This is a genomic window from Rhodococcus sp. AC861 (genome assembly GCF_979256035.1).
In genome coordinates, this window is the sequence record NZ_CEEDMW010000005.1 from 1 (window position 1) to 457356 (window position 457356).

The window sequence follows — 457356 nt, forward strand, 5'->3', positions numbered from 1 at the left end:
ATATTGGCACTGACATTCATCGACACACTGTTGAGTTCTCAAAGAACACGCACACACCACCACCACCCACACACAGCGGGAAGATCCGGGGCAACCGTTCCAGCCTAACCGCGTCCGATCGCCTTGGTCAAGGACCGCGATCGGAGTACGAAGTAGGCAGTCATTCGCGTCTCGGGCTTACCATAACTCCTGGCCTTGCGGGCCTGGCTGGTGTCCGTGTCGCTCTGACTTGAAGAAAGTTACGCGACGGATAACAGTGCGTCAAATCCGCAGGTCATCCTTGCGTCGGGGTCACGAACGAGCAGGTCGGACGCATCACGGGCGCCGGCGCCCGGTCAGTCGGATCCCGGACGGCCATGTGACGCCGAACACCGGGACCCATCCGTTCAGGACAGACGCCGCACTCCTGCCATGTTCTTCTTGCCGCGTCGCACCACCAGCCACTCGCCGTGGAGAAAGTCGTCTGCGCCGGCAACCCAGTCCTCAGTGCCGATCTTCTGGTTGTTGACCGACACCCCGCCTTCCTTGACCACGCGTCGCGCAGCCCCCTTGCTGTCGCACAACTTGGTCTCGACGAGGAGGTCGACAATCGTCGGGGTCTCCCCAGCGCCGATCTCCGCGACATCGGTTTCCGACAACGCGGCAGCGAGAGTGGCAGCGTCGAGATCACGGAGCTCGCCTCGGCCGAACAACGCAGAACTGGCGAGCTCGACCGCGGTCGTGTTGGCCTCACCGTGGACGAGGGTCGTCATCTCCGCAGCGAGGCGCCGCTGGGCGAGTCGTGCCTGCGGCTTCTCGGCAGTGGCGGTCTCCAGTTCCGCGAGTTCGTCACGGTCGAGGAACGTGAACCACCGCAGGTACTTGACGACGTCGGCGTCCGCGGTGTTCACGAAGTACTGGTACCAGGCGTACGGCGATGTCATCTCCGGATCCAGCCACAGGCTTCCGCCACCCGTGGACTTCCCGAACTTGGTCCCGTCGGCGGCGGTCACCAGCGGAACGGTCAATCCATGCACCGCATCACCGTCCATCCGACGGGTCAGATCGATGCCGGCGACGATATTTCCCCACTGGTCCGACCCACCCACCTGCAGTGAGCATCCGTGCTCCCGGTGCAGATGCAGGTAGTCCTGCGCCTGGAGCAGCATGTAGCTGAACTCCGTGTAAGACATGCCGTCCGACTCGAGTCGCTTCTTCACGGTGTCCCGCGCCAGCATCACGTTGACCGAGAAGTGCTTCCCGATGTCGCGAAGGAAGTCGATGGCCGACAGCGGAGCCGTCCAGTCCAGGTTGTTGACGATGACGGCGCCCGCAGGCCCTTCGAAGTCGACGAACCGGGACAACTGACCCTTGATGCGGTCAGCCCACTCGGCGACCGTGTCGGTCGAGTTCATGACACGTTCCCCGACATCCCGAGGATCACCGATCAATCCGGTCGCTCCACCTGCGAGAACGACGGGTCGGTGGCCTGCACGTTGGAAGCGGGACAAGACCAGCAACGGCACCAGGTGGCCTGCATGCAGACTCGGGCCGGTCGGATCGAATCCCGCGTACAGCGTGATCGGGCCGTCATCGGTCGTCGCGGTCGACAACGCGTCGATGTCGGTCGACTGGGCGATCAGCCCACGCCAGGTCAGGTCCTCGATGATGCTCACCGGACGATCTTCCCGTATCCGCGCTGTCAGGTGGACGGCGGCCTCGGTGTCTCGGCCCCCGGAGACTGTGCGCGTGGACTCCGCCGATACGCCGACACGGAGGGTGAATCCGGGAGCCAGAAGCGCCACGGTCTGTCGGCCGCTGTCGACACCCCGACTCGTGGGCCGGACCGGACGTCGGTCGTCACGACGTCGGGTGCGGTGAAGGTGACGTCGGACCCTGCACGGGCGACACGGCACGCATTGTCACCGAGGGAGAGCGCGAGAGTACTGCCGACGTTGCCGGGACCGCGAGCCATACCGGGGATCGGCGCAGCGGGACGGCGACCACGCGCAACAGGAAGACCGTCGATGACCTCACCTGCACGGATGAGGACAGCTCCTGCTGTTCCCTCGGGTCCGCAGACGATGTTGGCGCAGAGATGCATCCCGTAGCTGAGATAGACGTACAACCGTCCGGCCGGCCCGAACATCACAGCGTTCCGGGGCGTCGGCCCGCGGAACGAGTGTGCGGCCGGGTCCGGCCAGGGGCCGTCGGGGTCACCGCCGTACGCCTCGACTTCGACGACTCGGATCGTGACGCCGCGTGACATCATCACCCCACCCAGAAGCAGACGCGCAGCCGACACCGGGTCGGCCGATGCGAGTGCACTTTCGAGTGAGCTCTCCATCGCCCGTCTCCGACCGACGGTCAGTCGGCGACGGCTGCCGGTTCGACGGCCCTGGCGACGATATCGGCGTGTTCTGCCTCGTCGGCGTCCCGCGCGTCGTCGATCAGCAACACGGGAATTCCGTTCTCGATCGGGTAGACGCGCCGCAGACGCGGGTTGTAGAGCAGTTCGTCCTGGATGAGCAACAGCGGGCCCTTGTCCTGCGGGCAGGCAAGGATGCTGTGAAGGCGAGCATCGACGCTCAACGGGACTCCTCGAATCGGGGTCGGTCGAATCGACCTGACGGATGCCTGCGACCTTACTGCGGAACCGAGAACCGCTCCGCCGCCACTGCCTTGGTGAGCCGCTTGTACTCCCCCGACGACGACGCGAGATACCACGTCTTCACACCCGGCGCCGGAAGACCTGCACTGCGCAGCGCGACGTCGAGAGGACGGAACGCCCGACTGAGCGCGATGTCCTTGACCACGTGCACCAGGTCGGGCCGTTCTGCCGGATCGAGGGCCAACAGCGCCTCCGAAACGGTTGCCGCCGTGAGGTTCTCGCCGGAGCGCACGGTCACAGCGCAGATCGACCACTGCGACCCGTGGTCGCCGATTCCGTAGGCGACAGCGAGATCGACCGCGGACGCCTCACCCATGGCGTCCACGATCGGTTGCGGGTAGATCGGACCGCGTGCGGTCGCGACGATGGACCGCTTGTGGCCTAACAGCCAGTAGTCGCCGCCCTCGTCGCGTCGGAACAGCAGTTCAGTGGGGGTCCACACGTCGCCGGCGCTGAAGACACCTCGCATGAAGGCGCCACTGGCGTCGTCCAAGCCGGGGCGCCCGAGAAGCAGCCCCGGCTCCCCCGGTTCGCTCTGTCGCACGAACCCACGATCGTCCACCAGGTACCGGCCGGAGACCGGATCGTAGGCAGCGAGCGCGACGCGTGCACTTCCCGGAAGGGGGCGACCCTTGGCGCCGATCTTGGTCCCCGCGACGTTCGCCAGCACGACGTCACCCTCGGTCGAGGCATAGAACTCGAGCACGCGGGCGGGCGCGAGCCGCTCCAGGCTCCGTCGCCACAGGTTGGTGGGCATGCCCGAGCCGATCAGCAGGCGGATCGCGTGCTGTCCCCGGTGGGGCAATCCCGGGTAGTCGAGCAGTTCTCGCATCATCGTCCAGGTGTAGGAGACGACGGTGACGCCGTACCGCTGGATCTCGTCGGCGAAGCGCTCGGGTTCGAGTCCGCGGGACAGCGCGATGCGCGAGCCTCCCACGAGCGCGCCACCGACGGCGACCAGGAGCCCGGCCGAATGGTGCAGAGGCGCGAGGCAGTACACGGTGTCGCTTCGCGACAGACCCGCGGAACCCGCGGTTCCGAAAGCCGACAATGCCCACCGGTAGTTGGTGATGAACTTGGCGTCGAGTGCATCCTCGGTGCCGCTGAACAGGACGAACGCCAGCTCGCGTGCGCGACCGGGGTTGGGTACGTACCACCCCGGCAGTTCCACGGTCGACGGGTCGATCTGCTCGAGGTCGACCACAGCGTCCTCGTCCTCGATGTCGAGAGAACGGGACTCTCCGCCGCCGAGCACGAGGACATCGAGTCCGTAGGCAGCCGAGCCGGCCAGGTTGTCCGGGTCGACGATCAGCAGGCTGACGCGGCCCAGCTTGATCGCCGCGGACAGATCCGCGGACGGTTGCAACATGACGGCTACCGCGCCGATGCGTGACAACGCCGCCACCGCCGCGAGAGCGCTGGGGCGGGTCTCCATCAACACACCGACGTGCATCGCGGGGCGCACCCCGTTGACGATCAGGCCGCGGACGACATTGTCGATGCGCTGGTCCACGGCGGAGTAGGAGTACACGCGATCGTCGAAGACGAAGCATTCGCCCTGACTCGCCCGACGTGCCTGCTCCGCGAGCAGACGACCGAGCGACACCTGTGAATGTGGTTGCAGCTGACCGAGTCTCGCGAGTCGCGGCAACGTGCGCGCCGCCTCGGACGAGATCTCCCGAGATCCACGGACAGCACCGGCGGCCGCCGAGGCGAACCCTCGTCCGAGCCCCAGACCGACCTCCGCGATGGTGGCGGCCGTGTGGACCAGTCGGTTGGCCACCGACACACCGCTTTCCGACGCCGGATGCTCGTCGTACGCCATCTCCTGCGCTTCGATCGGACGCGGCCCCAGTCCCTCGCGCCAGCGGATCCAGGCCGATGTCGTCGGCCACGTCTGCGTTGCCGCAGTGCTTCCGACCACCAGACCGAAGTGGCCCGCACGAAGACCGGCCTCGTACACCTCTGCACGCGGTGCGGCCTTGCGGATACCGCGGACGGCGAGCGGCTGACCGATGTCGTCGACCTCGCCCACGAAGGCGAGAATCGGCATCGTCAGCTCGGCCAGGGACACGACCTTGCCGCGGATGGAGAATCCACCGGTCATCATGCGGTTGTGCACGACGAACTGGGTCAGAAGCTCGGCGACCGCAGGACCCGACCACGCCACCCAGCCGTCCATCGCCAGGAACCGACGCTGGGATTCACGCGGCAGTAGAGCATCCCGGTCGTGTAATTGCAGAAGGAAGTCGATACGCGACTTGACCGTCTTCGCCGGGTCCAGGAGTTGGAAGCCCGTGCGCGCCATCCAGTCCGTCACGTCCAGACGGGTGAAGACGTGCTCCGCCAGGAACTCCGCTCCCTTCGTCGCGACGTTGGCCGGGATGCCGAGTGGCAGAGCCGCCAGTGTGTCGACGGGACTTCCGAACGTGATGATGCTGGCGATGTTGCGGCTCGATCGGTAGGCAGCCGCCTGGTAGCAGAACATCCCGCCCTGCGAGTAGCCACCGAGGTGCACGTCGCGCCCAGTGCGGTCGGCGACGATGTCGATGATCTCGCTGATTGCGACGATGTGGTCCGCGAGCGTGCGGTTCCACCCACCCTCTTCGGTGGCCGGAGAACCGAAGTCGACGACCCACGGATCGAGGCCGGCCTCGTGCATGATGCCGACGCCGCCCTGATCGCGAGTCACGTCGTACACGTCGGCGGACATCATCATCGGCGGTACCAGAACGACGGGTGGTCCCGTCTGGTCCGACTCCGGGAAGTAGCGCCGCAGCCGGTACATGCGGTCCCGCGCCACCACGGTGAATTCCGACGGCACGGCGTCGGTCTCGAGCCCCCCGAGTCGGATGACCTCGAGACCGTTCTGCGCCGTCGCGACGACACGTCGCAACGATGTCGCGACCGACCCGGTATCGATACCCAGCAACTGAACTCCTCGACGCGTTCCTGCTCGACCCTCGTGTCCCCCGACGAACTAGGTCGATACGGGCTTAGCGTCTCATACCCGTCCGACGCCGAGAACGGCTCGTCCGGGTACCGCGCGTCACGCGGTCGTCCAGGTCCTCAGTTCCGCCGTGAGCCCGACGACGACGGAGATCTGTTCGGCCACTCGAACCGGCGCGGTGCCGCCTCGGCTGTCGCGCGATCCGATGGATCCGTCGACGGTCAGGACGGTGCGCACATCCGGGGTCAGCGCGGAATCGATCTCCGCGAACTCCTCGTCCGTCAGCTCGTCGAGTCCGACGCCACGAGCCTCGGCGCGGCGAACGCAGTCTCCCGCAACCTCGTGCGCGTGGCGGAACGGAACCCCCTGGCGCACCAGCCACTCGGCGATGTCCGTCGCCAACGTGAAACCGGCCGGGGCGAGCTGACGGAGCCGATCGGTATCGAACGTCAGTGTCGAGACCAGGCCGGTGAGGGCCGGAAGGAGCATCTCGAGCTGGAGGACCGAGTCGAACACCGGCTCCTTGTCCTCCTGCAGATCCCGGTTGTACGCCAACGGCTGCGCCTTCAGCGTCGCCAACAACCCGGTGAGATTGCCGATCAGACGACCCGTCTTGCCGCGCGTGAGTTCGGCGACGTCCGGGTTCTTCTTCTGCGGCATGATGGAACTACCGGTCGACCACGCGTCGGCAAGCGTCACGTATCCGTATTCGGGCGTACTCCACGACACGATCTCTTCCGCCAGTCGGGAGAGGTCGACCGCCGTCATCGCCAGGACGAACGCGGCCTCGGCGGCGAAATCGCGGGAACTGGTCGCATCGATCGAGTTCTCCGCCGACCCGCTGAATCCGAGCTCGGCCGCGATCTTCTCCGGATCCAGGCCCAGAGACGACCCGGCCAGAGCGCCGGAACCGTACGGCGACACGGCCGCACGACCGTCGAAGTCGCGGAACCGCTCGACGTCGCGCAGCAGCGGGTGAGTGTGTGCCAGCAAGTGATGCGCGAGCAGGACCGGCTGCGCCGCCTGGGAGTGAGTCTTCCCCGGCATCGCGGCATCCGGATGAGCTATGGCCTGCTCGGTGAGTGCGCCCACGACATCGAGAACACCGGCCGACACACGACGGACGGCATCGCGGAGCCACATGCGAAAGAGGGTCGCCACCTGGTCGTTGCGGGATCGCCCCGCACGCAACCGGCCACCCAGCTCAGGTCCGACCTGCTCGATCAGTCCACGCTCGAGGGCGCCGTGCACGTCCTCGTCGGACTCGGCAGGCCCGAACGCGCCGGACTCGACGTCGGCGGCGAGCCGATCGAGGCCGGCGAGCATGGCCTCGAGGTCCGGGGCAGTGAGCAGTCCGGCCGAGTTCAGCACGCGAGCATGAGCTTTCGACGCCCTGATGTCGTACGGCGCCAGTACCCAGTCGAAGTGTGTCGACTTGCTCAGTGCCGCCATCGCCTCGGCCGGACCCGACGCGAAACGGCCACCCCAGAGAGCGCCGGCGTTGGTGCCGTGAGCGGGTGAGATCACAGGTCCGACTGACCCTGCGCAGCGACGGCCCCGCGATCACGACTCGCTGCGATCTTCGCGGACAGACCGTGCAACTGCACGAAGCCCTTCGCCGACGACTGGTCGAACGTGTCACCGGCGTCGTAGGTGGCCAGGTTGAAGTCGTACAGCGACTCGCCACTGCGGCGACCGTTGACGACGATCGTTCCTGCGTGCAGCACCAAGCGGATCTCACCGGTGACGTGCTCCTGCGTGTGCTGGACGAACGTGTCGAGCGCACCCTTCAGCGGTGAGAACCACAGGCCGTCGTACACCTGCTCGGCCCACTTCTGGTCGGTGTGGCGCTTGTACCGACCCAGCTCACGTTCGATGGTGACGTGCTCGAGTTCCTCGTGCGCACGGATGAGGACCATGGCGCCCGGAGCCTCGTACACCTCACGGCTCTTGATTCCCACCAGGCGGTCCTCGACCACGTCGAGCCGGCCGACGCCCTGCTTGCCGGCGCGCGTGTTCAGCTCCTGGATGGCCTCGAGCACCGACACCGGACGTCCGTCGATCGCGACGGGTCGTCCCTTGTCGAAGGTGAGCACCAGTTCGTCGGGTGCGTTGAAATTGGCCGTCGGGTCCTCGGTGTAGTCGTAGACGTCCTTGGTCGGCGCATTCCACAGGTCCTCGAGGAAGCCGGTCTCGACGGCGCGTCCCCACACGTTCTGGTCGATGGAGAACGGCGACTTCTTGGTGACGTTGATCGGGATCGCGTTCTCCTCGGCGAAGGCGATGGCCTTCTCGCGCGTCCAGGCGTAGTCGCGCACGGGCGCCAGCACCTCGAGCTCGGGCGCGAGGGTGTTGAAGCCGACCTCGAACCGGACCTGGTCGTTGCCCTTACCGGTGCAGCCGTGAGCGACGACCGTGCCGCCGTGCGAGCGTGCGTTCTCCACCAGGTGCTTGACGATCAACGGACGGGAGATAGCGGAGACCAACGGGTACCGGTCCATGTAGAGCGCGTTGGACTGGATGGTCGGGAGGCAGTACTCGTCGGCGAACTCGTCGCGCGCGTCGACGACGACGGCCTCGACGGCGCCGCAGTCGAGGGCGCGCTGACGGATGACCTCCATGTCCTCACCACCCTGACCGAGATCGATCGCGACGGCGACAACCTCCTTGCCGGTCTCGCGGCCGATCCAGCTGATGGCGACAGAGGTGTCGAGACCACCGGAGTAGGCGAGGATGACGCGTTCGGCCATGAGGTATGTGCTCCTTCGTTGTGTTCGATATATGAGCGTGCTGGATGTGGTCAGCGTGCAAGGTGTTCGATGCGGTCCGCGATATCGCGTCCCGACATCGGTTCGCGTGCGATCACGAAGATGGTGTCATCTCCCGCGACCGTTCCCACAATCTCGGGCAGGGACGCACGGTCGAGTGCGCTCGCCAGATAGTGCGCCGCGCCGGGCGGCGTGCGGAGAACGGCCATGTTGGTGCTCGCATCCGTGGAGACGAGCAACTCCCCGAGAAGTCGGGACAGTCGGTCGGTGCCCCCGGACACGCCTCGGACCGGGCTCCCGTCCTCGGGGACCACGTAGACGCCCGCTCCCCCGTCCGCGGCACGGAGCTTCACGGCTCCGAGCTCGTCGAGGTCGCGGGACAACGTCGCCTGGGTGGCGTCGATGCCCTCCGCGGCGAGGAGAGTCTGAAGCTCGGGCTGGGACCGGACCTGGTGCGTCGACAACAGCACGACGATGCGGGCCTGACGCCCCGCGCGTGTGGAGGAGGTCACCGGACCCGCAGGCTCGGATCGCACCGATCCGGCGTCGTCGACGATCACGGCGTCCGACGACCCGCACGCTCGAGAAGCCAGACCAGGACTGCTTTCTGGGCATGGAGTCGGTTCTCGGCTTCGTCCCAGACGACACTGCGTGGTCCGTCGATGACCGTGTCGCTGATCTCCTCGCCGCGGTGCGCGGGAAGGCAGTGCAACACCAGCGCCTCCGAGTCGGCGTGGTCCACCAGCGCCTCGTTCACCTGGAACGGCCGTAGCGGGCCGACGCGATCGAGGCCGTCGTTCTCCTGGCCCATCGACGTCCAGGTGTCGGTCACCAGAACGTCGGCTCCGGTTGCGGCGGCGACGGGATCGGTGGTGACGGTGACGTTCGCACCGGTCTGTTCACCGCGAGCGCGGGTCGCCGCGAGAACCGCGGCATCGGGAACGAACCCTTCCGGCGCCGCGATCGTGACGTCGATGCCGGCCGTCACGCCGCCGAGCATCAACGAATGCGCCATGTTGTTGGCGCCGTCGCCGAAGTAGGACAGGCGAAGACCCTTCAGCGACCCCTTCCGCTCGGCGAGCGTCTGCAGATCCGCGAGGATCTGACACGGATGGAAGTCGTCCGAGAGCGCATTGACGATCGGCACACTGGCACCGGACGCCATCTGCTCGAGCCGCTTCTGTCCGAACGTGCGCCACACGACGGCGTCGACGTACCGCGAGAGCACCCGGCCGGTGTCCTGCAGAGTCTCCTCACGGCCGAGTTGTGTACTGCGGCCGTCGACGACGACGGCGTGTCCACCGAGCTGGGCGATACCCATCTCGAACGAGAAACGCGTTCGCGTCGAGTTCTTCTCGAAGATGACTCCGACGCCTCGGGGACCTTCGAGTGGTCGCATCGAGAACGGGGCTTTCTTGAGTTCTGCTGCGAGAGCGAGGATCTCCGACTGCTCGTCCGGTGTCAGATCGTCGTCTCGCAGGAAGTGGCGCAGTGTCATGACGTTGCCTCCGTGCTGGTGGCCTGTTCCGCGGCGGCGCGCGATACGCGGTCGAGGACGGCAGGTAGTGCCTGGACGAGGGCCGATGCCTGCTCGTCGGTGATGATCAGGGGCGGGGCCAACCGGATGACGTTCGCTTGCGCGGCATTGACCAGGAAGCCCGCGTGCCGGGCCTCGGTCTCCACGTCCGCCGCCACCGGTTCGGTCAGCACGATGCCGAGCAACAGTCCGGCTCCCCGGACATGGTCGACGAGGGGATGCCCGAGGGCCTCGATGTCGTTGCGCAGGTTCTTGCCCAGTCGGTCGGCGCGACTGAGCAGATCGTCCGAGGCGATGGTGCGCAGCACGGCCAACGCCGCGGCGGAGCAGACCGGGTTGCCGCCGAACGTGGTGCCGTGCTTGCCGGGGGTCAGCATGCTTGCGGCGCGGCCGATTCCGATGCAGGCACCGATCGGCAGGCCACCACCGAGACCCTTCGCCAACGTGATCACGTCGGGCACGATGCCGAAACGCTGATGGGCGTAGAACCATCCGGTGCGACCGATGCCGGTCTGGACCTCGTCCAGGATCAGCAAGGCGCCGTGTCGCGCCGTGATCTCCCGCGCCGCCGTCAGATATCCCTCCGGAGGAACGACGACACCGCCCTCGCCCATGATCGGCTCGAGGAACACCGCGGCGGTGTTCTCGTCGACGGCAGCCTCCAGCGCAGCGACATCGCCATAGGGGACATGGGACACGCCGCCGGGCATCGGTTCGAACGGTGCACGCTTGTCGGGTTGACCCGTCAGCGCCAGGGCGCCCATCGTCCTACCGTGGAACGCGTTCTCCGCGGCGATGATGTTCGGGCGTCCGGTGAGCCTCGCGATCTTGAACGCAGCCTCGTTGGCCTCGGTTCCGGAGTTGCACAGGAACACTCGCGCGTCACCACCGGCCGCATGACCGAGGTGCTCGAGCAGGTGCTCGGCCAGTTCGATCGACGGCGGAGCCGCGTACAGATTCGACGTGTGCCCCAGGGTCGACAACTGGGCGCTCACCGCGTCGATGATCGCCGGGTGCGCGTGACCCAGGATGTTGACGGCGATACCGGCCAGGAAGTCTATGTACTCCTTGCCGTCCGCGTCGGTCACCACCGCGCCCGCGCCGCCGACAAGGGCGACACGGGGCACGCCGTAGTTGTTCATCAACGCATTCGAGAAGCGTTGCTGCAGCATCTCCGTGCTCGTCATGCTCGTCCTCTCGTCACCAGTTCGTGTTCGCCCTCGTGGACCATGGTTCCGATGCCCTCGCCGGTGAAGAGTTCGAGGAGCACGGAATGTTCGAGTCGGCCGTCGATGACGTGGGCGCTCGGAACGCCACCACGTACGGCGCGCAGGCACGCTTCCATCTTCGGCACCATTCCGGCGTCGAGCGAGGGCAGCAGCTCGGCGAGCAGGTCGGCCTCGATCTCGGACACGAGGGAGCCACGGTCCGGCCAATTCGTGTACAGGCCTTCGACATCGGTGAGCATGACCAACTTCTGCGCACCGAGTGCCTCGGCCAACGCCGCGGCCGCGGTGTCGGCATTGATGTTGTGCACGACACCGTCGGCGTCGGGCGCGATGGTCGAGACCACCGGAATGCGTCCGGCGGCGATCAGGTCGAGCACCGCACCGGGGTTCACACTCGTCACGTCACCCACCAGTCCGATGTCGGTGGCGACACCGTCGACCATCACCGAACGTCGGGTGGCGGTGAACAGGTGCGCGTCCTCGCCCGAGATACCGACCGCCAACGGGCCGTGCGCGTTGATCAACCCGACGAGCTCGCGGCCCACCTGTCCGAACAGCACCATGCGGACGATGTCCATGACCTCGGGCGTCGTCACGCGGAAGCCGCCGCGGAACTCCCCCACGAGTCCCAGCCGGGACAGCATGGCGGTGATCTGCGGCCCGCCTCCGTGTACGACGACGGGGTGGATGCCTACCGTGCGCAGAAACGCCATGTCGGCGGCGAACGCGGCCTTGAGCCGGTCGTCGACCATCGCGTTGCCGCCGTACTTGACCACGACCACCTTCCCGGTCCACTGCTGCAACCAGGGCAACGCACACGCGAGAATGCGGGCGGTCTCGTGCGGATCGCCGACCGTGTCGTCGGAGCGTGTCATGACGAGTACGCCGAGTTCTCTTCGACGTAGGCGTGCGAGAGATCGGTCGTCCGGATGGATGCGGATGCGGACCCCACACCGAGATCGACGTCGACCGTGATGTCGACGGCCGACAGATCGACGTCGCGAGCACCCGGCGCGCCCATACCGTCGACGCACACGGGACTACCGTTGAACGAGACGACGATCCGGTCCGGATCGAGAGCGACCGGTGCGATACCCACCGCGGCGAGTACGCGTCCCCAGTTGGGGTCGGAGCCGAAGAGAGCCGTCTTGACCAGGGAATCTCGCGCGATGGTCCGGGCAGCGATCAGAGCGTCGTGCTCGGTCTCCGCTCCCCCCACCGTGATGCGGATACGTTTGGTGACGCCCTCGGCATCGGCCATCAACTGGTCGGCCAGGTCGTCGCACACGGCCAGCACGGCAGCGTCCAACTCCTCCTGCGTCGCCTCGACACCGCTGGCACCGGACGCCAGCAACAGCACCGTGTCGTTCGTCGACGTCGCACCGTCCACGTCCAGCCGGTCGAAGGACATCGCCGTGGCCGCGCGAAGTGCACGATCCAGTCGGTCCGATGTGGCGACGGCGTCGGTGGTGACGACGCAGAGCATCGTCGCCAGCGAGGGCGCCAACATGCCTGCGCCCTTGGCCATTCCGCCGACGTTCCAGCCGTTCTCGTGATGGATCGCGGCTTGTTTGGGCTTGGTGTCGGTCGTCATGATCGCGTACGCAGCGTCGGTACCGCCCGAGATCCCGCCCGCAAGCTCGTGCACGACGGACGTCACGCCGAGCAGCAATTTGTCCATCGGGAGCCGGTCACCGATCAGTCCGGTGGAGCACACGGCGATCTCGCCGGCACCGGTCTCTGTTCCCCAGTCGCTCAGTGTGGCGGCGAGGTGCTCCGCGGTCCGGTGGGTGTCCTGGAAGCCCGGAGCGCCGGTACAGGCGTTGGCTCCGCCGGAATTCAGGACGACCGCGCGCAGGGCGCCGGACGTCAGGACCCGCTGGGACCACAGCACGGGGGCTGCTTTCACCTTGTTGGTGGTGAAGACTCCGGCCGCTGCGAGGTCGGGCCCTTCGTTGAACACCAGTGCGACATCCGGCCCGCCCTTGGCCTTGAGTCCCGCCGGAACACCTGCAGCCCGGAACCCGGCAGCCGAGGTGACACCCTGCGTCCGGACGAGGACGCCGTGACTCCGGGTGGGTTCTTCCTGCGTCATGGCGCCGTCCCTACGGTCGAGAGGCCGTCGGTCTCGGCGAGACCGAGGGCCAGGTTCATCGATTGCACAGCGGCACCGGCGGTGCCCTTGGTCAGGTTGTCGATCGCGGCGAGCACCACCAGCACGCCGGCGTCCTCGTCGACCGACACCTGGAGGTGGACGGCATTGGATCCCACCACCGAACCGGTCTGCGGCAGAAGGCCTTCCGGCAGGAGATGAAGGAACGGCTCGTCCGCGCAGAACTTCTCGTAGACCTCGCGCGCGTCGCCGGCCGTGACCGTGGTGGGCGCCGTGCACGTCGCCAGGATTCCCCGCGGCATCGGAGCCAGCACCGGGGTGAAGGAGACGACGACGTCCGTTCCGGCGATCGCCGACAGGTTCTGGCGGATCTCCGGCGTGTGCCGATGTGCGCCGGCTATGCCGTAGGCCCGCACCGACCCCATGACCTCGGAACCCAGCAGGTCGGGCTTCGGGGCCTTTCCCGCACCGGACGTACCACTGACCGCGACGACGGTGACCCTCGGCTCGACGATTCCTGCCGCGACCGCGGGAGCCATCGCGAGCGAGGCTGCGGTGGGGTAACAACCGGGCACCGCGATACGCGTGGCACCGATGAGCGCGTCCCGTGCGCCGGGGAGTTCGGGCATGCCGTACGGCCAGTGGCCCGCGTACTCGCCGCCGTACCAGCGGTCCCACGCCGACGCGTCGGTCAAGCGGAAGTCGGCACCGCAGTCGATGATCAGCGTCGACTCGGGGAGCTGCTCCGCGATCTCCGCGCTCTTACCGTGCGGGAGCCCGAGGAACACGACGTCGTGGCCGGCCAATTCCTCGCCCGTGGTGTCGACCAGAACCCGACCGGCCAACGGCACCAGATGTGGATGATGACGGCCGAGCGTCGACCCGGCATTGCCCCCCGCGGTCAGAGCGCCGATGGTCATCCGACCGTCGACGACAGCCGGATGCGCGAGCAGCAGGCGCAGGATCTCTCCCCCTGCGTACCCACTGGCGCCTGCGACGGCGACCTTCCAGCCTGCCGATGTCGATGCACTATCCATACGATGATTATGCACGACGGTGCAAGCTCATTCGTCAGGCGGGTTCAGTGACGCAGTTCGGCTCCCACCGCGGCGGTCGCAGCGGTGACTGCAGCGTCGCGCGCAGCACTCGCTTCGGCCTCCGTGAGAGTACGGTCGGGCGCCCGGAAACGCAGAGCGAACGCGAGCGACTTCCTGCCCTCACCGACCTGCTCACCCGCGAACACGTCGAAGATGCGGATGTCCTCGAGCAGCGGACCGGCACCGGCGATCAACGCCTTCTCCACCGAGGCGGCCGGTACCGGGGCGTCGACCACCACGGCCACGTCCTGCAGGACAGCGGGGAACGGCGAGATCGACGGCGACGGCAACGGCTCGATCGTGGGGACCAGATCCAGATCGATCTCGACCGCGCAGGTGCGCGGCGGAAGACCCGCGCGCTCGAGGACACTCGGATGCAGTTCACCGGCCCACCCCACGACGACGTCGTCGAGAACGATCTCGGCGCACCGACCCGGGTGCCACGGAAGATGCTGTGCCGCACGGAGTTCGACCTCCACGCCCGATGCACCCGCGATGGTGCGCGCGGCAGCGAAGGCGTCCCCCGCCTCGGCCGGACGACCTGCGCCCCACGGCCCGGGTGCGGTGACCGCACCTGACAGAACGACCGCGACATGCAGGGGCTGCACGGGCAGAGACTGTTTCAACGCGGTGATCTCGTCGTCGGTCGGTCGCCGGTCGACGGCCAGGGCGTCGATGGGCCGTGTGCCCTCGCCGGGCTGCACGACCTGCGCGAGGGCGAACAGTGCGAGATCGCGCCGACCACGGGAGACGTTGCGTTGCACCGTTTCCAGAAGTCCGGGCAGCAGTGTCGTGGCGAGTTCGGGGCGATCCGCCTCGAGCGGATTGAGAACACGGGTGGTGACACGACGTGGATCGTCGGCATCGAGTCCCCACACGTCGAATACTCCGGCGGGGAGGAAGACGGGAGCGAGAACCTCGACGTGTCCCGTGTAGGCCAGTGCTCGGCCCACGGCGCGACGCCGACGCTGCGACGGGGTCAGTCCGCGGCCTGCGGGCGCCTGCGGAAGAACGGACGGGATCGACTCCAGCCCCTCGAGGCGCAGCACCTCCTCGACCAGATCAGCCGGTTGGCGCAGATCCGGACGCCATGTCGGCGGTGTGACCACCAGGACCCCGCGGCCAGATTCCGAGACGTCGACCTCCACGGTGCAACCCACCTGGGACAGGCGACGGACTGCCGTGCCGTTCGCGTACGTGACGCCGGCGACGCGATCCGGAAGATCCAGTTCCATACGGACGGGGTCCGGCGTCGAGGCGCCGCCGACGTCCGTGAGCAGCGGTTCGACGCGTCCCCCGGCGATCGACGCCAGCAGCGACGCCGCGCGGTCGAGTGCGCGGACAGGCAACGCCGAGTCGACGACGCGTTCGTATCGTCGGCTGGCCTCGCTGGGGAGTTTGTGGCGACGGGCAGTACGGAAGACCGAGAGCGGACTCCAGATCGCCGCTTCCAGCAGAATGTCCGTGGTCTCGGCACCGACCTCGGTCGACGCGCCTCCCATGACGCCGGCGAGCGAGACGACTCCGGAGTCGTCGGCGATCACGACGTCCTCGGGATCGAGCGTGCGCTCCACGTCGTCCAAGGTGCGCAGGGTCTCCCCCGCCGCGGCGCGGCGAACGACCAGTCCACCCGAGAGAGCAGCCGCGTCGAACGCGTGCAGCGGTTGGCCGAGTTCGAGCATCACGTAGTTGGTCACGTCGACAGCCGGAGAGATGGGCCGCACTCCCGACAGCAGCAGCCGCCTCTGGATGGACCACGGCGTCACTGCCGCCGGATCGATGCCGACGACGCGTCGAGCCGCGAATCGCGTCGCGCCCGAGTCGGAGTTCACCTCGACGCTCCACGCGTCACCCTCGGACGCATCTGCGGAGACGACGGGCCAGGACGCGTCGGCGGGGTCGGTGAAGTCGAGATCGAAACCGGATGCGAGTTCCCGACCGAGTCCGCGCACACTCAGCGCGTAGCCGCGGTCGGGTGTCACGTTGACGTCGAAGACGGTGTCGTCGGTACCGAGAACCGTGCGGGCATCGTCGCCCGGCCGAGCAGTTCCCTCCGGCAGCACGAGGATGCCGGAGTGGTCGGAGCCGATGCCCAACTCGGAGACCGAGCAGATCATCCCGTCGGACGTCCGTCCGTAGGTCTCCCGTGCAGCGATGGCGAACGGGCCCGGCAGAACACTGCCGGGAAGTGCGGCGACGATGAGGTCACCCTCCGCGAAGTTCCGCGCGCCGCAGACGATTCCGCGCGGCTCTGCTTCCCCCACCTCGACGAGGCAGAAGCGGATCGGCTTCTTGAACTCGGTCAGTTCCTCGATGGAACGCACACGACCGACGACGAGAGGGCCCGTGATCGGGGGCAGAGGGATGACGTCCTCGATCTCGAAGCCCACCGACACGAACCCCGCGTCGAGTTCCTCCGAGGTGACATTCCACCCGGGCGCTGCCTTCTGCACGACCTCGGTCAGCCAGGACTGGGGCACTCGCACGACTTCTCCACTCTTCTTCGCTGCTAGAACGTCTTGTGACCGACCGGAAAGGCTGGATCAGCCCTGCACACCGAACGGCAGGCTGAACCGCACATCGCCCTCGACGATGTCGCGCATATCCGGTATGTCGTTGCGGAACTGCAGCGTTCGTTCGAGACCCATCCCGAATGCGAAACCGCTGTACACCTCGGGGTCGACACCGCACGCCCGCAGGACGTTCGGATTGACCATGCCGCATCCGCCCCACTCGACCCACCCGGCGCCACCCTTCTTGCGGGGGAACCAGACGTCGACCTCCGCGGACGGTTCGGTGAACGGGAAGTAGTTGGGGCGCATGCGGGTACGCGTATCCGGACCGAACAGTGCGCGCGCGAAGGCATCCAGCGTGCCGCGAAGATTGGCCAACGTCAGCCCCTTGTCCACGGCAAGTCCCTCGACCTGGTGGAAGACAGGAGTGTGCGTGGAATCCAGTTCGTCCGTGCGGAACGTGCGGCCGGGGCACACCACGTAGATGGGGAGCTCGCGTTCGAGCATCGACCGCACCTGAACCGGCGAGGTGTGGGTGCGCAGAACCTGCCGTGAGCCTTCGGGCGCGACGTGGAACGTGTCCTGCATGGTGCGGGCAGGATGATCGGGGAGGAAGTTCAGCGCGTCGAAGTTGAAGTGCTCGGTCTCCACTTCCGGCCCCTCGGCGACCTCCCACCCCATGGCGACGAACACGTCCGCGACCTGGTCCGCGATCACGGTGATGGGATGACGCGCGCCCACCGGCCGCCGGACGGACGGCAGGGTGACATCGATCGCCTCCGCCACCAGGACCGCCGCGTCGCGCTCGGCCAGGAGAATCTCGCGCCGGGCGTCGAACGCAACCTTGACCTGGTCACGGGCGGTCTTGACCCGCTTACCGGCGTCCGACCTCTCGGTCTTCGGCAGTGATCCCAGGGCGCGCTGCGCCAAGGCCAGGGGCGCCTTGTTCCCGATGTGGTGGATCTTCGCCTCGTTCAGAGCGTCCACATCGGTCGCCTCGTCGAACGCGGTGCGAGCACGGCCGACGGCCGAATCCAGAGCGTCGTCCGTCAGCAGGACCGCATCCGCTGCCGCCTGATCCGTCGGCGCTGATCCGCCGGTCACGGACTCGCCGTCGTTGCGCTCCACGTCCACACACTCCGTTTCGTCTCGATGTCGCCCGTCCCGTTCCGGGGGACGACGCGTCGGTCGACAAGGTCGACTCGACAGGGCCGATCCTAGGTGATCGGCCCGACGGTTCATCACGCCTCGTGCGCGCCCGGACGCCGTCGATGGACGCGGGCACTGGTGTACAGACACACGGCTGCGGCCGTTGCCAGGTTCAGGCTCTCCGCTCGGCCGTGGATAGGAATCCGGATGCGGTGGTCCGCGGCAGCGGACACCTCGCGGTCCAGCCCGTGGGCCTCGTTGCCGAAGAGCCATGCTGTCGGCCCGGCCAGCACCTCGTCCGCATCGTCCAGGTCCAGTTCGCCGTCCACCGTCGTCGCGACGACCGACGCGCCCGTCGCGCGAACCGCGTCCAGAACTGCCGACACTGACCGCTCCCTCGCGACGGGGAGATGGAACACGCTTCCTGCCGAGGCGCGCACACATTTGCCGTTCAGCGGATCGACGCTGTCGCCGGCGAAGACGACAGCCCCCGCTCCCGCGGCGTCCGAGACACGGAGCACGGTGCCGGCGTTGCCGGGTTCGGCGACGTCGACGGCGACGGTGATCAACGACGGTCGGGACGCCAGAGCCTCCTCGAGGGAAACGACGATCGACGTGCACACGGCGATCAGGCCCGGTGGAGTCACCGTGTCCGACAGCGACTTCGCAGCGCGTTCGGTGATCAGCTGCGGCATGATTCCCGACGCTGCCGCCTGCTCGAGCAGTCCTCGACGCTCGTCGAACCACCTCTCGGTGGCGTACAGCTCACGGACGACACCCGTGGAGACGGCCTCGGACACGGCGTTCTCACCCTCGGCGAGGAAGAGGCCGGTCTTCTTCCGCTCGGCACCCCGCTGGAGCTTGACAGCCGAAACGACCCGCGGAGTCCGCTCGGTGAGCGGTACCGCGGGTCGTGACGGAGAGTCGTCGAAGTGCCTGATCAGGCTGCTTCTCCGGCCGGTGCGTTGACATCGGCGGGCAGTGCTGCCTTGGCGATGGCGACCAGCGCGGTGAACGCAGCAGCATCGGACACGGCGAGCTCGGCGAGGATCTTGCGGTCCACCTCGACCTCGGCGATCTTCAAGCCCTGGACGAAACGGTTGTACGTGATGTCGTTCGCACGAGCTGCAGCGTTGATACGCGTGATCCACAGCTTGCGGAAGTCACCCTTGCGCGCACGACGGTCGCGGTAGGCGTAGGTCAGCGAGTGGAGCTGCTGCTCCTTCGCCTTGGTGTACAGACGTGAGCGCTGTCCGCGATATCCGCTGGACGCCTCGAGAATCGAACGGCGCTTCTTCTGGGCGTTGACCGCCCTCTTTACGCGTGCCACTGGTAAATCCTGTCGATCTGGGGCTCACCGAGCCCGGGTGGGAAAGAAGTCAGATGCCGAGAAGTCGCTTGATGCGCGGCACATCGTTGGGGCTCACGACGGCGACACCGTCGAGGCGACGCGTGACGCGTGAGGACTTGTGCTCGAGCAGGTGGCGGCGGCCGGCCTTCTGGCGCAGGATCTTTCCGCTACCGGACACCTTGAAACGCTTGCTGGTGCCGCTGTGAGTCTTCGACTTGGGCATGAATCCTCAGTTCTGTGTTACTTCGGTCGGTGGAGCTTGCGGAACCGGAACGCTCAGGCGCCCGGCGTGGCTGGTGCAGACGGTGCCTGCGGTGCTGCCTCGGCAGCTTGTGCAGCGTCGACCGTCGACGGCGCGGAGGCCGGCGGCGGCACGGTGGCGCGAGGGGCGTTGGACGCCTCTGCTGCCTTCGCCCTGGTCTTGGCACCCTTGTGCGGCGCCAGGACCATCGTCATGTTGCGACCGTCCTGCTTGGCGGAGGTCTCGACGAAGCCGTGCTCGGCGACGTCCGCACCCAAACGCTGCAGCAGTCGGTAACCCAGTTCGGGACGCGACTGCTCGCGGCCACGGAACATGATGGTGACCTTGACCTTCGACCCGGCCTCGAGGAAGCGGACGACGTGGCCCTTCTTCGTCTCGTAGTCGTGGTCGTCGATCTTCGGGCGAAGCTTCTGCTCCTTGATGACCGTGAGCGTCTGGTTCTTGCGCGACTCACGAGCCTTCTGGGCAGCTTCGTACTTGAACTTGCCGTAGTCCATGATCTTGCAGACCGGCGGACGGGCGTCGGGTGCGACCTCGACGAGGTCGAGATCGGCTTCGACAGCCAGGCGGAGTGCATCTTCAACACGCACGATGCCAACCTGTTCACCGCCAGGTCCGACGAGCCGGACCTCGGGAACTCGGATGCGATCGTTGATGCGGGTCTCAGTGCTGATGGGGCCTCCTCGGTAGTGCGGTGACGGATGGTGGTGCTTGACCCGGCGCCGCGTGCCGTCCTCTACGCACGCGATGCTGGCGCTTGTGTCTCCGACGTCCCTCGGCACCGATTCGAAGGACGGCGGCCGCAAAGCCTCCGAACGACGAAAACCCCGCGCCACGAACGAGTCGTGAACAGCGGGGTCCGGTACCGACCGGTGCACGAATGTCGCCATTCGCGGGCCACCACGCCGTTGGGCGAGGCAACACCACTTCCCGCGCTGGGCGGGAAGGACCGGACCGCTACACGTCGAACCGTGTGGCGGTGGGAGTCGGACTCCACTTGCTGCCTCCGGGCACCGTGTCCGCCGTACGCCGTGGAGCACACGCACATGGACACACCTGAAGGCGGTCGTGGGACAACAATAACATCACGACCTCCCACACACCGAATCGGTGCGACGCGGGTCGATCGCTGTCGGAGCGCCGTGGCATCGTTTCGGACATGACCACGCACGACGATGCAGCAGAGTCCGGCCGCGAGCCCGACGTTCGAGAATTGGCCGAGGTTCCCGCGGTGGAGGTGATCAGCAGGGCGGCAGTGATGTTGATGAGCTCGGCGGCCGAGAAGCTGGGCCTGTCCGACGCCGATCCGTCCAGTAGCCCTCACCTCGACCTCGACGAAGCACGCCGCGTGATCACGGCACTGGCCGGACTCGTGACTGCATCCGTCGAATACCTGGGCCCGCACGCAGGACCGATCCGCGAGGGTCTGCAGGCTCTGCAGAAGGCGTTCCGCGAGCAGTCCGCACACCCCGATGCGCCCGGCGCCGGGCCCGGCGAGAAGTACACCGGGCCCGTCTACTGACGGAACGTCAGGACACCGCCACCGGCTTCCGCCGTCGGGCCCGCTTCGCGGGAACCGGCGGTGCGGTGGCCGCCTGCAAGGACTCCTGCAGGAACTTGCCGGTGTAGCTCTCCGCGACGGCGGCGATCTGTTCCGGTGTTCCCTCGGCGACCATCGTGCCGCCGCCCGATCCACCCTCGGGGCCCATGTCGATGACCCAGTCCGACGTCTTGATCACGTCGAGGTTGTGCTCGATGACGATGACGGTGTTGCCCTTGTCCACCAGACCGTTGATCACCAGCAGCAGTTTGCGGATGTCCTCGAAATGCAGTCCGGTGGTCGGTTCGTCGAGGATGTAGACAGTGCGGCCCATCGACCGCTTCTGTAGCTCCGCAGCCAACTTCACCCGCTGCGCTTCACCACCGGACAGCGTGGTCGCCGGTTGCCCCAATCGCACGTACCCCAGCCCTACCTCGTTCAGTGTCTTCAGGTAGCGGTGGATGGACGTGATCGGTTCGAAGAAGTCGGCGGCTTCCTCGATGGGCATGTCGAGCACCTCGGCGATGGTCTTGCCCTTGTAGTGCACCTCGAGAGTCTCCCGGTTGTAGCGCGCGCCGTTGCAGACCTCGCACGGCACGTACACGTCCGGCAGGAAGTTCATCTCGATCTTCAGGGTGCCGTCGCCGGAGCACGCTTCGCAGCGGCCACCCTTGACGTTGAAGGAGAACCGTCCCGGCTGGTAACCGCGGATCTTCGCCTCGGTCGTCGCGGCGAACAAGGTCCGGATCTTGTCGAAGACACCGGTGTACGTCGCCGCGTTGGATCGCGGTGTGCGACCGATGGGCGACTGATCGACGCGCACCAACTTGTCCAGCTGGTCCAGCCCGTTCACGCGGGTGTGACGGCCGGGGACCTGACGGGCACCGTTGAGCTTGTTGGCCATGACGGTTGCCAGGATGTCGTTGACCAGCGTCGACTTGCCCGAGCCCGAGACGCCGGTCACCGAGGTGAGCACTCCCAACGGGAAGCTGACGTCGATGTCCTGCAGGTTGTGCTCCCGGGCACCGATCACGGAGACCTTGCGCTTGGGATCGATCCGACGACGGACCTCCGGGACTTCGATGGCCGAACGACCGGACAGATACGCGCCCGTGAGGCTCTCCGGGTTGGTGAGAAGCGCCTCGTACGTCCCGCTGTGCACGACGCGACCACCGCGCTCACCGGCGAGCGGGCCGATGTCGACAACCCAGTCGGACGTCCTGATGGTGTCCTCGTCGTGCTCGACGACGATGAGCGTGTTGCCCAGATTGCGAAGCCTGGTCAGGGTGTCGATGAGACGGCGGTTGTCGCGTTGATGCAGACCGATGGACGGCTCGTCGAGCACGTACAGAACGCCGACCAGACCGCTGCCGATCTGCGTGGCCAGGCGGATGCGCTGAGCTTCTCCACCGGACAGCGTTCCTGCGGCTCTCGACAGCGTGAGGTACTCGAGTCCGACGTCGAGCAGGAACCCGAGCCGGGCCTGGATCTCCTTGAGCACCTGGCCGGCAATGGCCTCCTCACGCGGACCGAGCGTGAGCGTGTTGAGGAAGTTCGAGCACTCCGAGATCGAGAGCGCGCAGACGTCGGCGATCGACTTGTCGCCGAAGTCCCCGGCGGCGATGGTGACCGACAGGATCTCCGGACGGAGGCGAGCACCCTGGCAGACCGGGCAGTCGACCTCGCGCATGTACCCGTCGTAGCGTTCTTTCATCTGCTCGGACTCGGTCTGGTCCATCCGGCGATGCAGGAACGGCATCACGCCCTCGAACTCGGCGTAGTACGAGCGAGTGCGGCCGTACCGGTTCTTGTAGCGGACGTGTACCTGATGCTCACTGCCTTCGAGGACAGCTCGCTTGACCTTGGCGGGCAGCTTGCGCCACGGCATGTCGATGTCGAAGCCCATCGCGTCGGCGAGCCCGGACAGCAGCCGGCCGAAGTACTCGGACGTCTGACCCATCGACCACGGTGCGATCGCACCGTCGGCGAGGCTCAGATCCGGGTCCGGGACGACCAGCTCCGGGTCGACCTCCTTGCGGATTCCGAGACCGACGCACTCGGGGCAGGCGCCGTACGGAGAGTTGAACGAGAACGCACGGGGTTCGAGCTCGTCCACCGAGAGCGGATGTCCGTTGGGACAGGCGAGACGCTCCGAGAAGCGGCGCTCACGGTCGGGCGCATTCTCCTCGCGGTCGACGAAGTCCAGGACCAGGATGCCGTCGGCGAGCCGTAGAGCCGTCTCCACCGAGTCGGTGAGACGCTGCTTGGACGAGGCCTTGACCGTGAGACGGTCCACGACGACCTCGATGTCGTGCTTGTCCTGCTTCTTGAGCTTGGGCGGATCGGTGAGCTGGTGGACGGTGCCGTCCACGCGGATCCTCGAGTAGCCCTGCGTGTTCAGCTGCTCGAAGAGGTCGACGAACTCACCCTTGCGGGTACGCACGACGGGCGCGAGGACCTGGAAACGGATGCCCTCCTCCATCGCCAGCACCTGGTCGACGATCTGCTGCGGCGACTGCTTGGCGATGCGCTCGCCGCACTGCGGGCAATGGGCAGTGCCGGCACGCGCATACAACAGACGCAGATAGTCGTACACCTCGGTGATGGTTCCCACGGTCGAGCGCGGGTTGCGGTTGGTCGACTTCTGGTCGATGGACACCGCCGGGGACAGACCCTCGATGAAGTCCACATCCGGCTTGTCCATCTGGCCGAGGAACTGCCGCGCGTACGCCGACAGCGACTCGACGTAGCGCCGCTGCCCCTCCGCGAAGATGGTGTCGAACGCGAGACTCGACTTGCCCGATCCGGACAGACCGGTGAACACGATGAGACTGTCCCGAGGGAGGTCGATGTCGACGCCCTTGAGATTGTGTTCACGCGCGCCCTGCACTACCAGGCGATCCGCCACGGTTGTCCTTTCCTGGTGTCACGACCCGATCGGGTCGTGAACTCGTCTGTTCACTCTTGTCGGACGTGTTCCGGCGCCGCCGAGAACTCGTGCCCACACACGGTGCGTGTGTTCACGGAGTTCGTACAAGACGGGCTACACGACCATATGCCGCACCACCGACAGGTTCGGACCGTCGCGGCGTCCGCGCTCGACCGGTGAGGCGTGGGTAATCTCACCTCATGGACTCTGCCGCACCGACCATCTCCGACGACTACACCGGTGAGGTGACCGCCGGAACGGGGTCGCAACGTCGCACGCTGTCACACGCGAGCATCGTCAAGACCTCGGTGGGCCCGATGGACAACAACGCCTATCTCGTCGTTTGTTCCTCGACCGGCATGTCGTTGCTCATCGACGCCGCCAACGAGGCCGACACACTGCGGTCTGTCGTGACGGCCGTCGCTCCCGACGTGTCGATGATCGTCACCACCCATCAGCACTTCGACCATTGGCAGGCCCTGGCGGAGGTCGCCTCGGCTACGGCCGCGCCGTCCGCGGCTCACCCTCTCGACGCCGAACCTCTCCCCGTTCCGCCCACCCGCCTGCTCGAAGACGGCGATTCCGTCGAGGTCGGCGACGTCTCACTCGACATCATCCACCTCCGCGGGCACACACCGGGATCCATCGCCCTGGCGTTGACCGACCCAGCCGACGGCCGCGTCCATCTGTTCACCGGGGACTCACTGTTCCCCGGCGGTGTCGGAAAGACGGACGGGGACGCGAACTTCGCCTCGCTTCTCGACGACGTCGAGTCCCGGATCTTCGGCCGGTACGACGACAACACGGTCGTCTATCCCGGTCACGGCAAGGACACCACGCTCGGAGTCGAACGCCCGCACCTGCACGAATGGCGAGAGCGCGGCTGGTGACCCGTCACAACGGATGCCGGTCGGCACGTCGACCGGATTCAAGCCATGGCCGCAGGGGTATGGATACAGTTCGACCTCGGGTGCAGTGCGCCCGAGTACTTGTTCAGACCACAGCCGCAACGCAGGAGGCTCAGTGATTGTCCGCCGGATCGCCCGACCGATGCTCGCATCGATATTCATCGCAGGAGGCGTGGATGCACTGCGCAACCCCGCCGGAAGGGCCCAGGCCGCGAAGCCACTCATCGAGAAGAGCCAGGACGCTCTTCCCGACGAGGTGACGCAGAACGTTCCCACCGACCCCGAGACCCTGGTGAAGATCAACGCCGGGGTGCAGATCGGCGGAGGGCTGCTGCTCGCGACCGGTCGCGCACCGCGCCTCGCGTCGACCGTGCTCGCCGGCAGCCTCGTTCCCACGACCCTCGCGGGCCACTCGTTCTGGAACGAGACGGACCCGGCGGCCAAGGCGCTGCAGCGCACGCAGTTCATCAAGAACGTCAGCCTCCTCGGCGGCCTGCTCATCGCAGCCGTCGACACCGAGGGCAAGCCCTCCGTCGCATGGCGCGGCCGCAAGGCGGCCAAGCAGGCCAAGATCGCCGTTGCCGGCGCCCTGCCCCTGGTCTCCTCCTCGGACAGCACCGAGACACTCGCCCACGCCGGCGAGCGCGCGAAGGAACTGGCCGGCGTTGCCGCCGAGCGGGCACAGCCCCTCGTGGAGATCGCGTCGCAGCGTGGATCCGAGCTGGCGGAGGTCGCGCAGGATCGCGGCGGCAAGCTGGCCGAACTGGCCAAGGAGCGCAGCTCCAAGTGGGCCGATCTGGCGGCCGCACGCGCGTCGGAGTTCGCCGACGTCGCCCAGGATCGCGGAAGCAAGTATGCCGAGATCGCTGCGGCACGCGGTGCGGAACTGGCCGAGAAGGCCAAGAGCGACGGAAGCGACCTCGTCGACAAGTACGGCAAGAAGGCTCGTAAGCAGGCCAAGAAGTCGGGCAAGGACGCGCGGAAGCAGTTCGATGCCGCTCGTAAGGATTACAAGAAGCAGTACAAGGCCACCAGCAAGGACGCTCAGAAGCAGTTGCAGCAGTCCCTGAAGGATGCCGAGAAGCGCGCGAAGGCTGCGCGCTCACAGATCGAGGGCACGGTGCATCAGTACATCTGATCCACAGTTCGGCGCAACGGCCGGTGTACCCGAGGATTCGGGTGCACCGGCCGTTGTCGTCGGATGCCCGTAGACTTTTCTGGCGCTTCGATGCACCTTCTCGACGCGTGACAGTCCGCTTCACCCGCCCCACTCTCGCTCAGGAGAACATGTGCCGGATCAGGGCACCTCGACACACGCGCAGGACACCGACCTCGACGTGGAACAGCAGCGCGTCACACTGCTCTACGACCGCCTCGACGCTCTCCGCGACTACGCGAAGAACCGGTTGAGTGCGGTACTGCTGCAGACCGGCGGGACACCGCAGGCCCGCAGCGAACGTGAATCGTTCTCCGCCCTCTACAACGACGACATCGCGAAGTACGACGCCTCCGAGAACGGCCTCTGCTTCGGCCGTATCGACGTCGAGGACGACGCACCGCGGTACATCGGCCGCGTCGGCATCCTCGACGAGGACAACGACTACGAGTCCCTGCTCTACGACTGGCGTGCGCCGATGGCCCGCCCGTTCTATCTCGCGACACCCGCCGCTCCCGAGGGGGTCGTCCGCCGACGCCACATCAGGACTCGGAGCCGCCGCGTGACGGGCGTTGCGGACGAGTACCTCGACCTCACCACCGCGCAGCGGGCCGGCGTCGACACCGGGTCCGACGGAGTCGCCGGTGAGAGCGCGTTGCTGGCAGCGCTGAACGCTGCACGGACCGGTCAGATGAACGACATCGTCGAGACGATCCAGCGCGAGCAGGACGACATCATCCGGTCCACGCATCGGAGCGTGCTGGTGGTGCAGGGCGGACCCGGTACGGGAAAGACCGCGGTGGCGCTGCATCGAGCGGCCTACCTGCTGTACACGTATCGCCAGCAGCTGGACAAGAGCGGCGTGCTGATCATCGGCCCCAACAGCACGTTCCTCGACTACATCGGGCAGGTACTTCCCTCGCTGGGTGAGACCGGCGTCCTGCTCTCCACCATCGGTGATCTGTACCCCGGCATCGACTCGAGCCGGGAGGACACGGCTCGTGCAGCAGAGCTCAAGGGCTCGCTGACGATCGTCGATGTCCTGACCGCCGCTGTGCGCGATCGTCAGGAGCTCCCCGCGGAGCCGCTCCACGTCGACTTCGACACGTACACGCTGCGCATCGACAAGAAGATGGCGACACGGGCCCGAGGTCGCGCACGGTCGTCCCGGCGACCTCACAACCTGGCTCGCCCCATCTTCGTCTCGACCATGGTCGACCTGCTGGCCGACCAGTTCGCCGCGATTGTCGGCGGCGACGTACTCGACGGGTCCAATCTGCTCAGCCGCGACGACATCGCCGACATCCGTGACGAGATGCGTGAGAACACGGAGCTGATGGCCGCGGTGGGAGGGCTGTGGCCGGAGCTGACCGCCCAGGACGTCCTGGCCGGTCTTCTCGCATCACCCGAACGATTGAGGACGGCAGCGCCTCGACTCTCGCCCGACGATCGAGCCGCGCTCGAGCGATCGGACGACGGTCGGTTCAGCGCTGCGGACGCACCACTGCTGGACGAGCTGGCGGAATTGCTCGGTATCGACGACGCGGCGGAGCGTGAACGGGAGCAGAAGAAGTGGCGCGCCCAGATCGAGGATGCGCAGGGCGCACTGGACATCTTGACGGGCTCTGCCCCGCAGGATCTCGAGGACGAGCTCGACCCGGAGATCCTGATGGCGTACGACCTCATCGATGCGGATCGACTGGCGCAGCGACAAGGTCACGGTCGGCGCCTCACCGCGGCGGAACGTGCCGCGGGCGACCGGACGTGGACCTACGGACACGTGATCGTCGACGAGGCGCAGGAGCTCTCCGAGATGGCGTGGCGAATGGTGATGCGCCGCATACCCAATCGATGGATGACCTTGGTGGGCGACGTCGCGCAGACGGGCGATCCCGCGGGAGCGTCGTCCTGGCAGGACGTCCTGGGTCCGTACGTCGCGCAGCGATGGAAACTCTCCGAGCTGACCGTGAACTACCGCACCCCCGCCGCGATCATGGAGATCGCTCACCGTGTGCTCGCAGAGCTGGATCCGACTGCGTCCATCCCCAGATCGGTACGCGACAACGGTGAGATCCCCCGCGCTGATCACGTCCCGCAAGCAGACGTTTCCGCGGCTGTGCGACGACGGGTCGACGCGCATCCGCGACCGGGCATGTCCGCGGTGCTCGCGCCGGCGGAGCTGGTGCCGTCTCTCTCACACCTGGAATCGGAGTCGGTGCGCGTGTCGACGGTCCGAGATGCGAAAGGCCTCGAGTTCGACTCGGTGCTGCTGGTCGAACCGGCGCGCATCGTCTCGGAGTCGTCTCGCGGACTCAACGACCTGTACGTCGCGCTCACCCGCGCGACTCAGCGCCTGGACATCGTCCACAGTTCGCCGCTACCCACCGTGCTCGGGCCCATCACCCCGTTCGACCAGTGAGCCGTTCACTGTGCGACCTACTCGCACAGTGAACGGCTCCAAGGGGCTTCGACCGTGATCAGTGCGTGGTGTGGACGATAAGGACGTCGCAGCGCGCCTTACGCGCGGCGTCCGAGGGCACCGAGCCGAGCAGTCGACCTGTCAGCGAATTGAGTCCCCGGTTGCCCACCACGAGCAGGTCGGCCTTCACCTCTCCGACCAGTTCGAGCAGCGAGTCGACAGGATTGCCGACCACCGGGCGCTCTTCGATGGAGGACGCTCCGGCAGCGACAGCACGTTCCTTCGCGGTACGCAGAATCTCCTGCGTCGGAGCGGATCCCGTGATCTGGTAGGCATCCTCCTTCAACGCATCCGCATCCTGCGAGGACGACTTCGAGTCCGCAGGGTAGTAGGCACAAGCGATGTAGAGCGTCGCGTCGGAATCCCCCGCCAGCGCTGCTGCTTTCTCGACGGCCCGCAGTGACGAATCGGATCCATCGGTTCCGACGACGACGTTGCGGTAAGCGCTCATACATTCCTCCAGTAGTCATGTCCCGACTGTGATCGGGGGTCGATTCGAGACATTAGTCGCAGCGGGTACCGACCGACGCAGCTTCCGGCCGAAAGCACGTGTCGTCACCCTCGCCTACATTGAACGAATGCCACGCCTGCGAATCCGGTTGCCCGGACGTGCCTCGACGCTCGGCCGACCGGCGGTGATCGCTGTCGCCGTTCTGCTGGTCGTCGTCGTCGCGGTGGCCTCGTTCGTTCTCCTCCGTGACACGGACAGCGCTCGCAGTGCAGTGCGGACCGAGGAGTCCGTTCGTTCCCTGCCCGAAAGTCCGGGAAGCAGCGCCACCGTGGACATCGACACCACGCTCTACCTTCCCCAGACGTCGGCACCGGCCCCGGCGGTTCTGCTCGCACACGGATTCGGTGGTGACAAGAACTCCGTCGCCGACCAGGCTCGCGATCTGGCGTCACGTGGTCTCGTCGTACTCGCGTACAGCGCTCGCGGATTCGGAGCCAGCACGGGAACCATCGGACTGAACGACCCCGATCGCGAAGTGGCGGACGCACGGGGCCTCATCGACTATCTGGCCACGCGGCCGGAGGTCCAGCTCGACGCTCCCGGCGATCCCCGAGTCGGCGTCGCCGGCGGATCCTACGGTGGCGCACTGGCTTTGATGGCCGCCGGAACCGACCCCAGAATCGACGCCGATGCCGCGTCGATCACGTGGAACGACCTGAATCAGAGTCTCTTCCCGAACTACGCCGTGCCGGGCGACACGGCCGTGGACGGGTCGACTCCCGCTGTCTCCGCGGGCAGTGACGCGGGCGTCCTGAAGCGGGGATGGGCAGGCATCTTCTTCGGAGCGGGCGCCGCTCCGGCCCCCGCAGCCGAGGGAGCCCCCGAACCGACGTCGTCCCCAGCCGGAGCATGCGGACGCTTCGCGCTCCAGGTATGCCTGGCGTACGCGGACTCCGCGGTGAGCGGCCAACCGTCGGCTGCCACCAGCGAACTCCTCCGCGCTCGGTCCCCCATCTCGTTCGCATCGTCGATCACCGCACCGACGCTGTTGGTCCAGGGCCAGCGCGACACGCTGTTCGGGCTCGACCAGGCCGATGCGACGGCTCGTCAGATCGCCGCTGCCGGGGGGTCGGTACAGGTCCGTTGGTTCGACGGTGGCCACGACGCGGGCGGCACCGACGCCGTCGCGGACGGTGCAGTCGCCGACTTCCTGATGCAACACCTCACCGGTGATCGCGATGAGGCTCCGTCCTCACCGGCTCCGTTCACCTACGCCTTGGCCGGTGACCCCACCGACCAGGGAGATCGCGCCCGCGATCTGACGGCTACCGACTACCCGGGTCTGTCCTCCGACACCGCCGAGTCGCCCACCACTCGCGAAGATTTCGCGCTCACCTCCACGACGGGCACCGACACGCAGACGATCATCCGGCCTCCCGGCGCATCGCCGTCGGCGTTGACATCCCTGCCGGGTGTCGGATCCGCGTCCGCACTGGGCGGGGCGGCCGCCCTGGCGGGTGGCGCAGCGAGCGCCCTGCTCACCGGGGACATCCCCGGACAGACCGCGTCGTTCGCGACCGAACCGTTGACGTCCTCGTACACGATCACAGGTACATCGTCGGTCGGCGTCACCGTGGGTCCGACCGCAGCTGCGTCCGGCACCGTACTGTTCGCCAAGTTGTACGACGTGGCCGACGACGGTCGACGCACCCTTCCCGAGGGCCTGGTCTCCGCGTTCCGGGTACCGCCGTCGGACACACCGACGACGGTACGAGTCACGTTGCCGGGCATGGCATATCAGGTAGCGGCGGGCCATCGCGTCGAGGTGGCGTTCTCCACCACCGATCAGGCCTACGCGGTTCCGCTCGATCCGGCAGCGGTGTCGGTCACCCTTGCGGACGCGACGCTGTCCCTGCCGTCGGTGCCGGCCGAGAACACCGAGTCGACGTTCCCGATCGTTCCCGTCGTGGGTATCGCTGCACTCGCACTGCTCGTCGCAGCGCTCGTGGCCGCCACGTCGATCACAGCGCGCAAGCGCACCGTCGCCGAGGTGGACGACTCGTTGCGTGACGTTCCGCTCGTCATCACCGATCTGGCCAAGAGCTACGCCAACGGGTTCCGCGCCGTGGACGACGTGTCGTTCCGAGTCGGCGCGGGTCAGGTTCTGGGTCTTCTCGGTCCGAACGGTGCGGGTAAGACGACCACACTGCGCATGTTGATGGGTCTCATCACCCCGTCCGCCGGCGAGATCCGCGTGTTCGGCCATCTGGTCACGCCCGGTGCACCGGTGCTGTCCCGACTCGGGTCGTTCGTCGAGGGATCGGGGTTCCTCCCCCACCTGTCCGGCATGGAGAACCTCGATCTGTACTGGAGAGCAACCGGCCGACCCGCGGAGGACGCTCATCTCGAGGAAGCGCTCGAGATCGCCGACCTCGGCTCGGCCATCCACCGCAAGGTCCGGTCGTATAGCCAGGGCATGCGGCAACGCCTCGCCATCGCGCAGGCGATGCTCGGACTTCCCGACCTGATGGTCCTGGACGAGCCGACCAACGGGCTCGATCCGCCCCAGATCCGCACCATGCGTGACGTCCTGATCCGGTACGCACAGACGGGCAGGACGGTTCTGGTCAGCAGTCACCTGCTGGCCGAGGTCGAGCAGACGTGTACGCACGTCGTCGTCATGAACAAGGGAGTCGTGATCAGTTCCGGAACAGTGGACGACCTCATCGGCGCCAGTGGTCCCGTGGAGTTCCGCGTCGACCGGGTCACGGACACGGTGGCCCTGCTGCGGGACATCGACGGCATGGGCGAGGTCACCGAGGTCGAACCCGCGGGCACCGTCAAGGCGCAACTGGGGACACTCGATCCCGCAGTCGTGATCAGGGCCCTTGTCGACGCCGGCATCGGTGTGTCGTCCGCGGCCCGATCGACGCGCCTCGAGGACGTGTTCCTCGACCTCGTGCACGACGACACGGATCGGCTGAACGCCGCTGCACACGAAGGGGTAGGGGTATGAGCCGCGACGAGTCTCTCGCGACGTCCGGGTCGGCCGTGACGCCGGCGCACCTCGACGGCCGCGTCGTAGGCTACGACGCGTCGTCGACGCTGTCGGTCCGCACCGAGATCACCCGCCAGTTCACTCGCCGCCGGACGCAACTGGCGCTCGGGTTCCTGGCGCTGCTCCCGGTCATCATGGCGATCGCATTCACCGTCGGCGGATCGGACTCCGCCACGGCGAGCGGCAGTCTGATCGATCTGGGGACGCAGAGCGGTGTGAACTTCCTCGTGTTCGCCCTGTTCGTATCGGTGGGATTCCTGCTCATCGTCGTGGTCGCGCTGTTCTTCGGAGACTCGATAGCCAGCGAAGCATCGTGGTCGAGTCTGCGGTACCTGCTCGCGGTCCCGGTGCCGCGTGGACGGCTGCTCCGTCAGAAGGCCGTCGTGTCGACGATCCTGTCGGTGGCCGCCTTGATGACGCTCGTCCTGGTCTCGCTGGTTCTGGGCAGTGTCCTGTACGGCGTGGGGTCCCTGGTGTCGCCGTTCGGCGATGCACTTTCCTTCGGATTGTCGATCGGACGGCTGGCCATCGGCGTCGTCTTCATCGCCATAAATCTGAGCTGGGTGGCCGGGCTGGCGTTGGCCCTGTCCGTCACGACGGATGCACCGCTCGGGGCGGTCGGCGGCACGGTGATGGTGTCGATTCTCGCGCAGATCCTCGATCAGATCACCGCGCTCGGTTCGCTGCGCAACTTCCTGCCCGGTCACTACTCGACATCGTGGACGGGGGTTCTGTCTCCGACGTTGGCGTGGAACGACTTGCTGGACGGCGCATTCTCGTCCCTGGCCTACGCCACTGTGTTCGGGATCATCGCGTGGCGACGCTTCGCCACGAAGGACATCACGAGCTGACACGACGAAGCCCGGTACCGATGTGTCGGTACCGGGCTTCGACGGTTCAGGACAGGCCCGCGGCGTCCATTCCGCGAAGTTCCTTCTTCAAGTCCTGGATCTCGTCGCGCAGGCGTCCGGCGAGCTCGAATTGCAGTTCGCGCGCCGCGTTCATCATCTGGTCGGTGAGCTGCTTGACCAGGTCCGCCAACTCGGCGCGGGGCATGGTCGAGACGTCGCGTCCCTCCACGACACCGCTGCTTCCGGTTCGGCCCGCCTCGCCGGGCGCACGACGTCCACGGCTGGCATTGCGGCCCGACCCGCCGATGTCGACATTCGCCTCGGTGTCCTCGGCCTCCTCGTAGACCTGGTCGAGGATGTCGGCGATCTTCTTCCTCAGCGGCTGAGGGTCGACTCCCATCTCCAGGTTGTAGGCCACCTGCTTCGCACGGCGCCGATCCGTCTCCTCGATCGCGTACTTCATCGAGTCGGTGATCTTGTCCGCGTACATGTGCACCTGGCCGGACACGTTTCGAGCCGCACGGCCGATGGTCTGAATCAAGCTGGTCCCGCTCCGCAGGAACCCTTCCTTGTCCGCGTCGAGGATCGCCACCAACGAAACCTCCGGAAGGTCGAGACCCTCACGCAGCAGGTTGATGCCGATCAACACGTCGTACTCGCCGAGTCGCAGCTGACGGAGCAACTCGACACGACGCAGGGTGTCGATGTCCGAGTGCAGGTACCGCACACGGATGCCGAGCTCGAGGAGGTAGTCGGTCAGGTCCTCGGCCATCTTCTTGGTCAACGTCGTGACCAGGATGCGCTCGTCCTTCTCGGTGCGCTGCCTGATCTCGTGGACCAGATCGTCGATCTGGCCCTTGGTCGGCTTGACCACGATCTCCGGATCGACCAGCCCGGTCGGGCGGATGACCTGCTCGACCACCTCGCCGCCGCTCTGCCCCAGCTCGTACTTGCCGGGGGTGGCCGAGAGGTACACGGTCTGTCCGATGCGCTGCGTGAACTCCTCCCACGTCAGCGGCCGGTTGTCCGTCGCCGACGGCAGCCGGAATCCGAACTCGACGAGGTTGCGCTTGCGCGACATGTCGCCCTCGTACATGGCGCCGATCTGCGGCACCGTCACGTGGGACTCGTCGATGACCAGCAGGAAGTCGTCCGGGAAATAGTCGATCAGCGTTGCCGGCGCCGTCCCCGCGGGACGACCGTCGATGTGCCGGGAGTAGTTCTCGATGCCGGAGCAGAACCCGACCTGCTTGATCATCTCCAGGTCGTACTGGGTCCGCATACGCAGCCGCTGCGCTTCGAGCAGCTTGCCCTTGCCCTCGAGATCGGCGAGACGCTCCTCGAGTTCGGCTTCGATGTCGCGTACCGCCCGCTCCATGCGCTCGGGCCCGGCCACGTAGTGCGTCGCCGGGAAGATGCGCACGGTGTCGACCTGGCGCACCACGTCACCGGTGAGCGGATGGAGGAAGTACAGCGCCTCGATCTCGTCGCCGAAGAATTCGATCCGGACGGCAAGTTCCTCGTAGGACGGAATGATCTCGACGGTGTCGCCGCGCACTCGGAACGATCCGCGGGTGAACGCCATGTCGTTGCGGGTGTACTGCACGTCGACCAGCAGCCGGAGGAACTTGTCGCGAGGAACTTCCTGGCCGACCTCGAGGTGGACGGAGCGATCCACGTACGACTGAGGCGTGCCCAGACCGTAGATGCACGACACGGAGGCGACGACCACCACGTCACGACGTGAGAGCAGATTTGCCGTCGCGGAGTGCCGGAGCCGCTCGACGTCGTCGTTGACCGACGAGTCCTTCTCGATGTACGTGTCGGTCTGGGCGATGTACGCCTCGGGTTGGTAGTAGTCGTAGTACGAGACGAAGTACTCGACGGAGTTGTTCGGCAACATTTCCCGCAGCTCGTTGGCCAGCTGCGCCGCCAACGTCTTGTTGGGGGCCATCAGCAGCGTCGGGCGCTGCACCTGCTCGATCAGCCATGCCGTGGTGGCCGATTTACCGGTACCCGTCGCGCCGAGAAGGACGATGTCCTTCTCCCCCGCCTTGACGCGCTTGGTGAGCTCTGCGATGGCGGTCGGCTGGTCTCCGGCCGGCGAGTATTCACTGACTACCTCGAAGGGCCGGTCACTGCGCTCGATGTCGCCCACGGGGCGGAACTCGGAATGCGCGAGGACGGGTTGTTCAGCTGCAAAAGCCATGTGTCCAGAGTAGGCCCGACCACCGACAAACTCTGCGGGCGTCGTCACTCCCCCGTCTGCGCTGTCGGACCCGAGCGCAACAATGGCCTCATGCTGCTCGCACGCGTCGTCGACACCTCGGCCGCCGTCTCCGCCACCCGCTCCCGCAAGGCCAAGGTGCTCGCCCTGTCGGCCTTGCTGTCCGAGTGCGACGTCGACGAGGTACCGCTGGTCACCCGCTATGCATCGGGGTCGTTGCGCCAGCGTCGGACCGGCCTCGGGTGGCGGAGCGTCGCCACGCTCCCGCCCGCGTCGACCGTGCCCGCGCTGACGGTGGATGCGGTGGACACAGCCTTCGAGGCCATCTCGTCGATGTCCGGTCCTGGATCGCAGGCCACCCGCGCGGCGGCCGTCACCGCACTGTTCGCGGCCGCGACCGACACGGAGCAGACGTGGCTGCGCGGCGTGGTCACCGGCGAGGTCCGCCAGGGCGCACTCGACGCCCTCGTCCAGGAGGCCGTGGCGTCCGCTGCGGGTGTTCCACTTCCGGCGGTCCGTCGTGCGGCCATGTTGTCCGGGTCGACCGTCGACGCGGCCACTGCGGCCTTCTCCGGCGGGGAGGAGGCCCTCGGCGCGGTAGGACTCACCGTCGGGCGGGCCGTGCTGCCCATGTTGGCCTCGAGTGCACCCACGGTGGCGGACGGTGTGGTCAAGGCTGCGGGCGCAGCTGGTGGCCCGGTCGCTCTGGACACCAAGCTCGACGGAATCCGCATCCAGGTCCACCGCCGGGAGGACGAGGTCCTGATCACCACTCGCAGCCTCGACGACATCACGGCTCGGCTGCCCGAGGTCGTCGACATTGTTCGTGCGCTGCCCGTGTCGTCGGTCGTCCTCGACGGAGAGGCCTTGGCCCTCGACGGGAACGGGCGGCCTCGGGCCTTCCAGGACACCGCGTCGCGCACGGCGCAGTCCACCGGAGTCGTGGTCACGCCGTACTTCTTCGACATTCTTCATCTGGACGGCGACGATCTGCTGGATCGGCCGCTCGAGGAGCGCGTCGCCGTCCTCGACGCGCTGGTGCCGCCGGCGCACCGAGTGCCGCGTCTGGTGACCGACGACGCCGGCGCCGCGGACGACTTCGCGCGGTCGGCCGTCGCGGCGGGCCATGAAGGCGTCGTGGTCAAGAACCTGACCGCGGCGTACGACGCGGGTCGACGTGGATCGGCGTGGGTGAAGGTCAAACCCGTCCACACGCTCGATCTGGTCGTCCTGGCAGTCGAGTGGGGATCGGGCCGTAGATCCGGTCTGCTGTCCAACATCCACCTCGGTGCCGTGGATCCGGCGGGCGGTTTCGTCATGCTCGGCAAGACCTTCAAGGGCATGACCGACGAGATGCTGGCGTGGCAGACCGAGCATTTCCTCGCACTCGAGACCTCCCGGACGGCCCACGTGGTGCATGTCAGACCGGAGCAGGTGGTGGAGATCGCCATCGACGGTCTTCAGCGATCGACGCGGTACCCGGGCGGCGTCGCCCTACGCTTCGCGAGAGTCGTGCGGTACCGCGACGACAAGTCACCCGCGGAGGCCGACACCCTCGACGCCGTGCGGTCCATGTTCGCCACCGAGACCACCCCGGGGGACGATTCCGACGAGCGGTGACCGACGCGGCACCAGCGCCGACGGTAGCGTCTCCGGCATGGCTTCAGCCGGTTCGGTCCACGTCCATCCGCCCAAGGTCGAGGTGTTCGACACGCTCGGACGGACCAACACCGATCCGAAGGGTTTCGTGCGGCCCGTCGACGTCTACGAGGCGACGGACTGGGGCCTGTACATGGCGCGGCCCTCCGACCACCCGTCGTTCGACTACCTCGAATCGTGGATCATCCCGTCCCTGGGTATCCGCGCATCGGTCTTCCACTACGTACCGCGTCACCGACGCGATCAGAACTACTACGTGGACATCGGTGACTTCACGCGGGACGCGGAGACGTGGCGGTCGGTCGACCATTATCTGGACATCGTCGTCCGCACCGGGCGTGATTCGGAACTGCTGGACGTCGACGAACTGCTGGCCGCACACACCACCGGGCTGCTCGACGCCGGGACCGTGGAGACCGCGATTCGTACCGCCACGGCGGCGATCGACGGGATCGCCTCCGCCGGGCACGACCTGGACCGGTGGCTGGCGTCACTCGGGATGCCGACCCGCTGGCGCTGACCGGAGTCAGTCCGCCGACCACCCTGTCCGTGTCGCCCACGACAGAACTGTCGGATATACACCCTCGAAGTAGGGGGCCTTCGCTCGGACGTACGCATCGATAGCCGCGCTGTAGTCGTCGTGCTGCGCTGCGAGTGTCGACGCGCGCTCCTTCACCGTCAGGTACTCCTCGCGTGCCGACGCGTCGGCGCGGAGCCAATCACGGAACATGAGCGCGAACACCTGTCCGGGCCACCCGTCGACACGCACGTGGATGTTCACCGGCCGTCCGGGGTCGGCGCCACCGTGCAAGCGCTTCTCCCACAGCGCAGGGTCGGCTTCACCGGGTACCGCGGACGGCATCGGGTCGTCCGTCACGATGTGCTCGAGCCGCGGGAACGTGGCGTCGGTCAGTGCATCGCGAAGTGCGTCCGCCGTGTCCAGGTCGGCGACCGTGACCTGGATGTCCAGTACGTCCTTCGCCGGGAAGTCCGGAACCGCGGTGGAGCCGATGTGGTCGACACGCAGTGCCTTGTCGCCGCACGCCAGACGGACCCGGTCGGCCACCCGCCGCGCCTGCGCGGGCCACGTCGGATCGGCGGGAACGACAGCGGGCGCAGACCGAGCAACCGCGGCGGACCGCACGTTCCGGGCGAACGGTTCGAGCCGGTTCGACCACAGCTCGCGTACCGCGAATTCGAGGGCTTCCTGAGTTCCCGAATTGTCGAGCCACACATCGGCCGCGTCCCGGCGCTGCTCGTCGGTCGCCTGGGCAGCGATCCTCGAGCGGGCGTCCTTCTCGTCGAGCCCACGGGAGGCCACCAGCCGGCGCACACGCTCCTCGGCCTCCAGGTACACGACCACGACGAGGTGAAAGGCTGCGGCCGAACGGGATTCGACGAGCAACGGAATATCGTGCACCAGCACACAGTCGTCCGGTGCACTCTCGATGAGTTCGGTCGTCCGCCGACCGATCAACGGATGCATGATGCCGTTGAGAGCGAGACGTGATTCCTCGTCACGGAATGCCTTGGCGGCCAACGCGGGCCGAAGGAGTGTTCCGTCCTCGGCGAGAATGTCGTCGCCGAAACGCTCGACGAGCGCTGCGAGACCGGGTGTTCCGGGCTCGACGACCTCCCGTGCGATCTTGTCCGCATCCACCACGACGGCACCGAGACTCGCCAAGGTGCGGGACACCGTCGACTTGCCTGCACCCATTCCACCGGTCAATCCGATTCTCAACACACCCACAGTGTGACCGAGTCAGCGACCCTCCGCATCGAACACGCCGCGAATCACCAGTCTCAAATGCACCATGTTTCCCAACCCGTCGGTTATCTTCGAGGCGCACAACAGGCTTTCGTACTTTCTTCGCCGACTCCCTCGCCGGAATCGGCCGAGCAAGTACTCGACAGGTAAAGGACGGGCATGAACACCATTGCGGGAGTGGGAGTCGGGCGGATGCAGCCCGGGCGGCACCGCCTGGGAATGTCCGACGGCGTGCACTGCATTCTGATTCCTCAGGTCGCCGACGCGTTGGCGGAGCACCGCCGCAACTGGTTCACCTCACTCATCAGCCCGGCACGTCACAGCTTTGCCTCCATGCGTAAGCGCAGTGCTCAGATGAGCACAGGTTGGGGTACCGCTGTAGCGAGCTGATTCGCGGCGTACCAGACACGGCCGAAGGCCCGATCCGTCATGGATCGGGCCTTTGTCGTCGTTATATGCAGTGCCCAGCAGCGAGATCCTCGCCTCACGGGAAAGGCCCCGAACCGCGTGCGGTTCGGGGCCTTCTCGTGGAGCGGTAGATCAGCGGATCATGCTCCGCCGGACAGCTTCTCGCGCAGTGCGGCGAGCTGAGCGTCACTGGCGAGCGATCCGCCGGTGGACTCGGGAGCTGCTGCAGCCGGTGCACCCTGTGCAGACGGGGTACCGGTCTCGGAGGAGTAGCCGGCCGCTGCGTTGGCAGCTTCCTGCGCCTCGTCCGCGGCGGTCTTCTCCATCTGAGCGGTGTGCATCTTGTGGCGACGCTCCGCCTCGGCGTAGCGGCCTTCCCACTCTTCACGCTGCTTGTCGAAGCCCTCGAGCCATTCGTTGGTCTCGGGATCGAAGCCCTCGGGGAAGACGTAGTTGCCCTGGTCGTCGTACGAGTCGGCCATGCCGTACTTGGACGGATCGAACTCGGCGGCGTAGTCCTCGTTGGCCTGCTTCAGCGACAGCGAGATACGGCGACGCTCGAGGTCGATGTCGATGACCTTGACCAACGCGTCGTCTCCGACGGTGACGACCTGGTCCGGGACCTCGACGTGGCGCTCGGCCAGCTCCGAGATGTGGACCAAGCCCTCGATGCCCTCTTCGACCCGCACGAATGCTCCGAAGGGAACCAGCTTGGTGACCTTGCCCGGGACGATCTGACCGATCGCGTGGGTGCGGGCGAACTGACGCCACGGGTCTTCCTGCGTTGCCTTGAGCGACAGGGAGACACGCTCGCGGTCCAGGTCGACGTCCAGAACCTCGACGGTGACCTCGGTACCGACCTCGACGACCTCGGACGGGTGGTCGATGTGCTTCCAGGACAGCTCGGACACGTGCACCAGGCCGTCGACGCCGCCGAGATCGACGAATGCGCCGAAGTTGACGATGGAGGAGACGACGCCCTTGCGGACCTGTCCTTTCTGGAGCTGGTGCAGGAACTCGCTGCGAACCTCGGACTGCGTCTGCTCGAGCCATGCGCGGCGCGAGAGGACGACGTTGTTGCGGTTCTTGTCGAGCTCGATGATCTTGGCCTCGATCTCCTTGCCGACGTACGGCTGGAGGTCGCGGACACGACGCATCTCGACGAGCGAGGCGGGCAGGAAGCCGCGGAGGCCGATGTCGAGGATGAGACCACCCTTGACGACCTCGATGACGGTGCCCTTGACGGCCTCGTCCTTCTCCTTGAGCTCCTCGATGGTGCCCCAGGCGCGTTCGTACTGTGCGCGCTTCTTCGACAGGATCAGACGACCCTCTTTGTCCTCCTTGGTGAGGACGAGAGCTTCGACCGCATCTCCCACGGAGACGACCTCGTTGGGGTCGACGTCGTGCTTGATGGAGAGCTCGCGAGAGGGAATGACGCCCTCGGTCTTGTAACCGATGTCGAGAAGAACCTCGTCACGGTCGACCTTGACGATCGTGCCCTCGACGATGTCGCCATCGTTGAAGTACTTGATCGTTGCGTCGATCGCGGCGAGAAAATCCTCGGCGGAGCCGATGTCGTTGACGGCTACCTGCGGCGAGGTGACGGTGGATGAGGCCATGTGGTGAGTTGCTCCGGACGGGTTGGGGTCGGTGGATGGATGTTCGGTCGGACAGACTCACGTTCTCGCGGACAGGACACGCGTACTGCCGTATCTTGGGCGCTGGTTCGAGAGCCAACGACGAACGCCTCCGGACACGCACCTGCGGATCGCTGACAGCGGGACCGGTGAGTACGCACGCGCGAAGGCGGACATTCGCGTATCGAAGACTACTCGGTGCCGTGTGCGGCGAGCAAACCCGGTTACGGTGTTGCGCGTGTCCGCAGAAACCCCCGCCGATCTCGGTGACCAGACCACCGCGAACACCGGTGACCACGTCGATCCGCCGACCTCTTCGCCTCGCCGTCGAGGAGTCGACTCGGTGACGTCGGAGCGCGCGTCGCGCTCCTGGTGGGACCATGATTCCGCCGAATACCACCGTACCCACGGGGAGTTCCTCGGCACCGCCAGCGCGGGGGGCGAATTCGTCTGGTGCCCGGAGGGTCTGCACGAGGGCGACGTCCATCTGCTGGGTGACGTCGAGAACCGCGACGTCCTGGAGATCGGGTGCGGATCCGCCCCCTGCGCCCGATGGCTGGCGGGACACGGCGCCCGCGCGACGGCGCTCGACATCTCCGCGGGAATGTTGGCGTACGGAGCCGAGGCGATCGCGGCCCGCGAGGCCGTGTCGCCGGGCAGTCCGGCACCCGCGCTCCTGCAGGCCTCGGCCGAAAACCTGCCGTTCGCCGATGCGTCGTTCGACATCGCGTGTTCCGCCTTCGGCGCCGTCCCCTTCGTCGCCGACTCCGCACGCGTGATGCGAGAGGTGCATCGGGTGCTGCGGCCCGGCGGACGGTGGGTGTTCTCCGTGAACCACCCGATGCGGTGGATCTTTCCGGACGACCCGGGACCGGTCGGCCTCACCGCGACGATCCCGTACTTCGATCGCACCCCGTACGCCGAGTTCGACCCGGACGGCACGGCGACCTACGTCGAGCATCACCGCACCGTCGGCGACCGCGTTCGGGAGATCGTCGCCGCGGGACTTACGCTGGTCGACATCGTCGAACCCGACTGGCCCGAGTGGCTGGACCGTGAGTGGGGTCAGTGGTCACCGCTCCGCGGAGAACTGTTTCCCGGCACCGCGATCTTCTGCTGCGTGAAGTAACGAGCTCAGGCTCCGCGGACGACGTGCGCCGTCACCGTCTCGAGGAACTCGCTGGTGGACGCGAGCCCACCGATGTCAGCAGTACCTACTCCCGACGCGATCGTCGTGTCGACGGCGCTGCGGATGCGTCCACCGACATGCGCGAGCTCGGACGGTCCGTCGCCGGCCGCCAGGTGCTCGAGCATCGCCGCGACCGAGAGCAGCACCGCCGTCGGGTTCGCACGGTTGTGTCCGGCGATGTCCGGCGCCGCGCCGTGTGCCGCCTGAGCCATGACCTTCGAGTCGGACGCATTGATCGACGGCGCCATACCCAGAGACCCGGACAGCTCACCCGTGAGGTCCGAGAGGATGTCGCCGAACATGTTCTCCGCCACCAGAACGTCGAAGTCTCCACCCGACCGGACGAGCTTGGCAGTCACCGCGTCGATGTGTTCGTAGGCGACGCTCACGCTCGGGTGGCGTTCACCGACCTCGGTGCAGACGTCCTTGAAGAGACCCGTGGTGAGCCGTAGGACGTTGGTCTTGTGGACGACGGTCACGTGGCGACGTCGACTCTCGGCGATCCGGAAGGCCTGCTCGGCGATACGTTCGCATGCCCTGCGCGTGAAGACGCCGACCGCGAGAGCGACGTCGGGCGTCGGCATGAACTCGCCCGATCCGACGAACATGTTGCGGTCCGCGTAGAAGCCTTCGGTGTTCTCCCGCACGACGACCAGATCCATGGTGGGCGACACTGCCTTGACTCCCGGCAACGCCTTCGCCGGCCGAATGTTGGCGTAGAGGTCGAACTCCTTCCGGATGCGCCCGCCGGGAGTGAGTCGGCCTCGCAGCTCCTCCGGGTACGAGGCGCTGTCGTGCGGTCCCAGCACCCACGCGTCGAGTTCGGCCAACGCCGCCATGGTGTGCGCGGGCACGGCATCGCCGTACTCGTCCAGGGCATCGCGGCCGAACGGCAGTCGCTGCCAGTCGATCCGAGGCGCCGACATCGACTCGACGGCCGCGTCGACGATCCTGACGGCACCGGGAACGATCTCCTTGCCGATGCCGTCTCCGTCGAGAACTCCGATGGGATGGCCACCGCGCGAGATACCCGACACGGACCCGGAACGTCGTTCGTTCGTCATGGCCGCCATCATTGCTCATCATGGTGCAGTCGGTGGAGCTCCTCCTGGACTCCGGTAGTGACGAATCGATCCGTCGTGAATGGAATTACCTCGCGGAACTGGGACTTCCCAGCCAGGCTCGACACACGGGGTCGTCGAACCGTCCACACATCACGATCGCGGTCGCCGCGAGTATCGACGACGATGCCGAGCGGCGGCTGACCGCGCTGATCGTGGACGGGCGAGAGAACGGTGCGTGGCGATTCCCCGAGGCCGTGCGGCTGGGCGGCCTGGTGATGTTCGGCGGGTCACGCGCGGTACTCGCCCGTACGGTCGTCCCGTCGCCCGAACTACTCGACCTGCACGCCCGGGTCCACAGGATCCTGGCCGACTCCCCCGGCATCCCCCCGCATCTCGAACCGGGCCGTTACACGCCGCACGTGACCCTCGCGATGCGTATGCGACCGGACGACATCGGTTCCGCGAGTTCGCATCTGATCACCGACCTCCGCGACATCGAGGCGGAGGTCTCTGCTGTCCGGCGCTGGGACGGAGACGCGCGGGAGGACTGGCTCATCGGCTGACGGTCACCACCGCGGGGGCTGCGCGACGACGCGTCGTCACCAGAACGCCCACGATGATCAGGGCCGTTCCGATCACCGCGTTCCATGTCACCGCCTCTCCCAGCACGGCGGCACCGAGGGCGATGCCGACCACCGGGCTCAGGTAGGTCACTGTCGACGCTGCAGCCGGACCCCACCCCGTCACGACGTTGGTCATCCACAGGAAGGCCAGGCCGGTCCCGGCGCAGCCCAGTGCCAGCATCGACGCGACAACCGGGACGTCGAGGTGCACGGCCTGTCGGGCCACGACGGGCGTCGCCACCACCATCGCGACCGCTGCGATACCGATCTGCATCGTCGCCACGGCTAATGCCGGTACCCGCAACGGGACGACGAATTTGCGCAGGTAGACGAGAGCGATGCCGTACGACGCAGTGGCTCCCAGACACGCCATCTGCGCGCCGACGCTGCCCGCGAGCCCGGCCTGCCACGGCGAGAACACGGCCAGGATGCCGACGAATCCGAGCAGGAGTCCGACCGACCGCATCGCCGTCGGACGCTCGGCAGGCAGCACCACGAATGCCAACACGGTGGTCATGAGCGGCGTCGTCGCGTTGAAGATCGCCGCCGTCGCCGAGTCGATGTCCTGCTCCGCCCACGCGAAGAGCAACCACGGGACGATGCACTGGAAGACCGCGAGGAAGCACGAATGCGCCCACACCACACCGCGGCGCGGCAACCGAACGTGCATGACGCGCAACAACAGTCCGAGCGTGAGTGCTCCGAGAACGAGTCTCGCGAGAACCACCTGGGGGAAGCTCAGGCCCTCGAGCCCGATCTTCATGAACAGGAAGCTGGCTCCCCAGACGAGTGCAGCAGCGACGAATTGGAGACCCAGCACGTCAGAAACGATAGTCGCCGTGCTGGGTCACCTCGTCGTGAGTGTCCGGTAGCCGACCGGCCGTCGCGAGCGATGCCAGCAGCACCAGAACCACCAGGAACCCCGAGAGAAGAACGAAGAATGTCATGCGAGAAATAGTCCGCCGCAGCGCTTTCCGGGAACAGTGGCAGGAATGACATATTTCATCGATTTTCTGCCATACTGACCGCATGTTGTCGAAGGTCGTCGTTCCCCTCCTCCCTCTGACGGAGGCGTTCGAACTGGGCGTGGCGTGCGAGGTGTTCGGATTCGACCGGTCCGATGAGGGACTGCCGGTCTACGACTTCTCTCTCGTGGCGGCGGTCCCGGATCCGATACGGACGCGCTTCGGCTACACCATCGACGTTCCGCACGACCTCGACCGACTCGACGACGCCGACCTGATCATCGTTCCCGCCGGCGGCACCTCCGTCACGTTCGACGGATCCTTCGCATGCGGCACCGAGCACACGTACGACCTGGAGCCACTCCTGGGCAAGCTCCGCGCGGCGGTCGCGCGAGGAGCACGAGTCGCCAGCTTGTGCACCGGAGCTTTCGTCCTGGGTGAGGCCGGACTCCTTAACGGACGCCGCTGCACCACACACTGGCGCCACGCCGACGCGCTCGCCGCTCGCTATCCGGATGCTGCCGTCGACCCGAACGTCCTCTACGTCGACGACGATCGGGTGCTGACCAGTGCCGGAACCGCGGCGGGCATCGATCTCTGCCTGCACATCGTCCGGTCGGCGCAGGGCAGCGCCGTCGCCAACGGCATCGCGCGGCGCATGGTCGTCCCTCCGCACCGCGACGGCGGACAGGCTCAGTACGTCGCCGTTCCGGTCCCGGTGTGCGACTCGGAGACGTTGGCACCGCTCATCGACTGGATCACCGAGAACATCCGCTTGGACCTCACCGTGGAGGTCTTGGCCGCGGAGGTCTCGATGTCGCCCCGTACGTTCGCCCGACGCTTCCAGGCCGAGACCGGAACCACGCCGGCCCGGTGGATCAGCGACCAACGAGTCCTGGCAGCGCAACGCCTCCTGGAATCGACCGATCTCTCCATCGACGCGGTCGCCGAGTCGGTGGGGTTCGGGTCGGCCGCGGTCCTGCGCCAACATTTCGTGAGGCTCCGGCGCACGACGCCACAGGCATATCGTCGGACCTTCCGCGCGGCGCCCGTCCCTGTGTGACCGGGTCCGAACAAACACGCGGGGAATGCCGACCGGTGTGCGTGCGTTGTGCGGGGCAGAAGGAACGTGCCGACTATCGGCACCCGCGACGAAAGGATCCTTGTGGCAACGCAGACGCTGACGCAGCAGAACTTCGACGAGACCGTGACCGGCAACGATGTCGTTCTGGTCGACTTCTGGGCCGACTGGTGCGGACCGTGCAAGCAGTTCGCCCCGACCTTCGAGAAGTCGTCGGAGCAGCACCCCGACGTGGTCTTCGGCAAGGTCGACACCGAGGCCGAGCAGGGGCTCGCCGCAGCCGCGAACATCCGGTCCATCCCCACGTTGATGGCATTCCGTGAGGGCGTTCTCGTGTTCGCCCAGCCCGGCGCACTGCCCCAGGCTGCCCTCGAAGACCTGGTCGGGCAGATCAAGGGACTCGACATGGACGACGTGCGCAAGCAGATCGCCGAGCAGCAGGCGGCCGACGCGAAGTAGCGCACACACCGACGAAAGGCGGGCACCGGATGATCCCGGTGCCCGCCTTTCGTCGTCCTGCGCCGTCGCGTCAGTGCGCGGCGTCGTCCCAGGTGCGACCTGTGCCCACGGAGACGTCGAGCGGCACGGACAACTCGATGGCATGGGCCATCTTGTCCCGCACCAACGCCTCCACCTCGACGCGTTCGGACTCGACGACCTCGAGCACCAGTTCGTCGTGAACTTGCAGAAGCATCCGAGACGTGAGCGACGACTGTGCCAACGCCCGCTGCACGTCGATCATCGCGACCTTGATAATGTCGGCTGCCGTCCCCTGGATGGGCGCGTTGAGTGCGGCGCGCTCGGCCACTTCACGACGCTGACGGTTGTCGCTGGTGAGATCCGGGAGATAGCGCCGACGACCGTAGAGGGTCGAGGTGTACCCCACCTTGCGCGCAGCCTCGACCACTTCGTGAAGATAGTCGCGGACTCCACCGAACCGGGAGAAGTACGCCTCCATCTGCTCTTTGGCCTCGTCCGTCGAAATCTTGAGCTGCTGCGACAGCCCGTAGGCGCTGAGGCCGTACGCAAGCCCGTAGGACATCGCCTTCACGCGTCGGCGCAACTCCGGGGTGACCTCGTCGATCGGAACGCCGAAGGCCCGCGATCCGACGAAGCTGTGCAAGTCCTCGCCGGTGTTGAACGCTTCGATCAATCCCTCGTCACCGGATACGTGCGCCATGATGCGCATCTCGATCTGGCTGTAGTCGGCCGTCATCAGCGTGTCGTAGCCCTCGCCGACGACGAACCCCTCGCGGATCCGTCGACCCGCGGACGTCTTGACCGGGATGTTCTGCAGATTGGGTTCGGTCGAAGACAACCTGCCGGTGGCGGCGATGGTCTGATTGAACGTCGTGTGGATGCGACCGTCGTCGCTGACCGACTTCAGCAGACCGTCGACGGTGACCTTGAGTCGCGTCGCGTCGCGGTGATCGAGCAGGTGACGCAGGAACGGATGCTCGGTCTTCTCGAACATGCTCTGCAGCGCTTCGGCATCGGTCGTGTAGCCGGTCTTGGTGCGCTTGGTCTTGGGCATGTCCAACTCGTCGAAGAGCACGACCTGCAACTGCTTGGGCGAACCGAGGTTGATCTGCTTGCCGATCACCACGTACGCGGCCTCGGCGGCAACGCTGACCTCGCCGGCGAACTGACTCTGCAGATCGTGGAGATGGTCGAGATCGATGGCGATACCGGTATTCTCCACCGTCGCCAGAACGTCCAGGAGCGGAAGTTCCATGTCGGACAGCAACGGCGCCGACTCGATCTCGGCCAGTTCACGATCGAGGGCGTCCGCGAGATCCAGAACTGCCTGCGCGCGCAGGATCTCGCCCTCCGCCACAGCTGCCTGCGTCTCGTCCTCACTGTCGAGCAACGACAGCTGGGCATCCCCTGCATCCTCCACGCGCAGTTCGCGTTTGAGGTAGCGCAGCGACAGGTCGTCCAGGGCGAAGCTGCGTTGCCCCGGCCGGACCAGATACGCGGACAGGGCAGTGTCACTGGTGAGCCCGGCGACCGGCCATCCGCGGCCACGAAGCGCATGCAGGGCCCATTTGGCCTCGTGCAACGCTTTCGGCCGCGATTCGTCCGCGAACCACCGTGCGAGCGCCTGCTCGTCCTCCTCGGTGAGTCCGATCGTCTCGATGTAGGCACCCTCACCGTCGGCGGCGGCGAATGCGACGGATGTGGCGTCCCCGTCGAACGGTGAGCGAGTCCCCACCACGGACAGTCCGGTCCGTACTCCGTCGCTGGTGTGCGTGTCCAACCACTCGCCCAGCTCGCCCGGCTCGAGCGCGCGACCGCTGACCTCGAAGCCCTCTTCCGCTTCGGGCTCTGTGGACGACAACGTCGCGAACAGTCGATCGCGGAGAACACGGAACTCGAGATCGTCGAACAGCGCGTGGACCCGATCCCGGTCCCACGGCGCCAGTTGCAGTTGATCCGGTGTGTACGGCAGCGGGACATCGCGCACCATCTCGGTGAGCTGGCGGTTGAGGACCACGCTGGAAAGGTTGGCCCGCAGGGCGTCCCCGACCTTTCCGCGCACGGTATCGACCTTGTCGACAAGTTCGTCGAGGCTGCCGAACTCCTTGATCCACTTCGTCGCCGTCTTCTCCCCCACCCCCGGGATACCCGGCAGGTTGTCGCTCGGATCCCCGCGCAGCGCAGCGAAATCCGGGTACTGCGCAGGGGTGAGCCCGTACTTGCTCTCGACTTCGGACGGGGTGAACCGCGTCAGGTCGGAGACGCCCTTGCGTGGGTACAGCACGGTCACCTGATCGTTGACCAGCTGCAGCGAATCGCGATCACCCGTGACCACGAGGACGCGATATCCGGCCGCCACCGCCTGGGTCGTCAAGGTCGCGATGATGTCGTCGGCCTCGAAGCCGGGCTCCGCCATGACCGGAATACCCAGGGCCCCGAGGACATCCTTGGTGATGTCGATCTGACCCGCGAACTCGTCGGGAGTCTTGATGCGATTGGCCTTGTACTCGGGAAACTTCTCCGCCCGGAAGGTCTGTCGTGAGACGTCGAAGGCAGCGCCCACGTGTGTGGGCGCCTCGTCGCGCAGCAGGTTGATCAGCATGGAGGTGAATCCGTAGACAGCATTGGTGGTCTGCCCACTCGTGGTCTTGAAGTTCTCGGCGGGGAGCGCGTAGAAGGCTCGATACGCCACCGAGTGACCGTCGATCAGCATCAGCAGGGGCGAGGACTCGGTTACTGGACTCACCCCGTCAGTCTAGGGACGACGACCGACATCTCCGCCGTCGGCGCTCGCCCGCTTCGAAACAAGACCGCAACATCGAAGAAATCGAAGCGGCCGTTTTCGATACCTCCAGCCCGATAGAGTCCGACAATTGCAAGCACTGCCGAGACAACTCGGCGTTATTCGACCGTCCGAGAGGACCCCGCGTGCCCCCCTCGAGTCCTCGACGGCCCGTGCGATCCGTGGCTACCGCCACGATCGTCCGCGCGCTCGTCGTCGTTCTCCTCGGCCTCATCGCTGCTGCCACCGTCGGTGGAACAGCCCTGGCCCAGGAACCCACTCCCGCTCCCACCCCGAGCTCCAGCTCACCACCCGCGAGCAGCTCCTCGACTCCCCCAGCAGATGCGGTCGACGTCAGCGGCAGCCTGAACAATGCGGGCGAACGCCTCGTCGGTGTCGACGTTCTCGCACTCGACGGCTCCGACGCCGAAGTCGCACGCACCACGTCCGCGGAGGGAGGCCGGTGGACGCTCCCCGTCTCCCCCGGTGACTACACCTTCCGCGTCGACCCCGAAACCCTGCCCGACGGCGTGTCGGTCCAAGGCGACGTCGAACGCACCGTGGTCCAGGGCCGCGCCAACACCGTGATCTTCAGCTTCGGTGAAGAGCGCAGCGCGACCGTGGTGCCGTTCTACGAGAAATTCCTCCGCACGACCATCGACGGACTGCGCTTCGGACTGGTCATCGCGCTCGCCGCGATCGGTCTGAGCCTGATCTTCGGCACGACCGGCCTCACCAACTTCGCCCACGGAGAACTGGTCACGCTCGGTGCGGTCGCAGCATGGGTCTTCAATCAGAAGCTCGGGATCCAGTTGATCCCGGCGACGATCCTGGCGGTGATCGTCGGTGTGGCGGTCGGCTGGGCGAACAACGCCGGACTGTGGAGACCACTGCGCAGACGTAAGACGGGTCTGATCGGCCAGCTCGTCGTGTCGATCGGCCTCGCTATCGCCCTGCGATACCTGATCCTCATCTTCTTCTCCGACCGCGCCGAGCCGTACAAGGACTACCAGGCGCAGGTGCAGCGTGAATGGGGGCCGTTCGCCATCACGGACGTCAACCTCGCCTGCATCGTCATCAGCATCGTGGTGCTCGTTCTCGTCGCTCTCATGCTGCAGAAGACCCGCATCGGCAAGGCCATGCGTGCCGTCGCGGACAACCGCGACCTCGCGGCGTCGTCGGGCATCAACGTCGAGCGTGTCGTCACGTTCGTCTGGTGCATGGGCGGCGGACTCGCTGCCCTGGGCGGCGTCCTGTTCGGGCTCTCCGAGCTCGGCGGTCGCGTCCAGTGGGAGATGGGCTTCAAGCTCCTCCTGCTCATGTTCGCCGGTATCACCCTCGGTGGACTGGGAACTGCCTACGGCGCGCTCCTGGGCTGTGTCATCGTCGGACTGCTGGTGCAGTGGTCGACGCTCGTGATCAACCCCGACCTCAAATACATCGGAGGATTGCTCGTCTTGATCGTCATCCTCATCGTCCGGCCGCAAGGCATCCTGGGCTCGCGGCAAAGGATCGGCTGACCATGGATATCGTCGGAGCAATTCAGGTATCGCTCGCCCAGCTCGTCGGGCCGTCAGCGATCTTCTACGCACTTCTCGCCATCGGCCTCAACCTGCACTTCGGCTACGCCGGACTGCTCAACTTCGGACAGATCGGCTTCGCACTCCTCGGTGGGTACGGCGTCGGCATCATGACCATCACCTACGAGCAGCCGTTGTGGCTCGGCATCATCGTCGGACTGGCCGCCGCAGGGTTGTTGGCTCTGGTTCTCGGCATCCCGACGCTGCGACTACGAGCCGACTATCTGGCCATCGTCACGATCGCGGCGTCCGAGATCCTGAGGCTCGTCTTCCGATCCACCGCGTCCAACGGTGTCACCGGATCGACCAACGGCCTCTTCGGCTTCGCCGATCCGTTCACCAATCTCAGCCCGTTCGACTCGGGCAAGCAGTACTCGTTCGCCGGCGTGAAGTTCTACGGCGACGACCTGTGGGCGATGGTCGTCGGGTGGTCGCTCGTGATCATCCTGTGCGGCCTCGTCTATCTGCTCACCCACAGCCCGTGGGGACGCGTGCTCAAGGCGGTGCGTGAGGACGAGGATGCTGCGCGTTCGCTCGGCAAGAACGTCTTCGTCTACAAGATGCAGGCACTGGTTCTCGGCGGTGTCATCGGCGGCATGGGCGGCGTGTTCAACGCCCTCCAGACCAAGTCGATCAACCCCGACTTCTACTCGACCGCGCAGACCTTCTTCGCCTTCGGAGCACTGATCCTGGGCGGCGCCGCCACGGTGTTCGGACCGGTCGTCGGAGCCATGCTGTTCTGGTTCCTGCTCTCGATCCCCGACGTCCTGCTGCGTCAGGCTGCCGCAGGCCCCGACCCGTTCATCCCCATGACCGAACAGCAGGTCGGCGCAACACGATTCGTTCTCCTCGGCATCCTCATCGCGGTGCTGATGATCTTCCGCCCGCAAGGACTGCTGGGCAACAAGCGGGAGGTACAGCTCGATGCCAAGTAACACCATCGCGGCACGCAAGCCGCTCTCCGCGGAGGTGCGCGCCGCGCTCTTCGCGGACGTCGCCAACACACCCGGCGTCGCCAAGCCCGACCCGACCATGGTCGTCGACGGTGTCTCCCGCACGTTCGGTGGCCTCAAGGCTGTCGACGTGGCGCACCTCGAGATCCAGCGTGGGTGCATCACCGGTCTGATCGGCCCGAACGGCGCCGGCAAGACGACCCTGTTCAACCTGCTCACCGGCTTCGATCAGCCGGACACCGGCACCTGGTCCATGGACGGCAAGTCGCTCGGCAAGATGACACCCCACCAGGTGGCACGCCACGGAGTGGTGCGCACCTTCCAGCTGACGAAGGCACTGTCCAAACTGACTGTGCTGGACAACGTCCGCCTCGGCGCCACGGGCCAGAAGGGTGAGCGGATCTTCAACACGCTCATGCCGTGGACGTGGAAGGCGCAGGAACGGGAAGTCACCGAACGAGCCAATGATCTGCTGGCACGATTCAAGCTCGATGCCAAGGCCGACGACCTCGCGGGGTCGCTGTCCGGCGGTCAGCGCAAGCTGCTCGAGATGGCACGCGCACTGATGACCGATCCGGCGGTGGTCATGCTCGACGAGCCCATGGCGGGTGTGAATCCGGCTCTGACGCAGAGCCTTCTGGGCCACATCAAGTCGCTGCGCGACGACGGCATGACCGTCGTCTTCGTCGAGCACGACATGGACGTCATCCGCGACATCAGCGACTGGGTCGTCGTCATGGCTCAGGGCAGTGTCATCGCGGAGTCCGCACCGGCACAGCTGGCGGACAACGAGGCCGTCGTCGACGCCTACCTCGGAAGTCACCACGACCAGGCCCTCGAGTTCGACGCCGACGGCAACCCCGTGGGAGCCACCGCAGAGCTGGCGGAGGCGCTCGAGCAGGCCGAGGTGCAGACCCTGGAAGCGGGCGGCGACCTCTCCGAGGCCGAGCCCGAGATCGCGCTGGACAAGAGGACCACGACATGACCGAATCCGGAGCAACCACATCCGGGGAAACCGGGCTCACCGCAGCGGAATTCGCGGCGACACCGGACGAACACCGCCGCCTGGCCACCGACGCGCTCGTGCGCGCCGACGACCTGGTGGCCGGGTACATCCCTGGCGTCAACATCCTGAAGGACTGCAACTTCTACCTGAACGACGGCGAGATCGTCGGCATCATCGGACCGAACGGTGCCGGCAAGTCGACACTGCTCAAAGCGCTGTTCGGGCTCATCCCCATCCGCAGCGGCGCGGTCACCCTGCGCGGAGACAACATCACGTCCGCCGAAGCGCATGTGCTGGTGACCAAGGGCGTCGGCTACGTTCCGCAGACGCAGAACGTGTTCCCCTCGCTCACTATCGAGGAGAACCTCGAGATGGGGATCTATCTGCGGCCGAAAAAGTTCCAGGAGCGGTTCGATTTCGTCAGCGAACTGTTCCCGCTGCTCTCCGAGCGTCGCAAGATCAAGGCGGGCGCACTGTCCGGCGGTGAACGCCAGATGGTGGCCATGGGCCGCGCCCTGATGATGGAACCGTCCGTGCTGCTGCTCGACGAGCCGTCGGCGGGCCTGTCCCCTATGTTCCAGGACGAGGTATTCATCCGCTGCAAGAAGATCAACGCGGCGGGTGTCTCGATCATCATGGTCGAGCAGAACGCCCGTCGATGCCTGCAGATCTGCGACCGCGGTTACGTTCTCGATCAGGGCAAGAACGCGTACACCGACACGGGTACGAATCTGATGAACGACCCCAAGGTCATCGAGCTCTACCTCGGCACGCTCGCGGGGAGCAAAGAGAAGAAGTAGTACCCGCACACCGACAGGGGCGCTCCGAGTTCACTCGGGGCGCCCCTCTCGTTGTCTGCGCCCCCTCGGCGAGTACGTCCATAGTGTCGTCGACACAGCTCGATTCACGGCGTTATGGACGTACTCGCGGCCGATGCACTCTGCGCACGGCGCCGAACAGGTGCTAGCGGGTTCCCGCAACGGTTCCGGCAACCTGCAGCGGCTGCAACCGTTGCACGTTGCCGGAACCGTTGCAGGTGGCGATCGTCGGGAGGCGAGCCCCGCGACAACAGAACGGGCCCGACTCCAGTGGAGTCGGGCCCGTTCGGGGTTACTGCAGATCAGCCGCCGACGACGATGTAGTCCTCGGTGGTGAGCTTGTTGTCAGGTCCGAAGACCAGCTTGCCGTACGAACCGACAGCAGGCTCGCCGCCGTCGGTGAAGCTGAGCTGACCGGTGACACCGTCGTAGTCGATGTCGGTTCCGGCCTTGACCAGCGGCAGGCACTCCTGGAAGGTGGTGCACTTCGTTCCGTCCTTGGTGACGGAGTTGATGTTCGCCGCGATGTCGACGCCGGCCGTGGACTTGGCCTGCTCGGCAGCGAGAGCGGAGATCACGACTGCGTCGTAGGACTCACCGGCGTAGTTGAAGTCGACCAGTGCCGGGTTGACGGCCTTGAGTCGATCCTGGAAGCCCGCACCCACGTCGGTGAGCGGGGTGGTTCCACGCATGGTGTCGAGCAGTCCTGCGCCGACGGCCTCGCCGAGCGCGTTGCCCATGTTGCCGTCGACACCGTAGACAGCAGTGCCGTCCGACGGTCCGATGCCGATCTCGTGCATACGGGTGATGATCTTCGCCGACTCCTCGAAGCCGATGATGGCGACCGCGTCAGGGTTGAAGTTCTTCACCTGGTCGACCTCGGCGTTGAACGACTGCGCGTTGGGGTCGTAGATGATCTTCTGGATCTGATCGGAGGCGACGCCGGCGTCCTCGAGGTTGGTGACCGTGTTGCTGGCCAGACCGGTGCCGTACGGGTCGTTCAGCGCGAGGATGGACACACGCTGTCCGCCGTCCTCGGAGATGAGCTGCGAGAGGGCCTGCGCCTGAAGCACATCGGTCGGGGCGGTACGGAAGTACTGACCCTTGTCCGGGTAGCAGACGAATTGGTCCGAGGTGTTGGCCGGCGAGATCTGGACGACGCCTGCGCTGGCGATCTTGTCGATGACCTTGAGGGACACCGAGGACGATGCCGCACCGAGGATGACGCTGGCACCGGCCGCGAGCTCGCGGTCGACGGTGCTGTTCGCGGTGTCGGTGGTGGTGTCGCCCGAGTCGCCGGGGATGAGTTCCATCGGCTGGCTCAGGACGCCGCCGGCGCCGTTGATGTCGTTGACGGCCAGCTGGACGCCGGCGACCTCGGGCGGTCCGAGGAAGGCCAGGCTGCCGGTCTCCGGAAGAAGTGTGCCGAGCTTGAGGGGGGTGGTCACCGGTGTCGCGCCGGCAGTTGCCTGTTCGGGCGTGCAGTCGGTGCTCACGGTTGCTTCCGCCGAAGCGGATGCGGAAGATCCGCCGGCAGCACTGCTCTCGCTGCCGGAACTCGAATCGTCGCTCGAGGAACAGCCGAACAGGGCGAGCGAGGCGACGCTCACCACTGCAGCCGTCCGAACGATGGTTCGTCTTGCCATCTGTCGTCTCCTAGAAATATGTGCGTCACGCACCCGATACCGCGACGCTCGTGAAGGAGAACCTATCGTTCCGGGACCGTTCGCGACCTCTGGAACAAGCCCTGTGACCTTACTGTGACGTGTTGGCAGCGAGTTTTAACGTGGCCGTAGCCTGGCACAGTCGTCACGGCCGGTTCGTGCCCCGGAATCTCACGAAGCGGGCGTATTTCCCAGCGTTTCGATGACCACGGCAGCAACCGCTTTCATGGTCGTGCGGCGGTCCATCGCGGCACGTTGGATCCACGTGAACGCGTCCGGCTCCGACAACGACTGCGACGTCATCAACAGGCCCTTCGCGCGCTCGATCAGCTTGCGGGTGTCCAGACGATCGGTGAGATCCGCGATCTCCGTCTCGAGGGCGGAGATCTCCGTGAACCGACTGGCGGCAAGTTCCACGGCCGGCACCAGGTCGGCCTTGGTGAAGGGTTTGACCAGATACGCCATCGCGCCGGCATCTCGTGCTCTCTCGACCAGCTCACGCTGACTGAACGCCGTCAGGATCACCACGGGCGCCAACCGGGCGGCCGCGATTTCCGACGCGGCGTCGATGCCGTCACGACGCGGCATCTTCACGTCCATGATCACCAGATCGGGCAGCAGAGCGCGCACCAGATCGACGGCTTCCTGTCCGTCGGCCGCTTCACCGACGACGTCGTAGCCCTCTTCGCGCAGCATCTCGACCAGGTCCAGGCGGATCAACGACTCGTCCTCCGCCACGACCACGCGCTTCGCCGCCGGAGCAACCGGTGTGTTCATCGTGGACTCGTCCTCTTCTACTCACTGGCGGTTCTTCCCACCCCTCGAACACGGCCGCCCCGCAGGGCACCGTCAGGGTACCGGTGCACCGGCGTCGGCACCGATCTTCTACACTCGGTGACCGCACCATTCGCCGAGCGAGTGGTCCGCCCTCGTATCCCAATTGGCAGAGGAAACGGATTCAAAACCCGTGCAGTGTGAGTTCGAGTCTCACCGAGGGCACCACGTTTCACACGTCAGGTCATCGACCGAACATCCAGCGACAGAGCGAATCCCACGTCGTCGCGTCCTGTCGTCAGCCGCACGACATGCCTCCCGATGCGTCGACAGGTGAACGAGATCGGGAATGCGACCGCCTGCTGCTCGCCGTCGATGCGGCCGCTGACGGGCAACTCGAACACGTGGAGCGGCTCGTCGTCTCCGTCCGTGATCTGCACCTGCAGGCGACCGCCGTCGGCGTCGTCCGGGCCGCGCTGCAGGAGCACCACCAGATACGCCTCGACGGGCTGTTCCAACGACGGAAGGACGCACCAGTCCCAGATTCCTCCGAGGACGTCGAGCTTCTGGTCCGACTGCCTCGCGTAGTCCGCGAAGAATGCACTCGTGACGATCAACGGCCGGTCCTTTCCCTGCGAGCGACATGCGTCTGATTCGATGGCAGGACTGCCGCACAGAAAGGGTCCGCCGTGACCGCTCTCCTGATCGTCGCGGGACTCGGATCCGCCCTGGTGTCGGGGATTTTCCTGGCGTTCTCCCTCGCCGTGATGCCGGCACTGGCATCACAGCCCGCGTCGTCGGCCGCCGCGGTGATGAACCGCATCAACGTGGTCATCGTCGCTCCCCTCTTCATGGTTCTCCTGTTCGGCACCGCGATAGCCACCGTCGCTGCCGCCGTGACGGCTCTCCTCGAGCCTGGCATACCCGCATCGCTCGTCGTGCTCGCAGCGGTCCTCTACGTCGGTGGATGCGTCGGTGTGACCGTCGTCGTCAACGTGCCTCTGAACAACCGCCTCGCTGCGCGCGACGACGTCTGGCCCGAATTCCTGATCCGGTGGACGCGGTGGAACCACGTCCGCGTTCTCGCCGGGGTCGCGTCGTCGATCCTGCTGCTCGCCGCCGGGGTGGCGCAGTGACCGTCGTCCACAGTTTCGCGCCCCTCGTGGGCGCGAGTCCGCACACCCTCCTTCTCGGATCCATGCCGGGCGTGGCCTCGCTGCGCGCGGGGCAGTATTACGCACATCCGCGAAATGCGTTCTGGCCGATTATGGCTCAGCTCGTGGATTTCCGCGCCGACGATCCTTACGACGACCGCGTCGCGGCACTCACCGCGTCCGGTATCGCCGTGTGGGATGTTCTCGAACTCTGTACGCGGGAGGGAAGTCTGGACTCCGCCATCGACGCCGACACCGCCGTGGCGAACGATCTCTCAGGCTTCGTCACCGATCATCCGACCGTCCGACGAATCTTCCTCAACGGTGCCGCCGCCGAGAAGCTCTTCCTCCGACATGTCCGGTTGCCCCGCGCCGTGACGTGCCGGCGGCTCCCCTCGACGAGCCCGGCGCACGCGTCGTCGACACTGGCCGAGAAGACCGAGGCGTGGCGCGTGGTCGTGGAGGTGTCCCCGTGACCACCACGTCCACCAGCCTGCGATTCGCTCTCATCGTGACGGCTGCGAGCGGCTTCCTCGACGCGTACACCTTCGTCTCCCGTGGTGGCGTGTTCGCCAACGCGCAGACCGGCAACGTCATCTTCCTGGCCATCGAGCTCTCGCGTACACAGTGGAGCGCGGCCGCCGATCACCTCTGGCCTCTTCTGGCGTTCGTCGTCGGAGTGGTGATCGCGAACGTCATCAAGTCCGGGCGAGCCGAACGCCACGTGCATCGGCCGATCCGATGGTCTGTCGCAGCTCAGGCCGCGATCCTCGCGGTCGTCGGTTTCGTCCCCGACACCGTTCCGAACGCGCTGGTCACCGTCCCCATTGCGTTCATCGCATCCCTGCAGTTCGCGCTGTTCCGCACGATCGGCGACCTCAACTTCATCGCCGTGGCGATGACCGGCAACCTCATGCGGTTCACCGACGCAGGCTTCGCCGCCCTCGTCGACCGTGATCCCGCCGGCAGGCGTGCCGTTCGCGTCTACAGCGCCGTCATCGCCGTCTTCGCGCTCGGTGCGCTCGCGGGCGCGGCGGCCACGGAAACGATCGGCGTGCGGGCAGCATGGATTCCCGCAGCAGTTCTGGCCGCCACGCTGATCATCTTCCTGATCGACGAGCGCGCGGAGTAGGACCGACGACGGTCCGTCAGTGCACGGTGTGATGCGACATGTCGACCGCGACGACGTCCTCGTGCGACGGCCGATCGACCAGGCGTCGACGGATGGCTGTCACCAGTTCCTCGTCCGTCAACGCCGCGGCGCTGGCAGCGAGTTCGATTCTGGCGTCGACCTCGTGCGGCGCCAGATACCGTGCGACCACCAGCGCCTCGACCGGATTACGGCCGAAGTGCCGCGCGACAGCGATGACGCGATCGGCACTCGGCGTGTTCTTCCCCAACTTCCATCTCGAGACCGACGCGGGATCCACCCCTGCTGCCCGCGCGATCTCTACTTGTGATGCTCTGTCTGTGACGCGGTTCAAGTACTCCCACCACGTCTCCCCCACCCCGGACGTCTCACCCATGGCGCGAACACTACTGACATCGACGCAACTCGAGCCAGAGTGTGTCGATTGCCGCGGCGCTATTGCGTGTGTACCTTTCGTGTCGTGCGCGCAACGAGCGCGACACGATCGATCACTGGGGGGTAATCGATGGCGAATCTCGCGCTGGATCGTGACGGCTTGGAACGACTACGTCGCTACGCGGAGATCACGACGGACGGACAGTTGGCGGAACGGATCGGGGTCGATCCCGCCACCGTCTCCCGCATTCTCAGCGGAAAATGCTTGCCCGGAACAAAATTCATCGCCGGTGTACTCGCGGAATTCGGACGTGACTGCTTCGCCGACATATTCGTCATCGTCGCCGACGACTCACCGCGTCGGAAAATGGCGGATCAGACCTTCCTGAACAACCGTCGCCACCAATTCACCACTGCGAGAGAAGAATCGACCCGTCGCCAATCCCCGTGAGCCGGCGGCTACCGGGGATTCGGTGGCGTAGAGCATCCACTCGTCGAACCGGAAGGGTCGATGGAACCAGATCGAGTGGTTGACCGTGGCCGCGACGATGCGATCCAGTCCCCAGGACAATCCGTGCGTCGTGATGATGGAGTCGAGCACAGTCGTGTCCGACGCGTACCCCATCGTCGCGACGTGCAGGTTCGGATCGTCCGGCAACGGTCCGTCGGCCTTCATCCACACGCGATTGTGGTTCAGGCGTTCCCCCGTGCCTTTCATGATCCAGGCCGGATCATTGGCGTAGCGCATGTCGATGGGTTTCAACGCGTCGACGAACATCTTCAGTCGGTCTTCGTATCCGTCGAAGTGATTGCCCAGCGGTGGAAGCAGTTCCGGGTAATCGACCTCCGGCAACTCCACGCTGTGCTCGAGTCCCCCGCGAGCGTCCTGGAACGCGGCCAGCATCACGAACAGCTCTTCGCCGTCCTGGTACGCCGTGACCTGACGGTTCGCGAAGGCTCGGCCGTCCCGGTGCCGATCGACCCGATACTCGATGTCGCGCTTGACATCTCCTCCGCGCACGAAATGAGCATTGATCGCGTGAACAGGTCTGCCGCCGGACACCGTCCGACCCGCGGCGATCAAACCCTGTGCCACCAACTGTCCGCCGAACGTCCTACTACCGACCTCCGCCGGATGACGCCCGACGAACGTGTCCTCGCCCGTATCGGTCAGATCCAGAATGTCCAACAACACGCTCAGGTCGCGTGAGCGCCCTGTCGTGACAGTCGGCGCGTCCCCCCGACGCTCCGACAGGTCGTCTCCGACCGTCCCCCCCGCTTCGGTCACTTACCGGTCCTCTTCTCCGATTCGATGCACGTGGATCAAGTTGGTGGAGCCTACAGTGCCGGGAGGAGCACCGGCGACGATGACGACCTGGTCACCGCGGTTGTACCGATCGAGCTCGAGCAACGACTTGTCCACCTCGCGCACCATCCCGTCCGTGGTGTCGACGAAGGGAACGAGGAACGTCTCCGTTCCCCACGTCAGCGCCAGCTGGCTGCGGACCTCGGGGATGGACGTGAAAGCGAGCAGAGGCAGGCGCGAATGTAGACGAGCCATACGCCGAACGGTGTCACCGGACTGCGTGAACGCGACCAGGGCGCGCGCGTCCAGACGCTCGCCGATGTCGCGCGCCGCATAGGAGATGACGCCGCGCTTGGTACGGGGGGTGTGTGTGAGGGCGGGAACTGCATCACCCTCCATCTCGACGGTCTCGACGATGCGGGCCATGGTGCGCACCGTCTCCATCACGAACTTGCCGACGGAGGTCTCACCGGACAGCATCACCGCGTCGGTACCGTCGAGCACCGCGTTCGCGACGTCGGATGCCTCCGCGCGGGTGGGGCGGGAGTTCTCGATCATCGACTCGAGCATCTGCGTGGCGACGATGACCGGCTTGGCGTTGGCGCGCGCGATCTGGATGGCGCGCTTCTGCACCAGCGGCACCTGCTCGAGCGGGAGCTCCACGCCGAGGTCACCGCGAGCGACCATCACCGCGTCGAATGCGAGAACGATGGCTTCGAGGTTGTCGACTGCTTCGGGCTTCTCGATCTTCGCGATGACTGGCACTCGACGGCCGACTCGATCCATGATCGCGTGCACGAGCTCGATGTCCGCCGGAGACCGCACGAAGGACAGTGCGATGAAGTCGACGCCCAGCGCGAGGGCGAACTCCAGATCCTCGGTGTCCTTCTCGGACATGGCGGGAACGGAGACGTCCATACCGGGGAGCGAGACACCCTTGTTGTTGCTGACGGGGCCACCCTCGGTCACGCGACAGAGAACATCGTTGCCCTCGACATCGGTGACGACGAGACCGACCTTGCCGTCGTCCACGAGCAGGCGATCGCCCGGCTTCGCGTCCTGCGCAAGCTCTTTGTAGGTGGTGGACACCCTGTCGTGGGTGCCTTCGCACTCCTCGACGGTGATGCGGATCAGCTCGCCGTTGGCCCAGGTGGTCTTGCCCTCCTTGAAGCGGCCGAGGCGGATCTTCGGACCCTGGAGGTCGGCGAGGATGCCGACGGCTTTGCCGGTGGCGTTGGACGCCGCCCGCACTCGCGTGTAGTTCGCTTCGTGATCGGGGTAGTCACCGTGGCTGAAATTGAGTCGAGCGACATCCATTCCGCTCTCGACGAGCTCCCTGATCTTCTCGTCGGTGGCTGTCGCTGGTCCCAGAGTGCATACGATCTTCGTCCGTCGGGTCACACGGGCAAGCCTAGTCCCCGCGACACCCGATTCCTATCGAAGTGGCGGCGCTATGTCCTGACAATCGGGCTACTGGCGAGTAGTTAACCAGCCGGTCGTTCAGGGTTTGAGCAACCGGCCCTCACCGTCGCGGACCTTGCTCGCGAGCATGATGATTCCGTCGATCAGGCACCACAACCACACCGCCGCGTACAGCGGGAGACCGATGATCGCGCCGATCAGCGTGATGGTCAGAAGCACGCTCACCGCGAAGAGGACCACCTGGGCCACAGCGATCGCCGTGGTCCCGATGTAGAACCGGCCGACAGCGATGGGCAGACCGAACAGTAGGGGCGCGAGCTGCAGGATGCCCGCCGTCACCTTGGACTTGTCGCCGTACGGCTCGCCCGTCGCCATGTCCCGCCCGAACGGCGCGGAGGGATCCACGCCGTAGCCCGGACCGCCGAAGTTGTTGTGCGCGTACGGATTCTGACCGTAGGGTGGTTGCTGACCGTACTGAGGCGGCTGCCCGTATTGGGGCTGGCCGAACTGGGGCTGACCGTACTGGGGCTGGCCGAACTGGGGCTGACCGTACTGGGGCTGACCGTACTGGGGCACCTGGCCGTAGGGAGTCTCGGCGGACGGCGCCGCCCATGTGCTCGCCTCGGGCTCCCGGTTCCACGAGCCGTATTCGCCCACCGGGTAACCGAACGCGGCCGTGTCGCCGGCGGACGGTTCCGGGAACGTGCCGGGCGACGGATACGACGGGTACGCGCCGGCGCCCGGACCCTCGCCGAAACTGGCGTTGGTGTTCCAGCCGGGTCCGGAGCTCGACTCGGTGCCGGACGTGTCGGGATTCGCCGCAGGCTTCTTCGTCAGGTCGGGCTTCTCAGGATCGGTCACGTCCCTCGTCCTCGCTCGTCGACAGCACCTTGTCGTCAGCGGCCTTCTCGTCGACGGTCTTCTCGTCGGCAACCGCGTCGTCCCCGGCCTTGTCGTCGGCAACCGTGTCGTCGGCAACCGTGTCGTCGGCGGTCTCGTTCTCGGTCCGCGTCGACAACGACGCGGGATCCTCGCGGCCCTTCGGTGCCAGCACCACGTAGGCCAGCGCCAACAGGAACACGATTCCGGACGTGAACGAGTTGACCCGGATGCCACCGATCAACGTGGCGAAGTCGCTGCGCATCAGTTCCACGACGAATCGTCCCGCACAGTAGCCCGCCACGTACAGGGCGAAGATGCGACCGTGACCTAGTCGGAACCGGCGGTCGATCAGCACGATCAGAACCACGATGACGATGTTCCACAGCAGTTCGTACAGGAACGTCGGATGGACGACGCGTTCGACGACGCCGGTCGAGACACCACCGAGTGTGTCGACGCGACCGTTGGCATCGACACGTTCGTAGATCTCGAGACCCCACGGGAGGGTGGTCTCGCGGCCGTACAGCTCCTGGTTGAAGTAGTTGCCGATACGACCGATCGCCTGGGCGAGCAGGATGCCGGGCGCCACGGCATCGCCGAACGCCGGCAGCGGGATTCCCCGGCGCCGGCACGCGATCCACGCACCGACACCACCGAGGAACACCGCTCCCCAGATGCCGAGCCCGCCCTGCCAGATCTTCAGCGCATCGACGGGGTTGCCGCCCTCGCCGAAGTACGTGGGTGCGTCGGTGATGACGTGATAGAGCCGGCCACCGATGAGCCCGAACGGTACGGCCCACACGGCGACGTCGAGGACTGTTCCCTTGTCGCCACCGCGAGCGACCCATCGCCTGTCTCCCCAGACGATCGCGATGACGATGCCGACGATGATGAAGAACGCGTAGGCGCGCAGAGCGAGTGGACCGACGTACCAGACTCCCTGAGGCGGACTGGGCAGGTATGCCAGAACCGCGGTGCTCGACGCGAGGGTCACGAGGCCGCCTCGGCGGACCGCACGCCCTCGGCGAGTTCCGCCGTCAACGCGGACACCGCGGAGATACCGGAGTCGACGGCCGTGACCAGAGCGGATCCGACGATGACAGCGTCGGCGTAGGCAGCGATCTCCGCCGCCTGCGCACCGGAACGCACGCCGAGGCCGATGCCGATGGGGATGTCGGAATGCACGCGGATGCGCGAGACCAGCTCGGGCGCGGCCGACGACACGGCGTCGCGGGCTCCGGTGACACCCATCGTCGACGCGGCGTAGACGAATCCGCTGCTCGACTGGACGGTGCGCGAGAGCCGTTCCTCGGTCGAGGACGGCGCGACCAGGAAGATGCGGTCGAGGTGATTGTCGTCGGAGGCCTGCAACCAGTCGCCTGCCTCGTCGGGGATGAGATCGGGCGTGATCATGCCGAGGCCACCGGCCGACGCCAGGTCGGCCGCGAACGCGGACACGCCGTACTTCATGACGGGGTTCCAGTAGGTCATGACGACGGCCTTGCCACCGGCGTCGGCGATGGCCTCGACGACCGTGAACACGTCGCGCACACGGGCACCGTTCTCGAGCGCTCGACCTGCCGCTGCCGCGATGGTGGGCCCGTCCATGACGGGATCGGAGTACGGGACACCGACTTCGATGATGTCGCAACCACTCTCGACCAGCGCGCGGACTGCCTCGATCGATTCCGGGACGGTGGGAAAGCCTGCGGGCAGGTAGCCGACCAGCGCGGCGCGCTTCTCACCACGCGTGGTCTCGAAGACCGATGCGAGCCGTGACGGACCCGAATTCACGGGGATCGGGGTGGGTGTGACGCTCACTTGATCTTGCCCTTCTCGTCCAGGATCCCGAACCACTTCGCTGCGGTGTCGACGTCCTTGTCTCCACGTCCGGACAGATTGACCAGGATCACGGCGCCCTCGCCCAGTTCCCGGCCCAGCTTCACCGCGCCGGCGATCGCGTGCGCCGACTCGATCGCGGGGATGATGCCCTCGGTCTTGCTCAGCAGCGTGAACGCTTCCATCGCCTCGGTGTCGGTGATGGGCCGGTACTCGGCGCGCCCGATGTCGTTGAGGTACGAGTGCTCCGGTCCCACGCCGGGGTAGTCCAGACCCGCGGAGATCGAGTGCGAGTCGATCGTCTGTCCGTCGGCGTCCTGCAGCAGGTACGAGAACGCACCGTGCAGGGCACCGGGCGATCCTGCCCCGATGGTGGCGGCGTGACGGCCCGTCTCGATGCCGTCGCCGGCAGCTTCGTATCCGATGAGGCGCACGGCCGGGTCGTCGATGAACGCGTGGAAGATGCCGATGGCGTTCGATCCGCCGCCGACACACGCCGCGACGGCGTCGGGAAGCCGACCGATGCTGTTCATCAGCTGAGCGCGAGCCTCCATGCCGATGATGCGCTGGAAGTCGCGCACCATCATCGGGAAGGGGTGCGGTCCGGCGACGGTACCGAAGCAGTAGTACGTGGCGTCCGCGTTGGTGACCCAGTCACGGAGCGCTTCGTTGATGGCGTCCTTGAGAGTCCGCGATCCCGAGGTGACCGGGACGACGTCGGAGCCGAGGAGCTTCATCCGCGCGACGTTGAGCGCCTGGCGCTCGGTGTCGACCTCACCCATGTAGACGAGGCACTCGAGTCCGAGAAGTGCGCAGGCAGTGGCGGTGGCGACACCGTGCTGGCCGGCTCCGGTCTCGGCGATGACGCGGGTCTTACCCATCCGCTTCGCGAGGAGCACCTGTCCGAGCACATTGTTGATCTTGTGCGAACCGGTGTGGTTGAGGTCCTCGCGCTTGAGCAGGATGCGAGCGCCGCCGGCGTGCGTCGACAGATTCGCGGCCTCGAACACCGGGGACGGACGTCCGGTGTAGTCGCGCTGCAGACGGTCGAGCTCGTCCAGGAAAGTGCGGTCCCCGCGTGCCTTCGCGTACTCGGTGGTGACTTCTTCGATGACGCCCATGAGCGCCTCGGGAACGTATCGGCCACCGTACTTACCGAAATGCCCGCCGAGGTCCGGGTCGTGAGACGTGCGATCGGTGATGCCGTCGCTCGAGTTCGGAATATGGCTGGTAGTCACACCAAGAGTCTGCCCGATGACGCGTTGCGCCGACGAGCCGGGTGGAACTGCTCAGCGAGCCGGTTTCGGGCACGACGGGTGCGTTCCGGCGGCCACCAGATCACGCACGGCGGAGCGAGGGTCGCCACTGGTGACCAATCCCTCGCCGACGAGCACGGCGTCCGCACCCGCGCCGGCGTAGGCCAGGAGGTCGGCGGTGCCGCGGACACCGGACTCGGCGACGCGGATGATGTTCGACGGCAGGCCGGGAGCGATCCGCGAGAACGTGTCGGGGTCGACTTCCAACGTCTTCAGGTTGCGGGCGTTGACACCGATGATCTTCGCGCCGGCTTCGAGGGCCCGGTCCGCCTCTTCCTCGGTGTGCACCTCGACGAGGGGCGTCATACCGAGCGATTCGGTGCGGTCCAGCAACGACGCCAACGCGTCCTGTTCGAGGGCCGCGACGATGAGCAGGATCATGTCCGCACCGTGCGCTCGCGCCTCGTGGATCTGGTACGGCCCGACGATGAAGTCCTTGCGCAGCACCGGGATGCTGACCGCGCGGCGCACCGCATCGAGGTCGTCGAGCGAACCGCGGAACCGACGCTCCTCGGTCAGCACACTGATCACACGAGCGCCGCCTGCTTCGTAGGCGCCGGCGAGGACAGCGGGGTCCGGGATGTCTGCGAGCGCGCCCTTCGACGGGCTGGCGCGCTTGACCTCGGCGATGACGGCGATACCGGGCTCGATGAGCGCTGCGGCGGCATCGAGTGCAGGCCGAGCAGCGGCAGCGGCCTTCTTGACGGAGGCGAAATCGACGACGGATTCGCGTGCGAGTGCATCCGCACGTACTCCGTCGAGGATCGAATCGAGAACGGTCATCGGAGCCCCCGCGTCCTTTCGAAGTGCAGTCGATGTCGTCGGAGACACCGCGGTGGATGTGTGGCGCTTGTCATCCGTTCGCTCAGAGTAGAGGCCGGACGGACAAGACCGACTAGCGGGTCTCACCGTTCTCCGATCGCCCCTCGCCGGAGCGTCGTTCACGATCGAGCGTGGGGTCCAGGCCCGAGTCGAGCGCATCCCAGATGGCACGTTCACTCGGTTCCTCCGCGGGGTCGTCGGGATCGGCCAGCACTGTCTGCTCGGCGCGATCGCGTCGGACGGCGGGACTGTCGTAACGGTCGGACAACCCGCGGGTCGAGCGGGCGGACCGGGCGACGGTCACCGCGGCGGCAAGAGCGAGAAGCGCTCCGAGAAACGCCAACGCCGCGGGTGCCCTGTTCGCCTCCGCGGAGATCACCTCGGCCCGGCCCGGCAGTTCCGCGAGAGACCCGGCACGGTCCGCGGTGGCACCCGAGAGAAGCAGCTGCACCGACGGGATCGCCGCAGCCACCGCCACCAGCGTGATCAGCCCCGCCAGCACGACGGTCCATCGGCCACGGATGGCGAACAGAGCCGCTACGGCGGCGATGGCTGCGATGGCCAACGGCGTCGTGGCCGCCGCCCATGTCCCACCCACCAGACGGGTGGTCTGCTGCTCCCCCAGTCCGTCGGAGCTGATCACCGTCACCCACGTCATGCGGGACGACGCCCACAGCGCCAGAGCCGCGAGGGCGAGCAGAACCGCGGAGATACCGACGGTGGAACGGCCGCCTCTCACCGACCTGCCCCGAACGTCGTCACCGTCTCGGCCGCGGCCACCGCACCGAGTACGGCCATGGCCTTGTTTCGGGCCTCCGTGTCCTCGTACTCGGCGACCGAATCGGCCACGACCCCGGCGCCCGCCTGGACGTAGGCGGTTCCGTCCTTGATCAGTGCGGAGCGGATGCAGATGGCGGTGTCGGCGTCGCCGTCGAAGTCGAGGTATCCGACGATCCCTCCGTACACACCCCGGCGAGTGGGCTCGAGTTCCTCGATCAGTTCCATCGCTCGGACCTTGGGCGCGCCGGACAGCGTGCCCGCGGGGAAGCACGCGCGCACGGCGTCGAGCGCGTGCTTGCCCTCGTCGAGCCGGCCCGTCACCGTCGACACCAGGTGCATGACGTGGCTGTAGCGCTCGACGTGGCGGTACTCGGTCACCTTCACCGTGCCCGGCTCGCACACGCGGCCCAGATCGTTGCGCCCGAGGTCGACGAGCATGAGGTGTTCCGAGTTCTCCTTCTCGTCCACCAGCAGGTCCTTCTCGAGCAGGATGTCGTCCTCCTCGGTGGCGCCGCGCCAGCGAGTACCCGCGATGGGATGTGTCGTGGCGACGCCGTCGGCGACGGTGACCAACGACTCCGGGCTGGAGCCGACGATGGAGAAGGCGGTCTCGCCGTCGGGGCCCGGTACGTGCATCAGGTACATGTACGGGCTGGGATTCGACGCCCGCAGCATGCGGTAGACGTCCAACGGAGTGGCGTCGGTGTCCATCTCGAAACGTTGCGACAGCACCACCTGGAACGCCTCGCCGGCCTCGATCTCCTCCACGAGACGGCGCACGTCGGCCCCGAATCCTTCGGAGGTGCGCTGACGGCGGAACTGCGGTGCCGGCCGCGAGTACGACGCGACGGTGGAGTCGGCCGGCGAGGACAGGGCCGCGGTCATCCGATCGAGCCGGGCGACGGCGTCGTCGTACGCCTCGTCCACCCGGTTGTCGGTGCCGTCCCAGTTGACCGCGTTGGCGATCAGGGTGATCGCGCCCTCGTGATGATCGACGGCTGCCAGGTCGGTGGCCAGCAGCATGACCATCTCGGGGATCTGCAGATCGTCCTCGGTCAGCTCGGGGAGACGCTCGATGTGGCGGACGGCGTCGTACCCGAGATAGCCGACCATCCCACCGGTCAACGGCGGCAGGTTCGGCAGACGCTCCGAGCGCAGCAGTTCGATCGTCGCGCCCAGGGCGTCGAGTGGATGACCACCCGACGGTGCACCCGCGGGAGTCTCGCCCATCCAGGCCGCTTCACCGTCCACGACCGTCAACGCGCTGGGACTGCCCGCGCCGATGAACGACCAGCGCGACCACGAGCGGCCGTTCTCCGCCGACTCGAGCAGGAACGTTCCCGGCTTGTCACCGCCCAGCTTGCGATAGGCCGACAGCGGAGTCTCGGAGTCTGCCAACACCTTCCGGATCACCGGGACTACTCGGTGCACCGCGGCGAGCTCGCGGAACTGCTCCCGGGTGGTAGTGCCGTCGCCGCCGGACCGCGTCGACGCACCGGACGCGGCCGTGTCCTTCTCAGCTTGCATGCGCCCCATCTTCCCGGGTACTTCAGGTGTGGCTCGCACGGGTGCGCCGACTCACCGGGCCTCCGCGCGGCGGAACGCAGCGTCGCGGTGGGAGACTCGAACGATCACCGACAGCGACGACGGCAGAACAGGACGATTTCGACAGCGATGGCTGATGCACAGGAACCACAGGCCACGCGATGGCTCACTCCCGAACAACAGGACGCCTGGCGGGCGCTGGTGGCATTCGTGACACGCCTGCCGGCGGCGCTGGACACCCAGCTCCAGCGCGACTCGGGTATGACGCACTTCGACTACTTCGTCCTCGCCACCCTGTCGGAGGCCCCCGACCGGCGCCTGCGTCTGCGAGACCTCGCCGACTTCTCCAATGCCTCGTTGTCGCGGCTCTCCCACGTGATGACGAAACTCGAGAAAGCCGGATGGGCGCGTCGGGAAAGCATCAGCGGTGGGCGCGGATCACACGCCGTGCTGACGGACGACGGGTACGCCAAGGTGATCGAGACCGCCCCGGGGCACGTATCGACCGTTCGGTCGCTGGTCTTCGACGGCCTCGACGACGATCAGGTCTCGGAACTGCTGGCACTTGGAACCGTGATGGTGACGAATCTCGACGCAGGAATCGCGCGCCAGACGAGTTCCGACTAGCTGTCGTCCCCGAGCAGCAGATCCGCGTCGAAGCACGTGTGGTCGCCGGTATGGCAGGCGCCGCCGGTCTGATCGACCGTCAGCAGCACGGTGTCGCCGTCGCAGTCGAGTCGCACCTCGTGCACGCGCTGCGCATGCCCGGACGACTCGCCCTTGACCCAGTACTCACGACGCGATCGGGACCAGTAGGTCCCCTTCCGCGTCTCGAGAGTCATCGCGAGAGCGGTGTCGTCCATCCAGGCGACCATCAGGACGTCTCCGGTCCCGCGTTCCTGTGCGACCGCACAGACCAGACCGTCGTCGTTGCGCTTGAGCCGCGACGCGATGGCGGGATCGAGAACGGGAGTACTCACCGGACCTCCACTCCGTCCGCGCGCAGGGCCGTCTTGACGTCACCGATCGTCATCTCACCGAAGTGGAAGACACTGGCTGCGAGGACGGCGTCGGCACCCGCTGCCACGGCTGGGGCGAAGTGCTCGACCGCGCCCGCTCCCCCGCTGGCGATCACCGGGACGTGCACCGCGCCGCGCACCGCCGTGATCATCGCGATGTCGAACCCGGCCTTCGTACCGTCAGCGTCCATCGAGTTCAGCAAGATTTCTCCGACGCCCAGTTCGGCGCCGCGGCGTGCCCACTCGACGGCGTCGACACCGGTACCGCGCCGACCACCGTGGGTCGTCACCTCCCAGCCGGACTCGGTGGGCTGCTCACCCTCGGGCACCGTCCGCGCATCGACCGACAGCACGATGCACTGCGACCCGAAACGAGAACTGAGCTCCCGCAACAACTCAGGCCGCGCCAGTGCAGCGGTGTTGATGGACACCTTGTCGGCGCCCGCGCGGAGCAACGTGTCCACGTCCTGCACCGTGCGGACTCCGCCGCCCACCGTGAGGGGAATGAAAACCTGCTCGGCGGTGCGGGTGACCACGTCGAGCATCGTCGCCCGGCCGCCCGACGACGCGGTGACGTCGAGGAACGTCAGTTCGTCGGCGCCTTCGGCGTCGTACTTCGCGGCGAGTTCCACCGGATCCCCCGCGTCGCGGAGGTCGGCGAAATTGACGCCCTTGACCACACGGCCGGCATCTACGTCCAGGCACGGGATGACACGGACCGCGACGCTCATCTACGGGCTCCTGACCGGGTATCGGGTGTGTACGACGCGGGATCACCGACATGCGCGAGGATGTTCAGAACTTCCTCGTGCACACCGGGCGCCGCGGCCAGGACCGAGGTCGACGCCGAGGTCCACTGCTCCCCGGCCAGATCCGTGACGACGCCGCCCGCTGCGCGCACCAGCATGGCTCCCGCCGCGTTGTCCCAGGCGTGGTGTCCGAACACGATCGACGCTCCGAGTGTTCCCGCCGCGGTGTACGCGAGGTCTAGACCCGTCGAGCCGTGCATGCGGATGCGCGAGGACACCCGACTGATGTCGGACAGCAGCTGGACTCGGTACGCCCCCGGCAGCCTGCCCCGACTGTCGATGTTGAAGGCACCGAAGCCCACGACCGACGACGAAAGGGACGTGGTCGACAGACGGGGCAACGCATCGCCGTCGCGGTACACCGGACCACCGTCGACAGCCCAGAAACGCTGTCCGATCAACGGCAGCCACGTCAGGCCGATGACCGGAGTGCCGTCGACCATCAGCGCGAGCAACGTTCCCGCCGTGGGCAATCCGTACGAGTAGTTGAAGGTGCCGTCGATGGGGTCGAGGACCCACACGGTTCCGGAGTCGACGGGCGGACCGCCGAATTCCTCGCCGTGGACGGGGATCTGCGTCTGCTCCTGCAACTCCTCGACCAGTCGGCGTTCCAGTTCGAGGTCGACGGCCGTCGCGAAGTCGTCCGGGCCCTTGGCGACAGCGCTGGGAGCGCCGGCGCCGGCGACGAACCGGTCGTGGATCCCGTCGAGCAGCCCGCGGGCGGTGCCGGCGAGGCTGTCGAGATCCAGATCGCTCACGGCGTCGACGGCGCGCTGTCCGCGACCGCTGCGAGGGCCTGCGGGAGCGTGAACTTGCCGGCGTAGAGCGCCTTGCCCACGATCGAGCCCTCGACACCCTTCGGCGTCAGGGACGCGATGGCCACCAGATCGTCCACGGTGGACACGCCACCGGAGGCGATGACGGGTGCGTCGGTGACGGCGCAGACCTGTTCGAGGAGTTCGAGATTGGGGCCGGTCAAGGTGCCGTCGCGCGTGACGTCGGTGACCACGTAGCGGGTGCAACCGTCGCGATCGAGGCGCTCGAGCACCTCCCAGAGGTCTCCCCCGTCGCTGACCCACCCACGGCCGCGGAGGCGGTGCTGTCCGTCGACGATGCGCACGTCGAGTCCCACGGCGACACGGTCTCCGTACTCGCCGATGGCCCGCTTGCACCATTCCGGATCCTCGAGCGCCGCGGTACCGAGGTTGACGCGCGCGCATCCGGTGGCCAGCGCCGCGCGCAGACTCTCGTCGTCGCGGATTCCTCCCGACAGCTCGACCTTCACGTCGAGTTCGCCGACGACGCCGGCGAGCAACTCACGGTTCGATCCGCGGCCGAAAGCGGCGTCGAGATCGACGAGGTGCACCCACTCGGCTCCGTCGTTCTGCCACGCGAGGGCGGCGTCACGGGGCGAGCCGTAGGAGGTCTCACTGCCGGCCTCTCCTTGGACGAGACGAACAGCTTGACCGTCGGCGACATCGACTGCGGGAAGAAGTACCAGGCTCACGTTCGACGAGGTTACCGGCACGATCGACGGCGCTGTGCGGCAGGGCAGGGCGGTCAGTCGCTGCGGTCGGCTTCGGCGTCGTCGGTACCCACCTCGTCGAAAGACCTGCGTAGGGATTGCTTGGACACGACGGATGCGACCGCGAACGTCAGGACGAGACCGACCGCGACGACGACGAGACCGAGCGGCCCGTCGGGGCTCATCGCCCACAGCGCCACCGTCGTGAGACCGAGCATCACCGTGGCCGCACCCAGCACGAGCGCGGCGTGCCGCCCGAAGGAGAAGTCGGGTAGCTCGCTCACGAGAGCGTACGAAGCCAGTTCTCGAGCAGCACCGCGCCCGCGTCGCCCGACTTCTCCGGGTGGAACTGCGTCGCCGACAGCGGACCGTTCTCGACGGCCGCGATGAAATCACCGCCGTGGTTCGCCCACGTGAGAACGGGCGCTGCCAGGGAGTCGCTCGGTTCCATCTCCCAGGTCTGGGCGCCGTAGGAGTGCACGAAGTAGAAGCGCGTGTCGGGGCTCATCCCGGCGAACAGGACCGAGTCCTCGCCGGGACGGACCGTGTTCCACCCCATGTGCGGCAGGACCTCGGCATGCAGTTTGTCGACCGTTCCGGGCCACTGGCCACAGCCCGTCGCGGGGATGTCGAACTCGACACCACGATCGAACATGATCTGCATACCGACACAGATGCCCAGCACGGGACGGCCACCGGCCAACCGCTTGTCGACGAGCTCGTCCCCGCGGACCGACAGCAGACCGTCCATGCAGGCGCCGAACGCGCCGACGCCCGGAACCACGAGCCCGTCGGCGGCGAGGGCGACGCGGTGGTCGGAGGTCACGGTCACATCGGCACCCACACGCTCGAGAGCCCGCTGTGCAGAGTGCAAATTCCCCGAACCGTAATCGAGCAGCGCTACCGAGCTCACAGACTTCCCTTCGTCGACGGCACACCCGTGACGCGAGGGTCCGGCTCGACGGCAGCGCGGAGAGCGCGCGCGACGGCCTTGTACTCGGCCTCGGTGACGTGGTGCTGGTCGCGCCCGTACAGCACCCGGACGTGCAGGGCGATGCGAGCGTTGGACGCGATGGATTCGAAGACGTGGCGGTTGATCACCGTCGAGTACGGCGCGCCCGGATATCCCGCGATGACGGCGTGCAGCATGTGCTCCGGTTCCCCGGTGTGCACGCAGTACGGGCGGCCGGACACGTCGACCGATGCGTGAGCCAACGTCTCGTCCATCGGAATGAACGCGTCACCGAAACGGCGAATTCCCTTCTTGTCGCCGAGTGCCTGGCCCAGCGCCTGGCCGAGGACGATAGCCGTGTCCTCGACCGTGTGATGTGCCTCGATCTCGATGTCGCCCTTCGCATGCACGGTCAGGTCGAAACTGGCGTGCGTTCCCAGCGCGGTCAGCATGTGGTCGAAGAACGGGACACCGGTGGAGACGTCCACGATCCCGGTGCCGTCGAGGTTGAGCTCCACCGTGATGGACGACTCCTTCGTCGTCCGCTCGATACGCGCGATGCGGTTCGGGGTCATGATGCTGCTCACTGGGACGTCCTCTGTAGGGGGGCGATGGGGCCGGTCACCGTGTCGACGAGCGCAGCACTGACCTCGAGGAAGCGGTCGTTCTCCGCCTCCACGCCGATGGTCACCCGCAGGTGCCCGTCGATGCCGACGTCCCGTATCAGGACGCCGTGATCGAGGTACTGCTGCCACACCGCGGCCGCGTCGGCGAAGCGACCGAACAGGACGAAGTTGGCGCTGCTCGGAATGACATGGAATCCGAGTGCGGCCAGTCGACCCATCACACGGTCACGCTCCGATGCCAGTTCCGCGACGGAGGCCAGGGTGTCGTCGGCGTGCCGCAGCGCGGCGCGCGCAGCGGCCTGCGTCAGAACCGACAGGTGGTACGGGAGCCGGACCAGCAGGAGTGCGTCGACGATCGCCGGCGCGGCGACCAGATAGCCCAGCCGTCCGCCCGCGAAGGCGAACGCCTTGCTCATGGTCCGGCTGACCACCACGCGGGTCGGGAACTCGTCGATCAACTCCACCGCACTCGGCGCATCGGAGAACTCCGCGTAGGCCTCGTCGACGATGACGATTCCGCGTGTCGCCGAGATGATCCTGCGGATGTCGTCGAGCGTCAGTGTGTGTCCGGTCGGGTTGTTCGGCGTGGTCACGAAGACGACGTCGGGGTCGGTCGACTCGATGGCCGACACGGCCGCATCGATGTCGAGCGAGAAGTCCTCGCGGCGGTGCAGGTCGAGGAATTCCGTCTGCGTTCCCGCCGAGATGATCGGATGCATCGAGTACGACGGGACGAATCCCAGCGCGCGTCGCCCCGGCCCGCCGAACGCCTGGAGCACCTGCTGCAGGATCTCGTTCGAGCCGTTGGCCGCCCACAGGTTGTCGACGGTCACCGCGACCCCGGTGCGTCCCGCCACGTACGACGCCAGGTCGGTCCGCAGAGCGACCGCGTCCCGATCCGGGTACCGGTGCAGCGACGCCGCGGCTTCGCGAACCGACCGCGCCACGTCCTCGACGAGCGCCTCGGACGGCGGGTGCGGATTCTCGTTGGTGTTCAGTTGGACCGGAACCTCGAGCTGCGGGGCACCGTACGGCGACTTCCCCACCAGCGCTTCGCGTAACGGCAGGTCGGCGAGGGTGGCGCCCGAACCGGGAACGGCCGTCACGAGCGCGCCTCGAAACGCACGCTCACAGCGTCGCCGTGAGCGGGCAGATCCTCCGCATTCGCCAAGGCGACGACATGCGCCGCAACTCCTTCGAGTGCGTCCCGCGAGTAGTCGACGATGTGGATCCCACGCAGGAACGTCTGCACGGACAGACCCGACGAGAACCGGGCGCACCCTGCTGTCGGCAGGACGTGATTGGAACCCGCGCAGTAGTCACCGAGGCTCACCGGTGACCACGGGCCGACGAAGACCGCTCCGGCGCTGCGGATGCGACCGGCGACCTCCGACGCGTTCTCCGTCTGGATCTCGAGGTGCTCCGCGGCGTACGCGTCGACGGTCCTGATGCCGGCGTCGAGCGAATCGACCAGCACGATGCCGGACTGCTCGCCCGACAGCGCCGTCGCCACACGCTCGGAGTGCTTGGTGGTGAGAGTGCGCTCGGCGACCTCACGTGTGACGGCGTCTGCCAGCTCCAGGGAGGTGGTCACCAGCACGCTGGCAGCCAGGACATCGTGCTCGGCCTGGGAGATGAGGTCGGCCGCCACGTGGACCGGGTCCGCGGTGTGATCGGCGAGGATCGCGATCTCCGTCGGTCCTGCTTCGGAGTCGATGCCGACGACGCCTCGGCACAGCCGCTTGGCGGCGGTGACGTAGATGTTGCCGGGTCCGGTGATCATGTCGACCGGCTCGAGGGCCTCACCGTCGGTGTCGATGCCGCCGTAGGTGAGCAGCGCGACGCCCTGCGCCCCGCCCACAGCCCAGACCTCCTCGACGCCCAGCAGAGCCGCGGCGGCGAGAATCGTGGGGTGCGGCAGTCCGCCGAAGTCGACCTGCGGCGGCGACGCGACGACGAGACTGCCCACACCTGCCACCTGCGCCGGCACGACGTTCATGACGACCGACGACGGGTAGACGGCATTGCCTCCGGGCACGTACAGACCGACGCGATCGACGGGCACCCACTTCTCGGTGACCGTGCCCCCGGGGACGACCGTGGTCACCGTCTCCGAGCGCCGCTGATCCTCGTGCACCGTGCGGGAGCGCTCGATGGAGACGTTCAACGCCTCACGGACAGCGGGATCGAGGTCGGCCAGGGCCTCCTCCAGCGCGGCGGCGGGTACGCGCACCGCGTCGGGACGGACCCTGTCGAACGTCTCGCAGTAGTCGAGCGCCGCGTCGGCACCGCGCTCACGGACCGCCTCGACCACAGGAGTGACCAGATGCAGCACCGAGTTCACGTCCACTCCGCCTCGCGGGAGAACGGCCCTGAGTTCGGCCGTGGACGGGGAGCTGCCGCGTAGATCGACGCGTCTCAGCTCGGTGCGGGCGGTCATGAGTGGTCCTCTCGGGGGTCACGGCGTGGTGCGGCCGTGCGGCGCATGGCAATTATCGCGCAACGCCCACTGGCCGCACCCGTCGGGGACGACTGGCCGACAGCGAGGTCAGGCGTACCGGTTGGCCAGTTGCTCGAGCGTGGCGGTGATTCCGACGACGTTCTTGTCCGTCTGCTTGGTCAGTTCGAGCATCGCCGGAGCCTTGGCGGTGCCGTAGATGAACGATTCCGTGACGTCGGTCGTCGTCGGCGAGGTCTGCGCGAACTCCCAGCGCCACTTGTGTCCCAGCGGGTGCTGCCACTCGATGACCTTGGTGTCACCGGTGTCCACGAACTCCGTCACCGTGCTGGTGATCCGGTACGGCAGGCCGAACTGCTTCATCTTCACCGAGAACTTCGCTCCGTTCGACAGAGGCGACGGGCCCTTCACGGTGTCCTTGACGGTGCCGGAGCCGTCGAGCTCGCCGTGACGATGCGGGTCGGCCACCTGTGCGAAGAGTTCGTCTGCCGATGCGTTCACGGTCACCCGTCGGGCGATCACACGGTCGCCACGGTCCACTGTCGTCACTGATGTCATGTGACCGATTGTGCCCGAGGAGCCCGACACCGAAACGTCAGCCGAAGTCGAGGCCCAGGTCGAGCACCGTCACCGAGTGCGTGAGAGCGCCCACGGCGAGGAAGTCGACGCCCGTGCCGGCGTACTCGGCGGCCGAGTCCAACGTCAGCCCTCCGGACGATTCGAGTCGTGTACCCGGAGCCGATCTGTCTCGTCTCTGCACGGCCATCTGTGTCTGCCACAGGGGGAAGTTGTCGAGCAGGACGAGGTCGACGTTCTCGGCCAACACCTCGTCGAGTTGTTCGAGCGTGTCCACCTCGACCTCGCACGCGATGTCGGGTGCCGCACGCCGCACGGCATGCAGTGCGGCGACCACGGACCCCGCCGCGACCACGTGGTTGTCCTTGATCAGCGCGGCATCTCCGAGGCCCATCCGGTGGTTGGTTCCGCCACCGGCCCGCACGGCGTATTTCTGCAGTGCGCGCAGTCCGGGGAGGGTCTTGCGACTGTCCCGGACGACACATTTCGTTCCCGCTACGGCGTCGACCCAGGCGGCGGTCGCCGTGGCGATGCCGGACAGATGGCACAGCAGGTTCAGCATCGTCCGCTCGGCCGTCAGCAGTTCACGCGTCGACGTCTCGACGGTGAGGACGACGTCACCGGGCTCGACGCGCGTGCCGTCGGCGACCCGGTGCACCGTCTCGTAGGTCCCGGCGACCTCGTCGAGGACCACGAGCGCCACGTCGACACCGGCCACGGTGCCGTAGCCGCGCGAGACCACGGATGCTCGCGTGCGCGCGTCGGCGGACACCGTCGCGAGCGTCGTCACGTCGGGTCCGTAACGCAGGTCTTCCTCGAGGGCTCTGCGCACCACGTCGAGAATCTCGTCGCGGTCGACGGGGACCAGATCATCGGTCGAGGCGGTCACGACACTCCTACGGTGGTGGTGGTCCCGGACGACGTCGTCGTCCGGGCGAGGAACGGGTCGTCGTCGTGACGGACGAGAACGATGTCGCCGTCCTCCGACAGACGGAAGGCGCGACTGCGGCGCTGGGCCGGATCCGAATCGACATGATCGAGTCGGGTGTGCGCCCCGCGCGTCTCGGTACGCAGTGCCGCCGCACGAACGGTGGCGGACGCGAGCATCGTCATCGCCGCGTCTTCCACATCGCCCACCGACGTGACCGGCCGCGTCTGCGCGGAATCCAGGACGGCCGATGCCCGGTGGAGACCGTCCGCATCGCGGACGACGCCGACGTCGCGCGTCATCGTCGCCTGCAGCACGTCACGATCCAGACGGCGGAGGTCGCCCAGCTCGGCGGGTTCCCCGACGACGGGAGTTCCGAGCCGTGCCCGTGCCGCTCGCGCCACACGGGTGCCGAGGACGACGCCCTCGAGCAGCGAGTTCGACGCCAGACGGTTCGCACCGTGCAGACCCGTCCGCGCCACCTCACCGGCGGCGAAGAGACCGGGTACGGATGTGCGACCGTCGGTGTCGGTCACGACTCCCCCGCAGGCGTAATGCGCGGCCGGCGCCACCGGGATCGGCGACTCGGACGGGTCGACACCCATGTCGAGGCACGCGGCGGTGACCGTCGGAAAGCGGCGATGCATGTCGCGTACCGGTCGTGCGTCGAGCAGAACGTGGTCCGCGCCGGATACGGCCAGTTGCCGAGCGATGGTGCGGGACACGACATCTCGTGGTGCCAGATCGCCCATCGGGTGGACACCCTGCATGATCGAGCGTCCGTCGAGGTCGGTCAGTCTCGCACCTTCGCCGCGCACTGCCTCGCTGACGAGGGGCAGACGTCCTCGCCCGCCGGGGCTGAACAACACGGTCGGGTGGAACTGCACGAATTCCACGTCGGCGATGGACGCACCGGCGCGCAGAGCGAGTGCGACACCGTCCGCCGTCGCTCCGGAGGGATTGGTACTGGCCGCGTAGAGCATGCCGTTGCCACCGGTCGCGATCAGCACGGCGGGCGCGCGGACTATGCCCACGTCGACACCCGGTGTCGTCCCGCCGAGGGAGACGACCACACCGGCCGCACCCTCGGGGCCGACGACGACCTGCAGCGCCGTGGCACCGCCGACGGTGGCGGGCGCCGTCGACGACAGTGCTCGCTGGATCTCACGCCCGGTCGCGTCCCCGCCCGCATGCACGATGCGGCTGACGCTGTGTCCGCCCTCGCGGGTGCGCGACACCTGTCCGTCCGGACCGTGGTCGAACGTGGCGCCCAGCGCAACCAAGGTGTCGAAGGCATCCGACCCCGCGCCGACGATGGACCGCACCGCGGCCTCGTCGCACAACCCGGCACCGGCGGTCAGCGTGTCGCGGACATGCGCCTCGACGTCGTCACCTGTCGCGATGGCGACGCCGCCCTGCGCGTACTGCGTCGACGTGCCCTCGATGTCCTTGCCGACGACGAGTACCCGCATGCCGAGGCGTGTGGCCTCGATGGCCGCGGCCAGTCCGGCCACGCCACCGCCCACGACCACGAGATCGGCGTCGGCCTCCCACGCAGGCGTGAGAGGGGTGCTCACTCGCCGCCGCCGGGGGACCCGATGGCGATCATGCGCTCCACCGACGCACGCGCTCGCTCGGCGGTGGCGAGGTCGACGTGCACCTCGTCCTTGCCTTCGGTGAGACACCGCAGCAGGGCCGCGGGAGTGATCATCTTCATGTAGGGGCAGGACGCGCGGTCGTTGACTGCCTGGAAGTCCACACCCGGCGCGGCTTTACGCAACTGATGCAGCATGCCGATCTCCGTGGCCACCAGGACCTGCGTGGCGCGGGTGGTCCGTGCGGCGTCCAACATTCCTCCGGTGGAGAGGATCTTGACCTTCTCCTCGGGGACGAAGCCCTCTCCCGCCAGGTACAGAGCGGACGTCGCACAACCGCATTCCGGGTGGACGTAGAGCTCCGCGTCCGGGTAGGCGCGAGACCGAGCGGTCAACTCGTCCCCGTTGATGCCGGCGTGCACGTGGCACTCCCCCGCCCAGATGTGCATGTTGGTGCGCCCGGTCTGTCGGCGGACGTGGGCGCCCAGGAACTGGTCGGGAAGGAACAGCACCTCGCGGTCGCGGTCGATGGAGTTCACTACCTCGACGGCGTTGGACGACGTGCAGCAGATGTCGGTGAGGCCTTTGACCTCGGCCGTCGTGTTGACGTAGGAGACGACGACCGCGTCGGGGTGCTCGGCCTTCCACTCGCGCAGCTGCGCCGCATCGATGGAATCGGCGAGGGAGCATCCGGCGCGCTCGTCGGGAATGAGCACCGTCTTGGACGGGGCGAGGATCTTGGCGGTCTCGGCCATGAAGTGGACGCCGCAGAAGACGATGGTGTCCTCTTCGGCCTGCGCCGCGATGCGGGACAGGGCGAGGGAATCGCCGACGTGGTGTGCGATGTCCTGGATCGCGGGCAGCTGATAGTTGTGCGCGAGGATCGTGGCGTTCTTCGCTTCCGCGAGGCGCAGGATCTCCTCTGCCCACTCCGGTCCGGCCTCGACGCCGGAATACCCGCCCGGTCCGTCGACGACGGCCGAGTGTCCACCGAATCGCGTGGTCGTGATCGACATGAAGTACTCCTCGCGTGCGTTCGGCGACGGAATTCGCCGGGTGCCGATCCGCCGGAATGGACCCGGCGGGGTTTTCGACTTATGATCGAAAACGTGATTCATCGTAGCACCGCCACCGACGAGCACCCCCGGGTCGGCCTCGATCCGGCCGCAGGACCCGTTCACGAAGTCCTGTCCGTCGTCTTCCAGGTGCGCGAACAGGTTGCCCACCGGCCGGCCGAACTGTGCGTCCTGCTGTGGCAGCGAGCCCTGGCGCCGGCACGCGGAACATGGTCCCTGCCCGGTGGTCGGCTGGGCGACGACGAGAACCTCATGGATTCCGCACGACGCCAGCTCGCCGAGAAGGTCGACGTGCGGGAGGTGCGGCACCTCGAGCAACTGTCAGTGTTCTCCGAACCCGGCCGGGTTCCCGGAGAACGCCGGATCGCCTCCACGTTCCTCGGCCTGGTGCCGATCGACGGTGATCCCCGACTTCCCGTCGACACCGCGTGGCATGCGGTCGCGGATCTCCCCGACACGGCCTTCGACCACGGGACGATGGTCGCGCATGCACGGACCAGGCTGGCGGCGAAACTGTCCTACACCAACATCGCCTTCGCGTTGGCGCCCACGGAGTTCAGCATGTCGACGCTTCGCGACATCTATTGTGCCGCATTGGGTTACCAGGTCGACACGACGAATCTCCAACGCGTCTTGAATCGGCGACGAGTGATCGAGTCGACCGGTCGGACCGCCCCTCCCGGCCCCACCGGCGGACGACCGGCGGCGCTCTACCGGTTCCGCGACACCGCCCTCCGTGTCACCGACGAGTTCGCTGCTCTGCGCCCACCGGGGTGATTGGTCAGCTCGGGACTCTGCCGGGCCCGACGGTCGTCGACTGTTCGGGATCACGTCGGTCGAGTACGACGGTATCGCCGCCGCGGGCCTTCGCGGAGTACATGGCCCGGTCGGCATGGATCAGGAGCACCTCCGCGTCGCGCGGCGTGGCCCGCACGGGTGACGACGCGACGCCGATGCTCAGACTGGAGTCCGGGTCGGACTGTTCGAGGTAGGTGGCGCAGAGAGATGCGGCGCGCGACATCACCTCGTCGAGCGGCAGCGCGGTGATGACGGCGAACTCCTCGCCTCCCGTGCGCGCGGTGATCGACGGTGACGGGAACGCCTCGTCGATGATCGCCGCCGTCCGTCGGATCACCGCGTCACCGTGATGGTGACCGAACCGGTCGTTGATCGATTTGAAGCGGTCGATGTCGACCACGACGGCCGCGAGGTCGACGCGAAGTCCGACCAGGTCGTCCGCCGAGGCGGTGAGTCCGCGTCGATTGCGGAGACCGGTCAACGGATCGAGATAGGCCGCCGCGACGTCGCTCTTCTGGATGAACTGCAAGCGGTAGATCGAAATCGGTGCGAGAAAGAGCACCATGACGATGAGCATTGCGTAGGTCACGGCCAATCGCGTGACCTCCGTGCCGGATTCGGCGTCCGACCTCACTGCCGACGCGAACACCGCAATACAGACGGCCACCGACACGGTGTGATGCGCAGCGAACACGCGTGGCGTGTGGAACGTGGCGACGTAACTGCTGGCCACGCCGAACAGGATGGTGCAGGGCAGAAGTGCCAGCGGGTCGGACAGCGACAGGATCACCGCGGACAGCCCGATGTCCGCATATGCCACGAAGGCCAGGGACATTCTGCGCGAGGGCCAGGGACCCCGGATCCACGCGGCCCCGACCGCAGCCGTTCCCACCGCGTTGGCGAACACGATCACCGATCCCACCCCTGAAGCAGCTGTCGGCGGCGATACTCCGGCCACGACGTACAGCGCCGCGAACAACAGACACGACAACCCGATCAGAACTCGCGTCGAGGCGAGGGCGGTGTGGGTCTCGAAGTACTTCACCGTCCACCTGTAGTCGACGGGGCTGCTCAGCCAGCGTAGGACGGGATTCGCCACCCGGGACGGCCTTCCTACGCGAACGATGAGGCCCCCCACGCGGCCTTCGGAAGGCCGCCCCATGACTGCTCAGTGAAGCAGACGAACCGGTGCTCCGAGCCCGAATGTCACGAGCTCGACATCGACTCGTCGGACGCTTCCACGGTGTCACCGCGTCGCAGATCGTCCGACGCGGACAGTGCCGCGATCAGGACGATCGTCACCGCCGCGGCCAGCGGCTGCGCGAGCAGCGCCAGCGGTGTCGACATACCGGGAGCGAGCCCGACGACATCGCCTCGTGCTGCACCCTCGGCGGAGGCGTAGCGAAGGGCACCCACGGCGAGACCGACCCCGGCGGCGACTGCGGATCCGGCGAACGCGCCGACCACGGTGTCGACCGCGAGACGCGGACCACGATCGGAGACGACGGACCAGACGCCCACTGTCGCAACCACTCCGGCCGCGGCCGTGATGCAGAGGAACAGAGCCAGTGCGTCGAATCGGTGATCGCTCTCCCCGGTCAGCACGATCGCGCGACCGTCGCCGACGGCGGCGACGTGCTCCACCGGAGCCGTCAGCGCCCACAGCGCGCCGAGGACGAGACCGACCGACGCGAACGATGCGACGACGCGCAGCGAGCGTCCGATCGAGCCACCACGACGTGACGCCACCTCGGACATGTCGACTTCGTTCACACCGGCCAGCCTAGGCTGTGCGGGAACGACCGTCCGGGTCGACGGACGAGTAGCCGAGAGGACGCGCGCATGCAGTTGCGGAAGAACGACGTCGTCGACGGCGCGCTCGTGATCCTCGACGACTACGGACTCGCGGACTTGTCGATGCGCCGCCTCGCCGGGTCACTCGGCGTGGCACCGGGCGCTCTGTACTGGCACGTGGCCAACAAACAGGCACTTCTCGGTGCGGTATCGGATCGCATTCTCGGCCGGCTCGATCGATCCGTCGGCGCGGAGCAGCACCCTCTGGACGACGTACGGGCGCGGGCGCACCGCCTGCGCGACGCACTCCTCGCCCACCGCGACGGGGCCGAGGTCGTCGCGTCGAGCTTGTCGGCCCGCACGGTCACCCATCCTGTGCGGTCGACCTTCGCCGCCGATCTCATCGCCGCGGGCCTGTCCACGGGCGACGCGGACCATGCCGCGGACGCCGTCCTGTACTACGTCCTGGGAGCGACGACCGACGAGCAGTCGCGCCTGCAGATGGAGTCGGCCGGAGCTGCGCCGGTCCCGGAATCCGCGGGCACGGACCAGCACCTCGACACGGACGCCACCGCTCGGTTCGCGTTCGGCCTCGAACTCTTCGTCGACGGCATCAGGCGCCGCGTCCGTACGCTGAACGCGTGACCTCCTCGACGTCTCCCGTCACCCTGCTCGGCGCCGGAATCTCCGGCGCCGCCTGCGCTCGCGTCCTCCGCGACGCGGGCATTCCGTTCGTCGTGCGCAACCGAGGCCGCGCAGTCGGCGGGCGGATGTCCTCGCCCGAGGTCCACGGTCGCAGAGTCGATCTCGGCGCCGGCTACTTCACCGTGCGCGACGACGGCTTCCGTGATGTCGTGGCCGACTGGGCCTCTCGCGGACTCGTGCACGAGTGGACCGACACCTTCACCGTGTTGGCAAAGGGCAAGGCCCCGGAGCAGAAGCCGGGCCCGATGCGCTGGGGCTCCCCCGGCGGGCTGCGCTCCCTGGTCGAGGACTTGCTCGCGGATATCGATGTCGACGCCACCGAGGCGGACGCTCTGCCCGCCGGTCACGTCGTCGTGGCGATGCCCGACCCTCAGGCCTCCCGACTCGTGGACGTTCCGGACTCCGTCGACTACGACCCCGTGATCGCGGTGGCCCTCGGGTTGTCCGCCGACGACGCCCGTCGACTCCCGTTCGACGACGCCGCCTTCGTCTCCGACGACGCGGACATCGAGTTCCTGGCGCGCGACGGTGCACGACGCGGTGACGGGGCGCCGGTGATCGTGGCCCACACGACGTCCGCGCGAGCCCGGCGGCACCTCGAGGATCCGGCCGGCGCGGTGTTGACGGTCGTCGACGCCGTCGCGGCACTCACCGGCATCGGGACTCCCGAGTGGACGCACACCCACCGGTGGACGTTCGCGAAACCGTCCGGTGCGCACGACCGCAGTCACGGCATCGTCGAGTCGGAGGACCGACTGATCGGTTTCGCGGGCGACCAGTGGTGTCCGGAAGGGTCACCGCGGGTCGAGAGCGCCTGGAGATCGGGCACGGATCTCGGATGCGCCCTCGTCGACCGGCTGTCCTGAGCAAGTCCTCTCACCGCTCTGATCTGCGGCCTCACTCGCCGACGCGTGACTCGGGGTTCGGCCGGGATAGGGTTTCGCACATGTCCGTCGACCATGCACACGAACCGACGATCCAGGTGTGGCCCGGCAGCGCGTACCCCCTGGGCGCAACCTACGACGGCGCCGGAACCAACTTCGCCTTGTTCTCCGAGGTGGCCGAAGCGGTCGATCTGTGTCTGATCGACACCGACGGCAGTGAGACACGAGTGCGGCTCGAGGAGGTCGACGGGTACGTCTGGCACGCCTACGTTCCGCAGGTGCAGCCCGGTCAGCGATACGGCTACCGCGTCCACGGTCCGTGGAACCCCGGCGCCGGACAACGGTGCGACGCCAGCAAGCTCCTGCTCGACCCGTACGGGAAAGCATTCGTCGGCGCCTTCGACGGCGACAGGTCGCTCTTCAGCTACGACATCGACATCCCCGAGCAGCCGACACCGGCGGTCCCAGCCGCCGACGACACGGATGCCGTGGTCCATCCGGGCGACGCCCACGACGGCGGCCCGGCCGGTTCCGCGGCCGCCTCGCGCACCGTCGACGCCACTCGGGCGAACGTTCCCACCGGCGGATCCGTCGCGCCGGCCGCGACGACTCCGGAACCCGAGGACGACGCCGACACCGACGACGGCGATTCCCATTTCCCGCAACACGACTCGTTGGGACACACGATGACCACGGTCGTCGTCAACCCGTTCTTCGACTGGCAGAACGACCGCTCTCCGCGTCGGCCCTACAACGAGACCGTCATCTACGAGGCCCACGTCAAGGGCATGACGATGACGCATCCCGACATTCCGGAAGATCTGCGCGGCACGTACGCCGGTCTGGGCCATCCGGCCGTGATCAGCCACCTGGAGAAGCTCGGCGTTACCGCTATCGAACTGATGCCGGTGCATCAGTTCATGCAGGACCAGACCCTGGTGGACAAGGGACTTCGCAACTACTGGGGCTACAACTCGTTCGGGTTCATGGCTCCGCACAACGAGTACGCGTCCTCCCCCATGGCCGGTTCGGCCGTGTCGGAGTTCAAGACGATGGTGCGCTCGTTCCACGAAGCCGGCATCGAGGTGATCCTCGACGTGGTCTACAACCACACCGCCGAGGGCAACCACATGGGCCCGACGATCGCGTTCCGCGGCATCGACAACGCTGCGTACTACCGGTTGGTCGACGACGATCCGTATTTCTACATGGACTACACGGGGACGGGCAACAGCCTGAACGTGCGCCACCCGCACACCCTTCAGCTGATCATGGACTCCCTGCGGTACTGGGTCACCGAGATGCACGTCGACGGCTTCCGCTTCGACCTCGCGTCGACACTCGCCCGCGAACTGCACGACGTGGACAAGCTGAGCGCATTCTTCGACCTGGTGCAGCAGGACCCGGTGGTGAGTCAGGTCAAGCTGATCGCCGAGCCGTGGGACGTCGGCGAGGGCGGCTACCAGGTCGGCAACTTCCCCGGTCTGTGGACCGAATGGAACGGCATGTACCGCGACACCGTGCGGGACTACTGGCGCGGCGAGCCGGCGACGTTGGGCGAGTTCGCATCTCGACTGACCGGGTCGTCCGACCTGTACGAGGCCACCGGCCGGCGACCCGGCGCGAGCATCAACTTCGTCATCGCCCACGACGGCTTCACTATGAACGACCTGGTGTCGTACAACGACAAGCACAACGAGGCCAACGGCGAGGACAATAACGACGGCGAGAGCCACAACCGCTCGTGGAACTGCGGCGTCGAGGGTCCCACGGACGATCCCGAGGTGCTGTCGCTGCGTGCCCGTCAGATCCGGAACATGCTGGCCACGTTGATGCTGAGCCAGGGCACACCGATGCTCGCGCACGGCGACGAGATGGGCCGAACTCAGCAGGGCAACAACAACGTCTACTGCCAGGACTCGGAACTGGCGTGGATGGACTGGTCACTCGCGGAGACGAACTCCGATCTCGTCGAGTTCACCTCGCGGGTCATCGCCCTGCGCAACGACCATCCCGTCTTCCGCCGTCGCCGGTTCTTCGAAGGCCGTCCCATCCGCAAGGCGGAGCAGACTCGCGACATCGCGTGGCTCACCCCGACCGGCGAGGAGATGACCGAGGAGGACTGGGACAGCGGTTTCGGTAAATCCCTCGCCGTCTTCCTCAACGGCGAGAACATTCCCGAGCCCGACAACCGCGGCAACCGTGTCGTGGACGACACGTTCTACCTGTGCTTCAACGCGCACCACGAGCCGATCGACTTCACCACTCTCGACGGCAAGTACGCGGACGAGTGGACCGTCGCGTTGGACACCGCCAGCGCTACCGGCGCCGACGATCGCGTCATCGTTGCCGGGACGGCCGTCGAGGTGCAAGCACGATCACTGTTGGTGCTGCGGAAAACGGGGTAAGGAAGCGCTATGACCCGCGACGCGATCACCTCGACCTACCGTTTCCAGCTGCGGGGTGATCGCTTCACCCTCCGCGACGCCACGTCGCTGGTTCCCTACCTCGCCGAACTGGGTGTCTCGCACGTCTACCTCTCCCCGATCCTCACGGCCTCGGAGGGCTCGACGCACGGCTACGACGTCACGGATCCCCGCACGGTCTCGGAAGCCCTGGGTGGTCGCGCTGCCCTCGAAGAACTGGTCTCCGAAGCCCGCTCGCACGGTCTCGGCGTCGTCGTCGACATCGTTCCCAACCATCTCGGCGTCGCCACGGCCCACGAGAATCCGTTCTGGTGGGACGTTCTGAAGTTCGGTCGCGCATCGCAGTACGCGTCGTACTTCGACATCGACTGGGCCGGCGCCGAACGCGTCGCGCTGCCCGTCCTCGGTGACGACGCCGATGTGAACGAGCTCAGCGTCGACAGGTCCGGCGACGAGGTCGTGCTGGCGTACTACGACAACCGGTATCCCGTGGACCCGTCTACCGACGACGGTTCCGACGACGCGAAGGCGTTGCACGACAAGCAGTCCTACGAACTGGTGGGATGGCGCTCGGGCCGCATCGGATACCGCCGATTCTTCTCCGTCAGCGACCTGGCCGGGTTGCGACAGGAGGACCCGGCAGTCTTCGATGCGACGCACGCCGAAGTCCGCAGCTGGTTCGACGACGGTCTGGTGGACGGGGTCCGCGTCGATCATCCCGACGGTTTGACGGCGCCCGCCGAGTATCTGTCGCGGCTGCGCGGCGTCGTCGGACCCGACTCGTGGCTCGTCATCGAGAAGATCCTCACGGCGGACGAACCGCTGGACGTCACCCTTCCCGTCGACGGCACCACCGGCTACGACGCGCTGGCGGATCTGGGCGGTGTCTTCGTCGATCCGACAGGCGAGTCCGCGCTGACGCAGCTTTCTCTCGACACGACAGGCGATGCCGGAGACGCATCGTGGGTCCACGGGGCGGAGCGCGCGATCAAGGAGGACACCGCCCGCACGCAGTTGGCTCCCGAGGTACGTCGCCTGGTGGCGGCCATCGCTCGCGACACCGGTCTGGACTTCGACCACGATCTCGCGATGGACGCCGTCACCGCGGTGGTCGCACGGATGCCGGTCTACCGGTCGGACTACGCACCGCTCGCCGGGATGTTGCCGCGTCTGCTCGGCGACGTCGCCGTCGATCGACCGGCCCTCGTTCCGGGGCTGGAGATCCTCGCAGCGGCGGTGTCCACCAGCGGAGAAGCGTCGGGTCGGCTCCAGCAGGTGGCCGGCGCCGTGATGGCGAAGAGCGTCGAGGACTGCATGTTCTACCGCACCTCGCGCCTGGTCTCGCTGCAGGAGGTCGGCGGAGACCCGTCGCGCTTCGGTCGATCGGTCGCCGAGTTCCATCTCCGGTTGTCGGAGCGAGCACGGTTGTGGCCCCGCGCCATGACGACGTTGTCGACACACGACACCAAGCGCGGAGAGGACGTCCGCGCGCGCATCGGAATCCTCTCGCAGACACCCGATCTGTGGCGGAGCTGCCTCGTGGACTGGGAGGCGGAGGCGCCGTCACCCAACGGTCCCACCGGACTCTTCCTGTGGCAGAACATCATCGGGACGTGGCCTGCAGACGGCGTCGTGACGGACGAGTACCGCGAGCGACTGCATGCCTACGCGGAGAAGGCGATCCGCGAAGCAGGGTCGTTCACCGGATGGAACGACGTCGACGAGGACTTCGAGTCGGCCGTGCACTCGTGGATCGACACCGTCCTCGACGGTCCGGTCGCATCGTCGGTGACGAGCTTCGTTTCGCAGATCGCACCGCACGCATGGACCGATGCGTTGGGCCAGAAGCTCCTCCACATCGCGGGCCCCGGAATTCCCGACATCTATCAGGGCACGGAACTCTGGGAGGACTCGCTGGTCGATCCGGACAACCGCCACGACGTGGACTACTCCACACGTCGGGCGTTGCTCGACACCTCGGGCACACCTGCACTCGACGCCACCGGGGCGGCGAAGTTCCACGTGACCCGGGCCGCCGCCCGCCTACGCCGAGAACGCCCGTCGAGCTTCGTCGGCGGCGGCTACTCCCCCGTGTTCGCCACCGGGACCGCTGCCGATCACGTCGTCGCCTTCGGTCGCGGTCCGGCCGCCGAGGACTCCGATGTCCTGGCGATCGCTACCCGCCTGTCGCTCGGCCTGGTGGAACCCGGGTGGGGTGACACCGCTCTGGAGTTACCGGACGGCACGTGGACGGACGTGCTCACCGGTCGCAGCGTCTCCGGATCCGTCGCGGTCGGCGAGCTTCTCGCCGACCTTCCGGTCGCGCTTCTCACGCGGTGACACGGTCCGCCGGAGAAGGCTCACGCCTTCTTCGGCGGGAGCGGGACGAAGTAGCTGGTGCGCTGTTGGTACTCGCGGTAGCCGGGACGCTCGGCCATGTGCTGCTCGAGCAGGCGCGCGCCCGTCGCGAAGACGAGGAAGTACGTCATCGCCACCGGGGAGAGCACCGTCAGCACGCCCGGCCAGTGCGCGGCGGCGACGAGGAAGATGCCCCACCACACGCACGCGTCCCCGAAGTAGTTCGGGTGACGGGTGAATCGCCACAGGCCGCGGTCCATGATGGTGCCCTTGGACGACGGGTCGGCCTTGAAGTCGTCCATCTGCTTGTCGCCGACGGTCTCGAACGAGATGCCGACGATCCACGCCACCACACCGAGCGCGGTGATGATGCCCGCGGACCCCTGCGTCACCGCCGAGACCTGCACCGGCAGCGAGACGAACCACAACGCGAGCCCCTGCGTCAGGTAGATCTTGCGGATCGCGTACAGCGCAGGACTTCCGGGAGCCGACGAGAGCATCTTCTCGTAGCGCGGATCCTCGCCCTTGCCCCGTGATCGTCGGAACATCGACACGGCGAGCCTGGTGCCCCACGCGCCCACCAGGACGAGCAGCAGCACTCGACGCCAGCCGTCGCCGGCTCCCGTCAGCGCAGCGACCAGCGCCACCGCCACGAAGCCGGCACCCCAGCTGACGTCGACCACATTGTGCCGACCGATCCGGAAACCGATCAGCGCGGTCACCGTCAGCACGACGACGACCGCCACGAGCGACGACACCGTGACCACGGCGAAGGCGCCCCAGGTCCCGGCGTCGGTGCCGACCATGCTCACCCGTGCGACCGCACGGGCGGCATGGAAGACACGCCGCGCTCGTCGGGTCGCACCGACAGGATCTGATCGACGCCCATCCGACCGTCGCGGAAAGCCATCCCGCCGCCGACGAGGTACAGGCGCCACACCCGCGCCACCTCGTCGCCGACCAACGCCACGAGGTCGTCCCAACGGCTCTCGAAGGTCTCGTACCAGGCGTCGACGGTTCGGACGTAGTGCTCGCGCAGCGCATGTACGTCGCCCACCTCGAGGCCGGATTCCTCGATCATCGCCACCGTCGCACCGACCGGTCGCATGTACATGTCGGGCGCGATGAACGACTCGATGAACGCGCCGCCGCCGGGGTTGTCTCCCGCCTTGCGAGACATCTGCTGCACCAGCACTCGACCGCCGGCCACGACGTTGTCGTACAGCGCCTTCGCGTACACCGGGTAGTTCTTCTCGCCGACGTGCTCGCCCATCTCGATGGACGCGACGGCGTCGAACGGGCCGTCGGGCACCTCGCGGTAGTCCTGGATCCGGATCTCGACCCGGTCCTGGAGTCCGCGGTCGGCGATCCGCTTGTCGATGAACGCTTTCTGTTCGCGGGAAATGGTGACGCCCACGACCTGCGCGCCGTAGTGCTCGGCGGCGTGCAGGCTGAGCGATCCCCACCCGCAGCCGACATCGAGGAACCGCATACCGGAGCGCGTGTCGAGTCCGATCTTGCGGCAGACCAGGTCCAGCTTGTCGCGCTGCGCATCCTCGAGTCCGTACGCGGGGTCGTCCGACGTCCAGTAGCCACTGGAGTAGGCCATCTGCGGATCGAGCACCATCTCGTAGAACTCGTTCGACAGGTCGTAGTGGTGACTGATGGCAGCGCGGTCCCGGACCAGGGAGTGCAGGCGACCCTTGATGACGGCCTGCGACGCGGGGGCGGGCAGCGGTCGGCCACCGCGTCCGAGCCCGACGACGCCCAGGGACGCGGCCGTGCGGATCAGGTCGACGACGGCCTTGGGGCTCGGCCGGACCGCGGTGAGGCGACGGGAGCGCACGACCTCCCACACGTGGGTCAGTGCCTCGTTCAGATCGCCCTCGACATCCAGTTCACCCGTGACGTAGGCCTGCGCCGCACCCAGCTCGCCGGGACTCCACAGCAACCGCCGCAGGACGTTCGGGCTGTAGAGGGTCACGGCGGGTGCGTCGATCGGCCCGGCGGTCGATCCGTCCCAGGCGGTCAGCCGTACCGGCAACGCACCTCCCACGAAAGGCGCCAGCAACGTCTCCAGTCGGGCTGCCACGGTGGCGTCGGTGGTCATGAGTCACTCCTTCGTTCGAGCAGGATCTGTTGGACGTCGATGTAGCCCGACCCGAATCCGGCCTCGGAGTAGCAGAGGTAGAAGTGCCACATCCGGGCGAAGACGTCGTCGAAGCCGAGCATGCGAGCTTCCTCGACGTGATCACGGAAGCGCTCGTCCCACAGTCGGAGTGTCCGTGCGTAGTGGTCACCGATGGACAGACGCTCGCGCACCCGCAGCGTCGTCTCCTTCTCGGTGATGTTCTCGATCGCACGGATCGACGGCAGGAACCCGCCCGGGAAGATGTACTTGTGCACCCAGGTGTAGGTGTTCCGCGTGGCGAGCATGCGCTCGTGCGGCATCGTGATGGCCTGGATGGCCACCTTGCCACCGGGCGCGAGGACGGAGTCGATGGTGCGGAAGTATTCGCCCCAATACTGGTGTCCCACAGCCTCGATCATCTCGACCGAGACGATCGCGTCGTACTCGCCGTCGACCAGGCGGTAGTCCAGTAGGTCCACCTGGACACGGTCGGCGAAGCCCGCTGCGTCGATGCGCTTGTATGCCAGTTCCTGTTGTTCGATCGAGAGCGTGACGGATCGGACCGTGGCCCCGCGCTCGGCCGCCCGGATGGCCAGTTCACCCCAGCCGGTGCCGATCTCGAGAACCCGTGTCCCGGCAGTGACCCCGGCTCGGTCGAGGAGACGGTCGATCTTGGCGCGCTGGGCATCCGCGAAGTCGTCCCATGTCGGCGCCGGAGTCAGCGACGGGAACAGCGCACTCGAGTACGTCATCGTCTCGTCGAGGAACAGCTCGAACATCTCGTTCGACAGGTCGTAGTGCCGCGAGATGTTCGACCGCGTGTTGGTCGTCGTGTTGGTCTCGGTCTTCGGTTGTTTCGGAATGTAGAGCCCGCGAAGGCGCTGCAACCACTTCGGGATCAGGGTCGCCATGCGCTCGGCGAATACGCCCAGGGCGGCGGTGAGATCCGGCGCGTCCCAGTCGCCGGCCATGTAGGCCTCGCCGAATCCGATCAGGCCGCTCTCACCCACCCGCGCCGCGAAGTCGCGCGGGCGGTGGATCGTCATGACGGGTGCCGACGGATCGTTCGCGCCGCCGCCGAGAACCACACCGCCCGGCATCTCGACGCGGATGTTCAGATGCTCCGACGCTCGCCGGAACAACGCGTCCGCGACGGGCGCGGCGAGACGCGCCTTGACCGTCATCGGAGCCGTGCCGATCGACGGCCATCGGTCCGCATCGATCGTCCGTGCCGGCGCGTAAGGAGTCATCTCGGTGCTTTCTGTCAGGGTGTCGGGGGCAGGAGTTGCGGGGCGTGTGTCATCGGGTGCGGGCGGCCGCGGAACTGTGCGTAGTCCGCGCGCCCACAGCGCGATGCCCTGGCGCCGGATACGCGCACTCACCACGTGGGGAGCGAACGGGGCGCGCGCCAGAACGCGCGCGACGACCCCCGGTGTCGCCGTCCGTCCGGTACCGGACATCGTCGCGACGAAAGGTGGGTGGCCGTCCCGGATCAACGTGATCGACAGCGCCAGAGTGCCGTCGGGTTCGGGAAGTCGCATCGCGTACTCGCCACTGACGTCGTTGAACGGCGAGACGTAGAACTCCTTGAGCGTACGGGCGGCGCCACGCTCGTCGGTGTCGAGCAGGTACCGGTGCCGCTCTCCGTAGGTGTTGTGCACCTCGGCCACGACGTGCTCGACGCGTCCGGCTCGGTCGTGCAGCCAGTACACGGTCAGCGGGTTGAACACGTACCCCAGGACGCGTGCGTTGGTCAGCATCGTGATGTGGCCGACGACGGGAGGGATGCCCCGCGACTGCAGGAAATCGTCGAGATTGGACCGCAGTGACGCCGCCGGATCACCGACGTGGTCCGCGGAGTCGATCGCCGCGAACGCTGCCAACGGGCCGGGAAGTGCAGGAAGGTGGTCGATGTCGACGAACCACGAGTAGCTGCGGTAGGTGAACTCGTTCTCGACGGGAGCCGTCCGGATGTGCCGGATGGACGTGTCGTAGATCGCCGGCCGAGTGTCGTGAGGCGTCCGCATCCCGCTCATGTCCAGGCTCCGCCGAGGCGTTCGGCTGCACGCAGACCCGATGCGGCGCCGTCCTCGTGGAATCCCCACCCGTGATAGGCACCGGCATACGCGACCTGGTCGGTGTCCAACTCGGGAAGACGCGCCTGCGCCGCCACCGATTCCGACGTGTACAGCGGGTGCTCGTATCGCATGGTCTCGATCACCGCGGACGAGTCGAGCGCGGCGCCCTCGGCGGTCGGATCGTTCTCGTCGCCCAGGGTGACGAGATAGCGAGACCCCGTGTCCGGAAGCCGCTGCAACCGTGACATGTCATAGGTGACGACGACCCCGCCGGGCGCAGCGCTGCACTGGGGCATCCGGTAGTTCCACGACGCGCGAGCTCTCGGCGTCCGCGGGAGAACTGTCTCGTCCGTGTGCAGCCGCGCGACGTTCGGCGAGTACGGCATGGCACCGAGGACCAGGTGCTCGGTGGAGGTCGGATCTGCCAGCATCTTCAGGGCCTGCTGGGGATGGGTCGCGACGACCACGGCGTCGTAGGTGTCCGTCGACCCCCGAGCGTCCTCGATCTCCACGCCCCGGTCGGTCCGCCGGATCGACGCCACCGGCGTACCGGTGCGAATGTCGGCGATTCTCTCCGCGACCCGATCGACGTACGTGACGGATCCGCCCGTCACCGTCCGCCAGGTCGGTGATCCGCCGACGCCCAGCATTCCGTGGTGCTCGAGGAACGAGAAGAGGTAGCGCGCAGGGTAATCCAAGGCCCGTGACGGCTCGCAGGACCACACGGCGGACACCAGCGGCGTCATGAAGTGCGACTCGAAGTACTCCGAGAACTCGTGGTGTGCGAGGAAGTCGGCGACTGTCGAATCGTCGTCGGGGGCAGCCAGCAGCGCACGAGCGCTACGGTGAAAGCGCGTGACGTCGAGCAACATTCGCAGGTAACGACCGCGCAGGAGCACCGAGGGGCTCGGGAACAGACCCGAGAATCCCTGGCCGCCGGAGTATTCGAGACCGCAACCGTCGCAGCGGATGGACATGCTCATGTCCGATTCCTGCGTGGGAACGTCGAGTTCGCGGAAGAGCCGTTGCAACGTCGGGTAGGTGCGATCGTTGTGGACGATGAAACCGGTGTCGACGGGAATCACGCCGTGCGACGTCGTCGACACGGAATGCGTGTCGGCGTGTCCGCCCAGCCGCTCGTCCGCCTCGTACACGGTCACACGAGCGTTCTTGGAGAGGACGTACGCGGCGGTGAGGCCCGCGACCCCTGCTCCGACCACGGCGACGCGCCGCTCGGTGAGGTCACCGTCCGTCATGTGTGTTCTCCCTAACGTGAAGCGACGTCTCCGGGAAGCGGAGAACCGTTCGCTGTATCACTCGGGTTTCGTAGACGAGACCTTCCGCGATTGGTCGAGAACGAACTCGCGTACCCGGCTCGACCATGCCCGCGGTGATCGAAGCATGAAATGTCCGGCTCCGCGCATCGCGACGAATGTGGCGTCCACTCCCCTGGCCGATGCCCGCTCCGTCGCCGCGCGGGACGCGACAGGATCGGTCCAGCGGTCCACCGTGCCGTGCAGGACCAGAAGCTTCTGCCCGGCACGCATCGTGTCGGTCTCGGTGCCGTCCGGCCACCACGGAGCAAGTGCGGCGACCGCGACGACGCGGGGATGGCCGGCAATGGCCGCGGCGGCGCGCCCACCCATCGAATGACCGACGACCGTGATGCTCACGTTCGGCCCGTACGCCTCGACCAGTCGGTCGCACGCCCACTGCGCATCGCGCACCGGACTGCGATCGCTTCCGTTCCACCCGCGGTACCGGTACTGCAGTTGGGTGACGACGGTGTCGTCACCCGCCGCGCGTCGCAGGTCGCGGGTGAACGGCACCATCCGGACGGCGGACAACTGCCACGGCTGCGCCCTGTCGGTGCTCGCCACCTTCCCGCCGTGCAGGACGAGAACCGCCGCGGACGCCGGGCCGCGACGCAGTCCGTGCAGATGCGGGGTGATGTTGGAGTCAGTGCTGCTCATACTCCTCATTCGCTACGCCGACCGTGGTGGATGTCGATCTGTGGCTGACACGACACCGGCCGAACACCTTCACGGTGTCCGGCCGGTGGTCGGTATTTCTGTGGAGCTGCCGGGAATCGAACCCGGGTCCTGTGTCGGTTTGCTAGGGCTTCTCCGTGCGCAGTCCGCTATGCCTCTACTTGGATCTCCAGATCTCGCAGACAAGCCTGGATGACGATCCCAGCCACTGTTTGATGTTCCACATCACTCCGCAGCCGAGTGAATAGGTGAGCCCTCTAGCTGATGCCAGTACCCGGCCCGAGGGCGAAACCGGACTGACAGACACGCAGTCGCTACTTAGGCAGCGAGTGCGTAGTCGCGCTGATTGGAATCGGCGCTTATATTTTTGCGATGACGCTTACGGTGGTCTCTCGCCTGCACCGGCACGCTTCCCCTAACTAGACGCACACAGTCGAAACCGTTCAGCCCCTTTCCCGCCCGAAGGCGATGTGTCCGCCGAACTTCTCCGGCGGCTCACCAGTCTAACGTCATCCGACGCGGGTTTCATCCCGTTTGTTGCCGGTGTCGGCCGCACGCTCCGCCTTGTGCGTGATGTTCTCGAGCATCCCCCGGAAGATGACGCCGTGGAACGGCATGATGGCGAACCAGTAGACACGTCCGCCCAGGCCACGCGGGAAGAAGATGGCGCGCTGCTCGTACCGCGACCGCCTGCCGCCGTCGAGCGGCAGCACCTTGAGCTCGAGCCAGGCTCCGCCCGGCGCCTTCATCTCCGCGCGCAACCGCAACAGCGATCCACGCTCGATCTCCTCGACACGCCACCAATCGAGAGCCTCGCCGTTGACCAGGCGGCGCGGGTCGCGTCGACCACGCTTCAAGCCCACTCCGCCGACGACCTTGTCCAGCCACCCGCGGATGACCCACGCGGCGGGGAACGAGTACCAGCCGTTCTCGCCGCCGATTCCCTCGACGACGTCCCACAGCAACTCCGGCGGGGCGTTGCAGTCCTGGGCCCGTTCGTCGACGTAGACCACCTCACCGGCCCAATCGGGGTCCGACGGCAGCGGATCCGACGGTGCGCCGTTGTCGGTAGCGTTCGACCACGTCGTCTCGACCTCGCCGTCCTCGATGCGTCGCAACGCGAGGTGGACGGAATCCGCGAAGGTGGTCAATCCGCCCTCGGGCGGAGGCACGACCGTGTCGATGTCCTGCTCGTGGGCGATGGCGTCGTACTGCAGTGATTCGATGAGCGGCATGGCCAGGCCCCTGGGGATCGGCGTGACCAGCCCGATCCAGTGACCGGCCAGCCTGGGCGTCAGCACCGGCAGCACCAACATCCGACGCTTGCGCAGGCCCGCCACGCTGGCGTATTCGTTCATCATCTCGCCGTACTGCAGAACATCCGGACCACCGATGTCCCAGGTACGGGACGTCTCGAACGGGGCTGTCGCAGACTCGATCAGGTAGTGCAACACGTCGCGGACGGCGATCGGCTGGATCTGGTTGTGCACCCACTTCGGGGTGGTCATGACGGGGAGTCGGTTGGTGAGATGGCGGATCATCTCGAACGACGCGGATCCCGACCCGATCACGACGCCGGCCTGGAGCACGACGGTGAAGACGCCGGAGTCGATGAGGATCCGACCGACCTCGGCGCGGGACTCGAGGTGCGGGGAGAGCTCGCCGTCGACCGGGTGCAGACCTCCGAGGTAGACGATGCGGCGAACTCCTGCAGCCTTCGCCGCGTCGGCGACGTTCTGCGCGCTGATCCGCTCGGCCTCGGCGAAGTGATCCGAACCGCCCATCGAGTGGACCAGGTAGTAGACGACGTCGACGTCGCGGAACGCCTCGTCGAGCGACTCGCGGTCGTTCAGGTCGCCGCGCACGACCTCGACGTTCGCGGCCCACGGAACGTCGCGAAGTTTCTGCGGCGATCGCGCGAGAACGCGAACGCGGTAACCGGCTTCCTGCAATCGCGGCGCCAACCGACCGCCGATGTATCCGGTTGCCCCGGTGACGACGACACGTGCGCCCGCTTCGGTGTTCATGTCCTCCATTCGTAGCAGAGGAGCACGTCGAGTGTGGTGCCCACCGAGCCTGCAGTCACCGACAGGTGGTCAGGCACCCGCGGTGATCAGCCCGACCGCACCCAGAGCGATGACCATGCCCACGATCTGAACCTTGGCAACCTTCTCTCCCAGCATCACCATGGCCAGCAACACGGTCGCGGCGGGATAGAGCGAGGCGATCACGCTGACGAGGGACAGGAGCCCACCCTGGAACGCGTAGAGCAGTGCTGCATTGGCCGCGACGTCCAGAACCGCGATCCACGCGGCCAGCTTCAGCACTCCTCCGCGGGGGAAGAAGAACATGCCCGTGCCGACGGCGACTGCCCACACGAGGGCGGTGGCCGTGACCCGATTGGCCAGCAACGGCCACAGACCTGCGTCGTCCTCCCCGGCCAGGTCGAGGAAGATGAACGTCAACGCGAACGCCAGACCGGATCCGACGGTCAGCCATGCCACGCGGGGCGTGAACCGCAGCGTCCGACCCCCGGCCACATCACCCGCTGCGTCGTCGGGAGACTCCTTGCTGACCATGATCACGGCGACCAGCGCCAGAGCGATGCCGATGTACGCCGGCACGCCGGGACGCTCGCCCAGGAGCAGTCCGACGCCGACGGGCACACCTGCCACCACGACTGCGGTGATCGGGGAGACGACAGCCATCGGTCCAACGGCGAGTGCCAGATAGAACCACCACACGGCAACTCCGCCGGCCAGTCCGGACAGCGCGCCCCACATCACGGACGACGCGGTCAGCGTGCCTCCGACGAACGGCATCACGGCTGCCACGATCAGAACCGAGACCGGGTACGAGACGATGACCACGCGCAGCGCGGCGACACGTCGGGACGCGACTCCTCCGACGAAGTCACTGACGCCGTAGCCGAGCGCCGCGATCAGCGCGAGGACGATCGCGGTCAGCGCATTCCCTTTATCCGACGACCCAGCTCACGAGTGACCTCGCGTTCCGCCGTGCGACGGGCCAAATCCTGACGCTTGTCGTAGTCCTGCTTGCCCTTCGCCAGGGCCAGCTCGACCTTGACCTTGCCCTCATTGAAGTACATCGACAGTGGCACCAGGGTCATGTTGCCCTCGCGGGTCTTGCCGATCAGCAGTTCGATCTCCCGCTTGTGCAGCAGCAGCTTGCGGTTACGACGCGGCGCGTGGTTGGTCCAGCTCCCCGCCATGTACTCGGGAATGTGCAGTCCGCGTAGCCACACCTCGCCGTCGTCGACAGTCGCGAACGCGTCGGCCAAGGACGCCTTGCCGTCCCGCAGACTTTTGACCTCGGTACCGACCAACGCGACACCGGCTTCATACACATCGAGGATCGTGTAGTTGTGGCGCGCCTTGCGGTTGGTCGCAATGGCCTTGCGACCTTTCTCCTTCACAGCTGGAACTCCTTCGGGCGCGGCTGGACATGACTTCTGACAACCATAAGGACGGTGTCCACTCGTTTGTTCCGGTGGGCGTTACTGGCGTACGTAGAGCCGGAGCGTGATGTACGAGGTGACCGTCGCCATCCCGACGCCGACGAGCAGCAGGATGGGCGAGACCAGGAGCACGTCACTGGTGGTGATCCGGGCCAGGATGTTGGCCTGGTACAGGTCGTCCAGGACCGAGTCGATGAACGCGGACTTCGCGGTGAACAGACCGGCGATGGCGAGGACGGCACCGACCAGCGACGCGACGATCGCCTCGAGCAGGAAGGGCAGCTGCGTGTACCACCGTGTCGCGCCGACGAGTCGCATGATGCCGACCTCGGTTCGACGGGTGAAGGCGGCGATCTGCACCATGTTCGCGATCAGGAGGACCGCGGCGATCGCCTGGACCACGGCGACGGCGAAGGCCGCGTTGCGGACGCCGGCCAGCACACTGAACAGCCGATCCACCAGTTCGCGCTGGTTCAGCACGCTCTGCACGCCGGGTCGAGCACCGAACTGGTCGTTGACCACACCGAAGCGTTCCGGATCGCTCAGCTTCACCTTGAACGACGCCGGGAAGCTCTCGGGCGAGACGAGCGACGCGAGCTCCGGCTGATCCTTGAACACACGATCGGTCGCATCCGCGACGGCGTCCTCACGGTTGAGGTACTGGACGGACACCACGGAGGGCGTGGACTCGAGGTCGGATCGCAGGCCGGAGCAGATGCCCGAGGTGCAGTCCGGGTCGCTGGTGGAGATGTCGTCGGTCAGGAAGATCTGGACCTCGACGCGGTCCAGGAAGATCTGCTGCGTCTTGCCGGCCATCTGCACCACGAGCAAGCCGCCGCCGAACAGGCCGAGCGAGATGGCCGTCGTGAGAACCATCGCGATGGTCATGGTGATGTTGCGGCGCAGACCCGTCAGGACCTCACCGAGAAGAAAACTGGCGCGCACGTTCACATACTTTCGTCGAGACGGAATCGGACAGTGGCCCGGAAAAGTCGAAGGGGCCGGGAGCGGGAATCGATCAGCGACCGACTCCGTACACGCCCCGCGCCTCGTCGCGCACCACACGGCCGTTGTCCAGTTCCACGACCCGACGGCGCATCGAATCGACGATGTGGTTGTCGTGGGTCGCCATCAGGATCGTGGTGCCGGTGCGGTTGATGCGCTCGAGCAGCAGCATGATGTCCTGGCTGGTGTCGGGGTCGAGATTGCCGGTCGGCTCGTCCGCCAGCAGCACCAGGGGACGGTTCACGAAGGCCCGCGCCACGGCGACGCGCTGCTGCTCACCACCGGACAGCTCCGTCGGGAGTCGATCCGCCTTGCCGGACAGTCCGACCAGTTCGAGGACCTCGGGAACGGTGCGCTCGATGACGTTGCGGGGCTTGCCGATCACCTCGAGGGCGAAGGCGACGTTCTCCGACACGGTCTTGTTCTGGAGCAGTCGGAAGTCCTGGAACACGCAGCCCATGCTCTGCCGGAGCTTCGGCACACGACGACCGGCGAGCTTGTTCACGTGGAAGTCCGCGACCGTGATGTTGCCCGAGGTCGGCATCTCCTCGCGCAGGAGAAGCCTCATGAACGTCGACTTCCCCGACCCGGACGCACCGATCAGGAAGACGAACTCGCCCTTGTCGATGGAAACGGTCACTTTGTCCAACGCTGGACGAGTCGACGACTTGTAGGACTTCGAGACGTTCTCCACGCTGATCACGGGTCGCCAGTGTAGCCGCGCGCCCCGACAGTGCCCCTACCGCGACGCGCGGGTCAGTTCGTTCCGGTCGGCAACGGCAGGCCCGGAATCGTCGGGAGCTGGAAGCCGGGTGCGCGCGTCGTCGTCGGCGCCACGCCGGTCGTCTGCTGCTGTCCGGACGGGACCGCGGTGTCGTCACCCGGAACAGTCGTGGTGACGGTGGGTGACGGTGTGGTCGTGGTCGGGAACACCGTCGTCGTCGGCGCGTACGTCTGCTCCGGCTCCTCCGTCGGAGTGATCGACGTCGGGGTGGGCGGAACGTACACGGGCGAATTCTCGTTCTTCGTGGGATCGAAGCGCACGTTGTTCCACAGCACGAGCACCAGGAAGAAGACGACCACCATCACGACCGTCGTCGTCCGGAATCCGCCGAGGATGCGCGCGGGAATCCGCGACATCCATCCCGGGCGCAGACTTCGCCGCCATCCGACGTCCTGACCGGTGCCGGGTTCGTTCGAGGTCACTGCTCCCCTCCCACTGGTCGATCGGCGGACAGTTCGGGCGAGACGGTGATGCCGTCGTTGCGCAGGGTGATCGCGATGCGGGCCCGCAACTCCCGCCCCACCTCGAACTGCTTTCCGGGGAGGGTGCGCGCCACGATGCGGAGGTTGACCTGGTCGACCTCGATGCTCTCGACACCCATGACGGTCGGCTCGTCGAGCAGCAGTTCGGACAGTCGCCTGTCCTCGAAGGCGTCGACTCCGACGGATTTGAGCAGCTCCGTCACACGGGACAGGTCGGCCGTCGGGGGCACCGGTACGTCGATGACGGCTCTCGCCCAGTCCTTGGACAGGTTGACCGCCTTGACGATCTGCCCGTTCGGGACGGTGATCACCTCACCCTCCGCCGACCGGACGCGCGTCACGCGGAGTGTGACGTCCTCGACGGTGCCGATGGCGTCCCCGGCCGTTCCGGTGATCGCGAGTTGCACCACGTCTCCGTAGCCGTACTGCCGCTCGGTGATGATGAAGAAGCCGGACAGAATGTCCTGCACGATGCGTTGCGCACCGAAGCCCAGCGCCGCGCCGAGCACGGTGGCCGGAGCGACGAGGCTCGTGATGGGAAAGCCGAGTCGCTGCAGCACTCTGATCGCCACCAACACGTAGATCATCGCGATGACGACCCAGGTCACGACCTGCGCGACCGAATGCCGATGCTTGGCCGCCTCGGTCCGGACCAGGGCGTCGGTCTGCTGGTAGGTGCGATCGATCCGGCCGGTGATCTTTCCGCCGGCCCATCCCACGGCCCGAGCGGCGAGCATGCCGCCGAGGATCCACAGGATGATCTCGAGAAAACTGTTCTGCAGCCAGAAGACGAAGTCGGGTGGTGCCAGTGAACCCACAGTGGTGTGCCTCGCCTGTTCCTACGACTCGTCGGTACGCATGCGCCAGCGGATGCCCGATTCGATGAATCCGTCGATGTCGCCGTCGAGCACCGCGGACGGGTTGTTGACCTCGTACTCGGTACGCAGGTCCTTCACCATCTGGTACGGGTGCAGCACGTACGAGCGCATCTGGTTTCCCCACGAGCTGCCGCCGTCGCCCTTGAGCGCATCCATCTCCGCGCGCTCTTCCTTGCGCTTGACCTCGAGGAGCTTGGCCTGCAGAACGCGCATCGCCGACACCTTGTTCTGCAGCTGCGACTTCTCGTTCTGGCAGGTGACGACGATGCCGGTCGGAATGTGGGTCAACCGGACGGCGGAGTCCGTGGTGTTGACCGACTGGCCGCCGGGTCCGGACGACCGGTAGACGTCGACGCGGATGTCGCCCTCGGGGATCTCGATGTGATCGGTGGTCTCCACGACGGGGAGCACCTCGACCTCGGCGAAGGAGGTCTGACGTCGACCCTGGTTGTCGAACGGGCTGATGCGCACCAGGCGGTGCGTTCCCTGCTCGATGGAGAGGGTGCCGTAGCTGTACGGGGCCTTGACCGCGAACGTCGCGCTCTTGATCCCCGCCTCCTCCGCATACGACGTGTCGTAGACCTCGACTCCGTAGCCGTGCTTCTCGGCCCACCGGATGTACATGCGCATGAGCATCTCGGCCCAGTCGGCGGCGTCGATGCCGCCGGCACCGGAGCGGATGTTCACCAGAGCGTCGCGCTTGTCGTACTCACCGGACAGCAAGGTGCGCACCTCCAGCAACTCGATGTCGGTGTGCAGCGAGATCCGTTCGGCGTCGGCCTCGGCGTGTGCCTCGGTCGCAGCGTCGCCCTCCTCCGCCTCGGCCAGCTCGTAGAGGACCGGAAGGTCGTCGAGCCTCTGACGCAGCGCTTCGACGCGGCGGAGCTCGGTCTGCGCGTGCGACAACGCGCTGGTCACCTGCTGGGCGTGGTCCTGGTCGTTCCACAGTTCGGGGTCGGCAGCCTGGTGCTCGAGCTCGTCGATCCGGCGGCGGAGTTCCTCGATGTCGAGCACCGACTCCACGGTCTTGAGGGTCGTGTCGAGTTCGGCGATGTCAGCGGATACGTCAGGATGCACGCGCCCGAGGTTACCGGCAACGGCCCGATGGCCTGTACCGCAGTAACGTCCCACCCCGTGACCGACCTCGCCGACGATCTCGCCCTCGCCCTCCGCCTTGCCGACGCCGCCGATGCCATCACCACCGCCAGGTTCCTGGCAGTGGATCTGCGCATCGAGGACAAGCCGGATCTGACCCCGGTCTCCGATGCCGACCTCGCTGTCGAGACCGAGGTCCGCCGCCTCCTGTCCGATGCTCGCCCGGCGGACGCGGTTCTCGGTGAGGAGTTCGGCGGCGACGCCGTTCTGTCGGGACGGCAGTGGGTGGTCGATCCCATCGACGGCACCAAGAGCTTCGTTCGCGGCGTTCCCATCTGGGCGACCTTGATCGCGTTGCTCGTCGACGGTGTCCCCGTGGTGGGTGTCGTCAGCGCCCCGGCGCTGAAGAGGCGATGGTGGGCCGCCGACGGGCTGGGGGCACACGCGCGTTTCGACGACGAGGACGCACGAGCTCTGTCGGTGTCCTCCGTGGGCACGACCGGTTCGGCCAGTCTCGGCTTCTCCAGTCTCTCTGGGTGGAAGGACGCCGGGTTACGGGAGCAGTTCATCGATCTGACCGACGAGGTGTGGCGCGTCCGCGGGTACGGCGACTTCCTCTCCTACTGCCTGGTGGCGGAAGGGTCGATCGATATCGCCGCCGAGCCCGAAGTATCACTGTGGGACCTGGCCCCTCTGGACATCCTCGTCCGCGAAGCAGGGGGACGTTTCACCGCGCTCGACGGAACTCCCGGGCCCCACGCCGGCAGCGCGGTCGCGACGAATTCACGCCTGCACGACGCGGTACTGGATCGACTGACGCGCCGAACCTACTCGACGGTAGACACGCAACTTACCGCCGAGTAAGATAGCAACCGTCCACGACCGAACACCGAGAAACAGCTGGTGATCATGACGAAGAACGACAGCGCTCCCACCACCAAGACAGAGACGTCTCGGCGCCCGGTGCGCGATACGTCCGCGGTCGGGCTCAACCCGATCAAGCGCGACGCCATCGGCACCGCCATGCGGGTTCTCACCAAGCTCTCGGGCTCCGATCTGGCCGAGAAGTACAACCTGCGCCAGACGATCGACCGGGTGACGTACGAGAGCACGAAGACCGGGTTCAAGACACTCGGCGCGGCGACGAGGACCTTCTCGAAGGTCTCCGGCACGGGCAAGCCCGCGCGGCTCCCCGAGGCGTCCACCAAGAACCTGGACTACTTCGACCTCACCCCGGACGACGAGCAGAAGATGATCGTCGAGACGGTGCTGGAGTTCGCCGAGGAGATCATGCGCCCGGCCGCGCACGACGCCGACGAGGCCGCGGCCTCCCCCGGTGATCTGGTCACACGCGCCGCCGAGCTCGGCGTGACCCTGATCAACGTGCCCGAGCAGCTCGAAGGTGTGGCCAGCGAACGCGGCGCCGTCACCAACGCGCTCGTCGCGGAGGCCCTGGCCTTCGGCGACATGGGCCTCGCGCTGCCGATCCTCGCACCCAGTGGTGTCGCCGTGGCTCTCACTCAGTGGGGTACCGACGCGCAGCAGAAGACGTACCTCCCGTCGTTCACGGGCGAGAAGGTTCCTAGCGCTGCACTCGTGGTCAACGAGCCGCGTGCCCTGTTCGACCCCTTCGCGCTGCAGACCAAGGCCGTCCGCTCCCCCAGCGGCTACAAGCTGACCGGCGTCAAGAGCCTCGTGCCGTCCGCCGCTGCCTGCGAACTGTTCATCGTCGCAGCAGAACTCGACGGACGCCCGGCACTCTTCATCGTCGAGTCGGACAGCAACGGCCTGTCGGTGGAGGCAGATCCCAGCATGGGACTGCGCGCCGCCGGCATCGGACGCCTGCACCTCGACGGAGTCGCGGTCCCCGAGGCCAACCTCCTCGGCGACGGTGATGCCGACTCGCACGCATCCGACTACGCCGACGCGATCCGCCTCGCACGTCTCGGATGGGCGTCGATGGCAGCCGGCACCTCGAAGGCAGTCCTGGACTACGTGGTCCCCTACGTCAACGACCGCACCGCATTCGGTGAGCCGATCAGCCATCGTCAGGCCGTCGCCTTCATGGTGGCCAACATCGCGATCGAGCTCGACGGACTGCGTCTGGTCGTCCAGCGAGGCGCATCGCGCGCCGAGCAGGGCCTCTCGTTCGCCCGTGAGGCATCGTTGGCCCATCGTCTGGCCACCGACAAGGGCATGAAGATCGGTCTCGACGGAGTCCAGTTGCTCGGTGGGCACGGATTCACCAAGGAGCACCCGGTCGAGCGCTGGTACCGCGACCTCCGAGCCGTCGGCGTCGCCGAGGGCATCGTCCTGATCTGATCCGACACCCACCCTTTCGATAGGAAATCTCATGATCAATCTCGAACTTCCTCGCAAGCTCAGGGCGTCGGTCAACCAGGCACACCAGGTCGCCGCCGAGATCATGCGCCCCGTGTCGCGCAAGTACGACCTGGCGGAGCACGCCTACCCGGTCGAGCTGGACACGATGGCCGCCATGATCGAAGGCATGAGCGACGCCGGTGGCGAGATCGGCGGCGCCAAGGGCGGCCGCGCATCCGGCACCGACGGCCCCAAGCCGAGCAAGACCGCAAATGCCAACGGCGGCAACATGTCCGCACTGGTCAACGTCATCGAGACCTGCTGGGGCGACGTCGGTCTGACGCTGTCCATCCCGTACCAGGGTCTCGGCAACTCGGCCATCGCGGCCGTCGCCACGGACGAGCAGCTCGAGCGCTTCGGTAAGGTATGGGCCTCGATGGCCATCACCGAGCCCAGCTTCGGCTCCGACTCGGCTGCTGTCAGCACCACCGCGGTGCTGGACGGAGACGAGTGGGTTCTCAACGGCGAGAAGATCTACGTCACCGCCGGCGAGCGCTCGACGCACATCGTCGTCTGGGCCACCGTCGACAAGAGCAAGGGCCGTGCGGCGATCAAGTCGTTCGTCGTCCCGCGTGACGCACCGGGCCTGTCCGTCGCTCGCCTCGAGCACAAGCTCGGCATCAAGGCGTCCGACACCGCAGCCCTGCTGCTGGACAACTGCCGCATTCCCAAGGACAACCTCCTCGGTTCGCCCGACGTGGACACGGACAAGGGATTCGCGGGCGTCATGCAGACGTTCGACAACACCCGCCCTCTGGTCGCCGGCATGGCTATCGGTGTCGCGCGCGCTGCTCTCGAAGAGCTCCGCACGATCCTGACCGACGCCGGCGTCGAGATCGACTACGACGCTGCGACCTACAACCAGTCCGCTGCCGCGGCGGAGTACATCCGTCTCGAGTCCGACTGGGAGGCCGCGTACCTGCTGGCTCTGCGTGCGGCATGGATGGCCGACAACAAGGAGCCCAACTCGCTCCAGGCGTCGATGTCCAAGGCCAAGGCCGGTCGTAGCGCGACCGACATCACGCTGAAGGCCGTCGAACTGGCCGGCACGCTGGGCTTCTCGGAGCACCTGCTGCTCGAGAAGTGGTCGCGCGACTCGAAGATCCTCGACATCTTCGAAGGCACGCAGCAGATCCAGCAGCTGATCGTCGCCCGACGCGTTCTGGGAAAGACGTCCGCACAGCTGAAGTGATCCACTGATCCATCGATAGGCCCGGCACCCGTGGTGCCGGGCCTGTCGTCGTCCGCGGCCACCGACGACCACGCTCTGGCAAGGTGGAGCGGGACGGAGCATGCATACGAGGAGGACAACGATGTCGGACTGGGCGAAGAAGATGGAAGACAAGGCCAAGGGCCTCGTCGCGGAGGCGGAGGTGGGTCTCACCCACCTCGAGGGTGCAGACGCCGTCGATCTCGACGAGACGGACGGATCAGAGGGCAGTACGGATGCCGGCGGCGACGTCGACGAGAACGACGCACCGAGCACGGGCATGACATCGGCGGATCCGGACATCTCCCACTAGGCCTACCGCTGGGGCATCGCGCCGTCCCGTCGGGGCGGCGCGGGCAGTCCCTTCATCGGCTGCCCTGGACACAAAGCAAGAGGCCCGACAGTCTGTGACTGTCGGGCCTCTCGTGGTGGTAGCGGGGACAGGATTTGAACCTGCGACCTCTGGGTTATGAGCCCAGCGAGCTACCGAGCTGCTCCACCCCGCGTCGGCATCAGGAGGCTTTCGACTCCGTCTGCGTGGCAAGCTGTACTGCGTTCTTGCTGAACAAGAAGTTACCGGACGGCATCGGCCAATTGCAAATCGCCTGCTGAGCAACGACATCGACTGCTTTCGAGGGGTATCGAGGTGACCGGGGTCTCATTTCCGCGGTGTTCCCCCTCACATAACGAAGCGGTCACGAAGTGAACACAGACGGGTACATATCAACCGTGACCTGCGGAGATCTCACAAAACCGCCCAGATGACGGGTTCGCACCTCACATATCGGCCAGGTGACGCGTCGTGATCGTTCCGTTACCGTCGCGCTCGGCCCACAACAAGGGCCAGGCCGACCCGCCGCTGGATTCTTCTGCCCCGCGGGATCGGAGACCCGAATCGACGGGGGCAGGGACAGAGCGGACCACGCAGGCTGCACATGCCTGCGCGCTCATGTCGACCAGCGCGGAGAGGATCTACCCCGCATGACCACTGCACGTAACTTCACCACCCGCGCACTCGGATGGGCCGCCGTCACCGGCGCGGTCGTCGCAGCACCACTCGTCCTCAGCGCAGGCACCGCCTCCGCAGCGCCCGCCCACAACTGGGACGGCGTCGCACAGTGCGAGAGCGGCGGCAACTGGGGAATCAACACCGGTAACGGCTACTACGGTGGCCTGCAGTTCTCGCAGAGCACCTGGGCAGCCAACGGTGGCTCCGGCACCGCATCCAACGCTTCCAAGGCCGAGCAGGTCCGCGTCGCCGAGAACGTCCTGGCGACCCAGGGTGTCGGCGCGTGGCCCGTCTGCGGCCAGTACCTCTCGTCCGGCAAAACGTCGGCCGCCGAGGCGCCCGCACCGGCCCCCGCTCCCGCGCCTGCTGCACCGGCCGCACCGGCGCCGGTCCAGTCGGTCGTCGAGCAGGGCGCAGCCCTGGCGAACCAGTACGGCGTCGGCCAGCAGTTCCAGGACTTCGTGGCCGCCAACTCCGGCGTGCTCGCGGCACTCCCGCAGTAGCACCACCCAGCATCGCCGTAAGCGGGCGCACCCCATCGGGTGCGCCCGCTTTCGTGCGCTGTGGGTGGTGTGGTGCTGCGCGGGGGTGTGCACCGCTTCTGGTGACCGCACACCCCTGGCAGCCGGCTGGAGAGGGTGTGCGGTCACCACGAAAGGTGTGCACTCGGCCAGGCCACAGCGCGCGTGTTGCTCGCACCGATGCTGCACGAGGTGCGCACACCCTCAGCATGAACCGCACACCCCTCGTAGCCGGCTGGAGAGGGTGTGCGGTCACCACGAAGGGTGTGCACTGGGCCAGGCCATGACGACGCGTGCCGCTCGCACCGGTGCTGCACGGGGTGCGCACACCATCAACGCGAACCGCACACCCCTAGCAGCCGACTGGAAAGGGTGTGCAGTCACCACAACGGGTGTGCACTCGGCCAGGCCACAGTGACGCAGGCTGCTGGCGCCCAGGCGGCGGTGCTGTTCGCGCCTGCGCACCCGTGCTGAAACGGGTGCACACACCCCATCTGCGAACCGCACACGCTTTGCGGCCGACTGGAGAGGGTGTGCAGTCACCACAACGGGTGTGCGCTGGGCCGGGCCACGGCGCGAGTGTTGCTCGCACCGGTGCTGCACGGGGTGCGCACACCATCGATGCGAACCGCACACCCCCAGCAGCCGGCTATAGAGGGTGTGCGGTCACCACAACGGGTGTGCGCTGGGCCCCCGGCCACAGCGACCCGTGCTGCTCGCGCACCGCACCCGCGTGCTGCACGGGGTGTACACACCCTCAGCATGAACCGCACACCCCCAGCAGCCGACTGAAAAGGGTGTGCGCCCACCAGAAGGGGTGTGCGCTCACCAGAAGGGGTGTCCACTCCCCAGGCAGCAGAGGTGCATCTCGTCGAACCACTACGCACCGGTGCTGCATGAGGTGCGCACACCGCCACCACCAACCGCACACCCCCAGCAGCCCACTGCAGAGGGTGTGCGCCCACCACACCGGGTGCACACCTGCCGAGCCACCACACAGCAACGCCCCGCCCTCATGAGTCGAGGGCGGGGCGTCGCGAGAGCAGGGGCGACTATCCGCCGGTGCTGTTGTACTGGTCGATCGCACGCTGCAGGTTGTCGAACGCCGTGCCCAGCTGAGCGAAGTCGCCCGACTGCTGGGCCGTACGCACGGCAGCGAGAGCACTGTTCAGATTGGTCACCGCTGCGTTCCTGTCGGCAGGTGCAGGCTGGGCCGGAGTGGTCGGTGCCGGAGTCGTCGAACCCTCGGTGGGCGCCGGCGTGGTCTGGGTCGACCCGTTGTCGGGCTGAGGCTCCGTAGCTTCACCACCGGGTGCTGTGGCCACCGAACCCGTGCCGGTGTCGAACACCTGCGTCAGCGCTCCAGCCAGCGTGGCCGAATATCCCACGCGCACACCGCCTCCCGCACCCGGCTCGCGATAGCTCACGAGGACGCGGGACAACTGCGGGAACGTCGAGGTGTTCGTCGTGTTGCGCTCGGTGTAGAGCGGCTCGACGTACAGGATCCCGCCGTTGGCGATGGGCAACGTCAGCAGGTTGCCGTACTGGATGCGGTTCGACTGCTGCAACAGGGTTCTGTCCGACGCCACACGCGTGTCGGACGTCATCGAGTTCTGCGCCTGCTGGGGGCCCTGAGTCTGTGTCGCCGTGGGCAACTGCAGAACCGTGAACTGGCCGTAATTCTCCGGATCCGACCGCACGGAGATGTACGCGGACAACAACTCTCGGTTGAAGCCGACCATGGCGCTCGTCAGCCTGAACGACGGTTGCCCGGTGTCCGGATCACCGATCAGCACGTAGTACGGAGGCTGGTTGAGGTTGGTCCCACCCTCGACGGTCGGGTCGCTGGGAACGGACCAGAACGCGTTGTTGGTGAAGAACTCTCCGGGATCGTTGACGTGGTACTTGGCCAACATCTCGCGCTGGACCTTGAACAGGTCCTCGGGGTAACGGAAGTGCTGACGCAATTCGTCGCTGATGGCCGACTCGGGCTGCACGGCACCCGGGAAAGCGCCCATCCATGCGGCGAGGACCGGATCGTTGTCGTCGACCTGGTAGAGGTTCACCGAGCCGTCGTACGCGTCGACCGTCGCCTTGACCGAGTTGCGGATGTACGACACCTCGTCACGTGGGAGGAGCCGACCGGTGTTGGCGTCGACACTGTCCTGCACGAGCCCCTCGAGCGAACTGCGCTGCGCGTACGGGTACTGGTCTAGGGTGGTGTACGCGTCGACGATCCAGACGATCTTGCCGCCGACCACCGCCGGGTAGGAGTTGCCGTCCGCGGTCAGCCACGGAGCGACCTTCTGGACACGCTCACGCGGATCGCGGTTGAAGATGATCTTCGAATCGTCGCCGATGGCACCCGAGAACAGGATGTTGCGCTCGGTGTACTTCGCGGCGAAAGCCAGTCGGTTGAACCAGTTGCCGATGCCGACACCGCCCGAGCCGGTGTAGGTGTAGCGCGAACTGTCGGTGTCGTACTCGCGACCACCCTGGTCCTGCCCACCGCCCACGATGGCGTAGTCGGGATTGGACGACGCGATGACCTCGCCGTAGTAGATGCGGGGCTGCTCGACGGGGATGACCTGGTCGGCCGCTGCCTGCGACGCGAGGTCGCTGACCGTGTAGATCGGGTAACCCGAGTTGCTGTTCGACTCGGTGTCGGTGCCCTCCTGCACAGCCGCGTTGACGCGGTTGGCCGGTGCTGCGACGAACCCGTTGCCGTGCGTGTACACGGTGTGGCGGTTGATCCAGTCGGTCTGGTTGCCGGTCAGGCTGTTCGGCGACAGCTCACGAGCCGCGACGATGTAGTCCTGCAACTGTCCGTCGATCTCGTAGCGGTCGACGTCCAGCGTCGCCGGGAACCCGTAGAAGTTCTTCAGCTGCTGCTGCTGGGTGAAGGTGCGCGAGAGAACGTTCGGGTCCAGCAGACGAGTGTTGGCAATAGTCGTCTGGTCCGCCGGGACATCGCGGGGCGATGCGGTCCCGTCTCCCGAGTAGTCCTCGTACGTCACCGTGTCGTCGGTGATGCCGTAGGCGGCACGCGTCGCCTCGATGTTCCGCTCGATGTACGTCCGCTCCTTGTCGGCAGCGTTGGGGCGCACCGAGAACTGCTCGACGACCAGCGGCCAGACGGCGCCGACCAGGATCGAGGACAGGACCAGCAACGCGGTCGCGAGAGCGGGAATGCGGAGGTCGCGCAGGAAGATCGCCGCGAAGAACGCACCCGCACAGATGACGGCGATGGCGAGGAGGATCAGCTTCGCAGGCAGAACGGCGTTGATGTCGGTGAAGCCGGGACCCGTGAACGTGGGTTCCTTACGACTGCTCGACAGCAACGCGTACCGGTCGAACCAGTACGCCACGGCCTTCAGGACGACGAACGTGCCTGCGAGGACGGCGAGTTCGATGCGCGCCGAGCGCGTCAGCGCACCTTCGCGGCCGCTGAGACGCAGGCCGCCGAAGATGTAGTGCGTCACCAAGGCGGCGAAGAACGCCAGCACGACGGCGACGAACAGCCAGTTCAGGATGGAGCGGTAGAACGGAAGGTCGAAGGCGTAGAAGCCCACGTCGAGCCCGAACTGCGGGTCCTGCACCCCGAACGAACCGCCGTGCAGGAACATCTGCACGGTGACCCAGTTGCCCTGTGCGACAAGGCCGGACAGCAAACCGACGACGACCGGGATACCGATGCCGAAGATCCGCAGCCGCGTCATCACCGTCGTGCGGTAACGGGCGATCGGGTCGTTGGGTCCTGCGGTGGGGACGAACACCGGACGCGACCGGTACGCCACGGTCAGGGCGGCGAACACCGTGCCGCCGACGATCACCGCGACCACGAGGAACGTGATCGACCTGGTCAGCAGAACCGTCGTGAAGACGTTCCGGAAGCCGACCTCTCCGAACCAGAGCCAGTCCGTGTACGTGTCCACCAGCCGCGGGCCGATGAGCAACAACGCGGCGAGTACCAGCGCCAGGACCAGCAAAGTTCGACTTCGCCTCGACAACGACGGTAAGCCGGTCGGTTGCCTCATACCCACGTGCCACACTCCATGTTTCCCGCGCGTTCGCCCCGTGACACCACCGTGACGACATCGCATGTCCGTTTTCGACCACTGTACGTATGCCGCGGACGAAGACTGTCCGAGCCGTGGCGACGACCATGACTCTAGCGGTCGGTGCAAGGATGGACGCGTGAGCGGAAACAGGTATGCATCGTGACCGAAAGCGAGTGGTTCGACCCCGAATCGGGTGACGCACAGGCCGAACGTGCCCTCGTGCGCAGTGTGCGGGAAGTCGTCGACTACGTCGATGCCGGCGGGTGGGATCAGCGACCGCAGCTGTTCGCGCTCGTCCCGACGGCCGATCTGGCCGCCGCCGAGCCCAGCCTGCTCGACCAGCTCGAGGACGGCACCGAACTCACCCCCGTTGCGCAGGAGCGCCTCCCGGCGGATGTGGCCGGCGGGTCGCACGCTCTCGACGAGTTCCTGGGGACGACGACATGGCCTGCCTCCGTGGCGGGGTGCGCTCTCGTCCAGGAGATCGTCGTGCTGCCCCCGGACGCCGAGTCCGACCTCGACAGCGCGCTCGCGCCGTTGCTCGCGGACCGTGACGCAGCGGATCAGGCAGCACGACTGGCTGCCGAGGAGCATCCCGAGCGCCGGGACGGACGCCTCATCGTCGCTGTCCTGCGGGACGGGCCGTCGATAGCTCTGCTGCAGTTACGTCCCGACGAGGAGGACGACGGCTTCGGTGATCCTCCGGAACTGTTGACCTACGAGAACCTCGCCCCCAACGTCATCGCGGCTCTGCACGCCACCCTCGACGCCGTCGAGGACGACGACTTCTGACGGTCAGGAGCAACTCGGCGCATCGCCGCCGGACGTCAGCGAGTCGAGCGAGTCGATGGCGTCGTCGAGGCTGGTCACGCGGACCAGTCGCAGACCGTCGGGGGCGCGAGTCAGCGCTTCGGCGCAGTTGTCGGCGGGGACCAGGAAGATTGTCGCGCCGGCCTCCCGTGCAGCGACCAGCTTGTACGGGATACCGCCGATGGGTCCGACTTCTCCGTCAGCGTCGATGGTGCCGGTGCCGGCGACGAACTGTCCTCCGCTGAGGTCACCCGGACCGAGCTTGTCGACGACGGCCAGCGAGAACATCAGGCCTGCCGACGGGCCGCCCACGTCGGCCAGGTTGAACTGGACCGTGAACGGCACATCGGGGGTCTCTTCCGGCGTGATGCCCAGGTACCCGCGCTGTGCATCGTCCGGTCTGGCCGCCACCGTCACGGACTCCGTGGCGGGAGTCCCGTCTCGGGTCACGTCGATCGACACCGCCTCGCCCGGTGTGGCGGCCCCGACTGCCTTCTGGACGTCGGCCACGGTTGAGACAGGAGTGCCGTCGATCGCCGTGATGCGGTCACCCTCCTGCAGGATGCCGGTCGCCGGACCGTCGTCACCCACCTGCGAGACGGACAGGGATGTCGGGAGGCCCAGGTGGTTCAGTGCGGCAAGTTCGGCGCTGTCCTCCGACTGTGCGAAATCGGCCTGATTCGCGCTCTCGACGTCCTCCCGGCTCTGATCGGGAGGGTAGATCTGGTCGCGCGGAACGAGACCCTGACGGCCGCTGAGCCACAGGCCCAGCGCGTCGAACACGGTCAGTTCGTCCCGGACCGCGACGGTCGTCATGTTCAGGTTGCCGGAGGGCTCGTCGACACCCGTCCCGCCGACATCACCCTCGATGTCGACGACCGGCTTCCCGTCCACCTCGCCGAGGGTGTTGAACGTGGGGCCCGGGCCCAGGGCGGCGAACGGCACCGTGACAGCGGATCCGAGGACACCGAGCACGAGTACCGGGAGCAGTGCGACCAGCAGCGTCGCGATCCGTCGATTCACGTCACCACACTAGAGAACGGCTCGGACATCACCGTCACGGTGTTCGCGCTCGGCGCACCGCGCGACCCTGTAGAACCACTGCCGGGCTTGTACCGTTGAGGCATGAGTAACAGCCCTTTCGGATTCTCCAACTCCGACGACGACCCCGACAAGGACAAGGGGTCCGGTGGCGGTCCCGGTACGCCCGGGGGCGGTGGGGGCGCGTTCGGATTCGGCGCGGAAGGCTTCGACCCGGCCGCGCTGGGCCAGATGTTCACGCAGATGGGGCAGATGTTCAGCGGCATGGGGACCGGTGGCGCGAGCGGCCCCGTGAACTACGACGTCGCCCGCAAGCTGGCACTGCAGCAGATCGGATCCAGCACGCCCGTTCGTGAGGGATCCCGGACCGCCATCGTCGACGCTGCTCACCTGGCCGAGCAGTGGCTGAACGAGGCGACCATCCTCCCGGCCGGCGCGAAGCGCACCGAGGCATGGACGCCCGAGGAGTGGCTGACCAACACTCTGGACACCTGGAAGCGGTTGTGCGACCCGGTCGCCGAGCAGATCTCCGGCATGTGGACGTCCGCGCTGCCGCCGGAAGCTCAGCAGATGGTCGGCCCGATGATCGGCATGCTCGGTCAGATGGGCGGGATGGCCTTCGGCTCGCAGCTGGGGCAGGCGCTGGGCCAGCTGGCGAAAGAGGTGTTGACCTCGACCGACATCGGGCTCCCGCTCGGACCGTCCGACACCGCGGCGCTTCTCCCGTCGGCCGTGGCCGCGTTCAGCGAGGGCACCGAGCTCCCCGAACGCGAGGTCGTGGTCTTCCTCGCCGCCCGCGAGGTGGCTCACCACCGTCTGTACTCCCACGTGCCGTGGTTGCGCCAGCGCGTCCTCGCCACCGTCGAGGAATACGCGCGCGGCATCCGCATGGATTTCGGTGCCATCGAGGACGCTGCTCGTGGCATCGATCCGTCGGCACTCACCGATCCCAGCCAGCTGGAGAAGATCCTTCAGCAAGGTGCATTCGAGCCGCAGACCACGCCCGAACAGAAAGCCGCACTGGAACGTCTCGAGACGTTGTTGGCGCTCGTCGAGGGGTGGGTCGACACAGTCGTCACCTCTGCCCTCGGGGAGCGTCTTCCCGGCGCATCCGCGCTGTCGGAGACGATGCGGCGGCGCCGTGCATCCGGCGGACCCGCCGAGCAGACGTTCGCCACCCTCGTCGGACTCGAGCTGCGTCCCCGCAAGGTACGCGAGGCGTCGAACCTGTGGCGCACGTTGACCGAGACCGCGGGCATCGAAGGCCGCGACGGCGTGTGGGCACACCCCGACCTGCTCCCCGACGCCTCGGACCTCGACGAGCCCTCGTCGTTCGTCGACCGGATGGTCGGCGGCGACACCGGAACGTTCGACGATCCCATCGCCCAGCTCGAGGAGTTCGAGCGCAAGCGTGCTGCCGAGAAGGCCGAGGGCGACGACGAGAACGGGCCCGCGCCTGCCTGATGTCCCGACCTGGCCTTTCCGGGTTCGCGGACCCGGTAAGGCCAGGTCACGGGGTTGCAGCCTGTGGATAACGTCGTCCGTCCGAGACGCACCGACCGAGCCTGCCTGTCATCGTCGGGTCCATGACCGATGCTGTGGCCGAATCAGACTCGTCACCCGCGCCCGAGACGGTGACAGCACGAGCGCGCCGGGACGGTGTGCCGTTCGTGAACGACTCCCTGACATTGCTCCCTAGACGGGACGGGACGCTGCAGGTCGGATGGCATCCCGATGCGCGTTTCGTGCTGGAACCACCCGCCGGAGTGAGCGCGTCGGTCATGGCATCCGTGCTGCGTTCCATGGACGGACGCCGGTCGATTCCGGAGATCTACTGGTCCGCGTCGGAACTCGGCGTGGATGCGTCCGTGTTGACCGAGATCCTGGCGGAGCTCGAGAGGTTCGGCATCGTGGAACGTCGGCGTCCGTCGCCGACCCGCATCGCGGCCGTCCTGGTCCTGGGCCGCGGTCCACTTGCCGACGCCGTCGCGATAGGCCTGTCATCTGGTTGCAGGGTTGCTCGACGGCACGTGACACTCCCCCGCGACCATGCCGAGTTCGACTGCGTCGTCGTCGCCGATTCGGTGGTGTGCGCCCCGGAAGTCGCCCGAGCACTGATGACGTACGGGATCGCTCACCTTCCTGTCCGATCACGCGACGGAACCGGCGTCGTCGGACCGCTCGTCCTACCGGGCCACACGCCGTGCCTGGAATGCGTCGAGTTGACCCGCTGCGACTACGACCGCGAGTGGCCTCACCTGGCAGCCCAACTGCTCGGCAGCATCGGGTCGGCATCGGGCCCGACCGTCACGGCGACGGCAGCGTTCGCCGCCGCACAGGTGATCCAATTCACGGAGGCTCACGCGGAATCCCCCGCGCCCGCGACGATCGGCCACAGCATCGAGGTGGACACCCGGGCGGCGACGGCCCGCCGACGCCGGTGGACGAGGCACCCACTGTGCAGTTGCGGACGACGGTGAGAAGCCGAATCCGATGTGAGGTGTCACCGACCGTGTCGCCCGCAGGACCGGTCGCGGCGCATCGGCGAAACGTCAGACATGATGGAGGCATGCCCGACATCCCCCGCAGGAGTTCCGCACGGACCGCCAAGATGGCAAGCATCCCCATCGGGATGGCCGGCCGAGCAGCCATGGGATTCGGGCGCAAGCTCGCAGGCGGAAATCGCGCCGAGATCGACGCCGAGCTCAGCGCGAAGGCTGCGCAGCAGATGTTCGCGGTTCTCGGTGAGCTGAAGGGCGGGGCCATGAAGTTGGGGCAGGCCCTCAGCGTCATGGAGGCCGCCGTTCCGGACGAGATGGCCGAGCCCTACCGCGAAGCTCTGACCAAACTGCAGGCCGAGGCTCCGCCGATGCCCGTCTCGACAGTGCACCGCGTCATGGATCAGCAGCTGGGAACCGGGTGGCGTTCGCGTATCACCGAGTTCGACGACACGGCCACCGCATCGGCCAGCATCGGACAGGTGCACCGAGCGACATGGTCGGACGGTCGCGACGTGGCCGTGAAGATCCAGTACCCGGGGGCCGACGAGGCCCTGCGCGCGGATCTGAAGACACTGTCCCGCTTCGTCGGCATCCTGGGCACGATCGTCCCGGGCACCGACGTCAAGGCAGTTCTGGACGAGATGTCGGCGCGGACCGAGGAAGAGCTGGATTACCGCATCGAGGGCGAGAATCAGCGTGCCTTCGCGAAGGTCTACGACGGTGACGAGCGCTTCGCGGTGCCGCGCGTGGTCGCCAGTTCCCCGAAGGTCGTCATCTCCGAGTGGATGCACGGGACGTCGATGTCGTCCATCATCGCGAGCGGAACCGTCGACCAGCGCAATGCGGCGGGCGAGAATCTGGCCCGGTTCCACTTCGAATCCGCTGCCAGGGTCGGACGTATCCACGGGGACCCGCACCCCGGAAACTTCAAGCTTCTCGACGACGGTCGACTCGGTGTCATCGATTACGGTGCGTGCCTGACTCTGCCCAACGGACTCCCGCCCGAGCTGGGTCGGATGGTCAGACTGTCACGCGACGAGAAGTTCGACGAGCTCACCGAACTGCTCAAGGAGAACGGATTCGTCATTCCCGGGCGCGAGGTGACCGAGCAGGAGATCGCCGACTACCTGCGTCCGTTCACCGATCCCATCAAGACCGAGTCGTTCCACTTCACGCGGAAGTGGTTGCAGGGCACCGCCGGTAAGGCTGCCGACTTCAGCGGCCCCCAGTTCCGCACCGCGCGATCGTTGAACCTCCCTCCCCGGTACGCGGTCATCTTCCGAGTCCTGCTCGGGTCCGTCGGAATCTGCGCCCAACTGGACGCGAATGCTCCGTACATGGCCATCCTCACCGAATGGATGCCCGGTTTCGTCGAGTAGTGGAGCCCCACCCCTGCCGCCGTCATGCGCAGACGACGGCCGGGGTGGGAGCTACCGCGTTCTTGCGCGGGCGTCCGCGAGAACGCTTGCGAGCGATGACAACTCCCTGATCGAAGATCTCGCCGCCCCACACACCCCAGGGCTCCGCCCGGTCGAGTGCCGCGTCGAGACACCCCGATCGGATGGGGCAGTGCGCGCAGAGCTGCTTGGCGCGTTCGAGCCTGTCCGGTGACTCGGCGAACCACAGGTCGGGATCCGCACGGCGGCAGGGCAATTGCGTGGCGAGCTCGGTGATGTCGGTACGGTCCATGGTCGGCTGATCGAGCGCGACACTGTCTGTGCGGCATGTCGTCCGAGTAGCTGCGGGTGACACGTCGTTCTCCTCTTCTACGTCGTTTCACGGTGATGATGTGTGCGGTGACTGCGAAGTCCGTGAACGAAAGTCGAAGGGTTCTCCTACGACGAAGGCCACGGATCGCGTATGCGAATCCGTGGCCTCCGGTCAGGAAAGCTGTGTGGTGCCTATCGAGATCTCTCCCGACGAGCACCGATACTCACGAATTCACTCTGCGTCCGGCGTCCGCGATGACGGCGGGCAACCAGTGCCCCACCCACAGCGGACAGAACGGGGCTGTATTCCGACGTCCGGGCGGCGAACGGCGACGCATTCTGCGGCATGCACAATGCAGCGTTCGGGGCCAGTGCTGATTTCTGGAAGATCTTCACGGGTGACACCTCCTTCGCCGGACAGTCGAATTCGATCGGGTACGAAACACACAGTAAGCGGCGACCGAATTCGGCACAACCTTTTTTCTACCTGCGGTGATGCAGTCAGTCGCTCGCAGAGAGTCGAGCATCGACAAGAGCCAGGACGTCGGCTCCGAACCGTTCCAGCTTCTTCGCACCGATACCCGGGATGGCGACCAGGCCTCTGTCGTCGCGCGGACGCTGCTCCGCGATCGCGGTCAGCGTGTTGTCACTGAACACCACGTACGCCGGGACCTTCAGTGCCTTCGAGGTTTCCGATCTCCATGTCCGCAGCGATTCGAGCAACGGGATGTCCACGTCCGACGGGCAGTTCTCGCATCGACCGAGCATCGTGGCGACGGTCCCGATGACCTGTTTGCCGCACACCCGGCAGACAGGACGTTTCTTGTTCACGGTGGGGGCCGCGATGCGCGATGCCGGGGACGAATCCGGGACCAGATCCACGAGGAAGCGAGACCGCCGTCGTGATTTACGTCCGCCCTCGTTGCGCGCGAGGGCCCACGACAACTCGAGATGTTCGCGCGCACGGGTGACGCCCACGTACAGCAGGCGCCGCTCCTCCTCGACCGCTGCCTCGTCGGGAGCCGAATTGCTGTCTCCGAGAGCATGACTGATCGGCAACGTGCCGTCGGTGAGACCTACCAGGAAGACGGCGTCCCACTCGAGACCCTTCGCCGCGTGCAGCGACGCAAGAGTCACTCCTTCGACCACCGGAGGGTGACGCGCCTCGGCGCGCGCGGCGAATTCCCGCAGCAGGCCGTCGAGATCCAGGTCCGGTACCTGAACGACCAGGTCTTCGGTGAGCGTGACCAACGCCCGCAAGGCGGCCCACTTCTCCCGCGCCTGCGCACCGTTCGGTTCGGTCGCGCCGAGACCCAGCGGTGCCAGAACCGCTTCCATCAAGCGCGGCAGTCCGGCGCCCGATCGAGCGTCGTCGGGGAGATCGTCCCTGGCCGCACTGGTGCGCACGGCGGCGATGGCCGACCGCACGTCCTGCCGCTGGAAGAAGCTCTCACCACCTCGAACCTGGTACGGCACAGCCAGATCCGTCAGCGCTTTCTCGTGCGCCTCGGAGTGGGCATTGATGCGGTACAGCACCGCGATCTCCGACGGGCGCGTCCCGGTCCGGATCAGGCGCTGCACCGTCCTGGCGACGCCGGCAGCCTCGGACACCTCGTCGTCGTACTCGACGAACGTCGGCTCGGGACCCGCCGGTCGCTGGCCGATCAGCTGCAGCCGGGTACCCGCGATACGACCCTTCGCCGCACCGATGACCTTGTTGGCCAAACCGACCACCTGGGGCGTCGACCGATAGTCACGCTCGAGCCTGACGACGGTGGCATCGGGGAACCGGCGCGAGAAGTCGAGCAGGAAGCGGGGCGACGCACCGGTGAAGGAGTAGATCGTCTGGTTGGCGTCACCGACCACCGTGAGGTCGTCCCGGTCCCCCAGCCACGCATCGAGCACTCGTTGCTGGAGCGGCGTCACGTCCTGGTATTCGTCCACCACGAAGCAGCGGTAGCGCTCACGGAACTCCTGCGCCACAGCCGGACTGTTCTCGAGCGCAGCGGCCGTGTGCAGCAGGAGGTCGTCGAAGTCGAGGAGGACCGCATCGGGATCACGGTTCTTGAGTTGCTCGTACCCCTCGTACACCGCGGCCACCCGGTCCGCGTCGGTCGGAGTGTCGCGGTGCAGGCGCGCTGCCGTGGCGGCGTAGTCCTCCGGCGCGACGAGGGACGCCTTCGCCCACTCGATCTCTCCCGCGAGGTCCCGCACACTGTCCGTCGACGTCGATGCACCCGCCGCCGACGCGGCCTGCCCGACGATGCCGAACTTACGGTCGAGCAATCGCCAGTCGGTGTTGCCGACGACCTGCGGCCAGAAGTACTTGAGCTGGCGCATGGATGCAGCGTGGAACGTTCGAGCCTGGACCTGCCCCTCGGAACCGTGGATGCCCAGGCTCCGGAGACGCTCACGCATCTCGCCCGCAGCGCGGGCCGTGAACGTCACGGCGAGGACCTGGCCGGGCTTGACGTGCCCGTCGGCGATCAGATGAGCGATGCGTCGAGTGATCGTCCGGGTCTTGCCCGTACCCGCGCCGGCCAGCACGCAGACGGGACCACGGGGAGCGAGAACAGCGGCCGCTTGTTCCGGGTCGAGTCCCACCACCGCGTCACTGTCCTTCACGAGTCCATCATGTCAGCCCGCACCGACACTCCCGCTGCACCCGCCGAGTCACGCCGAACACCGGCACCCCGGAACAAACCGGGCACGACTGCACGTTGACCTCGCTGTGACTACAGGACAGCAGAACGACACACACGCACCCGCCGTGACCATGTACTCCACTACCTGGTGCGGATACTGCCGTCGACTCAAGACGCAGCTGGACGAGAACGGCATCGCCTACACCGAGATCGACATCGAGAAGGATCCGGCGTCGGCCGAGTTCGTCGGAAGCGTCAACGGGGGCAACCACGTGGTTCCCACCCTGAAGTTCGCCGACGGATCCACCGCCACCAACCCGAGCTTGGCGCAGGTCAAGAAGGCTATCGGCCTCTGACGATCCGCCAGTCGCTCGGTCCCGGGACCGCCGCGATCACGTCGCGGCGACCCAGGATTCGAGCATCGCGCGAGCGATCGAGATGGATCCGGGCAGCAGGAGCGGCGCGTCCTCGGACGCGCTCCAGTCCCCCGCAGCCAGCGCGGTACGTACTTCGTCGCGGCTGAACCATCGGGCCTCGGCGATCTCTCCGTCGTTGAACGACAGCGGTTCGTCGATGTCGGCGCGAGCGGCGAATCCGATCATCACCGATCGAGGAAAAGGCCACGGCTGACTACCGAGGTACGTGATGTCGGACACGGTGAGACCGACTTCTTCGTGCACCTCTCGCGCCACGCAGGTCTCCAAGGATTCGCCCGCCTCCACGAAGCCGGCAAGCACGGACATGCGACGCTCCGGCCACACGGGCTGTCGAGCCAACAGGACGCTGTCCGCACCGTCGTGCACGAGCACGATGATCGCCGGATCCGACCGGGGCCACTCCTCGTGTCCCGTCGATGTGCTGACGCGTGACCATCCCGCCGCGGCCGGAACTGTCGGTGAGCCGTCACGCGCACTGAACGCGGCTGCACGATGCCAATTCAGCAGCGCCACCGCGGTGACGACGAGTCCCGCGGACGATTCCGTCAGCACATCGCCGAACGACCGGAGATCGGTGACCTCGCCGGACAGTTCGGACACCGGCACCGCCCAGACGTGGCGATCGTCGACGATTCCGAGGAAAACCGCGTCCGCCGGCGACGACTCTCCCACCTCGGCTGCGGGCACCAGTGCTACGCGGCCGTTCTCGACGGGAACGCGGCCGTGGGCGTCGACGCGCAGAACAGAGGCAGTCGGCCACCCCGCGGCGAGTGCTGCATCGTCGCGGCGAAGTTCCTCGGCACGATCGATGGGTGAGCGCGACAGCATGGGTTCGGAGCGAAGTCTGAAGGACACCTCACGACCCTACTGATCGGCGACGGCCTCGCCGGACCGGGTACGAGCTCAGTTCGAGACGCGGCGGATGTAGAGCAGTCTGTCCTCTGCCTCGATGGCGTCGACCTCGGGCGTGCCGACACGGACGAGCCGTCCGTCGCGCACCACGCCCAGGACGATGTCGGACAGGTGACGCGGCGACCCGCCGACCTCGTCCCTCTCGACCTCTCGCTCGGCGATGGCGAAACCGGCCTCAGGGGTGAGCAGGTCCTCCATCATCTCGACCACGCTCGGCGTCGTCGTGGCGATTCCGAGCAGTCGTCCCGCAGTCTCCGAGGAGACCACGACGGAGTCGGCGCCGGACTGTCGCAGGAGATGCACGTTCTCCGCTTCGCGTACCGCCGCCACGATCTTCGCCTTCGGCGCGAGTTCGCGCGCTGTGAGTGTCACCAGCACGGCGGTGTCGTCACGATTGGTGGCGACGATGATCGACGCGGCGTACTGAGCGCCGGTCAGTCGCAGGACGTCCGAGCGGGTTGCCGAACCGAACACGGTGACGAGTCCGAGATTGGCGGCCGCTTCGAGCGACGACTGATCGGTGTCGACGACGACGATGTCGGATGCGGACACCCCGTCGCCCAACATGGCGGCGATCGCGGTGCGACCCTTCGTGCCGTACCCGACGACCACGGTGTGATTGCGCACGCTGCGCCTCCATCGCTGAATCTTGAACGCCTGACGTGAACGTTCGGTGAGGACTGACAGGGTGGTTCCGACGAGCAGGATCAGGAAGAAGATGCGCAGCGGTGTGATGACCAGAATGTTGACCAGGCGCGCCGACGGCGTGATGGGTGCGATGTCTCCGTACCCGGTGGTGGACAACGACACTGTCGTGTAATAGAACGCGTCCAGGAACGAGAGCTGATTGTCCTGGTTGTCGGCGTAACCGTCCCTGTCGACGTAGACGACCATGGCGGCCAGGAACAGAGTGGCCAGCGCGATCAGGATGCGCCGGTAGATCGCGCGCCACGGACTCTGCTCGAATTCCGGTATGCGCAGGACACCCACCAGCGCGAAGTCCGGACGGTCGGTGAGTCCGGCGTCGGTGTTCTGCAGCCGCCTGCGCAACCGTCCCGCCATGAGTCGTCCTCGTTCGTCGTTCGTCGTCCGTCGACCCGGTCCACATCGACTGACGTGACTGTAACGGAGCGCACGACGTGGACGCGCGGACGGCATGGTCCGCTTGGCACGGACGCCGTCGTCGTGCAGGCTGCGTCCATGACGCTCCCGAACCTGCCGCTGCTCGATTCCGTTCTGCGTTCTCCTCGCACGAAGGCAGCGGATGCTGCGGCGGCCCGCCTCGCCGTGCTCCTCGGTGGTGCCGGGGTTCTGCACTTCGTCACACCGGCGCCCTTCGATTCGCAGGTGCCGCACGTTCTCCCCGGGTCCCCCCGGACCTACACCTACGTCTCCGGTGTCGCCGAGCTCGGTTTGGCTGCGGGACTCGCCGTCCCGCGTACTCGCCGCGTCTCGGGCGCCGTCGCCGCCGCGTTCTTCGTCGCGGTGTTCCCGGCGAACGTGCAGATGGCCATGTCCTGGTTGTCGAGTGACAAGACCTCCACTGCGATGAAAGCGGGTGTCGTCGCACGACTTCCGCTACAGATCCCGCTGATCATGCAGGCGTGGAAGGTGTACCGGGACGCACGGTGACGCGCTGCTGTCACGGCGCCGAGGCATCGTGGCCGGCACTCGAGATCAGCAGCGAGAGCTGTTCCGCATCGGCGAGGTCTGACGGTGCGACCGTGACGCCGGAACGGACGTAGTGGAACGCGGCGCGAACCTGCTCGAGCGGAACCGGATCCCCGCGTGTCGCGGACATCAGTTCCGCCCAGGCCAGGCGGTACGCCGCGAGCTGGATCGACACCGCAGCCTCCTCGGCCGGGGTGGGTTGAGCGCCCGTCTTCCAGTCCACCACCGTCCATCCGCCGTCGGAATCGGCGAACACGGCGTCCATGCGCCCGCGAAGCACCACTCCACCCACGGACGTCTCGAAGGGCACCTCCACCTCGATCGGGCTCCGCAGCGCCCAGGGCGACGCGTCGAACGCCCGCTGGAGTTCCTCGAGATCTGCGTCGGCGGTCGATGCCCCGTCTGCGGCACCGGGTAGCTCGTCCAGGTCCAGCAGGCGGGTGGCGCCGAAACGGCGCTCGACCCACGCGTGGAAAGCCGTACCGCGCCGGGCCAACGGATTGGGCGGGTACGGGACGGGACGACGGAGCGTGGACGCGAGGGCATCGGGGTCCGCCACCAAGTTCACCACCTGGCTGACCGACATCGTGCTCGGAACGACCACGTCCGTACCCGGACGGGTCACCGCCGACCGCTCCGCGAGCAACAATTCCAGATCGTGCGCCCATCCGTCCGGATCGTCGGAAGTCGCCGACTCGTCCTGCGCCTCGACACGCGTCCGCCCGGCGGCATCGTCCGCCAACGCGTCGCGGACGGCGCGGACCCCGGCATCCACATCGGCTCGGCGTGCGCCGAGTGGATCAGCCGGCCACAGTGACACCGATCGCACTGCTGCATAGGGGTTCTCGGCGCTGTCCTCCGGCGCGGGCTGCCACTCGTCGATCCGACCGACGGCGTCCCCGGCAACGGTCGCGTGCAACTCCATGAAGAAGTCCGACGGCCCCTTGGGCGAGGACGCGCCGGGTGTCCAGTGATGCGCCGACACCAGGAGCACGCGCTCGGTCCGGGTGAGAGCGACGTAGAAGAGCCTGCGGTCCTCCTCGAGACGTCGGCGTGCGAGAGCCGCCTTGTGGTCGGTGATCGCGGTGTCGATGTCGCCTCGATGGGTCACGTCACCGAGGTCGAGCACGGGGACTCCCCCGGTGTCGTCGCCCGGGATCGCCCGATCCCCGCGCAGCGACGGCGGCAGCTCGGCGACCGATCCCAACCACGACGCGGATGCTCGGGTCGAGGGGAACACGGTCTCCGCGACGTGCGGGACCGCGACGATCTCCCACTCGAGCCCCTTCGCGGCATGGACCGTGAGCACCTGCACGCGATGAGGGTCGACGTCCACCTCGCCGGGAGCGAGCCCGTCCTCGACGGTGTCCGCGGCCGACAGGAAAGTCAGGAGGCCGGTGAGAGTGGCCGTCTGCTGATCGCTGTACTCGGCCACCACGTCGGCGAACGCATCGAGGTGTTCACGACCACCCGCATCACCGGACCGCCGCCGCGCCCCCGCTTCGACTCCGATGCCCAGTACGCGCTCGACGTCGGCCACGAGGTCCGGGAGTGGTTGGCCCAGGCGGGCTCTCAGCGCATGGAGCTCGCCTCCGAGTGCCGAGATGCGAGAGAAGCCGGCCGTCGAGTACCGCGACGCGTCGCCCGGATCCGCGATGGCGTCCACGAGGCCCGACTGCTCGGAACGCTCACCGGGCATTCCGTCCTCGAGAGCGCGCCCGAGTTCGTCGGCGTCCGTGACGGCACCGGTGCGGCCGCGTCCGGTATGCGCGGCGATCTCACGGGCCCGTCGCCACAACGCGCGCAGATCCGCTGCACCCAACTGCCACCTCGAACCGGTGAGGATGCGCATGGCCGCGCTGCCGGCCAGCGGGTCACTGACCAGCCGCAACATCGCGACGAGGTCGGAGACCTCCGGAGTGCGCAGCAACCCCCCGAGTCCGACGACCTCGACGGGCAGTCCCGCTCGCCGCAACATCTCCGCCATCGGTCCGGAGTCTGCGTTGCGCCGCACCAACACCGCGGTGGTCGGCGGTGTGACGCCGGAGTCTCGTGCGAGGCGATACTGCTCGACGATCGTCTCGGTGATCCAGTGCCGCTCGTCGTCGATCGTCTCCGTGAGCGCCAGGCGGACATCGCCCGCGCCGGCGCCCGGCCGCGCGCGTAGTTCGTCCACCGCGACACCTCGCATACGCAGCGGGGCGGCGACGGCGTTGGCGAGTGCCAGCGCCTCCGGCGGGTTGCGCCAACTCGTGGACAGCTGCGCGATCTCCGCCGGACGCCGTGCGGTGCGAGGAAAGTCGTGTGCGAACCTCGGCAGATTGGCGGCGGACGCACCACGCCAGCCGTAGATGGACTGCATCGGATCACCCACCGCCGTCACCGTCAGCGACGGATCCTTCGCGCCGCCGAACAGCGAAGACAGCAGGACGCGCTGAGCGTGGCCGGTGTCCTGGTACTCGTCCAGCAGAACGAGGCGGCAGCGAGAGCGTTCGTCGCGCCCGACGTCGGGATGGTCCGCCGCCACCCGCGCAGCGAGCGACATCTGGCGGCCGAAGTCGAGGAGACCGTCTCGCGTCATGACCTCGTGGAGGCGAACGACCAACGGCAGCAGGGCTATCCGGTCCTCCTGGACGGCCAGGACGTTGAGCAGTTCCTTCTTCGGTCCCCCCTGTTTCTGCCCGGGACCGGGCGGAAGATGGTGGACGAGCTTCTCGAACTCGGTGTGTGCTTCGAGGAGGTCGGACGGCTCGACCAGATGCTCCGCCAGTTGCCCGGACAGAGCCAGGACGGATTCGGTGATCGACGCCGGAGTCCGGTCGAGCGGGATGTCACCGTCCCAGCCGGCGACGACGCGATGCGCCAACTGCCACAGTTCCGTCTCGGAGACCAGAGTGGTGGACGGTTCCAGCGGCAGAACCATCCCGTGGCGGTCGAGAAGTCTGCCCGCGTACGAGTGGTAGGTGCTCACCTCGGGCTCGCCCGAGGCGACGGTGCGGCGAAGCTCTCCCGAGGGATCCAGCCGACGGATCAGATCCGATCCCGCGAGTCTCGCGAGCCGCTGCCTGATCCGGGACGTCAGTTGCTGCGCAGCCTTGCGCGTGAAGGTCAGCCCCAGCACCTCCTCCGGACGGACCAGGCCGTTGGCGACCATCCAGACCACCCGCGCAGCCATCGTCTCCGTCTTGCCGGCACCCGCGCCGGCCACCACGAGCAGTGGACCGCGAGGAGCGGCGATGATGCTCGACTGCTCGTCCGTCGGCCGATTCTGACCCAGCGCGAACGCCAGCTCCGCCGGGCTGACACGAGCCCCGTCGGCATCGTCGATCGTCGTCGTACTCACCCCTCCGTGACCTGCCGTCCCTTGTCCTGAGCCGGACACGACGACGCTATCGGGCAGTGCCGACATCCGTCGTTCACGCGAGCCTCGAAGACCGGCCCACGGGTCGCGCGAGCAGCGTCGACCACCACGTCACGCCATTGCTCGAGCGTCTCGCCCGACAACGGCGGCTGCGTCCGCTGCGTGGCTCCGGTGCTGCGGTGCCCCTTCGCGACGTACACCAGGCGACCACCACCGGGATCGCCCGCCGGTTCACCCTCGACCGCACCCGTGGCCAGCGCGATCTGGTACGTGGCCAGCTGCGCATGGTCCGCGGTCGCCGCGGCGGAGGCGGGATTCTTCCCCGTCTTCACGTCGATCACGACCGCTCGGCCGTCGGGATCGCGTTCGAGCCGATCGATGCGGCCGCGCAGATGAACGGACGGCTCGTCCGGCGTCCGGGGCGGGAGGATGCCGTCGACCGGCACCTCGACTCCGACGGCGGTCAGCTCTCCGCGAGATCGACTCATCCATTCCTGGAACGTGTCGATCATCGTGGCCGTACGCGCCAATTCCTTGCGGGAGAACCAGGACGACCCCAGATCGACTGCCACCCAGGCCTTCTCGAGTTCGCGTCGCACCTCGTCGGGAGGCACTTGACCGGCAACGGCCTGCACCAACGTGTGCACCAAGGTTCCGGTGACGGCGTGCACGGTGTCACCGTCGGTACCGCCACTGCGTTCGAGCGCCCACCGCAGGGGGCATGCCGTCAGCACCTCGACCGTCGACGGTGACAGCGACACGGGCCCGTCCTCCGGATCCCACAACGCCTCGTCGGTGCTGATACCGGACACCCCGTACCACTCGTCCGGGTGTGCTCCCCGAACTCCTTCCCGTGCCAGTCGCGCGAGGTGGCTCGCCGCCCTGGCGTGTCTGGCCGGATCCGCCTCGGCGACACCCTGATCACACACCACGGATCGCAGCTCGGCCACCAGCGCGGGCAACGCGAGGACACGGCCCTGCGGTGCCTCCGCAGGCACCTCGTCCGACGACGGGTCACCCACGGAGTGACGCGCGAGACCCGATGCCAGCACCTCGTCCACGAAGCGAGAGCGCACGGCGTCGGAACCGCCCGTCACCGAATCCACCGCGGTGACCAGCAGAGACGACCGTGCCCGACTGCATGCGACAAGGAACAGACGCCTCTCCTCCGCGAGCAGCGGCGCGGTGCGGGAGACCCGGTCCTCCAGGTCACGCCCACCGTCCGAGATCCCTGCCGCGAGATCGACCAGAGCCTCGACTCCGAGGAGCGATCCACGTGGCCGCAGGGCGGGCCAGAGCCCTTCCTGGACACCGGCCACTGCCACGACATCCCATTGACGACCGACGGCCGCGTGTGCGCTGATCACCCGCACGGCGTCCGGAGTCACCGCCTCCCGACGCCCGTCTCCGACAGGTATCTCCTGGTCCGTCACGTGGTCGACGAAACCCTCCAGGGTTCCGCGCGGAAGCGAATCCACGTACGACGCCGCCGCGTCGAACAGCGCGACGACGCTGTCCAGGTCGCGGTCCGCCTGGACTCCCAGCGGTCCACCACGCGCCGACGAGGCAACCCACCGACGTTCCAATGTCGTTGCGCGCCATCCCGCCCACAGAGCCTCCTCGACGCGCCGACCCGACGCGCCGACGGCCGCCGCGGTGGCGGAGACGACCGCCCGCACCCGTCGGAGCGGGGCACTCTCGACATCGGAGAGCCGACCGACGATCTCGTCGACCGAGTCACCGATCACGGCGGCGCGCAGCAGTGTCGACGAATCCCGATCGCCACCCTCGCCGACGTCGCCGCGTCGGAGACCGCGGCGCAGCCGACGGACCGCCAGCGGATCCGCAGCGCCGATGGGACCTTCCACCAATGCGAGCGCCGCGTCCTCGGAGAACACCGTCTGCGACCTCTCCGGAGCACAGCGCGACGCGGCAACAGCGCGCATCACCAGCAGCAACGCTGCGGCGCCGCGCTGGCGATGAAGAGGCAGCGCCGTCGCGGACGACACGACGGGGACGCCCGCCGCGTGCAGGGCTCGGCGGAGCGGTGGCAGCGAGCGAGGAACCGATCGGACGACCACGGCCATGTCCGACCACGCCACGCCGTCCGCGAGATGGGCGCGGCGGAACGTGTCCGCGATAGCGACGGCTTCCTTCGCCGTCGACGACGCCACCACGACTCGAACAGGTGGCACCGCTCGTGTCACGACGTCGCTGTCCGTGCCGTCCCCCTGCGGTTCGTCCCGATACGCCCCCGCGACTCGATGACCGACGCGTCCCGGAAGCATCGAGGCGACGGCGCTTGCGACCGAGCCGACGGCAGCCGACGCACGATGGTTGTGCGACAGAACGACTCGCCGAGCTCCCATCCGGTCGTCCAGATCCGCCAGGAACCGCGCGTCCGCACCGCGGAACGAGAACACCGCCTGATCGGGGTCACCCGCGACGACGGTCGACGACGCGCCCGCGGCCAGCAGCCGGATCAGCTGTGCCGCCTGGGGATCGAGGTGCTGGGCATCGTCGACCAACACGTGCCGGATGCGAGTGCGTTCCCGCACCAACAGATCCGGATCGGTCGCGAACGCGGTGAGCGCCGCGCCGACCAGTTCCGCAGCATCGAGGCCCGGCGCCGTGGCCTCCGGCGTCTCCACGCCGACGGAGCCGCGCAGGAGCATCGCCTGCTCGTACTGGGCGGCGAACTTGCCGGCCGCGACCCACTCCGGACGTGCATGCTTGCGTCCCCAGGCCACCAGGTCCTCGGGGCCGAGCCCCCGCTCGGCGGCGCGCAGGATCAGGTCGCGCAACTCGGACGCGAATCCGACCAGGCCCAGGGCCGGCCGCACACGTTCGGGCCACCGAGACGCGCCGTCCTCGACCTCGCCGCGCAGCATCTCGCGGATGACCGAGTCCTGATCGGCGTTGGTGAGCAGCCGAGGCGGCGGATTCCCGTATCCGGACGCCTGCAATCGGAGCACCGCGAACGCGTAGGAATGCACGGTCCGGACCAACGGCTCGCGGGTCGCGCGCGGTGCGGAGTCCGCCCCCAGGAGACCTGCGGTGATCTGCTCCCGCATGTCCACCGCGGCCTGCCGCGAATGCGTCAGCACCAGCACGGACTCGGGATCACTACCCGCCGCCGTCATACGCGCCACCGCGACATCGGCGATCAGAGAAGTCTTGCCGGTTCCGGGACCACCGAGAACCTGCCACGGCCTACCGTCTCCCGCCCCGAACAACGGCGAGCATTCCTCGGGCCACCGACGGGGCGCCTCACGGTGCGAGGACCGCCGCACCAGCCGTATACCGCCACCGGCCGTAGCGGACGTCACCGCCCTGTCCGTCCCGACCTTGTCCATGAGCGCATTGCATCATGGACCTACGACACCCGGCCCGACCCCGCCACGACCACCGACCGGAGGCCTGATGACCACCACCGAGCCCGACGATCCGACCACCGACGTCCACGTGTTCGGGCCGTCCGACGGTCCGGTCGTGCTGGCCGTCCACGGCATGACCGGACACGGACGGCGATGGAGACCGTGGAGCGAACACCTCCCGCATGCCCGCATCGTCGCCCCCGACCTGATCGGACACGGCCACGCCGACTGGACTCCCCCGTGGTCGATCGAACGACAGGTCGAGCGGCTCGCGTCCGTGGTGCGATGGAACACCGACGGCCCCGCCGTCGTCGTGGGCCATTCCTACGGCGCGGCCCTGGCGATCCACCTGGCGCGCGCGGAGCCGACGCTGGTCGCCGGACTGGTCCTGCTCGATCCGGCGATCGGTCTGCCCGCCCGCACGATGCTCGAGGTGGCGGAGTCGACGGTGATGTACGACGACTACACGGACGAGGACGAAGCACGGTCGGAGAAGATCCACGGCGCCTGGTCCGACGTGGACCCGGCCCTGGTGGAGGAGGAACTGGCAGTGCATCTCGTCGACGCCGGGAACGGGCGGGTGCGGTGGCGGACGTCGACGGCGGCGATCGTGGCGTCCTGGGGCGAGTTGGCCAGGCCGTTCGTCCTGCCGCCTCCCGACATCCCGGTGGTCGTGGTGCGGGCATCGAGGGTCGATCCGCCGTACGCGTCGCAGGAGTTCCGCGACGCCCTCACCGCGTCGTCGACGTCCGCCGAGCTCCTGGACTTCGACTGCGACCACATGGTTCCGCAAGCGAAGGGGCCGGAATCGGCCGCGCTGGTCGAGAAGATGCTCCGCACGATCGCCGATTCCTCACGTCCATGAGCCGCATCACGGACGAACAGGTCGAAGCGGTGCGCGGTGTCGTCGCCGCCATCCCCGTCGGTCGTGTGAGCACCTACGGCGACATCGCGCATGCCGTCGGCCTGCCGAGCCCTCGCATCGTCGCGTGGATCATGCGGACCGACTCGTCGGACCTCCCGTGGCACCGGGTCATCCGGGCCGACGGTCGACCGGCGCCACACCTGGCGACTCGACAGCTCGCGGCATTGGCCGACGACGGTGTGTCCGCTGTCGACGGCCGTGTGTCGTTGACATCCGTGCGCCACAGACCGGAACCGGCGGCGCAGGCCGACCTGCTAGACGACGGCCTCGGGTAGGGCGTGCGACGGCACGCTTTCACGCGGCCCGGTATCGCGGCCGTGGCCTACCAGTTCCGCGAGGACGGCGACAGCGTCGTCTATCTCACCGGGACTGCGGGAGAACGGGATTCGTTGGTTCTCGTCGAAGGCGTAGCCGGTCCCGAAGCGGGATCCGGGTGCCAGCAACAATCCTCGTCCGCGTGCGGACTCGACCAGATCTGTCGACCGCAGCCCCTCCGGCAACGTGCACCACAGCGACAACCCGCCGCGAGGTCGATGGAAGGTCCATCCGGGAAGCGATCGAGTCACGGCCGCCATCGTCGCGTCCCGGCTGCGTCGTAGTTGCTCGCGACGATGCGCCACGACGGCATCGTGCTCCCCCATCAGCTCGATCGCCGTGTACTGGTCCATCATCGACACCGACAGTTGACGTCTGGCGTAGGTGGCCGCCAACCGGGACAGGTGTGCGGGATCGGCTCGGAGCCATCCGACCCGCAGCCCTCCCCACACGGTCTTGGACATGGAGCCGACCGTGATGCACGCGCGGTCCGGCAGCGGTGTTCCGAACGGCTCGATGTCGTCGTCGCCGTCGAGGTTCAGATCGACCGAGACCTCGTCGACCAGCGTCACGACGCCGTGGCGGTGCAGCGTCGCGGCGAGTCGGCGTCGAGCGTCCTGCGGCATCACCGATCCGGACGGGTTCGAATAATCCGGCATGAGATACGCGAGAACGGGATCATGTTGTCGGGCAAGCTTGTCGGCCGCCTCGACGAAACTGTCGGGATCGGCCGGGTCGATCGGCACGGGAACACACTTGCCACCCCGTGACCGCACCATGTCGATCACCCCCGGATAGGTGGGATGTTCCGTCAGCACCCGGTTGCCCGGCTCGACGAACGTCTCGAGCACGACGTGCAGCGCGTCGCTGGCGCCGGCGGTGATCAGGATCTGCTCGGCGGTCGTCGGCAGTCCGCGCCGGGTATATCGTCGCGCGACGGCCTCTCGCAGACGGCCCACCCCTGCGGGTACGTATCCCACGTGCACCGCGAACGTTCCCAGCGCGCGGGCGGCAGCCTCGTAGGCCGGTGCCAGCAGATCCGAGGCCGGCGGCGCCGCGTTGACGAATTCGAGGACTCCCGGCTGCGTTCCTCGCAGGATTCCGCCCCACGGCTGGGAGTCACTGCGGGGGACGACGAAGGTTCCGGCGCCGTGGACCGACACGGCCACCCCGTGCTCGCGCAGTTCGCGGTAGGCCGACGCGACCGTGACACGGGATATGCCGAGCACGGAGGCGAGCACCCGCTCCGACGGCAGACGTGCATCGGACGGCACCATCCCCTCCTCGACGAGTCGGTGCAGTTCCTGCGCCAGGCCGAGGTACATCGACGTGGAGACGGCGACCACGGCGCTCATGTCGATGGCCGATGCGAGCGCTCGCGCGGAAACGCTGTCGCGGAGACGGGAGGGAGTCGTCATCCATCCACTATTGCACAGTCCACTGGTATCGAGTGGACTGCTCCATCGGCCCGAAACGGCGGCCACACTACGTCCATGATCATCATTGGAGTGCTCGCGACCGTGTCCCTTCTCAGCCTCGGCTTCGGCGCGGCAGCCGTCGTCGGCGGTGGCCGCTGCGCGTCGTCCGGTCCCCCTCGCAGTCGCTAGAGTGAAAGAATGTCGGGGCGCGCTGTGCGAATGGAGGCGCTGATCCTGGCCGGGGGACGCAGTTCTCGCATGCAGGGGACGGACAAACCGTCGGCAGTGGTGGACGGCATGTCGTTGGTCGATCGTGTCGTCGAGGCAGCCTCGTTCTGCGACACCGTGGTCGTCGTCGGCCCGTCGGACGCGGCCTCTCCCCGTGGACGACCATCCGTGCTGCATGCGCGTGAGGACCCGCCGTTCGGTGGGCCGGTGTCCGCGATCGGTGCGGGACTCACTGCCGCACAGGCCGATACGAGCGACGGCACCGATATCGTCCTGGTTCTGTCGGCGGATCTCCCCTACGTGAGCGGAAGAGAACTCCGGGAACTCGTTCACGCGCTCGAGCAGGACTTCTCCCTCGACGCCGTGTTCGGTGTGGACTCGTCGGACCGCGTGCAGTACCTGGTCGGCGCCTGGCGACGCGGCGCTCTCGAACGTGGCGTCGCAACCGCCCTGAGGTCGAGCCCTCCCGGAGACGGCCGCGGTCCGTCACTTCGCCGCGTACTCCCCGACGCGGTGACGACGATGCACCTCGCCGGCATCGACGACGTGGATACGCCGGACGAGTTGGCGGACGCACGCGGAGCGTCGGTGCGGCCCACCGTTGCACGAGCTCGCTTCCTGCTGGATCGGCGGGTTCGCCCGCTGCCTCCGCGTACGGTCCCGCCGGCCGACAGCCTCGGCGGAACGCTCGCCGCACCGATGATCGCGGCCGAACCATTCCCCGCGTTCGTGACATCGGCGATGGACGGCTACGCGGTGACCGGAGACGGGCCGTGGCGCCTCGACGACGCCGTCGTCGTGGCGGGAGACACCGCGACCGTCGCCCTCGCAGCGGGACATGCGGTCCGGATAGCCACCGGCGCAGCAGTTCCCGTCGGCGCGTCGGTCCTTCGGGACGAGTTCGCGCGGACCGACACCGCCGGCTTTCTCCATCGCCGTGACGACGCACCGGTGCGCGACGACGCACGCCGGATCGCGGAGGACTGGGATGTCGGCACCGCACTGGCATCCGTGGGCACCACGGTGTCTCCCGCCGTACTGTCGGCAGCTCTGTCCGCGGGAGTAGCTCATGTGTCGGTGCGGCCGGCGCCGACGGTGCGCCTGGTGCTCACCGGCGACGAGATCGGCGACGATCCGCATCCCGTCGTCGGGCGCATCCGCGACACCATCGGCCCCGTCATGCCGATCTATCTCCGCTGGTGCGGGTTCTCGGTGACCGAGGTCGTGCACTGCGAGGACACCGCGGCCGCCTTCGACGACGCGGTCGCGGGAACGGGATCACCCCCGCCCGACGTAGTGGTCGTCATCGGAGCGACGGGTGGGGGCGCCGCAGATCGCCTGTCCGGCGCCCTCGTTCGAGCACGCGGGCGCAGAATCGTCGACGGATTGGCGTGCCGTCCGGGAGGGTCGGCATCGGTCAGTGTGCTGCCCGACGATCGGATCGTCGTCGGCGTGCCCGGCAATCCCTACGCCGCTGTGAGCACCGTCTGCCTTCTCGGACCGGCGCTGGCCTGCGCGCTGACCGGACGGCCTGCACCGCAGCCGGTGACGGCGGAGCTCGCTGCGGACGTGACACCGGCAACCGTGACCCGCGTCCTCCCGGCCACCTACCTCGGGCGCGGCACCTGGGCGTGCCAGGACTCGGTGCGCACCGCGCACCTGGCCGCGCTGATCGGCAGGGACGGTCTGGCCGTGATCACTCCGGAGTGGAGTCCGGGCGACCGGGTCGAGATCGTGTCGCTCCCGCAGAGATAGCGTCGACACCTGCTCGGTACCGCTGCGCGATCAGATCGACCACGCCGTCGGCAATTCCCAAGGGGTCGGTCACGCCGTCCGCACCGACAGCCAGCAATCGCGTGTGGAAGAGCCCCGGCGCCAGGAGGTACGACGCGACGAAGACCTTGCCCTCACCCGATTCCCGCAGCGAGGCAACGACATCGGCCGCTCGGGGTTCCCCGGTGGCCACGTACGCGACCGTGACCTCGGACGACGTGACATCGGCGAGTTGAGCTGCGGCGGTATGGACATCGTCCAACGCGCGAACGTCGGACGATCCCGCTGCCGCGAAGACCACGCGGTCTCCGGGCTGCCAGCCGACGTCGACGAGTCGAGCGCGCAGCACATGTGCCAAACCCGTGTCGGGGCCGAGCGCGCGCGTCACGTGGACGTCGCCGTGCCCGCTCTCGCTGATCTCACGCGGGACATCGGAGTGCACGTGGTAGCCCGACGCCAGGAATGCGGGAACCACGACGACAGGATCGTCGAGATCGCGCAACACCTCGGAGGGTGTCGGGCCGAGGACGTCGACGAAGGCCACGCGGACCGGACCGACGAACGGCGCGACGGCGTCGGCCAGTGCAGCGATCACCTCGACACCGGCGGGGTTACGCGTGCCGTGCGCCACCAGCAGAAGGCGGGGATCGGTCACGACATCGCTCCCGACCCGGCAGTCACCAGTTCGTCGGCACCGGCTTCGACGGCCAACCGGTATCCCCGCTTGACGACCGTCTGGATCGCCTTGGGCGCGCCGAGCGACGATCGGAGCCTGGCCATCGCGGTTTCGACGGCATGAGTGTCCCCACCGCCCCCGGGCAGCGCGGCCAGCAGGTCTTCCCGTGAGACGACATTGCCGGGACGACGTGCGAGCGTCTTCAGCAACGCCATGCCCGCCGGTGACAGGGCCTTCGGAACACCGTCGACCACGACGCAGGCACCGAGAACACGCAATTGGTGCCCGCCGGCGTGGACGATGCCGGCGCGGCGAGGAAGTTCGTCGGCGACATGTCGTGCGAGCGCTCCGACCCGCGAGCGCGCAGGAGCCGTCGTCGGGACGTTCAGGACGTCGAGTGGAGCCGAGGTCACCGGTCCGACGCACACGGCCAGGACGCGGTCGCGGAACGACTGCAGCATCGGCTCGAGGACACCGTTCTCCTTGGCGCGCATCAGCATCGAGGCCACCGCGGGTGCACTGGTGAAAGTGACCGCGTCCAGATCACCGCACAGAACGGCCTCGATCATGCGGTCCATCGGCGCCGGATCGTCCGGCTGGACCCATCGGTAGACGGGGACGGGAATAACCGTGGCGCCCGCGTCGCGGAGCACCTCGCAGAAATCCGGAACCGGTTCCCACTCGGTCGTCGCGCCGTGCAACTGGACGGCAATACGAACCCCGTCCACACCTTCGGCGAGAAGATGGTCGAGCACCTCGGCCGACGATTCCGATTCAGGCGACCACTCCTCGCGAAGTCCGGCGGCGCGGATGGCGCCCTTCGCCTTCGGACCGCGGGCGAGGATGCGCGTGCGCTCGAGAGCCGACGACAGCGCCTCGGCGTTGCCCCAGCCGTCGGCGGCTTCCATCCACCCTCGGAAACCGATCCCCGTCGTGGCGACCGTGATGTCAGGCGGAGAGTCGACGATCTCCCGCGTCCTGCGACCGAGTTCCGCGTCGTCGGACAGCGGGATGATCCTGATGGCGGGCGCGTGCACGACGGTGGCCCCGCGGCGGATCAGCAACGTGGCCAGTTCGTCGGCACGGCGCGCCGCCGTGATGCCCACCGTGAAACCTGCCAGTGGGACATCCGACGAGGTCGGCTGTTCGATCACGGCGATGTCGTCTCCGTTCCACTGTCCAGTGCACCGGGTCCGCGCGACGTCGAGCGCGGATTCGCCGACACGGCGATCAGATCATCGGCCACCATGACGTCGTACGTCGCGAGCGACGTGGTCTCGTCGTCCAGGCATGTGCCGGTTACCAGCGAGAATACCTGCTTGAGCAACGGCGATGCCACCGTCGGCTCGCCCGCACGGTCCCCGACGAGCCCGCGAGAGATGACGGCAGCGTGCGCGAAGGGGTCGATGTTGCTCACGGCGAACAGTGCATCGTCGCTCGTACGGAACAACGCCACCTGCTCTCCGCCGGGCAACAGGACCGCCACACCGCGGCCCGGAGTCAACGCGGACAGACGGGTGGCGGTGACCCACTCGCCGTCGGCGAGGTCGTGTCGTACATCGTGCGTGTGCCGTGGTGCCGAGTCGATGACAGTCATGGTGTCCTCCCTGCGGACAGTTGTACGGGTCTGGTGTTACTCGTCCGTTACGTGCGTATTTCCGGCCGGTCCGGCGCTGTCACCCCACCGGGATCGACGGCATTCCCATCAGAACGGGGACCTTGCGCTGGCCGGACTCGTCGAACGCCACGGTCGGATCCGCCTCGTCGGGCGCGTTGACGAAGGACACGAAGCGCGCCAGCTTCACCTCGTCCTCGAGCACGCCCTTCCATTCGTCCTGGTAACCCTCGACGTGAGCAGCCATCGCCGCCTCGAGATCGGCCGCGATCCCCAGGCTGTCCTCGCACACCACGGCGCGCAGGTGGTCGAGCCCGCCGTCGAGGCTCTCGACCCACGGCGCGGTGCGCTGCAGACGGTCGGCGGTGCGCACGTAGAACATGAGGTAGCGGTCGATGTACTGCACCAGCGTCGTGTCGTCGAGACCGGACGCGAGAAGCTGCGCATGCTTCGGTGACTGCCCGCCGTTGCCGCCGACGTAGAGGTTCCATCCACTCTCGGTGGCGATGATGCCGACGTCCTTGCCGCGCGCCTCCGCACATTCGCGCGCACAGCCCGACACCCCGAACTTGATCTTGTGCGGCGACCGCAGACCGCGGTACCGCTTCTCCAGATCGACGGCCATGCCCACCGAGTCCTGGACGCCGTAACGGCACCAGGTGGAGCCGACGCAGCTCTTCACCGTGCGCAGCGACTTCCCGTACGCCTGGCCCGACTCCATGCCGGCATCGACGAGTCGCTTCCAGATGGCGGGGAGTTGCTCGACGCGAGCACCGAACATGTCGATGCGCTGGCCGCCCGTCACTTTGGTGTACAGCCCGAAGTCGCGGGCCACCTCACCGATGACGATGAGTTGCTCCGGTGTGCACTCGCCACCCGGCATGCGGGGGACGACGGAGTAGGTGCCGTTCTTCTGGATGTTCGCGAGGAAGTGATCGTTGGTGTCCTGGAGCGCGACCTGCTCGCCGTCGAGAATGTGGTCGGAGGACGTGGATGCCAGGATCGAGGCGACGACGGGCTTGCAGATGTCGCAGCCGGCCCCGCGTCCGTGGGCCGCGACGAGACCGGAGAACGTCCGGATCCCGGTGGCGGCCACGATCTCGAACAGCTCGCTACGCGACTGGGAGAAGTGCTCGCACAGCGCTTTCGACATCACGACACCGGACGCCGCCAGCAACTGCTTGATGGTCGGAAGGCACCCGCCACACGTGGTTCCCGCGTTGGTGCAGGATTTCACCGACGCGATGTCGCAGGCACCGGCAGCGATGGCCGAGCAGATCGTGCCCTTGTCGACCGCGTTGCACGAGCACACCTCGGCATCGTCGGGAAGTGCTCCGGCGCCGAGCTTCTCGCCTGTCGGGGAGATCAGGGCAGCCGGATCGCCGGGCAGTTCGCGGCCCACGAGCGGGCGGAGGGTGGCGTACGCGGAGGCGTCGCCGATCAGGATGCCGCCGAGGAGGGTCCTCGCGTCGTCGGACAGCACCAGCTTGGCGTAGGTGCCTTTCGCGGCATCGTTCAGCACGACCTCGAGCGCGCCCTCGGTGGCGCCGAGCGCGTCGCCGAAGCTGGCGACGTCGACACCGAGCAGCTTGAGCTTGGTCGACAGGTCGGCGCCGGGGAATTCGGCGGTCCCGCCGACGAGGCGGTCGGCGACCACCTCGGCCGTCGAGTAGCCGGGGGCCACCAGTCCGTAGCACCGGCCTTCGACGGCGGCGCACTCGCCGATGGCGTAGATGTCCGGGTCTTCGGTGCGGCAGCCGATATCGGTCAGGATGCCGCCGCGTTCACCGACAGGCAGGCCGCTGGTGCGGGCCAGCGCGTCCTGCGGCCGGACGCCGGCGGAGAACACCAGCAGCGACGCGTCGATGACGGTTCCGTCGGCGAGCGTCACATCGATTCCGGGGCCGTTGTCGGCGATGGCAGAGGTGCCGACACCGGCGTGCACCGTGACCCCGAGCTCGGTCACGAGACGCTTCAGCAGCGCGCCGCCGCCCTCGTCGACCTGCAACGGCATGAGTCGGGGGGCGAACTCGACGACGTGTGGTGTCATGCCCATCTGCTTCAGCGCGTTGGCGGCTTCCAGACCGAGGAGCCCACCGCCGACGACCACGCCGACCGCGCCGGGGCCTGCGACATCCGCGCAGGCGCGAATGCGATCGAGGTCCTCGATGGTCCGGTAGACGAAGCATCTGTCCAGGTCGTGGCCGGGAATCGGCGGCACGAAAGGGTAGGACCCGGTGGCCATGATCAGGGCGTCGTACGGGACGGCCTCACCGTCGGCGGTGGTGACGATCTTCGACGCGCGGTCGATCTCGGCGGCCCGCACTCCCGTGCGGAGGGTGACCGCAGGGTCGCCGACGTAGTCGTTGCCCGCCAGCGCCAGTTCCTTGTGGTCCCAGGCTCCGACGTAGGACGACAGTCCGACTCGGTCGTACGCGGGGAGCGCTTCTTCGCACAGCACCGTGATCGACCACTCGCCGGCGCTGTCGCGGGCGCGCAGCGCTTCGACGAACCGGTGGCCGACCATGCCGTGTCCCACGACGACTGCTGTGCGGGTGGGGTCGGTCATGACGATCTCCTCGAGGTAGCGGTAACGGTGTCGCGGTGGATGTCCTGCGGGGCTGGGGTGTCGGGCGGATCGGCACGGTGGAGCCACTCGCACAGCCCGTCGACGACGCCGACGCAGCTGCCGCAGCCCGTGGTGGCCCTGGTCTTGTCGGCCATCGCCTCGGGGGTGTGCGCGCCGCCCCGCCAGGCGCCGACCAGCTGCTTCTTGGTGACGGTGTTGCAGCGACAGATCACCGCGCTGTCCGGCATCGTCGACGGGTTCGCGCTCTCGGTCGGGCCGCCGACGAGATGCCCCAGCAGGAGCGTCATCCGGTCGACCGGCACGAGCGAGCCACCGTCGAAGTACTGGCTGAGCGTGCCGACCACCTCGGGGTTGCCGAGCATCACGGCTCCGACCAGCCTGTCCTTGCGGACGACGACCTTGGCGTATCGGCCTCGCGTCGGGTCGCTCATCACGAGCACCTCGGACTCGAGGTCGTTCGGGTCGATGTCGATCTCGCCCATCGACGCCAGGTCGACGTCGTGGGCTTTGAGCCGCGTGATCTGAGCTGTGCCGCCGTACGTGGTGTTCGCGCCCGTGCCGCACAGCTGGTCGGCGACGACACCGGCCATCTCCCATGCGGGCTGAACGAGTCCGTACACCTCGCCGCGATGCTGGGCGCATTCTCCGATGGCGCGGATATTCGGGTCCGAGGTGCGCAGGTCGTCGTCGACGACGACGGCTCTGTCGACGAGAAGTCCTGCGGTCCGGGCCAACTCGACGTTCGGACGGATACCGGCGGCGACGACCACGAGATCGGCGGGCAGTGCGCTGCCGTCCGACAGCACCAGTTCACGGGTCCCGTCGGCTGCGGTCCGAACGGATTCCGCGCGAGCATTCAGTGCGACGTCCATGCCGAGTTCGCGGAGCACGCGCGTCAGGACGGCTCCGCCTCCGGCGTCCATCTGCTTCTCCATCGGGTAGCTGCGCGGATGGACGATAGTGACGTGGGAACCACGCATCAGCGCTCCGCGAGCCGCTTCGATGCCGAGCAAGCCGGCGCCGATCACGACGACGCGCGACCCCGGCCCCGTACCGGCGGTGATGGTGTCGCAGTCGGCGAGTGTGCGGAAGGCGACGATGCCGTCGGAGGGGGCGCCGTTCTCGTCCGTCATTCCCGGTGCCGGAGGCAGGAACGACCGCGACCCGGTGGCGAGCACCAAGGTGTCGTACGTGTCGGTGCCCCCGTCGGAACGGGTGAGCGTCCGCGTCGCAGGGTCCACGGACGTGACCGCGACACCGATGTGCGTCTCCAGACCGTTCCGCTCGCACCAGTTCTCCGGTTTGATCCGGGTATCCCCCGGGGTCAGATGGCCGGCGACGACGTTGGAGAGCAGGATCCGGTTGTAGGCAGCATGATTCTCGTCGCCGTAGACCACCACCTGCACCCGCTCCGCCGTCGGGTCACGTCGGTGGATCTCCTCCTGCAGTCGGGCACCGGCAAGTCCGTTCCCGACGACGACCACGCGGTGGATCTCGGTCATGCGGGGGTCCCCGTCCGCGTCGAGGCCGGTGCGAGGCGTACGGCGCAGACCTTGAACTCGGGCATCCGGCTGGTCGGATCCAGAGCCGGGTTGGTGACGAGGTTGGCACGGGCGTCGTCGGCGAAGTGGAACGGCAGGAACACCGTGTCCAAACGCATCGACGCGTCACAGACGACCCGCGCGATCACCGTTCCGCGTCGGGAGACCACGTCGGCGTCGTCGCCCGCGGCGAGGCCCGCTCGCATCGCGGTGTCGGGGTGGATCTGGACGAACATCGGTCCGGCCGCGTCGGACAAGGACGGCACGCGGCGCGTCTGCGCCCCCGATTGGTAATGCGTCAGCACCCGTCCGGTGGTGGCCAGTAAGGGATACTCGGCATCGGTGGGCTCCGCCGGTCCGATGTGGTCGACTGAGACGAATCGTGCTCGGCCGGAGGGTGTCTCGAAGCGGTCGAGGAACAGCCTCGGGGTGCCCCGGTGCGAGATCGACGTCACGGGCCAGTGCAAGGCCTCCCCTGCGTCGAGGCGGTCGTAGGTCACTCCGGAGTAGTCGGCGAGACCGCCCTCCGACGCCAGCCGCAACTCGTCGAACACGACGCGTGGGTCACGGGGGAAGCGTTCGGGCGGCTGGCCCAGCCGTTCGGCCAGATCGGCGAGAATGTCGAGTTCACCGCGAGCTCCATCGGGCGCGTCCATGGCTTTGCGACGCCGCAGGATCCGCCCCTCGAGCGACGTCATGGTGCCTTCTTCCTCCGCCCACTGCAGCGTGGGAAGAACGACGTCGGCCATCCTCGCGGTCTCGGACAGGACGAAGTCGGTGACGACGAGCATCTCGAGCGATGCGAGTCGGTCCACGATGTGGCCGGCGCGCGGCGCGGACACGGCGATGTTCGAGCCGTGGACCATCAGCGCCCGTGGTCCACCCGGTCGTCCGAGCGCGTCGAGCAGCTCGTAGGCGCTCAGCCCGGCGCCGGGGAGCTCGGACTCGTCGATTCCCCACACCGACGCGATGTGGTGCCGTGCAGCGGGATCGGAGATCTTGCGGTATCCGGGAAGTTGGTCGGCCTTCTGTCCGTGCTCGCGGCCGCCCTGCCCGTTGCCCTGACCGGTGATGCATCCGTACCCGGTGCCGCGCCGACCGCACAGGCCGAGCGTGAGTGCGAGACCGATGACCGCGGAGACGGTGTCCGTTCCCGATGCGTGCTGCTCGGCGCCTCGCGCAGTGAGGATGTACGCGCCGGTGCCGTTGTCGCGCGAGGCGGCCAGCAGCCGGACGGTCTCGCGAAGTCGGCCGACCGGCACGCCCGTGACGCGCTCGGTACGCTCCGGCCACCATGCGGCCGCCGCGGTCCAGAACTCGTCGAAACCTTCGGTGCGAGAGTCGATGTAGTCCCGGTCGGCATACCCTTCGACCACTGCGAGATGGATCAGACCCAGCGCCAGCGCGAGATCCGTTCCGGGAGCGAGCTGAAGATGCACGCCCCCTGCCGACAGTGCCCGGTCCACGGTGGCGGTGCGCCGGGGGTCGGCGACGATCAGCCCACCGGCGTCGGCGGCTGTCCGCAGGTGTTGCACGAACGGCGGCATCGTCTCCGCGACGTTGCCACCCAGTACCAGGACGGCGCGCGCGGATCCGACATCGGCGAGCGGGAACGGAAGGCCCCGGTCGAGTCCGAACGACTTGTTGCCGGCTGCCGCTGCCGAGGACATGCAGAACCGGCCGTTGTAGTCGATGTTCGAGGTACCGAGAGCGACGCGGGCGAATTTGCCGAGCATGTAGGACTTCTCGTTGGTCAGTCCCCCGGCGCCGAAGATACCGACGGCATCGGCGCCGTGGTCGCGTCGGATGCGCCGCACCGTGTCGGCGATCAGGTCGAGGGCGCGGTCCCAGGTCGTCGGGACCAACTCACCGTCCTGCCGCACGAGCGGTGTGGTGAGGCGTCCGGGAACACGGAGCACCTCGGCGGCGGTCCACCCCTTCTGGCACAGGCCGCCCTTGTTGGTGGGGAACTGTCGGGCCTCGATGCCCGCCTCCGCTGCATCCGAGCCGGTGACGGTCATCGCGCACTGCAGTCCGCAGTACGGGCAGTGGGTCGCCGTTCCTGCGTGAGCGGTCGTGCCCATGACGGACGACGGAACGGATGCAGCGACGGTCATACGGTGATCACGCTCGCTGCCTCGGACGTCGAGCTCTTGCGGAGGTAGACGGCCCACGTGGCCGCTGCGCAGAGGACGTAGAAGATCAGGAAGACCCAGAAGGCGGACGTCGCGGACTTGGCCGTACCGGAGTACGAGGCGCGGAGAACCAGGTTGATGGCTACGCCGCCGAGTGCGCCGATGGCGCCGGCGATGCCGATGAGCGCGCCGGACATACGGCGCGACCAGGCAGCCTGCTCGTCGCTCGACATGCCGACCAGTTCGGTGGACTTCGCCGCGAAGATCGCCGGGATCATCTTGTAGACGGATCCGTTGCCCAGGCCCGACAGGACGAACAGCAGGATGAAGCCGATGACGTAGAAGATCATCATCGAGCCGGTCGCAGCTCCCGCCGTCGAGTCGTCGGACATCGACGTGGCCACCAGGATTCCGGCGGAGAAGATCATGGCGACGAAGGTGTACATCGTGATCCGCCCGCCGCCGACACGGTCGGCGAACTTGCCGCCGATGGGCCGCGAGAGGGATCCGAGCAACGGTCCGATGAAGGCGATCTGCGCGGCGTGCAGCGACGCCTGCGCCTGCATCGCCGGGGTGACCGCTCCCCCGTCGGCGAGGCCGGCCAGGAAGTTGATCTGCAGGATCTGTCCGAACGCGAAGCTGTACCCGATGAACGACCCGAACGTACCGATGTAGAGGAAGGCGATCCACCACGAGTCCGAGAAGCGGAGGACGTCGATCATGGAGCGCCCGTTGGTCTTCTGGTTGTCGAGGTTGTCCATGTACAGCGCGGCACCCACCGCGGCCAGGGCGATGAAGACGAGGTAGACGGCGCAGACGATCTCGGGTGCGGTGTTGCCGACCGTGGCGATGACGAGCAGGCCGATCAGCTGGATGACAGGGACGCCGATGTTGCCGCCGCCCGCGTTCAGGCCGAGGGCCCAGCCCTTCTCACGCTGCGGGTAGAACGCGTTGATGTTCGTCATCGACGACGCGAAGTTGCCTCCACCCAGTCCCGCGAACGCCGCCACGATCAGGTACGTCGTGTACGACGCCGGGTTCATCATGAAGTACAGGGTCAGCACCGTCGGGATCAGCAGCACCAGGGCGCTGAAGATGGTCCAGTTGCGTCCGCCGAACTTGGCCGTGGCGAAGGTGTACGGGATGCGCAGGATCGCGCCCACCAGGGTGGGGACCGCCACGAGGAAGAACTTGCCCGCAGGGTCGATCCCGTACTGGGCCATCGGCATGAAGAGGACCATGACCGACCAGATGGACCAGATCGAGAAGCCGACATGCTCGGCGACGACGGACCAGAGGAGATTGCGCTTGGCGATCTGCTTGCCGCCGGCCTCCCAGGCCTCGACGTCCTCGGCGTCCCAGTTCGAGATGTGGTGCCGACGAACCTCTGGGGCGGTACCGGTGGGCGCCGCGGCAGCGCCGGTGTCCGACAAGCTGGTCACGAGTGGCCTCCTGATCTGTGGGGAAGCCCAAAGATAGGAAAACCATGTTGCGGCGGCGCTGCACGGCGTGACCCGTGCGTGAACTTGACCTCACGGCAGTGTTTCGCCGGTGGTGAGGGCCCGGGAGCTACCCGGCCGGGGTCACGCGGCGACGACGTCCTCGAGCATGCGCGGTCGGCACGCCGCCTTGGCCGCGACGAGGAGCACGACGACACCACCGCTGAGGAAGGCGAAGGACCACTCCCAACCGCCCGAAAGCTCGTGCAGCACACCGAAGAGAATGGGACCGGCGCACGCGATGATGTAGCCGGCGCCCTGCGTGAAGCCCGACAACGACGCGGATCCGGCAGCCGTACGTGTCCTCAGATTGATGAGGGTCAGCGACATCGGGAAGGTGATGGGTCCTGCGCCGAGCAGGATGACCCACAGCACCGTTCCGCTCGACGGCGACCACAGCAGGCCGGCGAAACCGGCGATGTAGAGCACCGCGCACCCGATGACGATGGGGTACGGATCGATCATCCTGCTCGTCAGCGACGGTGCGATCAGCGACCCCGTCAGCCCGACGGCCGCGAAGACGCCGAGCGACGCACCTGCGGCACCCTCCCCGATTCCCGCCTCGACGAGCAGCGACGGCAGCCAGGTCAGCATCGAGTACGTGACCATCGAGGTCATGGCGAACATTCCCGCCATCCCCCAGCCCAGCGATGTCTTCCAGACGGGGATCGATGACGCCACGGGCAGCGCAGGTTCGGGTGTGGCCGGCTCCGGGCTTGCCGACGTCTCGGTCGGAGCTGCCGCTGCCGCACGCACGGTGCTCGTTCGCCGCGTCAGCACGACCGCCGTCCACGGTACGACCGCCGCCACGGCCGCCAGACCCCACATCGCGAGCGACCAGCGCCACCCCAGAGCATCGGCCACCGGAACGGCGGTGAGGGTCGGAACGATCGTGCCCAACTGCAGGAGGCAGATGTAGACCGTGCTCATCATGGCCAGGCGATCCGAGAAGTATCGCTTGACCAGCGGAGGAATCACCACATTGCCGACACCCATGCCGGCGAGGGCGACCGCGGAGAGCAGAAGGAGCGACCCGTACCCCGGCGCGAAGGAGCGCGCGAAGATGCCGATCGCTGTCAGGGCCGCCGCGGCGAGCGCAGTCCGCTCGAGCCCCAGGCGCGAGGTGACGACAGGGGTCGCCACGCCGAAGACGGCGAACATCAGGGTCGGCAGCATGCCCAGGACGCCGATCGCGCCGGCACCGAAGCCGAGATCGTCGCCGATGCGCGGGAACAGCGGCGAGACGGACGTGACCGCGGCGCGGAGGGTGAACGCGGACAGGATGATCGCGGCGAACACCAGGAGCCGCCCCTGCAGGGTGGACCGCGTCCGGGACACGGCGGTGGTCGGCGCGGCAGTTGTCATGCGGGAAATCATAGGATGATCCGACTACCCGTGGCAAAGGCTCTACCATGGGACCGGTCACGACCGTCCCCCACAGGAAGAACCGACGTGCAACCTGTTCGACGACAGAGCCTGATCGGCCAGGTCACCGACCAGCTCCGCGGCGAGATCGAGTCCGGGAACTGGCCCGTCGGCGCCAGGATTCCCACCGAACCCGAACTCACCGAACTCACCGGAACCGGGCGCAACACTGTCCGCGAGGCCGTCCAGGCCTTGGTTCACGCCGGGATGCTGGAGAGGCGACAGGGCTCCGGAACCTACGTCACCGCATCCTCCGACGTCCCGTCCGCCATGGGGAAGTACTTCTCCTCGGCGCGGCGACGCGACGTGTTCGAACTGCGCCGGGCTCTGGACACCACCGCCGCGACGCTGGCGGCCGAGCGGCGCACGGACGACGACGTCCGAATTCTCCAGGACACGCTGGCCCGCCGCACGCAGTTGTGGGACGTCGACCGTACGCAGGCACTGCATCTCGACGTCGCACTTCACCGCGCCATCGTCGCCGCGAGCCACAACAGCATCTACCTCGAGGTCTACGACTTCCTGTTGCCGAGCATCGAGGAGACCATCGTCGACCACAGCGCCGGCTCCGATCGCGCCTTCCACGACGAGCACGCGGCACTGGTCCACGCGGTCGTGGCCGGCGACGCCGATGCAGCGGCCACCGCCGCGCGATGCTTCTTCACGGTGCTGGCCGCCGACGGCGCCGACTGATCGGAGCCGCCCCGCCGCTACAGGATGAGTCGGATCAGGTCCGCCGTCCGCGCCAGGCCCGGGAACGCCTCCGCGGTGGATCGTGGGTGCAGAGCGTGCACGGCAAGCCGGAACATGACGGCGCGCAACAACATCTGAGGCCATTCCGGCATGTCGTCCCACCGGCCGATCAGTCCGTCGTCCGCGCCGCCCCACGACAATGCGTCGACGACGACGACCGCGGCAGCCCAGGACGCGGGACGCCAGTACGGGGTGATGTCGGTGATCCCCGGCGCCTGGACGCCGTCGAAGAGGACCGTGCCGAACAGATCACCGTGCACGAGCTGGTCCGGGGACTCGACGGGTCGACGCAGCGTCGCCAACTGGCCGATGATCTCGATACTGCGGAGTCCGTCGGGCGAGGTCGGTTCGATCGCTCCTCCGGCGCGCGCCGAGCGGAACGGGACCGTCTCCCACGCCGCGCGGTCGGCGGCGGCGAACACGTCGACGTCCGTCCAGGGCGCAACCGGAGTCTGGGTCAGGAACCGAGGCTTCTCGAGCTGGGACGTCGCGACGTGCAACCGGGTCGCCAGGGACACCACCTCGTCGTGGCGTGGTTCGGGCACCCCCTCGATGTAGGTGTCCGCGCGCCACCCCGACACGACGTACCTGCCGTCGGTCGAGCGGACCGGGTGCGCCAGCCGAACACCTTCCACCGCAAGGGTTTCGCGGACCTTCGCCGACCACGCACCGCGGGCGTGATCGGCCACCGGCGAGAGCACCACGTCACCGAGGCGCCATCCTCCGTCCCAGTCCGCACCGAGTGCCACCGGCGACACATCGCGCAGGCCGAACGTTCCGATGACGTGCTGGGGAGGTTCCGCCGAAGTCATGACGGCCACCGTACCGCCGTCGGCGCGTCGGTTTCTCTCCCCGCCGAGCGTGTCCGCCCGGTGTTCGGCGCGTCCGAGCGTTCAGTACGTCGGGAGCGACGGATCCACGTCGCGTGTCCATGCCTCGATGCCACCGCGCAGATGGTGCACATCGGTCATGCCTGCCGCGCGCAGTGCGACCAATGCCTCCGCGGACCGTATGCCGGTCTTGCAGTAGAGGACGACCGGTCGATCCTGTGGGAGCGACGTCATCGCATCGCCGCGCAGGATGTCGGCGAGCGGGATCAGCGACGCGCCGTCGAGATGGACGATGTCCCACTCGACAGGGTCACGGACATCGATCAAGGAGACGGGGCCGGAGCCGTCGAGCAGCGCACGGACCTGCACAGGATCGAGATCGCCGTCGACGGAGACCACCGCCGGGGCGGGGCTGATCACGCCGCAGGAGACTTCGTAGTCGGACTCCACCGCGGTGACGGGCACGCGGGACGGATCACGCCGCAGCGTCACGGTGCGGAAGGTCATCGTGCGGGCGTCGTAGATCAGGAGACGGCCGAGCAGCGTGTCCCCCATGCCCGTGACCAGTTTGACGGCCTCCGTCGCCATGATCGATCCGACCACGCCGCACAGGACTCCCAGCACACCCGCTTCCGAACACGACGGCACCGTCCCCGGCTCGGGGGGATCCGGATACAGGTCCCGGTAGTCCACCCCCCTCCCGCCGGGAGCGGCGTCCCAGAAGACGGAGATCTGCCCGTCGAAGCGGTAGATCGACCCCCACACGTACGGCACGCCGGCCACGGCGGCGGCATCGTTCACCAGGTACCGCGTCGCGAAATTGTCGGTGCCGTCGACCACGAGGTCGTACTGCCGGAAGATGTTGACCGCGTTGCGCGGTTCGAGTCTGACCTGATGCATCCGCACCTCGATCGTCGAATCCACCGCGGCGATGGACTCGCGGGCGCTCTGGGCCTTGGACCGCCCGATGTCCGCTTCGCCGTGGATGATCTGGCGCTGCAGGTTGGACGCATCCACCTCGTCGAATTCGACGATCCCCAGCGTGCCGACACCCGCGGACGCGAGGTAGAGCAGGACCGGGGAGCCGAGCCCGCCGGCGCCGACCACGAGGATCCGAGCGTTCCTCAGGCGGCGCTGTCCGAGGACACCCACGTCGGGGAGCAGGAGGTGACGGCTGTAGCGGGCCACCTGCTCACGGGAGAGCTCCGGTCCCGGATGGACCAGCGGTGCGAGCTCGCGGGGACGTGACGGCACGGTCACGCCCTCGGATAGGGCCACGGGTTGAAGCGACAGGTCTTGCCGTCCATCGGAACCACACCTTCGGGGTCGAGCACGGCGATGTCGTCGTTCGCCGTTCCGAACGTCTGCTGCATCATGATCGGCGCCAGACCGCCGTCCGTCTCGCACGGTTGGTGGGCCTGGTAGCCGATGGCGTGGCCGACCTCGTGGTTGATCTGGTACTGCCGGTAGGACCCGATGTCGCCCTGGAACGCCACCGCGCCGCGCACCCAGCGCGGCTCGTTGAGCACCACGCGTCCGATGCCGGGGTTGTAGCAGGACACCTCGAGCTGGATGTCGTACCCGCACGCGTCGCGGATGGTCAGCTGCGAGGTCAGGGACACGCGGAAATCGGGATCACCGGTGTCGACGCGTCGGAACGCGAACCGCTGGTCGTTGGTCCAGCTCTTGGGGTTGCCCAGGGTCTGATCGACCAGGCGCCCGAACGACTCGTCCCCGCCGAAGCCTGTCGTGTCGACGCCGTCCTCGATCTCCACGGAGTACGTGAACGTCCGCTCCGTGCCCTGACCCACCTGATCGGTGGTTCCCGGCACCACACGCCACGTCCCCGCTCCCTGCACCGCGAACTGGCCACCGTCCGGGAGCTGGCCGGACGGCACGGTCTCGGCGAAGTTGCCGTCCGCGGCGGGCGGTACGCCGATCACGCCGGTGCCGTCCGAGGTGTTGCTCAGAGCGGGGAACCCGGGAGCGGAATCGGTGGAGATCGCGGTGCCGGGATCGCGGATCGCATCGACGACGACCAGGATCGTGACCACCGCCAGGACGGGAATCGCGTACGCGCGCCATCCGTACGTGGCGGTGAAGCGGCCGAGGCGACTGCGCTTGCGCGCACTGCGCTCCGGCCGCGCGGGGCGCTGCCGGGACGGGTCCACAGCGGTGGGATCCCACTGCGCCCGCAACGGCTGATGCGACCGTCGGGCGCGGTCGTCACGCGCCTCGGACTCTCGCTGCGGCTGCCGTCGGTCGTTCACGGATCCAGGTTCTCACACGCGTCTGCGGCCCTGGCTCGGCGCGCCGGGGTATCGTCGTCACGATCTGCAGTACGACATGCCGCGTTAATTCCGATGCCTGAGTGATCCTCGTCCACCGGTACAGCGGCGGATGGGACAGAAGAACCACATGACTGACGTCACCGACCGCAGCTCCTCCGTGGGCAACTCGACAGGTGGCACTTCGGGGGGCAGTAGATCCACGAGCGGCACGCCGCCGACGAACGGTGGTCGACGCAGTGCTCGGCTCCCCCGTGATGCCCGTCGCGCCCAGCTGCTCGCCGCGGCGAGCGAGATCTTCGTCGCCCGCGGGTACCATTCCGCCGGTATGGACGAGATCGCCGAGTGCGCCGGGGTGAGCAAACCCGTTCTGTACCAGCACTTCCCCGGAAAACTGGATCTGTACGTCGCGGTTCTCCAGAACTACGTCGACAGCCTCATCTCCGGCCTGCGCCAGGCCCTGCGATCGACGACGGACAACCACAAGCGTGTGCGAGCGGCCGTCCTGGCGTTCTACGACTTCGTCGACAACGACAGCCAAGGATTCCGGCTCGTCTTCGAGTCCGACCTGATGGGTGACCCGCAGGTGCAGAGCCGCGTCGACCAGGCGACGGAAGCCTGCGTCGACGCCGTCTTCGACCTGGTCAGCCACGACTCGGGCCTGGACCCGCACCGGGCCCGCATCCTTGCCGTCGGCCTGGTGGGCACCAGCCAGTTCACCGCGCGCTACTGGCTCGAAGCCGACCGCCCCATCACCAAGGAGGAAGCGGTGGACACCACCGTGACCCTCGCCTGGGGCGGCTTGTCGCACGTCCCCCTGCAGTCCCAGTAACCCGTAGCCGGATACGCCGACGGCCCCGCACTCGCGAGTGCGGGGCCGTCCGTGCGTGAACGAGTGGCGTCAGGCGCGACCGGACGACGCGAATCCGACGCGACGACTGTCGGACGGGCCGATCTCGACGTACGCGAGCTTCCCGGCCGGAACCAGGAACTTGCGTCCCTTCTCGTCCACCAGGGACAGAACACCCTCACCGCCGAACGCTGCGGACACGAGCGACTCGACTTCCTCGGGAGTCTGCGCGCTGTTGACCACCAGTTCCCGTGGGCTGTCCGAAATTCCGATCTTGACCTCCACGGTCGACCTCCGAAAACGTTGTCACGAACCTGCTGTCCGTTCCAGGCTAGTGCAGCACCGGCGGCCGGGGAGGCCGCGGCACACACGCCCACAGCGAACAGGCACGCGTCAGACGAGTCCGAGCGTGGCCATCCTCTCGGAGTGACGGATCTGCATCCGATCGAAGAGCGCGACGATGCCGTTGAAGTCGCCGGACGCCGTCATGACCAGCTCGGTCAGTTCCTCGCGCTGCGCCAGCACGAACTGGGCCTGCGTGATGGCCTCCCCCAGAAGCCTTCTGCCCCACAACATCAACCGATCCTTGTCGGCCGAGCTAGCGGCCACCCGCGCCAACACCTCGGTGACGACGAATTCGGAGTGGCCCGTCTCGGCGAGCACGTCACGAACCGTCGAGGCGACGTCGGCCGGCAGGCTGTGCGCGATCTCGCGATAGAAATCCGCTGCCAGACCGTCGGCGACGTAGGTCTTGACCAGGACCTCCATCCACGTCGAGGGCAGAGTCGACGCGTGATAGGCGTCGAGCGCGGCGGAGAACGGTTCGGTGACGGAGAGGACGTCGCGTCCCCGCTCGCGCAGCGCGGCCTCGAGCACCTCGAAGTGGTTCATCTCCGCGGCCGCCATGCTCGCCATCGCGATGCGGTCACCCAGTGTCGGCGCCATCCGGGCGTCGTCGACGAGACGGTAGAAGGCGGAGATCTCACCGTAGGCGAGGACGCCGAGAAGACTCACGATTCCGGGGTGATCGGGGGGCACCGTGGTCGACGGATCGCCGGACAGCGCCGGGGCCGCCTCGGGGGTGGGGGACGGACGATCCGAGTTCACTGACATGACTGCCGAGACTACCGTCGTCGACGCATCCACGGGCGTCCGCGACGGGCCTGCGCAGAGACGATCCGAGCGCTCGGTGCCCGACCAGGTAGAATGGCCCGAGAGCTCGCTTGTCGAGGCCGATTCCGGCCCGACTCGTGGCGACGGTCGTTCGTCGCCACAGCCGCCTTCGATTCGCGGCAGCGTGCTCATGACATTGTGCGCGCACCTGATTCGTGTCTGCCGCCGATCGTGTCGCCGCATCGCCGGCCGACGCAGGCGGCAGCCTGACGGCGAATTCGAGGGCATCGGCCGTCGATCGGCCTGGCCCTCGTCGTGCGTGCGAGGCAACGGATACGAGAAAGGCCGAAACACTGAGCAAGATCACTGTCGACCATGAAGACGACGCCGTGGCAGAGACCACCGTGTCGGCGATCCTGGACACGACCCACACTCCCCCGACCTTCGCCGAGCTGGGCGTCCACCCCGAGATCGTGCGGGGTCTGAACGACATCGGCATCGAGCGCACCTTCGCCATCCAGGAGCTGACTCTTCCCCTGGCCCTGGCCGGCGACGACCTCATCGGTCAGGCGCGCACCGGTATGGGCAAGACCTTCGGCTTCGGCGTGCCGCTGCTGCACCGCCTGGCGACGGGTCCGGCCGACGGTTCGGGCACCACGACCCTCGACGGCACGCCGCGCGCGCTGGTCATCGTCCCCACCCGCGAACTCTGCGTGCAGGTCACCTCCGACCTCGAGAACGCCTCCAAGCATCTGCACTCGGCCAACGGTCGCGTGAAGGTCATGTCGATCTACGGCGGACGTCCGTACGAAGCACAGATCGCCACGCTGCAGTCCGGCGTCGACGTCGTCGTCGGCACGCCCGGCCGCCTGCTCGACCTGGCCAAGCAGGGCCACCTCGTCCTCGGCAAGGTCGGCGTCCTCGTCCTCGACGAAGCCGACGAGATGCTCGACCTGGGCTTCCTGCCGGACATCGAGCGTCTGATGAGCATGGTGCCGGACAAGCGTCAGACGATGCTGTTCTCCGCGACGATGCCGGGCCCGATCATCACCCTGGCTCGCACCTTCCTGACGCAGCCCACCCACATCCGGGCCGAGGAAGCAGAGTCCTCCGCGATCCACGAGCGCACCGCTCAGCACGTCTACCGTGCGCATGCGCTGGACAAGGCCGAGATGGTCGCCCGTGTCCTGCAGGCCGACGGCCGCGGCGCGACGATGATCTTCACCCGGACCAAGCGCACCGCCCAGAAGGTCGCCGACGATCTCGCCGAGCGTGGTTTCGCGGTGGGAGCCGTTCACGGTGACCTGGGACAGGTGGCGCGTGAGAAGTCGCTGAACTCGTTCCGCAACGGCAAGATCGACGTCCTCGTCGCCACCGACGTCGCGGCGCGCGGCATCGACATCGACGACGTCACACACGTCATCAACTACCAGTGCCCGGAGGACGAGAAGACCTACGTCCACCGCATCGGTCGTACGGGCCGCGCCGGTCGCACGGGTATCGCCGTCACGCTGGTCGACTGGGACGACATTCCTCGCTGGCAGCTGATCGACAAGGCCCTCGGCCTCGACATGCCCGATCCGGTCGAGACGTACTCGAGTTCGGATCACCTGTACTCGGAGCTGAGCATCCCCCGCGGCACCACGGGCAGCATCGCGAAGCCGAAGAAGTCCCCCGCCACGTCGTCCGACAACGGTGCGTCGACGAGCGTCGAGTCCGGTGGCACCTCGGACGGTTCCGGGTCGACCTCGTCGTCTCGCCGTGACCGTTCGCGTCGTCGCACCCGCGGCGGCACCGCGGACGCCTCCACCTCGGCGTCGGCAACGTCGGACAGCACGTCGGCAGCGCCGAAGACCGGTCCCGACGCCTCGGACGGATCCGCCCCGTCGGACCGGCCTCGTCGCCGCCGCCGTCGCCGCTCGTCTGCAGGCTCCGCCGCGCACGCGTCGGATGCAGGCTCGTCGGCACAGGCGTCGTCGTCCGCGTCGGCCACCGACTGAATCTCCGCCCCACGTGCTCGCTCCTGAACGGCGTTCCCGCGCCGACGTGATCGCCGCTGCGGTCATCCTGGTCGTCGTGGTGCTCGTCGCCACGGTGATCTGGGCTCGCAGCGATGCACGGGGAACCACGTCCGATGTGGCCGACAGCCCGCTCGCCCCACCGGCGTCGGCGCTGTCGGTCCCGGACTCGCTGTCCGAACTCTGGCGGTCGTCCGACGCAGGCCCGGGTGCGCCCGTCACCGCGGGTGGCGCCGTCGTCGTCACCGACGACCACTCCGTGCGCGGACTGGACCCTGCGACGGGCACGCAGTCGTGGGCCTACACGCGTGACGTCGAGCTGTGCTCGGTCGTCAGCGCCTGGGACGCCGCGGTGTCGGTGTTCCGGGACGACCGCGGGTGCGGCCAGGTGACCGAACTCGACGGGTCGACCGGGGCCCGCGAGGACCAGCGCACCAACGACGCCGACGATCCCGTGCGGCTGTCCTTCGACGGCACCTACGTGACCGAGCTGGGCTCCACTCGGCTCGAGGTGTGGCGGTCGGATCTGGTGCGCACCCTCGAGTACGGGCGGGTCGACGCTCCCGTCAATCCTCGCGACCAGCCGCGCGTCGGGTGCACGCTGGTCTCCAGCGCGTCCGCGAGCACCCGGATGGCCGTCCTCGAACGGTGCCCCGGTGAGAAGGGGCTGCGTCTGACGTCGATGAATCCTGCGCCGAAGGACAGCACCGTCCCCGACGTGTACGGGTCCACGATTCTCGCCGACGTCCCCGACGACGCCTCGACCGCCCGCGTCCTCGCGGTGGTGGGTGACCGTCTGGCCGTGTATCTGCCGGCGTCCGGTGCGGAGGTCGCACGCGTCGCCCTGTTCGACGGATCGGCCAACTTCACGTCCGCGCAGGCGGTCTCCGTCCCGGTCACCACACCGTCGGACGCCACCGTCTCGTCGGACGTCGTCCGCACCGGCTCGGTGATCTCGTGGTGGACCGGCGATTCGACCGTCGGGTTCACCCAGACGGACCTGACTCAGCGATGGAGCATCGCGGGCACCCTCGGTGCCGGCGCCGTCATGGCCGGGCAGCTTCTCGTCCCGGTGCCGGGCGGGCTCGCCGTGGTCGATCCCGCCACCGGTGTCGCATCACGCACTCTCGCGGTGGACCGAGCCGACTACACCGGTCCGGTCGCGATCTCCGTCGTCGGCACGCGGGTGTTCGAGCATCGCGGGTCCGAGACTGTCGCGCTCGGCTGACCTGTCACTCGTCGGCGACGTACGTCCGCAGCGCCGCACCGTCGGACCAGTGGGCAGCAAGATTGTCTGCGAGCTCCCGGTACGCCTGTGCGCCCTTGTTCTTCCGGCCTGCGATGACGGACGTGCCGGATGCGGATGCCTCGGCGAATCGCACGGTCCGTGGGATGGGCGGGGCCAGGACCGGGATGTCGTACCGCCCGGAGACATCGGCGAGGACGTCCCTGCTGTGTGTCGTCCGAGCGTCGTAGAGCGTCGCGAGCGCTCCCAGCAGGGTCAGATCGGGGTTGGTGATCTGCTGCACCTCGCTGACCGTACGCAGCAACTGGCCCACACCGCGGTGTGCCAACGTCTCGCATTGCAACGGGATCAGTACGCTCGACGCGGCAGTCAACCCGTTGAGAGTCAACACTCCCAGCGACGGCGGGCAGTCGAGCACGACGACGTCGTAGTTCTCGAGCACCGGAGCCAGTGCCCGCTTCAGCGTGTACTCCCGACCGGGCCGCATCAGCAGCAGAGCCTCGGCGCCGGCCAGGTCGATCGTCGCCGGCAGTAGGTCGACGCCCTCGTCGGTGCTCAGAATCGCCTCGGTCACCGAGCTACCGGCGGTCAGCACCTCGTGGACCGAGGATTCGAGCTTGTCCGGGTTGTGGCCCAACGAGAACGTGAGGCTGCCCTGCGGGTCGAGATCGACCACGAGTACTCGTCGGCCCAGAGCGACGAGTGCCGCTCCCAGCGATGCCACGGTGGTCGTCTTGGCGACGCCACCCTTCTGATTGGCCACTGCCAGGATCGTCGTCACCCCACGATCTTGGCATCACCGGGTGGTTCGAGCGACGTTCGGCCCGGCGTGGCGTGATGCCGCACCGGGCCGAACCTCGTGCACGAGGGTGCCGAATCAGTGCAGCATCGCTCCGCGAGCGGCCTTGTCTCCGCTGGCTACGGCCTGGAACTTCTTGCGCGGCAACATCAGAGCCGGGATGAACGTGAACGCCACGATGATGGTGGCCACCAGGAACGTCCCACCGAACGCGTCGGCTGCCTGCGCCAGTCCGGTGTCGACCGCGCCCGGCGGAAGCTGGGCCGCGATGGCCGGATCGCTCTGCGCGGCAATGGCCGGACCGGCCGCTGCGCGATCGAGGAGCTGATTGGTCAGGACGACGGAGATGACAGCGGTACCGATCGACCCGGCCGACTGCTGGATGATGTTCATCAGCGACGACCCACGAGCGACGGACGCGTCGTCGAGCGTCTGCAGCGCAGCGGTCATGATCGGCATCATCGTCGCGCCGAGACCGAGGCCCATGACGAACAGTGCGCCGAGCAGCACCACGTAGGACGTCGAGGCGCCCACCTGTGTGAAGACGGCCATGCCCGCGGTCACGAACACCATGCCGGCGACGACGATCTTGCCGGGTCCGATCTTGTCGGCGAGCTGACCGGCGATCGGCATGGAGACCATGGCGCCCAAGCCCTGCGGGGCGAGGAGAAGCCCGGCCATCAGCGTGGTCTCGCCGCGAACCTGCAGGAAGTAGCTGGGGAAGATCAGTCCGGCGCCGAAGAACGCGATCGCGAACAAGCTCATGGCGATGACGGCGACGCTCAGGTGCCGGTTGGCGAAGAGCCTCAGATCGATCAGCGGGTGCTCGGTGCGCAGGGCGTGCCGCACGAAGAGAGCCACCAGCAGAAGGCCGACGGCCGCCGAGACCAACACGCGCGCCGACATCACGGTTCCGGACTCGGGGATGGACGACACCCCGAACAGGAACAGCGCGAGACCCGGCGAGAGCAGCAGCATTCCGGTGAAGTCGAAGGACTGGGACGGCTCGGGAGCATCCTTGGGCAGGATCTTCCACGCTGCCACCAGGGCGATCGCGCCGATCGGGACGTTGATCAGGAAGATCCAGTGCCAGCTCGCGGCGTCGATGAGCCATCCGCCGAGGATCGGTCCGGCGATGGGACCCAGCAGCATGGGAACGCCGAGCACGGCCATGACGCGGCCGATCCGCTCGGGCCCTGCCGCGCGGGTCAGGATCGTCATCCCCAGGGGCATCAGCATGCCGCCACCGAAGCCCTGGAGCACGCGGAACACGATCAGCGAGGTGATGTCCCACGCGATGCTGCACAGCATCGACCCGGCGACGAACAGCACCAGCGCGAGGATGTAGAGCCGCTTGGTGCCGAAGCGATCGGCCGCCCACCCGGTCAGAGGGATGACCGTGGCCAGCGCCAGCGTGTAGCCGGTCATCGTCCACGCAACGTTGGCGTAGGAGGTCTGGAACTCGAAGGCGAACGTGGGCAGAGCGACGCTCACGACGGTGACGTCGAGGATGGACATGATCGCGCCGATGACGATGACGGCGGCAATCTTCAGAACAGCGGTGTCCAGACCGTTCTCCGCTACCGCGGGACCGTCCGGCGTCGGTGACGGTTCTGTGCTCTGGCTACTCATGCGATGTCTCCCGGTAGTGCTTCGTCGAACGCGGTCGCGGCGCCGGTTCGGCCGGTCCGCTCGGTCCGGTGCACGCAGGACTCGCCGCGCGCGTGACGAAACGGACCAGAGAAGTAAACACCCCGGGCGAACCCGACCACCAGTCGTTTCCGGGAGACCTCGGTCACCGGCCGGCGCACCGGGCAGAGCATGATTCGTCCATGGCTGCCTCAGCGGGACCGGACTCACCGTCACCCAGGACCACACCCACCGAAGGTTCCGTGCCGGAGGCCTCCGGCACGCGGCAGCGGACGCAGGCGCGACTCGTTCTCCTGCGCCACGGACAGACGGAATGGGCAGCGAGCGGGCGTCACACGGGATCGACGGACATCCCGCTCACGGCTCTGGGCGAGGATCAGGCTCGATCGGCCGGATCACGCATCGCCGCGCTCGGCCTGCACCGACCGTTGGTGGTCAGCAGCCCTCGCTCGCGCGCGCAGCGGACGGCGGAACTCGCCGGGCTGTCGGTCGACCGTGAATGGGACGCGCTGGTGGAATGGGACTACGGCGACTACGAGGGTCTGACCACACCCCAGATCAGGGAGACCACGCCGCACTGGACGGTGTGGACCCATCCGTGTCCCGGCGGCGAGACGATCGATGCGGTGTCGGCGCGAGCCGATCTGGTGCTGTCCGTCGTGGTTCCCACGCTCGCCGACCGGGACGTCGTCCTCGTCGGACACGGCCATTTCTCCCGCGCGGTGATCGCCCGGTGGATAGAACAACCGGTGACCGAGGGGAAGCGTTTCGCCATGGCGCCGGCTGGGTTCAGCGTCCTCGGCTACGAACACGAGTTCCGGCAGGTGCACACGCACAACGTCGACGCCGGCAGCTGACACGGCGCACTCGTTCTCGCTCAGTCGTCGGTGTCGACGTACTCGTCGGCCAACCACCGCGTGGCCGGTCCGCTGAACAGACACCCCAGAACGGTCAGCACGACGATTCCGAGGAGCGTCCCGAGGACGGGCCTGTCCGAATCCGTCAGCAGCGACCACACGACCGGCAGCAGCAGGAGCTGCGAGACGATGGCGATCGCGCGGCCCCACCGGTGACCGAGCACCAGCGCGATTCCCCCGGTGGTCACCGCGGCTCCGAGCGCGGCGAACCAGATGGCACTACCGAAGCCGTTGACGACGCTCTCGTCGGCGCCCGCGACACCACGAACGAGCAGCACGACGGCCACCACCACGGCGATGGCGCCCTGGACGGACACCAGCAGACCGGCGACGCGGATCGGTGCCGGTACTCCGGATTCGGGTAGCGAAAGACGCACCAGGCCACCCTAGAGCACACCCGTTCGACGTCGACAGCGTCGAGCCGTCCGTTCCCGCGTCTAGTCTGGACGATCGTGCGAGCCATCCTGATCGTCAACCCCAACGCCACCTCCACCACCGCAGCAGGCCGCGACCTGGTCGCGCACGCCCTGTCGAGCAGGGTCTCGCTCAGCGTGCTGCACACGACCCACCGCGGTCACGCCAGCGAGGTCGCCACCGAGGCACGTCGTTCCGGGATCGATCTGGTGATCGTCCACGGCGGCGACGGGACGGTCAACGAAGTCGTCAACGGCCTGCTCGGTACCCCCGCGCCCACCTCCATGCAATCGGTGACCGTGGGTCCGGTGCCGCTGCTCGCCGTGGTTCCCGGCGGATCGGCGAACGTCTTCGCCCGGTCGCTGGGCATCTCCAAGGACCCGGTCGAGGCCACGAATCAACTGATCGACCTGATCGAGTCGGGCACCCATCGCCGGATCGGACTGGGCCACTGCGACAAGCGCTGGTTCACCTTCAACGCGGGGCTCGGGCTCGACGCCGACGTGTGCGAGGCGATCGACGACGGGCGCACGAGCGGCGACGTCGTGACGCCGGCGCGCTACGTGCGGACCGCACTTCGGACATTCTTCCGTCGCAAGAGACGCGACCCGGTCTTGACCGTGGAAACGGATACAGGAGTCGTCTCGGACGGTGTGCATTACGCCTTCGTCTCCAACTCGGACCCGTGGACATTCCTCGAGGATCGGCCCGTTCATACCAATCCGGACACCACCTTCGACGGCGGTCTCGGTGTATTCGCGATGCGGTCGACAAAAGTGGTCACATCGCTGCGAGTGGTCGCGAAGATGCTGTCGGCGTCCTCCGACCCGCGATCACCGGCCCTCCTCCGGGAGGACGACGTGGCGTGGGTCCGCGTACGGTGCTCCGAACCCACCGGTCTGCAAGTGGACGGGGACTACCTGGGGGAACGCACCGACGTCCTCTTCGCCTCGGCACCGGATGCGCTCGACGTGGTGGCTCCCGCAGGACCCGTGTGACACCCGTCCGCGAAAGTGTGTTTCACGTCTCTGGCGGCGGGTACCAGAAAGTGGTACAGGATCCAAATCGGTTCCAGTGAGCTTGACCACCCCGCCCGTGTTATCTCTTGACTTTCCGTTGGTTCGTGAAAGCATTCACAAGTAACAGTGCGGAAACAATGATTGCCGCGCACACGAACTGCACCACAACAAGCTCACGGACCGGGACCACATCCGGCGTGAACGATTCGACAGCGCACACGTGCGCTCAGTAAGGAGTAAGAGGATGGATTGGCGCCATAAGGCTATCTGTCGCGACGAGGATCCGGAACTGTTCTTCCCGGTGGGAAACAGCGGCCCGGCCCTTGCACAGATCGCCGATGCCAAGGTGGTGTGCAACCGGTGCCCCGTCACCGCGGATTGCCTTACCTGGGCTCTCGAATCGGGCCAGGACGCAGGAGTCTGGGGCGGCATGAGCGAGGACGAGCGTCGTGCTCTGAAGCGTCGTAACGCACGGACGCGCGCTCGCTCCGCTGTCTGATTCATAGTTCGACAGACGCACGCAGGCCCGGCACCCACGAGGTGCCGGGCCTTTTGTGTGTCCGGAGACCGTCAGGAACGGCGTTCGCGTCGACCGAGAGGCACCTGCAACATCGCATCGGTACCACCACCGGGTGCCGGCACCACGGTGATCGTGCCCTTCAGTTCGACCGCCACCAAGGTCGAGACGATCTGCAGGCCGAGTCGACCGGACGACGACGGGTCGAAACCGTCCGGCACACCCTTCCCGTCGTCGCGCACCACGACGTCCAGAGTGCGAGACGACCGGGTCGACCGGATGGTCACGTGCCCTGTCGATCCGGGATCGAAGCCGTGTTCCAGCGAGTTCTGCACGAGCTCGGTCAACACCATGACCAGCGGAGTCGCACGCTCGGCAGGAAAAACGCCTAGGCTTCCCTCTCTCCGCACGGTCACGTCGGCGGACAGAGACCCGACATCGACCATGACCGGCACCAGACGATCCACCACCTCGTCGAGATCGACGACCTCGTCCACCGCGTTCGACAGCACGTCGTGCACCAGGGCGATCGAGGTGACGCGGCGTACCGATTCGGTCAACGCGACCTTGGCCTCGTCGTTCTCCGTTCGGCGAGCCTGCAACCGCAGCAGAGCGGCGACGGTCTGCAGATTGTTCTTCACCCGGTGGTGGATCTCGCGGATGGTGGCGTCCTTGCTCAGGAGCGCGCGATCGCGTCGCTTCACCTCGGTCACGTCACGCACCAACACCAGGGCACCGACGGACCTCCCGGCAGGTTGCAACGCCAACGTCCGCATCAGCACGGTCGCACCGCGAGCGTCGACCTCCATGCGCCGACCGCCGGACGCCGTGACCGCGTCCGCGATGGTGGACGCGATCTCCTCTGCGTCGAACGGGTCCGTCACCAGTGCGCGAGTGGACGCGGCGAGATCGTGCCCCGGGAGGTCGGCCGTCAATCCCATCCGGTGATACGCCGACACCGCGTTGGGGCTCGCGTAGGTGACGATGCCGGCCGTGTCGAGTCGGATGAACCCGTCGCCGACACGCGGACTCGAGTTGACGTCGGTCTTCTCCGACGGGGTGGGGAACGACCCCTCGGCGATCATGTCGCACAGATGGTGAGCGCAGTCGCGGTACGCCGCCTCCAGCAGGCTGGGAGGCCTTCGTGACACCGGGGCGGAATCGCGGGTCAGGACGGCGACGACACGGCCGGCCACCCGCACCGGGACCGCGTCGTGGGGAGGGCTGTGCTGATCCTGCCGACGGCCGCCCCCACGCACGATGGAGTCGGTGCGCAGGCACTCGGCCACCTCGGGATGTTCCGTCTCACCGACCACCGCGCCGACCTTGTCCACCGGGATGTACGTCGGGGCGGTGGTGGGTCGGCACTGCGCGACACACAGGATCACCGGTGCGCGACCGTCGCATCGATCGGACGGCACCCACAGCAACAGGTCGGCGAACGAGGTGTCCGCGAGAAGTTGCCATTCCCCCACTACTCGCTGCAGATGATCGACGGCCTCGCCGGGGAGCTCGGTGTGATCGGCGAGCATCTCCGACAGGGTGGACACGGCGGTAGCTCGCTACGACTCAGGAGATGACGGCGATCAGATCGCCCTGCTGGATCACGTCGCCCACGGAGACGTCGATCGACGTGATCACCCCTGCCGATTCGGCCAGGACGGGGATCTCCATCTTCATCGACTCGAGCACGACGACGGCATCGCCCTCGTTCACGTGGTCGCCCTCGGCCACCACGACCTGGAACACCGTCGACACCATCTCTGCCCGCACGTCCTCGGCCATCACGATCCCCCTCTGCGCTCGCACGCGTCGGCCGCAACCGACGCCGACCCGCGCTCGTGCACGGCCGCTGGACATACAGCCAACCACACGTGAGAAACTGGGTGGAACAGGAAGGAGATCAACCATGGGCAAGCGAGGACGTAAGAAGCGCAGTCGTAAGGGAAACAAGGCCAACCACGGCAAGCGTCCCAACGCCTGACGGCGAGTGACCGAACACGACGAGGGCCGAATCGCAGTGCGATTCGGCCCTCGTCGTGTTTGTGCTCGGACGGTGCGTCAGTCCTCCGTGGAGATGGTGACGGATCGTCGGATCTCGAGCGTCAGACGCTCTCGAAGACCGTCCGGTGCGCGCTCTCCGCCGCACTTCCGGTTGATCATCGACTTGATCTTCTCCTCGATGCCGTACTGGGCGAGGCATGATCCGCAGCTGTCCAGGTGGTGCTGGACACGCAGACGGCTGGCCTCGTCGCACTCGTTGTCCAGCAGAGTCCACACGTCGGCGATGACCGCCGAGCAGTCCAGATCCTCGAACTGATCCCCACTCATCGCACGACCTCCTCGGTGGCGACGGCCGACCGGTTGAAGCCGCGATCACGCGCGACCTCCGCCAGCTCACCGCGCAGTTGCTTGCGTCCGCGGTGCAACCGCGACATGACAGTGCCGATGGGAGTGCCCATGATCTCGGCGATCTCCTTGTACGGGAACCCCTCGACGTCCGCGTAGTACACGGCCATCCGGAATTCCTCCGGGAGTGCTTGCAGAGCAGCCTTGATGTCGTCGTCCGGCAGAGCGTCCAACGCCTCGACCTCGGCCGAGCGCAGACCGGTCGACGTGTGCTCCGCCGTGGCGGCGAGCTGCCAGTCGGTGATCTCGTCGGTCGGGTACTGCGCCGGCTGCCGCTGCTTCTTGCGGTACGAGTTGATGTAGGTGTTGGTGAGGATGCGGTAGAGCCACGCCTTGAGGTTGGTGCCCTCGCGGAAGCTCTTGAACGCCGTGTACGCCTTGACGTACGTCTCCTGCACCAGGTCCTCGGCGTCGGACGGGTTGCGTGTCATACGCAGCGCTGCGCCGTAAAGCTGATCCAGCATCGGGAGCGCGTCGCGCTCGAACCGTGCCGTCAGGTCCGCGGCGTTCTCGCGCGAGCGGATCCCGTCCTCGGTCTCGAGGATGGCCGGATCCACCGCGCCTGTCGTGGTGCCGGACGTGGGGTGTTCGGAGTGTGGCTGATCGGTCACGCTGGCCCCTCTCGTGTCCCGTCCACGGACGGTGGCGACAGCGGCAGGTGAACCGTCGTCGGACGTCCACTTTACCGGTGGGATGATCACCACATTCGTCAGCACCGTCGAGTGACTCTCGACCCCCGGGCGCACGGGTGCAACGACGTTCACACGTCCTCCTCGCTCGACCGACGGCGTTCTCGTCCTGCCGTCCTCGTCTCCGCTGCAACCACGGTCCGCTCCGTCCTGTTCCCGGCCCCGCGTCGTCCCCCTGCTCTCCCCTCGCGCATTCCCCCCCGCGAGTACGTCCAGAATGCTGTGGACACGCCGCGTGCGGACGACACTTCGGACGTACTCGCGGGGGATGGCCGGGCGGCAGGGCAGGAAAGGAATCGGCGACGTGGCAGGTACGGCGACACCGGCAACGACAGCACTCACGACACTCGGGATCGAGTTCGTCGTGCACACGTACACCCACGACCGCGGGTCCACCGCCTACGGCGACGAGGCCGTGGACGCCCTGTCGGCCCGGTTCGACCTCACCGCCGAACAGGTCTTCAAGACGTTGGTGGTCGCTGCCGGACCGTCGTTGGCCGTCGCAGTGGTGCCGGTGCCGAGCATGCTCGCGCCCAAGGCCGTCGCCGCCGCGCTGGGATGGAGCAAGGTGGCCATGGCCGATCCCGCCGCGGTGCGGCGATCGACCGGGTACGTCCTCGGCGGTGTGTCACCACTGGGCCAGAAGTCGACTCTTCCGACCGTCGTGGACGCCTCCGCACTGGCCCATCCGCGGGTGTTCTGCAGTGGTGGCCGACGCGGCCTGGAGATCGAACTCTCTCCCGAGGATCTGATCAGGGCGACCGGGGCCACTGTCGCGGACATCCGCCGACACGGGTGATGAGAGACTGAGCACGTGACGCCCTGGACTGCCCCGACCTCGCCCCACCCCGTTCGAGCGACCGTGGCGCTGCCGGGCTCGAAGTCGATCACCAACCGCGCGTTCGTCCTCGCGGCGCTGGCGAGCGGTCCGTCCACCGTCACCGGTGCACTGCGCAGCCGGGACACCGACCTCATGATCGAGGCACTCCGCACTCTCGGCACCACCGTCGAACCCACCGGCGACGACGGCACGACCGTGCTGGTCTCCCCTGGTCCACGCCGCGGCGGCGACGTCGACTGCGGTCTGGCCGGCACCGTCATGCGGTTCGTCCCCCCGCTCGCGGCGCTGTCCCCGGGCCGCTCGCGCTTCGACGGTGATGCGCACGCGCGCACCCGCCCGCAACAGACCATTCTCGATGCCCTGCGCGCTGTCGGAGTCGCCGTCGACGGCGATCGGCTGCCGTTCGTCGTCGACGGGACCGGGTCGGTCCGCGGAGGAACCGTCCAGCTCGACGCGTCGGGTTCCTCCCAGTTCGTCTCGGGTCTCCTGCTCTCGGCCGCACAGTTCGAGGAGGGGCTCACCATCGAGCACATCGGCGCCCCGGTGCCGTCCATGCCGCACATCGACATGACCGTCGAGATGCTGCGCGAGAGCGGCATCCGTGTCGACACTCCGGCAGACAGCGGTGTCGCGAACACTTGGCGTGTGTATCCGGGAGTCGTCGCACCGGTCGACCGCGCGATCGAGCCCGATCTGTCGAACGCGACGCCGTTCCTGGCCGCCGCCGCGGTGACCGGTGGAGAGGTCCGCATCCCGCGGTGGCCGGCGCGCACCACGCAACCCGGGGACGCGTTCCGCCACATCCTGTCCGAGATGGGAGCCGAGGTGACCTTGACGGACACCGCTCTGACCGCGCGGGGACCGGCGTCCCTGCGCGGCATCGACGTCGACCTTCACGACATCGGCGAGCTCACCCCGACCGTCGCCGCGATGGCTGCGCTCGCCGACTCGCCGTCGCGTCTGCGCGGCATCGCGCACCTGCGTGGTCACGAGACGGACCGTCTGGCCGCACTCACCGCGGAACTGGGGTCACTCGGATGCGGCATCTCCGAAACCGACGACGGGCTCCGGATCGACCCGGCGCCGATGCGAGGCGGCCCGTGGCGTGCGTACGCCGATCACCGCATGGCGACGGCCGGAGCGGTGGTGGGGCTCGCCGTGGAGGGAATCACGGTGGACGACATCGATTCCACCGCCAAGACACTCCCCGACTTCGCCGGTCTGTGGGACGCCATGATGACGGGTGATGCCCGCTGATCCGCCGGGTGTACGACGAGTCCGACGTCCGCGTCCGGCCCGGTAAGGGCACTCGTCCACGCACCAAGACCCGCCCCACGCACGCCGACGCGTCCGACGCCATGGTGGTCTCCGTGGACCGCGGTCGGTGGGGCTGCGTCATCGACAACGATCCCGACCGGCTCGTCGTCGCGATGCGAGCCCGCGAGCTGGGCAGGACGCCGATCGTGGTCGGGGACGCCGTCGGTGTCGTCGGCGACGTGTCCGGCCGCGTCGACGCTCTGGCGCGCATCGTCCGTGTCGACGAACGCCGGACGGTGTTGCGGCGCACCGCCGACGACACGGACCCGTACGAGAGAGTGGTCGTCGCCAACGCCGATCAGCTTCTCATCGTCGTCGCGCTCGCGGACCCCCCGCCGCGCTCGGGTTTCGTCGAACGGGCGATGGTGGCGGCGTTCGTCGGCGGACTACGCCCCGTCCTGTGCCTGACGAAGGACGATCTCGCGCCGTCGGAGGAGTTCTCCGCGGTCTTCGCCGATCTGGATGTGCCGGTGGTGCTGGTGGGTCGTGATCGTCCCCTGGACGACCTGCTCGCGATGATCGGCGGGAACATGTCCGCGCTGATCGGCCATTCCGGCGTCGGCAAGTCGACGTTGGTCAACCGACTGGTGCCGGAGGCACATCGTGCGGTGGGCATCGTCTCGGGAGTCGGAAAAGGTCGACACACGTCGACTCAATCCGTCTCGCTTCATCTTCCGGGCGGCGGCTGGGTGATCGACACCCCCGGCATCCGGTCCTTCGGGCTCGCCCACATCTCCCCGGAGGACGTGGTCGCGGCATTCTCGGACCTGGCCGAATCCATCGAGGACTGCCCACGCGGCTGCACCCACCTCGGCCCGCCCGCAGACCCGGAGTGCGCACTCGATGCCCTGACAGGACAGCAGGCGAACCGCGTCGCCGCGGTCCGCCTGCTGTTGGTTGCCGTGATGTCGAACGACTCCTACTGACGGAGCCCCTCTCGAACTGTCAGCGGGCGAACATCTTTCGGAGGCCCTTGCCGCCCTTACCCTGCTTGATCGCGCTCAGCAGACCGGAACGGCGTCCGGTCACCGGGTCGACCGTCGAGGTGACGTTGCCACCGAACTTACGTTCCGACGCCGTCTCCGGCGCGTCGTCGGCCGTGGCCTTGAGGTACTTGTCCGGAAGCGACAGCTTCGCGATGGTGCGCCAAGACTTGCCGTACTGCGCCAGGAAAGGCCCTGTCGTGTAGGGCAAGTCGTACTTCTCGCAGAGTTCCCGCACCCGCACGCTGATGGCAGCGAGACGGTTGCTGGGCAGATCGGGGAACACGTGGTGCTCGATCTGGTAGCAGAGGTTGCCCGACATGAAGGCCATGGTCGGTCCGGCGTGAAAGTTGGCGCTGCCCAACATCTGACGGAGGTACCACTGCCCCTGCGTCTCGTCCTGAAGATCGTGGCGGGTGAACTTCTCCGCACCGTCCGGGAAGTGTCCGCAGAAGATGACGGCATTGGTCCAGATGTTGCGGATGACGTTCGCCATGATGTTGGCGGTCAACGTCTTCCGGTAGGACGCGGCCGGTGACAGCGAGGTGATCGCCGGTGTGATCGCGTAGTCCTTGAGCATCTGCCGACCGACCTTCTCGCCGACCTCACGCAGCTTGCGCTGCGTCTCTTCCTTGGGCACACGGCCTTTCACGGCCTTGCCCAGTTCGAGGTGCTGCACGGCGACGCCGTACTCGAACAGGAGCATCAGCAGCGTGTTGTAGACGAGGTTGCCGGCGTTGAACGGGACCCACTTGCGGTCACGCGTCACGCGGATGAGGCCGTATCCCACGTCGTCGTCCATGCCCAGCACGTTGGTGTACTTGTGATGGATGTAGTTGTGGGTCTGCTTCCAGTGCTCGGACGGACCGGTGTTGTCCCACTCCCACGAGGTCGAGTGGATCTCCGGATCGTTCATCCAGTCCCACTGACCGTGCATGACGTTGTGGCCGAGCTCCATGTTCTCGACGATCTTGGAGACTCCGAGCATCGCGCTGCCGGCCCACCAGGCCACGCGATTGTTGCTCGCGAGCATGGTCGTGCGGCCGACGGCTTCGAGGGTGCGCTGGAAGCGGATGGTGTTGCGGATGTACCGCGCATCCTTCTCGCCGCGCGACTCCTCGATCTCGCGCCGCAGCGCGTCGAGTTCATGACCCAGCGCCTCGACGTCGGCCTCTGTGAGGTGGGCATATTCCTTGACATCGGAAATGGCCATGCAGATGACTCCTCGGCAGGTGGTCGATGCCCGTGCGGGCCTGACCGTTGTTACCTTACCGGAAGTTACGCATCCGTAGGTTACGCACTCGTATCTGTGACTCGCTTCACTGCCTGACGTGCTTCGAGCCGCGCTTCGTGCAGTGCGGAGCGCAATCCACGCTTGCGTCCGGTCACGGAATCGAACCGGACCCGGTCGACGACCGACGAGCCGTCACCCTGGAATCGGCGCTCCGAGCTGGTCTCCGGCGCATCGTCCGACGTGCGTCGGAGCAGCTGGTCCGGAAGCGACAGCTTGAAGATGGTGCGCAGCGCCTTCCAGTACTGGGTGGCCAAATGTCCCGTGGTGTACGGCAGGTCGTACTTGTCGCACAGCGCCCGCACCCGTACCGAGACCTCGGCATATCGGTTGCTGGGCAGGTCGGGGAACAGGTGATGTTCGATCTGGTAGCAGAGGTTGCCGCTCATGAACGCCATGGTCGGGCCCGCCGTGAAGTTGGCGCTGCCCAGCATCTGGCGCAGGTACCACTCCTCGTGGGTCTCCGTCTCGAACTGGCCCATCGTGAACTTCTCCGCGCCGTCCGGGAAGTGACCGCAGAAGATCACCGCGTAGGCCCAGAGGTTGCGGACGACGTTGGCGGTCAGATTCGCGCCGAGCGCGCGTCGCCACGCCGGTCCGGCGAGCAGCGGGAAGAACACGAAGTCCTTGCCGACCTGCGACGCGACCTTTCGCGCGAACTCCTTGTTGGGCTCCGAGAGCAGCTGCGTCGCGGGTACGCCGGCCTCGAGCTTCGCTGCATCGAGATCGTGCAGCGCGATCCCCCACTCGAACGTGAGTGCCAGCACCAGGTTGCCCAACGGCTGGAACAGATTGCGCGGCTTCCACTTCTCGTCGCGCGTCATCCGCAGGATCCCGAAGCCCACATCGTGGTCCATGCCGACGATGTTGGTGTACGTGTGGTGCGAGTAGTTGTGGGCGCGCTTCCAGTGCGCGGACGGACCTGTCTGGTCCCACTCCCACGACGTGGAATGGATCTCCGGGTCGTTCATCCAGTCCCACTGGCCGTGGGACACGTTGTGGCCCAGTTCCATGTTCTCGATGATCTTGCTGGCAGCCAACAGGCCGGCTCCGACGAGGGAGGCGGAGCGCCACTTCGAGCCCATGATCGCCAGACGTCCGCCGACCTCGAGGGCACGCTGCAGCGCGATGGTCCGCCGGATGTACTCAGCGTCCTTGCGGCCGCGGCTCTCCTCGACGTCCCGACGGATGGAGTCGAGCTCTCGGCCGAGGGACTCGATGTCCTCGTCGGTCAGGTGTGCGAATTCCAAGATGTCCGTGATGGCCATACTGGTCTACTCCCCAAATAGGCGTGTGCCCGTGCCGCACGCCGAGCAGTTCCGGCGGGGCAGGCATTTCGACAATAGCGGAACAGCCTGTGAAGCCGGTGAGTACGACGAGCGGCCCCGATCACATTTCCAGCGTGCAATCCCCCGCCGCCGCGGAGATGCATGTCTGGATCCGCTCGCCGTGCGAATGTTCCTTACCCGACCTCAGATCGCGGACGTGTCCGTCGGTGAGCGAGACGACGCACGTCTGGCAGATGCCCATACGGCAGCCGAAAGGCATTCGCACCCCGGCCTTCTCACCGGCTTCGAGCAACGTGGTCGCCCCGTCGACCGCTACCGAACGGTCGGACACCGAGAACGTGACGGTTCCTCCCTCGGTGGACGCACCGGTACGCACGATCTCGAACCGCTCGGTATGCAGATTGTCGGCGATGCCGGCGTTCTTCCACACGCTCTCGACGTCGTCGAGCATCGCGGCCGGGCCGCACGCCCACGTCTGGCGCTCACGCCAGTCCGGGTAGTGCTCGTCGAGAGAGGTGAGATCGAACTTCCCGTCCGAGCGGGTCAGCTGGATGTGGGACGTCACCGAGTCGTACTTCGCATCCAGAGCCGCCAGTTCCGATGCGAACATGACGTCGTCCGCAGTCGGCGCCGAGTGCACGTGAACGACGTCGGGCATGGTCCCGCGCGAGTCGAGGCTGCGCAGCATGCCGATGATCGGCGTGATCCCGCTACCCGCGGTGACGAACAGGAGCTTGCGAGGCGGGGGCTCCGGGAGCGCGAAGTTGCCCTTCGGCGCCGCCAGTCTGACGATGGTGCCCGACGGCACGCCGCCGACGAGGTGCGAGGACAGGAAGCCCTCGGGCATCGCCTTCACCGCGATGGAGATCTGCTTGTCGTTCCAGTCCGGAGCGGACGTCAACGAGTACGACCTCCAGTGCCAGCGACCGTCCACGTGCAGGCCGATGCCGATGTACTGGCCGGGCTTGTAGTCGAAGTCGAAGCCCCACCCTGGCTTGATGACGATGGTGGCGGAGTCGCCCGTGACCTTCTCGATCCGCACGATGCGTCCGCGCAGCTCGCGCGCCGACCACAGTGGGTTCGCCAGATGCAGGTAGTCGTCGGGAATGAGGGGCGTCGTGATGCGAGCGACCGCACCGCGCACGACGTTGAGCGACGGGCGCCGCGGCGACGACACGGAGGCGGCCGGCGCCTCCAGCCATTCCTTGACGCTCTTGCCCCTGAAGTTCTTCGCACTGAACTTCTTCGCATCGAAAGCCATGACCCACATCCCATTCTCGAGCCGATCTCGCTGCACGGCAACCGCTTTCACCGGCGTACAGGCCTGTACGCGCAGACGGGCGGAATTCTCAGAGCAGTTCCAGGAGGAACGGTATCTCCTGAGGCGCGTACCAGGCGAGTTCGTGGTCCTCGATGTCGCCGAGAACGAATTCCGCGTCGGGGTCACCGAGGTCGGCAGCATCGACCGCCGCCACCGCCGCATCGACGGCACTCTCCGCCCCGGCGAGGTCGACGTGCACGGAGGCGACCTGCGTCAACGACAACGGCTCCGGGAGTCTCACCACCGCGTCGTCGAGGTCGGGGCGCAGGGTCACCGGATCGATGTCCGCGGTGATGACGACTCGGCGGGACATCGGAGTGGCATCGGACACCTCACCGTCCTCGGCGTCGACGTCGTCGCTGCCGGGCTCACTACCGATCAGACGGAGCGATGCGCGGGCCGCTTCCCGCAGCGCGACGTCGGCGAGTTCGTCGTCGTCACCTGCCGAGTACGCCTCGCGCAGCGCCGGGGTGACCGCGAACGCGGTGCGACTGACGGGCGAGAACTCCCCCTCGTCGATCAACGTCTGCAACATCCGCATCGTCGCCGGAACGAACACCCTCACGTGCGCCTCTTTCCTCGTCGTCGCCGGTCGACCGTGCCTACCTGACGCTCTTGCCGTCCCGCGCCGCGTCGAGCAGTTCCTCGAGCGCTTCGTGCAGCAACGTGGTGACCACGTCGATGTCGGGCATCGCCGCCCGGTCCGCGTTCACACCGTAATAGACGTTGCCGTCGTACGAGGTCAAGCCGATACTCAGGGCCTGGTTGCGTACCAGCGGGGGCACCGGATACATCTCCAGCATCCGCGCTCCGCCCGCGTACAGCGGGAACTGCGGACCCGGCGCGTTGGTGACGATGATGTTGAACATGCGCTGGGAGAGCGACGACCCCACTCGTGCACCCATGGCATGCAGCGTGGCGGGCGCGAAGCCCGACAGAGTGATCAACGTCGACGCCGTCACCCCACGGCTCGGTCCCAGATGGGCCTCGGTCGCGTGCGAGACGTGCGAGAGGCGCACCACCGCGTTGGGCTCCCCGACGGGAAGGTCGATCAGGAACGACTCCACCTCGTTCGGCGGAACGTCCCCCGCCTGTTCCGACGCCGCGGAGTGCACGGACAGCGGAACCATCGCGCGCACCGTCGTGTACGGACCGATCGGCTCACCGCGGGAGAGCAACCAGTTGCGCAGCGCCCCGGACACCACGGTCAGCACCACGTCGTTGACCGTCCCGCCGAACTTGGAGCGCACCAGGCGGTAGTCGTCGAGGTCCGTCTTGGCGACGGAGTAGCGACGGTTGCGGGAGATCGTCGTGTTGAGCGGACTGGTGGGGGCGGTCTGGGCCGCGCTCCGCACGACAGCGGCGAACTTGCCCGCCGCGCGCACGGCATCGCCCGCGGCTCGCGTCACGTCGCCGACCGCCCCTCGTACAGCCTCGACGCCTTCTCCCGGCCGCGACACGATCTCGGCGAGAGCCTGCGCGACCAGCGCCTTCTCGGACGGCTCCCGCGCGGGCATCCACAGTTCCTCGGCCATCGGTGTCGGCGCCTTGGTGGCGTCGAGAATGACCTGGCTGATCTCGAGGGCCTTGTCCCCGTCGACGATCGACGAGTGCGACTTGGTGAAGATGGCGAATCGATTACGGGCGAGGCCCTCGACGAGGTACATCTCCCACAGCGGGCGTGTGCGATCGAGCGGTCGCGACGTCAGGCGCGCGACCAGATCGTGCAGCTGTTCCGTCGATCCCGGCTTCGGAAGCGCGGACCGGCGGATGTGGTACGTGATGTCGAAGTCGCGGTCGTCGACCCAGACGGGACGCGCCAGGCCGAGCGCCACCTCGCGCACCTTCTGTCGGTACCGCGGGACCAGGGCGAGCCGGCTCTCGACCAGGCTCAGCAACTCGTCGTAACTGAATCCCCCTCGCGGGAGCCGGAAGATGGCGAGCGACCCCACGTGCATCGGAGTCGTGCTGGCCTCGAGGAAGTAGAACGACGCGTCCTGAGTGGTGAGTCTGGTGGCCAACGCACGAATCCCCTCTGTTCGACTGCGACGACATCAGTCTCGCACGGCGTCGACCGTCGACACCGACCACGATCGCCGACGTTCGTCCCGGTGTGTCGGTTCCGGCCGACAGCCGGACATTCCCCTCCGTGCAGGAACGCTCGCTGTGACGCGTCACCGCGTTGTCCGTGCGGGACCGACTCGTGTTCTCCGCGTGTGAAACTCCCCGCAGGACGCTCACTCCGCACATACCGGGAAGGACCACCCATGCCCACCGATTCCGTCCACGTTCGACGACTTCCCCGGTCCGAACCACCCGCCGTCGGCGGGCACGACCACAGGTGCGCGGGGACGCGTGCCACCGCACCGACAGGCGGAGACGGAGCCGTTCGACGGTCCGGGTCCACCGTGTCGGCGCCGCGGACCGGCCCCCACTCCGGGCGCTCGAACGCGGCTCGCACGACAGCACCCGGTGCGCCGCGTACAGGCGCCGCCGCACGCCACGTCGCGGACCGGACGTTGCGTTTGGCCCTCGAGGTGATCGACGGCAGGCGCCAGGCGACATCGCTTCGTGCCGTCCTGGCTCCGTCGGTCGTCGGGCTGGTGGGAGCCCTGTCCACCGCGGCCGTACCCGGGCGATCACTGGGTGCCGCCGTGGTGCGGACAGTGCATGTACGACCGGTGGGCGACGACACCGACGACGTCGAGATGTTCGGCACCTACACCCGCGGCGACCGGGTGTTCGCCGTCGCGGGACGCCTCACTGCTCGACGGTCCACGTCGACACCTGCCTGGACGTTGACAGCCTTACGGCTGTCCTGACATCACTTGCGGCGCTTGGGCTTCGCTGCCCGCTTGACCGGCTTGGCGCTGGTCCGTGCCGCCTCGCGACGCTCGCGGCGCGTGGCGGATCCGGCATCGTTCGACCGATCGGACCCGGAGGCCGACCCTGCTCGGCGCACCGAGGTGCCGCCGCTCTCGTCGGGACCGGAGAACGTCAGCCTGCCGGTCTCGTCGTCGTCGAGCCCCTTCGCGCGCAGCGCTGCGGGTGCTGCCTTCCGCAGTTCGGGCGCCGGAGCCTCGCGGGGCGCTGCGGGGGCAGCGGGCGCGGCCGTCTGCGCCGCAGGAGCAGCGGCGGGACGAGAAGCACCTGCGGAGACCGGTGACTGCAGCCCTGCACCGACCTGCAGACCGGCAGCGGCGGCGGGACTCGGCGCAGCGGCTTCGACCTGGAGGTTGAACAGGAACCCGACGGATTCCTCCTTCAGGCCCTCGAGCATCCCGGTGAACATGTCGTAGCCCTCACGCTGGTACTCCACCAGCGGGTCACGCTGCGCCATGGCACGCAGGCCGATGCCCTCTTTCAGGTAGTCCATCTCGTAGAGGTGCTCGCGCCACTTGCGGTCGAGGACGGACAGCAGCACCCGACGCTCGAGTTCACGCATGCCGCCCTCACCGGCGATCTTCTCGATCTCGGTCTCACGCCGGGCGTACGACGCGCGAGCATCCTCGAGGACGGCCTCGCGCAGATCGTCGCGGGAGAGGTCGCCCTTCTCGCCGTACTCGTTCTCCGTCGTGAGATCGGTGTGCTCGATGCCGACCGGGTAGAGAGTCTTCAAGGCGGTCCACAGTTGGTCCAGATCCCAGTCCTCGACGTAGCCCTCGGACGTCGCACCGTCGACGTACGCGGTGACCACGTCGGTGATCATCTGTTCGACCTGGCCCTCCATGTCCTCACCGCGCAGGATCCGACGACGCTCCTCGTAGATGACGGTGCGCTGCTGGTTCATCACCTCGTCGTACTTGAGGACGTTCTTGCGGATCTCGAAGTTCTGCTGCTCGACCTGGGTCTGAGCGCTCTTGATCGCCTTCGAGACCATCTTCGCCTCGATCGGCACGTCGTCCGGAAGGTTGAGACGGGTCATGATCGATTCGAGGGCAGCGCCGTTGAATCGGCGCATCAACTCGTCACCGAGCGAGAGGTAGAACCGGCTCTCACCGGGGTCGCCCTGGCGTCCCGAGCGGCCGCGAAGCTGATTGTCGATGCGGCGGGAGTCGTGGCGCTCGGTTCCGAGCACGTAGAGACCGCCGGCGTCGCGGACCTTGTCAGCGTCCTCCTTGACCTGCGACTTGACCTGCTCGAGCGTCGGCTCCCACGCGGCCTCGTACTGCTCGGCCGTCTCGACCGGATCCAGACCCTGCCCACGGAGAGCGAGGTCGGCGATGATGTCCGGGTTACCGCCGAGCACGACGTCGGTACCACGGCCTGCCATGTTGGTCGCCACCGTGACGGCACCGGAGCGGCCGGCCTCGGCGATGATCGTCGCCTCCTGCTCGTGGAACTTGGCGTTCAACACGTTGTGGGCGACGCCGCGCTTGGTGAACTGCTTGGACAGGTACTCCGAGCGCTCGACGCTGGTGGTACCGATCAGAACCGGCTGGCCCTTCTCGTGCCGCTCCACGACGTCGTCGACGACGGCGCTGAACTTGGCTTCCTCGCTCTTGTAGATGAGGTCGCCGTTGTCCACTCGCACCATCGGACGGTTGGTGGGGATGGGGATGACGCCGAGCGAGTAGGTCTGGTGCAGCTCCGCTGCCTCGGTCTCGGCGGTGCCGGTCATACCCGAGAGCTTGTCGTAGAGGCGGAAGTAGTTCTGCAGGGTGATCGTGGCGAGGGTCTGGTTCTCGGCCTTGATCTCCACCTTCTCCTTGGCCTCGATCGCCTGGTGCATGCCCTCGTTGTAGCGGCGTCCGACCAGGATGCGACCGGTGAACTCGTCGACGATGATGACGTCGCCGTCGCGGACGATGTAGTCCTTGTCGCGCTGGTAGAGCTCCTTGGCCTTGATGGCGTTGTTCAGGTAGCTCACCAGCGGAGAGTTGGCGGCCTCGTACAGGTTGTCGATGCCCAGCTGGTCCTCGACGAACTCGACGCCCGCCTCGTGCACACCCACGGTGCGCTTCTTGATGTCGACCTCGTAGTGGAGGTCCTTCTTCATCATCGGGGCGATGCGCGCGAATTCCGGGTACCACTTCGACGATGCGTCGGAGGGGCCCGAGATGATCAGCGGCGTCCTGGCCTCGTCGATGAGGATCGAGTCGACCTCGTCCACGACGGCGAAGTTGTGTCCACGCTGGACCAGGTCGTCCAACGAGTGCGTCATGTTGTCGCGCAGGTAGTCGAACCCGAACTCGTTGTTGGTGCCGTAGGTGATGTCGGCGGCGTAGGCGGCCCGGCGCTCGGCGGGCGACATCCCGGACAGGATGACGTCGACGCTCAGACCGAGGAAGCGGTGGACACGACCCATCCACTCGGAGTCACGCTTGGCCAGGTAGTCGTTGACCGTGACCACGTGCACGCCGTCGCCGGACAGTGCATTGAGGTAGGCGGGAAGGACGCAGGTCAGGGTCTTGCCCTCACCGGTCTTCATCTCCGCCACGTTGCCGAAGTGGAGGGCGGCGCCGCCCATGACCTGGACGTCGAAGTGACGCTGCGACAGCACGCGCTTCGACGCCTCGCGGGCTACCGCGAATGCCTCGGGCAGCAACTCGTCGAGGGTCTCCCCGTCTGCGTGGCGCTTCTTGAATTCGTCGGTCTTGGCGCGGAGCTCGGCATCGGACAGGCTCTCCACGTCCGGCGACAGGGACGAGACGTGGTCGGCGATGTGCTTCAGCCGCTTGACCATGCGACCTTCACCGACACGGAGCAACTTGGACAACGACAACGTCGGCACGGGCTATTCGTCCTCAATATCGGGTACGTGGGGCAGTGGACCCGCATCGCCGGAACTCGGACGATGCGTCTCGACGCGGGGGGCCTCGCAGTCCCCAGCGCAACCATCGTAGGCGGCGCTCCTGACAATGTGCTGTGAGGTACGGGTACGAGTCCTCGCGCGCAGCGCATCGGGCGCCCGCACGAAGCGAGCGCCCGATGCGACGCGGACGAACCTGCGCGGCGTCAGGTCAGACGGAGCAGCCCGTAATCGAACGCATGGCGGCGGTAGACCACCGACGGCAGATCCGATTCCTTGTCGTGGAAGAGGAAGAAATCGTGACCGACCAGTTCCATCTCGTAGAGCGCGTCGTCGACGGTCATCGGTACCGCCGAGTGCTCCTTGATGCGCACGACCGTGCCGGGACCCTCCACTGAGGGCTCGTCGGCGACGGGTGCGGAGTCGACGGGCGCCGTGTCGGCTTCCTCGATCAACGCTGCGGTGGCCTCGGCGACGGATACCGGACGCTTCTCGCCGTAGTGCACCTTGCGGCGGTCCTTGGTACGTCGGAGGCGACTCTCGAGCTTGGTCGTGGCGGACTCGAGCGCCGCGTAGAAGCTGTCCGCGCAGGCCTCGGCGCGGACGACGGGACCCTTACCGCGCGCGGTGATCTCGACTCGCTGGCAACTCTTGGACTGTCGACGGTTGCGTTCGTGGAACAGCTCGACGTCGAACAGGTGGATGGTGGGATCGAAGCGCTCGAGACGAGCCAGCTTCTGGGAGACGTAGAGGCGGAAGTGTTCGGGGATCTCGACGTTGCGGCCCTTGACGACGACTTCGGCCGTGGGCTCGTCGCCGGCGCTGCTGTCGGTCGTGTCGATCGTCGGCGCATCGTCGAAGTAGACGGAATCCGAAGAGGTGTCGGTGGTGTCGGTGCGGTCGGCGGCATTCTGGTCCGGGACGTTGCCGTGCGCTTCTCGTGGGTGGGCGTGCACCCGATGCGTGCTGGTGTGTGCAGTCGTCGCTGGTGACGTGGTCGTCATACGTACCTCCCGATAAGAGGCTGCGCCGAAATGTCTTCGCGCGCAGCGGAAGAACGGTGACACCGGAGCGTGGACCGCCCGGCGCCGAGTGGTGAGGCATCACCTCCCAACCCGCATCTCGCGCTCTCGGATCGCTGCTTCGAACGTGGCCCTGACCGTAGTCGCTCCCCCATTGCTCTGCCACCGTTCATACGATATTCACGGCACCTTTTCAGACTCGTCGTCCGCGGCGGTCGATCACCCGACGGCGGCGACGACGAGCACCGCGTCGACCCGGGCGCCGACCCGCCTCAGCGCGGCGACCGATTCCGCGGCGGTGGTCCCGGTCGTCAGCACGTCGTCGACGAGAACGACCCCGGTTCGCGCCGGGTCGCCCGGCAGTGATCGCCACGCGCCGATGCGGCCACCCAGGTTCTCGGCGCGCTCCCGTGCGGACAGACCGACGGAATCCCGGACCCGCCCGTCGACACGCAGGATCGGTGCCACCGTCACCACCTCGGGAACCAACACCGCGGCAGCGGCACGGCAGAACCGTGTCACGGGGTCACCTCCGCGCAGACGCGCGGCACGGCGTCGTGACGGCGCCGGCACCAACGTCAGCGGGCTCAGTTCGTGCGGGTCGATCTCACCCTCCGAGCGGAGCCACCGCGTCGCCCCGGCGAGAGCAGTGCCGAGCGGCTCCACCAGCGCCCGAGCGCCCTTCTCCTTGACCGCGACGACCGCGTGCCGACGGACGCCGGAATACGGACCGAGAGCCCAGCACGGCACGCCAGGGTCGACGCGAGGGTGCACGCGCACGGGCGGATGCGCCGTCGCCGCACGACAGGCGTCGCACCACCAGGTGTCGGGGCGGCCGCATCCCCCGCATTCGCGGGGCAGGACCAGATCGAGCAGCGACGTCAGCACGGACTCACAGTGCTCCGGGGGTACGACACCACGGCCGTGCCGACCGTTCAGCCGGGCAGGACGGGCACCGATTTCGTCCCGGTCAGACCGGGAACCTCACGCCAGTACCGATCGCTCGCGGGGTCGCTGTCGTCGATCTGGAACACCGCCCGGGAGTCGGCCACGAAGGTGCTCGACGCCGACGCGTCGACCGCGACCACCGGTGCCGTGAGATTGCGACTGGGGAGCCCGTCGAGGCGCGACCCGTCGACCGCGACCTGGACGATGGGAATGTCCGTCGCGGCACGCGCCACCACGACGGTGTCCCCCGTGCTCCAATCGAGCGACAGTGCGGCACTGGCGAGTCCGCTGGCCACGGCCTCGGGTTCGCGCAGCGAGTACGTGCCGTCCGCACGGCGGACGACCACTGCGACGTACACCGCACCGTCGACGATCATCGCCGCCCGGACACCGTCCCGAGAGAGACGCAGTTCGGTGATCTGACCGCCCAACTCGGCGATCTCGGTGGAATCGACGTCCACCACCGACACCTGTCCCGTGGCCGGATCGCGTACCGCTCGCTTGACGACGGCTCCGTCCACGACCGCCCATACGGCGTCCTTGTCCGGACCCCAGGTGGGTCGGGTGATGGATCCGCCCTCGGCCACCGGGAACGCGTTTCCGCCGTACGAGCCGATCAGCAGCGCGTCGGGGGGTTGGGGTGCCGCGCGACCCGTGTCGGACACCGCGGCAACCAAGGTCCCGTCGCTGGACAGAGCGATGGACCGCATGTTGTTGACGGTGCCGAAGTATCCGGGAACCGGTGTCACGCCGTCGGTTCCGATGCGGACCAGCCCCCCGTTGCGCAAGGCGTGCAGTCCCACGTCGGCTCCCGCCACCGCGAGCGGATCGAAGTCGGACACCTCCGCCGTGGTCCACCCGTCGGGGTAGGCGGGGTCGAGTGGCGCCCCGTCGACGAGAAGGACGTAGGGCCCGGACACTTCCGCTTCGGCGAGGGTCCAGATCATCTGTGCCGCCAGGAGTTCGCGGGTGGCGCGGTCCAGCGCACCGGCCCCGCGGAAGTCGATCCGCACACCGCCGAGGCCGATACCGACGGCACTGGTACGGCCGTCCGCCTTGGTGATCGCGCCGGCGGTAGTGACGCCGTTCAGGACGTTGCGCACGGCCGGTTCGAGCGAGAGTCGCGGTCCCGCCTGCAGCAGTGCGGTCAGAGTCTCCGTCATGCGGTCCTGAGTCGTGTTGACCCACCGCTGGTCCGGCACCAGCGACGTTCCCGTGGGGTCGACGAAGTACAAGGACTTGCGCTGATAGGAGTTGAGGAACTGGGTGCGGTCCATGACCACGCCGGACGGCAGGTCGTCGATCCTCCACTCGCCGTCGACACGGGCCAGCGTCACCTGCGTCTCGAAGGACCCCTGCTCAGCGCGGTACTGACCGCCCTGATCGAGCTGACCCACCCGGTTGGCGCGGATCGTGTACTGGGCCGCGTCGCTCGACCGGGAATCCTCCAGCACGTCGACCTTGTCGACGACGATCGCGCTCGCGCCGTCGTTCCACTCCGACGCGGCATCGGTGGTGAGGAACTGTCGCGCTCCCGCATGGTCGTCCGCCGGATCGGTACTGGCCTTGACGAAGTCCCGGACCAGCAGATTGGGTTCGCGACCGGTCGCGGGAACCGGCAGCTCGTCGGCGACGGGACCCCGTGCCACGGTGCCGATGGCCTGCGGCGCCGACGACGCCGGGAGCGAGGCGCAACCCGACACCAGCAGTGCCAGCACGGCTGCCAGGACGACGGCCGCGGCGGGTGCACGAGACGGCCTCACGTCGTCCGCTCCCCGGCGGAGGCTCCCACGCCCGTGGGACGCGCGGCGGGAATGGGCTGCCCCTGGGCGTAGCGCTTGGTCGTGGGTCGCAGCGGAAGTGGGCTGGACACCACCTTGCGTCCGCGGACCCGCGGAATGGTGAAACGGAAGTACGCGCCCCGGCCCGGTTCTCCCCACGCTTCGAGCTTGCCGTCGTGCAATCGGGCGTCCTCCAAGCTGATCGCCAGTCCCAGGCCGGTGCCGCCGGACCGCCGCACGCGGGAGGGGTCGGACCGCCAGAAACGGTTGAAGACCAGCTTCTCCTCGCCGGGCCGTAATCCGACGCCCTGGTCGCGGACGACGAACGCCACCGCGTCGTCGTCGGCCCGCAGCCGCAGCAGCACCGGCTTGCCCTCGCCGTGGTCCAGCGCGTTGGCCAGCAGGTTACGGAGGACGCGCTCGACGCGGCGTGGGTCGACCTCGGCCATGACGGCGGTGTCCGGCATGTCGATGATGACTTCCGTGCCGGTGTCCTTGGCCAGGTGGCGCACGGTCGACACCGCGGCACGCGCACACATGCGCACGTCCAACAGTTCCGACGCGAGTTCCGCGACGCCGGCGTCGTGACGGGAGATCTCGAGCAGGTCGTTGAGGAGCGTCTCGAATCGGTCGAGCTCGGCCACGAGGAGTTCGGACGACCGTTTGAGCAGCGGGTCCAGACTCTCGCTCGCATCGTGGATCAGCTCGGCCGCCATCCGGACCGTCGTCAACGGAGTGCGGAGTTCGTGCGAGACGTCGGAGGTGAACTGTCGCTGCAGGTTTCCGAACTCCTCGAGCTGCGTGATCTGTTTGGACAGGCTCTCGGCCATCTCGTTGAAGGACATGGCGAGGCGGGCGATGTCGTCCTCGCCGCGCACGGGCATCCGCTCCTTGAGCCGCCCGTCCGCGAACCGGACGGCGATGCGGGACGCCGATCTGATGGGCACCACCACCTGGCGTGCCACCAGCATCGAGATCGCGGCGAGCAACACCATCAACGCGGCGCCGCCGAGCAACAGCGTGCCGCGGACCAACGCCAGACTGCGGTCCTCACCGGCGAGCGGGAACACCAGATACAACTCCAGCGTCGACAGGTCCGACGCGGTCGGACTGCCCACGATCAGCGCGGGTCCGGAGTAGCCGTCGGGCTCGGACACCGTCGCGTACTGGTAGCTCACCTGCCCGGCCTGCACGAACGAGCGCAGGGTCAGCGGAATCTGATCCGCGGGTCCGGTCGACGACTCCCCGCGGGCGCCGTCACCGGGCACGATCAGAACCGGATCGAACGTGCCGGCGGAACTGCTGTCCGCACCGCTCTCCGTGTCGCGGCTGGTCAGGCCGGATCGCGCCAGTTCGAGCCGGTTCGACAGCGACGTGGAGTCGTCACCCGCGAGCTGACTCTCGACGGACCCACGCGCACGGTCGAGTTCCTTGGTGGCGGCCTCGATCTTGGTGTCGAGGAGTCGGTCGGTGATCTGACTCGTCAGGACGACACCGAGGACCGTGATGACGATCAGGGACAGCGTCAGCGTCGAGACGACGACGCGGAGCTGGAGCGAGCGACGCCATGCGTGCCCGGCAGCCGCCCACACCGACCGGGACCATCTGACCAGGGGCGAGAAGGTTCCGTTGATGCGGCGGCGGGAGCGAGAGGTGAAGATCACCGACGCTCACGCCCCCGAACGTGCGGTGGTCACGGCGGGCCGGCCTTGTAGCCGACGCCGCGGACCGTCAGGACGACCTCGGGGTTCTCCGGGTCGGTCTCCACCTTCGCGCGCAGGCGCTGGACATGGACGTTGACCAGCCGGGTATCGGCGGCATGGCGGTAACCCCACACCTGTTCGAGCAGCACCTCGCGGGTGAACACCTGGCGAGGCTTGCGCGCGAGAGCAACCAGAAGGTCGAACTCGAGAGGGGTCAGCGAGATGAGGACACCGTCGCGAGTGACCTTGTGCGCCGGCACGTCGATCACGACGTCGCCGATCGAGAGCAGCTCGGCCGGTTCTTCCTCGGTCCGTCGGAGCCGGGCTCGCACCCGTGCCACCAGCTCCTTCGGCTTGAAAGGCTTCATGATGTAGTCGTCCGCACCCGACTCGAGCCCGAGCACCACGTCGACCGTGTCGGTCTTCGCCGTCAGCATCACGATGGGAACACCGGAGTCCGCTCGCAGAACTCGGCATACGTCGATGCCGTTCATGCCGGGAAGCATGAGGTCGAGCAGGACGAGATCGGGGCGGTTCTCGCGAACAGCGGCGAGTGCTTGCGTGCCGTCACCCACCACGAACGGCTCGAATCCCTCGCCCCGAAGGACGATGGTGAGCATCTCGGCCAGAGCCGTGTCGTCGTCGACAACCAGAATTCGTGGCTTCATGGCGACTATCGTGACATCCCGTCGTACTCGGCAGTCTGATTGAGAAGGTCGGCGGCGAGTCTCGGGGTATCGAGCGTGTCGCCATCGGCCTGCGCGCCGTTCACGACGAACCACGGTGACACCCACGACGCGGCCGCCAGTCCGGCGTACACGGCCGCGGTCCGCGACTGCAGACCGCTGTCGCGCTCGTACACGTCTCGCGCGCGGGACGGGTCCTGCTGCTCCCTACCCTTCGCGCGTTCCTCCGCCACGTCGACAGGTACGTCGAGAAGTATCTGGGCGGTCGGCGTCGGCAGGAGGAGTCGATCGAACTCCAGCGCGCGGACCCACTCGACCATGTCCCCGTCGGCGTCCTGATGTACGCGAGCTGCCGAGTAGGCGGCGTTCGAGGCGACGTAGCGATCGAGCAGAACGACGTCGTGACGGTGCAGCATCCGACGGAGGTCGGATGCTGCACCGGCACGGTCCAACGCGAAGAGGACAGCCATCGAGTTCACACCGGCGGCAAGATCACCGTGCTCGCCGGCGAGGGCTTCCGCTGCCAGATCGGCGTGGATGGACTCGCCGTACCGCGGAAACGCGACACGGACGGCGTCGATCCCGGTGGCCTCCCAGGCACGCGTCAGCACCGACGACAGCGTGAATTTGCCTGCGCCGTCGACACCTTCGATCGCGATGAGTACACCCATCGACCCGGTTACCGCCTGTCCTGCTCGGTGAGACGACTCAGTAGCGGTAGTGCTCGGGCTTGTACGGCCCTTCCACGTCCACACCGATGTACTCGGCCTGCTCCTTCGACAGCTTGGTCAGCTGTCCACCGAGCGCCTCGACGTGGATCTTGGCGACCTTCTCGTCGAGGTGCTTGGGAAGGCGGTAGACCTCGTTGTCGTACTCGTCCGGCTTGGTCCACAGCTCGATCTGAGCGATGACCTGGTTGGAGAAGCTGTTGCTCATGACGAAGGACGGGTGGCCGGTGGCGTTACCCAGGTTCAGCAGACGGCCCTCCGACAGCACGACGATCGACTTGCCACTGGAGAAGATCCACTGGTCGACCTGCGGCTTGATGTTGATGCGCGTCGATCCGGACCGCTCGAGGCCGGCCATGTCGATCTCGTTGTCGAAGTGGCCGATGTTGCCGAGAATGGCCTTGTCCTTCATCGACCGCATGTGCTCGAGCGTGATGATGTCCTTGTTGCCCGTCGCCGTGATGACGATGTCGGCGTTGCCGATGGCCTCGTCGACCGTGACGACGTCGTAGCCGTCCATCAGCGCCTGGAGCGCATTGATCGGATCGACCTCGGTGACCTGGACGCGGGCGCCCTGGCCGGCCAGCGACTCGGCGCTGCCCTTGCCCACGTCGCCGTAACCGCAGATGAGAACCTTCTTGCCACCGATCAGGACGTCGGTGCCGCGGTTGATGCCGTCGATCAGCGAGTGGCGGGTGCCGTAGGTGTTGTCGAACTTGCTCTTGGTGACCGAGTCGTTGACGTTGATCGCGGGGAACGTGAGCTCTCCGGCGGCAGCGAACTGGTACAGGCGCAGCACGCCCGTGGTGGTCTCCTCGGTGACACCCTTGACGGAGTCGGCGATGCTCGTCCACTTGGTGGCGTCCTGCGCGAGCGACTCACGCAGCAGGCCGAGGAACACCTTGTACTCGTCGGAGTCGTGGTCCTCGTCGACGGGAGGCACGACGCCGGCCTTCTCGAACTGCGCACCGCGCAGCACGAGCATCGTGGCGTCTCCACCGTCGTCCAGGATCATGTTGGCGTGGCGGGGGGTGCCGTCCTCGGCCACCGGCCAGGTCAACATCTTCTCCGCGGCCCACCAGTACTCGGCCAGCGACTCGCCCTTCCAGGCGAAGACCGGGATTCCCTGCGGATCCTCGGGCGTGCCGTGCGGACCGACGACGATCGCGGCGGCTGCGTGATCCTGGGTCGAGAAGATGTTGCACGACGCCCAGCGGACCTCCGCTCCGAGCGAGACGAGCGTCTCGATGAGCACGGCGGTCTGGACCGTCATGTGCAAGGAACCCGAGACGCGGGCGCCCTTGAGCGGTTGGACGTCGGCGTACTCACGACGCAGGGACATCAGGCCGGGCATCTCGTGCTCGGCGAGCCCGATCTCCTTGCGCCCGTACTCGGCCAGTGAAAGATCTGCGACCTTGAACTCGATGCCGCCGCGGATATCTGCCTGCGGCGCCTCGGTGGTTGTGGATGTCGTCATTATGTAATGCCACTCCTGTCGGCTGGTGATCACCGTCCAGGCTATCGGCTCACCGTCCCCGGTGCGTGTGTCGGGGGTTGGCGATCAGGCCGCGTCGGCCCTGGAGGGGATGGATGCCAGCAGTCTCTCCAGACCCGCGCGGTCGTGCGGACGGAGGTTCGCACGGGTGATGTCACCGTCGTAGTGCGCGAGGACACGGGGATCCATGACCCGCCTCCACAGCGGGGGCACCATCGCCAGCACCACCATCGTCGCGTAGCCGGCGGGGAGCTGAGGCGACTCGTCGAACGTCCGGAGCGTCTGGAAACGGCGTCCGGGATTGGCGTGATGGTCGCTGTGTCGTTGCAAGTGGTAGAGGAAGATGTTGGTGACGATGCGGTCGCTGTTCCAACTGTGCCGGGGAGCGCATCGCTCGTAGCGGCCACGTGCCGTCCGCTCGCGGAGCAGCCCGTAGTGCTCGACGTAGTTGACCGACTCGAGAGTCAGGATGCCGACGAATCCCTGCAGCAGCAGGAACGGCACCACCGTCGCACCGAACACGGCGACCAGTGCGGCCACGAGGACGACCGACAGTGCCCAGGCGTTCAAGACGTTGTTGCGAATCGACCACACCCCGACGCCTTTGCGCGCGAGACGCGAGCGTTCGAGTTCCCAGGCGGAGGTCACCGCACCGCTGATGCTGCGAGGGAAGAAGCGGTACAGCGACTCGCCGAGGCGCGCGCTGGCCGGATCCTCCGGGGTGGCGACGCGGGCGTGATGGCCGCGGTTGTGCTCGACGTAGAAGTGTCCGTAGAAACTCTGAGCGAGCGCGATCTTGGCCAGGCGACGCTCCCCCGTCTCCACCCGATGCCCCAGTTCGTGGGCTGCGTTGATGCCGATGCCGGCCACCAGGCCGACGCTCACGGCGTACCCGATCTTGTCCAGAGCGGACAACGACCCGAAGGCGACGAGATAGCAGGCGACGACCAGCCCCGCGTACTGCACCGGGAGGAACATGAACGTGCACCACCGGTAGAAACGGTCGCCCTGCATGTCGTGGACGTCCGCCTCCGGCGGGTTCGCACCGTCCTCACCACCGATGATGTCCATCACCGGGATGGCGACGAAGAACAGCATCGCCCCGCTCCACCAGAACGCGGAGATACCGGTATGCAGCACCAGTTGGGACGGAAGCAGTGCGGAAGCAGGGGCGAGCATTCCCAGTAGCCAGAGCAACTTCTTGGGATCGTGCCACCGCCGCGACATGCTTCACACTCCTCGACACCCGGATTCGGAACGCTTCGGGGTCGGAGGCTCGGCGCAGTCACCGACACGAACATCGGTGCGGACCGAAACAAACCTCTCGACCTGAATCCGAGTGTAGATCAAGTTCGAGGCCAGGAGTGCAGTCTCCGTTCGTGATATCGGTTCGTGATAGGCGAGTTATTTCGTGATCATCGACTGTCATCCGCGCGCTGCCGGGCTCCGAGAACGGAGTGACGACGGCTGTAGACGAAGTACACCGCGATTCCGAGCACCATCCACACGACGAACCGTAGCCACGTCTCGACCGAGAGGTTGAGCATCAGCCACAGGCACGCGAGAACCGCCAGAACAGGAACGAGGGGTACCAGCGGGACGCGGAAACCGCGCTCGAGATCCGGGCGAGTGCGCCGGAGCACGACCACGCCGATCGACACCAGGACGAACGCGAACAGAGTTCCGATGTTGACCATCTCCTCCAGCGTCCCGATGGGGAAGAAGGCCGCGAGGATTCCCACGACGACACCGACGACGACGGTGATGCGTACCGGCGTTCCGCGCTTGCCCGTCTTCGCCAGGCGGCGCGGCATCAGGCCGTCGCGGGACATGGCGAACAGCACCCGGGACTGGCCGAGCATGAGCACCATGACGACTGTTGTCAGGCCGGCCAACGCGCCGAACGAGATGATCTTCTGCGCCCAGGTGATGCCGTTGAGTTCGAAGGCGGTGGCCAATGTGGCGCTCTCACCTGCCAACTCGGTGTAGTTGACCATTCCGGTGAGCACCAGGGTGACCGCGACGTACAGGACGGTCACGATCAGCAGTGAACCCAGGATTCCGCGCGGCAGCGCCTTCTGCGGGTTCTCGGCCTCCTCGGCCGTCGTGGCCACCACGTCGAAGCCGATGAAGGCGAAGAACACCAGACTTGCCGCTGCCAGCAGTCCGTACCACCCGAAGTTGCTGCCGCCGGCGCCGGTCAGAGCGGAGAAGAGCGACTGGGTCAGGCCCGATTCCTTCTCCGCGGGCACGGCCGGGGGAATGTACGGCGAGTAGTTCGCAGCCTTGATGTAGAAGGCACCGACCACGACGATGAGCAGCACCACCCCGACCTTGACGGCGGTGATGACCAGCGACACCCGCGAGGACAGCTTCACACCCGTCGCCAGCAGGACGGTGAGCACGATGACGATGAGCAGTGCACCCCAGTCGACGTCGATCCCGCCGACCGAGACCACGGGCGACGAGGTGCCCAGTACCTCACCGAGGTAAAGGGACCATCCCTTGGCGACCACGGCCGATGCAAGGGCGAACTCGAGGATGAGGTCCCACCCGATGATCCAGGCGACGAACTCCCCGAAGGTCGCGTACGAGAACGTGTACGCGCTGCCGGCGACGGGAACAGTCGACGCGAACTCCGCGTAGCAGAGGGCAGCCAGACCGCAGGCCACCGCGGCGAACACGAACGCGAGCGAGACCGACGGTCCTGCGACGTTGCCCGCGGTACGCGCGGTCAGCGTAAAGATGCCGGCGCCGACGGCGACCGCGACTCCGAAGACCGTCAGGTCCCAGGACGACAGACTCTTCCGGAGTTTGGTGTCCGGCTCGTCCGTGTCGCGCATCGACTGCTCGATGGACTTGGTCCTGCGAAGGCCCGTGCGACGCGTACTGTGCGCGTCATTGCCGTCGATACTCACCGTCGGATCTCCTCACCTCACGCCCGCGTCGATCGACGACGCTCGTCGCGCCATCGTGACACGCGAGGACTACCCGGATGCGCGCTATCGACGCGTGTCGTGCGAGGTTCGCCCGTATCAGCGACCGACGCCGGCGACGAACACTCGCGCGGAATCGCTGATCGCACACAGCGACGGATCGGGATCCGAGGCCGCGATCCACACGGCGCTCCCCCGTTCCATGATCAGAACGGTGTCGCCGGAGGAGATCTGGACACGGCCGTCGACGCAGAGCACGATCCGCGGAGCCGGGTCGCCCGCGTGCCCCAGTACCCGCGGCCGTCCGCCGTCCGTCGTCGCGGTGAGTCCGATGGCGATCAGCGCGAATTCCGGTGCGGGAGTGGGGTAGAGAACTGTGCCGTCGTCCCCGGTCTCGGACTCGAGTATCGGTGATGCCAGCGGTTCGAAGTCGAGCACCCGCAGCAGTTCCGGCACATCGACGTGCTTGGGGGTCAATCCCCCACGCAGGACGTTGTCCGAGTTGGCCATGATCTCGACGGCCGTTCCGCGAAGGTAGGCGTGCAGGTTGCCCGCATCGAGATACAGGGCCTCCCCCGGCTGCAGCGTCACACGGTTGAGCAGCAGGGCCGCCAGGACACCCGCGTCCCCGGGGTAGTACTCACCGAGTTCCAGCACCGTCCGCAATTCGGGAACGAAGGTCCGGTCGCCGGTGTCGTCCGCTCGCTCCAGCGCCCGCACGCAGGCGTCGATGACAGCGGGCAACAGCGTGTCCAAGGCGCGCTGCGGCAATGTGATCCACGAGGTGAACAGCGTTCGGAGCCCGCTCGCGTCGGGCTGCCCGTCCAGCATGTCGGTGTACGGCCGCAGTTCGTCCGCGCCGATCAGACGGAACAATTCCACGGTCTTCGACGGAGTCCTGAAGCCCGCGAGCGCATCGAATTCGGTGAGCGCGACCACCAGTTCGGGCTTGTGGCTGGCGTCGCGGTAATTGCGCGTCGGCGCGTCCACCGGCACTCCGGCCGCGTTCTCTCGACGGAAACCCTCGCGTGCCTGATCGAGCGACGGGTGGGCCTGCAGGGACAACGGCTCCTCGGCTGCCAGAAACTTCACCAGGAACGGCAGCCGGTCACCGAAACGGTCCAGCACCGACCGACCGAGCAGCGAACCGGGGTCCGAATCGATCGCGTCCAGCAGTGACACCGCTCCGGCCGAGGTGCGCAGCTGAGCGGGATCGCCCGGGTGCGCACCGAACCACATCTCCGCTTCGGGATGACGTGTGGGCGCCGGAACCCCGCGGAGTTCGGCGAGTGCCGTGCGCGACCCCCATGCGTAGGACCGTGCTGCTCCGTCGAGAAGGTTCACCGACCACCGCCTGTCATCCGTGGGACGTTCGATCGTCCACCCATCAGTTACCGCCGGAGAGCTGCAGATATGCCGCAGCCGCCTCGATACGTACCGCGAGGACCAGTGCGCGCCGCAATACGGTTCCTACCGGCGTCGACGGTTCGGTCGCCGCCGGTCGCCGATCGCCGGACATCTCGTCGTCGACGCGCGCGCCCACGTCGTCGGCCCGCACCACGTCGACTTCGCCGAGCACCGCGACGCGGCGTCTGACGGAGCTGTCGTCGGCGTCGGTGGACACGGCGAAGATTCGGACCGGGTCGGCCGGACGTGGCCCGTCCAGCTGGTCGTCGTGGAAGAGCGGGTCGTACTCCGCGGAGCGTTCCGTCGGCGCGTCACCGCCCACTCGCCCGAGATCGTGGACCACCCCGACCGCGTCCGAGAGCTCGGACGCTGCGGCCACCACACCTGCCACCCGGAGCAGAACAGCTGCCCCGTGCCGCGCGACGTCGGCTGCGACGACGTCGTCGCCGGTCAGCAGTACACGTCGCCCCGCCATTCGCGACGCCAGTCCCTTGGCCGGGTTCTGGAACACCTCGACCGATGCGTGATGACGCATCGTCTCGGCGTCGACCGCGTCGGCGACAGCATCGAGGTCACCGATCGACGACGCCGGATCGACCGCCGCCAGGACTGCCGCCATCACGGCGACGTAGCGAGGGAAGGTGTTCCGGTCGAGCACCCGCACCCGTGGGGGCACCGAGATCACGCGGCCGGCGCCGGCATCGGCGACCGGTCCCTCGTCGGGCGCCGCGACGACGACCTCGGCGCGCCGACGGACACCGGCGCCGATGGAGACTGCCAGGGACGGGTCACCGGCGTCGTCACCCGCGACGACGACCACGTCGAGAGGCCCGACCCACGGGGGCGTCACCGGAACCCGCACGACCGGCACTCCCGCCGTGGGGGCGACGGCCGTCATGATCAAGGCCGCCGCGCGGCGTGCCGGACCGGATGCCGCCACGAGAACCACACTGCGTGGCCTCAATCCGTCGAGACGGACGAGCGCGCCCTCGGCGACCGCTGCCGCGGTGGCGCGGATCTGAGCGCCGGCCAGCGCGGCCGAATGGAGCGCGCCGAGCGAATCGGCGGCCAGTACCGCATCAGCGTCGTCGAGATCGACGTGTACCGACGGTGCAGTCATGGACACCTCACCTGCCTCTCGAGAACCGTCCCACCACTATGACAGTCGATCCGCATCACGCGCGGACGATGCTCAGGATCTCCGTGGTCAGACGGTCGACGTCCTCGTCGGTGCGCGCTTCCACATTGAGGCGCAGAAGGGGTTCCGTGTTCGACGAGCGCAGGCTGAACCACGCTGCGTCTCCCAGATCGATCGTCACACCGTCGAGCTCGTCCACCGCGACCGTGCGGTCGGCGAACGCCTCGACGACGGCCGCAGTCCGCCCCGCTGCGTCCGCGACGGTCGAATTGATCTCTCCCGACGCCGAATACACCTCGTACTTGCTCATCAGTTCCGACAGCGGCCGATCCTGCGTACCCAGCGCGGCGAGGACGTGGAGGGCGGCCAGCATGCCCGAGTCGGCACCCCAGAAGTCGCGGAAGTAGTAGTGAGCGGAGTGCTCTCCACCGAAGACCGCACCCGTCTCGGCCATGAGCGCCTTGATGAACGAATGTCCGACGCGTGTCCGCACCGCGGTGCCGCCGAGTCGCTCGACGAGCTCGGGGACCGAGCGTGAGGTGATCAGGTTGTGGATGATCGTCGATTCCGGGTGCTTCGCGAGTTCCCGCTCGGCCACCAGTGCCGTGATCGCCGACGGCGACACGGGCTCGCCGCGCTCGTCCACCACGAAGCATCGGTCGGCGTCGCCGTCGAAGGCGAGTCCGATGTCGGCGCCGGTCTCCCGCACGAACTTCTGTAGATCGACGAGGTTGGCCGGCTCGAGCGGATTGGCCTCGTGGTTGGGGAACGTGCCGTCCAGCTCGAAGAAGAGGGGATGCACCGTGACGGGCGTCGGTGTCAACACCGCCGGAACGGTGTGCCCGCCCATGCCGTTGCCCGCATCGACGGCCACCGACAGTGAGCGGATTCCGGAGATGTCGACGAGTTCGCGCACGAAGGTCGCGTAATCCTCGAGGACGTCCTGCTCGGTGACCGATCCGATGTCACCGTCGTAGGACGGCACACCGTGCACCACGCCCTCGGAGATGGTCGCCAGACCGGAATCCTGTCCGACCGGCTTCGCGCCGGCGCGGCAGAACTTGATCCCGTTGTACTTCGCGGGGTTGTGGCTCGCCGTGAACATAGCGCCGGGGCAGTCCATGATTCCCGATGCGTAGTACAGCTGGTCCGTGGAGGCCAGACCGATGAGGACGACGTCGAGACCCTGTGCGCAGACACCCTGAGCGAATGCGGCCGACAGCGTCGGCGACGAGTCACGCATGTCGTGTCCGACGACGACGCGCCCGGACACCCCTTCCTCACGGATCAGTCGCGCGAATGCAGCGCCGACATCGGAGACGAACGCCTCGTCGATCTGTTCACCGACGACACCACGGACGTCGTACGCCTTGATGACGCTGTGAACCAGGTCAGCTGGTCTGGCCACTACACACTCCTGCAACTTCGGACGTACCGGACGGATTGGACGACGGCAGAACTGTCGTCGCCTCGTTGGAGCCTAGTGCCACAGGCTCTCTCGCGAGGTGTCGTCCGTACCCGTCGCGAGAGTCAGTTCTGCGGATCGGGCAGAACGCGCAGGTGCCCTCGGCGACCGGTACGTGCAGTCGGTGCAGAGGGGAGGTCGGAACCGGGCGCGGAGTCGGCAACCGCTCCGCGTCGCGTCGGCAGCGTGGCCGGACGCCGTCGTGAACCGGCTTCTCGAACAGCTTCGGCGAGAGCCGTCAGATCGTCGTCGTCGGGACTCGAGGGAGAGAATCCACCTTCGTAGCGCACCATTTCCCACCCCTTGGGGGCAGTGGTGGACACTCCGTGTACCTCGCACAGGTCCCACGAGTGGGGTTCCTCCACTGTGGCGAGGGGGCCGACGACGGCCGTGGAATCGGAGTAGACGTACGTCAACGTCGCAACGGCCGGTCTGTTACATCCCGGTCGGCAGCATCCCCGCACAGCTCTCACACACCGAACCTTAGCGCCCGGCGATCGGTCGGTTGCGCCGACACGCCACTGATGCTTCCGTCACGCCCGGCCGTACCATGATCGCCGTGACGTCCACCGGATCAGCCTCGTCCCGCAACGGTAGGCCCAGCCGCCCGTCGACGTCGCGGTCCGCGGCACGACGCGGACGGGGCATGCGCGGAACCCTTCTCCCCGAGTCGGTCCCTGCCCGCAAGTCGCGTGCGGAGAAGTTCGACGCCGCTGTACTCGATGCGTTCGCCGAGATCGATCGGAAGTGGCACGACCGCCTGGTGAAACTCGACATCGCTGTCGACGACGTGCCGAAGATCCGAGCCGTCGACCCGGAATCGGTGAACTGGCCGCCGGAGGTCGTGGCCGAAGGACCGGTGCCGCTGTCGCGACTCGTCCCCGCGGGAGTGGACACGCGGGGGGCGACGACACGGGCGAGAATCGTTCTGTTCCGGCGCCCGTTGGAGCGACGGGCACATACGTCGCTGGAGCTGACGGATCTGGTACACGACGTGCTCGTGGAGCAGGTAGCGACCTACCTCGGCGTCACCCCCGAGGTCGTGGATCCCGACCCCGAGGAAAGCTGAGCGAGCGGCTCAGATGATGCCGCGCTTGAGGCGCCGACGCTCGCGCTCGGACAGGCCGCCCCAGATGCCGAAGCGCTCGTCGTGGGCCAGTGCGTAGTCGAGGCAGTCGTCCTTGACCTCGCAGCCGAGGCAGATCCGCTTGGCCTCGCGGGTGGAGCCGCCCTTCTCGGGGAAGAACGCCTCCGGATCCGTCTGAGCGCACAGTGCGCGTTCCTGCCACTGCTCCTCGAGGGAGTCCGCATCGTCGAGCACCAGGCTGAGATGCTGTGCGGGAGCGGGCATCCCGAGGCTGGTGAGCGGAGGGTCGACCTCGCGGTCGGGACCCTCGATCGGCTCGATGGTCTCGTAGTCGGCGTCGGCATTCTCGGGGTCGTGGACCTCGAGACGGTCGACGACGGAATCCTCACGACCGAAGTCCTGGTGTTGTTCAGGCATCACTTCCGCCTCCTCACCTGTTCGAGCGCAGTTGTTGTCGGTCATTTGTGTCGATGATCGACCGTGAAGCCGGATCGAAGAGCGAGTCGCCGTGACACCCGGACGGAACGAGGATCGAGGACCCCGCCGTCACCATGGGAACACGTGTTCGAACGATGGTTCGCTGCAAGCGATTCCGCCGTCCGAACCGGTAATGACATGACTGTGATTAGACACGCCGCGGTGTGTCGCGGTCAAGCGGACGGGACTTTCTGCAATACCATCCGATTCCCCGTTCTCCCGGAAGGCGACGTGCGTACGGTGTTTCGCGTCGGATGCACCGTGCCGGGCCCGGCGAGGCCACGCCCGGCGAAATCCCCGGCGGTCGCCACAGCCTAGGCTCGAGAACCATGAAGGTGACTGTGGTGGTGGGCGGCGTCGGCGGCGCACGATTCCTCCAGGGCGTACGGGCATTTCTCGGCGACGACGGCGACGTGACGGCGGTGGTCAACGTCGGAGACGACGTGTGGATGCACGGCCTTCGCATCACACCGGATCTCGACACCTGCATGTACACCCTCGGCGACGGCATCGATACCGACCGCGGGTGGGGTCGTCGCAACGAGACCTGGAGTGTCAAGGAGGAACTCGCCGCGTACGGAGCTCAGCCCGACTGGTTCGGACTGGGCGACCGCGACATCGCGACCCACCTCATCCGTACTCGCATGCTCCGCACCGGGTACCCGTTGTCGGCCGTGGTCGAAGCACTATGCGACCGGTGGTCGCCGGGTGTCCGCCTCATCCCGGTCACCGACGATCGCAGTGAGACACACGTCGTCATCACCGATCCGGAGGACGGCACCGACAAGGCAGTCCATTTCCAGGAATGGTGGGTCCGTCACCGAGCCGCTGTGACCACTCACAGTTTCGCGTACGTCGGCGCCGACAAGGCGACTCCGGCAGAGGGCGTGCTCGAAGCCATCGAGACGGCCGACGTCGTGATTCTCGCGCCGTCCAACCCTGTGGTCAGCATCGGAGCCGTTCTGGCCGTGCCGGGAATCCGCTCGGCGTTGCGCACGACCTCCGCCAAGGTGGTCGGCCTCTCCCCCGTCATCGACGGCAAACCTCTCCGAGGAATGGCCGACGAATGCCTCAGCGTCATCGGTGTCGAGACGACCGCGGAAGCGATCGGTCGGCACTACGGCGCACGGTCGGCGGCCGGCATCCTGGACGCCTGGTTGATCCACGAGACCGACACTGCCGACGTCCCCGGCGTCGACGTCCGCGCGGTGCCGCTGCTGATGACGGAACCGTCCGTGACGGCGAAGATGGTCGAGGCCGCACTCGACGCCGCGGGTGTTCTGTGACGACACCCGGCGATCACGCACCCGGCGGTTCCCTCGAGATCGTTCCCGTCCCGGGGCTGCCCGAGTTCCGCCCCGGCGACGATCTCGTCGCGGCCCTGACCACGGCGGCTCCGTGGCTGGTGGACGGCGACGTCCTCGTGGTCACCAGCAAGATCCTGTCCAAGGTCGAGGGACGCCTCGTGTCCGCACCGGTGGACGCCGAGGAACGAGATGCCCTCAGGCGCACGTTGGTCGAGCAGGAGGCCGTCCGTGTCCTGGCACAGCGTGGGCGCACGCTCATCACGGAGAACAAGCTCGGCATCGTGCAAGCGGCCTCCGGCATCGACGGGTCCAACGTGGCCACCTCCGAACTCGCGCTACTGCCCGAGGACCCGGACGCATCGGCGCGCGCTCTGCGCGACGGGGTCCTGCGCACCCTCGGTGTCCGCGTCGCCGTCGTCGTCACGGACACCATGGGTCGAGCCTGGCGCAACGGGCAGACCGACAACGCCATCGGATCCGCCGGCCTGCCCGTGCTGCACAAGTACGCCGGCGGCCGCGACAGCCAGGGCAACGATCTGCTGGTGACCGAGGTCGCTCTCGCCGACGAACTCGCCTCTGCCGGTGACCTGGTCAAGGGGAAGCTCGGCTCCGTTCCCGTCGCCGTGGTCCGAGGACTCGACATGGTCGACGACGGGTCGTCGGCACGTGACCTGGTCCGCCCCGGCGAGGACGATCTGTTCTGGCTCGGTACCGAGGAGGCGTGGCGTCGCGGCGCGATCGGCGCGGTGTCCGCTCGACGCTCCGTTCGCGACTTCGATTCCGCACCGGTGGATCCCGTGACCGTCGATGCGGCCGTGACCGATGCGCTCAGCGCGCCCGCACCCCACCACTCACACCCGATGCGGTACGTCGCGGTGCGAACGCCCTCGGTGCGCACGGCACTTCTCGACGCGATGGCGGCACGGTGGCGCGAGGATCTCGAGCGGGACGGGAAGAGTGCGGAGTCCGTCGCGGCTCGGCTGGCCCGGGGCGATCTTCTGCGCGATGCCCCGGAACTACTTCTCGCGTTCGTCGTCCTCGAGGACGCGCACGACTATCCGGATGCCGAGCGCAGCGCTGCGGAGGCGACGATGTTCACGGTCGCGGCCGGGGCATCGGTCCAGGCCCTGCTGGTCTCGCTCGCCGCCCGCGGCCTCGGAAGTTGCTGGGTCGGTTCCACGATCTTCGCCGCGGATGTCGTGCGGACGCAGCTGGAACTGCCCGACGAGTGGCAGCCGGCCGGTGCGATCGCCGTCGGCCATCCTCGGACGGCGCCGGCTCCGCGCCCCTCCACCACACCCGGCGCCGCGCTCGTGGTGCTGTGACCGAGCGAACGAGCGCGCCCGGGACCCTGCACGGGTCCGCCGTGGACATCCTCCGCACGTGGGACACCGACGATCCCCACGACGACACCATGCGGCACACCATGCTCGCGTTCCTCGACAGCGCGCCGAAGGGGTGCCTTCGGGAGAACGTGGCCGGTCACATCACGGCGTCGGCTCTGGTTCTCGATCGGGACGGGTGCCACGTGCTCCTGACACTGCACCCGCGGGTCGGTCGTTGGCTGCAGCTGGGCGGCCACTGCGAACCCGAGGACGCGACCGTGCGGGACGCCGCGTTGCGGGAAGCGCGGGAAGAGAGCGGCGTCGAGGACCTGATTCTCGAACCCGAGTTGCTGTCCATCCACACGCACCCGATCACGTGTTCGCTGGGTGTACCCACCCGTCATCTCGACTTGCGGTTCGTGGTCCGCGCTGCGAACGACGCTCACATCGTGCGCAGCGCGGAATCGAACGATCTCCGCTGGTGGCCCGTCGACGACCTCCCTGACGGGGAGGAAGGCGCCGAGCGAGAGGTGTTGCGCGAGATGATCACTCGCGCCGAACGACGCCGCTAGACGTCGGTCGAGAAGCGGACGCCGCCGTCGGGAAGGGTGACTCCCGGCCACACCCGTGCACCACGCAGCAGTTCGCAGCGGGCGCCGATGTTAGCGCCGTCGCCGATGACGGCGTCGCGCACCAGTGCCCGTGGTCCGATACGAGCGCCGAAGCCGAGAATCGACCGTTCGACGACGGCCCCGGCTTCCACGCGGGCACCGTCGAACAGCACGGCGCCGTCCAGACGTGCCCCGGCACCCACCTCGGCGCCGCGGCCGACCACAGTCCCGCCGATCAACAGTGCGCCGGGCGCCACTCCTGCGCCCGGATGCACCAACGACTCACCTCGGGGGCCGTCGAGCGCAGGCGACGGCGCGATGCCGCGGACGAGGTCGGCGGATCCCTTGACGAAGTCCTCGGGCGTACCCATGTCGCGCCAGTAGGCCGCGTCGACGTGTCCGAACACGCGCTTGTCGTCGGCGAGAAGTGCGGGGAAGACTTCCCTCTCGACCGAGACGGGCCGGTCGGACGGAATGCCCTCGATGATCTCGCGCGTGAAGACGTAGCAGCCGGCATTGATCTGATCGGTGGGCGGATCCTGGGTCTTCTCCAGGAACGCGGTGACGCGTCCGTTCTCGTCCGTGGGGACGCAACCGAACGCGCGCGGGTCACCGACCCGGACGAGGTGCAGGGTCACGTCGGCCTCGGTCGTGCGATGGGTGTCCAGCACGCCGCGAAGATCCGTGCCGCCCAGGACGTCTCCGTTGAAGACCATCACGTTGTCGGCGCGCAGACGCGGAAGGACGTTCCGGATACCGCCGCCGGTTCCCATCGGCTCTTCCTCGAACACGTACTCCAGCTCGAGGCCGAGCCCGCTCCCGTCTCCGAAATACTCCTCGAAGACCTCGGCCTTGAACGACGTCCCGAGCACGACGTGATCGATTCCCGCCGACTTGATACGCGCCAACAGGTGCGTCAGGAACGGCAGACCTGCGGTGGGCAGCATGGGCTTGGGTGCGGAGAGAGTCAACGGCCGCAGTCGCGTGCCCTTTCCTCCCACCAGGACAACGGCATCTGTCGCCGAACCGGTCATCTCGTATGGCCTTCCCTGTTGACACGAACGTGGATCTTCGACCGACACATCTTGGACCGACACCGGGGTGGCGACGGCGGAGAAACGCTCAGGCGTCGTCGCGAGTGCGCAATGCAGCCGCCACGACCACCTTCGAACGCACCGCAAGACCCGCACGGAGTGTCCATCGGAGTGGAGCTTGCCACTTCCGGGGGTGGCGGTCTGCTTGGAAGCGGTACGCGCTCTCGTGGTGTGCGGGCAACATCGACTCGGGATGGCGCCCCGCTGCGTGACCCTTCGCGTGCGTCACGACGGCACTGGGCACGTATACGTTCTGCCATCCGGCCTTGCCCAGCCGATCGCCGAGGTCGACGTCCTCCATGTACATGAAGTACCGCGAGTCGAACCCGTTCACCGAGTCGTACGCAGCGCGCCGGAGCAGCAGGCACGACCCCGACAGCCATCCGACGGAACGCTCGCTGACTTCCTCGGTGTCCTGCCTGTAGCGCTGCGTCCAGGGATTGGCGGGCCAGACGCCGCCGAGCACGGCGTGCAGTGACCCGGACGTCAGATCGGGAACGCGTCGGGCCGACGGATACCGCGAGCCGTCCGGTTCGAGGATCAGCGGACCCAGCGACCCTGCGCGGGGCCAGCGCTCCGCAGCGTCGAGGAGCGCGTCGATCGACCCCGGCGAGAACGACACGTCGGGATTGACCACCATGACGAACTCGATCGACGGATCGATCTCCGCGACAGCACGATTGGCGGCGCCGCCGTAGCCGATGTTCTCACCGGTGCGGAACAACGTGACGTTGTCATACGCCGCCGCAGCGGCCTCGGGCGTGCCGTCGGTGGAACCGTTGTCGGCGAGGATCACCGTCACCGGCCGCGTCGTCGCCGCGGTCAGGGACTCGAGGAACGTCTGCAGATGCTCACCGGGCGAATAGGTCACCGTCACGACGGCCAGGGGCGCACTCACGCCGGTCACCCTACTGGGCGAGTGACCGAGCCTCGAGCGCGGCGGACAAAGCGTCACGCCACGGGCGCAGCGGGGTGAGGCCCGCATCTCTCCACGCCGCGGTGGACAACACCGAGTACGCGGGCCTGCGCGCGGGCCGGACATACCGGTCGCTGCCGCAGGGACGGATTCTCCCGGAATCTGCTCCCACACCGGTGAATGCCGCACGTGCGAGGTCGAACCACGACGCAGTTCCCGCATTGGTCGCGTGCAGGATCGGGGGGAGATCCGATCGTCCCGCGGCCTCGAGGAGCGCGTCCGCGAGGTCGGCCGAGTAGGTGGGCGATCCCACCTGGTCGTCGACGACGTCGAGCGTGTCGTGCTCACGCTCGAGGCGGAGCATCGTCGCGACGAAGTCGGATCCCGTGCCGGTGTAGACCCACGCCGTCCGGACGACGGTCGCGGTGGGCAGCGCGGCGAGTACGGCGCGCTCCCCCGCCAGTTTGGTGCGGCCGTAGGCCGTCGTGGGCCCGGTGGCATCGGTCGGTTCGTACGGAGTGGAGGCCGCGCCGGCGAAGACGTAGTCGGTGGACACGTGGAGGAGTCGGGCTCCGACCTCCGCACAGCGTTCGGCCAGCAGTCGCGGGCCGATCTCGTTGAGCAGAGCTGCCCGGTCCTCCTCGGATTCGGCAGCATCCACCGCCGTGTGTGCGGCGCAGTTGACGACGACACTTCCCGGTGTCACGGCCGCCGCGATCGACGAGGGGTCGGTGATGTCGAGCTCGGCCGAGCCGTATCCCCGGACCTCGGCGCCCGCACGACCGACCACGTCGGCGCGGGCAAGGATCTGCCGGCCCAGCTGTCCCCCGGCCCCCGTGATCACGATTCGGGTGCCCGACTCTGCGTCTCTACTCACAGCGATCGAGTGTGGCACGCCGTGTCCGCTTGCGCCGGGCACGGCGATGCTGCCGTTAGCCTGTGAAGCGTGACGGATTCTGTGACGGGCCCCGGGACACCGCGCGATCCGTACAGCTCCCGGACATCTCGCGGTGCCGAGCGACGACCCCGCAGCGCATCCGATTCCCGCAGGAATGCCGATCCCCGCAGGTCCTCCGATCCCCGCAGAACCTCGGATCCCCGCAGGACGTCGGAACCCCGCAGCGACCGCGGGCGACGCCACGAGCGCGGTCCCACCAGTCATCGACCGACGAAGCCGCCGAGGTCGGGAGCCGCTGCGGCCGGCTCGTCGCGTGCCGGTCGCATCGCCGTGGCGTTGTTCTCGGCGGGCGCGCTGCTGGTGACGGGCGTCGCCTGGCAGAGCATCGACTCGCTACGCAGCAATCTGGCGACGGTGTCGAATCTGGGTCTGGGCAACGGCGCCGACGGAGCCGTCGACATCCTGCTCGTCGGCACGGACAGCCGCACGGACGCACACGGGAACGCTCTGTCGCAGGGGGAACTGGACTCGCTGAGGGCCGGCGACGAGGTGGCGAACAACACCGACACGATCATCCTGATCCGAGTGCCGAACGACGGCTCCTCGGCGTCCGCCATCTCGATTCCACGCGACTCCTACGTCGCGGTGCCGGGTATCGGCGACAGCAAGATCAACGCGGCGTACGGCGCCACCAAGGAAGAGAAGCGTCTCGAACTGGTGGAGAGCGGCGTTCCCGACGCGGAAGCCGACAGCGAGTCGACGCTGGCCGGGCGGAAGGCGCTCATCGACTCGGTCGCCGGCCTGACCGGGGTCACCGTCGACCACTACGCGGAGGTGGGCCTGCTGGGATTCGTGCTGCTGACCGACGCGGTGGGCGGAGTCGACGTCTGCCTGAACGCTCCGGTGGACGAACCCCTGTCCGGTGCTCGGTTCGCGGCCGGTCAGCAGACGTTGTCCGGCGCCGACGCGTTGAGCTTCGTCCGCCAACGGCACGATCTTCCGCGCGGCGATCTGGACAGGATCGTCCGCCAGCAGGTGTTCATGGCGTCGCTGGTCCGCAAGGTGTTGAGTGCCAGGACGCTGAGCAACCCCGGCACTCTGGGACAACTCGGGTCTGCCGTACAGCGGTCGGTCACCATCGACGACGACTGGGATGTCCTGGACTTCGCCACCAAGCTGCAGGACGTTGCCGGCGGCGCGGTGACGTTCGACACGATCCCCGTCGCGGACATCAACGGTGTCACCGACTACGGCGAGTCCATCGTCGCGGTGAACCCGGTCGAGGTGCAGGCGTGGGTGCGAGGCTTGATCGGCGACGCGGCTCCGCCCGAGAGCACCACGACCACGCCGAGCATCCCGGACATCGATGCCTCGTCCGTGACGGTCGACGTGGCGAACGACAGCGGTGTCGACGGCTTGGCGTCGTCGGTGTCGGACACGCTGAGCTCCGAGGGATTCGTCGCCGGACAGGTCGGCAACAACGAGGGCGACAGTGTGACGGAGACGACGGTGTACGCCGGGTCGTCCGACGGTGACGCCGCGACGGCCGTCGCGGCACGAGTGGGTGCCGACACCACGGCGACGGACGACTCCCTTCCTGCCGGCACGGTCCGGGTGGTGCTGGCGTCCGGATACACGCCGTCGAGTTCCGGTGAGCCGTCCGCCCTGCCGGGTGTGTCCCCGGCCGGGGACACGGCCACTCCGGCACCCGCGGCGGCGAATCCGATCGACGCCGGTGCCGCCGGCCCTCAGTGCGTGAACTGACCGAGTCACTACAGTCGACGGCATGTCTCAGATGCCGTCCCCGGGCCGCGGTGCGACCCTCACCGATCACCTGCTCGCGCCGATCCTCGCAGCCGACGCTGCCGGTCCTCGCATCACGTACTACGACGACTCGACCGGGGAACGCATCGAACTGTCGGCCGTCACCCTGGCGAACTGGGCGGCCAAGACCGCGAACCTTCTCCGCGACGAACTGGGCGTCTCGCCCGGCGACGTTGTCAGCGTCGCCCTACCCGCACACTGGCAGACCGCATCGGTGCTGCTGGGAGCATGGTGGGCCGGCGCCGACGTCGTCCTGGGATCCGATCCCGACGCGGCGGTCGCGCTGGTGACCGCCTCCGGGGTGGACGCTGCCGACGCGCGCGAGGTCGCTGCGCTGTCCCTCGATCCCTTCGGTCGGCCGATCGACGGCCTGCCTCTCGGTGTCACCGACTACGCGACGTCCGTCCGTGTGCACGGTGACCAGTTCGTTCCGGCGGGTTCGGGTCCTGCGCTGCACGGGCGTTCCGTCGAGGACGTCCTCGCGGATGCACATGGCCGGGCAGGCGCCCGGGGACTCACTGCCGAGGACCGCGTGTTGGCGACGGGCACCTGGGACGACCCCGAGGGCCTGATCGACGGGCTGTTGGCGGTGCTCGCCGCGGGTGCCTCGTTGGTTCAGGTGACGGCGCTGGATCCGGCCGCGTTGGATCGCCGCGTCGCCACGGAGAAGGTCACGACCGTCGCCGGGTGAGATAGCCGCCGTCGCCCAGCCCGGCCTCGATCTCGTAGCGGTTGGCAGCGCCCGGCCGACGCATCTCCTCCACCAGGTACCGGGTCGCGAACGAGAACCCGTGGCGGGCCCACTGGTCGGCATGCACGGACTCGTGGCGCAGCATCGCCCGCCGCCGACGGGGGTCGACGAGTGCGTGACCGGTCAGGAAAGCCCCGCCGAAACACGTTCCGCCGCGGGCATACCCGCCTCGCATCGCCTCGCACACGATCAGGTTCGACGACGCGTCGTACGAGACCTGCGCGCGCCACAACCGTGCCCAGGTGAGCGCCGAGGCGGTCACGACCAGCGACTGGACGCTGCCACGCGACACCCGTCGCAGCGGGCCCGACCCCCGCGGACCGGAGGACGTCACACCGAACCCCCACCCGACGCCGCCCACACGAGAGCCAGCCCACCGGCGCAGGCCACGACGGAGGCGATCACGGTGATACCCGCGTTCATCGCAGCCGCCCGGTGCCGGCCCTCCTGGACGAGCCGGACCGTCAGCACGCTCGCCGTGCTGAACGTGGTGTACCCGCCGCAGAACCCGGTACCGGCGATTGTCTGCCACTCGGCGGGCCGACCTGCGAACATCACGAGCCCTGCGAGCACGCCCAGCAGGAACGACCCGCTGACGTTGACGAACAGGGTCCCGAGGGGAGAAGACCGACCCAGCCGGGCCGTCACCTCGCCGTCGACGATGGATCGGACCACCGCTCCGAGTGCGCCCGCCAGCAGCACCGCGGCAAGCGTCATGAGCGCGACCGCCGCGCGAGCGCGCCACCGGTCACGATGCCCGCCCAGGCACAGATCAGTCCCGCCACGACTCCGACGACGGCGTAGGTCAGGGCTGTCGTCGGTGCGCCGTCCCGGACGAGCTCGACCGTCTCGAGGGCGAACGTGCTGTAGGTCGTGAAGGCGCCACAGAACCCGGTACCCGCCACCAGGCGCAGCCACCGACGCCGCCCGACGTCCGGTCCCGAACGCGCCAACGCCTCCAGCAGCAGACCGAGGACGAACGCACCGCCGAGGTTGATCAGGAACGTGGCCCACGGCCATCCCGTTCCGGAGTGCGGCATCCACGTTTCCCCCGCGTAGCGGGCACCCGTTCCCGCGGCACCGCCGACGAAAACCGCGACCAGGGCAGCGGGCGTGCGGTGCAGCGGGCGGACCGAGTCCGCGGACGCAGTCATTCGAGCAGACTGCGACGCAGCGCCTCGTCCTTGTCCAGGACCATCTGCTCGAGTCCTCGCTGGAACTCCGACATACGTTCGCGCAGAACGGGATCGGCCGCTCCCAGAATGCGTACGGCGAGAAGGCCCGCGTTGCGCGCACCGCCGATGGACACGGTGGCCACCGGGACACCGGCCGGCATCTGCACGATCGACAGCAGGGAATCCATGCCGTCCAGGTACTTCAGCGGAACCGGGACACCGATCACCGGCAGGGGCGTTGCCGATGCCACCATGCCGGGCAGATGTGCGGCCCCGCCGGCGCCGGCGATGATCACCTGGATGCCCCGCCCCGACGCCTCCCGCGCGTAGTCGAGCATGCGCTGCGGGGTGCGGTGAGCCGAGACGACACCGACCTCGAATCGAACCCCGAACTCGGCGACGGCTTCGGCGGCCGCCTCCATCACCGGCCAGTCGGAGTCGCTGCCCATGATGATGCCGACGCGAACGGCAGTGCTCTCAGCCATGATGCGGATCCCATCCGTCGGTCCAGATACCGTGCGACAGCCAGTGCGCTGCGCGTTCGGCGCGTTCGCGCACCTCCGCCACGTGCTCGGCACTGCTCGCCGACCCGGTGATCGGGCCGACGATATTCACGTGACCGATCTTGCGGTCCTTGCGCTCACCCTTGTCGTAGAGGTGAACCTTGGCGTCGGGCATACGAGCGAAGAGATGGTGCACGCGCTCGTCCATCGACGACGTCGGCTGCTCCGGCGCGCCCAGCACGTTGGCCATGACGGTCACCGGCGCCAGGGGCGCGCAGTCGCCCAACGGGTAGTCCAACACCGCCCTGAGGTGCTGCTCGAACTGCGACGTCCGCGCGCCGTCCTGGGTCCAGTGGCCGGAGTTGTGAGGCCGCATCGCCAGTTCGTTGATCGACAGCGTGCCGTCGACCTTCTCGAACATCTCCACCGCCATGACGCCCACGACGCCCAGCTGTGAGGCGACCGTCAAGGCGATGTGTTCGGCCTCGGCCGCCAGGTCGTCGGACAGGCCCGGAGCGGGCGCGATCACGACGGCGCACTGTCCGGACCGCTGCACGGTCTCGACCACCGGCCATGTGGCGCCCTGCCCGAACGGGGATCGCGCGACCATCGCGGACAGTTCCCGTGCCATCTCCACGCGTTGCTCCACCATCAGCGGAACCCCGGCTGCGAGCTGCTCGGAGACCACAGCCGCGGCGTCCTGCACCGTGTCGGGCATCCAGACACCGCGGCCGTCGTACCCGCCCCGGATGGCCTTGATCACGATGCGCCAGTTCTGCGCGGTGCCGAACTCCACGACATCCTCGACCGACGTCACCTCGGCGAAGTCGGGAACGGGCAAGCCGAGCTCACGCAGTCGTGTGCGCATGCGCAACTTGTCCTGAGCGAAGATCAACGCGTCGGGCGGCGGTTGGACGTTGACCCCCTCGGAGACGAGGACGTCGAGGTGTTCCGTCGGAACGTGCTCGTGATCGAAGGTCAGCGCATCGGCACCCGCTGCGACGGCGCGCAGCGCCGCGAGATCCGTGTGCTCACCGATCACGACGTCGGCGCTGACCCGCGCCGCGGGCTCATCGGGGCCGGCGGACAGCACGCGCAAGGTCTGGCCGAGTTCGATAGCGGCCTGATGCGTCATGCGCGCCAGCTGACCTCCACCGATCATCGAGACCACCGGCATTCTCGTCGTGCGGTCCCGTGGGGGGTCCTCGCGCGGCGGTTGCACGGTGATGTCCGAATTTGGGGAATCCTCTGCTGTCACGGCGTACATGGTGTCACGAGTCCGATTAGTGTTTGTGCACTGCTCTTCGTAAAGTGACTGACCGTGCCTCTGATCGACCGTGTGGTTGCCGGTATCCCGCAGCCTTTCCGGAACATGGCTCTCCGCCATTCGGAGCTGATCAAGTTCGCCATCGTCGGTGCGACCACGATGGTGTTCGACCTCGTCATCTTCTACTCGCTGAGCCTGACCGTCCTCGAGTCGAAGCCCGTGGTCGCGAAGATCTTCTCCGGCGTCATGGCCACGATCCTGAGCTACATCCTCAACCGTGAGTGGTCGTTCAAGAACCGCGGCGGGCGCGAACGCCACCACGAAGCCCTGCTGTTCTTCACCATCAGCGGTATCGGCGTCATCCTCGCGGCAGCGCCGCTCTGGATCGCGAACAATGTCTTCGACGTCCGCGAGGGTCAGGCCAGCCTGACCGCGCTCATCATCATCGACTTCGTGCTGAACTACGTCATCGGCAATCTGCTGCAGATGGTCTTCCGGTTCTGGGCCCTGCGCCGGTTCGCATTTCCGGACGAGAACGGGCGCGGCATCATCGCCAACCCGCTCGATCCCCCGGACGAGGATCCTGACACCGTCGACCCGGACGACGAGCAGACCCAGTTCCTCGGCCACAGCTGACGCGGAGACGCTGCTTCTAGCGCGGCTCGGCCACGCCGGACGTGACAACCTGCGCGCTCCGCGCCGCGGGGAGGAAGACAGCGAACAGAGCCGGACGTCGTCGTTGAAGTTCGAGTCGCCCGCCGTCCGCTTCGACCAGGGCGCGGGCGAGCGCGAGGCCGACGCCGGTGGACCCGGCCCCGGAGAATCCGCGATCGAAGATGTGCGGTGCCAGTGTGTCGCTGACGCCCGACCCTTCGTCGGCGACTTCGACGCACACGGACGGACGCGCTCCGTCCCTCGAGGCGGCCCTGCCCTCCCCCACGAGCCGCACCGAGACGACGCACCGTCCGTCGCCGTGATCGAGAGCGTTGTGCACCAGAACCGAGACCGCTTCCCGCAGACGTGAACCGGTCACCATCGCCGTCACCGCGGAATCTCCGCTGAGCACGAGGTCCCGGTGGGCCTCGGCGAACGGGCGTCGCCAATCGTCGATCACCGGCTCGAGTTCACCGCGCACTCGCACGGTCGACGCATCGGCGGCGCCGTCACTCCGGGACGAGCGCACCAGGTCGTCGATCGCGGTAGTCAACCGATCCACCTGCGCCATCGCCTCGTTGGCCTCGGTCACCACTTCCGGATCGGGGTGTTCGGACAGTTCGTCGAGCCTCAGCCGTACGGCCGTCAACCGACTACGCAACTGATGGGAAACGTCCGCGACCAACGAGTGCTCACGCTGCAGCCGACCCACGATCTCCACCGACGCCGAGTCGAGAACGTCGGAGACGCGATCGAGTTCGGCAATGCCGTATCGCGTCGGGTCCGTCCGGAAGTCGCCTTCCGCGAGTCGCGCGGCTCGACCGGCAACGTGCAGAAGTGGGTTCGCGAGCCTGCGGGCGGTCAGGACGGCGACGACGGTTCCCGACGCGATGGAGGCCAGAACGACCAGGGCGACGGCACCGACTGCCTGCTTCTGCGCGGTCCGCATCTGCGCGGACGGCACCTCGAGCAGCAACGACCCGGAGGTCCCCATCGACAACGACTCCTCGATCGGGTCCTCGACGGAGGGAACCCCGATGTCCATCCGCGACGCCGGGTTCTCCGGTGTGGGGTACACGACGACGAGGCGGCCACCCATCGGAACGACAAGCCTCAGCGACGCCGTGTCCAGTCCGCCGTCGACGCGGCCGTCGCCACCCTCCTGGTCGATGATTTCCGACGCCATGCGCTCGAGGCGGGTCCGCAGATCCCCGCGGGTGAAGTCCTCGACCCACAACCAGGCGGTGTACGTCAGCGGGATCCCGAGCAACATTCCCGTGAGGATGACGACCGCGAGGATCGACTGCAGGATGCGACGCCTCATGCGCGGCCGTCAGTCCGTGTTGATTCGGAAGCCGACACCGCGCACCGTGGCGATGCGACGCTCGGCGACCGTGCCCTCGTCGCCGATCTTGCGTCGCAGCCAGGACATGTGCATGTCGAGGGTCTTCGACCCGCGCAGTTCCACATCGCCCCACACCTCGCGCAGGATCGTCTCCCGGGAGACCACCTGCCCGGCGTGGTCGAGCAGAATCTTGAGCAGCTCGTACTCCTTGTTGGCCAGCGGTATCTCGTGACCGTCCAGGAGGACGCGGCGGGCGGCGGGTTCGAGTCGCAGTCCCCCGACTTCGATCACCCCGTCCTCCGACGCGGGACCTCGTCGGCGCAGCAGTGCGCGGACACGCGCCATCAGCTCGGCGACGCGGAACGGTTTGCTGACGTAGTCGTCGGCTCCGGCGTCGAGTCCGACGACGAAGTCCACTTCGTCGGTCCGCGCGGTGAGCATGAGAACGGCCAGGTCCGACCGGGTGGCGCGGATCTGACGGCACACTTCGAGGCCGTCCATTCCGGGCAGACCCAGATCGAGGATCAGCAGGTCGAACGACCCTTGCAGGGCACGTTCGAGAGCAGCGGGTCCGGTCTGCTCGACCGTCACCGTGTACCCCTCACGGCCCAGGGCACGGGACAGCGGTGTCGCGATGGCTTCATCGTCTTCGGCGAGCAGTACTTCGGTCACCGGACCACCCTACGTAGTGCGCGCCGGGCCGAAGTTCTCTCCGTCGTCGTACCCGCCGTGATTCTGGGCGTCGAAGACCTGGTGGTAGAGCAACGAGTGCACCCGCTCGACGTCGGGAATGTCGTCGAACTCGAGGGGGTCGTCGGAACTGGCGACGATGACCAGAGTGCCCGTCTTGAGCATTCTGTCCACGAGACCGTGCCGGAACTGGACGTTGGACACCCGTCGGACGGGGATGTCGATGCCGGAATGGGACAGGATGCCCTGGCGGACCAGGACCCGGCGGTCGGTGACGACGAAGTGGGTCGATTTCCACCGCAGCACCGGTGTGAGTGTCCGCCACACGATCACGGCCGCCCAGAGCGCGAGCAGAGCCAGCAGCGCGGCGGTCCGAGCGGTGGACTCCAGCGACCGTTCGATCACGCCGGCGCCGAAGCCCGCCAGCGTGGTGACCACCAGGAACGTCAGCACCGGTAGCACCAACATCTTCCAGTGCGGGTGACGGTGGAGGACGAGTTCTTCCTCGTGCCCCAGCGCGTCCTGAGGGAAAGCCATCGGTCCTCCTGCGTTGTCGTCCGTGTCAGGCCGGGTCGTCGACGGCCCGGAGGTGGGTCACGTCGCCCGCCGATACGGCGACAGGCGTGGAATCACCCGACTCCGGCACCACGACGATGCGGCCGTGCCGATCGATGTCCGTGGCACGTCCGAGCAACTCGACGTCGCCGGGCATGCTCACCCGTACGCGGCGGCCGAGGGTATCGCACCGGGTCCGGTACAGATCGGCAAGTGGTGCGGTGTCCCACCCCGTGTCCCGCCACTCGTCCATGGCCGACCCCATGGCCCGCAGGAACGCACGCACCAGCGTGCTGCGGTCGATCACGGTGGCGCCCGCGAGCTGCAAGGACGTCGCCGTGGGCACCGGCAGCTCGGACTCGGTGAGACTGACGTTGATGCCCACACCCGACACGGCCGTCACGACAGGGTGGGTCGACGCGACCTCCACCAGGATGCCGGCGACCTTGCCCCCGCGACGCCGGGTGTCCCCGGAGGCCGCAACCGAGGTGTCGTCCTCGCGGATCAGGACGTCGTTGGGCCACTTCAGAACCGCATCCACCTCGGAGACGGATCGAACGACGTCCACGACCACGATTCCGGTGAGCAGGGGCAACCATCCCACGGACTCGGGGGCAATCCCGGGCAGCTTCAGCAGTGCCGACACGATGACCTGCGAACCCGCGGGCGCGGTGAAGGACCTCGAGTGACGGCCCCGGCCGTGGTCCTGGACGTCGGCGATCAACGCCGTGCGGTCGGCCGCGGTGGCTGCCGCTGCCAGCAGGTCCGCATTGGTGGACCCGGTGCGCCCGACGACGTCGACTCGCGACCACGACCCGCGCGGACCGTCGACGAGTGCGCGGCTGATGGCGCGCGCGTCGAGCGGAGGCCTGTCCAGGTTTTCCCACATGGGGCGAGCATAGAGAGGCACTCTCACGGCCACCCGCCGCGAAGTCTCACGAGCGGGACGCGACGAGCCGAGGCGACCCCTCCCGCATTCCGGGGGACGACGTCGATACAGTGCTGGTCTATGACGAGTGTTCAGGATGCGTCCGCGCAGGAATCAGTGGCTCGGGAAGAGACGGGGGCTGCCGCTCCCGACATCCACACCACTGCCGGCAAGCTGGCCGAGCTCGCCGCACGCCAGGCCCAGGCCGAGAAGCCGATGGGCGAGGCAGCCGTGGAGAAAGTCCACGCCAAGGGCAAGCTCACCGCCCGCGAACGCATCACCGCACTCCTCGACGAAGGCTCGTTCGTCGAACTCGACGCCCTCGCCCGCCACCGCTCCGTCAACTTCGGCCTCGCCGACAACCGCCCCTTCGGCGACGGCGTCGTCACCGGCTACGGCACCGTCGACGGCCGCGACATCTGCGTGTTCTCCCAGGACGCCACCGTCTTCGGCGGCAGCCTCGGCGAAATCTACGGCGAGAAGATCGTCAAGGTCATGGACCTCGCCCTCAAGACCGGACGCCCCCTCGTCGGCATCAACGAAGGCGCCGGCGCCCGCATCCAGGAAGGCGTCGTCTCCCTCGGCCTCTACGGCGAGATCTTCCACCGCAACGTCCGCATGTCCGGCGTCGTCCCCCAGATCTCCCTGATCATGGGACCCGCCGCCGGCGGACACGTCTACTCCCCGGCGCTGACCGACTTCGTCGTCATGGTCGACAAGACCTCCCAGATGTTCGTCACCGGACCCGACGTCATCAAGACCGTCACCGGCGAGAACGTCACCATGGAAGACCTCGGCGGCGCCCACACCCACATGGAGAAGTCCGGCGTCGCCCACTACGTCGCCTCCGGCGAACAGGACGCCCTCGACTACGTCCGCGACCTCCTCGGCTACCTCCCCTCCAACAACCAGGCCACACCGCCCCGCCTGGCCCCCTCGGACCCCATCGACGGCGCCATCGCCGACAACCTCACCGCCGAGGACATAGAACTCGACACCCTCATCCCGGACTCGCCGAACACCCCGTACGACATGCACGAAGTCATCCGCCGCATCCTCGACGACGACGAATTCCTCGAGGTGCAGGAAGGGCGGGCCCGCAACATCATCGTCGGGTTCGGCCGCGTCGACGGGCGCAGCGTCGGCATCGTCGCCAATCAGCCCACCGCGTTCGCCGGCACCCTCGACATCGACGCCTCCGAGAAGGCCGCCCGGTTCGTGCGCACCTGCGACTGCTTCAACATCCCGATCATCACCCTCGTCGACGTCCCCGGCTTCCTGCCCGGCACCGACCAGGAGTTCAACGGGATCATCCGCCGCGGCGCCAAACTGCTCTACGCCTACGGCGAGGCCACCGTCGGCAAGATCACCGTCATCACCCGCAAGGCCTACGGCGGCGCCTACGACGTCATGGGGTCCAAGCACATGGGCGCCGACCTCAACCTCGCCTGGCCCACCGCCCAGATCGCCGTCATGGGCGCCTCCGGCGCCGTCGGCTTCGTCTACCGCAAGCGACTCCTCGAAGCAGCCAAGAACGGTGACGACGTCGACGCGCTGCGTCTCGAGCTGCAGAACGAGTACGAGGACACCCTCGTCAACCCGTACGTCGCCGCCGAACGCGGCTACGTCGACGCCGTCATCCCCCCGAGCCACACCCGAGGACAGATCGTCACCGCACTGCGCCTACTCGAACGCAAGATGGTCACCCTGCCCCCGAAGAAGCACGGCAACATCCCGCTCTGATGCCACGGGTTCCGCCGACGCTCACCAGAACGAGTGGTCCAGCGACCATCGGGTGAGCTCGGCGGATACCAGTGCGCGGACCGTGTCGGTATCGCCCGCGTAGTCCGGGTGGATGCCGAACACCGTGACGGTGACCTTGTCGCCGTATTCCACGGCCCACGCCGCGATGGCGGGTCCTTGCTGTCTCCGTGCGGCGGCGTCGCGACCCTGCATGATCGCGCGGATGGCGAAGGATTCGGCGACCTGGTCGCCGAGTTCCAGTGCGCTCTGCGGAGCCGAGCCCAGGTTGCTCACCGTCGTGTCCGGACCCGGGACGGATTTCATCATCGTCCCCAGCACGCGGTCCGGCAGTAGTCGGGCCACCGGCTGCAGGTGTCGCTGAACGGAATCGTCCGCAGCAGCGTTGGCGGCGAACGCCGCTTTGCTCGACGCCCGGATCTCGCCGAGACCCCTCTCGGGTCCGATGGGACCGGGGACTCGGATCCACACGCCGCCCGACGCGTTGGCTCGCTCGTCTCCGTCGGTTCTGTTGCTCACCGCGATGCAGATGCGCGTGCCCTCCGGCCCCATCGGGTAGCCGGTCGACCGCAGGAGACCACCGAGGATCGCGGTGAAGAGACTGTTGGGCGTTCCGCCGAGGTCGGCTGCTCGTCGGGCCCACTGCGCGCGGTCGAGGTCGACCACTGCCAGCGTCGTCTCGGAATCACGTGGGCAGACGGTCGGCTCGGTCGTCGGCGAGGACGTCGGAACAGTGACCTCCTTCGCGGCGGATCGGTCGAGCAGCGACTGTCGAAGTGCCGACGCACCCGCGCGTACAGCGGCTCGCCCGATGACCGCGAGCGAGGTGAGCACGGCAGGAACCTGGGCACCGACGTCACGCACGTCGTCGCGCACCCCTCTCCATCCCGATACGTCCTCCGCGTCGGGAAGCAAGGACCGCGCGCGACCAGTCCTCGCCGCGTCGAGTGCCGCGTACACCGCCTGGCCATCGGCGATCATGTGCGACACCAGCAGGGCCATCACGAAGCGACCCGACGTCGTGTGCGCGCACTCGACGGTGAACCCTCGGCCGGCTCTCGGATCGAGATCGACCGCCCGGAGGCGCTCATCCATCCAGTCGCCCACAGCGGCGTCGTCGATGGTGCCCGGTTCGATGCGCAACGGAGCGGGCCGGCGGGCTCGTACCCAGCGGTCGTGAGCGAGCGGAACGGACGCAGCCTTCACCTTCCGATCGAACGACCCCGCCGCGAGCGCATCGACGAGCGTCGCCACGACGTCGGCTCCGGGGTCCGCGGGAAAGATCCACATGTACTGGATCGGGGCAGTCCACCCGAACAACCGCTCCGCCAGCGCGTAGGACTCGTCGGCGCCGGCGACCCGATCCGCGACGAGATCACCAGAACTCATGCTGCACACCCCAATCCGTCAGCTCTCCGGACAACGCGACTGTGAGGGCCCGAGCCGAGCCGACACGCGATTCGTCGAATCCCGCCACCGCGAAGGTGGCCCGGCCGTCCGATTCCAGGTACCACGATTGAACTCCTTCTCCGAAGCGCCGGGTCCCGTCCGGATCGACGTGTTGGGCCGTGCCCCGGAACGCGACCTTCGACGCCGGCACCGAGCCGATGTCGAGGAGTCCGTCGGCACGTCCGAGGTTCGATGCGACCACGTCCGGCATGCCGTTCTCCCCCGACATCACCAGTGCGGTGACCACCGACAGCGGCAGGATCTGCAGCAGCGGCTGCAGGTGGATCATGGCGGGTCGACGACCGGCGGACAACGCGGCGAACGCGTCGCGGCACAGTCCACGGATGTGCGTGAGGTCTCCGCCCGCGACAGGCCGCTCGGTCAACACGATCGACACACCGCCGGTCGCGTTCGCGCGATCGTCGCCGGTGTCTCGGCGCAGGCTCATGGGTATGCCGACTTTCACCGGCAGCCCGTCGTCGGCATAGCCGGTGGAGTAGAGCGCGCCTGCGACGACCGCCACGAACAACGAGTTCCGAGTTCCACCGTGCCGGTGCGCTGCCGCATCCCACGAGTCCAGGTCGACCGTGACGGTGGCCCAGGCGGGTTCTGCGCGAGGCGCCCTGACATGCGCGGGTGTGCGCGTGATCGGCGGTGTCGCAGTATCTTCGGTGAGACGGTCGTCGGTCGGACGGCTCTCACCGGGGCGCAGTGCGGCGACCACCGCGCGGCCGACACCCCCGGCCGCACCGACGATCTGGCCCACGGCGTCGACGACGTCGTCGACCACGAGCGGCAACCGGCGGGCCTGCGGCGGCGAGCTCTCGCGTCCGGTGATCGACACTCCCGCCGACACTGCCACGGCCGTCATGGATCGACCGTCCGCCACCAGATGCAGACAGGTCAGTGACAGGGCCGTGCCGCCGGATCGAGTGCGCACCGACCGGACTGCCCAGCACCGTCCCTCCTCGGCATCGAGGTCCACCGTCTCGAGTTCCCGACGTGCCCACACCTCGACGGCGTCGTCGTCGATCGGCTCGTCGACCCGTGCAGCGGGAGTAACGGGCGAGCGTTCCCACCTCGGCCTGGCCAGTGGTACCCGTGACCGGACGATCCTCCGATGGAGTGGGCCGGCGGACAACGCGGAGACGACAGCGTGGACGTCGTTCTCCGGCAACCCCTGCGGCCACGTCCACACGAGTTGGAGCACGACGTCCCACCCGAAGGCCTCGGACAGGAACCAGTAGGTGAAGTCCTGGTCCTGGAGTCTGGTCATGTCGAGGCTCCGGACTGCGCCTCGGTACGGCGGGTCGCCGACTCCACGAGGTCCGCAGCGCGCGCCGCGGCGACCTCCGGCGGAATCATGGCGTCCGACAGGGCGCGTGCTGCTTCCTGTGCGTCCGGCGAGAGAGCTACGCGCAGAGCACGATCCATCGTGTCGGCCGTGACGGACGACGCGGGAAGAGTGGCGCCGCACGACTGTTCGACGATGCGACGCCCCCAGAACGGTTGATCCGAGGCCACCGAGCACACGACGGTGGGCTTGCCGGCGCGGATGCCGGCGGCCGTACTCCCGGCGCCGCCGTGATGGATTACCGCTCGGCACCGTGGGAACACCGCCTCGTGGTCCAGCGAGCCGCCGACCAGGAGGTGTCCCCCGTCGTCCGTCGAGCCCGCGTCGTCGGAGAAGTCGCCCGCGTCGTTCCATCCGACGCTGACGAGCGCCCGGACTCCCGAGCGATCGCATGCCTGTCGGACGGCCGCGACCATCGCTGCGGGATCTTTCACGGGCATCGACCCGAACCCCACGTACACGGGCGGCGGACCGGCAGCGAGCCAGGTCTCGAGTTCCGCCGTCATGGTGCCGGGGTCGGCGGTCGCTCGGAGCGCGGACGGCATGTCCAGGAATCCTGCGAAGGGCCTCGTCTGCGCCCAGTCACGCTGCAGGTCCGGGCAGAACGCGGGGTCGTAGGCCTGGATCTCTATCGCCCCGTACTCCGCCATCCGACGCGGCAGAGGTGTCGACACGGTTCCGAGGCCGAGTCCGCGGCGCAGCACGTTCTCCCGATGGCACGTTGCCGCCCACAGCGCTGTGTCGACGACGGACCACGCGAGGGGTGTCACGACGCGCGGCAGGGATTCCGCACCGGGAATCGGCGAGTACCGCGAGTTCGACCGCACCGGTGCGTGATGCACCGCGACCAGCCCGGCGCCGAACCGCTGCGCGAGCGGCAACGCGATCTGCTCGGTAGTGATACCGGTCAGGAGGACGTCGGGCCGAACGGAGTCCATCACGTCGGTCAGCTCCCGCACGATCTGATCCCACCCGAAGTTCCACAATCGGGCGACCGCCCGTGCGCGGTCGGCCACGGACCCCTGCGAGACGCCGTGACGGACCAGGTCCGAGTTCATGTGTTCACGGGTGTCGTACCCGAACGGGACGGTCTCGAGACCCGCTCCGCGTGCGAAGGAGACGAGGTTGGGAGGGACGGCCATCACCACTTCGTGACCGCGCAGGGCGAGTTCCGCTCCGAGCACCACGGCGGGCTGGACATCACCCCTGGTGCCGCTGACGGCCATCACGATCTGCACTGCGCGACCCCCTCGATCATCGATCTCGTCCCTGCGTTCTCGGCGGACATGACCGGCAGATGAACACGTCGAGAATGGTTGCGCGCTCCACGGCGCGCTTGTTCGATTCCATTCGTAGCCCATGTGGGCGAGTCTGGGTAACCGACCGGTTTTCGTACCGACCACAGGATCGCACGGCTGCTCCGATCCTGCGTCACAAGTGTCGGGACATCCCTATTGGTATGTCCGACAGCCGTATTGCGTGAATCGCGAGGTCACGGTGCCGTACGTCCGTGCCATGTCCTCACCGACGCATCCGCAACTCGGAGAAGGAGACACTCGTCACCCTCGCCTGCAACTGTGGGGTGCGACGTCACGATTGGCGAGGTCCCCACATCTCTGCAATGGTCGTCCCCAGACAGTTCGCGAAGGTCATGATGTGCCGCCGAGATGCGGAGGGGGGCGCGAGAGATGAAGTTGACATTGGCCTTCCACGGAAGCAGAGGAGACGTCCAGCCCGGTATCGCACTGGGTGTGGAACTCGAAAAACGCGGCCACGACGTGGTTCTCGCCGTACCGCCCAACATGGTCGAGTTCGCGTCACGCTCGGGGCTCGACGCCCGGCCCTGCGGAGTGGACACCGCGCAACTCCTCGCGTCGCCTGTGGTCCAGCGGGACATGAACTCGCGCAACCCGATCCGTCGGCTCGCCGCGATCACGGAGATGACCGTCGGCGGAGGTCGTCTCGCCCGTCGGCAACTGCTCACGTACACAGAGGATTCCGCGGCGATCATCGGCGGAAGCGTCGGGCAGGAGAGTGCGCTCGACGTGGCCGATCTCCGCGGCGTCCCTTACGTACCGGTGCATTTCTGCCCGGTGCGCCGTAACGGCAGCGTCTCGATCCTCCCCCTCCCCCGGTGGAGTCCTCCGTGGATGCACCGAGCCGGCTGGACGGCGCTGGACCGCATCCTGCGACTGGCGTCTCGACGCGCCGACAACCGACTTCGACGCGAACTCGGGCTCGCTCCGATGTCGACCAGCATCGCTGTCGGACTGGCACGTTCGGGTGTGACCGAAATACAGGCCTACGACGTCGAACTGTTCCCCGGCCTCGACAGCGAGTGGGGATCTCGTCGTCCGCTCACAGGATTTCTCGGACCCGACGAGGCCACCCGGCGTGCGATGGACAACGGTAGGGAGCCCCTGCCCGAAGATCTCCGAGCCTGGCTGCGGTCGGGACCCGCACCCGTGTACGTCGGCTTCGGCAGTATGTCCGTACCCGGCGGCCCCGCCACCGTGGACACCATCGTCTCGGCGGTGCGCCGCGCAGGACGCCGTGTCGTGATCGCCGGAGGCTGGGCCGACATCGGATCGCGCGAGTCAGCCGACGTCGTGACCATCGGAAGCGTCGACCACACGGCCCTGTTCCCCCTGTGCGAGGCCGTCGTTCATCACGGTGGAGCCGGGTCGACCGCAGCCGGGCTCCGTGCGGGCCGACCCACGCTGGTGTGCCACGTAGGCGCGGACCAGCCGATGTGGGGACGGCGTGTCGTCGCGGCCGGTGTGGGTGCCGCCGTCCCCGCGTCGGGCATCACCGACACCCGACTCGATGCAGCGCTGACCGTCGTTCTCGACCCTCGGATACGCGACACCGCAACGACTCTGGCCACGAGGTTGGTCCCCGCGGCCGACGCGGTGGACCGGTGCGCCGATCTGGTCGACCATGCCACCGCCCACACACCACGATTGCGAGTGACCTGACATGCCGAGGTCGACCTATTCCTCCCCGGGCATCGGCGACGCCGTGCCCATGTTCACCCGGTCCCTCTCCGTCGTCGTACCGGCGTTCGACGAGGCCGACTGCATCGGCCTGTGCCTCGACCTGCTGTGCGAGCAACTGGACTGCATCACCGAGATCATCGTCGTCGACAACAATTCGACGGACGACACCGGAGACATCGTCAAGCGTCGTGCAGCTGAGCACCCCGAGATCCGCTACATGACGGAGACGCAGCAAGGACTGGTGTTCGCGCGCAACGCCGGGCTCGACGCCGCGTCCGGGGACATCGTCGCACGCATCGACGCGGACACCCGGGTGCCCCCGGACTGGGCGGCCACCGTTCTGGCCTTCTTCGAGGACGACGTCGACGGCGCCTGGGCCGCAGCCTGTGGTCGCGGCGAGGCGTACGACCTGCCCTACGGCGACGCGGCAGCACGGCTGAAGAGTCGATTGTCCCCGTTGGCGCGACGCACACCGTCGACGCCCGAGGTGCGGGACGTGCCGGTCCTCTACGGCTCCAACATGATTCTGCGTCAGGAGACGTGGAAGGCGATTCGCGACGGCGTGTCCCTGCGACGCGACGTCTTCGAGGATGTCGACATGGGGCTGTGCGTCCAGGAGACCGGAGGGCGCAATGCCTTCCTGCCGTCGATCACCGTCGGTGTGTCGCCGCGACGCATGGAATCGGGAATGCGGTCCTTCGTCCGCTACATGGCCTGTCTGCCCAGAACCCTGCTCCTGCACCGCCGATATGCGCTGGCGCTGGGTGCGCTGACTCTCTACGTCCCGGCCGTGTCCGTTCTGCATGTCTGTCGCCTGATCATGATCCGCGCGTACGACAAGGACACCGGAACCTTCTCGCCGGCCGGCGTCCTGCGGCCGCGCGTCGATCGCGCGATGCCCTGACGCGAGCGTCATCTCGACCCGAACGGATGTGAGACGACCATGAAGTTCACCGAACTCGCCGACTACCCGCTCCCGCGTGGAGTGGTCACCGAATGGATCCCGGCCGTCACGTCGGCCGATCGCTGGAGCGAAGACCACCGCCCTCTCGCCTACACCCACGAGGAGCATTGCCGACACAGCCTGGCCAAGGCTGCCACCGGCACGTCGGAGGACGTCGGCGCGTCGTGGATCGGTGCGGTGTTCGAGATCCACGAGCGCTACGACCCCGTCCTCCTGCGACGTGCGCTGACGACGTGGACCTCGCGACACGAAACCTTCCGCTCGACCGTGTCTGCGGACGGTACCGAGTCCGACGGGTCGGTCCGGCTGAGCCGCTCGACGGTGGCGGCGGACGCCGTCGACGTGGTGCCGCGGGTCGTCGGACGACGGCGCTCGGGCTCCGATGTCCACGACCACGTGGTGTCCTTCTTCGGGCGCACTCTCTCGCCCTTCCGCTGGCCCCACTGCCTCGTCGCAACGGTCGACGACATCCTCGTCACCGACGAGCCGGGCGAGAAGTTCCTGCTCGTCTTCGGTGCCGACCACTCGGTCATGGACGCCTACTCGATGCTGCTGGCGGTCAGCGAGCTACGACGACTCTACGAATTCGAGGTGCACGGTCGGGATCCACAACTGGCCGAGACCGCGAGCCATGTCGACTTCAGTGTGCTGGACCGTCGGACGGGCGACGGCCTCACCGTCGACCACGAGGTCGTGCAGACGTGGTCGTCCTTCCTCGGCGAGACCGGGTTTCCGCGCTTCCCGCTCGATGTCTCGACCGACCGACCCTGCGCTGCACGCCAGAGCAGTCTGTCGACGGACATACTGTCGGCGGATCTCACCGACGACCTGGCTCGGCTCAGCCGATCCGACGGCGCATCGATGACCGCAGCGCTCGTGGCAGCCATGACTCTCGCGACGCGCGATCTGACGGGCACCCGACGCCTGCGATTCGCCATGCCGATGCACACTCGTTTCGAGCCGCGCTTCGCAGAGTCGGTCGGGTGGTACGTCGGTGTGGTCCCTGTCGACGTCCACATCGACCCGCAATCCGATTTCACCGATGCGCTGCACAGGGCCGTCGCCGGTCTGGATGCGGTGAAAGGCTATGCCCGACAGCCGTACTCGAAGGTAGCTCGACTGCTGGGTATCGATTCGGTGCCGCAGTTCGTGGTGTCCTACCTGGATCTGCGCCACACTCCCGATGCCGAATCGTGGCCGTTGTGGAACACCCGCACCCTGCGCAGCGCCACCGCCTCACGCGACGAGGTATACCTCTGGATCCTGCGAACACCGCGAGGGCTGAACGTCTCGGCTCGTTTCCCCGGACACGAGATCGCCGTCAACCGGGTACATGCGTTCGTTTCCCGGCTGCAGGCCGTGCTCCATGACGTCGTCGGAGCCGAACCGCTGGAGCGGACAGCGTCGCAGACCGTCGTCGAGAGCGTGCGCGCATGATCATCACCGCTCTGCGCAACTGGGCACCGCAGCCGGGCACGCTGATCGAATGGCATCCGCATCCGGACGTCGTCCCGCTCGTGGAGGCAGCCGCCGTGGATCCGGTGCCCCCGTCGTTCCTGCAGGACAACCATGTCCGCGGGGTGAAGAGCGCTGCGGATCGCGGCGCCGTCCACACCGCGTACCTCGGTTCGGCCACGGAGATCGCCGGCGACCTCGACATCGACGCCCTAACACGCGCTTTCGAGGCCTTCCTGGTGCGGCACGACGCCCTCCGGACCAGCTTCGACGTGTCGGACGGGTCCGTCGTCCGGCGCCGGGTTCCGCTCGACGCCGTCCGGCTGGAGACTCGGACCGCGGGTAGTTTCGCCGAGCAAGAGGAGTTCCTCGACTACGTGCGCGCCCGGTTGTCCCGGGACGCCACTCCCCTGAGCTGGCCCGCGGTGGCCTTCGGCGCTGTGTCCCGCGCCGGCAGTTTCACCTTGTACTACGGCGCCGATCACGCGTTCTCCGACGGCGCGTCCCAGGTCATCGTCCTCTCGGAACTCGCGGACCTCTACCGCGCGGAGATCACCGGCACACCGGCCACCGACCTCTCGGCATGGACGGGGAGCTTCGTCGACTACGTCGGCATCGAGAACGACATCGCACGCGGTATCGGCCCGGACTCCCCGGAGATGGCGGAGTGGACCGATGTCGTCACCTCGCACGGCGGGTCGATGCCGTCGTTCCCTCTCGACCTGGGCTTGGCGCCGGGCGAGACCGCACCTGTCGAGCCGATCGAGTTGGACCTGCTCGACGCCGGGGAAGCCGCCGCGTTCGAGGACGTGTGCCGCGCCGCGGGCGGCAAGTTCGTCACCGGACTCTTCGCAGCCGTGGCGATCACCGACCACGAACTCGCGGGACGCGACGTCTACGCCGGAATCACCGTGCTGGGAACTCGGCACCTCGGCGACTTCGCCCTGTCGCAGGGATGGTTCTGCAACTTCGCACCCGTGACGTTCCCGGTGGTGGGGGCACCCGATTTCGACGCCGTGATCGGGCGGGCAGTGGAGGCGTACCGTCGTACCAAAGCCACGGCTGCAGCACCGATCGGACGTGTGCTGCAACTCCTGGTGGAATCGGGAGCAGGAGGAGCCGGCGTGGCATCGAGTCCGCACCTGTTGTCCTACATCGACTTCCGATGGTTCCCCAGCCACGGGTCGGAGGCCGACCGCTCCGCGATCCTCTTCACCGGAGAAGGCCGTACCTCGAACGCCTCGATGTGGTTCAACCGAGACGAGAGTCACTTCTACCTCGGCTCGCAGACTCCCGCGACTCCGTTCGCGCAGGAGCAGGTCTCGCGCTACCACCACCATCTGCGGACAGTTCTGCGCACGATCGCCCGTGACGGCGCGTACGTCCTCGGAGCGACACGGGAGTCCGTCCAGTGCGGGTGATCGGCATCGACGACTGGTCTCCTCGACCGGGCACGGTCATGCAGTGGACCGTGCACGCCGCCGAGCCGCCGCGTCCCTCGGACGTTCCACCGTCCTTCAATCAGAGTGCCCACCTCGCCGACGCCGAGGACGGAAGTACCTGGCTCGCAGCGGCGTTCGACGTGGTCGGCCCCGTCGACGTCGCCGCCCTCGAACGCGCGCTCGCCGCCCTGATCAGCCGTCACGAGTCGCTGCGAACCGGATTCGTGCGTACCCGCGACGGTATGTCCCGCGTCGTGCACGGCCGGGACGCCCTGGGACTGCTGCGCGGGACGGACGTCGCCGTCACCACGTCGACCCGAGCGCGCGAGGTCCTGCGGAGCGCGTCGAGAGAAGCGTGCGAACCGTTCTCGGCCCCCGCGTTCACGTTCGCCGCGATCGACAGGTCCGACACGTCGACCGTCGTCGCCGCGTTCGACCACGCCCACGTCGACGCGTACTCCCTTGCCGTCGTCATCGACGAGATCCGTCGTGTGTACCTCGGGGACACCGTGGACGACCCGGAACCCGGAAGCTTCGTCGACTACTGCCTGCTCGAATCCACCTCTGCCGCGGTCCGTCTCGACGATCCGCGGGTGGTGTCCTGGGTGGACTTCCTCCGCGCCCGCGGCGGCGCCCCACCTCAGTTCCCGCTGGATCTCGGTGTGCCTCCGGGAAGGACCGACCGCTGCGCCATCCGCGTGGACACGCTGATGTCGACGGACGAGGCCGCCTCGTTCGAAGCCTGCTGCCGGGAGGAGGGCGCGAGCCTGTACGCCGGGGTGCTCTCCGCGATGGCGCACGCAGTGCGCGATCTGGGCGGCGGTTCGACACTGCCGTTGCTCTTCCCGTTGCACACCCGCACGATCGACGCGTGGCGGTCCGCCGTCGGGTGGTTCGTCACCAACGCACCTCTCGACGTCGTCGTCGAGAACGACATGCTTGCCACCATCCGTCGGACCGGACCCGACCTACGCCGCGCGGTCGACCTGGGCGCTGTGCCGATCCCCCGCGTCGTCGAAGCCGCCGGTGGCCTGAACCGGCCTCGCAAGAACGTCTTCATGGTCTCGTACGTGGACTACCGACGGCTACCCGGCCACGAGGAGATGCGCGCGGTGGATGCCCATCACATCTCGAACGTGACGGTCGCCGACGACGCCCAGTTCTGGATCTCTCGGACCGTGGAGGGGATCGCTCTGCGATCGCGGTTCCCCGACAACCCGACGGCCCGAAGAACCGTCGAGAGCTTTCTGCGCGTCGTCCGCGATCACATCGCGGCGTGCACCGCGAGCCTGCCCGCGCTGGCGGTGACATAAAGTCGGCTCCGGACACGGACAGATCCCGAATCCGGACGACGCGAGGAGAACATCGGTGAGTGAAGCGGACGATCGGCCCGAGAACGACCGGCCCGTCACGGACGACACGGTCGCTGCGCCGTTCCTGCGCGTCGAACGCGGCAACCCCACCGACGAGGATCTCGCTGCCTTGGTCGCCGTCCTGTCCGCCGCAGCCGCGGACAGCGGGCCCGCCGAGGTTCCCGTCCGGGACCACTGGGGTCGGCCGGAGACGATGCACCGGCCCGACACGGCCTTCTCGCCGTACGCCTTCGGTTCCGGAGTCCGCTGACCCCGATGGCCGTTCGTCTCGTTCTGGCCTCCCGATCCCCCGCACGGCTGGCCGTGTTGCGCGCTGCCGGCATGGACCCCGTCGTGCGTGTCTCCGATGTCGACGAGGATGCAGTCGCCGCCGCGCTTCCCGATTCCTCCCCGGACTCCGTCGTCGTCACCGAGCTCGCTGCTGCCAAGGCCGCTGTGATTGCCGACTCCCTGGACAGCGATCTCGCCGTCGGCACCGTCGTGATCATCGGCTGCGATTCGATGCTGGCCATCGGCGGCGAGCTGGTCGGCAAACCCCACGACATCGAGGTCGCCCGACAACGCTGGGCGGTGATGGCGGGGAACAGCGGAAGCCTGCTGACAGGCCACTGCGTCCTGCGTGTCGACGACGGCGTGGTCACGGCCCGGAGCTCGGCCCACTGCTCCACCGTCGTGCACTTCTCGACTCCGGATCCGGCGGACCTCGAGGCATACCTGCACTCCGGTGAACCGATGACCGTCGCGGGTGCGTTCACACTCGACGGCCTCGGCGGGTGGTTCGTCGACGGCATCGAAGGCGACCCGTCGTCCGTGATCGGCATCGGCCTGCCCCTGGTCCGCAGGCTGCTCGCGGAGGTCGGCGTGTCCGTGGCCGAGCTCTGGGCCGCGACGCGGGCATCGGGCGACTGACACCCGACCGGCGCGCGACCTAGGATCGGAAGCGACACCCGGCCTCGGCCGACCATCGCTGACAATCTCAGGAGTCGCACGTGCCCGTCGCGCCAGATCCCCACCCCGCCTTCGCGTCGTTCGCGCACCCCGAGCGGCTCGTCACGACGCAGTGGCTGTCCGCCAACTTCGGCACACCGGGGCTCAAGGTCGTCGAATCCGACGAGGACGTCCTGCTCTACGACGTCGGCCACATCCCCGGCGCCGTCAAGATCGACTGGCACCTCGACCTCAACGACCCGGTCACTCGCGACTACGTCGACGGCGCAGCGTTCGCCGATCTGATGAACCGCAAGGGAATCTCCCGCGAGGACACCGTCGTCATCTACGGCGACAAGAGCAACTGGTGGGCTGCGTACGCCCTCTGGGTCTTCACCCTGTTCGGTCACGAGGACGTGCGGTTGCTCGACGGAGGTCGCGACGCCTGGCTGGCGGAGAACCGGGACACCACGCTCGACGTTCCCGAGACCTCCGTCTCCGGCAGCTACCCCGTCGTCGAGCGCGACGACGCAGCGATCCGCGCGTTCAAGGACGATGTCCTCGCCCACCTCGGATCGGGACCGCTGGTCGACGTCCGGTCCCCCGCCGAGTACACCGGCGAGCGCACCCACATGCCCGACTACCCGGACGAGGGCGCCTTGCGCGGCGGTCACATCCCGTCCGCAGTGAGCATCCCGTGGGCGAAGGCCGCAGCTCCCGACGGACGCTTCAAGTCCCGCGACCAGCTCGACGAGGTGTACGCCGACGTGTCGTCCGACGCCGAGGTCATCGCCTACTGCCGCATCGGCGAGCGCTCGAGCCACACCTGGTTCGTGCTCACGCACCTCCTCGGATACTCGAACGTCCGCAACTACGACGGTTCGTGGACGGAGTGGGGCAACGCGGTCCGCACACCCATCGCCCGCGGCGAGGAGCCCGGGGTACTGCAGTGACCGGCGCTCTTCCCGCTCCCCTCGCGGAGATCGTCGAGGACTTCGGGGCCGTCGAGGGTCAGGATAAGATCACTCTGCTGCTCGAGTTCAGCAACGAACTCCCCGCGCTTCCTGCCGGACTCGAGCAAGCGGCGATGGAGCCGGTGCCGGAGTGCCAGTCGCCGCTGTTCCTGTCCGTCGACTCGTCCGACCGTTCGGCGGTGCGGCTGTTCTTCAGCGCCCCGCCGGAGGCACCGACCACCCGCGGGTTCGCGTCGATCCTCGCGCAGGGGCTCGACGGCCTGCCGGCGGACGACATCCTCGGGGTACCGGACGACTTCTACACCGAGTTGGGGCTCGCCGACACGGTGAGTCCTCTACGGCTGCGCGGAATGTCGGCGATGTTGAGTCGGGTCAAGAAGCATCTTCGCGGCTGAGAGCGTCGATATGTACTGACAATCTCGCTCTCGGCGGTAGACTGAGGTACCGAGAGCGCGGTCCGTCAGGGGTCGCGCGCCGGGTGTGGGAGGGGCAGTCCCGAAAGTGGAGTTCACCGAGCTGGTCGACTACCCGATCCCGGCAGGCACCATCACCGAGTGGATTCCCAGTGTCGGACCGCACGCCTCCACCCCCGAGGACGCCGGGTGGCTCGAGGACGACCGGCCGACGTCGTTCGTTCACGAAGCCCACCTGCGGCGGACCATCGCCGACCCGTCCGCCGGTCGCGAGTCGTGGCTCGGAACGGCATTCGACATCCCCGGCACACTGGACAAGGCGGCGTTCCGGCGGGCTGTCCTCGCGTGGATCGACCGCCACGAGGGTATGCGCTCCAACGCCACGATCGATCCGGACACCGGGGTTCTGTCGCGCGTCACGGCCCCCGTGGGTGCCACCGACATCTGGGTGATCCAGCAGGACGAGTGCACGCGCGCCGACGAGGTGTACGAACATCTCCAGCATCTGTTCGACGAGTACACCTCGCCGCTGGTGTGGCCGTCGTACGCGTTCGTGACCCTCGAGCCCCGTTCGACCGACGACGTTCCCGACCACGTCACGGTGTTCTTCGCGGCCGACCACTCGATCATCGACGGTCTCTCCATCGTGCTCATCGCGCACGAGTTGACCCGGCTGTACGAGGAGGAGACGACCGGCGTCCACGCCGGTCTGTTTCCCACCGGCAGCTACCTCGATTTCGGTGAACTCGAACGCACCCTGTGCAGCGGCGTCGATCACACACACGACGCCGCTGTGGAGTGGTCTCGATTCCTCGCCGAGAACGGCGGGCAGTTCCCGTCGTTCCCTCTGGACATCGGCCCCGCTCCCGAGGTCCGGGTCCCGCAGAACGGGCTGTCCGCCTGGATCATGACGCCGGAGGAAGCCGAGTCGTTCACCGTCGCATGCCGTAAGACGGGGCCCGGGTTCCTCGCCGGCTTGATGGCGGCGATGGGCGCGGCGTCCTACGCCGTGTCGGGGGCACCCCGCTTCCGGACCGTCACCCCGATGCACACCCGGCACGACCCGTCGTGGGCCGCATCCCTCGGATGGTTCGTCGGGGTCGCTCCGCTGGCGTTCGACGTCGCCGACGGTGAATCGTTCGGCGATCTGGTCGTGCGCGCCGGATCGGAACTGGCCCGAACCAAGCCGGTATCGAAGGTGCCGTTCGACCTGATCGCCGATGCCACGGGCGTCGACGTGCTGCCGCGGTTCGTCGTGTCGTTCATGGACGTCCGCTTCGCTCCCGACGCCCGCACGTGGCCCGACATCAACGCTCGGGCCCTCCGTAGCAAGAAGTACGACCACGACGTCTACCTGTGGATCCATCGCACGCCGCAGGGCGTCAACATCTCCTCACGGTTCGCCGGCACCGAAGTCGCTGCCGCCGCGGTGCACCGGTTCGTCGGCGAACTGAGGGCCGTGCTGACCGCGGTCGCGAGCACGGGGACGTACCTGGTGCACGCGCCGGAAACACCCCACCTAGACTCCGAAACAAGGATGTCCATCTAATCTCGTGGGCGAGAACCCGCGTATGCCCGCCGGAGCGATACCTCGCGACGGCCTATCCGACCCTCACAGGAGGCTTCGTGCCCAGCCACGCCACTGCCCGCATCAGTAAAGTTCTCGTCGCCAATCGGGGCGAGATAGCGGTTCGCGTGATCCGAGCTGCGGCCGACGCCGGCTACACCTCCGTCGCCGTCTACGCCGAACCCGACGCCGACGCCCCCTTCGTCCGCCTCGCCGACGAAGCCTTCGCCCTCGGCGGTCAGACCTCCGCCGAGTCCTACCTCGCGATCGACAAGATCATCGACGCCGCCGCCAAGTCCGGCGCCGACGCCATCCACCCCGGCTACGGCTTCCTGTCCGAGAACGCCGACTTCGCCCAGGCCGTCCTCGACGCCGGCCTGATCTGGATCGGACCGTCCCCGCAGTCCATCCACGACCTCGGCGACAAGGTCACCGCCCGCCACATCGCCACCCGCGCCAAGGCCCCCTCCGTGCCCGGCACGTCCGAGCCCGTCAAGGACGCCGACGAGATCCTCGCCTTCGCCGACGAGCACGGCCTCCCCATCGCCATCAAGGCCGCCTTCGGCGGCGGCGGACGCGGCATGAAGGTCGCCCGCACCCGCGAGGAGATCCCCGAGCTCTTCGACTCCGCCACCCGCGAAGCCGTCTCCGCCTTCGGCCGAGGCGAATGCTTCGTCGAGCGCTACCTCGACAAGCCCCGCCACGTCGAAGCGCAGGTCATCGCCGACCAGCACGGCAACGTCGTCGTCGCCGGTACCCGCGACTGCTCCCTGCAGCGCCGCTTCCAGAAGCTCGTCGAGGAAGCCCCCGCTCCGTTCCTCACCGACGACCAGCGCGCCGAGATCCACGCCTCCGCCAAGGCGATCTGCAAGGAAGCCGGCTACTACGGCGCCGGCACCGTCGAATACCTCGTCGGCCAGGACGGACTCGTCTCCTTCCTCGAGGTCAACACCCGCCTGCAGGTCGAACACCCCGTCACCGAGGAAACCTCCGGCATCGACCTCGTCCTGCAGCAGTTCCGCATCGCCAACGGCGACGAACTCTCCATCACCGAGGACCCCACCCCGCGCGGACACTCCTTCGAGTTCCGCATCAACGGCGAGGACGCCGGCCGCGGCTTCCTCCCCGCCCCCGGACCGGTCACCACCTTCGTCGCCCCCGAGGGCCCCGGCGTGCGCGTCGACTCCGGTGTCGAGTCCGGCTCCGTCATCGGCGGCCAATTCGACTCCATGCTCGCCAAGCTCATCGTCACCGGCGCCACCCGCGAGGAAGCCCTCGCCCGCTCCCGCCGCGCCCTCGCCGAATTCCGCGTCGAAGGCCTCGCCACCGTCATCCCGTTCCACCGCGCCGTCGTCTCCGACCCCGCCTTCATCGGCGACGGTCAGTCCTTCGACGTCCACACCCGGTGGATCGAGACCGAGTGGGACAACACCGTCGAACCGTTCACCGCCGGCGCCCCCATCGAGGACGACGAGAACGGACCCCGACAGAACGTCATCGTCGAGGTCGGCGGCCGCCGCGTCGAGGTGTCCCTGCCCGGCCAGTTCTCCCTCGGCGGGGGTGGTGGCGCCGGCAACGGTGGCGCCATCCGCCGCAAGCCCAAGCCGCGCACCCGCGGCGGCGCAGGCGGCGCAGCCGCGTCCGGTGACGCCGTCACCGCACCCATGCAGGGCACCGTCGTCAAGGTCGCCGTCACCGAAGGCCAGGAAGTCGTCGCCGGCGACCTCATCGCCGTCCTCGAAGCGATGAAGATGGAAAACCCCGTCACCGCCCACAAGGACGGCGTCGTCACCGGCCTGTCCGTCGAGCCCGGCTCCGCCATCACCCAGGGAACGGTCCTCGCAGAACTGAAGTGATCCACCGAGACAGCCCGCCCCCGTTAGGCTCCTCTCATGGCTGACGACAGTCCTGACGTGAGAATCGGAACCGCCGAACGGGAGCGGGCTTTCTCGTTGCTGAGCGAGCATTTCGCTGCGGGACGGTTGGGTTCCTCGGAGTTCGACGAACGGTCGGCTGCCGTGTCGGCAGCGGTGACCCGCGGTGAACTCGTGCCTCTGTTCCGCGACCTTCCCGGTGGATCCGCGATGCTGCACTCCGACCAGCCGATGTCACCCGACTCGAGCCCGGCGATCGCGTCGTCGGGACACGTACCCGCGGTGAGCGGTGGACGGGACTATCGAGCCGTGGCAATGGGCATCATGCCGCTCGCGGCGCTCGTGCTCTTCTTCGTCACCGGGTCATGGCTGTGGTTCCTGGCCGTCCCCGCCGCCGGTGCGATCCTGTATGCGGGCCGCAAGGACGACTCGTGACGGCGATCCGCGCAGCACTCTTCGACGTCTTCGGAACGGTCGTCGACTGGCGCGGCGGCATCGCGTCGTCCACCCGGACCTGGCTCGACGACCACGCGCCGGACCGAACCGACATCGATACCGGAGAATTCGCGGACAGGTGGCGAGCGAAGTATCAGCCGTCGATGCAGCCGATCAGGGAGGGTCGGCGCGAGTTCACCGCACTCGACGTCCTGCATCGGGAAAGTCTGCTGGAACTTCTGGACGAGTGCGCGTTGCCCACCGCTGCGGCCGAGGACCTCAACCGTGCGTGGCACAGGCTTCCACCATGGCCCGACTCGGTGGCCGGCATCTCGGCGATCCGGGAATCCGTCATCGTGGCACCGCTGTCGAACGGCAACATCTCGCTGCTGCTCGACATGGCGAAGAATGCCGGCCTGCCGTGGGATGCGATCCTCGGGGCCGAGGTGGTGCGGGCGTACAAACCGACGCCCGAGTCCTACCTCCGCACCGCGGCTGTCCTCGACCTGTCACCGGACCAGTGCCTGATGGTCGCCACGCACAACGACGACCTCGCCGCTGCGCGTGGGTGCGGACTGCGGACCGCCTTCGTCAGGCGACCTCGTGAACACGGCCCGGAACAGTCGTCGTCCGAGCCGACCGACGACTGGAACTACGTCGTCGACGATCTACTCGAACTCGGAGTCCTGCTGCGTCAGTGAATGATCCGCTCGTACACGCCCACTTCGGAACCCGTCTCCCACTCGCCGAGCCCCGCGAAGGTGGACAGCACGCGCTCGTGGTTCCAGTCCTCGTCGACATGGATCTCGTGCGGATTGCCCTCGATCTCGTGCTGGGGGTAATGGACGATCGGAATGGAAAGGTACACCGCGCGGCGCGCCGCAGCAGAACACTTCTCCCACAGCGCGAGTGCGTCCGCCTCGGTCATGTGCTCGGCGACGTCACCGATGATCACCACGTCCGCAGCCGGTAGGTCGACCTTGCGTGCATCACCGATGACGATCTCGTCGTAATAGTCGTGCAGTCGGTACGTGTCGACGTACGGCTGCCAGATCTCGACGCCCGTGATGTGCGAGACCGCGGGCCCGGCAAGCAGTTTGGCGTACGTTCCCACCCCCGGCCCGATATCGAGCACGGTCACCGGGCTGTCGGCCCCCAGCGCGGTCACTCGGTCACGGATCCAGCTCTTACCCTCTGTCGAACTCATCGGCATAGGTTCGTGTGCCCACCGCGGGCATTTCGTAACCGTCGCTGCGGTGGTCGTGGTCGCGGCCGGTCGCCAGATCGCTGCAGTCGACGAGGACGACGTCGGGATTGTCGGCCAGGAATGCCCGCGCTCCCCGGTCTCCGTCCGCGGCACCGGCCGCCTGCGGCCACCAGTGCCGCGCGAGAACGACGGGGTGTCCCGGCCGGCCGTCGAACGTCGCTCGCGCCAGACCCGTGGAGAGCGACGCCTCCACGACGCGTCCGACCACGTCGCCGCCGATATCGGGGGTGTCCACGAGGTGCAGTACGGCCTTGTCGGCGTCGGTCGTGGCACATGCCTGCAGGCCCACCCGGACCGAGCTGCCCATTCCGGTACGCCACTCGTCGTTCATCACGGCATGCGCGCCGGCAGGCATCTCGGGTGCCGCCGCACCCACGACGACCAGCACCTCGTCGCAGCCACCCTCCCGCAGTGCACGGACGGCGAGCCTGAGCCACAGCCCCTCGTGCGCCAGGATCTTCGGTTCGCCGTAGCGGGTGCCCGCACCCGCCGCGAGCACCACGCCGATCGAGGTCATACCTGCCACTATGGCACCCCGGACGGTGGAGTTTCTGCTCCTGTCGCGCTGATTTTCGACGGGATCCCGCCGCTGTCGCCGCCGAGAGGAGCAGAAACTCCACCCCGGACGCCACGCCCCACTACCAGCACCCACGAGCGGGAACCCGCCCCCAGCGGCCACAAGTGGGACACCCCGCGCACGTAGAGCTCCCCTCGACGCAGAATCGCGCGGGATCCCGCCTATCCGGGCGCCGAGCGGAGCAAAAACCCCACCTCTCGGACGCCACCTACTCCAGCCGCGCCTCGAGCTCGGCGATGCGGTCGAGCAGCACCTTCTCCCGCGCCGCAGCGTCACGCTCGTAGAGCGCCCCCATCCTGCTCACGTAGTCCTGGTCGTAGCGCGGGATGATGCTGCGGGTGCAGTTCCAGTCGATCGCTTCGACGGAGATCACGACGCTGCGTTCGCACCGCGATTCGACGGTGCCGCCGGGTACCTGCCGGAGTCGCTCGAGCAACGCCGGGTCCGCACTCCCCTCGACCACCGTCGCGCGCCCGTAGATCTTCACGCGCTGGCGGCGCGGGTAGTCCACGACGATCAGCGCCACACGATCGTTCGCATCGAGATTGCCGGCCGTCACAAACTGGTTGTTCCCGGCGAAGTCGGCGAACGCGAGTGTGTGGTCGTCGAGCATCTGCAGGAACCCGGCCGGCCCGCTGCGGTACTGGACGTAGGGCCATCCGGTCTCGGTGACCGTCGACAGGTAGAACTGGTCCGCCGCGCGGATGATCACCTTCTCGCGGCCGTCGAGTTCGTCGGGTCCGTCGTCGCCGCGTTCCGTCTGCGCACCATAGGCCGTGTAACTGCCCTTCTCACGCTGCCGTGCGAGCGTCGAGGCTCCGAAGACCAGATGGTGGTAGTGGTTGCTCATCGCCCGTCACTCTGCCATCGATCTCGGCTCGTGACCTTCGGGGCGTGGCATCATCGCCCGCAACCCTCACATCCGCGCTCAGAACAGGAACTTCGATGCATCAGATAATTCAGCAATTCGTAGGTCAGGAAATAGGCGTCAATTTCGAGAAACCGGAGAAGTTCGAACCGGTGAAGCTCCTCGATGCGAACCCAGAATTCATGTCACTCGAAACACCTGGCGGCCGAAAGATGCACTTCGGAATGAAATGGGTCGTCTTCGTACTGGAAGGAGAGGCGCAACTCGGCGGCGGATTCGGTAAGAAGACTCGGGTACCCGTACTCGTACAAGTTCACCATTTTCTTGTTTACCGCGGCGGTGGAGGTGGAGTTGGGGTGGGCGTGGCATTCTGAGTTTCGGCCAGGGAGACTGCGCGTCCCTTCACCACCCGTTGGCGGATCACCCAACGACCAGCGCGAACCGGTGACCCGACTTTGTGCGGTCTCGACTGGCGGGGTGGCTCTGCATGGCGGATTCTGATCGCACCGCACTCCGGTCACTCGCCGCCCTGCACCGTCGCAGGGCACCGCCTCAGGCCCTTTCGGCCCTCGCCTGGAACCAGGTCCACTCATGACTGTTCGCTCCGCCGTCACACGGCGTCACCCCGTCGACGAGGTTCTCCCCGCCCACAAGCTGGCGGCCTACGGGTTCCAGCACGTCGTCGCGTTCTACGCGGGAGCTGTGCTGGTCCCGATCATCATCGGTGGGGCCATCGGGCTCACCAACGAGCAGTTGATCCACCTGATCAACGCCGACCTCTTCACGTGTGGCATCGCCTCGATCATCCAGGCGGTCGGCTTCCGGAAGATCGGCGTGAAACTGCCGCTCCTGCAGGGCGTCACCTTCGCCGGTGTCAGCCCGGTCATCGCGATCGCGATGGCGAACGGCGGCGGAACCGAGGGGCTGCTGTACGTCTACGGCGCCGTCATCGTGGCGGGCCTGTTCACGTTCCTCATCGCTCCGTGGTTCAGCAGGCTGCTGAGGTTCTTCCCGCCGGTGGTGACCGGCACGGTCATCGCCATCATCGGTATCGCGCTGCTGCCGGTGGCCGTGAACGATGCCGTCACCAATCCTGCTACGCACGAACAGGATCCGACGAACGGTCGCTGGATGGCCTACGCGATCGGCACCCTGGTGATCATCGTGCTGATCCAGCGGTTCTTCCGCGGCTTCACCGCCACCATCGCCGTACTGCTCGGGCTCGTCATCGGCAGCGCCACCGCGTACGTGTTGGGCGACATGACGTTCGACGGTGTATCCGAGGCCTCGTGGGTCGGGTTCACGCAGCCGTTCCTGTTCGGCGCGCCCAAATTCAGCGTCATCGCCATCATCTCGATGATCGTGGTGCTGATGATCACGGCGGTCGAGTCGACGGGCAGCGTCTTCGCGACGGGTGAAATCGTCGGCAAGCGGATCACGAAAGACGACATCGCCGCCACCCTGCGTGCCGACGGCGTGGCCACGGTGATCGGCGGTTCCTTCAACTCGTTCCCCTACACGGCCTTCTCGGAGAATGTGGGCCTGGTGCGCCTGACGCGCGTTCGCAGCCGGTGGGTGGTCGCCGCCGCCGGTGCCATCATGATCGTCCTGGGCCTGCTGCCGAAGACGGCGGCGGTGGTCGCGTCCATTCCGTCACCCGTCCTGGGCGGCGCCGCGTTGGCGCTCTTCGCCACCGTGGCGGTCGTGGGCATCCAGACGCTGTCGAAGGTGGACTTCACCGATCACCGCAACCTCATCATCGTCGCGACCAGTCTCGGCCTCGCCCTGCTGGTCACCATTCAGCCGACCGTCTCGGAGGGTGTCCCGAGCTGGCTCGAGCTGCTGTTCTCGAGCGGCATCGTGCTCGGTGCGTTCACCGCGATCGTGCTCAACATCCTGTTCTTCCACGTGGGCGGCTCGCGCGGTGCGACGGTGGCGGGTTCCCCCGGCGATTCGATCACTCTCGACGCCGTCAACGAGATGAGCCTCGACGCGTTCTCGGAGACCTTCGGCGACGTCGTGCAGGGATCCGACTGGGTGGTGCGTCGCGCGTACGAGCAGCGGCCCTTTGCCGATGCCCATGCACTACGGGAGGCGTTCCAGGATTCCCTGCTCGCGGGAACCACGGAAGAGCAGGTCGAGCTGATCAGCGCCTTCCCCGATCTGGGTAGCGAGGACGACACGGGTGAGGCGTTCGCCAAGGACCACGTCTCGCTCGCGCACCTCGGCGACGAGGAGCATCGCTCGGTTGTCGACCTTGCTACCGCCTACCGCAACCACTTCGGCTTCCCCCTCGTCATCTGTGCCGCCGAGACCGAGCACTACGACAGGGTGCTCGCCAACGGGTGGTCACGGATGGAGAATTCGCCCGGCGCGGAGCGGTCGTTCGCGATGATCGAGGTCGCGAAGATCGCGAATCACCGGTTCGACGACCTGGTCGCCGATGCGAACCCGATCGCTGCGGCGCGCTTCGGCAGACTGAACGACCTGTCCTGATCCCCACCACAGAAGGGAACGCCCGTGTTCCTGCACGAAGCACTCGGGCTCGACGCGTTCAACCGGTCGACCGATCGCGCCGCGATGCACGCACTGTTCGAATGCTGTTCGTCGCCCATCTGGGCGCGCCGAGTCGCGGCGGGTCGCCCCTTCGACAGCGCCGAAGCCCTTCTCGACCGCGCCGACAGCGAGTTGGTGGAGTTGTCCGAGACCGAGATCGACCGGGCTCTCGACGGTCATCCGCGCATCGGTGCGTCGGTGACCGCCGGCTCGTCGTCGCAGCGCGAGCAGGCCGCGGTGAGCGAGGCGGACCAGAGTGTCAAGGACGCGCTCGCGGCAGGTAACCGGACCTACGAGGAGAAGTTCGGCCACGTGTACCTGGTGTGTGCGACCGGCCGACCGGCGACAGAGCTTCTCGCTATCCTCACCGAGAGGCTCGACAACGATCCGGAGACGGAGAGGCGCGTGATGAGAACAGAACTGGCGAAGATCAATCGAATCAGGTTGACCCGCATGCTGACCGAGCGGACCGAACAGTGAGTGTCAGCACCCACGTCCTCGACGCGGTGCACGGAACCCCGGCGACGGGGGTAGGTCTGGCGGTGGTCGACGAGCACGGCGACGTGGTCACCACGGGGATCACCGACGAGGAGGGGCGCGCGAAGGAACTACTGCCCGACGACGCCCTTGCCGGTGTCTACACGCTGGTGTTCGACACCGCCGCGTACTTCGAACAGTCCGGGACGCAGACCTTCTACCCCGAGGTGTCCATCACCTTCACCGTCCGCGACGTCGATGCGCACCACCATGTTCCGCTGTTGCTGTCTCCGTTCGCGTACTCCACCTATCGAGGAAGCTGACGCCATGACCGACCTGACCGGAAACATCGTCCTGGGAGCAAACCAGTACGGCAAGGCCGAGAACCGGGTGGTGCGCATCTATCGCGACACCGCCCGCCACGAGATCCGGGACATCTCCGTGTCGTCGGCACTGCGGGGTGATTTCTCCGCCGCCCATCTGGTCGGTGATCAGGGCGCCGTCCTGCCGACGGACACGCAGAAGCAGACCGCCTACTCGTACGCGAAGGAGAAGGGCCTGCTGCATCTCGAGTCGTACGGCCTCGATCTGGCACGGCATTTCGTCGACGATGTCGAGCCGGTGACGGAGGCGCGGATCGAGTTGGAGGAGTACGCGTGGGAGCGCGTCACCGTCGACGGCCGTCCGCACGATCACACGTGGGTACGCAAGGGTCAGGAGACGCGGGTCGCCTCGGTCACCGTGGCGGGCAGCGGAGCGGAGCAGAAGACCTGGGTCACTGCGGGTTTCAAGGATCTCGTCATTCTGAAGTCGACGGGATCCGAGTTCGCAGGGTTCCTCGAGGACTCCTACACCGTGCTCGCGCCGACCCACGACCGCGTCATGGCCACCTCGCTCGAGGCCCGGTGGCGCTACACCACCACCGACGTGGCGTGGGACGAGGTGTACGCCGGCGTCAAGGCGGTGATGATCGAGCAGTTCGCGACACTGCAGTCACTCGCGTTGCAGCAGACACTCTTCGCGATGGGACGCGCTGCACTGGAGGCATTCCCGTTCATCGCAGAGCTCCGGATGAGTGCACCGAACAAGCACCACTTCCTGTACGACCTCGACCGCTTCGGCGTCGAGAACAACGGCGAGGTGTTCAACGCCGACGACCGCCCTTACGGACTCATCCAGGCGACCGTCGAACGGGACGACGCCCCCGACGCAGGATCCGCCTGGCGGGGTTACAGCGTCGTCGGCTGAGGCCCCAGCACGGCCAACGCGACGAAGACGTCGGTGCGGTCCTCCGTCGTCCCCAGATCTCGGTCCGTCAGCGCCTCCACCCGACCGATGCGGTACCGCACCGTGTTGACGTGCACGTGCAGCGCGTCGGCCGTCCGACTCCATGAACCGTCGTGGTCGAGGTATGCCCGAAGCGTGTCCAGAAGGCCTGCGTCCGTGCGGGTGTCGTGGTCGATCACCGCGCCGAGCACCCGCCGGGCGTAGGCGGCGCGCAGTCCGTCCGGGACCACCGAGAGCAGAACGGCGGCCGATCCGGTGTCCGCGCTGGTCCGCACCGCGATGCGGTCGGCCGACACCGCTGCGACCTCGCGTGCGTGTTGCGCCGACTGCACGCACCCGACGACGGCAGCGGCCTCGGACGCAGTACCCACGCCCACGGCGATGCGCCCGGTCACGATGTCTCCCAGTCGTCCCAACGCTCGGGTCAGATCCTCGGCCACGCGGGTGGTCGTGCACCCCGGCGGCAATCCGATGACGCCGATCAGGAGGTCCCCGTCGGTGACCCCCACGCTCACCGCGCCGCCGACCGACGTCCGCACCGCATCCGTGAGCACCGCGGCCGACACCTCGATCGGCAGATCCGACGTGGCGGCCAAGGCCACGACATCGCCTGTCAGGTCGACCCCGATCTGGCGGACACGGTCCAGCGCGTGCTCCCCCGCCCCGGCGACGAGAAGCTCCGCCGCCTGGTCGGCCATGGTGCGCAGAACCCGGGCGCCGTCGTCGTGCCGCACCCGATCGAGGGCCGCGATACTGGCCAGCTGAGTGAGCGTGTCGAGAACCTGCGGGTCCATCCGCTCGTGGTCACCGTCCACGACGAGGTACCAGGCGGTCGCGCGGTGACCGAAACTCGACCCGACGGGCAGCACCGACCGCACCGTGTCCCTCGCTACCACGCTGCACGGAACACCCTGCGCCGCAGTGCGAACGAGAGCGTCCACCGCCTCCGTGGTCAACGGCTCGGCGGACACCACGGACCGTCCCACCGCCGTGATGATCCTGCACGTCACCCCGGTGTCCCGCGCTGTCTCCTGTGCGAGGTCGGCGAGCGCGCGGCCGTCGGCGACCGCGGTGAGCAACCGGTGCTGGCGGGCCAGACTGGCGGACAGGCGCGCCACCCGATCGCCGGTCACGCGGCTGGTGACGGCCTCGATGACGTCGGCGAACGCGACCGACGACGGCACCGCCAGCAGCGGGAGCGAGTACTTCTCGCAGGCTCGGACCACATCGTCGGGGACGCAGCCGAACACCTCGTCACCCGCCGCGAGCGCCACCGCGCCGGCAGCAACGACGGACGCCACGAAGGCGTCACTGTCCTCCGGCGCTCGGCGCCACACCATGCCGGTGACGACCAGCTCGCCGCCCACGATGTAGCGCGACGGGTCCGGCAGGTCGGTCGCGAAGGCCCACCGCACGGTCCGACCGAGTTGGTCGTCGGTACCCACGAGCCGTCGCAGCGTGAATTTCGGCACGTCGAGCACGTCCTGGATCAGCACACCCGTTCACCTGCCCACATTGTCGTTGGAGGATCCGACAGTAGGCGGCGCTCGTTTCGGCCATATTTCGTCGGCGCGCGCCCTGCGCGAGTCGCCGTCACGGTGTTGACTCGGTGGCACAGCGAGAACAGGAGTACGACGTGCCGGACCGCATTCTCATCATGGGCGCCCACGTGATCACCGTGGATCCCGCCCGCTCCGAGTGGGCGGCGGGCTGGGTCCTGATCGAGGACGGGCTCATCGCGGCGCTCGGCGACGGGTCACCGCCGCCGCGTCCCGACGGTCCGGAGATCACCGTCGTCGACGGCCGCGGCTGCGTCCTGACTCCCGGCTTGGTGAACACGCACCACCACCTCTACCAGTGGATCACCCGAGGCCTCGCTGCCGACTCGACGCTCTTCGAGTGGTTGACGACGCTGTATCCGGTGTGGGCCGGCATCGACGCCGACTCGGTCCGGGTCGCCGCGACGGGTGGACTCGCCCGGCTGGCCGCGACGGGGTGCACCACCACGACCGACCACCTCTACGTCTTCCCCCACGACGGCGGCGACGTGTTGGGCGCCGAGATCGACGCCGCGCGGACGGTCGGTCTGCGGTTCCACCCGACGCGCGGATCGATGGATCTGGGACACAGTCAGGGTGGCCTGCCACCGGACAACGTCGTGGAGTCGCTCGATGCGATCCTGGCCGCGAGCAGCGCCGCGGTCGACCGCTGGCACGACCCGTCCATCGGATCGATGCTGCAGATCGCCCTCGCGCCGTGCTCACCGTTCTCCGTCACGGCCGATCTCCTTCGCGAGTCGGCGACGCTGGCGCGCGAGCTCGGCGTCCGGTTGCACACACACCTCGCCGAGACGCTGGACGAGGAGGAGTTCTGCCGCAGCAACTTCGGCATGACGCCCGTGCAGTACATGGAATCGGTCGGCTGGGTCGGCAACGACGTCTGGTACGCGCACGCAGTGCATCTCGACGACGCCGCGATCGCGACCATGGCGGCCACCGGAACCGGGGCGGCCCACTGCCCCACGTCCAACGCGCGGCTGGGCGCCGGCATCGCCCGAGCACGCGATCTGATCGACGCTCGGGTTCCCCTGGGGCTCGGCGTCGACGGTGCCGCCAGCAACGAGTCGTGCAGCATGCTCGAGGAGGCGCACCACGCTGCACTGTTCTCGCGGGCGCGGGGTGGCCCGCGCGCGATGACGGTGCGCGAAAGTCTGGACCTCGCCACCATCGGCGGTGCGCGTGTCCTCGGCCGCGAGGACGAGTTGGGGTCGCTCGAGGTGGGCAAGGTGGCAGACCTCGCCCTGTGGCGGATCGACGGGATCGCTCATGCGGGCATCACGGATCCGGTGGCTGCGCTGGTGCTCGGCGACCGCCCACCTCTCGAGCGACTGTTCGTCCACGGCCGCACGGTGGTCGAGAACGGCGTCGTCGTCACGGTGGACGAAGACGCGGTGGCCGGCCAGGTCGCCGCCGCGCATACGGCGCTGGTGGCCAAGGCAGGGCGGTGAAGCCATGGATCTGAACACTGTCCGGGACGTAGTTCGAGCCAGGTCCCGCGACGACCTGACGGTGATCGACGACCGGACGTCGATCGTTGCGGGTGGGACCTGGGTGTTCTCCGAACCTCAGGTGGGTGTCCGACGTCTGGTCGATCTGTCCGACCTCGGCTGGCCGTCGATCGTCGTCCACGACGCTCACCTGGAGATCGGCGCGACCTGCACGGTCGACGATCTCCGCCGCGCGACGTGGCCGGACCGATGGCCGCACCTGGGGGCCTTAGTCGGGCTCTGCGCCGATGCACTCCTCGCATCCTGGAAGGTTCAGCAGTTCGCCACTGTCGGCGGGAACATCGCGTTGGGTCTTCCGGCCGGCGCGATGACCTCGCTCGTCGCCGCTCTGGACGGTATCGCTGTCGTCTGGACTCCGGACGGGGGCGAGCGCCGAATCCCCGTAACGGACTTGGTCGTCGGTGCCCAGCGCACCTCGCTGGCGACAGGCGAGGTCATCCGCAGCGTCGACATCGACGACAGTGTTCTGCGATCCCGGATCGCCTGCCGCAGAATATCTCTCGCCCCGCGTGGGCGGTCCGGCGCCGTCGTGATCGGCCGCCTCGACGCGGACGGATCCGTCGTCCTGACCATCACCGCGGCCACCGACCGTCCGATCCAGCTACGGGCCTCGACACTCCCCCTCGATGCCGCGACCTGGGTCCGGGACGCCGTGCCCGCCGATGCCTGGTACGACGACGTCCACGGCGCGCCCGACTGGCGTCGACACGTCAGTGGTGTTCTCGCACAGCAGATCTGTGAGGAGTTGTCATGAAGGTGACCGTCAACGGCGAGGCCGTCGAGATGTCTCCGCGGCCGGGTCAGTGCCTCCGGACCGCTCTGCGCGACATCGAGCGGTTCGACGTCAAGAAGGGGTGCGACGCGGGTGACTGCGGGGCTTGCTCGGTACTGCTCGACGGGCGTGCAGTCCATTCGTGCATCGTCCCCGCCTACCGTGCCGAGGGCCACGAGGTCACCACGGTGGCCGGGCTGGGCACACCGGACGACATGCATCCGATGCAGCAGCGCTTCGTCGACGCGGCCGGCTTCCAGTGCGGATTCTGCACGGCCGGCATGGTCGTCACCGCGTCCGCTCTCGACGAGTCACAGACCCGCGACCTCGACACGTCCCTGAAGGGAAACCTGTGTCGCTGCACCGGGTATCGGGCGATTGCCGACGCGGTGACGGGGGTGCGCACCATCGACAAGTCGACCGAGGGCCCGGCGTGCGGGCGGTCCGTCGCCGCCCCGGCGAGTGCCCGCATCGTCACCGGAACCGAGCCGTACACGCTCGACGTGGCGATGCCGGGAATCCTGCACCTGTCCGTTCTCGGGAGCCCCCACGCCAGTGCGCGCATCGTCTCCATCGACACGTCGGAGGCGCTCGCCGTCGACGGTGTGGTGGCCGTCCTCACCCACGAGGATGCTCCCGACGTCGCGTTCTCCACCGCCCGCCACGAGTCCCGGGAGGACGATCCCGACGACACCAGGGTTCTCGACTCGGTCGTGCGCTACGTCGGCCAGCGTGTGGCGGCGGTGATCGCGGAGTCCGTCGACGCGGCCGAGGAAGGACGACGCCGACTCCGCGTCGTCTACGACGTCCTACCCGCCGTCTTCCATCCGAGGGACGCCCTCGCGCCCGGTGCCCCGACGGTGCACGCGGGTGCGTCGCCCGACGCCCGGATCGCCGACCCCGACCGCAACATCGTGGCCGAGGTACACGGCACCACCGGCAACGTCGACGCCGCGATACGTGCCGCCGACGCCGTGGTCAGCGGAACTTGGCACACGGCACGCGTCCAGCACACGCACCTCGAGACACACGCGTCGATGGCGTGGTTCGCCGACGACGGACGGCTGACCGTGCGCACCAGCTCGCAGGTCCCGTTCCTGGTCCGGGACGAGTTGTGCCACGTCTTCGGCCTCGACCCCGCGTCGGTCCGGGTGTTCGCCACCCGCGTCGGCGGAGGTTTCGGCGCCAAACAGGAAATGCTGACCGAGGATCTGGTCGTACTGGCCGCACTCACCGTGCGGCGGCCGGTACAACTGGAATTCAGTAGGGCCGATCAGTTCACCGTCGCGCCGTGTCGGCATCCCATGGAGGTGTCGGTGACGGCCGCTGCCACTGCGGACGGCACGCTGACCGCCCTGACGCTCGACGTTCTCAGCGATGCGGGCGCCTACGGCAACCACAGTCCCGGCGTCATGCATCACTCGACCGACTCGGTCGCGCTGTACCGATGCGACGCCAAGCGCGTCGACGCGAAGGCGGTGTACACCAACAACATTCCCTCCGGTGCGTTCCGTGGCTACGGGGTGGGGCAGACCGGATTCGCCGTCGAATCAGCGCTCGACGCCCTCGCCCGGAAGCTGCATATCGACCCCCTGGAATTCCGGCGTCGTAACGTCGTGGTCCCCGGCGATCCGTTCGTCGCTGCACACCCCCTCGACGGCGACCTGCTGTTCGGCAGCTACGGACTCGACCAGTGCCTCGATCTGGACGATCGGGCCTTCGCGGACGACCCCGGCCCCGAACCACCCCCCGGGTGGTCCGTGGGGGTCGGCTTCGCGATCGGGATGAACGCCACTGTTCCGCCGAGGGGACATGTGTCCGACGCATCCGTGACGGCTCTGCCGGGTGCGCGCTACCTCGTGCGGGTCGGCACCGCGGAGTTCGGCAACGGGACCACGACGGTGCACGGCCAGATCGCGGCGTCGATCCTGAACACGACCGTCGATCGCATCGAGATCGCGCAGTCCGACACCGACGTCACCTCGCACGACACCGGCGCGTTCGGATCGGCCGGCACCGTCGTAGCGGGCAAGGCTGTCGCACTGGCGGCAGAAGCGTTGCGCACGATGGTGATCGACGCGGCGGCAGCCCGGTCGGGTGCTCTGCCCGGAGAGTGTGTGCTCGGCCCGGAGGGCGTCACCGTGTCGGAAACCCTCGTCTCACTGGACGACATCGTCTCCGCTCACGACGGGCCGTTGATCGCCGAGGGGTATCACGGGGGGTCGCCCCGCTCGGTGGTGTTCAACGTGCACGGCTTCCGCGTCGCGGTGGACCCCGAGTCGGGTCGAGTGGAGATCCTGACGTCGGTGCAGGCAGTGGACGCGGGCACGGTCATGAACCCTGTCCAATGCCGCGGGCAGGTGGGAGGTGGTGTCGCACAGGCACTCGGCGCCGCGCTGTACGAGGAGATGCGTATCGACGACGCGGGCCGGGTCACCACTGCATCGCTGCGGAACTATCACGTCCCGCAGATCGCGGACATTCCCGCGACCCGCGTCCTGTTCGCCGACACGTACGACGCGCTCGGACCGCTGGGCGCGAAGTCGATGAGCGAATCTCCGTACAACCCCGTCGCCCCCGCTCTGGCCAACGCCATCGCCGACGCGACGGGCGTGCGGATGCACGAGCTCCCGATGTCGGCGGACCGGGTCTGGCGAGCGTTGCGCTCTCAAGAGTCGTAGAAGGTCTGCAGGATGATGGTGCTGCGCGTCTGCACATTGGCAGTCGTGCGGATCTGCTGCAGCAGGCGTTCGAGGTCCCGCGGTGACGCCACCCGCACCAGGAGGACGTAGCTGTCCTCACCGGCGACGGAATGACACGCCTCCACTTCGGGCAGATGTCGCAGACGTGCGGGTGCGTCGTCCGGTGCCGTCGGATCGAGCGGTGTGATCGCAACGAACGCCGAGAGCAGCTGCCCGATCGCCTCGCGATCTACACGCGCGGTGTAGCCCAGGATGACATTGGACGTTTCCAGTCGGCGGACACGGCTCTGCACGGCGGACACCGACAGCCCGGCCTTCTCGGCGAGTTGAGCGAGGGTGGCACGGCCGTCGGCGATCAACTCGTCGACCAGCACGCGGTCGACGGGATCGAGATCGTCCGGCGCGGCCGTTGCCTTCGCGGCCTTACCCCGGACACCCGTCATGCGTGACAGCCTGCCATGCGCGGTCAGGCGAACAGGGGCGGCATCGCGAACACCATGACCGTCGACCACGCCACGTGCGTGAGGATTGGGGCGAGGATGCCACCGGATGCACGGCGTTCGAGTCCCAGCACGAATCCCAGGGTGATCGCGGCGAAGCCGAGCATCGGGTTGCCGGTGGCCAGCGTGGCGATCGTGTAGACGATCGTGGAGATGACGACGGGACGCTTGACCCCGATCGCGGAGAACAGTGCTCCGCGGAAGAAGATCTCCTCGGCGACACCGTTGAACAGGGTGATGAAGACGATCAGTGCCAGCGGTCCGACGCGAGCATGATCGAGAACGTTGGCCGTGAAGTCCCGCAGCGGGGGAATTTCCCGGACCACCAGGGCGCCCAGGATGAACACTCCGCCCGCCGCGAGTCCGATCGCGATGGGGGTGACGATCGGACGTCGGAGCGTGCCGCGGAAGTTGATCCTGCCCAGGTGCAGCGGTCCGGAGAGGAAGCCGCCGATGATCCACACGAACGCCAGCGCAATCGTGAGTGTGTAGAACATGGGGTCGCCGGGCTCGGTCGACAGCGACACCCCGAGAAGGGTGGCACCGATGACCAGGACCACCGCGACGATGATCCGACGACGCAGGAACGCCCGATCGGTTTCGTGATGATCACGATCGACCTTGTCCACCAAGGCGTTGCGCACGATGGACTCGGCCCTCATCTGCCAGGACACCATGGACCATTCCTCCGGTTCGTTGCGTCGTCGGGCTTCAGAGCTTCAGGAAGGAACGTACCCGGGACGTCACGCCCGCAACCACGTCGAGATTGGTGCGGACGACGGGCGCGACCGGCCACGAGTACAGAACGGCGCCCGCTCCCAACGCCTCGGCCAACTTCCACCCGTCCTCGGTGAGCAGTTCCGCGCCGCGGCGGCGGATGCTGCGGACGTCGCCGCCGGTCCACTCCGCGTCGGAGTCGACCAGACGGAGCGAGTCGGGCGTCTTGCCCAGTCCGCGGGGGGTTGCCGCACCGAGAAGGCTGCGCCGCATCGCATCGTCGACCCCGGTCAGCCCGCCCTCCGGCTCCGGTACGAACTCCGAGATGCGGTTCTCCGACGCGGTCATCGAGTTGACCAGCGACTGCACCAGGTCGTCGGCCAGCAAGCCGGGGACGGGAATGAGTCGGCCGATGACCAGAGCGGCCAGCTTCGTCGGGATCCCCGGCGTGGGGATACCCAGTCGGTGCAGGTCCGCGGCGTGCACGTACGCGAACACGAGGTCCTTGTAGGGCAGGATTTCCGGTCCGGCGATGTCGTAGGCACCGGCGGGGACGTCCGACGACGCGGTTGCCACCAGGTAGTGCACGACATCGTCGACGGCGATCGGCTGCACGGGCTTGCTCAACCAGCTCGGCAGCGGAAGTACCGGGAGCCGATCGGCCAGGTAGCGGATCATCTCGAACGACGTCGACCCGGCGCCGACGACGATGGCTGCCCGCAGCCAGACCACCTCGATACCGTCGATCGTCAGAGCCTCGCCCACCTCGGCGCGGCTCGCGAGGTGCTCGGACAGCTTCTCGCCCTCGGGAACGAAGCCGCCGAGATAGACGATGCGGCGTACACCCGCGGCCTTGGCGGCCTCGGCGAAATGGCGCGCGGAGGCCAGGTCGGTCGCCCGGTATCCGGACTCGCCGATCGCGTGGACCAGGTAGTACGCCACGTCGATGTCTCCGGACGACAGCGCCTCGGCGCAGGAGTCGGCATCCGTGACGTCCAGTCGCACGGCGCGGACGTCGTCGTACCAGTCGAAATTCGTCAGACGCGTCGGCGTGCGGGAGCCCACCACCACGTCGTCGCCGTCTTTCACCAGCGCAGCGACGAGGCGAGAACCGATGTAGCCACTGGCCCCGGTCACGAAAGCAGTCATGTTCTCGACATTACGGGTGCAGTGCGCTCGCATACCGCCGCGTGAGAGGCGTCACCGTGCAGACTGTGCTCATGGCCGACGTGGATCGACACCGAGCACCCGACAACGATCTGTCGGTGCGCACCGTCCGGCTGCCCGTACCGTCACTCGGCAACATGCTCGGACTCGCCCGCGGCACCGTGCTCTGGTCGCTCGACACCGTCGCATTCGTCGCCCAGCTGCCTCGGCGCATCGACGACCTGTTCGTGCGTGTCGACGAGGTGATCGCCGCCATCGAGCGCATCACCGACCAGGCTCAGACCGTCATCGGCAAGGTCTCGGCCACCACCGAGGACGCGCAGGGCGTCATCGTCGGGGCGGAGTCGGCCTCGTCCAAGGCGCTGGCGATGATCTCGGAGCTCGAACCGATCACCGAGCGCGCGATTCCGCTGGGCCGCACCTTCGTGGACAACTTCTCCGAGGCCGAGGTTCAGGCGGCCGTGAAGCTCGTGGACCAGCTGCCGGAGCTGGTGCAGCGGATGGAGGGCATCATGCCGATCCTCGCCACGCTCGACACGGTGTCCCCCGAGATCCACGAATTGCTCGAGGTCACCAAGGACGTGCGCAAGGCCGTCATCGGCATCCCGGGTTTCAAGTTCTTCCGCAATCGCGGCGAGGAACGCCTGCACGACTGATCGTCGGCGACATTCTCGACGTACTCGCGGGGGGTGGGGACCACACACGGCAACCGTGTCGGTGGGTCCGTGCACTATGGAGAGGTGAAGAACCCCACCGCTCCGTCGCCCGAGGACGTGCTCGCGCGGTTCACGGCTCCGACGCGTGCGTGGTTCGACGGTGCCTTCCCCGCTCCCACGGCCGCGCAGATCGGCGCGTGGGACTCCATCTCCAGCGGCGCGCACACCTTGGTCGTCGCTCCCACCGGCTCCGGCAAGACGCTGTCCGCATTCCTGTGGGCGCTGGACAAGCTGGTCAGCCGTGATCCCGAGGACACGGCACCGGGCACCCGGGTGCTGTACGTCTCCCCGTTGAAAGCCCTTGCTGTCGACGTCGAACGCAACCTCCGCGCACCGTTGGTCGGCATCACCCAGACGGCCAAGTTGCAGGGGGTCGCGCCGCCGGAGATCTCGGTGGGCGTGCGGTCCGGCGACACCAGCCCCGCCGATCGTCGTCTGATGCTCAAGACGCCGCCGGACATCCTCATCACGACACCGGAATCGTTGTTTCTGATGCTGACGTCCGCGGCGCGGGAATCACTCGAACGCGTCGACACCGTCATCGTCGACGAGGTGCATGCCGTTGCCGGCACCAAGCGCGGCGCGCACCTGGCGCTGTCGCTGGAGCGTCTCGATGCGAGATTGGACAAGCCCGCTCAGCGCATCGGTCTGTCCGCGACCGTCCGTCCGCACGAGGAGGTGGGACGCTTCCTCACCGGATCGGCACCCATCAGCATCGTGTGCCCGCCGTCGCCGAAGACGTTCGACCTCTCGGTGCGCGTTCCGGTCGAGGACATGACGGAACTCGGCACCACCGAGCCGCAGGAGGGGTCCGCGTCGGCCGCCCCACAGCAGGGGTCCATCTGGCCGCATGTAGAGGCGCAGATCGTCGACCTCGTCCTGGAGCACCGGTCGTCCATCGTCTTCGCCAATTCCCGACGGCTCTCGGAGCGACTCACCGCCCGACTCAACGAGATCTACGCCGAACGTATCGGTGACGGCGCCCCCGTGGATCACGCGCCGCCCTCGCAGATCGGGGCGTCCGGCGACGTCGTCCACGGTGCCGAGCCGCTGCTGGCCCGCGCGCACCACGGCAGCGTGAGCAAGGATCAGCGCGCTCTCATCGAGGACGATCTCAAGTCCGGCCGCCTCCGCTGCGTGGTTGCTACCAGCAGCCTCGAGCTCGGCATCGACATGGGCGCAGTCGATCTGGTGGTGCAGGTCGAGGCGCCGCCGTCCGTGGCCAGTGGTCTGCAGCGTGTCGGTCGAGCCGGCCACCAGGTCGGCGAGATCTCCCGCGGCGTGCTGTTCCCGAAGCACCGCACCGACCTGATCCACTGCGCCGTGACCGTGCAGCGGATGACCGACGGGCACATCGAGGCTCTGAAGGTGCCGGCCAATCCCCTCGACATCCTGGCCCAGCACACCGTGGCGGCGTGCGCCCTCGAACCCATCGACGCCGACGAGTGGTTCGACATGGTCAGGCGCACCGGCAATTTCGGGTCGCTGCCTCGGTCGGCCTACGAGTCCACGCTGGACCTGCTGTCGGGAAAGTACCCGTCCGACGAGTTCGCCGAGCTGCGACCACGTTTGGTGTGGGACCGCGACGGTGGGTCGCTGACCGGTCGCCCCGGCGCCCAGCGCCTGGCGGTCACCTCGGGCGGCGCCATCCCCGACCGCGGACTGTTCGGCGTCTTCATGGTCGGCGAGAAGGCCAGCCGCGTCGGCGAACTGGACGAGGAGATGGTCTACGAGTCGCGCGTCGGAGACGTCTTCGCCCTCGGTGCCACCAGTTGGCGCATCGAGGAGATCACCCACGATCGAGTTCTCGTCAGCCCGGCCTACGGGCAGCCCGGCCGACTGCCGTTCTGGCACGGCGACGGACTCGGTCGCCCGGCCGAACTGGGCGAGGCACTGGGCGCGTTCCTGCGCGAGTCGTCGGACGACGACGCGCTGCGCGGCCGGCTGCAGGAGAGCGGGCTCGACGTCAACGCGGTGAACAACCTGTCCGCGCTGCTCACCGAGCAGCGCACGGCGACGGGCCACATGCCCACCGATCGCACGTTGGTCGTCGAACGGTTCCGCGACGAGCTGGGCGACTGGCGTCTGGTGCTGCACTCCCCGTACGGCCAGCAGGTGCACGCACCGTGGGCCCTGGCCATCGGCGCGCGCCTCATCGAGCGGTACGGCATCGACTCGCAGCCCACGGCATCGGACGACGGCATCATCGTGCGCCTCCCGGACACCGACGACGAGCCGCCGGGCCCGGACCTGTTCGTCTTCGAGAAGGACGAGATCACCGACATCGTCACCGAGCAGGTCGGTGGCTCCGCCCTGTTCGCGTCGCGGTTCCGTGAATGTGCCGCGCGCGCACTGCTTCTGCCCCGCCGCAATCCGGGCAAGCGAGCGCCGCTCTGGCAGCAGCGTCAACGCGCCGCGCAGCTTCTCGACGTGGCCAAGAAGTACCCCACGTTCCCTATCCTGCTCGAGACGGTGCGCGAGTGCCTGCAGGACGTGTACGACCTGCCCGCACTCGAGGACCTGTGCGTCCGCATCGCGCGCCGCCAGATCCGCATCGTCGACGTCGAGACCGACTCGCCGTCACCCTTCGCCACCTCGTTGCTGTTCAGCTACGTCGGGCAGTTCATGTACGAGGGCGATTCCCCGCTCGCCGAGCGTCGTGCTGCCGCACTGTCTCTCGACGCCTCGCTGCTGGCGGAGCTGCTCGGACGCGTCGAACTGCGCGACCTGCTCGACGGCGACGTCGTCACCGACACCGAGCTCGAACTGCAGCGCCTCGTCGACGACCGCAAGGCACGTGACGCGGAGGGCGTGGCCGATCTGCTGCGCCTGCTCGGCCCGCTCACGACGGCGGAGATCGAGGCACGCATCGAGTCGCCCGGCTCCGCAGCGCAGTGGGCGGGCGAGCTCACCGCGGCGCGCCGCGCCCTCGAGGTCTCGTTCGCCGGGTCGCAGTGGTGGGTCGCCATCGAGGACGCCAGCAGACTCCGTGACGCCCTCGGTGTTCCGTTGCCCATCGGCACCCCGGCGGCGTTCATCGAGCCCGTCGAGGACCCGCTCGGGGACCTCGTCAGCCGCTACGCGCGCACGCACGGTCCGTTCTCGGTCGCAGACGTCGCCGGCCGCTTCGGCATCGGGTCGGCGGTCGCCCGCGACGTGCTGCTGCGCCTCGTCGCCCAGAAGCGCGTGGTGGAAGGGGAATTCCGGCCCGGCGGTTCCGGCAGCGAGTGGTGTGACGCCGAGGTGCTGCGCAGGCTCCGCCGGCGTTCGCTCGCCGCCGCACGCCAGGACGTCGAACCCGTGTCCACCGGCGTCCTCGGCCGCTTCCTGCCGCGCTGGCAGCACGTCGGCGGCACCCTGCGCGGACTCGACGGTGTGGCGACGGTCATCGACCAGCTCGCCGGTGTCCCGGCTCCGGCATCGGCCTGGGAGTCGCTGATCCTGCCCCAGCGTGTCCGGGACTACTCCCCCGCGATGCTCGACGAGTTGACCGCTACCGGCGAAGTCGTGTGGTCCGGCCACGGCGCGATCTCCTCGAAAGATGGGTGGATCTGCCTTCATCCCGCCGACGCCGCACCGGTGACGCTGCCGCCTGCGAAGGACGATGAACTGACGGACTTGCAGCAGACCGTGCTGCAGGTGCTCTCGGGCGGCGGCGCGTACTTCTTCCGACAGCTGTCCGACACCGTCGGGCAGCTGCACCAGACCGAGTCCGGCGCCCCTGCCGACGACACGACTCTGGTTGCGGCACTGTGGGATCTGGTGTGGACCGGACACCTGACCAACGACACGTTCGCTCCGCTGCGCTCGCTGCTGCACGGCACCACCCGGTCCGCACCGAGCCACCGCCCGGCGCGGCGCTCGCCGCGAGCACGGTCCTACCAGCGGTTCGCGCGACCCTCCCTTCCGACGCGCACGGGCCCGCCCTCCGCGGGTGGTCGCTGGGCACTGCTCCCGGAGGCGGAGTCCGACCCCACCATCCGGGCACATGCCACCTCGGACATCCTGCTCGAGCGGTACGGCGTCGTGACCCGCGGTTCCGTGATGAACGAGGGCGTTCCGGGCGGCTTCGGCGGGGTCTACAAGGTGCTCACCGGCTTCGAGGACAGCGGCCGGGCCCGACGCGGCTATTTCGTCGACTCTCTCGGCGGCGCCCAGTTCTCCACCTCGGACGTCGTCGACCGACTGCGCAGCGAGTCCGAACGTCCTGTCGGAGCCGTGGCACTTGCCGCGACCGATCCCGCCAACCCGTACGGCGCCGCACTGCCCTGGCCCAAGAGTTCTGTGGACGCCGCCTCGGGCCACCGTCCGGGACGCAAGGCCGGTGCCCTCGTCGTCATGGTCGACGGCGAACTCGTGCTGTACGTCGAGCGCGGCGGCAAGACGGTGCTCACCTTCACCGAGGAGCGCGACGTGCTGGTCACCGCGGCGTCGGCTCTCGTGTCGTTGGTGACCACCAGATCCGTCGACAAGCTGGTGATCGAACGCACCGACGGGAGCGACATCCACGGCTCCGTCTTCGCGACGATCCTCACCGAGGCGGGCTTCTCGGCGACGCCGCGTGGCCTCCGGATCAGGGCCTGATCCATGCCCGAAGGCGACACCGTCTGGCGCACGGCCAACAGTCTGCGCGACGCACTCGACGGCAAGGTTCTCACCACGTGTGATGTCCGCGTGCCGCGCTACGCCACGGTCGACTTCACCGGCGAGACGGTGGAATCGGTTCTTTCGGCGGGAAAGCATCTCGTCATCGAGGTCGGCGGCAAGGTCATCCACTCGCACCTGAAGATGGAAGGCGCCTGGCACGTCTACCAGCCGGACACACCGTGGCGACGGCCTGCCTACCAAGCGCGCATCGTGCTGGGAACGAATGACCGAGTCGCGGTCGGATTCGAACTCGGTGTCGTCGAGATACTGGATACCGTCGAGGAGGCGGTCGGGTATCTCGGGCCGGATCTGCTGGGGCCCCTGTGGGATCCGGCGGAGGCCCTTGCGAATCTCGAAGCGGAACCCGACAGGCCGATCGGTCTCGCTCTGCTCGACCAGCGCGTCATCGCCGGACTCGGGAACGTCTACCGCAACGAGATCCTGTTCCTCCGCGGCGTGGACCCGCACACGCCGGTCTCCGCGGCGGGGAACCTGGCGAAGATGATCGATCTGTCGCACCGCACGATCACGGCCAACAAGAACCGCAACGCGCGCACCTTCACCGGAGATCTCCGTGCGGGCCGGCACTTCTGGGTCTACGGCCGGGAGAACAAGCCGTGTCGTCGCTGCGGAACACGCATTCGCGACGGGCTTCTCGGGGACAACCCTCTCGAGGAGCGGCAGATCTACTGGTGCCCGAGGTGCCAACCCGCTCCGTGAATCAGCTGTCGGGTCACGACTCCTCGTGCACCTCCGGTGCACCCAGTCGCGCCGAGGCGTCGAGCATCGTCTCGGTCCGATCCCGGTGCGAGGTGGCCGGAGTCGTGGTGTCCGTCCAGTCCTCGATCTCCGCCAGCGCCCAGTCGCTCCATTCGACGATGTGCGTGAAGTGTCCGACCATGAAGCGATTGGCGAGTGCCATCAGGTGCTGACGTTCGGGAAACGTCGCGACGGTGGTGTCTCGGAGCGTGACGGCGTGCCGCCCGAAGAGTTGGCGGGTGGCGTCGGCCTGCTCCCGCATCGTCCGTAGGTTGCTGCGCAGGTCCTCGAGGGAGCCCTGGTCGGCGAACAGCACCCGCATCATGCCCTCGAACTCGAGAGCCGACGGGCGGGACCGCTCCGCCAACCACGCCGTCAGGGCTGCGCGCCCCTCGTCGGTGATCGAGTAGACGGTGCGGGGACGCGCGCCCACGGCATCGGCCCTCGCTGTCACCAGCCCGCGTTCGAGCAACTTCTTCGGCGCGTTGTAGTGCTGCCGTCCCGCCCGAGGCCACAGTTCGCCGACACCACGACCGAACAGTTCCGAGATGTCGTATGCGGTCAGGTCCCGCGACACCAACATGCCGAGCACGACGTACGACGTCGTGGTGAGGTCGCCCTGAGCCACCGGTTCCACCTCTGGATTTCTCCCCCGGTAGCGAGCCTACTTGCCGGTGTCCTCCGCCACCTCGTCGATGTCGTCGGCTGTGTCCTCGGCGCCGGAAGACGGCCCGGACTGCTGCGCATACAGGGCTTTCGCCAGCGACCCGGCCAGCGCCGCCGCCGGCGCACTCCCGTCCGTTCCGGGCGCCATGTTCGCCCAGACCACCATCGTCAGGTCGTTGACCGGGTCGTACCCCATGAAGGAGTTGTACCCGGGCATCTCGCCGATGTGTCCGAACATCGGTCCCATCTGCGCGAGCCCGTAGCCGTACCCGGCAGAGGACGGGTTGTCGGGATCGGTCGGCTGCACACTGTCCATCCGCACCGTCTGGGTGTCCGCGTCGAGCAGGTCGCCCCTGACCAACGCCCGGACCCACGTGGCCAGATCGTTCGCCGTCGAGATGCCCTGGCCGGCCGAACTCGTCCACGACGGGTTGTCGTTCGTGGTGTCCCTCGGCTGGACCGAGCCGGCGTCGATCGCAGCGATCCGGTCCGGGGACAGCGCTTCCTTGCCCTCCCCGAGAGTTTCGACATTGCCGCTGTAGCTGTACCCGCGGGTGAACGGCGCCGGGATGCTCGTATCGGTGGTGGCGGGATACGACGTCCCCGCCAATGCCAGCGGACCGAAGAGCCTGTCCTGGAAGATCCGGTCGATGGGCTTGCCGTCGAGCTTCTCGGCGATCAGTCCGAGCAGCACGGTGTTGGTGTTGGAGTAGCTGTAGCCCTCTCCCGGTGGGAAGTTCGGCGGGTTGCTCAGCCCCAGTGCGACGAGTTCCTCGGCGCTCCACACCCGGCCGGGGTCGGTGTCGAGTGCCTCGTTGAGCTCCACGGTCTGGGTGTAGCTGTAGAGCCCACTGCGCATGTCGAGCAACTGCCCGATCGTGATGGCATCACCGTTCGGCACATCGGGCCGGAACGTGCTCACCGGATCGTCGACGGACAGCAACCCCTCCTGGACCATCTGCAGGATGACCGTGCCCGTCCACGTCTTCGTGTTCGACCCGATCCGCACCTTGGTGTCGAGAGTCGGGGCCTCCGACCGATCGGCCGCCACCGAACCCCAGGTCTTGACGTAATCACCGTCCGGCGTGGTGATCAGCACGACCATGCCGATCTCCCGCGACGTCGTGGCGACGTCCTCGACCATGGCATCGAGAGCTGCGGGATCGAGTGGCAGGAGAGCCGATGCGGTCGCTGACGACGTGGCCGGTGCCGGCGTCTCGCCGCTGCCGGACGAGCAGCCCGAGACGAAGATCAGGGCAGAGGCCGTCGCGATACCGACGGTACGAGAGACAGTGCGAACAGTCATGAGCGTGTGAACCTTCCGAGTCCCTGCTTGTCGAGGTATTCGACCGTGAACGAGGCGGGAGCACCGTTCACGATCTCGAACGTGACCCCGGTCGGGCCGACAGCGTTCTCGCCCGACGTCTCGAAGAAGTAGGTGTCACCGTCGTAGTGGGTCAGGGGGTACGTCAGCTGACCGTCCTTGCCGACGGTGAGCGTGAGCCGATCACCGTCCGCCGAGACCCGTGCCGGTCCGTGGAACGGGCTGTCGAACGTTCCGACGTACTCGGTCGCGGGACGAGCAGGGGTCACCGAGGCCGGCGGTGTCGCGTAGTCGATCGGCGACGCCTCCTCCTCTGCGATCCCGTCGAAGATCCCGGCGATCAGCGGTGCCCAGTCGACGGTCTGCCGACCGTTCCGCACCTGGTCCATGAACTGCGCGGCAACAGTTTCCGAGCCCCCGACCGGTGCCGAGTTGGACAGGACGACGATGCCCAGCTGTTCACTCGGCAACATGAACACCGTGGTGCTCGCCCCGAGGGCGAACGCTCCGGAATGCGACAGCTCGACGCGCCCCTTGTCGTCCGTGCCCACGTTGAACCCCAACCCGTAGAACGAGTCTCGCGCGCCCTCCGTCCCGGACGCGCCCGACAGGGAGTGCGAGGTGTGCGTGTACTGCAGTGCGTCCGCGTCCACGATGCGACGTCCCTCGAACTCTCCCCCGCCGAGTTCCATGCGGATCCACTTCGTCATGTCGTCGACGGACGAACTCGCTCCTCCCGCAGGTGACTGATTGTCGGGCTCGCGAACGTACTTCGCTTCCCACTCGGTAGTCGAACCGTCGGCGAGCACGTGGTTCACCGCATGGTTGGGCGAGTTCGCCCAGTCCTCGAATCGTGACGAGGTGTCGGCCATGCCGAGGGGCTCGTAGATGCGACGACGAGACAGCTCGGGCCAGTCGGTGCCCTGCGCCTTCGCTGCGGCGTTGCCGGCGGCGGTGAACCCGAAGTTCGTGTACGCGTAGCTGTCCCGGAACGACGCCAGCGGGAGCTGGTCGAGTCGGCCCATGATGTCGTCGTAGTCGTACCCGAAATCCTCGAGGACGTCTCCGGCATGATCCGGCAGACCCGATCGGTGCGAGAGCAGATCGACGAACGTCGCGTGCTCGCTCACGTACGGATCCGCCACCGCGAACTCGGGCTCGTAGCGTCGGACAGGATCGGCCCAGTCGACCGCTCCGTCTCCGACCGAGGCAGCGATGACGCTCGACGCGACCGGCTTGGACACCGACGCGAGCTGGAACCGGGTGTGGGTGTCGACAGGCTCGTCGGTACCGACCTTTCGGACACCGAATCCCCGCGAGTACAGAACCTCGTCCTGGTACACGACGGCAGCCGCGACTCCCGGCGTGCCGGTCCGCGCCATCATCGCCTCGACGTACCCGTCGAGATCGCCGACGGCCGCGTCGACGTCCGCGCGGTCGATCTGGGCGGCTGGGACGGCCGGCGGGCTGTCTGCGAGTAGCTCCGGCGATGCCTCCTCCGAGCTGCATCCCGCTGCCACCAATGCCAGCGTCACTACCGTCGCAGCAATTCTCGCGGCCATCTCGTCATCCCCGTTCGACGTGCCGAGTCCCCGTCCCACGAACATGGGCTGGAGACCGATCGGTTCGAGACCCTACGCCGATACCGCACTGTGCACCATGCAACTTGCACCATCGGGGCGGCCGGGTGTACCGACGGCACTATCCGGGTATCAGCCCCGCATCCCGACGGAAGGACACGACACATGTCGAAGGACGAATTCACCAAGGGCGACAAGGTCGAGTGGAAGACGCACGGCACCAAGACCGAAGGCGAGGTGGTCGAGAAGATCACCTCCGAGACCGAAGCCGGTGGGCGGAAGGTCAAGGCGTCGAAGGACGACCCGCAGTACCGAGTGGAGAGCGACAAGTCCGGCAAGGACGCGGTGCACAAGCCCTCCGCTCTGGACCCGAAGGACTGACCCGCACTCACGCCTTGTCGTCGACGCCGGCCTTCTTCCTCTTCACCTGGTAGAGGTCGGCGTCGGCGCGTGCGAGGACATCCGACGCCGACTCGCCAGGAAACGCGGACACTGAGCAGCCGACACTGACGTGCGGGAAGGCAGCGGCGGTCGCGTCGGCGAAGGCACGGCTCACGGTCGGCGATGCACCGTGCACGAGAGCCGCGAACTCGTCGCCGCCCAGCCTCGCGATCACCGTGCCCGGGGGTGCCAGATCGGACCACGAGCGGGCGAGTGAGATCAAGAACCGGTCGCCGGCGGAATGGCCGGACGTGTCGTTGATGGCCTTGAAACCGTCGACGTCCAGCGCGACGACGGTGATCGACGACGTCGTCACCTCGCTGACGGCCATCTCCCAGCCCGCCCGGTTCCGCACACCGGTGAGCGGGTCGGTGTGGGACGCGTCGATCAACGCCCTGGTGACACTCCCGAACGCCTCGGCCGCGCCGACGACGGCGACTGCGAAAACCAGGTAGCTGATGGGATAGAGCTGGGCGGGGGACGCGGCCGCGGCCCCACAGACCGCCACCACGAGCACGATCACCAGGACCTGAGCGACCGTCCGGTCGTGGAAGGCGCGGATGTACATGGCCAGGAACATCACCGCGATCAGGCACATGAACTGCGATGCGGTGAGCACATGAAAGGCCATGACAGCGGGCGTCGCGATCATGGCGGCGCCCACGGCCATACCGAGCGCGACGCGTCCGCGAGGCCGGACCGCCAGGACGAGCAGCGCCGCCACCCCGACGACGACCGCCACCACTCCGCCCGCCACCGGTGACGTCACCCGGTCACCGTGCGGCAGGAGCGAGACCGTCACGCCCACCGCGTACAACGATGTCGTGACGAGCAGATATTGGCGAAGCAGGCGGGTCCGGAGTTGGGCGGTTCCGTGCCGAACACTCGGTGGCTGGACGCCGTCGACGGACCGCATGCCGACACGATGCCAGGTTCGGCGGAAGTCGGAAAACCGGAGAGGACTACCGCGCGTCGTGCGCCGCGGCCAGGCGTCGCACGGCCTCCTGCAGCTCGGCCTCGGTCGACGTCGCGAAGCAGACGCGCAACGCAGTTCCGAGTTCGTCCCCGCCGGCCGGGTCGAAGGCGCGACCGGGCACGTACGCGACCCCGCGCTCGACCGCTGCCGGCAGCAATGTCGAGGTGTCCGTACCGTCGGCGAACTGCACCCACAGGAACATCCCGCCGCGGGCCGCATCGACCTCGATCGCCGGACCGAGTTCGCTCCGCAATTCTCCGACCAGCACCTCCGCCCGTGCCGAGTAGACAGCGCGGACGTCGTCCAGGTGCCGTTGCAGCCACGTCTCGTCCGCGAGCAGGTCCGCCGCGATCAGCTGCGTCAACGACGAGCCGCACAGATCGGCGCTCTGCTTGATCCGCTCGACGGCGTCGCACACCGGTCGGGGCGCGGTGAGCCACCCGACGCGCAGGGACGGTGCCAGGATCTTGGACGCGGAGCTCAACCGGATCACCCGATCGGACACGACGGGGCTCGGTGGAGGCGCGTCGAACCACACGTCGCCGTAGGGATCGTCGTCGACGACCCAGATGCCGTATCGCTCCGCGAGGTCGACGAGAGCGCGGCGACGCCCGACCGACAGCACTCCCCCTCGAGGATTGTGGAAGTTGCTGACGGTGTGCACGACACGAGGACGCACGCCCGACACCAGCAGTCGCTCGAGGGCGTCGGTGTCGGTGCCGTCCGCGTCGACCGGAACCGACTCGATGCGGGCGCCGACGGCCTGGAATGCTTGCAGCGCACCGGGATACACCGGTCGATCGACCACGACCACGTCGCCGGGATCGACGAGCACGGACGCGAGCAGGCTGAGCGCCTGCTGGGAGCCGTGGGTCACCACCACCGAGGCGGGCGACACCTCGCCGTGGACCAGCGCCGACTCCCGTGCGGCGATCACGTCGCGGAGCCGCCGCACCCCCGTGGTCTCCGCGTACTGCAGGGCGGCGGTGGAGCCGCTCAGTATCCGATGCGTGACGTCACGAATGGTGCTGTGCGGCATGACGTCCGGCGATGGAAGACCGCCGGCGAGGGACAGTATGTCCGGCCGGGCGGTCAGCGTGAGCAGGTCACGGATCGCTGATCCGGTGACGGACGACGCGCGGACGGACAACGAGGGGACAGGGGGAACCGTGATGGACATGACGAACTCCGAACACCGTGGAAACCAGGCGTCGCGGCGCGCTCACAGGGTGTCTGTGTACAGAGTGGCTCGGACGGGAACGGCGCCCATGGTGAGGCGCTGGACCCATGCTAGGCCGAGTGCCCACTCTGTGACACCCTCGTCTCATCCCTCGAGACAACTCCCGGTGCGTCAGTCCAGATCGTCGTGGCGCATGAGCTGGCGAGCGGCCTCGGTGATCGACCCGGTCAGCGACGGATAGACGGAGAACGTCGCGGCGAGGTCGTTGACCGTGAGGTTGTTCTGCACTGCGATGGCAATCGGCAGGATCAGCTCCGACGCGGTCGGCGCGACGACGACGCCGCCGATGACGACGCCGGTGGCCGGTCGGCAGAAGATCTTGACGAAGCCGCGACGGAGCCCGGACATCTTGGCCCTGGGGTTGGTGTTGAGCGGCAGCATCACCGTCCGTGCCGGCACGTCGCCGTTGTCGATGGCGGACTGCCCCACACCGACCGTGGCGATCTCCGGACGGGTGAACACCGCCGACGCGACCGTCTTGAGCTTGATGGGGCTGACGCCCTCACCGAGAGCGTGGTACATCGCGATACGGCCCTGCATCGCCGCGACGGACGCGAGAGGCAGCAGCCCCGTGCAGTCACCGGCGGCGTAGATACCGGTGACACGGGTGCGCGACACCCGGTCCACCCGTAGGTAGCCACCACGGTCGAGTTCGATGCCGACACTCTCGAGCCCGAGATTCGCGGTGTTGGGCACCGAGCCGACGGTCATCAGAGCGTGGGAACCTTCGACGGTCTCCCCGTCGGACATCGTGACGACGATGCCGTCGTCCGTGCGCGTGACGGAGTCGGCGCGCGCGTTCTTGATCAGCGTCACACCGCGTTCGGACAGGACGTCCTCGAGAACCAGCGCGGCATCGGCGTCCTCGCCGGGCAGCACGCGGTCGCGGCTGGACACCACGGTGACCTTGACGCCCATCTCCGTGTACGCCGAGACGAACTCGGCGCCGGTGACACCGGAACCCACGACGATCAGGTGAGTGGGGAGCGAATCGAGGTCGTACAGATGACGCCACGTGAGGATGCGCTCGCCGTCGGGCTCTGCTCCGGGAAGGATCCGGGGGCTGGCACCGGTCGCGATCAGCACCACCTCGGCGTCGAGCTGCTGCGTCGTACCGTCGGCGAGAGTCGCCTCGACCTGGTGGGCAGCGAGGCCCGGCTGGGTGTCCACCACTTTGGCGGAGCCGGCCAACACCGTCACACCCACGGTCTGCAGACGAGCCCGGATGTCGGAGGATTGGGCCTGCGCAAGGGATTTCACACGGTTGTGGATCTGCGGGAGATCGACGGTGGCGGATGCCGGATCCAGCTCGATGCCGAGATCGGATGCACGCCGCATGTCGGTTCGGATGCCGGTGGACGCGATGAAGGTCTTCGACGGGACGCAGTCCCACAGCACGCAGGCGCCGCCCACACCGTCGGAATCGATGAGAGTCACCGTCCCACCGTGCTGAGCAGCGACCAGTGCAGCCTCGTACCCGGCCGGTCCACCGCCGATGATCACGATGCGGGTCATTCATCCTCCGTAACGGGTTTGCGGGAGAGTCCTAGCGGGCGTGAGGGTTGCTCACACTCCTCAAACCTATTCCACCGAGGCTCGCGCTCGCACCTCAGCCCGACGCCGGAGCGCGGACGACCTCGATCCGCGGGACACGGACATGACGGTTTAGGCTGACCGCCGTGCCGATCTACGCCGCTTACGGTTCCAACATGCACCCCGAGCAGATGCTCGAGCGGTGCCCCCACTCGCCTGCGTCCGGGACGGGGTGGCTGCCGGGATGGCGTCTGACGTTCGGTGGCGGCGACATCGGGTGGGAAGGCGCGCTGGCGACGGTCGTCGAAGACCCCGATTCGAAAGTCTTCGTCGTCCTGTACGACGTCTCCCCCGAGGACGAGGAAAGCCTCGACCGGTGGGAGGGTTCCGAGCTCGGCATCCACCGCAAGATCCGTCTGCGCGTCGACACCGACGACGAGCCCGTCCTGGCGTGGCTGTACGTCCTCGACGCGTACGAGGGTGGACTTCCGTCCGCCCGCTACCTGGGTGTGATGGCCGAAGCGGCGGAGATCGCCGGAGCTCCCGCGGACTACGTCCGTGACCTCCGCACGAGGAACAGCCGCAACGTGGGTCCCGGCACCTCCCCGTCCTGAGAGCTGACGGTCAGAGCACCTGATCGTCGCCCAGGCCCAGGGCGAGCGCCGTCATCGCCCGGACGCCGACGGCGAGCGCACGCTCGTCCAGATCGAACGTGGGCTGATGGATGTCGAGTTGCGGTCCGACTCCGGACCACACACCCAGCCGAGCCATGGCACCCGGAACGTTCTCGAGGTACCACGAGAAGTCCTCACCGCCGCCGGACTGCGCGGTGTCGGCCAACGCGTCCGGGCCGAGTGAGCGGATGGCTGCCTCGAAACGGCGCGTCGCGTGCTCGTCGTTCACGACGGGGGGCACGCCTCGCCGGTAGTGCACCTCGAACGTGACTCCGGTGGGTGCGAGCACCCCTGCCACGATCTCCTGCACCAGTGGCTCGAGCAGTGCCCAGGTCTGGTGATCCCCTGTGCGGACGGTGCCGGTCAGCATGCCCTTCTGCGGGATCGCGTTGGGCGCCTGCCCCGCGACGACAGCGCCCCACACCATGACGGTGCTGGTCCGCGGATCGACCCGACGGCTGAGCAGCCCCGGCAGACCCGTGATGACCGAGCCGAGTGCGTAGACCAGGTCCGATGTCAGGTGCGGACGTGAGGTGTGTCCGCCGGCCGAGTCGAGGCGCAGTTCGACCGTGTCGGCCGCGGACGTGATGGCACCGACGCGGATGCCGATCTTGCCCACCTCGAGGCGTGGGTCGCAGTGCAGCGCGTAGATCTGCGACACGCTCGTCAGCGCTCCCGCCGCCACCATGTCCAACGCCCCACCCGGCATGACTTCCTCGGCCGGCTGGAAGATCAGACGTACTCCGTGCGGAAGGTTCGGCAGCGAGGCCAGCGCCAGGCCGGTCGCGAGGAGGATCGTCGTGTGCGCGTCGTGACCGCAGGCATGTGAGACACCGGGGACCTCGGACGAGTACTCGGCGCCCGTGAACTCGGTCAGCGGCAATGCGTCCATGTCGGCGCGGAGGGCCACTCTCGGCCCACTCGGACCGATGTCGCAGATCACGCCGCTGCCGCTGGGCAGCACGACGGGCGACAGACCCGCCGCCGTCAGGATCTCGGCGACCATCTTCGTGGTCTCGAACTCCTGACGCGCGAGCTCGGGATGTCGGTGGATCCGACGACGCCACGTCACGAGATCCGCCCCGTGTGCAGCGATCCAGTCGTCGGCCGGGTTCATCGTCGTGCGGTCCTCTCGTGGGCGCCCTCGACGAATCGAGCGCGGTGATGCGGATCGGTGGCGGCCGCGACGACGACCTGCGCGAGAGCGCGGGCACCGTCGGTCACGGCGAGATCGGCGGAGTCGGTGACACATGCCGCCGCGAATGCGGGCTGGTGGGTGACGGCTCCACCCGAGTCCAACCCTATGACGGGGTGGATACCGGGAACGACCGCCGTGACGTTGCCCATGTCGGTGCTGCCGAACGGTCGCGATGTCTCGAACTCGGGCGGGACCAGCGTCCGCCCCAGAGCCGGTGCGAAACTGCGGTATCGGTCGACCAGCCACGCGTCGGGCGTGAGTTCGGTGTAGGTCGGCGACACCGTCACGATCTCGTGGGTACACCCTGTCGCCGTCGCACCGGCTTCGAAGCACCCGCGAGCCCGACGGTCGAGGTCGTCCAGGGCTTCGGCAGTGTCCGCTCGCAGGTAGTAGAACATCTCGGACGATCCGGGAACGATGTTCGGAGCGATACCCGCGTGCCCGACGATGCCGTGGATCTGCTGGCCGGGCCGCAGATGCTGACGCAGCAGTCCGACACCCACCTGTGCGACGGTCACCGCGTCACCGGCGTTGATCCCCCACTCCGGCGCAGCGGACGCGTGAGCTTCCCGCCCGGTGTAGCGGACGGCGATGTCGGACAGGGCGAGTGACCGCGCGGCTGCGATGTCGAACGGACCCGGATGCACCATGAGCGCGAGGGACACGTCGTCGAAGACGCCGGCGTCGAGCATGAGCACCTTGCCGCCACCGGATTCCTCCGCCGGCGTGCCCAGTACCCGCACGGTCAGGCCCAGCTCGTCCGCGACGGACGCCAGTGCGAGACCGGCGCCCACCGCGGACGCCGCAATGATGTTGTGCCCGCAGGCATGTCCGATCTCCGGCAGCGCGTCGTACTCGGCGCAGACGGCGACCACCAGGTCGCCCGATCCGAACGACGCGTCGAACGAGGTCGGCAGGTCGGCGACTCCGCGCCGCACCTCGAATCCGGCGCTCACCAGCAGCTCGGAAGTGGCCGCGGCAGCGAAGTGCTCCTCGAACGCCACCTCGGGACGGGCATGAATGGCATGCGACAACCCGATCAGTTCGGTACGCGCCGTGTCGATGACGGGGTCGATAGTCGGGTGCACGGTCACCAGTCTGTCACTGACCCAAGGCGAAGCCGCTCTCAGCGGTGGGGACGGACAGCGCCGCCAACGTGGACACGTGGACGCTGTCCTTGATCGACGTCAGATTGGGTCCGCGCGTCGCGACGCGCTCGGCGGCTTGCCGTACGGCAGTCTCGATCACGTGGTCCTCTCCGGCGACCGTCTGGACGATTCCCGCTGCCACAGCGTCGGGACCTCCGTAGCGGCGTCCGGTCGTCATGGCCTCGAGCGCGGTCTGATTCGGGAGTCGCTCGAGAAGCAGCGTCGACATGCCGTGGGTGAACGGCATGCCCAGGTTCACCTCGGGCAGGCAGAAGAAGCCGCGGTCCTCGCGCATCACCGAGGTGTCGTGGCACAGCGCGAGCATCGCGCCGGCGCCGAACGCATGGCCCTGCACCGCGGCGACGGTAGCCATCGGGTACCGCAGCAACCGGGTGTAGACGGTGTGCACCAGATCGAGGTACTCGGGGATCGCGTCCGCGTGGGAGAAGAGGTAGTCGACGTCCAGACCGTTCGAGTAGAACTTGCCGCCACCCACGGTGACCAGGGCTGCAGGGCCCTCCGTTGCATCCGCCTCGTCGAGAAGCTCGTGGACGTGCTCGATCCAATCGGGGTGGAAACGGTTCTCCGGATTCACTCCGTCCGCGTGGGCCAGGCTGAGAACGAAGACGTTTCCGTCGCGATCGAGTGAAGGCATGAGCGGATGGTACTAGCCGGTAACACGCCGGTGACGTCGGCGGCTGTCCACCTTGCGCCACCGCCCGGCCAGGGGCACTGTGCAGTCATGCAGTTCGCGGCAATTGTCCAACTCGTGGTCATCGTGCTGCTGGCTGCCCTGTCGGCGATGCTGCTGTTCGTCGGCGCCTTCGGATCCGGCGCCGTCCTGGCGTCGGGGGCAACGGTGTGGTTCTGGCGTCTCTACCGCGCCCACACCTGAACCCTCGTCAGTTCCGACGCGTCGCGTATCCGTCCGGGAGATCACCGGGCGCCACTGCGACGACCGTGTCGTCGTCGACTCCGACGTTCTCGAGAAACGTGATCTGCGCGAACTCGGGCACCACATGGATCGGGTACGTCGGACCCTCGTCGCGGTAAGTCGTCATCAGCGGCAGATGGTCGTTCTGGAACAGCACCGTCTTCGAGCCGTCCTCCTCCACCCACGCGGGGAAGAAGATCGTGCCGTGGACCCGCCGGAGCCCGGGCATCACGTCCACCACGACGCAGGTGCCGGTGGGCTCGACCCACGAGATCTTGTAGACGTCGTCGGTGAGCCGCACGACGTCCACCTGCTGGTCCTTGACCCAGCGACCTCCCACCATCCCGCTGTGGATCCGGTAGTCGATGGTGGCGTCGTTCTTCACGTACATCTCGTACTGCCACCCGTTGGCGTAGGTGTAGATGAAGTGATGGCCCACCAGTCCGGTCAGATCCTGGTCCGGTGCGGGGCTCGCGGTCTCGGTCATCTCCCGATTCTGCCTGCCGCAGCGGGCACCCCCCGTCGGCGATAGGGTCGAGTTCGTGAGTACTCCCCCCACACAGGCCTCGTCTACGAACGTCCCCGTCGACCCGGAGACCGATCCGACCGGAGCCGCCGAAGCGGCCGCCGCGGCGCTCGCCGACATCACAGGCGTCGCCGAGCATCCCGTCGCGGTAGTGCTCGGTTCGGGATGGCAGAAGGCAGCCGAGCAATTCGGGACGCCCGAACACATCGTTCCGATGTCGTCGCTGCCGGGTTTCGCTGCCCCGAAAGCCCTGGGCCACTCCAGTGCGATGTGGTCGGTGGACGTCGAGGGCACCAGGGTCCTGATCCTGCTGGGACGCACCCACGCCTACGAAGGCCATCACCTCGGTCGCGTCGTCCATCCCGTGCGCACCGCGGCCGCCGCGGGCGCACGCACCATCGTGCTGACCAACGCGGCCGGGGGTATCCGTGAAGGAATGGCGGTCGGAGACCCGGTGCTGATCTCGGACCACCTCAACCTGACCGCGCGGTCACCGTTGGTCGGCGCGCAGTTCGTCGACCTCGTCGACGCCTACTCGGCCGACCTCCGCGATGTGGCGCGTGAGATCGACCCGTCGCTGACCGACGGCGTCTACGCGGGACTGCCCGGTCCTCACTACGAGACCCCCGCCGAGATCCGCATGCTGCGCACCATGGGCGCAGACCTTGTCGGCATGTCCACCGTGCACGAGACGATCGCAGCCCGTGGCGCCGGAGCGCGCGTACTGGGTATCTCCCTGGTGACCAACCTCGCGGCGGGAATGACGGGCGATCATCTCGACGGTGCCGAGGTCATCGCCGCGGGCGCAGCGTCCGCCGAACGGATGGGAACCCTTCTCCGGCAACTCGTGACGCGCCTGTGAGCGACGTCCGGGCAGCAGTCGAAGCGTGGATCGCCGACGACCCGGACCCGGTGACCCGCGCAGAACTCGCGGCACTCGACGCGACCGAGTCGGCCGCCCGGTTCGCCGGCACGCTCACGTTCGGAACAGCCGGGCTCCGCGGCCCTGTGCAGGCCGGCCCCAGTGGGATGAACGTGGCCGTGGTGACACGCGCGACGGCCGGCCTGGCCGCCTATCTCGCACGGCATCACGCGCGCGGATCCGAGGTGGTGGTCGGCCGCGACGCGCGGCACGGGTCCGCCGCCTTCGCCCGCGCAGCAGCAGAAGTGTTGGCCGCAGCGGGCTTTCGCGTCACCCTGCTTCCCGACCCCGCACCCACTCCCGTTCTGGCGTTCGCGACACGGTCCCGGCGTGCAATCGCAGGAGTACAGATCACGGCCTCGCACAATCCCGCGGCCGACAACGGCTACAAGGTCTACCTCGACGGCGGCGCCCAACTCGTCTCCCCCGCGGATCGCGAGATCGAGGACCTCATAGGGGCAGCACCCGGCGCCGCCCACGTTCCGCGCACCGCGGTCGAGCCCACCTCCGACCCGATCGTGGCCGCATACCTGGATCGGGTCACCGACCGTGTTCCCGCTCGACCGTCCCACGGCGGGGTGCGCATCGCAATGACTCCCATGCACGGCGTCGGTGGAACCGTCGCCGTCGACGCGCTGCGCCGTAGCGGGTTCACCGACGTACACACCGTGCAGTCGCAGTTCGACCCCGACCCGGACTTCCCGACGGTCGCCTTTCCCAATCCGGAGGAACCGGGAGCTACGGACGAGTTGCTGGCGCTCGCGGACCGGGTGGGCGCCTCCCTCGCGATCGCGCTCGACCCCGATGCGGACAGATGCGCCGTCGGGGTATCCGGCGCTGATGGATGGCGCATGCTCACCGGTGACGAAACGGGAGCCGTTCTCGCCGACCACATCCTGCGCACCGCGACTCCGAACTCCCTCGTGGCCAGCACGCTCGTGTCGTCCACGTTGCTGTCCGCACTCGCACCCGCTCGCGGCGCGCGGTATCGACGCACGCTGACCGGTTTCAAATGGCTCGTCCGCGCCGGCGAGGGTCTGATCTACGCGTACGAGGAAGCCATCGGCCACTGCGTCGATCCGGATGCGGTGCGCGACAAGGACGGGATCTCCGCCGCCGTTCTCCTGGCCCACGTGGTGGCCGAGCTCGCGGAGCTGGGTCGCACCGTGCTCGACGTGCTCGACGACCTCGACCGTGAGTTCGGCGCGCGCGTCGGAACCCAGGTGTCGCGGCGGGTGACCGACCTGTCCGAGATCGCCGACATGATGGCGAAGCTGCGTGCATCACCGCCCGAGACGTTGGCCGGATCCGAGGTGACGGTGCGTGATCTCGACTCTCCCGAGGCCGAACTCCGCACGGACGCAGTCGAACTGACCACCGACAGCTGCAGAGTCGTCGTCCGGCCGTCGGGCACCGAACCGAAGCTCAAGGCGTACCTGGAAGTGGTCGAGCCCGTTCATGGAAACGACGGACTCGAGGCGGCGCGTGCGCGTGCACGCGCGAGCCTCGCAGCCCTGGTCACCTTCGCCGACAGCCTCTAGCGAGGTCCGAACTGACGATCGCCGGCATCGCCGAGGCCGGGAACGATGTACGCGTTCGCATCGAGTCCGTCGTCGATGCTCGCCGCCACCAGTCGCACGGGCAGCCCGGACGACGCGAGGGCCTGCACGCCCTCGGGAGCCGCGACGACGCAGATACACGTGACGTCGTCGGCACCGCGCTGAACGAGAAGCTCGATGGTATGCACCATCGATCCGCCGGTGGCCAGCATCGGATCCAGTACGTACACCGGGTATCCGGCCAGGTCGTCGGGCAGCGATTCCATGTACGGCACCGGCTGATGGGTCTTCTCGTCACGGGCGATCCCGACGAATCCCATCCGTGACTGCGGGATCAGCGAGCTCGCCTTCTCCACCATGCCGAGTCCGGCTCGCAGTACGGGGACGAGCAGCGGGGGCTTCGCCAGACGCGTTCCCGTGGTGACCGCGACAGGCGTCGTCACCTCGAATTCGACCACAGGAGCATCCCGTAGCGCTTCGTACACGAGCATCTGGGTGAGCTGGCGCAAGGCGGAGCGGAAAGCCGGGTTGTCCGTTGCCTGGTCGCGCATCTGAGTCAGCAGCGCGGACGCGAGGGGATGGTCGAGTACGCGCATGTCCATGTCGGGCGTGGTGTTCACCGGCAACACACTAGTCGCCACCGCACCGGCTGGTCGTGCTGACGAGCCGGGGAACCGTCGGGACCGCCAGGGCGTCCAACCCCGCGAGAACAAGGATGTTCGCGCACAGGATGGGTGGAGGAGAACATGGTGAGAGTTCCCGGTGTCGGCCCGGACGTGCACGGTGGTGTGGAGGTCGATGCCGATGCGATGACCGCGCCCGCAGGTGGACTCGACGACGCGTCGACCGCCCTGCGTGAGGCCTCGACCGCCGTGAGCGTCGGCGAGTCGGCGGCATTCGGAGTTGTCGGATCCGATTTCGCGGCCGTCCTCGGCGCGGCATCGCAGCGCTACTCGGACGCTCTGTCGACGCTCTCGGACCGGTTCGCCGCGACTGCCGACGACGTTCTCCGTGCGTCGAGGAGCTACCGAGTGGGCGACGAGTCGCTGTCCGACTCGCTGTCCGGAGGCGTGACCCGGTGATCGACGTGTTGGCCGCGCCGATCGAGGACCTGCTGCGATGCGTCGCCACGGAAGACTCGGTCGACAGCGCAGTGCGTACCGGCGACCGGCACGTCGCCGGGGCAGTACGCGCTGCCACGGACGCGTCGAGCGCACTGTCCGGGGTCTGGACCGGCACGGCCGCGGATGCGGCGCTGTCCTCCGTGCGGAGTTCGATCGAGGCGGGAACGGCGTTGATCGCTCACGCCGGTGAACTCGAGGCAGCGGCAGCCGAGGCCACCGAGTCGATCGCCCGAGGTCGCGCCGAGCTGTCCGCGGTGTTGTCATCGTTCCTCTCGGCCGCGGGCGTCCTGCTGCCCGCAGCCCTCACCCCGGCGGGGCAGACGGCCCTGGTGGCTCTCGCCGCCGAGCATCTCGAGCGGGCCACCGTCGTCTACGCCCGCGTCCGCGCCGAACTCGACGCGCTGGCGGCGCGAGTCGCGGCGCTGGTTCTCCCGGAGATCCCTGCCCCCACGTCCACTATCGATGCGATCGTGCGGTCGTTCATCTCGCCGACACAGGCGGCGACGGTCGGCGACTTCCAGCCTTTCGTCGACCCGCAGACATCCGACGCGACAGCTCCAGGCCATCGAGCCTACGACCCTGCAGATGGCGGCACCGGTACGTCGGTGACACTGCCCGACGGCAGTACATCTCTGGCTCCCAACGCCCGGGCGGCCAGCGCAGTCCGCTTCGCACTCGACCAGCAGGGCACGCCCTACGTCTGGGGTGGCACAACCCCGGGGCAGGGACTCGACTGCAGCGGGCTCACGCAGAGCGCCTACCAGCACGCCGGTGTCGACATCCCTCGGCTCGCCTCGGACCAGTCCGTCGGAACCCCTGTCGATGTGGAGAACGTGATGCCGGGTGACCTGGCCGTGTGGGACGGTCACGTGGCCATGGTCGTCGGCAACGGCCAGATGGTCGAGGCCGGCGACCCGGTCAGTGTCTCTCCCATCCGGACATCGAACTCCGGCATGGGCTTTCACGGGTTCTACCGGCCGACAGCATGACAAAGTCTTACATCGAGGTCGCGCCGTCGGGTGAGATCGTCTCGCTCGAGGTAGATCCGGGCGAATTCGCATACGGAGGCGAGGCTGTCGCACGTGCCGTTCTCGATCTACACCGAACCGCCCACCGGCCGCCGGCTGTTCCCTCTCCTTCGCCCTGCGTGTTGTCGGGAGATACCTCCGGCCCGTTGTACCGAGCAGGACTCGCGTCCGCCGCGTTCCGCGACAGCCTCGATGCGTTGGGGGCGGTACGCGGATCGCGAACCGTCGACGGCCGGGGCGGGTTCTCGGTGTCCGCACAGGCCGATGTGTACGGATCCCTGGTCGTACTCCACGTCGACGACCGGGTGCGCGACCGCAGCGCTCACCATGTCGAGAGCGTTGTCGTCGAAGCTGTGAACGGCTCGGTGAGAGATGCGGCTGCAACCAGGGAGGCCATCACGGCGCGGCTCCTCTCGGTGCTCGACGCAGCATCCGCCGACAGCCGCCGCTGAGATAGGCTCGCGGCCATGCCTGGAGACATCGTCCCGATCGAACTCGGAGTGACTGCGGGAAACCTCGTGACACTGTGGGCGCCCGAGTGGCGCGAGGACGGTGAGGAATGGGAAGCGTTCCTCGGCCGCGAGGACGACCTGTACGCGTTCCCGTCGGTCGCCGAGATGGCAGCGTTCATCCGCAACGACACCGACAATGACCTGGTCGAGCACCCGCAGTGGCGCACCGTGGTGGCGTTGTCGGCGGCGCACATCGAACCCGACGACGAGCACGTCTTCGATCTGGTCGGCGTCCCGGAGCTCGCAGCCGGTGAGCCGGACGAGGAATCTCTCGTCGAACTCGCGCGGTCGCTCGAAATGGCGCGCACCCTCGGCGAGGTCTGCGAACTGGATGCCGTCACCCGGTTCTTCTCCGCCAATCCCCTACTCGGAGTTCTTTCTCGTGGCGCCGACGCCTTCGTCGGCCGTGAGGGCAGTCAGCTCTGGAACCGCATCGGCTCCGTCGTCGCCAAGGGATGGGACGCGGTTCTCGATGCGATCGACGACGTCCTCGTCACCCCCGACGTCGATGCAGACGCCACCGCCATCGCCGACGCCGAAATCACCGCGGCGGCCGAGAACATCGTCGACGTGGACGACCTGGACGACGAGGACATCGACTCCGACGACGACGCGGACTCGACGGTGATCGTTCCGCTGGCCGTCGACGAGGACGAGGACGACGACGACCAGGACGACGAAACGTTCTGGGGCGCAGTAGGAATCGACCCTGTTCGCATCATCACCTTGGACGACACGTACTACACACTGCGGTGCTACCTGGACGACGAGCCTGTGTTCCTCGGTCGCTCCGGCGCCATTCTCGTATTCGGCAGTGAGCGAGCACTGGCCCGCTACCTCGCCGACGATCACGACCACGACCTGACGTCGGTGAGTACCTACGACGACGTCCGTACCGCGGCAGTCGACGGCTCCCTCGATATCGAGGTCACCGACGAGAACGTCTACGTACTGCCGGGCCTCGCCGACGACCTGGCTCGCGGCCCGCAGTTCGTCGACGTCGACCAGCTGGACCTGGCGGTCGAGTTGTTCACCGATGCAGCCGATTACGCCAAGGATCCGTCGGTGGAGGAAGCGTTGGCGACCTCCACGCCCCTCGGGTGGCTGGTGTCGTACATCGTCGAGCCGACCGAGGGCCGTATGGCGCCCAGTGCGCCGTTCGATGCCGAAGCCGAGTCCTGGCGGGCCCTGGAGCGCGAGTTCGAGACCCGGTTGCGCCCGACCACCTGACGGTTGCGCGTGATCGACTCAGGCGTCCGTCGGCGGATCGAGAAGGGCACGCGCGTACGCCGCGACGGACTGCCGGTACCGCGGTAGATACGGTGTCAGCGCGTCGATCGTGAGCTTCAGAGCTTCGGCCGAACGTCCCGAATCATGCAGCGCCAGGGCGAGAAACACCGTTCGAGCATCTCCCGTCGACGGATCGGGAACCGCAGCACGCAGAACGTCGACGGCCTCGTCCAGCCGACCGAGGTTTCGCAGAGTGGACGCGTACTGAATATCCAGCTGTGACCTGCGAGATCCGGTAAGTCCAGACGCTCGGGCGGCCTCGTACTCGACGACCGCCGCCTGTTCGTCGCCGACCGAGTCGTACACGCTCCCCATCTCGAAGTGCGCGATCGATTCGTCGAGGTCGAGTGTCGTGACGAGCTCCTGCAGACGCGTGACAGCGCCGGCGTGATCGTCCAGGTCGACGGTGTCCCAGTAGTCCGCGAGAGCTTCGTCCGGTGTCTGCTTCAGCTCGGGCGATGCGTTCCGGTCTTCTGTCATGCCGCCATTGTCCGGCAGCCGTCGATTCTCGTCACCGCGAGCTTCACGCCCGCGTCGACATGCGTTACGGTGCGATCAGTGACTTCCTTCATGATTTGGTGACTCGGCCCTCCGGCCTCTCCCGTGCACCGTTCCGGCGCTCGGTGGCATCTGCGTGCGACGTTGTCGGCGGCACCCCCGGTCCTTCGGTGACCGGCCAGGGTCCCGCCGCATCTGGCCCAGCATTCCTGCCACCCGGAAGCACATCGTGCCCACCTCACCTCGCCCCCTGCCGTCCCTCAACGCCGATTGCCGTAGCTGCGTCGGATTATGTTGCGTGGCTTTCGCCTTCACCCGATCGTCCGATTTTCCCGTCGACAAGAACGCGGGCGACCCCTGCCCCAACCTGAGCACGTCCTTTTCCTGCACCGTGCACGACAGTCTGGACAACCGCGGCTTTCGCGGATGCAGTGCCTTCGACTGCTTCGGAGCAGGACAGCACGTGAGCAGCAGACTGTCCGGCGGCCGCACGTGGCGTGACGACCCGTCGACCGCGGCGTCGATGTTCGCCGCGTTCAGAACCGTCACTGCGCTACACGAACTGCTGTGGCACCTCACCCACGCGCGGCACCGCACCTACGACGACGACCTGAAGGCCGCCGTCGACGTCCTGGTCAGCGAGATCACGGCGAGTGTCGACAGCGCCGACCCGGCGGCCGACCTCGAGATGTACAGGGAGAGAGTCCGCCCGATCCTGGACGCGGTGAGCGAGGACGTGCGCGCAACGTTCTGCGCGCAGGGTGACTCCGTCGATCCGATTCTGGTGCGCTACGCAGACCTGGCCGGCCGCGACCTCCGACGTCTGCGCACGGTCGGTGCCGACCTGCGAGGCGCGTCGCTCCTGGGCTCCGACCTGCGCGGAGTCGACATGGCAGGCTGCGACCTGCTCGGCGCCGACCTTCGGGGAGCCGACGTCCGCGGTGCCGATCTCACGGACTCTCTCTTCCTGACACGCACCCAACTGGGAAGCGCACGCGCCGATCAGCGCACACGGTTACCGCAGTGGGCGGCGTGATCGTCCGGGCGCCCGGTGTACGACGACTACCTCGTACCGGACGTGCCCAGGAATTCGCGTACCGCCGCCATGTCCTTCTCACCGAGGCCCGCGTCGAGGGCGCGGTCGAGAACGTTCCCGACCGTCACGGCTTGGGGGAGGTCGAGCCCATGAGTTCGCGCGAGTTCCAAGCCCAACCCCACATCCTTGCGCAGCAGCGACAGGGGGAAGGCAACGCCGGCTTCGTCCGGATTCAGGAAGTGCTCACGCTTGTATCCGACATAGGGCGCCGCGACCGCGCTGGACCCGAGCACCTCGTAGAACGTCGATGCGTCCAAGCCATCGGCCTCGGCGAGGACGAGCGCCTCGGCAATCCCCTGGTTGAGGCTCGCCAACACCGAGTTGACGGCAAGCTTCGCCACCGACGCGGTACCTACCGGTCCGGTATGGAACTGAGCCTTCGTCATGGCGGCGAGCACCGGCTGCAGGCGCGTGAACTGGTCCGCATCGGCTCCCACCATCGTGCTGATCTGACCGGTCTCGGCGAGGCTGACACTGCCCGATACCGGAGCGTCGATGACGTCGACACCCGCAGACGCTGCCCGCGAGGCGAACTCACGGACCGCGGTGGGTCCGACCGTCCCCATCACGACGTGGAGATGTCCGGAAGTAGCGGCTGAGACGATGCCGCCCTTGCCGAACAACACGTCGTCGGTGGCCGCGGCGTCGGGGAGCATGCTGAACGAGACATCGGCTCGGGCCAGATCAGACGGGCCGGACGCGACGGTGACCGCTTCCAATCCTTCGGGTAACGAGTCTGCGGACAGATACAGGTCGTAGGCGGTCACGGAGTGTCCGGCCTCGAGGAGACGACGGACCATGTGCGCGCCCATACGTCCGATGCCGGCGAAACCGATATTCATGTGTCGTCCTTCGTCGATGGTGGTCACGACGGCGAACCGCCGACTCGGACCAAGAGCTTCTGGGCGTCACCCTCGGGGTCGAGCAGTCGGTCGAATCCGCCGGCGACGATGTTCTCGACGTCGATGATTTCGCTGACCACTTTCTCCACGGGGAAGCGACCCGAGGCGACCAGAGCGATGATGCGGGGCCAGTCGTACACGGGATAGCACCACGTGCCTACGAGCGTGATGTCTTTGTTGGACAGAGCCATCGGGTCGATGGTCGCAGGCCGCACGTGCAGACCGACCTGCGAAACCGTGCCCGCCGAGCGCACGCTGTCCAGCGCTGCCGTCAGACCGTTCTGGTGGCCCGAGCATTCCGCCGCGACGTCGACGCCGATTCCGCCCGTCAGTGCGCGCACCACCGCCGGAACGTCCTGCACCGTCGGGTCGAGAACCTCGGCGATGCCGAAGCCCTCGATCAACGCACGACGCTTGGCATTCGGTTCCGAGACCAGAATTCGTGAGGCGCCGGCCGCATGGGCATACAGTGCCGACAGGGCGCCGATGGGTCCGGCGCCGGTGATCAGAATCGTGTCGCCCGCACCGAACCCCGTCCGGTCGACACCGTATGCAGCGACCGCGGCGGGTTCGATCAGCGCGCCCTGGACGTCACTCACGGCGTCCGGCAACACCGATACCTGTCGCTCCTGAACCACGACCAGTTCGGCAATACCGCCACCACCCCAGCTCAGACCTGTGCAGGCCATCACCACACACAGGTGGTTCAGTCCGCGACGGCAGTAATAACACGTGCCGCACGTGATCAGCGGCATCACCGAGACGCGGTCACCCACCGCTACCGAGGTGACGTCCGCTCCGAGTTCCACCACTCGGGCCGAGAACTCGTGTCCGAAAATCTGCGGGGCGCTGGCGCCGGTCAACGCGTGCGGCTCGGTAGGAATGACGATCGGTCCGAAGGCGTACTCGTGCAGGTCCGTTCCGCAGATGCCGCAGAAGAACGGCCGAAGCAGAACCTCGTTCGGCCCGACGGTTGCGGGCGGCGCGACGTCTTCCACTCGGACGTCGTGACGGTCGTGAAATACGGCAGCGCGCATCTTTCTCTCCTGTGTTCGGTGTGGTCGACGTTCGTGCATCACACAGCGGTGATGCCACCGTCGATAGTGATCGCGGCGCCGGTCTGGTAGCCGACATCCTCGCGGAGGAGGAAAGCGACCAGTTCCGCTATCTCGGCCACGCTGCCGTAGCGGCGTAGCGGCGTCCCCTCCATGAAGCGTTCCCGTTCGAATCCCGGATCGTCGGGGTTGACGAGCGTTTCCGACCGGGACATGAGCGGGGTGTCGATGGGTCCGGGACAGATGCAGTTGACCCGAATGCCGTCGGGAGCGGATTCTGCTGCGGCCGTTCGGGTCAGACCCAGAACGCCGTGCTTGGTCACCACGTAGTCCGAGCGATCGGGCGCCGCCTTCAGGCTGAGGATCGACCCGGTGTTCACCACCGCACCACCGCCTGCCCTGCGGATCAGAGGCAGGACGTGCTTGAGGCCGAAGAACATGCTCGACAGATTGATGTCGACGACGGAACGCCATTCTGCTTCCGTGGTGTCGATGATCGACTTGTGCACGCCCTCGACGCCCGCGTTGTTGAAGAACAGATGCACGTCGCCGAGCAACGACGTCGCGGCGTTCGCGTACGCCTCGACCTGTGCGTAGTCGGATACGTCCGCCTGGTACGGGTGGATGTCGCCGTTCGACTCCGATGCAACACTCTCCGCGCCCGCCCCATCACGATCGACGGCGAGCACCCGCGCGCCGGCCGAGGCGAGCCGCAAGGCCACCGCCCGTCCGATTCCGCTGCCCGCTCCGGTGACGACGGCGCCTTTTCCGGCGAAGGATTCACTCATCGCGTCGGCAGGATCGAGGCGGCGCGGTACCGGTCGGTCTTCTCGACGAAACTGTCGAAAGTCGAGCGGAATTCGAGGAAGCCCGCCTGACGGCTCTTGGTCATGTCGGTCAGGCACTCGATGTTGCGGCCCAAGTCGCTGTCCGTATGCCACCACGACGCCAGTCGGTCGACGTCGTCTTCTGCCAAGGAGTGTCGGGCGGCAATCTCCGCCCAGATCTTCGGTGCGTCCTCGGTGCGATCGTCCAGAGGCTTGGGACTGTCGGCATACCCGACAGGCTCGACGCCGAACACCGCGGCGATCTTCGGCCACATCCATCGCCAACGGAAGACGTCACCGTTCGCGATGTTGAAGGCTTCGTTCTCACCTTCCGGATGGGTTGCCGCCCAGATCATCTGCTCACCCAGCAGGTCGGCATCCGTGATGTCGGTCAAGCCGTCCCACTGCGTCTGCGATCCGGGAAAGACGAAAGGTTCGCCCTTCTCGCGGCAGATCTCGGCGTAGACGCCGAGGGTCAGCACCATGTTCATGGCGTTGCCGACGGCGAAGCCGAACACGGTGTGAGCGCGGTGCACGCTCCACGTGAAGTTCTGCTCGGACGCTGCAGCGAACAGCTCGTCTTCCTGCGCGTAGTAGAAGTTCGGGCTGTCCAGTCGAGGTTCGTTCTCGTGGAACGGCGTCTCGGCCATGACACCGGTGGCGTAGTCGTCGAAGGGGCCCAGATAGTGCTTGAGCCCGGTGAGCAGCGCGACGTGCCGTACGGATCCGCTGCCTTTCAGTGCCGCGAGGACGTTGCGCACCGTGGCGCTGTTGACCTCGATGTTCTTCTGCTCGGAGTCCTGCTTCATCCACGCCGTGATGAAGACGATCTCGGGGTCTACGCCCTGAAGGGCCGTGGCCAGAGACTCGGGGTCGAGAAGATCTCCCGCAACGGGGATGACGCCGTCGACGGGGTTCTTCGATCCGCGGGAGAGTCCGTACGTGGTCCATCCCGACTCGACGAGTTGACGTGAGACCGTCTGTCCTGCAATGCCGGTGGCACCGACGACAAGTGCTGTGCGTGCGTGGTTCTCTTCTGACACGGGTGAACTCATTTCGCTGGGTCGATCAGGACTTTGCCCTCGACCTGGCCTGTGGACAGACGATCGAGGGACGAGGGAAGTTCGGACAGCCCGACGGGCGCCTCGGCGAGTTCGCGGCCGAGCCGACCGGTCGCGAGGATGTCGAGGGCGGCAGGCAGATCCGTGTCGCAGACATGGGCCAATGTGCTCTCGAGGGTGATCTCGCGGAACACGATCGAGTGCATGTCGAGAGCAGGCTTCTCCTTGGGGATGCCGACGGCGAGAACGCGCCCGCCGTCGGTGACCATCTGCAGCGCGGACACCAGCTGGCCCGGCGCACCACTCGCTTCGATCACGACATCGGGCTTGCCACCCAGCGCCTCGACGACGTCGGCGGCGATGTCGTCCGATGCGCCGAGGGTGCGATCGGCCCCGAGCCGCGTTGCGCGCTCGAGACGAGGACCCGGGAAGTCGACCACCGTGACGTTCACGTCGCCCAGGTATTTCAGGCCGGCGAGGACGAACGAACCGATCGCGCCGGCGCCGATCACGACGACGTTGTCGCCGTCGCGCGCACCGGACCTGCGAGCCGCATGGATTCCCACGGCCAGTGGCTGAGCAAGACCGGCATGGTCCACAGACAGTCCGTCGGGCAACGCGCGCAACGTCTTCGACGGTACCGCGGCGAATTCGGCCATCCCACCGTTCACGTTCAACCCGAGTGTTCTGTAGGTCGAGCACTGATTCGTCCGGCCCTCGAGGCAGCGTCGGCATCCGCCGCACCAGATGCCCGCGCCGGTCGCCACGAGGTCACCCACGGCGAAGGACGATCCTGCCGGGACATCGACTATTTCACCCACGAACTCGTGTCCGAGAATCAACGGTCCGATGTGCCCGCTGGTGGGATGACGGCGCGTGACGGGGAACGTCTTCGGGCCGGCGACCCACTCGGAGGCATCCGTCCCGCATATCCCGGACCGCAACACGCGGAGAAGAACGTCGCCGCTCGACGGATCGGGGACTGGAACGTCTTCGATGCGGATGTCGCGCGCACCGTGATATACGGCGGCTTTCATGGTCTGAGACAAGGAGACTCCTCGACGTGCTCGAAGTGTGATGCAAGCAACTGTGTCTGTAGAGTAACACTGCACATGTCCACCGCAAAGCACCTGTGTTCGTCCGAGATAAAACAGGAAACGAGTGCAATACTCGAGTACAAGCGTCGTGCGTCCAGTGGACACACACATGGCAGCAGTGCCCGCGGATCTGGAAGGGGAGGCGTGCGATGAGCGACACGGCGATCGAAGTCGGTGCCTCGGACACAGCAGCACAGATGAACGTCCAGATGGGTCTGCGGTTGCGCGGGGCCCGCGAGGGCGCGGGAATGTCGCTGCGTGAAATGGCGCGACGCGTGAACCTCTCCCCCAGTTTCATCTCACAGGTCGAGTTGGGCCGCACAGCTCCCTCGGTCGGAACCCTCTATGCCATCGTGACCGAACTCGGGCTGTCGCTCGACTCACTGATGGCGGAAGACGTCGCGCCGCGCGATATGGAAAGCGCCGAGCCCGAACCGACTACGACCGAGGACGACCGACACGGCGTCAGTCACGCGCTCGGAAGCGCACCGGCGTCCCGTGTCGTCCCGCTGCCGGAAGTCGGGGCACTCCCCGGGCTACAACGCGCCGACGAGCGGCCCGAGCTGTACCTGGGCGGCGTGCGGTGGGAGCGCCTGACGCCCGACGACGATCCGAATGTCGAGTTCCTCCGGGTGACGTATCCACCGAACACGGAATCGTGTCCCCCGGACAACCTGATGAACCACGGCGGTAAGGAATACATCCACATCCTCTCGGGCAAGCTCGAGATCCAGGTGGCGTTCGCTCGCCAGGTACTCGGGCCGGGCGACAGTCTCCATTTCGATTCGTCGATCCCTCACCGGCTCAGCAACCCGCACGCCGAGACGTGCATCGCGATGTGGTTCGTCGTGGGGCGCCAGCACTGAAACGCTGACACCCCCCGAGCGTCACACGGCGGTGTAACCGCCGTCGACCACCAGCGCGGAGCCGTGTACGAAGCGTGCTTCGTCGCTGGCCAGGAACAACACCGCCTGTGCCACGTCCTCCGGCTCACCCACATGTCCGATGGGGTGTTTGGGCTCCATGATGTCGAGATATCCGCGCAATCCGCCCTCACTGCGCTCGGCGAGCTCGCGGACGAACGGCGTCAGAATGGTTCCCGGATGCACGGAATTGACCCGGATATGGTCACGACCGTACGTCGCGGCATCCTTCTTCGTCATGAGCGTCACGGCACCCTTGGCTGCGTGGTAGGGCGCCATCTCGTGCGAGCCCACGAGTCCGTAGATCGACGAGATGTTGACGATGCTTCCGCCACCGTTGTCGCGCAGATGTCGGATGACATGTTTGGTGCAGAAGAAGACACCTTTCACGTCGACGGCGAACACCGCGTCCCATTCCGCTTCGGTGACTTCGTCGGTGGGCTTGTCGACTCCTGAGATCCCGGCGTTGTTGACCAGGATGTCGAGTTTTCCCCAGTGACGGCGCACCTCGTCGAACACGGCGGACACGGAGTCCTCCGAACTCACGTCCAGCGACCAGAATTTCGCCTGCCCTCCGCTCTGTTCGATGAGGCGCACGGTCTCGAGACCGTCCTTCTCCGAGACGTCGGTGACGGCGACGGCGGCTCCCTCGGCGGCGAACAGAACGGCCATCGCACGACCCATTCCGTTCCCCGACCCGGTGACGATCGCAATTTTTCCGTGCAGGCGTGGCATGAGCAGTCCCTCGGTCGGTCGAACGATCAGAGTGTGGCGTCGAAGGTGATGTGCACCTTGATGTTCTCGGCAGTCTTGCGCGACTCGGCGAGTGCGGTCACCGCGTCGTCGGCCGAGAATTCCCGGGTGACCAGTCGACCGAGGTCGATGCCGCTCCTGGCGATGAAGCGCAGGGTGGCCGGCCACACCCCCGGTGATCCGATCGCCCCCCTGATGTCGAGTTCCTTGGACTGGATGAGGCCGAGCTTCGCCGGCGCGGAACGTCCGACATCGATACCGATGTACACCAACCGTGCACGGTGGCCGGCGAGTTCGAGCGCGGTGGCCATGACCTCCGGGCGGCCGGTAGCCTCGACGACCACGTCGGCTCCCCGTCCCCGGCTTTCCTCGCGCAGGACACGCTCGACGTCTTCGGGTGTCACCGCGTGCGCCGCACCGAGTTCCAGCGCTGCCGCACGTCGCGCGTCGGACGGCTCGACGACGATGGTCGTGGCGCCGAGCGCTGCCGCACCGGCGACGACGCCGAGGCCGATCGGTCCGGCACCGAGGACGACGAGCACATCGCTGGCATTGACGTTCCCAGCGCGCATCAGCCCGTAGTAGCCACAACTGAACGGCTCCACCAGAGCCCCGCTGGTGAAGGACACCTCGTCCGGAAGCTTGTGCAGCCAGGAAGGTTTCACGACGAAGAACTCCGCCGCCGCACCACTGATCGAGAACCCGAAGTGGTCCTCACCGATGACGCATTCGCCGACCACCCGGTCTCCGACGACGAATTCGGTCACATCCGCGCCGACCTTCGCCACCTCACCGGACCACTCGTGCCCGGGGATGACGGGATACTCGAACGGAATGATGTACCGACCTTCGAGCAGTTCGATGTCGGAATGGCACACACCGACGGATCGGGCCGCGATGAGAACCTCGTCGGGGGCGATCTGCGGAACGTCGATGTTCTGGACCTCGGCCGTGTTCTCTGCGACAAATCTGAGTGCTTTCACGTCACATGCCTTTCGGGAAGTATCGAGTGGGGTGCGGTGTCAGTGGTGACGGGTTGCCTGACGCTTCTGTAGGCCGATGTAGAGCACGGCCGCGATGATGACGATCCCGCCCTGCAGCCAGTACTGCCACGCTGTGCCGAGCCGCAGGAAGTTCGCCATCGCCAGGATCACCTGCAGAAGAAGCGCTCCCAACAGCACAGCGATCGGAGAACCGCTACCACCGCGCAGCAACGTTCCGGCAACGACGACGGCCGTGATGCTGGCAAGGGTGAAGGTGATCCCCTGATTGGGGTCGCCCACGCCCACCTGGCCGACCAGCATGATGCCGCCGAGCATGGTCAGCAACGAGCACCCCACGTACGCCGCGGTGACGGTGACGCCGGTCCGGACGCCGAACTTCTCCGCGATGGACGCGTTCGAACCGGAGGCGCGCAACGCGATACCGGGCCGTGCGTACCGCAACGCGACAGCGAGGCCGACGGCGGCGATCACCACTATCACGGAGGCGACAGGGACGGGGCCGAGGCTGTAGTTGATGACGTCGAGAATGGTGAAGTCGACGTATCCGTCGATCTCGGGGCGGAGCAGCAGCGACACACCCTGGATACCGATGTAGGTCACCAACGTTGCGGCTACGGCCGTGAACTTCAGTCCGCGGATGAGACCACCGTTGATCGCACCGACGACGATCGCCGCGGCGACCGCGATGACGATGCCGCCGAGCAACCGGGTCACCGACGCGCCGTCGTACCAGAAGAACGACATGATCACCAGGACGAGTCCGGTCAGAGGGCCGACAGACAGGTCGATCCCGCCCGTCATCACCACCAGCATCTGGCCCAGCGCGATGAAACCCAGGGCAGTTGTCGTGAGCAGGATCGACGAGATGTTGGCCTCGCCCAGGAAACGGACGTTCTGCGTGGTCGCGATCAACGCCAGCAGGACTACTGCCCCCAGAAGGATGTAGCTCGGGAGGGATCGTGCGACACGGCTCGGCGCCGTCGCAACGGATCCCCTGCCGCGTGCGTCGTCGGACTCGGATTTCTCGGTTCGATGTCCCGTGGACGAGACCATCGCGGACATCATGTTGCGTTCGGTGAGGTCGTCACCGGTCAGCGATTCGACGATGGTTCCGCGTGAGATCACGAGGACACGGTCGCAGAGACCCTCGAGTTCCAGTGCGTCCGAGGACAGGACCACGACGGCCATGCCGTCGTCGGCGGCCGCCCGCAACTGAGCGTAGATCTCGGCGCGTGCACCGGCGTCGACACCCTGCGTGGGTTCCTCGGCGAGAATCAGGGTGGGCTGTGACAGAAGCGCTCTGGCCAGGACCACCTTCTGCTGATTACCACCGGACAAGTTTCCGACCAGCGTCTCGACGCTCGGCGCCTTCACGGTCAGAGCCGAGGACATCTCGGTGGTCAGCCGGCTCTCCCGGCCGCGATCGATGATGCCGTTCCGCAGGAAGCGACCGAAAGCTCCGAGCGCGGCGTTCTCGCGAATCGAGAACTCGGAAAGGACACCTTCGCCCGCACGATCGGCAGGCATGAAGGCGATTCCTGCTCTGTGGGCGTTCGCGGAGGAAGTCAACGACAATTCGGTACCGCCCAGGCGGACGGAACCGGTCGACGGCGTCAGACCGGCGAGCGCACGGAGGAGGGACACCTGCCCGTTGCCGGCGACGCCGGCAAGTCCGACGATCTCCCCCGCACCGACCGAGAACGAGATGTCGTCGAAGTCTCTGCCGGACAGCGCGTCGACGACCAGGCCGTCACCGGCCGGGCCTTGTCGCTTCGGAGGAAACACCGCGTCGACGTCGCGTCCGGCGATGAGGGTGATGATCTCGTCGTCCGTCAGCGTCTGTGGGTCGTAGGATCCGCGCACGCGTCCGTCGCGCAGGATCGTCATGGTGTCGGCCAACTCTCGGACCTCGGGGATACGGTGCGTGATGTAGACGACGGCCACCCCCGCAGCAGCCACACTGCGTACCCGCTCGAAGAGAAGGTCGACCTTGTCCTGGACCAACGGCGCCGTGGGCTCGTCGAGAATGAGCACTTTGGTCTCGGTGGCGAGGGCTTTCGCGATCTCGATCAACTGACGCTCGGCGATCGGCAGATCACCACACTTGGTGTCCGGGTGGACGACGCACCCCACGGCGGCCAACTTTTCGGTGACCCAGGGACCGATCTCGAAGACGGACGGCCGAAGACTGCGAGGAATGGCGAGGGCCATGTTCTCCGAGACCGTCAGGTCAGGCAGCAGGGCCGGAGTCTGATGGACGATCGAGATTCCCAGTTCCAGTGCTTCGGCCGGTGTCAGACCCGTGCGCTCCACCCCACCGACACTCACCGAACCCGATGTGGGCGCGAGTGTCCCGGAGATGATCGACATGAGTGTGGATTTGCCGGCACCGTTCTCACCGAGCAGGGCATGAACTTGGCCGGGCACGACGTCGATGTCGACGCCGGACAGAGCGGTGACGGGTCCGAAGGTCATCCCGACTCCGCGAACCTGCAGATACGGGGTGGCCAGGGTGGCGGAGTTCGCATGGATCATGTCGGTCACTGGAGTACCTCTCCGATACGTTGCGGATCGAGCGAGCTGGAGAGGAGGGCATCCTCGGGGAGTGTCGGGTCGCATACGGGTGCGGAGGGACTACCGCTGATCGAGTCCTCGAAGGCCCTCGGCACGTCGATCTTCGACTCGGGAGCGACGCCTCCGGTGGCCTCCGCCACCACGTGCTGCACAGCCAGTCGCACCATGTAGGTCTGTGATGTGACGGTCAACAGCTGGAACTCCGGATTCGCGTCCTTCAACTGCTCGTACTGGCACGACAATCCGTTCACATCCGCCGATGCCAGCAGTGGCAGTGGCCGACCGGCCTGCTGGAATGCGGTCAAGATGCTGGTGGCGGCGAAGTCGGTCATCACCGCGTCGATCTGGGGGAAGCGCGACAGCATGGTCGACGTGGCCTGCTGCGTCTCTGCGGGAGTCCAGTTGGTGACAGTGAACGGCTGGTCACCGATCAGCTTGATTCCCGGATGATCGACCAGAACCTGCTGCAGTCCCTCGTATTCCGCGAGATCCTGCGAGTTCGCGGGTGGCCCACCGAGGAAGAGAACGTTGCCTTGACCGTTCGGCAACGACTCGACCAGCCATTCACCGTAGATCCGGCCGATCTCGTTGAAGTCGGCGGCGACGAACGTCGTGTACTCCGAACCCTCCGAGCCGCCGGGAGAGACACGGTACGGAACCACGGCGACTCCCGACTTGTACTCGTAGCGGAGTGCGGGCAGTACCGCTTTACCGGAATCGGGGAACACCAACATGCCGTCGACGCCCTGGGCCCCGAGACTCTTGATATCGGCGATCGCCTTCTGGGTGTCGCCCTGAGCGTCCGTAGTGATGAAGTCCGTCACCGACGAGCATTTGGCGAGTTCGTCCTTCAGCTCCTCGATGTTGGTTCTCTTCCAACTGTTTCCGCCGCTACCGTCGGCGAAGCCGATGATTGCGGAGTCGGGGCCGCACCATGTCGGCCGGGGTTCGTCGGCGGACACGGTGTCGAATCCGCCGACCGAGCAGCCGGCCACCATGGATACGGCGCAGGCGAGCGTCAGTGCTCGGGTGGCTGAGTTTCTGTACGTCATCGCATTCGTCCTCGAGTTGCGGGTGAGCGGTTCGGCGGTCGGTCGTGTCACTCGGACGACACCAGATCTCGTGGTGCTGTTTCGATACGGCGTCTGCGGAGGACACCGGGATTCAGACCGCTGTGGAAGGCCACGCCGAGACCCAGAGCGAGTGCCTGGATCACGATCTGCCAGCCGTAGCTGAGCCCGAGGGTCGACGCGAGACGGTCGACCTGGGTGAAGAAGAGCGCTGCGATCAAGGAGGCGAGCACGCTGCCCTTGCCCCCGAGGAGCGACGTACCGCCGAGGACCACGGCGGCGACGGACGGCAGCAGATACGTGTTGCCCTCAGTGATGCCCGGTGTGTTCACGATGCCTGTCAACAGGATTCCGGCGATCGCGTAGAGAACCGCCGCGCCGGAGTACGCGCTCAGGGTGTATCCGAGCGGCCTGATGCCGGCGGCGGTGGCGACGCGGGGACTGGCACCCACGGCTTCGAATTTGCGTCCCGACGGTGTGAGCCGCACGAACAGTCCGACGACGACGGTCAGAGCGACTGCGACCAGCACGGTCACGGGAATGCCGGCGAACGAGGATCCGATGACGTCGGACAGACCGTTCGGGGTACGGCGAGCGGCTCCGCCGGACACCGCCCAGGTGGCCCCGATCAACAGTGCGTTGACACCGAGAGTCGCCACGATGGGAGCGACGTCGAAACGCGCCACGACGAAACCGGAGACTGCTCCGGCGCCCGCCGCTATGACCAACGCTGCAACCAGTGCCATCACGATCGCTCCCGCCGTCCCGCTGCTCGCCACCTTGGTGACGACGACGACGGACAACGAGAAGACGCCCGGCACGGACAGGTCGATACCGCCCTGCTGTACGACGAGCGTCTGGCCGATGGCGACGACCGCCAGGATGGCCGCGAAGGGCAGCATCGCGGAAATGGCTCCACCGCTGACGCTTTGAGGTGCCACGATCGCGCTGATGACGAACAGCACGACCGTGGCGATGCCTATCGCGACAGCACCCCGAGCGCGTCCGCTCATGGCGGACCTGACAAGTCCTCCGGCCGGCGGCGGGCCGGTGCCCGACTGATCGTCTGATGTCACGAGAAGTCTCCGTTGATCGTGCGAGTGAGTGAGTCGAGCTCCGACAGACGCGTGTCCAGTAACGCTGCATGTCGTGTCCTGTCCTGATTGAACTGTGCGTTGAGTCACTTGTCAAGGAGCTTGGGTCACCAGTCACTCGTGGCAGTTCATACGGCATTTGTAGTGCATTTTTCTGAAGCTGGGCGTCGCCGACGGAGATCGTCGGCCTGTCTTTGCGATGTCAACGCAGCAGGAATCAGGTGTTCTGTGACAGTTGACACCTGTCGGTCGGGTCCATACCGTCGACAACCATCGGCATCGATTCGGCCGCACGACTTCTAGGAGAACCCCATGACCGAACCCCGGGTACTGGACATCGACACGGTCAAGGCCGAGATACTCGACCTCGAGGACCGCCGCTACCAGGCAGTTGTCGACGGTGACTTCGACACCTTCCGTCGCTACTGCCACCCCGACCTCGTATACACCCACTCCGACGGAAGCCGCGATTCCGTAGCGTCGTATCTGGAGAAGGTCGAATCCGGGTTCTACGTCTATCACCGCATCGACCACCCCACCGACGACGTTCTGGTGTCCGGGGACACCGCGATCGTGGTCGGCGAGATGAACGCGAGCATCACTGCGAACGGCAAGGACAAGGACCTGGTCAACAACTGCATCGCCGTGTGGGTGCGCGAGAACGGCTCGTGGCTTCTCCTGGCGTACCAGCCCACGCCGCGACCGGCATCCTGACCGAACTCCCACGACATCAGGAGGCACCCGTGCTCGAGTTCGACCACGACACACTCGCTCAACGAGTTCTGTTCGGCGCAGGACGAGCTGCATCCAACCTCGCCTCGGAGGTCGAGCGACTGCGCTCGAACTCCGTCATGGTGATCGCCGGACCCGCGGAGGCCGAGTTGGCCGTCGAGGTTTGTCGATCGATCACCCCGCGGATGATGTACTCCGACGTCGCGCCGCATGTTCCGGTCGAGAAAGCCGAGAAGGCGCGTGCCGCGGCCGCTGACCACGACGTCGACCTCCTGGTCAGTATCGGTGGCGGTTCGACCACCGGCCTCGCCAAGGCGGTGGCCCTCACCACCGGGATACCGATCGTCGCCATTCCGACGACCTATGCGGGATCCGAGGCCACGAACGTCTGGGGCATGACGGAGGCGTCACGGAAGTCGACGGGTGTCGACGCGCGGGTTCTCCCCACGACCGTCATCTACGACGTCATGTCGCTACTCACGCTTCCGGTGGAGCTGAGCGTCGCCTCGGGTCTCAACGCCCTGGCACATTCGATCGATTCGATGTGGGCGCCGCGGGCCGACCCGATCAACTCGACGCTGGCCGTCGAGGCCATCAGCGCACTGTCGGGCGGACTACGACACATCAAGCGGGACTCCACGAGTCAGGACGGCCACGAGCAGACTCTGTACGGTGCCTACCTGTCGGCCGTGGCATTCGCCTCGGCCGGTTCGGGTCTGCACCACAAGATCTGCCATGTCCTCGGTGGGGCGTACGACATGCCTCATGCCCAGACCCACGCCGTGGTTCTGCAACACGTACTCGAGTTCAACGCTCCCTACGCACCGGTTGCCGAGAGGCGCATCGCCGCCGCCTTCTCCACGGCGACAGCGGTAGAAGGCCTGGCATCACTTCGCGCCGACCTCGATGCTCCTCGCGCGCTTCGCGATTACGGTCTGAACGAGAAGGATCTACCGGACGCCGCGAACCTCGTTCTCGAGGCGGTCCCCCCGTCCAACCCGCGACCGGTGACCGCCGAGTCGTTGACCGCTCTGTTGCATGACGCATGGGCGGGAACGTCGACGGATCTGGAGGCCACCCGATGACCGAAACGTCGATCGAACAGCAGCAGAGAGAACGCGAGCTGACGGACAAGGTCGTCGCCAGCTTCGCCGACGCGCCCGATCCTCGGCTGCGAGACGTGCTCACGTCGCTCACCGAGCACCTGCACGCCTTCATACGTGACGTGCGCCTGACTCAGGAGGAATGGAATACCGCCATCGAATTCCTCACTCGGGTCGGGCATATCACCGACGACAAACGACAAGAATTCATTCTTCTCTCCGATGTCTTCGGTGCGTCGATGCAGACCGTCACGGTCAACAACGAGGCCGTCGCCCACGAGACGGAAGCGACTGTGTTCGGGCCCTTCTTCGTCGACGACGCACCCGTCATTCCCCCGGGCGGCGACATCTCCGGAGGCGCACCGGGACAGGCGTGTCGGGTCGAGGGCACCGTGACCGACACCGACGGCAAGCCGGTACCGAACGCGCGGATCGAAGTTTGGGAAGCGGACGACGACGGCTTCTACGACGTCCAGTACTCCGACGGACGAGTGGCTGCGCGCGGGCACCTGTTCTCCGACGCCGAGGGGCGATACGCATTCTGGGGCCTCACTCCGACCCCGTATCCCATTCCTCACGACGGCCCGGTAGGCCGGATGCTCGACGCCGTCGGGCGATCACCCATGCGCGCGTCGCACCTGCACTTCATGGTTACCGCAGACGGCAAACGCACGTTGATCACTCACATCTTCGTGAGCGGAGACGAGCTACTGGACCGGGATTCCGTGTTCGGCGTGAAGGACTCGCTGATCAAGGACTTCGTCGAGCAACCGGCCGGCACACCCACGCCGGACGGGCGCGATCTCGGGGACGACACGTGGTCCCGCGTCACCTTCGACATCGTGCTCGCACCTGCCAGGACCTAGGGCGCGCACGCCTCGGCAGTTGCCGGGTCTCCACTCCTACCCCATCAACACCCGGTACCCGGGCTTCACGACGTCGTCGATGAGCGCCAACCTTTGATCGAACGGCAGGAACGACGACTTGAGCGCGTTGATGGTGAACCGCTCGAGGTCCGACCAGCCGTACCCGAAAGCGGATGCGAGCGTGAACATCTCCTTGCTCATCGAAGTGTCGCTCATCAAGCGGTTGTCGGTGTTGACGGTGACGCGGAATCGCAGCCGCGCCAGCACGTCGAAGGGGTGCGCCTCGATGCTGGCGACAGCACCGGTCTGGACGTTCGAGCTGGGGCACAGCTCCAAGGGGATTCGTTTGTCCCGCACGTAGTTCGCGAGCAGTCCCAGTTCATGGTTGCCGTCGGCGTCCGTCGTGATGTCGTCGACGATGCGCACGCCGTGGCCCAGTCGGTCGGTTCCGCAGAACGCGATGGCCTCATGGATGGACGGCAGGCCGAACGCTTCGCCGGCGTGAATGGTGAAGTGCGCGTTGTTCGCCCGCATGTACTCGAAGGCATCGAGGTGGCGGCTGGGAGGGAAACCCGCCTCCTTGCCGGCGATGTCGAATCCCGCGACGCCCTGGTCGCGGTAGCGGACCGCGAGCTCGGCGATTTCCCGTGACCTCGCGGCGTGCCGCATCGCCGTCAGCAGGCACCCGATGCGGATGGGACGACCGGCTGCTCGCGCTGCGCTCTCACCCTGCCGAAAGCCTTCGAGGGTGTGTTCCACGACCTCGTCGAGTGTGAGCCCCTTCTCGAGGTGCTGCTCGGGGGCGTACCTGACCTCGGCGTAGACGACACCGTCTGCCGCCAGGTCCTCGGCGCATTCCCTCGCAACGCGCTGCAGGCCCTCGGCGGTCTGCATCACCGCGACGGTGTGGGCGAACGTTTCGAGGTACAGCTCGAGGGAACCGCTGTCGGCCGCATCGCGGAACCACCGTCCGAGGCTCTCCGCGTCGGATGCGGGCAGGCCGTCGTAGCCGCATTCGCTCGCCAGTTCCAGCACGGTACTCGGGCGCAGCCCACCGTCCAGGTGGTCGTGCAGCAACGCTTTCGGCGCGCGTGCGATGTTCTGCATGTCCAGTGGAGCAGGACCAACCGCCACATCGTCTTCCATGACTCCGACTTTAGTGTCCGTAACGGTGTTGCGCGCCCTAGTCCTACAGCGGGTCCAGGATCCTCTTCAGGAACTGCCGCGTGCGATCCTGCGAGGGGTTGCTCAGGACCTCCGCGGGGGTGCCCCTCTCGACCACGACTCCCCCGTCGACGAACAGAACCTGGTCGGCGACCTGCTGCGCGAATCGAATTTCATGGGTGACGACGATCATCGTCCACCCCTCGCTCGCCAGGTTCTTGATGACGGCGAGAACCTCACCGACGAGTTCCGGGTCGAGGGCGGAAGTGGGCTCGTCGAAGAGCATCAGCTGGGGGGCGAGCGCGAGCGCCCGCGCTATCCCGACGCGCTGTTGCTGGCCACCGGAGAGCTGGAACGGGTACTGATCTTCCTTGCCGGTCAGCCCCACCTGCGCCAGCAGTTCGCGCCCTGCGGCCTCCGCCTCCTCCCGTGGATGCTTCTGCACCACGATCGGTCCCTCGGTGACGTTCTGCAGAACCGTCTTGTGCGGGAACAGATTGTGCGACTGGAAGACCATGCCGCTCTGCGCGCGCAACGCGGACGTGGCGCTGCGGACGCGTCCCTTCGATTCCGATGACAGCGCCTCGAAATCGACCGAGACGTCACCGACCCGGATCGTTCCCGCGTCGGCGGGATCGAGGGCGTTGAGACTGCGCAGCAATGTGGTCTTGCCGGAACCGGAGGGGCCGACGACGACGGTCACGGTGCCCCGGTCCGCGGTGAAGTCGACACCGTTCAGGATCGTGTTGCCGCCGAACGACTTCCGTAGCCCGGCTACCTCGATGAGGGGATTCTCGGTCATCTCGCCACGTACCTGTCCAGTCGGGTTTCCAGTCGACCCTGCACAGCCGAGAGCGCGATGCAGATGACCCAGTAGTACAGCGCCGCGACCGAGTACAGAGCGAAGAAGTCGAACGTCGGGGCGGCGGCGAGCTGGGCGACTCGCAACAGCTCGGTCACCAGGATGGTCGACGCGAGCGAGGTGTCCTTGACCAACGAGATCAACGTGTTGGATAGGGGAGGAACTGCGGTGCGCAAGGCTTGTGGAAGGACGATGCGCTGCAATGTCGTCCGGTAGCCCATACCGATGGTCTGCGCGGCCTCCCACTGACCCTTGGGAACTCCCAGGATGGAGGCTCGGACGATCTCGGCGGCATAGCCACCGACGTTGATGCTGAACGCCACCACCGCGGCCGGGAACGGAGAGATCACCACACCGAATTGAGGCAGCGCGTAGAAGACGATGAACAACTGGAGCAGCAGAGGCGTTCCGCGCACGATGGACACGTAGAAGCGAGCGAGCAGCGACAGCGGTCGGATCGACGAGATGCGCGCCAGCGCCACGGCCAGAGCGATGATCAGCCCGATGACGAAGCTGATCGCCGTCAGCGGCAGCGTCGTCGTCACCGTCGCCTTCAACATCGGCACCAGGTTGCGGGAGATCAGGTCCCACGTCGATTGCGAGGCCGCGGCGGACTCGGTGGGAGCAGTAGCCGCCGCCGTCTCCGCATTGGGCACCGCGACGTCGGAACCGAAGTACTTCTCCGACGCGGCCGCGAGGGTCCCGTCGTTCTGCAGTTCCTCCAATGCCGTGTTCACCGAGTCCATCAGACCGCTGTCCTTGCGGGCTGCGAAGGCTTGCAGGCTGACGTCGCCGGTCTGCGCGGCGACGGACACCCCGGTGTCACCCGTCTGCGCGAAGTACTCCGCGACCGCCAACGAGTCGTTGACGGTGGCGTCCACACGGCCGTCCTTGACCAGCGTGACGGCCTGGACGAACCCCTCGACCGCCTGCACCTGAGCGCCGGCGTCGGTGGCTACCTCGGCCCAGTTACTGGTCGAGGACTGCGCCGTCGTCTTGCCGGCGAGATCGGCGAGCGAACTGATGGACGAGTCGCCGGTACGAGTCAGAATCTCGCCGTCGGACACCGTGTACGGCCGCGAGAGGTCGTACTTCGCGCGACGCTCGTCGTTGATGGTCACCTGGTTGGCGATGAGGTCGAACCGTTCCGACTCGAGTCCGGCGAAGATGGAGTCGAACGGAGTCTGGACGAACTCGACGCGCACACCGAGCTTCTCCCCCACGGCACGCACCACGTCGACGTCGTATCCGGTCAACTGACCGTCGTCACCCTGGAAGCTGAACGGGCTGTACGTGCCCTCGGTCCCGACCACCAGCACGCCGTCGTCGGTGACCGAGTCGATCAGCGGTCCGTCCGACGACGACCCGCACGCTCCCAGGAGTATCGAGAGCATCACGGCCACCGCCGCGGCGAGGCTCCACCGGCGACGCGTCATCTCACGACCCGATCCTGTCGAGGATCAGGGGCCGGGCGGTCTCCGCGACATCCCCGATGTCCCAGCCACCGCCGAGTGCCTCGAGCGCGCCGTCGAACTTCTCCGGGGTGTCGGTGTGGAGGGTGAACAACGGTTGCCCCTTCGTCACGCGGTCGCCTTCCTTCGCATGCAGACGCACGCCCGCTCCCGCCTGGACTGCTTGTCCCTGCCGAGCACGTCCGGCACCGAGGCGCCACGCCGCGATTCCCACGGCCATGGCGTCGACACGCGTGAGGACACCGTCCCGCTCCGCCGTCACGTCGTGCGTCTCACGGGCGGTGGGCAATGCCGCCGCCGGATCTCCGCCCTGGGCGGCGATCATCGCGCGCCACCGGTCCATCGCCGTACCGTCCCGCAGGGTGGCCGCGGGGTCGATGTCACCCAGTCCGGCTGCGGCAACCATCTCCCGCGCCAGCGCCAGAGTCAGCTCGACGATGTCGGCCGGTCCGCCACCGGACAGGACGTCGAGCGATTCCTGCACTTCGAGTGCGTTACCCGCGGTCCACCCCAGGGGCGTGTTCATATCCGTCACCAGGGCGATGGTGCGGACACCGGCATCGGTCCCCAGCTCGACCATCGTCGATGCCAATTCCCGCGCCTGATCGAGCGACTTCATGAAGGCGCCGGACCCGCACTTGACGTCGAGGACCAATGCGCCGGTCCCCTCGGCGATCTTCTTGCTCATGATGGACGCCGCGATCATGGGAATGGACTCGACCGTTCCGGTCACATCCCTCAAGGCGTAGAGCTTCTTGTCCGCCGGCGCGAGATCTGCGCCCGCCGCGCAGATGACGGCGCCGACGGCGGGGTCGTCGAGGATGCGCGTCATCTCCTCCGCCGTCAGGTCCGCGCGCCAGCCGGGGATCGATTCGAGTTTGTCGAGAGTGCCACCGGTGTAGCCGAGTCCGCGGCCCGAAAGCTGGGGAACGGCAGCTCCGCACGCGGCGACGATCGGCGCGAGCGGCAACGTGATCTTGTCGCCGATTCCGCCGGTGGAATGTTTGTCGACGGTCGGTCTGGAGATGGACGAGAAATCCATTCTGGAGCCGGACGCGATCATCGCTTCCGTCCACTGGCGTATCTCGCCGCGGTCCATTCCGCGGAGCAGAATCGCCATCGTCAGCGCCGACATCTGCTCGTCGGCGACCTCGCCGCGCGTGTAGGCGTCGACCATCCAGGAGATCTGGTCCGAAGACAGGGTGTGGCCATCGCGTTTGGTGGCTATCACCGATACGGCATCAGGCATCCGTCGCCTCCTTCGGGGCGTCGGAGGTGCGGCCGGCGGCAAGGTCGTCGGGTCCGAACGCTTCGGGGAGGAGGCTGCTCAATGAGCGAGGTCCACTCGTCGTGTCGATCATCACATCACCGCCGCCGAACTCCAACAGGAGCTGCCGACAACGGCCGCACGGGAGAAGCACGAGACCCCGACTGTCGCAGCACGAGAACGCGATCAGTCGTCCGCCGCCCGAGGAGTTCAACGCCGACACCAGTCCGCACTCGGCGCAGAGCCCCAGGCCGTATGAGACATTCTCCACATTGCATCCCACGACGACCCGTCCATCGTCCACCAGTGCGGCAGCGCCCACCGGGTAGTTCGAGTAGGGCGCGTATGCGTGGGTCATAGCCTCACGGGCTCTGTCTCGCAAGGATTTCCAGTCCACTTCCTGCATGGGAGCGATCCTGTCACGACATCCGCCCGGATGTCGGAATCTACGACGGAACCGCATCCCCGATTGGACAGGCAAACCTAACTTCCCTGCGATGCGGAAACGCCAGGCCCAACGCGAATTAGTGCGTGTCCGGGCATGGGATTAGAGTTCGAAGAAGTCGTTTCACATACACGATCGAGCTGAGTTTCTCCGGTCTCACCCGGATCTCTCCACTCGTCGCGTCCATCAATGATGTTGGAGGCACTGCACTCGATGGCTACCTCGACCGAAGCCGCCCCGTCCCGGGAGCGCACGCGGTCTCTGTACCGCGGAGACCCTGGCATGTGGTCCTGGGTCCTGCACCGGATCACCGGTGTGGTCACGTTCTTCTTCCTGTTCGTCCACGTGCTCGACACGGCGCTCGTCCGTGTCAACCCCGAGGCGTACAACGACGTGATCGACACCTACAAGACGCCGATCGTCGGCCTGATGGAACTCGGCCTCGTCGCTGCGGTGCTCTACCACGCACTCAACGGCATCCGCGTCATGCTGGTCGACTTCTGGTCGAAGGGCACGCAGTACCAGCGCCTCATGCTCTGGGTCATTCTCGGCATCTGGTTCGTCGTGATGATCCCCGGCGCAGCGCGCATCCTCTACAACACCTTCACCGGGGGGCACTGACATGGCGACCACGGATGCCGGAAGCAAGCCGGCACGCACGCTGGGCACGTCGCACGACCGCCCCGCCAGCCTCGACAACCCGCGCTCACCGCGTCGGAAGAACCGTGGCAACTTCGAGCTCTACGCATGGCTGTTCATGCGTTTCTCCGGGCTCGCGCTCGTCGTCCTCGTCCTGGGGCACATGTCGATCATGCTGCTTCTCGACGACGGCGTTCATCGCATCAACTTCGCCTTCGTGGCCGGACGTTGGTCCAGCCCGTTCTGGCAGGTGTGGGATCTGACGATGCTGTGGTTGGCCCAGCTGCACGGCGGCAACGGCCTGCGCACGGTCATCGCGGACTACTCACGCAAGGACTCCACGCGGTTCTGGCTCACGACGCTTCTGGTCCTGTCGATGATCCTGATCATGGGTCTCGGCACGTACGTGATCTTCACGTTCGACCCCAACATCACCGCCAGCTAGGGGAGATTTCGATATGCAGGAACATCGTTACGACGTACTCATCGTCGGCGCAGGTGGCGCAGGAATGCGCGCCGCGATCGAAGCAGGCCCTCGCGCTCGCACGGCGGTTCTGACCAAGCTCTACCCCACGCGTAGTCACACCGGCGCGGCTCAGGGTGGCATGTGTGCCGCCTTGGCCAACGTCGAGGAGGACAACTGGGAGTGGCACACCTTCGACACCGTCAAGGGTGGCGACTACCTCGTCGACCAGGACGCGGCCGAGATCATGGCGAAGGAAGCCATCGATGCGGTTCTCGACCTGGAGAAGATGGGCCTGCCCTTCAACCGCACCCCCGAGGGCAAGATCGACCAGCGTCGATTCGGTGGCCACACACGCGACCACGGCAAGGCACCTGTCCGCCGTGCGTGTTACGCCGCCGACCGCACCGGGCACATGATCCTTCAGACGCTCTACCAGCAGTGCGTCAAGCATGACGTGGAGTTCTACAACGAGTTCTACGCACTCGACATCGCGCTGACCGAGACCGACAACGGTCCCGTCGCCACGGGCGTCATCGCCTACGAGCTCGCCACCGGTGAACTGCACGTCTTCCACGCGAAGTCGATCGTGTTCGCCACGGGTGGATCGGGTCGTATCTACAAGACGACGTCCAACGCCCACACCCTCACCGGTGACGGCATGAGCATCATCTTCCGCAAGGGACTGCCGCTCGAGGACATGGAGTTCCACCAGTTCCACCCGACAGGTCTGGCGGGTCTGGGCATCCTCATCTCCGAGGCGGTCCGAGGCGAGGGCGGCATCCTCCGCAACGCCGACGGCGAGCGCTTCATGGAGCGGTACGCCCCCACCATCAAGGACCTCGCACCCCGCGACATCGTCGCCCGGTCGATGGTTCTCGAGGTCCTCGAAGGTCGCGGCGCCGGTCCCAACAAGGACTACGTCTACATCGACGTGACCCATCTGGGCGCCGAGGTGCTCGAGGAGAAGCTCCCCGACATCACGGAGTTCTCGCGCACGTACCTGGGCGTCGACCCGGTGACCGAACTGGTCCCCGTCTACCCGACGTGCCACTACGTCATGGGCGGCATCCCCACCAAGATCCGTGGTGAGGTCCTGCGCAACAACGACGACATCGTCCCCGGACTGTTCGCCGCCGGTGAGTGCGCCTGCGTGTCGGTCCACGGCTCGAACCGCCTGGGAACCAACTCGCTCCTCGACATCAACGTGTTCGGCCGTCGCGCCGGCATCGCTGCCGCCGAGCATGCGAACAGCGTCGACTTCACGCCGCTGCCCGAGGCTCCGCAGAAGATGGTCGAGGACTGGCTCGAGCTGATCCTCTCGGATCACGGCTCCGAGAAGGTCGCCACGATCCGCTCCGAGCTGCAGCAGTCGATGGACAACAACGCGTCCGTCTTCCGCACCGAGGACACGCTGAAGCAGGCGCTGAGCGACATCCAGTCACTCAAGGAGCGCTACGGCCGGATCACCGTGCAGGACAAGGGCAAGCGCTACAACAGCGACCTGCTCGAGGCCGTCGAGCTCGGCTTCCTGCTGGAGATGGCCGAGGTCACCGTCGCCGGTGCCCTCAATCGCAAGGAGACTCGCGGCGGACACGCACGCGAGGACTACCCGGAGCGCGACGACGTCAACTTCATGCGCCACACCATGGCGTACAAGGTGGGCGACGGATTGCTCTCCGATATCCGCCTCGACTACAAGCCCGTGGTGCAGACGCGCTACGAGCCGATGGAGCGTAAGTACTGATGAGTGCAGCTGTAATCGACAACTCCGAAGACAAGAGCGACCTCCCCGCCGTCCCCGACGAAGCGGTCATGGTCACTCTGAAGATCGCTCGCTTCAACCCCGAGGACGACAAGGGCGCACACTGGGACAGCTTCCAGGTGCCCACCCTGGCGACCGACCGTCTGCTGAACCTGATGCTCTACGTCAAGAGCTACCTCGACGGCACTCTGTCGTTCCGACGCTCGTGCGCGCACGGCGTCTGCGGCAGCGACGCGATGCGCGTCAACGGTGTCAACCGTCTCGCCTGCAAGGTGCTGATGCGCGACATGCTCCCCAAGGACTCGTCGAAGTCCTTGACCATCACGATCGAGCCGATCCGCGGGCTTCCCGTGGAGAAGGACCTGATCGTGGACATGGAGCCGTTCTTCGACGCGTTCCGTGCCGTCAAGCCGTACCTGATGACCAGCGGCAACGAGCCCACGCGTGAACGCATCCAGTCGGCTGCCGACCGCGCCCGGTTCGACGACACCACCAAGTGCATCCTGTGCGCATGTTGCACCACGTCGTGCCCCGTGTACTGGAACGACGGCAGCTACTTCGGTCCCGCTGCCATCGTCAACGCGCACCGCTTCATCTTCGACAGCCGTGACGAGGGCGCTCCCGAGCGTCTCGACATCCTCAACGACGTCGAGGGTGTGTGGCGCTGCCGCACCACCTTCAACTGCACCGACGCTTGCCCTCGCGGCATCCAGGTGACGAAGGCCATCCAGGAAGTCAAGCGCGCGCTGCTCTTCGCACGCTGACCTCCTCGCACGTCCCGAAAAGCCCGCTCCTGCACTGCAGGAGCGGGCTTTCGTGTGCTCGCGCTACACGAAGGCGGAGAAGCCGGTCACTCCCCTGCCGACGATGAGATTGTTCATCTGGGAGGTGCCTTCGTACGAGTAGAGGGCTTCCGCGTCGGTGAAGAATCGGATGACGTCGTAGTCGAGAACGATGCCGTTGCCGCCGAGGATCTCTCTCGCCCAGCCGACAACCTCGCGGAGCCGCGTGGTGCAGTAGCTCTTGCTCAACGCGGCGTGCTCGTCGTGATGGACCCCGGAATCCTGGAGCTGAGACACCCGCAGCGCCATGCCGATGCACGCCGTGATGTTTCCGGCCATGCGGGCGATCAGGTCTGAGATCAACTGGAACGACGCGATGGGCGCACCGAACTGTTCGCGTTCCTGCGCGTAGGCAACGGCCTTCTCGAAGGCCCCGATCATGACGCCGACAGCTCCCCAGGCGACTCCCCCGCGCGTCAGCGACAGCACCTTCGCGGTGTCGGCGAAGGAGTTGGCGTGCTCGAGCTTGTTCGCGACGGGCACTCGGCAGTTCTCGAAGTACAGGTCGGCGTTCTCGACGGCGCGGAGCGAGTACTTGCGTTCGATCTTCTCGGCGCGGAACCCCTCGAACTCCTTCTCGACGACGAAGCCCTTGACCTCTCCGTCCGCCTCGTCCTTGGCGTAGACGATGACGAGGTCCGCGAATGTCGCGTTGCCGATCCACCTCTTGCTGCCGTTGAGGACCCAGTGATCCCCGTCGAGGCGTGCCGTCGTCTCCAGACCGCCGGCGACGTCGGATCCACCGTGCGGCTCCGAGAGCCCGAAGGCGCCGATCTTCTCCATCCGCCTCATGGCGGGCAGCCACCGATCCTTCTGCTCGTCGGATCCCAGGATGGCGATGCTGCTCATCGCGAGGCCGCTGTGGACGGTGAACATGGTTCCTGTCGACGGATCCACGCGGGAGAACTCCATCCCGAGCCACCCGGTGAACACCTTCCGGGCGGGCTCCCGACCGTCGAATTCGTATTCGAGCCCGACGATTCCGAGCTCCGCCAACCTCGGCAGCAGGTGTACCGGCGACTGCGCCTTCTCCCAGAACTCGTTGGCCCGCGGGGCGACCTCGTCCTCCAGGAACTGACGAACCGTGAGCACGATCGCCGATTCCTCGTCGGTGAGCACTCCTTGGTAGCCGAACATGTCGGCGGCCAGGAAATCCGGTGACAGGGGTCCCAGCGGTTCGTGCTTGCTCATGTACAACTCCTGAGGTCGTGACAGCGATCGATGCGGTTACCCGTCACCGTGGTACACGGTTACCCCGGATGTCGGCGAATCAGACGGATTCGTCCCGGCATCGATCACGTACTCGAGGTGTTCTCGAGGGGTCCACGGCTCTTGTACGGTCGGCGTCGAGGGTGCAGGCTCGACAGAGAGAATCACCTGTCGATGCAAAGGAAACGACATGACACTGTCCGCACAGCACTCGTCCCGCACTGCTCTGGTCACCGAATCGGATTGCGACCTCGCCGAGTTCCACCGGGTCGTCTCCGCGACCACCGATCCGGCGGACTATCCGTATTCGTCCTCCGTGGAGAGCAACGTCCTCTTCTACGACGCCGCCACGCTCGACACCGCGGGCGATCGCGTCGGCCTCCAGGACGAGATCGCACGGGCACTGCTCGACGGCCCGGGGATCGTGGTGTTCCGCGGCGCCGTCACGAGCGATCACGCGTTTCGAGAGGTCACCGAGTACTTCGAGTCCGTCGTCGAGCGCCAGCGCCGCGACGGCACGGGCAGCGGCGACCACTTCGCGAAGCCGGGCGCGAACGACCGCGTCTGGAACGCACTGCAGAAATTGGCGCTGGAGGCGCCCGAGCTCTTCACCCGGTACTACTCGAACGATGTCCTGGCCCTCGTCGCCGAAGCGTGGCTCGGACCGATGTACCAGGTGACGTCGGCGGTGAACGTCGTCAATCCTGGTGGTGCCGCACAGAATCCCCACCGTGACTATCACCTCGGGTTCATGGACCCCGCGACCGCATCACGCTTCCGGGCCCACGTCCACCGGTTGTCGCCGGCATTGACGCTGCAGGGCGCGGTGGCCCACTGCGACATGCCCATCGAGAGCGGGCCGACGATGTATCTGCCGTTCTCCCAGCACTACGAACCCGGGTACGTCGCATTCGGTCTACCCGCCTTCCAGGAGTACTTCGCGCAGAACTACGTGCAACTGCCCTTGAGTAAAGGCGACGCGGTGTTCTTCAATCCGGCTCTCTTCCACGCCGCCGGTCACAACACGTCGACCTCGATCAAGCGCATGGCCAACCTTCTGCAGATCTCGTCGGCGTTCGGGCGAGCGATGGACAGCGTGGACCGCGAGGCCATCGTGACCTCCATCTATCCCTCGCTCCAGGAGTTCGCGGCGACCCACGGCGAACGGTCGGTCGCGAATGTGGTGGCCGCCTCGGCCGAGGCGTATGCATTTCCGACGAACCTGGACCTGGACCCGCCGCTGACCGGCCTGGCCGCCGAGACGCAGGCCGAGCTGGTGCACAGGGCACTCGACGAGAACCTCTCCCCCGACGAGTTCGCCGACGAGGCGGCCGCCATGAGTACCCGTCACCGGCCCTGACGTCTCTCGGTTGTGCACCGGCTCTCTCGCCGGGCGATAGTGGTGGCGTGAAGGACGACACGGACGCCTCGACGAGCACGGACACGAGCGACGACACCCACCCCGAGCCCACGATCGGGCGAGGCCTGGTGCTGCTGCTCGCCGTCACGTGCGGCGTCCTGGTCGCCAACCTGTACTACGCGCAACCCCTGCTCCACAGCATCGCGCGCTCGTTCGACGTCGACAACGCCACCGCGGGCATCCTGGTCACGACCGCACAGATCGGGTATGCGGTGGGCCTGGCGTTCCTGGTGCCGCTCGGCGACATGATCGAGCGGCGGCGCCTCATCGTGACCGCGGCGGTGGTGTGCGCGATCGCCGACGCTGCCGCCGTCGCCGCCCCCGCGTTCTCCGTCCTCGCGGCAGCATTGATCCTGGCCGGTATCGGGGCGTCCGCAGCCATGGTGATCGTTCCGTTGAGCTCGGCGCTCGCCGCGGAGGAGGATCGCGGGCGCACCGTCGGCACCGTGATGAGCGGACTGCTGACGGGCATCCTGCTGGCACGGACGGTGAGCGGGTTCTTGTCCGAAGTCGGCGGGTGGCGCTTGGTGTTCGCAGTCGCGGCCGTCGTCATCGCGATACTCGCCGCGGTCCTGTGGCGCTTCGTTCCCGTCTCGACTCCGGTGGTGACCGAGTCCTACCGCGGCATCCTGGTGTCCATCCTGACGTTGGTCCGCACCGGCCGCGAGCTTCGCCTCAGGATGGCTCTGGGTGCGTTGCTGATGGCGTCGTTCTCCGTCATGTGGACCGGCCTCGCCTTCCTACTTGCCGCTCCCCCGTTCTCGTACGGTGACGCCGTCATCGGACTCTTCGGCATCGCCGGGGTCGCCGGCGCAGCGATCGCTCCTGTCGCCGGCCGGATGGCGGATCGAGGACGCGGACGCCTCGCCACGACGCTGTGCCTGACCGTGCTGCTCGCGAGTTGGGTTCCGCTGTATCTCGGATCCGCGAGCGGTGCCGTGTGGGCCGTTGTCGTCCTGCTGGTGGGCATCGTGGCCCTGGACCTCGGAACGCAGGGTGCCCACATCGCCAATCAGAACGTCGTCTTCGTTCTCGACCCACCGGCGCGCAACCGCCTGAACACGGCGTACATGGTCAGCTACTTCGCCGGGGGCGTGGTGGGTTCGAGCGCGGCGTCGCTGAGTTGGTCGATGGGCGGATGGACCGCGCTGTGCATCGCCGGCGCCGGTATGTCGGCTGCCGCGCTGGTGGCGTGGGGGCTGTGGCGGACGGCGTCATCGGGGAGTGTTGTAGGGAGTGACTACGTGCACGGGTGACGGCGAATCCTGGACCCCGTGCACGGCGCCTGCCGACTGCATCAGGAGGCGGCACGCCAGCCGCGCGTCTGCGCGCAGATCGTGATGGAGGACGGCGCTGATCGACCGGTCCGCCAGCAGCCGACGATTGTCCGCGTCGAGATCGTGCGCGATGAACACCCGGCACCGTCGGCCGACACGCGCGAACGCCCGCACCGTGGCGAGGTTTCCGCCACCGATGGAATAGACACCCTCGATGTCCGGGTGCGCCTCGAGTGCGGCGACGACCAGATCCTCGACCGTGTCGTCGAGACCGCTGCTGCGCGCGATGTCTACGACGGGGCGGGTCACACCCGACGAGGTCGCCCGCAGCGCCCGCCGGAAGCCGATCTCACGGTCACCCTCGTTGCGGAAACTGTTGTGACTCAACGTGACCAGCACGGCCGCGGGCGACTCTCCGAGCCACTGGTCCACCAGGTACGCAGCCGTTGCTCCGGCCGCGTGGTCGTCGATGCCGACGTAGGCGATACGCGCGCTGGAGGGCACGTCGCTGACGTAGGTGACGACGGGTATCCCCGACGCCGACAGGACGTCGAGCGCACGCGCCACCTCCGGTTCGTCCGGCGCCTTGACGATCACGCCGTGCGATCCTCGAAGTCGGATGCGGTCGAGAGTCTCGAGCATCGCCTCCACCGACTCGGTCTCCCGGAAGTGGAACCGCGAGCGGACGACGGCCGGGGACAGCATCGGAAGTTCCGACTCGATCGAGGCTCGCACCTGCGCGCAGAAGCGTTCGGGTGCCTGCATCACCACGTCGAAGAAGAACTTGCGCCCTGACAGTCGTAGCTGGCTGCGCTGCTTGTCCAGGTCCGCGATCGCCTGGCGCACCTCTGCGCGGGTGTCCTCGCGGACGCCGGGACGCTCATGGAGAACTCGGTCGACGGTCGCCTCGCTCAGCCCCGACTGCTGCGCGATCTCCCGAACCTTGTAGCGATGGCCCACAGCCGTGTCCTCTCGAGGTGTTTTTGATGCCTCCAGAGTGTTGATCACACGGACGAGTACCGCAAGACTTCTCGGGTGAGCACACTTCTGCACGACACTGTCGTTCTCGTCAGCGGCGGAACGTCCGGTGTCGGTGCGGCCGTGGTGCGCGCATCGCTGGCCGCCGGTGCCCGTGTCGCCTTCAGCGGCCGTCGCGACGACGTCGGAACGTCGATGGAGCACGAGCTTCGCGCACAGGGGCACGACGCCACCTATATCCGCGCCGACGTCGCCGACGCCGCAGACGCTCTGGCGAGCGTGGCGCGAACCATCGAGGTGTACGGACGGGTGGACGCCGTGTGCAATGCCGCCGGCCTCACCTCCCGCGGAACGCTGATCGACACCACTCCCGAGCTGTTCGACGACCACATCGCGGTCAACCTGCGCGGCCCGTTCTTCGTGATGCAGGCGGCGGTCAAGGACATGCTCTCCCGCTCGGCACCGGGAACGATCGTGAACATCGGCTCGCTCAGCTCTCGGGGCGGCCAGCCCTATCTCGCGCCCTACTCGGCGGCGAAGGCCGGACTGGCCGGACTGACGAAGAACGCCGCCCACGCCCACCGGTGGGACCGCATCCGCATCAACGCCCTCGACATCGGATGGACGGAGACCGAGGGAGAGACCCTGACGCAGAAGCGTTTTCACGATGCGGACGACGACTGGGTCGCCGACGCCTCGGCCGCGCTCCCGATGGGCAAGCTCGGGCAACCGGACGAGATCGCCGACTTCGTGGTGTTCCTGCTGTCGGCGCGCAGCGGTGTGGTCACGGGATCGGTCATCGAATGGGACCAGCAGGTAGTAGGAGGACAGGACTGATGAGTACACAGGCACGAATCGGAGTCATCGGATTGGGGCGCATCGGCGCATTCCACGTGGAGACTCTCGCCGGTCTGGACGGAGTGTCGAGCCTCGTCGTCACCGACGGCCGACCCGATGTGACGGACACGGTCGCCGCGAAGTACAACGCGGAAAAGGTCGACGGAGTCGACGCGATGTTGTCCGCCGGTGTGGACGGCATCGTCATCGCGGCAGCCACTCCCGCGCACGCCTCCCTGCTGCTCGCCGCCGTCGACGCCGGCATTCCCGTCTTCTGCGAGAAGCCGCTGGCCTTCACCGCAGCCGAGAGCCGAGCAGTGGTGGACGGCATCGCGTCGTCGGACGTCCCGGTACAGATCGGGTTCAACCGTCGGTTCGACCCCGCCGTGGCAGCAGCCGAGCGCGCGGTGCGAGGAGGCGAACTCGGATTCCTGCACACCGTCCGTTCCACGACACTCGACCCCGCTCCCCCACCGATGGCCTACATCGCGGAGTCCGGCGGCATCTTCCGCGACTGCAGCGTCCACGACTTCGACGTCGTCCGCTGGATCGTGGGACGAGAGGTGGTCTCGGTCTTCGCCGCCGGCTCCAACCAGGGTGATCCCGCCTTCGCCGCGGCGGGCGACGTCGACTCCGCCACCGTCCTTCTCACGTTCGAGGGCGGCACCGTCGGCGTCGTGTCGAATTCCCGCTACAACGGCCGCGGGTACGACTGCCGGCTCGAGGTGCACGGCAGCGAGGACACCGTCGTTGCCGGTTGGGACCCGCACTCGCCGGTGCGCAACATGGAAGCGGCACAGGGTTTCCCGCACGGTGAGATCTTCCCGGCGGACGCGCCGCACTCGTTCTTCATGGACCGCTTCGCGCAGTCGTACCGTGACGAGCTGACAGCGTTCCTCGACGTCGCCACCGGAACCCGCCCGTCACCCTGCACCGCACAGGACGCTCTCGAGGTCGCCTGGATCGCCGAGGCCGCCACCGAATCATTGCGCCGAGGCGCACCCGTCACCCTGGAAGAGGTTCGCTCATGACCGCAGCACCCGTACGTATCGCCGGAGCCCCCATCTCGTGGGGTGTGTGCGAGGTCCCCGGCTGGGGCTACCAGATGGACAACGACCGCGTCCTCCGCGAGATGCGCGACGCAGGACTCACCGCGACGGAGAACGGTCCCGAGGGCTTCCTGCCCGCCGATCCCGCCGCCCTCGCGGCGACTCTGGCGGGACACGACCTGACCTCGGTCGGGGGCTTCGCTCCTGTTCTGCTGCACGAGGAGTCGCATGACCCGGTGCCGACCATCTCGTCGCTGCTCGACGGCTTCGTCGCGGCGAACGCCGACGTCATCGTCCTCGCCGCCTCCACGGGCCAGGAGGGCTACGACGCACGTCCGACCCTCACCGCCGATCAGTGGACCGTGTTGCTGCGCAACCTCGATCGTCTAGCTGCGGCCTCGGCGGACCGCGGCATCCTCGCTGTCGTCCATCCCCATGTCGGCACCATGATCGAGCAGCGCGACGAGGTCCACCGCGTGCTCGACGGATCGTCCATCCCGCTGTGCCTGGACACCGGTCACCTGATGATCGGCGGTACCGATCCGGCCGAATTGGCCACTGCGGCAGCCGATCGCATCGCCCATGCTCACCTCAAGGACGTCGACGCAGCACTCGCGGCGCGGGTCCAGGCCGGAGAACTGACCTACACCGACGCCGTCCGCGCGGGTATGTACCGGCCTCTCGGCACCGGTGACGTGGGCATCGGCGGCGTCGTGGACTCGCTCCTCGACGCCGGCTACACGGGCTGGTTCGTGCTCGAGCAGGACACCATTCTGACCGGCGAGCCCGAAGGTCCCGGCCCCATCACCGACGTCATCGCCAGCGTCGGGTACCTTCGCGACGTGGTGGCGGCCCGACGGGCAACGGTGTGACAACGCCCGAACCGAAAGCTGCGACCCTGCGCATCGGGGTTCTGGGAGCGTCGCGTATCGCGGAGCAGGCCATCGTCGGTCCGGCCCACGCGCTCGGTCACCGGCTGGTGGTGGTGGCGGCACGCGATCGCGGCCGGGCCGAGGCGTTCGCCGAGCGGTACGGCGTGGAACGCGTCGCGGACAGCTACGACGCGGTCATCGACGATCCCGAGGTGGATGCCGTCTACAACCCGTTGGCCAACGCCCTCCACGCCGAGTGGAACATCCGCGCCCTGCGTGCGGGCAAGGCCGTCCTGACGGAGAAGCCGTTCGCACGCAACGCTTCCGAGGCGAGCGAGGTGCGCGAAGTAGCGCGTGAGACTGGCGGCATCATCGTCGAAGGGTTCCACTATCTCTTCCACCCGGTGACGCGTCGCCTGCTCGAGATCGCCGAGTCCGGCCGTCTGGGTCGGCTCACCGGCGTCGATGTCGTCATGGCGATGCCGGAACCGGCCGACGGCGATCCTCGGTGGTCGCTCGACCTCGCCGGCGGTGCGATCATGGATCTGGGCTGCTACGGCCTGCACGTGCACCGCATGCTCGCCGACGCCGCCGGAGGGCCGCCGCGCGTGGTCTCCGCGACGGCGACCGAACGTGACAAGGGCGTCGACGAGACGTCCACGATCGAGCTCGAGTTCCCGAACGGCGCTCGCGGAACGGTCACCAACTCGATGGTGCACCCGCAGTTCGAATTCACCGTCCGACTGACGTTCTCGGACGGTTCCGCGTTCGCGCCCGACTACATCAAGCCGAACTCCGACGATCGGGTCTCGGTCACGGACGCGTCGGGAACCACGGTGGAGCATCTGGGGACGCGCCCGTCCTACGAGTACCAACTCGAGGCGTTCGCGGCCCACGTCCTGCACGGCGCGCCGATCCCGCTGGGAGCAGACGACGCGGTGGCGACCATGGAATTGGTGGACGCCGCGTACACGGCAGCAGGCCTCCCTCTCCGCTAGACACCGACCGACGGCCCCGCACCTCTCACCGGTGCGGGGCCGTCGTCGTTCGTGCAGTTCTGCTCGCAGGCGCCGACCGCACGGCACATCCGGCCGTGACGACACGGGTTGTGTGCAGGGACGACACGGGCCCCGCACCTCGAGGAGGTGCGGGGCCCGTGAGCGCAGGTGTCAGCGACGCAGTTCGTGCGTGAGCGTCTCGAGCTCGTCGCCGCCGGCCATCTCCTTGGTCAGGTCGTCGAGGCTGATCTCGTCGTACGAGCAGTCGAGCTTCTGACGGCCGCGGTTGAGGAGGACGAAGTGGTCACCCACCATGTACGCGTGGTGCGGGTTGTGCGTGATGAACACGACGCCGAAGCCCTGCTCCTTGGCTGCGGAGATGTAGCGCAGCACCATGCCGGACTGCTTGACGCCCAGCGCGGCGGTCGGCTCGTCGAGGATCAGGACGCGGGCGCCGAAGAAGATGGCGCGGGCGATGGCCACACACTGACGCTGACCACCGGACAGCGACCCGATGGGGGCGTCGACGTCGGGCAGGTCGATGCCCATCTTGTGCAGCTCTTCCTTCGTCGTGGCCCGCATGGCGGCCGCGTCGAGGGTCTTGAGGACGCCCTTCTTCCGCAGCTCCTGGCCGAGGAAGAAGTTGCGCCACACCGGCATCAGCGACACGACGGCGAGGTCCTGATAGACCGTGGCGATGCCCTTGTCCAAGGCGTCCTTGGGCGAGCCGAACTTGACGGCTTTCCCGTCGACGAGGAGCTCGCCCTCGGTCTGCTGGTGCAGCCCGGCCATGATCTTGATGAGCGTGGACTTGCCGGCGCCGTTGTCGCCGAGCACGCCCGTCACCTCACCGGCGCCGACGCGGAGGTTGATGCCGCCGAGCGCGATGATGTTTCCGTAGCTCTTGCCGACGTTCTTCAGTTCGATCAGAGGGGTCTTGCCGCCGCTGTTGTCGGACTCGACGGGGGTCTCGATGGTTGCACTCATGTCAGGTGTCACCTTTTCGCAGCGTAGGAACGGAAGCTGTTGTTGGCGATGACGGCGAAGAGCAGCATCGCGCCGAGGAAGAACTTGAACCAGTCCGGGTTCCAGCCCGCGTAGACGATGCCCTGGTTGGTCATACCGAAGATGAACGCTCCGATGGCGGCGCCGATCGCGGTACCGAACCCTCCGGTGAGCAAGCATCCGCCGATGACCGCGGCGATGATGTAGAGGAACTCGTTGCCGACGCCCTGTCCGGACTGCACGGTGTTGAAGGCGAAGAGCAAGTGCATGCCGACGAACCAGGCGCAGAAACCGACGAACATGAACATGCCGATCTTGACCTTCGTCACCGGTACGCCGATGGCCCGCGCCGAGTCCTGGTTGCCGCCCACGGCGAAGACCCAGTTACCGATGCGCGTCTTCATCAGCACGAACGTGGTGAGAAGGGTGAACAGCAGCCACCACACGACGGTGATGCGGACCGAGACACCGAAGATGGAGAACGAGGAGGCGAAGACCTTCTTGGCGGACTCGAAGCCGGCCATGTCGGAGATCGACTGCGTGGCGACCTGTCCGGTGACCAGCTTGGTCACCGCGAGGTTGATTCCGGTGAGCATCAGGAACGACGACAGGGTGATCAGGAAGGACGGGATCTTGGTCTTCATCACCAGATACCCGTTGAGGAAGCCCACGCCCAGCGCGAGGACCAGCGCCAGCAGCGATCCGATCCAGACGTTGAGGTGCAGGTTGTAGGCGAGCATCGATGCCGCGATGGACGAGAACGTCACCGCCACACCGGTCGACAGGTCGAACTCGCCGCCGATCATGAGCACCGAGACGCCGCAGGCCATGATGCCGATGGTCGAGGATGCGTAGAGCACCGTCGCCAGAGCTTCGGGGCTGCGGAACGGCGGCGCGACGATCGCGAAGAACACGAAGATGATGATGGCGCCGAACAGCGCACCGATCTCCGGGCGTACCAACAGCCGCTGGAACGGCTTCTGCTTCTTCACGCGCTCGTCGGTCACGACGGTGTGCGTGGCGAGATCGAGATCTGCCTGTGTGGACATGGACTTCCTTACCTGACGGTGGATTCTCTGCGCTGACGACCGTGTGACGTCCCGGCCGAGAAGCAGGGCCGTGGCGGAACATCGCCGTGTCATGACGATGTAATACGCATCACAGCCATAAGTCAATACTTTGTTCGGACATTAGGACTGCAGGGGTGACATATGGGCCCGGGTCACGGTGTCACCCAGCGCCCCGCCGCCACCGACTCGGTCATGGCGTCCAGTATCTCCGAGCTGCGTACCGCGTCCCGCACCGTGGCGCCCACGGGACGATTCTCCGCGATCGACTGCAAGAACCGTGCCGCTTCCACGACCTTCAGGTCGTCGTAGCCCATCGCCGAGGCGGATCCGGGCTGGAACGCGCCGTATTCGCCGGCATCCGGACCCACGAACACGGTCGACATCGGCTGATCCTGGAAGAGCGATCCGGTGCTCAGCACCAGCTCGCCCATCCGCCGGAAATCCCAGGACAGCGCGCCGCGCGTTCCGTGGATCTCGAAGCCGTAGGAGTTCTGCTCACCGACCGACACACGACTGGCCTCGAGAACGCACCGCGCACCCGACGCCATCCGCAGCTGCGCCGACACGAAGTCCTCGTTCTCCACCGCACCCTTCTCGCCACCGCTCGACCGGGTGTGGCCGCTGGTGGCGCCGGTGGGCTTGGACCGCTGCGGGATGAACACGGCCGTGTCCGCGACCAGGGAGGCGATGTCGCCGAGGAGGTACCAGACCAGGTCCGCCCCGTGGGATGCCAGATCCCCCAGCACTCCGCTGCCCCCACGTTCGCGCTCGAAACGCCAGCTCAGGGCGCCGTCCGGATGTGCTGCGTAGTCGCTGAAGAACCGGAAGCGGGCATGCGTGATCTCGCCGATCTCACCGGACGCGATGATGGCGCGAGCCTGCTCCACCGCCGGCGCATTGCGGTAGTTGAAGCCCACCGCCGTCTGCACGCCCGCCTTCTCCGCAGCGATCGCCACGGCGCGCGCATCGTCGGCGGACAGCCCGACGGGCTTCTCGATCCAGAGATGCTTCCCCGACTCCGCCACCGCTACACCCATGTCCCGGTGCAGGAAGTTCGGCGACGTCACCGACACGGCGCCGACGGACGGGTCCGAGAGAACGTCACGCCACGACGTCGTCGAGGACGCGAACCCGAACTGCGCCGCTGCCTCCTCGGCTCGACCGGGCACCTCGTCGGCCACCGTGGCCAGAACGGGCAGGGGCCGCAGGGACGGGTAGTGATGCCGGACCCGGCTGTAGGCCTGGGTATGGACACGGCCCATCCAGCCGAACCCGATGACGGCAACTCCGATAGCGGTGGGACGGGAATTCGACAGGGCGTCGGACATGAGTGCGCTCCAGGCGTGAGAGGGATTGGACCGTTCCAAAAGGAAGTCGATCCGCAGTGTGCCCCTCATGCGGAGCCGCTGTCAACGGTCTTCCGCTCGACGCGACTGTGCAGCTAGGCTGCGTTTGGCACGGTCCAATCGGGCACGGTCCACTGCAGGAGCCCGGCGAGAACGGAGAGTGCGATGTCGACATCGGATCGGCTCCCCACCATTCGCACCGTGGCGGAGCACGCAGGGGTCTCCAAGTCACTGGTGTCCCTGGTGCTGCACGACTCCCCCAATGTCAGCGACGACAAGCGCGCCGCCGTCCTCGCGTCGATCGACGCCCTGGGCTACCGACCGAACCTGTCCGCCCGCAGCCTGTCCCGTCAGCGCACGGACATCGTCGGCGTCCTGATCAACGACCTGCGGAACCCGTGGTTCGTCGATTGCCTGGAAGGAATGGCCCCGGTCCTCGAGAGCCACGGACTGACGATGATGCTCGGTGACGGGCGCGCCGATCGCAGCGGCGACGACACCGTCGTCCGCAAGTTCACGGAGCTGCGCCTCGACGCGCTGGTCCTGGTCGGCACTCGTGAGCCGACCCCACTCGTCGCCGGTGCGGCGACCTCGATGCCGACGGTGATCGTCGCCAGCCGAGACCTCGAACTCCCCCGTGCGGACGTGGTGGCGAACGACGACACGGCGGGCTCGGAGCTCGCGGTCCGCCATCTGGCAGACCTCGGTCACCGCCTGATCGCCCACGTTGCCGGCTCGTTCGGTGTCGTCGCAGCGCTACGCGCGGCGAGCTATCGCTCCACCATGGCGTCCCTCGGACTCGATACCGACGGCCTGGTCGAGACGTGCGACCTCACCGAGGACGGTGGGTACGAGGCCGCGACCAGACTGCTCTCCCGATCACCTCGACCGACAGCCGTCTACGCCGTCAACGACATCGCCGCCGTCGGCGTCATGACCGCCTGCCAGGAGGCCGGACTGTCCGTGCCACAGGACATCTCGGTCGTCGGCTACGACAACACCTCCATCGCGCAACTCCGCCACGTGTCGTTGACATCCGTGGACAACGCCAGCTCTGCCGTCGGTCGCCGGGCCGCCGCCGCGGTGATCGACCGCATCGCGCGCCCCGACGCCGCGGGCACGGTGGACCTGATAGCACCGAGCCTGCAGGTGCGCGGGAGCACGGCGCCACCCGCCGGAACGTAGCTCCCCACACCTGCCGTCCGGCGACTTAGGGTACCCCTACCTCCGTGGTCTCCGGAGGCACCACGAGCAGCAGGGGTTACCGCATGCGCAGCACGACATCACGACGACTCGCCTCGGCCGTCGCCGTCCTGGCACTCCTCTCGGCGGCCGGGTGCAGCAGTGATCAGGCATCGGACGCGGCGCCCGACGGCGACACCCCGACGGGCACCGTGACCATCGAACACGCGCTCGGCTCCACCTCGATCGACCGTGCCGAGCTCGGGCCCGACCCGCGCATCGTCACCCTCACGGCGCCCGCCGCAGACGCGGCACTGTCCCTGGGAATCCAGCCGGTGGCCTTCGCCTCGGACACGACGGGGGCAGCGGACGGCCGCTACCCCTGGCAGACCGAGCTGGCGGCGGACGTACCGCTCATCCCCGTCCCCGTCGAGGGCACCCTCCCCATCGAGGAAATCGCTTCGTACGCACCGGATCTCATCCTCGCGGACTTCGCGGCATCGACACCCACCCTGTACAACCAGTTGACCGCGCTGGCCCCGACCATTCCCGTCATCGGCGACACGGTCTCGCCGTACGACGCGTTGACGCGCGCTCTGGGCACGGCACTGGGTCGCGAGGACGACGCCGACACGGTGATCGCGGGGACGGAGACCGCCCTCGCCGAGGCCGCCGCCGAACTGCCCGGACTGGGCGGGAAGACCGCGCTGCTGTCACAGTACATTCCGGCCACCCAGCAGCTCGTCGTGGTCGCCGATCCCGACGACGGCGCCTCGGCGTTCTATCAGAAGCTGGGGATGACGCTGCCGCCCATCGAACTCCCGGCCACGGCCGGTAACCGGCTCGTCGTCGGGCCCGAACGCGTCGACGTCCTGAACTCCGACCTGGTGATCATCCTCGTGAACGGCGGTACCGCTGCGGAACTCGAAACGCTTCCCGGCTGGTCGGACCTGCCCTCGGTGCGCTCGGGCGGCATGCTGATCACGGACTACGCGACCATCGTCGCACTCAACACCCCGTCGCCGTCGTCGCTGACGTACGCACTCGGGAAGATCCGACCGATGCTGGAGTCGATCGCATCCTGAGTGTGGCGATGGGCAGGGCCGCGTTCCGGTCAGCGGTCGACGAGCGTCGTGTCGAAGTAGTACCGCGACGCCCGGTAGACGTGCGAGCCGTACTCGACCACCTTGCCGGAGTCGTCGAACGCGGTGCGGTGCATGGTGAGCAGCGGCGCCTTCGGCTTCTCGTCCAGGAGGTGCGCCTCGTCGCGATCGGCTGCCTTCGCCCCGATGCGCTGGCGTGCGAGCCTGATGTGCACGCCCTTGGTCCGCAAGGACTGGTAGAGACCGTGCGCCTCGAGCTCGACCGGCTCGGGCGCCACGTCGACGGGCATGTAGTTCACCATCAGGGCCAGCGGCTCGCCCTTCGTCAATCGCAGACGGCGCACCGTCACGACTTCGCAGTCCGGCACGATGTTCAGCTCACGAGCGACATCCTCGGTCGGCAGTCCCACCGAGTACTCGAGCAGCCTGGTACTGGGATCCTGACCGGCGCGCGCCAGGTCGTCGAAGAGGCTGGTGAGCTCGACCGGGCGATGCACCGGACTCTGCACCACCTGCGTGCCGACGCCCCTCTTGCGGACCAGGAGTCCCTTGTCCACCAGTTCCTGGATGGCGCGCCGCGTCGTCGGTCGTGACAGGTTGAGGCGCTTGGCCAGAGCCAACTCGTTCTCGAACCGATCGCCCGGAGCGAGGGTGCCCCCGAGAATTGCACCCTCGATTGCCTGCGCGAGTTGGTAGTAGAGGGGAACGGGACTCGACCTGTCGAGCTCCACGGCGAGTGGCTGACTCACGTACCAGCTCCGATCGCGATCGTTGTCGGGCGTCATCGTTCATGGGGGGGCGGCTGCCCGAGAAACGAGTGTAGGTGACGGGGCGCAATATGACGTCAAGTTAGAATGTCAGGACAAACTATTGACATCGCGGTGTGGTGCGGAGCACAGTGGTTCACGCACCCGCCCTCAGTCTCGATGGAGCCGACCTTGACCTCACCGCACCGCACCGAGTCACCCGGTGACGCCCGCTTCGACGTGCTGGCCATCGGCCGCAGCGGCGTCGACATCTACCCCCTCCAGGTCGGCGTCGGTCTCGAACACGTCGACACGTTCGGCAAGTTCCTCGGCGGCAGCGCCGCCAACGTCACGGTCGCCGCCGCGCGGCTCGGACGCCGCAGCGCCCTCATCTCCGGCGCCGGCAACGACCCCTTCGGACGCTTCGTCCGCAACGAGCTGGCCCGGCTGGGTGTCGACAACCGCTACGTCGTGCAGAACGACGAGTACGCGACCCCCGTGACGTTCTGCGAGATCTTCCCCCCGGACGACTTCCCTCTGTACTTCTACCGCAAGCCCACGGCGCCGGATCTGCAGGTGCGAGCTCAGGACATCGACCTCGACGCCGTCCGCGCCGCCTCGCTGTACTGGTCGACGGTCACCGGATTGTCCGAAGAACCCAGTCGCAGCGCCCATTTCGCCGCCTGGGAGGCGCGAGGACGCGCACCCCTGACGATCCTCGACCTCGACTACCGACCGATGTTCTGGCAGAGCCCCGCCGCCGCGACCGAGCAGGTACAGCGCGCACTCGGTCATGTCACCGTCGCCGTCGGTAACCGCGAGGAGTGCGAGATCGCCGTCGGCGAGACCGATCCGGACCGCGCCGCGGATGCACTGCTCGATCTCGGCGTCGAACTCGCCGTGGTCAAGCAGGGGCCCAAGGGCGTCCTGGGCAAGACCCGGACCGAGCGCGTGGAAGTGCCGCCGAACTTCGTCGACGTGGTCAACGGACTCGGAGCCGGCGACAGTTTCGGCGGATCCCTCTGCCACGGCCTGCTGTCGGGGTGGCCGCTCGAGAAGATCCTGCGCCACGCCAACGCTGCCGGCGCGATCGTGGCTTCGCGCCTCGAATGCTCCACGGCCATGCCCACCGCCGACGAAGTGTCCGCACTCGCCGAGGCTGCCCTCACCACCGACATCGAGGACGCACATGTCTGACACCCTCACCGCTGCCGCTACCTACGCCGACGTCACCGAGATCCGCGCGCACGACCCCGGCGCGATCGATCGCGCCTGGGCGAACCGCGTCACGCGCGACACCGTCCGCGGCGACGGTCGCCTGATGATCGTCGCCGCCGATCACCCGGCACGCGGCGCCCTGTCGGTCGGGTCCAACCCCACCGCGATGAACTCCCGTACCGAACTGCTCGACCGACTGCGGACCGCGCTCGCCGATCCGGGTGTCGACGGCGTCCTCGCCACGTCCGAGATCCTGGACGACCTGGTGCTGCTCGGAGCCCTCGACGACAAGGTGGTCATCTCGTCGATGAACCGCGGCGGCCTGGCCGGCGCCTCCTTCGAACTCGACGACCGCATGACGGGCGCGACGGCTGCGTCCACCGCGAAGGCACGGATGAACGGCGCGAAGATGCTCACGCGCATCGACCTCGACGATCCCGGCACGCTGGGCACCATGACCGCGTGCGCTCAGGCGATCGACGAGCTGGCCGCCGAGGGCCTTATGGCCATGGTCGAGCCGTTCCTGTCGTCGCGTCGCGACGGCAAGGTGGTCAACGATCTCCGCGCGGACGCGGTCATCAAGTCGATCCACATCGCCCAGGGCCTCGGATCCACCTCCGCGTACACGTGGATGAAGCTTCCCGTCGTCGACGAGATGGAACGCGTCATGGACGCCACCACGTTGCCGACGCTTCTTCTCGGCGGAGATCCTCAGACCGCACCGGACGAGACCTTCGCCAGCTGGGCACGAGCACTGAAGATTCCGGCTGTGCGCGGACTCATCGTGGGCCGCACGCTGCTGTACCCGGCCGACGGTGACGTCGCCACCGCAGTGGCCACCGCAGTCGAGATGGTGCGGGGCGGAGCCGACAAGTGAACAGCGAGTTCTACATTCCCGCGGTTCCCGGTGCCGGAGTCACCGTCACTCCGGAGAGCGCGGGATGGACCGAGTCCAGCTTGCGCACAGTGCTTCTCGCACCCGGCGAGTCCGTCGACCTCACTTCCGACGACGACGAGATCATGGTGGTCCCACTCCAGGGATCCGCGACCGTCACGTGCGGCACGGACGACGCCGCACTGGCCGGACGCGCATCGGTGTTCGACGGGCCGTCGGACTTCGTCTACGTCGGACGCGACAGCAGCTACACGCTGCGCAGCGAGAGCGGTGGCCGTTTCGCTCTGTGCGGAGCGCGGGCGACGAAGACTCTGCCGTTCCGGTACGTCCCCGCGGCCGACGTCAGCGTCGAATTGCGCGGCGCCGGGAACTGCAGCCGGCAGGTGCACAACTTCGGCACCGCCGACACCTTCGAGGCCGACTCGCTGATCGCCTGCGAGGTCATCACCCCGGGCGGCAACTGGTCCTCCTACCCCGGCCACAAGCACGACGAGGAGACCGAGACCGAGTCGGCGCTCGAAGAGATCTACTACTTCGAGATCGACCGCGGCAGAGACGGTTCCGAGGGTTTCGGCTACCACCGCGTGTACGGCACGCCGGAGCGTCCCATCGAGGTGCTCGAAGAGGTGCGCACGGGTGACGTCGTCCTCGTCCCGCACGGGTATCACGGGCCGTCCGTCGCGGCGCCCGGCTACCACATGTACTACCTGAACGTCATGGCCGGACCGGGCAGCGAACGCGCCTGGAAGATCGTCGACGATCCGGACCACACCTGGATCCGCAGCACATGGGAGGGGCAGGACATCGATCCGCGCCTCCCGCTCGACACAGCGCACCGAAAAGGAGCATGACGATGGTGTCCACCGCACCGATGTCACAGAGCAAGACCGAGAACGCCGAGCCCACCGTGCACCTCACGGTGTCACAGGCGATCGTGAAGTTCCTCGCGAACCAGTACGTCGAACGCGACGGTGAGCGGACCAGGTTCTTCGCGGGATGCTTCGGGATCTTCGGCCACGGCAACGTCGCCGGTCTCGGACAGGCGTTGCTGCAGGCCGAGATCGACGCGGTCGAGGCCGGAACCGAGCCCGAACTGCCGTACGTGTTGGGTCGCAACGAACAGGCGATGGTGCACAGCGCTGTCGGCTTCGCCCGTCAGAAGGATCGCCTGCAGACCTGGGCCGTCAGCGCGAGCGTCGGGCCCGGCTCGACGAACATGCTGACCGGCGCGGCTCTGGCGACCATCAACCGGTTGCCCGTCCTGCTGCTCCCTGCCGACACCTTCGCCACGCGCGCCTCCTCCCCCGTGCTGCAGGAACTCGAGCTCCCCTCCAGCGGCGACGTGACGGTCAACGATGCGTTCAAGCCGCTCTCGCGCTACTTCGACCGGGTGTGGCGTGCGGAGCAGCTGCCCGCCGCACTGCTCGGCGCCATGCGGGTCCTGACCGATCCCGTGGAGACCGGCGCCGCCACGGTCGCAGTCCCGCAGGATGTCCAGGCCGAGGCACACGACTGGCCGGAGTCCTTCTTCGCACCGCGCACGTGGCACGTCGCCCGTCCGCTGCCCGAGCGGTCCGTCGTCTCGCGCGCCGCCGAGATCATCCGATCGGCGAAGGCCCCGCTGATCGTCGCCGGTGGCGGCGTCATCTACTCCGGCGCCACGGACGCCCTCGCCTCGTTCGCCGCGCAGACCGGAATCCCCGTCGGCCAGAGTCAGGCCGGCAAGGGCTCCCTCGTCTACGACCATCCCCAGTCCGTCGGCGCCATCGGATCCACCGGGACGACAGCGGCCAACGCGCTGGCGACCGACGCCGACGTGGTCATCGGGATCGGTACGCGCTACAGCGATTTCACCAGTGCGTCCCGCACCGCGTTCACCAATCCGGACGTGAAGTTCGTCAACATCAACGTGGCGTCCATCGACTCGGTCAAGCAGGGCGGCTTGTCCGTCGTCGCCGATGCCCGCGAGGCACTCGACGCCCTGTCCGAGGCGCTGGCCGGCCATGAGGTGAGCGCCGACTACAGCGCTCGCGTCACCGAACTCGCCGCCGAGTGGGAACGCACAGTGTCCTCGGTGTACGCGGTCGACGACGACAACGTCGGGATGAACCAGAACCAGGTCATCGGTCTGACCAACTCGCTGTCGGATCCCCGCGACATCGTCGTGTGCGCCGCCGGTTCCATGCCCGGAGATCTGCACAAGCTCTGGCGGACTCGCGATGCCAAGGGCTACCACGTCGAGTACGGGTTCTCCTGCATGGGCTACGAGGTGGCCGGCGGCATCGGCGTCAAGATGGCCGCCCCGGACCGCGACGTGTTCGTGATGGTCGGCGACGGCAGCTACCTCATGATGGCCACCGAACTGGTGACCGCCGTGCAGGAGGGCGTCAAGGTCATCCTGGTGCTGGTCCAGAACCACGGCTTCGCCTCCATCGGCTCGCTGTCGGAGCAACTGGGCTCCCAGCGGTTCGGTACCGCGTACCGCTACCGGTCCGAGTCGGGTCGACTCGACGGTGGCGTCCTGCCCGTCGATCTCGCAGCCAACGCGCAGAGCCTCGGCGCCGACGTCATCCGCGTGAACACTGCGGGTGAGTTCGCCGACGCCGTCAAGGTGGCCAAGGCAGCGGACCGCTGCACGGTCATCCACGTCGAGACCGACCCGCTGATTCCCGCACCGGACAGCGAGTCGTGGTGGGACGTGCCCGTCAGCTCCACGTCGACGTTGCAGAGCACGCAGGACGCCTACGAGACGTATGCGGCGTGGAAGAAGATCCAGCGGCCGTACCTGCGGCCATCGGGCGACTGATCGCCGGGAGTCACCTCGTAGGGTGAGCGGTGATGAACACCTCACACCGGCGCCACCCGCGAGTACGGCGGTCCGCAGTCACCATCGCTGCAGTGGCGGTCCTCGCAGGTCTGCCGCTGGGTGTGTCGGGTGTCGCCGGGGCTCAGCCTCCGGCGACACCGACGTCGACACCGTTCCGCACGCCCGACACGGACGCATGTCCGCACCGTGACGTCCCCCCGCCGGCCATCGACGCGTCCGAGGTGCCGCTGCCCGGCGACGCCGATCCCGCGCCGGTCCCGGTGCCCGATCGGGCCGTCGGTGGCGACGAACTCGCGGCGTGCGGGGTGATCACCGCGGATGCAGCACCCCCGCTTCCCGCCGACATCTCCGCTGCGGGATGGGTTCTGACCGATCTCGATACCGGCACGGTGATCGCCGCGAAGGACCCTCACGGTCGGTATCGCCCCGCCTCGACCATCAAGGTTCTGCTCGCGCTCGTCGCTCTCGACGAACTGGACCTCGATCGCACCGTCACGGCCACCGAGGACGACGCGCAGGCCGAGGGCAGTGCCGTCGGCATCGGAAAGGGCGGCGTCTACAGCGTGCGGCAACTCCTACAGGGACTCGTCATGGCGTCGGGAAACGATGCGGCGCATGCCATCGCTGTGCAACTGGGCGGTCTGGACGTGGCTGTCGACAAGATGAACGCGAAGGCCCGCGACCTCGGCGCCACCGACACGCGCACCGCCTCGCCCTCGGGCCTCGACGGACCCGGCATGGCGTGCTCGCCGTACGACCTGGCGTTGATCTTCCGGGCGGCGATGGACAATCCGGTCTTCGCGGAACTGGTTGCCACGGAGTCCGTTCCGTTCCCCGGGTATCCGAAGGACTCGTCCAAGCCGGACAATCCGTCCCGGCCGGACGAACCCGGTGTGCCCGTGAACCCCGATCTCGAACTCAACGAGGACCGGCCGGGTTTCGTGTTGGCGAGTGACAATGCCCTGCTGTTCAATTACCCGGATGCCCTCGGTGGCAAGAACGGCTACACCGACGACGCACGCCAGACCTTCGTCGGGGCGGCCGAGCGTGGCGGACGCCGACTCGCCGTCTCGCTGATGAACGCCGACGTCCTCCCGATCAGACCGTGGGAACAGGCAGCGCGCTTACTCGATTACGGCTTCGCGCAACCCGTCTCGACCGGCGTCGGCACGTTGGTGTCCCCCGGCGACACCGACGCGGCGACCGACGACGAGACGACACGCACCCCGACGACCGCCGCTGCGCCCACGAAGGGGCTGTCGACGGATGCGCGGGGCGGCGCCTACCCGGGAGTGACCGACGACAACGACACCGCCATCCGAGTCGGCGTGGGCGCGCTCGGTCTGATCGTCGTCGTCGGCCTGGTGCTGTGGGCGCGGCGACTCACACGACGCCCCTGACCGGACACTATTCTCCGGTCAGCGCCTGCGGCGGTCCCGCCACCCACCGATGCCCAGCAGGGTGACGACGCCGGCGCCGACGAGCGCCGCTGCACCCGCCGGCGACACACCCTCACGAACGATGACCTGCGGGGCGATCACGGCGCTGTCCGGCACCGGTGTCGACGCGAGCGCCACGTTCTCCGTCGCCGTCGCAGCCCAGGCGGTGGAGAAGAGCAGGAAGCGCGAGGTGGTGAACGCGAACACCAGGATGCCGATGATGGGACCGAAGGTCGCACCGGCCGGACCGGACGTCACGCTTTCGAGGTAGACGGCGCCGACCTGCTTGAAGATCTCGAAGACGACGGCGGCCATCAGCGCAGCACGCGCCGCGCTGCGCACGGTGACGGGTTCACGGGGAAGGCGGGCGATGACCCAGACGAACAATGCCCAGGTCGCCGCGATGGCCAGGACGAACGAGACGATCTGCACGGCGACACCGACACCCGGAATACCGTCGAGTCCGACGTAGCGCAGCAGCGTCGGCAGGATGGACCCGCTGGCCAGCGCGGAGAGTCCGAGGGAGATCACCAGGGCCAGTCCGAGGCCGACGAGCGCGCCGAAGTCCTTGACCTTGGTGGACAGGAAACTGCCCGCCTCGTGCGGGGTCTCCCACATCGCGGTGAGCGCTTCCCGGAGATTGGCCGTCCATCCCAGTCCCGCGTACAGAGCGCCGAGCAGTCCGATGACGCCGACGCTGGCGCGCGACTCGATCGCCGTCTCGACCAGTTCGTTGATCGTGGTGCCGAAGCTACCTGGCACGTTCTCGGAGATCTGAGTCTGCAGTTCCGTCAACAGTTCGGGTCTCGATGCCAGCACGAACCCGATGATCGCGAACGCCACCATCAGCAGCGGGAACAGGGCCAGCACACTGAAATAGGTGATGCCGGCCGCGTAGTAGTCGCCCTTCTGGTTCTGGTAGACCGATCCCGCTCGCGCGAGATGGTCGAACCAGGGCCATTCACGCCGGCGTCGTTCGATGATCGCTGCGAAGTCCGGCATGGAGCTCAGCCTTTCGGTGGAAGGAATCCGACCTTGTCGTACACCTGCGCGAGTGTCGCCGAGGCGATCGAGCGTGCGCGCTCGGCCCCGACCTGCAACAGCCGGTCCAGTTCGGCCGGGTCGTTCATGTACTCGGTGAATGATGCGCGCACCGGCGTGGAGAACGCCGACACTGCGTCCGCGGTATCGCCCTTCAGGTCACCGTATCCCTTGCCCACATAGCCCTCGACCAGTTCCGCGACGGGTGTGCCGCTCAGCGCCGACTGGATGGTGAGCAGGTTGCTGACACCCGGCTTGGCCGAGGTGTCGAACCGGATCTCCCGTTCGTTGTCCGTGACGGCCGACCGGATCTTCTTGGCCGACACCGCGGGGTCGTCGAGGATGTCGATGCGCCCCGACACGCCCGACCCGGACTTGCTCATCTTCGCGGTGGGGTCCTGCAGGTCGTAGATCTTCGCGATGCCGGTGACGATGTGCGCCTCGGGCACCACGAAGGTCTTGGAGAAGCGGGTGTTGAAGCGGTGGGCCAGGTCTCGCGTCAGTTCCAGATGTTGACGCTGGTCCTCACCGACCGGGACGCGCTGAGGACGGTAGAGAAGGATGTCCGCTGCCTGCAGCACCGGGTAGGTGAAGAGGCCGACACTGGTCGCATCGCTCCCCTGCTTGGCCGACTTGTCCTTGAACTGCGTCATGCGGCCCGCCTCACCGAAACCGGTGATGCAGTTGAGGACCCACGCGAGTTGCGCGTGTTCCGGCACGTGCGACTGCACGAACAGAGTGGAACGGGACGGGTCGATTCCGACGGCGAGAAGCTGCGCTGCCGCGCGACGGGTGCGGGCGCGCAGTTCCTTCGGATCCTGCGGCACCGTGATGGCGTGCAGGTCGGGGATGAAGTAGAACGCGTCGTACTCGTCCTGCAGCTCGACCCACTGCCGGACCGCGCCGAGGTAGTTGCCCAGATGGAACGAGTCCGCGGTGGGCTGGATGCCCGAGAGCACTCGTTGCCGCCGCGTGGTCGAGGGACTGTCGGTCGCCGTGTCCGTCGTCATGATCTACAGATTCAATCACCTCCGCCCGTAACGTCTGCGCGATGACTCCCGGATACGACGGCTACGACCGTGCGACCTCCTCCCCCGACGCCGTGACGATCGGATCGGCTCCGGGGATCGAGGTCGACGTCCTGCCGTTCGGTGCCACCCTCCAACGCATGTCCGTCACCGGTGGAGACGGACGACGTCGCGACGTGCTGGTCGGTGTCGCGGACGAGTCGGGGCTCCGCGCCTCGGGCGATTACCTCGGCTCCACCGTGGGCCGCTACGCCAATCGGATCGCCGGGGGACGCTTCGAGCTCGACGGCACCGACGTCGAGGTGACACTCAACGACGGGGACAACCACCTGCACGGCGGGATCGACGGTTTCGACTCCCGCACATGGACCGTCGTCGATCGTTCAACGGACTCGGTGGAGCTCGAGCTGGTCAGCCCGGACGGCGACCAGGGATACCCCGGCGAGCTGCGCGTCCGAGCGCGCGTCACGGCGGGACCGTCCACGGTGCGCCTGGAACTCGTCGCCGTGACGGACAAGCCGACCGTGGTCAATCTGACCAACCACGCGTACTTCGATCTGGCAGGTGAGGGCATCGACGACCACACGCTGCAGGTGGACGCGGCTGCCTTCGTTCCGGTGGACTCCGCGGGCATCCCGACCGGGGGCACTGCCGAGCTGAGCGGGACAGCACTGGACCTGCGCACGCCACGTCGCCTCGGCGACGTCTCCCGCGCGGACGACCCCCACGTCCTCGCGACACGGGGCGTGGATCACAACTACGTGCTCGACGGAAAATTCGCCGACGACGGATTGCGCCGGGCCGCTCGACTGATCTCCGGCGTCTCCGCGACCTCGCTGGAGATCTGGACCGATCAGCCCGGACTGCAGGTGTACACGGGCAACTTCCTGGACGGGAGCACCGTCTCCCGGCGGGGACGCGCGATCCGCCAGGGAGACGGGATTGCTCTCGAGCCTCAACTGTTCCCCGACAGCCCGCATCACGACACGTTCCCGTCCGCGGTGCTGCGGCCGGGCGAGACCTACCGGTGGGTCACCGAATACCGATTCGGCAGCGCTGACGGACTCTGAACAGGGCGCCGATGTGAGCGTTCACATTTCTCGTGGTCAATGTTTGCCAAAGCCTTGACGCGGTCCAATGTTAACGCTCACACTCTGTGTCACGCGTCACACGAGGTGGCGACGACGGAGGAGAACATGATGGCGTCGAAGAAGGTCGTAGCGGCGAGTGTGCTGTTGGTGAGCGGAGCCTTGGCCCTGAGTGCGTGCGGTAGTAGCGGTGGTGATTCCTCGAGCGGCGGAACGGTGCTCGGCTTCTCCCAGGTGGGTGCGGAGAGCGGCTGGCGGACCGCGAACACGACGTCCATCCAGAGCGCGGCGACGGACGCCGGCGTCGACCTCAAGTTCTCCGACGCCCAGCAGAAGCAGGAGAACCAGATCAAGGCGATCCGCACCTACATCCAGCAGAAAGTGGATGTCATCGCCTTCAGCCCCGTGGTCGAGACCGGATGGGAACCCGTCCTGCAGGAAGCCAAGCGCGCCAACATCCCCGTGATCCTCACCGACCGTTCGGTCGACACCACCGACGAGTCTCTCTACGCCACCTTCCTCGGCTCCGACTTCGTCGCCGAGGGCGTCAAGGCCGGCGACTGGCTCGTGCAGAACAGCGCGACGTCCGACGTGAACGCCGACGGCCGCATCAACGTCGTCGAACTCGAGGGCACCACCGGCGCAGCACCGGCGATCGACCGCGCCGAGGGCTTCCGCGACGCCATTTCCTCTCAGCCGTCCATCTCCATCTCCGCCTCGCAGACCGGTGACTTCACGCGTGACGGCGGCAAGCAGGTCATGGAGTCGTTCCTCAACTCCGACAAGAACATCGACGTCGTCTACTCCCACAACGACGACATGGGCCTCGGTGCCATCGAAGCCATCGAGGCAGCCGGACTGGTCCCCGGAAAGGACATCAAGATCATCACCGTCGACGCGGTGAAGGACGGCATGCAGGCACTCGCCGACGGCAAGATCGACTTCATCGTCGAGTGCAACCCGCTGCTCGGACCGCAATTGATGGACCTGACGAAGAAGGTCGTCAACGGCGAAGAGGTGCCCAAGCGCGTCGTCACCGAGGAGACCACGTTCACCCGCGACCAGGCAGTATCCGTGCTCGCCGACCGCCAGTACTGACATGAGCATGGAGGTGATCGTTCCGCCGCGCTCGACGGCCACAGCGCCGATCGTGGAGATGAAGGACATCTCCATCACGTTCGGAGCCGTTCGCGCCCTCGACGGTGTCTCTCTCCGCCTGTTCCCGGGAGAGGTGCACTCGTTGATGGGCGAGAACGGAGCCGGCAAGTCCACCCTGATCAAGGCCCTGACCGGGGTCTACTCGATCGACAGCGGCACCGTGACGGTCGGCGGGACGCAGCAGGAGTTCGCGACTCCCGCCGCCGCGCAGGCCGCCGGTATCAGCACCGTCTACCAGGAAGTGAACCTGCTCCCGAACCTCACGGTCGCGGAGAACATGTTGCTCGGACGCGAACCGCGTCGCGCCGACAGGTTCTCTGCGGCGCCGGCAGCCGTGCGCTCGGCACTCCGAGCGATCGGCGGCATCGATACCCGCGCGATGAACCGCCGCGCCCGCGCCACACTCGACCGCCTCGGGCTCGACGTGGATCCGTCGTCGGTCCTCGGCGATCACCCCATCGCGGTCCAGCAGCTGATCGCGATCGCCCGCGCCGTCGACGTCGACGCCCGCGTGCTGATTCTCGACGAGCCGACGTCGAGTCTGGACAAGGACGAGGTGGAGACGCTCTACGGCGTCATCGAACGACTGCGGTCTGCAGGCACAGCCGTCGTCTTCGTGTCCCACTTCCTCGATCAGATCTACCGGATCGCCGATCGGATGACGATCCTGCGCAACGGCCGCTTCGTCGAGGAACGCATGGTTGCCGACACCCCGCAGTTGCACCTCGTTCAGCTGATGATCGGGCGCGAGCTCGACCTTCTCGACAGGCTGGACGACCGCGCACCCGTCGTCGTCGATCCCTCCAGCGAGCCAGTCATGGAAGTGCTCGGTGTGGGACGCAAGGGCGCCCTCGAGGCCACCGATCTGCGTCTGTACGCCGGACAGGTCGTCGGTGTCGCCGGGCTGCTGGGGTCCGGGCGGACCGAGCTCGCCCGGCTTCTCGGCGGTGCCGACCGTTCGGACAGCGGATCCATGACCGTGCATGCCGTCTCCCGGCGGTTCCGCACCCCGCGCAATGCCGTCGATCAGCGGGTCGCGCTCACCAGCGAGGACCGCAAGGCGGACGGTGTCGTCGGCGACCTCACGGTGGCCGACAACATGATGCTGGCTCTGCAGGCGAAGCGCGGCTGGATGCGACCCATCCCCCGCTCTCTGCGCGCTCGGTTGGTGCAGGAGTACATCACCGCACTCGACATCAGACCGAACGATCCGGATGCGTTGATGCGCAACCTGTCGGGCGGCAACCAGCAGAAGGTGCTGCTCGCCCGGTGGCTCGTCACCGAACCGGAACTGCTGATCCTGGACGAACCCACCCGCGGGATCGACATCGGCGCCAAGGCTCAGATCCAGTCGCTCGTCGCCGATCTCGCGTCGCGCGGAATGTCCGTCGTGTTCATCTCCGCCGAGCTCGAGGAAATCCTGCGGCTCAGCGATCGCATCGTGGTCATGCGCGATCACCGCAAGATCGACGAACGCGTCAACGACGGCGTATCCGTCGGTGACGTTCTCGCCACCATCGCCGCCGGTACACGCACCGACGAGGTCGTCGAGACCACCTCGGCGCCTGTCGACGCCGCAGACAGGAGCCTCGCACCGTGACCGCCACCCTGGGTGTGACACCCACACCCTCGCAGCCGACGCCGGACCGCCCCGCGCCGTCCCGCATCAGATCGCTTCCGTCCCACCCGGTCTTCTGGCCGTTGATCGCCCTGCTGGTGCTCGTGGTGATCAACGTGATCGTCACACCCGGCTTCCTCGACATCCGCATCGTCAACGGCGGCGTGTTCGGCAATCCCGTCGACATCGCCCGCAACTCGGCCCCGTTGATCCTGGTGGCCGTGGGAATGACGCTGGTGGTCGCGACCCGGGGCATCGACCTGTCCGTGGGTGCGGTCGCGGTCATCGCGGCGGCTGTCGCGTGCACTCGGATCGTCGCCTCGCCCGACGAGAGCGCCGCCTCCACCGTGATCATGGCCGTCGCCTGGGCACTGGGCGCCTGCCTCCTGCTGGGACTGTGGAACGGACTGTTGGTGTCCGTCTTCGGCATTCAACCCATTATCGCGACCCTGGTGCTCATGGTGGCCGGCCGCGGTCTCGCCATGCTGGTGACGGACGGTCAGATCACCACCGTTGCCGACGGCGCCTTCGGGTTCCTGGCCTCGGGCATCGTCCTGGGCCTGCCGGTCGCGCTGCTCATCGCTCTGGCCGTCGTGGCCGTCACCGTGCTGATCACGCGCCGCACCGCGCTCGGAATGCTCGTCGAAGCGGTCGGCATCAACCCCGAAGCGAGCAGGCTCGCCGGAGTGCGGTCGCGAACGATCGTCTGGACGGTGTACGTGTTCGCCGCGCTGTGCGCCGGCATCGCGGGCCTGATCATCGCCGCCAACACCAATTCCGTGAACGCCAACAGTCTCGGTTTGTGGATCGAGCTCGACGCGATCCTCGCCGTCGTCATCGGCGGCACCGCCCTCACCGGTGGACGGTTCTCCCTCGCCGGCACCGTCGTCGGTGCGCTCCTCATCGGAACGCTGACTCGCACCATCACCAACGTGGGCATTCCGTCCGAGGCGAACTACCTCTTCAAGGCACTCGTCATCATCGTCGTCTGCCTCCTGCAGTCACCCCGCGCCCGTGCCTCTCTGCGTACGCTCCGCCCCACCAGCCGGAAGGCCCGCGCTCATGAGTGACCTGCTCACGCACCCTCCCACCGGATCACCCGCTCCGGCCGCGAGCCACGGCACCTGGGACCGCGTCCGCCGGTACTCGCCGCCCTCGCGGTTCCTTCCTGTCATCGCGACGTTCGCCCTTCTCGTGGGACTGTTCGGCATCGGCGAGATCCGCTACCCCGGTTTCGCCGACCCCCAACTGTTCCTGTCCCTCTTCATCGACAACGCGTTCCTGATCGTGCTGGCCGTCGGCATGACCTTCGTCATCCTCACCGGTGGTATCGATCTCTCCGTCGGATCCGTCGTCGCCCTCTCGACGATGATCGCCGCTCGCACACTGCAACTAGGCTGGTCCCCGATCCTGGTCATGGCCACGGTGCTCCTGTGTGGAACGTTGCTGGGCACCACCATGGGAATCCTGGTGCACTATCTGCAGATCCAACCCTTCGTGGCGACCCTCGCGGGCATGTTCCTCGCCCGCGGCCTCTGCTACATGATCGGTGTCGAGTCGATTCCGATCACCGATTCCACGTTCAGCGCCATCGCGTTCGGCGTCGTCGAACTCCCCGGTGGCTACTCCGTCACGTGGTCCGTCGTCATTGCGCTCGTCACGGTCGCCGTCGCCGCCTACGTGCTGGCGTGCACCCGCTTCGGCCGCTCCGTGTACGGCGTCGGCGGCAACGAGGCCTCCGCCGTCCTGATGGGCTTGCGCGTCGCGGTTGTCAAAGTGGGCGTGTATGCGATCAGCGGCTTCTGCGCCGCTCTCGGCGGTCTGCTGTTCGCCTTCTATGCACTGTCCGGCTACAGCCTGCATGCCGTCGGAATGGAGCTCGATGCCATCGCCGCCGTGGTCATCGGCGGCACTCTCCTGACCGGCGGACGTGGCTATGTCCTCGGATCCGTCGTCGGTGTGCTGATCCTGGGCGCCATCCAGACCTTCATCGCCTTCGACGGGACCCTGAGCTCCTGGTGGACCCGCATCACCGTGGGCGCGTTGCTCCTGGTCTTCGTGGTCGCTCAGCGCCTGCTGAGCATGCGGCGGCGGGCATGACGACCGAGGCCGACGGGCGCGCCCCCGTCATGGCCGACGTCGCGCGGCTCGCCGGCGTCTCGCACCAGACGGTCTCTCGGGTAGTGAACGGTCAGAACAACTTACGACCCCAGACTCGCGACCGAGTGCAGAAGGCCATCGACCAGTTGGGGTACCGCCCCAACCGCGCCGCACGAGCGTTGGTGACCAAGAAGTCCGCGACCATCGGCATCATCGGCTCGAAGCTCGGGTTCTGGGGACCGAGTGCGACGCACCGCACCGTGCAGAGCGCCGCTCGCGAGGCCGGCTACTCCGTCAGCGCGGTGAGCCTCACGACGCTCTCCCGCGAGGAACTGGTCGCGGCGATGCACCACCTGCACGACCAGGGCGTCGAGGGCATCGTGCTCATCGCGGCGACGGACGACGCCGTCGCCGCGGCCCGCTCGGAGGAGTCCGTCGTTCCTGTCGTCGTGGTGGAGGGCGACCCGCTCACCTCGCGCTGGACCGTGGGCGTCGATCAGAAGGGTGGCGCACGGATGGCCACCCGCCACCTCGTCGACGCGGGCCACCACAAGATCGTCCATCTCGCCGGACCGCACGGATGGGCCGAGTCTCGCGCCCGCGAGCAGGGATGGCAGGACGTCCTCGACGAGCACGGTCTGCCGTGGACACCTCCGCTGCGGGGCGACTGGTCCGCGCGCAGTGGATACGAGTGCGGCCTGCGCCTCGCATCGGACACCTCCGTGTCTGCGGTGTTCTGCGCGAACGACCAGATGGCGCTGGGACTTCTGCGAGCCTTTCACGAGAGCGGTCGCCGGATACCCGAGGACGTCGGCGTGGTCGGCTTCGACGACATCCCGGAGGCCGCTTACCTGATTCCCCCACTCACCACTGTCGGACAGAACTTCACCGAGGTCGGTCGACGAGCCATCGAGATACTGCGTGCGGCCCTCGACGACACACCGGCCCCCGAGACTCGCATCGAACCCGAGCTGATCGTCCGAGCGAGCAGCACCACACCAGGAGAGCGCCATGACAACGGCTGACCATACCGAGACCTATACCGTCGGAGTCGATTACGGAACCCTGTCGGGACGCGCCGTCGTGGTGCGCGTGTCCGACGGAGCCGAACTGGGCACCGCGGTCCACGACTACGAGCACGGCGTCCTCGAATCCACCCTCCCCGGCGGGAACGTCCCTCTGGGCGACGCCTGGGCACTGCAGGTTCCGCAGGACTACCGCAACGTTCTGCGCAATGCCGTGCCGGCGGCTCTCGCGTCCGCCGGCGTGCGGCCGGAGCAGGTGGTCGGCATCGCCACGGACTTCACGGCGTGCACCATGGTCCCCACCCTCGCCGACGGAACTCCGCTCTGCGAGGATCCACGCTTCGTCGACCGTCCGCACGCCTACGTGAAGCTGTGGAAGCACCACGCTGCACAGGACCAGGCGGATCGCATCAACGCGCTCGCCGCATCGCGCGGCGAGACATGGCTCCCCCGGTACGGCGGGCTCATCTCCTCCGAATGGGAGTTCGCGAAAGCACTGCAGATCCACGAGGAAGATCCCGAGATCTACGACGCGCTCGATCGATGGGTCGAAGCCGCGGACTGGATCGTGTGGCAACTGTGCGGCACGTACGTCCGCAACGCCTGCACCGCCGGCTACAAGGGAATCCTGCAGGACGGCAAGTACCCGTCGGCCGAGTTCCTCACCGAACTCGCTCCGGGCTTCGGCTCCTTCGTCGAGGACAAGCTCGACCAGCCGATCGGCGAACTCGGCTCGCGCGCAGGCTCGCTGACCGCGGAGGCGGCCGGATGGACCGGCCTGCCCGAGGGCATCGCGGTGGCCGTCGGCAACGTCGACGCGCACGTCACCGCCCCCGCGGCGCGGGCGGTGGAACCCGGCCGCATGGTCGCGATCATGGGTACCTCGACCTGTCACGTGATGAGTGCCGATGTGCTGCGCGAGGTTCCGGGAATGTGCGGAGTGGTCGACGGCGGCATCGTCGCCGGTTCCTACGGATACGAAGCGGGACAGAGCGGGGTGGGCGACATCTTCGGATGGTTCGTGCGCACCGGCGTTCCGGCGGACTACCGGGACGCCGCCGAGGCCGCCGGGGAATCGATCCACGATCACCTGACCCGGTTGGCGTCCGAGCAGGAGGTGGGCGAACACGGCCTCGTCGCTCTCGACTGGCACAGCGGCAACAGGTCGGTCCTCGTCGACCACCGACTCTCGGGCCTCGTCGTCGGTACGACACTCGCGACGCGCCCCGAGGACATCTACCGTGCGCTCCTCGAGGCCACCGCCTTCGGCACCAGGGTCATCGTCGAGACGTTCCGCGCCAGCGGGGTGCCCGTCGAGGAATTCGTCGTCGCGGGAGGCCTCGCCCGTAACCCGCTGCTGATGCAGATCTACGCCGACGTGCTGCGGATGCCGTTGTCCGTCATCGGCTCCGACCAGGGCCCCGCCTTGGGCTCGGCCATCCACGCGGCCGTCGCCGCCGGCTGCTACCTCGACGTGCCGACGGCGGCGAAGTCGATGGGACGCGTACGCCGAGGCGCCTACGTGCCCGACGACGCGCGATCCGAGGCGTACGACGCCCTGTTCGCCGTGTACTCCGAACTCCACGACCACTTCGGTAAGGACGTATCCACGATGAGACATCTCCGATCGCTCCGCGGCGACGCGTTGGCACGGAAGGCGGCCGCACGATGACGATCGTCGACGACGTCCGCACCGCGGTCACCGCCGTGCGCCGTGACGTCTGCGCACTGCACGCCGAACTGGTGCGGTACGGACTGGTGGTGTGGACGGCCGGCAACGTCTCCGCGCGGGTGCCGGGACAGGACCTGTTCGTCATCAAACCCAGCGGGGTCTCCTACGACGACCTGACACCGGAGAACATGGTGGTGTGCGACCTGGACGGCGCCGTCGTCGAGGGTGACCATGCTCCGTCGTCCGACACGCAGGCCCAGGCGTACGTCTACCGACACCTCGACCACGTCGGTGCGGTCGTCCACACGCATTCGCCCTATGCGGTGGCGTGGGCGGCGCGCGGTCAGGCGATCCCCGTCGTCACCACGATGTGCGCGGACGAGTTCGGCGGCGACATCCCGGTCGGACCGTTCGCCGCCATCGGCGACGACTCGATCGGTCGGGGCATCGTCGACACGCTCCGGGAGAGCCGGTCACCGGCCGTCCTCATGCAGAACCATGGTGTGTTCGCCGTCGGCCCGACCGCTCGGTCCGCCGTGAAGGCGGCCGTGATGTGCGAGGACGTCGCCCGGTCGGTACACCTCGCACACCAACTCGGCCAACCGCTGCGCATCCCGCCCGCCGCCGTCGACGCCCTGCACGAGCGATATCAGAACGTGTACGGCCAGCGCTGATCGACAGACCGTCTCCACTTTCCGCTCCACCCGTTCTCGCCGCCGCGATCCGCGGACGGCACAGGAGGTTCTCCCCATGTCCGCTGCATCCACGTCCACCCCGGTCTCCGGCACAGCTCGTCCGGAGGTGTGGTTCCTGACCGGCAGCCAGGGCCTGTACGGCCCAGAGACTCTCGACCAGGTCGCCACACAGTCCCGCGAGATCGCCGACAAATTGGACGCGAAGCTGAGCGTGAGCGTGGTCTGGAAGCCGGTGCTACTCGACGCGTCGTCGATCCTGACGCAGATGCGCGAAGCCAACGCTGCCGCCGACTGCATCGGTGTGATCACGTGGATGCACACCTTCTCCCCCGCGAAGATGTGGATCGCAGGGTTGGACGCACTCGACGTGCCGCTGCTGCACCTGCACACGCAAGCGGGAATGTCGTTGCCCTGGTCCACCATCGACATGGAGTTCATGAACCTCAATCAGGCTGCGCACGGTGATCGCGAGTTCGGCCACATCCAGTCGCGAGTCGGCGTGCTGCGCACCACGGTCGCCGGGCACGTCGACAACCCGACCGTGGTCACGAGGGTGGACCAGTGGGCCCGCGCAGCGATCGGTCGCGCGGAGATGCGCACACTCAAGCTCGCCCGCTTCGGCGACAACATGCGCGACGTCGCCGTCACCGAGGGCGACAAGGTCGAGGCGCAGCTGCGTTTCGGTGTCTCGGTCAACACCTACGGGGTGAACGACCTCGTGGAGGTGGTGGACGGCGTCGGCGACAGTGCGATCGACGATCTGGTCGCCGAATACGTGGACGTCTACGACGTCGCCTCCGAACTGCGGCCGGGCGGTGACCGTCACGAGTCGCTGCGCTACGGCGCGCGCGTGGAAGCCGGAATGCGGCAGTTCCTGTCCGACGGTGGATTCGGAGCCTTCACCACCAACTTCGAGGATCTCGGCGGGCTACGACAACTGCCCGGCCTGGCCGTGCAGCGTTTGATGGCCGACGGCTACGGATTCGGCGGAGAGGGCGACTGGAAGACCTCGATGTTGTTGCGCGCCATGAAGACCATGGCTGCCGGCCTGGACGGCGGAACGTCCTTCATGGAGGACTACACCTACCATCTCGTTCCCGGCGAGGAGAAGATTCTCGGCGCTCACATGCTCGAGGTGTGCCCGTCCATCACCACGTCGCGGCCCACGGTGGAGATCCACCCGCTCTCCATCGGCGGCCGCGAAGACCCTGTGCGCATGCGGTTCACCGCGGATCCCGGCCCCGGCATCATCGTGGGACTGTCGGACGTCGGTGAACGGTTCCGCCTGACGGCCAACGTCGTCGAAGTCGTCGAGCCCGACGAGGCACTGCCCCAGCTGCCGGTGGCGTGCGCGGTGTGGAAGCCCGAGCCGTCGCTGTCGGTGTCCGCGGAATCGTGGCTGACCGCCGGGGCACCGCACCACACCGTGATGAGCACCGCGCTCGATATCGCTGTGCTCGAAGCATTCTCGGACATGATCGCCGTGGAACTGCTCACCATCGACGCCGACACGACAACGAGGGGCTTCCAGCGCACGTTGCGCTGGAACGCGGCATACCACCGGCTCGCAGCGGCGCTCTGACGGATCACGCGCCGCGTCGCCGGAGGTGACCGCCGAGCCGGCGGTCTAGCGGTACACGACGGTGACCGGCGCGTGATCCGACCATCGGAGGTCGTAACTGTCGGCACGTTCGACCACGGCGTCCTTCGCTCGGTCGGCGTAGTCGGTGGTGGCCATCTGATAGTCGATGCGCCATCCCGCGTCGTTGTCGAAGGCTTTGCCGCGGTACGACCACCAGCTGTAGGGACCGTCCTGGTCCGGGTGCAGTGCTCGCACGACATCCGTCCAGGCTCCGGTCTCGCCGATGAACGAGTCCAGCCACGCGCGCTCCGACGCAAGGAAGCCGGACTTGGTCCGGTTCCCCTTCCAGTTCTTCAGATCCAGCTCCGTGTGCGCGATGTTCCAGTCGCCGCACACGACGTGGTGCTCGCCCGACGATCCCGACGCGTCCAGGTGGTGCGCGAACGCTGCCATGAACCGTTCCTTCGACGCCTGCTTCTCGGTACCCACCTCACCCGAGGGCAGATACAGGCTTGCGACGGTGACGGCAGGATCGGCGCCGACCGCAGGGTAACGCGCCTCGATGTACCGGCCCGACTCGTCGAATTCGGCGTCACCGAAGCCGATCCGGACCGATTCGGCCGGCGTCCTCGACAGGATTGCTACCCCGTTGCGTCCCTTCACGGACGGCTCCGCGGACGCCAGGTGCCACCCCGCACCCTGCCTGCCACCGTCCAGCGCGGGGCCGAGGCAGGACAGGACTTCGTCGTCGGTCGCGCGAGTTTCCTGCAGGCAGATCACGTCCGCGCCGGACGTCGCGAGCCAGTCGAGCATTCCCTTACGCACTGCTGCGCGGATGCCGTTGACGTTGACCGAGGTGATGGTGTGAGACACCGGAGAACCGTATCCGAGCTCAGACCACTACTGCCCGGGCGTCCGTCCGGCGCTGCATCGCAACGGAGGTGGCGAGGACGGCGATACCGGCTATCGCCAGGCCCGCACCGACCACGGCGGGGGCCGTGTATCCGAAGCCGGCGGCGATGACGGCACCGCCGAGAGCGGCGCCGAGGGCGTTCGCGAAGTTGAACGCGGCGTGGTTCAGCGAGGCTGCCAGCGTCTGCGCGTCGGCGGCGACGTCCATCAGACGCGTCTGCAGGCCGGGCACGATCGCGGACCCGGAGGCTGCGATGAGGAAGACGACGATCAGCGCGGTGACCGGGTTGTGCGCCGCCGCGACGAACACGGCCAGGCTCACCGCGACCGAGGTCATGGCGAGGAACAGACCGGGAACCAGCATGCGGTCGGCGATCCATCCACCGAGGAAGTTGCCGGCCACCATGCCCAGTCCGTAGATCATCAGCGCAACGGGAACAGCTGCCTTGGACAGGCCGGACACGTCGGTCAACGTGGTCGCGATGTAGGTGTACACGGCGAACATGCCGCCGAACCCGACCATGCCGACGAACAGTGTCATCCACACCTGGGTGCGGCGGAATGCTCCGAGTTCGGTTCGAGTGTCCGTGGTCGGCATCGAGTCGAGCCGAGGCAACCACACCGCGAGCGCGGTGACGGTGAGTGCTCCGATGATCGCGACGATGCCGAAGGCGCTGCGCCACCCGAAGGCCTGTCCGATCCACGTCGCGGCAGGAACACCCACCACGTTGGCGACGGACAGACCCATCATCACCATCGCCACCGATTTGGCACGCTTGCCGGGATCCGCGAGGTGGGCCGCGACCAGCGCCGCAACACCGAAGTAGGCGCCGTGGGGCAACCCGGCGACGAATCGTGACGCCATGAGTTCGTGGAAGCTCGGCGCGAAGACGGTGCCGAGGTTGCCCAGCGTGAAGGCAACCATCAGAGCGAGGAGAAGGGTGCGGCGAGGAACCCGTGCCGCCAGTGCCGCGATCACGGGGGCGCCGACGACGACGCCGAGTGCGTAGGCGGAGATGAGGTGGCCCGCGCTGGGCTCGGACACCGACATCGAGGTCGCCATGTCGGGGAGCAGACCCATGGACACGAACTCGGTGGTGCCGATACCGAAGCCGCCGAGCGCCAGCGCCGACATCGCCACGCGTCGACGACGGACACGCTGCCGATCCGTCACGGCAGGTGCCGCGGCGGGTGCGGACGGGAGGACGTCGAAAGCGACGGAGGGGGGTGTCACAAGCTCTCTTTCGTGGTCGGTGGTGCGGTTCATGATCGATTCAGAAGGTAAGGACCCGTGAAACGGACAAGGCGCCCCGAAAGGCGCCTTCGCATGTTCCAGTCTGAACCCCGGCCAGGTCATTCGCCAATCGAACGACCGTGAGTTCGGCCACCCTTCCGACTCCCGGGAACGACCCGCTACCATTCCTGCCAAGGTCATGAGCGCCAGCATCGAGCCCCGGCTTGCTGGCCGGCAACCCTCCAACCGCGGTGGGGTGCCCCGGGTGATGACCGGGTTACTCGGTCCGTGATCGTGCGGAGCGAGAGCAAGCGCGGGCCCGATCCCTCGGGCCCACCGACCGGCACCTCGGAGGTTTCCACCATGTGTTGTAGCTCGCGATAGGCCCCGATACTTCTTTCTCCACGAAGCTCGGCTCGCCTACTGCGCTCTGCACACGGTGACGGTGACTCGTGCGGCAGACGTGGTGCGTTCCGACGTGGATTCCCTGCACGCCACCTCCACGAGGAGCACGACAGACATGACCGACAATTACTCCGACCCGAACTCTCCCGCGCCCGAGGTCTCCGCGCCCGACGTCTCGGGATCCGATGTCGTCGACGCGGTGGGTGCGCCCGTCGAAGATCCGGCTCTGAACTGGAGTTTCGAGACCCGCCAGGTCCACGTCGGACAGGTTCCCGATGCGACGACCCACGCACGCGCCCTGCCGATCTACCAGACCACCTCGTACACGTTCGACAGCACCGATCACGCGGCAGCACTGTTCGGACTGGCCGAGCCCGGCAACATCTACACCCGCATCATGAACCCCACGCAGGACGTCGTGGAGCAGCGCATCGCCTCCCTCGAGGGCGGCGTCGCCGCACTGCTCGTCGCGTCCGGCCAGGCCGCCGAGACGCTGGCGATCCTGAACATCGCCGAGACCGGCGACCACGTCGTCTCCAGCCCGCGTCTGTACGGCGGCACGTACAACCTCTTCCACTACACGCTGCCGAAGCTGGGCATCACCGTCTCGTTCGTCGACGATCCCGACGACCTCGACCAGTGGGACAAGGCGGTCCGCCCCGAGACGAAGGCGTTCTACGGGGAGACCATTTCCAACCCGAAGAACGACATCTTCGACATCCGCGGCGTCTCCGATGTCGCTCATCGCCACGGCATTCCGCTGATCGTCGACAACACGGTCGCGACCCCGTACCTGATCCAGCCGCTGAAGCACGGCGCGGACATTGTGGTGCACTCGGCCACCAAGTACCTCGGCGGCCACGGCACGGCCATCGCCGGCGTCATCGTGGACGGCGGCGGCTTCGACTGGACGCAGGGCCGCTTCACCAACTTCACCACCCCTGATCCCAGCTACCACGGTGTGGTGTTCGCCGATCTGGGTGCGCCCGCGTACGCCCTCAAGGCGCGTGTGCAGTTGCTCCGCGACATCGGCGCCGCGGTGTCCCCGTTCAACGCCTTCCTCATCGGGCAGGGCATCGAGACTCTGTCCCTGCGACTCGAGCGGCACGTGCAGAACGCGACCGCCGTGGCGACGTTCCTCGAGAACCGCGCGGAGGTCGTCAGTGTCAACTACGCCGGACTCCCGTCGTCGCCCTGGTACGACCGTGGCCGGGAACTGGCGCCGCGCGGAGCCGGAGCCATCGTGGCGTTCGAGCTCACCGGTGGGCTCGAGGCCGGAAAACGTTTCGTCGACGCCCTGGAACTACACAGCCATGTCGCTAATATCGGTGACGTGCGTTCCTTGGTCATCCACCCCGCGTCGACGACGCATTCGCAGTTGTCGCCCGAGGAGCAGGCGGCCTCCGGCGTGACGCCGGGGCTCGTTCGACTCGCCGTCGGTATCGAGGGAATCGACGACATCCTCGCCGATCTGGAGAAGGGTTTCCGGGCAGCATCTTGACACTCGATCTCCCCTCGCTCGCTCGTTCGTCGGCATTTCCGCCGGCGGACGGGCGGGTGGGCACCGTGCACATCGGCGACGTTCCCCTCGAGAGCGGTCGCGTGGTTCCCGACGCGACCGTCGTGGTGCAGCGGTGGGGAGAGGTGTCTCCGGCGCGGGACAACGTCGTGCTGGTCGAACACGCACTCACCGGCGACTCCCATGTCACCGGACCGGCCGGGCCGGGTCACCCGTCACCCGGCTGGTGGTCGGGAATGGTCGGTCCCGGAGCGCCGCTGGACACCGACCGTTGGTGCATCCTGGCGACCAACGTCCTGGGTGGCTGCCGCGGTACCAGCGGACCGTCGTCGCTCGATCCCGACGGCGTCGCGTGGGGATCACGTTTCCCGGAGATCTCGATCCGCGACCAGGTCACCGCCGAGCGCATGGTTGCCGACGCGTTGGGAATCGAGCGTTTCGCGTCGGTGGTCGGCGGATCCATGGGCGGAATGCGCACCCTGGAATGGCTCGCGTCCCATCCCGACAGGGTGGCCTCCGCACTGGTCATCGCTGTCGGCGCGCGGGCGTCCGCCGATCAGATCGGCACGCAGACGACACAGATCGCGGCCATCACCGGGGACCCGGACTGGCAGGGCGGCGACTATCACCACACGGGTCGAGCTCCGCTGTCCGGTCTCGCCGTGGCGCGGCGCATCGCGCATCTGACCTACCGCACGGAACACGAGCTGGACACACGCTTCGGCAATCGCTCGCAGGTGGGAGAGGACGCCCTCGACGGTGGTCGCTACGCCGTGCAGAGCTACCTCGAGCACCAGGCCGCGAAACTCGCCGGTCGATTCGATGCCGGGTCGTACGTACTGCTGACCGAGGCGATGAACCGCCACGACGTCGGACGTGGTCGCGGCGGACTGGAGACCGTCCTGCGGTCCGTCACCGTTCCGACGGTCGTCGGCGGGGTCGACTCGGACCGGCTCTACCCGCTCCGTCAGCAGCAGGAGATCGCCGACCTGATCCCGTCGTGCGACGGGCTCAGGATCATCTCCTCGCGGGACGGACACGACGGCTTCCTCACCGAGCCGGATGCCGTGGCCACCATGCTCATCGCCACCATGGAACTGGCCTCGGATGCTGTGGCTCCCACGCGCTGAAACAGGTGGAGGTTGGCACACCTCACAAAGAAACCTGTAGTACACAAGGACCGTCGAAATCAAGTTTCGGGTTTGTTAGTGTCGGAGCCGTGGGACATCCACGGTGGGCGGAAGTTCACGCAGTGCGCAAGTGAACTATCCGGGGGAACACATGGCCGAGCGGAGCTCGCACTCGAAGTCCGGTGATGTCGGCGACGTCGATGCCGGCGTGGACACGGGCAGCGACTACGAGGACGTCTTCGACCTGACCACGGCTCAGCGCGACATGTGGTTGCTGCAGGAGCTCGATCCCGACGTGACCTTCGCGGTGGCCCACTACATGGACATCCGCGGGCCCATCGACGTGGAACTCCTCGCTCAGGCGATGCGGCAGACCACCGTAGAGACCGGATCCATGCTCACCACTCTCGTCACCGAGGGCGAGGATGCCGACGATCCCGATGCCGGCCGCCGACACACCGTCCGTCAACGCCTCGACAGGTCGCTCGCCGACGTCGAGCTGATCCGCGTGGACGTGAGCGGCGAGGACGACCCCGAGGATGCCGCGGTCGAGCTCATGACGGAGTTCACCCGGCCGCTGGACATGTACCGGGACGCGCTCGGCTACACCGCGCTGATCACCCTGGGCGAGGACCATCACTACTGGTACGCCCGCGGACACCACGTCGCGATCGACGGGTACGGAGCATCCGTCGCCGCCGCCCGGACCGCCGAGATCTACTCGGCACTGGTCGAGGGCCGGGAACCACCGCCGGCGCGCGCCCGACATCCCCGAGCGTTCGCGCTGGCCGAGGCGAAGTACCGGGCATCGTCCAGACTCGAGCGGGACCGCGCGTACTGGGCCGGTCTCCGCGACGTCCTGGGTGAGCCGGTCTCCATGTCGGGCCGGGTCGCTCCCCCGTCGGCGTACAACCACCGCTGCGACACCCTGCTGGGCACCAATGCCGACCGCACCGTCCACGATGCCGCCGAACGTCATCAGAGCACCGTCGCGGTCGTGGTGGCCGCAGCATTCGCGGCGTTTCTCGCCAGGGTCACCGACACCCCGGACGTCGTGGTCACCATGCCCATGGCGGCGCGCGTCACGTCCTGGATGCGCGAGTCCGCGTCGATGGCCGCCAACGCCGTACCCGTGCCCGCTCACTGCGGCGGCGGCGTCGAGATCGGCGACGTGGTGCGCGAGGTGGGTCGGCGCGTCAGTGAATCTCTGCGTCATCAACTCCTTCCCGCGTCGGAAATCGCGCATCTGCTGGGCGCCCCTGGAGTGACACTCGGCCCGACCATCAACCTCATGATGTTCGGTGAGCGCGTGATGCTCGGCGACATCCCCGCCGACCTCGAACTCCTCACCTCCGGTCCCACTGCCGACATGGCGGTCACCGTGCACCAGAGCACCACCTCGGGCCGTCTGCGGGTCGACCTCGAGGGGAATCCGGCGCTGTACTCCGCCGACGACCTGGTGACCCACAGCGAGCGATTCGCCCAGTTCCTCGTCGAATTCGCAGCCGCCGAGGTCGGCACCCCGCTGCGCACCATCTCCCTGGTGACCGAGCAGGAGCGGCTGGAGGTGCTGCCCCCCACGGACGTCATGGTTCCCCCGTTCGCCACGCTCGCCGACATCCTCACGCGCGGAGTCGCTCTCGGCACCGGCAATGCTGCCGTCGTGGACGGCACCGTCGAGGTCACCTACTCCGAACTCGACGCACGCTCGGACGACCTGGCACGCGAACTGACCGATCTCGGCATCGGCCCGGACATCGTCGTCGTCTCGGCGTTGCCCCGGTCGCACTGGTCGATCACCTCGGCGTGGTCCATCGCGAAGTCCGGTGGCGCCTATCTGCCGATCGATCCCGCTCTCCCTCTGGAGCGGATCGCCACGATCGTCCACGACAGCGGCGCGCTGGTCGGAGTGACCACGAGCGACCTGGTCGACACCCTCCCGTCCCAGGTGCAGTGGATCCTCGTCGACGACGTCCGCGAACCGTCTCGACCCCTCCTCCCCCGACCGGTCTTCTCCCGACCCGGTCCGGACGATCTCGCGTACGTGATCTACACGTCGGGCAGTACCGGCACACCCAAGGGCGTCGCCGTGACGCATCGCGGACTCGCCGCCATGACCTACGCGGCGATCTCCTCGCACCGTCTGCCGCGCGCGGCCCGTGTGATGCATTTCGTCTCACCGGGTTTCGACGCATCGATTCTCGAGATGGTGCTCGCCTTCGGGTCGGGGGGAACCCTCGTGGTCGTCCCGTCGGACGTCCACGGCGGCGACGAGCTCGCCGCGGCGCTCCACGATCTTCGTATCGACGCCGGCTTCGTCACACCGTCGGCACTGGCCACCGTGCGCGTGCCGGTCGGCGGCGGGCCGCGTGCGATCGGCGTGGGCGGCGACGTCGTTCCCGCTGCGCTGGTGGACGACTGGGCTCCCGGACGCAGGCTCGTCAACGTCTACGGTCCGACCGAGAGCACGGTCGCCGTGACGTTCGGTCCACTGGTCGCCGAACACGAGGTCGAACTGGGATCGCCGTTCCCCGGCATCCGCGCCTTCGTCCTGGACAGCAACCTCGCGCTGACCGCACCGGGATGTGTCGGCGAGCTGTACCTCGGTGGAACCGGTATCGCACGGGGATACCTCGGCCGCACCGATCTGACCGCCGGCAGGTTCGTCGCCGATCCGTTCGGATACTCCGATCGGCTCTACCGCACAGGCGATCTCGTGACCTGGACCACCCGCGGCACCCTCGTCTACCTCGGCCGTCGAGACGGCCAGGTCAAGGTGCGCGGGTTCCGCATCGAACTGGGCGAGATCGAAGAGGCTCTGCGCTCGTTGTCCGACGTCGTCGACGCCGCCGTCGTCGTGCGCGGCAGTGGCGCACATCGAACTCTGGACGGCTTCGTCACCGTGGACGCAGGGTCGGCCGCGGAGTCCGACGGCCTCGTCGACGAGCTGGCGCTCCTGTTGCCGCAGTACATGATTCCCAATCGCATCACCGTCCTCGACGAGATGCCCCTGAACCCCAACGGCAAGATCGACCGACGCCGCCTCCCCGAACACAGCGCCCGTGAGGACCGCCCGACACGCGCCCCCGAGACGGAGAACGAGATCCTCGTCGCGGGCATCCTCGCCGAGATCCTCGGTCTCGACGACGTCGCCGCGACCGACGACTTCTTCGAGCTGGGCGGGAACTCGCTGCTGGCGACACGCGTGGCCTCGCGAGTCTCCGCCGTCGGCGGCCACTCCATCGGTGTCCGTGAGATCTTCTCCCACCCCGTGGTGGAACGCCTCGCACTCCACCTCGACGACGGAGGTCCGAGGGAATCGGGTGACGAATCCGGCCCCGTTCCCGTCGACCGCAGCGTCCCCATCGCGGCGTCACCTCCGCAGCGCAGCATGTGGTGGATCGAGCAGTACCGGCCGTCGGCCACGTATCACGTTCCGATGGCACTGAGGATCTCCGGAACCTTCTCCGTCGAGGCGGCTCGGTCGGCACTCGTCGACGTGGTGACGCGCCACGAGAGCCTGCGGACCGTCTTCGGCATCGACGACACGCGTCCCGCAGCCGAGCAGGTCGGACCGGTGCAGATCGTCCTCGGGATCGAGGCCGCCACGACCGCGCTCGACGTCGCGCTGATCGACGCGGCGGACGAGGAGGCCGTCACGGCCACACTCGCAGACGTCGCCTCACGGCCGTTCGACCTCGCCGCCGACCTCCCGCTCCGAGCCGCGATCCTCACGGTCGGGCCCGGATCGGACGATCATGTTCTCGCGCTAATCCTGCATCACGTCTGCGTCGACGGCTGGTCGCTCGGTGTCCTCGCGGCCGATCTTCTGGCGGCGTACACGGCTCGTGTCGACGGTGACGAACCACGGTGGGCGCCGCTCCCCGTCCAGTACGCGGATGCGTCGGAATGGCAGCGTCGATCGCTCGGCTCGCTCGACGATCCGTCGTCGCCCCTCGCCTCCGCGACCGCGTGGTGGCTCGACACTCTGGCCGGACTGCCCGACGTCCCCACCCCGGGCGCGGATCGCGCACGGCCCACCGAGCCGACCGGTCTCGGCGCCACCGTCGGGATCGAGCTCGACGCCGAGCAGACCGCGAAGCTCGACTCGGTGTCCCGCCGAATCGGACTGTCGCATTTCATGATCGTCCACGCGGCGTTGGTCATCGTCCTCGCCGAACTCGGTGCCGGACACGACGTCACCGTCGGTACGGCCGTCGCCGGACGTCGCCACCAGGACCTCGACACCGTCGTCGGCATGTTCGTCAACTCCGTGGCACTGCGGACGGTGGTCGATCCGACCGCGACGGTCGCCGAACACCTCGAGGCCGTGCGTACCGCAGACCTCGAGGCGCTCGCCCGGGCCGACATGCCCTTCGAGGTGTTGGTCGAGGCGCTCGATCCCCCGCGCACTCCCGGACGCCACCCCCTGTTCGACGTGATGCTGACGCAGCGGACCACGCCGAACATCTCTGCGGCCGTCGGTGGTGCGCAGATCTCGGCTCACCGCATCGATGTGGGGCGCGCGAAGTACGACCTCGAAGTCGTCCTCGACGACTCCGCCGGGCACTCCGGCGGATCCGCGATCGAGATCGACTACTCGACGGACCTCTACGACCGTCGCACGGCCACCGCCTTCCTCGACCGTCTGCTGTCGGTACTCGACGTCATGACCACGACGCTGGAATCTCCGCTGTCGGACATCGGCGTCCTGCTTCCCCACGAACGCGCGGCGACCGTTCCCATGCGCGGACGTGCGAAGCTTCGATCCGTCGACGCGGTGACCTCGCTGGACGAATCGGTCGCGCTCCGCGCCGTCACGACGCCCGGGGCGATCGCGATCGTCGACGGTGATCGCCACACCACCTACGCGGAGCTCGACACTCTGGTCTCGCGCGGCGCCGCTCGACTGATCGACAACGGGGTCTCCGCCGATACTCGGGTGATCGGACTTCTCCGGCGATCCACCGAGTCGGTGGCGGCGATCCTCGCTGTCGCCCGCGCCGGTGGGGCGATCGTCCCGGTCGACCCGGACTACCCGGCCGAGCGCCGCCGATTCATGGTGCGCGACAGCAAGACTCTGCACGCCGTCTGCTCCGATCCCGCCGATGTTCCCAGCGACGGCTTCCTGTGGACCACCACCGACGCGTTGTTCGCCGAGGACGGCGTGCCCTCTCTCGCCGTCGACACCGACGACTGGTCGATACCTCTCGACTGCACCGCGTACGTCACGTACACCTCGGGAACGACCGGGCGGCCGAAAGGCGTGCAGGTCACGCGGCGCGGCTTCGGACACGTCACGGCGGAACTGGTGCGCGCGTTCGGGACCACCGAGTCCTCGCGCGTCCTGTCCTTCGCGTCGCCCAGTTTCGACGCGTCGATGCTCGAGCTGGGTCTGGCCTTCGGATCTGGAGCGACGTTGGTGATCGTGCCTCCCGGCATCGTCGGCGGCACCGAACTGAGCACTCTGGTGCGCGAGCAGAAGGTCACCCACACGTTCCTCACGCCGTCCGTGTTGGCGACGATGATCGACGTCGAGCCCCTTCCGGCCGACCTGGTCGGGTTGGGAATCGGTGGGGAGAACTTCGGGCCGGATCTTCTGGACGCCGTCGCGTCCGGTCGCAGAATAGTCAACGTCTACGGTCCGACCGAAACGACCATCAGTTCGCACCTCGAACACCTCACCCTCGGCGACGAGGTCTCGATCGGACGCCCGGTCGGTGGCATGCGCGCCGTGGTTCTCGATGCTCGGCTGCGCCCGGTCGCCCCCGGTGTGGAGGGAGAACTCCACCTGGCCGGCACGCAGCTGGCCAGGGGGTACCTCGATCGCCCCGCGCTGACGGCCGCCCGGTTCGTCGCGGACCCGTACGGGCTGCCGGGCGCCCGGACCTACCGCACCGGCGACCTGGCCAAGTGGTCGTTCCCGCCCGACGGGACCGAACCGCTGGTGCGCATCACCGGACGCAGCGACTTCCAGGTCAAGATCCGAGGGCTCCGCATCGAACTCGGCGAGATCGACGCCGTGTTGTCGACAGCACCCGGTGTCGGCGGCGCCGTGACGGTCACCGCGCCGGGTCCCACCGGCGAGACTCTGCTGGTGTCGTTCGTGCAGTCGGGCGACGGCATCGACGGGGCCGACGTCCTGCGGTTCGCACGCTCCCGGCTCCCCCGGCACATGGTGCCCACCACGGTCGCCGTGCTCGACCACTTCCCCCTCACCCCTGTGGGCAAGCTCGACCGCGCCGCCCTACCCGTGCCCGACGCCCTCACGGACGTGTCGGACCGTGCGGCACGGACCGCTGCGGAGGTCGCTCTCGCGTCGGTCCTGGCCGACGTCCTCGGAGTCGAGAAGGTCGGCGTGAGCGCCGACTTCTTCGCCCTCGGCGGAACGTCGCTGACCGCGACCAGGTACGCCGCACGCATCGCGGACGTGACCGGAGTGCACGTCCCGGTGCGGGCCGTCTTCGACCGACCTACCGTCGCCGAATTGGCCGAACTCCCCGAGCTCGCGGAACTGTTGGAGCTGCCCGCCTTCACCGAGGTGGCGGAATCGACCGCGGCGAGTCGCCCCACCGACGCACGGCACGCACTCGGTGCGCCTCGCGCCGTTCGGACCCCGATCGTCCGGCCGGATCCGATGCCGCTCTCACCGTCGCAGCTGTCGATGTGGTTCGCCTCGAAGGTGGCCAGCACAGCGTCGGCGTACATCATCGTCGCCGCTCTGCACATCCGCGGACCGCTGGACACGGATGCGGTCGGAGCTGCGTTGGACGACGTCGTCGCCCGCCACGAATCGCTGCGCACGGTCTATCCCACCGTGGCCGGTGCCCCCGTCCAGGTCGTTCTCCCCCCGGTTCACGTCCCCCTGACGGTCGTCGAGGCGGGTGCGGACGATCTCGACGTCACCGGACCCGAGGTGCAGGCCGTTCTGGACGAGCTCTCCGACACCCCGTTCGACCTGTCCACCGAGATTCCCGTGCGCGGACGCATCATCCGACTGTCCGCGACGGATCATGTCGTGGGCGTCGCCGTCCACCACATCGCGGCCGACGGTGAATCCGTGACCCCGCTGACGACGGACCTCCTTCTCGCGTACGAAGCTCGTCGCTCGGGTTCCGCGCCCGTGTGGCCCGAGGAACCTGTCCAGTACATCGATCATGTCCTGGCTCGCACCGCATCGATCACCGGCGACGCCCGCGAGCGGTCGCTCGCGTTCTGGCGGGAATCGCTCGAGGGAAGTCCGGCCGAGCACTCACTGGTCACCGACATGGCCCGACCGGCACGTCCGACCGGACGTGCCGACGTCGTCGATGCCGTGCTCACGCCGGAGGCCCGGTCCCGAGCCCGCGAGTACGCGGCCGCACACCACGCCACCGAGTTCATGGTCGTCCACGCGGCCTTGGCTGCCGTACTCGCTGCGCGCACACCCGAGATGGATCCGCTTCTGGGCTCCGCGGACATCGTGGTGGGAACGCCCTTCGCAGGACGAGACGGCTCGGACTCCATGGTCGGCATGGCCGTGAACACTCTCGCGCTGCGCACCCCCGTGTCCCTGTCCCAGTCGTTCGACGAGACCCTCGCCGTGGTCCGCGACCGCGATCTGGATGCGTTCGACAACGCCGCACTCCCCTTCGACACGCTCGTCTCGGAACTACGTCCCGAGCGCCATCCCGCCCGCCACCCGATCGTGCAGATCATGCTGTCGGTGCACGGGTCGCCGCCGCTGCATCTGGAACTGGGTGACCGCACGGTCACCGCACTGACCCTTCCGATCGACAAGTCCGCATTCGACCTCGTCGTGACCCTCCGCGCCCGGGAGGACGGGGGCGCCGTCGTCTCCGTCACCTACTCGCGAGAGCTGTTCCTGCCCAGCACCGCTCGGGCATTGGCGGCGGCCCTGGTGGACACGGTGGATCGAGCCACCACCGACGGCTCACTGTCTCTCGCCAGCCTGACCGGTCCGACACGCATCGGCCCGGGAACCGACTCCCTCGGACGTCTTCTTCACCGGGCCGCTGACGAATCACCGCACCGGACCGCCGTCGTCGCTGCCGACGGCCGGCGGACGTATGCCGAGCTCCTCGCCGCCGCGGACTCGCTGGCGGACGAGCTGCGTGCCGCCGGAGCCGTGCCGGGCACAGTCGTGGCTCTGGCCATGGGGCGGTCGCTGGCGTCGGTCACCGCGTTCTGGGCCATCGCCCGCAGTGGCGCCACCGTGCTGCCGATCGATCCGACGTATCCCGAGGAACGACTGAAGTACATCCTCGAGGACGCGAAACCTGTTCTGGGACTGCGCGCCGAGCTCACCGCCGTGCCGGCATCCGTGTCGTGGTGGGACCTGGACGTCGACGGGACACGGGTGCGGTCCACCACCGAGGCCTCGCCGATCGTTGCCGACGGCCTACCCCGAGGTGAGCGAACGCTCGACGACGTGGCGTACCTGGTCTACACCTCCGGCACCACCGGGCGACCCAAGCCGGTCGCGGTCACCCACCACGGTCTCGAAAGTCTGGCCGTGGCACTGGGATCCACCTTCGACACCACGCGCACCTCGCGTGTCCTCCACGCTGCCTCACCGGGCTTCGACGCCGCAGTCCTGGAACTGCTGCTGGCTGTGGGACGCCGTTCGGCGCTGATCGTCGCACCGCCCGCTACCTACGCGGGCCGCGCGTTGTCGGCACTGATCGACGGTGAGCGGATCGACGTCCTGTTCCTGACACCCGCGTCGCTGGCCACCCTCGATCCGCACGACGTGCCGACGGTGCGCACGGTCGGCACCGGAGGCGAGGCGCTTCCGGCAGCACTGCTCGAGGCCTGGTCGCACGGACGTCGCGTCGTCAATGCGTACGGGCCCAGTGAGACCACCGTCGCCGCCACCATGGGCGTCCAACTCGCCGGCCGACCGCCGCACGTCGGGGCACCGGTGCCCGCGGCCGCCGTCCACATCCTGTCCGACGCGTTGTCGGAGGTCGAGTCCGGTGAGCTCTATGTCTCGGGTCCGCTTCTGGCGCAGGGATATCCGGGCCGCGCCGCGACCACGGCGTCGAGATTCGTCGCCAGTCCGTTCGGTCGTCCCGGCAGCCGCATGTATCGGACCGGCGACCTGGTCCGCACAGCCGTCGACGGTCTGCTCGAGATGACCGGACGGTCCGACACCCAGACCAAGATCCGCGGCGTGCGCATCGAGCCGGGCGAGGTGGAGGCGGTTCTCGTCGCGCATCCGTCCGTGACGTCCGCGGCCGTCGTCGTCGGAGAGAACACGGCGGGTGCGGTCCTGGCGGCTCACGTCACCACGACGCAGGGCGCCGACCCGGTGGACATCCGCGAGTTCCTGTCCACTCTGCTTCCGCGTGGACTCGTCCCGGCAACGATCACGATGCACGACGCCCTGCCGCTGACCGCGCACGGAAAGGTCGACAGGCGTGCGCTGTCGATGCCCGTCGGCACACTCGAGCCGCTCGGTCGCGGTCACCGTGGGGAGTCGACGTCGGCGGTCGCCACGATCCGCCCCGTGGCTCCGGTCCGGTCGATGCTCGACATCGTGAGCTCGTCCTTCGCCGACGTTCTCGGACTCGACACTGTCGGTCCGGACGACGACTTCTTCGCCCTCGGCGGCAATTCACTGGCCGCGGTGCGCGTCATGGATGTGCTGCGTGAGCGCATCGGCGACCGCATCGACACCGATGCAGTCGACGTCACCTGGTTCTTCGACGCAGCCACCCCGGCTGCGTTGTCCGCCCGTCTACAGGAGCTGATCATGCTCGATGAAGGTCGCACGGACACCGCGTCCACCGGCACCGCAACGAAGGCCACCGGCGCGAACGGCACCGGAACGAACGGCACGAGCCCGAACGGCACCGGATCGAACGGCACCGGGTCGAACGGTTCGGCCTCGAACGGGTCGCATGCCGCACGCCCCACCACCGGGTCGGTCCGCCGCTCCAGCACCGACGTCGTTCTCCCGCTGAGAGCCGGCGACGACGGGGTCACGCCGTTGATCTGTGTGCATCCCGCCATCGGACTGTCGTGGAGCTACACCGGGCTGCTCCCACACCTCGACCCCTCCATCCCCGTCCTGGGTCTGCAGGCTCGCGGTATCGCGGTCGCTGCACCGGAGCCGGCGTCGATCTCCGAGATCGCCCGCGACTACGTCAACACGGTCCGCACCCAGTTCCCCGAGGGCCCGTACCGGCTGCTGGGCTGGTCCCTCGGAGGCCTGATCGCCCACGCGATGGCCATCGAGTTCCACAAGCTCGGCGAGACCGTCGAGCTGATCATCATGGACGCGTATCCGCTGGCCGGGTCCGGACTGCCGAGGACGGAGATGTCCGTGGCGTCGCTGATCCGGGAGTTCCTGCCGCTGGAGATGGACGTCGACGACGACATCGGCCTGGACGAGGCGATCGCGATGATCCGTGCCGCCGGTGGACCGACGGCGCACCTGGACGAAGGACAGATGCGCCGCCTGTACGAGAGGTACCGCCTGTTCGTCGACCTCGGTCACGATCACGCCCCCCAGCGTTTCGACGGCGACCTCACGTTCTTCTCGGCGACTGTCGACGCGGATCCGACTCTCACTCCGTGGGCGTGGCGCCGCTACATCGCGGGCTCCATCACCGACTTCCCGGTGGACGTCCAGCACAACGCGATGGGCACACCCGAAGCGTTGGCGGCCGTCGCGCGCCGCCTGGGGAATGCGCCTCTCGCCCTGCTCGCTGGTGCTCGGTGACCGCAGGACTCTCCCGAGGCGACACCCTGGCCGTCGACGTTCGCGGACTGGTGAAGGACTACACGGGACGACGCAATACCCACCGCGCGCTCGACGGCGTCGACCTGACGGCGGACGCGGGCCGGGTCACCGCCGTTCTCGGACCCAACGGGGCAGGTAAGACGACGACGGTGCGCATCATCTCGACGTTGATCCGTCCGTCGTCCGGCTCGGTTCACGTCGCCGGTGTCGACGCGGTGCGCGATCCGCGGACCGTGCGCGGCCTGATCGGCCTGTCCGGTCAGTACGCCGCCGTGGACGGACGGCTCACGGGCTACGAGAACCTGCGCATGCTCGGCCGCCTCTACGGACTCAGTGCGCGGGACGCGCGAGCCCGCGCGCACCAGTTGCTCGAACGTTTCCGGTTGGAGGACACCGGCAAGCGATCGGTGTCGACGTTCTCGGGCGGTATGCGTCGACGACTCGATCTGGCGGGAGCGCTGGTCGCGCGGCCGCCTCTGATCGTGCTCGACGAGCCGACCACGGGGCTCGATCCGCGGAGCCGTAACGACATGTGGGACATCGTGACCGAACTCAAAGCGGACGGAACGGCAGTGCTTCTGACGACGCAGTATCTCGAGGAGGCCGATCGGCTCGCCGATGCCATCGTCGTCGTGGACGGCGGAGTCGTCGTCGCCCGCGGCACACCGACGGACCTCAAGTCCCGCGTCCGCCCTCCGTCTGTCGAGGTGCGCCTGGCCGATCCCCGCGACCTACGGTTGGCGGCTGACCTGTTGCCGCGCATGAACTTCCGAGTCCATCGCGACGGCGCCTCCGCAGGGTGGTTCACGGTCGACGCTCCCTGGGGAAGCGAGTCGATGGTGGATGTGCTGAGCCGGTTGCACGGCACCGGGATCCGCGTCGGCGACGCACGGGTGAACGTGCCCGACCTCAACGACGTGTTCTTCGAATCCACGGGAAGCTCCTCACCCGCATCGATGGCGACGGCCGCATCGTGACTCAGCCGCTCCTGGTGAGACCCGTTCGCGAACAGAACGTCTCCAGCTTCCTCGTCGACTGCGTGACGATGACGCAGCGCAACCTGCTGACCATCCTGCGCGTGCCGCAGTTGCTTCTCGGCGCGACCATCCAACCGCTGATGTTCGTCCTGCTCTTCAGCTACGTGTTCGGCGGAGCACTCGGCGGAGCGACGTACCGCGAGTTCCTGATGGGCGGCATCTTCACCCAGACTGTGGTGTTCAGCGCCGCGTTCACCGCCATCGGCCTGGCGACGGACAGCAAGGAAGGCATCGTCGACCGCTTCCACTCGCTCCCCATGTCCCGGTTGTCCATCGTGCTCGGTCGCACGCTGTCGGACATGTTGGTCTCCGTGGTCAGCATCGCCGTCATGATCGGCGCGGGTTACGCCGTGGGCTGGCGCATCCGGGGCAGCGCTCTCGACGCAGTGGGCGCCGTCCTGCTGCTGATGTTCTTCGGCTTCGCCATGTCGTGGATCGGCGCGGTCGTCGGATCGGTCGCCAGCACTGCCGAAAGCGCGCAGAGCGCGCTGATGATCATCCTGTTCCCGATCACGTTCATCTCGTCGGCGTTCGTTCCGTCGTCGACACTGCCCGGTCCCCTCCGCGCCGTGGCGCAATGGAACCCGATCACGTCGGTCGCGCGCTCGACCCGTGAGTCGTTCGGAAACCCCACCGCACCGTCCATCGCCATCCGGGAGCCGATCAACTGGGCGTCGAACCACCCGATGCTGTACTCGATCCTGTTCTCGCTGATGGTGCTCGCGATCTTCGTGCCGCTGACACTGCGCGTGACCCAGTCGCGCGAAGGCTAGTCGGTACCCAACGGGTCGATCGACACGGCGAGCCACACCACCGCGCTGCCGACCGCTGCGAGGGACACCGTGTCGAACGCGCGAGACCGCACGGCGAGTATTCCGACACGTTCGCTACCGAGACACAGTCGGCACGCGGCGGCGATCAGTGTGGCGAAACCGAAGACGAACGCACCTCGACGCCACCTGTCGGCAAGTACCAGGACCACCGCGACGACGATGACGACCACGACGGCGATCACGGGGATGCTGCGTCGCAGCATGTCCCGCGCCGGTCGCCGCGACGAGGTGCTCATGACAGGGTCGACTCCGAGGCGGCCAGCAGACGCTCTGCGCGCTCGACCACATTGCTCAGCAGGAACGCACGGGTCAGGGGTCCGACACCACCGGGATTCGGCGACAGGAAGCCGGCGACCTCGTCGACACCGTCGGCCACGTCGCCCCTCAGCCCGTCGTCGGTGCGTGAGACGCCGACGTCGATGACCGCGGCACCGGGCTTGACCATGTCCGGCGTGATCAGTCCGACGACGCCGGCACCGGCGACGACGATGTCCGCGCGCCGCACCTCGGTGGCCAGGTCACGGGTACCGGTGTGGCACAGCGTCACGGTGGCGTTCTCGGAGCGGCGCGTGAGGATGAGACCCAGAGGCCGGCCGACTGTGACTCCGCGTCCGACGACGACCACATGAGCACCGGCGATGGGGACGTCGTAGCGACGCAGCAGGTGCACGATTCCGCGGGGAGTGCACGGGAGGGTGGAGTCCTCGCCCAGGACCAGCCGGCCGAGGTTGACGGGATGCAGGCCGTCGGCGTCCTTCTCGGGGTTCACGCGTTCGAGGGCGCGGTTCTCGTCCAGGTGCTTCGGCAGCGGGAGCTGCACGATGTAGCCGGTGCAGGCCGGGTCTGCGTTCAGCCCGTCGATGACGGCGTCGAGCTCGTCGCTGGACACGTCCGCCGGGAGGTCGCGCCGGATGGAGGCGATGCCCACCTTGGCGCAGTCGTTGTGCTTGCCGCGCACGTAGGCAGCGGAGCCCGGATCGTCACCGACCAGCACCGTCCCCAAGCCGGGGGTGATCCCACGCTCGCGCAGTGCGGTGACCCGCGCGGTCAGGTCGACGAAGATCTCGTCGCGGGTGAGTTTGCCGTCCAGTCTCGTTGCGGTCACGCCGACAAGTTTCCCACGCTCCGCGGCGCCGGTGGGACATGGCAGGCTGAACGGGTGTTCCGTCTGATGTTCCACGAGCCCCGAATCCCCCAGAACACCGGCAACGCGATCCGACTCGTCGCCGGTACCGGGTGCGAACTGCACCTGGTCGAGCCGCTGGGATTCGACCTGTCCGAACCCAAGCTCCGTCGAGCGGGTCTGGATTACCATGACCTGGCGTCGGTGACGGTGCACGCGAATCTCGAGGCCGCGTGGGAGTCGCTCGCACCCGAGCGTGTGTTCGCCTTCACCGCACACGCCACCACGTCCTACGCGTCGGTGTCCTACCGGGCCGGGGACGTTCTGCTGTTCGGGCCGGAACCCACCGGTCTGGCACCGGAGGTTCTCGCCGACCCCCATGTCACCGATCGTCTGCGCATTCCGATGCTCGCCGGGCGCCGCTCGATGAACATCACCAACGCCGCATCCGTCGTCGTCTACGAGGCGTGGCGTCAGTGCGACTTCGAGGGCAGCGTCTGACCTTCCCGGGCGGTCGAGTGGATCAGCGGAAGTCGCGGGAGCGCAGCAGCACTCGCAGGTCCAGCGTCTCGAGCTTGTCGGCCACCAGCGTCACGACGCCCTCGGCGTTCTGCACGATGCCCCGGATGAACAGGGCCTGTGACAACTGCGCCGCCGAGCGGTACTTCTGCCACAGTCCCACCGAACACACCACGTTGATCATCCCCGTCTCGTCCTCGAGGTTGATGAACGTGACGCCCGCCGCGGTGGCCGGACGTTGGCGGTGGGTGACCGCGCCGGCCACGAGCACCCGGTCACCGTCCGCGACGGCCATCAAACCGTCGGCGGGGACGACGTCCATCTCGTCGAGCCGCTCGCGCAGGAACTGGGTCGGGTAGCTGTCGGGAGAGACTCCGGTGGCCCAGATGTCCGCGGCGGCCAACTCCCACGCGCTCATGCCCGGCAGCGACGGAGCCCTGGTGGACGCACCGAGCGCCGGGAGTCGGTCGGGCCGTTCGGCTGCGGCGGCGCCTGCGGCCCACAGCGCTTCCCGACGCGTGACGCCGAAGCAGGCCAACGCACCGGCGGTGGCCAGTGACTCCGCTTGCGTGACGGTCAGTTCCACACGTCCGGTGAGATCGAGCAGAGACGTGAACTGCCCGCCGGACTCCCGCGCCGCCACGATCTTCTCGGCCAACGCCGTCCCGATGGACCGCACGTCGGACAGCCCGAGGCGCACCTCGGTGCCGTCGTTCTCGACCGTGGCATGGGCGAGACTGGCACGCACGTCGGGCCCGTGCACCAGGACACCGTGCCGTCGAGCGTCGGCCACCAACGATTGCGGCGAGTAGAAACCCATCGGCTGAGCGCGGAGCAGCCCGGCACAGAACGCGGCCGGGTGATGCAGCTTGAACCACGACGAGTAGAAGACCAGCGACGCGAAGCTCTGCGAATGACTCTCGGGGAAGCCGAAATTGGCGAAGGCGTAGAGCTTGTCGAAGATGCGGTCGGCCTTGGCGCCGGTGATGCCGTGCAGGTCGCGCATCCCGTCGTAGAAGCGTTGCCGCATGCGGTCCATCTTCTCCGGACTGCGCTTGGACCCCATGGCCCGACGCAGTTGGTCCGCCTCGGTGGCCGAGAACCCCGCGACGTCGACGGCCATCTGCATCAACTGCTCCTGGAACAGCGGAACACCCAGTGTGCGTTCGAGAGCACGTTCGAGCGACGGGTGGTCGAACGTCACGGGCTCGAGTCCGTTGCGTCGACGGACGTAGGGATGCACCGAATGTCCTTGGATGGGTCCGGGTCTGATGAGGGCGACCTCGACGACGAGGTCGTAGAACTCCCGCGGTTTCAGTCGCGGGAGCGTCGCCATCTGAGCACGTGACTCCACCTGGAAGACGCCGACCGAATCCGCGCGCTGCAGCATCTCGTAGACCGCGGCCTCGCCGAGGTCGAGTTCGGCGAGGTCGACGTGCAGTCCCTTGTGCTCCTTCACCAGGTCGATCATGTAGTGCAGCGCCGAGAGCATACCGAGTCCCAGCATGTCGAACTTCACGAGTCCCACTGCGGCACAGTCGTCCTTGTCCCACTGCAGCACGGTGCGGTTCTCCATGCGCGCCCACTCGACGGGGCACACGTCGGCGATCGGCCGATCGCAGATCACCATGCCGCCGGAGTGGATGCCGAGATGCCGTGGGAAGTTCTCGATCTGCGCGGCGAGTTCGAGCACCGGGAGCGGGATGGTGGTCTCGCGGGCCTCGGCGGACAGGTCGCGGCCCGGCACGCCGGACCAGCGGGTGATCTGCTTGCTCCACGCGTCCTGCTGCCCTTGCGATGCACCCAGCGCTCGGGCCATGTCCCGCACGGAGGACTTGCCGCGATAGGTGATCACGTTGGCCACCTGCGCCGCGTACCCGCGCCCGTACTTGGCGTAGACGTGCTGGATGGCTTCTTCACGACGGTCGGACTCGATGTCCACGTCGATGTCGGGTGGGCCGTCGCGCTCGACGGAGAGGAAACGTTCGAACAGCAACCCGTTGCGCACGGGGTCGACGTTGGTGATGCCGATGGCGTAGCAGACCGCCGAGTTGGCCGCGGATCCTCGGCCCTGACACAGAATGTCGGCGCGTTTGCAGAAGTCGACGATGTCGTGGACCACCAGGAAGTAGCCGGGGAAGTCGAGTTCGGTGATGACGGTGAGTTCGCGGTCGATCTGGGCGTAGGCCGCTGGTTCGTCCTCGCGTCGACCGTAGCGACGCTCGGCACCGCGCATCGTCAACTCGTGGAGCCACGTGATCTCGGTGTGGCCCTCCGGTACGTCGAACGGCGGCAGCTGCGGCGCGATGAGGTGCAGGTCGAATGCGCACTCCTCCCCCAGTGCCGCGGCATGGGACACGGCGGTGGGATACGCCGAGAACAGCTGCGCCATTTCTGCGCCGGAGCGCAGGTGCGTCCCACCCAGCGGCGGAAGCCAACCCGACGCGTCGTCGAGACTGCGGCGCGAGCGCACCGCCGCCATCGCCATGGCCAGTCGCCGACGGCCGGGCCGCGCGAAGTGCGCCGACGTGGTGGCGATGACGGGCAGCGACAACCGCTGGGCCAGTTCCGCGAGGACGTCGTTGCGGTCGTCGTCCTCCGCGATTCCCTGACGGGTCAGCTCCACCGTGACCCGATCCCGACCGAACCTGTCGACGAGTTCCCGTAGCGCCTGCTCTGCCGCCGCCGGCCCGCTCTCGGCCAGCGCACGCCGCACACTGCCCTTGCGGCACCCGGTCAGGATCTGCCAGTGCCCGCCCGCTGCGTCGGCAAGCGCATCGATGTCGTAGCGCGGACGCCCCTTCTCGCCCCCGGCGAGATGCGCGGTGGCGATCTCCCGGGAGAGCCGTCGGTAGCCTTCCTGCCCGCGAGCGAGAACCAGAAGATGAGTTCCGTCCGGATCGGCTGCGCCGGTGCGTGATTCGGTCGGCAAACCCGTTTCCCCCAGGGAGAGCTCGGAGCCGAACACCGTCTTCATGTCCAGCTCGCGCGCCGCTTCGGCGAAGCGCACGACGCCGTACATGCCGTCGTGGTCGGTCAGCGCGATGGCGTCGAGACCCAGCCGGACGGCCTCCTCGACCATCTCCTCCGGCTGGGAAGCTCCGTCGAGAAAGCTGAACGACGAATGCGCGTGCAACTCGGCGTAGGGGACGGTGTTCTGTGGGCGCACCACCGCGCCCTCGTACGGATCCCGCTTCCGCGACCAGGCCGGACTGTCACCGCCGTCGCCCGCGGCCAGCGGATCGATGACACGGGGCTTTCCCGAGAGCAGCCGCTCCATCTCGGTCCAGCTGGGCGGTCCGTCGTTCCATCCCATGACGCACCCTCATTCGTTCGAACGTATGTTCCCATTGGACCACCACGTCCGCCCCGGCGGCAAGTCGACGAAACCGTGGTCCGGCCCGGAACCGCACCCTCACGGGGACGTCCGGTACGAAAGGTGCCGAATGGTCCGCTTCCGTTGCACACTTACCGCGGAAGCGACCATCGACGATGACAAGGACATGCCGTGCGAATGCTCACCCGCACCATTCTCGCCGCAGCAGCCGTGATCCCTCTGGCCCTCGCCACTCCCGGTCTCGCAGCCGCGGCGGAACCCACCGACGTCACGTACGCGTTCGCTGTCGACGGCACGTCCGTCACCGACACCATCACCTCCGCTGCAGACGGCACCCTCAGCTGCGCCACGTCGTTGGCACCCGCACCGGGCGGTGTTCTGCCGCCCCTGGAGGACATTCTCGGACCCGGTCAGACCCTCTACGACAGCGGCGACATCGAACCCGGCACGTCGACCCAGACGGTGTCCGACGCGCCTCCCGGCTCGTACGTCGTGCTGGCCACCTGCGCGCTCCGCGACGGCGACACGACCGAGGCGATGTGGGTGTCCGACTACCCCGGCTTCGCGGAGTACATGGCCACGGTGTTGCCCTGGACCGTGTACACGGTCCAGCAGGCGTCGACGGTGATCACGGTGCCGGAGGCAGCACCGGAACCGGCTTTCCCGTCGCTCGACGACCTTGCGGAGGCCTTCGGCAGCTGACCGTTCTCCGGGTTTGAGAACCGGACTAATCGGGCAATTAGCTGCGATGTTCCCCACCGCTTCTCCGACGCCCACCGACGACCATGCGCCTACAGCCACCGTCTTCGCGCCGTCCCCGCTGCTGACCATCACCGTGGACACAGCCCCCAACGGCGACCAGGAACTGCACATCCACGCCGGTGGCCAGGGACATTGGATCGCCCGCATGGCCACCAACCTCGGCATGGACGTGACGCTCACGGGCGCGTTCGGTGGCGAGAGCGGTGGAGTGCTGCGCGACCTGATCCACCGCGAGGGCATCACCGTGCGGGCCATCGACATCGGCCACGAGTCCGGTTCCTACATCCATGATCGACGCGACGGTGAGCGCACCGAGGTCGCGACCGTCGATCCCCCGCACCTGCCACGGCACGCTCTCGACGACCTGTACGGCATCACGCTCGAGTGCGGCGCGTCGTCCGACATCGTCCTGCTCGGTGGACCGCACACCGAATCCGTCGTCCCTGCCGACTTCTACCGTCGACTCGCCTCGGATTTCCGGTCACTGGGCAAGCCCGTCGTGGCCGATCTGTCCGGCCCCACGATGACGGCAGCGCTGCAGGGTGGCCTCACCGTGCTGAAGATGAGCCACGAGGACCTGATCGAGGACGGCCGCGCCGACTCCGACGACCCGGATGCCCTGATCGACGCGATGCGGGCACTGCACGACGAGGGCGCCGACACCGTCGTCCTGTCCCGAGCCGCCGATCCGGCGCTCGCGCTGGTCGACGGAGTCGTCCTCGAAGTGGTGACACCGGGCCTCGAGCAGACCGATCACCACGGCGCCGGCGACTCGATGAGCGCCGGCATCGCCACCGCACTGGCCCGCGGGAAGTCGATGGAGGAAGCGCTGCGGCTGGGCGGTGCAGCGGGAACGGCGAACGTGACCCGCAAGGGATTGGGTACAGGACAGCTGGGGCTGGTCGAGACTCTCACCGCCGCGGTGGACGTCAGACCCTTCCGGCCCTGATTACTCACCGCAGGAGGACATCGACGTGCTCGCACTCATCACCAACGACGACGGCATCGACAGCCACGGCATCGCGGTACTCGCCCGGGTGGCCGTCGACGCCGGACTCAACGTCGTGGTCGCCGCACCTCACGAGGAACGCAGCGGCGCCAGTGCCTCGCTGTCGGCGCTGCAGAATCGTGACCAGCTCGTCTTCTCGCGTGCCGCCGTCGCCGATCTCGATGTCGACGCCTACGCGGTGCAGGCGTCGCCGGCCATGGTCGCCTTCGTGGCGACGCGCGGCGCCTTCGGTCCGCGCCCCGATGTCGTGTTGTCCGGCATCAACCACGGACCCAACACCGGGTCGGCCGTCCTGCATTCGGGAACCGTCGGCGCCGCTCTGACGGCGCTCACCCACGGCGTTCCGTCGATGGCCTTCTCACTGGCGGGCCTGGACACCGCTTCGCTCGCAGCGCCGCCGGACATCCACGACAGGGTGGCGCACGAGGCGAGGACCGACGTGACGACGTGGGACACCGCGCGGCTGGTGGCGCGGCAGACACTCGAGTGGTTCCTGGAGCATCGGTCCTCCGAGTGGGTGCTCAACGTCAACATCCCGCCGGTCCCCCCGTCGGACCTCCGCGGCGTCCGGTCGGCAGAGCTCGCCGCCTTCGGCGCGGTCCAGGCCGAGATCGGTGAGAAGGACGACGAATTCGTGACCGTGCGTTTCGACGCCATCGCGGCAGCCGACGACGACGAGAGCGACGCCGGCCTGGTCGCGCGGGGGTGGGCGACGGTCACGGCGCTACGCCCGCCGTCTGCAGTCGAGGTGGACACCACGTCCCTCACGCAGGCTCGGTGAGTCCAGGACCACACGCCGGTCGAGCGCTCCCACAGAGTTTCCTCGAGAACAGTCACTAGGGTTTGTCTGACGTCGACGACCGATCGGCACGACCACATAGGGGATTTTCTGTGACTCGCTGGGCTTCGTTCGTGGTGTCGCGGGCACGGTGGGTCCTGACCGCCGCGATCGTCATCGTTCTGGCAGGCGCCACGTGGGGACTCGGGGTCTTCGGCAGCCTCAGCCAGGGCGGATACGAGGATCCCGGCAGCGAGGCCGTGCAGGTCGCCCGACAGATCCAGGGCCTGGGAACCGCCGCCCCGGACATCATCGTCATCTACTCCGCGCCCGACGGCCGCACGCTCGACGACATCGGCGCGGACGTCACGCCGGTGCTCGACGCGTTCCGGGCGGAGGTGGGTCCGAACGACATCACCTCCTACTGGACGGCCGGACCGGTGCAGAAGCCGTTCCTGGAGAGCAAGGACGGCACGAAGGGACTCGCGACCGTCACCCTCGGCGACGCCAGCGGCATCACCGTCGCGTCGTTCTCGGAGTTGCTCCCCAAGCTGGAGGTCGCCGGCATCGACACGCAGTTCGCGGGCGCCTCCGTCGCCGGCGTCTCCTTCAACACCCAGCTCCAGGAAGACTTGGTCCGCGCCGAGATCATCGCCATCCCGATCACGCTGATTCTTCTGGTCGTCATCTTCGGCGGCGTCGTGGCCGCCGCAGTCCCCGTGATCGTGGGAGCGCTGTCGGTGGCCGGCGCGCTGACAGTCCTGCGCATCTTCACCACGTTCACCGAGATCAGTTCCTTCGCCGTCAACGTCGCCAGCCTGCTGGGTCTCGGACTCGCCATCGACTACGGCCTCTTCATCGTCAGCAGGTTCCGCGAGGAACTCAGGGGCGGAGCCACGTCCCACGAGGCCGCACGGCGCACGATGCTCACCGCCGGGCGCACCATCGTCTTCTCCGGTCTGCTGCTCATCTGCGCCTTCGCGGGGATGCTCGTCTTCCCGCAGGCCATCATCAGATCCCTCGGCTTCGGCGCGATGGCGGCCGTCGGATGTGCGGCTCTGCTGTCGTTGACGGCTGTACCGGCCGTCCTGGCCATGCTGGGTCACCGCATCAATGCCATCACCTGGTCGAGGACCGCCTCGGATCGCGGAGATGCACGCGCCCACAAGTTCTGGGGCGGCGTCGTCACGAAGGTGATGAAGCGCCCCATCACTGTCGCCACCCTGATCATCGTCGGCCTGCTGGTCGTTGCCGCACCGCTGGTCAAGGCCCAGTTGGGCGAGGTGTCCTACACCGCGCTCCCCGCCGACGATCCCGCGCGTATCGCGTTCGAGACCCTGTCCTCCGACTTCAGCAGCACCGGCGACAGCGCCACCATCGTGTTGGACGGAGAGTCGGCGCGGCCGGACGGTCCCGCCATCAATGCAGTCACGACGGCTGCGCGCGCGGTGAGCGGGATCGCCAACGTCCAGTTCGGTACGGCCAGCGGCGACTTCGTGGTCATCAACGCGACCTTCTCCTCGGACGTGTCCCAGGAGGCGCAACAGGAAGTGGTGCAGCAACTCCGCGCGATCCCGGCACCCGACGGAACCGACCTGACGGTGGGCGGTGCGGCGGCCCTGGTCCTGGACGGCAACAACGCCATCGTGAGCTGGCTGCCGGTGATGCTCACCATCATGGTGGTGTCGACACTGATTCTGCTGTTCCTGGCGTTCGGCTCGGTGGTGCTGCCGATCAAGGCGGTCGCGATGGCGGGACTGAGCATGGCGGCGACGTTCGGAGCTCTGACGTTCATCTTCCAGGAGGGTCACGGGGCGGGCCTGCTCGGCGTCACACCGGCACCGCTGGAGGCTACCTTCGTGGTTCTCATCCTCGCTGTCGTGTTCGGGCTGTCCACCGACTACGAGGTGTTCCTGATGTCCCGCATGGTGGAGGCCCGCACCGCCGGCGCCACCACCGAGGAGGCGGTGCTGATCGGCGCCCAGCGGACCGGACGCATCGTGACGGCGGCGGCGTTGATCCTGATCATCGTGACGGGGGCGTTCTCGATGTCCGGACTGTCCATCATGCGATTCCTGGGTGTCGGCATGATTCTGGCGTTGATCATCGACGCCACGATCATCCGTATGCTGCTGGTCCCGTCGCTGGTCAAGCTCATGGGAGAGGCCAACTGGTGGGCACCGGCGTGGATGAAGAAGGTGCACGAAAAAGTCGGCATCGGTCACTGATACCGCCGGTACTTACTCCGCGGTAAGGTCCGCGCATGAGTTCTTACGTGGTCACCGGTGGCACAGGATTCCTCGGCCGGGCCGTAGTGCGCCGTCTGGTCGAACGAGACGCAGACGCTGTGGTCCACGTTCTCGTGCGACCGACCTCGGAACACCGCCTGAGCGGCGTCGCGGAGTCCTCCGGTCACCGCGTTCGCCCGCTGATCGGCGATCTCGAGCGACCCGGCCTCGGCATCGACGAGTCGGCACTGTCCGCGCTGACAGCGGTCGACCACGTGATCCACCTCGGCGCGATCTACGACCTGACCGCCGGCGAGGAACAGGAGTCGACCAACGTGCAGGGAACGGCCGCTGTCGCCGAACTCGCTCGGTCACTCGGCGCCACCCTGCACCACGTGTCGTCCATCGCGGTCGCGGGCGACTTCCGGGGCACGTTCACCGAGGACGACTTCGACCGCGGACAAGGCTTTCCGACGCCGTATCACCGCACGAAATTCGAGGCGGAGAAGGTCGTCCGGGAGACGCCGGGCCTGACATGGCGGGTCTATCGGCCGGCTGCGGTCGTCGGCGATTCGAGAACCGGCGAGATCGACAAGATCGACGGCCCGTACTACCTGTTCCGGCTGATCTCGCTGCTGGCCGAGCTACCGTCGCTGCTCCCGATGACAGTGCCGGCTCTGGGCGCGACCAACATCGTCCCCGTCGACTACGTCGCCGATGCGCTCGTCGCCCTGGTGCACACACCAGGTCTCGACGGTCGCGCCTTCCACCTGGTCAACCCCCGCCCGCAGCCGATGCGCGAGGTCTATTCGGCTCTGGCCGACGCCGCCGGCGCTCCTCGTGCCGTCGGCAGCATCCCCGGTGCCGTCGTCACGCCGTTGTTGCGCTCGACCAACAAGCACGTTGCGGCCGCACGGGATTCGGTGTTCGAGAACTACGACATCCCCCCTGTCATGGCAGAGCATCTGACGTTGCCGACGCGGTTCGACTCCACCCGCACGCGGGAAGCCCTGGGCACGAACATGATCGAGGTTCCGCCACTACGGGACTACGCGCCCGTTCTCTGGTCGTACTGGCGCGCGCACCTCGATCCCTATCGCGCTCGTCGCGACGATCCCGCGGGACCACTGGTGGGGCGTCACGTCGTGATCACCGGCGGATCGTCGGGCATCGGCAAGGCGTCGGCATTCGCGGCGGCCCGCAAGGGCGCACGGGTCATCCTCGTCGCCCGCGACGGCGACAAGTTGACGACGGTGGTGGACGAGATACGCGCCACGGGTGCGGAGGCACACGGCTACGTCTGCGACATCACCGACGACGCGTCGGTGGCAGAGACGGTGTCCGCCATCCTGGCCGACCACGGCCACGTCGACATGCTGGTCAACAATGCCGGACGGTCCATCCGGCGCTCGCTGACGCTCTCGACCGACCGGTTGCACGACTTCGAGCGCACCATGGCGGTCAACTACTTCGGCGCTCTGCGCCTGATCCTGGCGCTGCTCCCCCACATGAGGGAACGCAAGTTCGGCCACGTGGTCAACATCAGCAGTGCATCGGTGCAGAGCCACCCGCCGCGCTTCGCGGCGTACGTCGCGAGCAAGTCTGCGCTCGACGCGTTCACCTCCGTCGCCGCCTCCGAAACTCTCGCCGACGGTATCTCCTTCACCACCATCCACATGCCGCTGGTGGACACCCCGATGATCGCGCCGACGGGCAACAAGAACGTCAACAAGGTCGAGACACCCGAGAAGGCCGCGGCGATGGTCATGCGCGCCCTGATCGAGAAGCCGAAGCGCATCGACGTCCCCACCGGCACTGCCGCCGAATGGGGCAACCTGCTGATGCCACGCTCAAAGGACCGTGTCCTGGCGTCGTACTACAAGGCGTACCCGGACAGCGCAGCGGCGAAGGGCAGCACGGACACCAGTTCGTGGTCGTCCGGTCCACGGGCGCCGAAGAAGGCCGGACGCGAGTTCCGCCTTCCCCGCGCGATCCGTCGCGCCGGACGATGGGTACCCGGCGCGAGCTGGTGAATGTCACGTTCCGCCCCGTCGCCTCGTCCTTCCCTCTGATGGGTTCCATCAGGCGCCCTCATGACGGAAGGATGGGGCCATGCGAATTGCGGTTGCGGGCGGAACGGGTGCGGCGGGGCGACTGGTGGTCGATCGCCTACGGACACTGGGCCACACCCCGGTAGTCCTGGCACGGTCCGTCGGTATCGACCTCACTCGGCCGACCCCGGAACTCGACGACGCGCTGGCCGGTGTCGACGCGGTGATCGACGCCTCCAATGTCACGACGATGTCCGCAAGCAAGTCCGAAGCCTTCTTCGGCGCCGTCACCACGACACTGCTCCGCGCCGGGGAACGTGCTGGAATCGGCCACCACGTGGCGCTGTCGATCGTGGGATGTGATCGAGTCGACTACGGCTACTACGCTGGTAAGCGCCTGCAGGAGAAACTGGTTCGGGAGTCCGCGGTGCCGTGGACCATCCTGCGGGCCACCCAGTTCCACGAGTTCACCGATCAGGCTCTGGCGATGACTCCCGGCCCGATCGCGATGATCCCGACGATGCGGAGTCAGCCCGTCAGTGTCGCGGAGGTCGCCGCGCATATTGTCGACCTCGCAGTCGCGCAACCACTCTCGGCCGTCGTCGAATTCGCGGGACCCCAGCCGGAGTACCAACCCGATCTGGCCCGCCGGGTGCTCCGCGCACGAGGATCGCGGCGACTGGTCGTTCCTCTGCGACTTCCGGGTGCCGGTGGCCGCGGCATGGCGAACGGTGGCCTGCTCCCGGCACCGGGTGGGCCGCAGGGGGTGGAGACCTTCGAGCAATGGCTCGCTCGCGACGTCGCGCCTTCCCGGTGACCGTCACCGAGGAGTACGTCCGGATACGGCCCCGACTGGTCCGGATCGCCTACGCCGTCCTGGGTTCGCACGCCGACGCCGAGGATGTCGTCTCGGACTGCTGGCCGAAACTGATGGGCGCCGACGCGTCGTCACCGATTCTCGACGTCGAAGCGTGGGCGGTCGTCGCCGTGTCCAGAGCCGCCCTCGACGTGCTGCGCTCGGCACGTGTAAGGCGAGAAACGTACGTCGGCCCGTGGCTGCCCGAACCGCTGGTCGACTCGGTCGACGCGACCTCCGACCGCGTCACTCTGGACGAGTCCGTACGCTTCGCCCTCCTGGTCGTGCTGGAAGCGTTGTCGCCCGCGGAGCGCACGTCATGGGTTCTGCACGACCTGTTCGGCGTTCCGTTCGACGAGGTGGCCCGCATCGTCGGGAGGACGCCGACTTCTGTGCGGCAGTTGGCGTCCCGCGCACGGCGACACGTCGCGGACGGGACGTCCCGCTTCGACGTCCCCGCCGATCTGCACGCGGACGCCGTCCGTGCCTTCACGCGCGCCGCCGGCACCGGCGTCCTGGCCGACCTGCTGACGACGCTGGATCCCGATGTCGTCCTGATCAGCGACGGCGGCGGGGCCGTCTCGGCAGCCCGCCGGCCGGTGACGGGCGCCGATCACGTGGCGCGGTTCCTCCTGGGTATCGCCGCGAAGGTCGGCGACTCCCTTCGGCTGCACCCGTGCCGAGTGAACGGACGCAACGGTCTCACGTTGTCGGTCGGGGACCTCCTGGTCGGGGTGGTGTCCTTCGACGTGTCGGCGAGCGGTCGGGTGAACCGGATCGACATGATCCGCTCACCCGACAAGCTCGCCCTCGTCGACGCCGCCGTGTGGCGGGACTGACGGTCAGTCGCCGACCGGAGCCAACACCGTCAGTACAGGAGCGGCGACGACGATGGATCCCAGCTCGCTCTTGCCCTCCGGCGTCTGACGGAACGCCCGATAGGCGGCGTCGGCCTCGGCGCTCGCCCACTTCTCGACGATCACGATGTGGGCGGGATCCTTCACGTCAGCGGTGACCTCGACGCCGAGGCAGCCCTCGAAGGCGCGCGTGGCGACGAGGGTCTCGTCGATGATCCGGAGGGATTCCTCCAGGCGCGCGGGGTCGAGACGCAGGTCGAGCAGTGCAGTGATGGCCACGATGTAGTCCTTCAGGGTCGGGAACGGTTCCGACCCAGTCGACCACGGGGGGCGTCAGCCCCAGTTGGCGGCATCCGTCAAGCAGAACGGATGGCCCGCCGGATCCCGGAGCACTCGCCACGTCTCCCCCGGCTGAGGGTCGACGAGGGCTGCACCCAGCTCGATCGCACGAGCCTCGGCGGCGGGAATGTCGTCGACCGCGACGTCGAAGTGGAACTGCTTGCTGCCGTTTTCGTTCGGCCACGCGGGCGGCTGATAGTGATCGACCTTTCCGAAGCCGAGTACCGCTCCACCGTCCGGTCCGGCCAGCGTGGCGTAGTTCTCGCCGTCTCCCATCACCTGTGTCCAGCCGAGGAACGCGGACCAGAATTGCGCCACCGGTGCCACCTCGGCGCAGTCGAGCGTCATCATCGCGAGTCGTGTCGTCATGACCGCAATCGTCGTCCACCGTTCGTCGTTCGGATTGGACAAACGCGTCACTGCACCTGCCTATGCTTCGTGACGTGTCGGACGACCGCGATCTCTCGCTCGAGCGTGGAGAAGCGCGCGCTCGTGCCGGCATTCTGCACCCGGCACGCGCCGTCGAACGCATCGACGTCGGCCGAGTGGGACCGTCGCCGGTGATCTCCGGATTCGTCGACTACATGTGGTCCGTGGTCTGGGATTGTCCCGAACCCCATGTGCAGGAGGTCGTTCCGCGGCCGGTCGTGCACCTCACCGCGGAAGTGCACGACGGCCGTCCGCGTCTGTTGGTCAACGGTGTCATGCGGAGCCGGTTCGAACGGCGCCTCACCGGGCAGGGGCGCACCGTCGCGGCGGCGTTCCGGCCCGGCGGATTCCGGCCGTTCCTCGGCGGCGAAGTTCGTGATCTCACCGACCGGATCGTTCCCGTGGGCGAGGTGACCGGTTTTCCTGCATGCGGAGCGGACGACGCCGAGGTGGCTGCTCGCCTCCTCGATCCCTCCGTCGACATCGTCACGGCCGCGCACATCCTCGATCGCTGGCTCGTCGAGCGGTGCCCACCGCCGGACCCCGTCGCATCCGAGATCGCTCGGCTGGTCGAGCTGGCCGAGGCGGATCCGTCGATCACGCGCGCCGACCACCTCGCCGCACTGTCCGGCGTCGGTCTGCGCACGCTGCAGCGTCAGTTCACCGAGTACGTCGGCGTCGGACCGAAATGGGTCGTGCAGCGGTTCCGTCTGCTCGACGTCGCCGCGGCGGCGCACGCGGGCGGACCGGTCGACTGGGCGGCGCTGGCCGCAGTGCTCGGGTACTCGGATCAGAGCCACCTGATCCGCGCGTTCACGGCACTGGTGGGACGCCCGCCGGCCTCCTACGCCTCCTGTGTGTGAGCCTCACGCGCATCGTCGACCAGGCGGTGGATGCGCTGCGCCACTTCGTCGAGTTGATCGACGATGTCGCGGCGCAGCTGATCGACGGCCTCCGGGTCGAGCGGTACCGTTGTTCGGCCTGGCTCGCCGAGTTCGATCAGTAGCTCGATGTTGGTACGCAACGCCGTCAACGGGGCGAGCAGTTCACGGCCCGCGTCGACGATGAGGTGGTTCTGCGCTTGCCGTGAGCGCGTCAGCGCGGCCAGCATGTCGTTGAAGCGATCGGCGAGATGCGCCAACTCGTCGTCTCCCGCGACGTCGACGGGGCTCAGATCTCCCGTTTCGGTGATGCGTCTGGTGGCGCGGGTCAGTCGACCCACCGGTCGTAGTCCCGTCATCGCGACGAGGTACCCCGCCATCCCGGCCACGATCACCAGCGCCCCACCGACCGTGACGAAGATGACGAGCAGACCCGACAGCACCCCCGACAGCGAGTCGTACGACTCGGCGACCAGCACGGTCGACCCACTGGGCGCCTTTTCGATGGCCACGGCGTAGCCGTTCAGATCCGTGACGATGCGGTCGGTCTCGCCCGAGACCACCGACGCGACGGGTGCCTCGAGCACCCCGTCCGAGGTGGCGAACGGTTCGAAGGTGCCGGTGGCGGAGTAGACGTCACCGTCGGCGCTGACCACACCGACGCGCAGAAAGCTCCGGCTGGCGCCCGTGCCGGCGGCGAACCCGAAGGCGGCGGGCGAGAGGCCCGAGGAATCGCTCTCGATCAGCTTGTCGGCGTCACGACCGACGCGATCGGAGAGCTGGGTGCGCAACGCGTCCTCGGTGACCATGTAGATCACGACCGAACAGATCGCCACCGCCAGTGCCGCGACACTGACCGTCAGCAGGCGGATACGGCTGCGCAGAGACAGTGCCGTTGCCGGACGGGGGGTGCGCATCCCTCGAAGATAACCGCACCCCTCCCCGGGTGTCGGTCTGTCGGCGTCAGCGTCGGGACAACCGCGCCGCGACTGCCCGGAACCAGAACGGCACGAACTGCGTCGTCATGTAGATCAGTGGCCCGACCGTGCCTGTCCACTTGACGACGCTCAGCACGCTGGACACCCGCGCAGTGGTGTCGGTGATGCGGGCGACGTCCTCGTGGATGTAGAGGTTGACGACGTTCTCGGTGATGTCCGCCGTCGCCGCGACGGCCGGCGCGGCCACGAGTACGCGGCGCAGCGTCGGTGACACGGGCACCAGTTCCGCCAGCCGCACTGCGCCCATGCGTAGCGCCTTGGCGTAGAGCACGGGGTGGTGGAAGTTGGCGTGATATCCGTTGGTGAGCTCTCGCGCAGCCCGCGGGCTCATGTTCTCGACGACGGCCCGGTACCGAGCGCCCGACGGGCACACCTGGAGTTGCGCGTAGGCGGCCCCACCCTGCCCGGTCGTGCGGATGAGGCTGAGCTCGGACACCGCATACATCGAGGCCCACGCCGCCAGTGCCGCGTCTCGCCGTGTCGGAGTGAACTTCTCGGGGCTCGTCATGGCGACGACCGTAGCGACGGCGATGCCCCGCGCGGGGTGAAGTCGACGAGGTCTGGACCGCGTCACAGCGATCGACCGCCCGTGTCAGTCCGCGGCGAGAAACGGCCCGACTGCAGCATCGAAGTCGTCCGCGCGATCGCGGTGCACACTGTGCCCACTGTCCACGGCGACGACACGGCTCCGCGCCAGCCGTGCAGTCATCGCGGCGAGCCGGGTCCGGTCCACCATCCCGGTCGGCCCTCCCACGACGAGCAGGACGTCGGCATCGATGTCTCCCAACGCTTCCCACCACCGCGCGTCGGGTGCACGGAACTGCGCCAACGCCGACGACGTCATCGAACGGTCGAATGCCAGGACAGCGCGCGGATGACGGATCGCACTGGTCGTGGCGTGCAGCAGTTCGCGGGCGGAGGGAAACCTGGTCGCGATCGACGGTGCAGCGTCGCCCGGCCGGATCGGTAGCGGCGCTTCCTCGACGACCAGCTTGCGTACGACGGACCGTCTCCGCTGCGCCACCAGCGTTGCTGCATGGCCGCCCAGCGAGTGCCCGACGATGTCGACGCGAGACAGGGACAGGTGGTCGATCAGCGCTTCGATGTCGCGGCCGAACTCCTCGAAGAGGTAGCTCGGGGCGCGGCCGCTGCGGCCGTGCCCACGCAGATCCGGTACCACGACGCGTCGACCCCGACGAATCAGTCTGCGGGCGAACGTGTTCCACGTTCCGCCGTCGCCGCCCATGCCGTGCACGAGGACGACGGGAACGCCCAGTACATCCTCGCCACCGGAATCCCGGTAGTGCAGCAGTACCCCGTCAACGTTCACCACACCGTCGGTCATGTTCATAGACCGTCCACGCTACTGGTCGTGGAGCATGGGCACCGAGGGACGCTCCTCGCGCCCGAGCAGGACCCCGCGTGTCACTGCCGACGACCCGAACTTCCGGTGCACGCCGTCCAGCGCGTTGTCCAGGGCCGTTCGGTCGATCGTCGGATGCTCGTCCTCCGCGGGACCGAACGGCAGTTCCAGTTGGTGCGCCGAACCGTCCTCCAGATTGGACACAGCAACGCCGACCAGAGTCAGACCCTGCATCGTGATCGTCGACATCGATGCTGCGAGCAGTGACCGAGCAGCGGTGAGAACGAGGTGGGTGTCCGCGGTCGCGCGTGTCAGGGTGGTCGATCGCGTCGCGCGGGTGAAGTCGTCGAAGCGCAGACGCAGCGTGACGGTGCGTCCGGCTCGGTCTCCCTTACGCATCCGATAGGTGACGCGGTCGACCAGGGCGACCAGAGCCGCGTCGATGTCCGCCGGGTCCTTGTGCCGACGCCCCAGAGCATGCTGAGCTCCGACGGAGCGACGACTCCGCCCGGTGCTGACTCGGCGGGCGTCGATGCCGTGGGACAGTGCGTGCAGATGACTCCCTGCAGCCGTCCCCAGGACGGATGCCAGTGCGCCCGGATGGTGCGCGGCCAACTCTCCGATCGTGCGGATTCCCTGAGCGTGCAACTTGTCCGCGGTGACCCGGCCGACTCCCCACATCCGCTCCACGGGCAGTGGGTGCAAGAACTCGAGTTCGCGGTCGGGCGGGACCTCCAGCAGGCCGTCGGGCTTGGCGACGGCACTGGCGATCTTCGCCAGGAACTTGGTGCGCGCCACGCCTACCGTGATGGGCAGTCCGACGTCCTCGGCGACGGTGCGGCGCAGGTCGCGGGCGATGTCGGACGGGGATCCCGACAGCCGCGCGAGGCCGGTGACGTCGAGAAAGGCCTCGTCGATGGAGATGCCCTCGACGAGCGGGGTGACGTTCTCGAACACTGCGAAGACGTCCTTGCTCGCCTGCGAGTACGCGCTCATCCGGGGCGGCACCACCACGGCCTGTGGACACAGCGCACGGGCCTGACGTCCACCCATCGCGGTCTTGACCCCGTATGCCTTGGCCTCGTAGCTGGCGGCGAGGACCACTCCGCCGCCGACGATGACCGGCCGCCCGCGCAACGACGGGTCGTCGCGCTGCTCGACGGAGGAATAGAAGGAATCCAGGTCCGCATGCAGGATCGTGGCCTCGCCGACCCTCTCGCGTGCCCGTTCCGCCGTCATTCGTAGATCCCTTCCACGAACCAGCGTCCACTGTCGTGCAACACCAGGAGCGCCCGGGTGTCCTCGAGCAGCACCTGCGCCCGCGCAACCTGTCGAGCCGTCGACGTCGCACCCAGATCCCACCACCGCTCGTCCGCCGCCCACGGACCCGCCCACCCGTGCAGAGTCCAACTGCGAGAACCCCAGTCGACCCGCGTGGGCACACGGTCGAACATGCCGCGCTCGGTGACCTGCACCGCGATTCCCGACGCGTCGGACACCGTGATCTCCGGACGCGTCGGCATCAGTGCCGACGGTGACGGCGACGGAAGTCGGCCCGGCCACGGCGCGGTGGGGTCGGCGTCGGGAATCGGCTCGTCACCCCACGGAAGCATCGTCACGCGCTCCCCCGGCCCGCGACCACCACTGAGAACACCCACCTGCACGGCGTCGCCGCCCAGCAGGCCTTGAACGCGCACCAGAGCGCGTCGGGCGCGCTCGTCCTCGTCGCCGACACCGCCCCACAACCCCAACTGCAGCGCCCCCGCCGACACCACCTCCACCGGCTCGAGACGCAGCACCACGATGCCGGCGGTGGGCTTGTTCGCGGCGCGGCCGGTGAGCCACCCGTCCAGCTGCCACCGCACTCGATCCGCGGTGCCTTCCGGAGTCAGCGGCTCGGCACACCGCCACGTGCGCGAGAGGTGCTCGCCGTTGGCGGTGCTGGCCTGCACCAGCAACCGGGTACACGCCACCGCGGCTGCCGACAGAGTGACGTGCAGTTTCTCCGCCAGGGCGCGGCCGGCGAAGGCTGCGGCGTCGACACGATCGATCGGTGGATCGCAGAGGTACTCGACATCGAGGTCGGGCGGAAGCACGCGTGCCGACGGTGGACGTTCCGGCTCACCTCGCGCGCTGCGGTGAGCGAGGACTGCGTCGGTGCCGAAGCGCGAAGCGACGTCCACGGGCGACAGCGCGCCGAAGTCTCCGACGGTGCGCAGTCCGAGCCGGATCAGCAGATCCACCAGCTCGATCCGGTCCGGAGCGGCGAGAGACGGCTCGGCGGACAGCTCGGACACCGGGAGCGGCGCGAGGAACTGTGCACCGCTGCCCCGCGGAACGACGGCGCCGTGACGCGCCGCGATCACCGCGGTGCTCACCTCGTCGGCAATTCCCACCTGGCACTCGACGCCGACCGCGGCGACCGTGTCCACGAGCCTCTCCGCCGCGGCCTCCTCGGACCCGAAGTACCGCGCCGCACCGCGCGCCGACAGCAGCAGGAGCCCCGGACGCAGTACCTCGATACCGGGCACCACCTCGTCCACCGCGGACGCGACCGGTTCGAACAGACGAGCATCACGATCCGGATCGGCCCGTGCCACATACAGTTCCGGGCATCGGGCCTGCGATTCACGTCGGCGCGCACCGCGGCGGACGCCCTCGGTCCGCGCCGTCGCCGAACAGGCGACGACCCGGTTCGCCGACACGACGGCCACCGGGGCCGACGCCGGAATATCGGCTGCGGCCGCCGCTGCCACGGCCGGCCAGTCGGGGCACCACACCGCCAGGACTCGGCTGCGCCGAGCGGCAGCAGGGCTGGTCATGATGGCAGGGCTTCGAGAACAGGATCGGCCTTCGTTCCCCACTCGACGCCGGAACCCGTCGACGTCAGCGTCAACCGGCCACGGCGTGGACGCGACGCGCGGGCCTGGACCTCGACACCGAGATGTACCGCGCGCACCCGGCCGTGTCCCGTGCGGGCACCCGACCCGAGCCCGTCGTAGCCGTCGATCCGGGCATCGAGCCGCAACTCGGCCCCGTCCCACCGACCGTCGGTGACGATCAGCGTCGCACCCTTGTTGCGGGCACGGGCGACCACGGCACGAGCTCGCGACGGCGGAACCGCGCTGCCACCCAGCCCGAGCACCACCAGGTCGATACCGTCGAGCAGGACGGCCGCGACCTCCACCGGATCGGGTCCAGGATCAGGAACCAGCGCCACGCGGTGCAGTTGCGCACCCATCTCCGACGCGGCCAGCAGACCCAGCCGAGGCAGACCGATGACGGCGGCGTGTCGACCGGACCCGGTGACCGCGGCGAGGATGCCCAGCAGGAGCGACCCCGCTCCCGACACCGACACCACCGACCCGCGCGCCAGACCGCCCTCGGGGAGCAGCGCCGACAACGCTGCCGGCACCGGGAGCACGGGACGCACGCGCCTCGGGGCAGGCTCGCGTTCAGGGGCGGCGGCCGTGGCGGTGAGGCTGACCGGCTGCGCGGGAGTCGGCTGCGCCGAAGCCGACGGCGGCGTCGAGTGGATACGACGTCGCAGCATCTCGATACGCTCGCTGCGGGACAGGCCCTCGAGACCTTCGAAATCAACGGAAACAGGCATACGCACTCCCAGGTCGGGACAATCGAGACCCCGGGGGAAGACCGAGAATTCGAACATACTTTCGAACGAACTCCAGTAAAGCCCCTGCCGGTTCACACGTCAAGACGCCTGGAAACCTGCAGGTGACAGCCCCGACCATCGCTTCGTCGACGTGTCCGATAACCTCGAACATCGTGACGGACCAAGAGCAGCCCAACGGAGCGGTGGCCGGCTCCCGGCGTGCGCGACCGGTCATCGGACCCGACTACCTTCTCGCCGGGCGTTACCGTCTGGACTCCAAGCTCGGTGGCGGCGGAATGGGTGCCGTCTGGCTGGCCGGGGACACTCTCCTGAGCCGCAAGGTGGCCGTCAAACAGGCCACCTCCACCGTCGACCTCTCGCCCGACGAGGCTCGCGAGATCCGTGAACGCGCCATGCGCGAAGGCCGCATGGCCGCCCAGCTGAACAACCCGCACGCGATCGCCATGCACGACGTCGCCCTCGACAGCGGTGAGCCGTGGCTGATCATGGAGTACCTGCCTGCCCGCAGCCTCGCGATGGCACTCAACATCGCCGAGACACTTCCCCCGGACGAGGTCATCCAGATCGGCGCGCAGATCGCCGATGCGCTGACCGCCGCACACGCCGCCGGCATCGTCCATCGCGACATCAAGCCCGGCAACATTCTCGTCGCCGACCGCGGCAGCGCGCTGGGCATGGTCAAGATCAGTGATTTCGGCATCTCCCGCGCGAAAACCGACACGCACGAGGAGAACAGCGCCGTCATCACCGGCACCCCCGCCTACTTCGCGCCGGAGGTAGCGCGAGGCGGTGACCCCACCGAGGCCAGCGACGTCTTCTCCCTCGGCGCCACGCTGTACACGGCGACGGAGGGACAGCCGCCCTTCGGCGTCGACGCGGACTCCATCGCCCTCCTGCACCGCGTCGCGGGCGGACGCATCATCCCGCCGCGCAAGAGCGGGACGATGACGGCGACTCTGCTGCACATGCTCGAACCCGACCCGGCTCGTCGACCCACGATGGCCGAGGTGCGCACCCGCTTCGTCACCCTCGCCGTCGGCAAGAACGGCAGTGCCACCTCCGTGATCAACCAGCCGTTGCGCGCCGCCGACGGTCAGGTTCCGTTCTGGGCTCTGCGGGGCTCACGGGTTCCGGGCACCTCGCGTCGCGGCGAACGCATCCACGGCCGCACCATGACCGGACTTCCGGCTGCCGACACCGCCACACCGCTCGACCGGGTTCCGCGTCCCACCGCAGCGTCGCCCACCGATTCCGCCGCCCCGACTCAGCGCCCGACGTACTCGCCGCCCGCCTTCGAGACGAAGGCGCCGAAAAAGGTCACTCCGCCCGCCGGCCTGCCCCTCTACCTGGCGATCGGCGGCGTCGTCCTGCTCCTACTGATCGTGCTCGTCCTCGTCCTGTAACCCCGGGACGGAGAGGTCAGGGCATGGTCGGGACGGTGACGGCGGCGATCAGCCCCCGATGATCCGACCCGGCGATGTCCACGACGTCGAGCGATCGCACACCCGCGTCGCGCACCACGACGTGGTCGATACCGACGACGGGCGGGTACCACTTGTCCATCGGATAGGTCGGCAGAACACCGGCACCCACGGCGTCCGCGGCGTCGACCCACCCGTCGGACAACAGGTTCCGGAACCGCGAGTGCGCATGCGTGGAGTTGAAGTCGCCGCCGATCACGACGCTGCCAGGACGTGACGCCGCGGCCGACATCTCGTCGGCGACGAGGTCCAACTCCGACGCCCACACCGGCGTCGGAGTGGGATAGGGCGGGATCGGATGCACCGCGTAGGCGCGAAGAGGCTGCGCCGCACCCACATCGAGATCGACCGTGACGCCGGCGAGCAGGAAACCCGGCAGTTCCCGACCGTTGGACACCGGGAATCTGCTGTAGATCGCGGCGCCGGCGCCGCCCGGATAGGGAGCCACGAACTTGTAGGGCAGCGCCTCGTCGAGACCCGCATCCTCGAAGAGCGCCACCGACTCCGGCGTGATCTCCTCGATGGTGACGACGTCTATCTCACGCTCACGCACCGTCGACACCAGAGCGCCGGCGTCGGCACGACCCAGCATGACGTTGGCCTGCATGATCCTCACCTCGCCGCCCGTCTGGGCCGACGCGAGTCCCGCGGCGCCCGGCACGTACAGCGGCACCACCACGATCGACGCGACGGCCAGAACCACTGCCGACACGGCAGCCAGCAACCACCGTCGTGCGACGACGCAGACCACGGCCCCGACGACGGTCGCACACAGCAGGATCGGCGCGAACGACGCGGGCCCGACCACCAGGATCGACGGGATGTCCACCCATGACGCCACGACGGCAGCCAGTCCGACAGCGATCCCGCCGAGCCCGACGATCGTCGCAGCGAGAGTGCCGCGCGTCATTCGATGCGCCGACGGTGCGCCCACCGGGTCAGAGCATTCCTGTTGGACTGCTGTGTCTTCCGCAGGACATTGGACGCATGCGTCTCGACGGTCTTGATCGAGATGAAGAGGGTCTCGGCGATCTCCCGATAGGTGTAACCGCGGGCGAGCAGCCGGAGCACCTCGAGTTCCCGGGGTGTCAGCGAGTCGAGCTCCGGATCCAGTGGTGGCTCCGGCACCGACGAGCGTCCGGTGAAGGAGTCGAGCACGAAACCGGCCAGACGAGGCCCGAACACGGCGTCGCCGCCCGCCACGCGGCGCACGGCGTCGGCCAGGTCGGACCCCGAGATGGTCTTGGTGACGTATCCGCGCGCACCGGCACGGATGACCGCGATGACGTCCTCGGCGGCGTCGGACACGCTGAGCGCCAAGCAGACCGGGCCCTCGGCGATCGACTGGAGCACCGCGACTCCCCCACCGTCGGGCATGTGCACGTCGAGCAGCACCACGTCGGGCGTCGTGGCGTCGATGCCCCGGACGGCGTCGGCGACGCCGCCGGCTTCGCCGACCACCTCGATGTCCTTCTCCCGCGCGAGTTCTGCTCGCACACCCGAGCGGAACACCCCGTGATCATCGACCAGGAAAACTCGACAGCTCACGCGGAACGTTCCTCTCTGTCGTGACGTGTCGCCCCCATGTCGCGAGGCACGCGGATGTGGATCTCGGACCCCTTACCGGGTGCGGACCTGATGTTCACCGCTCCCCCTCGACGTTCGATGCGTGCGCGGACGCTTCGGGCGAGGCCCTGCCTGTCCTCGGAGACCGAATCGGGATCGAACCCGCACCCACGATCGCGGACGAACACGTCCACCGCATCGCAACCGGCCTCGACGTAGAGGTCGATCGACATCACGCCGGAATGCTTGGCAGCGTTGACCAATGCTTCGCGGGTGGCTCCCAGCAGTGCCGTCGAGACCTCGCGGGTGATGCCCGAGCGCTCGGACGGCTGGTCCAGTTCGACGTCGCCCACGGTCACCGGATCCACGGTCACACCGTAGTGGTCCTCGACCTCACCGGCGATCGTGGCCAGCGCCCGCACGAGCGATGCGTGGTCGGTCTCGCTGCCTCCGAACAGCCACTTTCGCAGTTCGCGCTCCTGACTTCTGGCCAGCCTCAGCACCTCGGCGGAGTCGGTGCTCTGCTTCTGGATCAGCGCCAGGGTCTGCAACACGGAGTCGTGCAGGTGCGAGGCGATGTCTTCTCGCTCGTCGTTGCGTATACGCGCCGACCGTTCCTCACCGAGAGCCCGCCACAACCGCATCCACAGAGGCACCGTGAGCAGGACCGCGCCGACCAGAGTCACCACCACCGCGAGGAGCGACGAACGCAGCGCCTGGACGTCGACTCGCGCCACGACCACGACGCACAGTCCGATGACCACGAGGGTGACGCCGGAGACGATGCGCGCCCACCCCAGGACCGAGGTCCTGGCCGAGCGCGGCCGCGGCGATCCCGCCGAATGCGCACCGGCGGAGTCGAACTCGCGCCACACCAGCGTCGCGCCGATAGCGACGACGACGACGGGGGCCACGATGGTCGACGAGTTGCCGCTCAGACCCGACCCCAGGGCGACGGCGCCGCCGATGCCCAGGACGAGAAGCCCGTACGCGCGTCGACGCTCCGCGCGATCCGGTTTACGGACGTCGTCACCGGCGGACGTGAAGACCCACAGCAGACCGTAGGCGGCGATACCCGCACCGGCCGCAGCGCACAGCACGGCGAACACGACACGCACCCGGAAGACGTCGACCCCGAGGTGATCCGCGATTCCGCCGGCGACACCGCCGACGATGCGTCCCGCGGCACGGCGCGTCAGAACAGGCGTCGGCAGAGGTGCCGACGGTAACGGCTCGAGTGCGGGCAGGGTGGACACGCGTCGATCCTGACACGAAAATGTGCCGCGCGGTATCAGGGTTCACCCCCATACGACCGTCTGCAGCCCTCACGAAATCAGGGTTCGCCCCGATGTGCCGGGACCCGCCCGGGACGCAGGATGGTCGTCATGACCACAGCCACCGCATCCGCCCAGCTGTCCGAACTCTGGCGCACTCGTCCCGTCCGTCTGTCCGATCAGGGCCCCGGAGCCGGAGTCGCTGCCGGCATCGGCCACCGCTACCGCGTGGACCCGGTCCTGGTGCGCGTCGCCTTCGTCGTGTCGACGCTGTTCGGCGGTTCGGGCATCGTGCTGTATCTCGCGGCGTGGCTGGTACTTCCGCGTCGCGGTGACACCGTGTCCCCGGCCGAGTCGCTGCTCGGACGCGGTCGGACGTCGGATTCGCACACCAGTGCCGTCGTCCTGACGGTCGCCCTCGTGATCGCCGCGGTCAGCGTCGGTCCGTTGGGGATGGGGTCCGGACTGGTGTCCACGCTGGCGATGCTCGGCGGCCTGTACTTCCTCTATCGCAGAACTCCCGATGCACCGTCATCGGCCGACCTGGCGGGACCGACTGCCGATCCCGCGCCCTGGACTGCCTTCTCGACGCTCCCCGACCGGTACGAGCCGACGGCCGCCCCGGTGTCGCTGTCCAAGGACGAGGGCACCGCTCCGGTCCATCCGAACTCACCGCCGGAGTGGGATCCGCTGGGAGTCGCGCCGTTCGCGTGGGACCTTCCCGAACCCGGCAAGCCATTCGTCCCGGCGGTCCGACCGAAGAACACCTCGCACCTGACCTCGACGGTGATCGGCCTGGCCATCATCGCCTCGGCTGTGACGGTGGCCGTCGGAGCGATCACCGGAAGTACCGTCGTGACGGCACCGAGGGTCGGAGCGGTGGCCTTGACCGTCGTCGGGGCCGGACTCCTGATCGGTGCGTTCACCCGACGCGGCTACGGACTGCTCGTCGTCGCGGCGCCCCTGGCCGGCTTCGTTCTCGTGTCGTCCCTCGTCGACATGTCGGACATCGACGTCTCGGGTATGAACTCACCGAACATGGGCAACGTGGACGTCAGACCCACGACGATGGCCGCCCTGCAGCCGACGTACGAATCGGGAGTGGGCAACTTCTCGCTCGACCTGACCGGCCTGACCCTCACCGAGGACCGTTCGGTCAGTGTCGACAAGGCCGTGGGCAACACCGAGATCATCGTCCCGCCGACGATGAACGTGATCGTCACCTGCGACAGCGCACTGGGCAACACCGACTGCATGGGCGACGGAACGAGTGTCGACGGCGGTACCGACGGGCCGGACGGACCGGTTCTCACAATCGATGCGAACACCGCGATGGGAAATCTGGAGGTGCACCGTGGATGACACGACGACCGACGACGCGACACAGGCCGGTACGACCAGGCGCCGGCCGTCCCTGGTTCTGCTACTCGCAGGGATCGCTGCCCTACTGCTCGCCGTTCCGACCATCGTCGGATCGAACCCCACCGCGATCGTGTCCGGCCTCGTGTCGGGCTGGACACTCCTGGTGGTCGCCGTCGTCGTGGGGGTCGCGCTGGTCCTGGCGCCCGTCCGACGACGCACCGGCCACCGTTAGACCGACCGAGCCGCCGACACCGTCATTCCCATTCGATGGTGCCCGGCGGCTTGCTCGTGACATCGAGGACTACCCGATTGACCTCGCGGACCTCGTTGGTGACACGAGTGGAGATGCGCTCGAGAACGTCGTAGGGAAGTCGAGTCCAGTCCGCGGTCATCGCGTCCTCGCTCGAGACCGGACGCAGCACGATGGGGTGCCCGTAGGTGCGGCCGTCGCCCTGGACACCGACACTGCGCACATCGGCGAGCAACACCACGGGGCACTGCCAGATCTGCGAGTCCAGACCCGCCATCGTCAGCTCTTCCCGTGCGATGGCATCGGCGTGGCGCAGGGTCTCCAGGCGGTCCGGGGTGACGGATCCGATGATGCGGATGGCCAGACCCGGGCCCGGGAACGGTTGCCGGGCAACGATGTCCTCGGGCAGACCCAGCTCGCGGCCGACGGCGCGGACCTCGTCCTTGAACAGCAGTCGAAGCGGTTCCACGAGCGAGAACTGCAGATCCTCCGGCAACCCGCCGACGTTGTGATGACTCTTGATGTTGGCCGTCCCGCTGCCGCCACCGGACTCGACCACGTCGGGGTAGAGGGTGCCCTGGACGAGGAAGTCGATCGACTCCCCCTGCGCCGCGGTGTCACCGAGCTCCGTGGTCACCGCACCCTCGAACGCACGGATGAACTCCCGGCCGATGATCTTGCGCTTGGTCTCCGGGTCGGTGACTCCGTCGAGTTCCCGCAGGAACACGTCGACGGCGTCCACCGTGACCAGCCGCGCGCCCGTAGCGGCGACGAAGTCCTGCTGCACCTGCTCACGCTCGCCGGCGCGAAGCAGTCCGTGATCGACGAAGACGCAGGTCAGGCGATCTCCGATGGCGCGCTGGACGAGAGCGGCCGCGACCGCGGAGTCCACGCCGCCCGACAGACCGCAGATGGCGCGACCGTTGCCGACCTGCTCTCGGACCTGGTCGACGAGCGCGTCGGCGATGTTCGCCGCGGTCCACGTCGGCGCGATGCCGGCGATCTCGTGCAGGAACCGTGAGAGCACCTGCTGTCCGTGCGGGGAGTGCAGCACCTCGGGGTGGTACTGGACGCCCGCCAACCGTCGTGCTCGGTTCTCGAACGCGGCCACGGGGGCCCCGGCGCTGCTGGCCACCACCTCGAAGCCTTCCGGCGCCTCGGTGACGGCGTCACCGTGACTCATCCAGACGGGCTGCGTGGACGGCAGTCCGTCGTGCAGCGTTCCGCCGGACACGTCGAGGTCGGTGCGGCCGTACTCGCGTGTCCCGGTGTGGCTCACCGTTCCACCGAGCGCCCCCGCCATGGCCTGAAAGCCGTAGCAGATGCCGAACACGGGAATCCCCAGGTCGAACAGCGCGGGATCGAGCTGGGGAGCACCCTCTGCGTAGACACTCGACGGTCCGCCGGAGAGGACGATGGCAGCCGGATTCCGGGCTGCGATCTCCTCGACGGTCATCGTGTGGGACACCACCTCCGAGAACACCCGAGCTTCACGGACGCGTCGAGCGATCAGTTGCGCGTACTGCGCACCGAAGTCGACGACGAGTACCGGATCGGTGTTCTCGAGGGCGGAATCCTGCGGCTGGGAGTCGGTCACGCGCACCACTCTAGTGAGCGCGCCCGACCTCACGCCGCGCCGGTGCTACCGACGGGAGCACCGACGCGTGACGACGCCACGGTGGGCGACGAGGGGGTCCTGATCTCGACGATCGGCAGCATCAACGCGCCCGGTGCGTGCACCGGGACGAACGGCTTGTGGGGAGCGATGGGCTCGATGCGCTCGTAGGGCAGCCCCTGCGCTGGACGCAGGTCCTTCTCCCCCTTGTTGGGCCACAGCGATGCTGCCCGCTCCGCCTGTGCGCTGATGGTCAGCGACGGGTTGACGCCCAGGTTGGCCGACACCGACGATCCGTCGACGATGCTCAGCGTCGGGTAGTTGTGCACGCGGTGGTACGGGTCGATGACACCGTTCTCGACGTCCTCCGAGATGACGCATCCGCCGAGGAAGTGGGCGGTGAGAGGAATATTGAAGACCTCTCCCCACGTACCGCCGGCGATGCCGTCGATCTTCTTCGCGATGCGGCGGGTGGCCTCGTTGCCCATCGGGATCCACGTCGGATTCGGCTCGCCGTGTCCCTGCTTGCTGCTGACGTGACGACGCCCGAACAGACCACGCTTGGTGAAGGTGGTGATGGAGTTGTCGAGGTTCTGCATCACCAGCGCGATGATGGTGCGCTCGCTCCAGTGCCGCGTGTTCATCATGCGCAGGAATCGAAGAGGGTTCTTGACGACCTCGCCCAGGAACTTCAGCCAGCGCGGTGTGCGTCCGCCGCCGTCGGTCATGAGCGTCTGCAGCAGACCCATGGCGTTGGAGCCCTTGCCGTAGCGGCACGGCTCGATGTGGGTGTCCTCGCTGGGGTGGAACGACGAGGTGATCGCGACACCGCGAGTGAGGTCGATCGACGGGTCGTACGTCAGCTTCCCCGCGCCCACGATGGACTCGGAATTGGTCCTGGTCAGACGGCCCACGGTGGGTGAGAGCCCGGGCAGCGAGCCGTTGTCCCGGAACTTGTGCATCAACTGCTGGGTGCCCCAGGTACCGGCGGCGAGCACGACGTGGCCCGCCGTGTACGTCCTGCGGTCCTTCTTCACGTACGCGCCGGTGCGCTGCGTGGCGACGACCCAGGATCCGTCGGGGCGCGGCGTCAGGTCGGTCACCGTGGTCATCGGAACGATGTCGGCGCCGGCACGCTCGGCGAGCCCGAGGTAGTTCTTCAGCAGGGTGTTCTTCGCGTTGTGTCGACACCCCGTCATGCACTCGCCGCACTCGATGCAGCCGGCTCGGTCCGGGCCCACCCCTCCGAAATAGGGGTCCGGAACGGTCTTGCCCGGCTCGTCGCCGAAGAAGACACCGACAGGCGTCTGGATGAAGGTGTGTCCGACGCCCATGTCCTCGGCGACGGACTTCATGACGTCGTCCGCGGGCGTCATGTGCGGGTTCTGCACGACACCGAGCATCTTCTGCGCCTGCTCGTAGAACGGCGTCAGTTCCGAGTGCCAGTCGGTGATGTGGGACCACTGCTGGTCCTGGAAGAACGACCGCGGCGGCTGGTACAGCGTGTTCGCGTAGTTGAGCGATCCACCGCCCACCCCGGCACCGGCGAGGATGAGGCAGTCGCGCAGGAGATGGACGCGCTGGATGCCGAAGCATCCCAACTTCGGAGCCCACAGGAACTTCTTCAGATCCCAGCTGGTTGCCGCGAAGTCGGCGTCCTCGAACCGCCTACCGGCTTCGAGAACACCGACCTTGTAGCCCTTCTCGACGAGGCGCAACGCCGTGACACTGCCGCCGAAGCCGGATCCGACGACCAGTACGTCGTAATCCCTGTTGTCGCCCATCGAGACCTCCTGGTTCACCCGAAACGTGATCGATACCACGATAGCGTACGTGTAAACCGCGGTGACAGGAACCGGATACAGCCCTGTCCGTGAGCTCAACCCCTGATGTTCAGGCCGACCTTCTGGAACTCCTTGAGGTCCGAGTAGCCGGACTTCGCCATCGAACGGCGCAGGCCACCGACCAGATCGAGCGACCCGAACGGATCGTTCGACGGGCCCGAGAGAACGCGATCGAGCGACGGACGGTCGCCGAACGACACCGGAAGGAAGGCACCGCGCGGCATGGACGGGTGCGCGGCAGCGGACGGCCAGTACCACCCGCGGCCGGGAGCCTCGGCGGCCAGGGCGAGCGGAGCACCGAGCACCGCGGCGTCGGCGCCGCACGCGATGGCCTTGGCCAGATTTCCCGACGTCGTGATGCCGCCGTCGGCCAGGACGTGGACGTACCGGCCGCCGGTCTCGTCGAGATAGTCGCGGCGCGCGGCCGCGGCGTCGGCGATCGCCGTCGCCATCGGCACACCGATACCGAGAACCTCGCCCGTCGTGGTCGCGCCCTCGGTGGAGCCGTACCCGACGATGACACCCGCAGCGCCGGTGCGCATCAGGTGCAGTGCCGTGCGGTGGTCGCTGACTCCGCCGGCGACGACGGGAATGTCGAGTTCGGAGATGAACGTCTTCATGTTCAGCGGTTCTTCGCTGGGATGACCCACGTGCTCGGCGGAGATGATCGTGCCCTGCACGACCAGCAGGTCGACTCCCGCCGCCACCAGCGCGGGAGTCAGCGAGCGAGCGTTCTGCGGACTGACGCGCACGGCGACCGTCACTCCTGCGTCCCGCACCTGCGCGACCGCGGCGGCCAGCAGATCAGGCTGCAGCGGTGCGGCGTGCAACTTCTGCAGCAGTTCCACCGGTGCGTCCGCGTCGACGTCCGACTGGGCGATGTCGACCAGCTGGTCGATCACCGAGTCGACGTCGGCGTGCCGACTCCACAGGCCTTCACCGTTGATGACGCCGAGACCACCGCGCTTGCCCAGCTCGATGGCGAAGGACGGGGAGACCAGAGCATCGGTCGGGTGCGCGACGATCGGGATGTCGAACCGGTAGGCGTCGAGCTGCCACGCGGTGGACACCTCCTTCGACGACCGGGTACGACGCGAGGGGACGATGTCCACGTCCTCGAGCTCGTAGGTCCGACGAGCCGTGCGGCCCATGCCAATTTCCACCAGGTCGCGCACGCGCGTCCTTTCTGTAAGCCCCGCCGGCGCAGTGCCGGGGGGCGGTCGACTCCGGTCGGAGTCGGGTCAGCGGGCAGTGTAGTTCGGTGCCTCGACGGTCATCGTGATGTCGTGCGGGTGGCTTTCCTTCAGCCCGGCAGACGTGATCTGCACGAACTGCGCCTCCTGCAACTCCTCGACCGAGTTGGATCCGGTGTAGCCCATCGCCGCGCGCAGACCGCCGGTGAGCTGGTGGATGACCTGCGACAGCGGTCCGCGGAAGGGAACTCGCCCTTCGATGCCCTCGGGCACCAGCTTGTCCTCGGCGAGCACGTCGTCCTGGAAGTAACGGTCCTTCGAGAAGGACTTGGTCGCGCCGCGGCCCTGCATGGCGCCCAACGAACCCATGCCGCGGTAGCTCTTGAACTGCTTCCCACCGACCAGGATCAGCTCACCGGGCGACTCCGCCGTACCGGCGAGCAGAGACCCCAGCATCGCCGTCGATGCTCCGGCTGCGAGAGCCTTGGCGATGTCGCCCGAGAACTGGAGACCGCCGTCGGCGATGACGGGCACACCCGCCGCCTTGCAGACGGCGACAGCTTCGAGGATCGCGGTGATCTGCGGGGCGCCGACACCGGCGACGACGCGCGTGGTGCAGATCGACCCGGGACCGACACCGACCTTGACCGCGTCCGCGCCGGCCTCGACCAGCGCACGGGCGCCGGATCGCGTCGCGATGTTGCCGCCGACGACCTGCACGCGGTCGCCCACCTCGGCCTTGATCTTGCTGACCATCTCGAGCACCTGCGAGTTGTGACCGTGCGCGGTGTCGACGACGAGGACGTCGCATCCCGCGTCGGTCAGAGCCATCGCGCGTGCCCACGAATCGTCGCCGACGCCGACCGCGGCACCGACCAGCAACCGGCCGTCCCGGTCCTTGGTCGCGAACGGGTGCTGCTCGGTCTTGACGAAGTCCTTGACCGTGATCAAGCCGGTCAGACGACCGTGGCCGTCGACGATGGGCAGTTTCTCGATCTTGTGGCGACGGAGCAGTCCCAGCGCCGCGTCGGCGGTGACACCTTCCTGCGCGGTGACCAGCGGAGCCTTCGTCATGACCTCGACGACGCTGCGGTTCTGATCGACCTCGAAGCGCATGTCGCGGTTGGTGATGATGCCGACCAGTTCACCGCGCTCGTCGGTCACGGGCAGACCCGAGATGCGGAACTTGGCGCACAGCGCGTCGACCTCGGCGAGGGTGTCGGTCGGCTTGCACGTCACGGGATCGGTGACCATGCCGGCCTCGGACCGCTTGACCACCTCGACCTGCGCGGCCTGGTCCGTCGCGGACAGGTTGCGGTGCAGCACTCCCATACCGCCCGCGCGCGCCATGGCGATGGCCATGCGGGCCTCGGTGACCGTGTCCATCGCGCTGGACACCAGTGGGACCCGCAGACGGATCTCGCGCGTGAGCTGGCTCGACGTGTCGACCTTGCTGGGGATCAGATCCGACGCCGCGGGAATCAGCAGGACGTCGTCGAAGGTGAGGCCCAGCATGGCGACCTTGTTCGGATCGTCGCCGCCCGTCCGCACACGTGCGGACGCGTCTGCGGCGGTAGTCACGGGCCTGTCTGGGGTACTCATACGGAAGGGCCCTCCTGAGCTGGTCTGTCGGTGCGCACGGTGGTACCGGGGACCCGGATAGAATCCCTCACGCGCTCGCGGTACATCGTATCCGGCGCCGGGGGTCGTCCTGTACGCGCGCGACACACTCTCCCGCACCGAGCGACACACCGACCAGGTGGGCACCGTACCGCTGGCGCAGACCCGCCCTTGCTGCGTACCGTGGAGTCGTGCGCGATCAACTGCCTCCAGGTCTGCCGCCGGATCCCTTCGCCGGCGATCCCGCCGACCCTTCGGCCGCCCTCGACGCCATCGAGCCCGGTCAGCCCCTCGACCCGCAGGAACGTCTGGCCGTCGAGGAGGATCTGGCCGACCTCGCCGTCTACGAAGCGCTCCTGGCGCACCGCGGAGTCCGTGGACTCGTCGTGTGCTGCGAGGACTGCCAGCAGGACCACTACCACGACTGGGACATGCTGCGAGCGAACCTGCTCCAGCTGCTCGTGGACGGCACCGTACGACCGCACGAGCCTGCCTACGACCCCATTCCCGACGCCTACGTCACGTGGGACTACTGCCGCGGCTACGCCGACGCGTCGATGAACGATGCGCTGCACGGGGACGGGTACGACACCTAGACGCCCGTCTCACACAGACACGAAGAACGCCCGCAGACACTGTCTGCGGGCGTTCTTCGTGGTGCGGATGCCTCAGTTGGGGGTGACGACCGTGCTGGGAGTGACCGGTGTCGTGGTCTCCGGAGCGGGCGCGGGCGCCCGGAGGATCTCCGGTGGGATGGTCACGTCGGTGGTCGGCTGCGGCAGGAACGGCAGGTCCGTCGGCAGCGGGAACGGCAACTGGATATCCGTGGGCAGCGTCGGGATCTCGGTCGGGAGCGGCAACTGCGGAAGCGGGATGCTCGTGTCGGTAGGAATCTGCGGAACGATGTCCTCCGGGATGGTGGGCATCGGCGGAACGGTCGTCGTGGGAGCGGCCGGCGGCGGCACCGAGGCGGGAGCGGTCAGCTTGGACAGCTCGGCGGACAGACGAGTCCACCAGTCCTGCAGCTGCGCACGCTCGTCCTCGTCGCGGATGCCACCGGTGCGCTGCGCGGCCTCGGCGAGACGAGTCTTCGCCGACTCCGCGTCGCCGCGGGCAAGCGCCTCCTCGACATCGTGGAGCGCCGTCGTCGTGTCGACCTGCGCGACAGTCGAATCCGCCTGCTGGGTGAAGACGACTTCCTTCACCTTCCAGAGCGGATCTCCGGGCATCGCGCTGTAGGAGAACGCGGTGACTCCGCCTGCGAGGAATGCGACCGCAGCGGCGGCACCCACGAGCGGGCGCAGGTGACGCATCTTGCTGCGCGTGCGCTGACGGTGCAGTGCGTCCTCGGCAAGAGCGAGATCGATCGCGGCGGAGACCTGATCGAGATCGGGCCGTTCCGGCAACGGTTCGGCGAGGATGTCGGACCGCCACTCGGCGAGCAGGCTGGCCAGCCGGTACTCGTCGGCGTCGGCCGTCGCGATCGGGCCGTCGCCGGCGATCGCGTCGATGAGAGCGTCGTCGCGGCGCACGGCCATGATGTCGATAGGGCCGGACGACTCGGCGTCGTCTGCGGCGAAGGGGTCGGCGCCACCCGCGCCGAAGGCGTCGGGGCGGCCGGAGCCTCCGCGTGCGGAGCCGCCGAACTGTGCGCTGTCGCGCCACGAGTCCCTAGCCATACTTGTCACCTGCTCCCAGTACTTCGTTCTTCAGCTTCGCTATTGCCCGGTGCTGCGCCACACGAACGGCGCCTGCGGTACTACCCACGGCGGCGGCCGTTTCCTCTGCCGACAATCCGACGATCAGGCGGAGCACCAGGATCTCGCGGTGCTTGTCCGACAGCGTCGACAGCAGTTCGTTCATGCGGCGTCCTGCCTCCGAATCCAGCGCCCGTTGCTCGGGGCCGTCCTCGATGGACATGACATCCGGTACATCGGCCATGGGTTCGGATTTGTTACGCGAAGTACTGCGATGGGCGTCGGCAACTTTGTGGGAGGCGATTCCGTAGACGAACGCCATGAAGGGGCGGCCCTGGTCCTCGTAGCGTGGGAGCGCTGTCATGACCGCGAGACAGACCTCCTGGGCGACGTCGTCGGCCGAGAGTTGACCCCTCTCACCAGCGCCGACGCGCGCCCGGCAGTACCGGACGACGACTGGCCGGATGCTCTCGAGAACGACGGAGAGAGCCCCTCGGTCACCGCGCGCTGCTGCCGCGACGGCCGAGTCCAGCCCCTCACCCGTGACAATCATTGTCAGTGTGTTCTCCACCTCACGTCGGGCGCACCCCGAAACGGGCGCGCTTCCCCCCCGGTCCCCGACAGCCCGGTGTGGAACGCCTCAAGGATAGTCGTCCCCCCTCCGCGGTCTAGCGAACCGTCCGGTCTCGTCACGAGAAAACGCCTCCGCGTGACCGGATCGCAACCTCCAGGGCGCCGCGTACGGTCGCCGCTCCGGTTTCACCCAGTGCTTCCGAGATCGACGACGCCGCCCACGCCAGCGGCAGCAACCCCAGAGCCTCGGCATCGACTCGCACCGATCGTGCGTCGACTGCCGCCGCGCCGTGTTCGCCGGCCACGAGGCGCGCTGCGCACAGGACGAGGCGGGACTTGATGCGGTGACGTTCCGACGAGTACGAGCGCGATGCCTCGACAGCGCGCGCCGCCGCGGACAGAGCGGACGCCCCGTCTCCGCGCGCCATGGCCACCTCGGCCCGGACCCACCACACCCGCAACCACACGCGGGAGTGGCCGGGGTGCTCGGTCAGGACGTCCTCGGCGCGGGCCAACAACACGTCGGCACGCGATGTCCGGCGCGGACCGATCGCATCGGCGGCGAGACCGACCAACGCGTCCACGACCGCGTCGACCGCGCGGGGATGCAGCGCACCTCGGCCGAAGCCGCTCTCCCGCAGAGCGAGTCCGTCGCGCACGGACGCCGCGTCGTGACGCCCCAACTGACGGAGAAGGGAACCTTCCAGGCTCGCCGACAGTGAGCGGACGACCGGGTCGGGGTCCGACCGCAGCGCGCGGGCACCGGTGAACGCCGCCGAATACCACCCCCGAGCTCCTGCCTCGACGGCGCCGGACCATGCCGCGACGGACGTCGGATCGGGCGATCGGGCACTCGATGTCGGCACGCGAAACAGAATAGTCTCCGGCAGTTTCCCGCGAATTTACACAGCGATTGTCACGACATTTGCCGGTGCCATGTGACCGGCCGTTGTCCGCGTCGTGACGGCCGTGTTACGTACCTGCCACACGGGCTCGAAACCAGAGATAAATGTCGCCCGAGTTAAATAATCCCTGCTCGGACTATGGATCACACCACGAATCGAGGCTGTTGACGGCTATTCCGGGCTCGCTCTACGGTTGCGACAGATCGTGAACGGCACCAAGGAAATTCACGACCGCGCGTGAGAGTACTAGGAGTACACAATGCCCCAGCCCAATCACCTCCCCGGACCCAATGCCGATATCTGGGATTGGCAGATGCACGGCACGTGCCGTGGAGTCGACTCGTCGATGTTCTTCCATCCTGATGGTGAACGAGGTCGAGCCCGCGCGCAACGCGAAATGAAAGCCAAGGAGATGTGCCGCGCCTGCCCCGTGCTCGCACAATGCCGCAGCCACGCGCTCGCGGTCAGCGAGCCCTACGGAATCTGGGGCGGGATGTCGGAGACCGAACGCGAAGTTCTGGCCCGCCGCAACCGCCGCCGACTCGCCTCCTGATCTCTCCCCAGCGCGACCGACCACCCACACCACCGACAGAGGCCCCACCGGACGATCTCCGGTGGGGCCTCTGTCGTGTGATTCACCGGCCGTCAGGGGCCGGGGGTACAGCGGTCAGTGGCTGTGACCGTGTCCCTGTGCGTCGGCGTCGACCTCTTCGGGCTTGTCGACGACGGTCGACTCGGTCGTCAGGATCATCTTCGCCACGGACGCGGCGTTGACCACGGCGGAGCGAGTGACCTTGACCGGGTCGATGACACCGTCGGCGACGAGGTTGCCGTAGGTGAGCGTCGCGGCATTGAACCCGGTGTCGTCGTCGGCTTCGACGAGCTTGCCCACGACGACGGAACCGTCGACGCCGGCGTTGGTGGCGATCCAGAACATCGGCGCGCGGAGTGCGAGGCGTACGGCCTCGACACCGATGGCCTCGTCGCCCGTCAGTCCGAGGTGATCCTTCAGTCCACGGCTGGCGTGCACGAGTGCGGCGCCACCGCCGGAGACGATGCCTTCCTCGACGGCTGCCTTGGCTGCGTTGACCGCATCCTCGACACGGAACTTGCGCTCCTTGAGATCGGTCTCGGTAGCAGCACCGACCTTGATGACCGCGACTCCGCCGGCGAGCTTGGCGAGGCGCTCCTCGAGCTTCTCACGGTCCCAGTCGGAGTCCGTCGCCTCGATCTCGCGGCGGAGCTGACCGACGCGATCGGCGATGGCGTCGGCGGTGCCGGCACCCTCGACGATGGTGGTCTCGTCCTTGCTGACGACGACGCGTCGCGCGCTGCCGAGCAGATCGAGGCCTGCGTCCTTGAGCGAGAGTCCGATGTCCGCGTTGATGACCGTGGCGCCGGTGACGATGGCGAGGTCCTCGAGGAACGCCTTGCGGCGGTCACCGAAGAACGGCGCCTTCACGGCGACGGCCTTGACGGTCTTGCGGATCGAGTTGACGACCAGCGTGGAGAGCGCTTCGCCCTCGATGTCCTCGGCGATGATGAGGACGGGCTTGCCGGACTCGGCGATCTTCTCGAGCAGGGGAAGGAAGTCCGGCAGCGAGCTGATCTTGTCGCGGTAGAGCAGGATCTGCGCGTCGTCGAGGACGGCTTCCTGGCTGTCGACGTCCGTGACGAAGTACGGCGAGAGGTAGCCCTTGTCGAACTGGACGCCCTCGGTGATGACGAGCTCGGAGACCAGCGAGCTGGATTCCTCGACCGTGACGACACCGTCGGTGCCGACGCGGGTGAGCGCTTCGCCGACCATCTGGCCGATGACCTCGTCGCGCGAGGACACCGTGGCGACCTGCGCGATGGACTTCTCGCCCTCGACCGGAACGGCAGCGGCGAGCAGTGCCTCGGAGACGTGCTCGACGGCCTTGGTGATGCCGACGCCGAGTGCGATGGGGTTGGCACCGGCCGCGACGTTCTTCAAGCCCTGCTTGACCAGTGCCTGAGCGAGAACGGTCGCGGTGGTCGTGCCGTCACCGGCCACGTCGTTGGTCTTGGTGGCGACGCTCTTCACCAGCTGGGCGCCGAGGTTCTCGAAGGGATCTTCGAGGTCGATCTCACGGGCGATGGAGACGCCGTCGTTCGTGACCGTCGGGCCACCGAACGCCTTCGCCAGCACCACGTGGCGACCGCGGGGTCCCAGGGTGACCTTGACAGCGTCGGCGAGCTTGTCGACGCCTCGTTCGAGGCTGCGTCGTGCGACCTCGTTGAATTCGATTTGCTTGGACATGTGGCTTTCAGGCTCCTAGGAGTACGACGTAACGCATTCCGCCCCGGGTCCTGGGGAACCGGACACCGGGGCGGAGAGCGTGGGGCTTACTTGGAGATGACTGCCAGCACGTCGCGTGCGGACAGGATCAGGTACTCCTCGCCGGCGTACTTGATCTCGGTGCCGCCGTACTTGCTGTAGATGACGGTGTCACCCTCTTTGACGTCGACAGGGATGCGATTTCCCTTGTCGGTCACGCGGCCTTCACCCACGGCAACCACGGTGCCCTCCTGGGGCTTCTCCTTGGCTGTATCGGGGATGACCAGGCCGGAGGCGGTCGTCGTCTCGGCCTCGACGGCCTGGACGAGGATCTTGTCCTCGAGCGGCTTGATGTTCACGCCTGCCACGATGAGCCCTCCACTTTCACGATTGTCGGTCCGAGGCTGGTCCCCGGAACGCCTTGTTGCTGTAGTTCAGGTAGTTCGTGACCCCGGCCGCCGATGCCCCGTCGTCGCGGGTGCCGGGCCATCGATATCCGGTGTCGACTAGCACTCTATACACGCGAGTGCCAGCACTCAACCTTCACGAGTGCACAGTTTCGCGGCGCGGTTCCTCGGCCATCGCCTCGCGGACGATCGGCGCGACCTCGCGGCCCAGAAGTTCGATCGAGAGTTGCGCCTCCTCCACCACTTCCCGTAGGCGGCGACCGTGCCCACGCACGGTGGCGACACCGACCTCCGGGTAGGTCTCGGGGAACGTCGTGATGCCGATCTCGGAGGTCGAGGACACGGTGCCGGACCCCTTTCCGAGAAAGTTCACCTGGCGTTCCCGCACAGGTGACGACGGGTTGTTCACGTTCTCGGCGAGGGGGACCAGAACGCGATGCGCACTATTTCCGGCCAAGTTCGGTAACATTCGCATAACGGCACGTTCACGGAGCACGAGGAGAGGGGGTTCGGCGCATGCCCGACAGCACTGTCACGATCGGAGTATCGGCAGGTTCGGAAGTAGTCTGCTGCGCCGTCCTCACCACGGCGGCCGACGGTACCGAGTCCTTCGACTACCGCACCGTGACCGCCGAGGGGTCACGCACCGACACCGGCGACCTGGTCGCCACGTCGATCGAGCTGGCGTCGGAGCACCTCGTCCGCGCCGACGACACGAGGTCGACCAGCCGTCACGGTCGCACCGCGGTCGCTCGTCGCACCGAGAGCACCACGCGATCCATCCTGTCCGCAGCGCGTCGCCGCGACCTCGCGATCACGTCCGACGCGCTGGTCACCGACACCGACGCAGCGCTGTGCTGGCTGCGACACACCGGCGAGGTGGCCAGGTACCGCACCGTGCTCATCGCCGACGTGGGTGCCTCGGGAACGTCGATCAGCGTCGTCGACCAGGTCGACGGCACCGTTCTGGCCTCCGAGCGGACCGACGAGGTCGGGGGCCGCGTGTTCGACGACCGTCTGCAGGACGCCGTCGCCGGTCGGCTGCCGTCCGTGTCGCCCACCGACCGCGTCCTCGTCGCTGCACGTCTGCGGACGGCCAAGGAACAGTTGTCCTTCCACGAGTCCGTGACGGTCGATCTCCCGGACGGCGAGACACTCACCGTGACCCGCGCCGAGCTACTCGACGCCCTTGCCGAGCCGCTGGCCACGCTGCGGGCCGTCGTGACCCGTGTCGTCGACAGCGCCGTGGATCGACCCGATGCAGTGGCTGTCGTCGGCGGTGGCGCCTTCGTTCCGTCCGTCACCGAGGCCATCACCTCCGCGGCGCAGGTAGCGAACGTCGGAACGTCGGAACCCGACGCGGCGGTGGCCAAGGGTGCCGCACTGCTCGCCCGAGCGTTCGACCACGACATCGCGCCCGCGATGCAGTCGACACCGACATCGCTGTCGTCTAGCCTGCGAACCGTCGGCCTCCTGGCCGCGGCCTGCGCGGCCATGGCGGTGGTGCTGGCCTACGGCGTCCAGGCCCTGACCCCGTCCAGTGACACGGATGTCACGACCGTCGCCACGTCCACCGTTCCGACGGATACGGCAGACACGTCGGCCGAACGACCGGACACCGCCTCGGCGGCGCCCCCGGAACTGACCGGAGGGTGGGACGACCCTGCTCCGGAGCCCGAGCGGCAGGCCGTCACACCGTGGCCCACCACGGACTACGACTACACCTACACCGCGCCCGCCGTGACCCCGACCCCGGCATATCCGCAGCGTACAGCCGTGACGACCCCGGATCCCGTGGCTCCCGAACAGTCCACGACGCCCCGGACGCCGACGCCACAACCGTCGACGTCCCAGTCCGCGACGCCGACGACCCCGAGTCTGCGACCCGCGCCGGATCTCCCGATCATCGTGCTGCCGGATTTCCCGGACCTGCCGCCGTGGTGGGCGGACCTGCCGGGAGTCGGCCCTGCGCCGACCGCCCCGACCGACCCACCGGTCACGTCGGCGCCCGTCCCCGGCATCACGACGCCGGCTCCGCCGGTCACGTCGGAACCAGCCGTGCCCGTCTCCTGACGGACCGTCAGCGCACCTGACTGACGGATACCGGGAGTCCCGGATCGGTCGCCACGGTCAGCGGCGACGGCTCCGCGCCCGCCGCGGCGAGGTGCGCCCCCAGTGTCGCGATCATGACTCCGTTGTCGGTGCAGCGTCGAGGAGTCGGCACGCGCAGCGTCACTCCGGCTGCGGCGCAGCGTTCCTCGGCCAACGACCTGATCCGCGAGTTGGCTGTCGCCCCGCCGCCGAGAACCAACGTGTCGATGTCCCGATCCTTCAGTGCGCGGATCGCCTTCATCGTCAGGACGTCCGCGACAGCTTCCTGGAAGGACGCCGCCACGTCGGCGACCACCACCGGGCGGCCGGCGCGCTCCGCGGACTCCACGTAACGCGCTACCGCTGTCTTGAGCCCCGAGAAGGAGAAGTCGTATCGGGAATCACGGGGACCCGTCATCCCTCGGGGGAACGCGACCGCCGCGGGATCGCCCTCGCGCGCGAGCGTGTCGAGCACCGGTCCGCCGGGGTAGCCGAGCCCCAACAACCTGGCCACCTTGTCGAAGGCCTCGCCTGCCGCGTCGTCCACCGTGCTTCCCAGTTCGACGATGGGTTCCGCCAGCGACGACACCTCGAGAAGGTGCGTGTGTCCGCCGGAGACGAGAAGGGCGACGCACTCCGGCATCGGGCCGTGCTCGAGGGTGTCGACGGCAACGTGCCCGCCGAGATGATTGACCGCGTAGAACGGCACGTTCCATGCTGCCGCATAGGCTTTCGCCGCCGCGACACCGACCAGCAGTGCGCCGGCGAGCCCGGGTCCGATGGTGACGGCCACGGCATCGGGGCGACGGATCCCGGCCGCGTACAACGCACGCCGCATGGTCGGGACCATCGCTTCGAGATGGGCGCGCGACGCGATCTCGGGAACTACACCGCCGAAGCGGGCGTGCTGATCGACGCTCGACGCCACCTCGTCGGCAAGCAGCTCGCACGTCCCCGATCCCGACGAGTCTCCGCTGTAGCGGACGATGCCGACACCTGTCTCGTCGCAGGAACTTTCGATGCCCATGACGATCACGGGTGTCCACCTTTCACTTCGTCCGCCGCGGCGGGTCGTGTCATCGTGTAGGCGTCCGCGCCGCTGGGCTGGTAGTACCGGCGTCGCGTGCCGACCACGGCGAAGCCTGCGCGCGTGTACATCTCGATCGCCGGATCGTTGTCGGTGCGGACTTCGAGGAACACCGGGCCACCGTGCCGGTCGGCTTCGGCCAGCATCGCGCCGAGCAGAGCCCCACCGATTCCGCGTCGTTGACGGTCCGGATCCACTCCGATCGTGTGAACCTCCGATTCGGCACCGGAACCGTTGCCCAGCAGGGCGATACCGGCATATCCCGCAACGGTTCCGTCCCCGTCCCGCACCACGAAGTACCGCACGTGCGGCGCCCGTAGCTCGTCCACGAACGCCGACGCGGGCCACGGCCCGTCACCGGGAAACAGGATGATCTCGAGCTCGGCGCAGCGCTCGGCGTCCTCTGCCCGCATGGGCTCGACCGCAACGGTCACGGAGTCCCGGCCGGAGTTCGGTCCGCGGTCGCGACCGCGTCGGGACGACGGAGGTACTGCGGGGTCGGCTCGGCGGGCACGTCACCGCGGAGCAGGGCCGCGGCCGCGACGGCCACCAACGCCTCCGGGGCCGGAGACTCGACGGGCTCCACCGGGAGGTCGACGATGTCGACGTGCGAGGCGGATCCGGCCACCACCTGCGACTCCCCCACCACGATGTCCGACGGACTGCTGACGAACGGTCCGGCGATCCGATCGGCGCCGCGGAAGCGCGCCCAGTACACCTCTTTACGACGCGCATCGGTCACGACCAGCACCTCCCTGTCGCCGGGGACTGCAGCGGCGATGGCGTCGAGGCTGCCGACACCGTGCACCGGGATTCCCAGCGCGTCGGCGAACGCCGCACCGGTAGCCATTCCGACGCGGAGGCCGGTGAACGGGCCGGGGCCGGTGCCGACGACGACCGCGTCCAGGTCGTCCGCTCCGATCCCGGCTTCCGCCAGGCATTCGAGGATCTGCGGGGTGAGTACCTCGGCGTGCGCGCGTGCGTTCACGGTGATGCGAGTGGCCAGTGGACGCGGGCCGGCGTCGTCGAGTCGGACGACTCCGGCCGTGACGGCGGGTGTCGAGGTGTCGACGGCAAGTATCAGCACGGATGTCGAGATTACTCCGCGTCAGACGGACGGTGCGCGGACCCATTCCCAGGAGGCGGTACGGACGTCGGATTCGGGTTCGCGGCGCAGCCGCACCAGCAGGTGGCGATCGGTCAGGGTCTCCGCGATGCCCTCGCCCCATTCCACGACCACGACGGAGTCGGTCAGCTCGGTGTCCAGGTCGAGCGCGTCCAGCTCGTCCATGGCCGACGCCCCCGTTCCTAGCCCCAGCCGGTAGGCGTCGACATGGACCAGTCCGGGTCCCGTGTCGTGACCCGGTCGGTGGGTACGGGCGATCATGAACGTCGGTGAACTGACGCGTCCGACGACGCCCAGGCCACGCGCGAGGCCCTTGGTCAAGGTGGTCTTGCCGGCACCGAGGGGGCCGTCGAGAACGACGACGTCGCCGGCGACGAGCTCCCGCGCGAGGGCCTCGCCGAGGCGCTCGGTGTCCTCCGCGGTCTCGAGAACGGTGTCAGCCAACGGTTCGCCTCGTCGGCCGCGCCTGGATCTGCCCGTCCGTCGCCCGCTGCACCAGCCGATCGACAGCGTCGTTCACCTCGTCCGGGAATTCCAGCTGCACCAGGTGCCCGGCACGCCGTACCCGCACCATCTCCGCGTGCGGCAGCAGGTCGGCGAGCTCGAGCGACTTGTCGTACGGGATCACCCAGTCGTCGTCCCCGCACAGCACCAGTGCAGCGACATCCGCGATGGCCGGCAGGGCGTCGAGTTCGTCGTGCAGTTCGAGTGCCTTCAGGAAGTTCACCATCGTCACCACCGACGTGTCGTGGGTCATCTGCTCCGCGAAGGCGACCAGCGCCGGGCTGACCTCGGTGCCGAACGACGCGGCCCGCAACACCGGCGCGATGATCGACCGCACCACACCCCGGCCGACCTGCACGGCACCGGGCGCGGTGCGCACGATGGTGCGGAACGCGTCGACGGCAGGGTTCTGCAGGTTCCGTCCGAGGCCGCTGTGCGCGAGCCCTGCCGCGGTCGTCGACATCAAGCCGACCCCGACGACGCGCTCGGCGATGGACTCCGGGAACTGTCGACACGCGGCGAGGACGGCCATGCCGCCCATCGAGTGCCCCACCAGAACCAGGGGTCCGTTCGGCACGACGGACCGGATGACATCGGCCAGATCCACTCCGAGACGGCCGATGTCGCATTCGTCGGGCGAGACGTCACCGGAACGGCCATGACCGCGCTGGTCGTAGAACACCATCCGGACATCGTCGCCCCACCGCCGGGCCAGTTCGCGGCGCTGGTAATGCCAGCACTGCATCCGGAGGCAATATCCGTGGACGAAGACGACGGTCACGGGAGCCGTCACCGGCCCTACTTCGCGGACGGCGAGCGGTACACCGTCACCGGTCGCGACCACGCATCCGCGATCGGCGTCCATCGCCTCGAAGTCCTCCCGCCGACCGGAATCCGCCGCCACCGGGACGACCCGTCGGCGAACCGCGGCAATTCCCGCCACCGCCGCCACGGCCGCGATACTTGCTGCGCCACCGGCAATTCCGGCTATCTTCGCGGTGATCATCCGACGCCTCCGACGACTGTCCGCTCGACACGGCCGCGGATCCCGGTGACCACCTCGTAGTTGATGGTGCCCAGGGTCTCTGCCCAGTCCTGCGCCGTGGCCTCGCCGTGATCGCCCGGACCGAAGAAGTAGGCGGTGTCACCCTCGGCGACGTCGGGGCGACCGGGCCCCAGATCGACGATCACCTGGTCCATGCAGACACGTCCCACCGCGGGGTGACGACGTCCGTTGATCGACACCTCGTAGCGGTTCTTCAGCGCACGCGTGATGCCGTCCGCGTATCCGACGGGGAGCAGCGCCACCGTCGTGTCCCTCGGCGCGATCCACTCGTGGCCGTAGGACACACCCTCGCCCGCCGCGACCTGCTTCAGCAGAATCACGGTGGCGCGCAACGTCATCGCGGGCCGGAGTCCGAAGTCACCGAGATCAGGCGTCGGCGACAGCCCGTACATCGCGATTCCTGGTCGCACCGCGTCGTAGGCCATGTCGGGGCGCGTCAGCACCGCCGCGGAGTTGGCGATGTGCCGCTGTCGGGGCGCCACACCGGCGCGCGTCATGACCTCGACGGCGGCGTCGAAGCGGCGCTTCTGTCGATCGTTGACGGGATCCCCCGGAACATCCGCGGATACCAGGTGGGAGAACATCCCGTGGACATCCACTGCGCCGCCGCGCGTTTCGCGGACCAGAGCGGCGACGGTCGCGTCCAGCTCGTCCGCACTCACACCGTTGCGGTTCATGCCGGTGTCGACCTTGAGCGACACCACGGCGGCTCTCCCCACCGAGCGGGCGGCGTCGGCAACCTCGAGAACCTGCCGGGGCGACGAGACGCCGATGCCGATGTCCGCCTCGATCGCCGCGGTGAAATCGGTTCCGGGTGCGTGCAGCCAACACAGCACGGGAGCCGTGAGGCCGCCGGCGCGGAGCGCGAGGGCTTCGCGAACGGTGGCGACACCCAGCTCCCGCGCACCCGCTGCCAGCGCCGCGCGCGCGACCGGGACGGCGCCGTGGTTGTACCCGTCGGCCTTCACGATGGCCATGACGGCCGCGTCGCCCGCATGCTCGACGAGAATCCGGGTGTTGTGCGCGATGGCGTCCAGGTCGATCAGCGCTTCGGCCTGGGGTCGACGCGCCGGAGCGGCTGCGCGAGTCGACCCGGCTGCTACCTCCTGCGCGCTGTTCATCGGCGTCATTCTGCCATTGCCGACGCGTCGCGACGTGCACTGCCGTCCGTCACACGCTCGCGCGCAGACTCCCCACGGCGTCCCGGAGTGCCCGCAGCAGCGGCGATGCGGACACCGGTGCACCCACCCGTCGACCGTCGTCCGTGGCCGCCAGCAGCGCCGCGCGCGAATGTGCGCGGGCGCCCAGAGCTGCAGCTGTGCGGCTCGGCAGTCCGGCGGCGAGCAGGGCGCCGATCATGCCGGACAGAACATCCCCCGAGCCCGCCGTCGACGACCACGAGGAGCCGGCGTCGTCGACCGTGACCGCGCCGTCCGGATCGGCGATCACCGTGGCACGCCCCTTCAACAGGACGGTCACCCCGCGGCGCGACGCGAGGTCGCGCACGGATGCGACACGATCGGGACCCGGCGCCGAGCCCGTCAACCTCTCGAACTCCCCGGCGTGAGGGGTCAGCACGGTCGGCGCCTCTCGGCCAGTCAGCAGATCCGGCCGACGCGCGAGCACCGTCAGGCCGTCCGCATCCACCAGGACGGGCACGTCCGACTGCAGGACGGTCCGGAGCCTGCCCTCCGCGGCCTCGTCGGTGCCGAATCCGGGCCCGACAACCCACGCCTGCACCCGGCCGGCATCGTCGAGGTCGCGGGCAGTCACGACTTCCGGATAGTGGTGCAACACCTCGGCGCCGCCGGTTCCGACGTACCGCACCATGCCCGACGTCGCGGCCACGGCAGCGCCGGTGCACAGCACCCCGGCCCCCGGATACTTCTCGCTTCCCGCCAGGATCCCGGTGACCCCCTGCGAGTACTTGTCGTCGGTGGGTCCGGGAACCGGCCACAGCCGTCCCACCTCGGCGTCGTCGAAGGATCCTAGAGTCGACTCACCCATGCCCGATCCCGTGTCCGCCGACCAGAGGTCGACGAGGTGCAGCCGCCCGCACCATGCGCCGGCCAGCACGTGCACAGGTTTCCAGGCACCGAACGCCACCGTGACGTCGGCACGTACGGCAGGACCGTCGACCGCGCCGGTGTCCGGGTCGACCCCGGACGGGAGGTCGGCGGCCACCACGGGTGCGTCGATCTGCGAGACGACTTGCGCGGCCTCCGGCCGCAGCGATCCCCGAGCCGACAGGCCGACGATTCCGTCCACGACGAGATCGGGTGTTCCGACCTGCGTGACGACGCGTCCCCCCACGGCTCGGAAGGCAGCCAGTCCGGCGGCATGAGCGCGATCGGGATCCAGGAGCAGAGCCTGCACCTGCGCGCCTCGACGGCGGAGCTCGGCGCCGGCGAACAATGCGTCGCCGCCGTTGTCACCCGACCCGATCAGAAGAAGCACACGACGTCCGGAGACACCGCCTTCGCGTGACCGCAGCTCGCGGGCGACCACCACGGCCAGCCCATGGGCCGCCTTCCTCATGGCGGCGTACGGCGGCAGCGCGGCGATCAGCGGCGCTTCGGCGCCCCGGACCTCGTCGGCGGTGTGGAAGTACTGCATGTGATCCACGGTAGCGCCGACCGGCCGCGATTCCCCGCAGGTCTACCGTGGGATTCATGGCTCGCCTGACAACACTCGCGGCGACGATCGGAGTCACTGCCGCACTGGCACTGTCGCTCACGTCGTGCACCGAGGACGCTCCCACCGCCGAACGACCGACCGGACCGAACGTGGTGACCGTCGCCGCGATGGCCTACTCCCCCGCGAGCGTCACCATCTCTCCCGGCGACACGGTCACGTGGTTCTTCGACGACACCGGCGTCGCGCACAACGTGGTCGGCATCGATGCGGCGTCGCGGTTGCTGCACAGCCCGATGATCTCGTCGGGCCAGTTCAGCCAGACGTTCGACGACCCCGGGACCTATCCGTACTTCTGCTCGGTGCACCCGAACATGACGGGCACCGTCATCGTCAAGTAGTCGTCTACTCGACGGTGACGGACTTCGCCAGGTTGCGAGGCTTGTCGACGTCGTAACCGCGTGCCTGAGCCACCTCCGCCGCGAAGACCTGCAGCGGCACCGTCGACAACAACGGCTGCAGCAGTGACGGCGCCGCCGGGATCTCGATGAGGTGATCGGCGAACGGACGCACTGTCTCGTCGCCCTCCTCGGCGATCACGACGGTGCGGGCTCCGCGGGCCTGGATCTCGCGGATGTTGCTGAGCATCTTCGAATGCAGCACCGCGCGGCCCTTCGGAGACGGCATCACGATGATCACCGGAAGACCGTCCTCGATCAGCGCGATCGGACCGTGCTTGAGCTCACCCGCAGCGAAGCCCTCGGCGTGCATGTACGCGAGTTCCTTGAGCTTGAGCGCACCTTCGAGCGCCACCGGGTATCCCACGTGGCGTCCGAGGAACAGCACCGTCGGCGAGGACGCCAGTTCGCGGGCGAGCGCGCGCACCGGCTCGACCGTCTCGAGAACCTTCTGCACCAATGCGGGCATGGCCTCGAGATCGGCGTACTCGCGCGCGACCTCGTCGGGGTACTTGGTTCCGCGCGCCTGAGCGAGAGCCAGACCCACCAGGTAGTTCGCGGTCACCTGCGCGAGGAAGGCCTTCGTCGACGCGACACCGATCTCCGGTCCCGCACGCGTGTAGAGAACGGCGTCGGCCTCACGCGGGATCTGCGATCCGTTGGTGTTGCACACCGCGAGAACGCGGGCCTTCTGCTCCTTCGCGTGCCGCACCGCCTCCAACGTGTCGGCGGTTTCGCCGGACTGCGAGATGGCGACCACCAGCGTCGAGCGATCCAGGACGGGATCGCGGTAACGGAACTCGCTGGCCAGCTCGACCTCGACGGGCAGACGCGTCCAGTGCTCGATGGCGTACTTGGCCAGGAGTCCGGAGTGGTACGCACTGCCGCACGCGACGACGAACACCTTGTCGACGTCGCGCAGTTCCTGATCCGACAACCGCTGCTCGTCGAGCACGATGCGTCCGTCGGTGAAGTGGCCGAGGAGCGTGTCCGCGACGGCCGCCGGCTGCTCCTGGATCTCCTTGAGCATGAAGTAGTCGTGACCGCCCTTCTCGGCGGCGGCGAGGTCCCAGTCGATCCGGAACGGGCGGCCCTGCGCCGGCGTCCCGTCGAAGTTCATGACGTCGTAGCCGTCGGCGGTGATGACCACCACCTGGTCCTGTCCCAGTTCGACGGCGTCCCGGGTGTGCTCGATGAAGGCTGCGACGTCGGAGCCGACGAACATCTCACCGTCACCGACACCGACGACCAACGGTGTGGAGCGACGCGCGGCGACAATGGTTCCAGGGTGATCGACGTGGGTGAACACCAACGTGAAGGCGCCCTCGAGTCGCTGCAGAACCGACAGTGCGCTCTGCACGAAGTCGCCTGCGGTGGGGCCGGCGTCGTACGCGGCGGCGACGAGATGGACGGCGACCTCGGTGTCGGTGTCCGACTCGAACTCGACGCCGGCGTTCTCGAGCTCGGCCCGCAGCGGTCCGAAGTTCTCGATGATGCCGTTGTGAACCACGGCGACACGGTTCGCGCGGTCGCGATGCGGGTGTGCGTTGCGGTCCGTCGGACGCCCGTGGGTGGCCCACCGCGTGTGGCCGATACCGCTGGTTCCGACGAAGGTGTCGCGGCCCAGATCGTCCAGTTCGGCCTCGAGATTGGCCAGTTTTCCGGCCTTGCGTTCAACCGTCATGCCACCCGCGCCGTCCAGAACGGCGATGCCCGCGGAGTCGTATCCGCGGTACTCCATCCGGCGCAGCGCCTCCACCACCACCGGCAGCGCTCGACGATGTCCGACGTACCCGACGATTCCGCACATGGGACGACAGCCTACTTCGGGACGGACCGTGCCCCTGCCGCCCGGCCGGTCGACTACGGTCAGTGCTGTGCCGAAGACGCAGAAGCTGGTCGCCGACCTCACCAAGACCGGTCCTCATCGCGTGTTGCGCGGTGATCTCGCACTCGCCGGGCTCCCGGGTGTGATCTACACACCGAGTGAAGGCTCGGGCCTGCCCGCCGTCGCATTCGGCCACGGGTGGATGACCGGCTCGGTGCATTACGAGTCGACACTCAGGCACCTCGCATCGTGGGGCATCGTCGTCGTGGCGCCCGACACGCAGCGCGGACCGGTTCCGTCGCACAGCGCACTGGCTCAGGACCTGCTGGTCTCGCTCGACGTGTGCACCGGAATCCGCCTCGGCACCGGCGACATCAGCGTGAACCCGTCGAAGCTCGGACTGGTCGGACACTCCATGGGTGCCGGCGCGGCCGTCATCGCGGCGTCTCGGCGTTCCGACATCGCCGCCCTGGGGGCGCTGTACCCCGCACCGACGTCGCCGCGCGCACTGTCGCCGGACATCGCCGGGCGCGTGACGGCCCCCGCGCTCGTCCTCGGCAGCCCCTCCGAGCTGAACTCGCTGACCGCGGAGCCGGTGGCGCTGGCCGACGCCCTCGCCGGACAGACCTTGCTGCGCATCATCGACAAGTCCGAAGGCGACGGCATCGTCGAGGGTCGCAAGCTCCTGAGCTTCCTCGGCGTCGGCAATGCGCAGCCGAAGACGCGGAAATCGGTGCGTGCTCTGCTCACCGGGTTCCTTCTTCACCGACTCGAGGGCGACGACACCTACGAGGACTTCTCCGATCCGGACGCCGTGATCAAGGGCACCGAGGTCGTCGACCCCGATGCCCCCACCGCGGATGCACCCAAGAAGGTCAGCGCGCTACGTCAGCTCAGCCACCTCGCCGGTCGCTGAACCCGGTCGTCGCGCGGGGCGTCGTCGCCGGCAGCGGGTTCCTTCGCCGACCTGAGGAAGGTGCCGGGGCGTCGCCCGTCCGGCATCGCTGCGACCTCCGCGCGGCGACGCGCCCGCTCGTCGGCCTCCGCCAATCGTTCGCGGACTCGACGCGTCGCTACGCGGTGATCGGCGACGATCGCCTCGATGATGTCGGCACTGTTGCGCGCGTTCACAGCGGCCCCGCCTCGGCGGCCTCGGGCTGAGCCAGCTCGTCGGCCAGCGCGGCCTCACCACCCGAGGCGGCCGGCGGCTCGGGAAGCGGCCCGGCCGATGCTGGTTCCGGATCCGTTGGTGCACAGTCGGTCCCGGCATCCGCGACCGCGGGTGGTTCCGTACTCGGTTCGGCGCTCATCGGCGGCTCCGGTGTCACCGTGTCGGGGGTCGGCCCCTCTCCTGTCTCCGCCGGGGCGTCGACTGGGGCTTCGGGTGTGTCGGTATCGGGTGCGGTGTCCAGCGTTTCGGTCGCGGGCGCGTCGGAACCGGGTGCTTCAGTAACGGGCGCATCGGGGTCGAGGAGGCGGATGTCGAGGGCCCCGTCACCGGTCAGTGCCACCCGTATCCCCTGTCCCTGCCACTCGGCCTCCAGATGTCCGAGTTCACCGGCTGCTGTCGCCGGTGCAGATGGCGGACCGTCCTCAGGACAGCCCGGCGGGACCATGGCCGTCGGAAGTGTCGGCGGCGCCGATGAACTTACCGACGAGTCGTCGCTGGATACGAGCGCCGAGACGACGCCACGCACGAGATCGCCCAACGGATCGGAAGCCGGAGATCCCGTAGCTGCAGGGGCACCGAGCACAGGATCGGCTTCGACGGGCGCGGCGGGTGGCTGGGGCGCGGCAGCCGCAGGGCCGGTCCCTGCCGGCTCTTGCTCGTCGACTGTGTTTGTCGGGCAACCACAGTCGACCGGACCGATGATTCCGGCGCCGGTCGGGTAGGGCTCGGTGTTCACATCACCCAGGGCAGCTGTCAGGGCCGCGTAGATCTCCGTCACGGCGGTGTCGGTGGCCGTACACATCTGGTCGAACGCGGCGATGCGTTCCGTCACCGCGGGCACGAAGACGGTGTCCAGCCACGCCCGGCACTGCGCGGCAACCGGCTCGACGATGCGAGACTGGATCTCGCCCGGTGACGTCGCTCCGAGGAGTTCGGCTTCCAGTGTGGGAAACAGCGACGAGAGCAGTCCCACGGTGCCCGTCGCACCGTCGACGTGACCGCCGGCTCCCGCGACGGTCGCCGCGACCAGTGCCGCGTCTCGCCCACCGACCTCCGGGCTCCAGAAATGCGCGGTGGTGATCGATTTGTCCTCGACCACCGATCTCAGCCCCGCCGACGCAGTGTCCATCGCCGACGCCACGGCGTCGAGAAGGTCGACGTCGGCTGCGGACCTGGTCGACTGCCGACCCAGCAGGTCGAGCGCGGCGTCGGAGCCACTGCCCCGCCATGCGTTCCCCAGTTGGACGGCCGCGTCGGCATGACGGCCGGACTGCGTGCGCGCGTCCGCGGCCACTGCGCGCACCAGGTCGGCGTCGGATTGAAGCAGGTCCGCATCGAGACCCCGTTGCTCGTCGTATCGCGCGCACAAGGCCGGGTACGAGGTGGGAAGGGTAGCTCCGCCGGCCACGGCGAGTGGCACGAAGACCTCGAAGAACCGCAGTCCGACGGCCCCCGCATCGAGCAATTCCTCCACCGTCCGCGTGGTCGAGGTCGGCGCCGTCATCTCACGCCCCCGGGCAACGCGCCGGCGGTGGCGGTGTCCACCGACGCAGATGCTGTGACGGCCGACCGGATCGACGACGACGTCTCCGTCGTCGCCTGCGACCACGCACGCAGTGCGCCCGACAGGTGCCCCAGGCCTGTCGCGAGGTCGGCCGCCGACGATCGGTAGTTCCGACCGGCCGTATCCGGACCGAATGCGCGGCCGTCCAGGCGATCGGCACACCGTGCCACCTCGTCGGACGAGCGCTCGAGCTCCGATGCGGCCTCCCCTGCGGCCCGCGCGTCCAGTGTTGTGTCCGTACTCATCGCCCACCCCCTCCAGCTGTGCTCCCTCTCTTGGACGCACGGGTCGAGTGGGCAGTTCCCTCCGAACAGCGGCCCTCACCACAGTGGACGCCGACCGGACGGTAACGTCCGATTCCACAGGCGAGTAACACACACCTCTAACCCCAGGGAGACTCATGCGAATCGGGATGCAGCTGAACTATTCGGGCGGCTTCAGCGAAACGGTCGAGGAGGTCGGCGCACTCGAGAATGCAGGAATGGACATCGTCTTCGTTCCGGAGGCGTACTCGTTCGACGCAGTCAGCCAGATCGGCTTCCTCGCAGCCAAGACGTCCACGATCCAGCTGGCGTCGGGCATCTTCCAGATCTACACCCGCACCCCGTCGCTGCTGGCCATGACCGCGGCCGGCCTGGACTACGTGTCGGGTGGCCGGTTCGTGATGGGCATCGGAGCCTCCGGCCCCCAGGTCATCGAGGGATTCCACGGCGTGAAGTACGACGCCCCGCTGGGCCGCACCCGCGAGATCATCGAGATCTGCCGCCAGGTGTGGCGCCGCGAGAAGGTGCAGTTCGAGGGCAAGTACTACCAGATCCCGCTGCCCGCCGATCAGGGCACCGGGCTCGGCAAGCCGCTCAAGCTCATCAATCACCCTGTGCGCGCGGAGATTCCGATCGTCATCGCCTCACTCGGCCCGAAGAATGTCGCGCTTACCGCTGAACTGGCGCAGGGCTGGGAGCCCATCTTCTTCCACCCGGAGAAGGCCGAGTCCGTGTGGGGTGAGTCCCTCGCCGCCGGCAAGGCGAAGCGCGATCCGTCGCTCGGTGAGCTCGACGTCTTCGCGAGCCCGGTCGTGGCGATCGGCGACGACGCCGATCAGTATCTGCCCTTCATCAAGCCGCAGCTCTCGCTGTACATCGGCGGCATGGGCGCCAAGGGCAAGAACTTCTACAACGACCTCGCCGTCCGCTACGGCTACGAGGAAGAGGCGGAGAAGATCCAGGACCTGTACCTGGCGGGCAAGAAGGACGAGGCCACCGCTGCCGTGCCCGACGAGTTGGTGCGCGCGATCTCTCTGATCGGCACCGAGAGCTACGTCAAGGAACGGCTGGCGGCATTTGACGCGGCCGGTGTCACCACGCTCAATATCCACCCCATCGCTGCCGACACCGCGGGTCGCGTGTCGCAGGTCGAGCAGCTCAAGGCTCTGATCGGCTGATGCGTCAGACTGCGCCGACCACGTCCGCGATGTGGTCGGCCAGTCGACGGGCCGTCTCGGCCGTACCGGCTTCCACCATCACCCGCACCAGCTGTTCGGTGCCCGAGGGGCGCAGCAACACGCGGCCGTCCTGGCCCAGTTCGTCCTGGGCGATTCTGACGGCGTCCACGACGGCACCTGCGGTCGTCGATGCCGACTTGTCGACGACGGGCACGTTGACGAGCACCTGAGGCAACGTGCGCATGACGGAAGCCAGCTCCGTCAGTGTCCGTCCCGTCTCCGCCATCCGGGCCATGATCTGCAGGCCGGTCAGTACCCCGTCGCCCGTGGTCCCGAAGGCCGGGAGCACGATGTGTCCGGACTGCTCTCCGCCCAGTCCGTACTGGCCTGCTCGCAACTCCTCCAGGACGTAGCGATCGCCGACTGCTGTGGTGCGCAACGTGATTCCTGCCTCCCGCATCGCGATGTGCAGTCCCAGATTGCTCATGACGGTGGCCACCAGTGTGTTCGCGGGTAGGTCGCCGGCGTCCTTCATCGCGAGCGCGAGAATCGCCATGATCGCGTCACCGTCCACGATGGCTCCGGAGGCGTCGACGGCGAGACACCGGTCGGCGTCGCCGTCGTGTGCGAGGCCGAGATCGGCGCCGTGCTCGGCGACAGCCTTCTGCAGGACGTCGAGGTGCGTGGACCCGCAACCGTCGTTGATGTTGAGGCCGTTCGGGTCGGCGTTGATGGCGATCACCGTGGCTCCGGCGGCCCGATAGGCATCGGGGGCTGCGGTGGACGCGGCACCGTGCGCACAGTCGACGACGACGGTGATGCCGTCGAGGCGTCGGGTGACGATCTTGGCGAGGTGGTCCTCGTAGCGGGACAACGCATCGGGGGCGGTACGCACGCGTCCGATGGCGGCCCCGACGGGCCCTCCCGGAGGCGCATCGAGGAGCGCCTCGATGCGGTCTTCCTGGGCGTCGTCCAGCTTGTGGCCGCCGGCGGCGAAGAACTTGATGCCGTTGTCCGGCATGGCGTTGTGGGACGCCGAGATCATGACGCCGAGTGCGGCGTCGTACGCGTCGGTGAGATAGGCCAGGGCGGGAGTGGGCACGACCCCAACCGTCAGGACGTCGACTCCGGCGGAGGACAGTCCCGCGACGATGGCGGCTTCCAGCATCTCGCCGCTGGCGCGTGGATCGCGACCCACGACCGCTACGGGCCTCGTGGGAGTGTCGTCGGCATTGTCACCGAGAACAGTTGCGGCAGCGCGGCCGAGCCGCAGTGCTAGGTCCGCGGTCACCTCCTCGTTGGCCAGTCCCCGAACCCCGTCGGTTCCGAACAAGCGAGTCATGACGCGTACCTCTTTCGAGCGGTGATGCAGATGCAGGTGACACGAAGCAGGCGCCCGCGGCGGTCCTCACGACCGGCCGGAGCGCCTGCTTCGGAACAGAAGAGCTGGTGTCAGCGCTTCGAGTACTGCGATGCCTTACGGGCCTTCTTCAGGCCGTACTTCTTGCGCTCCACGGCACGCGGGTCACGCGTGAGGAAGCCGGCCTTCTTGAGGGCGGGGCGATCATCCGGGGTGACCTCGATGAGGGCACGGGCGATGGCCAGACGCAGCGCGCCGGCCTGTCCGGACGGGCCGCCACCGTGCAGGAGGGCGGTGATGTCGAAACCGTCAGCGCGCTCGACGGTGACGAACGGAGACTTGATGAGCTGCTGGTGCACCTTGTTGGGGAAGTAATCCTCGAGGGTGCGGCCGTTGAGCTTGAAGTCACCGGAACCGGGGGTCATGCGGACGCGGACGACGGCTTCCTTACGACGACCGACCGTGGTGACGGGGCGGTCGATGTAGATGGCCGGACGTGCTGCGGCTTCGATGTCGGCAACGACCTCGGGCTCCTCGACGGAGACGAACTCGTCGGCGATCTCGACGGTCTCGGCCGGGACGTTCTCCTCGGCCGTTTCGGTCACGACGTTCTCTTCGGGCGCGGTCACTGGGACACCTGCTTGATCTCGTACGGAACGGGCTGCTGAGCCGTGTGGGGGTGATCGGGGCCTGCGTAGACCTTGAGCTTGCCGGCGATGGCGTTGCCCAGCTTGGTCTTGGGGATCATGCCCTTGATGGCCTTCTCCACGACGCGGTCGGGGTTCTTGTCCAGAACCTCACCGATGCTGCGCGCACGGAGGCCACCCGGGAAGCCCGAGTGGTGGTAGTGGAACTTGTCGGTACGCTTGTTGCCGCTGATCGCGACCTTCTCAGCGTTGATGACGATGACGAAGTCTCCGCCGTCGAGGTTGGGTGAATAGGTGGGCTTGTGCTTGCCGCGCAGCAAAGTTGCTGCCTGGACGGCAAGGCGGCCGAGAACGACGTCGGTGGCGTCGATCACGTGCCAGGTCCGGGTGATATCCCCGGCCTTTTGGCTGTACGTGGACACAGAACTTCCTTGTCTCATCGCTGATGGTGCTGGCCAGGCGCGTGGTCGGCATCCTCGGCGGCCAGTGGAGACCCGAGGTACCGGTATCGGTCGAACGTGACGACTCGATGTACCGAACGCCAACGGTGTACCTTACCGGCCCACGTACTGGCAGGTCAAAACCCCTAGGTCGAACCCTGAACGGTCACCGTCGACGAGAGGTGCAGTCGATGCACCGCCGCGCCGTCGGCAGCGCGTCCAGCCGCGCCTCCGCGATGGCTCCCCCACACACTTCACACACTCCGTAGGTTCCCCGCTCGACGCGCAGCTCCGCGTCGTCGAGCTCGCGGAGTTCGTCGCGAGCTTCCCGCGACATGGACGCGATGGCGGCGCGCTCGAAGGCGATGGTCGAGCCCTCGGGGTCGTGTTCGTCGTCGTCGGTGGTCCACCGAGATCCCTCGACGATGGTCTGATGCTGACGCGCGAGCGAGACGATGCGCGCCTCGGTCGCGGCGCGTTCGGCTGCGACACGCGCGCGTGCACGTGCCTTGTCGGCGGGCTGGGCGTACGGCGGATCGGTCATGTCGACCTCCATCATCCTCCGAACGCAGGACGTAGCGGAGAACCGGACACCCCCCACACCCCGGTTCCCCGCCACGCCCTCCTTCACGTCAGGCGAACATCCCCCGATTGGCCGCCTCACGGGCCTGCATGTCGGCATTACCCTGGCCGACCGCACGTCCTACCGATTCGAGGACCTGGTTCAGCTCGAGCGCCGCCGAGTCCCACTGCCGCTGCTTGTCCTGATAGGACTCCGACGCCGCACCTTCCCAGTCCGCGACGAGCGGCGAGATCACGTGACGCAACTCGTCCAGCTTGCTGTTCAACGTTGCCTGCTTCGCGTTGATCTGGCCGGTGACCTGATCGATCGCTCCGAATACGTACCTCATGGTCATAGATCCTTTCCGTCGATCGTGTGGGTCGGTCAGAGGTTGAGTGATCCGCCGGCGGCGGTCACCGAACGCGTGTTGTCGTCGTCCGCCGCGCCGTACGCCGTCCCGCTGGACTTGATCGCGTCTCCGATGGAGCCGAGAGCGAGTTGGAGCTTGTTCGCGCTGGTGTCCCAGCTGTTCATCACGCTCTGGAACGCGACCGCGGCAGCTCCCTCCCAGCTGCCCCCCACTGCTTGGACGTCGCCGCGCAGTTGGTCGAGCAGCGACTTGATCTCGAGCGTGAGCTGGTCGACTTTCCCGGCGGTGACCTGCATCGTCTCGACGGTGGTCTTCATCTGCGACATGTTCTTCGATACCCCCTCGATGTGTGCCGAGCCTGATGTCGGCACTTCCCCTGCACCTACTTCGACGTCACGCGAGACCGAACGGTTCCTCCGAATCTCGACTCGTCACTCGAGGTCGATCGACGTCAGCACCTCCGCGCACAGAGCGCTCATCGCGTCCTCGCTCGATGCGGCCGCCTGACACCCGACGCTCGTCTGCTCACCTGGCGAGACGATCACCGTCCAGTTCACCGTGGAGCCGTCGGATGCGTTCTCCGAATAGACGAGTGCGGGGTGCCGCGACACATCCGGTCCTCGAGTGAGGCCGTCCAACGTGCTGCTCGGGTCCTGTGAGGCCATGCGTGCACTCACCGTGGCCGCGACGTCGTCCACGCCCAGGCCCACCGCGAGTTCCCGCGTGACCAGCACGATCCGCATCCCCGCCGCGACATCGGGCTTCAGCAGCACTCTCTCGGTGCCCGGTTCGACGTGCCACCCGGTCGGCACGGTGAGAGTCAGACCGGCGGAACGAAATTCGCGCCCCGGCGACGCTTCCGTCGATGTGACGGGTGGCCCGGATGTAGCCGAGCCCGCGCGAACGGTGGGCACGGCATCCACCATCTCGGCAACGTTGCTCGTTCGAAAATCGTCGGCACCCCGTGTGGACACCGCTGTCGCCACCGCGATGCAGACCATCACAGCGAGAGACACCGCGACACCGACAAGGACACGCCTGTCGGTGAATCGCCGCGTCGGCTGCATCGCGGCCGTCCGTTCCGCCAGCCACGCTCCCGAACGCACGGGTGGAAGCGGGGTCACGACGGACATGTCGTCGACTACCGTGCGAGTGTTCGACACCGGCTGCACGCACGGCAAGATGGCAGTGGCGAGATCCCCGTCGTCTAGAGCGACGACCGGCACTGATGTCAGCGACTCGATATCGCGAAGGGACACCGCGTCCGATTCACCGTGGACGATCACGCGACAGACACTCGTCACGGCACAGGCCTCGTCGATCGCGGACCCGATCCCCGTCGCCACGGCGATGTCCTCCGTGACCGGAACCGTCGCGTCCACCAACACACACGCGACGACATCCGGACCCGCCGACGAGGTCACGACAGTGGACACCGTCGTCCGACGAGGAGCCCTGTCCACGACGACGACGCGGCACTGCGCATCGCACGAACACGGCCGAAGAGACTGTGCGGCATCACATGCGACGATCGCCGACGGCACGAGGAGCACGTCTCGCGCATGCGGCCGCGCGGACACCGAGAGCACGTCCCGGCGGACCGGGCCCCAGTGCGGTGGATGCACCACCACCAGATCGCACTCCCCGCTCGGGACGCCGGCGTGACGGACGGCGTCGTCGACGAGGCCGGAGAGGACATCGACGGTCCGGACGTCGTCGCCACCGGCAAGAGCAATCCGCTCGTCGTCGATGTGCCGGAAGACATCGAGTGTGCCGACTGCGTCCGCTGGATTCAACACCGGGACAGCGGACGCTCCGTGGAGTACGACACCGTCGTGTCGAGCGAGCAGGACAGGTGTCGCCGAGACGACCCCCGACCACGAGCACAGAACGGCATCTCGCGTGATCAGCACTCCCACCGCCGACGTCACGCCGACACCGTCAGGGCGGTCTGCACGAGCGTGGCTGTTCCGCGTCCGGTGAGTACCCCTCTGCCGGTGGGCAGTTCGGTGGGCCGGGCCGTCCCGAGCAACACACCTTCCTCCCTGTTCCCGCTCATGACGATGCCCGGCGACGCCAGGTCGCGCAGACGCGCCAACACTGGCTCGTACATCGCGCGCGCGGCACCGCCGGAGCGTCTGGCGACGATGACGTGCAGTCCGATGTCTCGTGCTCGGGACAGCAGGTCCAGCAGCTCGCTCAGCGGATTGCCGTGGGGCGTCACCACCAGGTCGTAGTCGTCGACGATGACCACGATGTCGGGCCCGGTCCACCAGGACCGCGCCGTCAGCTGTTCGCGTGTGGTGTCGGGACCGGGAAGTCTGAGCCTGAGATACGTACTCAGTTCCGCCACCATCGCGGTGGCCTGTTCGCCGGACGACGCGTGTCCGGCGAGCCGGTCGTCGGGGATGTCACCGAGAAGGGTTCGGCGGTAGTCGATCATCAGGATACGAAGGGATGAGGCGTCGTTCGCGTCGACGAGCCCGGCGCACACGGTTCGAAGCAGTGTCGTCTTCCCGCATCGACCGTCCCCGAGAACGATGAAGTGGGGATTCTCGTCGAGGTTCAGAAGAACGGGAGCCAGATCGTCCTCGTCCACGCCGACAGGCACCGTGGCGGTGAACGACGTCGACGACGCGGGAGGCCATGACGGCATCGCGGCGAGGAGATCACCCCGCGCCAGTAGGCGCGGAAGCAACTGCACAGTCGGTGCCGGCGACACGTGCGCCCAGTGACGCGCCACGTCGGCGATCGCGGAGCCGGTTCCGCCGGCGCTGTCCCCCACCCGGTCGATCCGCGGCAGCGCCACGAGAAGATGCAGACCCTCACGAGTCATTCCCCGACCGGGCCGACCTTCGGGGACACCGGCGGCTCGTGCGCGTCCGATGTCGGAGTCCGACGGGTCACCCATGCGGAGTTCCACTCGAGTGGTCACCGCATCCTTGATCGCGGGGCGTATCTCGGCCCATCTGCTCGCCGCGATCACCACGTGGACTCCGTACGACAATCCCGTGGAGACGATCGTCTGCAACGCCGGCTCGAGCGATTCGAACTCCGCACGGATGGTCTGCCACCCGTCGATCACCAGAATCAGGTCCGGAACGTCCGGCATCGCCGGAGCCGTCACGTCGGCGCTGGAGGTTGCTCTTCCTCGCCGCACCTCGGCCATCGACCCGATAGCGCGCTCCCGGAACAACGTCTCGCGCCGACGCAGGGTCGCGGCGACGTCGGCGACGATTCTGCGGACGGTGTCGGTGTCCGATCTGGTCGCGACGGATCCCACATGGGGAAGCTCACGCAGACGACCGACCGATCCCCCGCCGAAGTCGAGGCAGTGGATCTGCACGTCGGACGGCGAGTAGCGAAGGGCCAGGGACAGAACGAGTGTGCAGACCGCAGTCGATTTCCCGGAGTGCGGTCCGCCGACGATCGCGACGTGGCCGGCAGCGCCGGTCAGATCGAGCGCGAGGGTGTCTCGACGCTGATCGTAGGGGCGATCGACGACCGCGAAGGGAACGCAAAGCGACGTCGGCGACACCGGCTCGAACGGCACGACGACGCTGCCCAGCGCGATCGGATCGTCCAGAGGCGGGAGCCACACCTGATGGGCAGCCGTACCGTGTCCGACCATCCCCGCGACAACGGCCGACAGCACGGTCGGCGCCTCGTGACCGGAACGCTGCTCGGGCACCTCGAGAAGCACAGCCGGGGCAATATCGTCGTGCGCCACCGGAACTGCCGTGAACAGACGAATCCCGGCGGCCGCGCTCGCGCCGGACGTGGACACTGCCGCACCACGGGAATCACCCAGCGGACCACCGTGTGCACACGGTCCGGACACGTAGGACGCGGTGAACCGCACCAGATCGCTGGAGTCCGTCTTGAGATACCCCGCACCCGGACCACCCGTCAGGTGGTGCGCGTCGGGTACGCCCAGCACCGAACGGGACTCGGCGGCGGAGAACGTCTTCAGTCCGATCCGGTAGGAAAGGTGGCTGTCGAGTCCCCTCAGGCGCCCCTCGTCGAGGCGTTGACTGGCCAAGAGGAGGTGAATGTGCAACGACCGTCCGAGCCGCCCGATCGCGACGAAGAGATCCGCGAATTCCGGTAAACGACTGAGTAGTTCGGAGAACTCGTCGACCACCACGAAGAGTGCGGGCAGCGGAGCCAGCGGTGCGCCGGAGAGGCGGGCTCTGGTGTAGTCGGACACGTTCGCGAAGTTCCCGGCCGATCGCAGCAACTCCTGCCGGCGGTTCATCTCGCCCGCAAGGGCGTCCCGCATCCTCTCGACCATTCCTGCTTCCTCGGACAGGTTGGTGATCACCGCGGCGACATGCGGCGCCGAGTCGAGTCCGAGAAACGTTGCCCCACCTTTGAAGTCGACGAGGACGACGTTGAGCTCACTGGGTGAATGGGTCGCGAGGAGCCCCAGCACGACAGTTCTGAGCAGCTCGGACTTTCCTGACCCAGTGGCGCCGATACACAGACCATGGGGGCCCATTCCGCCTTCGGCGGACTCCTTCAGGTCGAGTTCCACGACGCGTCCGTGCTCGTCGGTGCCGAAAGGAACGCGCAGGCGCGCCCTTCCGGAATGCTCGGCCCACGACGTCGCCGGATCGAAGGATCCCGGTTCCGACATGCCGGGAAGTCGCTCCCACCTGTCGTACACCGGTGCCGCCGCATCCGTCCGACCGTTGTCCGACGACGTGCGGTATCGAGCGAGAGTGCGGGCGACCGTCGCGGCGGTGATCGGATCCACGCCGTCGGCGAGTCCGAACATCTCGACACCGGCGCGGCCGTGAGCTCCCAGAGCACCGTCCTGAAGCACGAGGACCAGCGTTCTCTCGTCCGACGTCGGAGGAACGAACCCGCCGAGATCGAACACCGTCGTCGACTCCGCGCGACGAATCGATGTCAGCTCGGCCGCATCGGGCACCGTGCCGTCGACGACCACCAGCACATGACCGTGCAGGAGAGCGTCCACGTCGACCGACGCATCGGCCACCGTCCGGTACGTCGATCGGCGGGCACCTGCACCGTCGTCCCCGGCCGGGTTCCGGTGATGGGGAAGCCATTTGACCCAGTCCCACTCGGTGATCGCGTCCGGACCGACGATCACGACCACAGCTACGTCGTCCGGTCCGTGAAAGAGACACGCCTGCAGCATCATCGACCGCAGGAGCGCACGTGAAGACTCGTCGTCGCCCTCGAACCGGACACAGGAGAACGCACGCAGCGATACCGCGGTGGGCAGGTTCCGGACGATCGAGTGGTTGCGGACGAACGATCTCAGCGAGGACGCCGAGACGGGCTCGAGCCCGTCCTGCGGCCCGGTGTCGGGCGAGACGAGTCTTGTCGCCAGTCGCTGGTCACCCACTCCGACGCGGACGTGTACGAAGTCGTCGTCGGCAGCGCGGCGCTCCCACATCCGCGTCGTACCCACGAGAGTCCACAAGGTGGACGGATCGGGGTGTGTCCACGCCAACGAGGCACTCTGGGCCTGGCCTGTCGCCCGCACCTTGCGCCGGAGCTCGGACAGATACGTCAGGTAGTCCTTGCGCGACTCGTCGAGCTCTGCTTCCCGGGGACCGCCGCCGCGTCCACCGCCGGCGAACATCCCGAGCATCGACACCACCATCATGGCGGGGAACAGCAACATCATCGGATTGGCGGCCGCACCGGACGTGACCAGCAATGCCACCATTCCGACCATGGCCACGACCATCACGAGCGGAAGCATCTTGAGCAGCGGATTCCCCGGAACCACACGAGGAATCTCGGGAGGTGCCTCGATCTGCACGACTCCGGACGGCACGCGTGGTGCATCCGATCTCTGCACCCGCCGGTGAACCGTACGGACATCGACGACTGCGCCGTCCCTGCTCGTCTCGACAACCACGTCACTCCCCCCACGGCCCGCCGCCCCGTTCGGCGAGTCGTGTCAGACCGTAACCGCGACTGCCGACATCGGACAGGGAGTGGACCGGAGGCTGTGGATGAACCGTTCACCGACGTCGTGGCCCGGGGCGCTGTCACGGGTCTGACCTATAGTGCTCGGACGAGCCGCGGCGGAAGCTGCGGTTGTGGGTTCGGAGGGTTCGGGGGGACTTTCGATGACGACAGTGACAGCAGGCGTGCCCGGGGGCGGACACGATTCGGCGACAGGCGACGTCGGAGTACGACGCATCGGGGCAGGGATGCTGCGCGTGACCGTGGTGTCCGACGACGTCGAGGTGGACGTGAGCGTGCCGGCGGGACTGGCGCTGGTGGCACTGCTTCCGGCACTGTCCGCGCTGATCGGCGGCGCACGGGGCGAGACCCTGACGGGTGATGACATCGTCTTCTTCACCGTCCTCGGTGAGCCGCTCGAGATGAGATCGTCGTTGCTGAACAACGAGATCCACGACGGTGATTCGCTGGTTCTCTGTACCCGCACGACCGTGTCGGCTCCGGTCTTCGACGATGTCGGCGACGCGGTCGCGGCGTTGGGCGCCACCCGTTCGTGGTCGCCGTCCGACTCGACCACGGCGGCTGCCCTGGTGGTCGCGGGGGCCTTGGCGGTGGCGTCCTGGACGGTGTTCGGTGCGGCCGGTGCGGGGGCGGGCCTGTCGGCCGTGGTGCTCGCGGCCGTGACTGCCGTCATCGCAGGCGTCTGTTCGAGCGCCACCTCGGTATCGCCGGCGATCGTCACCGGTTTGCGACTGGGCGCGTGCGTCACTGCTGCCGGCGCGGGCGCGGCACTCGTGCCGGGTGACGATCCGATAGCCGACTCGGTGCTGGCATTCGCGCTCGCCGCCGGTGTCTCGGTCATGACGTCGATGTTCGCCGGCGAGAGCGGTCGCGCACTCTTCACGGCGATCACGACGGTGACGATGCTGGGGTGCGTCACTGCCGCCGTTGCCGCACTGAGCGACATCCACCCTGTCTCCATAGCGGCTGTCACCTGCACTGTCTGCCTTCTCGCTGTGCACTGGACCCCTCGCGTGTCCGCGGCCCGCGCAGGTATCCGACTGACACCGGTCCCCCTCGGCGACGCCGGGCCCGGCATCGATGCCGTCGGCCGCAGGTCGTCTCCTACCCGGCCGTCGCCCGCGGTTCGTGCCGCCGAACTCGACTCGGCGGCCACGGATGTGCCGGTGGTCGCGGCACGTGCGCGGACGGCGCAGCAGTACCTGACGGGTTACACCAGCGGCGTGACGGCGGTCGCCGCAGTCGGAGCCGTCGTCGTCGCCACGCAGGATCTCACCGACTCCGTGGACGGAGCGCGTCTGGCCTTCGCGGTCGTTGTCGCGTCGGTACTGTGCTGTCGCGGACGGTCGCAACCCGACAGGGCGCGGAGCGCGGTCGCCTTTGCATCCGGCGTCACGGTTCTGCTCGTGATCGCCGCGATCGGGTCGATCCTGCGGCCGGACCTCTGGCCGTGGTGGTCGACGACCATGACTGTCCTTCCGATTGCCGCGGTGCTGATGGGAGTAGTCGTTCCGACTCGCCGCTTCTCACCGGTCGTCCGTCGAACGGCAGAGTTCGCGGAACTTGCCGCGGTCGCTTCGGTGGTTCCCCTGGCCTGCCTGATCGTCGGAGCCTTCTCGGCGGTTCGAGGATTGTGACCGGCCGCGTACGACTGTCGATCGTCGTGGCCGTCCTCGCATTTCTCGTCCTCCGCGCATCGTCCGTCACGATGTCGGCGGCGGACCCCGAGGAACCGACGGAACAGCGAACCGACTGTGCCGCGGTGTCGGTCGTCGCGCCGAGCACGGTCGTGTCCCCGGCAGAACAGTCGCTGAGATTCTCCGACGTCTGGGGCCTGACACGGGGCGCCGGTCAGACCGTTGCCGTCATCGACACCGGCGTCGCCCGACATCCGTTGCTTCCCGGCGCGATAGCGGGTGGCGACTTCGTCTCGGACGGTGACGGTTCGACCGACTGCGACGCGCACGGCACCGTCGTGGCCGGACTCATAGCAGCGCGACCGTCGCCGGGATCCGGGTTCGTCGGCGGCGCGCCCGACGCCGACATCCTGACCATCCGACAGTCGAGCAGTGCTTTCTCGGCCGTCTCCGCAGAGCGTGAGACCCGCGACGACGGGTCGACGTCATCCGGCTACGGGGACGTCGATTCGATGGCGCTGGCGGTGAGAGCAGCGGTGGACGCGGGGGCGGGTGTCATCAACATCTCGGAGGTGGCGTGCGCTCCGGTGGGCACGCCGCTCGGTGACGACGCCCTGGCCGACGCCATCGAGTACGCGGCCGTGGTCAAGGACGCCGTGATCGTCGTCGCGGCAGGCAATTTGGACGGCAGTCGGTGTCGCGATCAGAACGACACGATGCGCGGTCAGGCCGGCCGGGACTCCCCCGCAACGAGAACCACCGCATCGCCGGCCCGATTCGACGACTACGTCCTCACGGTCGGCTCACTCGATGCGGACGGCACACCCTCGGCCTTCAGCCTCGCCGGGCCATGGGTGGACATCGCTGCACCGGGCACCGACGTCACCTCCCTCAGCCCGACCGGTGAGGGCTTGGCCGACGGCACCCTGGACGAGGAAGGGCGCTTCAGTCCCTTCACCGGAACCAGCTTCGCGACGCCGTTCGTATCGGCCACGGCGGCCCTCGTTCGATCTCGCTACCCGGACATGTCCGCCCGAGAGGTCATCGCACGTATCGTTCGCACCGCCCACGCGCCGGCGGGTGGGTGGGATTCGGCTGTCGGTTTCGGCAGCCTCGACCCGGTTGCCGCCGTCACCGGCACCGCGGAGGACGAACCGGAGAACCGACCGGCGACGCGATTGGACGCACGCGTGACGACACCGCCCGAGGACCGCAGCGACGCGACGGTCGCCCTCGTCGGTTCCGCGGGTGTGATCCTCGCACTTGCGTCACTGTGTTTCCTGCGCAGCGCTTTTCGACGTCAAGAACCGTCGTGAGTAGTTCGCGCATCACTGCGTGCCAGAGCGGGTCCGGCCGGGAGAAGTTCCAGGATCGGCCACGGGGCGGTCACCGGCTCACCCAGTCCCAACGCCGCCGCGTCGTCGTCGTCGGGAACACCGAACCGCACACCGGTGTCGGCCACGTAGAACCGGAAATCTCGCCGCACGTCGTCGACTGCCATCCCGGTACTCACGGCGTACACCCCCGTCCCGGGAGCGACTGTCACCGTGTCCAGTCCGTCGCCGGCGCCGTCGGCGGTCCCGAGCATCACAGCCGTCGTCCTGTCTGTCGGCTCCCCCGTGGTCAGAACAACGGTTGCACCGGAATCCGAGCCCACTCCGGCGGCGCTCCATTCGACGCACGTGGAGGATGTCGCGTCGATCAATCTCGGCGGGCGGTCCGGAAATGTACCGATGGCCAGAGGCGTCGCGCTCCTCGGAGCGCGCGCGATCACATCCGGCGGAACCGCGTCGACGCCCACCCGACCGGCGGAGTCGGCGAATCTGAGCAGTTGGGCACTCGCCGGCCCGATTGCCTGGATCCCGTCCGAGAGAATGACGTAGTGCTGGCTACGGTCACCGAGGTCGACCGTCACCACCGACCCGACGGGCCGGCCCCCGGTGGGATACGGCGCCGTACTTCCCGCGTCGGTGATGACCGGGGCTGTGATCCGAGGGACCTCCGGAACTGCATCGAACAGCCCGGCACCGACTCGGACGGGTATCGCATCGTCCAGGCCCAGCGCGCGAGTGACCGCCGTGTCGCGCAGGTCCACCTGTGCCCGGACACCGTCGTACACGAGATAGTCGACCCCGTCGCGTGCCCACAGCACAGCGTCGTCGGACTCGAAGGCTCGGCGGCCGGGTTCCCCCGACGAACCGAGGGGAACTATGGACACGTCCGTGGTTCCACCGCTGCCATCGGTGCTTCGGAACTCGCACACCGACCACACCATCAGCTCGGATCCGACGGGCAGGGTCTGAGGTGCTCCGCCTATTCCGATCGCCGGTCCCCGTGCCTTGGAGGCGATCTCGCGCGCGTCGACGGCTACCGGATCGTCGGCTGCACCGACGAAGAGCCGGGCGGACGCGAGATTGAAAGCAGGATGCAGGACGTCGTCCTCGACGACGAACAATGCACCGTCGTCCTTGCTCATGACGATGGACGCGTCACCGATCTTCGTGGCCGGCCTGATGAACGCCAGAATTCCGCAGCCGGCCAGGATCAACACCGCGACAACGATTCCCACCATGGATGCCCGAGACGACGACCGCATCGGGTCGTGCCGCATCGAGGTGTCGCCGAGAACCAGAGCGTGGTCGAGCCGTCGAACGGAGAAGCGGTGTGCGCCGATCTGCCATCGTGTCGTCGGTGTCGCTGCCATCGATCCCCCTGCCCACAGAGCACGTGTGACCGTGCCCCGGCCCCCCGGCCGGCATGCGGAACCCATCGGAGACGGGCCGCGTCAAGGCACAGTACATCGAGCAGGAGATCGGAGTCATGATGCGATTCGGCTACCCGGGGATGAACTCGGCGCGGACAGTGCTGGCGATCCAGGCGATCGCTGTCGTGGTCGGCGGGCTCGTCGCCCTCGCGGGCTCCGCGGTCGCGGCGATCGCATCCGCCCTGTTCGTCGCTGCAGTTCTCTCCGTCTCGCGCGACGGCCGCACCGTGGCCGCATACCTGTCGGCCGCGGCTCGGTACCTCCTGCGGCGGCGCGGCAGGTCGCCGCTCGACGCGCGCACCCTGGTGACTGTCGAGCAGCGCGGACTCCCGACGGGCGTCGTGTGGAACGGGTCCGAACTGTCCGTCGTCGCCGAGCTGGGTGTCACCGGCATCGGCGGCTGGACCACTGTGGGCGGGGAAGGAATCGTCTCGGACGTCTCGGTCCCGTTCCGTGTTCTGTCGGACAGTGTGAGCCGAACGAAGGCGCCGATAGTCCTGGGGGTGACGACTGTGGGATCACGTCCGGTTCGAGGCCGTCGCGCGTCCGACGCGTATTCGTCGATGGCGGGAACACTGGCATCGGTGTCACATCGCCGAACGTGGTTGTCGCTCTCGATGGATGTCCACGACGGCGCGTCCGGGATAAGTCGACGCGGAGGCGGAGTGAGCGGTGGTGCAACGGTGTTGACGCGTCACATGTCCCGCCTGCAGCACATCCTCGGCACGCTGGGGATCGAGGCCACGCTTCTGACGGCCGACGCCATCGCCGATGCGGACCTGTTCGTCTCCTCGGGCACACCTCGTCGCCATGTGCGCACCACGTGGCGGGCGGCCACGCTCGGCGGGACGGCATGGACCTCCCGGCGATTGCGCCCGAATCTGTGGACCAGCTCCATCGTCGACGATGTCTTCGATCGCGATGCATCCGTCACCGCCATGTCGGTCACGACGCGCGCCGACGGCGACGCAGTGTCGGTAGTCGGCTCGTACGGTCAGTGCGCCGCGGTCCCTGTCGAACGGGACGTCACAGGGTCGGCGACGCTGGACGGGGAGCAGCATCGAGGCTTCGACGCAATCCTTCCGTCGACGGCGCGTATCGCCCTCCCGACGAGCAGTGTCGATCCGAATGCCCTGGACCCGCTGGTGTTTCCTGTCGCGGGTTGCGGCCAGATCCTCGGTGTCGACGGACACGGATCAGCGGTCGCCATGCGCGTCTACGGGCCTGCCGTTCGGTCGATCAGGGTGCGGGCGGAGTTGTACCTGGTGCATCAGATCGTCTTCCGCGCAGTGGCCATCGGTGCGACCGTCGTCGTCGTCACCGATCGTCACCACGCGTGGCGTCATCTTGCTGCGTCCGTGGCGGACTCCGGAACGCTGAGCGTGGTCGCGGTCGAATACTCGCAGGGTCACGACGCGGACCTCGTCGTCGCGGACCATCCCTCCGTCCGGCCCGTTCCCACCGGTGGAACTGTCCTCCACGTCGACACCGACCGACGATCCGGCGACGCGGACATCGAGATCGACCAGGCGGACTCCAGCGGTGATCACGTCGTCGTCACCGTCGGGCACCGGAGTATCGCTCTACGCCTGGTGACCACTGCCGCGGAAACGGAGGCCATCGGCCGTCCGCGAACGACTATCCGTCAGCGAAGTCACGCACCCGGGTAGGTCGACGCGTCGCCCCGACGCCACCACCACAGTTGGTCGATCATGCGAGCGGCGGCGTCCACGGCAGCGCCGTCAGCCGTGTCGCCGTTCTCGTCGAAGGCCTTCTTCACGCGCGCGAACAGCGGTGCGTCTCGCACGGACGCCATGTGCAGTTCGGCGACGACCTGTCGCAGCTGTTCCACAGCTCTCGCTCCCCCGGCCGAGCCGCCGTAGGACACGAAACCCACAGGCTTGCCGCGCCATTCGTACTTCACCGAGTCGAGGGCACCCTTCAGCGCCGCGGAGTACCCGTGGTTGTACTCGGGCGTCACCAACACGAACGCGTCGCTCTCCCCGACCCACTGTGTGAAACCGCCGTCGTCGTCCCGAAGATCTTGGACCCTCACCTCGAACCGGCCGTCGGCGATGGCGTGCCGGACGAACCACGCCGCGACGGTCGGGCCGATTCGCCCCTCGCGGACACTGCCGATGATCACGCCGAGAACTGGTGCCATACCGCCGAGATTAACCGCAGCAGCCGCCGGGCATCGACCGCGTCGCTCGCGTCGTCGCGTTCCGTTCGGCCAGCCGATCCTCCGCCGGGTAGTCGACGCGTACCAGAGACAATCCGTGAGCAGGGGCCACGGTGATCGAGCTGGACCTGGAATCGCTGGACAACAGGCCGCGTACCCAGGCGACGTCACGCCGTCCCTCACCCACCGCCAGCATCGCCCCGACCAGAGACCGCACCATCGACCAGCAGAATGCGTCGGCGCTGACGAAGGCCGTGAGATCGTCACCGTTCCGGACCCACTCGAACCGCTGCAGCTCGCGCACGGTGGTGGCGCCGTCACGGCGTTTGCAGAACGCCACGAAGTCGTGCAGCCCCAGTAGGACGGCGGACGACTCCTGCATCGCGGCCACGTCGAGTGCGCGGGTCCACGGCACCACGGATCCCGCGCGGAGCGGCGACACCCCGAAAGGGGCTGTGGACAACCAGTACTCGTAATGGCGCCGCAGCGCGGAGAAGCGAGCGTCGAAGTGTGTGGACGCCTCGGACACCGCCATGACGCGCACGTCCGCCGGCAGGAACCGCGCCAACCGCCGTACCAGCAGGGACAGGTCCGGCGTACGGTCCGGATTACGAGGATCTATGCGTCGCAACGCTTCTCGCGAGACGTCGACGTGGGCGACCTGGCCCTCGGCGTGCACGCCGGCGTCGGTCCGTCCGGCGACCGTGAGTTCGAGAGGCACCCCGAAGATCGCGGTCAGCCGCTCCTCGAGCACCCCGCACACGGTCCGCTGGTCGCGTTGTCGCGCCCATCCGGCGAAGTTCGTTCCGTCGTAGGCGATGTCGAGACGCAAACGAACGAGCCCGCCACCGGTGAGGGTGGCGGGCTCGTCCAGGGAGTCCGTAGTGGACACTCTTACTTCTTGTCTGCCTCATCGGCGTTGGCCGCGTGAGCGTCCTCTGCCTCGACACCCTCGATGACGGCGTCTGCATTCGCGACCTGAGCGTCGGTTGCCTCGGCCTCGACGGCCTCGACGACGTTCTGATCGGATGCAGCCTCGTCAGCGGCGGTCTCGTCGTTCGTGGCGGCAGGCGCGGCCTGCGATGCCTGGACACGACGAGCACGGTCCGCCTCGTTGGACACCGTCTGCTCGCGAACGAGCTCGATGATGGCCTGAGGAGCGTTGTCACCCTTGCGGGGGACGGTCTTGATGATGCGGGTGTAGCCGCCTGCGCGCTCGGCGAAGTGCGGGCCGATCTCTGCGAACAGAGTGTGAACGACGTCCTTGTTGCGGATGTCCTTCATGACCTCACGACGGTGAGCCAGCGAGCCGGCCTTCGCGTGCGTGATGATCTTCTCGGCGTAGGGGCGAAGGCGCTTGGCCTTCGACTCCGTGGTGGTGATCCGTCCGTGCTCGAACAGCGCCGTGGCCAGGTTGGCGAGAATCGCCTTCTGGTGCGACGCCGATCCGCCGAGACGGCGACCCTTGGTGGGCTTGGGCATGTCAATATCTCCTGATCAAGAGCTCGCGACGCGTGTGCGTCAGAGCTGTTCGGTCTCGGCGTAGTCCTGCTCGGCGCCGTCGGCATCGCTCACGGCGTTGTCGGTGTCGCTCCAGGTACCGGTAGCGGCGTCATATCCGGCAACAGTGCTCGGATCGAACGTCGCGGGGCTGTCCTTGAGCGAGAGGCCGAGCGAATGCAGCTTGACCTTGACCTCGTCGATGGACTTCTGTCCGAAGTTACGGATGTCCAGCAGATCCGACTCGGTGCGGCCGACCAACTCGCCGACGGTGTGAACACCCTCGCGCTTGAGGCAGTTGTAGGACCGGACGGTGAGGTCCAGATCCTCGATCGGCAGACCGAAGGAAGCGATGTGATCGGCCTCGGCGGGCGAGGGTCCGATCTCGATGCCTTCTGCTTCGACGTTGAGCTCACGGGCAAGCCCGAACAGCTCGACCAGGGTCTTGCCCGCCGAAGCGAGCGCGTCCCGCGCGGTGATGGAGTTCTTGGTCTCCACGTCGAGAACGAGCCGATCGAAGTCGGTGCGCTGCTCGACACGGGTGGCTTCCACCTTGTACGTCACCTTGAGGACGGGCGAGTAGATCGAGTCGACCGGGATACGGCCGATCTCTGCGCCCGACGCCTTGTTCTGCACTGCCGGAACGTATCCGCGGCCACGCTCGACGACGAGCTCGATCTCGAGCTTGCCCTTGTCGTTCAGGGTCGCGATGTGCAGATCCGGGTTGTTCACGGTGACGCCGGCCGGGGGAACGATGTCGCCCGCGGTGACAGTGCCGGGGCCCTGCTTGCGGACGTACATGGTGACCGGCTCGTCCTCTTCCGAGGACACGACGAGACCCTTGAGGTTCAGGATGATGTCGGTGACATCTTCCTTGACGCCGGGGACCGTGGTGAATTCGTGCAGAACGCCGTCGATACGGATGCTGGTGACAGCAGCGCCGGGGATCGATGAGAGAAGCGTACGGCGAAGCGAGTTGCCGAGGGTGTACCCGAAGCCAGGCTCGAGGGGCTCGATGACGAACTTCGAGCGGTTGTCAGCGATGACCTCTTCGGTCAGCGTGGGTCGCTGAGAAATGAGCATTGATGTCCTCCTGGGAAGAGCGTCCGCTATTTGACGCTCGTGGTGGGGCGGTCAACGCCCCGTGCGCCTCGCGTGTTCCCGCGAGGGGATGACACGTGAGGCGCACGGGCCGGAGGCCTACTTCGAGTAGTACTCGACGATGAGCTGTTCGGTCAGCGCGATGTCGATCTGCGAACGCTCCGGCTCCTGGTGGACCAGGATGCGGAGACGGTTCGGAACGACCTGCAGCCAACCGGCCACCGGGCGATCGCCGTAGGTTTCACGGGCGATCTGGAACGGGAGCGTGCTCAGCGACTTCTCGCGAACGTCGATGATGTCGTACTGCGAGACGCGGTAGCTGGGGATGTCGACCTTCTTGTTGTTGACCAAGAAGTGGCCGTGCGTGACCAGCTGACGTGCCTGACGACGCGTGCGAGCGAGGCCCGCACGGTAGACGACGTTGTCGAGACGCGTCTCGAGGATGCGCAACAGGTTCTCACCCGTCTTGCCCTTGAGGCGGTTCGCTTCCTTGTAGTACAGGGAGAACTGCTTCTCCATGACGCCGTAGGTGAAGCGTGCCTTCTGCTTCTCCTGCAGCTGGAGCAGGTACTCGCTCTCCTTGATACGCGCGCGGCCGTGCTGGCCGGGCGGGTACGGGCGACGCTCGAAAGCCTGGTCGCCTCCGACGAGGTCGACGCGAAGTCGACGCGACTTGCGGGTGATGGGTCCGGTATAACGTGCCATGTTCTGTTACTTCCTTCCCGCTAGACGCGACGGCGCTTGGGCGGACGGCAGCCGTTGTGCGGCTGGGGGGTGACATCGGAGATGGTGCCGACCTCGAGGCCTGCCGCCTGGAGCGAACGGATCGCGGTCTCGCGGCCGGAGCCGGGACCCTTCACGAAGACGTCGACCTTCTTGACGCCGTGCTCCTGCGCCTTGCGGGCAGCGGACTCGGCGGCGAGCTGTGCAGCGAACGGAGTCGACTTGCGCGAGCCCTTGAAGCCGACATGGCCCGAGGACGCCCACGAGATGACGTTTCCGGCCGGGTCGGTGATCGACACGATCGTGTTGTTGAACGTGCTCTTGATGTGCGCGCTGCCGTGCGGGACGTTCTTCTTGTCCCTGCGGCGCGTCTTCTGGGTCTTCTTCGGACCGGAGGTGCGTGTCTTCGGGGGCATTACTTCGCCTTCTTCTTGCCGGCAATGGTGCGCTTCGGTCCCTTACGGGTGCGCGCATTGGTCTTCGTGCGCTGTCCACGAACGGGCAGACCACGACGGTGGCGAAGGCCCTGGTAGCAGCCGATCTCGATCTTGCGACGGATGTCGGCCTGCACCTCGCGGCGCAGGTCGCCCTCGACCTTGAGCGACTCCTCGATGTACTCGCGAAGCTTGGTGAGGTCCTCGTCGGAGAGGTCCTTGCTGCGCAGATCGGGGCTGACGCCCGTGGCAGCGAGGATCTCGTGCGAACGGGTACGGCCGATGCCGTAGATGTACGTGAGTGCGATCTCCATGCGCTTCTCGCGCGGAAGATCCACACCGGCTAGACGTGCCATGTGGCGGTTTCCTTCATTCGTGCGGAGGTCTGCTCCCAGTCCGTCCCCATACATGTGGTGCTCGGGGCCCCGGCCTCCGCGGCCGAGGGTGTACTGCCCGCGTGTGGGCAGCTGGTGCTGGGAGGTCTTCTTCTTGCATGTGGTGCCAAGTGGATCTTCGAGAGGGGGTTGATCAGCCCTGACGCTGCTTGTGACGCAGGTTTTCGCAGATCACCATGACCCGGCCGTTACGGCGGATCACTTTGCACTTCTCGCAGATCGGCTTGACGCTCGGCTTGACCTTCACGTCTGTTCGATCTCCTGGTCGCGTCCGAGAATCACCGCGCGTGCGCGCCGAACCTCGGACATGGTTGATCCCCGGCTCGCGAGGAACCGGGGACTCTTGACTACTTGTAGCGGTAGACGATCCGCCCGCGTGTCAGGTCGTAGGGAGACAGCTCGACTACGACGCGATCCTCGGGGAGGATGCGGATGTAGTGCTGCCGCATCTTGCCGCTGATGTGAGCGAGCACCTTGTGACCGTTTTCCAGCTCGATGCGAAACATCGCATTGGGCAGGGGTTCGACTACTCGGCCCTCGACCTCGATTGCGCCGTCCTTCTTTGCCATATCCTCCGCGATCCTGGTTTGCACACCTGATTGACGACTCGTAACCACACTTCATGCAGGCACGAGTAAACGCACCGACGTTCCATGTTAGCGGGTCGCGACGACCAGGCCAAACCAGCGCCGACCGAGTCAGCCGCCGTGGCCACGGTAGGTGCCGAAGGACCAGTGCACACCCTCGGGATCGAGGCAGGTGAAACCCTGGCCGCCGTAGTCCTCGTCCCGTAGCGGTTCCACGATACGGGCGCCGGCCTCGCGCGCACGATCGTGCAGTCGCGTCAACTCGCCCTGTCCCACGGCGACGTAGACGGCGCCGACTCCGGGCGGCAGGCCCGCGATGGTGCTGTCCTCGCGCGCCGAGCCCAGCATCACGGCCCCACCCGAGGCTCTGACCAGCTCGGCATGATCGACACGCTCCCCCTCGCCGTACACGGCGGCCTCGGTGAAGCCGAGTACGTCGACGAGGAAGGCGATGGCCGCCCGTGCATCGCGATAGCGCAGGGCCGCGAAGAGGAGCGACGGCGTCGAGTCGGTGCTCTGTGTATTCGTCATACCCTCGATCCTGTCGCCGACGCGGTGCTGTCGTCTTGTACGGATGCGAACACTTCGTTCGCGCGCCACACCGAGGGCGCTGCCCCCGCGAGAGAACGCCAGTCACGCGCCATGTGCGCCTGATCGAAATACCCGCAGGCCGACGCGACCTCCGCGAGCCGCGGCGGCTCCGGCGCGCGCAGCATCGCATGGGCCCGGGTGAACCGGCCGAGTCGGATCGCGTCCCGCGGAGTGACCGAGAACTCCGATGCGAAACGAGTCTCGAGGCGACGCCGACTCCACTCTGCATCCGCGGCGACCTGCCCGACGGTGACCGATGCCGGACCGGTCAGCTGTTTCCACGCGCGGTCGAGACGAGCATCCGGGAGCGTCGCCCGGCCCAGGCGACCGACCAGTATCCGGTCCACCATCGTGAACGCCGCCGCCCATCCGGATGCTGCATGGACACCGTCGAGAAGTCGGGGCGCGTCGTCACCGAGAAGGTCGTCGAGCGAGACGATGTACTGGCGGAGCGCCGCCGGCGGGACGTGCAGCAACGCCCGACATCCGGCGGGCGTGAGCGAGATCTGGATCCCGTGCTGGTAGCCGTCGTGCTCGATGACCACCGGTTCGACGCCGAGACCCGAGGCGAGCGCGCCGAACTCTCCGGGGCTCTGATCGATCATCGCCGTACGAGCGATCGTCAACGGTGCCCCGATGGGCAGAATGATCGTCAGATCGACCGACGGCATTCCCACGTGGGAACCCGCCGGGAAGCCCGACAGGCGGTACCCCTCGTATCGACGCACGAACGGGCGCAGCGACCGCGCCGGCAGCGCGACCGATCCGTCCGACACGCCTGTCATAGGCACACGGTAGAACGGTACGTGCGAGGTCGCACGGCAATCGGGCGCACGCGACGACGAGGAGGACCAGTCGATGGCCGACGATCCAGGACGACTCGAGAAGGCGCTCGTGTCGATACTCGACAACGGCAGTCGCCTCCAGGGTCCCGCTGTCGAGAAGTACGTCTGGCGCATCCGGCGTGCGCACCCCGAGGATTCCCCCGCGCAGATCGTCGAGCGGATGGAGAAGACGTTCCTGACGGCCGTGACCGGCAGCGGAGGCGCCGCCGGTGCCACCGCCGCGGTGCCGGGGGTCGGAACCGTGGCGTCGGTCGCCGCGGTGGGCGCCGAGACGGCGTTCTTCGTCGAGGCGTCGGCCCTGCTCACACTGTCCATCGCCGCGGTTCACGGCATCGCGGTCCACGATCACGAGCAGCGACGGGCACTCGTCCTGGCCGTCGCGCTCGGTGAGTCCGGGCGCGAGATCGTGGGGAAGACACTCGGCCGCGGCAACATCGGCAAGGTGCTGACCTCGCGCATCCCCGGCGCGAACCTCGGCGGTCTGAACAAGAAGCTGATCCAGAAATTCGTCACCAAGTACGCGGCCAAGCGCGGCGCGGTCATGCTCGGCACCATGCTGCCCGCGGGCATCGGTGCGGTGGTCGGAGGGGCCGGTAACCGCGTGCTCGGCAAGGGCGTCGTCAAGAATGCACGCGAGGCCTTCGGACCTCCGCCTGCGCGGTGGCAGGACGCCCCCGGCGTAGTCGATGCGGACTGACGGCCGGGTGGATATCTCCGGGACGAACGAGCCTGCGCTGCAAGCACGGTCGTTGACCAAGAGTTTCGGTGGTGTCCGCGCGGTGACGCAGGTCGGCTTCTCGGTCCCCCGTGGATCCGTGACGGGCTTCCTGGGACCGAACGGTTCCGGCAAGTCGACCACGCTGCGGATGATGCTGGGGCTGGTCCGACCGGACAGTGGCGATGCGTCGGTGGACGGTGTCCCCTACGCACGTCTCACCGACCCCGGGCGCGTGGTCGGCGCGGTGCTCGACGGCGCCGGCGCCCATCCCCGCCGCACCGCCAGGCGACACCTCCGCACCTACACACCCGTCCTGGGAGTGCCTGATTCCCGGGTGGACGAGGTTCTGGCCCTCGTCGGACTGGCCGACGTCGCGGATCGCCGCGTCGGCGACTTCTCGTTGGGAATGCGGCAACGCCTCGCGTTGGCCGGCGCAGTGCTCGGTGATCCACACATCCTCGTGCTGGACGAACCGGCCAACGGTCTCGACCCGGAAGGCATCGCCTGGCTGAGGGAATTCCTTCGTGGATTCGCTCGGTCGGGGCGGACCGTCCTCGTGTCGAGCCACCTCGTGGGAGAGATCGAGCAGATCGTCGACCACGTCGTGATCCTCAGCGCCGGGACCGTGGTGTTCGACGGCAGCCTGGCGGATCTTCGCAGCACGCACCCGGTGCGAGTGCTGGTGTCCTGCTCGAACCCCGCCGCACTCGCACTCGGACTGGCAGCGGCGTCCTTCACCGACGCCACGCTCGGGTACGACGGACGACTCGTGGTCACCGGTGCGAGCGATGACATCGTTCGTGGAGTCGCGGACTCGAGCGGCGTCGCAGTCTTCGGCACCGAGCAGTCCGCCGTCTCCCTCGAGCAGATCTTCCTGTCGATGACTCGGCCGCAATACCCCTCGTCGCCGGCTCTTCCGGGCGTCGTCCCGTCGCACCCGGGAGCGCGAGTATGAGCGTCACGGCCTCGGGCCTTCTCCGATCGGAGATACGCGCGGTCACCTCGCTGCGTACGTGGTGGGCACTGGGACTGGCGCCCGTCGTGATCGGCGCGTTCGCCAGTGCCGTGTACGCGGGCATCGCGTCGTCGGACGCTCTGTCCGACGTCGAGGACGTCGATCGCTTCGCCGCTCTGATCGGCCTGTACGTCACCGTCGGATCCACGGTGCTGTTCGCCGCCGTGTTCGGGGCGGTGCACTCCGCGTCGGATCTACGGCACGGAACCGCGACGACGACGTACCTGGCCGCTCCGCGACGCGGACAGGTCGTGGCCGCGAAGATCCTGGTCAGCGCCGCGGTCGGAGCGGCCTACGCTGTTGTCGCCGTCCTGGTCAGCCTCGCGTCGCTCGCCGTCTTCGGCCGCGGAGCCCTGCCCGTCGACGACGGCCTCGTCGTCGCGATCTGTCTACTCGGTGTCGTCGTGGCCGCTCTGTGGGGTGTCCTCGGATGTGGCCTCGGACTGCTGATGGGATCACCGACATGGGCCGCCGTCGCCATCGTGGCGTGGGTTCCCGTCGGCGAGTTGATCGTCGTCGCCGTCCTCGGCGGAGTGGGTGGTGAAAGCGCTGCATCCGTGCTTCCCGGCGCAGCCACCGTAGGCGTACTGGCCGCGGACCGAGCGGGCGAGAGCGCGTCCGTCCTCCCGTTCTCGGCCGCGGTGATCGTGCTGTTGCTGTGGGCGGCTGCGTTCGCCGCGGCGGGGTGGCTCCGGACCCTGCGCCGAGACCTGACGTGAGCGAGACGCAGCCTCGCGGCTGGATCTCCCGACTGGCCTCCGACTGTTTCGCACATCGCCGTACCGCGGTGGGCGCACTCGCGGTCACCTTCGTGGCGGCGGCGATCGACATCTCGTTCCCGCTGCTGACGCGCGCTGCCGTGGACGATGCGTCCCGCAGCCGGACCGATGCCATCGTCGCCATCGTCGTCGCCATCGCCGGGCTGGCCGTCGTCCGCTTCGCGTGCCAGTTCGGACGTCGACTCCTGGCCGGGGCGCTGTCGATCGACGTGCAGCACGATCTCCGCCAGCGACTGCTCGCGTCACTGCATCGACTCGACGGCACCCGCCAGGACGAGATCAAGGTGGGGCAGGTGGTGTCCCGATCGATCACCGACCTGCAGTTGCTGCAGGGCCTGCTGGCAATGGTCCCGCTGTCCGCGGGCGCGCTGCTCCAGTTCCTGCTTGCACTCGGCGTGATGGCCTACCTGTCGCCGCTCCTGACGGTGGTCGCGCTGGCTGTCGTCCCTGCCATAGCCGTTCTCGTGGTCCGCCGACGGCCGATGCTCTACGCCGCGACATGGTCGGCTCAGCAGCGCGCCGCGGAACTCGCGGGACACGTCGAGGAAACCGTCACGGGCGTCCGCGTGGTCAAGGGATTCGGGCAGGAGACGCGCGCAGTCGACACTCTCGAAACCATTGGTCGACGCCTCTACGCCGAACGCCTGCGGGCAGCGGTGGTGAACTCCCGGTTCGCGCCGGGCATGGCCGCCCTCCCCCAGCTGGGACTGGTCGGCATCGTCGCGCTGGGCGGATGGCTCGCGTTGAACGGGTCCATCACCATCGGCACGTTCCTCGCCTTCGCCAGTTACGTAGCCACCATGGCGGCGGTCGCCCGCACCCTCACCTCCGTGGTGGTCATGGCCCAGTTGTCCCGCGCAGCCGTGGAACGCGTCTACGGCGTCATCGACACCACGCCCGTCCACGACGAGCCCGCGCACCCGGTCGCCGTTCCCGACGGTCCCCTGGGTCTGCGCCTGCAGGGAGTGCGCTTCGGCTTCGACCCCGATCAGCCGGTGCTGGACGGGCTGGATCTGACGGTGGAGCCGGGTGAGACCGTCGCCCTCGTCGGGCCGTCGGGCAGCGGTAAGTCGACTCTGTCGATGTTGCTCCCCCGCTTCTACCGCCCCTCCGACGGCAGCATCGAGCTGGTCTCGGCGCACGGGAGCGTCGACATCGCCGATGTGTCCGCCGACGACCTCCGCGCCGCGGTCGGCGTCGCCTTCGACGAGCCGTTCCTGTTCTCGAGCAGCGTCGCCGACAACATCGCACTGGGCGCGCAAGGTGCCACGGACGACGCCGTCCGGGACGCGGCCGTCCGCGCCCACGCCGACGAGTTCGTCTCGCAGTTGTCCGACGGCTACGCCACCACAGTCGGTGAGCGCGGCCTGACGCTCTCGGGTGGTCAACGCCAGCGCATCGCTCTCGCGCGGGTGCTGCTGGCGTCACCGCGCATCCTGGTTCTCGACGACGCCACCTCCGCAGTGGACGCCCGCACCGAGGCATCCATCTTCGACCAGCTCCGATCGGGCCCCCGCGTCACCACGGTGATCCTGGCGCACCGCCGCTCGACCCTGTCGTTGGCAGATCGCGTCGCCGTGCTGGACGCGGGCCGCATCGTCGACATCGGCACCGAGGCGGAGCTCGATCAGCGGTGCGCGCTGTTCCGCGAGTTGATGTCCGGTGCCGCCACCGAGGCGGCTGCGCCGGACGGTTCTCCGGAGCCGTCGGTGTGGCCGGACGACGGTGAGAACACCACCTTCGACTCGACCCCGGCCAGAAGCTCCGAGGTGGACGGTGCGGGCGGCGGCGGTCCGCCCGGGCCGGGCGGCCACATGGCGTCGTCGCTCGGTGGTTCGACACCGACCGAGGCCATGTACGACATGCTCGATCGGCTCGACCCCGCCGACGAGGATCCCGGAGTGGACACCGCAGTTTCACGACGCGACGAGTCCACGTTCACCTTGCGGCGCACGCTCGCGCCCGTCGCGGGACTTCTCGCTGCCGTGATGGTGTGTCTGGCGTTCGATTCACTGGTCACTATCGCGTTCCCGTCGATCGTGCGGTTCGCCGTCGACCACGGCGTGGCCGAGCGCTCGACCGCAGTGCTCGCCCTGGTCTCCGGTGTCGCGCTCGCCCTCGTGATCGCGGACTGGATCGTCGTCAAGGTGATGACGGTCATCACCGCGCGAGCCGGCGAGCGCGTCCTCTTCGGACTTCGTGTCCGCAGTTACGCACACCTGCAGCGACTGGGCCTCGACTACTACGAGCGGGAACTGTCCGGCCGCATCATGACGCGAATGACGACGGACGTGGACGCCCTGTCCGCGTTCATGCAGACCGGACTGTCGACGGCGGTGGTGAGCCTGCTGACCATCGTCGGCGTCTCGCTGGCGTTGATCCTGACCGACAGCGTCCTCGCGGCCGTCGCGTTGTCCGTCGTGCCGGTGCTCGTCGTCGCCACGCTGGTGTTCCGCAGGATCTCCTCCCGCGCCTACTCGCAGTCGCGTGAACGCATCTCCGCGGTGAACGCCGACTTCCAGGAGAACGTCACCGGGCTCCGCGTATCGCAGGCGTACCGCCACGAGGCCGTGGCCGCAGAGGCATTCCTGGTGAAGTCGAACGCCTACCGACGCAGTCGCATGCGATCCCAGCGCGCCATCTCGGTCTTCTTCCCGTTCATCGCGTTCCTGTCGGATCTGGCCCTCGCCGCCGTGGTCTTCGCGGGTGCCTACCGTGTCGCGGACGGGCAGACGTCCGCAGGTGCGCTGGTCGCGTTCGTGCTGTACCTCGGATTGCTGTTCGGACCGATCCAGCAGTTGTCGCAGGTGTTCGACGGTTACCAGCAGGCATCGGTGGGACTCACGCGTATCGGTGATCTGCTCGCCACCCGCAGTTCGATCGAGAACGGCGAGAGCGACGCACAGGTCGCGGTGCCCGCGAGACTGCGCGGCGACATCCAACTCGACGATGTGACGTTCCGGTATTCCGGAGCGGGGCGTGACGCACTGACCTCGGTCGACCTGCACGTACCGGCAGGCACGACCCTGGCACTCGTCGGTCGTACCGGGGCCGGGAAGTCCACCATCGTCAAACTCATCGCGCGTTTCTACGATCCGACCACCGGCGACGTCCGGGTCGATGACGCGTCGCTGCGGTCCTACCCATTGGGCGACTACCGACGCCGGCTCGGCGTCGTTCCGCAGGAAGCGCACCTGTTCAGCGGGACGATCGCGTCGAACATCGCCTTCGGTCGACCCGATGCGACGCGTGCGGACATCGAGAACGCGGCACGAGCTGTCGGCGCACTCCCCGCGATCGCTGCACTACCGCGCGGCATGGCGACGCCGGTCGGCGAGCGCGGCCGCGGTCTGTCCGCCGGCACCCGACAACTCATCGCGTTGGCCCGAGCCGAGCTCGTCGATCCCGACATCCTGTTGCTGGACGAGGCGACGGCGACGCTCGACCCGGCAACCGAACGGGCCGTCCTCGACGCCGGTCGCACCGTGACCGGGGGACGGACGTCGGTGATCGTGGCTCACCGTCTGGCCACCGCGGCGCGCGCGGATTCGGTCGTCGTGGTCGACGGCGGACGCATCGTCGAGAGAGGAACCCACGAGCAGTTGGTGACATCCGACGGTTTCTATGCCGAACTATGGGCATCCACCGAAGGACGCACCAGCAGTACACCGAGTGATGTGGCTCACCCGAGCCCCGATGGTTCGAGTTCGCCACGTCGCGGTGAGGCCAGTCACAAGGGCGACGCGGCCACGCGGCCGCCCGGCGGAAGGTCTAACCTTGACGGTGCCGTGCGCTGAGCGAGAAACAAGAAGGAAACGAGGCGAACACCTGCCGTGAGCAGCAGCTCTACAACACAGTTCGGACAAAATCAGTGGTTGGTCGACGAAATGTACCAGCGCTTCAAGACCGACCCGTCGTCGGTCGACGAGAGCTGGCACGAGTTCCTCGCTGACTACACCCCCGAACAGAACGGTGGCGGCGATCCCGCGACCGACAGTGAGTCCACCTCTGCCACACCGCAAGCCGAGCCTGCACCCAAGGCCGACAAGCCGGCGAGCAAGCCCGCCCCGAAGGCAGAGAACACGCCGAAGGCGGAACCCGCCCCCGCTCCCAAGGCAGAGAGCAAGCCCGTGACGAAGCCCGCTCCGAAGGTCGCCCCTGCGAAATCGACGGCAGCCGCCGGCCCTGCGGACAAGAAGTCCGCGGCAGTGCCGCCGCCGAAGCCGGAGTCGGACGGCCCCGAGGAAGACACGTCGAAGGTGCTCCGTGGAGCTGCTGCGGCCGTCGCCAAGAACATGGCCGCGTCGTTGCAGATCCCGACGGCCACCAGTGTTCGCGCGATCCCCGCCAAACTGATGATCGACAACCGTCTGGTCATCAACAACCACCTGGCGCGCACACGCGGCGGCAAGATCTCCTTCACCCACCTGCTCGGGTACGCCATCGTCCAGGCCGTGAAGTCGTTCCCCAACATGAACCGGCACTTCGCGGAGATCGACGGCAAACCCAACGCGATCACCCCGGCGCACACCAACCTCGGCCTCGCCATCGACTTGCCGGGCAAGGACGGGTCACGCTCGCTCGTCGTCGCCGCGATCAAGGGCTGCGAGAACTTCACGTTCAACCAGTTCCACACCGCGTACGAGGACGTCGTGCGCCGTGCCCGCGACGGCAAGCTCACGGCAGCCGACTTCAGCGGCGTCACCATCTCGCTCACCAACCCCGGCACCATCGGCACCGTGCACTCGGTTCCCCGCCTGATGAACGGGCAGGGCACCATCATCGGCGCCGGCGCCATGGAGTACCCGGCCGAGTTCCAGGGCTCGAGCGAAGAGCGCATCGCCGAGATGGGCGTCGGCAAGCTCATGACGCTGACCTCGACGTACGACCACCGCCTCATCCAGGGTGCGGAGTCGGGCGACTTCCTGCGCACGATCCACAACCTGCTGATCAGCGACGAGTTCTACGACCAGATCTTCCATGGTCTGGCCATCCCGTACGAGCCCATCCGCTGGCGTCGGGACCTGCCGACCGGAACCGTCGACAAGAACACGCGAGTGCTCGAGCTCATCGCGGCGTACCGCAACCGCGGCCACCTCATGGCCGACACCGATCCGTTGATGTTCACCAAGGACAAGTTCCGGATGCACCCGGACCTCGACGTGATCAGCCACGATCTGACCCTGTGGGACCTCGACCGCGAGTTCAAGGTCGGCGGCTTCCACGGCGAAGACAAGATGAAGCTGCGCGACGTGCTGAGCGTGCTGCGCGACTCGTACTGCCGGCACGCGGCCATCGAGTACACGCACATCCTCGAAACCGACCAGGTGGCGTGGCTCCAGGAGCGCGTCGAGGCCAAGCACGTCAAGCCGACGGTCGCTCAGCAGAAGTACATCCTGAGCAAGCTGAACGCTGCCGAGGCCTTCGAGACGTTCCTGCAGACGAAGTACGTCGGACAGAAGCGTTTCTCGCTCGAGGGTGCGGAGTCGGTCATCCCGATGATGGACTCGGTCATCGACCAGTCCGCCGAGCACGCCCTCGACGAGGTCGTCATCGGCATGCCGCACCGCGGCCGCCTGAATGTGCTCGCCAACATCGTCGGCAAGCCGTACTCGAAGATCTTCACCGAGTTCGAGGGCAACATGAACCCGGCCGCGGCACACGGGTCGGGCGACGTGAAGTACCACCTCGGCGCCGAGGGCAACTACATCCAGATGTTCGGCGAGAACGACATCAAGGTCTCGCTCACGGCCAACCCCTCGCACCTCGAGGCGGTGGACCCGGTCCTCGAGGGTCTGGTCCGCGCCAAGCAGGACATGCTGAACAAGGGCGATTCGTCCGACGGCTTCTCCGTCCTGCCGCTGATGCTGCACGGCGACGCGGCCTTCGCGGGACAGGGTGTGGTGGCGGAAACGCTCAACCTCGCGCTGCTACGCGGCTACCGCACCGGCGGCACCGTGCACATCGTCGTCAACAACCAGGTCGGCTTCACCACGGCGCCGGAGCACTCGCGGTCCAGCGAGTACTGCACCGACGTCGCGAAGATGATCGGCGCGCCGATCTTCCACGTGAACGGTGACGACCCGGAGGCGTGCGCCTGGGTGGCTCGACTGGCGGTCGACTTCCGTCAGAAGTTCCACAAGGACGTCGTCATCGACATGATCTGCTACCGCCGTCGCGGCCACAACGAGGGTGACGATCCCTCGATGACGCAGCCGGCCATGTACGACGTGATCGACACCAAGCGCAGCGTCCGCAAGAGCTACACCGAGTCGCTCATCGGTCGTGGCGACATCAGCCTCAAGGAGGCGGAGGACGCTCTCCGCGACTACCAGGGTCAGCTCGAACGCGTCTTCAACGAGGTGCGCGAACTCGAGAAGTACACCCCGGAGCCCAGCGAGTCGGTCGAGCTCGACCAGCAGTTGCCGACCAAGCTCACCACCGCGGTGGACAAGTCGGTCCTGCACCGCATCGGCGACGCGTTCGTCAACGTCCCGGACGGGTTCACCGTGCACCCGCGCGTGCAGCCGGTCCTGGACAAGCGTCGCGAGATGGCCTACGAGGGCAAGGTCGACTGGGCGTTCGGCGAGCTGCTGGCTCTCGGCACGCTCATCGACGAGGGCAAGCTCGTGCGCATGTCGGGTCAGGACACCCGCCGCGGCACGTTCACGCAGCGCCACTCGGTCATCATCGACCGCAAGACCGGCGAGGAGTACACGCCGCTGCACAACCTGGGCAGCGACGATCCGGGCAAGTTCCTGGTGTACGACTCCGCGCTGAGCGAGTACGCGGCGGTCGGCTTCGAGTACGGCTACTCCGTGGGCAACCCGGACGCGCTCGTGCTGTGGGAAGCGCAGTTCGGTGACTTCGTCAACGGCGCGCAGTCGATCATCGACGAGTTCATCTCGTCCGGTGAGGCCAAGTGGGGCCAGCTGTCCGACGTCGTGCTGCTGCTGCCGCACGGCCACGAGGGCCAGGGTCCGGACCACACGTCCGGTCGCATCGAGCGGTTCCTCCAGCTGTGCGCCGAGGGCTCGATGACGGTTGCCGTGCCGTCGACTCCCGCGAACTACTTCCACCTGCTGCGCCGTCACGCCCGTGACGGCATCCAGCGGCCCCTGGTCGTGTTCACGCCGAAGTCGATGCTGCGCAACAAGGCTGCGGTCAGCAACATCGAGGACTTCACCGACGGCAAGTTCCACTCGGTGTTCGACGAGCCGACCTACGACACCGGTGACGGCGATCGCAAGAAGGTCGAGCGGGTGCTGATGGTGAGCGGCAAGCTCTACTACGAGCTTCTCGCCTACAAGCAGAAGAACTCGCGCGACGACGTCGCCATCGTGCGCGTAGAGCAGCTCTACCCGATCCCGAACCGTCGGATCGCGGAGACGCTGGACGGCTACCCCAATGCCACCGAGTACCGGTGGGTCCAGGAGGAGCCGGCCAACCAGGGTGCGTGGCCGACGTTCGGCCTCGCGTTCCCCGAGCTCCTTCCCGAGCGTCTGTCCGGCATCAAGCGCGTGTCACGACGCCCGATGTCCGCACCGTCCTCGGGTTCGAGCAAGGTCCACGCGGTCGAGCAGGCGGAGATCATCGACACCGCCTTCAACGGCAAGTAGACACACCGAACACGAACCGGGCCGCACCTCGAAGGAGGTGCGGCCCGGTTGTCGTTGTGCCGCCCGATATTTCAGGCCGAGGCTGTCAGGCGCTCGGCGCCTCCGGCAACGTGACGACCTGTCCGGCGAAGGACAGACCCGCACCGAATCCGAGCAACAGGGCGGTGTCGCCCTTCTTCGCCTTGCCGGTGCGGAGGACTTCCTCCACCGCGAGCGGGATCGACGCGGCGGAGGTGTTGCCCGCCTCGGCGATGTCGTGAGCCACCGGGATGTCCTCGGCGAGTTCGAGGCTCTTCGCCAGGAGGTCCGTGATGCGCGAATTGGCCTGGTGCGGAACGAAGACGTCCAGTTCCGATGCCTTCACGCCGGCCTTGTCCAGCGCTTCACGGGCGACCTTCGCCATCTCGAACGCAGCCCAGCGGAACACCGCGATGCCCGTCATGGCTATCCACGGACGGTCGGCGTTGGGGTCTTCCTTCAGATCGGCGAAGTACTGCAGCCAATCTTTGTCCTGCTTGATGGCGTCGGACTGCGATCCGTCCGATCCCCACACCACGGGTCCGATGCCGGGCTCGTCCGTGAGGCCGACGACCATGGCGCCCGCGCCGTCACCGAAGATCATGCGGGTTCCGCGGTCGTCCGGGCGTGTCGTGACGGACAGGTGCTCGGTTCCGATGACCAGCACCTTGTCCGACGTCCCCGCCCGGACCATGTCGGAGGCGAGCGCGAGGCCGTAGCAGAATCCGGCGCAGCCCGCTCCCAGGTCGAAGGCGCCGGGACCGCCGGTACCCAACGCGTCGGCGATGATCGACGCCGCGGGGGGCGTCAGCAGAAGGTGGGTCGACGTCGCGATGATGACGCACCCGATCTCCTCGGCGCTGATGCCCGAGTTCTCCAGAGCGCGCCGACCTGCCTCGATGGACATCGAGACGACGTTCTCGTTCTCCCCTGCGAAGCGACGCGACTCGATGCCGGTGCGGGTACGGATCCACTCGTCACTCGAGTCGATCGTCTTGCAGATCTCCTCGTTGGTCACCACTCGCTCGGGCCGGTACGCGCCGATCCCCAGGATTCCTGAGTGCCGCGTCTCGGTCGGAATAGTGATCTGCGCGCCCATCGAAGGCCGTCCTCTCATGCCGCTGTCCGCGCGAAGCGCGGGTGTCGTGGCCTACGTTACTGCGCTGGAACGGGCCGCGGACAACTCCGTCGCCCCGTCGGGACCGAGGGCTACGGCGGGCAACGCGTGAACCAGGAGCTCGATCAGCTCGTCCCGATCGAGGTCCTCTCGGCTCAACCAGGTGATGGTGACCTCCTCGCAGAACGCCACCCACCCGCGGATGGCGAGCTCGATCCGAGGAGTCGTCTCGATGCCCAGGAGCGGGAGTTGACCCACCGTTCGTTCGACCATGACGTCGCGGGTGCGCTCGAACACCGCCCTCATGTCCGGGTCCCCACTCGCGGTGCCGCGGAGCAGCGACACGTAGGTCGATCGGTGTGCGGTGACGTAGTCGACGTACGACGTGAGCGCGACCGCCAGCGTCGTGAGCGGGTCCAGACCCTCCGGCGGCTCGGTCGACGCGAGCATCTCTCTACTGGTGTGATCGACGATCGCGACGTGGAAGTCGTGCTTGGAGGTGAAGTAGTGGAAGAGCAGACCGCGGGAGACGCCGGCCTGGTCGGCGATGTCCTCGACCGAGATGGCGTCGAGTGTGCGCTCGGAGAGCATCTCCACACCCAGCTCGATGAGCTGGGCCCGCCGTTGCTCGGGGTTGAGCCGCGTTCGCTTCACGCTGTCCATTCACTCATCTTACTGAACAACGGTCAACAACTGTTGACTCACACTCAGTAAGCCCTTATTCTCATTTCATGAGTCTTCCAGTAACAGACACCGGGACTGCTGCACGGTACGTCGACACGATCATCATCGGCAGTGGTTTCGCCGGGCTGGGCGCGGCGATCAAGCTGACGCAGCAGGGCAGCACCGACTTCCTCGTCCTCGAGCGCGGCAGCGACGTCGGCGGCACCTGGCGCGACAACACCTATCCCGGCGCGGCGTGCGACGTGCCGTCGCACCTGTACTCCTACTCGTTCGCCCTGAACCCCGACTGGACCCGGTCCTTCTCGCGGCAGGCCGAGATCCAGAAGTACATCGAGGGTGTCGCACGGCAGTACCGCGTGTACGACCGTCACGTCTTCGACTGCCATGTCGAGTCCGCCCGCTGGAACACCACCACCTCGCAGTGGGACATCGCGACCACCAAGGGCAACTTCACGGCCAAGAAGGTCGTGTCCGCCGTCGGCGCACTGTGCGAGCCCAATCTGCCCGACATCGCGGGCATCGGCGAATTCCAGGGCGAGATCTTCCACTCCGCCCGCTGGAACCACGACGCGAGTCTCGACGGCAAGCGCGTCGCCGTCATCGGCACGGGCGCCTCCGCGATCCAGATCGTCCCGGCCATCGCGTCGACGGTGAAGCATCTCGATGTCTATCAGCGCACGGCCCCGTGGGTCCTGCCGCGATTCGACCGCGAGTACACGCGGCTCGAGAAGTTCGCGTTCAAGCACGTTCCGGGGTACCAGAAGCTCTCCCGCACCGGCATCTACGCGGCCCGTGAGACGCAGGTCGTCGGCCTGACCAGGGTGCCCAAGCTCATGAAGGCCTTCGAGTTCATCGCACGCCGTCAGATCGCCAAGGGCATCCGCAATCCCGAGCTGCGCAAGAAGGTCACGCCGAACTTCCGGATCGGCTGCAAGCGCATGCTGATCTCGAACAACTACTACCCGGCACTCGACCGACCCAACGTCGACCTGGTGACCGACGGAATCCGGGAGATCCGCGCGAACTCCATCGTGACCGTCGACGGTACGGAGCGTCCCATCGACGCACTCGTGGTCGCCACCGGCTTCCATGTCACCGACTCCCCCACGTTCGCCGGCATCATCGGCAAGGACGGGCGCTCCTTGGCCGACGTCTTCGACGAGCGCGGTCAGCAGGGATACAAGGGCGCGACCGTGGCCGGATTCCCCAACCTGTTCTTCCTGGTCGGCCCCAACACCGGCCTCGGACACACCTCCATGGTGTTCATGATCGAGTCGCAGCTCAATTACGTCATCGACGCACTCAACACGATCGACAAGCACGATCTCGGTGTCGTGGAGGTGCGCCGCGACGTCCAGGACCGGTTCAACGCCGACCTCCAGGCCAAGTTGGGCAAGACGGTGTGGCTCAACGGTGGCTGCGCCAGCTGGTACCTCGACAAGCACGGCAACAACACCACCCTGTGGCCGGACTTCACCTTCGAGTTCCGCCGGATCACCCGCAACTTCGATCTCGACGCCTACGATTCCGTGTCGGCAGGGTCCACGTCCCGCCCGGTGGCGGCCGTGGACGGTTCCCCGACTGCGGGCACGACCGAGAACGACGACGAGAAAGTGATCTCACGATGAGCGAATTCCGAGGCCGCGTCGCCGTGGTGACCGGAGCCGGGTCCGGGATCGGCCGCGCGTTGGCCCTCGAGCTCGCCGCACGGGGAGCGCGTCTCGCCCTGTCCGACGTCGACTCGGTCGGCCTCGCCGCCACCGTCGCCGCGGTGACCGAGCGGGGGGCGGACGTGCGCAGCGACCACCTCGACGTCAGTGAGCGTGGCAGCGTCATGGACTACGCGGACACCGTTCGTCAGCACTTCGGTGTGGTGAACCAGGTCTACAACAACGCGGGCATCGCGTTTCACGGTGATGTGGAGAAGTCCGAGTTCAAGGACTTCGAACGTGTCATCGACGTCGACTTCTGGGGAGTGGTCAACGGCACGAAAGCGTTCCTGCCGCACCTGATCGAGTCCGGTGACGGCCACGTCGTCAACGTCTCCAGCCTCTTCGGCCTGCTGTCCATTCCGTCCCAGTCCGCCTACAACGCAGCCAAGTTCGCGGTGCGTGGTTTCACCGAGGCGCTCCGCCAGGAGATGCTGATCGCGCGGCACCCGGTGCGCGTGACGTGTGTGCACCCCGGCGGCATCAAGACCGCGATCGCCCGTAACGCGACGGTCGCGGAGGGTCAGGACCAGAAGTCGGTGGCGGAGTTCTTCGACCGCCGTCTGGCCAAGACCACGCCCGAGCAGGCCGCCCTGGTCATCCTGAAAGGCGTCGAGAAGAACAAGGCGCGCGTGTTGATCGGCAACGATGCCCGCGCACTCGACGCTCTCGCACGAATCACGGGATCGCGCTACCAGGACATCATCGTCAAACTGTCCTCGCGCGTCCTGCCTCGGCCGGCAGCGTAGGAACAGGCCGATATGCGCCCCACGGTCCTCCCCCTCGGTGTGGTGTCACGGGCGTTGAAGCCCGTCTTCCGCATCGCGCTCAACCCGCGCGTGCCTGTCCCCGCGCAACGGTTCCTGCTCGAAGCGTCCGCGCGATCGCTCCCTCTCTGGGAGGGGACGGTCGTGCGGAGCGAGCAGATGGCCGGTGTGCCGGTGGAACGAGTCACCGTGGGGGCCACCGAGAGACGCACCGCCGTCATGTACCTGCACGGCGGTGCGTACACGGTGGGCTCACCGCTGACTCACCGCGTCGTCACGTCGTCCATCGCCCGCGACTCGGGTGCGGTCGTCGTGGCGCCGCACTATCGGTTGGCGCCCGAGCACCCGTGTCCCGCGGCACTCGACGACGCTCTCGCCGTCTTCGACGCCCTGGTCGCCGATCACGGCTTCACTCCGGATCGCATTGCGGTGGTCGGTGATTCGGCCGGCGGCGGCCTGGCTGCGGCGACGACACAGGCGCTGGTGGACCGCGGCACTCCCCCGTCGTCCCTCGCCATGATCTCCCCGTGGGCGGATCCGAACGACCAGGACTTCCCCGCGCCACGGGACTTCCTCCTCGATGCCCGGTGGTTGCGGAACTCGGCCCGCCAGTATCTCGGCGACGGAGACCCGACCGATCCCCGCTACGCGCCGATGCGAGGAACCCTGACCGGTTTCCCGGCCACTCTCGTCCAGGTGTCGGCCGGAGAGATCCTGCGTCCTCAGATCCTGCGGTTCGTGGACGCGCTGACCACCGCCGGCGTCGACGTTCGGTGCACGGAGTTGCAGGATCTGTGGCACGTGGCCCACCTGCAGGCGACTCTGCTGGCGGAAGCCGATGCCGCGGTCCGGGAGATCGGAACGTTCGTCCGCGAACGCTTCTCTGCCTGATCGGACAAAAGAACCGGTCAGAAGGACTGCTCGCCCAGCCAGTTCCGGGCGATCGCCGACGGATCCTCGCCCGCGCGTACACGTTCCACCATCCGGGCGAGGTCCGCCGTGGTCAGTTCCCCGGCGATCACCTGCAACCGGCGTGCGGACTCGTCGTCGACGGAGCCCTTACGGAACAACGGCACCACGTTCTCCGCGACGAAGCCGTCACGGTCGTCGGCGAGCACAACATCGGTCGACTGCGGATCGGACGGCCGGTCGGTCGCATCGCGCACCGTGACGGCCGGGGCACCGTCGGATGCCGCGAGCCGACAGTCGTACACCTCGTCCAACACGGCGCGGATGTCAGTGTCGTCCACCGCGGGATCGATGTCTGCGGAGAGCGTCTCGCACTCGGGCGCCAGCGCAGAGACGGTCGCCTCCTCGAGCGTCGCACCGACGGCTGACGGAACGGACACGGTCGGCCCGTTCCCGGCCAGTCCCTGGTCGCCGACGGACAACCATTCCGGCAGTGCACGAGCCAGTGCCGCGTAGACATCGTCCGCATCACGCGCGTCGGACGACGGATCCAGTTGCCGCACCAGCGATCCCGTGAAACCCGGCAGCATCGAGAGCGACGCGTCGTCGAGTCCGGTCAGTGCCGCAGCCGTGTCGTCCACCGACATCACCGACGCAGCCATGCCGTCACGGGTCAACGCCCCGGCATAGATGTGGGCCAGGACGCTCTGGACCGGGGTTCCCGTGTCCGCGACCACCAGGGCGTCGACGGTGGCTCTCGACTCGTCCACCGAGGCCGACGAGCAACCGGCCGAGAGCACCAGCGACACCAGCACCGCGGCGACCTTCGATCCACGCACGTCCGCAGCCCGGCCCTTCTCTCGTCGTCGCCCGTACCGAAAACGGGCCGGTGTCGGCACCTATCGTTACACTCGAGCAGTGAACACGACACGTCGCACCACCTCACGTTCCGTGCGCGTCGCCGCCACCGCTCTGGTGGCCGCTGCAGCACTCACTCTGTCCGCCTGTGGCGGCGACTCGGATCCCTTGAGCAGCGGCGGTGAGGGTGGCAGCGGGGGCGACCCCAACACCATCGTCGTCGGTTCCGCGAACTTCACCGAGTCCGAGATCATCGCCAACATCTACGCCGACGCCTTGAAGGCCAACGGTTTCGATGCCAGCACGCGCCTGTCGATCGGCAGCCGCGAGGCTTACATCCCCGCCGTCCGTGACGGTTCCATCGATCTCATCCCGGACTACACCGGGAACCTGTTGTTGTACTTGGACCCCGCTGCCACCGCCACGGCCCCGGAGGACGTGAACACCGCGCTGACCTCCGCGCTCAGCGACGACCTGCTGGCGTCCACGCCGGCGCCCGGCGAGGACAAGGACGCCGTCGTCGTCACCCGCGACACCGCGACCAAGTGGAACCTCACCAACATCGCCGACCTCGCTCCCTACGCGGGCCAGGTCAAGTTCGGCGGACCGCCCGAGTTCGCGGAGCGTCCGGTCGGCCTGCCCGGCCTGCGGGACAAGTACGGCGTCGACATCCCGGCGGCCAACTTCGTCCCCATCTCCGACGGTGGCGGTCCGGCGACCGTGGCAGCACTGGCGGCCGGAGACATCGACGCGGCCAATCTGTTCACCACCACGCCCGCGATCGTGGAGAACGACTTCGTCGCACTGGGCGACCCGGACAACAACTTCCCGGCCCAGAACGTCGTTCCGGTCTACAACTCGTCCAAGAAGTCGGACAAGCTCACCGCCGTGCTCGACGCCGTGTCGGCGAAGCTCACCACGGTCGAGCTCCTGGCGCTGAACCAGGAAGTGTCGGGCACCGCGAAGACGGAGCCCGCCGCAGCAGCGAGCGCATGGGTCGTCGAACAGGGTCTGGACAAGCCGGTCTCGTGATCTCGTTCGAGGGCGTCACCAAGCGCTACCCCGACGGAACCACTGCGGTCGACGGGTTGGATCTCGTCATCGAGGACCGCTCGTTCACCGTGTTCGTCGGACCGTCGGGATGCGGCAAGACGACCTCGATGAGGATGATCAATCGCATGATCGATCCCACGTCGGGAACGATCACCGTCGACGGTCGGGACATCTCGGCCGTCGACGCGGTGAAGCTCAGACTCGGCATCGGATACGTCATCCAGAGTGCCGGTCTGCTCCCCCACCGCACCGTCGTCGACAACGTCGCCACCGTGCCCGTGCTCATGGGCCGCTCCCGAAAGGACGCCCGTCGCGAAGCGATGGACGTCCTGGAGCGGGTGGGCCTCGATCTGTCCATGGCCACGCGGTATCCGGCGCAGCTGTCGGGTGGTCAGCAGCAACGTGTCGGCGTCGCCCGCGCACTGGCTGCGGATCCGCCGATCCTGCTGATGGACGAGCCCTTCAGTGCCGTGGACCCGGTGGTGCGCGAGGATCTGCAGAACGAGATGCTGCGTCTGCAGGCAGATCTGAAGAAGACGATCGTCTTCGTCACCCACGACATCGACGAGGCCATCAAGCTCGGTGACCGCATCGCGGTGTTCGGCAAGGGCGGAAGACTCCAGCAGTACGACACCCCCGAGGTGGTTCTGTCCTCGCCCGCCACCGACTTCGTCGCGTCGTTCGTCGGTCGGGACAGGGGATACCGCGGACTGTCCTTCCGCGATGCAGACAAGGTGGATCTGCACCCCATCACCACGTCGTCCCCCGAGGACGCGTCGTCCGTGAGACTCGATGCCGGGCAATGGGTTCTGATCGTCACCGGAGACGGTCGACCCCGCGGATGGATGGACGTCACCGGTCTCGAAGCGTTGCGCGCCGGGCAGGACCTCGACCGATGCACATCCGCCGGGGGGTCGTTGTTCCCGCCGTCCGGTGACCTTCGGCAGGCTCTCGATGCCGCCATCTCGTCCCCGTCGGGAGTCGGTGTCGCCGTCGATGCCGACGGCGCCGTCGTGGGCGGGATCGACGCGACCGAAGTGGTTGCGCTCCTGGCCGAGCAGCGGCAGTCGGAGGATCGCGAGCGCGGTCGACGCTACTTCGAGAAACCCTGATGCGCTGGCTCGTCGACAACGTCGACATCGTTCTGGGACTGACCCGCACGCACCTGTACCTGTCGCTGGTTCCCCTGCTGATCGGTCTCGTGATCGCGGTGCCGCTCGGCGCCGCCGTGCGCACGGTGAGCTGGCTGCGCCGGCTCACTCTGGTGGTCGCCAGTGTCGCGTTCACCATTCCCTCGCTGGCACTGTTCGTCACCATCCCGCTCATCGCGGGCCTTCGGGTGCTCGATCCGCTGAACGTGGTGATCGCGCTGACCGTGTACTCGACGGCGCTTCTGGTGCGCGCAGTGCCCGAGGCACTGGACTCCGTCTCCCCCGCGGTGGTCGACGCGTCCACCGCGATGGGATTCGGCCGGATCCGCCGCGCCGCCACGGTCGAACTGCCCCTGGCACTGCCCGTCCTCGTCGCCAACATCCGCGTCGTCGCGGTCACCAACATCTCGATGGTCTCGGTCGGGTCGGTCATCGGAATCGGCGGGCTGGGCCAGCTGTTCACCCAGGGCTACCAGCGTGACTACCCCGACCAGATCCTGGCCGGCATCATCGCGATCGTGGCCCTCGCCCTGGTGTTCGACGCCATGCTGTTCCTGATCGGCCGCGCCCTGACCCCGTGGACTCGCGCCGGATCGACCACTCGCCGAGCGAAAGGTGTGCGCGCATGAGCATCTTCTCCGATGCCGTCGCGTACATCCTCGACGGCGCGAACTGGTCGGGCGGGACCGGCATCGCTACCCGTCTGGGTGAGCACGCGTACTACAGCCTGCTGGCCGTTCTGTTCTCCGCGGTGGTCGCGGTGCCACTCGGTCTGATCATCGGGCACCTCCGACGCGGCGAGGTCGCGCTCGTCGGACTGGTCAACAGCCTCCGATCGCTGCCGACGCTGGGTGTGCTCACGTTTCTCGTCCTGCTGCTGGGACTCGGACTGGTCCCCCCGCTGGTCGCGCTGGTGCTGCTGGGCATTCCGCCGATCCTGGCCGGAACCTACGCCGGCGTCGCCAATGTCGATGCCACCGTCGTGGACGCCGCCCGCGCCATGGGCATGACAGAACGCCAGGTGCTGTTCCGAGTCGAGATCCCCAACTCGTTGCCTCTCCTGCTCGGCGGCATCCGGAACGCCACTCTGCAGGTCATCGCCACGGCCACGGTCGCGGCATTCGTCAACCTCGGAGGCTTCGGCCGGTACATCTTCGACGGTCTGGCGCTCTACAGCTACGACCGCGTCGTGGTGGGGGCCATCCTCGTGGCAGTGCTGGCGCTCGTCGTCGACGGCTTGCTGGCGCTGGCGGTCTGGGCGTCGACTCCCGGCACGGGGCGCCTGCGTCGCGCGCCCCGCGTCGAGAAATCCTCGGTCTGACTCAGGCGACACCGTCGGCGCGGGCTGCGGCGGCGACCGCCGCGGCCACCGCCGGTGCCACCCGCGGATCCAGCGGGCTCGGAACGATCATGTCGGCACTCAGATCGTCCCCCACCACCGACAGGATCGCTTCCGCCGCAGCGAGCTTCATGTTCTCGGTGATGCGGCGGGCGCCCGCGTCGAGGGCTCCGCGGAAGACGCCGGGGAACGCCAGGACGTTGTTGATCTGATTGGCGAAGTCACTGCGACCCGTGGCGACGATCGCGGCGTACTTCTTCGCATCCTCCGGGTGGATCTCCGGGTCCGGGTTGGACAGCGCGAACACGATGGACCCCTCCGCCATCGACGCGACCAGGTCGTGCGCGATCTTGCCTGCGGAGACCCCGAGGAAGACGTCGGCACCGTCGAGCGCCTCCGCGGCGCCACCACTGAGGGAGCGCGGATTGGTGCGGGCAGCCAGTTCGACCTTGACGGGATTGAGGTCGCCACGATCCGAGCTGACGATGCCCTTGGAGTCCAGCACCACCACGTCGGAGATTCCCGCCGCGAGGAGGATGTTGGCGCACGCCACTCCCGCTGCTCCCGCACCGGAGATGACGATCTTGAGCCCCTCGAGGTCGCGCTTCTGCACGCGCACAGCACCTTTGAGTGCCGCGAGGACCACGATGGCCGTGCCGTGCTGATCGTCGTGCATGACCGGGCAGTCGAGCGCCTCGATCACACGCTTCTCGATCTCGAAGCACCGCGGAGCCGAGATGTCCTCGAGGTTCACGGCGCCGAAACTCGGGCGCAGCCGGATCAACGTCTCGACGATCTCGTCGACATCGTTGGTGTCCAGAACGAGCGGGATGGAGTTGAGGCCCGCGAACTTCTTGAACAGCGCCGCCTTCCCCTCCATCACGGGAAGCGACGCGCGGGGACCGATGTCGCCCAGTCCGAGAACGGCCGAGCCGTCACTGACGACGACGACGAGGCGCTCTGTCCAGGTGTACTTGTTCACCAGCTCCTGGTCCTCGGCGATGGCCCTGCTCACCAGGGCGACGCCCGGTGTGTAGGCGATCGAGAGATCTCGCTTGGTCTCGAGCGGAGCGGTCAGCTCGACGCTCAACTTGCCCCCGACGTGGCTGAGGAAGATCTCCTCGTCGGTGATGGAGGCGATGGCCTCGGCGGTGTTGCCGACGTCGGGCGTGTCGGGTCGGTCGGTTGCGGCAGTCACGGCGGCGCTCCTTCTCGGTCCGCGCTCGGCGCGGGGAGGGACATGCTGGGATACGAGTGTAAGACCCTGCGCGCGGCGGGTGAGCCGGCAAACGCGGCACCGGCAAAGCGGTAGCCGAAGTCGATCACGGCGCGGTAGCGGTGATCGAAGAGTGAAATCAGTCTGCCATATCGGTGCGGGAGCCGATCAGCCCCACCACTGGGTCCACAGCAGAGCGCCCGCCACGACGAGGACTCCGGCGGACCCGAGGAACGACACTCCGCGCGCCCGGTGGTCGGCGACCCGTTGCAGGACCAGAGCCGCGACGCAGGCGACCACGTGCCATGCGATCGATGCGGTTCCGGGGCCCGGGAACCCGCGGTCGCCACCGATGACGGCGGCGGCCACCACCAGCGCGGTCAAGACGACGAGGCCCGCTGCCACGGATCCGCTGAGCGCCCTCATCGGCGACCGTCCGGGTAGATCGGCGGGACACCGGCGGCCTCGGCCACCAGCTTCTCGAACTGGTCGACCGCCGTGGTGCGGGCGCCGATCGGCGTGGTCTTGTTCGTCCCGTGGTAGTCCGACGACCCGGTCACGACGAGTCCGTGGTGCTCCGCAATGGCCCGCAGCGCATCGGCATCCTCGGGACTGTGGTCGGGGTGATCGACCTCGAGTCCGCCGAGCTGTCCTCCCCGTGCCAGCTCGAGAATGTGATCGGTGTGCAGCAAGCGGCCACGCGTGCGGGCGCGGGCGTGGGCGATGACGGGCACGCCCCCGGCCTCGGCCACCATTGCCACGGCGACGTCGAGAGGGGTGTCCGCCTTCTCGACGTAATACTTGCCGCCGGTCTTCAGGAGGTCCGCGAACGCGTCGTTCACCGTCTCGACGACACCGGCCGCCACCAGGGCCCGAGCAAGGTGTGGTCGTCCGGCGGACGGGCCCGCCGCGGCGAGGATCGTGTCCGCGTCGACGTCGTACCCGTCGGCGGCCATGAGGTCGATCATCCTGCGCAGCCGCACCTCGCGCTCCGCACGCAGACGGCTGCGCTCCTGCGCGAAGGCGGTGTGGGTCGGGTCGAACAGGTACGCCAGCAGATGCACGGTGACCGGATCGCCGTCCTCACCGCGGCCCTGACACGACATCTCCATACCCCGCACGAGGATCGGGCCGCCGGGTGTGGACTCCACCGCGGCCTGCGCCTCGTCCCACCCGTGCGTCGTGTCGTGATCGGTCAGCGCGACGACGTCGAGACCGGCCGCCGTCGCCGCGGCGATCAACTCGGCCGGCGTGTCGGTTCCGTCGGAGGACGTGGAATGGGTGTGGAGATCGATCAGCACGGGTGACACTCTTTCAGGTCGGTGGACGGTGTCAGGTCGGCGGACGCAGCGACGCGGCCGACCGCCGAGGATCGGTGACGTCGATCCCCGCCTCGGTCCACGCCTCGCGCAGTGCTTCCGCACCGCGCAGACGCACCCACGCCGCCTCGGTGCCGGTCACCGGGACAGCGGCCAGGAAGGTCACGGGGTCGTACGGCTCCGGAAGTACCAGGTCGGGAACCCCCGAGTCGACGCTCAGAAGAACTGCCGTGAACGGAGCTCCGGGCCACAGCGGCTCCCCCGCATCTAGTAGCGCATCGGGCACCAGCACGATGCCCTCGACCGCCGGGGACGCGGCGAACGTCGCGAGCGTGCGCCAGACGTCGCGGACAGCCTCGTCCATGCGCCGCAGCGACAGCACCAGTTCGGCGCGGGGGCCGCGCTGGGAATCGGTGACCATGTCGGACGGGTCGGCCATGGGATGACGCGAACACCCGACCGTCGCGAGGTGAGCGACCCCGTCGGAGCCGGGCGCGAACAGAAGGACGTCCAGCGACTCCAGACCCAGGAACGTGATCGACGCACTGGGCGGGCTGTCCTGCTGCCACGTCCGATGGAGGTGCGACCGCACCTGCTGGATCACGTCACTCGCACTCACGGGATCCATACAACCACTGCGGTCCCCGTGCACGCCCGGGCCGGTACGGTCTTCTGTGTGACGGAACTGCCGTGGTGACCGTGCTCACCGTGTCCGACGAGGTGGTCGAGAGCCTCTGGAACGCGCGCAGGCTGCCGTTCGCAGTGGACCTCGTCCTCGGTGCCGGCGATCTGCCGTTCGACTACCTCGAGCACGTGGCGGAGATCGCGAATGCGCCCTGCGTGTTCGTCCCCGGCAATCACGACGCGGACCTGAGCGGCTACTCGGCCGGGCGCGCCGGATGGATGCGGGCAGGACTGCCGTCGAGCTGGCCGGGCCCGGACGGGGCGATCAATGCCGATCGCCGCATCGTCGCCGCCGCGGGCCTGCGGATCGCCGGACTCGGTGGTTCGATCCGCTACCGCGACGGCCCCAACCAGTGGACCGAGCGCCAACAGCGGCGCCGAGCGTCGACGCTGATCCGCACCCATACGTGGCATCCGCTGTTCCAGCGTGGCTCCCGCGGCGTCGACGTCCTGCTGACGCACAGTCCGCCGTTCGGGCTGGGCGACGGAGACGACGCGCCGCACCGCGGGTTCCGGTGCCTGGACCCGTTGACGGACAAGCTGCGGCCGCAGATGCTGATACACGGCCACATCCATCCCCACGGCGTCACTCCCGTCGACCGACACCTGCATGGCGCCACCGTGCTCAACACCGTCGGGTACGCACTGATCGACATCACTCCGGGTGGCGATACCCCGCCCGTCATCGAGAGGCGACGACATGGCTCGTGACACAGGATTTCCCGCAGCCGACGCCGAGAACGACTTCTCGCGGCAACGTCGGCGCGCCGACGTCGCGCGCCTCGTCGGGTGGTTGCGTCGGCAACCCGACGACATCACGACCATCCTGCCGTTCGACGAGGTCGTCGCCGCGCTGGGGAAGGTCCGCGAACGCAGGATCGGACTCGAGGTGATCCGGGTCGACTCGATCGTCGGAAGTGTCGACCGCACACGCGATTTCGATCGCTACTTCCGGCCGACGTCGACACGCACCCGGGAACGGTGGCAGCGCCTCGCCACCGCGTGGCGACGCGGTGAGTCGATGCCGCCGATCGAGGTGTACCGCGTGGGCGGCATGCACTTCGTCATCGACGGGCACCACCGCGTGTCCATCGCGTGCGCGATGCACATGACTCTCATCGAGGCGTACGTCACCGAGATCGTCACGCGCATCTCGCCGGACGGCATCTCGAGCCGCGGCGACCTGGTGGTCAAGGACCATCGGCGCATCTTCCTCAGTCGTGTTCCGCTGACCGGCAAGTCGCGCGAGGCCATCGAGTTCTCCGACCCGTGGCAGTACGCGGAACTCAGTGATGCGGTGGAGGCCTGGGGTTTCCGGTTGATGCAGGAACTGGGCGAGTTCGTCGACCGTCGCACGGTGGCCCGTCGATGGTTCGGTGAGGAGTTCCTGCCCGTCGTGCGCATGGTCAGGTCGGTCGGTGGCATGTTGACCCGGCACACCGACGCCGAGGCGTACATGTGGGTGGCACGCGAGCGATACCGTCTGGTGCGCAGCCACATCTGGAACGACGAGATCATCGCTCAACTGAAAGAGGCGGCGCCCCGCTGAGAGCTCGGGGTGCCGCCTCGTATAAAGCGTCGTGTCAGAGCGTCAGGTTCGCTCCGGATTCGGCGTCGAAGATCTGCACGCGCTTCGGGTCGAACCACAGGTCGATCGACTGCCCCATGCGGGCATTCGATTCGGCCGACAGCCGCGCCACCAACTGACCACCGTCGGTACCCGAGTCGGCCGCGAGCTCGTCGAGCTCGCGTGAACTGACCTTGGGTCCCTCGGCGGTGAAGTAGATGTACTTGTCGGATCCCATGGACTCGAGGACGTCGACTCGCGCGGAGAACGTGCTGCCGTTGATGCGCTGGTAGGACTCGATCAGCGCGGCATCCTCGAGGTGCTCGGGGCGGACACCGACGACGACGTCGCCCTTGACGTTCTTCTGCGAGATCTTCTGTCGCGCTTCGTTGTCCAGCGTGATCTCACCGAGCGAGGTGGTGACACCCGAGTCGGTGAGACGGCCGGCGACGAAGTTCATCGACGGTGATCCGATGAAGCCGGCGACGAAGAGGTTGCGCGGGCGGTCGTAGAGCTCCTGCGGGGATCCGATCTGCTGCACCAGTCCGCCGCGCAGGACGACGACGCGATCGCCGAGGGTCATGGCCTCGGTCTGGTCGTGCGTGACGTAGACGGTGGTGGTCTCGAGGCGCTTCTGCAACTGCGCGATCTCGGTGCGCATCTGCACGCGCAGCTTCGCATCGAGATTCGACAGCGGCTCGTCCATGAGGAACGCCTTGGGGCTGCGCACGATCGCGCGTCCCATCGCGACACGCTGGCGCTGTCCACCGGAGAGGTTGGACGGCTTGCGGTCGAGGTGCTGGCCGAGGTCGAGGATCCGCGCCGCGTCGTCGACCTTCTTCGCGATGTCCTCCTTGCTCATCTTGGCGAGCGTCAGGGGGAACGCGATGTTGTCGCGCACCGTCATGTGCGGGTACAGCGCGTAGGACTGGAACACCATCGCGATGTCACGGTCCTTCGGTGCGCGCTCGTTGACACGCTCACCGGCGATCCGCAGTTCACCGCTCGAGATGTCCTCGAGGCCGGCGATCATGTTGAGAGTGGTCGACTTACCGCAACCCGACGGACCGACGAGAATGATGAACTCCCCGTCGGCGATCGTGATGTCGACGTCGCTCACTGCCGCGGCGCCGTCCGGGTACAGCTTGGTCACTTTGTCCAGAACGATTTCGGCCATTGACTTATCCCTTCACTGCGCCGGACGTCAGGCCCGCCACGATACGACGTTGGAAGAACAGGACGAAGATGATGATCGGGATGGTGATGACCACGGCCGCGGCCGCGATCGATCCCGTCGGTTCCTCGAACTGCGAACTACCGGTGAACTGAGAGATCGCTGCGGGCACGGTGACCGAACGTTCGGTGGCCGTCAGCGAGATCGCGAGGAGCAGGTCGTTCCACGCGAAGATGAAGACGAGGATCGCGGCGGTCACGATGCCGGGTGCCGCGAGCGGTGCGATGACCTTGCGGAACGCCTGTCCCGGGGTCGCGCCGTCCATCTTCGCCGCCTTCTCCAGCTCCCACGGGATCTCCCGGAAGAATGCGGAGAGCGTGTAGATGGCGAGCGGCAACGCGAAGGTGATGTACGGGATGATCAGGCCCGGCCAGGTATCGAACAGGCCGAGGGCGCGCTCGATGTCGAACAGCGGTGTCACCAGCGAGATCTGGGGGAACATCGCAATGAGCAACGCGGCACCGACGAGCAACTTCTTGCCGGGGAAATCCAACCGCGCCACGGCGTACGCCGCCATGGTGCCGATCACGACGGCGATGAGCGTGGTGATCAGACCGATGCCGATCGAGTTGATCAGCGCACTCGTGAACTGCGACGTCTGGAAGATGCCCTTGTAGTTGTCGAACGTCCACGTGGTGGGGATGAACTTGCCGTCGGCGATGTTCGCCACCGGCTTGAACGAGAGGCTGATGATCCAGACCAGCGGGATCAACGCGTACAGCAGGACGAGGAGGTTGACGATCGACCAGCCGGCCTTCGTCTTCGTGGTGGCTGCCATGGGTCAGCGTCCTTCCGCGTCGGAGCCGGGTGCGGACGCCCCGAACAGTTTGATGAAGACGAAGGCGATGATGGCCACGCAGAAGAAGATCAGCACACTGATGGCCGAGCCGATTCCGAGGTTGAAAGCCCCGAAGAGGTTGTCGTAACCCAGGATCGACAGTGAGCCGGTGCTGTTACTTCCCTTCGTCAGAACGTAGATGTTGTCGAAGATGCGGAAAGCATCGAGCGTGCGGAACAGCAGCGCCACCAGGATGGCCGGCTTCATCAGCGGAATGATGATGCGGATCAGGCGGGTCCAGGCACCGGCGCCGTCCACCTGAGCGGCCTTGGTCAGGTCGTCCGGCACCAACGCGAGACCGGCGAGCAGAAGCAGCGCCATGAACGGCGTCGTCTTCCACACCTCGGCGAGAACCACGATGGCCAGCGACGGAATCTGCTGTGTCAGCGGCGCACTGCCGTCGGGGAGGAGATTGGCCAGGTAGCCCGTCTCCGGTGTCCACGCGTAGTACCAGCTGTATGCCGCCGCGACGGTGACGATGCCGTACGGGATGAGGACCACGGTGCGCACCAGCCCGCGCCCGAAGATGGTGCGGTGCATGACCAGAGCGACGGCGAGTCCGAGGACGAACTCGATGGCGACCGAGATGACGGTGATCGCCACCGTCACGGCGAACGCCGTCCACCAGTACCCGTCGGTGAGGACGGAGACGTAGTTGGAGAGACCGACGAATTCCTTGTCGTCCGGGAATGCCAGGTTGTACTTCTGCAGGCTCAACCAGAACGCGTAGATGATGGGATACGCGGTGACGGCGAGCATCAGGATCGCGGCGGGAGCGATCAGCAGCAAGCCGAGCTTGCGCTCCGCCTTCTTCCCCTCGGACAGCGCTTCGGCCGCTTTCGCGTGCTTCTGCGTGCGCCGGGGCTCTTCGGTGACGGTCATGGGATCAGCCCTTCGGAGTTCACGGCCTGGCGCACCAGGTCGGCGAGCTTGTCGACGTCGCCGACCGGATCGATGTCCTGCGGCGGGTTCAGTGCGTCGGTGAGGAGAATCGAGATGGACTGGTACGCAGGCGAGACGGGCCGTACTGCCGCACTCTCGATCGATCCGAGAACGCCTTCCCACGCCGGGTACGCCGCCTGGAACTCCGGGTCGTCGTACAACGACCGGATCACCGGGGGCACACCGCCGTCGACGGCGTTGTTGCGCTGGTTCTGCTCGTCGGTCAGGCAGGCCACCGCGGCCCACGCCTCGTCGGGATGCTCGGTCGTCTTGGCGACGCCGATGTTGAAGCCGCCGATGGTGACCTTCGCGGGCTCACCGGGTGTGACGGACGGGTAGGGGGCGCTGCGGAACACCTCGTTCACCGCCGCATCCTGCTGCTCGGCGGGAACGCTCGAGAGGTCGAGGAAGGAGACTCCGCCGGCAGCGGCGTTCTCCTTGAGTCCGGGAAGCACGAAGGGGTAGTTCACCTCGGCGAACATGCTGCCCGCCTCGACTCCCAGACGTGCTGTGCCCTCGTCGCTCTGGGACACGGAGGGATCCGCGCCGGGCGCGGTCGCGACACTCTTGATGATCGAGAGTGCCTTCTCCGTCGCCGCGCGATGCTCGGGAGTGTCGTTGAGCGTCACGGTGGTGCCGTCCTCGCCGACGACGGATCCCCCGGCGCTCTCGAGCAACGTGTTGAACCAGACCATGAAGCCCTCGTACTGCTTGGCCTGCACGCCGATCGCGGCGGGCTTGCCGGACGCCGCGTTCTCACCGGCAGTGGCGATCAGGTCGTCCCACGTGGCGGGGGGCTGACCGTTCGGCACCATGTCCGGTCGGTACCAGAGCAACTGGGTGTTCGAGTTGAGGGGGACCGCGTAGAGCTGGTCCTTCTTCTCCGTCTCGGGGTCGAGCCACTCCGCGGTGGCGAGCGGGCCCTCGAGCACCGATCCGTCCCGCAGCTTCGCCGACAGGTCGTCCGGAACCGGAAGTGCCCAACCGGCTTCGGCGAACTCGGCGGTCCAGACGACATCCAGCGTCATCAGGTCCAGAGTCCGGTCGTTGCCTGCCAGGCGGCGGGCCAGCTGCAGCCGCTGGTCGTTGGCGCTCTTCGGCAGTGTGCGTTGCTCGACGCGGTACTTACCGCCGGATTGATCGGTGCACGCCTGCGCGGCGGCTGCGTACTGCTCGGCGCCGTCGGCTGCGGTGTAGAAACTCAGCACGATCCCGCTGTCGGATGATCCACACCCCGCCAACAGACTGCCTGCCACCACCGCGGCGGCTCCTGTAGCTGCGAGTTTCCTCGCCCTGTACCTCTTCGGCACGACCGCCTCCTCTGCCGCAGGAGAAGGTACCGAGGTTCGGACCCGACTCCGCAGCGTGTGCTTCGTTGGACACGCATTCCCTGCGAAGTGGAACCTAGTCGAAAGCTGAGAGGATTTAGTGCGCTTGGTACAACACCGTGACGTTTTCGGTACGCGGCAGTGCTCAGATCGCGAGGCGCGCCAGGAGATCGCGTGCTTTCTCCGCGGACTTCGGTTCGCACAGCACGTCGTATCGACCGGCGACCAACTGCATGGTGGACGCGAAATCGCGCTGGCCCTTGGTGGCCGCGTACGGGATGCTCGCGGAGATCAGCCCGAAGACGATACCGCCCAGCACACCGACGACGAGCGCGGACAGGTAGTTGGTGTCGGTGATGATGCTCAGCACCAGGCCGAGGAACACACCGAGCCAGGCACCCGAGATGACGCCGCCGCCAATAACTTTGGCCCAGGTGAGACGGCCGATGACACGTTCGACCTGCATGAGGTCGACGCCGACGATGGTGACGTCCTGGACGGAGAATTCCTGATCGGAGAGGTAGTCCACGGCGCGCTGCGCCTCGGCGTACGTGGGGTAGGACCCGATGGGCCATCCCGACGGCGGAGTGGGCAGGCCTTGTCCGGGGCGGCCGGGCTGCGACATGGGGTTGGTCATGACTCCATTGTGCCTGGCGAGCCGGTCCGGCCGCTGGGGAGGACACCCGACGCACGTCCGGCCTCGAGGATCACGCGCGCCATCCGGTGCCCGGCCTCGTCGACCATCTCTCCGTCCACCACGACCGCACCGCGAGCTCCCCCGTCGGCCGACAGGTGTCCCCGGTACGTCTCGACGATGGCGTGCGCTCGGTCCACGTCGGCCTGACGCGGTGAGAATGCCTCGTTGGCCGCGTCGATCTGCGTCGGATGCAGAACCCACTTGCCGTCGTATCCCAACGCGGCGGAATGCCTCGCGGCCGCGACGAACCCGTCGAGGTCGCGCACCTGGACGTACGGACCGTCGATCGCCTGCAGCCCGTGGGCGCGAGCGGAGAGCAGGATCGTCATCAGCACGTGGTGGTAGGCATCGCCCCTGTCGTATCCGTCGGGCTGCTCCCCCACCGTCAGGGTTCGCATTCCCACGTCGGCCATGAAGTCGCCGGGCCCGAACACCAGGGTCTGCACGCGGGGAGACGCCGTCGCGATCGCATCGATGTGCAGCAGCCCCACCGAATCCTCGATCTGCGGCTCGATCCCGATGCGTCCGACCGGGAGTCCCTGCTCCCGCTCGATCTGCGTCACCAGCAGGTCCAGCGCCTGCACCTCGCCGGCGGTCCTGACCTTCGGCAGCACGATCGCATCCAGATGTCGCCCCGCTCGACCGGTTACCTCGAGCACGTCGCGGAACGTCGCGTCCGTCGTCCAGTCGTTGACTCGCACCAGACGTAGTTGTGGTCCCCAGCCGTCGCTGCCGAGCGCGTCGGCCACCGCTGCGCGCGCATGGTCCTTGGCGGCCGGTGCGACAGCGTCCTCGAGATCGAGGAACACCGCATCCGCGGGCAGGGACAGCGCTTTGTGCATCATCTTCGGACTGCTGCCGGGCACGGCGAGCACGGAACGTCGCAGGCGTGGGGTCACCAGCGCACACTATCGGGGGAGACCGGTCGAAGGCCCGGCGTCTAGTGTTGCGGCCATGGCAGCAGTGAACAAGGTGTTCGCCGCCAGGCTCGCGGGCCTCGTGGTGCTCGGACCCGACGGCGAGAGCATCGGTCGTGTGCGCGACATCGTCGTGACGGTTCGCGTCGGCCGCCAGCAACCGCGCGTGCTCGGCCTCGTCGTCGACCTGGCCACGCGCCGCAAGATCTTCGTCCCGATGCTGCGTGTCACCGCCATCGAGCCGACGTCGGTGACGTTGACCACCGGGAACGTCAGTATGCGCCGTTTCGTCCAGCGCCCGGGCGAGGTGTTGGCTCTCGCACAGGTGCTCGATTCCCGTGTGCGCACCGACGATCCGGACGCCGAGGATCTCCACGACGTCGATTCGGTGGTCGTCGACCTCGGTATCGAGCAGACGCGCACGCGGGACTGGGTCATCTCCCGCGTCGCCGTCCGTCCGCACCGCACTCGGTTGGGTCGACGCGGCAGCATGCACGTCATCGACTGGCAGAACGTGCAGGGGCTGACGCAGTCGGATCTGTCGCGGCCGGGCCAGGGAGTCTCGCAGCTGTTGGAGCAGTTCGAGGGACTCCGTCCGGCCGACGTCGCCGACGCCATCCGCGACCTCCCGGAGAAGCGACGTCTCGAAGTGGCCTTCGCCCTGGATGATCAGCGTCTCGCCGACGTCATCCAGGAGATGCCCGACGACGATCAGATCGACCTGGTGCAGGCACTCGCCCCGGCCCGCGCCGCGGACGTGCTCGAGGCCATGGATCCCGACGACGCGGCCGACCTTCTCGGAGAACTACCGGAGACGGAAGCGGAATCCCTTCTGCGACTGATGGACCCGCAGGACTCCGAACCGGTGCGCCGACTGCTCGAGCATTCACCGGACACGGCCGGCGGCCTCATGACTCCGGAACCCGTCGTGCTCAGCGCGTCGGCGACGGTCGCCGAGGCACTGGCCCGCGCCCGCAACCCGGATCTGACTCCGGCGCTCGCGTCGCTGGTGTTCGTCGTCCGGCCGCCCACCGCGACGCCCACCGGCCGGTACCTCGGCTGCGTGCATCTGCAACAACTGCTCCGAGAACCCCCGGCGAGTCTGGTGGGAGGTGTCATCGACACGACGCTGTCGACGCTCTCCCCGGACGACAACCTGGCGGCCGTCACCCGATACTTCGCCGCCTACAACCTGGTGTGCGGTCCGGTGGTCGACGCCGAGGAGCATCTCATCGGCGCGGTCACCGTGGACGACGTCCTCGATCATCTACTTCCCGACGACTGGCGCGAACAGGAGCACGTGGGACATGAGTGAGAAGTCGACGGCGACAGCCCGTCAGCGGCTCGACACCCCGCGCGGCTCGCGACGATTCAAGATCGACTTCGATGTCGATTCCGTCGGCCGTACGGGCGAGAACGTCGCGCGGTTCCTCGGCACCGGCCGCTACCTGGCCATCCAGACCGGGATCGTGATCGTCTGGATCCTGCTGAACGTCTTCGCGGTCAGCCTGCAGTGGGATCCGTACCCCTTCATCCTCCTGAACCTGGCGTTCTCGACCCAGGCCGCCTACGCCGCACCGCTGATCCTGCTCGCGCAGAACCGGCAGGACGACCGTGACCGCGTGTCGCTCGAAGAGGATCGCTCACGCGCCGCGCAGACCAAGGCGGACACCGAGTTCCTGGCACGGGAACTGGCCGCGCTCCGCATCGCCGTGGGCGAGGTGGCCACCAGGGACTACCTCCGACGCGAATTGGACGACCTCCGGGCCGCACTGCTGGACCCGGCGTCGGCCGCGGCGGAGGAACAGAAGGCGCGCAAGAAGACTCGCAAGAAGCCCGTGGACGACCAAACAACTCGTTTCGACCACAGCGAGGACACGCGACGGTAACCTCGGTCACACTGCACGTCGGGTCTCGGTGAGTGTGCAGACGAGTTGTCGTGGGGGTTTGTCCATATGCGCGTCGGTGGAATCGTCGGAGCATCCATCCTGGTTCTGAGCGCGGTGACGGTGGCTGCGGGATCGGCCACCCCGAGTTCCGCACACGCTCCTGTCGCGATGACGGCATCGGAGAGTGTGCGCACAGTTCCCTCGCGGGACACGTCCGTCGGGCTCGTCGAGCCGGCAGACCGAACTCCCGTGGTCTTCCGTTCGCCCGGACCGTCCGCCGTGCCTGCCGGAGCCCCGGCGGCACCGGCGGCACCGGCGGCGCCGCTGGCGTCGATCCTGGTCGGTGCACTCGGAATTCCCGAGCTGGTGCTGCAGGCCTACCGGTCCGCCGAGACACAGATGGCGACGACGACACCGGGATGTCACCTGCCGTGGCATCTGTTGGCCGCGATCGGCCGTATCGAGTCCGGTCATGCCGGCGGCGGACGTACCGATGCCGGCGGCACCACGATCACGTCGGTGCTCGGACCGGTTCTCGACGGTCGGTCCGCCGCGGACGCCGTCATCACCGACACGGACGGTGGCGCGCTGGACGGCGATCCGGGCCACGATCGAGCCGTCGGGCCGATGCAGTTCATCCCGGCGACCTGGGCCGGCTACGCCTCGGACGGGAACGGCGACGGCAAGAGCGATCCGAACAACGTCTTCGACGCGGCACTGGGGGCCGGCAAGTACCTGTGCTCCGGTGGCCTCGACATGACGAATCCGGCGCAGGCCACCACCGCCGTCATGCGCTACAACAATTCGGCGGCCTACACGGCCAACGTGCTGGCGTGGTCGGCCGCGTACTCCGGCGGCGGCACCCCCGTCGTCGGCCGTATCGGCGAGGCTGCGCCTTCTCCGGCCGATGCTCTCGCCGTGGCTGCGGCGGCCTCGACCACCGCGTCCGTCACGGATCCGAGCACGACGGCGGCACCGACGACGGAAGCCCTTCCCGCGGCGCCGTTGACGCCCGTGGAGCAGCCACCGGCCTTCGGCATCCCCGGGTTGCCTCCGCTGCCGGTGATCGAGCTGCCGACCATTCCCTGCCTGCTGTGCCCGCCGGCGCCGCCGGCCCCTCCCGAGCAGGCAACACCCGTCACCACTCCGTGACGGAGGTCTCGCTCATCACGGTGAGGTAACGGAACGGCAACGGATCAGGTACCCTCGCTCCCGGCAAGCAAATGTCGGAGAGTCCCGAATCGGGACGGAGAAGTCGTCGCGGATCACAAGTCTCGCGAGGGCGAGGAGGTTGTGTATCCGTGGGTCGGCACCGCAAGAGATCGTCTTCCACAGTGCGACGGAACACGGTCATCGCGTTGACCGGCCTGATTCCGGCAGGGGCCATCACGGTCGCCAGCGGATACGGGGCCAGCGCCGACATCCCGTTCCTGCAGACCCGTACCACCGCGAACGAGTCCGTGCTCGAACCCTCGGTCGTCGCGCCGGCCGTGGCCGTGGCACCCGCCCCCGCTCCGGCCCCCGAGCC

At 67.6% G+C, this 457356-nt stretch carries 411 protein-coding genes, 2 tRNA genes, 1 other RNA gene, 2 pseudogenes and 1 riboswitch; of the genes and pseudogenes, 169 read left to right on the forward strand and 247 right to left on the reverse strand.

Annotation, left to right across the window (positions count from 1 at the left end):
* Nucleotides 1-386: 386 nt before the first annotated feature.
* From tyrS to infC, 18 genes are all read right to left on the reverse strand, one after another.
* Complete coding sequence (gene tyrS, locus AC0IX4_RS16285) at nt 387-1655, reverse strand: tyrosine--tRNA ligase (protein ID WP_056068981.1); 1269 nt, start codon at nt 1653-1655, stop codon at nt 387-389.
* A 26-nt stretch (nt 1656-1681) separates the two neighbouring features.
* A complete protein-coding gene (locus tag AC0IX4_RS16290; RefSeq protein ID WP_471829958.1) occupies nt 1682-2326 on the reverse strand; it encodes a DNA-3-methyladenine glycosylase in 645 nt (214 codons plus the stop codon).
* Between the two features lie 20 nt (nt 2327-2346).
* Entirely contained in the window at nt 2347-2571 is a 225-nt protein-coding gene (locus AC0IX4_RS16295; RefSeq protein WP_042573341.1) for a Trm112 family protein, read from the reverse strand.
* Between the two features lie 53 nt (nt 2572-2624).
* Nucleotides 2625-5582, reverse strand: a complete 2958-nt coding sequence (locus tag AC0IX4_RS16300; protein WP_471829960.1) for an AMP-binding protein — start codon at nt 5580-5582, stop codon at nt 2625-2627.
* Nucleotides 5583-5699: 117 nt separating this feature from the next.
* Nucleotides 5700-7124: an argininosuccinate lyase gene (gene argH / locus AC0IX4_RS16305; protein ID WP_471830295.1), complete on the reverse strand. Its 1425-nt coding sequence runs from the start codon at nt 7122-7124 to the stop codon at nt 5700-5702.
* The gene (locus tag AC0IX4_RS16310) at nt 7124-8350 is read right to left on the reverse strand and encodes an argininosuccinate synthase (protein ID WP_042573338.1); all 1227 of its coding nucleotides are present in this window, start codon (nt 8348-8350) and stop codon (nt 7124-7126) included. The genes argH and AC0IX4_RS16310 overlap by 1 nt, the downstream gene beginning before the upstream one ends.
* A 50-nt stretch (nt 8351-8400) precedes the next feature.
* Nucleotides 8401-8880: an arginine repressor gene (locus AC0IX4_RS16315; RefSeq protein WP_235579446.1), complete on the reverse strand. Its 480-nt coding sequence runs from the start codon at nt 8878-8880 to the stop codon at nt 8401-8403.
* A gap of 44 nt (nt 8881-8924) precedes the next feature.
* A complete protein-coding gene (argF, locus tag AC0IX4_RS16320; RefSeq protein WP_042573337.1) occupies nt 8925-9866 on the reverse strand; it encodes an ornithine carbamoyltransferase in 942 nt (313 codons plus the stop codon).
* Nucleotides 9863-11092 (reverse strand): acetylornithine transaminase, encoded by a 1230-nt coding sequence (locus AC0IX4_RS16325; RefSeq protein ID WP_471829961.1) that lies wholly within the window; start codon nt 11090-11092, stop codon nt 9863-9865. The genes argF and AC0IX4_RS16325 overlap by 4 nt, the downstream gene beginning before the upstream one ends.
* Nucleotides 11089-12009 carry an acetylglutamate kinase gene (gene argB, locus AC0IX4_RS16330; RefSeq protein WP_471829962.1) on the reverse strand — a complete coding sequence of 307 codons (921 nt, stop codon included), beginning with the start codon at nt 12007-12009 and terminating at the stop codon, nt 11089-11091. The genes AC0IX4_RS16325 and argB overlap by 4 nt, the downstream gene beginning before the upstream one ends.
* Entirely contained in the window at nt 12006-13229 is a 1224-nt protein-coding gene (gene argJ / locus AC0IX4_RS16335; RefSeq protein ID WP_471829964.1) for a bifunctional glutamate N-acetyltransferase/amino-acid acetyltransferase ArgJ, read from the reverse strand. Before argJ ends, argB begins: the two co-directional genes overlap by 4 nt.
* Nucleotides 13226-14284 (reverse strand): N-acetyl-gamma-glutamyl-phosphate reductase, encoded by a 1059-nt coding sequence (argC, locus tag AC0IX4_RS16340; protein ID WP_471829965.1) that lies wholly within the window; start codon nt 14282-14284, stop codon nt 13226-13228. Before argC ends, argJ begins: the two co-directional genes overlap by 4 nt.
* 44 nt (nt 14285-14328) lie before the next feature.
* Nucleotides 14329-16830, reverse strand: coding sequence for a phenylalanine--tRNA ligase subunit beta (gene pheT / locus AC0IX4_RS16345; protein ID WP_471829967.1), 2502 nt, complete (start codon nt 16828-16830; stop codon nt 14329-14331).
* A gap of 57 nt (nt 16831-16887) precedes the next feature.
* Nucleotides 16888-17961: a phenylalanine--tRNA ligase subunit alpha gene (gene pheS, locus AC0IX4_RS16350; RefSeq protein ID WP_442970449.1), complete on the reverse strand. Its 1074-nt coding sequence runs from the start codon at nt 17959-17961 to the stop codon at nt 16888-16890.
* Nucleotides 17962-18098: 137 nt separating this feature from the next.
* Nucleotides 18099-18947 carry a TrmH family RNA methyltransferase gene (locus AC0IX4_RS16355; protein WP_042573419.1) on the reverse strand — a complete coding sequence of 283 codons (849 nt, stop codon included), beginning with the start codon at nt 18945-18947 and terminating at the stop codon, nt 18099-18101.
* Nucleotides 18947-19336 (reverse strand): 50S ribosomal protein L20, encoded by a 390-nt coding sequence (rplT, locus tag AC0IX4_RS16360; protein ID WP_042573331.1) that lies wholly within the window; start codon nt 19334-19336, stop codon nt 18947-18949. Before rplT ends, AC0IX4_RS16355 begins: the two co-directional genes overlap by 1 nt.
* 49 nt (nt 19337-19385) lie before the next feature.
* Complete coding sequence (rpmI, locus tag AC0IX4_RS16365) at nt 19386-19580, reverse strand: 50S ribosomal protein L35 (RefSeq protein ID WP_042573330.1); 195 nt, start codon at nt 19578-19580, stop codon at nt 19386-19388.
* 53 nt (nt 19581-19633) lie between these two features.
* A complete protein-coding gene (gene infC, locus AC0IX4_RS16370) occupies nt 19634-20293 on the reverse strand; it encodes a translation initiation factor IF-3 (protein WP_156148794.1) in 660 nt (219 codons plus the stop codon).
* Nucleotides 20294-20778: 485 nt separating this feature from the next.
* Here infC and AC0IX4_RS16375 point away from each other — a divergent pair, with 485 nt between their 5' ends.
* Nucleotides 20779-21141: a DUF1844 domain-containing protein gene (locus AC0IX4_RS16375; RefSeq protein ID WP_042573329.1), complete on the forward strand. Its 363-nt coding sequence runs from the start codon at nt 20779-20781 to the stop codon at nt 21139-21141.
* Between the two features lie 7 nt (nt 21142-21148).
* On the opposite strand, the gene uvrA is transcribed toward AC0IX4_RS16375, so the two are convergent.
* Nucleotides 21149-24067 (reverse strand): excinuclease ABC subunit UvrA, encoded by a 2919-nt coding sequence (uvrA, locus tag AC0IX4_RS16380; RefSeq protein ID WP_471829968.1) that lies wholly within the window; start codon nt 24065-24067, stop codon nt 21149-21151.
* 221 nt (nt 24068-24288) lie between these two features.
* On the opposite strand from uvrA, the gene AC0IX4_RS16385 reads away from it, so the two are divergent.
* The 3 genes from AC0IX4_RS16385 (at nt 24289) to AC0IX4_RS16395 (ending at nt 28571) form a co-directional block, all read left to right on the forward strand.
* Entirely contained in the window at nt 24289-24978 is a 690-nt protein-coding gene (locus AC0IX4_RS16385; protein WP_471829970.1) for an MBL fold metallo-hydrolase, read from the forward strand.
* A 133-nt stretch (nt 24979-25111) separates the two neighbouring features.
* A complete protein-coding gene (locus AC0IX4_RS16390) occupies nt 25112-26134 on the forward strand; it encodes a DoxX family protein (RefSeq protein WP_042573326.1) in 1023 nt (340 codons plus the stop codon).
* A gap of 151 nt (nt 26135-26285) precedes the next feature.
* On the forward strand, nt 26286-28571 hold the full coding sequence (locus AC0IX4_RS16395) for a HelD family protein (RefSeq protein WP_471829971.1): 2286 nt from the start codon (nt 26286-26288) through the stop codon (nt 28569-28571).
* 58 nt (nt 28572-28629) lie between these two features.
* Here the strand turns inward: AC0IX4_RS16395 and AC0IX4_RS16400 are convergent, their stop codons facing one another.
* On the reverse strand, nt 28630-29082 hold the full coding sequence (locus AC0IX4_RS16400; protein WP_042573324.1) for a universal stress protein: 453 nt from the start codon (nt 29080-29082) through the stop codon (nt 28630-28632).
* 127 nt (nt 29083-29209) lie between these two features.
* Here AC0IX4_RS16400 and AC0IX4_RS16405 point away from each other — a divergent pair, with 127 nt between their 5' ends.
* Nucleotides 29210-32098: an alpha/beta fold hydrolase gene (locus AC0IX4_RS16405; protein ID WP_471829972.1), complete on the forward strand. Its 2889-nt coding sequence runs from the start codon at nt 29210-29212 to the stop codon at nt 32096-32098.
* Nucleotides 32095-32991, forward strand: coding sequence for an ABC transporter permease (locus AC0IX4_RS16410; RefSeq protein WP_471829973.1), 897 nt, complete (start codon nt 32095-32097; stop codon nt 32989-32991). Before AC0IX4_RS16405 ends, AC0IX4_RS16410 begins: the two co-directional genes overlap by 4 nt.
* Nucleotides 32992-33037: 46 nt before the next feature.
* Here the strand turns inward: AC0IX4_RS16410 and uvrB are convergent, their stop codons facing one another.
* Nucleotides 33038-35200 (reverse strand): excinuclease ABC subunit UvrB, encoded by a 2163-nt coding sequence (gene uvrB / locus AC0IX4_RS16415; protein ID WP_471829975.1) that lies wholly within the window; start codon nt 35198-35200, stop codon nt 33038-33040.
* Nucleotides 35201-35290: 90 nt separating this feature from the next.
* Between uvrB and AC0IX4_RS16420 the strand changes: the two genes are divergently transcribed.
* On the forward strand, nt 35291-36838 hold the full coding sequence (locus AC0IX4_RS16420; RefSeq protein WP_042573320.1) for an ATP-dependent DNA ligase: 1548 nt from the start codon (nt 35291-35293) through the stop codon (nt 36836-36838).
* A 37-nt stretch (nt 36839-36875) separates the two neighbouring features.
* Nucleotides 36876-37397, forward strand: a complete 522-nt coding sequence (locus tag AC0IX4_RS16425) for a ribonuclease FAU-1 family protein (RefSeq protein ID WP_042573319.1) — start codon at nt 36876-36878, stop codon at nt 37395-37397.
* Between the two features lie 6 nt (nt 37398-37403).
* Here the strand turns inward: AC0IX4_RS16425 and coaE are convergent, their stop codons facing one another.
* The gene (gene coaE, locus AC0IX4_RS16430; protein ID WP_471829977.1) at nt 37404-38621 is read right to left on the reverse strand and encodes a dephospho-CoA kinase; all 1218 of its coding nucleotides are present in this window, start codon (nt 38619-38621) and stop codon (nt 37404-37406) included.
* 183 nt (nt 38622-38804) lie between these two features.
* On the opposite strand from coaE, the gene AC0IX4_RS16435 reads away from it, so the two are divergent.
* The gene (locus AC0IX4_RS16435; RefSeq protein ID WP_042573318.1) at nt 38805-39035 is read left to right on the forward strand and encodes a hypothetical protein; all 231 of its coding nucleotides are present in this window, start codon (nt 38805-38807) and stop codon (nt 39033-39035) included.
* Nucleotides 39036-39193: 158 nt separating this feature from the next.
* On the opposite strand, the gene rpsA is transcribed toward AC0IX4_RS16435, so the two are convergent.
* Nucleotides 39194-40672, reverse strand: coding sequence for a 30S ribosomal protein S1 (gene rpsA / locus AC0IX4_RS16440; RefSeq protein ID WP_042573317.1), 1479 nt, complete (start codon nt 40670-40672; stop codon nt 39194-39196).
* 361 nt (nt 40673-41033) lie between these two features.
* Between rpsA and AC0IX4_RS16445 the strand changes: the two genes are divergently transcribed.
* The gene (locus AC0IX4_RS16445; RefSeq protein ID WP_042573416.1) at nt 41034-41819 is read left to right on the forward strand and encodes a class I SAM-dependent methyltransferase; all 786 of its coding nucleotides are present in this window, start codon (nt 41034-41036) and stop codon (nt 41817-41819) included.
* 5 nt (nt 41820-41824) lie between these two features.
* Here the strand turns inward: AC0IX4_RS16445 and AC0IX4_RS16450 are convergent, their stop codons facing one another.
* A complete protein-coding gene (locus tag AC0IX4_RS16450; protein ID WP_471829979.1) occupies nt 41825-42943 on the reverse strand; it encodes an isocitrate/isopropylmalate dehydrogenase family protein in 1119 nt (372 codons plus the stop codon).
* 20 nt (nt 42944-42963) lie between these two features.
* Between AC0IX4_RS16450 and AC0IX4_RS16455 the strand changes: the two genes are divergently transcribed.
* The gene (locus AC0IX4_RS16455; protein ID WP_471829981.1) at nt 42964-43506 is read left to right on the forward strand and encodes a 2'-5' RNA ligase family protein; all 543 of its coding nucleotides are present in this window, start codon (nt 42964-42966) and stop codon (nt 43504-43506) included.
* On the opposite strand, the gene AC0IX4_RS16460 is transcribed toward AC0IX4_RS16455, so the two are convergent.
* Both AC0IX4_RS16460 and AC0IX4_RS16465 read right to left on the reverse strand, forming a co-directional pair.
* The gene (locus AC0IX4_RS16460) at nt 43496-44386 is read right to left on the reverse strand and encodes a DMT family transporter (RefSeq protein ID WP_471829983.1); all 891 of its coding nucleotides are present in this window, start codon (nt 44384-44386) and stop codon (nt 43496-43498) included. The genes AC0IX4_RS16455 and AC0IX4_RS16460 overlap by 11 nt on opposite strands.
* A 1-nt stretch (nt 44387) precedes the next feature.
* Nucleotides 44388-44513: a hypothetical protein gene (locus tag AC0IX4_RS16465; protein WP_269430094.1), complete on the reverse strand. Its 126-nt coding sequence runs from the start codon at nt 44511-44513 to the stop codon at nt 44388-44390.
* An 82-nt stretch (nt 44514-44595) separates the two neighbouring features.
* On the opposite strand from AC0IX4_RS16465, the gene AC0IX4_RS16470 reads away from it, so the two are divergent.
* On the forward strand, nt 44596-45594 hold the full coding sequence (locus tag AC0IX4_RS16470) for a GlxA family transcriptional regulator (protein WP_471829984.1): 999 nt from the start codon (nt 44596-44598) through the stop codon (nt 45592-45594).
* A 102-nt stretch (nt 45595-45696) separates the two neighbouring features.
* Nucleotides 45697-46071 carry a thioredoxin gene (trxA, locus tag AC0IX4_RS16475; protein WP_042573313.1) on the forward strand — a complete coding sequence of 125 codons (375 nt, stop codon included), beginning with the start codon at nt 45697-45699 and terminating at the stop codon, nt 46069-46071.
* 70 nt (nt 46072-46141) lie between these two features.
* Here the strand turns inward: trxA and polA are convergent, their stop codons facing one another.
* The gene (gene polA / locus AC0IX4_RS16480) at nt 46142-48805 is read right to left on the reverse strand and encodes a DNA polymerase I (protein WP_042573312.1); all 2664 of its coding nucleotides are present in this window, start codon (nt 48803-48805) and stop codon (nt 46142-46144) included.
* A gap of 242 nt (nt 48806-49047) precedes the next feature.
* On the opposite strand from polA, the gene AC0IX4_RS16485 reads away from it, so the two are divergent.
* The 4 genes from AC0IX4_RS16485 to AC0IX4_RS16500 are packed head-to-tail and all read left to right on the forward strand — an operon-like array spanning nt 49048 to nt 53213.
* Entirely contained in the window at nt 49048-50394 is a 1347-nt protein-coding gene (locus AC0IX4_RS16485) for a branched-chain amino acid ABC transporter permease (RefSeq protein ID WP_197074689.1), read from the forward strand.
* Between the two features lie 2 nt (nt 50395-50396).
* Nucleotides 50397-51389 carry a branched-chain amino acid ABC transporter permease gene (locus AC0IX4_RS16490; RefSeq protein WP_042573310.1) on the forward strand — a complete coding sequence of 331 codons (993 nt, stop codon included), beginning with the start codon at nt 50397-50399 and terminating at the stop codon, nt 51387-51389.
* Nucleotides 51379-52392, forward strand: coding sequence for an ABC transporter ATP-binding protein (locus AC0IX4_RS16495; protein ID WP_042573309.1), 1014 nt, complete (start codon nt 51379-51381; stop codon nt 52390-52392). Before AC0IX4_RS16490 ends, AC0IX4_RS16495 begins: the two co-directional genes overlap by 11 nt.
* Nucleotides 52389-53213: an ABC transporter ATP-binding protein gene (locus AC0IX4_RS16500; RefSeq protein ID WP_042573308.1), complete on the forward strand. Its 825-nt coding sequence runs from the start codon at nt 52389-52391 to the stop codon at nt 53211-53213. Before AC0IX4_RS16495 ends, AC0IX4_RS16500 begins: the two co-directional genes overlap by 4 nt.
* 320 nt (nt 53214-53533) lie before the next feature.
* Here the strand turns inward: AC0IX4_RS16500 and AC0IX4_RS16505 are convergent, their stop codons facing one another.
* Both AC0IX4_RS16505 and AC0IX4_RS16510 read right to left on the reverse strand, forming a co-directional pair.
* Nucleotides 53534-54877 carry an ABC transporter substrate-binding protein gene (locus AC0IX4_RS16505; RefSeq protein ID WP_042573306.1) on the reverse strand — a complete coding sequence of 448 codons (1344 nt, stop codon included), beginning with the start codon at nt 54875-54877 and terminating at the stop codon, nt 53534-53536.
* A gap of 189 nt (nt 54878-55066) precedes the next feature.
* Nucleotides 55067-55672, reverse strand: coding sequence for an ANTAR domain-containing response regulator (locus AC0IX4_RS16510; RefSeq protein WP_042573305.1), 606 nt, complete (start codon nt 55670-55672; stop codon nt 55067-55069).
* A gap of 148 nt (nt 55673-55820) precedes the next feature.
* Between AC0IX4_RS16510 and AC0IX4_RS16515 the strand changes: the two genes are divergently transcribed.
* A tRNA-Leu gene (locus tag AC0IX4_RS16515) sits at nt 55821-55897 on the forward strand.
* A gap of 11 nt (nt 55898-55908) precedes the next feature.
* Here AC0IX4_RS16515 and AC0IX4_RS16520 read toward each other — a convergent pair.
* Nucleotides 55909-56286, reverse strand: coding sequence for a hypothetical protein (locus AC0IX4_RS16520; RefSeq protein WP_471829988.1), 378 nt, complete (start codon nt 56284-56286; stop codon nt 55909-55911).
* A 72-nt stretch (nt 56287-56358) separates the two neighbouring features.
* Here AC0IX4_RS16520 and AC0IX4_RS16525 point away from each other — a divergent pair, with 72 nt between their 5' ends.
* The 3 genes from AC0IX4_RS16525 to AC0IX4_RS16535 are packed head-to-tail and all read left to right on the forward strand — an operon-like array spanning nt 56359 to nt 57955.
* Nucleotides 56359-56805, forward strand: coding sequence for an anthrone oxygenase family protein (locus AC0IX4_RS16525; RefSeq protein WP_471829990.1), 447 nt, complete (start codon nt 56359-56361; stop codon nt 56803-56805).
* Nucleotides 56802-57299: a DNA-deoxyinosine glycosylase gene (locus AC0IX4_RS16530; RefSeq protein WP_471829992.1), complete on the forward strand. Its 498-nt coding sequence runs from the start codon at nt 56802-56804 to the stop codon at nt 57297-57299. The genes AC0IX4_RS16525 and AC0IX4_RS16530 overlap by 4 nt, the downstream gene beginning before the upstream one ends.
* Complete coding sequence (locus AC0IX4_RS16535) at nt 57296-57955, forward strand: YoaK family protein (protein WP_082518267.1); 660 nt, start codon at nt 57296-57298, stop codon at nt 57953-57955. Before AC0IX4_RS16530 ends, AC0IX4_RS16535 begins: the two co-directional genes overlap by 4 nt.
* A 16-nt stretch (nt 57956-57971) precedes the next feature.
* On the opposite strand, the gene AC0IX4_RS16540 is transcribed toward AC0IX4_RS16535, so the two are convergent.
* From AC0IX4_RS16540 to AC0IX4_RS16585, 10 genes are all read right to left on the reverse strand, one after another.
* Nucleotides 57972-58349 (reverse strand): helix-turn-helix domain-containing protein, encoded by a 378-nt coding sequence (locus tag AC0IX4_RS16540; protein WP_052493121.1) that lies wholly within the window; start codon nt 58347-58349, stop codon nt 57972-57974.
* A 351-nt stretch (nt 58350-58700) separates the two neighbouring features.
* Entirely contained in the window at nt 58701-59603 is a 903-nt protein-coding gene (locus AC0IX4_RS16545; protein ID WP_042573413.1) for an acyl-CoA thioesterase, read from the reverse strand.
* Between the two features lie 33 nt (nt 59604-59636).
* Entirely contained in the window at nt 59637-61055 is a 1419-nt protein-coding gene (gene pyk, locus AC0IX4_RS16550) for a pyruvate kinase (RefSeq protein ID WP_042573300.1), read from the reverse strand.
* Nucleotides 61056-61154: 99 nt separating this feature from the next.
* The gene (locus AC0IX4_RS16555) at nt 61155-61937 is read right to left on the reverse strand and encodes a TM2 domain-containing protein (RefSeq protein WP_471829994.1); all 783 of its coding nucleotides are present in this window, start codon (nt 61935-61937) and stop codon (nt 61155-61157) included.
* Nucleotides 61924-62952: a prolipoprotein diacylglyceryl transferase gene (gene lgt, locus AC0IX4_RS16560; protein WP_471829995.1), complete on the reverse strand. Its 1029-nt coding sequence runs from the start codon at nt 62950-62952 to the stop codon at nt 61924-61926. The genes AC0IX4_RS16555 and lgt overlap by 14 nt, the downstream gene beginning before the upstream one ends.
* On the reverse strand, nt 62949-63752 hold the full coding sequence (gene trpA / locus AC0IX4_RS16565; RefSeq protein ID WP_042573411.1) for a tryptophan synthase subunit alpha: 804 nt from the start codon (nt 63750-63752) through the stop codon (nt 62949-62951). The genes lgt and trpA overlap by 4 nt, the downstream gene beginning before the upstream one ends.
* Before the next feature lie 23 nt (nt 63753-63775).
* On the reverse strand, nt 63776-65035 hold the full coding sequence (gene trpB / locus AC0IX4_RS16570) for a tryptophan synthase subunit beta (protein ID WP_231568594.1): 1260 nt from the start codon (nt 65033-65035) through the stop codon (nt 63776-63778).
* Nucleotides 65036-65086: 51 nt separating this feature from the next.
* On the reverse strand, nt 65087-65896 hold the full coding sequence (trpC, locus tag AC0IX4_RS16575; RefSeq protein ID WP_042573297.1) for an indole-3-glycerol phosphate synthase TrpC: 810 nt from the start codon (nt 65894-65896) through the stop codon (nt 65087-65089).
* A 112-nt stretch (nt 65897-66008) separates the two neighbouring features.
* Nucleotides 66009-66674 carry a TIGR02234 family membrane protein gene (locus AC0IX4_RS16580; protein WP_471829996.1) on the reverse strand — a complete coding sequence of 222 codons (666 nt, stop codon included), beginning with the start codon at nt 66672-66674 and terminating at the stop codon, nt 66009-66011.
* The gene (locus AC0IX4_RS16585) at nt 66671-68242 is read right to left on the reverse strand and encodes an anthranilate synthase component I (RefSeq protein ID WP_042573295.1); all 1572 of its coding nucleotides are present in this window, start codon (nt 68240-68242) and stop codon (nt 66671-66673) included. Before AC0IX4_RS16585 ends, AC0IX4_RS16580 begins: the two co-directional genes overlap by 4 nt.
* A 147-nt stretch (nt 68243-68389) precedes the next feature.
* Between AC0IX4_RS16585 and AC0IX4_RS16590 the strand changes: the two genes are divergently transcribed.
* A complete protein-coding gene (locus AC0IX4_RS16590) occupies nt 68390-68887 on the forward strand; it encodes a MarR family winged helix-turn-helix transcriptional regulator (RefSeq protein ID WP_042573294.1) in 498 nt (165 codons plus the stop codon).
* Here the strand turns inward: AC0IX4_RS16590 and hisI are convergent.
* From hisI to nadA, 13 genes are all read right to left on the reverse strand, one after another.
* Nucleotides 68884-69240 (reverse strand): phosphoribosyl-AMP cyclohydrolase, encoded by a 357-nt coding sequence (hisI, locus tag AC0IX4_RS16595; protein ID WP_042573293.1) that lies wholly within the window; start codon nt 69238-69240, stop codon nt 68884-68886. The genes AC0IX4_RS16590 and hisI overlap by 4 nt on opposite strands.
* The gene (gene hisF / locus AC0IX4_RS16600; RefSeq protein WP_042573292.1) at nt 69237-70010 is read right to left on the reverse strand and encodes an imidazole glycerol phosphate synthase subunit HisF; all 774 of its coding nucleotides are present in this window, start codon (nt 70008-70010) and stop codon (nt 69237-69239) included. The genes hisI and hisF overlap by 4 nt, the downstream gene beginning before the upstream one ends.
* Complete coding sequence (locus AC0IX4_RS16605) at nt 70007-70846, reverse strand: inositol monophosphatase family protein (RefSeq protein WP_042573291.1); 840 nt, start codon at nt 70844-70846, stop codon at nt 70007-70009. The genes hisF and AC0IX4_RS16605 overlap by 4 nt, the downstream gene beginning before the upstream one ends.
* Complete coding sequence (gene priA, locus AC0IX4_RS16610; protein ID WP_042573410.1) at nt 70843-71595, reverse strand: bifunctional 1-(5-phosphoribosyl)-5-((5-phosphoribosylamino)methylideneamino)imidazole-4-carboxamide isomerase/phosphoribosylanthranilate isomerase PriA; 753 nt, start codon at nt 71593-71595, stop codon at nt 70843-70845. Before priA ends, AC0IX4_RS16605 begins: the two co-directional genes overlap by 4 nt.
* A gap of 53 nt (nt 71596-71648) precedes the next feature.
* Nucleotides 71649-71897, reverse strand: coding sequence for a hypothetical protein (locus AC0IX4_RS16615; protein ID WP_056069057.1), 249 nt, complete (start codon nt 71895-71897; stop codon nt 71649-71651).
* Nucleotides 71894-72526, reverse strand: a complete 633-nt coding sequence (gene hisH, locus AC0IX4_RS16620; protein WP_042573289.1) for an imidazole glycerol phosphate synthase subunit HisH — start codon at nt 72524-72526, stop codon at nt 71894-71896. The genes AC0IX4_RS16615 and hisH overlap by 4 nt, the downstream gene beginning before the upstream one ends.
* The gene (gene hisB / locus AC0IX4_RS16625) at nt 72523-73140 is read right to left on the reverse strand and encodes an imidazoleglycerol-phosphate dehydratase HisB (RefSeq protein WP_042573409.1); all 618 of its coding nucleotides are present in this window, start codon (nt 73138-73140) and stop codon (nt 72523-72525) included. Before hisB ends, hisH begins: the two co-directional genes overlap by 4 nt.
* 8 nt (nt 73141-73148) lie before the next feature.
* Nucleotides 73149-74297, reverse strand: coding sequence for a histidinol-phosphate transaminase (locus AC0IX4_RS16630; protein WP_056069060.1), 1149 nt, complete (start codon nt 74295-74297; stop codon nt 73149-73151).
* Nucleotides 74294-75631, reverse strand: a complete 1338-nt coding sequence (gene hisD / locus AC0IX4_RS16635) for a histidinol dehydrogenase (protein WP_471829999.1) — start codon at nt 75629-75631, stop codon at nt 74294-74296. Before hisD ends, AC0IX4_RS16630 begins: the two co-directional genes overlap by 4 nt.
* A 108-nt stretch (nt 75632-75739) precedes the next feature.
* A complete protein-coding gene (locus AC0IX4_RS16640) occupies nt 75740-76207 on the reverse strand; it encodes an SRPBCC family protein (protein ID WP_042573408.1) in 468 nt (155 codons plus the stop codon).
* 37 nt (nt 76208-76244) lie between these two features.
* Nucleotides 76245-77114, reverse strand: a complete 870-nt coding sequence (gene nadC, locus AC0IX4_RS16645; protein ID WP_042573286.1) for a carboxylating nicotinate-nucleotide diphosphorylase — start codon at nt 77112-77114, stop codon at nt 76245-76247.
* The gene (locus AC0IX4_RS16650) at nt 77111-78730 is read right to left on the reverse strand and encodes an L-aspartate oxidase (protein ID WP_471830000.1); all 1620 of its coding nucleotides are present in this window, start codon (nt 78728-78730) and stop codon (nt 77111-77113) included. The genes nadC and AC0IX4_RS16650 overlap by 4 nt, the downstream gene beginning before the upstream one ends.
* Complete coding sequence (gene nadA / locus AC0IX4_RS16655; RefSeq protein WP_042573285.1) at nt 78727-79764, reverse strand: quinolinate synthase NadA; 1038 nt, start codon at nt 79762-79764, stop codon at nt 78727-78729. Before nadA ends, AC0IX4_RS16650 begins: the two co-directional genes overlap by 4 nt.
* A gap of 81 nt (nt 79765-79845) precedes the next feature.
* Between nadA and AC0IX4_RS16660 the strand changes: the two genes are divergently transcribed.
* Complete coding sequence (locus tag AC0IX4_RS16660) at nt 79846-80601, forward strand: NUDIX hydrolase (RefSeq protein WP_471830003.1); 756 nt, start codon at nt 79846-79848, stop codon at nt 80599-80601.
* A 4-nt stretch (nt 80602-80605) separates the two neighbouring features.
* On the opposite strand, the gene AC0IX4_RS16665 is transcribed toward AC0IX4_RS16660, so the two are convergent.
* Both AC0IX4_RS16665 and AC0IX4_RS16670 read right to left on the reverse strand, forming a co-directional pair.
* Entirely contained in the window at nt 80606-81667 is a 1062-nt protein-coding gene (locus AC0IX4_RS16665) for a GGDEF domain-containing protein (protein ID WP_162245350.1), read from the reverse strand.
* 161 nt (nt 81668-81828) lie between these two features.
* Nucleotides 81829-82395: a DUF2567 domain-containing protein gene (locus AC0IX4_RS16670; RefSeq protein ID WP_052493117.1), complete on the reverse strand. Its 567-nt coding sequence runs from the start codon at nt 82393-82395 to the stop codon at nt 81829-81831.
* A 69-nt stretch (nt 82396-82464) separates the two neighbouring features.
* Between AC0IX4_RS16670 and AC0IX4_RS16675 the strand changes: the two genes are divergently transcribed.
* The 4 genes from AC0IX4_RS16675 to treY all read left to right on the forward strand — a co-directional run bounded on the left by AC0IX4_RS16675 (nt 82465) and on the right by treY (nt 88771).
* Nucleotides 82465-83061 (forward strand): TetR/AcrR family transcriptional regulator C-terminal domain-containing protein, encoded by a 597-nt coding sequence (locus tag AC0IX4_RS16675; protein ID WP_042573284.1) that lies wholly within the window; start codon nt 82465-82467, stop codon nt 83059-83061.
* Nucleotides 83058-83987, forward strand: a complete 930-nt coding sequence (locus AC0IX4_RS16680) for an NAD(P)/FAD-dependent oxidoreductase (RefSeq protein ID WP_471830005.1) — start codon at nt 83058-83060, stop codon at nt 83985-83987. Before AC0IX4_RS16675 ends, AC0IX4_RS16680 begins: the two co-directional genes overlap by 4 nt.
* An 80-nt stretch (nt 83988-84067) precedes the next feature.
* A complete protein-coding gene (gene glgX / locus AC0IX4_RS16685) occupies nt 84068-86413 on the forward strand; it encodes a glycogen debranching protein GlgX (protein WP_042573282.1) in 2346 nt (781 codons plus the stop codon).
* Between the two features lie 9 nt (nt 86414-86422).
* Nucleotides 86423-88771 (forward strand): malto-oligosyltrehalose synthase, encoded by a 2349-nt coding sequence (gene treY / locus AC0IX4_RS16690; RefSeq protein WP_471830006.1) that lies wholly within the window; start codon nt 86423-86425, stop codon nt 88769-88771.
* Between the two features lie 20 nt (nt 88772-88791).
* On the opposite strand, the gene AC0IX4_RS16695 is transcribed toward treY, so the two are convergent.
* The 15 genes and pseudogenes from AC0IX4_RS16695 to prfB form a co-directional block, all read right to left on the reverse strand.
* Nucleotides 88792-89595 carry a DUF1295 domain-containing protein gene (locus AC0IX4_RS16695; protein ID WP_042573280.1) on the reverse strand — a complete coding sequence of 268 codons (804 nt, stop codon included), beginning with the start codon at nt 89593-89595 and terminating at the stop codon, nt 88792-88794.
* Between the two features lie 2 nt (nt 89596-89597).
* Nucleotides 89598-90899: a class I SAM-dependent methyltransferase gene (locus AC0IX4_RS16700; RefSeq protein ID WP_471830008.1), complete on the reverse strand. Its 1302-nt coding sequence runs from the start codon at nt 90897-90899 to the stop codon at nt 89598-89600.
* Nucleotides 90896-92170: an SAM-dependent methyltransferase gene (locus AC0IX4_RS16705; protein ID WP_042573403.1), complete on the reverse strand. Its 1275-nt coding sequence runs from the start codon at nt 92168-92170 to the stop codon at nt 90896-90898. Before AC0IX4_RS16705 ends, AC0IX4_RS16700 begins: the two co-directional genes overlap by 4 nt.
* A 72-nt stretch (nt 92171-92242) precedes the next feature.
* A pseudogene (locus AC0IX4_RS16710) lies at nt 92243-92956 on the reverse strand (DUF1365 domain-containing protein); the annotation flags it as partial.
* Entirely contained in the window at nt 92953-94254 is a 1302-nt protein-coding gene (locus AC0IX4_RS16715; protein ID WP_042573278.1) for an NAD(P)/FAD-dependent oxidoreductase, read from the reverse strand. The gene AC0IX4_RS16715 and the pseudogene AC0IX4_RS16710, both read right to left, overlap by 4 nt.
* Before the next feature lie 57 nt (nt 94255-94311).
* A complete protein-coding gene (locus AC0IX4_RS16720) occupies nt 94312-94971 on the reverse strand; it encodes an alpha/beta fold hydrolase (RefSeq protein ID WP_056069075.1) in 660 nt (219 codons plus the stop codon).
* A 98-nt stretch (nt 94972-95069) separates the two neighbouring features.
* Nucleotides 95070-95440: a transfer-messenger RNA gene (gene ssrA / locus AC0IX4_RS16725) on the reverse strand.
* Nucleotides 95441-95498: 58 nt separating this feature from the next.
* Nucleotides 95499-97016, reverse strand: coding sequence for an SDR family oxidoreductase (locus tag AC0IX4_RS16730; protein ID WP_056072370.1), 1518 nt, complete (start codon nt 97014-97016; stop codon nt 95499-95501).
* Between the two features lie 69 nt (nt 97017-97085).
* Entirely contained in the window at nt 97086-97955 is an 870-nt protein-coding gene (locus tag AC0IX4_RS16735) for a DMT family transporter (RefSeq protein WP_471830299.1), read from the reverse strand.
* Nucleotides 97952-98425, reverse strand: a complete 474-nt coding sequence (smpB, locus tag AC0IX4_RS16740; protein WP_042573276.1) for an SsrA-binding protein SmpB — start codon at nt 98423-98425, stop codon at nt 97952-97954. The genes AC0IX4_RS16735 and smpB overlap by 4 nt, the downstream gene beginning before the upstream one ends.
* 81 nt (nt 98426-98506) lie before the next feature.
* A complete protein-coding gene (gene ftsX, locus AC0IX4_RS16745; protein WP_042573400.1) occupies nt 98507-99412 on the reverse strand; it encodes a permease-like cell division protein FtsX in 906 nt (301 codons plus the stop codon).
* A 73-nt stretch (nt 99413-99485) separates the two neighbouring features.
* Nucleotides 99486-100175 carry a cell division ATP-binding protein FtsE gene (gene ftsE, locus AC0IX4_RS16750; RefSeq protein WP_042573275.1) on the reverse strand — a complete coding sequence of 230 codons (690 nt, stop codon included), beginning with the start codon at nt 100173-100175 and terminating at the stop codon, nt 99486-99488.
* A gap of 53 nt (nt 100176-100228) precedes the next feature.
* Nucleotides 100229-100678: a hypothetical protein gene (locus tag AC0IX4_RS16755; protein WP_471830011.1), complete on the reverse strand. Its 450-nt coding sequence runs from the start codon at nt 100676-100678 to the stop codon at nt 100229-100231.
* The gene (locus AC0IX4_RS16760; RefSeq protein WP_082042899.1) at nt 100675-101475 is read right to left on the reverse strand and encodes a mechanosensitive ion channel family protein; all 801 of its coding nucleotides are present in this window, start codon (nt 101473-101475) and stop codon (nt 100675-100677) included. The genes AC0IX4_RS16755 and AC0IX4_RS16760 overlap by 4 nt, the downstream gene beginning before the upstream one ends.
* Before the next feature lie 102 nt (nt 101476-101577).
* On the reverse strand, nt 101578-102693 hold the full coding sequence (gene prfB / locus AC0IX4_RS16765; protein ID WP_042573272.1) for a peptide chain release factor 2: 1116 nt from the start codon (nt 102691-102693) through the stop codon (nt 101578-101580).
* 57 nt (nt 102694-102750) lie between these two features.
* On the opposite strand from prfB, the gene AC0IX4_RS16770 reads away from it, so the two are divergent.
* The 4 genes from AC0IX4_RS16770 to AC0IX4_RS16785 all read left to right on the forward strand — a co-directional run bounded on the left by AC0IX4_RS16770 (nt 102751) and on the right by AC0IX4_RS16785 (nt 106616).
* Nucleotides 102751-103575, forward strand: coding sequence for an inositol monophosphatase family protein (locus AC0IX4_RS16770; RefSeq protein ID WP_471830013.1), 825 nt, complete (start codon nt 102751-102753; stop codon nt 103573-103575).
* A 45-nt stretch (nt 103576-103620) separates the two neighbouring features.
* Nucleotides 103621-105033 carry an acyl-CoA dehydrogenase family protein gene (locus AC0IX4_RS16775; protein ID WP_471830014.1) on the forward strand — a complete coding sequence of 471 codons (1413 nt, stop codon included), beginning with the start codon at nt 103621-103623 and terminating at the stop codon, nt 105031-105033.
* Nucleotides 105034-105064: 31 nt separating this feature from the next.
* Nucleotides 105065-106285: an acyl-CoA dehydrogenase family protein gene (locus AC0IX4_RS16780; protein ID WP_042573269.1), complete on the forward strand. Its 1221-nt coding sequence runs from the start codon at nt 105065-105067 to the stop codon at nt 106283-106285.
* Nucleotides 106286-106406: 121 nt separating this feature from the next.
* Nucleotides 106407-106616: a hypothetical protein gene (locus tag AC0IX4_RS16785; RefSeq protein ID WP_042573268.1), complete on the forward strand. Its 210-nt coding sequence runs from the start codon at nt 106407-106409 to the stop codon at nt 106614-106616.
* Nucleotides 106617-106732: 116 nt separating this feature from the next.
* Here the strand turns inward: AC0IX4_RS16785 and AC0IX4_RS16790 are convergent.
* Nucleotides 106733-106809 (reverse strand) — tRNA-Met (locus tag AC0IX4_RS16790).
* A 475-nt stretch (nt 106810-107284) separates the two neighbouring features.
* Between AC0IX4_RS16790 and AC0IX4_RS16795 the strand changes: the two genes are divergently transcribed.
* Nucleotides 107285-107815, forward strand: a complete 531-nt coding sequence (locus AC0IX4_RS16795; protein ID WP_471830016.1) for a transglycosylase family protein — start codon at nt 107285-107287, stop codon at nt 107813-107815.
* Nucleotides 107816-108885: 1070 nt separating this feature from the next.
* Here the strand turns inward: AC0IX4_RS16795 and AC0IX4_RS16800 are convergent.
* A complete protein-coding gene (locus AC0IX4_RS16800; protein ID WP_197074682.1) occupies nt 108886-111876 on the reverse strand; it encodes a UPF0182 family protein in 2991 nt (996 codons plus the stop codon).
* A gap of 177 nt (nt 111877-112053) precedes the next feature.
* Between AC0IX4_RS16800 and AC0IX4_RS16805 the strand changes: the two genes are divergently transcribed.
* A complete protein-coding gene (locus tag AC0IX4_RS16805; protein ID WP_471830017.1) occupies nt 112054-112686 on the forward strand; it encodes a PPA1309 family protein in 633 nt (210 codons plus the stop codon).
* 3 nt (nt 112687-112689) lie between these two features.
* On the opposite strand, the gene AC0IX4_RS16810 is transcribed toward AC0IX4_RS16805, so the two are convergent.
* On the reverse strand, nt 112690-113727 hold the full coding sequence (locus AC0IX4_RS16810; protein WP_042573266.1) for a YlbL family protein: 1038 nt from the start codon (nt 113725-113727) through the stop codon (nt 112690-112692).
* A 102-nt stretch (nt 113728-113829) separates the two neighbouring features.
* Between AC0IX4_RS16810 and AC0IX4_RS16815 the strand changes: the two genes are divergently transcribed.
* The 3 genes from AC0IX4_RS16815 (at nt 113830) to AC0IX4_RS16825 (ending at nt 117625) form a co-directional block, all read left to right on the forward strand.
* The gene (locus AC0IX4_RS16815; RefSeq protein ID WP_471830018.1) at nt 113830-115209 is read left to right on the forward strand and encodes a zinc-dependent metalloprotease; all 1380 of its coding nucleotides are present in this window, start codon (nt 113830-113832) and stop codon (nt 115207-115209) included.
* A gap of 122 nt (nt 115210-115331) precedes the next feature.
* Entirely contained in the window at nt 115332-116225 is an 894-nt protein-coding gene (locus AC0IX4_RS16820) for a TOMM precursor leader peptide-binding protein (protein WP_471830020.1), read from the forward strand.
* A gap of 89 nt (nt 116226-116314) precedes the next feature.
* Entirely contained in the window at nt 116315-117625 is a 1311-nt protein-coding gene (locus AC0IX4_RS16825) for an ABC1 kinase family protein (RefSeq protein WP_042573264.1), read from the forward strand.
* Nucleotides 117626-117647: 22 nt separating this feature from the next.
* On the opposite strand, the gene AC0IX4_RS16830 is transcribed toward AC0IX4_RS16825, so the two are convergent.
* Together AC0IX4_RS16830 and AC0IX4_RS16835 are read right to left on the reverse strand one after the other, a co-directional pair.
* The gene (locus AC0IX4_RS16830) at nt 117648-117935 is read right to left on the reverse strand and encodes a WhiB family transcriptional regulator (RefSeq protein ID WP_056069101.1); all 288 of its coding nucleotides are present in this window, start codon (nt 117933-117935) and stop codon (nt 117648-117650) included.
* A gap of 521 nt (nt 117936-118456) precedes the next feature.
* A complete protein-coding gene (locus AC0IX4_RS16835; RefSeq protein ID WP_042573262.1) occupies nt 118457-120580 on the reverse strand; it encodes an ATP-dependent DNA helicase UvrD2 in 2124 nt (707 codons plus the stop codon).
* 151 nt (nt 120581-120731) lie between these two features.
* On the opposite strand from AC0IX4_RS16835, the gene AC0IX4_RS16840 reads away from it, so the two are divergent.
* Nucleotides 120732-120956 carry a mycoredoxin gene (locus tag AC0IX4_RS16840; RefSeq protein WP_042573396.1) on the forward strand — a complete coding sequence of 75 codons (225 nt, stop codon included), beginning with the start codon at nt 120732-120734 and terminating at the stop codon, nt 120954-120956.
* Between the two features lie 36 nt (nt 120957-120992).
* Here AC0IX4_RS16840 and nudC read toward each other — a convergent pair whose 3' ends face one another.
* Together nudC and AC0IX4_RS16850 are read right to left on the reverse strand one after the other, a co-directional pair.
* Nucleotides 120993-121865, reverse strand: a complete 873-nt coding sequence (nudC, locus tag AC0IX4_RS16845; protein ID WP_471830301.1) for an NAD(+) diphosphatase — start codon at nt 121863-121865, stop codon at nt 120993-120995.
* Nucleotides 121866-121940: 75 nt separating this feature from the next.
* A complete protein-coding gene (locus AC0IX4_RS16850; RefSeq protein ID WP_042573261.1) occupies nt 121941-123011 on the reverse strand; it encodes a potassium channel family protein in 1071 nt (356 codons plus the stop codon).
* Nucleotides 123012-123149: 138 nt separating this feature from the next.
* On the opposite strand from AC0IX4_RS16850, the gene AC0IX4_RS16855 reads away from it, so the two are divergent.
* Entirely contained in the window at nt 123150-123581 is a 432-nt protein-coding gene (locus AC0IX4_RS16855; RefSeq protein ID WP_042573394.1) for a DoxX family protein, read from the forward strand.
* A gap of 10 nt (nt 123582-123591) precedes the next feature.
* Here the strand turns inward: AC0IX4_RS16855 and AC0IX4_RS16860 are convergent, their stop codons facing one another.
* Nucleotides 123592-127029 carry an ATP-dependent helicase gene (locus AC0IX4_RS16860; protein ID WP_471830023.1) on the reverse strand — a complete coding sequence of 1146 codons (3438 nt, stop codon included), beginning with the start codon at nt 127027-127029 and terminating at the stop codon, nt 123592-123594.
* The gene (locus tag AC0IX4_RS16865; RefSeq protein WP_471830025.1) at nt 126960-130337 is read right to left on the reverse strand and encodes an ATP-dependent helicase; all 3378 of its coding nucleotides are present in this window, start codon (nt 130335-130337) and stop codon (nt 126960-126962) included. Before AC0IX4_RS16865 ends, AC0IX4_RS16860 begins: the two co-directional genes overlap by 70 nt.
* Nucleotides 130338-130404: 67 nt before the next feature.
* On the opposite strand from AC0IX4_RS16865, the gene AC0IX4_RS16870 reads away from it, so the two are divergent.
* Nucleotides 130405-131223, forward strand: a complete 819-nt coding sequence (locus tag AC0IX4_RS16870; protein ID WP_471830027.1) for an alpha/beta fold hydrolase — start codon at nt 130405-130407, stop codon at nt 131221-131223.
* Complete coding sequence (locus AC0IX4_RS16875) at nt 131220-131558, forward strand: MGMT family protein (RefSeq protein WP_471830029.1); 339 nt, start codon at nt 131220-131222, stop codon at nt 131556-131558. The genes AC0IX4_RS16870 and AC0IX4_RS16875 overlap by 4 nt, the downstream gene beginning before the upstream one ends.
* On the opposite strand, the gene AC0IX4_RS16880 is transcribed toward AC0IX4_RS16875, so the two are convergent.
* Entirely contained in the window at nt 131538-133016 is a 1479-nt protein-coding gene (locus tag AC0IX4_RS16880; protein WP_471830030.1) for an aminotransferase-like domain-containing protein, read from the reverse strand. The genes AC0IX4_RS16875 and AC0IX4_RS16880 overlap by 21 nt on opposite strands.
* Nucleotides 133017-133214: 198 nt before the next feature.
* On the opposite strand from AC0IX4_RS16880, the gene AC0IX4_RS16885 reads away from it, so the two are divergent.
* On the forward strand, nt 133215-134999 hold the full coding sequence (locus AC0IX4_RS16885) for an NTP transferase domain-containing protein (protein ID WP_471830031.1): 1785 nt from the start codon (nt 133215-133217) through the stop codon (nt 134997-134999).
* Here AC0IX4_RS16885 and AC0IX4_RS16890 read toward each other — a convergent pair.
* The 8 genes from AC0IX4_RS16890 to AC0IX4_RS16925 all read right to left on the reverse strand — a co-directional run bounded on the left by AC0IX4_RS16890 (nt 134941) and on the right by AC0IX4_RS16925 (nt 146438).
* On the reverse strand, nt 134941-135672 hold the full coding sequence (locus AC0IX4_RS16890; RefSeq protein WP_471830032.1) for a sirohydrochlorin chelatase: 732 nt from the start codon (nt 135670-135672) through the stop codon (nt 134941-134943). The genes AC0IX4_RS16885 and AC0IX4_RS16890 overlap by 59 nt on opposite strands.
* On the reverse strand, nt 135669-136847 hold the full coding sequence (locus AC0IX4_RS16895) for a uroporphyrinogen-III synthase (protein ID WP_471830033.1): 1179 nt from the start codon (nt 136845-136847) through the stop codon (nt 135669-135671). The genes AC0IX4_RS16890 and AC0IX4_RS16895 overlap by 4 nt, the downstream gene beginning before the upstream one ends.
* Entirely contained in the window at nt 136844-137290 is a 447-nt protein-coding gene (gene nirD / locus AC0IX4_RS16900) for a nitrite reductase small subunit NirD (RefSeq protein ID WP_082042872.1), read from the reverse strand. Before nirD ends, AC0IX4_RS16895 begins: the two co-directional genes overlap by 4 nt.
* A 79-nt stretch (nt 137291-137369) precedes the next feature.
* Nucleotides 137370-139877, reverse strand: coding sequence for a nitrite reductase large subunit NirB (gene nirB, locus AC0IX4_RS16905; RefSeq protein ID WP_471830035.1), 2508 nt, complete (start codon nt 139875-139877; stop codon nt 137370-137372).
* Nucleotides 139874-141400 (reverse strand): FAD-dependent oxidoreductase, encoded by a 1527-nt coding sequence (locus tag AC0IX4_RS16910; RefSeq protein WP_471830036.1) that lies wholly within the window; start codon nt 141398-141400, stop codon nt 139874-139876. The genes nirB and AC0IX4_RS16910 overlap by 4 nt, the downstream gene beginning before the upstream one ends.
* The gene (locus AC0IX4_RS16915; RefSeq protein ID WP_471830037.1) at nt 141397-143556 is read right to left on the reverse strand and encodes a molybdopterin oxidoreductase family protein; all 2160 of its coding nucleotides are present in this window, start codon (nt 143554-143556) and stop codon (nt 141397-141399) included. Before AC0IX4_RS16915 ends, AC0IX4_RS16910 begins: the two co-directional genes overlap by 4 nt.
* Nucleotides 143553-145007 carry a nitrate/nitrite transporter gene (locus AC0IX4_RS16920; RefSeq protein ID WP_042573389.1) on the reverse strand — a complete coding sequence of 485 codons (1455 nt, stop codon included), beginning with the start codon at nt 145005-145007 and terminating at the stop codon, nt 143553-143555. Before AC0IX4_RS16920 ends, AC0IX4_RS16915 begins: the two co-directional genes overlap by 4 nt.
* Before the next feature lie 150 nt (nt 145008-145157).
* Nucleotides 145158-146438, reverse strand: coding sequence for an MFS transporter (locus AC0IX4_RS16925; RefSeq protein WP_471830038.1), 1281 nt, complete (start codon nt 146436-146438; stop codon nt 145158-145160).
* Between the two features lie 87 nt (nt 146439-146525).
* Here AC0IX4_RS16925 and AC0IX4_RS16930 point away from each other — a divergent pair, with 87 nt between their 5' ends.
* Nucleotides 146526-147191 (forward strand): FadR/GntR family transcriptional regulator, encoded by a 666-nt coding sequence (locus AC0IX4_RS16930; protein WP_042573251.1) that lies wholly within the window; start codon nt 146526-146528, stop codon nt 147189-147191.
* 17 nt (nt 147192-147208) lie between these two features.
* Here the strand turns inward: AC0IX4_RS16930 and AC0IX4_RS16935 are convergent, their stop codons facing one another.
* The 3 genes from AC0IX4_RS16935 to AC0IX4_RS16945 all read right to left on the reverse strand — a co-directional run bounded on the left by AC0IX4_RS16935 (nt 147209) and on the right by AC0IX4_RS16945 (nt 150351).
* The gene (locus tag AC0IX4_RS16935) at nt 147209-148063 is read right to left on the reverse strand and encodes a TIGR02569 family protein (protein ID WP_056072380.1); all 855 of its coding nucleotides are present in this window, start codon (nt 148061-148063) and stop codon (nt 147209-147211) included.
* A gap of 81 nt (nt 148064-148144) precedes the next feature.
* Nucleotides 148145-149359, reverse strand: a complete 1215-nt coding sequence (gene moeB / locus AC0IX4_RS16940; protein WP_471830039.1) for a molybdopterin-synthase adenylyltransferase MoeB — start codon at nt 149357-149359, stop codon at nt 148145-148147.
* A complete protein-coding gene (locus tag AC0IX4_RS16945; RefSeq protein WP_042573250.1) occupies nt 149338-150351 on the reverse strand; it encodes a DUF3152 domain-containing protein in 1014 nt (337 codons plus the stop codon). Before AC0IX4_RS16945 ends, moeB begins: the two co-directional genes overlap by 22 nt.
* Before the next feature lie 148 nt (nt 150352-150499).
* Here AC0IX4_RS16945 and AC0IX4_RS16950 point away from each other — a divergent pair, with 148 nt between their 5' ends.
* A complete protein-coding gene (locus AC0IX4_RS16950) occupies nt 150500-151201 on the forward strand; it encodes a TetR/AcrR family transcriptional regulator (RefSeq protein ID WP_056072386.1) in 702 nt (233 codons plus the stop codon).
* A 69-nt stretch (nt 151202-151270) separates the two neighbouring features.
* Here AC0IX4_RS16950 and AC0IX4_RS16955 read toward each other — a convergent pair whose 3' ends face one another.
* A complete protein-coding gene (locus AC0IX4_RS16955) occupies nt 151271-151504 on the reverse strand; it encodes a DUF3107 domain-containing protein (protein ID WP_042573249.1) in 234 nt (77 codons plus the stop codon).
* A 108-nt stretch (nt 151505-151612) separates the two neighbouring features.
* On the reverse strand, nt 151613-152332 hold the full coding sequence (locus tag AC0IX4_RS16960) for a ferritin-like fold-containing protein (protein WP_471830040.1): 720 nt from the start codon (nt 152330-152332) through the stop codon (nt 151613-151615).
* Between the two features lie 389 nt (nt 152333-152721).
* On the opposite strand from AC0IX4_RS16960, the gene AC0IX4_RS16965 reads away from it, so the two are divergent.
* Nucleotides 152722-154332 (forward strand): DEAD/DEAH box helicase, encoded by a 1611-nt coding sequence (locus tag AC0IX4_RS16965; protein WP_471830041.1) that lies wholly within the window; start codon nt 152722-152724, stop codon nt 154330-154332.
* A 13-nt stretch (nt 154333-154345) separates the two neighbouring features.
* On the forward strand, nt 154346-155578 hold the full coding sequence (locus AC0IX4_RS16970; RefSeq protein ID WP_056069136.1) for an Rv3212 family protein: 1233 nt from the start codon (nt 154346-154348) through the stop codon (nt 155576-155578).
* Between the two features lie 4 nt (nt 155579-155582).
* Here AC0IX4_RS16970 and AC0IX4_RS16975 read toward each other — a convergent pair whose 3' ends face one another.
* Both AC0IX4_RS16975 and AC0IX4_RS16980 read right to left on the reverse strand, forming a co-directional pair.
* Nucleotides 155583-156377 (reverse strand): ParA family protein, encoded by a 795-nt coding sequence (locus tag AC0IX4_RS16975; RefSeq protein WP_042573247.1) that lies wholly within the window; start codon nt 156375-156377, stop codon nt 155583-155585.
* Between the two features lie 96 nt (nt 156378-156473).
* Nucleotides 156474-158027, reverse strand: a complete 1554-nt coding sequence (locus tag AC0IX4_RS16980) for a DHA2 family efflux MFS transporter permease subunit (protein WP_471830043.1) — start codon at nt 158025-158027, stop codon at nt 156474-156476.
* A 200-nt stretch (nt 158028-158227) separates the two neighbouring features.
* Between AC0IX4_RS16980 and AC0IX4_RS16985 the strand changes: the two genes are divergently transcribed.
* Nucleotides 158228-158902: an acid phosphatase gene (locus AC0IX4_RS16985; protein WP_471830045.1), complete on the forward strand. Its 675-nt coding sequence runs from the start codon at nt 158228-158230 to the stop codon at nt 158900-158902.
* Between the two features lie 20 nt (nt 158903-158922).
* Here the strand turns inward: AC0IX4_RS16985 and AC0IX4_RS16990 are convergent, their stop codons facing one another.
* The gene (locus AC0IX4_RS16990; RefSeq protein WP_471830302.1) at nt 158923-159342 is read right to left on the reverse strand and encodes a hypothetical protein; all 420 of its coding nucleotides are present in this window, start codon (nt 159340-159342) and stop codon (nt 158923-158925) included.
* A 72-nt stretch (nt 159343-159414) separates the two neighbouring features.
* On the opposite strand from AC0IX4_RS16990, the gene AC0IX4_RS16995 reads away from it, so the two are divergent.
* Entirely contained in the window at nt 159415-160374 is a 960-nt protein-coding gene (locus AC0IX4_RS16995) for a diacylglycerol/lipid kinase family protein (RefSeq protein ID WP_056069142.1), read from the forward strand.
* Between the two features lie 265 nt (nt 160375-160639).
* Nucleotides 160640-160894 carry a WhiB family transcriptional regulator gene (locus tag AC0IX4_RS17000; protein ID WP_042573243.1) on the forward strand — a complete coding sequence of 85 codons (255 nt, stop codon included), beginning with the start codon at nt 160640-160642 and terminating at the stop codon, nt 160892-160894.
* Nucleotides 160895-160965: 71 nt separating this feature from the next.
* On the opposite strand, the gene AC0IX4_RS17005 is transcribed toward AC0IX4_RS17000, so the two are convergent.
* Together AC0IX4_RS17005 and AC0IX4_RS17010 are read right to left on the reverse strand one after the other, a co-directional pair.
* Entirely contained in the window at nt 160966-162462 is a 1497-nt protein-coding gene (locus AC0IX4_RS17005) for a sensor histidine kinase (protein WP_471830046.1), read from the reverse strand.
* Nucleotides 162463-162481: 19 nt separating this feature from the next.
* Nucleotides 162482-162697 carry a biotin/lipoyl-binding carrier protein gene (locus AC0IX4_RS17010; RefSeq protein WP_042573241.1) on the reverse strand — a complete coding sequence of 72 codons (216 nt, stop codon included), beginning with the start codon at nt 162695-162697 and terminating at the stop codon, nt 162482-162484.
* Nucleotides 162698-162821: 124 nt separating this feature from the next.
* Here AC0IX4_RS17010 and AC0IX4_RS17015 point away from each other — a divergent pair, with 124 nt between their 5' ends.
* On the forward strand, nt 162822-162896 hold the full coding sequence (locus AC0IX4_RS17015; protein WP_095413260.1) for a 50S ribosomal protein bL37: 75 nt from the start codon (nt 162822-162824) through the stop codon (nt 162894-162896).
* Between the two features lie 77 nt (nt 162897-162973).
* Here the strand turns inward: AC0IX4_RS17015 and rsrA are convergent, their stop codons facing one another.
* Entirely contained in the window at nt 162974-163243 is a 270-nt protein-coding gene (gene rsrA, locus AC0IX4_RS17020) for a mycothiol system anti-sigma-R factor (RefSeq protein WP_042573240.1), read from the reverse strand.
* A complete protein-coding gene (locus AC0IX4_RS17025; protein ID WP_042573382.1) occupies nt 163240-163878 on the reverse strand; it encodes a sigma-70 family RNA polymerase sigma factor in 639 nt (212 codons plus the stop codon). Before AC0IX4_RS17025 ends, rsrA begins: the two co-directional genes overlap by 4 nt.
* A 436-nt stretch (nt 163879-164314) precedes the next feature.
* On the opposite strand from AC0IX4_RS17025, the gene AC0IX4_RS17030 reads away from it, so the two are divergent.
* The 3 genes from AC0IX4_RS17030 to rsgA are packed head-to-tail and all read left to right on the forward strand — an operon-like array spanning nt 164315 to nt 167094.
* Nucleotides 164315-164809, forward strand: coding sequence for an aminoacyl-tRNA deacylase (locus AC0IX4_RS17030; RefSeq protein ID WP_471830048.1), 495 nt, complete (start codon nt 164315-164317; stop codon nt 164807-164809).
* Between the two features lie 15 nt (nt 164810-164824).
* The gene (gene aroA, locus AC0IX4_RS17035) at nt 164825-166108 is read left to right on the forward strand and encodes a 3-phosphoshikimate 1-carboxyvinyltransferase (protein ID WP_471830050.1); all 1284 of its coding nucleotides are present in this window, start codon (nt 164825-164827) and stop codon (nt 166106-166108) included.
* Between the two features lie 8 nt (nt 166109-166116).
* Nucleotides 166117-167094: a ribosome small subunit-dependent GTPase A gene (gene rsgA, locus AC0IX4_RS17040; RefSeq protein WP_042573238.1), complete on the forward strand. Its 978-nt coding sequence runs from the start codon at nt 166117-166119 to the stop codon at nt 167092-167094.
* A 19-nt stretch (nt 167095-167113) separates the two neighbouring features.
* Here rsgA and AC0IX4_RS17045 read toward each other — a convergent pair whose 3' ends face one another.
* From AC0IX4_RS17045 to AC0IX4_RS17065, 5 genes are all read right to left on the reverse strand, one after another.
* Complete coding sequence (locus tag AC0IX4_RS17045; RefSeq protein WP_042573237.1) at nt 167114-168364, reverse strand: fatty acid desaturase family protein; 1251 nt, start codon at nt 168362-168364, stop codon at nt 167114-167116.
* 80 nt (nt 168365-168444) lie between these two features.
* A complete protein-coding gene (locus AC0IX4_RS17050; RefSeq protein ID WP_042573236.1) occupies nt 168445-169710 on the reverse strand; it encodes a fatty acid desaturase family protein in 1266 nt (421 codons plus the stop codon).
* A 121-nt stretch (nt 169711-169831) separates the two neighbouring features.
* Complete coding sequence (locus AC0IX4_RS17055; RefSeq protein WP_471830052.1) at nt 169832-170992, reverse strand: ferredoxin reductase; 1161 nt, start codon at nt 170990-170992, stop codon at nt 169832-169834.
* Between the two features lie 88 nt (nt 170993-171080).
* Complete coding sequence (locus AC0IX4_RS17060; RefSeq protein WP_200933430.1) at nt 171081-171593, reverse strand: DUF6912 family protein; 513 nt, start codon at nt 171591-171593, stop codon at nt 171081-171083.
* A 61-nt stretch (nt 171594-171654) separates the two neighbouring features.
* Nucleotides 171655-173073 (reverse strand): WS/DGAT/MGAT family O-acyltransferase, encoded by a 1419-nt coding sequence (locus AC0IX4_RS17065; protein WP_471830053.1) that lies wholly within the window; start codon nt 173071-173073, stop codon nt 171655-171657.
* Nucleotides 173074-173319: 246 nt separating this feature from the next.
* Between AC0IX4_RS17065 and AC0IX4_RS17070 the strand changes: the two genes are divergently transcribed.
* Nucleotides 173320-173874 (forward strand): Rv3235 family protein, encoded by a 555-nt coding sequence (locus AC0IX4_RS17070; RefSeq protein ID WP_471830055.1) that lies wholly within the window; start codon nt 173320-173322, stop codon nt 173872-173874.
* A gap of 2 nt (nt 173875-173876) precedes the next feature.
* On the opposite strand, the gene secA is transcribed toward AC0IX4_RS17070, so the two are convergent.
* The 14 genes from secA to AC0IX4_RS17140 form a co-directional block, all read right to left on the reverse strand.
* Entirely contained in the window at nt 173877-176786 is a 2910-nt protein-coding gene (secA, locus tag AC0IX4_RS17075; protein ID WP_471830057.1) for a preprotein translocase subunit SecA, read from the reverse strand.
* Between the two features lie 224 nt (nt 176787-177010).
* On the reverse strand, nt 177011-177808 hold the full coding sequence (gene hpf, locus AC0IX4_RS17080) for a ribosome hibernation-promoting factor, HPF/YfiA family (RefSeq protein ID WP_471830059.1): 798 nt from the start codon (nt 177806-177808) through the stop codon (nt 177011-177013).
* Between the two features lie 237 nt (nt 177809-178045).
* Nucleotides 178046-178714: a ComF family protein gene (locus tag AC0IX4_RS17085; protein ID WP_471830061.1), complete on the reverse strand. Its 669-nt coding sequence runs from the start codon at nt 178712-178714 to the stop codon at nt 178046-178048.
* 47 nt (nt 178715-178761) lie between these two features.
* The gene (gene lpqB / locus AC0IX4_RS17090) at nt 178762-180537 is read right to left on the reverse strand and encodes an MtrAB system accessory lipoprotein LpqB (protein WP_471830063.1); all 1776 of its coding nucleotides are present in this window, start codon (nt 180535-180537) and stop codon (nt 178762-178764) included.
* On the reverse strand, nt 180534-182219 hold the full coding sequence (gene mtrB, locus AC0IX4_RS17095; RefSeq protein ID WP_056069166.1) for an MtrAB system histidine kinase MtrB: 1686 nt from the start codon (nt 182217-182219) through the stop codon (nt 180534-180536). The genes lpqB and mtrB overlap by 4 nt, the downstream gene beginning before the upstream one ends.
* Nucleotides 182220-182248: 29 nt before the next feature.
* Nucleotides 182249-182926: an MtrAB system response regulator MtrA gene (gene mtrA, locus AC0IX4_RS17100; RefSeq protein WP_042573229.1), complete on the reverse strand. Its 678-nt coding sequence runs from the start codon at nt 182924-182926 to the stop codon at nt 182249-182251.
* Between the two features lie 5 nt (nt 182927-182931).
* A complete protein-coding gene (locus AC0IX4_RS17105) occupies nt 182932-183615 on the reverse strand; it encodes a dTMP kinase (RefSeq protein ID WP_471830066.1) in 684 nt (227 codons plus the stop codon).
* A 37-nt stretch (nt 183616-183652) separates the two neighbouring features.
* Nucleotides 183653-185149, reverse strand: a complete 1497-nt coding sequence (ahcY, locus tag AC0IX4_RS17110) for an adenosylhomocysteinase (protein ID WP_042573227.1) — start codon at nt 185147-185149, stop codon at nt 183653-183655.
* Between the two features lie 84 nt (nt 185150-185233).
* Complete coding sequence (locus tag AC0IX4_RS17115) at nt 185234-186394, reverse strand: alkane 1-monooxygenase (RefSeq protein WP_471830068.1); 1161 nt, start codon at nt 186392-186394, stop codon at nt 185234-185236.
* Nucleotides 186395-186582: 188 nt separating this feature from the next.
* Complete coding sequence (locus tag AC0IX4_RS17120) at nt 186583-188010, reverse strand: amino acid permease (RefSeq protein WP_156388310.1); 1428 nt, start codon at nt 188008-188010, stop codon at nt 186583-186585.
* A 192-nt stretch (nt 188011-188202) separates the two neighbouring features.
* The gene (gene manA / locus AC0IX4_RS17125; protein WP_471830069.1) at nt 188203-189447 is read right to left on the reverse strand and encodes a mannose-6-phosphate isomerase, class I; all 1245 of its coding nucleotides are present in this window, start codon (nt 189445-189447) and stop codon (nt 188203-188205) included.
* A gap of 43 nt (nt 189448-189490) precedes the next feature.
* Nucleotides 189491-190630 carry a tobH protein gene (locus AC0IX4_RS17130; RefSeq protein WP_471830071.1) on the reverse strand — a complete coding sequence of 380 codons (1140 nt, stop codon included), beginning with the start codon at nt 190628-190630 and terminating at the stop codon, nt 189491-189493.
* A 55-nt stretch (nt 190631-190685) separates the two neighbouring features.
* A complete protein-coding gene (locus tag AC0IX4_RS17135) occupies nt 190686-192056 on the reverse strand; it encodes a phosphomannomutase/phosphoglucomutase (RefSeq protein ID WP_471830073.1) in 1371 nt (456 codons plus the stop codon).
* A 122-nt stretch (nt 192057-192178) separates the two neighbouring features.
* Nucleotides 192179-192586, reverse strand: coding sequence for a DUF3499 domain-containing protein (locus tag AC0IX4_RS17140; RefSeq protein ID WP_197074681.1), 408 nt, complete (start codon nt 192584-192586; stop codon nt 192179-192181).
* A gap of 173 nt (nt 192587-192759) precedes the next feature.
* Here AC0IX4_RS17140 and AC0IX4_RS17145 point away from each other — a divergent pair, with 173 nt between their 5' ends.
* Nucleotides 192760-193182, forward strand: coding sequence for a metallopeptidase family protein (locus AC0IX4_RS17145; protein WP_231568599.1), 423 nt, complete (start codon nt 192760-192762; stop codon nt 193180-193182).
* 9 nt (nt 193183-193191) lie between these two features.
* Here the strand turns inward: AC0IX4_RS17145 and AC0IX4_RS17150 are convergent, their stop codons facing one another.
* On the reverse strand, nt 193192-193464 hold the full coding sequence (locus tag AC0IX4_RS17150; protein WP_056072397.1) for a WhiB family transcriptional regulator: 273 nt from the start codon (nt 193462-193464) through the stop codon (nt 193192-193194).
* A 542-nt stretch (nt 193465-194006) separates the two neighbouring features.
* Here AC0IX4_RS17150 and cofD point away from each other — a divergent pair.
* From cofD to AC0IX4_RS17165, 3 genes are read left to right on the forward strand one after another with little or no spacing between them, the layout of a single operon-like run.
* Nucleotides 194007-194963: a 2-phospho-L-lactate transferase gene (gene cofD / locus AC0IX4_RS17155; protein ID WP_042573220.1), complete on the forward strand. Its 957-nt coding sequence runs from the start codon at nt 194007-194009 to the stop codon at nt 194961-194963.
* Nucleotides 194960-196309 carry a coenzyme F420-0:L-glutamate ligase gene (locus AC0IX4_RS17160; RefSeq protein WP_471830075.1) on the forward strand — a complete coding sequence of 450 codons (1350 nt, stop codon included), beginning with the start codon at nt 194960-194962 and terminating at the stop codon, nt 196307-196309. The genes cofD and AC0IX4_RS17160 overlap by 4 nt, the downstream gene beginning before the upstream one ends.
* A complete protein-coding gene (locus tag AC0IX4_RS17165; RefSeq protein ID WP_042573218.1) occupies nt 196306-196881 on the forward strand; it encodes an NUDIX hydrolase in 576 nt (191 codons plus the stop codon). The genes AC0IX4_RS17160 and AC0IX4_RS17165 overlap by 4 nt, the downstream gene beginning before the upstream one ends.
* On the opposite strand, the gene manB is transcribed toward AC0IX4_RS17165, so the two are convergent.
* From manB to rfbD, 3 genes are all read right to left on the reverse strand, one after another.
* Entirely contained in the window at nt 196878-197954 is a 1077-nt protein-coding gene (gene manB, locus AC0IX4_RS17170) for a mannose-1-phosphate guanylyltransferase (protein ID WP_042573217.1), read from the reverse strand. The genes AC0IX4_RS17165 and manB overlap by 4 nt on opposite strands.
* An 88-nt stretch (nt 197955-198042) precedes the next feature.
* Nucleotides 198043-198912, reverse strand: coding sequence for a glycosyltransferase family 2 protein (locus AC0IX4_RS17175; RefSeq protein WP_471830076.1), 870 nt, complete (start codon nt 198910-198912; stop codon nt 198043-198045).
* A gap of 10 nt (nt 198913-198922) precedes the next feature.
* Nucleotides 198923-199807, reverse strand: a complete 885-nt coding sequence (gene rfbD / locus AC0IX4_RS17180) for a dTDP-4-dehydrorhamnose reductase (RefSeq protein ID WP_471830077.1) — start codon at nt 199805-199807, stop codon at nt 198923-198925.
* Nucleotides 199808-200158: 351 nt separating this feature from the next.
* On the opposite strand from rfbD, the gene AC0IX4_RS17185 reads away from it, so the two are divergent.
* Together AC0IX4_RS17185 and AC0IX4_RS17190 are read left to right on the forward strand one after the other, a co-directional pair.
* Nucleotides 200159-201592 carry an LCP family protein gene (locus AC0IX4_RS17185; protein WP_042573215.1) on the forward strand — a complete coding sequence of 478 codons (1434 nt, stop codon included), beginning with the start codon at nt 200159-200161 and terminating at the stop codon, nt 201590-201592.
* A gap of 22 nt (nt 201593-201614) precedes the next feature.
* Nucleotides 201615-202343 carry a TIGR03089 family protein gene (locus AC0IX4_RS17190; protein WP_156388223.1) on the forward strand — a complete coding sequence of 243 codons (729 nt, stop codon included), beginning with the start codon at nt 201615-201617 and terminating at the stop codon, nt 202341-202343.
* On the opposite strand, the gene AC0IX4_RS17195 is transcribed toward AC0IX4_RS17190, so the two are convergent.
* Genes AC0IX4_RS17195 through AC0IX4_RS17215 form a run of 5 tightly spaced genes read right to left on the reverse strand, consistent with a single transcriptional unit; the run spans nt 202324 to nt 205348 of the window.
* Nucleotides 202324-202737, reverse strand: a complete 414-nt coding sequence (locus AC0IX4_RS17195; RefSeq protein ID WP_471830079.1) for a hypothetical protein — start codon at nt 202735-202737, stop codon at nt 202324-202326. The genes AC0IX4_RS17190 and AC0IX4_RS17195 overlap by 20 nt on opposite strands.
* Complete coding sequence (locus AC0IX4_RS17200) at nt 202734-203120, reverse strand: fluoride efflux transporter FluC (protein ID WP_471830081.1); 387 nt, start codon at nt 203118-203120, stop codon at nt 202734-202736. Before AC0IX4_RS17200 ends, AC0IX4_RS17195 begins: the two co-directional genes overlap by 4 nt.
* Nucleotides 203117-203557: a fluoride efflux transporter CrcB gene (gene crcB, locus AC0IX4_RS17205; protein WP_471830083.1), complete on the reverse strand. Its 441-nt coding sequence runs from the start codon at nt 203555-203557 to the stop codon at nt 203117-203119. The genes AC0IX4_RS17200 and crcB overlap by 4 nt, the downstream gene beginning before the upstream one ends.
* Nucleotides 203554-204063, reverse strand: a complete 510-nt coding sequence (gene purE, locus AC0IX4_RS17210) for a 5-(carboxyamino)imidazole ribonucleotide mutase (RefSeq protein WP_471830085.1) — start codon at nt 204061-204063, stop codon at nt 203554-203556. The genes crcB and purE overlap by 4 nt, the downstream gene beginning before the upstream one ends.
* Nucleotides 204056-205348, reverse strand: a complete 1293-nt coding sequence (locus AC0IX4_RS17215) for a 5-(carboxyamino)imidazole ribonucleotide synthase (protein ID WP_471830087.1) — start codon at nt 205346-205348, stop codon at nt 204056-204058. Before AC0IX4_RS17215 ends, purE begins: the two co-directional genes overlap by 8 nt.
* A 54-nt stretch (nt 205349-205402) precedes the next feature.
* Here AC0IX4_RS17215 and AC0IX4_RS17220 point away from each other — a divergent pair, with 54 nt between their 5' ends.
* The gene (locus AC0IX4_RS17220; protein WP_042573208.1) at nt 205403-205984 is read left to right on the forward strand and encodes a GtrA family protein; all 582 of its coding nucleotides are present in this window, start codon (nt 205403-205405) and stop codon (nt 205982-205984) included.
* Between the two features lie 16 nt (nt 205985-206000).
* Here AC0IX4_RS17220 and AC0IX4_RS17225 read toward each other — a convergent pair whose 3' ends face one another.
* Genes AC0IX4_RS17225 through AC0IX4_RS17240 form a run of 4 tightly spaced genes read right to left on the reverse strand, consistent with a single transcriptional unit; the run spans nt 206001 to nt 209481 of the window.
* On the reverse strand, nt 206001-207326 hold the full coding sequence (locus AC0IX4_RS17225; protein WP_471830090.1) for a sensor histidine kinase: 1326 nt from the start codon (nt 207324-207326) through the stop codon (nt 206001-206003).
* A gap of 9 nt (nt 207327-207335) precedes the next feature.
* Nucleotides 207336-208019 (reverse strand): response regulator transcription factor, encoded by a 684-nt coding sequence (locus AC0IX4_RS17230; RefSeq protein WP_042573206.1) that lies wholly within the window; start codon nt 208017-208019, stop codon nt 207336-207338.
* A 9-nt stretch (nt 208020-208028) separates the two neighbouring features.
* A complete protein-coding gene (locus AC0IX4_RS17235; protein ID WP_471830092.1) occupies nt 208029-208574 on the reverse strand; it encodes a PH domain-containing protein in 546 nt (181 codons plus the stop codon).
* Between the two features lie 25 nt (nt 208575-208599).
* Nucleotides 208600-209481 carry a biotin--[acetyl-CoA-carboxylase] ligase gene (locus AC0IX4_RS17240; RefSeq protein WP_471830094.1) on the reverse strand — a complete coding sequence of 294 codons (882 nt, stop codon included), beginning with the start codon at nt 209479-209481 and terminating at the stop codon, nt 208600-208602.
* Nucleotides 209482-209601: 120 nt separating this feature from the next.
* Here AC0IX4_RS17240 and AC0IX4_RS17245 point away from each other — a divergent pair, with 120 nt between their 5' ends.
* Nucleotides 209602-211263 carry an acyl-CoA carboxylase subunit beta gene (locus AC0IX4_RS17245; protein WP_471830096.1) on the forward strand — a complete coding sequence of 554 codons (1662 nt, stop codon included), beginning with the start codon at nt 209602-209604 and terminating at the stop codon, nt 211261-211263.
* Between the two features lie 21 nt (nt 211264-211284).
* On the opposite strand, the gene AC0IX4_RS17250 is transcribed toward AC0IX4_RS17245, so the two are convergent.
* The 3 genes from AC0IX4_RS17250 to AC0IX4_RS17260 are packed head-to-tail and all read right to left on the reverse strand — an operon-like array spanning nt 211285 to nt 215322.
* Nucleotides 211285-212670: a hypothetical protein gene (locus tag AC0IX4_RS17250; RefSeq protein ID WP_471830097.1), complete on the reverse strand. Its 1386-nt coding sequence runs from the start codon at nt 212668-212670 to the stop codon at nt 211285-211287.
* Complete coding sequence (locus tag AC0IX4_RS17255) at nt 212657-214006, reverse strand: hypothetical protein (protein ID WP_471830098.1); 1350 nt, start codon at nt 214004-214006, stop codon at nt 212657-212659. Before AC0IX4_RS17255 ends, AC0IX4_RS17250 begins: the two co-directional genes overlap by 14 nt.
* The gene (locus tag AC0IX4_RS17260) at nt 214003-215322 is read right to left on the reverse strand and encodes a glycosyltransferase (protein WP_471830100.1); all 1320 of its coding nucleotides are present in this window, start codon (nt 215320-215322) and stop codon (nt 214003-214005) included. Before AC0IX4_RS17260 ends, AC0IX4_RS17255 begins: the two co-directional genes overlap by 4 nt.
* 450 nt (nt 215323-215772) lie before the next feature.
* Here AC0IX4_RS17260 and AC0IX4_RS17265 point away from each other — a divergent pair, with 450 nt between their 5' ends.
* The 13 genes from AC0IX4_RS17265 (at nt 215773) to AC0IX4_RS17325 (ending at nt 229208) form a co-directional block, all read left to right on the forward strand.
* Nucleotides 215773-217062, forward strand: a complete 1290-nt coding sequence (locus AC0IX4_RS17265) for a glycosyltransferase (RefSeq protein WP_056069216.1) — start codon at nt 215773-215775, stop codon at nt 217060-217062.
* Nucleotide 217063: 1 nt separating this feature from the next.
* Entirely contained in the window at nt 217064-217987 is a 924-nt protein-coding gene (locus AC0IX4_RS17270) for a glycosyltransferase family 2 protein (RefSeq protein WP_471830101.1), read from the forward strand.
* Nucleotides 217988-218026: 39 nt separating this feature from the next.
* Nucleotides 218027-219484, forward strand: a complete 1458-nt coding sequence (locus AC0IX4_RS17275) for a condensation domain-containing protein (protein WP_471830102.1) — start codon at nt 218027-218029, stop codon at nt 219482-219484.
* Nucleotides 219481-220923 (forward strand): condensation domain-containing protein, encoded by a 1443-nt coding sequence (locus AC0IX4_RS17280; RefSeq protein ID WP_471830104.1) that lies wholly within the window; start codon nt 219481-219483, stop codon nt 220921-220923. The genes AC0IX4_RS17275 and AC0IX4_RS17280 overlap by 4 nt, the downstream gene beginning before the upstream one ends.
* Nucleotides 220920-222257 carry a condensation domain-containing protein gene (locus AC0IX4_RS17285; RefSeq protein ID WP_471830106.1) on the forward strand — a complete coding sequence of 446 codons (1338 nt, stop codon included), beginning with the start codon at nt 220920-220922 and terminating at the stop codon, nt 222255-222257. Before AC0IX4_RS17280 ends, AC0IX4_RS17285 begins: the two co-directional genes overlap by 4 nt.
* 55 nt (nt 222258-222312) lie before the next feature.
* Complete coding sequence (locus AC0IX4_RS17290; RefSeq protein ID WP_471830108.1) at nt 222313-222567, forward strand: acyl-CoA carboxylase subunit epsilon; 255 nt, start codon at nt 222313-222315, stop codon at nt 222565-222567.
* Nucleotides 222568-222572: 5 nt separating this feature from the next.
* A complete protein-coding gene (locus tag AC0IX4_RS17295) occupies nt 222573-223226 on the forward strand; it encodes a Maf family protein (RefSeq protein WP_471830109.1) in 654 nt (217 codons plus the stop codon).
* A gap of 80 nt (nt 223227-223306) precedes the next feature.
* Nucleotides 223307-224197: a sulfurtransferase gene (locus AC0IX4_RS17300; protein ID WP_471830110.1), complete on the forward strand. Its 891-nt coding sequence runs from the start codon at nt 223307-223309 to the stop codon at nt 224195-224197.
* Entirely contained in the window at nt 224194-224613 is a 420-nt protein-coding gene (locus AC0IX4_RS17305) for a SufE family protein (protein ID WP_042573192.1), read from the forward strand. The genes AC0IX4_RS17300 and AC0IX4_RS17305 overlap by 4 nt, the downstream gene beginning before the upstream one ends.
* 106 nt (nt 224614-224719) lie before the next feature.
* Complete coding sequence (locus AC0IX4_RS17310) at nt 224720-226180, forward strand: condensation domain-containing protein (protein WP_471830304.1); 1461 nt, start codon at nt 224720-224722, stop codon at nt 226178-226180.
* A gap of 77 nt (nt 226181-226257) precedes the next feature.
* Nucleotides 226258-228054: an acetyl/propionyl/methylcrotonyl-CoA carboxylase subunit alpha gene (locus tag AC0IX4_RS17315; protein WP_471830112.1), complete on the forward strand. Its 1797-nt coding sequence runs from the start codon at nt 226258-226260 to the stop codon at nt 228052-228054.
* A gap of 36 nt (nt 228055-228090) precedes the next feature.
* On the forward strand, nt 228091-228507 hold the full coding sequence (locus AC0IX4_RS17320; RefSeq protein ID WP_471830114.1) for a DUF1707 SHOCT-like domain-containing protein: 417 nt from the start codon (nt 228091-228093) through the stop codon (nt 228505-228507).
* Nucleotides 228504-229208: a haloacid dehalogenase type II gene (locus AC0IX4_RS17325; RefSeq protein WP_471830116.1), complete on the forward strand. Its 705-nt coding sequence runs from the start codon at nt 228504-228506 to the stop codon at nt 229206-229208. Before AC0IX4_RS17320 ends, AC0IX4_RS17325 begins: the two co-directional genes overlap by 4 nt.
* On the opposite strand, the gene AC0IX4_RS17330 is transcribed toward AC0IX4_RS17325, so the two are convergent.
* From AC0IX4_RS17330 to AC0IX4_RS17340, 3 genes are all read right to left on the reverse strand, one after another.
* Nucleotides 229202-229714 (reverse strand): class I SAM-dependent methyltransferase, encoded by a 513-nt coding sequence (locus tag AC0IX4_RS17330; protein ID WP_162245352.1) that lies wholly within the window; start codon nt 229712-229714, stop codon nt 229202-229204. The two genes, AC0IX4_RS17325 and AC0IX4_RS17330, sit on opposite strands and share 7 nt — an antisense overlap.
* Nucleotides 229695-230291 (reverse strand): nucleotidyltransferase family protein, encoded by a 597-nt coding sequence (locus AC0IX4_RS17335; protein ID WP_471830117.1) that lies wholly within the window; start codon nt 230289-230291, stop codon nt 229695-229697. The genes AC0IX4_RS17330 and AC0IX4_RS17335 overlap by 20 nt, the downstream gene beginning before the upstream one ends.
* A 268-nt stretch (nt 230292-230559) precedes the next feature.
* Nucleotides 230560-231201 carry a pyridoxamine 5'-phosphate oxidase family protein gene (locus AC0IX4_RS17340; RefSeq protein ID WP_471830118.1) on the reverse strand — a complete coding sequence of 214 codons (642 nt, stop codon included), beginning with the start codon at nt 231199-231201 and terminating at the stop codon, nt 230560-230562.
* 44 nt (nt 231202-231245) lie between these two features.
* Between AC0IX4_RS17340 and AC0IX4_RS17345 the strand changes: the two genes are divergently transcribed.
* From AC0IX4_RS17345 to pucL, 5 genes are all read left to right on the forward strand, one after another.
* Complete coding sequence (locus AC0IX4_RS17345; RefSeq protein WP_471830119.1) at nt 231246-231593, forward strand: hypothetical protein; 348 nt, start codon at nt 231246-231248, stop codon at nt 231591-231593.
* 217 nt (nt 231594-231810) lie between these two features.
* Nucleotides 231811-233715, forward strand: coding sequence for a solute carrier family 23 protein (locus AC0IX4_RS17350; RefSeq protein WP_471830121.1), 1905 nt, complete (start codon nt 231811-231813; stop codon nt 233713-233715).
* 24 nt (nt 233716-233739) lie between these two features.
* Entirely contained in the window at nt 233740-234255 is a 516-nt protein-coding gene (uraD, locus tag AC0IX4_RS17355; RefSeq protein WP_471830122.1) for a 2-oxo-4-hydroxy-4-carboxy-5-ureidoimidazoline decarboxylase, read from the forward strand.
* Complete coding sequence (gene uraH, locus AC0IX4_RS17360) at nt 234252-234575, forward strand: hydroxyisourate hydrolase (RefSeq protein WP_042573184.1); 324 nt, start codon at nt 234252-234254, stop codon at nt 234573-234575. The genes uraD and uraH overlap by 4 nt, the downstream gene beginning before the upstream one ends.
* 4 nt (nt 234576-234579) lie before the next feature.
* On the forward strand, nt 234580-235500 hold the full coding sequence (gene pucL / locus AC0IX4_RS17365) for a factor-independent urate hydroxylase (RefSeq protein WP_471830124.1): 921 nt from the start codon (nt 234580-234582) through the stop codon (nt 235498-235500).
* Here pucL and AC0IX4_RS17370 read toward each other — a convergent pair.
* Nucleotides 235482-237035 carry a PucR family transcriptional regulator gene (locus tag AC0IX4_RS17370; protein ID WP_471830125.1) on the reverse strand — a complete coding sequence of 518 codons (1554 nt, stop codon included), beginning with the start codon at nt 237033-237035 and terminating at the stop codon, nt 235482-235484. The two genes, pucL and AC0IX4_RS17370, sit on opposite strands and share 19 nt — an antisense overlap.
* Before the next feature lie 161 nt (nt 237036-237196).
* Between AC0IX4_RS17370 and AC0IX4_RS17375 the strand changes: the two genes are divergently transcribed.
* The 3 genes from AC0IX4_RS17375 to AC0IX4_RS17385 are packed head-to-tail and all read left to right on the forward strand — an operon-like array spanning nt 237197 to nt 242059.
* Nucleotides 237197-238546 carry an 8-oxoguanine deaminase gene (locus AC0IX4_RS17375; RefSeq protein ID WP_471830306.1) on the forward strand — a complete coding sequence of 450 codons (1350 nt, stop codon included), beginning with the start codon at nt 237197-237199 and terminating at the stop codon, nt 238544-238546.
* A 4-nt stretch (nt 238547-238550) separates the two neighbouring features.
* On the forward strand, nt 238551-239360 hold the full coding sequence (locus tag AC0IX4_RS17380) for an FAD binding domain-containing protein (RefSeq protein WP_471830126.1): 810 nt from the start codon (nt 238551-238553) through the stop codon (nt 239358-239360).
* Nucleotides 239357-242059 (forward strand): molybdopterin-dependent oxidoreductase, encoded by a 2703-nt coding sequence (locus AC0IX4_RS17385; protein ID WP_471830127.1) that lies wholly within the window; start codon nt 239357-239359, stop codon nt 242057-242059. The genes AC0IX4_RS17380 and AC0IX4_RS17385 overlap by 4 nt, the downstream gene beginning before the upstream one ends.
* Here AC0IX4_RS17385 and AC0IX4_RS17390 read toward each other — a convergent pair.
* The 3 genes from AC0IX4_RS17390 to AC0IX4_RS17400 are packed head-to-tail and all read right to left on the reverse strand — an operon-like array spanning nt 242047 to nt 244446.
* Entirely contained in the window at nt 242047-242523 is a 477-nt protein-coding gene (locus tag AC0IX4_RS17390) for an Lrp/AsnC family transcriptional regulator (RefSeq protein WP_042573178.1), read from the reverse strand. The two genes, AC0IX4_RS17385 and AC0IX4_RS17390, sit on opposite strands and share 13 nt — an antisense overlap.
* A 23-nt stretch (nt 242524-242546) precedes the next feature.
* Nucleotides 242547-243257 (reverse strand): CPBP family intramembrane glutamic endopeptidase, encoded by a 711-nt coding sequence (locus AC0IX4_RS17395; protein WP_042573177.1) that lies wholly within the window; start codon nt 243255-243257, stop codon nt 242547-242549.
* A 34-nt stretch (nt 243258-243291) separates the two neighbouring features.
* The gene (locus AC0IX4_RS17400) at nt 243292-244446 is read right to left on the reverse strand and encodes an NAD(P)H-binding protein (protein ID WP_471830129.1); all 1155 of its coding nucleotides are present in this window, start codon (nt 244444-244446) and stop codon (nt 243292-243294) included.
* A gap of 71 nt (nt 244447-244517) precedes the next feature.
* Between AC0IX4_RS17400 and AC0IX4_RS17405 the strand changes: the two genes are divergently transcribed.
* The 3 genes from AC0IX4_RS17405 to AC0IX4_RS17415 all read left to right on the forward strand — a co-directional run bounded on the left by AC0IX4_RS17405 (nt 244518) and on the right by AC0IX4_RS17415 (nt 250547).
* Entirely contained in the window at nt 244518-245120 is a 603-nt protein-coding gene (locus AC0IX4_RS17405; RefSeq protein ID WP_082042889.1) for a DUF2059 domain-containing protein, read from the forward strand.
* 84 nt (nt 245121-245204) lie between these two features.
* Nucleotides 245205-249764 carry an ATP-dependent helicase gene (locus AC0IX4_RS17410; protein ID WP_471830131.1) on the forward strand — a complete coding sequence of 1520 codons (4560 nt, stop codon included), beginning with the start codon at nt 245205-245207 and terminating at the stop codon, nt 249762-249764.
* A gap of 3 nt (nt 249765-249767) precedes the next feature.
* Nucleotides 249768-250547 (forward strand): DNA-formamidopyrimidine glycosylase family protein, encoded by a 780-nt coding sequence (locus AC0IX4_RS17415; RefSeq protein WP_471830133.1) that lies wholly within the window; start codon nt 249768-249770, stop codon nt 250545-250547.
* 13 nt (nt 250548-250560) lie between these two features.
* On the opposite strand, the gene AC0IX4_RS17420 is transcribed toward AC0IX4_RS17415, so the two are convergent.
* The 3 genes from AC0IX4_RS17420 to AC0IX4_RS17430 are packed head-to-tail and all read right to left on the reverse strand — an operon-like array spanning nt 250561 to nt 254138.
* Nucleotides 250561-251214 carry a PadR family transcriptional regulator gene (locus AC0IX4_RS17420; protein WP_471830135.1) on the reverse strand — a complete coding sequence of 218 codons (654 nt, stop codon included), beginning with the start codon at nt 251212-251214 and terminating at the stop codon, nt 250561-250563.
* Between the two features lie 36 nt (nt 251215-251250).
* Entirely contained in the window at nt 251251-252558 is a 1308-nt protein-coding gene (locus AC0IX4_RS17425) for a serine hydrolase domain-containing protein (protein WP_471830137.1), read from the reverse strand.
* The gene (locus AC0IX4_RS17430) at nt 252555-254138 is read right to left on the reverse strand and encodes a serine hydrolase (protein ID WP_471830139.1); all 1584 of its coding nucleotides are present in this window, start codon (nt 254136-254138) and stop codon (nt 252555-252557) included. Before AC0IX4_RS17430 ends, AC0IX4_RS17425 begins: the two co-directional genes overlap by 4 nt.
* 183 nt (nt 254139-254321) lie before the next feature.
* Between AC0IX4_RS17430 and AC0IX4_RS17435 the strand changes: the two genes are divergently transcribed.
* Nucleotides 254322-254537, forward strand: coding sequence for a hypervirulence associated TUDOR domain-containing protein (locus tag AC0IX4_RS17435; RefSeq protein ID WP_042573173.1), 216 nt, complete (start codon nt 254322-254324; stop codon nt 254535-254537).
* Nucleotides 254538-254544: 7 nt separating this feature from the next.
* On the opposite strand, the gene AC0IX4_RS17440 is transcribed toward AC0IX4_RS17435, so the two are convergent.
* The 3 genes from AC0IX4_RS17440 to AC0IX4_RS17450 all read right to left on the reverse strand — a co-directional run bounded on the left by AC0IX4_RS17440 (nt 254545) and on the right by AC0IX4_RS17450 (nt 258328).
* A complete protein-coding gene (locus AC0IX4_RS17440) occupies nt 254545-255513 on the reverse strand; it encodes a GGDEF domain-containing protein (protein WP_042573172.1) in 969 nt (322 codons plus the stop codon).
* Nucleotides 255514-255559: 46 nt separating this feature from the next.
* Nucleotides 255560-256753 carry an aminotransferase-like domain-containing protein gene (locus tag AC0IX4_RS17445; protein ID WP_042573171.1) on the reverse strand — a complete coding sequence of 398 codons (1194 nt, stop codon included), beginning with the start codon at nt 256751-256753 and terminating at the stop codon, nt 255560-255562.
* Nucleotides 256754-256924: 171 nt separating this feature from the next.
* On the reverse strand, nt 256925-258328 hold the full coding sequence (locus tag AC0IX4_RS17450; protein ID WP_042573170.1) for an NAD(P)H-quinone dehydrogenase: 1404 nt from the start codon (nt 258326-258328) through the stop codon (nt 256925-256927).
* A gap of 164 nt (nt 258329-258492) precedes the next feature.
* On the opposite strand from AC0IX4_RS17450, the gene AC0IX4_RS17455 reads away from it, so the two are divergent.
* Nucleotides 258493-258960 (forward strand): gamma-glutamylcyclotransferase family protein, encoded by a 468-nt coding sequence (locus AC0IX4_RS17455; RefSeq protein WP_042573169.1) that lies wholly within the window; start codon nt 258493-258495, stop codon nt 258958-258960.
* A gap of 10 nt (nt 258961-258970) precedes the next feature.
* On the opposite strand, the gene AC0IX4_RS17460 is transcribed toward AC0IX4_RS17455, so the two are convergent.
* The 3 genes from AC0IX4_RS17460 to AC0IX4_RS17470 are packed head-to-tail and all read right to left on the reverse strand — an operon-like array spanning nt 258971 to nt 262021.
* The gene (locus AC0IX4_RS17460; RefSeq protein ID WP_042573168.1) at nt 258971-260137 is read right to left on the reverse strand and encodes a M20 family metallopeptidase; all 1167 of its coding nucleotides are present in this window, start codon (nt 260135-260137) and stop codon (nt 258971-258973) included.
* Nucleotides 260134-261306, reverse strand: a complete 1173-nt coding sequence (locus AC0IX4_RS17465) for a M20 family metallopeptidase (RefSeq protein ID WP_471830142.1) — start codon at nt 261304-261306, stop codon at nt 260134-260136. The genes AC0IX4_RS17460 and AC0IX4_RS17465 overlap by 4 nt, the downstream gene beginning before the upstream one ends.
* A gap of 13 nt (nt 261307-261319) precedes the next feature.
* Nucleotides 261320-262021, reverse strand: coding sequence for an enoyl-CoA hydratase/isomerase family protein (locus AC0IX4_RS17470; RefSeq protein WP_042573167.1), 702 nt, complete (start codon nt 262019-262021; stop codon nt 261320-261322).
* Nucleotides 262022-262108: 87 nt separating this feature from the next.
* Here AC0IX4_RS17470 and AC0IX4_RS17475 point away from each other — a divergent pair, with 87 nt between their 5' ends.
* Nucleotides 262109-262261: a hypothetical protein gene (locus tag AC0IX4_RS17475; RefSeq protein WP_042573166.1), complete on the forward strand. Its 153-nt coding sequence runs from the start codon at nt 262109-262111 to the stop codon at nt 262259-262261.
* Nucleotides 262262-262268: 7 nt separating this feature from the next.
* On the opposite strand, the gene AC0IX4_RS17480 is transcribed toward AC0IX4_RS17475, so the two are convergent.
* Entirely contained in the window at nt 262269-262787 is a 519-nt protein-coding gene (locus AC0IX4_RS17480) for a phenolic acid decarboxylase (protein WP_042573165.1), read from the reverse strand.
* 157 nt (nt 262788-262944) lie between these two features.
* Between AC0IX4_RS17480 and AC0IX4_RS17485 the strand changes: the two genes are divergently transcribed.
* Nucleotides 262945-263688, forward strand: a complete 744-nt coding sequence (locus AC0IX4_RS17485) for a purine-nucleoside phosphorylase (RefSeq protein ID WP_231568597.1) — start codon at nt 262945-262947, stop codon at nt 263686-263688.
* Nucleotides 263685-265289 (forward strand): phospho-sugar mutase, encoded by a 1605-nt coding sequence (locus tag AC0IX4_RS17490; protein WP_471830144.1) that lies wholly within the window; start codon nt 263685-263687, stop codon nt 265287-265289. The genes AC0IX4_RS17485 and AC0IX4_RS17490 overlap by 4 nt, the downstream gene beginning before the upstream one ends.
* Here AC0IX4_RS17490 and upp read toward each other — a convergent pair.
* The gene (gene upp / locus AC0IX4_RS17495; RefSeq protein WP_042573366.1) at nt 265286-265909 is read right to left on the reverse strand and encodes a uracil phosphoribosyltransferase; all 624 of its coding nucleotides are present in this window, start codon (nt 265907-265909) and stop codon (nt 265286-265288) included. The genes AC0IX4_RS17490 and upp overlap by 4 nt on opposite strands.
* 144 nt (nt 265910-266053) lie before the next feature.
* Here upp and AC0IX4_RS17500 point away from each other — a divergent pair, with 144 nt between their 5' ends.
* Genes AC0IX4_RS17500 through AC0IX4_RS17515 form a run of 4 tightly spaced genes read left to right on the forward strand, consistent with a single transcriptional unit; the run spans nt 266054 to nt 269201 of the window.
* A complete protein-coding gene (locus AC0IX4_RS17500; protein WP_471830145.1) occupies nt 266054-266389 on the forward strand; it encodes a hypothetical protein in 336 nt (111 codons plus the stop codon).
* Nucleotides 266386-267420 carry a C40 family peptidase gene (locus AC0IX4_RS17505; RefSeq protein ID WP_471830146.1) on the forward strand — a complete coding sequence of 345 codons (1035 nt, stop codon included), beginning with the start codon at nt 266386-266388 and terminating at the stop codon, nt 267418-267420. The genes AC0IX4_RS17500 and AC0IX4_RS17505 overlap by 4 nt, the downstream gene beginning before the upstream one ends.
* Nucleotides 267417-267911 carry a hypothetical protein gene (locus AC0IX4_RS17510; RefSeq protein ID WP_471830148.1) on the forward strand — a complete coding sequence of 165 codons (495 nt, stop codon included), beginning with the start codon at nt 267417-267419 and terminating at the stop codon, nt 267909-267911. The genes AC0IX4_RS17505 and AC0IX4_RS17510 overlap by 4 nt, the downstream gene beginning before the upstream one ends.
* A 15-nt stretch (nt 267912-267926) precedes the next feature.
* On the forward strand, nt 267927-269201 hold the full coding sequence (locus AC0IX4_RS17515) for a primosomal protein (protein WP_471830149.1): 1275 nt from the start codon (nt 267927-267929) through the stop codon (nt 269199-269201).
* Between the two features lie 18 nt (nt 269202-269219).
* Here the strand turns inward: AC0IX4_RS17515 and AC0IX4_RS17520 are convergent, their stop codons facing one another.
* Entirely contained in the window at nt 269220-269741 is a 522-nt protein-coding gene (locus AC0IX4_RS17520) for a tetratricopeptide repeat protein (protein WP_471830151.1), read from the reverse strand.
* A 481-nt stretch (nt 269742-270222) separates the two neighbouring features.
* Here AC0IX4_RS17520 and AC0IX4_RS17525 point away from each other — a divergent pair, with 481 nt between their 5' ends.
* Complete coding sequence (locus tag AC0IX4_RS17525) at nt 270223-270795, forward strand: pentapeptide repeat-containing protein (protein ID WP_471830153.1); 573 nt, start codon at nt 270223-270225, stop codon at nt 270793-270795.
* 26 nt (nt 270796-270821) lie between these two features.
* On the opposite strand, the gene AC0IX4_RS17530 is transcribed toward AC0IX4_RS17525, so the two are convergent.
* The 5 genes from AC0IX4_RS17530 to AC0IX4_RS17550 are packed head-to-tail and all read right to left on the reverse strand — an operon-like array spanning nt 270822 to nt 275749.
* Nucleotides 270822-271697 (reverse strand): NAD(P)-dependent oxidoreductase, encoded by an 876-nt coding sequence (locus AC0IX4_RS17530; protein ID WP_471830155.1) that lies wholly within the window; start codon nt 271695-271697, stop codon nt 270822-270824.
* Nucleotides 271698-271720: 23 nt separating this feature from the next.
* The gene (locus tag AC0IX4_RS17535; RefSeq protein WP_471830157.1) at nt 271721-272794 is read right to left on the reverse strand and encodes a 2,3-butanediol dehydrogenase; all 1074 of its coding nucleotides are present in this window, start codon (nt 272792-272794) and stop codon (nt 271721-271723) included.
* 38 nt (nt 272795-272832) lie between these two features.
* Nucleotides 272833-273600: an SDR family NAD(P)-dependent oxidoreductase gene (locus tag AC0IX4_RS17540; RefSeq protein WP_471830159.1), complete on the reverse strand. Its 768-nt coding sequence runs from the start codon at nt 273598-273600 to the stop codon at nt 272833-272835.
* Nucleotides 273597-274682, reverse strand: coding sequence for an SDR family oxidoreductase (locus AC0IX4_RS17545; RefSeq protein ID WP_471830161.1), 1086 nt, complete (start codon nt 274680-274682; stop codon nt 273597-273599). The genes AC0IX4_RS17540 and AC0IX4_RS17545 overlap by 4 nt, the downstream gene beginning before the upstream one ends.
* Nucleotides 274683-274690: 8 nt before the next feature.
* Nucleotides 274691-275749, reverse strand: coding sequence for a zinc-dependent alcohol dehydrogenase (locus AC0IX4_RS17550; RefSeq protein WP_471830162.1), 1059 nt, complete (start codon nt 275747-275749; stop codon nt 274691-274693).
* A gap of 197 nt (nt 275750-275946) precedes the next feature.
* On the opposite strand from AC0IX4_RS17550, the gene AC0IX4_RS17555 reads away from it, so the two are divergent.
* Nucleotides 275947-276663 carry a helix-turn-helix domain-containing protein gene (locus AC0IX4_RS17555; protein WP_471830164.1) on the forward strand — a complete coding sequence of 239 codons (717 nt, stop codon included), beginning with the start codon at nt 275947-275949 and terminating at the stop codon, nt 276661-276663.
* 21 nt (nt 276664-276684) lie between these two features.
* On the opposite strand, the gene AC0IX4_RS17560 is transcribed toward AC0IX4_RS17555, so the two are convergent.
* The 5 genes from AC0IX4_RS17560 to AC0IX4_RS17580 are packed head-to-tail and all read right to left on the reverse strand — an operon-like array spanning nt 276685 to nt 283197.
* On the reverse strand, nt 276685-277455 hold the full coding sequence (locus AC0IX4_RS17560; protein WP_328812739.1) for an SDR family NAD(P)-dependent oxidoreductase: 771 nt from the start codon (nt 277453-277455) through the stop codon (nt 276685-276687).
* Between the two features lie 26 nt (nt 277456-277481).
* On the reverse strand, nt 277482-278456 hold the full coding sequence (locus AC0IX4_RS17565; RefSeq protein ID WP_471830166.1) for a zinc-dependent alcohol dehydrogenase: 975 nt from the start codon (nt 278454-278456) through the stop codon (nt 277482-277484).
* A 39-nt stretch (nt 278457-278495) separates the two neighbouring features.
* A complete protein-coding gene (locus tag AC0IX4_RS17570; RefSeq protein ID WP_471830308.1) occupies nt 278496-281012 on the reverse strand; it encodes an ATP-binding cassette domain-containing protein in 2517 nt (838 codons plus the stop codon).
* Between the two features lie 5 nt (nt 281013-281017).
* On the reverse strand, nt 281018-282103 hold the full coding sequence (locus AC0IX4_RS17575; protein ID WP_471830168.1) for a substrate-binding domain-containing protein: 1086 nt from the start codon (nt 282101-282103) through the stop codon (nt 281018-281020).
* A 47-nt stretch (nt 282104-282150) separates the two neighbouring features.
* Entirely contained in the window at nt 282151-283197 is a 1047-nt protein-coding gene (locus tag AC0IX4_RS17580) for an ABC transporter permease (protein WP_471830169.1), read from the reverse strand.
* Between the two features lie 330 nt (nt 283198-283527).
* Here AC0IX4_RS17580 and AC0IX4_RS17585 point away from each other — a divergent pair, with 330 nt between their 5' ends.
* The 3 genes from AC0IX4_RS17585 to AC0IX4_RS17595 are packed head-to-tail and all read left to right on the forward strand — an operon-like array spanning nt 283528 to nt 285916.
* Entirely contained in the window at nt 283528-283929 is a 402-nt protein-coding gene (locus tag AC0IX4_RS17585) for a nuclear transport factor 2 family protein (protein WP_471830170.1), read from the forward strand.
* Nucleotides 283930-283958: 29 nt separating this feature from the next.
* Nucleotides 283959-285032, forward strand: coding sequence for a maleylacetate reductase (locus tag AC0IX4_RS17590; RefSeq protein WP_471830171.1), 1074 nt, complete (start codon nt 283959-283961; stop codon nt 285030-285032).
* A complete protein-coding gene (locus AC0IX4_RS17595) occupies nt 285029-285916 on the forward strand; it encodes a dioxygenase family protein (protein ID WP_471830173.1) in 888 nt (295 codons plus the stop codon). Before AC0IX4_RS17590 ends, AC0IX4_RS17595 begins: the two co-directional genes overlap by 4 nt.
* 36 nt (nt 285917-285952) lie before the next feature.
* Here the strand turns inward: AC0IX4_RS17595 and AC0IX4_RS17600 are convergent, their stop codons facing one another.
* Genes AC0IX4_RS17600 through AC0IX4_RS17620 form a run of 5 tightly spaced genes read right to left on the reverse strand, consistent with a single transcriptional unit; the run spans nt 285953 to nt 291087 of the window.
* Nucleotides 285953-287062 (reverse strand): adenosine deaminase, encoded by a 1110-nt coding sequence (locus AC0IX4_RS17600; RefSeq protein ID WP_042573157.1) that lies wholly within the window; start codon nt 287060-287062, stop codon nt 285953-285955.
* A 43-nt stretch (nt 287063-287105) separates the two neighbouring features.
* Complete coding sequence (locus AC0IX4_RS17605; RefSeq protein ID WP_042573156.1) at nt 287106-287882, reverse strand: amino acid ABC transporter ATP-binding protein; 777 nt, start codon at nt 287880-287882, stop codon at nt 287106-287108.
* Nucleotides 287879-289378, reverse strand: coding sequence for an ABC transporter permease subunit (locus tag AC0IX4_RS17610; RefSeq protein ID WP_471830175.1), 1500 nt, complete (start codon nt 289376-289378; stop codon nt 287879-287881). Before AC0IX4_RS17610 ends, AC0IX4_RS17605 begins: the two co-directional genes overlap by 4 nt.
* A 1-nt stretch (nt 289379) precedes the next feature.
* Complete coding sequence (locus AC0IX4_RS17615; protein WP_471830177.1) at nt 289380-290663, reverse strand: thymidine phosphorylase; 1284 nt, start codon at nt 290661-290663, stop codon at nt 289380-289382.
* Nucleotides 290656-291087, reverse strand: coding sequence for a cytidine deaminase (locus AC0IX4_RS17620; protein WP_471830179.1), 432 nt, complete (start codon nt 291085-291087; stop codon nt 290656-290658). The genes AC0IX4_RS17615 and AC0IX4_RS17620 overlap by 8 nt, the downstream gene beginning before the upstream one ends.
* Nucleotides 291088-291339: 252 nt before the next feature.
* Here AC0IX4_RS17620 and sdhC point away from each other — a divergent pair, with 252 nt between their 5' ends.
* From sdhC to AC0IX4_RS17640, 4 genes are read left to right on the forward strand one after another with little or no spacing between them, the layout of a single operon-like run.
* Nucleotides 291340-291747, forward strand: a complete 408-nt coding sequence (gene sdhC / locus AC0IX4_RS17625) for a succinate dehydrogenase, cytochrome b556 subunit (protein WP_082042887.1) — start codon at nt 291340-291342, stop codon at nt 291745-291747.
* A gap of 1 nt (nt 291748) precedes the next feature.
* Complete coding sequence (locus AC0IX4_RS17630; RefSeq protein WP_042573153.1) at nt 291749-292210, forward strand: succinate dehydrogenase hydrophobic membrane anchor subunit; 462 nt, start codon at nt 291749-291751, stop codon at nt 292208-292210.
* Nucleotides 292211-292223: 13 nt separating this feature from the next.
* Nucleotides 292224-293975: a succinate dehydrogenase flavoprotein subunit gene (gene sdhA / locus AC0IX4_RS17635; RefSeq protein WP_042573152.1), complete on the forward strand. Its 1752-nt coding sequence runs from the start codon at nt 292224-292226 to the stop codon at nt 293973-293975.
* Nucleotides 293975-294757 carry a succinate dehydrogenase iron-sulfur subunit gene (locus tag AC0IX4_RS17640; protein WP_042573151.1) on the forward strand — a complete coding sequence of 261 codons (783 nt, stop codon included), beginning with the start codon at nt 293975-293977 and terminating at the stop codon, nt 294755-294757. The genes sdhA and AC0IX4_RS17640 overlap by 1 nt, the downstream gene beginning before the upstream one ends.
* 63 nt (nt 294758-294820) lie before the next feature.
* On the opposite strand, the gene AC0IX4_RS17645 is transcribed toward AC0IX4_RS17640, so the two are convergent.
* Nucleotides 294821-296026 carry an acyl-CoA dehydrogenase family protein gene (locus tag AC0IX4_RS17645; RefSeq protein ID WP_042573150.1) on the reverse strand — a complete coding sequence of 402 codons (1206 nt, stop codon included), beginning with the start codon at nt 296024-296026 and terminating at the stop codon, nt 294821-294823.
* Nucleotides 296027-296234: 208 nt separating this feature from the next.
* On the opposite strand from AC0IX4_RS17645, the gene AC0IX4_RS17650 reads away from it, so the two are divergent.
* Together AC0IX4_RS17650 and AC0IX4_RS17655 are read left to right on the forward strand one after the other, a co-directional pair.
* Entirely contained in the window at nt 296235-297404 is a 1170-nt protein-coding gene (locus AC0IX4_RS17650) for a phytanoyl-CoA dioxygenase family protein (protein WP_042573149.1), read from the forward strand.
* 47 nt (nt 297405-297451) lie between these two features.
* Nucleotides 297452-298720, forward strand: a complete 1269-nt coding sequence (locus AC0IX4_RS17655; protein WP_471830181.1) for an MFS transporter — start codon at nt 297452-297454, stop codon at nt 298718-298720.
* Here AC0IX4_RS17655 and AC0IX4_RS17660 read toward each other — a convergent pair.
* On the reverse strand, nt 298679-299701 hold the full coding sequence (locus AC0IX4_RS17660; RefSeq protein ID WP_042573147.1) for a LacI family DNA-binding transcriptional regulator: 1023 nt from the start codon (nt 299699-299701) through the stop codon (nt 298679-298681). The genes AC0IX4_RS17655 and AC0IX4_RS17660 overlap by 42 nt on opposite strands.
* A 75-nt stretch (nt 299702-299776) precedes the next feature.
* Between AC0IX4_RS17660 and AC0IX4_RS17665 the strand changes: the two genes are divergently transcribed.
* Genes AC0IX4_RS17665 through AC0IX4_RS17680 form a run of 4 tightly spaced genes read left to right on the forward strand, consistent with a single transcriptional unit; the run spans nt 299777 to nt 303475 of the window.
* Nucleotides 299777-300556 carry an SDR family oxidoreductase gene (locus AC0IX4_RS17665; protein ID WP_042573146.1) on the forward strand — a complete coding sequence of 260 codons (780 nt, stop codon included), beginning with the start codon at nt 299777-299779 and terminating at the stop codon, nt 300554-300556.
* Entirely contained in the window at nt 300556-301587 is a 1032-nt protein-coding gene (locus AC0IX4_RS17670; RefSeq protein ID WP_471830183.1) for a Gfo/Idh/MocA family protein, read from the forward strand. The genes AC0IX4_RS17665 and AC0IX4_RS17670 overlap by 1 nt, the downstream gene beginning before the upstream one ends.
* Nucleotides 301584-302477, forward strand: a complete 894-nt coding sequence (locus AC0IX4_RS17675) for a sugar phosphate isomerase/epimerase family protein (protein ID WP_471830184.1) — start codon at nt 301584-301586, stop codon at nt 302475-302477. Before AC0IX4_RS17670 ends, AC0IX4_RS17675 begins: the two co-directional genes overlap by 4 nt.
* Nucleotides 302474-303475, forward strand: coding sequence for a Gfo/Idh/MocA family protein (locus AC0IX4_RS17680; protein WP_471830186.1), 1002 nt, complete (start codon nt 302474-302476; stop codon nt 303473-303475). Before AC0IX4_RS17675 ends, AC0IX4_RS17680 begins: the two co-directional genes overlap by 4 nt.
* A gap of 171 nt (nt 303476-303646) precedes the next feature.
* Here the strand turns inward: AC0IX4_RS17680 and AC0IX4_RS17685 are convergent, their stop codons facing one another.
* From AC0IX4_RS17685 to AC0IX4_RS17695, 3 genes are all read right to left on the reverse strand, one after another.
* The gene (locus AC0IX4_RS17685; RefSeq protein WP_042573143.1) at nt 303647-304462 is read right to left on the reverse strand and encodes an ATP-binding cassette domain-containing protein; all 816 of its coding nucleotides are present in this window, start codon (nt 304460-304462) and stop codon (nt 303647-303649) included.
* An 8-nt stretch (nt 304463-304470) separates the two neighbouring features.
* On the reverse strand, nt 304471-305529 hold the full coding sequence (locus AC0IX4_RS17690; protein WP_042573142.1) for an ABC transporter permease: 1059 nt from the start codon (nt 305527-305529) through the stop codon (nt 304471-304473).
* Nucleotides 305530-305702: 173 nt separating this feature from the next.
* Nucleotides 305703-306878: a Gfo/Idh/MocA family protein gene (locus AC0IX4_RS17695; protein ID WP_042573360.1), complete on the reverse strand. Its 1176-nt coding sequence runs from the start codon at nt 306876-306878 to the stop codon at nt 305703-305705.
* Nucleotides 306879-307061: 183 nt separating this feature from the next.
* On the opposite strand from AC0IX4_RS17695, the gene AC0IX4_RS17700 reads away from it, so the two are divergent.
* Entirely contained in the window at nt 307062-308081 is a 1020-nt protein-coding gene (locus AC0IX4_RS17700; protein WP_471830188.1) for a LacI family DNA-binding transcriptional regulator, read from the forward strand.
* Between the two features lie 83 nt (nt 308082-308164).
* Complete coding sequence (locus AC0IX4_RS17705) at nt 308165-309163, forward strand: ABC transporter substrate-binding protein (RefSeq protein ID WP_471830190.1); 999 nt, start codon at nt 308165-308167, stop codon at nt 309161-309163.
* A 29-nt stretch (nt 309164-309192) separates the two neighbouring features.
* Here AC0IX4_RS17705 and AC0IX4_RS17710 read toward each other — a convergent pair whose 3' ends face one another.
* Entirely contained in the window at nt 309193-309930 is a 738-nt protein-coding gene (locus AC0IX4_RS17710; RefSeq protein WP_235579452.1) for a GntR family transcriptional regulator, read from the reverse strand.
* A 177-nt stretch (nt 309931-310107) separates the two neighbouring features.
* On the opposite strand from AC0IX4_RS17710, the gene iolC reads away from it, so the two are divergent.
* From iolC to AC0IX4_RS17735, 5 genes are read left to right on the forward strand one after another with little or no spacing between them, the layout of a single operon-like run.
* Entirely contained in the window at nt 310108-311124 is a 1017-nt protein-coding gene (gene iolC / locus AC0IX4_RS17715) for a 5-dehydro-2-deoxygluconokinase (RefSeq protein ID WP_042573139.1), read from the forward strand.
* Nucleotides 311117-312022, forward strand: a complete 906-nt coding sequence (locus tag AC0IX4_RS17720; protein WP_042573138.1) for a Cgl0159 family (beta/alpha)8-fold protein — start codon at nt 311117-311119, stop codon at nt 312020-312022. The genes iolC and AC0IX4_RS17720 overlap by 8 nt, the downstream gene beginning before the upstream one ends.
* Entirely contained in the window at nt 312019-312891 is an 873-nt protein-coding gene (gene iolB, locus AC0IX4_RS17725) for a 5-deoxy-glucuronate isomerase (protein WP_042573137.1), read from the forward strand. Before AC0IX4_RS17720 ends, iolB begins: the two co-directional genes overlap by 4 nt.
* 2 nt (nt 312892-312893) lie before the next feature.
* Nucleotides 312894-314846, forward strand: a complete 1953-nt coding sequence (gene iolD / locus AC0IX4_RS17730) for a 3D-(3,5/4)-trihydroxycyclohexane-1,2-dione acylhydrolase (decyclizing) (RefSeq protein ID WP_471830194.1) — start codon at nt 312894-312896, stop codon at nt 314844-314846.
* Nucleotides 314847-314878: 32 nt separating this feature from the next.
* Nucleotides 314879-316267: a D-alanyl-D-alanine carboxypeptidase family protein gene (locus AC0IX4_RS17735; protein ID WP_471830195.1), complete on the forward strand. Its 1389-nt coding sequence runs from the start codon at nt 314879-314881 to the stop codon at nt 316265-316267.
* Between the two features lie 18 nt (nt 316268-316285).
* Here AC0IX4_RS17735 and yhjD read toward each other — a convergent pair whose 3' ends face one another.
* Nucleotides 316286-317308 carry an inner membrane protein YhjD gene (gene yhjD, locus AC0IX4_RS17740; protein ID WP_471830197.1) on the reverse strand — a complete coding sequence of 341 codons (1023 nt, stop codon included), beginning with the start codon at nt 317306-317308 and terminating at the stop codon, nt 316286-316288.
* Between the two features lie 5 nt (nt 317309-317313).
* Nucleotides 317314-318357, reverse strand: a complete 1044-nt coding sequence (gene trpS / locus AC0IX4_RS17745; RefSeq protein WP_056069360.1) for a tryptophan--tRNA ligase — start codon at nt 318355-318357, stop codon at nt 317314-317316.
* A 41-nt stretch (nt 318358-318398) separates the two neighbouring features.
* Between trpS and AC0IX4_RS17750 the strand changes: the two genes are divergently transcribed.
* The 9 genes from AC0IX4_RS17750 (at nt 318399) to araA (ending at nt 329313) form a co-directional block, all read left to right on the forward strand.
* On the forward strand, nt 318399-319445 hold the full coding sequence (locus AC0IX4_RS17750; RefSeq protein ID WP_471830199.1) for an aldose epimerase family protein: 1047 nt from the start codon (nt 318399-318401) through the stop codon (nt 319443-319445).
* Between the two features lie 126 nt (nt 319446-319571).
* The gene (locus AC0IX4_RS17755) at nt 319572-320561 is read left to right on the forward strand and encodes an ABC transporter substrate-binding protein (RefSeq protein ID WP_471830200.1); all 990 of its coding nucleotides are present in this window, start codon (nt 319572-319574) and stop codon (nt 320559-320561) included.
* 1 nt (nt 320562) lies between these two features.
* The gene (locus AC0IX4_RS17760) at nt 320563-322221 is read left to right on the forward strand and encodes a sugar ABC transporter ATP-binding protein (protein ID WP_471830202.1); all 1659 of its coding nucleotides are present in this window, start codon (nt 320563-320565) and stop codon (nt 322219-322221) included.
* Nucleotides 322218-323309 (forward strand): ABC transporter permease, encoded by a 1092-nt coding sequence (locus AC0IX4_RS17765; RefSeq protein ID WP_235579453.1) that lies wholly within the window; start codon nt 322218-322220, stop codon nt 323307-323309. Before AC0IX4_RS17760 ends, AC0IX4_RS17765 begins: the two co-directional genes overlap by 4 nt.
* Entirely contained in the window at nt 323302-324339 is a 1038-nt protein-coding gene (gene yjfF, locus AC0IX4_RS17770) for a galactofuranose ABC transporter, permease protein YjfF (protein WP_471830204.1), read from the forward strand. The genes AC0IX4_RS17765 and yjfF overlap by 8 nt, the downstream gene beginning before the upstream one ends.
* On the forward strand, nt 324336-325364 hold the full coding sequence (locus AC0IX4_RS17775) for a LacI family DNA-binding transcriptional regulator (protein ID WP_471830205.1): 1029 nt from the start codon (nt 324336-324338) through the stop codon (nt 325362-325364). Before yjfF ends, AC0IX4_RS17775 begins: the two co-directional genes overlap by 4 nt.
* Nucleotides 325351-327036, forward strand: coding sequence for a ribulokinase (gene araB, locus AC0IX4_RS17780; protein WP_471830206.1), 1686 nt, complete (start codon nt 325351-325353; stop codon nt 327034-327036). The genes AC0IX4_RS17775 and araB overlap by 14 nt, the downstream gene beginning before the upstream one ends.
* Complete coding sequence (locus AC0IX4_RS17785; RefSeq protein WP_042573128.1) at nt 327033-327710, forward strand: L-ribulose-5-phosphate 4-epimerase; 678 nt, start codon at nt 327033-327035, stop codon at nt 327708-327710. The genes araB and AC0IX4_RS17785 overlap by 4 nt, the downstream gene beginning before the upstream one ends.
* A gap of 76 nt (nt 327711-327786) precedes the next feature.
* Complete coding sequence (gene araA, locus AC0IX4_RS17790; protein WP_042573127.1) at nt 327787-329313, forward strand: L-arabinose isomerase; 1527 nt, start codon at nt 327787-327789, stop codon at nt 329311-329313.
* Nucleotides 329314-329358: 45 nt separating this feature from the next.
* Here the strand turns inward: araA and AC0IX4_RS17795 are convergent, their stop codons facing one another.
* Entirely contained in the window at nt 329359-330186 is an 828-nt protein-coding gene (locus AC0IX4_RS17795) for an exodeoxyribonuclease III (protein WP_471830207.1), read from the reverse strand.
* Between the two features lie 19 nt (nt 330187-330205).
* Nucleotides 330206-331459, reverse strand: a complete 1254-nt coding sequence (locus AC0IX4_RS17800; protein WP_471830209.1) for an MFS transporter — start codon at nt 331457-331459, stop codon at nt 330206-330208.
* 195 nt (nt 331460-331654) lie between these two features.
* Nucleotides 331655-331779: riboswitch (SAM riboswitch) on the forward strand.
* Between the two features lie 200 nt (nt 331780-331979).
* Here AC0IX4_RS17800 and AC0IX4_RS17805 point away from each other — a divergent pair.
* The 5 genes from AC0IX4_RS17805 (at nt 331980) to AC0IX4_RS17825 (ending at nt 347073) form a co-directional block, all read left to right on the forward strand.
* Entirely contained in the window at nt 331980-333365 is a 1386-nt protein-coding gene (locus AC0IX4_RS17805; protein ID WP_471830210.1) for a bifunctional o-acetylhomoserine/o-acetylserine sulfhydrylase, read from the forward strand.
* Complete coding sequence (gene metX, locus AC0IX4_RS17810) at nt 333362-334513, forward strand: homoserine O-acetyltransferase MetX (protein ID WP_471830211.1); 1152 nt, start codon at nt 333362-333364, stop codon at nt 334511-334513. Before AC0IX4_RS17805 ends, metX begins: the two co-directional genes overlap by 4 nt.
* Before the next feature lie 151 nt (nt 334514-334664).
* The gene (locus AC0IX4_RS17815) at nt 334665-345242 is read left to right on the forward strand and encodes an amino acid adenylation domain-containing protein (RefSeq protein WP_471830213.1); all 10578 of its coding nucleotides are present in this window, start codon (nt 334665-334667) and stop codon (nt 345240-345242) included.
* Entirely contained in the window at nt 345239-346240 is a 1002-nt protein-coding gene (locus AC0IX4_RS17820; protein ID WP_042573124.1) for a daunorubicin resistance protein DrrA family ABC transporter ATP-binding protein, read from the forward strand. Before AC0IX4_RS17815 ends, AC0IX4_RS17820 begins: the two co-directional genes overlap by 4 nt.
* The gene (locus AC0IX4_RS17825) at nt 346237-347073 is read left to right on the forward strand and encodes an ABC transporter permease (RefSeq protein ID WP_042573123.1); all 837 of its coding nucleotides are present in this window, start codon (nt 346237-346239) and stop codon (nt 347071-347073) included. The genes AC0IX4_RS17820 and AC0IX4_RS17825 overlap by 4 nt, the downstream gene beginning before the upstream one ends.
* Here AC0IX4_RS17825 and AC0IX4_RS17830 read toward each other — a convergent pair.
* Nucleotides 347070-347369 carry a DUF3017 domain-containing protein gene (locus AC0IX4_RS17830; RefSeq protein WP_042573122.1) on the reverse strand — a complete coding sequence of 100 codons (300 nt, stop codon included), beginning with the start codon at nt 347367-347369 and terminating at the stop codon, nt 347070-347072. The genes AC0IX4_RS17825 and AC0IX4_RS17830 overlap by 4 nt on opposite strands.
* Complete coding sequence (locus AC0IX4_RS17835) at nt 347366-348238, reverse strand: bifunctional methylenetetrahydrofolate dehydrogenase/methenyltetrahydrofolate cyclohydrolase (protein WP_471830214.1); 873 nt, start codon at nt 348236-348238, stop codon at nt 347366-347368. The genes AC0IX4_RS17830 and AC0IX4_RS17835 overlap by 4 nt, the downstream gene beginning before the upstream one ends.
* A gap of 54 nt (nt 348239-348292) precedes the next feature.
* On the opposite strand from AC0IX4_RS17835, the gene AC0IX4_RS17840 reads away from it, so the two are divergent.
* Nucleotides 348293-348757 (forward strand): tRNA (cytidine(34)-2'-O)-methyltransferase, encoded by a 465-nt coding sequence (locus tag AC0IX4_RS17840; RefSeq protein ID WP_042573120.1) that lies wholly within the window; start codon nt 348293-348295, stop codon nt 348755-348757.
* A gap of 22 nt (nt 348758-348779) precedes the next feature.
* Here AC0IX4_RS17840 and AC0IX4_RS17845 read toward each other — a convergent pair whose 3' ends face one another.
* Nucleotides 348780-352091 carry an error-prone DNA polymerase gene (locus AC0IX4_RS17845; RefSeq protein ID WP_471830215.1) on the reverse strand — a complete coding sequence of 1104 codons (3312 nt, stop codon included), beginning with the start codon at nt 352089-352091 and terminating at the stop codon, nt 348780-348782.
* Between the two features lie 198 nt (nt 352092-352289).
* On the opposite strand from AC0IX4_RS17845, the gene AC0IX4_RS17850 reads away from it, so the two are divergent.
* The 7 genes from AC0IX4_RS17850 (at nt 352290) to sigJ (ending at nt 360635) form a co-directional block, all read left to right on the forward strand.
* Nucleotides 352290-352814 (forward strand): hypothetical protein, encoded by a 525-nt coding sequence (locus tag AC0IX4_RS17850; RefSeq protein WP_471830310.1) that lies wholly within the window; start codon nt 352290-352292, stop codon nt 352812-352814.
* 46 nt (nt 352815-352860) lie between these two features.
* Complete coding sequence (locus AC0IX4_RS17855; RefSeq protein WP_471830217.1) at nt 352861-353823, forward strand: 1-phosphofructokinase family hexose kinase; 963 nt, start codon at nt 352861-352863, stop codon at nt 353821-353823.
* A 25-nt stretch (nt 353824-353848) separates the two neighbouring features.
* Nucleotides 353849-354664: a 5'/3'-nucleotidase SurE gene (gene surE, locus AC0IX4_RS17860; protein WP_471830219.1), complete on the forward strand. Its 816-nt coding sequence runs from the start codon at nt 353849-353851 to the stop codon at nt 354662-354664.
* A gap of 110 nt (nt 354665-354774) precedes the next feature.
* On the forward strand, nt 354775-356889 hold the full coding sequence (locus AC0IX4_RS17865) for an MMPL family transporter (RefSeq protein WP_471830221.1): 2115 nt from the start codon (nt 354775-354777) through the stop codon (nt 356887-356889).
* A gap of 35 nt (nt 356890-356924) precedes the next feature.
* Nucleotides 356925-358922: an SDR family oxidoreductase gene (locus AC0IX4_RS17870; RefSeq protein WP_471830223.1), complete on the forward strand. Its 1998-nt coding sequence runs from the start codon at nt 356925-356927 to the stop codon at nt 358920-358922.
* A gap of 79 nt (nt 358923-359001) precedes the next feature.
* On the forward strand, nt 359002-359757 hold the full coding sequence (locus AC0IX4_RS17875; protein WP_042573113.1) for an SDR family oxidoreductase: 756 nt from the start codon (nt 359002-359004) through the stop codon (nt 359755-359757).
* On the forward strand, nt 359724-360635 hold the full coding sequence (gene sigJ / locus AC0IX4_RS17880) for an RNA polymerase sigma factor SigJ (RefSeq protein WP_471830225.1): 912 nt from the start codon (nt 359724-359726) through the stop codon (nt 360633-360635). Before AC0IX4_RS17875 ends, sigJ begins: the two co-directional genes overlap by 34 nt.
* A gap of 3 nt (nt 360636-360638) precedes the next feature.
* Here the strand turns inward: sigJ and AC0IX4_RS17885 are convergent, their stop codons facing one another.
* Nucleotides 360639-360932, reverse strand: coding sequence for a putative quinol monooxygenase (locus AC0IX4_RS17885; RefSeq protein ID WP_042573111.1), 294 nt, complete (start codon nt 360930-360932; stop codon nt 360639-360641).
* A 54-nt stretch (nt 360933-360986) separates the two neighbouring features.
* Complete coding sequence (locus AC0IX4_RS17890) at nt 360987-361361, reverse strand: VOC family protein (protein ID WP_471830226.1); 375 nt, start codon at nt 361359-361361, stop codon at nt 360987-360989.
* Between the two features lie 74 nt (nt 361362-361435).
* Between AC0IX4_RS17890 and AC0IX4_RS17895 the strand changes: the two genes are divergently transcribed.
* Nucleotides 361436-362284, forward strand: a complete 849-nt coding sequence (locus tag AC0IX4_RS17895) for a DUF6597 domain-containing transcriptional factor (RefSeq protein WP_471830228.1) — start codon at nt 361436-361438, stop codon at nt 362282-362284.
* Here the strand turns inward: AC0IX4_RS17895 and AC0IX4_RS17900 are convergent.
* From AC0IX4_RS17900 to AC0IX4_RS17925, 6 genes are all read right to left on the reverse strand, one after another.
* On the reverse strand, nt 362266-363219 hold the full coding sequence (locus AC0IX4_RS17900; protein WP_471830230.1) for a HAMP domain-containing protein: 954 nt from the start codon (nt 363217-363219) through the stop codon (nt 362266-362268). The two genes, AC0IX4_RS17895 and AC0IX4_RS17900, sit on opposite strands and share 19 nt — an antisense overlap.
* A 46-nt stretch (nt 363220-363265) precedes the next feature.
* Nucleotides 363266-363808 carry a hypothetical protein gene (locus AC0IX4_RS17905; protein WP_471830231.1) on the reverse strand — a complete coding sequence of 181 codons (543 nt, stop codon included), beginning with the start codon at nt 363806-363808 and terminating at the stop codon, nt 363266-363268.
* Nucleotides 363809-363892: 84 nt separating this feature from the next.
* On the reverse strand, nt 363893-364651 hold the full coding sequence (locus AC0IX4_RS17910; RefSeq protein ID WP_471830233.1) for an alpha/beta fold hydrolase: 759 nt from the start codon (nt 364649-364651) through the stop codon (nt 363893-363895).
* A 12-nt stretch (nt 364652-364663) separates the two neighbouring features.
* Entirely contained in the window at nt 364664-365902 is a 1239-nt protein-coding gene (dinB, locus tag AC0IX4_RS17915; RefSeq protein WP_471830235.1) for a DNA polymerase IV, read from the reverse strand.
* Nucleotides 365899-367485 (reverse strand): DNA polymerase Y family protein, encoded by a 1587-nt coding sequence (locus tag AC0IX4_RS17920; RefSeq protein WP_471830236.1) that lies wholly within the window; start codon nt 367483-367485, stop codon nt 365899-365901. Before AC0IX4_RS17920 ends, dinB begins: the two co-directional genes overlap by 4 nt.
* Nucleotides 367482-368276 carry a hypothetical protein gene (locus AC0IX4_RS17925; RefSeq protein ID WP_471830237.1) on the reverse strand — a complete coding sequence of 265 codons (795 nt, stop codon included), beginning with the start codon at nt 368274-368276 and terminating at the stop codon, nt 367482-367484. The genes AC0IX4_RS17920 and AC0IX4_RS17925 overlap by 4 nt, the downstream gene beginning before the upstream one ends.
* 173 nt (nt 368277-368449) lie before the next feature.
* Here AC0IX4_RS17925 and AC0IX4_RS17930 point away from each other — a divergent pair, with 173 nt between their 5' ends.
* Nucleotides 368450-369700: a serine/threonine-protein kinase gene (locus AC0IX4_RS17930; protein ID WP_471830239.1), complete on the forward strand. Its 1251-nt coding sequence runs from the start codon at nt 368450-368452 to the stop codon at nt 369698-369700.
* A 16-nt stretch (nt 369701-369716) separates the two neighbouring features.
* Here the strand turns inward: AC0IX4_RS17930 and AC0IX4_RS17935 are convergent, their stop codons facing one another.
* From AC0IX4_RS17935 to AC0IX4_RS17945, 3 genes are read right to left on the reverse strand one after another with little or no spacing between them, the layout of a single operon-like run.
* A complete protein-coding gene (locus AC0IX4_RS17935; protein ID WP_471830241.1) occupies nt 369717-370688 on the reverse strand; it encodes an endonuclease/exonuclease/phosphatase family protein in 972 nt (323 codons plus the stop codon).
* On the reverse strand, nt 370685-371326 hold the full coding sequence (locus AC0IX4_RS17940; RefSeq protein ID WP_042573103.1) for a response regulator: 642 nt from the start codon (nt 371324-371326) through the stop codon (nt 370685-370687). The genes AC0IX4_RS17935 and AC0IX4_RS17940 overlap by 4 nt, the downstream gene beginning before the upstream one ends.
* Nucleotides 371323-372591, reverse strand: a complete 1269-nt coding sequence (locus AC0IX4_RS17945) for a PspC domain-containing protein (protein WP_471830312.1) — start codon at nt 372589-372591, stop codon at nt 371323-371325. The genes AC0IX4_RS17940 and AC0IX4_RS17945 overlap by 4 nt, the downstream gene beginning before the upstream one ends.
* Nucleotides 372592-372729: 138 nt before the next feature.
* Between AC0IX4_RS17945 and AC0IX4_RS17950 the strand changes: the two genes are divergently transcribed.
* Together AC0IX4_RS17950 and AC0IX4_RS17955 are read left to right on the forward strand one after the other, a co-directional pair.
* Nucleotides 372730-373980, forward strand: coding sequence for a PspC domain-containing protein (locus AC0IX4_RS17950; RefSeq protein ID WP_471830242.1), 1251 nt, complete (start codon nt 372730-372732; stop codon nt 373978-373980).
* Entirely contained in the window at nt 373973-374212 is a 240-nt protein-coding gene (locus AC0IX4_RS17955) for a hypothetical protein (RefSeq protein WP_471830243.1), read from the forward strand. Before AC0IX4_RS17950 ends, AC0IX4_RS17955 begins: the two co-directional genes overlap by 8 nt.
* A gap of 22 nt (nt 374213-374234) precedes the next feature.
* On the opposite strand, the gene guaA is transcribed toward AC0IX4_RS17955, so the two are convergent.
* The 4 genes from guaA to guaB all read right to left on the reverse strand — a co-directional run bounded on the left by guaA (nt 374235) and on the right by guaB (nt 380484).
* A complete protein-coding gene (guaA, locus tag AC0IX4_RS17960) occupies nt 374235-375827 on the reverse strand; it encodes a glutamine-hydrolyzing GMP synthase (RefSeq protein ID WP_056072457.1) in 1593 nt (530 codons plus the stop codon).
* Nucleotides 375828-375856: 29 nt separating this feature from the next.
* On the reverse strand, nt 375857-377629 hold the full coding sequence (locus AC0IX4_RS17965) for a GMC family oxidoreductase N-terminal domain-containing protein (protein ID WP_056072460.1): 1773 nt from the start codon (nt 377627-377629) through the stop codon (nt 375857-375859).
* Nucleotides 377630-377724: 95 nt separating this feature from the next.
* On the reverse strand, nt 377725-378864 hold the full coding sequence (locus AC0IX4_RS17970) for a GuaB3 family IMP dehydrogenase-related protein (protein WP_042573100.1): 1140 nt from the start codon (nt 378862-378864) through the stop codon (nt 377725-377727).
* Between the two features lie 66 nt (nt 378865-378930).
* Nucleotides 378931-380484: an IMP dehydrogenase gene (guaB, locus tag AC0IX4_RS17975; RefSeq protein WP_269430088.1), complete on the reverse strand. Its 1554-nt coding sequence runs from the start codon at nt 380482-380484 to the stop codon at nt 378931-378933.
* Between the two features lie 209 nt (nt 380485-380693).
* On the opposite strand from guaB, the gene AC0IX4_RS17980 reads away from it, so the two are divergent.
* Nucleotides 380694-381098 (forward strand): DUF5319 domain-containing protein, encoded by a 405-nt coding sequence (locus AC0IX4_RS17980; protein ID WP_042573099.1) that lies wholly within the window; start codon nt 380694-380696, stop codon nt 381096-381098.
* A gap of 72 nt (nt 381099-381170) precedes the next feature.
* Here AC0IX4_RS17980 and AC0IX4_RS17985 read toward each other — a convergent pair whose 3' ends face one another.
* The 3 genes from AC0IX4_RS17985 to AC0IX4_RS17995 form a co-directional block, all read right to left on the reverse strand.
* On the reverse strand, nt 381171-382181 hold the full coding sequence (locus tag AC0IX4_RS17985; protein WP_471830244.1) for an anti-sigma-D factor RsdA: 1011 nt from the start codon (nt 382179-382181) through the stop codon (nt 381171-381173).
* Nucleotides 382174-382752, reverse strand: coding sequence for a sigma-70 family RNA polymerase sigma factor (locus AC0IX4_RS17990; RefSeq protein WP_056069430.1), 579 nt, complete (start codon nt 382750-382752; stop codon nt 382174-382176). The genes AC0IX4_RS17985 and AC0IX4_RS17990 overlap by 8 nt, the downstream gene beginning before the upstream one ends.
* Before the next feature lie 136 nt (nt 382753-382888).
* Entirely contained in the window at nt 382889-383638 is a 750-nt protein-coding gene (locus AC0IX4_RS17995; protein ID WP_471830246.1) for a hypothetical protein, read from the reverse strand.
* 298 nt (nt 383639-383936) lie between these two features.
* Here AC0IX4_RS17995 and AC0IX4_RS18000 point away from each other — a divergent pair, with 298 nt between their 5' ends.
* On the forward strand, nt 383937-384230 hold the full coding sequence (locus AC0IX4_RS18000) for a WhiB family transcriptional regulator (protein ID WP_042574652.1): 294 nt from the start codon (nt 383937-383939) through the stop codon (nt 384228-384230).
* Between the two features lie 114 nt (nt 384231-384344).
* Here AC0IX4_RS18000 and groL read toward each other — a convergent pair whose 3' ends face one another.
* From groL to AC0IX4_RS18015, 3 genes are all read right to left on the reverse strand, one after another.
* Nucleotides 384345-385958, reverse strand: a complete 1614-nt coding sequence (gene groL, locus AC0IX4_RS18005) for a chaperonin GroEL (RefSeq protein ID WP_042574653.1) — start codon at nt 385956-385958, stop codon at nt 384345-384347.
* A gap of 86 nt (nt 385959-386044) precedes the next feature.
* Nucleotides 386045-386344: a co-chaperone GroES gene (groES, locus tag AC0IX4_RS18010; protein WP_027503792.1), complete on the reverse strand. Its 300-nt coding sequence runs from the start codon at nt 386342-386344 to the stop codon at nt 386045-386047.
* Between the two features lie 175 nt (nt 386345-386519).
* A complete protein-coding gene (locus AC0IX4_RS18015; protein WP_471830248.1) occupies nt 386520-386852 on the reverse strand; it encodes a hypothetical protein in 333 nt (110 codons plus the stop codon).
* A gap of 47 nt (nt 386853-386899) precedes the next feature.
* Between AC0IX4_RS18015 and AC0IX4_RS18020 the strand changes: the two genes are divergently transcribed.
* Nucleotides 386900-388456 (forward strand): DUF7159 family protein, encoded by a 1557-nt coding sequence (locus tag AC0IX4_RS18020; RefSeq protein ID WP_471830249.1) that lies wholly within the window; start codon nt 386900-386902, stop codon nt 388454-388456.
* A gap of 7 nt (nt 388457-388463) precedes the next feature.
* On the opposite strand, the gene tsaD is transcribed toward AC0IX4_RS18020, so the two are convergent.
* From tsaD to AC0IX4_RS18055, 7 genes are read right to left on the reverse strand one after another with little or no spacing between them, the layout of a single operon-like run.
* A complete protein-coding gene (tsaD, locus tag AC0IX4_RS18025; RefSeq protein WP_471830251.1) occupies nt 388464-389510 on the reverse strand; it encodes a tRNA (adenosine(37)-N6)-threonylcarbamoyltransferase complex transferase subunit TsaD in 1047 nt (348 codons plus the stop codon).
* Nucleotides 389507-389995, reverse strand: coding sequence for a ribosomal protein S18-alanine N-acetyltransferase (gene rimI / locus AC0IX4_RS18030; protein WP_042574657.1), 489 nt, complete (start codon nt 389993-389995; stop codon nt 389507-389509). Before rimI ends, tsaD begins: the two co-directional genes overlap by 4 nt.
* Nucleotides 389992-390648 carry a tRNA (adenosine(37)-N6)-threonylcarbamoyltransferase complex dimerization subunit type 1 TsaB gene (gene tsaB, locus AC0IX4_RS18035; RefSeq protein ID WP_042574658.1) on the reverse strand — a complete coding sequence of 219 codons (657 nt, stop codon included), beginning with the start codon at nt 390646-390648 and terminating at the stop codon, nt 389992-389994. The genes rimI and tsaB overlap by 4 nt, the downstream gene beginning before the upstream one ends.
* A 21-nt stretch (nt 390649-390669) precedes the next feature.
* On the reverse strand, nt 390670-391131 hold the full coding sequence (tsaE, locus tag AC0IX4_RS18040) for a tRNA (adenosine(37)-N6)-threonylcarbamoyltransferase complex ATPase subunit type 1 TsaE (RefSeq protein WP_471830252.1): 462 nt from the start codon (nt 391129-391131) through the stop codon (nt 390670-390672).
* On the reverse strand, nt 391124-392197 hold the full coding sequence (locus tag AC0IX4_RS18045; RefSeq protein ID WP_056069448.1) for an alpha/beta fold hydrolase: 1074 nt from the start codon (nt 392195-392197) through the stop codon (nt 391124-391126). Before AC0IX4_RS18045 ends, tsaE begins: the two co-directional genes overlap by 8 nt.
* Nucleotides 392194-393378: an alanine racemase gene (alr, locus tag AC0IX4_RS18050; RefSeq protein ID WP_471830253.1), complete on the reverse strand. Its 1185-nt coding sequence runs from the start codon at nt 393376-393378 to the stop codon at nt 392194-392196. The genes AC0IX4_RS18045 and alr overlap by 4 nt, the downstream gene beginning before the upstream one ends.
* Before the next feature lie 49 nt (nt 393379-393427).
* Entirely contained in the window at nt 393428-394873 is a 1446-nt protein-coding gene (locus AC0IX4_RS18055; RefSeq protein ID WP_471830254.1) for an NAD(P)H-hydrate dehydratase, read from the reverse strand.
* 56 nt (nt 394874-394929) lie between these two features.
* Here AC0IX4_RS18055 and AC0IX4_RS18060 point away from each other — a divergent pair, with 56 nt between their 5' ends.
* On the forward strand, nt 394930-395292 hold the full coding sequence (locus AC0IX4_RS18060) for a cupredoxin domain-containing protein (protein ID WP_042574725.1): 363 nt from the start codon (nt 394930-394932) through the stop codon (nt 395290-395292).
* A 4-nt stretch (nt 395293-395296) separates the two neighbouring features.
* Here AC0IX4_RS18060 and glmS read toward each other — a convergent pair whose 3' ends face one another.
* Nucleotides 395297-397159, reverse strand: coding sequence for a glutamine--fructose-6-phosphate transaminase (isomerizing) (gene glmS / locus AC0IX4_RS18065; protein ID WP_042574661.1), 1863 nt, complete (start codon nt 397157-397159; stop codon nt 395297-395299).
* A 67-nt stretch (nt 397160-397226) separates the two neighbouring features.
* On the opposite strand from glmS, the gene AC0IX4_RS18070 reads away from it, so the two are divergent.
* Entirely contained in the window at nt 397227-398093 is an 867-nt protein-coding gene (locus tag AC0IX4_RS18070; RefSeq protein ID WP_471830256.1) for a dienelactone hydrolase family protein, read from the forward strand.
* Here the strand turns inward: AC0IX4_RS18070 and AC0IX4_RS18075 are convergent.
* Genes AC0IX4_RS18075 through AC0IX4_RS18085 form a run of 3 tightly spaced genes read right to left on the reverse strand, consistent with a single transcriptional unit; the run spans nt 398066 to nt 400157 of the window.
* Nucleotides 398066-398308 (reverse strand): hypothetical protein, encoded by a 243-nt coding sequence (locus AC0IX4_RS18075; RefSeq protein WP_471830258.1) that lies wholly within the window; start codon nt 398306-398308, stop codon nt 398066-398068. The two genes, AC0IX4_RS18070 and AC0IX4_RS18075, sit on opposite strands and share 28 nt — an antisense overlap.
* Nucleotides 398305-399852 carry a hypothetical protein gene (locus AC0IX4_RS18080; protein WP_471830260.1) on the reverse strand — a complete coding sequence of 516 codons (1548 nt, stop codon included), beginning with the start codon at nt 399850-399852 and terminating at the stop codon, nt 398305-398307. Before AC0IX4_RS18080 ends, AC0IX4_RS18075 begins: the two co-directional genes overlap by 4 nt.
* Nucleotides 399849-400157 (reverse strand): hypothetical protein, encoded by a 309-nt coding sequence (locus tag AC0IX4_RS18085; RefSeq protein WP_471830262.1) that lies wholly within the window; start codon nt 400155-400157, stop codon nt 399849-399851. The genes AC0IX4_RS18080 and AC0IX4_RS18085 overlap by 4 nt, the downstream gene beginning before the upstream one ends.
* Nucleotides 400158-400312: 155 nt before the next feature.
* On the opposite strand from AC0IX4_RS18085, the gene AC0IX4_RS18090 reads away from it, so the two are divergent.
* Nucleotides 400313-401353, forward strand: a complete 1041-nt coding sequence (locus tag AC0IX4_RS18090) for an LLM class F420-dependent oxidoreductase (protein ID WP_056069462.1) — start codon at nt 400313-400315, stop codon at nt 401351-401353.
* A 4-nt stretch (nt 401354-401357) separates the two neighbouring features.
* Here the strand turns inward: AC0IX4_RS18090 and glmM are convergent, their stop codons facing one another.
* The 8 genes from glmM to eccCa all read right to left on the reverse strand — a co-directional run bounded on the left by glmM (nt 401358) and on the right by eccCa (nt 410571).
* The gene (gene glmM / locus AC0IX4_RS18095; protein WP_471830264.1) at nt 401358-402695 is read right to left on the reverse strand and encodes a phosphoglucosamine mutase; all 1338 of its coding nucleotides are present in this window, start codon (nt 402693-402695) and stop codon (nt 401358-401360) included.
* A 110-nt stretch (nt 402696-402805) separates the two neighbouring features.
* On the reverse strand, nt 402806-403342 hold the full coding sequence (gene rpsI, locus AC0IX4_RS18100) for a 30S ribosomal protein S9 (RefSeq protein ID WP_052493241.1): 537 nt from the start codon (nt 403340-403342) through the stop codon (nt 402806-402808).
* Entirely contained in the window at nt 403339-403782 is a 444-nt protein-coding gene (gene rplM / locus AC0IX4_RS18105; RefSeq protein ID WP_042574668.1) for a 50S ribosomal protein L13, read from the reverse strand. The genes rpsI and rplM overlap by 4 nt, the downstream gene beginning before the upstream one ends.
* A 184-nt stretch (nt 403783-403966) precedes the next feature.
* On the reverse strand, nt 403967-404344 hold the full coding sequence (locus AC0IX4_RS18110) for a TraR/DksA family transcriptional regulator (protein ID WP_056072469.1): 378 nt from the start codon (nt 404342-404344) through the stop codon (nt 403967-403969).
* An 88-nt stretch (nt 404345-404432) separates the two neighbouring features.
* Nucleotides 404433-404711 (reverse strand): WXG100 family type VII secretion target, encoded by a 279-nt coding sequence (locus AC0IX4_RS18115; RefSeq protein WP_052493247.1) that lies wholly within the window; start codon nt 404709-404711, stop codon nt 404433-404435.
* A gap of 35 nt (nt 404712-404746) precedes the next feature.
* Nucleotides 404747-405049: a WXG100 family type VII secretion target gene (locus tag AC0IX4_RS18120; protein WP_162245354.1), complete on the reverse strand. Its 303-nt coding sequence runs from the start codon at nt 405047-405049 to the stop codon at nt 404747-404749.
* Between the two features lie 114 nt (nt 405050-405163).
* Nucleotides 405164-406663 carry a type VII secretion-associated protein gene (locus tag AC0IX4_RS18125; protein ID WP_471830266.1) on the reverse strand — a complete coding sequence of 500 codons (1500 nt, stop codon included), beginning with the start codon at nt 406661-406663 and terminating at the stop codon, nt 405164-405166.
* Nucleotides 406660-410571, reverse strand: coding sequence for a type VII secretion protein EccCa (gene eccCa / locus AC0IX4_RS18130; protein WP_471830267.1), 3912 nt, complete (start codon nt 410569-410571; stop codon nt 406660-406662). The genes AC0IX4_RS18125 and eccCa overlap by 4 nt, the downstream gene beginning before the upstream one ends.
* 274 nt (nt 410572-410845) lie before the next feature.
* Here eccCa and eccD point away from each other — a divergent pair, with 274 nt between their 5' ends.
* Both eccD and mycP read left to right on the forward strand, forming a co-directional pair.
* On the forward strand, nt 410846-412339 hold the full coding sequence (gene eccD, locus AC0IX4_RS18135) for a type VII secretion integral membrane protein EccD (RefSeq protein WP_471830269.1): 1494 nt from the start codon (nt 410846-410848) through the stop codon (nt 412337-412339).
* Entirely contained in the window at nt 412336-413655 is a 1320-nt protein-coding gene (gene mycP / locus AC0IX4_RS18140) for a type VII secretion-associated serine protease mycosin (RefSeq protein WP_056069476.1), read from the forward strand. The genes eccD and mycP overlap by 4 nt, the downstream gene beginning before the upstream one ends.
* Here the strand turns inward: mycP and eccB are convergent.
* Nucleotides 413640-415043, reverse strand: a complete 1404-nt coding sequence (eccB, locus tag AC0IX4_RS18145) for a type VII secretion protein EccB (RefSeq protein ID WP_056069477.1) — start codon at nt 415041-415043, stop codon at nt 413640-413642. The two genes, mycP and eccB, sit on opposite strands and share 16 nt — an antisense overlap.
* Before the next feature lie 116 nt (nt 415044-415159).
* Here eccB and AC0IX4_RS18150 point away from each other — a divergent pair, with 116 nt between their 5' ends.
* Entirely contained in the window at nt 415160-416773 is a 1614-nt protein-coding gene (locus AC0IX4_RS18150; protein ID WP_471830271.1) for a type VII secretion protein EccE, read from the forward strand.
* On the opposite strand, the gene AC0IX4_RS18155 is transcribed toward AC0IX4_RS18150, so the two are convergent.
* The 11 genes from AC0IX4_RS18155 to AC0IX4_RS18205 form a co-directional block, all read right to left on the reverse strand.
* Entirely contained in the window at nt 416758-417267 is a 510-nt protein-coding gene (locus AC0IX4_RS18155; RefSeq protein ID WP_471830273.1) for an NADPH-dependent FMN reductase, read from the reverse strand. The genes AC0IX4_RS18150 and AC0IX4_RS18155 overlap by 16 nt on opposite strands.
* A gap of 10 nt (nt 417268-417277) precedes the next feature.
* Entirely contained in the window at nt 417278-418117 is an 840-nt protein-coding gene (truA, locus tag AC0IX4_RS18160; protein WP_471830313.1) for a tRNA pseudouridine(38-40) synthase TruA, read from the reverse strand.
* A 62-nt stretch (nt 418118-418179) separates the two neighbouring features.
* Complete coding sequence (gene rplQ / locus AC0IX4_RS18165; RefSeq protein ID WP_042574675.1) at nt 418180-418767, reverse strand: 50S ribosomal protein L17; 588 nt, start codon at nt 418765-418767, stop codon at nt 418180-418182.
* A gap of 39 nt (nt 418768-418806) precedes the next feature.
* Nucleotides 418807-419868 carry a DNA-directed RNA polymerase subunit alpha gene (locus AC0IX4_RS18170; RefSeq protein WP_042574676.1) on the reverse strand — a complete coding sequence of 354 codons (1062 nt, stop codon included), beginning with the start codon at nt 419866-419868 and terminating at the stop codon, nt 418807-418809.
* A gap of 117 nt (nt 419869-419985) precedes the next feature.
* Nucleotides 419986-420591 carry a 30S ribosomal protein S4 gene (gene rpsD, locus AC0IX4_RS18175; RefSeq protein ID WP_042574677.1) on the reverse strand — a complete coding sequence of 202 codons (606 nt, stop codon included), beginning with the start codon at nt 420589-420591 and terminating at the stop codon, nt 419986-419988.
* A 20-nt stretch (nt 420592-420611) separates the two neighbouring features.
* Nucleotides 420612-421025 carry a 30S ribosomal protein S11 gene (gene rpsK / locus AC0IX4_RS18180; protein ID WP_042574678.1) on the reverse strand — a complete coding sequence of 138 codons (414 nt, stop codon included), beginning with the start codon at nt 421023-421025 and terminating at the stop codon, nt 420612-420614.
* A complete protein-coding gene (gene rpsM, locus AC0IX4_RS18185) occupies nt 421025-421399 on the reverse strand; it encodes a 30S ribosomal protein S13 (protein WP_042574679.1) in 375 nt (124 codons plus the stop codon). The genes rpsK and rpsM overlap by 1 nt, the downstream gene beginning before the upstream one ends.
* 172 nt (nt 421400-421571) lie before the next feature.
* The gene (gene rpmJ / locus AC0IX4_RS18190) at nt 421572-421685 is read right to left on the reverse strand and encodes a 50S ribosomal protein L36 (RefSeq protein WP_026917227.1); all 114 of its coding nucleotides are present in this window, start codon (nt 421683-421685) and stop codon (nt 421572-421574) included.
* 100 nt (nt 421686-421785) lie between these two features.
* A complete protein-coding gene (infA, locus tag AC0IX4_RS18195) occupies nt 421786-422007 on the reverse strand; it encodes a translation initiation factor IF-1 (RefSeq protein WP_005140011.1) in 222 nt (73 codons plus the stop codon).
* Nucleotides 422008-422136: 129 nt separating this feature from the next.
* Nucleotides 422137-422556 (reverse strand): VOC family protein, encoded by a 420-nt coding sequence (locus AC0IX4_RS18200; RefSeq protein ID WP_471830277.1) that lies wholly within the window; start codon nt 422554-422556, stop codon nt 422137-422139.
* Nucleotides 422553-423401, reverse strand: coding sequence for a helix-turn-helix domain-containing protein (locus tag AC0IX4_RS18205; protein ID WP_471830279.1), 849 nt, complete (start codon nt 423399-423401; stop codon nt 422553-422555). Before AC0IX4_RS18205 ends, AC0IX4_RS18200 begins: the two co-directional genes overlap by 4 nt.
* A gap of 73 nt (nt 423402-423474) precedes the next feature.
* Here AC0IX4_RS18205 and AC0IX4_RS18210 point away from each other — a divergent pair, with 73 nt between their 5' ends.
* From AC0IX4_RS18210 to AC0IX4_RS18230, 5 genes are read left to right on the forward strand one after another with little or no spacing between them, the layout of a single operon-like run.
* A complete protein-coding gene (locus AC0IX4_RS18210; protein WP_056069487.1) occupies nt 423475-424158 on the forward strand; it encodes a hypothetical protein in 684 nt (227 codons plus the stop codon).
* Between the two features lie 52 nt (nt 424159-424210).
* On the forward strand, nt 424211-425134 hold the full coding sequence (locus AC0IX4_RS18215; protein WP_235579459.1) for an ABC transporter ATP-binding protein: 924 nt from the start codon (nt 424211-424213) through the stop codon (nt 425132-425134).
* Nucleotides 425131-425913 carry an ABC transporter permease gene (locus tag AC0IX4_RS18220; protein ID WP_042574683.1) on the forward strand — a complete coding sequence of 261 codons (783 nt, stop codon included), beginning with the start codon at nt 425131-425133 and terminating at the stop codon, nt 425911-425913. The genes AC0IX4_RS18215 and AC0IX4_RS18220 overlap by 4 nt, the downstream gene beginning before the upstream one ends.
* A complete protein-coding gene (locus AC0IX4_RS18225; protein ID WP_471830280.1) occupies nt 425910-429770 on the forward strand; it encodes an ABC transporter ATP-binding protein in 3861 nt (1286 codons plus the stop codon). The genes AC0IX4_RS18220 and AC0IX4_RS18225 overlap by 4 nt, the downstream gene beginning before the upstream one ends.
* 36 nt (nt 429771-429806) lie before the next feature.
* Nucleotides 429807-433592: a multifunctional oxoglutarate decarboxylase/oxoglutarate dehydrogenase thiamine pyrophosphate-binding subunit/dihydrolipoyllysine-residue succinyltransferase subunit gene (locus AC0IX4_RS18230; RefSeq protein WP_082043053.1), complete on the forward strand. Its 3786-nt coding sequence runs from the start codon at nt 429807-429809 to the stop codon at nt 433590-433592.
* Between the two features lie 85 nt (nt 433593-433677).
* Here the strand turns inward: AC0IX4_RS18230 and AC0IX4_RS18235 are convergent, their stop codons facing one another.
* Both AC0IX4_RS18235 and AC0IX4_RS18240 read right to left on the reverse strand, forming a co-directional pair.
* The gene (locus AC0IX4_RS18235) at nt 433678-434709 is read right to left on the reverse strand and encodes a beta-ketoacyl-ACP synthase III (protein WP_042574685.1); all 1032 of its coding nucleotides are present in this window, start codon (nt 434707-434709) and stop codon (nt 433678-433680) included.
* A gap of 51 nt (nt 434710-434760) precedes the next feature.
* Nucleotides 434761-435390 (reverse strand): TetR/AcrR family transcriptional regulator, encoded by a 630-nt coding sequence (locus AC0IX4_RS18240; protein ID WP_042574686.1) that lies wholly within the window; start codon nt 435388-435390, stop codon nt 434761-434763.
* 68 nt (nt 435391-435458) lie between these two features.
* On the opposite strand from AC0IX4_RS18240, the gene AC0IX4_RS18245 reads away from it, so the two are divergent.
* The 3 genes from AC0IX4_RS18245 to AC0IX4_RS18255 are packed head-to-tail and all read left to right on the forward strand — an operon-like array spanning nt 435459 to nt 438778.
* Nucleotides 435459-437039, forward strand: a complete 1581-nt coding sequence (locus tag AC0IX4_RS18245; protein ID WP_471830281.1) for a flavin-containing monooxygenase — start codon at nt 435459-435461, stop codon at nt 437037-437039.
* Complete coding sequence (locus tag AC0IX4_RS18250; protein WP_471830283.1) at nt 437036-437869, forward strand: SDR family NAD(P)-dependent oxidoreductase; 834 nt, start codon at nt 437036-437038, stop codon at nt 437867-437869. The genes AC0IX4_RS18245 and AC0IX4_RS18250 overlap by 4 nt, the downstream gene beginning before the upstream one ends.
* Before the next feature lie 12 nt (nt 437870-437881).
* Nucleotides 437882-438778, forward strand: a complete 897-nt coding sequence (locus AC0IX4_RS18255) for an alpha/beta hydrolase (protein WP_471830285.1) — start codon at nt 437882-437884, stop codon at nt 438776-438778.
* Nucleotides 438779-438795: 17 nt separating this feature from the next.
* Here AC0IX4_RS18255 and AC0IX4_RS18260 read toward each other — a convergent pair whose 3' ends face one another.
* Entirely contained in the window at nt 438796-439635 is an 840-nt protein-coding gene (locus AC0IX4_RS18260; protein ID WP_471830286.1) for a glycine betaine ABC transporter substrate-binding protein, read from the reverse strand.
* Between the two features lie 79 nt (nt 439636-439714).
* Between AC0IX4_RS18260 and AC0IX4_RS18265 the strand changes: the two genes are divergently transcribed.
* From AC0IX4_RS18265 to AC0IX4_RS18280, 4 genes are read left to right on the forward strand one after another with little or no spacing between them, the layout of a single operon-like run.
* Entirely contained in the window at nt 439715-440686 is a 972-nt protein-coding gene (locus tag AC0IX4_RS18265) for an ABC transporter substrate-binding protein (RefSeq protein ID WP_042574690.1), read from the forward strand.
* Nucleotides 440683-441819: an ABC transporter ATP-binding protein gene (locus AC0IX4_RS18270; RefSeq protein ID WP_471830288.1), complete on the forward strand. Its 1137-nt coding sequence runs from the start codon at nt 440683-440685 to the stop codon at nt 441817-441819. Before AC0IX4_RS18265 ends, AC0IX4_RS18270 begins: the two co-directional genes overlap by 4 nt.
* Nucleotides 441819-442487: an ABC transporter permease gene (locus AC0IX4_RS18275; protein ID WP_042574692.1), complete on the forward strand. Its 669-nt coding sequence runs from the start codon at nt 441819-441821 to the stop codon at nt 442485-442487. The genes AC0IX4_RS18270 and AC0IX4_RS18275 overlap by 1 nt, the downstream gene beginning before the upstream one ends.
* Nucleotides 442484-443179: an ABC transporter permease gene (locus tag AC0IX4_RS18280; protein WP_042574693.1), complete on the forward strand. Its 696-nt coding sequence runs from the start codon at nt 442484-442486 to the stop codon at nt 443177-443179. Before AC0IX4_RS18275 ends, AC0IX4_RS18280 begins: the two co-directional genes overlap by 4 nt.
* Nucleotide 443180: 1 nt before the next feature.
* Here the strand turns inward: AC0IX4_RS18280 and AC0IX4_RS18285 are convergent, their stop codons facing one another.
* The 4 genes from AC0IX4_RS18285 to AC0IX4_RS18300 all read right to left on the reverse strand — a co-directional run bounded on the left by AC0IX4_RS18285 (nt 443181) and on the right by AC0IX4_RS18300 (nt 446360).
* Entirely contained in the window at nt 443181-444338 is a 1158-nt protein-coding gene (locus AC0IX4_RS18285) for an NAD(P)-dependent malic enzyme (RefSeq protein ID WP_471830314.1), read from the reverse strand.
* A 243-nt stretch (nt 444339-444581) separates the two neighbouring features.
* Nucleotides 444582-444839 (reverse strand): hypothetical protein, encoded by a 258-nt coding sequence (locus tag AC0IX4_RS18290; RefSeq protein ID WP_471830290.1) that lies wholly within the window; start codon nt 444837-444839, stop codon nt 444582-444584.
* Entirely contained in the window at nt 444836-445714 is an 879-nt protein-coding gene (locus AC0IX4_RS18295; RefSeq protein WP_471830291.1) for a PHP domain-containing protein, read from the reverse strand. The genes AC0IX4_RS18290 and AC0IX4_RS18295 overlap by 4 nt, the downstream gene beginning before the upstream one ends.
* A gap of 31 nt (nt 445715-445745) precedes the next feature.
* Complete coding sequence (locus AC0IX4_RS18300; RefSeq protein WP_042574696.1) at nt 445746-446360, reverse strand: suppressor of fused domain protein; 615 nt, start codon at nt 446358-446360, stop codon at nt 445746-445748.
* A gap of 62 nt (nt 446361-446422) precedes the next feature.
* On the opposite strand from AC0IX4_RS18300, the gene AC0IX4_RS18305 reads away from it, so the two are divergent.
* Both AC0IX4_RS18305 and AC0IX4_RS18310 read left to right on the forward strand, forming a co-directional pair.
* Complete coding sequence (locus AC0IX4_RS18305; RefSeq protein WP_042574697.1) at nt 446423-447127, forward strand: metallophosphoesterase family protein; 705 nt, start codon at nt 446423-446425, stop codon at nt 447125-447127.
* A complete protein-coding gene (locus tag AC0IX4_RS18310; protein ID WP_042574698.1) occupies nt 447117-447965 on the forward strand; it encodes a hypothetical protein in 849 nt (282 codons plus the stop codon). The genes AC0IX4_RS18305 and AC0IX4_RS18310 overlap by 11 nt, the downstream gene beginning before the upstream one ends.
* A gap of 34 nt (nt 447966-447999) precedes the next feature.
* Here the strand turns inward: AC0IX4_RS18310 and AC0IX4_RS18315 are convergent, their stop codons facing one another.
* The 6 genes from AC0IX4_RS18315 to AC0IX4_RS18340 form a co-directional block, all read right to left on the reverse strand.
* Nucleotides 448000-449160 carry an ABC transporter ATP-binding protein gene (locus tag AC0IX4_RS18315; protein WP_042574699.1) on the reverse strand — a complete coding sequence of 387 codons (1161 nt, stop codon included), beginning with the start codon at nt 449158-449160 and terminating at the stop codon, nt 448000-448002.
* Between the two features lie 4 nt (nt 449161-449164).
* The gene (locus AC0IX4_RS18320; RefSeq protein ID WP_042574700.1) at nt 449165-449995 is read right to left on the reverse strand and encodes a carbohydrate ABC transporter permease; all 831 of its coding nucleotides are present in this window, start codon (nt 449993-449995) and stop codon (nt 449165-449167) included.
* A 3-nt stretch (nt 449996-449998) separates the two neighbouring features.
* Entirely contained in the window at nt 449999-450937 is a 939-nt protein-coding gene (locus AC0IX4_RS18325; RefSeq protein ID WP_056069516.1) for a carbohydrate ABC transporter permease, read from the reverse strand.
* The gene (locus AC0IX4_RS18330) at nt 450934-452253 is read right to left on the reverse strand and encodes an extracellular solute-binding protein (protein WP_442970498.1); all 1320 of its coding nucleotides are present in this window, start codon (nt 452251-452253) and stop codon (nt 450934-450936) included. Before AC0IX4_RS18330 ends, AC0IX4_RS18325 begins: the two co-directional genes overlap by 4 nt.
* A 217-nt stretch (nt 452254-452470) precedes the next feature.
* Entirely contained in the window at nt 452471-452962 is a 492-nt protein-coding gene (locus AC0IX4_RS18335; RefSeq protein ID WP_042574703.1) for a YflT domain-containing protein, read from the reverse strand.
* Nucleotides 452959-453921, reverse strand: a complete 963-nt coding sequence (locus AC0IX4_RS18340; RefSeq protein ID WP_471830292.1) for an HpcH/HpaI aldolase/citrate lyase family protein — start codon at nt 453919-453921, stop codon at nt 452959-452961. The genes AC0IX4_RS18335 and AC0IX4_RS18340 overlap by 4 nt, the downstream gene beginning before the upstream one ends.
* 55 nt (nt 453922-453976) lie before the next feature.
* Here AC0IX4_RS18340 and AC0IX4_RS18345 point away from each other — a divergent pair, with 55 nt between their 5' ends.
* From AC0IX4_RS18345 to AC0IX4_RS18360, 4 genes and pseudogenes are all read left to right on the forward strand, one after another.
* Entirely contained in the window at nt 453977-455254 is a 1278-nt protein-coding gene (locus tag AC0IX4_RS18345) for a magnesium transporter MgtE N-terminal domain-containing protein (RefSeq protein ID WP_042574704.1), read from the forward strand.
* Nucleotides 455247-455828 carry a DUF1003 domain-containing protein gene (locus AC0IX4_RS18350; RefSeq protein ID WP_042574705.1) on the forward strand — a complete coding sequence of 194 codons (582 nt, stop codon included), beginning with the start codon at nt 455247-455249 and terminating at the stop codon, nt 455826-455828. Before AC0IX4_RS18345 ends, AC0IX4_RS18350 begins: the two co-directional genes overlap by 8 nt.
* A 66-nt stretch (nt 455829-455894) precedes the next feature.
* Nucleotides 455895-456980: a lytic transglycosylase domain-containing protein gene (locus AC0IX4_RS18355; protein WP_471830293.1), complete on the forward strand. Its 1086-nt coding sequence runs from the start codon at nt 455895-455897 to the stop codon at nt 456978-456980.
* A 182-nt stretch (nt 456981-457162) separates the two neighbouring features.
* Nucleotides 457163-457356 (forward strand): annotated as a pseudogene (locus AC0IX4_RS18360) (lytic transglycosylase domain-containing protein); the annotation flags it as partial.

Bases quoted from the DNA above. Each gene is read 5' to 3' on its own strand.
- AC0IX4_RS17690 (WP_042573142.1), bottom strand. From the start codon at position 305,529: ATGTCCACACAGGCAGATCTCGATCTCGCCACGCACACCGTCGTGACC.
- AC0IX4_RS18320 (WP_042574700.1), bottom strand. From the start codon at position 449,995: ATGGCAGCCACCACGAAGACGAAGGCCGGCTGGTCGATCGTCAACCTC.
- yhjD (WP_471830197.1), bottom strand. From the start codon at position 317,308: ATGCCGGACTTCGCAGCGATCATCGAACGACGCCGGCGTGAATGGCCC.
- AC0IX4_RS16705 (WP_042573403.1), bottom strand. From the start codon at position 92,170: ATGACTCCTTACGCGCCGGCACGGACGATCGATGCGGACCGATGGCCG.
- AC0IX4_RS16510 (WP_042573305.1), bottom strand. From the start codon at position 55,672: ATGAACACACCGGTTGCTCCGGCGGCGAAGCGCGTGGTCGTGGCGGAG.
- AC0IX4_RS16410 (WP_471829973.1), top strand. From the start codon at position 32,095: ATGAGCCGCGACGAGTCTCTCGCGACGTCCGGGTCGGCCGTGACGCCG.
- AC0IX4_RS17920 (WP_471830236.1), bottom strand. From the start codon at position 367,485: ATGACCAGCCCTGCTGCCGCTCGGCGCAGCCGAGTCCTGGCGGTGTGG.
- AC0IX4_RS17480 (WP_042573165.1), bottom strand. From the start codon at position 262,787: ATGACCGAGACCGCGAGCCCCGCACCGGACCAGGATCTGACCGGACTG.
- AC0IX4_RS18080 (WP_471830260.1), bottom strand. From the start codon at position 399,852: ATGACGGCGCCGACCTCGACCACGCGGACGGTGGAGGAATTGCTCGAT.
- AC0IX4_RS17450 (WP_042573170.1), bottom strand. From the start codon at position 258,328: ATGACCCGCATCGTGATCATCGGCGGTGGACCGGCCGGGTACGAGGCT.
- AC0IX4_RS17400 (WP_471830129.1), bottom strand. From the start codon at position 244,446: ATGACTGCTTTCGTGACCGGGGCCAGTGGCTACATCGGTTCTCGCCTC.
- mtrA (WP_042573229.1), bottom strand. From the start codon at position 182,926: ATGAAGCCACGAATTCTGGTTGTCGACGACGACACGGCTCTGGCCGAG.
- AC0IX4_RS17520 (WP_471830151.1), bottom strand. From the start codon at position 269,741: ATGACAGAAGACCGGAACGCATCGCCCGAGCTGAAGCAGACACCGGAC.
- AC0IX4_RS16910 (WP_471830036.1), bottom strand. From the start codon at position 141,400: ATGACCGAGATCCACCGCGTGGTCGTCGTCGGGAACGGACTTGCCGGT.
- AC0IX4_RS17405 (WP_082042889.1), top strand. From the start codon at position 244,518: ATGGCCGACGTGGATCGACACCGAGCACCCGACAACGATCTGTCGGTG.
- AC0IX4_RS17890 (WP_471830226.1), bottom strand. From the start codon at position 361,361: ATGACGACACGACTCGCGATGATGACGCTCGACTGCGCCGAGGTGGCA.
- AC0IX4_RS17045 (WP_042573237.1), bottom strand. From the start codon at position 168,364: ATGGCCATTTCCGATGTCAAGGAATATGCCCACCTCACAGAGGCCGAC.
- argB (WP_471829962.1), bottom strand. From the start codon at position 12,009: ATGACACGCTCCGACGACACGGTCGGCGATCCGCACGAGACCGCCCGC.
- AC0IX4_RS17000 (WP_042573243.1), top strand. From the start codon at position 160,640: ATGGATTGGCGCCATAAGGCTATCTGTCGCGACGAGGATCCGGAACTG.
- AC0IX4_RS17805 (WP_471830210.1), top strand. From the start codon at position 331,980: ATGACCGACAATTACTCCGACCCGAACTCTCCCGCGCCCGAGGTCTCC.
- AC0IX4_RS16325 (WP_471829961.1), bottom strand. From the start codon at position 11,092: ATGACGAGCACGGAGATGCTGCAGCAACGCTTCTCGAATGCGTTGATG.
- AC0IX4_RS17855 (WP_471830217.1), top strand. From the start codon at position 352,861: ATGTTCCCCACCGCTTCTCCGACGCCCACCGACGACCATGCGCCTACA.
- AC0IX4_RS18055 (WP_471830254.1), bottom strand. From the start codon at position 394,873: ATGCAGTACTTCCACACCGCCGACGAGGTCCGGGGCGCCGAAGCGCCG.
- AC0IX4_RS16720 (WP_056069075.1), bottom strand. From the start codon at position 94,971: ATGAGCAGCACTGACTCCAACATCACCCCGCATCTGCACGGACTGCGT.
- infA (WP_005140011.1), bottom strand. From the start codon at position 422,007: ATGGCAAAGAAGGACGGCGCAATCGAGGTCGAGGGCCGAGTAGTCGAA.
- AC0IX4_RS17555 (WP_471830164.1), top strand. From the start codon at position 275,947: ATGAGCGACACGGCGATCGAAGTCGGTGCCTCGGACACAGCAGCACAG.
- AC0IX4_RS17965 (WP_056072460.1), bottom strand. From the start codon at position 377,629: ATGGGCGACAACAGGGATTACGACGTACTGGTCGTCGGATCCGGCTTC.
- AC0IX4_RS17060 (WP_200933430.1), bottom strand. From the start codon at position 171,593: ATGCGGATGTTGCAGACGTTGATCGACGAGGGGGAGTTCTCGCCCGTC.
- AC0IX4_RS17240 (WP_471830094.1), bottom strand. From the start codon at position 209,481: ATGTGGGAAAACCTGGACAGGCCTCCGCTCGACGCGCGCGCCATCAGC.
- AC0IX4_RS18090 (WP_056069462.1), top strand. From the start codon at position 400,313: ATGCGAATCGGGATGCAGCTGAACTATTCGGGCGGCTTCAGCGAAACG.
- AC0IX4_RS17700 (WP_471830188.1), top strand. From the start codon at position 307,062: ATGTCGACATCGGATCGGCTCCCCACCATTCGCACCGTGGCGGAGCAC.
- glgX (WP_042573282.1), top strand. From the start codon at position 84,068: ATGTCCGTCGACCATGCACACGAACCGACGATCCAGGTGTGGCCCGGC.
- AC0IX4_RS16760 (WP_082042899.1), bottom strand. From the start codon at position 101,475: ATGCTCGCCGCTCGGGCCGTGGGATGGGCCGGCGGAAAGATCACCGGC.
- AC0IX4_RS16860 (WP_471830023.1), bottom strand. From the start codon at position 127,029: ATGTCGGCACTGCCCGATAGCGTCGTCGTGTCCGGCTCAGGACAAGGG.
- AC0IX4_RS17785 (WP_042573128.1), top strand. From the start codon at position 327,033: ATGACGATCGTCGACGACGTCCGCACCGCGGTCACCGCCGTGCGCCGT.
- AC0IX4_RS16700 (WP_471830008.1), bottom strand. From the start codon at position 90,899: ATGACCACCGACGCCACCGTGGCAGCCCGACTGGAGACGTTGCTGGCG.
- AC0IX4_RS17435 (WP_042573173.1), top strand. From the start codon at position 254,322: ATGTCGAAGGACGAATTCACCAAGGGCGACAAGGTCGAGTGGAAGACG.
- AC0IX4_RS16465 (WP_269430094.1), bottom strand. From the start codon at position 44,513: ATGACATTCTTCGTTCTTCTCTCGGGGTTCCTGGTGGTTCTGGTGCTG.
- AC0IX4_RS17875 (WP_042573113.1), top strand. From the start codon at position 359,002: ATGCGAATTGCGGTTGCGGGCGGAACGGGTGCGGCGGGGCGACTGGTG.
- AC0IX4_RS17570 (WP_471830308.1), bottom strand. From the start codon at position 281,012: ATGATCCATGCGAACTCCGCCACCCTGGCCACCCCGTATCTGCAGGTT.
- AC0IX4_RS17380 (WP_471830126.1), top strand. From the start codon at position 238,551: ATGGATCTGAACACTGTCCGGGACGTAGTTCGAGCCAGGTCCCGCGAC.
- AC0IX4_RS17415 (WP_471830133.1), top strand. From the start codon at position 249,768: ATGCCCGAAGGCGACACCGTCTGGCGCACGGCCAACAGTCTGCGCGAC.
- AC0IX4_RS17330 (WP_162245352.1), bottom strand. From the start codon at position 229,714: ATGAGTTCGACAGAGGGTAAGAGCTGGATCCGTGACCGAGTGACCGCG.
- AC0IX4_RS17610 (WP_471830175.1), bottom strand. From the start codon at position 289,378: ATGACGCGTCGCCGGTGGAGCCTCGCCGCGGCGGTGGCCGTGATGCTC.
- trpS (WP_056069360.1), bottom strand. From the start codon at position 318,357: ATGACGACGGACACGGCGACCGACAGTCCCTCGACCACGCGGCGGCAA.
- AC0IX4_RS17640 (WP_042573151.1), top strand. From the start codon at position 293,975: ATGAGTGCAGCTGTAATCGACAACTCCGAAGACAAGAGCGACCTCCCC.
- AC0IX4_RS17215 (WP_471830087.1), bottom strand. From the start codon at position 205,348: ATGTACGCCGTGACAGCAGAGGATTCCCCAAATTCGGACATCACCGTG.
- AC0IX4_RS17280 (WP_471830104.1), top strand. From the start codon at position 219,481: ATGATCATCACCGCTCTGCGCAACTGGGCACCGCAGCCGGGCACGCTG.
- AC0IX4_RS18250 (WP_471830283.1), top strand. From the start codon at position 437,036: ATGAGCGAATTCCGAGGCCGCGTCGCCGTGGTGACCGGAGCCGGGTCC.
- dinB (WP_471830235.1), bottom strand. From the start codon at position 365,902: ATGACGGCGGAACGGGCACGCGAGAGGGTCGGCGAGGCCACGATCCTG.
- AC0IX4_RS16820 (WP_471830020.1), top strand. From the start codon at position 115,332: ATGACCGATGCTGTGGCCGAATCAGACTCGTCACCCGCGCCCGAGACG.
- AC0IX4_RS17390 (WP_042573178.1), bottom strand. From the start codon at position 242,523: ATGACGGGTGTCCGGGGTAAGGCCGCGAAGGCAACGGCCGCGCCGGAC.
- rpsD (WP_042574677.1), bottom strand. From the start codon at position 420,591: ATGGCACGTTATACCGGACCCATCACCCGCAAGTCGCGTCGACTTCGC.
- AC0IX4_RS16500 (WP_042573308.1), top strand. From the start codon at position 52,389: ATGACCGAATCCGGAGCAACCACATCCGGGGAAACCGGGCTCACCGCA.
- AC0IX4_RS17910 (WP_471830233.1), bottom strand. From the start codon at position 364,651: ATGAACATGACCGACGGTGTGGTGAACGTTGACGGGGTACTGCTGCAC.
- AC0IX4_RS16980 (WP_471830043.1), bottom strand. From the start codon at position 158,027: ATGAGTAGCCAGAGCACAGAACCGTCACCGACGCCGGACGGTCCCGCG.
- sdhA (WP_042573152.1), top strand. From the start codon at position 292,224: ATGCAGGAACATCGTTACGACGTACTCATCGTCGGCGCAGGTGGCGCA.
- AC0IX4_RS16850 (WP_042573261.1), bottom strand. From the start codon at position 123,011: ATGGCGGGACGGTTGCGCAGGCGGCTGCAGAACACCGACGCCGGACTC.
- AC0IX4_RS16960 (WP_471830040.1), bottom strand. From the start codon at position 152,332: ATGTCAGTGAACTCGGATCGTCCGTCCCCCACCCCCGAGGCGGCCCCG.
- alr (WP_471830253.1), bottom strand. From the start codon at position 393,378: ATGAACAGCGCGCAGGAGGTAGCAGCCGGGTCGACTCGCGCAGCCGCT.
- AC0IX4_RS16785 (WP_042573268.1), top strand. From the start codon at position 106,407: ATGTCGGACTGGGCGAAGAAGATGGAAGACAAGGCCAAGGGCCTCGTC.
- AC0IX4_RS17735 (WP_471830195.1), top strand. From the start codon at position 314,879: ATGAACACCTCACACCGGCGCCACCCGCGAGTACGGCGGTCCGCAGTC.
- AC0IX4_RS17120 (WP_156388310.1), bottom strand. From the start codon at position 188,010: ATGCGCGACACGGACGAGCCGGACACCAAACTCCGGAAGAGTCTGTCG.
- purE (WP_471830085.1), bottom strand. From the start codon at position 204,063: ATGGCTGAGAGCACTGCCGTTCGCGTCGGCATCATCATGGGCAGCGAC.
- AC0IX4_RS17200 (WP_471830081.1), bottom strand. From the start codon at position 203,120: ATGACGCTTGCCGCGGTGCTGCTGGCGGGCGCACTCGGAGCGGTGGTC.
- AC0IX4_RS16375 (WP_042573329.1), top strand. From the start codon at position 20,779: ATGACCACGCACGACGATGCAGCAGAGTCCGGCCGCGAGCCCGACGTT.
- AC0IX4_RS16660 (WP_471830003.1), top strand. From the start codon at position 79,846: ATGATCGAAAACGTGATTCATCGTAGCACCGCCACCGACGAGCACCCC.
- AC0IX4_RS18310 (WP_042574698.1), top strand. From the start codon at position 447,117: ATGGCTCGTGACACAGGATTTCCCGCAGCCGACGCCGAGAACGACTTC.
- AC0IX4_RS16455 (WP_471829981.1), top strand. From the start codon at position 42,964: ATGGTGCAGTCGGTGGAGCTCCTCCTGGACTCCGGTAGTGACGAATCG.
- AC0IX4_RS17445 (WP_042573171.1), bottom strand. From the start codon at position 256,753: ATGTCCATCACGGTTCCCCCTGTCCCCTCGTTGTCCGTCCGCGCGTCG.
- AC0IX4_RS18240 (WP_042574686.1), bottom strand. From the start codon at position 435,390: ATGGACAGCGTGAAGCGAACGCGGCTCAACCCCGAGCAACGGCGGGCC.
- hisD (WP_471829999.1), bottom strand. From the start codon at position 75,631: ATGACCGCCCGCACCGAGCTGAGACGCGTCGATCTACGCGGCAGCTCC.
- AC0IX4_RS16425 (WP_042573319.1), top strand. From the start codon at position 36,876: ATGGCTTCAGCCGGTTCGGTCCACGTCCATCCGCCCAAGGTCGAGGTG.
- AC0IX4_RS16925 (WP_471830038.1), bottom strand. From the start codon at position 146,438: ATGACAACTGCCGCGCCGACCACCGCCGTGTCCCGGACGCGGTCCACC.
- AC0IX4_RS17515 (WP_471830149.1), top strand. From the start codon at position 267,927: ATGCCTGGAGACATCGTCCCGATCGAACTCGGAGTGACTGCGGGAAAC.
- AC0IX4_RS17460 (WP_042573168.1), bottom strand. From the start codon at position 260,137: ATGAACCCGGCCGACGACTGGATCGCTGCACACGGGGCGGATCTCGTG.
- AC0IX4_RS18110 (WP_056072469.1), bottom strand. From the start codon at position 404,344: ATGACCGATCCGCCGTACGCCCAGCCCGCCGACAAGGCACGTGCACGC.
- cofD (WP_042573220.1), top strand. From the start codon at position 194,007: ATGAAGGTGACTGTGGTGGTGGGCGGCGTCGGCGGCGCACGATTCCTC.
- AC0IX4_RS16870 (WP_471830027.1), top strand. From the start codon at position 130,405: ATGACCACCACCGAGCCCGACGATCCGACCACCGACGTCCACGTGTTC.
- manB (WP_042573217.1), bottom strand. From the start codon at position 197,954: ATGACCGGTTCGGCGACAGATGCCGTTGTCCTGGTGGGAGGAAAGGGC.
- AC0IX4_RS18235 (WP_042574685.1), bottom strand. From the start codon at position 434,709: ATGGGCGCGCAGATCACTATTCCGACCGAGACGCGGCACTCAGGAATC.
- AC0IX4_RS17250 (WP_471830097.1), bottom strand. From the start codon at position 212,670: ATGAGTTCTGGTGATCTCGTCGCGGATCGGGTCGCCGGCGCCGACGAG.
- AC0IX4_RS16775 (WP_471830014.1), top strand. From the start codon at position 103,621: ATGACGAAGAACGACAGCGCTCCCACCACCAAGACAGAGACGTCTCGG.
- AC0IX4_RS17295 (WP_471830109.1), top strand. From the start codon at position 222,573: ATGGCCGTTCGTCTCGTTCTGGCCTCCCGATCCCCCGCACGGCTGGCC.
- AC0IX4_RS17105 (WP_471830066.1), bottom strand. From the start codon at position 183,615: ATGGGTGTACTCATCGCGATCGAAGGTGTCGACGGCGCAGGCAAATTC.
- treY (WP_471830006.1), top strand. From the start codon at position 86,423: ATGACCCGCGACGCGATCACCTCGACCTACCGTTTCCAGCTGCGGGGT.
- AC0IX4_RS17935 (WP_471830241.1), bottom strand. From the start codon at position 370,688: ATGACGCGCGGCACTCTCGCTGCGACGATCGTCGGGCTCGGCGGGATC.
- argJ (WP_471829964.1), bottom strand. From the start codon at position 13,229: ATGACGCAGGAAGAACCCACCCGGAGTCACGGCGTCCTCGTCCGGACG.
- rpsM (WP_042574679.1), bottom strand. From the start codon at position 421,399: ATGGCACGTCTAGCCGGTGTGGATCTTCCGCGCGAGAAGCGCATGGAG.
- AC0IX4_RS18060 (WP_042574725.1), top strand. From the start codon at position 394,930: ATGGCTCGCCTGACAACACTCGCGGCGACGATCGGAGTCACTGCCGCA.
- AC0IX4_RS17620 (WP_471830179.1), bottom strand. From the start codon at position 291,087: ATGCAGGAAGTGGACTGGAAATCCTTGCGAGACAGAGCCCGTGAGGCT.
- AC0IX4_RS16815 (WP_471830018.1), top strand. From the start codon at position 113,830: ATGAGTAACAGCCCTTTCGGATTCTCCAACTCCGACGACGACCCCGAC.
- AC0IX4_RS17375 (WP_471830306.1), top strand. From the start codon at position 237,197: ATGGGCGCCCACGTGATCACCGTGGATCCCGCCCGCTCCGAGTGGGCG.
- trpC (WP_042573297.1), bottom strand. From the start codon at position 65,896: ATGACCGTTCTCGATTCGATCCTCGACGGAGTACGTGCGGATGCACTC.
- AC0IX4_RS16310 (WP_042573338.1), bottom strand. From the start codon at position 8,350: ATGGCCGAACGCGTCATCCTCGCCTACTCCGGTGGTCTCGACACCTCT.
- AC0IX4_RS16825 (WP_042573264.1), top strand. From the start codon at position 116,315: ATGCCCGACATCCCCCGCAGGAGTTCCGCACGGACCGCCAAGATGGCA.
- AC0IX4_RS16400 (WP_042573324.1), bottom strand. From the start codon at position 29,082: ATGAGCGCTTACCGCAACGTCGTCGTCGGAACCGATGGATCCGATTCG.
- AC0IX4_RS16675 (WP_042573284.1), top strand. From the start codon at position 82,465: ATGCAGTTGCGGAAGAACGACGTCGTCGACGGCGCGCTCGTGATCCTC.
- AC0IX4_RS18020 (WP_471830249.1), top strand. From the start codon at position 386,900: ATGCCCGACAGCACTGTCACGATCGGAGTATCGGCAGGTTCGGAAGTA.
- sigJ (WP_471830225.1), top strand. From the start codon at position 359,724: ATGGCTCGCTCGCGACGTCGCGCCTTCCCGGTGACCGTCACCGAGGAG.
- upp (WP_042573366.1), bottom strand. From the start codon at position 265,909: ATGGACATGCGCGTACTCGACCATCCCCTCGCGTCCGCGCTGCTGACT.
- glmM (WP_471830264.1), bottom strand. From the start codon at position 402,695: ATGACTCGCTTGTTCGGAACCGACGGGGTTCGGGGACTGGCCAACGAG.
- AC0IX4_RS16495 (WP_042573309.1), top strand. From the start codon at position 51,379: ATGCCAAGTAACACCATCGCGGCACGCAAGCCGCTCTCCGCGGAGGTG.
- AC0IX4_RS17270 (WP_471830101.1), top strand. From the start codon at position 217,064: ATGCCGAGGTCGACCTATTCCTCCCCGGGCATCGGCGACGCCGTGCCC.
- AC0IX4_RS17760 (WP_471830202.1), top strand. From the start codon at position 320,563: ATGAGCATGGAGGTGATCGTTCCGCCGCGCTCGACGGCCACAGCGCCG.
- AC0IX4_RS17475 (WP_042573166.1), top strand. From the start codon at position 262,109: ATGCAGTTCGCGGCAATTGTCCAACTCGTGGTCATCGTGCTGCTGGCT.
- AC0IX4_RS17650 (WP_042573149.1), top strand. From the start codon at position 296,235: ATGACACTGTCCGCACAGCACTCGTCCCGCACTGCTCTGGTCACCGAA.
- AC0IX4_RS16540 (WP_052493121.1), bottom strand. From the start codon at position 58,349: ATGGGTGAGACGTCCGGGGTGGGGGAGACGTGGTGGGAGTACTTGAAC.
- AC0IX4_RS17925 (WP_471830237.1), bottom strand. From the start codon at position 368,276: ATGCCTGTTTCCGTTGATTTCGAAGGTCTCGAGGGCCTGTCCCGCAGC.
- AC0IX4_RS17990 (WP_056069430.1), bottom strand. From the start codon at position 382,752: ATGATTGTCACGGGTGAGGGGCTGGACTCGGCCGTCGCGGCAGCAGCG.
- AC0IX4_RS17595 (WP_471830173.1), top strand. From the start codon at position 285,029: ATGACCGAAACGTCGATCGAACAGCAGCAGAGAGAACGCGAGCTGACG.
- AC0IX4_RS18315 (WP_042574699.1), bottom strand. From the start codon at position 449,160: ATGGCCGAAATCGTTCTGGACAAAGTGACCAAGCTGTACCCGGACGGC.
- hisF (WP_042573292.1), bottom strand. From the start codon at position 70,010: ATGAGCGTCGCGGTCCGTGTCATCCCGTGCCTGGACGTAGATGCCGGC.
- AC0IX4_RS17905 (WP_471830231.1), bottom strand. From the start codon at position 363,808: ATGACGAGCCCCGAGAAGTTCACTCCGACACGGCGAGACGCGGCACTG.
- AC0IX4_RS16695 (WP_042573280.1), bottom strand. From the start codon at position 89,595: ATGGTCGGCACCGACGCCGGGACCTGGGGCGCCTTCGCCGTGGTCACG.
- AC0IX4_RS17115 (WP_471830068.1), bottom strand. From the start codon at position 186,394: ATGTCGCGGCGGTGGCACGATCCCAAGAAGTTGCTCTGGCTACTGGGA.
- AC0IX4_RS18275 (WP_042574692.1), top strand. From the start codon at position 441,819: ATGCGCTGGCTCGTCGACAACGTCGACATCGTTCTGGGACTGACCCGC.
- AC0IX4_RS17870 (WP_471830223.1), top strand. From the start codon at position 356,925: ATGAGTTCTTACGTGGTCACCGGTGGCACAGGATTCCTCGGCCGGGCC.
- AC0IX4_RS17615 (WP_471830177.1), bottom strand. From the start codon at position 290,663: ATGCCTGATGCCGTATCGGTGATAGCCACCAAACGCGATGGCCACACC.
- AC0IX4_RS18120 (WP_162245354.1), bottom strand. From the start codon at position 405,049: ATGAAGACCACCGTCGAGACGATGCAGGTCACCGCCGGGAAAGTCGAC.
- AC0IX4_RS17510 (WP_471830148.1), top strand. From the start codon at position 267,417: ATGACAAAGTCTTACATCGAGGTCGCGCCGTCGGGTGAGATCGTCTCG.
- AC0IX4_RS17055 (WP_471830052.1), bottom strand. From the start codon at position 170,992: ATGGCTTTCGATGCGAAGAAGTTCAGTGCGAAGAACTTCAGGGGCAAG.
- AC0IX4_RS17535 (WP_471830157.1), bottom strand. From the start codon at position 272,794: ATGCGCGCTGCCGTATTTCACGACCGTCACGACGTCCGAGTGGAAGAC.
- AC0IX4_RS16780 (WP_042573269.1), top strand. From the start codon at position 105,065: ATGATCAATCTCGAACTTCCTCGCAAGCTCAGGGCGTCGGTCAACCAG.
- AC0IX4_RS18255 (WP_471830285.1), top strand. From the start codon at position 437,882: ATGCGCCCCACGGTCCTCCCCCTCGGTGTGGTGTCACGGGCGTTGAAG.
- AC0IX4_RS17340 (WP_471830118.1), bottom strand. From the start codon at position 231,201: ATGAGCAACCACTACCACCATCTGGTCTTCGGAGCCTCGACGCTCGCA.
- AC0IX4_RS17225 (WP_471830090.1), bottom strand. From the start codon at position 207,326: ATGAGGCGTCGCATCCTGCAGTCGATCCTCGCGGTCGTCATCCTCACG.
- AC0IX4_RS17010 (WP_042573241.1), bottom strand. From the start codon at position 162,697: ATGGCCGAGGACGTGCGGGCAGAGATGGTGTCGACGGTGTTCCAGGTC.
- AC0IX4_RS16435 (WP_042573318.1), top strand. From the start codon at position 38,805: ATGAACACCATTGCGGGAGTGGGAGTCGGGCGGATGCAGCCCGGGCGG.
- AC0IX4_RS16590 (WP_042573294.1), top strand. From the start codon at position 68,390: ATGGCTGATGCACAGGAACCACAGGCCACGCGATGGCTCACTCCCGAA.
- AC0IX4_RS17425 (WP_471830137.1), bottom strand. From the start codon at position 252,558: ATGACTGTTCGCACTGTCTCTCGTACCGTCGGTATCGCGACGGCCTCT.
- rpsK (WP_042574678.1), bottom strand. From the start codon at position 421,025: ATGCCCCCGAAGACACGCACCTCCGGTCCGAAGAAGACCCAGAAGACG.
- AC0IX4_RS18115 (WP_052493247.1), bottom strand. From the start codon at position 404,711: ATGAGGTACGTATTCGGAGCGATCGATCAGGTCACCGGCCAGATCAAC.
- polA (WP_042573312.1), bottom strand. From the start codon at position 48,805: ATGCTGATCGACGGTCACTCGGTGGCGTATCGAGCCTTCTACGCGCTC.
- AC0IX4_RS16915 (WP_471830037.1), bottom strand. From the start codon at position 143,556: ATGACCGTCGCTGCATCCGTTCCGTCGTCCGTCATGGGCACGACCGCT.
- AC0IX4_RS16865 (WP_471830025.1), bottom strand. From the start codon at position 130,337: ATGGACAAGGTCGGGACGGACAGGGCGGTGACGTCCGCTACGGCCGGT.
- rplQ (WP_042574675.1), bottom strand. From the start codon at position 418,767: ATGCCCAAGCCCACCAAGGGTCGCCGTCTCGGCGGATCGGCGTCGCAC.
- AC0IX4_RS16420 (WP_042573320.1), top strand. From the start codon at position 35,291: ATGCTGCTCGCACGCGTCGTCGACACCTCGGCCGCCGTCTCCGCCACC.
- AC0IX4_RS17720 (WP_042573138.1), top strand. From the start codon at position 311,117: ATGTCTGACACCCTCACCGCTGCCGCTACCTACGCCGACGTCACCGAG.
- argF (WP_042573337.1), bottom strand. From the start codon at position 9,866: ATGACACTGCGCCACTTCCTGCGAGACGACGATCTGACACCGGACGAG.
- AC0IX4_RS16730 (WP_056072370.1), bottom strand. From the start codon at position 97,016: ATGAACACCGAAGCGGGCGCACGTGTCGTCGTCACCGGGGCAACCGGA.
- AC0IX4_RS17350 (WP_471830121.1), top strand. From the start codon at position 231,811: ATGACTGTTCGCTCCGCCGTCACACGGCGTCACCCCGTCGACGAGGTT.
- AC0IX4_RS18280 (WP_042574693.1), top strand. From the start codon at position 442,484: ATGAGCATCTTCTCCGATGCCGTCGCGTACATCCTCGACGGCGCGAAC.
- AC0IX4_RS17830 (WP_042573122.1), bottom strand. From the start codon at position 347,369: ATGAGCACCTCGTCGCGGCGACCGGCGCGGGACATGCTGCGACGCAGC.
- AC0IX4_RS16290 (WP_471829958.1), bottom strand. From the start codon at position 2,326: ATGGAGAGCTCACTCGAAAGTGCACTCGCATCGGCCGACCCGGTGTCG.
- AC0IX4_RS17575 (WP_471830168.1), bottom strand. From the start codon at position 282,103: ATGACGTACAGAAACTCAGCCACCCGAGCACTGACGCTCGCCTGCGCC.
- AC0IX4_RS17265 (WP_056069216.1), top strand. From the start codon at position 215,773: ATGAAGTTGACATTGGCCTTCCACGGAAGCAGAGGAGACGTCCAGCCC.
- AC0IX4_RS16885 (WP_471830031.1), top strand. From the start codon at position 133,215: ATGTCGGGGCGCGCTGTGCGAATGGAGGCGCTGATCCTGGCCGGGGGA.
- AC0IX4_RS16985 (WP_471830045.1), top strand. From the start codon at position 158,228: ATGGCTGCCTCAGCGGGACCGGACTCACCGTCACCCAGGACCACACCC.
- AC0IX4_RS17630 (WP_042573153.1), top strand. From the start codon at position 291,749: ATGGCGACCACGGATGCCGGAAGCAAGCCGGCACGCACGCTGGGCACG.
- AC0IX4_RS17845 (WP_471830215.1), bottom strand. From the start codon at position 352,091: ATGGGATGGAACGACGGACCGCCCAGCTGGACCGAGATGGAGCGGCTG.
- AC0IX4_RS18355 (WP_471830293.1), top strand. From the start codon at position 455,895: ATGCGCGTCGGTGGAATCGTCGGAGCATCCATCCTGGTTCTGAGCGCG.
- AC0IX4_RS17470 (WP_042573167.1), bottom strand. From the start codon at position 262,021: ATGCCTTCACTCGATCGCGACGGAAACGTCTTCGTTCTCAGCCTGGCC.
- AC0IX4_RS16385 (WP_471829970.1), top strand. From the start codon at position 24,289: ATGGACTCTGCCGCACCGACCATCTCCGACGACTACACCGGTGAGGTG.
- AC0IX4_RS17755 (WP_471830200.1), top strand. From the start codon at position 319,572: ATGATGGCGTCGAAGAAGGTCGTAGCGGCGAGTGTGCTGTTGGTGAGC.
- AC0IX4_RS17585 (WP_471830170.1), top strand. From the start codon at position 283,528: ATGACCGAACCCCGGGTACTGGACATCGACACGGTCAAGGCCGAGATA.
- AC0IX4_RS16880 (WP_471830030.1), bottom strand. From the start codon at position 133,016: ATGACGACTCCCTCCCGTCTCCGCGACAGCGTTTCCGCGCGAGCGCTC.
- nudC (WP_471830301.1), bottom strand. From the start codon at position 121,865: ATGCTGTCGCGCTCACCCATCGATCGTGCCGAGGAACTTCGCCGCGAC.
- ahcY (WP_042573227.1), bottom strand. From the start codon at position 185,149: ATGACGACATCCACAACCACCGAGGCGCCGCAGGCAGATATCCGCGGC.
- AC0IX4_RS18335 (WP_042574703.1), bottom strand. From the start codon at position 452,962: ATGACCAACCCCATGTCGCAGCCCGGCCGCCCCGGACAAGGCCTGCCC.
- AC0IX4_RS18345 (WP_042574704.1), top strand. From the start codon at position 453,977: ATGGCAGCAGTGAACAAGGTGTTCGCCGCCAGGCTCGCGGGCCTCGTG.
- AC0IX4_RS18000 (WP_042574652.1), top strand. From the start codon at position 383,937: ATGCCCCAGCCCAATCACCTCCCCGGACCCAATGCCGATATCTGGGAT.
- AC0IX4_RS17145 (WP_231568599.1), top strand. From the start codon at position 192,760: ATGCGCGGAACCCTTCTCCCCGAGTCGGTCCCTGCCCGCAAGTCGCGT.
- AC0IX4_RS16505 (WP_042573306.1), bottom strand. From the start codon at position 54,877: ATGGCAAGACGAACCATCGTTCGGACGGCTGCAGTGGTGAGCGTCGCC.
- rpmI (WP_042573330.1), bottom strand. From the start codon at position 19,580: ATGCCCAAGTCGAAGACTCACAGCGGCACCAGCAAGCGTTTCAAGGTG.
- eccB (WP_056069477.1), bottom strand. From the start codon at position 415,043: ATGGCAGCGACACCGACGACACGATGGCAGATCGGCGCACACCGCTTC.
- iolC (WP_042573139.1), top strand. From the start codon at position 310,108: ATGGAGCCGACCTTGACCTCACCGCACCGCACCGAGTCACCCGGTGAC.
- AC0IX4_RS18085 (WP_471830262.1), bottom strand. From the start codon at position 400,157: ATGAGTACGGACACAACACTGGACGCGCGGGCCGCAGGGGAGGCCGCA.
- AC0IX4_RS16640 (WP_042573408.1), bottom strand. From the start codon at position 76,207: ATGACATCAGTGACGACAGTGGACCGTGGCGACCGTGTGATCGCCCGA.
- AC0IX4_RS17500 (WP_471830145.1), top strand. From the start codon at position 266,054: ATGGTGAGAGTTCCCGGTGTCGGCCCGGACGTGCACGGTGGTGTGGAG.
- pucL (WP_471830124.1), top strand. From the start codon at position 234,580: ATGACCGACCTGACCGGAAACATCGTCCTGGGAGCAAACCAGTACGGC.
- AC0IX4_RS16470 (WP_471829984.1), top strand. From the start codon at position 44,596: ATGTTGTCGAAGGTCGTCGTTCCCCTCCTCCCTCTGACGGAGGCGTTC.
- AC0IX4_RS17320 (WP_471830114.1), top strand. From the start codon at position 228,091: ATGGCTGACGACAGTCCTGACGTGAGAATCGGAACCGCCGAACGGGAG.
- AC0IX4_RS17950 (WP_471830242.1), top strand. From the start codon at position 372,730: ATGACCACAGCCACCGCATCCGCCCAGCTGTCCGAACTCTGGCGCACT.
- AC0IX4_RS18045 (WP_056069448.1), bottom strand. From the start codon at position 392,197: ATGATCACCGCGAAGATAGCCGGAATTGCCGGTGGCGCAGCAAGTATC.
- AC0IX4_RS17675 (WP_471830184.1), top strand. From the start codon at position 301,584: ATGACCGCAGCACCCGTACGTATCGCCGGAGCCCCCATCTCGTGGGGT.
- AC0IX4_RS17395 (WP_042573177.1), bottom strand. From the start codon at position 243,257: ATGGTGTCCTGGCAGATGAGGGCCGAGTCCATCGTGCGCAACGCCTTG.
- AC0IX4_RS17130 (WP_471830071.1), bottom strand. From the start codon at position 190,630: ATGACTGCACCGTCGGTACACGTCGATCTCGACGACGCTGATGCGGTA.
- AC0IX4_RS18170 (WP_042574676.1), bottom strand. From the start codon at position 419,868: ATGCTCATTTCTCAGCGACCCACGCTGACCGAAGAGGTCATCGCTGAC.
- AC0IX4_RS17430 (WP_471830139.1), bottom strand. From the start codon at position 254,138: ATGGCCGCGAGAATTGCTGCGACGGTAGTGACGCTGGCATTGGTGGCA.
- rpsA (WP_042573317.1), bottom strand. From the start codon at position 40,672: ATGGCCTCATCCACCGTCACCTCGCCGCAGGTAGCCGTCAACGACATC.
- AC0IX4_RS16450 (WP_471829979.1), bottom strand. From the start codon at position 42,943: ATGACGAACGAACGACGTTCCGGGTCCGTGTCGGGTATCTCGCGCGGT.
- AC0IX4_RS16840 (WP_042573396.1), top strand. From the start codon at position 120,732: ATGTACTCCACTACCTGGTGCGGATACTGCCGTCGACTCAAGACGCAG.
- AC0IX4_RS16795 (WP_471830016.1), top strand. From the start codon at position 107,285: ATGACCACTGCACGTAACTTCACCACCCGCGCACTCGGATGGGCCGCC.
- AC0IX4_RS18150 (WP_471830271.1), top strand. From the start codon at position 415,160: ATGATGCGATTCGGCTACCCGGGGATGAACTCGGCGCGGACAGTGCTG.
- nirD (WP_082042872.1), bottom strand. From the start codon at position 137,290: ATGACTGTCATCGACTCGGCACCACGGCACACGCACGATGTACGACAC.
- AC0IX4_RS16490 (WP_042573310.1), top strand. From the start codon at position 50,397: ATGGATATCGTCGGAGCAATTCAGGTATCGCTCGCCCAGCTCGTCGGG.
- AC0IX4_RS18220 (WP_042574683.1), top strand. From the start codon at position 425,131: ATGAGCGTCACGGCCTCGGGCCTTCTCCGATCGGAGATACGCGCGGTC.
- AC0IX4_RS16875 (WP_471830029.1), top strand. From the start codon at position 131,220: ATGAGCCGCATCACGGACGAACAGGTCGAAGCGGTGCGCGGTGTCGTC.
- AC0IX4_RS18200 (WP_471830277.1), bottom strand. From the start codon at position 422,556: ATGACGAATACACAGAGCACCGACTCGACGCCGTCGCTCCTCTTCGCG.
- groL (WP_042574653.1), bottom strand. From the start codon at position 385,958: ATGTCCAAGCAAATCGAATTCAACGAGGTCGCACGACGCAGCCTCGAA.
- AC0IX4_RS17235 (WP_471830092.1), bottom strand. From the start codon at position 208,574: ATGGCTTTCCCTCAGGACGCGCTGGGGCACGAGGAAGAACTCGTCCTC.
- AC0IX4_RS17070 (WP_471830055.1), top strand. From the start codon at position 173,320: ATGCCCACCGATTCCGTCCACGTTCGACGACTTCCCCGGTCCGAACCA.
- AC0IX4_RS18205 (WP_471830279.1), bottom strand. From the start codon at position 423,401: ATGACAGGCGTGTCGGACGGATCGGTCGCGCTGCCGGCGCGGTCGCTG.
- AC0IX4_RS17695 (WP_042573360.1), bottom strand. From the start codon at position 306,878: ATGTCCGACGCCCTGTCGAATTCCCGTCCCACCGCTATCGGAGTTGCC.
- AC0IX4_RS17815 (WP_471830213.1), top strand. From the start codon at position 334,665: ATGGCCGAGCGGAGCTCGCACTCGAAGTCCGGTGATGTCGGCGACGTC.
- eccD (WP_471830269.1), top strand. From the start codon at position 410,846: ATGACGACAGTGACAGCAGGCGTGCCCGGGGGCGGACACGATTCGGCG.
- AC0IX4_RS17440 (WP_042573172.1), bottom strand. From the start codon at position 255,513: ATGCGGTCCGTCGACGGCGTCCAGCCACCGAGTGTTCGGCACGGAACC.
- AC0IX4_RS17605 (WP_042573156.1), bottom strand. From the start codon at position 287,882: ATGACCGAGAATCCCCTCATCGAGGTAGCCGGGCTACGGAAGTCGTTC.
- nirB (WP_471830035.1), bottom strand. From the start codon at position 139,877: ATGACCGACCCCACCCGCACAGCAGTCGTCGTGGGACACGGCATGGTC.
- AC0IX4_RS18155 (WP_471830273.1), bottom strand. From the start codon at position 417,267: ATGGCACCAGTTCTCGGCGTGATCATCGGCAGTGTCCGCGAGGGGCGA.
- AC0IX4_RS17685 (WP_042573143.1), bottom strand. From the start codon at position 304,462: ATGAGTGCAACCATCGAGACCCCCGTCGAGTCCGACAACAGCGGCGGC.
- AC0IX4_RS17050 (WP_042573236.1), bottom strand. From the start codon at position 169,710: ATGGCCATCACGGACATCTTGGAATTCGCACACCTGACCGACGAGGAC.
- AC0IX4_RS17750 (WP_471830199.1), top strand. From the start codon at position 318,399: ATGACTCCCGGATACGACGGCTACGACCGTGCGACCTCCTCCCCCGAC.
- AC0IX4_RS16405 (WP_471829972.1), top strand. From the start codon at position 29,210: ATGCCACGCCTGCGAATCCGGTTGCCCGGACGTGCCTCGACGCTCGGC.
- araA (WP_042573127.1), top strand. From the start codon at position 327,787: ATGTCCGCTGCATCCACGTCCACCCCGGTCTCCGGCACAGCTCGTCCG.
- AC0IX4_RS16950 (WP_056072386.1), top strand. From the start codon at position 150,500: ATGACTGACGTCACCGACCGCAGCTCCTCCGTGGGCAACTCGACAGGT.
- rsrA (WP_042573240.1), bottom strand. From the start codon at position 163,243: ATGAGTGGGGATCAGTTCGAGGATCTGGACTGCTCGGCGGTCATCGCC.
- AC0IX4_RS17245 (WP_471830096.1), top strand. From the start codon at position 209,602: ATGACGAGTGTTCAGGATGCGTCCGCGCAGGAATCAGTGGCTCGGGAA.
- crcB (WP_471830083.1), bottom strand. From the start codon at position 203,557: ATGACTGCGTCCGCGGACTCGGTCCGCCCGCTGCACCGCACGCCCGCT.
- AC0IX4_RS17775 (WP_471830205.1), top strand. From the start codon at position 324,336: ATGACGACCGAGGCCGACGGGCGCGCCCCCGTCATGGCCGACGTCGCG.
- AC0IX4_RS17670 (WP_471830183.1), top strand. From the start codon at position 300,556: ATGAGTACACAGGCACGAATCGGAGTCATCGGATTGGGGCGCATCGGC.
- guaB (WP_269430088.1), bottom strand. From the start codon at position 380,484: ATGAGTACCCCAGACAGGCCCGTGACTACCGCCGCAGACGCGTCCGCA.
- AC0IX4_RS17540 (WP_471830159.1), bottom strand. From the start codon at position 273,600: ATGAGTGAATCCTTCGCCGGAAAAGGCGCCGTCGTCACCGGAGCGGGC.
- AC0IX4_RS16935 (WP_056072380.1), bottom strand. From the start codon at position 148,063: ATGACTTCGGCGGAACCTCCCCAGCACGTCATCGGAACGTTCGGCCTG.
- AC0IX4_RS17560 (WP_328812739.1), bottom strand. From the start codon at position 277,455: ATGCCACGCCTGCACGGAAAAATTGCGATCGTCACCGGGTCGGGGAAC.
- araB (WP_471830206.1), top strand. From the start codon at position 325,351: ATGACAACGGCTGACCATACCGAGACCTATACCGTCGGAGTCGATTAC.
- AC0IX4_RS17335 (WP_471830117.1), bottom strand. From the start codon at position 230,291: ATGACCTCGATCGGCGTGGTGCTCGCGGCGGGTGCGGGCACCCGCTAC.
- AC0IX4_RS17190 (WP_156388223.1), top strand. From the start codon at position 201,615: ATGTCTCAGATGCCGTCCCCGGGCCGCGGTGCGACCCTCACCGATCAC.
- iolD (WP_471830194.1), top strand. From the start codon at position 312,894: ATGGTGTCCACCGCACCGATGTCACAGAGCAAGACCGAGAACGCCGAG.
- AC0IX4_RS16855 (WP_042573394.1), top strand. From the start codon at position 123,150: ATGACGCTCCCGAACCTGCCGCTGCTCGATTCCGTTCTGCGTTCTCCT.
- AC0IX4_RS18245 (WP_471830281.1), top strand. From the start codon at position 435,459: ATGAGTCTTCCAGTAACAGACACCGGGACTGCTGCACGGTACGTCGAC.
- uvrB (WP_471829975.1), bottom strand. From the start codon at position 35,200: ATGGCTTTTGCAGCTGAACAACCCGTCCTCGCGCATTCCGAGTTCCGC.
- AC0IX4_RS18015 (WP_471830248.1), bottom strand. From the start codon at position 386,852: ATGTTACCGAACTTGGCCGGAAATAGTGCGCATCGCGTTCTGGTCCCC.
- nadA (WP_042573285.1), bottom strand. From the start codon at position 79,764: ATGTCGATCACGACCACGCGATTCGGTGGACACTCGGCCGTCGTCGAC.
- AC0IX4_RS16585 (WP_042573295.1), bottom strand. From the start codon at position 68,242: ATGCAAGCTGAGAAGGACACGGCCGCGTCCGGTGCGTCGACGCGGTCC.
- yjfF (WP_471830204.1), top strand. From the start codon at position 323,302: ATGAGTGACCTGCTCACGCACCCTCCCACCGGATCACCCGCTCCGGCC.
- AC0IX4_RS18350 (WP_042574705.1), top strand. From the start codon at position 455,247: ATGAGTGAGAAGTCGACGGCGACAGCCCGTCAGCGGCTCGACACCCCG.
- AC0IX4_RS17985 (WP_471830244.1), bottom strand. From the start codon at position 382,181: ATGGCTAGGGACTCGTGGCGCGACAGCGCACAGTTCGGCGGCTCCGCA.
- AC0IX4_RS17850 (WP_471830310.1), top strand. From the start codon at position 352,290: ATGCTCACCCGCACCATTCTCGCCGCAGCAGCCGTGATCCCTCTGGCC.
- AC0IX4_RS18325 (WP_056069516.1), bottom strand. From the start codon at position 450,937: ATGACCGTCACCGAAGAGCCCCGGCGCACGCAGAAGCACGCGAAAGCG.
- hisB (WP_042573409.1), bottom strand. From the start codon at position 73,140: ATGACCCCGAACCGCATCGCGCGTATCGAGCGGACGACGAAGGAGTCG.
- AC0IX4_RS17275 (WP_471830102.1), top strand. From the start codon at position 218,027: ATGAAGTTCACCGAACTCGCCGACTACCCGCTCCCGCGTGGAGTGGTC.
- sdhC (WP_082042887.1), top strand. From the start codon at position 291,340: ATGGCTACCTCGACCGAAGCCGCCCCGTCCCGGGAGCGCACGCGGTCT.
- AC0IX4_RS17530 (WP_471830155.1), bottom strand. From the start codon at position 271,697: ATGAATATCGGTTTCGCCGGCATCGGACGTATGGGCGCGCACATGGTC.
- AC0IX4_RS17385 (WP_471830127.1), top strand. From the start codon at position 239,357: ATGAAGGTGACCGTCAACGGCGAGGCCGTCGAGATGTCTCCGCGGCCG.
- AC0IX4_RS16830 (WP_056069101.1), bottom strand. From the start codon at position 117,935: ATGGACCGTACCGACATCACCGAGCTCGCCACGCAATTGCCCTGCCGC.
- AC0IX4_RS17150 (WP_056072397.1), bottom strand. From the start codon at position 193,464: ATGCCCGCTCCCGCACAGCATCTCAGCCTGGTGCTCGACGATGCGGAC.
- glmS (WP_042574661.1), bottom strand. From the start codon at position 397,159: ATGTGCGGAATCGTCGGGTACGTCGGACATCGTCGAGCGCTGCCGGTG.
- AC0IX4_RS17645 (WP_042573150.1), bottom strand. From the start codon at position 296,026: ATGAGCAAGCACGAACCGCTGGGACCCCTGTCACCGGATTTCCTGGCC.
- AC0IX4_RS18300 (WP_042574696.1), bottom strand. From the start codon at position 446,360: ATGGATCCCGTGAGTGCGAGTGACGTGATCCAGCAGGTGCGGTCGCAC.
- AC0IX4_RS18210 (WP_056069487.1), top strand. From the start codon at position 423,475: ATGGCCGACGATCCAGGACGACTCGAGAAGGCGCTCGTGTCGATACTC.
- AC0IX4_RS17705 (WP_471830190.1), top strand. From the start codon at position 308,165: ATGCGCAGCACGACATCACGACGACTCGCCTCGGCCGTCGCCGTCCTG.
- AC0IX4_RS18290 (WP_471830290.1), bottom strand. From the start codon at position 444,839: ATGAGGGCGCTCAGCGGATCCGTGGCAGCGGGCCTCGTCGTCTTGACC.
- argC (WP_471829965.1), bottom strand. From the start codon at position 14,284: ATGGATAGTGCATCGACATCGGCAGGCTGGAAGGTCGCCGTCGCAGGC.
- AC0IX4_RS16715 (WP_042573278.1), bottom strand. From the start codon at position 94,254: ATGACGGACGGTGACCTCACCGAGCGGCGCGTCGCCGTGGTCGGAGCA.
- AC0IX4_RS17255 (WP_471830098.1), bottom strand. From the start codon at position 214,006: ATGACCAGACTCCAGGACCAGGACTTCACCTACTGGTTCCTGTCCGAG.
- hpf (WP_471830059.1), bottom strand. From the start codon at position 177,808: ATGACGACCACGTCACCAGCGACGACTGCACACACCAGCACGCATCGG.
- AC0IX4_RS17900 (WP_471830230.1), bottom strand. From the start codon at position 363,219: ATGCGCACCCCCCGTCCGGCAACGGCACTGTCTCTGCGCAGCCGTATC.
- AC0IX4_RS17600 (WP_042573157.1), bottom strand. From the start codon at position 287,062: ATGGAAGACGATGTGGCGGTTGGTCCTGCTCCACTGGACATGCAGAAC.